At 73.5% G+C, this 452,452-nt stretch carries 402 protein-coding genes, 9 pseudogenes and 2 CRISPR repeat arrays; of the genes and pseudogenes, 209 read left to right on the forward strand and 202 right to left on the reverse strand.

From position 1 onward, the window contains the following. Positions 1-202: 202 nt before the first annotated feature. On the forward strand, positions 203-868 hold the full coding sequence (locus tag ACTWP5_RS02145) for a hypothetical protein (protein ID WP_443218936.1): 666 nt from the start codon (positions 203-205) through the stop codon (positions 866-868). Between the two features lie 125 nt (positions 869-993). On the opposite strand, the gene ACTWP5_RS02150 is transcribed toward ACTWP5_RS02145, so the two are convergent. Continuing rightward, positions 994-1,467: a hypothetical protein gene (locus ACTWP5_RS02150; protein WP_443218937.1), complete on the reverse strand. Its 474-nt coding sequence runs from the start codon at positions 1,465-1,467 to the stop codon at positions 994-996. Positions 1,468-1,811: 344 nt separating this feature from the next. Here ACTWP5_RS02150 and mobF point away from each other — a divergent pair, with 344 nt between their 5' ends. Beyond that, on the forward strand, positions 1,812-6,479 hold the full coding sequence (gene mobF / locus ACTWP5_RS02155; protein WP_443218938.1) for a MobF family relaxase: 4,668 nt from the start codon (positions 1,812-1,814) through the stop codon (positions 6,477-6,479). A 56-nt stretch (positions 6,480-6,535) separates the two neighbouring features. Continuing rightward, positions 6,536-7,087: a CRISPR direct-repeat array (repeat unit 29 nt; unit sequence GTTGCGAACCCTCCAGGGTGGATGAGGAC). Positions 7,088-7,234: 147 nt separating this feature from the next. On the opposite strand, the gene ACTWP5_RS02160 is transcribed toward mobF, so the two are convergent. From ACTWP5_RS02160 to cas6, 8 genes are read right to left on the reverse strand one after another with little or no spacing between them, the layout of a single operon-like run. Further along, positions 7,235-7,507 (reverse strand): CRISPR-associated endonuclease Cas2, encoded by a 273-nt coding sequence (locus tag ACTWP5_RS02160; RefSeq protein ID WP_443218939.1) that lies wholly within the window; start codon positions 7,505-7,507, stop codon positions 7,235-7,237. Then, positions 7,504-8,484, reverse strand: a complete 981-nt coding sequence (gene cas1b, locus ACTWP5_RS02165; protein ID WP_443218940.1) for a type I-B CRISPR-associated endonuclease Cas1b — start codon at positions 8,482-8,484, stop codon at positions 7,504-7,506. Before cas1b ends, ACTWP5_RS02160 begins: the two co-directional genes overlap by 4 nt. Next, positions 8,484-9,014 carry a CRISPR-associated protein Cas4 gene (locus tag ACTWP5_RS02170; protein WP_443218941.1) on the reverse strand — a complete coding sequence of 177 codons (531 nt, stop codon included), beginning with the start codon at positions 9,012-9,014 and terminating at the stop codon, positions 8,484-8,486. The genes cas1b and ACTWP5_RS02170 overlap by 1 nt, the downstream gene beginning before the upstream one ends. After that, positions 9,011-11,542: a CRISPR-associated helicase Cas3' gene (gene cas3 / locus ACTWP5_RS02175; RefSeq protein WP_443218942.1), complete on the reverse strand. Its 2,532-nt coding sequence runs from the start codon at positions 11,540-11,542 to the stop codon at positions 9,011-9,013. Before cas3 ends, ACTWP5_RS02170 begins: the two co-directional genes overlap by 4 nt. Beyond that, a complete protein-coding gene (cas5, locus tag ACTWP5_RS02180) occupies positions 11,524-12,324 on the reverse strand; it encodes a CRISPR-associated protein Cas5 (RefSeq protein ID WP_443218943.1) in 801 nt (266 codons plus the stop codon). Before cas5 ends, cas3 begins: the two co-directional genes overlap by 19 nt. Positions 12,325-12,329: 5 nt before the next feature. Beyond that, positions 12,330-13,388 carry a type I-B CRISPR-associated protein Cas7/Cst2/DevR gene (gene cas7i, locus ACTWP5_RS02185; RefSeq protein ID WP_443218944.1) on the reverse strand — a complete coding sequence of 353 codons (1,059 nt, stop codon included), beginning with the start codon at positions 13,386-13,388 and terminating at the stop codon, positions 12,330-12,332. Beyond that, a complete protein-coding gene (locus ACTWP5_RS02190) occupies positions 13,388-14,938 on the reverse strand; it encodes a hypothetical protein (protein ID WP_443218945.1) in 1,551 nt (516 codons plus the stop codon). Before ACTWP5_RS02190 ends, cas7i begins: the two co-directional genes overlap by 1 nt. After that, positions 14,935-15,546 (reverse strand): CRISPR-associated endoribonuclease Cas6, encoded by a 612-nt coding sequence (cas6, locus tag ACTWP5_RS02195; protein ID WP_443218946.1) that lies wholly within the window; start codon positions 15,544-15,546, stop codon positions 14,935-14,937. The genes ACTWP5_RS02190 and cas6 overlap by 4 nt, the downstream gene beginning before the upstream one ends. A gap of 971 nt (positions 15,547-16,517) precedes the next feature. Between cas6 and ACTWP5_RS02200 the strand changes: the two genes are divergently transcribed. Both ACTWP5_RS02200 and ACTWP5_RS02205 read left to right on the forward strand, forming a co-directional pair. Continuing rightward, entirely contained in the window at positions 16,518-17,579 is a 1,062-nt protein-coding gene (locus tag ACTWP5_RS02200) for a hypothetical protein (RefSeq protein ID WP_443218947.1), read from the forward strand. Between the two features lie 551 nt (positions 17,580-18,130). Further along, complete coding sequence (locus tag ACTWP5_RS02205; RefSeq protein ID WP_443218948.1) at positions 18,131-18,472, forward strand: hypothetical protein; 342 nt, start codon at positions 18,131-18,133, stop codon at positions 18,470-18,472. A 726-nt stretch (positions 18,473-19,198) separates the two neighbouring features. On the opposite strand, the gene ACTWP5_RS02210 is transcribed toward ACTWP5_RS02205, so the two are convergent. The 5 genes from ACTWP5_RS02210 to ACTWP5_RS02230 all read right to left on the reverse strand — a co-directional run bounded on the left by ACTWP5_RS02210 (position 19,199) and on the right by ACTWP5_RS02230 (position 23,132). Beyond that, a complete protein-coding gene (locus tag ACTWP5_RS02210) occupies positions 19,199-19,939 on the reverse strand; it encodes an ABC transporter ATP-binding protein (protein WP_443218949.1) in 741 nt (246 codons plus the stop codon). Positions 19,940-20,041: 102 nt separating this feature from the next. Then, positions 20,042-20,599 (reverse strand): hypothetical protein, encoded by a 558-nt coding sequence (locus ACTWP5_RS02215; RefSeq protein WP_443218950.1) that lies wholly within the window; start codon positions 20,597-20,599, stop codon positions 20,042-20,044. A gap of 29 nt (positions 20,600-20,628) precedes the next feature. Beyond that, a complete protein-coding gene (locus tag ACTWP5_RS02220) occupies positions 20,629-21,936 on the reverse strand; it encodes a hypothetical protein (RefSeq protein WP_443218951.1) in 1,308 nt (435 codons plus the stop codon). Positions 21,937-22,015: 79 nt separating this feature from the next. Then, positions 22,016-22,498, reverse strand: a complete 483-nt coding sequence (locus ACTWP5_RS02225) for a hypothetical protein (RefSeq protein WP_443218952.1) — start codon at positions 22,496-22,498, stop codon at positions 22,016-22,018. A gap of 145 nt (positions 22,499-22,643) precedes the next feature. Beyond that, complete coding sequence (locus ACTWP5_RS02230; RefSeq protein WP_443218953.1) at positions 22,644-23,132, reverse strand: hypothetical protein; 489 nt, start codon at positions 23,130-23,132, stop codon at positions 22,644-22,646. A gap of 754 nt (positions 23,133-23,886) precedes the next feature. On the opposite strand from ACTWP5_RS02230, the gene ACTWP5_RS02235 reads away from it, so the two are divergent. The 7 genes from ACTWP5_RS02235 (at position 23,887) to ACTWP5_RS02265 (ending at position 35,960) form a co-directional block, all read left to right on the forward strand. After that, positions 23,887-25,602, forward strand: a complete 1,716-nt coding sequence (locus ACTWP5_RS02235) for a Cas10/Cmr2 second palm domain-containing protein (protein WP_443218954.1) — start codon at positions 23,887-23,889, stop codon at positions 25,600-25,602. Further along, the gene (locus ACTWP5_RS02240) at positions 25,599-28,145 is read left to right on the forward strand and encodes an RAMP superfamily CRISPR-associated protein (protein ID WP_443218955.1); all 2,547 of its coding nucleotides are present in this window, start codon (positions 25,599-25,601) and stop codon (positions 28,143-28,145) included. The genes ACTWP5_RS02235 and ACTWP5_RS02240 overlap by 4 nt, the downstream gene beginning before the upstream one ends. Next, positions 28,142-29,851, forward strand: coding sequence for an RAMP superfamily CRISPR-associated protein (locus ACTWP5_RS02245; protein ID WP_443218956.1), 1,710 nt, complete (start codon positions 28,142-28,144; stop codon positions 29,849-29,851). The genes ACTWP5_RS02240 and ACTWP5_RS02245 overlap by 4 nt, the downstream gene beginning before the upstream one ends. After that, on the forward strand, positions 29,848-30,480 hold the full coding sequence (csx19, locus tag ACTWP5_RS02250; protein WP_443218957.1) for a type III-D CRISPR-associated protein Csx19: 633 nt from the start codon (positions 29,848-29,850) through the stop codon (positions 30,478-30,480). Before ACTWP5_RS02245 ends, csx19 begins: the two co-directional genes overlap by 4 nt. Beyond that, positions 30,477-32,750, forward strand: a complete 2,274-nt coding sequence (locus ACTWP5_RS02255; protein ID WP_443218958.1) for a TIGR03986 family type III CRISPR-associated RAMP protein — start codon at positions 30,477-30,479, stop codon at positions 32,748-32,750. The genes csx19 and ACTWP5_RS02255 overlap by 4 nt, the downstream gene beginning before the upstream one ends. Positions 32,751-32,765: 15 nt before the next feature. Then, positions 32,766-35,048 (forward strand): hypothetical protein, encoded by a 2,283-nt coding sequence (locus ACTWP5_RS02260; RefSeq protein WP_443218959.1) that lies wholly within the window; start codon positions 32,766-32,768, stop codon positions 35,046-35,048. A gap of 132 nt (positions 35,049-35,180) precedes the next feature. Next, positions 35,181-35,960: a hypothetical protein gene (locus tag ACTWP5_RS02265; RefSeq protein ID WP_443218960.1), complete on the forward strand. Its 780-nt coding sequence runs from the start codon at positions 35,181-35,183 to the stop codon at positions 35,958-35,960. Positions 35,961-36,362: 402 nt separating this feature from the next. On the opposite strand, the gene ACTWP5_RS02270 is transcribed toward ACTWP5_RS02265, so the two are convergent. The 3 genes from ACTWP5_RS02270 to ACTWP5_RS02280 all read right to left on the reverse strand — a co-directional run bounded on the left by ACTWP5_RS02270 (position 36,363) and on the right by ACTWP5_RS02280 (position 40,234). Further along, positions 36,363-37,115 (reverse strand): hypothetical protein, encoded by a 753-nt coding sequence (locus tag ACTWP5_RS02270; protein WP_443218961.1) that lies wholly within the window; start codon positions 37,113-37,115, stop codon positions 36,363-36,365. Beyond that, on the reverse strand, positions 37,112-37,495 hold the full coding sequence (locus tag ACTWP5_RS02275; RefSeq protein WP_443218962.1) for a mCpol domain-containing protein: 384 nt from the start codon (positions 37,493-37,495) through the stop codon (positions 37,112-37,114). Before ACTWP5_RS02275 ends, ACTWP5_RS02270 begins: the two co-directional genes overlap by 4 nt. 443 nt (positions 37,496-37,938) lie before the next feature. Further along, a CRISPR array of direct repeats spans positions 37,939-38,435; the repeat unit is 30 nt; unit sequence GTTGCGAACCCTCCGAGGGTGGATGACGGC. Between the two features lie 836 nt (positions 38,436-39,271). Beyond that, on the reverse strand, positions 39,272-40,234 hold the full coding sequence (locus ACTWP5_RS02280) for a zinc-dependent alcohol dehydrogenase family protein (RefSeq protein WP_443218963.1): 963 nt from the start codon (positions 40,232-40,234) through the stop codon (positions 39,272-39,274). A 166-nt stretch (positions 40,235-40,400) separates the two neighbouring features. Here ACTWP5_RS02280 and ACTWP5_RS02285 point away from each other — a divergent pair, with 166 nt between their 5' ends. After that, positions 40,401-41,045, forward strand: a complete 645-nt coding sequence (locus tag ACTWP5_RS02285; protein WP_443218964.1) for a TetR/AcrR family transcriptional regulator — start codon at positions 40,401-40,403, stop codon at positions 41,043-41,045. A 246-nt stretch (positions 41,046-41,291) separates the two neighbouring features. On the opposite strand, the gene ACTWP5_RS02290 is transcribed toward ACTWP5_RS02285, so the two are convergent. Beyond that, complete coding sequence (locus ACTWP5_RS02290) at positions 41,292-41,951, reverse strand: DsbA family oxidoreductase (RefSeq protein WP_443218965.1); 660 nt, start codon at positions 41,949-41,951, stop codon at positions 41,292-41,294. Beyond that, complete coding sequence (locus ACTWP5_RS02295; protein WP_443218966.1) at positions 41,948-42,124, reverse strand: hypothetical protein; 177 nt, start codon at positions 42,122-42,124, stop codon at positions 41,948-41,950. Before ACTWP5_RS02295 ends, ACTWP5_RS02290 begins: the two co-directional genes overlap by 4 nt. A gap of 148 nt (positions 42,125-42,272) precedes the next feature. Between ACTWP5_RS02295 and ACTWP5_RS02300 the strand changes: the two genes are divergently transcribed. Then, complete coding sequence (locus ACTWP5_RS02300) at positions 42,273-42,902, forward strand: TetR/AcrR family transcriptional regulator (RefSeq protein ID WP_443218967.1); 630 nt, start codon at positions 42,273-42,275, stop codon at positions 42,900-42,902. A 490-nt stretch (positions 42,903-43,392) separates the two neighbouring features. After that, complete coding sequence (locus tag ACTWP5_RS02305; protein WP_443218968.1) at positions 43,393-44,181, forward strand: class I SAM-dependent methyltransferase; 789 nt, start codon at positions 43,393-43,395, stop codon at positions 44,179-44,181. Positions 44,182-44,365: 184 nt separating this feature from the next. On the opposite strand, the gene ACTWP5_RS02310 is transcribed toward ACTWP5_RS02305, so the two are convergent. Further along, a complete protein-coding gene (locus tag ACTWP5_RS02310) occupies positions 44,366-45,238 on the reverse strand; it encodes an alpha/beta fold hydrolase (protein ID WP_443218969.1) in 873 nt (290 codons plus the stop codon). Between the two features lie 22 nt (positions 45,239-45,260). Further along, complete coding sequence (locus ACTWP5_RS02315; protein ID WP_443218970.1) at positions 45,261-45,824, reverse strand: DJ-1/PfpI family protein; 564 nt, start codon at positions 45,822-45,824, stop codon at positions 45,261-45,263. 433 nt (positions 45,825-46,257) lie between these two features. Here ACTWP5_RS02315 and ACTWP5_RS02320 point away from each other — a divergent pair, with 433 nt between their 5' ends. Together ACTWP5_RS02320 and ACTWP5_RS02325 are read left to right on the forward strand one after the other, a co-directional pair. After that, positions 46,258-46,953 carry a response regulator transcription factor gene (locus tag ACTWP5_RS02320; protein WP_443218971.1) on the forward strand — a complete coding sequence of 232 codons (696 nt, stop codon included), beginning with the start codon at positions 46,258-46,260 and terminating at the stop codon, positions 46,951-46,953. A 122-nt stretch (positions 46,954-47,075) separates the two neighbouring features. Next, positions 47,076-48,113, forward strand: a pseudogene (locus ACTWP5_RS02325) (sensor histidine kinase); the annotation flags it as partial. Positions 48,114-48,368: 255 nt separating this feature from the next. On the opposite strand, the gene ACTWP5_RS02330 reads toward ACTWP5_RS02325, so the two are convergent. Further along, positions 48,369-49,868, reverse strand: coding sequence for an aromatic amino acid ammonia-lyase (locus ACTWP5_RS02330; protein ID WP_443218972.1), 1,500 nt, complete (start codon positions 49,866-49,868; stop codon positions 48,369-48,371). Between the two features lie 62 nt (positions 49,869-49,930). Between ACTWP5_RS02330 and ACTWP5_RS02335 the strand changes: the two genes are divergently transcribed. The 7 genes from ACTWP5_RS02335 to ACTWP5_RS02365 all read left to right on the forward strand — a co-directional run bounded on the left by ACTWP5_RS02335 (position 49,931) and on the right by ACTWP5_RS02365 (position 59,415). Further along, positions 49,931-51,481, forward strand: coding sequence for an FAD-dependent oxidoreductase (locus tag ACTWP5_RS02335; RefSeq protein ID WP_443218973.1), 1,551 nt, complete (start codon positions 49,931-49,933; stop codon positions 51,479-51,481). After that, positions 51,468-53,015, forward strand: a complete 1,548-nt coding sequence (locus tag ACTWP5_RS02340; protein ID WP_443218974.1) for a class I adenylate-forming enzyme family protein — start codon at positions 51,468-51,470, stop codon at positions 53,013-53,015. The genes ACTWP5_RS02335 and ACTWP5_RS02340 overlap by 14 nt, the downstream gene beginning before the upstream one ends. Before the next feature lie 18 nt (positions 53,016-53,033). Continuing rightward, complete coding sequence (locus ACTWP5_RS02345) at positions 53,034-54,620, forward strand: NAD(P)-binding domain-containing protein (protein ID WP_443218975.1); 1,587 nt, start codon at positions 53,034-53,036, stop codon at positions 54,618-54,620. Then, positions 54,617-55,705 carry an alpha-hydroxy acid oxidase gene (locus tag ACTWP5_RS02350; RefSeq protein ID WP_443218976.1) on the forward strand — a complete coding sequence of 363 codons (1,089 nt, stop codon included), beginning with the start codon at positions 54,617-54,619 and terminating at the stop codon, positions 55,703-55,705. Before ACTWP5_RS02345 ends, ACTWP5_RS02350 begins: the two co-directional genes overlap by 4 nt. Further along, entirely contained in the window at positions 55,693-57,111 is a 1,419-nt protein-coding gene (locus ACTWP5_RS02355) for a cytochrome P450 (protein ID WP_443218977.1), read from the forward strand. The genes ACTWP5_RS02350 and ACTWP5_RS02355 overlap by 13 nt, the downstream gene beginning before the upstream one ends. Then, complete coding sequence (locus ACTWP5_RS02360) at positions 57,108-58,442, forward strand: cation:proton antiporter (protein WP_443218978.1); 1,335 nt, start codon at positions 57,108-57,110, stop codon at positions 58,440-58,442. Before ACTWP5_RS02355 ends, ACTWP5_RS02360 begins: the two co-directional genes overlap by 4 nt. Before the next feature lie 100 nt (positions 58,443-58,542). Then, positions 58,543-59,415 (forward strand): ATP-grasp domain-containing protein, encoded by an 873-nt coding sequence (locus ACTWP5_RS02365; RefSeq protein WP_443218979.1) that lies wholly within the window; start codon positions 58,543-58,545, stop codon positions 59,413-59,415. 25 nt (positions 59,416-59,440) lie between these two features. Here ACTWP5_RS02365 and ACTWP5_RS02370 read toward each other — a convergent pair whose 3' ends face one another. Continuing rightward, the gene (locus ACTWP5_RS02370) at positions 59,441-59,875 is read right to left on the reverse strand and encodes a VOC family protein (protein ID WP_443218980.1); all 435 of its coding nucleotides are present in this window, start codon (positions 59,873-59,875) and stop codon (positions 59,441-59,443) included. Between the two features lie 292 nt (positions 59,876-60,167). On the opposite strand from ACTWP5_RS02370, the gene ACTWP5_RS02375 reads away from it, so the two are divergent. From ACTWP5_RS02375 to ACTWP5_RS02425, 11 genes are read left to right on the forward strand one after another with little or no spacing between them, the layout of a single operon-like run. Then, positions 60,168-61,142 carry an ABC transporter permease gene (locus ACTWP5_RS02375; RefSeq protein ID WP_443218981.1) on the forward strand — a complete coding sequence of 325 codons (975 nt, stop codon included), beginning with the start codon at positions 60,168-60,170 and terminating at the stop codon, positions 61,140-61,142. After that, a complete protein-coding gene (locus ACTWP5_RS02380) occupies positions 61,139-61,954 on the forward strand; it encodes an ABC transporter ATP-binding protein (RefSeq protein WP_443218982.1) in 816 nt (271 codons plus the stop codon). Before ACTWP5_RS02375 ends, ACTWP5_RS02380 begins: the two co-directional genes overlap by 4 nt. Beyond that, positions 61,951-62,754, forward strand: coding sequence for an ABC transporter permease (locus tag ACTWP5_RS02385; RefSeq protein ID WP_443218983.1), 804 nt, complete (start codon positions 61,951-61,953; stop codon positions 62,752-62,754). Before ACTWP5_RS02380 ends, ACTWP5_RS02385 begins: the two co-directional genes overlap by 4 nt. 16 nt (positions 62,755-62,770) lie before the next feature. Then, positions 62,771-63,949 carry an ABC transporter substrate-binding protein gene (locus tag ACTWP5_RS02390; protein ID WP_443218984.1) on the forward strand — a complete coding sequence of 393 codons (1,179 nt, stop codon included), beginning with the start codon at positions 62,771-62,773 and terminating at the stop codon, positions 63,947-63,949. Positions 63,950-63,985: 36 nt separating this feature from the next. Next, positions 63,986-64,759 carry an IclR family transcriptional regulator gene (locus tag ACTWP5_RS02395; RefSeq protein ID WP_443218985.1) on the forward strand — a complete coding sequence of 258 codons (774 nt, stop codon included), beginning with the start codon at positions 63,986-63,988 and terminating at the stop codon, positions 64,757-64,759. After that, the gene (locus ACTWP5_RS02400) at positions 64,756-65,679 is read left to right on the forward strand and encodes a nitrilase-related carbon-nitrogen hydrolase (protein ID WP_443218986.1); all 924 of its coding nucleotides are present in this window, start codon (positions 64,756-64,758) and stop codon (positions 65,677-65,679) included. The genes ACTWP5_RS02395 and ACTWP5_RS02400 overlap by 4 nt, the downstream gene beginning before the upstream one ends. 8 nt (positions 65,680-65,687) lie before the next feature. Continuing rightward, positions 65,688-66,251, forward strand: a complete 564-nt coding sequence (locus ACTWP5_RS02405) for an amino acid synthesis family protein (RefSeq protein ID WP_443218987.1) — start codon at positions 65,688-65,690, stop codon at positions 66,249-66,251. Further along, positions 66,248-67,597 carry an aminotransferase class III-fold pyridoxal phosphate-dependent enzyme gene (locus tag ACTWP5_RS02410; RefSeq protein ID WP_443218988.1) on the forward strand — a complete coding sequence of 450 codons (1,350 nt, stop codon included), beginning with the start codon at positions 66,248-66,250 and terminating at the stop codon, positions 67,595-67,597. Before ACTWP5_RS02405 ends, ACTWP5_RS02410 begins: the two co-directional genes overlap by 4 nt. A 25-nt stretch (positions 67,598-67,622) precedes the next feature. Beyond that, complete coding sequence (gene hydA, locus ACTWP5_RS02415) at positions 67,623-69,053, forward strand: dihydropyrimidinase (RefSeq protein WP_443218989.1); 1,431 nt, start codon at positions 67,623-67,625, stop codon at positions 69,051-69,053. Between the two features lie 10 nt (positions 69,054-69,063). After that, the gene (locus ACTWP5_RS02420) at positions 69,064-70,068 is read left to right on the forward strand and encodes an LLM class flavin-dependent oxidoreductase (protein ID WP_443218990.1); all 1,005 of its coding nucleotides are present in this window, start codon (positions 69,064-69,066) and stop codon (positions 70,066-70,068) included. After that, on the forward strand, positions 70,065-70,922 hold the full coding sequence (locus ACTWP5_RS02425; protein ID WP_443218991.1) for a nitrilase-related carbon-nitrogen hydrolase: 858 nt from the start codon (positions 70,065-70,067) through the stop codon (positions 70,920-70,922). Before ACTWP5_RS02420 ends, ACTWP5_RS02425 begins: the two co-directional genes overlap by 4 nt. Positions 70,923-70,976: 54 nt before the next feature. Here ACTWP5_RS02425 and ACTWP5_RS02430 read toward each other — a convergent pair whose 3' ends face one another. Continuing rightward, complete coding sequence (locus ACTWP5_RS02430) at positions 70,977-72,425, reverse strand: WGR domain-containing protein (protein ID WP_443218992.1); 1,449 nt, start codon at positions 72,423-72,425, stop codon at positions 70,977-70,979. A gap of 118 nt (positions 72,426-72,543) precedes the next feature. Continuing rightward, positions 72,544-73,074: a pyridoxamine 5'-phosphate oxidase family protein gene (locus ACTWP5_RS02435; RefSeq protein ID WP_443218993.1), complete on the reverse strand. Its 531-nt coding sequence runs from the start codon at positions 73,072-73,074 to the stop codon at positions 72,544-72,546. 272 nt (positions 73,075-73,346) lie between these two features. On the opposite strand from ACTWP5_RS02435, the gene ACTWP5_RS02440 reads away from it, so the two are divergent. The 3 genes from ACTWP5_RS02440 (at position 73,347) to ACTWP5_RS02450 (ending at position 78,258) form a co-directional block, all read left to right on the forward strand. Then, the gene (locus ACTWP5_RS02440) at positions 73,347-74,228 is read left to right on the forward strand and encodes an SAM-dependent methyltransferase (RefSeq protein ID WP_443218994.1); all 882 of its coding nucleotides are present in this window, start codon (positions 73,347-73,349) and stop codon (positions 74,226-74,228) included. 780 nt (positions 74,229-75,008) lie between these two features. Then, positions 75,009-75,944 carry an alpha/beta hydrolase family protein gene (locus tag ACTWP5_RS02445; protein ID WP_443218995.1) on the forward strand — a complete coding sequence of 312 codons (936 nt, stop codon included), beginning with the start codon at positions 75,009-75,011 and terminating at the stop codon, positions 75,942-75,944. Between the two features lie 313 nt (positions 75,945-76,257). Continuing rightward, positions 76,258-78,258 carry a serine/threonine-protein kinase gene (locus ACTWP5_RS02450; RefSeq protein WP_443218996.1) on the forward strand — a complete coding sequence of 667 codons (2,001 nt, stop codon included), beginning with the start codon at positions 76,258-76,260 and terminating at the stop codon, positions 78,256-78,258. A 100-nt stretch (positions 78,259-78,358) separates the two neighbouring features. Here the strand turns inward: ACTWP5_RS02450 and ACTWP5_RS02455 are convergent, their stop codons facing one another. The 3 genes from ACTWP5_RS02455 to ACTWP5_RS02465 all read right to left on the reverse strand — a co-directional run bounded on the left by ACTWP5_RS02455 (position 78,359) and on the right by ACTWP5_RS02465 (position 81,922). Beyond that, a complete protein-coding gene (locus ACTWP5_RS02455; protein ID WP_443218997.1) occupies positions 78,359-79,726 on the reverse strand; it encodes a cation:proton antiporter domain-containing protein in 1,368 nt (455 codons plus the stop codon). A gap of 329 nt (positions 79,727-80,055) precedes the next feature. Continuing rightward, entirely contained in the window at positions 80,056-80,973 is a 918-nt protein-coding gene (locus ACTWP5_RS02460; RefSeq protein ID WP_443218998.1) for an alpha/beta fold hydrolase, read from the reverse strand. Positions 80,974-81,184: 211 nt separating this feature from the next. Continuing rightward, entirely contained in the window at positions 81,185-81,922 is a 738-nt protein-coding gene (locus tag ACTWP5_RS02465) for a DUF4232 domain-containing protein (RefSeq protein WP_443218999.1), read from the reverse strand. A gap of 219 nt (positions 81,923-82,141) precedes the next feature. Here ACTWP5_RS02465 and ACTWP5_RS02470 point away from each other — a divergent pair, with 219 nt between their 5' ends. Then, positions 82,142-83,521: a helix-turn-helix domain-containing protein gene (locus tag ACTWP5_RS02470; protein ID WP_443219000.1), complete on the forward strand. Its 1,380-nt coding sequence runs from the start codon at positions 82,142-82,144 to the stop codon at positions 83,519-83,521. A gap of 39 nt (positions 83,522-83,560) precedes the next feature. Here the strand turns inward: ACTWP5_RS02470 and ACTWP5_RS02475 are convergent, their stop codons facing one another. The 5 genes from ACTWP5_RS02475 to ACTWP5_RS02495 form a co-directional block, all read right to left on the reverse strand. Beyond that, entirely contained in the window at positions 83,561-86,056 is a 2,496-nt protein-coding gene (locus ACTWP5_RS02475; protein ID WP_443219001.1) for a protein kinase domain-containing protein, read from the reverse strand. A 278-nt stretch (positions 86,057-86,334) separates the two neighbouring features. Continuing rightward, entirely contained in the window at positions 86,335-88,245 is a 1,911-nt protein-coding gene (locus ACTWP5_RS02480) for a glycoside hydrolase family 97 catalytic domain-containing protein (protein WP_443219002.1), read from the reverse strand. Positions 88,246-88,452: 207 nt separating this feature from the next. Next, positions 88,453-89,700 (reverse strand): lactonase family protein, encoded by a 1,248-nt coding sequence (locus ACTWP5_RS02485; RefSeq protein WP_443219003.1) that lies wholly within the window; start codon positions 89,698-89,700, stop codon positions 88,453-88,455. 213 nt (positions 89,701-89,913) lie between these two features. Beyond that, complete coding sequence (locus ACTWP5_RS02490) at positions 89,914-90,747, reverse strand: LPXTG cell wall anchor domain-containing protein (RefSeq protein ID WP_443219004.1); 834 nt, start codon at positions 90,745-90,747, stop codon at positions 89,914-89,916. 320 nt (positions 90,748-91,067) lie between these two features. After that, positions 91,068-92,063 (reverse strand): helix-turn-helix domain-containing protein, encoded by a 996-nt coding sequence (locus ACTWP5_RS02495; RefSeq protein ID WP_443219005.1) that lies wholly within the window; start codon positions 92,061-92,063, stop codon positions 91,068-91,070. A gap of 233 nt (positions 92,064-92,296) precedes the next feature. Between ACTWP5_RS02495 and ACTWP5_RS02500 the strand changes: the two genes are divergently transcribed. Continuing rightward, positions 92,297-92,467 (forward strand): hypothetical protein, encoded by a 171-nt coding sequence (locus ACTWP5_RS02500; protein WP_443219006.1) that lies wholly within the window; start codon positions 92,297-92,299, stop codon positions 92,465-92,467. A gap of 90 nt (positions 92,468-92,557) precedes the next feature. Next, positions 92,558-92,824 (forward strand): hypothetical protein, encoded by a 267-nt coding sequence (locus ACTWP5_RS02505; RefSeq protein WP_443219007.1) that lies wholly within the window; start codon positions 92,558-92,560, stop codon positions 92,822-92,824. A 519-nt stretch (positions 92,825-93,343) separates the two neighbouring features. Here ACTWP5_RS02505 and ACTWP5_RS02510 read toward each other — a convergent pair. Beyond that, positions 93,344-93,754: a Fur family transcriptional regulator gene (locus ACTWP5_RS02510; protein WP_443219008.1), complete on the reverse strand. Its 411-nt coding sequence runs from the start codon at positions 93,752-93,754 to the stop codon at positions 93,344-93,346. Between the two features lie 520 nt (positions 93,755-94,274). Here ACTWP5_RS02510 and katG point away from each other — a divergent pair. Together katG and ACTWP5_RS02520 are read left to right on the forward strand one after the other, a co-directional pair. After that, on the forward strand, positions 94,275-96,506 hold the full coding sequence (katG, locus tag ACTWP5_RS02515) for a catalase/peroxidase HPI (protein WP_443219009.1): 2,232 nt from the start codon (positions 94,275-94,277) through the stop codon (positions 96,504-96,506). 265 nt (positions 96,507-96,771) lie between these two features. Continuing rightward, on the forward strand, positions 96,772-97,260 hold the full coding sequence (locus tag ACTWP5_RS02520; protein WP_443219010.1) for a YajQ family cyclic di-GMP-binding protein: 489 nt from the start codon (positions 96,772-96,774) through the stop codon (positions 97,258-97,260). A gap of 175 nt (positions 97,261-97,435) precedes the next feature. Here the strand turns inward: ACTWP5_RS02520 and ACTWP5_RS02525 are convergent, their stop codons facing one another. Further along, entirely contained in the window at positions 97,436-98,377 is a 942-nt protein-coding gene (locus tag ACTWP5_RS02525; RefSeq protein ID WP_443219011.1) for a LysR family transcriptional regulator, read from the reverse strand. A gap of 103 nt (positions 98,378-98,480) precedes the next feature. Between ACTWP5_RS02525 and ACTWP5_RS02530 the strand changes: the two genes are divergently transcribed. Next, entirely contained in the window at positions 98,481-99,092 is a 612-nt protein-coding gene (locus tag ACTWP5_RS02530; RefSeq protein WP_443219012.1) for a dihydrofolate reductase family protein, read from the forward strand. 86 nt (positions 99,093-99,178) lie between these two features. Here the strand turns inward: ACTWP5_RS02530 and ACTWP5_RS02535 are convergent, their stop codons facing one another. Further along, positions 99,179-100,153, reverse strand: a complete 975-nt coding sequence (locus tag ACTWP5_RS02535; protein WP_443219013.1) for a helix-turn-helix transcriptional regulator — start codon at positions 100,151-100,153, stop codon at positions 99,179-99,181. A 164-nt stretch (positions 100,154-100,317) separates the two neighbouring features. Between ACTWP5_RS02535 and ACTWP5_RS02540 the strand changes: the two genes are divergently transcribed. The 7 genes from ACTWP5_RS02540 (at position 100,318) to ACTWP5_RS02570 (ending at position 106,021) form a co-directional block, all read left to right on the forward strand. Further along, complete coding sequence (locus ACTWP5_RS02540) at positions 100,318-100,713, forward strand: RidA family protein (protein ID WP_443219014.1); 396 nt, start codon at positions 100,318-100,320, stop codon at positions 100,711-100,713. 149 nt (positions 100,714-100,862) lie between these two features. After that, positions 100,863-101,282, forward strand: coding sequence for a GntR family transcriptional regulator (locus tag ACTWP5_RS02545; RefSeq protein ID WP_443219015.1), 420 nt, complete (start codon positions 100,863-100,865; stop codon positions 101,280-101,282). Next, on the forward strand, positions 101,279-102,187 hold the full coding sequence (locus ACTWP5_RS02550) for an ABC transporter ATP-binding protein (protein WP_443219016.1): 909 nt from the start codon (positions 101,279-101,281) through the stop codon (positions 102,185-102,187). The genes ACTWP5_RS02545 and ACTWP5_RS02550 overlap by 4 nt, the downstream gene beginning before the upstream one ends. Continuing rightward, the gene (locus tag ACTWP5_RS02555) at positions 102,184-103,161 is read left to right on the forward strand and encodes an ABC transporter permease (protein WP_443219017.1); all 978 of its coding nucleotides are present in this window, start codon (positions 102,184-102,186) and stop codon (positions 103,159-103,161) included. The genes ACTWP5_RS02550 and ACTWP5_RS02555 overlap by 4 nt, the downstream gene beginning before the upstream one ends. A gap of 375 nt (positions 103,162-103,536) precedes the next feature. Next, complete coding sequence (locus ACTWP5_RS02560; RefSeq protein WP_443219018.1) at positions 103,537-103,878, forward strand: hypothetical protein; 342 nt, start codon at positions 103,537-103,539, stop codon at positions 103,876-103,878. Between the two features lie 23 nt (positions 103,879-103,901). Then, entirely contained in the window at positions 103,902-104,843 is a 942-nt protein-coding gene (tgmB, locus tag ACTWP5_RS02565) for an ATP-grasp ribosomal peptide maturase (RefSeq protein ID WP_443219322.1), read from the forward strand. Then, positions 104,840-106,021, forward strand: a complete 1,182-nt coding sequence (locus ACTWP5_RS02570) for a methyltransferase domain-containing protein (protein WP_443219019.1) — start codon at positions 104,840-104,842, stop codon at positions 106,019-106,021. Before tgmB ends, ACTWP5_RS02570 begins: the two co-directional genes overlap by 4 nt. A 24-nt stretch (positions 106,022-106,045) precedes the next feature. Here ACTWP5_RS02570 and ACTWP5_RS02575 read toward each other — a convergent pair whose 3' ends face one another. Together ACTWP5_RS02575 and ACTWP5_RS02580 are read right to left on the reverse strand one after the other, a co-directional pair. Then, entirely contained in the window at positions 106,046-106,279 is a 234-nt protein-coding gene (locus ACTWP5_RS02575; RefSeq protein ID WP_443219020.1) for a hypothetical protein, read from the reverse strand. After that, positions 106,272-106,703, reverse strand: a complete 432-nt coding sequence (locus ACTWP5_RS02580) for a DUF7848 domain-containing protein (protein ID WP_443219021.1) — start codon at positions 106,701-106,703, stop codon at positions 106,272-106,274. The genes ACTWP5_RS02575 and ACTWP5_RS02580 overlap by 8 nt, the downstream gene beginning before the upstream one ends. Before the next feature lie 805 nt (positions 106,704-107,508). On the opposite strand from ACTWP5_RS02580, the gene ACTWP5_RS02585 reads away from it, so the two are divergent. Both ACTWP5_RS02585 and ACTWP5_RS02590 read left to right on the forward strand, forming a co-directional pair. After that, positions 107,509-108,036, forward strand: a complete 528-nt coding sequence (locus tag ACTWP5_RS02585; protein ID WP_443219022.1) for a GntR family transcriptional regulator — start codon at positions 107,509-107,511, stop codon at positions 108,034-108,036. 2 nt (positions 108,037-108,038) lie between these two features. After that, positions 108,039-108,806 carry a GntR family transcriptional regulator gene (locus ACTWP5_RS02590; protein WP_443219023.1) on the forward strand — a complete coding sequence of 256 codons (768 nt, stop codon included), beginning with the start codon at positions 108,039-108,041 and terminating at the stop codon, positions 108,804-108,806. Between the two features lie 81 nt (positions 108,807-108,887). Here the strand turns inward: ACTWP5_RS02590 and ACTWP5_RS02595 are convergent, their stop codons facing one another. The 12 genes from ACTWP5_RS02595 to ACTWP5_RS02650 all read right to left on the reverse strand — a co-directional run bounded on the left by ACTWP5_RS02595 (position 108,888) and on the right by ACTWP5_RS02650 (position 120,679). Continuing rightward, positions 108,888-109,427: a DUF1062 domain-containing protein gene (locus ACTWP5_RS02595; protein WP_443219024.1), complete on the reverse strand. Its 540-nt coding sequence runs from the start codon at positions 109,425-109,427 to the stop codon at positions 108,888-108,890. A gap of 234 nt (positions 109,428-109,661) precedes the next feature. After that, positions 109,662-110,534, reverse strand: a complete 873-nt coding sequence (htpX, locus tag ACTWP5_RS02600; protein WP_443219025.1) for a zinc metalloprotease HtpX — start codon at positions 110,532-110,534, stop codon at positions 109,662-109,664. Between the two features lie 184 nt (positions 110,535-110,718). Beyond that, positions 110,719-112,308, reverse strand: coding sequence for an NADH-quinone oxidoreductase subunit N (locus ACTWP5_RS02605; protein WP_443219026.1), 1,590 nt, complete (start codon positions 112,306-112,308; stop codon positions 110,719-110,721). Further along, positions 112,305-114,158: a complex I subunit 4 family protein gene (locus tag ACTWP5_RS02610; protein WP_443219027.1), complete on the reverse strand. Its 1,854-nt coding sequence runs from the start codon at positions 114,156-114,158 to the stop codon at positions 112,305-112,307. Before ACTWP5_RS02610 ends, ACTWP5_RS02605 begins: the two co-directional genes overlap by 4 nt. A 10-nt stretch (positions 114,159-114,168) precedes the next feature. Further along, the gene (locus ACTWP5_RS02615) at positions 114,169-116,106 is read right to left on the reverse strand and encodes an NADH-quinone oxidoreductase subunit 5 family protein (RefSeq protein WP_443219028.1); all 1,938 of its coding nucleotides are present in this window, start codon (positions 116,104-116,106) and stop codon (positions 114,169-114,171) included. Further along, complete coding sequence (gene nuoK / locus ACTWP5_RS02620; RefSeq protein WP_443219029.1) at positions 116,103-116,561, reverse strand: NADH-quinone oxidoreductase subunit NuoK; 459 nt, start codon at positions 116,559-116,561, stop codon at positions 116,103-116,105. The genes ACTWP5_RS02615 and nuoK (ACTWP5_RS02620) overlap by 4 nt, the downstream gene beginning before the upstream one ends. 7 nt (positions 116,562-116,568) lie before the next feature. Further along, entirely contained in the window at positions 116,569-117,168 is a 600-nt protein-coding gene (locus ACTWP5_RS02625) for an NADH-quinone oxidoreductase subunit J family protein (RefSeq protein WP_443219030.1), read from the reverse strand. Then, the gene (locus ACTWP5_RS02630) at positions 117,165-117,743 is read right to left on the reverse strand and encodes a 4Fe-4S binding protein (protein WP_443219323.1); all 579 of its coding nucleotides are present in this window, start codon (positions 117,741-117,743) and stop codon (positions 117,165-117,167) included. The genes ACTWP5_RS02625 and ACTWP5_RS02630 overlap by 4 nt, the downstream gene beginning before the upstream one ends. 47 nt (positions 117,744-117,790) lie before the next feature. After that, a complete protein-coding gene (locus ACTWP5_RS02635; RefSeq protein WP_443219031.1) occupies positions 117,791-118,750 on the reverse strand; it encodes a complex I subunit 1/NuoH family protein in 960 nt (319 codons plus the stop codon). After that, positions 118,750-119,712, reverse strand: coding sequence for an NADH-quinone oxidoreductase subunit C (locus ACTWP5_RS02640; RefSeq protein WP_443219032.1), 963 nt, complete (start codon positions 119,710-119,712; stop codon positions 118,750-118,752). Before ACTWP5_RS02640 ends, ACTWP5_RS02635 begins: the two co-directional genes overlap by 1 nt. After that, a complete protein-coding gene (locus ACTWP5_RS02645; protein ID WP_443219033.1) occupies positions 119,709-120,317 on the reverse strand; it encodes an NADH-quinone oxidoreductase subunit B in 609 nt (202 codons plus the stop codon). Before ACTWP5_RS02645 ends, ACTWP5_RS02640 begins: the two co-directional genes overlap by 4 nt. Beyond that, positions 120,308-120,679: an NADH-quinone oxidoreductase subunit A gene (locus tag ACTWP5_RS02650; protein ID WP_443219034.1), complete on the reverse strand. Its 372-nt coding sequence runs from the start codon at positions 120,677-120,679 to the stop codon at positions 120,308-120,310. Before ACTWP5_RS02650 ends, ACTWP5_RS02645 begins: the two co-directional genes overlap by 10 nt. Positions 120,680-120,843: 164 nt before the next feature. On the opposite strand from ACTWP5_RS02650, the gene ACTWP5_RS02655 reads away from it, so the two are divergent. The 7 genes from ACTWP5_RS02655 to cyaB all read left to right on the forward strand — a co-directional run bounded on the left by ACTWP5_RS02655 (position 120,844) and on the right by cyaB (position 129,236). Continuing rightward, the gene (locus ACTWP5_RS02655; RefSeq protein WP_443219035.1) at positions 120,844-122,043 is read left to right on the forward strand and encodes a sensor histidine kinase; all 1,200 of its coding nucleotides are present in this window, start codon (positions 120,844-120,846) and stop codon (positions 122,041-122,043) included. Next, positions 122,040-123,479 (forward strand): sensor histidine kinase, encoded by a 1,440-nt coding sequence (locus tag ACTWP5_RS02660; RefSeq protein WP_443219036.1) that lies wholly within the window; start codon positions 122,040-122,042, stop codon positions 123,477-123,479. The genes ACTWP5_RS02655 and ACTWP5_RS02660 overlap by 4 nt, the downstream gene beginning before the upstream one ends. A 96-nt stretch (positions 123,480-123,575) precedes the next feature. After that, positions 123,576-124,235, forward strand: coding sequence for a response regulator transcription factor (locus ACTWP5_RS02665; protein WP_443219037.1), 660 nt, complete (start codon positions 123,576-123,578; stop codon positions 124,233-124,235). 195 nt (positions 124,236-124,430) lie between these two features. Further along, positions 124,431-126,338: a 2-oxoacid:acceptor oxidoreductase subunit alpha gene (locus ACTWP5_RS02670; RefSeq protein ID WP_443219038.1), complete on the forward strand. Its 1,908-nt coding sequence runs from the start codon at positions 124,431-124,433 to the stop codon at positions 126,336-126,338. Continuing rightward, positions 126,328-127,410: a 2-oxoacid:ferredoxin oxidoreductase subunit beta gene (locus ACTWP5_RS02675; RefSeq protein ID WP_443219039.1), complete on the forward strand. Its 1,083-nt coding sequence runs from the start codon at positions 126,328-126,330 to the stop codon at positions 127,408-127,410. Before ACTWP5_RS02670 ends, ACTWP5_RS02675 begins: the two co-directional genes overlap by 11 nt. A gap of 178 nt (positions 127,411-127,588) precedes the next feature. Continuing rightward, a complete protein-coding gene (gene rarD / locus ACTWP5_RS02680; RefSeq protein ID WP_443219040.1) occupies positions 127,589-128,530 on the forward strand; it encodes an EamA family transporter RarD in 942 nt (313 codons plus the stop codon). Between the two features lie 142 nt (positions 128,531-128,672). After that, on the forward strand, positions 128,673-129,236 hold the full coding sequence (gene cyaB / locus ACTWP5_RS02685; protein WP_443219041.1) for a class IV adenylate cyclase: 564 nt from the start codon (positions 128,673-128,675) through the stop codon (positions 129,234-129,236). Between the two features lie 99 nt (positions 129,237-129,335). Here the strand turns inward: cyaB and ACTWP5_RS02690 are convergent, their stop codons facing one another. Beyond that, complete coding sequence (locus ACTWP5_RS02690) at positions 129,336-130,310, reverse strand: LolA family protein (protein WP_443219042.1); 975 nt, start codon at positions 130,308-130,310, stop codon at positions 129,336-129,338. Positions 130,311-130,567: 257 nt separating this feature from the next. After that, positions 130,568-131,605: a polyprenyl synthetase family protein gene (locus tag ACTWP5_RS02695; protein ID WP_443219043.1), complete on the reverse strand. Its 1,038-nt coding sequence runs from the start codon at positions 131,603-131,605 to the stop codon at positions 130,568-130,570. A 192-nt stretch (positions 131,606-131,797) separates the two neighbouring features. On the opposite strand from ACTWP5_RS02695, the gene ACTWP5_RS02700 reads away from it, so the two are divergent. Together ACTWP5_RS02700 and ACTWP5_RS02705 are read left to right on the forward strand one after the other, a co-directional pair. Continuing rightward, positions 131,798-132,361 carry a hypothetical protein gene (locus ACTWP5_RS02700; protein ID WP_443219044.1) on the forward strand — a complete coding sequence of 188 codons (564 nt, stop codon included), beginning with the start codon at positions 131,798-131,800 and terminating at the stop codon, positions 132,359-132,361. A gap of 102 nt (positions 132,362-132,463) precedes the next feature. Continuing rightward, a complete protein-coding gene (locus tag ACTWP5_RS02705) occupies positions 132,464-133,435 on the forward strand; it encodes a hypothetical protein (protein WP_443219045.1) in 972 nt (323 codons plus the stop codon). Between the two features lie 135 nt (positions 133,436-133,570). Here ACTWP5_RS02705 and nuoN read toward each other — a convergent pair whose 3' ends face one another. From nuoN to ACTWP5_RS02775, 14 genes are all read right to left on the reverse strand, one after another. Continuing rightward, entirely contained in the window at positions 133,571-135,175 is a 1,605-nt protein-coding gene (nuoN, locus tag ACTWP5_RS02710) for an NADH-quinone oxidoreductase subunit NuoN (protein WP_443219046.1), read from the reverse strand. Beyond that, positions 135,168-136,814 (reverse strand): NADH-quinone oxidoreductase subunit M, encoded by a 1,647-nt coding sequence (locus ACTWP5_RS02715; RefSeq protein ID WP_443219047.1) that lies wholly within the window; start codon positions 136,812-136,814, stop codon positions 135,168-135,170. Before ACTWP5_RS02715 ends, nuoN begins: the two co-directional genes overlap by 8 nt. A gap of 6 nt (positions 136,815-136,820) precedes the next feature. After that, positions 136,821-138,716, reverse strand: coding sequence for an NADH-quinone oxidoreductase subunit L (gene nuoL / locus ACTWP5_RS02720; protein WP_443219048.1), 1,896 nt, complete (start codon positions 138,714-138,716; stop codon positions 136,821-136,823). Positions 138,717-138,747: 31 nt separating this feature from the next. Further along, on the reverse strand, positions 138,748-139,047 hold the full coding sequence (gene nuoK, locus ACTWP5_RS02725) for an NADH-quinone oxidoreductase subunit NuoK (protein ID WP_443219049.1): 300 nt from the start codon (positions 139,045-139,047) through the stop codon (positions 138,748-138,750). Then, on the reverse strand, positions 139,044-140,003 hold the full coding sequence (locus ACTWP5_RS02730; RefSeq protein ID WP_443219050.1) for an NADH-quinone oxidoreductase subunit J: 960 nt from the start codon (positions 140,001-140,003) through the stop codon (positions 139,044-139,046). Before ACTWP5_RS02730 ends, nuoK (ACTWP5_RS02725) begins: the two co-directional genes overlap by 4 nt. Next, positions 140,000-140,692, reverse strand: coding sequence for an NADH-quinone oxidoreductase subunit NuoI (gene nuoI / locus ACTWP5_RS02735; RefSeq protein WP_443219051.1), 693 nt, complete (start codon positions 140,690-140,692; stop codon positions 140,000-140,002). Before nuoI ends, ACTWP5_RS02730 begins: the two co-directional genes overlap by 4 nt. Continuing rightward, positions 140,685-142,025 (reverse strand): NADH-quinone oxidoreductase subunit NuoH, encoded by a 1,341-nt coding sequence (nuoH, locus tag ACTWP5_RS02740; RefSeq protein WP_443219324.1) that lies wholly within the window; start codon positions 142,023-142,025, stop codon positions 140,685-140,687. Before nuoH ends, nuoI begins: the two co-directional genes overlap by 8 nt. Before the next feature lie 26 nt (positions 142,026-142,051). Beyond that, the gene (locus tag ACTWP5_RS02745) at positions 142,052-144,574 is read right to left on the reverse strand and encodes an NADH-quinone oxidoreductase subunit G (protein WP_443219052.1); all 2,523 of its coding nucleotides are present in this window, start codon (positions 144,572-144,574) and stop codon (positions 142,052-142,054) included. Beyond that, positions 144,571-145,908 (reverse strand): NADH-quinone oxidoreductase subunit NuoF, encoded by a 1,338-nt coding sequence (gene nuoF, locus ACTWP5_RS02750; RefSeq protein ID WP_443219053.1) that lies wholly within the window; start codon positions 145,906-145,908, stop codon positions 144,571-144,573. Before nuoF ends, ACTWP5_RS02745 begins: the two co-directional genes overlap by 4 nt. A gap of 1 nt (position 145,909) precedes the next feature. Next, positions 145,910-146,641 (reverse strand): NADH-quinone oxidoreductase subunit NuoE, encoded by a 732-nt coding sequence (nuoE, locus tag ACTWP5_RS02755; protein ID WP_443219325.1) that lies wholly within the window; start codon positions 146,639-146,641, stop codon positions 145,910-145,912. Between the two features lie 65 nt (positions 146,642-146,706). Further along, complete coding sequence (locus ACTWP5_RS02760; RefSeq protein WP_443219054.1) at positions 146,707-148,044, reverse strand: NADH-quinone oxidoreductase subunit D; 1,338 nt, start codon at positions 148,042-148,044, stop codon at positions 146,707-146,709. Continuing rightward, positions 148,044-148,760, reverse strand: coding sequence for an NADH-quinone oxidoreductase subunit C (locus ACTWP5_RS02765; protein WP_443219326.1), 717 nt, complete (start codon positions 148,758-148,760; stop codon positions 148,044-148,046). The genes ACTWP5_RS02760 and ACTWP5_RS02765 overlap by 1 nt, the downstream gene beginning before the upstream one ends. 26 nt (positions 148,761-148,786) lie before the next feature. Beyond that, complete coding sequence (locus ACTWP5_RS02770; RefSeq protein WP_443219055.1) at positions 148,787-149,341, reverse strand: NuoB/complex I 20 kDa subunit family protein; 555 nt, start codon at positions 149,339-149,341, stop codon at positions 148,787-148,789. Positions 149,342-149,384: 43 nt separating this feature from the next. Then, the gene (locus tag ACTWP5_RS02775; protein WP_443219056.1) at positions 149,385-149,744 is read right to left on the reverse strand and encodes an NADH-quinone oxidoreductase subunit A; all 360 of its coding nucleotides are present in this window, start codon (positions 149,742-149,744) and stop codon (positions 149,385-149,387) included. Positions 149,745-150,015: 271 nt separating this feature from the next. Between ACTWP5_RS02775 and ACTWP5_RS02780 the strand changes: the two genes are divergently transcribed. Together ACTWP5_RS02780 and ACTWP5_RS02785 are read left to right on the forward strand one after the other, a co-directional pair. After that, positions 150,016-150,798 carry a sulfite exporter TauE/SafE family protein gene (locus ACTWP5_RS02780; protein ID WP_443219057.1) on the forward strand — a complete coding sequence of 261 codons (783 nt, stop codon included), beginning with the start codon at positions 150,016-150,018 and terminating at the stop codon, positions 150,796-150,798. Positions 150,799-151,081: 283 nt separating this feature from the next. Further along, complete coding sequence (locus ACTWP5_RS02785) at positions 151,082-151,900, forward strand: C40 family peptidase (protein ID WP_443219058.1); 819 nt, start codon at positions 151,082-151,084, stop codon at positions 151,898-151,900. Between the two features lie 145 nt (positions 151,901-152,045). Here the strand turns inward: ACTWP5_RS02785 and ACTWP5_RS02790 are convergent, their stop codons facing one another. Both ACTWP5_RS02790 and ACTWP5_RS02795 read right to left on the reverse strand, forming a co-directional pair. Beyond that, positions 152,046-153,380 carry a geranylgeranyl reductase family protein gene (locus ACTWP5_RS02790; RefSeq protein WP_443219059.1) on the reverse strand — a complete coding sequence of 445 codons (1,335 nt, stop codon included), beginning with the start codon at positions 153,378-153,380 and terminating at the stop codon, positions 152,046-152,048. A gap of 30 nt (positions 153,381-153,410) precedes the next feature. Continuing rightward, the gene (locus ACTWP5_RS02795) at positions 153,411-154,124 is read right to left on the reverse strand and encodes a demethylmenaquinone methyltransferase (protein WP_443219060.1); all 714 of its coding nucleotides are present in this window, start codon (positions 154,122-154,124) and stop codon (positions 153,411-153,413) included. Between the two features lie 109 nt (positions 154,125-154,233). Between ACTWP5_RS02795 and ACTWP5_RS02800 the strand changes: the two genes are divergently transcribed. Next, positions 154,234-154,689, forward strand: coding sequence for a hypothetical protein (locus ACTWP5_RS02800; RefSeq protein ID WP_443219061.1), 456 nt, complete (start codon positions 154,234-154,236; stop codon positions 154,687-154,689). Between the two features lie 83 nt (positions 154,690-154,772). Here ACTWP5_RS02800 and ACTWP5_RS02805 read toward each other — a convergent pair whose 3' ends face one another. Continuing rightward, a complete protein-coding gene (locus ACTWP5_RS02805) occupies positions 154,773-154,931 on the reverse strand; it encodes a hypothetical protein (RefSeq protein ID WP_443219062.1) in 159 nt (52 codons plus the stop codon). 369 nt (positions 154,932-155,300) lie between these two features. Here ACTWP5_RS02805 and ACTWP5_RS02810 point away from each other — a divergent pair, with 369 nt between their 5' ends. Then, positions 155,301-156,884, forward strand: a complete 1,584-nt coding sequence (locus tag ACTWP5_RS02810; RefSeq protein WP_443219063.1) for a S8 family peptidase — start codon at positions 155,301-155,303, stop codon at positions 156,882-156,884. 92 nt (positions 156,885-156,976) lie between these two features. Here ACTWP5_RS02810 and mqnC read toward each other — a convergent pair whose 3' ends face one another. Together mqnC and ACTWP5_RS02820 are read right to left on the reverse strand one after the other, a co-directional pair. Then, positions 156,977-158,176, reverse strand: a complete 1,200-nt coding sequence (gene mqnC / locus ACTWP5_RS02815; protein ID WP_443219064.1) for a cyclic dehypoxanthinyl futalosine synthase — start codon at positions 158,174-158,176, stop codon at positions 156,977-156,979. Positions 158,177-158,268: 92 nt separating this feature from the next. After that, positions 158,269-159,189, reverse strand: coding sequence for a menaquinone biosynthetic enzyme MqnA/MqnD family protein (locus ACTWP5_RS02820; protein WP_443219065.1), 921 nt, complete (start codon positions 159,187-159,189; stop codon positions 158,269-158,271). A 234-nt stretch (positions 159,190-159,423) separates the two neighbouring features. Here ACTWP5_RS02820 and ACTWP5_RS02825 point away from each other — a divergent pair, with 234 nt between their 5' ends. Beyond that, the gene (locus ACTWP5_RS02825; RefSeq protein ID WP_120682323.1) at positions 159,424-159,627 is read left to right on the forward strand and encodes a cold-shock protein; all 204 of its coding nucleotides are present in this window, start codon (positions 159,424-159,426) and stop codon (positions 159,625-159,627) included. Positions 159,628-159,822: 195 nt separating this feature from the next. Here ACTWP5_RS02825 and ACTWP5_RS02830 read toward each other — a convergent pair whose 3' ends face one another. The 6 genes from ACTWP5_RS02830 to ACTWP5_RS02855 all read right to left on the reverse strand — a co-directional run bounded on the left by ACTWP5_RS02830 (position 159,823) and on the right by ACTWP5_RS02855 (position 165,885). Then, entirely contained in the window at positions 159,823-161,793 is a 1,971-nt protein-coding gene (locus tag ACTWP5_RS02830) for an AMP-dependent synthetase/ligase (protein WP_443219066.1), read from the reverse strand. Positions 161,794-162,118: 325 nt separating this feature from the next. Further along, positions 162,119-162,460, reverse strand: a complete 342-nt coding sequence (locus ACTWP5_RS02835) for a DUF4229 domain-containing protein (protein WP_443219067.1) — start codon at positions 162,458-162,460, stop codon at positions 162,119-162,121. 114 nt (positions 162,461-162,574) lie between these two features. Continuing rightward, positions 162,575-163,111: a GNAT family N-acetyltransferase gene (locus ACTWP5_RS02840; protein ID WP_443219327.1), complete on the reverse strand. Its 537-nt coding sequence runs from the start codon at positions 163,109-163,111 to the stop codon at positions 162,575-162,577. 166 nt (positions 163,112-163,277) lie between these two features. After that, positions 163,278-164,444 (reverse strand): aminofutalosine synthase MqnE, encoded by a 1,167-nt coding sequence (gene mqnE / locus ACTWP5_RS02845; RefSeq protein ID WP_443219068.1) that lies wholly within the window; start codon positions 164,442-164,444, stop codon positions 163,278-163,280. A gap of 48 nt (positions 164,445-164,492) precedes the next feature. Next, positions 164,493-164,954: an Lrp/AsnC family transcriptional regulator gene (locus ACTWP5_RS02850; protein ID WP_443219069.1), complete on the reverse strand. Its 462-nt coding sequence runs from the start codon at positions 164,952-164,954 to the stop codon at positions 164,493-164,495. Positions 164,955-165,135: 181 nt separating this feature from the next. Further along, the gene (locus ACTWP5_RS02855) at positions 165,136-165,885 is read right to left on the reverse strand and encodes a UbiX family flavin prenyltransferase (protein ID WP_443219070.1); all 750 of its coding nucleotides are present in this window, start codon (positions 165,883-165,885) and stop codon (positions 165,136-165,138) included. A 220-nt stretch (positions 165,886-166,105) separates the two neighbouring features. Here ACTWP5_RS02855 and ACTWP5_RS02860 point away from each other — a divergent pair, with 220 nt between their 5' ends. The 3 genes from ACTWP5_RS02860 (at position 166,106) to ACTWP5_RS02870 (ending at position 169,269) form a co-directional block, all read left to right on the forward strand. Continuing rightward, positions 166,106-167,530, forward strand: a complete 1,425-nt coding sequence (locus ACTWP5_RS02860; RefSeq protein WP_443219071.1) for a hypothetical protein — start codon at positions 166,106-166,108, stop codon at positions 167,528-167,530. A 74-nt stretch (positions 167,531-167,604) separates the two neighbouring features. After that, entirely contained in the window at positions 167,605-168,303 is a 699-nt protein-coding gene (locus ACTWP5_RS02865) for an O-methyltransferase (protein ID WP_443219072.1), read from the forward strand. Between the two features lie 18 nt (positions 168,304-168,321). Next, on the forward strand, positions 168,322-169,269 hold the full coding sequence (locus ACTWP5_RS02870; RefSeq protein ID WP_443219073.1) for an Fpg/Nei family DNA glycosylase: 948 nt from the start codon (positions 168,322-168,324) through the stop codon (positions 169,267-169,269). Between the two features lie 31 nt (positions 169,270-169,300). Here the strand turns inward: ACTWP5_RS02870 and ACTWP5_RS02875 are convergent, their stop codons facing one another. After that, positions 169,301-170,848 carry a protein kinase domain-containing protein gene (locus ACTWP5_RS02875; RefSeq protein WP_443219074.1) on the reverse strand — a complete coding sequence of 516 codons (1,548 nt, stop codon included), beginning with the start codon at positions 170,846-170,848 and terminating at the stop codon, positions 169,301-169,303. A gap of 311 nt (positions 170,849-171,159) precedes the next feature. Between ACTWP5_RS02875 and ACTWP5_RS02880 the strand changes: the two genes are divergently transcribed. Both ACTWP5_RS02880 and ACTWP5_RS02885 read left to right on the forward strand, forming a co-directional pair. Then, positions 171,160-171,744 (forward strand): SecDF P1 head subdomain-containing protein, encoded by a 585-nt coding sequence (locus ACTWP5_RS02880; RefSeq protein ID WP_443219075.1) that lies wholly within the window; start codon positions 171,160-171,162, stop codon positions 171,742-171,744. A gap of 179 nt (positions 171,745-171,923) precedes the next feature. Continuing rightward, on the forward strand, positions 171,924-173,012 hold the full coding sequence (locus ACTWP5_RS02885) for a sigma-70 family RNA polymerase sigma factor (RefSeq protein ID WP_443219076.1): 1,089 nt from the start codon (positions 171,924-171,926) through the stop codon (positions 173,010-173,012). A gap of 69 nt (positions 173,013-173,081) precedes the next feature. Here the strand turns inward: ACTWP5_RS02885 and ACTWP5_RS02890 are convergent. From ACTWP5_RS02890 to hppD, 4 genes and pseudogenes are all read right to left on the reverse strand, one after another. Further along, positions 173,082-173,369, reverse strand: a pseudogene (locus tag ACTWP5_RS02890) (hypothetical protein); the annotation flags it as partial. Positions 173,370-173,496: 127 nt separating this feature from the next. Next, complete coding sequence (locus tag ACTWP5_RS02895) at positions 173,497-173,925, reverse strand: GNAT family N-acetyltransferase (protein WP_443219328.1); 429 nt, start codon at positions 173,923-173,925, stop codon at positions 173,497-173,499. A 122-nt stretch (positions 173,926-174,047) separates the two neighbouring features. Continuing rightward, complete coding sequence (gene fahA / locus ACTWP5_RS02900; protein WP_443219077.1) at positions 174,048-175,277, reverse strand: fumarylacetoacetase; 1,230 nt, start codon at positions 175,275-175,277, stop codon at positions 174,048-174,050. 171 nt (positions 175,278-175,448) lie between these two features. After that, a complete protein-coding gene (hppD, locus tag ACTWP5_RS02905) occupies positions 175,449-176,654 on the reverse strand; it encodes a 4-hydroxyphenylpyruvate dioxygenase (protein ID WP_443219078.1) in 1,206 nt (401 codons plus the stop codon). A gap of 161 nt (positions 176,655-176,815) precedes the next feature. On the opposite strand from hppD, the gene ACTWP5_RS02910 reads away from it, so the two are divergent. Continuing rightward, the gene (locus ACTWP5_RS02910; protein ID WP_443219079.1) at positions 176,816-177,400 is read left to right on the forward strand and encodes an Lrp/AsnC family transcriptional regulator; all 585 of its coding nucleotides are present in this window, start codon (positions 176,816-176,818) and stop codon (positions 177,398-177,400) included. A gap of 89 nt (positions 177,401-177,489) precedes the next feature. Here ACTWP5_RS02910 and ACTWP5_RS02915 read toward each other — a convergent pair whose 3' ends face one another. Continuing rightward, complete coding sequence (locus ACTWP5_RS02915) at positions 177,490-178,038, reverse strand: gamma carbonic anhydrase family protein (RefSeq protein ID WP_443219080.1); 549 nt, start codon at positions 178,036-178,038, stop codon at positions 177,490-177,492. Positions 178,039-178,184: 146 nt separating this feature from the next. Here ACTWP5_RS02915 and ACTWP5_RS02920 point away from each other — a divergent pair, with 146 nt between their 5' ends. Beyond that, positions 178,185-179,735 (forward strand): serine hydrolase domain-containing protein, encoded by a 1,551-nt coding sequence (locus tag ACTWP5_RS02920; protein ID WP_443219081.1) that lies wholly within the window; start codon positions 178,185-178,187, stop codon positions 179,733-179,735. Positions 179,736-179,803: 68 nt separating this feature from the next. On the opposite strand, the gene ACTWP5_RS02925 is transcribed toward ACTWP5_RS02920, so the two are convergent. Beyond that, positions 179,804-180,412 carry a DinB family protein gene (locus ACTWP5_RS02925; RefSeq protein WP_443219082.1) on the reverse strand — a complete coding sequence of 203 codons (609 nt, stop codon included), beginning with the start codon at positions 180,410-180,412 and terminating at the stop codon, positions 179,804-179,806. A 147-nt stretch (positions 180,413-180,559) separates the two neighbouring features. Here ACTWP5_RS02925 and ACTWP5_RS02930 point away from each other — a divergent pair, with 147 nt between their 5' ends. After that, positions 180,560-181,060 (forward strand): DUF6234 family protein, encoded by a 501-nt coding sequence (locus tag ACTWP5_RS02930; RefSeq protein ID WP_443219083.1) that lies wholly within the window; start codon positions 180,560-180,562, stop codon positions 181,058-181,060. A gap of 18 nt (positions 181,061-181,078) precedes the next feature. Here the strand turns inward: ACTWP5_RS02930 and ACTWP5_RS02935 are convergent, their stop codons facing one another. Then, positions 181,079-181,891 carry a thioesterase family protein gene (locus tag ACTWP5_RS02935; RefSeq protein WP_443219084.1) on the reverse strand — a complete coding sequence of 271 codons (813 nt, stop codon included), beginning with the start codon at positions 181,889-181,891 and terminating at the stop codon, positions 181,079-181,081. Between the two features lie 322 nt (positions 181,892-182,213). Further along, complete coding sequence (locus tag ACTWP5_RS02940; RefSeq protein ID WP_443219085.1) at positions 182,214-182,702, reverse strand: ATP-binding protein; 489 nt, start codon at positions 182,700-182,702, stop codon at positions 182,214-182,216. A 178-nt stretch (positions 182,703-182,880) separates the two neighbouring features. On the opposite strand from ACTWP5_RS02940, the gene ACTWP5_RS02945 reads away from it, so the two are divergent. The 7 genes from ACTWP5_RS02945 to ACTWP5_RS02975 all read left to right on the forward strand — a co-directional run bounded on the left by ACTWP5_RS02945 (position 182,881) and on the right by ACTWP5_RS02975 (position 190,923). Then, a complete protein-coding gene (locus tag ACTWP5_RS02945) occupies positions 182,881-183,783 on the forward strand; it encodes a helix-turn-helix domain-containing protein (protein WP_443219086.1) in 903 nt (300 codons plus the stop codon). After that, positions 183,770-183,964: a DUF397 domain-containing protein gene (locus ACTWP5_RS02950; protein WP_443219087.1), complete on the forward strand. Its 195-nt coding sequence runs from the start codon at positions 183,770-183,772 to the stop codon at positions 183,962-183,964. Before ACTWP5_RS02945 ends, ACTWP5_RS02950 begins: the two co-directional genes overlap by 14 nt. Positions 183,965-184,056: 92 nt before the next feature. Further along, complete coding sequence (locus tag ACTWP5_RS02955; protein ID WP_443219088.1) at positions 184,057-184,908, forward strand: hypothetical protein; 852 nt, start codon at positions 184,057-184,059, stop codon at positions 184,906-184,908. Further along, positions 184,898-186,211: a hypothetical protein gene (locus tag ACTWP5_RS02960; protein WP_443219089.1), complete on the forward strand. Its 1,314-nt coding sequence runs from the start codon at positions 184,898-184,900 to the stop codon at positions 186,209-186,211. Before ACTWP5_RS02955 ends, ACTWP5_RS02960 begins: the two co-directional genes overlap by 11 nt. Next, positions 186,208-187,776 (forward strand): SCO6880 family protein, encoded by a 1,569-nt coding sequence (locus tag ACTWP5_RS02965; RefSeq protein ID WP_443219090.1) that lies wholly within the window; start codon positions 186,208-186,210, stop codon positions 187,774-187,776. The genes ACTWP5_RS02960 and ACTWP5_RS02965 overlap by 4 nt, the downstream gene beginning before the upstream one ends. A gap of 30 nt (positions 187,777-187,806) precedes the next feature. After that, positions 187,807-189,336 (forward strand): ATP-binding protein, encoded by a 1,530-nt coding sequence (locus ACTWP5_RS02970; protein ID WP_443219091.1) that lies wholly within the window; start codon positions 187,807-187,809, stop codon positions 189,334-189,336. A 21-nt stretch (positions 189,337-189,357) separates the two neighbouring features. Beyond that, the gene (locus ACTWP5_RS02975; protein ID WP_443219092.1) at positions 189,358-190,923 is read left to right on the forward strand and encodes a type VI secretion protein; all 1,566 of its coding nucleotides are present in this window, start codon (positions 189,358-189,360) and stop codon (positions 190,921-190,923) included. Here the strand turns inward: ACTWP5_RS02975 and ACTWP5_RS02980 are convergent. Further along, positions 190,920-191,792 carry a helix-turn-helix domain-containing protein gene (locus ACTWP5_RS02980; RefSeq protein ID WP_443219093.1) on the reverse strand — a complete coding sequence of 291 codons (873 nt, stop codon included), beginning with the start codon at positions 191,790-191,792 and terminating at the stop codon, positions 190,920-190,922. The two genes, ACTWP5_RS02975 and ACTWP5_RS02980, sit on opposite strands and share 4 nt — an antisense overlap. Positions 191,793-192,052: 260 nt before the next feature. Between ACTWP5_RS02980 and ACTWP5_RS02985 the strand changes: the two genes are divergently transcribed. Then, positions 192,053-192,964 (forward strand): SDR family NAD(P)-dependent oxidoreductase, encoded by a 912-nt coding sequence (locus ACTWP5_RS02985; RefSeq protein ID WP_443219094.1) that lies wholly within the window; start codon positions 192,053-192,055, stop codon positions 192,962-192,964. Between the two features lie 92 nt (positions 192,965-193,056). Here the strand turns inward: ACTWP5_RS02985 and ACTWP5_RS02990 are convergent, their stop codons facing one another. Next, a complete protein-coding gene (locus ACTWP5_RS02990; RefSeq protein ID WP_443219095.1) occupies positions 193,057-193,527 on the reverse strand; it encodes a hypothetical protein in 471 nt (156 codons plus the stop codon). Between the two features lie 105 nt (positions 193,528-193,632). Further along, entirely contained in the window at positions 193,633-194,121 is a 489-nt protein-coding gene (locus ACTWP5_RS02995) for a GNAT family N-acetyltransferase (protein WP_443219096.1), read from the reverse strand. Between the two features lie 193 nt (positions 194,122-194,314). On the opposite strand from ACTWP5_RS02995, the gene ACTWP5_RS03000 reads away from it, so the two are divergent. From ACTWP5_RS03000 to ACTWP5_RS03020, 5 genes are all read left to right on the forward strand, one after another. After that, positions 194,315-195,061 carry an ABC transporter permease gene (locus ACTWP5_RS03000; RefSeq protein WP_443219329.1) on the forward strand — a complete coding sequence of 249 codons (747 nt, stop codon included), beginning with the start codon at positions 194,315-194,317 and terminating at the stop codon, positions 195,059-195,061. A 64-nt stretch (positions 195,062-195,125) separates the two neighbouring features. Continuing rightward, positions 195,126-195,941 carry an ABC transporter permease gene (locus ACTWP5_RS03005; protein ID WP_443219330.1) on the forward strand — a complete coding sequence of 272 codons (816 nt, stop codon included), beginning with the start codon at positions 195,126-195,128 and terminating at the stop codon, positions 195,939-195,941. Positions 195,942-196,005: 64 nt separating this feature from the next. Further along, a complete protein-coding gene (locus tag ACTWP5_RS03010) occupies positions 196,006-197,064 on the forward strand; it encodes an ABC transporter ATP-binding protein (protein WP_443219097.1) in 1,059 nt (352 codons plus the stop codon). A gap of 126 nt (positions 197,065-197,190) precedes the next feature. Beyond that, positions 197,191-197,973 (forward strand): ABC transporter ATP-binding protein, encoded by a 783-nt coding sequence (locus ACTWP5_RS03015; RefSeq protein WP_443219098.1) that lies wholly within the window; start codon positions 197,191-197,193, stop codon positions 197,971-197,973. Next, positions 197,970-200,558 (forward strand): ABC transporter permease, encoded by a 2,589-nt coding sequence (locus tag ACTWP5_RS03020; protein ID WP_443219099.1) that lies wholly within the window; start codon positions 197,970-197,972, stop codon positions 200,556-200,558. The genes ACTWP5_RS03015 and ACTWP5_RS03020 overlap by 4 nt, the downstream gene beginning before the upstream one ends. Positions 200,559-200,689: 131 nt before the next feature. Here the strand turns inward: ACTWP5_RS03020 and proC are convergent, their stop codons facing one another. From proC to ACTWP5_RS03045, 5 genes are all read right to left on the reverse strand, one after another. Beyond that, complete coding sequence (proC, locus tag ACTWP5_RS03025; RefSeq protein ID WP_443219100.1) at positions 200,690-201,505, reverse strand: pyrroline-5-carboxylate reductase; 816 nt, start codon at positions 201,503-201,505, stop codon at positions 200,690-200,692. Positions 201,506-201,608: 103 nt separating this feature from the next. Beyond that, positions 201,609-201,809 carry a hypothetical protein gene (locus ACTWP5_RS03030; RefSeq protein WP_443219101.1) on the reverse strand — a complete coding sequence of 67 codons (201 nt, stop codon included), beginning with the start codon at positions 201,807-201,809 and terminating at the stop codon, positions 201,609-201,611. Positions 201,810-201,944: 135 nt separating this feature from the next. Further along, positions 201,945-202,232 (reverse strand): hypothetical protein, encoded by a 288-nt coding sequence (locus tag ACTWP5_RS03035; RefSeq protein WP_443219102.1) that lies wholly within the window; start codon positions 202,230-202,232, stop codon positions 201,945-201,947. Then, positions 202,229-202,603: an ArsR/SmtB family transcription factor gene (locus ACTWP5_RS03040; RefSeq protein WP_443219103.1), complete on the reverse strand. Its 375-nt coding sequence runs from the start codon at positions 202,601-202,603 to the stop codon at positions 202,229-202,231. Before ACTWP5_RS03040 ends, ACTWP5_RS03035 begins: the two co-directional genes overlap by 4 nt. 161 nt (positions 202,604-202,764) lie before the next feature. Continuing rightward, a complete protein-coding gene (locus ACTWP5_RS03045) occupies positions 202,765-203,286 on the reverse strand; it encodes a hypothetical protein (protein WP_443219104.1) in 522 nt (173 codons plus the stop codon). Between the two features lie 86 nt (positions 203,287-203,372). Between ACTWP5_RS03045 and ACTWP5_RS03050 the strand changes: the two genes are divergently transcribed. Beyond that, a complete protein-coding gene (locus tag ACTWP5_RS03050) occupies positions 203,373-205,652 on the forward strand; it encodes a protein kinase domain-containing protein (RefSeq protein WP_443219105.1) in 2,280 nt (759 codons plus the stop codon). A gap of 32 nt (positions 205,653-205,684) precedes the next feature. Here ACTWP5_RS03050 and ACTWP5_RS03055 read toward each other — a convergent pair whose 3' ends face one another. From ACTWP5_RS03055 to ACTWP5_RS03065, 3 genes are all read right to left on the reverse strand, one after another. Continuing rightward, positions 205,685-206,275: a dihydrofolate reductase family protein gene (locus tag ACTWP5_RS03055; RefSeq protein WP_443219106.1), complete on the reverse strand. Its 591-nt coding sequence runs from the start codon at positions 206,273-206,275 to the stop codon at positions 205,685-205,687. Between the two features lie 131 nt (positions 206,276-206,406). Beyond that, on the reverse strand, positions 206,407-208,251 hold the full coding sequence (gene ilvD, locus ACTWP5_RS03060) for a dihydroxy-acid dehydratase (protein WP_443219107.1): 1,845 nt from the start codon (positions 208,249-208,251) through the stop codon (positions 206,407-206,409). A 300-nt stretch (positions 208,252-208,551) separates the two neighbouring features. Continuing rightward, complete coding sequence (locus ACTWP5_RS03065; RefSeq protein WP_443219108.1) at positions 208,552-209,547, reverse strand: hypothetical protein; 996 nt, start codon at positions 209,545-209,547, stop codon at positions 208,552-208,554. A gap of 63 nt (positions 209,548-209,610) precedes the next feature. Between ACTWP5_RS03065 and ACTWP5_RS03070 the strand changes: the two genes are divergently transcribed. After that, positions 209,611-210,549, forward strand: a complete 939-nt coding sequence (locus tag ACTWP5_RS03070) for a Ppx/GppA phosphatase family protein (protein ID WP_443219109.1) — start codon at positions 209,611-209,613, stop codon at positions 210,547-210,549. Positions 210,550-210,721: 172 nt separating this feature from the next. Here ACTWP5_RS03070 and ACTWP5_RS03075 read toward each other — a convergent pair whose 3' ends face one another. Together ACTWP5_RS03075 and ACTWP5_RS03080 are read right to left on the reverse strand one after the other, a co-directional pair. Beyond that, the gene (locus ACTWP5_RS03075; RefSeq protein WP_443219110.1) at positions 210,722-211,459 is read right to left on the reverse strand and encodes an ABC transporter permease; all 738 of its coding nucleotides are present in this window, start codon (positions 211,457-211,459) and stop codon (positions 210,722-210,724) included. Further along, positions 211,456-212,343: an ABC transporter ATP-binding protein gene (locus tag ACTWP5_RS03080; RefSeq protein ID WP_443219111.1), complete on the reverse strand. Its 888-nt coding sequence runs from the start codon at positions 212,341-212,343 to the stop codon at positions 211,456-211,458. The genes ACTWP5_RS03075 and ACTWP5_RS03080 overlap by 4 nt, the downstream gene beginning before the upstream one ends. A gap of 107 nt (positions 212,344-212,450) precedes the next feature. Between ACTWP5_RS03080 and ACTWP5_RS03085 the strand changes: the two genes are divergently transcribed. The 3 genes from ACTWP5_RS03085 to ACTWP5_RS03095 are packed head-to-tail and all read left to right on the forward strand — an operon-like array spanning position 212,451 to position 214,827. After that, the gene (locus tag ACTWP5_RS03085) at positions 212,451-213,452 is read left to right on the forward strand and encodes a sugar phosphate isomerase/epimerase family protein (protein ID WP_443219112.1); all 1,002 of its coding nucleotides are present in this window, start codon (positions 212,451-212,453) and stop codon (positions 213,450-213,452) included. Next, positions 213,449-214,237, forward strand: a complete 789-nt coding sequence (locus ACTWP5_RS03090; RefSeq protein WP_443219113.1) for a TetR/AcrR family transcriptional regulator — start codon at positions 213,449-213,451, stop codon at positions 214,235-214,237. Before ACTWP5_RS03085 ends, ACTWP5_RS03090 begins: the two co-directional genes overlap by 4 nt. Continuing rightward, a complete protein-coding gene (locus ACTWP5_RS03095) occupies positions 214,234-214,827 on the forward strand; it encodes a GNAT family N-acetyltransferase (RefSeq protein WP_443219114.1) in 594 nt (197 codons plus the stop codon). The genes ACTWP5_RS03090 and ACTWP5_RS03095 overlap by 4 nt, the downstream gene beginning before the upstream one ends. A gap of 47 nt (positions 214,828-214,874) precedes the next feature. Here the strand turns inward: ACTWP5_RS03095 and ACTWP5_RS03100 are convergent, their stop codons facing one another. Then, a complete protein-coding gene (locus tag ACTWP5_RS03100; protein ID WP_443219115.1) occupies positions 214,875-216,821 on the reverse strand; it encodes a BACON domain-containing protein in 1,947 nt (648 codons plus the stop codon). Between the two features lie 105 nt (positions 216,822-216,926). Here ACTWP5_RS03100 and radA point away from each other — a divergent pair, with 105 nt between their 5' ends. Beyond that, positions 216,927-218,360 (forward strand): DNA repair protein RadA, encoded by a 1,434-nt coding sequence (gene radA / locus ACTWP5_RS03105; protein WP_443219116.1) that lies wholly within the window; start codon positions 216,927-216,929, stop codon positions 218,358-218,360. 96 nt (positions 218,361-218,456) lie between these two features. Next, entirely contained in the window at positions 218,457-219,542 is a 1,086-nt protein-coding gene (disA, locus tag ACTWP5_RS03110; RefSeq protein WP_443219117.1) for a DNA integrity scanning diadenylate cyclase DisA, read from the forward strand. Between the two features lie 68 nt (positions 219,543-219,610). Here disA and ACTWP5_RS03115 read toward each other — a convergent pair whose 3' ends face one another. Both ACTWP5_RS03115 and ACTWP5_RS03120 read right to left on the reverse strand, forming a co-directional pair. Beyond that, entirely contained in the window at positions 219,611-220,480 is an 870-nt protein-coding gene (locus ACTWP5_RS03115; protein WP_443219118.1) for a thioesterase domain-containing protein, read from the reverse strand. Between the two features lie 522 nt (positions 220,481-221,002). Further along, positions 221,003-221,848 carry a hypothetical protein gene (locus ACTWP5_RS03120; protein WP_443219119.1) on the reverse strand — a complete coding sequence of 282 codons (846 nt, stop codon included), beginning with the start codon at positions 221,846-221,848 and terminating at the stop codon, positions 221,003-221,005. A 124-nt stretch (positions 221,849-221,972) separates the two neighbouring features. Here ACTWP5_RS03120 and ACTWP5_RS03125 point away from each other — a divergent pair, with 124 nt between their 5' ends. Further along, complete coding sequence (locus tag ACTWP5_RS03125) at positions 221,973-222,980, forward strand: A/G-specific adenine glycosylase (RefSeq protein WP_443219120.1); 1,008 nt, start codon at positions 221,973-221,975, stop codon at positions 222,978-222,980. A gap of 42 nt (positions 222,981-223,022) precedes the next feature. On the opposite strand, the gene ACTWP5_RS03130 is transcribed toward ACTWP5_RS03125, so the two are convergent. Then, a complete protein-coding gene (locus ACTWP5_RS03130; RefSeq protein ID WP_443219121.1) occupies positions 223,023-223,769 on the reverse strand; it encodes an NADPH-dependent F420 reductase in 747 nt (248 codons plus the stop codon). Positions 223,770-223,933: 164 nt separating this feature from the next. Here ACTWP5_RS03130 and ACTWP5_RS03135 point away from each other — a divergent pair, with 164 nt between their 5' ends. After that, positions 223,934-224,332 (forward strand): winged helix-turn-helix transcriptional regulator, encoded by a 399-nt coding sequence (locus ACTWP5_RS03135; RefSeq protein ID WP_443219331.1) that lies wholly within the window; start codon positions 223,934-223,936, stop codon positions 224,330-224,332. Between the two features lie 30 nt (positions 224,333-224,362). On the opposite strand, the gene ACTWP5_RS03140 is transcribed toward ACTWP5_RS03135, so the two are convergent. The 5 genes from ACTWP5_RS03140 to ACTWP5_RS03160 all read right to left on the reverse strand — a co-directional run bounded on the left by ACTWP5_RS03140 (position 224,363) and on the right by ACTWP5_RS03160 (position 228,869). After that, positions 224,363-224,956, reverse strand: a complete 594-nt coding sequence (locus ACTWP5_RS03140) for a DNA-3-methyladenine glycosylase I (RefSeq protein WP_443219122.1) — start codon at positions 224,954-224,956, stop codon at positions 224,363-224,365. A gap of 108 nt (positions 224,957-225,064) precedes the next feature. Beyond that, on the reverse strand, positions 225,065-225,286 hold the full coding sequence (locus ACTWP5_RS03145) for a hypothetical protein (RefSeq protein WP_443219123.1): 222 nt from the start codon (positions 225,284-225,286) through the stop codon (positions 225,065-225,067). A gap of 170 nt (positions 225,287-225,456) precedes the next feature. Then, positions 225,457-226,938 carry a pectate lyase family protein gene (locus ACTWP5_RS03150; RefSeq protein WP_443219124.1) on the reverse strand — a complete coding sequence of 494 codons (1,482 nt, stop codon included), beginning with the start codon at positions 226,936-226,938 and terminating at the stop codon, positions 225,457-225,459. A 206-nt stretch (positions 226,939-227,144) separates the two neighbouring features. Then, positions 227,145-227,723, reverse strand: coding sequence for a hypothetical protein (locus tag ACTWP5_RS03155; RefSeq protein WP_443219125.1), 579 nt, complete (start codon positions 227,721-227,723; stop codon positions 227,145-227,147). Positions 227,724-227,888: 165 nt separating this feature from the next. Then, entirely contained in the window at positions 227,889-228,869 is a 981-nt protein-coding gene (locus tag ACTWP5_RS03160; protein WP_443219126.1) for a helix-turn-helix domain-containing protein, read from the reverse strand. 220 nt (positions 228,870-229,089) lie between these two features. Between ACTWP5_RS03160 and ACTWP5_RS03165 the strand changes: the two genes are divergently transcribed. The 3 genes from ACTWP5_RS03165 to ACTWP5_RS03175 all read left to right on the forward strand — a co-directional run bounded on the left by ACTWP5_RS03165 (position 229,090) and on the right by ACTWP5_RS03175 (position 233,077). Continuing rightward, positions 229,090-229,395: a hypothetical protein gene (locus ACTWP5_RS03165; protein ID WP_443219127.1), complete on the forward strand. Its 306-nt coding sequence runs from the start codon at positions 229,090-229,092 to the stop codon at positions 229,393-229,395. A gap of 411 nt (positions 229,396-229,806) precedes the next feature. Then, positions 229,807-230,310 carry a hypothetical protein gene (locus tag ACTWP5_RS03170; protein ID WP_443219128.1) on the forward strand — a complete coding sequence of 168 codons (504 nt, stop codon included), beginning with the start codon at positions 229,807-229,809 and terminating at the stop codon, positions 230,308-230,310. 106 nt (positions 230,311-230,416) lie between these two features. Continuing rightward, positions 230,417-233,077 carry an NACHT domain-containing protein gene (locus ACTWP5_RS03175; RefSeq protein WP_443219129.1) on the forward strand — a complete coding sequence of 887 codons (2,661 nt, stop codon included), beginning with the start codon at positions 230,417-230,419 and terminating at the stop codon, positions 233,075-233,077. A gap of 148 nt (positions 233,078-233,225) precedes the next feature. Here the strand turns inward: ACTWP5_RS03175 and ACTWP5_RS03180 are convergent, their stop codons facing one another. From ACTWP5_RS03180 to ACTWP5_RS03235, 12 genes are all read right to left on the reverse strand, one after another. Beyond that, entirely contained in the window at positions 233,226-235,751 is a 2,526-nt protein-coding gene (locus ACTWP5_RS03180; protein ID WP_443219130.1) for an ATP-dependent Clp protease ATP-binding subunit, read from the reverse strand. A gap of 769 nt (positions 235,752-236,520) precedes the next feature. Beyond that, a complete protein-coding gene (locus ACTWP5_RS03185; RefSeq protein WP_443219131.1) occupies positions 236,521-236,865 on the reverse strand; it encodes a histone-like nucleoid-structuring protein Lsr2 in 345 nt (114 codons plus the stop codon). A 212-nt stretch (positions 236,866-237,077) separates the two neighbouring features. Further along, positions 237,078-237,647, reverse strand: a complete 570-nt coding sequence (locus ACTWP5_RS03190; protein ID WP_443219332.1) for a BlaI/MecI/CopY family transcriptional regulator — start codon at positions 237,645-237,647, stop codon at positions 237,078-237,080. Positions 237,648-237,809: 162 nt separating this feature from the next. Next, a complete protein-coding gene (locus ACTWP5_RS03195) occupies positions 237,810-237,992 on the reverse strand; it encodes a hypothetical protein (protein ID WP_443219132.1) in 183 nt (60 codons plus the stop codon). A 147-nt stretch (positions 237,993-238,139) separates the two neighbouring features. Further along, positions 238,140-238,373 (reverse strand): hypothetical protein, encoded by a 234-nt coding sequence (locus ACTWP5_RS03200; RefSeq protein WP_443219133.1) that lies wholly within the window; start codon positions 238,371-238,373, stop codon positions 238,140-238,142. 114 nt (positions 238,374-238,487) lie between these two features. Further along, positions 238,488-239,285 carry a type III pantothenate kinase gene (locus ACTWP5_RS03205; protein WP_443219134.1) on the reverse strand — a complete coding sequence of 266 codons (798 nt, stop codon included), beginning with the start codon at positions 239,283-239,285 and terminating at the stop codon, positions 238,488-238,490. 2 nt (positions 239,286-239,287) lie between these two features. After that, entirely contained in the window at positions 239,288-240,310 is a 1,023-nt protein-coding gene (gene nadC / locus ACTWP5_RS03210; RefSeq protein WP_443219333.1) for a carboxylating nicotinate-nucleotide diphosphorylase, read from the reverse strand. Between the two features lie 68 nt (positions 240,311-240,378). Further along, positions 240,379-242,163, reverse strand: a complete 1,785-nt coding sequence (locus tag ACTWP5_RS03215) for an L-aspartate oxidase (RefSeq protein ID WP_443219334.1) — start codon at positions 242,161-242,163, stop codon at positions 240,379-240,381. 29 nt (positions 242,164-242,192) lie between these two features. After that, positions 242,193-243,299, reverse strand: a complete 1,107-nt coding sequence (gene panC / locus ACTWP5_RS03220; protein ID WP_443219135.1) for a pantoate--beta-alanine ligase — start codon at positions 243,297-243,299, stop codon at positions 242,193-242,195. Beyond that, positions 243,296-244,288, reverse strand: coding sequence for a Rossmann-like and DUF2520 domain-containing protein (locus tag ACTWP5_RS03225; protein ID WP_443219136.1), 993 nt, complete (start codon positions 244,286-244,288; stop codon positions 243,296-243,298). The genes panC and ACTWP5_RS03225 overlap by 4 nt, the downstream gene beginning before the upstream one ends. A 627-nt stretch (positions 244,289-244,915) precedes the next feature. After that, positions 244,916-245,602: a response regulator gene (locus tag ACTWP5_RS03230; protein ID WP_443219137.1), complete on the reverse strand. Its 687-nt coding sequence runs from the start codon at positions 245,600-245,602 to the stop codon at positions 244,916-244,918. 78 nt (positions 245,603-245,680) lie between these two features. Beyond that, the gene (locus ACTWP5_RS03235; protein ID WP_443219138.1) at positions 245,681-246,901 is read right to left on the reverse strand and encodes a sensor histidine kinase; all 1,221 of its coding nucleotides are present in this window, start codon (positions 246,899-246,901) and stop codon (positions 245,681-245,683) included. A gap of 106 nt (positions 246,902-247,007) precedes the next feature. Here ACTWP5_RS03235 and ACTWP5_RS03240 point away from each other — a divergent pair, with 106 nt between their 5' ends. Beyond that, complete coding sequence (locus ACTWP5_RS03240; protein WP_443219139.1) at positions 247,008-248,084, forward strand: SAM-dependent methyltransferase; 1,077 nt, start codon at positions 247,008-247,010, stop codon at positions 248,082-248,084. A 62-nt stretch (positions 248,085-248,146) separates the two neighbouring features. Here the strand turns inward: ACTWP5_RS03240 and ACTWP5_RS03245 are convergent, their stop codons facing one another. Beyond that, positions 248,147-249,310 carry an NADH-quinone oxidoreductase subunit D gene (locus tag ACTWP5_RS03245; protein ID WP_443219140.1) on the reverse strand — a complete coding sequence of 388 codons (1,164 nt, stop codon included), beginning with the start codon at positions 249,308-249,310 and terminating at the stop codon, positions 248,147-248,149. A 54-nt stretch (positions 249,311-249,364) separates the two neighbouring features. On the opposite strand from ACTWP5_RS03245, the gene ACTWP5_RS03250 reads away from it, so the two are divergent. The 3 genes from ACTWP5_RS03250 to ACTWP5_RS03260 all read left to right on the forward strand — a co-directional run bounded on the left by ACTWP5_RS03250 (position 249,365) and on the right by ACTWP5_RS03260 (position 252,845). Then, positions 249,365-249,832 (forward strand): PH domain-containing protein, encoded by a 468-nt coding sequence (locus ACTWP5_RS03250; protein ID WP_443219141.1) that lies wholly within the window; start codon positions 249,365-249,367, stop codon positions 249,830-249,832. A gap of 85 nt (positions 249,833-249,917) precedes the next feature. Then, positions 249,918-251,444: a PH domain-containing protein gene (locus ACTWP5_RS03255; RefSeq protein WP_443219142.1), complete on the forward strand. Its 1,527-nt coding sequence runs from the start codon at positions 249,918-249,920 to the stop codon at positions 251,442-251,444. 156 nt (positions 251,445-251,600) lie between these two features. Continuing rightward, positions 251,601-252,845, forward strand: a complete 1,245-nt coding sequence (locus ACTWP5_RS03260) for an aminotransferase class I/II-fold pyridoxal phosphate-dependent enzyme (RefSeq protein ID WP_443219143.1) — start codon at positions 251,601-251,603, stop codon at positions 252,843-252,845. A gap of 78 nt (positions 252,846-252,923) precedes the next feature. On the opposite strand, the gene ACTWP5_RS03265 is transcribed toward ACTWP5_RS03260, so the two are convergent. Beyond that, positions 252,924-253,406 (reverse strand): nuclear transport factor 2 family protein, encoded by a 483-nt coding sequence (locus ACTWP5_RS03265; RefSeq protein ID WP_443219144.1) that lies wholly within the window; start codon positions 253,404-253,406, stop codon positions 252,924-252,926. Further along, a complete protein-coding gene (gene folP / locus ACTWP5_RS03270; protein WP_443219145.1) occupies positions 253,403-254,413 on the reverse strand; it encodes a dihydropteroate synthase in 1,011 nt (336 codons plus the stop codon). Before folP ends, ACTWP5_RS03265 begins: the two co-directional genes overlap by 4 nt. A 323-nt stretch (positions 254,414-254,736) precedes the next feature. Here folP and folB point away from each other — a divergent pair, with 323 nt between their 5' ends. From folB to ACTWP5_RS03285, 3 genes are read left to right on the forward strand one after another with little or no spacing between them, the layout of a single operon-like run. Continuing rightward, positions 254,737-255,153 (forward strand): dihydroneopterin aldolase, encoded by a 417-nt coding sequence (gene folB / locus ACTWP5_RS03275; protein WP_443219146.1) that lies wholly within the window; start codon positions 254,737-254,739, stop codon positions 255,151-255,153. Then, entirely contained in the window at positions 255,150-255,761 is a 612-nt protein-coding gene (gene folK / locus ACTWP5_RS03280; protein WP_443219147.1) for a 2-amino-4-hydroxy-6-hydroxymethyldihydropteridine diphosphokinase, read from the forward strand. The genes folB and folK overlap by 4 nt, the downstream gene beginning before the upstream one ends. A 43-nt stretch (positions 255,762-255,804) precedes the next feature. Next, positions 255,805-256,314, forward strand: coding sequence for a DUF3180 domain-containing protein (locus ACTWP5_RS03285; protein WP_443219148.1), 510 nt, complete (start codon positions 255,805-255,807; stop codon positions 256,312-256,314). Positions 256,315-256,363: 49 nt separating this feature from the next. Here the strand turns inward: ACTWP5_RS03285 and ACTWP5_RS03290 are convergent, their stop codons facing one another. Both ACTWP5_RS03290 and ACTWP5_RS03295 read right to left on the reverse strand, forming a co-directional pair. Further along, positions 256,364-256,855, reverse strand: coding sequence for a hypothetical protein (locus ACTWP5_RS03290; protein ID WP_443219149.1), 492 nt, complete (start codon positions 256,853-256,855; stop codon positions 256,364-256,366). Beyond that, complete coding sequence (locus ACTWP5_RS03295; protein WP_443219150.1) at positions 256,852-257,181, reverse strand: plasmid mobilization protein; 330 nt, start codon at positions 257,179-257,181, stop codon at positions 256,852-256,854. Before ACTWP5_RS03295 ends, ACTWP5_RS03290 begins: the two co-directional genes overlap by 4 nt. Positions 257,182-257,297: 116 nt before the next feature. Here ACTWP5_RS03295 and ACTWP5_RS03300 point away from each other — a divergent pair, with 116 nt between their 5' ends. The 9 genes from ACTWP5_RS03300 to ACTWP5_RS03340 all read left to right on the forward strand — a co-directional run bounded on the left by ACTWP5_RS03300 (position 257,298) and on the right by ACTWP5_RS03340 (position 267,181). Further along, a complete protein-coding gene (locus ACTWP5_RS03300; protein WP_443219151.1) occupies positions 257,298-257,597 on the forward strand; it encodes an ATP-binding protein in 300 nt (99 codons plus the stop codon). Positions 257,598-257,687: 90 nt separating this feature from the next. Beyond that, entirely contained in the window at positions 257,688-259,169 is a 1,482-nt protein-coding gene (locus ACTWP5_RS03305; RefSeq protein ID WP_443219152.1) for a dihydrolipoyl dehydrogenase family protein, read from the forward strand. 65 nt (positions 259,170-259,234) lie between these two features. After that, positions 259,235-260,692 (forward strand): ergothioneine biosynthesis glutamate--cysteine ligase EgtA, encoded by a 1,458-nt coding sequence (gene egtA / locus ACTWP5_RS03310; RefSeq protein WP_443219153.1) that lies wholly within the window; start codon positions 259,235-259,237, stop codon positions 260,690-260,692. Beyond that, a complete protein-coding gene (egtB, locus tag ACTWP5_RS03315) occupies positions 260,689-262,161 on the forward strand; it encodes an ergothioneine biosynthesis protein EgtB (protein WP_443219154.1) in 1,473 nt (490 codons plus the stop codon). The genes egtA and egtB overlap by 4 nt, the downstream gene beginning before the upstream one ends. A gap of 147 nt (positions 262,162-262,308) precedes the next feature. Continuing rightward, a complete protein-coding gene (locus ACTWP5_RS03320; protein WP_443219155.1) occupies positions 262,309-263,211 on the forward strand; it encodes a class II glutamine amidotransferase in 903 nt (300 codons plus the stop codon). After that, complete coding sequence (gene egtD, locus ACTWP5_RS03325; RefSeq protein WP_443219156.1) at positions 263,168-264,208, forward strand: L-histidine N(alpha)-methyltransferase; 1,041 nt, start codon at positions 263,168-263,170, stop codon at positions 264,206-264,208. The genes ACTWP5_RS03320 and egtD overlap by 44 nt, the downstream gene beginning before the upstream one ends. 73 nt (positions 264,209-264,281) lie before the next feature. After that, on the forward strand, positions 264,282-265,016 hold the full coding sequence (locus ACTWP5_RS03330) for a class I SAM-dependent methyltransferase (protein WP_443219157.1): 735 nt from the start codon (positions 264,282-264,284) through the stop codon (positions 265,014-265,016). A gap of 35 nt (positions 265,017-265,051) precedes the next feature. Continuing rightward, positions 265,052-266,251 carry a hypothetical protein gene (locus ACTWP5_RS03335; RefSeq protein WP_443219158.1) on the forward strand — a complete coding sequence of 400 codons (1,200 nt, stop codon included), beginning with the start codon at positions 265,052-265,054 and terminating at the stop codon, positions 266,249-266,251. 84 nt (positions 266,252-266,335) lie between these two features. Further along, positions 266,336-267,181 carry a coiled-coil domain-containing protein gene (locus ACTWP5_RS03340; protein WP_443219159.1) on the forward strand — a complete coding sequence of 282 codons (846 nt, stop codon included), beginning with the start codon at positions 266,336-266,338 and terminating at the stop codon, positions 267,179-267,181. 88 nt (positions 267,182-267,269) lie between these two features. Here the strand turns inward: ACTWP5_RS03340 and folE are convergent, their stop codons facing one another. From folE to dacB, 7 genes and pseudogenes are all read right to left on the reverse strand, one after another. Continuing rightward, positions 267,270-267,884: a GTP cyclohydrolase I FolE gene (gene folE, locus ACTWP5_RS03345; protein ID WP_443219160.1), complete on the reverse strand. Its 615-nt coding sequence runs from the start codon at positions 267,882-267,884 to the stop codon at positions 267,270-267,272. 135 nt (positions 267,885-268,019) lie between these two features. Beyond that, positions 268,020-270,056 (reverse strand): ATP-dependent zinc metalloprotease FtsH, encoded by a 2,037-nt coding sequence (gene ftsH, locus ACTWP5_RS03350; protein WP_443219161.1) that lies wholly within the window; start codon positions 270,054-270,056, stop codon positions 268,020-268,022. A 296-nt stretch (positions 270,057-270,352) separates the two neighbouring features. Next, entirely contained in the window at positions 270,353-270,922 is a 570-nt protein-coding gene (gene hpt / locus ACTWP5_RS03355) for a hypoxanthine phosphoribosyltransferase (RefSeq protein WP_443219162.1), read from the reverse strand. Between the two features lie 71 nt (positions 270,923-270,993). Further along, positions 270,994-271,515, reverse strand: a pseudogene (locus tag ACTWP5_RS03360) (TilS substrate-binding domain-containing protein); the annotation flags it as partial. Positions 271,516-271,668: 153 nt separating this feature from the next. Next, a pseudogene (gene tilS / locus ACTWP5_RS03365) lies at positions 271,669-272,175 on the reverse strand (tRNA lysidine(34) synthetase TilS); the annotation flags it as partial. A gap of 202 nt (positions 272,176-272,377) precedes the next feature. Then, entirely contained in the window at positions 272,378-273,541 is a 1,164-nt protein-coding gene (locus ACTWP5_RS03370) for a zinc-dependent metalloprotease (protein ID WP_443219163.1), read from the reverse strand. Positions 273,542-273,721: 180 nt separating this feature from the next. Continuing rightward, on the reverse strand, positions 273,722-275,308 hold the full coding sequence (dacB, locus tag ACTWP5_RS03375) for a D-alanyl-D-alanine carboxypeptidase/D-alanyl-D-alanine endopeptidase (protein WP_443219164.1): 1,587 nt from the start codon (positions 275,306-275,308) through the stop codon (positions 273,722-273,724). A 96-nt stretch (positions 275,309-275,404) separates the two neighbouring features. Between dacB and ACTWP5_RS03380 the strand changes: the two genes are divergently transcribed. Further along, positions 275,405-275,899, forward strand: a complete 495-nt coding sequence (locus ACTWP5_RS03380; RefSeq protein WP_443219165.1) for an inorganic diphosphatase — start codon at positions 275,405-275,407, stop codon at positions 275,897-275,899. Between the two features lie 133 nt (positions 275,900-276,032). Here the strand turns inward: ACTWP5_RS03380 and ACTWP5_RS03385 are convergent, their stop codons facing one another. From ACTWP5_RS03385 to ACTWP5_RS03395, 3 genes are all read right to left on the reverse strand, one after another. Next, a complete protein-coding gene (locus ACTWP5_RS03385; protein WP_443219166.1) occupies positions 276,033-277,661 on the reverse strand; it encodes a threonine/serine ThrE exporter family protein in 1,629 nt (542 codons plus the stop codon). 93 nt (positions 277,662-277,754) lie between these two features. Then, positions 277,755-278,516 carry a MerR family transcriptional regulator gene (locus ACTWP5_RS03390; protein ID WP_443219167.1) on the reverse strand — a complete coding sequence of 254 codons (762 nt, stop codon included), beginning with the start codon at positions 278,514-278,516 and terminating at the stop codon, positions 277,755-277,757. 195 nt (positions 278,517-278,711) lie between these two features. Continuing rightward, a complete protein-coding gene (locus tag ACTWP5_RS03395; RefSeq protein ID WP_443219168.1) occupies positions 278,712-278,900 on the reverse strand; it encodes a hypothetical protein in 189 nt (62 codons plus the stop codon). Positions 278,901-279,153: 253 nt separating this feature from the next. On the opposite strand from ACTWP5_RS03395, the gene ACTWP5_RS03400 reads away from it, so the two are divergent. Both ACTWP5_RS03400 and ACTWP5_RS03405 read left to right on the forward strand, forming a co-directional pair. Further along, entirely contained in the window at positions 279,154-279,969 is an 816-nt protein-coding gene (locus ACTWP5_RS03400; protein WP_443219169.1) for an alpha/beta fold hydrolase, read from the forward strand. Positions 279,970-280,250: 281 nt separating this feature from the next. Continuing rightward, complete coding sequence (locus tag ACTWP5_RS03405; protein WP_443219170.1) at positions 280,251-281,297, forward strand: DUF5685 family protein; 1,047 nt, start codon at positions 280,251-280,253, stop codon at positions 281,295-281,297. A gap of 108 nt (positions 281,298-281,405) precedes the next feature. Here ACTWP5_RS03405 and ACTWP5_RS03410 read toward each other — a convergent pair whose 3' ends face one another. Continuing rightward, positions 281,406-282,065 (reverse strand): SRPBCC family protein, encoded by a 660-nt coding sequence (locus ACTWP5_RS03410; RefSeq protein ID WP_443219171.1) that lies wholly within the window; start codon positions 282,063-282,065, stop codon positions 281,406-281,408. Between the two features lie 86 nt (positions 282,066-282,151). Continuing rightward, entirely contained in the window at positions 282,152-282,652 is a 501-nt protein-coding gene (locus ACTWP5_RS03415) for a YbjN domain-containing protein (protein WP_443219172.1), read from the reverse strand. Positions 282,653-282,776: 124 nt separating this feature from the next. On the opposite strand from ACTWP5_RS03415, the gene ACTWP5_RS03420 reads away from it, so the two are divergent. The 4 genes from ACTWP5_RS03420 (at position 282,777) to ACTWP5_RS03435 (ending at position 286,964) form a co-directional block, all read left to right on the forward strand. Further along, positions 282,777-283,544, forward strand: a complete 768-nt coding sequence (locus ACTWP5_RS03420) for a Clp protease N-terminal domain-containing protein (RefSeq protein ID WP_443219173.1) — start codon at positions 282,777-282,779, stop codon at positions 283,542-283,544. 114 nt (positions 283,545-283,658) lie between these two features. Then, on the forward strand, positions 283,659-284,771 hold the full coding sequence (locus tag ACTWP5_RS03425; RefSeq protein WP_443219174.1) for a hypothetical protein: 1,113 nt from the start codon (positions 283,659-283,661) through the stop codon (positions 284,769-284,771). 142 nt (positions 284,772-284,913) lie between these two features. After that, on the forward strand, positions 284,914-286,140 hold the full coding sequence (locus tag ACTWP5_RS03430) for a sensor histidine kinase (protein ID WP_443219335.1): 1,227 nt from the start codon (positions 284,914-284,916) through the stop codon (positions 286,138-286,140). Positions 286,141-286,220: 80 nt separating this feature from the next. After that, positions 286,221-286,964, forward strand: a complete 744-nt coding sequence (locus ACTWP5_RS03435; RefSeq protein ID WP_443219336.1) for a response regulator — start codon at positions 286,221-286,223, stop codon at positions 286,962-286,964. A gap of 538 nt (positions 286,965-287,502) precedes the next feature. Here ACTWP5_RS03435 and mshA read toward each other — a convergent pair. Beyond that, entirely contained in the window at positions 287,503-288,807 is a 1,305-nt protein-coding gene (mshA, locus tag ACTWP5_RS03440) for a D-inositol-3-phosphate glycosyltransferase (protein ID WP_443219337.1), read from the reverse strand. Between the two features lie 282 nt (positions 288,808-289,089). Between mshA and ACTWP5_RS03445 the strand changes: the two genes are divergently transcribed. Continuing rightward, a complete protein-coding gene (locus ACTWP5_RS03445) occupies positions 289,090-289,818 on the forward strand; it encodes a class I SAM-dependent methyltransferase (RefSeq protein WP_443219338.1) in 729 nt (242 codons plus the stop codon). Positions 289,819-289,857: 39 nt separating this feature from the next. On the opposite strand, the gene ACTWP5_RS03450 is transcribed toward ACTWP5_RS03445, so the two are convergent. The 6 genes and pseudogenes from ACTWP5_RS03450 to mshD all read right to left on the reverse strand — a co-directional run bounded on the left by ACTWP5_RS03450 (position 289,858) and on the right by mshD (position 295,883). Beyond that, a complete protein-coding gene (locus ACTWP5_RS03450; protein ID WP_443219339.1) occupies positions 289,858-290,370 on the reverse strand; it encodes an RloB family protein in 513 nt (170 codons plus the stop codon). Between the two features lie 76 nt (positions 290,371-290,446). Beyond that, on the reverse strand, positions 290,447-291,823 hold the full coding sequence (locus tag ACTWP5_RS03455) for an AAA family ATPase (RefSeq protein WP_443219175.1): 1,377 nt from the start codon (positions 291,821-291,823) through the stop codon (positions 290,447-290,449). Positions 291,824-291,895: 72 nt separating this feature from the next. Next, a complete protein-coding gene (locus ACTWP5_RS03460) occupies positions 291,896-292,327 on the reverse strand; it encodes an NUDIX hydrolase (protein ID WP_443219176.1) in 432 nt (143 codons plus the stop codon). Then, complete coding sequence (locus ACTWP5_RS03465) at positions 292,311-294,605, reverse strand: RNA degradosome polyphosphate kinase (RefSeq protein WP_443219340.1); 2,295 nt, start codon at positions 294,603-294,605, stop codon at positions 292,311-292,313. Before ACTWP5_RS03465 ends, ACTWP5_RS03460 begins: the two co-directional genes overlap by 17 nt. Before the next feature lie 228 nt (positions 294,606-294,833). Beyond that, positions 294,834-294,956: pseudogene (locus ACTWP5_RS03470) on the reverse strand (helix-turn-helix domain-containing protein); the annotation flags it as partial. A 30-nt stretch (positions 294,957-294,986) separates the two neighbouring features. Then, on the reverse strand, positions 294,987-295,883 hold the full coding sequence (gene mshD, locus ACTWP5_RS03475; protein WP_443219177.1) for a mycothiol synthase: 897 nt from the start codon (positions 295,881-295,883) through the stop codon (positions 294,987-294,989). Between the two features lie 130 nt (positions 295,884-296,013). Here mshD and ACTWP5_RS03480 point away from each other — a divergent pair, with 130 nt between their 5' ends. Beyond that, positions 296,014-297,822, forward strand: coding sequence for a bifunctional metallophosphatase/5'-nucleotidase (locus ACTWP5_RS03480; protein WP_443219178.1), 1,809 nt, complete (start codon positions 296,014-296,016; stop codon positions 297,820-297,822). A 79-nt stretch (positions 297,823-297,901) separates the two neighbouring features. Here the strand turns inward: ACTWP5_RS03480 and ACTWP5_RS03485 are convergent, their stop codons facing one another. Continuing rightward, positions 297,902-298,579, reverse strand: a complete 678-nt coding sequence (locus tag ACTWP5_RS03485; protein ID WP_443219179.1) for a 4'-phosphopantetheinyl transferase family protein — start codon at positions 298,577-298,579, stop codon at positions 297,902-297,904. 82 nt (positions 298,580-298,661) lie between these two features. Then, the gene (locus ACTWP5_RS03490) at positions 298,662-299,510 is read right to left on the reverse strand and encodes a metallophosphoesterase family protein (RefSeq protein ID WP_443219180.1); all 849 of its coding nucleotides are present in this window, start codon (positions 299,508-299,510) and stop codon (positions 298,662-298,664) included. 88 nt (positions 299,511-299,598) lie between these two features. On the opposite strand from ACTWP5_RS03490, the gene soxR reads away from it, so the two are divergent. Then, positions 299,599-300,117 (forward strand): redox-sensitive transcriptional activator SoxR, encoded by a 519-nt coding sequence (gene soxR / locus ACTWP5_RS03495; RefSeq protein WP_443219181.1) that lies wholly within the window; start codon positions 299,599-299,601, stop codon positions 300,115-300,117. A 463-nt stretch (positions 300,118-300,580) separates the two neighbouring features. Here soxR and ACTWP5_RS03500 read toward each other — a convergent pair whose 3' ends face one another. The 6 genes from ACTWP5_RS03500 to ACTWP5_RS03525 form a co-directional block, all read right to left on the reverse strand. Then, entirely contained in the window at positions 300,581-302,701 is a 2,121-nt protein-coding gene (locus ACTWP5_RS03500; RefSeq protein ID WP_443219182.1) for a glycosyltransferase, read from the reverse strand. A 181-nt stretch (positions 302,702-302,882) separates the two neighbouring features. Continuing rightward, on the reverse strand, positions 302,883-304,448 hold the full coding sequence (locus ACTWP5_RS03505) for a HAMP domain-containing sensor histidine kinase (protein ID WP_443219183.1): 1,566 nt from the start codon (positions 304,446-304,448) through the stop codon (positions 302,883-302,885). Next, the gene (locus tag ACTWP5_RS03510) at positions 304,445-305,215 is read right to left on the reverse strand and encodes a response regulator transcription factor (protein WP_443219184.1); all 771 of its coding nucleotides are present in this window, start codon (positions 305,213-305,215) and stop codon (positions 304,445-304,447) included. Before ACTWP5_RS03510 ends, ACTWP5_RS03505 begins: the two co-directional genes overlap by 4 nt. Before the next feature lie 27 nt (positions 305,216-305,242). After that, positions 305,243-306,166: a S1C family serine protease gene (locus ACTWP5_RS03515; protein ID WP_443219185.1), complete on the reverse strand. Its 924-nt coding sequence runs from the start codon at positions 306,164-306,166 to the stop codon at positions 305,243-305,245. A 120-nt stretch (positions 306,167-306,286) separates the two neighbouring features. Beyond that, positions 306,287-307,321 carry a LacI family DNA-binding transcriptional regulator gene (locus ACTWP5_RS03520; protein WP_443219186.1) on the reverse strand — a complete coding sequence of 345 codons (1,035 nt, stop codon included), beginning with the start codon at positions 307,319-307,321 and terminating at the stop codon, positions 306,287-306,289. Positions 307,322-307,553: 232 nt separating this feature from the next. After that, on the reverse strand, positions 307,554-308,306 hold the full coding sequence (locus tag ACTWP5_RS03525) for a response regulator transcription factor (protein ID WP_443219187.1): 753 nt from the start codon (positions 308,304-308,306) through the stop codon (positions 307,554-307,556). Between the two features lie 236 nt (positions 308,307-308,542). Between ACTWP5_RS03525 and ACTWP5_RS03530 the strand changes: the two are divergent. The 6 genes and pseudogenes from ACTWP5_RS03530 to ACTWP5_RS03555 form a co-directional block, all read left to right on the forward strand. Continuing rightward, positions 308,543-308,800, forward strand: a pseudogene (locus tag ACTWP5_RS03530) (MoaD/ThiS family protein); the annotation flags it as partial. Between the two features lie 71 nt (positions 308,801-308,871). After that, positions 308,872-309,717: a hypothetical protein gene (locus ACTWP5_RS03535; protein ID WP_443219188.1), complete on the forward strand. Its 846-nt coding sequence runs from the start codon at positions 308,872-308,874 to the stop codon at positions 309,715-309,717. 147 nt (positions 309,718-309,864) lie between these two features. Then, a complete protein-coding gene (locus tag ACTWP5_RS03540; RefSeq protein WP_443219189.1) occupies positions 309,865-310,575 on the forward strand; it encodes an LmeA family phospholipid-binding protein in 711 nt (236 codons plus the stop codon). 149 nt (positions 310,576-310,724) lie between these two features. Continuing rightward, entirely contained in the window at positions 310,725-310,847 is a 123-nt protein-coding gene (locus ACTWP5_RS03545) for a hypothetical protein (protein WP_443219190.1), read from the forward strand. A gap of 138 nt (positions 310,848-310,985) precedes the next feature. Continuing rightward, on the forward strand, positions 310,986-311,825 hold the full coding sequence (locus ACTWP5_RS03550; RefSeq protein ID WP_443219191.1) for a sulfurtransferase: 840 nt from the start codon (positions 310,986-310,988) through the stop codon (positions 311,823-311,825). A 62-nt stretch (positions 311,826-311,887) separates the two neighbouring features. Continuing rightward, positions 311,888-312,172 (forward strand): DUF1416 domain-containing protein, encoded by a 285-nt coding sequence (locus ACTWP5_RS03555; protein ID WP_443219192.1) that lies wholly within the window; start codon positions 311,888-311,890, stop codon positions 312,170-312,172. A gap of 238 nt (positions 312,173-312,410) precedes the next feature. On the opposite strand, the gene ACTWP5_RS03560 is transcribed toward ACTWP5_RS03555, so the two are convergent. Beyond that, a complete protein-coding gene (locus ACTWP5_RS03560) occupies positions 312,411-312,773 on the reverse strand; it encodes a DsrE family protein (RefSeq protein WP_443219193.1) in 363 nt (120 codons plus the stop codon). A 415-nt stretch (positions 312,774-313,188) separates the two neighbouring features. On the opposite strand from ACTWP5_RS03560, the gene ACTWP5_RS03565 reads away from it, so the two are divergent. Continuing rightward, positions 313,189-313,752, forward strand: a complete 564-nt coding sequence (locus ACTWP5_RS03565; protein ID WP_443219194.1) for an FABP family protein — start codon at positions 313,189-313,191, stop codon at positions 313,750-313,752. Positions 313,753-313,912: 160 nt separating this feature from the next. On the opposite strand, the gene ACTWP5_RS03570 is transcribed toward ACTWP5_RS03565, so the two are convergent. Then, entirely contained in the window at positions 313,913-314,677 is a 765-nt protein-coding gene (locus ACTWP5_RS03570; RefSeq protein WP_443219195.1) for an SDR family oxidoreductase, read from the reverse strand. 355 nt (positions 314,678-315,032) lie between these two features. Between ACTWP5_RS03570 and ACTWP5_RS03575 the strand changes: the two genes are divergently transcribed. The 3 genes from ACTWP5_RS03575 (at position 315,033) to ACTWP5_RS03585 (ending at position 317,556) form a co-directional block, all read left to right on the forward strand. Further along, on the forward strand, positions 315,033-315,473 hold the full coding sequence (locus ACTWP5_RS03575; RefSeq protein ID WP_443219196.1) for a Fur family transcriptional regulator: 441 nt from the start codon (positions 315,033-315,035) through the stop codon (positions 315,471-315,473). Positions 315,474-315,534: 61 nt separating this feature from the next. Next, positions 315,535-316,578 carry a CAF17-like 4Fe-4S cluster assembly/insertion protein YgfZ gene (ygfZ, locus tag ACTWP5_RS03580; RefSeq protein WP_443219197.1) on the forward strand — a complete coding sequence of 348 codons (1,044 nt, stop codon included), beginning with the start codon at positions 315,535-315,537 and terminating at the stop codon, positions 316,576-316,578. A gap of 291 nt (positions 316,579-316,869) precedes the next feature. Continuing rightward, the gene (locus ACTWP5_RS03585) at positions 316,870-317,556 is read left to right on the forward strand and encodes a polysaccharide deacetylase family protein (protein WP_443219198.1); all 687 of its coding nucleotides are present in this window, start codon (positions 316,870-316,872) and stop codon (positions 317,554-317,556) included. Between the two features lie 165 nt (positions 317,557-317,721). Here the strand turns inward: ACTWP5_RS03585 and ACTWP5_RS03590 are convergent, their stop codons facing one another. Together ACTWP5_RS03590 and ACTWP5_RS03595 are read right to left on the reverse strand one after the other, a co-directional pair. Beyond that, complete coding sequence (locus tag ACTWP5_RS03590) at positions 317,722-318,345, reverse strand: AAA family ATPase (protein ID WP_443219199.1); 624 nt, start codon at positions 318,343-318,345, stop codon at positions 317,722-317,724. Between the two features lie 118 nt (positions 318,346-318,463). After that, positions 318,464-318,742: a DUF7848 domain-containing protein gene (locus ACTWP5_RS03595; protein WP_443219200.1), complete on the reverse strand. Its 279-nt coding sequence runs from the start codon at positions 318,740-318,742 to the stop codon at positions 318,464-318,466. Positions 318,743-318,857: 115 nt separating this feature from the next. On the opposite strand from ACTWP5_RS03595, the gene ACTWP5_RS03600 reads away from it, so the two are divergent. The 7 genes and pseudogenes from ACTWP5_RS03600 to ACTWP5_RS03630 all read left to right on the forward strand — a co-directional run bounded on the left by ACTWP5_RS03600 (position 318,858) and on the right by ACTWP5_RS03630 (position 324,029). Further along, positions 318,858-319,724 carry a helix-turn-helix domain-containing protein gene (locus ACTWP5_RS03600; protein WP_443219201.1) on the forward strand — a complete coding sequence of 289 codons (867 nt, stop codon included), beginning with the start codon at positions 318,858-318,860 and terminating at the stop codon, positions 319,722-319,724. Continuing rightward, a complete protein-coding gene (locus tag ACTWP5_RS03605; RefSeq protein ID WP_443219202.1) occupies positions 319,699-319,902 on the forward strand; it encodes a DUF397 domain-containing protein in 204 nt (67 codons plus the stop codon). The genes ACTWP5_RS03600 and ACTWP5_RS03605 overlap by 26 nt, the downstream gene beginning before the upstream one ends. A gap of 90 nt (positions 319,903-319,992) precedes the next feature. Next, positions 319,993-320,847: a hypothetical protein gene (locus tag ACTWP5_RS03610; RefSeq protein ID WP_443219203.1), complete on the forward strand. Its 855-nt coding sequence runs from the start codon at positions 319,993-319,995 to the stop codon at positions 320,845-320,847. Positions 320,848-321,061: 214 nt separating this feature from the next. Beyond that, on the forward strand, positions 321,062-322,738 hold the full coding sequence (locus tag ACTWP5_RS03615; RefSeq protein WP_443219204.1) for a flavin monoamine oxidase family protein: 1,677 nt from the start codon (positions 321,062-321,064) through the stop codon (positions 322,736-322,738). Between the two features lie 96 nt (positions 322,739-322,834). Further along, positions 322,835-323,211, forward strand: a pseudogene (locus tag ACTWP5_RS03620) (type II toxin-antitoxin system RelE/ParE family toxin). Then, on the forward strand, positions 323,208-323,531 hold the full coding sequence (locus ACTWP5_RS03625; protein WP_443219205.1) for a helix-turn-helix domain-containing protein: 324 nt from the start codon (positions 323,208-323,210) through the stop codon (positions 323,529-323,531). The pseudogene ACTWP5_RS03620 and the gene ACTWP5_RS03625 overlap by 4 nt, the downstream one beginning before the upstream one ends. A gap of 126 nt (positions 323,532-323,657) precedes the next feature. Next, positions 323,658-324,029 carry a helix-turn-helix domain-containing protein gene (locus ACTWP5_RS03630; protein WP_443219206.1) on the forward strand — a complete coding sequence of 124 codons (372 nt, stop codon included), beginning with the start codon at positions 323,658-323,660 and terminating at the stop codon, positions 324,027-324,029. Positions 324,030-324,048: 19 nt separating this feature from the next. On the opposite strand, the gene dtd is transcribed toward ACTWP5_RS03630, so the two are convergent. Next, positions 324,049-324,474 carry a D-aminoacyl-tRNA deacylase gene (dtd, locus tag ACTWP5_RS03635; RefSeq protein ID WP_443219207.1) on the reverse strand — a complete coding sequence of 142 codons (426 nt, stop codon included), beginning with the start codon at positions 324,472-324,474 and terminating at the stop codon, positions 324,049-324,051. A gap of 87 nt (positions 324,475-324,561) precedes the next feature. On the opposite strand from dtd, the gene ACTWP5_RS03640 reads away from it, so the two are divergent. From ACTWP5_RS03640 to ACTWP5_RS03650, 3 genes are all read left to right on the forward strand, one after another. Further along, entirely contained in the window at positions 324,562-325,098 is a 537-nt protein-coding gene (locus ACTWP5_RS03640; protein WP_443219208.1) for an RsiG family protein, read from the forward strand. Positions 325,099-325,238: 140 nt separating this feature from the next. Further along, complete coding sequence (locus ACTWP5_RS03645) at positions 325,239-326,213, forward strand: asparaginase (protein ID WP_443219209.1); 975 nt, start codon at positions 325,239-325,241, stop codon at positions 326,211-326,213. Between the two features lie 91 nt (positions 326,214-326,304). After that, on the forward strand, positions 326,305-327,564 hold the full coding sequence (locus tag ACTWP5_RS03650; protein ID WP_443219210.1) for a GNAT family N-acetyltransferase: 1,260 nt from the start codon (positions 326,305-326,307) through the stop codon (positions 327,562-327,564). Between the two features lie 233 nt (positions 327,565-327,797). Here ACTWP5_RS03650 and ACTWP5_RS03655 read toward each other — a convergent pair whose 3' ends face one another. Continuing rightward, entirely contained in the window at positions 327,798-327,983 is a 186-nt protein-coding gene (locus ACTWP5_RS03655; protein WP_443219211.1) for a hypothetical protein, read from the reverse strand. A gap of 162 nt (positions 327,984-328,145) precedes the next feature. Between ACTWP5_RS03655 and ACTWP5_RS03660 the strand changes: the two genes are divergently transcribed. The 3 genes from ACTWP5_RS03660 (at position 328,146) to ACTWP5_RS03670 (ending at position 330,987) form a co-directional block, all read left to right on the forward strand. Next, positions 328,146-328,982 (forward strand): GntR family transcriptional regulator, encoded by an 837-nt coding sequence (locus tag ACTWP5_RS03660; protein ID WP_443219212.1) that lies wholly within the window; start codon positions 328,146-328,148, stop codon positions 328,980-328,982. Then, the gene (locus ACTWP5_RS03665; protein ID WP_443219213.1) at positions 328,983-329,684 is read left to right on the forward strand and encodes an HAD family hydrolase; all 702 of its coding nucleotides are present in this window, start codon (positions 328,983-328,985) and stop codon (positions 329,682-329,684) included. A gap of 91 nt (positions 329,685-329,775) precedes the next feature. Next, complete coding sequence (locus ACTWP5_RS03670) at positions 329,776-330,987, forward strand: phosphotransferase family protein (RefSeq protein ID WP_443219214.1); 1,212 nt, start codon at positions 329,776-329,778, stop codon at positions 330,985-330,987. A 497-nt stretch (positions 330,988-331,484) separates the two neighbouring features. Here ACTWP5_RS03670 and ACTWP5_RS03675 read toward each other — a convergent pair whose 3' ends face one another. Beyond that, positions 331,485-333,734 carry an MMPL family transporter gene (locus ACTWP5_RS03675; RefSeq protein ID WP_443219215.1) on the reverse strand — a complete coding sequence of 750 codons (2,250 nt, stop codon included), beginning with the start codon at positions 333,732-333,734 and terminating at the stop codon, positions 331,485-331,487. A 198-nt stretch (positions 333,735-333,932) separates the two neighbouring features. Here ACTWP5_RS03675 and ACTWP5_RS03680 point away from each other — a divergent pair, with 198 nt between their 5' ends. Both ACTWP5_RS03680 and ACTWP5_RS03685 read left to right on the forward strand, forming a co-directional pair. Then, entirely contained in the window at positions 333,933-334,841 is a 909-nt protein-coding gene (locus tag ACTWP5_RS03680; RefSeq protein WP_443219216.1) for an Fpg/Nei family DNA glycosylase, read from the forward strand. A 171-nt stretch (positions 334,842-335,012) separates the two neighbouring features. Further along, complete coding sequence (locus ACTWP5_RS03685; protein WP_443219217.1) at positions 335,013-335,276, forward strand: hypothetical protein; 264 nt, start codon at positions 335,013-335,015, stop codon at positions 335,274-335,276. A gap of 48 nt (positions 335,277-335,324) precedes the next feature. Here the strand turns inward: ACTWP5_RS03685 and ACTWP5_RS03690 are convergent, their stop codons facing one another. Further along, entirely contained in the window at positions 335,325-336,461 is a 1,137-nt protein-coding gene (locus ACTWP5_RS03690; RefSeq protein ID WP_443219218.1) for a CapA family protein, read from the reverse strand. 207 nt (positions 336,462-336,668) lie between these two features. Next, positions 336,669-337,391, reverse strand: coding sequence for a response regulator (locus tag ACTWP5_RS03695; protein ID WP_443219219.1), 723 nt, complete (start codon positions 337,389-337,391; stop codon positions 336,669-336,671). A 423-nt stretch (positions 337,392-337,814) separates the two neighbouring features. Between ACTWP5_RS03695 and ACTWP5_RS03700 the strand changes: the two genes are divergently transcribed. The 3 genes from ACTWP5_RS03700 to ACTWP5_RS03710 are packed head-to-tail and all read left to right on the forward strand — an operon-like array spanning position 337,815 to position 341,523. Beyond that, the gene (locus ACTWP5_RS03700; protein WP_443219220.1) at positions 337,815-339,395 is read left to right on the forward strand and encodes an amino acid adenylation domain-containing protein; all 1,581 of its coding nucleotides are present in this window, start codon (positions 337,815-337,817) and stop codon (positions 339,393-339,395) included. Further along, entirely contained in the window at positions 339,392-340,720 is a 1,329-nt protein-coding gene (locus tag ACTWP5_RS03705) for a hypothetical protein (protein WP_443219221.1), read from the forward strand. The genes ACTWP5_RS03700 and ACTWP5_RS03705 overlap by 4 nt, the downstream gene beginning before the upstream one ends. A 32-nt stretch (positions 340,721-340,752) precedes the next feature. Further along, positions 340,753-341,523, forward strand: a complete 771-nt coding sequence (locus ACTWP5_RS03710; protein ID WP_443219222.1) for an enoyl-CoA hydratase-related protein — start codon at positions 340,753-340,755, stop codon at positions 341,521-341,523. Between the two features lie 168 nt (positions 341,524-341,691). On the opposite strand, the gene ACTWP5_RS03715 is transcribed toward ACTWP5_RS03710, so the two are convergent. Next, on the reverse strand, positions 341,692-342,927 hold the full coding sequence (locus tag ACTWP5_RS03715) for a sensor histidine kinase (RefSeq protein WP_443219223.1): 1,236 nt from the start codon (positions 342,925-342,927) through the stop codon (positions 341,692-341,694). A gap of 130 nt (positions 342,928-343,057) precedes the next feature. Between ACTWP5_RS03715 and ACTWP5_RS03720 the strand changes: the two genes are divergently transcribed. From ACTWP5_RS03720 to ACTWP5_RS03740, 5 genes are all read left to right on the forward strand, one after another. Then, entirely contained in the window at positions 343,058-343,480 is a 423-nt protein-coding gene (locus ACTWP5_RS03720; RefSeq protein WP_443219224.1) for an ankyrin repeat domain-containing protein, read from the forward strand. 149 nt (positions 343,481-343,629) lie between these two features. Further along, entirely contained in the window at positions 343,630-343,938 is a 309-nt protein-coding gene (locus ACTWP5_RS03725) for a hypothetical protein (RefSeq protein WP_443219225.1), read from the forward strand. Then, positions 343,935-344,483 carry a hypothetical protein gene (locus tag ACTWP5_RS03730; protein WP_443219226.1) on the forward strand — a complete coding sequence of 183 codons (549 nt, stop codon included), beginning with the start codon at positions 343,935-343,937 and terminating at the stop codon, positions 344,481-344,483. The genes ACTWP5_RS03725 and ACTWP5_RS03730 overlap by 4 nt, the downstream gene beginning before the upstream one ends. 239 nt (positions 344,484-344,722) lie before the next feature. Continuing rightward, complete coding sequence (locus ACTWP5_RS03735) at positions 344,723-345,370, forward strand: DUF3105 domain-containing protein (protein ID WP_443219227.1); 648 nt, start codon at positions 344,723-344,725, stop codon at positions 345,368-345,370. A gap of 153 nt (positions 345,371-345,523) precedes the next feature. Further along, positions 345,524-346,267, forward strand: coding sequence for a DUF305 domain-containing protein (locus tag ACTWP5_RS03740; RefSeq protein WP_443219228.1), 744 nt, complete (start codon positions 345,524-345,526; stop codon positions 346,265-346,267). Positions 346,268-346,351: 84 nt separating this feature from the next. Here ACTWP5_RS03740 and ACTWP5_RS03745 read toward each other — a convergent pair whose 3' ends face one another. After that, positions 346,352-346,783, reverse strand: a complete 432-nt coding sequence (locus tag ACTWP5_RS03745) for an RNA-binding S4 domain-containing protein (RefSeq protein ID WP_443219229.1) — start codon at positions 346,781-346,783, stop codon at positions 346,352-346,354. Between the two features lie 165 nt (positions 346,784-346,948). Continuing rightward, entirely contained in the window at positions 346,949-348,733 is a 1,785-nt protein-coding gene (locus ACTWP5_RS03750) for a DHA2 family efflux MFS transporter permease subunit (protein ID WP_443219230.1), read from the reverse strand. Positions 348,734-348,875: 142 nt separating this feature from the next. Here ACTWP5_RS03750 and ACTWP5_RS03755 point away from each other — a divergent pair, with 142 nt between their 5' ends. From ACTWP5_RS03755 to ACTWP5_RS03770, 4 genes are all read left to right on the forward strand, one after another. Further along, a complete protein-coding gene (locus ACTWP5_RS03755) occupies positions 348,876-349,550 on the forward strand; it encodes a TetR/AcrR family transcriptional regulator (protein ID WP_443219231.1) in 675 nt (224 codons plus the stop codon). Between the two features lie 95 nt (positions 349,551-349,645). Continuing rightward, positions 349,646-350,569: an NADP-dependent oxidoreductase gene (locus ACTWP5_RS03760; RefSeq protein ID WP_443219341.1), complete on the forward strand. Its 924-nt coding sequence runs from the start codon at positions 349,646-349,648 to the stop codon at positions 350,567-350,569. Between the two features lie 89 nt (positions 350,570-350,658). Further along, positions 350,659-351,585, forward strand: coding sequence for an ArsR/SmtB family transcription factor (locus tag ACTWP5_RS03765; RefSeq protein ID WP_443219232.1), 927 nt, complete (start codon positions 350,659-350,661; stop codon positions 351,583-351,585). A 91-nt stretch (positions 351,586-351,676) separates the two neighbouring features. After that, positions 351,677-352,318 carry a nucleotidyltransferase domain-containing protein gene (locus tag ACTWP5_RS03770; RefSeq protein ID WP_443219233.1) on the forward strand — a complete coding sequence of 214 codons (642 nt, stop codon included), beginning with the start codon at positions 351,677-351,679 and terminating at the stop codon, positions 352,316-352,318. Positions 352,319-352,342: 24 nt separating this feature from the next. Here ACTWP5_RS03770 and ACTWP5_RS03775 read toward each other — a convergent pair whose 3' ends face one another. Then, the gene (locus ACTWP5_RS03775; RefSeq protein WP_443219234.1) at positions 352,343-352,951 is read right to left on the reverse strand and encodes a GNAT family N-acetyltransferase; all 609 of its coding nucleotides are present in this window, start codon (positions 352,949-352,951) and stop codon (positions 352,343-352,345) included. A 64-nt stretch (positions 352,952-353,015) separates the two neighbouring features. On the opposite strand from ACTWP5_RS03775, the gene ACTWP5_RS03780 reads away from it, so the two are divergent. From ACTWP5_RS03780 to ACTWP5_RS03790, 3 genes are all read left to right on the forward strand, one after another. After that, positions 353,016-356,183 carry an NACHT domain-containing protein gene (locus ACTWP5_RS03780; RefSeq protein WP_443219235.1) on the forward strand — a complete coding sequence of 1,056 codons (3,168 nt, stop codon included), beginning with the start codon at positions 353,016-353,018 and terminating at the stop codon, positions 356,181-356,183. Between the two features lie 85 nt (positions 356,184-356,268). Beyond that, positions 356,269-356,499, forward strand: a complete 231-nt coding sequence (locus ACTWP5_RS03785; protein ID WP_443219236.1) for a FitA-like ribbon-helix-helix domain-containing protein — start codon at positions 356,269-356,271, stop codon at positions 356,497-356,499. Beyond that, complete coding sequence (locus ACTWP5_RS03790; protein ID WP_443219237.1) at positions 356,496-356,900, forward strand: type II toxin-antitoxin system VapC family toxin; 405 nt, start codon at positions 356,496-356,498, stop codon at positions 356,898-356,900. Before ACTWP5_RS03785 ends, ACTWP5_RS03790 begins: the two co-directional genes overlap by 4 nt. Before the next feature lie 124 nt (positions 356,901-357,024). Here ACTWP5_RS03790 and ACTWP5_RS03795 read toward each other — a convergent pair whose 3' ends face one another. Further along, on the reverse strand, positions 357,025-357,249 hold the full coding sequence (locus ACTWP5_RS03795; protein ID WP_443219238.1) for a DUF397 domain-containing protein: 225 nt from the start codon (positions 357,247-357,249) through the stop codon (positions 357,025-357,027). Then, a complete protein-coding gene (locus ACTWP5_RS03800; protein WP_443219342.1) occupies positions 357,246-358,040 on the reverse strand; it encodes a helix-turn-helix domain-containing protein in 795 nt (264 codons plus the stop codon). Before ACTWP5_RS03800 ends, ACTWP5_RS03795 begins: the two co-directional genes overlap by 4 nt. 496 nt (positions 358,041-358,536) lie before the next feature. Here ACTWP5_RS03800 and ACTWP5_RS03805 point away from each other — a divergent pair, with 496 nt between their 5' ends. Further along, on the forward strand, positions 358,537-359,124 hold the full coding sequence (locus tag ACTWP5_RS03805) for a DUF7848 domain-containing protein (protein WP_443219343.1): 588 nt from the start codon (positions 358,537-358,539) through the stop codon (positions 359,122-359,124). Here the strand turns inward: ACTWP5_RS03805 and ACTWP5_RS03810 are convergent. Beyond that, entirely contained in the window at positions 359,025-359,984 is a 960-nt protein-coding gene (locus ACTWP5_RS03810) for a MerR family transcriptional regulator (RefSeq protein WP_443219239.1), read from the reverse strand. The genes ACTWP5_RS03805 and ACTWP5_RS03810 overlap by 100 nt on opposite strands. A 103-nt stretch (positions 359,985-360,087) precedes the next feature. On the opposite strand from ACTWP5_RS03810, the gene ACTWP5_RS03815 reads away from it, so the two are divergent. Further along, the gene (locus tag ACTWP5_RS03815; RefSeq protein WP_443219240.1) at positions 360,088-360,948 is read left to right on the forward strand and encodes a maleylpyruvate isomerase family mycothiol-dependent enzyme; all 861 of its coding nucleotides are present in this window, start codon (positions 360,088-360,090) and stop codon (positions 360,946-360,948) included. Between the two features lie 186 nt (positions 360,949-361,134). Then, positions 361,135-361,518: a hypothetical protein gene (locus ACTWP5_RS03820; RefSeq protein ID WP_443219241.1), complete on the forward strand. Its 384-nt coding sequence runs from the start codon at positions 361,135-361,137 to the stop codon at positions 361,516-361,518. A gap of 64 nt (positions 361,519-361,582) precedes the next feature. Here ACTWP5_RS03820 and ACTWP5_RS03825 read toward each other — a convergent pair. Together ACTWP5_RS03825 and ACTWP5_RS03830 are read right to left on the reverse strand one after the other, a co-directional pair. Beyond that, positions 361,583-362,020: pseudogene (locus ACTWP5_RS03825) on the reverse strand (response regulator transcription factor); the annotation flags it as partial. Positions 362,021-362,146: 126 nt separating this feature from the next. Next, the gene (locus ACTWP5_RS03830) at positions 362,147-363,136 is read right to left on the reverse strand and encodes a phosphotransferase enzyme family protein (protein ID WP_443219242.1); all 990 of its coding nucleotides are present in this window, start codon (positions 363,134-363,136) and stop codon (positions 362,147-362,149) included. A 324-nt stretch (positions 363,137-363,460) separates the two neighbouring features. Between ACTWP5_RS03830 and helR the strand changes: the two genes are divergently transcribed. Further along, complete coding sequence (gene helR, locus ACTWP5_RS03835) at positions 363,461-365,644, forward strand: RNA polymerase recycling motor ATPase HelR (RefSeq protein ID WP_443219243.1); 2,184 nt, start codon at positions 363,461-363,463, stop codon at positions 365,642-365,644. Positions 365,645-365,674: 30 nt separating this feature from the next. Here the strand turns inward: helR and ACTWP5_RS03840 are convergent, their stop codons facing one another. Beyond that, positions 365,675-366,271, reverse strand: a complete 597-nt coding sequence (locus ACTWP5_RS03840) for a TetR/AcrR family transcriptional regulator (protein WP_443219244.1) — start codon at positions 366,269-366,271, stop codon at positions 365,675-365,677. 19 nt (positions 366,272-366,290) lie between these two features. Here ACTWP5_RS03840 and ACTWP5_RS03845 point away from each other — a divergent pair, with 19 nt between their 5' ends. Next, on the forward strand, positions 366,291-368,210 hold the full coding sequence (locus tag ACTWP5_RS03845) for an ABC transporter ATP-binding protein (RefSeq protein WP_443219245.1): 1,920 nt from the start codon (positions 366,291-366,293) through the stop codon (positions 368,208-368,210). Next, positions 368,207-369,922, forward strand: a complete 1,716-nt coding sequence (locus ACTWP5_RS03850; RefSeq protein ID WP_443219246.1) for an ABC transporter ATP-binding protein — start codon at positions 368,207-368,209, stop codon at positions 369,920-369,922. Before ACTWP5_RS03845 ends, ACTWP5_RS03850 begins: the two co-directional genes overlap by 4 nt. 397 nt (positions 369,923-370,319) lie before the next feature. Here the strand turns inward: ACTWP5_RS03850 and ACTWP5_RS03855 are convergent, their stop codons facing one another. After that, entirely contained in the window at positions 370,320-370,769 is a 450-nt protein-coding gene (locus tag ACTWP5_RS03855; RefSeq protein WP_443219247.1) for a hypothetical protein, read from the reverse strand. 154 nt (positions 370,770-370,923) lie between these two features. Between ACTWP5_RS03855 and ACTWP5_RS03860 the strand changes: the two genes are divergently transcribed. The 8 genes from ACTWP5_RS03860 to ACTWP5_RS03895 all read left to right on the forward strand — a co-directional run bounded on the left by ACTWP5_RS03860 (position 370,924) and on the right by ACTWP5_RS03895 (position 379,950). Beyond that, positions 370,924-371,577 (forward strand): response regulator transcription factor, encoded by a 654-nt coding sequence (locus tag ACTWP5_RS03860; RefSeq protein WP_443219344.1) that lies wholly within the window; start codon positions 370,924-370,926, stop codon positions 371,575-371,577. A 25-nt stretch (positions 371,578-371,602) separates the two neighbouring features. Next, positions 371,603-372,745 (forward strand): sensor histidine kinase, encoded by a 1,143-nt coding sequence (locus tag ACTWP5_RS03865; protein WP_443219248.1) that lies wholly within the window; start codon positions 371,603-371,605, stop codon positions 372,743-372,745. 173 nt (positions 372,746-372,918) lie between these two features. Then, positions 372,919-373,368 (forward strand): helix-turn-helix domain-containing protein, encoded by a 450-nt coding sequence (locus ACTWP5_RS03870; RefSeq protein WP_443219249.1) that lies wholly within the window; start codon positions 372,919-372,921, stop codon positions 373,366-373,368. A gap of 5 nt (positions 373,369-373,373) precedes the next feature. Further along, the gene (locus tag ACTWP5_RS03875) at positions 373,374-373,898 is read left to right on the forward strand and encodes a hypothetical protein (protein ID WP_443219250.1); all 525 of its coding nucleotides are present in this window, start codon (positions 373,374-373,376) and stop codon (positions 373,896-373,898) included. An 86-nt stretch (positions 373,899-373,984) separates the two neighbouring features. Beyond that, a complete protein-coding gene (locus tag ACTWP5_RS03880) occupies positions 373,985-374,332 on the forward strand; it encodes a DUF2516 family protein (protein ID WP_443219251.1) in 348 nt (115 codons plus the stop codon). A 244-nt stretch (positions 374,333-374,576) separates the two neighbouring features. Next, positions 374,577-375,197, forward strand: coding sequence for a DUF47 domain-containing protein (locus ACTWP5_RS03885; RefSeq protein WP_443219252.1), 621 nt, complete (start codon positions 374,577-374,579; stop codon positions 375,195-375,197). 205 nt (positions 375,198-375,402) lie between these two features. Then, entirely contained in the window at positions 375,403-376,407 is a 1,005-nt protein-coding gene (locus ACTWP5_RS03890) for an inorganic phosphate transporter (RefSeq protein WP_443219253.1), read from the forward strand. Positions 376,408-376,605: 198 nt separating this feature from the next. Then, positions 376,606-379,950, forward strand: coding sequence for a S8 family peptidase (locus tag ACTWP5_RS03895; protein ID WP_443219254.1), 3,345 nt, complete (start codon positions 376,606-376,608; stop codon positions 379,948-379,950). Positions 379,951-380,140: 190 nt separating this feature from the next. Here the strand turns inward: ACTWP5_RS03895 and pstB are convergent, their stop codons facing one another. Genes pstB through pstS form a run of 4 tightly spaced genes read right to left on the reverse strand, consistent with a single transcriptional unit; the run spans position 380,141 to position 384,167 of the window. Beyond that, complete coding sequence (pstB, locus tag ACTWP5_RS03900; protein WP_443219255.1) at positions 380,141-380,920, reverse strand: phosphate ABC transporter ATP-binding protein PstB; 780 nt, start codon at positions 380,918-380,920, stop codon at positions 380,141-380,143. A 45-nt stretch (positions 380,921-380,965) separates the two neighbouring features. Beyond that, complete coding sequence (pstA, locus tag ACTWP5_RS03905; protein ID WP_443219256.1) at positions 380,966-382,033, reverse strand: phosphate ABC transporter permease PstA; 1,068 nt, start codon at positions 382,031-382,033, stop codon at positions 380,966-380,968. Continuing rightward, positions 382,030-383,004 (reverse strand): phosphate ABC transporter permease subunit PstC, encoded by a 975-nt coding sequence (gene pstC, locus ACTWP5_RS03910; RefSeq protein WP_443219257.1) that lies wholly within the window; start codon positions 383,002-383,004, stop codon positions 382,030-382,032. The genes pstA and pstC overlap by 4 nt, the downstream gene beginning before the upstream one ends. A 26-nt stretch (positions 383,005-383,030) precedes the next feature. Next, entirely contained in the window at positions 383,031-384,167 is a 1,137-nt protein-coding gene (gene pstS, locus ACTWP5_RS03915) for a phosphate ABC transporter substrate-binding protein PstS (RefSeq protein WP_443219258.1), read from the reverse strand. A 185-nt stretch (positions 384,168-384,352) separates the two neighbouring features. Between pstS and ACTWP5_RS03920 the strand changes: the two genes are divergently transcribed. Next, a complete protein-coding gene (locus tag ACTWP5_RS03920; RefSeq protein ID WP_443219259.1) occupies positions 384,353-384,691 on the forward strand; it encodes a metal-sensing transcriptional repressor in 339 nt (112 codons plus the stop codon). A 170-nt stretch (positions 384,692-384,861) separates the two neighbouring features. Here the strand turns inward: ACTWP5_RS03920 and ACTWP5_RS03925 are convergent, their stop codons facing one another. Beyond that, positions 384,862-385,731 (reverse strand): hypothetical protein, encoded by an 870-nt coding sequence (locus tag ACTWP5_RS03925; RefSeq protein WP_443219260.1) that lies wholly within the window; start codon positions 385,729-385,731, stop codon positions 384,862-384,864. A 128-nt stretch (positions 385,732-385,859) separates the two neighbouring features. Between ACTWP5_RS03925 and ACTWP5_RS03930 the strand changes: the two genes are divergently transcribed. Next, on the forward strand, positions 385,860-386,057 hold the full coding sequence (locus ACTWP5_RS03930) for a hypothetical protein (protein ID WP_443219261.1): 198 nt from the start codon (positions 385,860-385,862) through the stop codon (positions 386,055-386,057). Here the strand turns inward: ACTWP5_RS03930 and ACTWP5_RS03935 are convergent. Beyond that, complete coding sequence (locus ACTWP5_RS03935; protein ID WP_443219262.1) at positions 386,054-386,191, reverse strand: hypothetical protein; 138 nt, start codon at positions 386,189-386,191, stop codon at positions 386,054-386,056. The two genes, ACTWP5_RS03930 and ACTWP5_RS03935, sit on opposite strands and share 4 nt — an antisense overlap. 379 nt (positions 386,192-386,570) lie before the next feature. Between ACTWP5_RS03935 and ACTWP5_RS03940 the strand changes: the two genes are divergently transcribed. The 5 genes from ACTWP5_RS03940 to ACTWP5_RS03960 all read left to right on the forward strand — a co-directional run bounded on the left by ACTWP5_RS03940 (position 386,571) and on the right by ACTWP5_RS03960 (position 394,977). Next, entirely contained in the window at positions 386,571-386,822 is a 252-nt protein-coding gene (locus tag ACTWP5_RS03940) for a hypothetical protein (RefSeq protein WP_443219263.1), read from the forward strand. Between the two features lie 199 nt (positions 386,823-387,021). Further along, complete coding sequence (locus ACTWP5_RS03945; protein WP_443219264.1) at positions 387,022-387,828, forward strand: biotin/lipoyl-containing protein; 807 nt, start codon at positions 387,022-387,024, stop codon at positions 387,826-387,828. Positions 387,829-387,971: 143 nt separating this feature from the next. Next, positions 387,972-390,125 carry an NHLP family bacteriocin export ABC transporter peptidase/permease/ATPase subunit gene (locus tag ACTWP5_RS03950; protein WP_443219345.1) on the forward strand — a complete coding sequence of 718 codons (2,154 nt, stop codon included), beginning with the start codon at positions 387,972-387,974 and terminating at the stop codon, positions 390,123-390,125. A gap of 1 nt (position 390,126) precedes the next feature. Then, positions 390,127-393,135, forward strand: a complete 3,009-nt coding sequence (locus ACTWP5_RS03955) for an NHLP bacteriocin export ABC transporter permease/ATPase subunit (protein WP_443219265.1) — start codon at positions 390,127-390,129, stop codon at positions 393,133-393,135. An 87-nt stretch (positions 393,136-393,222) separates the two neighbouring features. Then, entirely contained in the window at positions 393,223-394,977 is a 1,755-nt protein-coding gene (locus ACTWP5_RS03960) for an RNA polymerase sigma factor (protein WP_443219266.1), read from the forward strand. Between the two features lie 107 nt (positions 394,978-395,084). On the opposite strand, the gene ACTWP5_RS03965 is transcribed toward ACTWP5_RS03960, so the two are convergent. Next, positions 395,085-395,822 carry a phosphatase PAP2 family protein gene (locus ACTWP5_RS03965; RefSeq protein ID WP_443219267.1) on the reverse strand — a complete coding sequence of 246 codons (738 nt, stop codon included), beginning with the start codon at positions 395,820-395,822 and terminating at the stop codon, positions 395,085-395,087. Between the two features lie 385 nt (positions 395,823-396,207). Here ACTWP5_RS03965 and ACTWP5_RS03970 point away from each other — a divergent pair, with 385 nt between their 5' ends. Then, a complete protein-coding gene (locus ACTWP5_RS03970; protein WP_443219268.1) occupies positions 396,208-399,240 on the forward strand; it encodes an NACHT domain-containing protein in 3,033 nt (1,010 codons plus the stop codon). 176 nt (positions 399,241-399,416) lie between these two features. Next, entirely contained in the window at positions 399,417-401,525 is a 2,109-nt protein-coding gene (locus tag ACTWP5_RS03975) for a bifunctional serine/threonine-protein kinase/ABC transporter substrate-binding protein (protein WP_443219269.1), read from the forward strand. Between the two features lie 58 nt (positions 401,526-401,583). Here the strand turns inward: ACTWP5_RS03975 and ACTWP5_RS03980 are convergent, their stop codons facing one another. From ACTWP5_RS03980 to ACTWP5_RS03990, 3 genes are all read right to left on the reverse strand, one after another. Continuing rightward, on the reverse strand, positions 401,584-402,585 hold the full coding sequence (locus ACTWP5_RS03980; protein WP_443219270.1) for a C40 family peptidase: 1,002 nt from the start codon (positions 402,583-402,585) through the stop codon (positions 401,584-401,586). Positions 402,586-402,687: 102 nt separating this feature from the next. Continuing rightward, positions 402,688-404,751, reverse strand: a complete 2,064-nt coding sequence (locus ACTWP5_RS03985) for a M48 family metalloprotease (protein ID WP_443219271.1) — start codon at positions 404,749-404,751, stop codon at positions 402,688-402,690. A gap of 309 nt (positions 404,752-405,060) precedes the next feature. Next, positions 405,061-408,972, reverse strand: a complete 3,912-nt coding sequence (locus ACTWP5_RS03990) for a CHAT domain-containing protein (RefSeq protein WP_443219272.1) — start codon at positions 408,970-408,972, stop codon at positions 405,061-405,063. A gap of 332 nt (positions 408,973-409,304) precedes the next feature. Between ACTWP5_RS03990 and ACTWP5_RS03995 the strand changes: the two genes are divergently transcribed. Further along, positions 409,305-411,005 (forward strand): flavin monoamine oxidase family protein, encoded by a 1,701-nt coding sequence (locus ACTWP5_RS03995; protein WP_443219273.1) that lies wholly within the window; start codon positions 409,305-409,307, stop codon positions 411,003-411,005. A gap of 89 nt (positions 411,006-411,094) precedes the next feature. Here the strand turns inward: ACTWP5_RS03995 and ACTWP5_RS04000 are convergent, their stop codons facing one another. After that, a complete protein-coding gene (locus ACTWP5_RS04000) occupies positions 411,095-411,736 on the reverse strand; it encodes an NAD(P)-dependent oxidoreductase (protein WP_443219274.1) in 642 nt (213 codons plus the stop codon). Positions 411,737-411,915: 179 nt separating this feature from the next. On the opposite strand from ACTWP5_RS04000, the gene ACTWP5_RS04005 reads away from it, so the two are divergent. Further along, positions 411,916-412,347 (forward strand): winged helix-turn-helix transcriptional regulator, encoded by a 432-nt coding sequence (locus tag ACTWP5_RS04005; RefSeq protein WP_443219275.1) that lies wholly within the window; start codon positions 411,916-411,918, stop codon positions 412,345-412,347. A 15-nt stretch (positions 412,348-412,362) separates the two neighbouring features. Then, positions 412,363-412,578, forward strand: a complete 216-nt coding sequence (locus tag ACTWP5_RS04010; RefSeq protein WP_443219276.1) for a hypothetical protein — start codon at positions 412,363-412,365, stop codon at positions 412,576-412,578. A gap of 56 nt (positions 412,579-412,634) precedes the next feature. Here ACTWP5_RS04010 and ACTWP5_RS04015 read toward each other — a convergent pair whose 3' ends face one another. Next, complete coding sequence (locus ACTWP5_RS04015; RefSeq protein ID WP_443219277.1) at positions 412,635-412,952, reverse strand: putative quinol monooxygenase; 318 nt, start codon at positions 412,950-412,952, stop codon at positions 412,635-412,637. 64 nt (positions 412,953-413,016) lie between these two features. Between ACTWP5_RS04015 and ACTWP5_RS04020 the strand changes: the two genes are divergently transcribed. Continuing rightward, positions 413,017-413,454, forward strand: a complete 438-nt coding sequence (locus tag ACTWP5_RS04020) for a MerR family transcriptional regulator (RefSeq protein ID WP_443219278.1) — start codon at positions 413,017-413,019, stop codon at positions 413,452-413,454. A gap of 71 nt (positions 413,455-413,525) precedes the next feature. On the opposite strand, the gene ACTWP5_RS04025 is transcribed toward ACTWP5_RS04020, so the two are convergent. Next, complete coding sequence (locus ACTWP5_RS04025; RefSeq protein ID WP_443219279.1) at positions 413,526-414,659, reverse strand: PQQ-dependent sugar dehydrogenase; 1,134 nt, start codon at positions 414,657-414,659, stop codon at positions 413,526-413,528. Further along, positions 414,644-415,126, reverse strand: a complete 483-nt coding sequence (locus ACTWP5_RS04030) for an ATP-binding protein (RefSeq protein WP_443219280.1) — start codon at positions 415,124-415,126, stop codon at positions 414,644-414,646. The genes ACTWP5_RS04025 and ACTWP5_RS04030 overlap by 16 nt, the downstream gene beginning before the upstream one ends. A 156-nt stretch (positions 415,127-415,282) precedes the next feature. On the opposite strand from ACTWP5_RS04030, the gene ACTWP5_RS04035 reads away from it, so the two are divergent. The 4 genes from ACTWP5_RS04035 to ACTWP5_RS04050 all read left to right on the forward strand — a co-directional run bounded on the left by ACTWP5_RS04035 (position 415,283) and on the right by ACTWP5_RS04050 (position 417,987). Further along, positions 415,283-416,134 (forward strand): helix-turn-helix domain-containing protein, encoded by an 852-nt coding sequence (locus tag ACTWP5_RS04035; RefSeq protein ID WP_443219281.1) that lies wholly within the window; start codon positions 415,283-415,285, stop codon positions 416,132-416,134. Between the two features lie 9 nt (positions 416,135-416,143). After that, positions 416,144-416,341, forward strand: coding sequence for a DUF397 domain-containing protein (locus ACTWP5_RS04040; protein WP_443219282.1), 198 nt, complete (start codon positions 416,144-416,146; stop codon positions 416,339-416,341). Positions 416,342-416,424: 83 nt separating this feature from the next. Next, complete coding sequence (locus ACTWP5_RS04045) at positions 416,425-416,739, forward strand: hypothetical protein (RefSeq protein ID WP_443219283.1); 315 nt, start codon at positions 416,425-416,427, stop codon at positions 416,737-416,739. Between the two features lie 69 nt (positions 416,740-416,808). After that, a complete protein-coding gene (locus ACTWP5_RS04050) occupies positions 416,809-417,987 on the forward strand; it encodes a PQQ-dependent sugar dehydrogenase (protein WP_443219346.1) in 1,179 nt (392 codons plus the stop codon). A gap of 34 nt (positions 417,988-418,021) precedes the next feature. Here ACTWP5_RS04050 and ACTWP5_RS04055 read toward each other — a convergent pair whose 3' ends face one another. The 3 genes from ACTWP5_RS04055 to ACTWP5_RS04065 form a co-directional block, all read right to left on the reverse strand. Then, positions 418,022-418,597, reverse strand: coding sequence for a TerD family protein (locus ACTWP5_RS04055; protein WP_443219284.1), 576 nt, complete (start codon positions 418,595-418,597; stop codon positions 418,022-418,024). A 138-nt stretch (positions 418,598-418,735) separates the two neighbouring features. Next, complete coding sequence (locus ACTWP5_RS04060; RefSeq protein ID WP_443219285.1) at positions 418,736-420,217, reverse strand: collagen-binding domain-containing protein; 1,482 nt, start codon at positions 420,215-420,217, stop codon at positions 418,736-418,738. A gap of 637 nt (positions 420,218-420,854) precedes the next feature. Beyond that, a complete protein-coding gene (locus ACTWP5_RS04065) occupies positions 420,855-421,628 on the reverse strand; it encodes a DUF4360 domain-containing protein (RefSeq protein ID WP_443219286.1) in 774 nt (257 codons plus the stop codon). A 593-nt stretch (positions 421,629-422,221) separates the two neighbouring features. Between ACTWP5_RS04065 and ACTWP5_RS04070 the strand changes: the two genes are divergently transcribed. From ACTWP5_RS04070 to ACTWP5_RS04090, 5 genes are all read left to right on the forward strand, one after another. Then, positions 422,222-424,264: an asparagine synthase-related protein gene (locus ACTWP5_RS04070; protein WP_443219287.1), complete on the forward strand. Its 2,043-nt coding sequence runs from the start codon at positions 422,222-422,224 to the stop codon at positions 424,262-424,264. Next, positions 424,236-424,637, forward strand: a complete 402-nt coding sequence (locus ACTWP5_RS04075; RefSeq protein ID WP_443219288.1) for a lasso peptide biosynthesis PqqD family chaperone — start codon at positions 424,236-424,238, stop codon at positions 424,635-424,637. Before ACTWP5_RS04070 ends, ACTWP5_RS04075 begins: the two co-directional genes overlap by 29 nt. After that, positions 424,634-425,227, forward strand: a complete 594-nt coding sequence (locus ACTWP5_RS04080) for a lasso peptide biosynthesis B2 protein (protein WP_443219289.1) — start codon at positions 424,634-424,636, stop codon at positions 425,225-425,227. Before ACTWP5_RS04075 ends, ACTWP5_RS04080 begins: the two co-directional genes overlap by 4 nt. Before the next feature lie 127 nt (positions 425,228-425,354). After that, the gene (locus ACTWP5_RS04085; RefSeq protein ID WP_443219290.1) at positions 425,355-427,070 is read left to right on the forward strand and encodes a pentapeptide repeat-containing protein; all 1,716 of its coding nucleotides are present in this window, start codon (positions 425,355-425,357) and stop codon (positions 427,068-427,070) included. Positions 427,071-427,100: 30 nt separating this feature from the next. Next, on the forward strand, positions 427,101-427,490 hold the full coding sequence (locus ACTWP5_RS04090) for a signal peptidase I (RefSeq protein ID WP_443219291.1): 390 nt from the start codon (positions 427,101-427,103) through the stop codon (positions 427,488-427,490). Between the two features lie 48 nt (positions 427,491-427,538). Here the strand turns inward: ACTWP5_RS04090 and ACTWP5_RS04095 are convergent, their stop codons facing one another. The 3 genes from ACTWP5_RS04095 to ACTWP5_RS04105 all read right to left on the reverse strand — a co-directional run bounded on the left by ACTWP5_RS04095 (position 427,539) and on the right by ACTWP5_RS04105 (position 431,201). Continuing rightward, positions 427,539-428,444 (reverse strand): RNA polymerase sigma-70 factor, encoded by a 906-nt coding sequence (locus ACTWP5_RS04095; protein ID WP_443219292.1) that lies wholly within the window; start codon positions 428,442-428,444, stop codon positions 427,539-427,541. Between the two features lie 319 nt (positions 428,445-428,763). After that, positions 428,764-429,660 (reverse strand): hypothetical protein, encoded by an 897-nt coding sequence (locus ACTWP5_RS04100; protein ID WP_443219293.1) that lies wholly within the window; start codon positions 429,658-429,660, stop codon positions 428,764-428,766. Positions 429,661-429,800: 140 nt separating this feature from the next. After that, the gene (locus ACTWP5_RS04105) at positions 429,801-431,201 is read right to left on the reverse strand and encodes an aminoacyl--tRNA ligase-related protein (protein WP_443219294.1); all 1,401 of its coding nucleotides are present in this window, start codon (positions 431,199-431,201) and stop codon (positions 429,801-429,803) included. Between the two features lie 337 nt (positions 431,202-431,538). Here ACTWP5_RS04105 and ACTWP5_RS04110 point away from each other — a divergent pair, with 337 nt between their 5' ends. Next, a complete protein-coding gene (locus ACTWP5_RS04110) occupies positions 431,539-433,353 on the forward strand; it encodes an arylsulfatase (protein WP_443219295.1) in 1,815 nt (604 codons plus the stop codon). A gap of 88 nt (positions 433,354-433,441) precedes the next feature. Here the strand turns inward: ACTWP5_RS04110 and ACTWP5_RS04115 are convergent, their stop codons facing one another. Next, positions 433,442-434,380, reverse strand: coding sequence for a S1 family peptidase (locus ACTWP5_RS04115; protein ID WP_443219296.1), 939 nt, complete (start codon positions 434,378-434,380; stop codon positions 433,442-433,444). 294 nt (positions 434,381-434,674) lie between these two features. Here ACTWP5_RS04115 and ACTWP5_RS04120 point away from each other — a divergent pair, with 294 nt between their 5' ends. Continuing rightward, positions 434,675-435,652, forward strand: coding sequence for an META domain-containing protein (locus ACTWP5_RS04120; protein WP_443219297.1), 978 nt, complete (start codon positions 434,675-434,677; stop codon positions 435,650-435,652). Between the two features lie 399 nt (positions 435,653-436,051). Beyond that, positions 436,052-436,303, forward strand: coding sequence for a DUF397 domain-containing protein (locus ACTWP5_RS04125; protein ID WP_443219298.1), 252 nt, complete (start codon positions 436,052-436,054; stop codon positions 436,301-436,303). 96 nt (positions 436,304-436,399) lie between these two features. Here the strand turns inward: ACTWP5_RS04125 and mqnP are convergent, their stop codons facing one another. Both mqnP and ACTWP5_RS04135 read right to left on the reverse strand, forming a co-directional pair. Next, positions 436,400-437,296, reverse strand: coding sequence for a menaquinone biosynthesis prenyltransferase MqnP (mqnP, locus tag ACTWP5_RS04130; protein WP_443219299.1), 897 nt, complete (start codon positions 437,294-437,296; stop codon positions 436,400-436,402). A gap of 95 nt (positions 437,297-437,391) precedes the next feature. Further along, a pseudogene (locus ACTWP5_RS04135) lies at positions 437,392-438,846 on the reverse strand (menaquinone biosynthesis decarboxylase); the annotation flags it as partial. A 101-nt stretch (positions 438,847-438,947) separates the two neighbouring features. Here ACTWP5_RS04135 and ACTWP5_RS04140 point away from each other — a divergent pair. Then, complete coding sequence (locus ACTWP5_RS04140; protein ID WP_443219300.1) at positions 438,948-439,505, forward strand: PLD nuclease N-terminal domain-containing protein; 558 nt, start codon at positions 438,948-438,950, stop codon at positions 439,503-439,505. 104 nt (positions 439,506-439,609) lie between these two features. On the opposite strand, the gene ccsB is transcribed toward ACTWP5_RS04140, so the two are convergent. The 6 genes from ccsB to hemL form a co-directional block, all read right to left on the reverse strand. Further along, complete coding sequence (ccsB, locus tag ACTWP5_RS04145; protein WP_443219301.1) at positions 439,610-440,770, reverse strand: c-type cytochrome biogenesis protein CcsB; 1,161 nt, start codon at positions 440,768-440,770, stop codon at positions 439,610-439,612. A gap of 35 nt (positions 440,771-440,805) precedes the next feature. Beyond that, a complete protein-coding gene (resB, locus tag ACTWP5_RS04150) occupies positions 440,806-442,722 on the reverse strand; it encodes a cytochrome c biogenesis protein ResB (protein WP_443219302.1) in 1,917 nt (638 codons plus the stop codon). Between the two features lie 5 nt (positions 442,723-442,727). Continuing rightward, positions 442,728-443,513 (reverse strand): cytochrome c biogenesis CcdA family protein, encoded by a 786-nt coding sequence (locus tag ACTWP5_RS04155; RefSeq protein WP_443219303.1) that lies wholly within the window; start codon positions 443,511-443,513, stop codon positions 442,728-442,730. An 8-nt stretch (positions 443,514-443,521) separates the two neighbouring features. After that, entirely contained in the window at positions 443,522-444,193 is a 672-nt protein-coding gene (locus tag ACTWP5_RS04160) for a TlpA family protein disulfide reductase (protein ID WP_443219304.1), read from the reverse strand. A 73-nt stretch (positions 444,194-444,266) separates the two neighbouring features. Then, the gene (locus ACTWP5_RS04165) at positions 444,267-444,920 is read right to left on the reverse strand and encodes a histidine phosphatase family protein (RefSeq protein WP_443219305.1); all 654 of its coding nucleotides are present in this window, start codon (positions 444,918-444,920) and stop codon (positions 444,267-444,269) included. Between the two features lie 120 nt (positions 444,921-445,040). Beyond that, a complete protein-coding gene (hemL, locus tag ACTWP5_RS04170; RefSeq protein ID WP_443219306.1) occupies positions 445,041-446,414 on the reverse strand; it encodes a glutamate-1-semialdehyde 2,1-aminomutase in 1,374 nt (457 codons plus the stop codon). A 153-nt stretch (positions 446,415-446,567) separates the two neighbouring features. Between hemL and ACTWP5_RS04175 the strand changes: the two genes are divergently transcribed. The 4 genes from ACTWP5_RS04175 (at position 446,568) to ACTWP5_RS04190 (ending at position 450,593) form a co-directional block, all read left to right on the forward strand. Next, a complete protein-coding gene (locus ACTWP5_RS04175) occupies positions 446,568-447,146 on the forward strand; it encodes a hypothetical protein (protein WP_443219347.1) in 579 nt (192 codons plus the stop codon). 180 nt (positions 447,147-447,326) lie between these two features. After that, a complete protein-coding gene (locus tag ACTWP5_RS04180) occupies positions 447,327-448,151 on the forward strand; it encodes a DUF3558 domain-containing protein (protein ID WP_443219307.1) in 825 nt (274 codons plus the stop codon). Positions 448,152-448,278: 127 nt separating this feature from the next. Then, positions 448,279-449,151: a hypothetical protein gene (locus tag ACTWP5_RS04185; RefSeq protein WP_443219308.1), complete on the forward strand. Its 873-nt coding sequence runs from the start codon at positions 448,279-448,281 to the stop codon at positions 449,149-449,151. Positions 449,152-449,258: 107 nt separating this feature from the next. Then, positions 449,259-450,593 (forward strand): DUF2637 domain-containing protein, encoded by a 1,335-nt coding sequence (locus ACTWP5_RS04190; RefSeq protein ID WP_443219309.1) that lies wholly within the window; start codon positions 449,259-449,261, stop codon positions 450,591-450,593. A 46-nt stretch (positions 450,594-450,639) separates the two neighbouring features. Here ACTWP5_RS04190 and lysS read toward each other — a convergent pair whose 3' ends face one another. After that, positions 450,640-452,388: a lysine--tRNA ligase gene (lysS, locus tag ACTWP5_RS04195; RefSeq protein WP_443219310.1), complete on the reverse strand. Its 1,749-nt coding sequence runs from the start codon at positions 452,386-452,388 to the stop codon at positions 450,640-450,642. Between the last annotated feature and the right edge of the window lie 64 nt (positions 452,389-452,452).

The raw sequence follows: 452,452 nt of genomic DNA on the forward strand, positions 1-452,452 counted from the left end.
CTGCCGGAGGGACGGCAGCGACGCAACGCCGTGCCACATCCACCTCGAACAAGAAGGACGGTCGGCACAAGTGGGCAACCGGCCGACCGTCCACCTACCGAGCGGTTCCCCTTCACCAAGGAGCAACGCAACCGTAGGAAGCCCACATGCTACGCCACGCAATCCCACCCACATCGATGAGCGCGACGGCACAATCACTCCCGTGGACGCCGACGCCCCCCGCCCCCGCCGCCTCGCGACCCGCGCCGAACTCGCCGCGCTCCTCGCCACCAGCGTCTCGACGCTGGAACGCCTCTGGGCCCAGCGCGCCACGAACGGCCACCCGCCCCCGGTCGACGCCATCACCGGTCAGCCGGGCCCGCCCCGGCCGCGCTGGCACGTCGACACCTTCCGCCGCTGGCACGACGAGTACGTCGCCCAACGCCGAGGCTCCACCGTCCGCGCCGGCAAGCCCGACGACCTCGGCGGCCCCGCCGACTTCGCCCGCGCCTGCGGCCACACCGACACCACCACCATCAGCCACTGGCTGACCGAGCCGCCCCCCGGCTTCCCCGAACCCGACAGCTGGACCGAGCTGCCCAGCGGCCGGCGCCGTCCGCAGTGGAGGCTCCACCGCATCTGGGCCTTCGCCGACCAACGCCCCTACCGAGGCCAACGCTCCGGACGTCGGCCCGGCACCAGCGCCAACGCCGCGCCCTACGCCAACGACCCCCGGCTCGACCTCGCCCGCCGCGCCCTCGCCGACCACCCCGACGCCCGCAACGCGGAGCTCATCCCCCGTCTCCAGGCCACCGCGGGCCCCGAGCACGCTTCCTCCCGCTCTACCTGGAACCGCATTCTCAACGCCGCCCGCGCCCACACCACCTGACACGGTGATGGACAGAAGCCAGGCCCGCCGACGCCGAAGCTGAGCGCCCGGTCGCCCTGTGGACGCACGGGCCGAAGGAACGAAACGCCGTGGCCGTGTCTGTCGCCCGTTGTTCAACCCGTCGATCAACCCGCCGCCGAGGTCGGCGCTCGCTCGGCGGAGGCGGGCGAGGGCACGGACGCCGTCGCGACCGATGGCGACTCCGTCCGGGCCTCAGAAGAACCGACGTCGGGGGCGGCACTCGGAGCGACGTTGGCAGCGGCGTCCGCCGCCACCCTGACCGCACGCACCGTCGACTCCTGGGTTCCTAGAAGCTCCGCCACCGCGCGCACACCCGTCAGCGTGAGCATCTCCCCCACCGCGTCGTCCATCCGTCCACGCAACTGCCGCACGCTCGTCTCCGCCTCCCCTCGGACCTTCGCCGCGTAGAGCTCGATCCTCCGCTCTGCCGCCGCCTCGATCTCGGAGATCTCGCCCTCCGCCTGGAACCAGTCGGTCGCGAGATCCTCAAGTCGTTGCTCTCGCCGCCGACGCTCCGCCGTCCGGGCGCGCGCCTTCTCTCGCGCCTCGACCAACCGCGAGACCCTCCGACCTGCCATACGTCTCCTCCAGCCTTTCCGCACTCCCGCACTTCCGCACTTCCGTGCTTCCGTGCTTCCGTGCTTCCGTGCTTCCGTGCTTCCGTGCTTCCGCACGAATCCTCGATCCGATCATGCCGCCCCTCCGCCAGCATCCGCGCGTCACCATGCCGCCAAGCCCTCCGTGGATATCGGCCGCCGCGGGTTTGTCCCCAGGCGCGCTCCGGAGAGCACGCCTGGGGACAAACCCCTCCGCTTCGCGGACCGATTTCGCTGGTGACAAGCTGGCGACACACCCCGACACGACCCCAGCGAAATCGGTCGAAGCTTTTGCATTCACAAGTTCACGCGTTAGCCTGCGCCGCATGATGACCATCCACAAGCTCTCCGCTGGGGATGGCTACCTCTACTACACGCGGGAAATCGCGACCGGTGACGAACGCCGCTCGGGCCGGCGCGAGCTCGACGACTACTACACCGCCGACGGCAACCCACCCGGAGTCTGGGTAGGCGCCGGCAGCGCCGAACTCGGCGTCAGTGGCACCGTGACCGAGGCCCAGATGAGAGCCCTGTACGGCGAGGGTCTCCACCCGAACGCCGACCGCATCATCGAGCACGCCACAGCCCAGGGCCTGAGCCCCGCAGCCGCCGTCCGCAGCGCCCGCCTCGGCCGCCGCTACTACCGATACGACCAGACGGAAGGCCCACTCGCCGCCCGCATCGCAGGCGCCCTCCAGGATTTCGAGTCCCGCGAGGGCCGCCCACCCACCGACCCCGAACGCAAACGCCTCCGCGCGAAAACCGGTGCCGTCGCCTTCCGCCAGGACTTCGGCCGCTCCCCGAAATCACCCCAGGAACTCAACCGCTACATCGCCGCCCACACCACCTGCACCCGCCAGGCCGTCGCCGGGTACGACCTCGTCTTCCGCAACAAGTACGGTTCGATCCTCTGGGCTCTGGGCGACGACGAAACCCGCCGCCAGGTCGAAGCAGCCCACGAACAGTCCATCGCCGAAACTCTCACCTGGATCGAGAACAACGCGCTCGCCACCCGCACCGGCGTCAACGGAATCGCCCAGGAGGACGTGCGCGGCGGACTGATCGCCGCCCAGTACCGCCACTACGACAGCCGCCGCGGCGACCCCCTCCTCCACGACCACGTCGTCGTCGCGAACAAGGTCCGCGGCCTCGACGGCAGGTGGCGCAGCATCGACGGCAAGCTGCTCTACGCCATGGGCGTCGCCGCCAGCGAGCTGTACAACCAGCGCGTCGTCGAAGAGCTCTGCCGCCGCCTCGACGTCAGGACCGAGGAACGCGAGGTCACCCCTGGCAAGCGACCCGTCATGGCCATCGCCGGCCTCGACGACGACCTCGTCAACGCCTTCTCCAAGCGCGCCCACGACATCCGCGCCGACCTCCACCACCTCCTCGACGCGTACCGCAGCCGCCACGGCAGGGAGCCCGACACCACCGCCCGCCTGGCCCTCATCCAACAAGCCGCCCAACAGACCCGCCCACCCAAGAAGAAGGCCCGCGCCCTCTCCGACCTCCGCGCCGCCTGGCACCACGAGGCCGTCACCCTCATCGGCGCACCCCGCACCAACACCCTCCTCCGCCACGCCCAACAGACCGCCGCAGCGTCACCCCCACCCCCCGCCGTGGACATCCCCGAGGCCGCCGCCGACGTCCTCCACACCGTCTCCGCCGAGCGCGCCGTCTGGGGCCGCCGCCACGTCCTGGCCGAGGCCCGCCGCCACATCCTCCGCCTGACCGGAGGCCGCGGCGACACCACAGAACTGGCGGAACGCATCACCCAGCACGCTCTCGACCACGGCTCCCTGAACATCACCCCGCCCGACCTCCACGCCCCGTTCCCGCCCCTCCTCCGCGCCGACGGCACGAGCATCTACCGCCGCCGCGAGTCCGAGCTCTACACCTCCACGGGCGTTCTGGCCGCCGAGTCCCGCATCCTCCACGCCGCCCACCGCACCGTCATCCCGGCCCTCACCGCCGACCGCTTCACGACCGTCGCCGACCACTTCGACGACGGGCCCCCGCTGGACCCGGGCCAACGCCACCTCGCCCACACCTTCGCCTGCTCCGACAAGCTCCTCGCCGTCGGCGTCGGCCCCGCCGGCTCCGGCAAGACCACCGCCCTCCGACTCGTCCGCGACGCCGTCGCCGACAGCGGTGCACGCCTCATCCCCCTCGCGCCCTCCTCCCGCGCCGCCAAGGTCCTGGAAGACGACCTCGCCGCCCCCGCCCACACCCTCCACGGCTGGCTCGCCCAACGCACCCGCCTCGCCGAGGGCCGCCGCGTTCGGCGCACGTTCCTGCTCCACCCCGGCGACGTCATCGTCGTCGACGAGGCCGGTATGGCGGGCACCCACAACCTCGCCCGCGTCGTTGCCGAAGCCGAAGCAGCCGGCGCCCTGGTCCGCCTCCTCGGCGACCCCGCCCAGCTCGGCTCGGTCGAGTCCGGCGGCGCCCTCCGCCTCCTCACCCGCGAGGTTGGCGCCGCCGAACTCGAAATCCTCCACCGCTTCCGCGCCCCGGGCGAAGCGGACGCCACCCTCGCCCTCCGGGACGGCGACCCCGCCCACGCCTGGCGCTGGCACCTGGCCAACCACCGCATCGTCGGCGGCGACCCCGACACGATGCTGGACTCGCTCTTCACCGCCTGGCAGAACGACACCAGCGACGGCCTGCTCGCCCTCATGATCGCCGACGACACCGACAACGTCCGCGTCCTCAACGCCCGCGCCCAGGCCTTCCAGCTCATCTCGGGCCACCTCGACCCCACCCGTTCCACCGCGCTACGCGACGAGCTCCACGCCCACCCCGGCGACCTGGTCATCACCCGCAGGAACGAACGCCGCCTGCCCGTCCACGGCGGTCGCGACTTCGTCAAGAACGGCGACCAGTGGCGCGTCGAACGCATTGACCGGCACGGCAACGCCACCGTCCGCCACACCACCCACCACGGCCGCGTCGTCCTCCCCGCCGTCTACCTCACTCGCCACACCGAACTCGGCTACGCCAGCACCACCCACCGCGCCCAGGGCCTCACGGTGGACACGGCCCACGGCCTGGTCAGCGCCCGCACCAGCCGCGCGTCCGCCTACGTCATGGCCACCCGCGGCCGCCACGCCAACCACCTCTACGCCATCACCACCGACGATCACACCACGCACGACGTCCTGGCCACCATCGCCGACAGCGCCCGCCCCACCCTCTCCGCCCACGAGACCATCAGAACCATCCACGACGACGCCTGCGCCGTCACGCACCTGGCCGCCGAATACGCCGACGTCTACGCCCGCGCCGACAGCCACCGTCTCGAACGCCTGACCCGCCGCGCCCTCGGCAACGCCGCCGAACCCATCCTGTGTGCCGACGCCTGGCCAGCCCTCCAACAAGCCCTCCGAACCGCCGAAGCCGAAGGCTGGAACCCCGTCCGCCTCCTCACCTCCGCCCACACCGAACACCACCTCACCAACACCGACGCCCACACCGACGACCCAGCCGCCCTCCTCACCTGGCGCATCACCACCCGCATCACCGAGGGCCGCGCCACCGCCCAACGAGCCGCCGAACGCGAATCCACCCCCGGGGCCAGCCGCCCCCTCAAACACCTCACCCCCGACCTCCTGGCCCGCCTCGCCGACCGCGCCGAACGCATCCGCCGCAGTGCCCTCGACGACGTCCACCACGCGTGCGCCCGCACCACCCCCTCCTCACCAGTCTCCGCACCTGCCTGGTCCAACCGCCCCCACGGCCACCTCATCTCCACAGCGCTCGCCACCGCCATCGCCGACGCCCGCACCCGCATGCGCCGCGCCCTGCTCGAAGACGACCCCACCACCGCACGCTCCGCCGCCGCCGAGCACACCACCCTGTGCCGCGAACAACGCCTCCGCCGCACCATGCCGCGCGTCGACCGCCTCCGCGAGGACTGCCAACGCGAACTCCGACACCCGTTCGCACACGCCCCCTGTGGACACCCCTCCACCGCCCTCGAACGCCTCCACCGCGCCAGCACCATCAGCGCCCGGATCCACGCCGAACAGCGCCTCCGCAACCGCCTCCCCGATGCCCCACCCCCCACCCCAGACCACTCCGGCCCGCTCCCCGACTGGCTCGCCCCCTCGGCAGCCCTCCGCGACCCCGACACCTCAGCCAGCTGGCGCCACCACCTCGGCGAACGCCGCACCGTGCTCGCACAACGCCTCACCCACACCGGCGCCCTCCTCGCCACACACCCACCCACCTGGACCCGCCCCCTCGGTCCCGTCCCCGCCCCAGGAAGCGACCTACGCACCCAGTGGGAGCACACCGCCGCGCTCACCCACGCCTGGCGCACCCTCCATGGCATCCACGACGGCAGCGAAGGAATCGGAGAGCAACCTGATCACCCCCAGGACCCCCACGCATGGGCCTCGCTCCACGACCGCATCACCACCCTCGGCCGCCGCACCCGCGCACTCACAGCCGCCCGCACCCGTGTCACCAGCCCCGGCACCGCCACACACATCGCTGCCCGCACCGCATGCGCGCTCCAGCAGCGCATGCTGAACCAGCACTCCCGTGACAAGGCCACCCAGCAGACACTCACCGCCACGGCACGCGCCTTCAGCGACATCGCCCTCCACCACGCCATGACCGCGCAGGAACCGCCAGCCTCCTGGCTCCGCCACATCCCGGCACCGGACGCCAGCGACCCACGGCAGCAGAACCACTGGCGACAGCTCGTCACAGCAGTAACGCTCTGGCGCACGCTCCACCCCACCACCGCAACCGCCCCCGTCGGAGAAGCCCCGAACGACGTAGACCTCCACCCACTGTGGACCGACCTACGCGACGCCGTGACCCTGTTCCAACGCGCCCGCATCCAGCAACGACTGACCGACAACCGCCTCCGGCAAGCCGCACGAGACACCCCCAACCAGCCCCGGCCATCCCCGGCGCCACGCCGCATCCCTCAGGCGGTCGAAGAACATCTGCCTCTCCGACCAGCGTCCCCGCGACGATAGGCATCCCTGAGCGGGGGCTGTAAATCACGCAGGGTCCCCTCTCGTCCGTGAGGGGAGTTGCGAACCTTCCAGGGTGGATGAGGACACCGTGTCCTGAGCGGTGGAGGTCTGCCGCCAGGTTGCGAACCCTCCAGGGTGGATGAGGACTTCGTCCCCGACGACTTCGAGTTCGACCCCGGCGACGTGTTGCGAACCCTCCAGGGTGGATGAGGACGGAGCTTCGGAAGATCAATCAGCGCAACCGGCAGATGTTGCGAACCCTCCAGGGTGGATGAGGACCAGGCGACGTCGATGGTGAGGACGCCGAGGGAGTAGTGTTGCGAACCCTCCAGGGTGGATGAGGACCGTACGTCGGGGTGGCGGTGGCGTTGGTGCGGCCGCGTTGCGAACCCTCCAGGGTGGATGAGGACCCGAGATCCAGAGCCGTGTACAGCTAGCCACTCAGGGTTGCGAACCCTCCAGGGTGGATGAGGACTCGTGGCTCGGGCGGCTGTCGCTGGACACGGCAGCCATGTTGCGAACCCTCCAGGGTGGATGAGGACAAGGAACCGCCGGCCGCCCCGGGCCCCGAACCCGCTCGTTGCGAACCCTCCAGGGTGGATGAGGACCCGACGGTAAAGTCGCAGGTCATGGTGTTCCGAGTGAGGGAATCGCCTCCAGGAACTGCAGCAGTCCGGCGGTAGTGCAAAGCCACAGGTCAGAGCGTCAGGTGAGCAGGGCCCGATCCTACGCGAGCGCACGTCACCCCGCCCCCGTTACAGGATGTCGCCCGGGCCGCCGAGGGCGAGGCCCAGGGTGGTGGATTCGACCAGGTCGGGGGAGCGGGTGGTGTAGGCGACGATGCTGTCGTGGGTGGGGTCGATGGTGGCGGTCAGGGTGGACATCAGGGAGCGGAACTGGGCGGTGGAGAGTTCGCCCAGGAAGTGGCTGCGTTGGGTCCAGTGCAGGTATTTCCGGCAGGTTTTCAGGACCTTCGGGTTGCGTTCGGCGGCCGTGTCGTAGACCAGGATGACGAAGATGGGGATCACCACCAGGGTCGGAAGGGCTTGTAGGGGGTTCCTTCGAGGCAGAGGCGGACGAGTTTGAGTGCTTCGAGGTGGATGAGTTCCTCGTAGCTGACCTTTCGTTTGAGGCGCCGGTGGTGGACCGTCGTGTCGAGTTCTTCGCGCATCAGGGCGGCGACCTTCTTGCGGCCGGTCCTGCTGAGGGAGGCGCGGCCGACCTCTGTTTCGAAGTCGCTCGGCTTGAGGGTTTTCTGGCTGGCGGCTCGTCTGAGGAGGCGTTCGGCGAAGAGGGGCTTGAAGGGCTCGGCGAGGTCGAGGGCGAGGGTGTTGCGGCGGCGGTCGGTGTCGGAGTGGAGGAAGCCGATCGCCGGGTGGAGGGGTGTGGTGCGCAGGGCGGTGAGGACGCGGGCGTAGACGAGGGAGTTCATGTAGCTGATGAACGCGTTGCCGGCGTTGGTGGGTGGGCGGCGGGTGCGGCCGTCGAGGCGGAGCCAGGCCGGGAGTTGGGTGTCGAGGACGGCCCAGCCGGTGCGGCGGTAGTTGCCTTCCTGGCCCATGATCGCGTCGGCGTCCTTACAGTCGGGCAGGGCCTCGCGCAGGACGGTGAGGGCGGGGTCGAGGAGGTCGGTGTCCAGGGCCCAGCGCAGGTTCTCTGCGGCTGCGAGGACGAGGGCGCGGCCGATCGCGGCCCGGCGATCGGTGTCGGCGGTGAGTTCGACCTGGCTGCGCAGGACGAGGGCCGAGGACATGGAGTCCGAGGGCGCGAAGTGGCCGGCGTGGTTGCCGTAGTGGTCGAGGACGTGGAGGGTCACGCCGTTGCGGCTGAGGAGGGAGAGGGCGGAGGTGTTGATGTCGACGTGGTCGAACGCGACGAGGTCGCGGATGTCGGTGACGGGGATGCGGACCGGGCTGCCGTCGGCGCGTTCGACGCGGACGCTGTTGTCCTCGCGGCGGATGCGGCAGGGTTCGGTCAGCCAGTAGGTGCGGCCGACGGCGGGCATCAGTCTCCCCAGCAGTAGTCGAGGTAGGAGCACCCACGGCAGCCGGCGCGCGGCAGGCGGGGCGGCGGCGTCTGGGTCGCGATCACGGCGGCGGCGCGGGCTTCGGTGTCCTCGGCCTCGGCGCGGGCCGCCGCGTCCCAGGGCACGTCGGTGGTGCGCCGGATGAGCGGGTAGTGAACGGTGCCGCCGCGGACGGCGACGCCCCGGCGTTCCAGCAGCAGGCAGTAGTGGCGGACCTGGGCGGCGTGGGCCGGCGAGGGGGCGCGGGAGGACTTCGTCTCGTGGACGACGGCGCCGGTCGTCACCCAGTCGATCTTCGCCTCGCCGAGGTCGACGTCGCGGCGCCGGGTGTAGGTGCTCTCGTCGACGGCCTCGCCGAAGGCGACGAGGGCGCTGCGCTGCTCGGGGCGGTAGCCGCGGCTGTAGAGCCACAGTTGGCGGGGGCAGTGGTGGAGGTACTTGATGTGGACGCCGCCGAGTGCGCCGTCCTCGTCGGCTAAAGGCGGGGTGGGTGGGGCCGGCTCGTTCACAGGATGGTCTCCGATGCGGAGGGCGGCGAGGGCGGGTGGAGGCCGGTCGTCGGGTCGTAGGTGCCGCCCACGACGTACGTGGCCAGGTCTCCGTCGTAGCGGGCGTGGTAGGTGCGGAGCGCGCGGTAGCGCAGGGGGATGAGGAGGTCGGCGGCGAGGAGGGGGTCGCCGTCCGTTCCGGCGGTGAGGTCGCGGTAGGCGTCGATGTCCTCGTGGTGCAGGACCTCGACGCTGTCGAACTGCTCGTTGAGCCGGGCGGCGAACTCGCTCCGGTCGTGGAACGGGTCGGTGAAGGTGAGGAAGGTCTCGGCGAACTCGTCGCGGGCTCGGCGGGCGTCCTCGGCCCATCGCCTGCCCCAGTCCGTGTCGTAGGCGAGGTCGAGGAGTCGGTCGACGTCCTGCTCGCTGAGGGTGTCGACGCCTTCCTCCTCCGTCAGCGTGGTGAGGGCGTTCCACGCGGCGGCCATCGCGTCCTGCTCGTAGGGCCGGTGGCCGTCGGAGCGGTGGACGCGGAACTCGACGGGCCCGTCGGGGTGACGGCCGCGGCGGTTGACGCGGCCGGCGCGCTGGGCCACGGCCTCGACGGGGGCGCAGGTCACGGCCCCCCGGTCGAAGTCGAGTTGGAGGGAGACCTCGACGGTCTGTGTCGCGACGACGAGGCCGCCGCGGCGGGCGTGCTCGCCGGGCCGGCGTTCGGGGTGGCGGCGCAGCAGGTGCCGCTCGATGGCGTTCCGGTCGCGGTTCTTGAAGCGGGAGTGGAGGAGGAGGGCGCCGGACGGGTCTCCGGGGCGGGCGGTGCGGGCGGCGGTGCGGGCGTCGTCGGCCAGCTCGGCGTGGAGCCGTTGGGCGGTGGCGACGGTGTTGCAGACGGCGAGGACGCTGTGGCCGTCGGCCAGCCAGGCGCGTAGGCGGGCAAGGCTGGCCGGGGAGTCGATGGGGTCCTGGTCGAGGACGAGGCGGTGCCTGACCGGGCTGGTGCCGGCGGGCGCGCGGTGGTGGGTGACGGTCCGGCCGAGGCTCTCGGTGACGAGGTCGACCATCTGCCGGGCGAGCGTCGCGGAGAGCACGGCGACGCGGCTGCCCAGCGTCTCCCACAGCCGCATCGCGGCGCACAGGCGGCCGAAGGTGGCCGGTTCGTAGGCGTGGAGCTCGTCGAGGACGAAGAGGCTGTTGGCCTGTTCGAGGAGGACGGAGGAGTAGGCGGGGCCGGCGATGGCGCCGCGCAGCAGTTGGTGGGGGGTGGCGACGCGCAGGCGTTGGGTGAACAGGCGCATCGCGTTCGCCCGTGCGCGGGCTTGGCGGGCGTGGGCCTGCCGGGCGTGGGGAGCCTGGCGGGCCGCAGCGGCGGGCGGCGCGGGCGGTGGGGCGCCGCAGTCGTCGTCGACGGCCTGGGTGAGGAGGGTGTGGGCGACGGTGCCGTGGAGCAGACCGACGTCCGGGAGCCGCTCGCCCGGCGCGGGCGCGAGGTCGCGTTGGAGCCGGGTGCGGGCGGCGTTGAGCGACGCCCGGTAGGGCAGCGTCCACACCACGCGGGGCAGGCCCGGCATGGTGGACAGCTGGCGCGCGGCCCAGGCGAGCCCGCTCTCGGTCTTCCCGCTGCCGGTGGGGGCGGTGAGGATCAGGTGGCCGTCGGTGGCGCCGGCGCTGCGCTGGTGGGGGTAGGGCGTGTGGGGGAAGCGGGAGAGGTAGTCGGGGGTCAGGGGGAGGTGGGTCTGGAGCGGCACGTGGGCCGAGCCGGCGTGGTCGGCCAGGGTCAACGCGCCCTGCGCCAGCACGGCGAGGAGCCCCGGCTCGGGCCTGACCGGCTGCTGCCACGCCTCCAGGACGCGGCCGAGGAGCAGGCGGGCGCGGTCGGCCAGGGTCGGTCCTCCCCCGGCGGCGGACGGCTGGGGTGACCGGGGCGGGTCGGTGGCGAACATGCCGGCGAGCCACGCCAGCAACTCCCGGTGCAGCCCCATCGGGACCTGCACCTGCTCCCCGCCTGGCTGCGGGGTGCGGGTGAACGCCTCGTCCCACCGCGTGTGGGCGTTGTACGTCTCCGCCAGGCTCCGCCTGCCGCGGGCGGTGCGGCCGGCGGCTGCGGCCGGGGCGTGGAGCGCCCGGTGGTGGGTCGCGACCAGGGTGGCGATCACGAGGCGGTCGGCGTCCGTCCAGCCGGCGGCCTCGGCCAGCAGGTCGACGTAGGCCAGGGACAGCACCTCGTGGCGTTGCCCCCACCGCGCGCCGCCCGGCAGGAGCTGCCGCTGGAAGCCCTCGGCGACCTTTCCGGTGTCGTGGAGGACGGCGGCGCGGCGGACGCGGGTCCAGAAGGCGGGCTCGGCGGCCAGGATGCCGGCGGTCGCGACGCGTTGCTCGATCTGGGTGACCGTGTCGTGGACGACGCGGGAGTGCGTCGTCAGCCGCTCGGGGTCGTGGGGCGGGTGGGACTTCGCGCGGACGTCGGTGAGCCGTCGCCTGCGGGCACCGGGTTGGGGCGCCTGCCGATGGGACGGCGGCGGGGGCGCGGCCGTCACGTTGTCAGCAGCCACACCGCCTGCCCTTCGTCGGCCCGCGCCGCCTCGTTCCGCCCCCGCCCCGGCTCGCGCGTCTCCGCGTACGCGCCACGCACCGGGTGCCGGCCGACCGGGACGTCGCACCACAGGTAGTCGCGCCACGTCGTGGTCAGGCGGTCGGCGGAGACCCGGGCCGCCATGCGGTGCACGAGCGCCGACCCGACGTCGTGCCCGCCCACGGGCGCCAGCGCGTGCCCGACGACCGCTCGCGCCGCGGGCGCCAGCGCCACCCGCGCCGTTCCGGTGAGGTGGACGACGTCCTGCGAACGCCCCAGGCGCAGCGGCCAGCGGGGACGGCGCAACGCGTCCGCGACGCGTTCGCCGTCGGCCCCCGGCAGCCAGACGGTCAGGTGGACCCCGGCCAGGAAGGGCCGGTCGCGGATCGTCGTGCCGCCCCTGATCGCGCGTACCCGGCCGGAGACGGCGGGGTTGGAGCCGTTGGCGGCGACGGGGTGGTACGTCTCCGCGTCCACCCCGCGCCCCTCGGCCCAGGCCGCCATCCCGAACGGAACGTCCTCGGCGTCGCGGCCCGTCGCCGCCGCCAGCAGCCCCCGCACCGTCGACGGCGGGGGCAGCGGCAGGCAGCGGCTCACGCCCGGGAACAGCGGATCGCGGAACGACGCGACGGGCGCGAGGAACTCCGCCCGCCACGCCACCAGCGCCTCGCGCGCCGCCAGCGCCTCGCGCGCCCGCACCACGGCCACGGCCTCGGCCACCGCTTCGGCCACGGCTTCGGCCGCGGCCACTGCTTCGGCCACGCCCGTCACCGGGCCGGGTCGTCGAACCAGGCGTCCAACGTGCCCTCACGCAGCTCGGCCGCCAGCCCGCGCAGCACCGTCCTGGGATGTCCGACGACGATCCGCCCGTCCGCGATCTCGCGGGCGCAGACCTTCTCGAAGTCCTCCCGCAGCTCGTCGCGGAAGCCGGGACGCCACCCGACCCGCACCGGCGGCTCCCACTCGCCCTCCCACGCGGCCAGCTCCTCCAGCAGCACCTCGCCACGGACCCGCAGGCCGACCCCGGGTTCGCCGTCCACGCAGTGCGCCAGGGGATTGATTCCGCCCTTGAACGGCACCAGGACGAGGAGGTCGGGCACGCGGTCGCCGTAGTGCAACGCCTGCTTCGCGCCGCCGCTGAGCCGGGCCAACGCCTCCAACAGCAGGGCCGTGCGGTGGCGGCGTTCGGCGAGGGGCAGCCGCACGGCGGGCCGCTCCCGGAACGTGACGGCCGTCGCGCCGGCCGCTGCCGCCTCGGCGACCTGGAGCGCCTGCTCCTGGCTGAGGTAGTTGGGCCGGCCGACACCGCCCGCGTCCGGGATCGTGAAGGTTCCGATCCTCGGGACGTCCAGCAGGAACGGCGCGGCCAGGTCGGCGGTGTAGAACTCGTGGCCGTGCAGCACCGGCTCGATGACGCCACGGGCCATCACGCCGTAGTCCTCCGTCGGCCGCGCCGGCTCCACGGACATGAGCGTGCCGAGCATGAACGGGCTGTCGCGCAACGTCGTGGCCGCGCCGTCCCTGCTGGAGCCGGCCTTCATGTAGCCGAACAGGTCGTCGTCGGCGTAGCGCACCGGGTCGGCGGCGGTGTTGGCCTTCTGGGCCTTGTTCTGGGACTTGCCGACCCGGGTCACGGGAGAGGGGACCGCTCCCAGCTCGACCAGGCTGTCCCGCGCCCAGCGACGGACGGCCTGCGCGGAGACGTAGGGGTAGGAGCCGTTGCGGAAGCGGGCGACCTTCACCTTGGCGGTGGTCGCCTCGCCCTTGCCGTTGTTCGGGGCGCTCGCCCTGACCGAGAGCACCATCTTCCCCGCGAGGTACACCATCACGCGGCTCCCATCTCGTCGTCGAAGTCGTCCGCGTCCGCGTCGCCGAGCATCGGCCGCGCCAACAGCTGCTCGGTCCGTTCCCGCTCGTCCGCGCCCGCGGATTCACGGTCCGATTCGGCTGTCGGTTCGTCGTGGACCGCGACGCCACGCTCCTGGAGGAGCTGCAACACCGTGGCGGCCAGCAGCACGCGCTGCTCCCACGCCCGGGGCTGCTGCCGGATCAACGGCCTCCAGTCCGCCGGTCCGGCCTTCGCCGGCCGGCCGTCGAGCGTGAGACGGAACGCGGCGTCAGTCAGCAGACGCCCCAGCTCGTAGCCCTTCAACGCGGCGTTCCGGTACTGGGCCAGGCGGCCACGGGGACTACCGGCGCCGTGTTCGATCCAGTCGGCGACCACGGTCGCGACGGGGGTCAGGTTCGGCTCCATTCCCAGAACCTCCTTGGCGTAGGTGAAGGCGAGGCGGGTGAGATCGGCCCGGTGCGGCGCGCTCCAGCGACGCCCGGGATCGGCGAGGAGGCGGTGGAGCTGCGAGAGGAGGGAGCGGCGGCTCCAGCCGTCCTCCGCCTCCGGCTCGAACAGCAGCCGCGCCGCCTCGGCCGGGCCGCTGACGGTCACGGCGCCAGCTCCGGCTCCCTTCGTGCGGTCCCGTTGAGTGAGGGAGAGCTCCAGCAGCCGCCACGCGCGGTGAAGCGGCGCGTTGCCCTCGACCAACGCGAGGAAGCGCGGCACCGCGCGACGGGTGTGGGTCACGCGCAGCCACGGGGCCTCGTTGTGGTTCCTGAACGTCCACAACGTCGTGGCGGACAGCTCGGCACGGGCGGCGCGCAGCGCGTGGAGCGCCACCAGCTCGGGGCGGGCTCCGGGGCGAAGGCCCGAGAAGCCGAGGTGCATCACCCGGCGCGCCCGCAGGACGTTGCGCTGGGCGAAGCGGCGTTCGGCCGCCTCGGTCTCGCAGGACATCACCGTGGCCGAGCCGGCGGTCACCCAGGCGCCGTACGGCAGGGCCCATGCCGCCACGCGGCAGCCGCGGCAGACCGGCCAGCCGGGGACGTTGGGCGGCAGTGTGTTCAGCATCTTGTTGGTGTCGAACAGCGGCAGGTTCATCTTCGTCCACGTGACGGACGCCCGCGCGCCGCAGAAGGCGCAGGGGCAGGGGCGGGACAACGTCGTGGACGCCTCCGCACCGTCCGGGGCGAACAGCTCGGCGAGGGCGGGGCGGAGTGCTTCCCGGTCCCGGGGGCGCGTGTTGTGCGTCGCCTTGGCGTTCGGGTAGAGCGCGAAGAGCACGCTCCACCAGTCGTATGCGTCGGTGCCCTTCTCGGCCGTGGCGGCGACGGTGATGTCCGCCACGAGGCGGGCAGCCACCCGGTCCAGGTCGCCGGCGGTGACGTGACGCGGGGTCGCCCGTTCCGCCAGCACTGACACGGCCCAGGCACCGGCGCGTTGGAACGGATGACTCGTGAGCGACAGCGGGGCGACCGTCGCCACGGAGCCACCGAGGGAGCCACCCACGGTGCCGCCGACGGAGCCGCCCACGAGGCTACTCACCGGATCCACCCGAAGCCCTGCACCGTGTCCAGCCCCAGGCCCCAGGCCCGCAGCGCCCGAACGAAACGGGCGTCCGCCTCCATCGCGACCCGCACCTGCGCCCCGATTCGCGGCTTGCCCCGCACGGTGAACCGCCGCTGGGGCCCCGCCTCCAACACCCGCAGGCCGGAGGGCGCGGGCAGCCCGAGCACGTCGGCCTTGTGGGTGAGGTTGTGCTGCAACCGCTCGACGAAGCCCTCGTCGCCGGGCAGCAGGTACCGGCGCTCACCCTTGACGATCACCGGCGTGGCCGTAGCCAGCTCCACCGGGCCGTCCTCGACCGGTGCGTCGACGTCGAGCACGCACCCGCGCACCCTCAGGCGAGCCGAGCCCCAGACGATCTCCGACCGCGCGGCCAACGCCGCCACCAGGACGCCCGCGATCTCGGGGACGGGCGACCCGAACCACACCGAGCCGTCGGGAGAGGTGGTGTAGACACCGCTCCTCCGTGGCGCCCCCTTGAACTGCGGGCTCGTCATCCCCAACGGCCTGAGCTTGTGCCCACGCCACCCCTCGTCGTGCAGTGACCGGGCCAGCGCGGCGTCCTGGCCGGTCAGCAACCCGTACACGACGCCACGCGCCGGACCGTGCACGTCCTCCCACCGCAGACTCGGCGCATCCGTCTCCACATCGACCCTGACCCGCATCGCACCCCCAGGTGTGTTGGCGACCATGTCGCTCCTCCGTCCCTTCCGTATATGACGGATGGACGGGTGGCAGTGCGCGGGACGGCGTCTTCTAACGTATGTGGGACGCACATGTCAAGGAGGGGCCGCTCTCGCGAGCTCCTTGGTTCGGACTTCGACCGAAGTAGTCGCACAGTCGCAAGTGTCGCGAGCCGACCAGAGCGGACGAGGACGGGAGAGCGGCGTGGCCATTCGGCCTCCTCGCCTCTCGTTGCGAACCCGCCAGGGCGGATGAGGACCCGCCGACCCCGACGCTTGGTTCCCGCCCCGCGGCGGGTTGCGAACCCACCAGGGCGGATGAGGACCGAAATCGATACGGACGGATACGACCTGTACTCCATGTTGCGAACCCACCAGGGCGGATGAGGACCTGTGACGGGCGTTGCTGGAAGAGGCCAAGGGAGTCCGTTGCGAACCCACCAGGGCGGATGAGGACCCTCGGTGGCATGCTGGCGGCGCGGCGTGGGCCTCCCGTTGCGAACCCACCAGGGCGGATGAGGACCCGACGGTAAAGTCGCTGGTCAGCCTAGGCCGACAGCTGGTCGCGGGCGGCGAAATTGCAGCGATCCGGCGGTAGTGCATCACCGCAGGTCAGACGATCGGGATACACCAGTGTGCCATCACCGAGCATGCCCAACGTCGGCTGCCCCGCACAAGTGGCAGCCGCGCCCGCCCGGTCCGGCGAAGCACCGACGCGAAGCCCATCCAACCGACCCGTACACGGCACCCGGCAGCCGACCGGCGTACCGCACTGCGCGATGGATGCCTCGACGCGGCTCGTCCATCTGTCTTATGTAGAGGCAGACAGGCTGATCGGAGGCCCATCCGTGCGGTTCAGAGCGTGGCGTGTCGATATGTCCGGCTGGGGTGCCGTCGCCGTGACGGGTGTGGCGGCGACGGTTGCCGCAGGCACGGTGCCGGACGTGATCAAGGGGTGGGGAGGCGACAGCCGCGTCTTCCTCACGGTGCTCTGCGTGGCCTCCGCCGCGTTGTTCGCCGGGATCAGTTGGTTGCAGCAGCGCCGCCGGGGCGTCGGCATCGTTGTCACCCTGCGCCGGGAGGGCTGGCGGGAGCCGTGGACCCACCAGTGGGCCGTGGCCGCGAACGATCACGCCCGGCGCCACCACGACTCCTGTTTCGTCGTCCAGCGCGAGATCCGCGCGCCGGACACTGCCCAGGCCACCGCCGACCCCGACTGGGCACGGACCCGACGCAACGAGCTCGACGTCGCCTGGGAGTTGGTCAACGCCCGGCTCATGGAGGCCGCGACGTTCGATCCGGCCGCGCCCGTCTCGTTGTACGTCAACGCGACGCTGCCGGAGGCGTACGAGTTCGGCACGAAGCTCAAGTTCAACGTTCACCGGTCGCTGCGCGCGTTGGCCGCACCCGTCCTACAGCAACGCACCGAACTCTCCGGCTCCGACTTCCACCCCGCCCTGTCCGTCAGCGCCCGACTCAAGGAGCCGCCGACCGCACCCGAGGCGGCACGCGCCGAGCAGTTGGCTCCGACCCGCGAGGAGACCTTCGCGGGCAACGGCCCAACCGGGGCCGGCGACGCGGTCGCGCTGGTCGTGCACCTCGCGCACAACCCCGCGATGGTCGCGGAAGCGCTCAACGCCGCCCGGGTCGGCTGCGCCGACGCCACCGGGGCGCACGCACGCTGCCGTGCCGCGCTCGTCATCGACGGCGGACAGGCCAACCTCCCGGACAGCGCCGACGGCTTCGAACTCGTGGTCCGGCACGTCTACGCGGCATGGGGAGCCTGGTTGCGCGAGCGCCCGGAGTACGCCTCGTTGCAGAAACGGCTGTTCATCGCTGCTCCCGCGACGATCGGGCTGGCCCTCGGCTGGCTGTTCGGGCACACGGTCAGGCCGGTTCCCCACCCGTACGTCGGGGTCGGCGACGGGAGCCGCTGATGCAGGTCGCGGGTCGGTCTGGTCCGGACGAGCACGTCACGCAGGCAGCGCTTCATCCACGGCTCCACCACGCGCAAGAAGGTCGTGGGCGTCTACGACCTGCAACACACGCGTGGACCGCAGCGGTTCGACGACCGCTGCGTGGCCTCTTCCCTGGTGCTTCTCACACCTGGCGGACCCAGCGGGAAACGGGACTGGCCCGGCCAAGGCAGTCAACGAGTCATACGCCGCACCAGGAACCGGCCGTTCGCGCCGCAACGACACCGACACTCCGCTGCTCCCGCTCCGCGATGTGCCTGGCGGGTCACAACGCCCCCCTGCCGGCACCGCGCGAATTCACCGTGGCGCAGCCGCTCCGCGAACTGTCCGGTCGTCCGGGACGGCTACGGCTGTCCGGCACGCGATCTCGCCCAGCTGTCGCACATCGGCAACACACCCGACGGCGCCGCGCGGGGGTTACGGTTGCGGCCATGGCGAGGGCCCAGACGATCCCGCTGTCCCGTCCGGTGCGAGGGGTGCGGGTGTCCTCACGGCAGACACTCGGAGCCTGCGTGCCCACCTACGGTCACGTCGAGTTGGACTTCGAGCCCCTGCCCGCCGGGGAGCCGGCCATCTGCGTGTTCGCCCGCACTCCGGCATCGGAGCCCGCCTACGAGGAGGCACTCCAGCAGGGCGTTCTGCGTGGGCTCGCGGGCGGGACAGGACGCCTCGACCACCCTGGTCCCGCCGTGGCGGCGCGGGTGTTCGTGCGATCCCTGAAGTGGCACGAGGTCGACTCGTGCGAGCAGGTCTTTCTCCGCCTGGGCGAACTCGCCACAGCGGAGGCGCTGAGCTGCGCGGCAGACGACCGGGATCCGCAACCCATCATCACCCGGGTCCGCCTGTACACCTGACCGGTCAACGAGCTCGGCACCGTATGCGCGAAGGAGTCGAGAACGCCCGTCTGAGCCCGTAAGCTGACCGCCGGCGATGGCGCGGGCCGTTCGATGGTCCCAAGCCAGCGGCTCACAAGTAACGCTCTGACCAGCACAGATGCACTACCGACGGCTCGCTGCACAACCCCTTCCGAGGGTCCGCTACGGCAACGCGCTGACCAGCGACTTTACCCTCGGGTCCTCATCCACCCTGGAGGGTTCGCAACCAGACGACTTCGGCCTTCACCGTGGCGACCGCCCGTCCTCATCCGCCCTGGAGGGTTCGCAACGTGACCTGGATGATGTTCCATCGCTGACCGTTGATCTGGTCCTCATCCGCCCTGGAGGGTTCGCAACCTTCACGTCGAGTTCGATCGTCCGGTACATGTAGGCGGGTCCTCATCCGCCCTGGAGGGTTCGCAACAGGTCGTGCGCTCCGGCACGTCGCTCACGGGGGTGGTCCTCATCCGCCCTGGAGGGTTCGCAACCATGCGATGGGCGGGTAGCGCTTGGGGGCTGTGGTCGCCGTGACCTCCGGCACCGGGTCCGTGATCGCAGCCGACACCTGCCGCTCAGCCGACGCCATCGCGGCGGCTCGTTACCCACCCTTCGGCCGACCACCAGGCGGCATCCGCCAATGGACGGTCACCCATTCGGCTTCGCGTCGCTCCCGCCCATCTTCCGACCGCGCCCGCAAATGCGCTGTCAGAGCGGTGCACCCGTCTCGCTGAGACGCGTGTACGCGGCTTCCGCCTGGCGGCCGGGGGCGGTGTCCGACGGGGCGTGGGCGAGGAAGTCGGTCGTCGTGCCCGTGAAGACGAGGTGTCCGTCGTCGAGGACGGTGACGTGGTCGGACTCCTCGGCCAGGTCCGCCACGTCGTGGGTGGAGAGCAAGACCGTCACCTCGTCGGTGAGGGTGCGGAGGATGTCGCGGAAGACGCGGCGCTGGCGCGGGTCCATGCCGGCGGTGGGCTCGTCGAGCAGCAGGACGCGGGCGTCGTGGACGAGGGCGGAGGCGACCCCGACGCGCCGCAGTTGCCCGCCGGAGAGGCGGCTGGCCCTGGTGTCGGCCTGACCGGCGAGGTCGACGCGGCCCAGGGCCGTGGCGGCGGCGTCCCAGGCGTCGCGACGGTTCATTCCCTTGAGCCATCCCGTGTAGGCGACCTGTTCGCGGGCGGTGAGCGCCGTCATGGCGGTGATCTGCTGGGGCATGAACGCGACCGCGCGGCGGTAGGCGCGGGTGCCGGCCGGGACGCCGTCGAGGTTCACGGTGCCGCTGCGCGGCGCGGTGACGGAGGCCGCCAGGCGCAGCAGGGTGGACTTGCCGGCGCCGTTGGGCCCCAGGAGAACGGTCAGGCCGGCCGGGAGTGCGTAGTCCAGTCCGTCGAGGACCTTCCGTTCCCAGAGGCGGTAGGAGTACGTGCAGGCGGTGAGTTCGAGCGACATCGTTCCTCGTCGGGGTTCTGGTCGGGTCTGGTCAGGTCCTGGTCACGTCACGCCACGTCCGTCGGTTCAGGTCGCGTCGGCCCAGGCCGCGTCGGGGTCGCGTCACGGGGTCGCGGGTCGGCGACGGAAGAGCTGGAGAGTGAGACCGGCGGCGAGGGCGACGGCGGCCGCCACGCCGGCGAGCGGGTCGCCTGCCGGTTCGGGGAGGACGGCCCAGACGGCGTTGGAGGTGGGAGACATGCCGAGGAGGATGACGGCGAAGATCCACACCACGGGTGCCATCACGGCGGTCGAACCGACCACGGCTCGGACGCACAGCATCAGGCCCACGAGGAAGACGGCGTTGCGGCCGGCGGCCGGGGCGGCGCTGGAGTCGAGCAACACTCCCAGCAACGCGCCGATGCCACCCGCCGCGGCGACCGCCGCGAGGACGAGTCCGGCGTCGAGCAGCCGCACCGAGCGCACGCCGGAGTCCTCCGCCTCCGTGAGCCGGGACTCCAGGCAGGTCATCAACGCCGCACAGAGCGGCACCGGCGCCATCAGCACGAACAGCACGGGCCTGCTGGAGCTCGCCAGGAACGACGGCAGATCGACCACACGGTCCTGGAGCAGCACGAGGACCAGCATGAACAGCAGCAGGCCGCCGACCAGCACCGTCATGACCCGACGGGCCTTGCACCACCACCACATCAGCGGGCCCCGCGTTCACAGGCGCGACGGCGCTCCGCCTCGAACCACGCCGTCTGTTCGGCGGCGGGAAGCGACCGGACCTCGTCGACGCGGTCAACGGTCCGCCGGAGCTGGGCGTCGCCATCGACAAACTGCTGGACCTCGACGCGTTGCCACGCCAGGTACTGCTCCTGCGTCCCGGTGACGTGGGCCGCCCACAGCATGGCGTTGCGGCCGGCCTCGGGATCGGGTCGCGGGCAGGGGAAGTCGACGGCCTGGCCGAGCACGGTCATGCGGGTGGTGCCGTCGTGGTGGCTGCTGGTGAGCGGAAGCCACCAACTCTCGGCGGTCGATCGACGGCCGGCGCGGCCGGCGGCCACGCTGTCCGTGATGGTGGCGGGCGCGTCGACCGCGACGCCGGCGCCGGCCAGGCCTGTCAGTACCTCGGTGACCTCCTGTCTGACCTCCACCGGCGGCACTCCCTCGGCCTCGGGCAGGCACACCTCGGGAGCCTGCCCAACGCAGGCGAGCGTGAGGTGGCCGGTGGAGAGCGGCGGGGTGTGGCTCCAGTCCCTGGCCGTGGCGTACGCGCTGAGGCTGCCGGCGAGGATGACGCCGCCGCCGACGGCGGCCAGCGCGACCCGCACGGCGGCGGATCGCCGTGGCAACCAGAGCAGCACCGCCCCCGCCGCCAGGCCCCCGGCGAGCAGCAGGTGCGGCAGGAGGGAGCGCGCCGTGGGAAGCTCGCCGAACTCCAGCTCCACCGGGAACTGCCCCGAGATGTGCCTCAGCCAGAACGGCTTGTAGGACCAGGAGGCGGCCACGCAGTAGAACACCACCACGGCCAGGACGGGCGCCGCGATCAGCCGGGGAACCAGCGCGCCGACGCAGAACCCGACGACCAGGTGGGCGGCGGTCACGGCCATCGCCAGGAGCGGCAGGATCATGCTTCCGGGAGTCGGTGCGGTGGACTCCCGGACCAGTGCGGCCGCGACGGACAGCACGGGTATGGCCCACACGATCAGCAGCACCGGGAGGAGGGTGTGCGCCGCGACACGCGCCCGCGCCCGTGCCGGCGCCAGCCGCCACACGCCGTCACGTTTCAGCCTGCCGCCCTCCCAGGCACCCAGGCAGGCGGCGGCCGCGTAGGTCACGGCGTACAGACCGGACAACGCGTGGGAGGTGACGCTGGGTGCGTACTCCGGTCGCCCTTCCAGGGCGTCGAGACTCGGGATGATGTTGCCCGAGAAGTAGAACCAGACGAGTCCAAGGGCCAGCGGAGCCGTCCATAACGCGCTGCTCGCGCGAAGTCGTGTGAGGGGTCTCATCGAATTCCGGTCGTGTGGGTCCGAAGCCTGTGGGGGCGCCCGGTCAGGGGCGCCCCCACAGGCCTTCTGCTGCGATGGGTCAGTCTCCGAGCGTCGTGTCGACGGTGACGTGATCAACGCTCAGAGTACCAAGTGAACCGAGGCCGTTGATGCCGATGATCTCGAAGAAGTGGTTTCCTGAGGCGAGCCCTGTCCACTCTCCTCGACTAGTGCCGCCATCAAAACAAGCGGTGAAATTCTTTGAACCCCAGGATCTGTCAGGAAGGTTGTTGATGTCCTGGCGCAACTCGACGTCCGTGTGTCCGTCCGAAATCGGCGTGAAGTAGCTGTTGCACCCTCGGAATATGACTTCGGAGTAGTTGTTGTCCTCCCAGCGGCGGGACTGGAACCCTACTCGAGCACCTTCGATGTAACTCGTCCAGTTCCGGACACCTAAGCTGCTTCCCGTCTCCTGGGCGGAAGACGCTGCTGAAGCGACAGGGGTTCCTGCCAGACAGGACAGTGCAAGAACTCCACTCACGACGGCGATACGGGCTCTAACCCGGTACGTCGTTGAGGGCATGGCTAAATCCTCCCCTTTGCTCATAGCGACGGCCACGAATGCACTGTTCCCGCATGGAACGGCGACTGCGTGGCGATCAACAAGGAACTCCGTTGGCTAGCTCGCATAGATCACGAGCCAGCCAACGGCAGGCACGAGAGCGGTCTCAGTCCCCGAGAGTGGTGTCGACGTACACACGGTCGACGTCAAGTGCATAGTTGACAAGGTTATTAACCAAGTCGATCTGGAAGAAGTGGTCTCCGGAAGCCAGGCCAGTCCATTCCCCTCGGCTCGTGTTGGTTGAGCCGTTGAAACAGGCCGTGAACTCTTTCGTACCCCACGACCTGTCAGGCTGAAGTGAGATATCCTGGCGCAATTCCACGTCAGTGCTCTCGAAGCCGGGAAGTGGGTTGATGTAGTCCGTGTCGCAGCCAGTGAAGCGAACCTCGGAGTAGTTGTTATCCTCCCAGCGACGAGATTGGAACCCGGGATAAACTCCGCTCAGGTAACTATCCCAGTTGCGTACACCAATCTCCCCTGCGGAAACTTCTGCTGACGAAGCAGCAGCGGCGGGTGCAGCGCCCAGAAGGAATAAGGAGACGATTCCACTCACTGCTGCCACATGCGCTCTGAGAGATTGCGCTTTCAAAAACATACTCGAACGCTCCCCTTCGTTCGGATGTTGAAGACATGCGTACCCTAGCTTCACACCAAGGGTAGGTCAAGTCAAAGGCACCATGATTACTCCACAAAGAGGCCGGTGTTCTGCATCACACTTGCTCCTTCTCCACACGCCACACGACGAGGAGGTGTCCCAGACGCGTACAAAGCGGCCTTGAGGAGACTCCAGCATGGCTCGACATCGGTATGTGCCCCGGTACGGCGCACAGCATCTGGTGAGAGAAGAATTGGTCATCGATTCTTGAACAGAGATGGGGACTGACCGAGAAGGTACTGGACAAACGTCATCCTTCCCGTTTCTCCTGCCGTGCAACGCTGCGCGGCCGGCCGCCAGCCACCGCCTCGCCCCGCATGGATCGCGCCGCACTCGCCGTCTGCACGTGCCCCTGCGGAACGCCCGGCCCACGCCCACTGGTGACCGGCCCTGTCGACGACGGTTCGTCAAGGTAGGAAGCGAGAACCCTTCTTGACTCTGCGGCCACGGTGGACTAGAGCCGTGCGCCGATCCGCGTTCGTCCATCCGTCTTATGTGAAGGCAGAAGAACGGGATCGGAGGTTCCTTCCGTGGGGGCAACAGCACGACACCTCGATGGGTCCGGCTCGGACGGCGCGCCGCGGGCCGCCGCTCCCGTGCGGCAGCGGCATCGGCACCAGCACCGGCACCGACCCGCCCGACGCCCAGGGGCCGGCTCGTACCCCAGTCAGCCCCTCAGTGAGGGGAGTCGCTGATGCGGGTCTGGCTGGTTCGGGTCAGCACGTCGGGCAAGCAGCGGTTCATCTTCGGCTCGACGAAGCGCAAGGAGATCGTGGGCGCCTCCGACCTCATCACGCGTGTGGACGGGGAGTGGGTCGAGGAGGCGCTGCGCGGGCTCTTCGCCGGGTTCTCGCCGACGTGGCGGATCGAGGAGGCGGAGGCCGAGCTCGTCATGGCGGGGGCAGGGAGCGCGACCGTGCTGGTCAGGGACGCGGACCGGGCGAAGGAGCTGGTGACCGCCGTGACGCGGCGGGTCCTCCGGCAAGCCCCCGGCCTGGAGGTGTCCGGCGTCGTGTGCCCGTTCGAGTGGAACGGGGCGGGCGGGCCGGCCGGGGCAATCCGTGAGGCGCACCGCCTGGAGCCGGCCGTGCGGGCCACGTTGCCGCCGCAGGAGGCCCGTTTCCTGCGTCTCCCGATCGCGGAGGACTGCGTCGGGACGGGCCTGCCGGCCGTCGAGCTTCGCCGGTCCTCGCCGGCCTCGCGGGCGAAGCCGCGGTCGGCGGTCAGCCTGGCGAAGCGCGACGCCTACGAGGCGGCGCTTCGCCGCCTGTTCGGCGTGCTCACCGAGGGGGCGCGCGGCGGGTTCCGCAACGAGGTGGGCGCCATGGTCGAGTACCTCGGGGAGGGAACGGACTGGGTGGCCGTGGTGCACGCCGACGGCAACGGCCTCGGCGCCGTATTCAGCAATTTCGAGAGGCTCGTCGGCAACGGCAACGGCAACGGCAACGGCAACGGCGACAGCGACAGCGCCGACGCCCGGACGTACGTCGACGAACTGCGCGCCTTCTCCCAGAACCTCGACGCGTGCGCCCACGCGGCGTTCCGCGAAGCGGTCGCCCACGTCACGGCGATGCGCGTGCGTCGCCGCTTCGGCGGCCTGCCCGCCGTGCTGCCGCTGGTGTTGGGCGGCGACGACCTGACGGTGGTGTGCGACAGCGAGATCGCGTTGCCGTTCACGGAGCGGTACCTCCGGGCGTTCGCCGACCACACCGAGCGCCGCCTCGGCGACCGGTGGCTCTCCCGCCTGGACGGCCGCCGCAGGCTGGGCGCGGCGGCGGGCGTGGCGATCGTCAAGCGGCACTACCCCTTCCACTTCGCCTACGACCTGTCCGAACAGTTGATGGCGTCGGAGGCGAAGAAGGTCAAGGAGGAGCTCGGGCCGGAGCACTGCGCGCTCGCGTTCCACGTCCTCTACGAGAGCGCCGCGCCCGACCTGGGCCGGCTTCGGAGCAACGGCGGCCGGCGCCGCGACCGCGGGCTCGTCGCGCAGCCCTACGTCGTCGGCCCGGTGGACGGGAACGCGGCACAGCCGACCTGGGCGCAGGGGCGGCGCTGGGAGGACCTGGTGCGGCGGGTGAGGGCGTTGCGGCGGCGTGATCGGGAGTCGGGCGAGTTGCTGCTGTCCAGGAAGGACGTGCACGAGCTCCAGGAGGGGCTGTTCGTCGGACCGGAGACCGCCGCCGCCCGGCTGGAGCTGCTCACCCGCCGCTACTCCGGCGACGACGCCCGCGCCGCCGCGTTGAACCAGCTCACGCAGAGAGAGGAGAACGGCGGCGCGCGGCGCCTGGCCGGCCTGCTCGACGCGCGGCACGCCGACACGTTGCTCCCTGACACGCCCCCCTCCGACACGCCCCCCTCCGACACGTCCCCCGCCGCCACGTCCCCCGCCGCCACGGAGGCCCACGCATGACGCCGCAGCACCCAACGGACCCCGCCACGGCCCCGGCGACCGGCCGGCTTGGCCTGCGCCTGCACATGGTCAGCGACTGGCACGTCGGCACCGGCGGCGGCGACCACGGCCACGTCGACCGGCTCGTGCAGCGCGACCAGGACGGCCTGCCGCACGTCCCGGCGAAGACCCTCGTCGGCGTCTGGCGCGACGCCTGCGAGCTGGCCGCCAACGCCCTGGACGCCGGCCCGACCGGCGCCTGGCACGCGTGGGTCGCCGACCTGTTCGGCACGCAGGAGCAGCTCCGCCGCAGCCCCCGGCCGGCCGCGCCCCGCCCGGCACGCCTGGCGGTCGACGGCGCGCTGCGCGTGCCCGGCCGCGTCGGGGCGGTGCTGCGCGACCGTCCGCTGCTGCGCCAGGCCGTGACGTTCCGCAAGCCGGGCGTGGCCATCGATCCCCGGACCGGCGCGGCGGCCGAGGACCTGTTCCGCGTGGAGGAGATGGCGCGGGCGGGCACGGAGCTCGTCGGCACGGCCGAGCTCCGCGACGTCGACGACCTCGACGAGCGGCAGCGGCGGGCGGCGGTCGCGCTGCTGTGGTGCGGCGCCCGGCTCGTGGAGTCCATCGGCGGGCGGCGCCGGCGCGGCGCGGGTCGTTGCCGCCTGGAACTGGCGGGCGGCGACGACCTGCCGGAGCCCGACCTGGCCGTTCTGGAGACGACGCCCCCGAACCCGCCGCCCCACCGCGGCACGCACGTGGCCGCAACGGCGGCGCCCGAGGCGGGGCCCGGCTGGGAGCAGGCGACGCTCGTGCTGCGCACCCGCACGCCCGTCCTCGCCTACGCGCAGACGCAGGGCAACCTGGTGCGCGGCCGCGACCACCTGCCGGGCTGGGTGCTGTTGCCGAACGTCCTCGGCCGGCTCCGCGGCCGGGCCGCGGCGCTGGCGATCCGCGGCGACCTCGTCGTGACGGCGGCGACGCCCGGGCGGCCGGTGCCACGGGTGTTCACCACGGCCAAGGACGACCCGGCGGCCGTGCGCGCGAACACGCTGGCCGAGGCGCCGCCCGACGGCACGAAGGCCGCCCGCCGCGGCTACCTCGACGACACGGCCGCCGACGAGGCGTTGAGGCTACGGCTGCCCGAGATGGTGGTGCGGATGCACAACACGATCGAGGACGACGTGCAACGCCCGACCCGGGACATCGGCGGCGTCTTCATCTACTCCGCCCTGGCGCCCCGCCAGGAGTTCCGCGCCCAGGTGCGGGTGCGGACGGGCGTGCTGCCGGCCGGCTGGGCGCGTTCCCTCGCCGGCACGTGGCGGGTGGGCCGTTCGCAGAAGGACGACTACGGCCTGGTCGAGGTGACCGTCGCCGACACGGGACCGGTCCCGGTCGACGCAGCCAGCGGCGGCGAGCCGGGCGAGACGGTGCCCGAGGGCGGTCGCCTCCGCCTCTGGCTCCAGTCGGAGCTGCTGGTGCGCGACGCCAGGCTGCGCCCCAGCACGAACGGGCACGACGTGGCCCGCGCGCTCGAACGGGCCCTGGCGTCGGCCGGTGCCGACGGCGTCCGCCTCGAACCGGTCGGGAACGGGGAGGCGGCCGTGGGCGTGGGCCGGGTCGACAGTTGGCACCGGGGGTGGGGCCTGCCCCGCCCGACGTTGATGGGCCTCGCGGCCGGGAGCTGCCTGACGTTCCGCGTCGCGCGGGGCACCGTTCCGGTGGCGGCGCTGCGGGAGGTGGAGACGGCGGGCGTCGGGGAGCGCACGGCCGAGGGATTCGGGCAGGTGCTCGTCAACGACGCGTTGCTCTCCGAGCCGCTCGCGCACCGTTCGCTCGCCGACGGGTCGCCCTCGGACGGCACTGGCGACGGGTCGCCCTCCGACGGGACCCACGACAGGCCGGGCGACGGGCCGCAGCCGGAACCGGCGGCCACGGCGCCGACGCTGGCCCCCGCCGAGCCGGGGCACGACGAGGCCCGCGTCGTCGAACGCGCCGCCTGGCGGCACGCGATCCACGGCGCGGCGGAGAGCATCGCCGCCGACCGCGACCAGCGGTCGCGGATCATCCCCGACGGCCCGACGCCCACCCAGCTCAACGCCGTGCGCCGGCTGCTGCCCGAGCTCGACGACGAGCACGTGACGGACTGGCTCAAGCGCCTGCGGTGGCCCGAGGCGGACATCGGGCGCCTCGCGCCGCTGCTGACAGAACCCGACGAGGTGTGGGCGCGCCTCCGGCTGCCGGAGGAGGCGTTGACGGCGACCCGCGACGGCCGCACCGCCCTCCGCGAGGAGCTGCGCGGCGAGGCCGTCCGCGCCCTGCTCACCGCCTGCCTCGTCGCCCACGCCCGCGAGGCCGCCCTGCAACGCCCAACGGACCCCGCCCCAGAGCGGGACCTGGACCCGTCCCGTAACCGGAACGGCAACGGCGACCGCAGCCACAACCGCGGTAACGGTCGCGGCCGCGGCCGCAACAGACACCGGAATCCGAACGGACACCGCAACGGAAACCAGAACGGAAACCGGAACGGAAACCGCCCCGGCAACGGAAAGGAGCAGCGGTCGTGACGCCGCGCACCGGCCGCCCCATGACCTCCCGCATCCGCGTCAGGGGCTGGCTGCACACCGAGAGCCCGCTGCACGTCGGCGGCATCGGCCGGGACCCGGCCGAGTCGCTGCCGATCGCGGTCGACGGCCGAGGGCGGCTGTACGTGCCCGGCACCTCCCTCGCCGGCGCCCTCCGCGCCTGGATGCGCGGCGCCGCCACCCCCGACGGGCCGGGCTCTGACGCCCCCTCCCCCGACGCCCCCTCCCCCGACGGTCCCGACCTCAACGGCCTGTGGGGCTACGCCACCCCCGGCACCCGGGACGGTCACGCCAGCCGCGTCGTCGTCCACGACGCCCTCGTCGCGCGCAGCGACCGGCTCGACCTCCACGGCCTGCCCGCCGACCCGCTCCCCGCCAGCCGGTTGGAGGTCCGCACCTCCGTCGGCATCGACCGCGTCACCGGCACCGCCGCGTCGGAGATCCTCTCCTCCCGTTCCGTCGTCCCGCCGGGCCACTACGTCCGCTTCGAACTCGACGTCGAGTGTGGTGACGGGGACCGCGAGGCCCGGGACCGGGCTCGCGTGAAGGCACTGCTCGACGCGCTCGCCGCCCGCGAGATCCGCCTCGGCGCCGCCACGACCCGTGGTCTCGGCGCCGTCCGGCTGCTCGACGACCCGCTCGACATCCACGTCGACCGGTTCGACTCCCCCGGCGGCCTCCTCGCCGTCCTCCGCCAGGACCCCGCCCGCTCCCTCGCCCTCGCCGACCTCGCGGGGAAGCCCGATCTCCCACCCCGGCGGGAACGGGTAGAGGTGCGCGTCGCGTGGCGCCCTCTCGCGCCGGTGATGGTGGGCTCCGGGGTCGACGGGCTGAGCGTGGACACGTTGCCGCTGGTCACGCGCGTCGACGCCGGGCACGTGGCGCTCGTGTTGCCCGGCAGCACGATCAAGGGCGTGCTGCGTTCCCGCGCCGAGTACATCGAACGCACCGCGTGCGGGACACCCGAGCGGCGGCAACGGTCCGACGGCCCGGCACACGCCCACACCCACGCCCACGCCCACGCCCACAGCGCCGCGTTCCGCGCCCAACTTGACGAACTCGCCGTCACGACGGCGCTGTTCGGCGCCGCCCGCCGCGAACACCCCCGCCCGAAGGACAGCGGTGACGGCGGGGACGGCGAGGCGGGCGGCGGCGAGGCGGGCGCGTTGCGTGCCGAGGAGTGCCTGGCGAAGGACCCCATCCCGGCCGAACTGTGGCGGGCCACGACCGGCCTCCACGACGACCAGGCCGCCGACGGCGGCCGACCCCGCGCCCTCCCCGAGACGGTCCTCGACCGCCTGGCCGACCTGGGCCTCGAACCGGCCGACCACGTCGCGATCGACCGCTGGACCGGCGGCGCCGCCGACCACCTCCTCTTCCGCGTCCTGGAACCCCACGGCGTCGAGTGGAACCCGCTGCGCCTCAGCGTCGACCTCACCCACCTCGACCACGCTGCCCGGCGGCGCGACGCCGCCCTGGCGCTCCTGCTCCTCGTCCTCCGCGATCTCGAAGCCGGCCGGTTGCCCCTCGGGGCCGCCACCAACCGCGGCTTCGGCGACATCGCCGTCACGGACATCACCCTCACCGGGGGCCCGTGGCCGAACGCGACGAGCCTGCGCGACGCCCTCGCCACGCCCGAACTCGCCGCCGCCTGGCAGGCCCTCGTCCTCGAAGGAACCACCGCATGACGACCACCACGACCCTCCACGCCGCGGCCCACCCGAGGATCACCCTCGCCACGGCCCTCGCGGCCGGCGTCGACGCGTCGGCGTTGACCGGCGCCACGGCCCTCCTGACCGCGCCGTCCCGCTACCACGTCGCGCTCCTGACCGCCGACGGTTCCTGCCTCACACCCGCCAGCCCGGCCGACCCGGCCGGCCTTGCCCCGGTCGACCTGGCCCACGTCTACGAGGCCCGCGTCTTCACCCCCACCGTCGAACTCCGCTGGCTCGGCGAGGCCGGCGGCCCCGGCCGCGCCGTCGTCCTCACCGAGGACCCGTCCCTGCTCCCCCACGACTTCCCCGAGACCGACGGCCTCGCCCTCGACGCCGTCGACACCCTCGACGCCCACCACCTGCTGTGGGGCGAGGCGACGACCAGCCAGGACGACGACGGCTGGACCACCCTGTCCAGCGCCCGCGTCGGCACCCTCACCGTCCCCGTCCCCGTCCGCGCCGGCGCCCGCGCCCGCGTCGGGTCCCGCCAGTACGTCGCCGTCGAGCCGCACCACGGCAACGCCCACGTCGCCGAGGAACGCCTCACCCACCTGGAGCCCTACGACCCGTCCACGCCTCAGGAGGGTGACAACGCGTCATGAAGGAGCCGTTCCTCAACCCCTACAACTTCGTCCCCGCCTTCCCGCGCGACCGCCTCCCCGACGAGCTGCGGGACGCCCCACCCCCCGGCCACGACCGGCTGCCGCCCGCCCCCGACCGCTGGACGGGCCGCATCGGCGTCACCCTCACCGTCGAAACCCCGCTGCTGCTCCCGGACACCACCCGGGCGACCCCTCTCAACGAGGCCACCCCCGGCCACCTCGTCCACCCCGTCCGCACCCGCGCCGGCCGCCCGTACCTGGCCCCGACCAGCGTCAAGGGCATGCTGCGCTCCGCGTTCGAGATGATCACCAACTCCCGCATGGGCGTCTTCACCGGCCACGACGACCGCCTCGGCTTCCGGCAGCCTGCCGAGTCGGCCCTGAAGCTGGCGCCGGTCGTGCTCACCAAGGACCGCAAGGTCGTTCCCCTCGAAGCAGCGAAGCTGCCCAGCTACCCCCCAGCCGACGAGCCCGTCACCTACCCCGACGGCTCGCGGCCGCGACACCGGGACCCCGTCGTCGCGATCGTCAGCAACGACCGCGTGCTGCGCCTGGCCCGTCGCCACGAGGCCGCCGCCCTGAAGGGCCCGACCGGCGACCACGAGAAGCTCGTCACCGGCTTCCTCTACGTCACGGGCCGAAACATCAAGGGCAAGCAGAACGAGCGCCTCTTCTACAAAACCGACGACTCCGAGGAGCAACTGGAGCTCGACGAGGCCACCTGGAGGAAACTGACCGAGCAGTGGGAGGCGCTGATCAGGAACTACCGCGCCGCACACGACGAGGCCGACATCCTCCACCGGCAGAGGCCGGGAGGCGGAGAGGCCCACGCCTCGGAGTGGCTGGGCGACGAGCCGGGCCGGACCGCGTGGAGCCCTCACCTCCACGAGCACCACTACGGGACGAAGCAGGAGCAGTACCTGTCGTTCCCCCGGATGTGCTGGGCCCGGTACGAGGGCGGGCGGATCACCGCCCTCTACCCGGTCATGGTCTCCCGCGACGTGTACGACGTCGCGCCGAGCGACCTCCTCGACGCCTCACTCCACCCCGCCGAGGCGTTCGACCAGCTCTCGCCCGCCGACCGCGTCTTCGGCTGGGTCGCCCCCGGGGCCTCCGGGCGCCGCCCCGCCGCCTACCGGGGGCGGGTCCGCATCGGCCCGGTCACCTGCGACCAGGAGGCCGAGCAGGCCGTGCGCGCGTTCCCCGGAGACGGCCTGCCCCTGGCGATCCTCGGCCAGCCGAAGCCCCAGCAGGGCGGCTTCTACCTCTCGGAGAACAGGGCCCAGCCGGACAGGCCGGTCAGCGCCCCCGCGACTCCACCCACCCTGTACAAGAAGACCCAGGGGCTGCGCGGCCGGAAGACCTACCCGCACCACGCCGGCCTGCCCGACGGGTACTGGGACGAGCCGGGCGGCGGCGAGGACCCGACCCAGGTCCTGCTCGACGGCGGCCGCTACCGGGAGTTCCGCCGGCCCCGCGCCCGAGCGGCCACAGACAGCCGAAACGGATCCGGGGCCACGGCGGGCGAGGAGCAGCGCGACACCCAGAACCGTTCCATCCGTGGGTGGGTCGAACCCGGAACGACCTTCCGCCTCACCGTGGAGGTACGCGACCTCGACACCGTGGAACTCGGCACGCTCGCCTGGCTGCTGACACTCCCCGCAGGGCACTTCCACCGCCTTGGCCTCGGCAAGCCGCTCGGCTTCGGCAGCGTCCGCCTCGACGTGGACCCCGACGCCACCGAACTGGCCTCCGGCGAGCAGTGGGCCGCCCACTACCGCACCCTGACCAGCCCTCTCGCCACCACCGACGCCGCGCAGACCCTGACGACCGCCCGCGAGGCGTTCACGGCACTCGTCGAAAGCTCCCGCGAGCTCCGCACCGTCCGCGCGTCATTCCTCACCGCCGCGGCGGGCAACCCCGACGTTCCCATCCGCTACCCCCGGGTCCGCCCCGCCGACCAGCCGCCCGGTGTCCCCACCCCACCGGACCCGGACGGCAACAACTACGCGTGGTTCACGGAGAACCAGCGGGGCGGGAAGCACGGCGTCCGCCCGGGACGCGGCCAGTCACTTCCCCGCCTGGCCGCCGACGCACGGCCCCTGGAGAGCTACGTGGAGGAGATCGAGGACCGCGAGAAGAAGGACAGGACGGGAAGGGCACCGAAGGGCCAGCAGACGAACCGGCGGAAGAAGCAGCAGCGCGGCGGCCAGGCACGGCAGGATGGCCCGAAGCGTTCCGGCAACCATCCTCGTCCACCTCGGCGCTGAGAGGGACAGAAGTACGTGAAGGGCCAGACCCTCCTGATCCACGCCGTGGGCGGCGGCGACTGCGGCTTCGCCGCCGCCCCCAGCTTCACCGGCCAGCAGCCCGACTACGAGGGCGACCCGGCGGCCACCGGCAAGGACCGGCGGCCGTTACGCAAGCTCTTCGAGGGCCTCGCGCTTGCCAACGAGAAGGTCGAGGGCACAGCCCTCCTCGGCACCACCAACGAGCACCGCCCCGGCGACCGCCCGTTCATCGCCTACGCCCGCGAGATGGCCGACCACCTCACCGGCCCCGCCGGCCTGTGCGGCCGACGCCTGGAGCCCACCTGCGTCTCCACCGTCCCCGCCACCCACCCCACGATGGACGCCGCGAACCACGCCGTCACCCGCCTCCTGGCCGAGCTGCGGCCAGCGGCGTGCCTGGTCACCTGCGGCTCCGGCTCCTACTCCCTGAGCGTCGGCGCCCTCCTCGCCGTCATCGAGGCCGGCATCCCGGTGCGCCTCGTCCACATCGACCACGCCCACCAGCCCTACGAGATCGCGACCACCCGACACGGCCCGGACCACCTCACCACCTGGCTCGTCCGACACCGCTTCTGGGACGAGCTCGCCCAGCTCGACCCCGAACACCGCCTCACCTGGCAACTCCTCGCCGCCCGCCAACGCGCCGACTGCGGCCCCGCCAAGCGACTGGCCAACACCGCCACGAACCGCCCCACCGCATCGCCACCCCTCCCACCACGCAGCCACCTCACCAAACTGGCGGAGCAGTGGCCCGCCATCCAGGCCGCGTTCTTCGAACGCCTCGGCCGCGGCGAAGCCGTCGACAACTCCCTCCTCCGCGCCTGGCTCTGCCACCACCTCAGCAACCTCTACACCCGCGAACGCGGTACCCTCCGCGCCACCCAGCCCCGCAGCGTCATCGAGCCCCTCGAAAAGCTCGTCAGCGGCGCCTTCGAGGGCAGCGGCGCCAGCCTCCTCCGCAGCGCCTCCCGCGCCCTGTCCACCGGCACGACCGACAGCCCCGTCGTCCGAACCCTCCGCGACGAGCGGCTGCTGGACATGTACGAGGACGCCACCACCCACGCCGCCCACCTGCGCCCCAACCCCCACCGGCCGCTCCCGCACACCGTCGTCGAGGCGGCCGACCGGTTCGAACGCGGCGACATCGCCCGCAAACTCGTCGCCCAGACCGGCCACACCACCTGGCCGCTCCTCGGCAGCGGCGACGTCCTCGTCCTTCTCGTCGTGGACCTACCACGGGAGGGTGAGGACGGGAACCAGGGCGACCGCCACGCGCTGAAAACCGTCCTTGAACGCGCCCACCGCCAAGGCGACGGCCTGCTTCGCCGCGGCCGCATACGCCTGCGCCTCCTCGCCAGCCCCGAAACCACCGACCGAGCCCACACGCTCCTGACCTGGGCCCAGCCCTTCCTCGACGGTGTCGGCGCCGACGCCGCCGTCATCCCATCCCTCCCCGTGACCCCTGACGCGATCGACGAGCTACGACACCAGGTGGTCACCCACCTCCGCGCCGGCCCGGCCCCGACCGGCCTCACCGACTCCGGCGGCCTCCGGGACGTCGACGAGGTCCTCCTCGTCCTCAGCCCCGGCACGGCCGCAGCGAACTACGGCATGATCGCCGCCGGCATCGACTGGTCGTTGGAGGCCGCCTGCACCTTCACCATTACCGAACTGGCCCGGCCCCACGGACGCCCACCCGAACTCCACACCGGCCGGCCCACGCTCTGCCGCCTCGGCATCGACGGCGTCCTGGCCCGCCTGGCCGAAGCAGCCCTCCGCCGCCTCGATCTGCGCACGATGACCCGCCTCCTGTCCCTGGGCTCTACCAGACTCACCGACACGTTGCGCCACGCCCAAGCGTTCGCAGATCTCGCGATGGCGGACCCGGGCCAGAACGTGAGCCAGGAGTTCCGGAAGCGGCTGGCGCACGCCCGCCTCGCGCTCGTTGCCCATCTCCTCGGCGACCACGCCGAACTCGCCGCGTACATCGCGGTCGAGAGCGTCCGGCCCGCTCTCTTCACCTTCCGCGACTGGGCACAGCTCACCCGCTCACACGACGCGGCGCGTACCCTCGCCCGCATACGCGACGCCTCCCCGTACTGTCACCTTTTGGACCGGCGCCGCGCCGGACAGGGCGGCCGGCCACGCCGCCAGGCCGACGTGCGCGCCCTGCTCCGCGGCGTCATGTCCACACTGCCGGACTCGCAGGGTCAACTCATCGCCGAGTATCAGCGGTTAGCGTCCGAACTGCGTGCTCTCACCCCTTATACTGAGTGATCTCCGTGTCGGCAATCCATGCCGCGGAGGCGTTCAACGGCCCACTGCGGCTGGCGAGCATCGAGGCGCGTTCACGCCCTCCTGAGAAAGCCCGATCGTCGGGCAGCGACATCCCTCAGGAGTGGTGTGTCCGTGTACGTTTCCGATCTCGCCTCCACCGACCCCGCCGCGGCCTTCGTCCCCTTCAGCCGACTCTTCGCGCCCGCGCTGCGACGCGCCACGCGGTTGCCGCTGATCCGCGCCCGCCACCGGGCCACCCGCTGCGCCGGTCCCGCGCAGGGAAGCTGGTGCGCCGACTGCGAGAGCACCGTCGACGACCTGCTGCTCGCCTCCTACCACCGCTTCCGACGCGCCCTCGCGGGCGACGTTCCCCGGACGACGACAGGCGCGGCCGTGCGGGAACTCGAAGAGGTCGGAACCCACGTGCGCTCCACCGACGCACGCTACGAGAACATCACTCCTCTCATCCCCGCCCTCCTCAGGCCCCCACGTGCCGACGACCCCCGCTGGCTGCGAGCCGCCAGCGCCCAGCTCGTCCACTACCCGACGCGCCACCTGGAGGAGCGGGTACGCCGCGAGGACGCCGTCGCACGCGGCGGCTCAGCTCGCCCGGACCGCGACCTCCGCCAAGCCGTCTGGGCTTCCCCCCTGCGCTCCGACCGCCTCGCCCTCGAACTCCTCCTCGCCTACCTCGCCCGCATCCGCCGAGGCACCTCAACCCCCTTCACCACCCCACCCGAGCTCCTGACCCGCCTGTCCCTCGACACCCGCACGGCCAACCAGAAACTCACAACCGCCCTCTCGACCCTTCGCCTCATCCGCCCCGACTACTACACCGCCAACGTGACAGCCCAACTCGCCGCCACTCCCCTGCCCCTGCACCCGGACTCCGCAGAGCCTGACTGGCACTGAAGGAACGCAGCCACCGGAGATCGACACACCACGCTACTCAGAAGGCATCATGATGAGCGGGCTCCATTGCCATGGCCAGCAGGTGAGTCCTCTTCCGACACATCGGTACCACATCATCGTCCGCGAATAGGGAAACGTCTCCTGAACGTCGATCCATTAGCTCGCGGACCGCTGGAACGAGCAGGGAGGCGATCGCGGTCATGAGTGCGAGAACACGTGTGGCCATGAAGGCGACTCGCCACGGCCGCGTGCGGGATCGTCACTCATAGCCACACCTTCGCACGAATCGCCCTGATGCCAATTCCAGTACTCGCGAACTACTGCCCTCGACTACAGCCATTGGAGTTCAGCGGCGGCACAGAAAGCCTCGATCGGAAGTCGACAAATGACTAACAACTCTCATCAGCGAGACCTTCTCGCCGGCATAAACTGGAGTGCAGTACTCAAAATTCCAAACAGACTGGAAGTGATTCCAAGCACCGAAAGCCAGATACTTTCTGGATCCGTCAGCAGGTTGATAAAGAACCCCACGAGCGTGATCGCCGCCACGACGCCCGCAACCAACACGACACGACGCACTGGTACGAGTTGCCGCACACTGTTATGAACAGTCAGATCACGCGTCAACGAGGCATACCAGAAGTCATTTTGGCCAAGGGCATGATAGAGCGAAAGCTCGGGCCGCGCCCGATTTGGCCTGGCAAGGAGCTCAAAGGTGTTCGTCACCGTGCTCCTATGAGACAGACAGACCAGCAACACATGAGCCATCTGAGTCTTTGGTAGACCCGTTACGTCCACGAGCAAGGGGATCGGTTTGGATTCTGCTTCATATTTCTTAAGGAAGTCTCCCAACTGCTCCATCGTTATTGGCACCGCAAGGGAATCGTTCCTTCTCAGATGCCGGGCAATCGAGGCATATTTTTCCCTGACGTCGTGCGACAGGGCCAACTCCCGACCCTTATAAGTCCCATTCGCCAGATTGTCTAATTCCAGAAGAATAGAATCGACAAAATTCGTTCGCGGACTTTCGTTCACCACCCCAGTGAGGAATACAAATTTGAAGTTCGAGACCGACCTCTTGTCCTCTAGATATGACAACACGTTGATATATGGGCCGACATCATTCGAGTAGACGAAAACTAACGCCCAGCTCATCTCGACTCCATTGTCGCATCCAGCGGTATGATCATGTTCTTCCCAGAAGCCTTGGCTATCTTCAGTGCCAGATAGGCCTCCCGCAGCGATGGCCCGTATCCACCAGAGAACGTGAAGCCGGTACCCCGAGTCGCTTGCTCAACGCACGAGACAACATCACTTATCTGCTCGTATTCCAGCGCGATTAGAAGACTGTCTCCGCCTTTCAGGAGGAAGTCGATATTCGGATAGCGAGAGACCAGTTGAATCAAATTATCCGTCGCGCGAATAAACGAGCTCGTAAATTTTTCGAGACCGTCGATATCATCCGAGACAATATGAAATTCCAGCCGGCGGCCAATGTTGTCGCCATCGAGCGCCAAAAACCATCTCTCGGACATTCGACCCCCCATCACGTGTGCCGATACATAGCGTACCGGGCTGTCATCGACCTGTGTTCACCGCGATGTCAGAGCAAGAACACGCCCTCGCGCGGCGTCGCTGTCAACCTGTCCCGCTGTCGGCTCAGGTCACCGACCTACAACTCGCCCCCGGTCGAGTCGTCATGACCGATTCGTCCGAGATTCCGCGCCGAGCGGCCCCAAGGGGACGGCGATCCTGCAAGCCGACGGGACCGTCGTCCATCTGGGATGCAAACTCTCCAGGGTGGATGACGGCCATTGGTTAGGATCTCGGTTTTCACCCCGGGGACGTTGCGAACCCTCTTGGGGTGGATGACGGCCGCCGGGTTGCCGCCCTACCGCGTTCGAGGTTGACGGTTGCGAACCCTCCAGGGCGGATGACGGCACGTAGGCGTAGGCGCCGACCATCTCGCCCCGGTCGCGTTGCGAACCCTCCGAGGGTGGATGACGGCGTGTACGTCCGCCCCGTCGCCACCACCCCCGTGAGGTTGCGAACCCTCCGAGGGTGGATGACGGCGGGGCAACTCCTTGCCGGCGCTGATGTTCATGGTCAGGTTGCGAACCCTCCGAGGGCGGATGACGGCCAGTACCGCGAGTTCGTCAAGGGCCTCAAGGACGGCGGGTTGCGAACCCTCCGAGGGTGGATGACGGCAATGCACCTCCACGTCCTCTCCGAGAGCGACAGCGTGTTGCGAACCCTCCGAGGGTGGATGACGGCCGCATCCTCGGTTGGCAAAAGTCCAGGTCTTCAGAGAGTTGCGAACCCTCCGAGGGTGGATGACGGCGCTATACCGAGGTTCACCGGCCCCTCGCCTACGTCGGGTTGCGAACCCTCCGAGGGTGGATGACGGCCCGTGACGGAGTTGCGGGCGTGGTGCCCGGCGTGCCAGTTGCGAACCCTCCGAGGGTGGATGATGGCCCGATGGTAAAGCCGCTGGTCAGCATAGCTTTCTTCTGGCGCTCAGGCGAGGAAAGTGCAGCGATCCGGCGGTAGTGCATCAGTGCAGGTCACAGCGTTACGGACGGCGTGGGTTCGTTGATGGGCGATGTCCCTGGTCAGCCTATCGAGCGTCAGCCCAAGATGGGCAGAGCCTGGCTCTCGTGGCCGTCGCCGACAGCACGCTGTGGGGCAGTTGTGGGGCGGAAGCCGCCACAGGCGGCGCCTTGCCTGGTCAGCGGCGTTCGCGCGGGAGACTGTAAATCTGCCGGCTCAGCCTTCCCAGGTTCGAATCCTGGCGCCGCCACCCTAACGCGATAGGCCCCCTGACCAGCTTGAACGCTGCTCAGGGGGCCTTCGTTTGCCCCAAGCCCGAGGCTTCGAACAAGAATCGAAAAAAGACTATATCAACCTTTTTCTCTCCCACGTCGCACCCATGTAGATGACGACGGTGGCCACATCGGCGGCGAGGTGGGAGCCGCGGAGGGCCAGCCAGTAGACGGTCGAGGGGGACACCGGACCGCCGGTGCGGTGGTGTGGAGAGTCAGGCCGGGGTAGGCCCCTGGGCGAGATCCATGCCCAACAGGGACACGACGACTCCGGGCTCCCCCAGGTCGGCTGCTGTGGGCCTCGCCCGCGTTGGGCATCGTCACGCGCCCGCACGGCGGCGCACTCTGACGCCGGACGAGACAGCGGTAACCGGGCACGCCACGCACTCGCCCAGCGCCGGTGGTGGTGACCATCGGTGCCGGGCGTCAGCCACGACCTGAGCGGGTCCCACCTCGTCACCCGGGCCGCGAACGCCGTCCCTGGCCAGCTCAGGGCGCCAGCACAACCCTGCCGAACACCTCCCCTGCGTCCATCTCGCGGTGGGCCAGCACCGCCTGGTCCAGAGGCAACACCTCGTGCACCACCGTGCGCAGGCCCCCGTGTGCAGCATCGGCGAACTGGGACGACCGCACGGCCTGCCGGTCGGGGCCGGGCACGGTGTCGGAGCTGAAAGTGGCGAACGACAACGACCTGCGGAAGGCGTCCATCAACCGCATGCCGAAGTCCGCCGGCGGCTGCCCACCGACCACACCGACAGCCACATACCGCCCGTTGGGGTTCAACCTGTCCAGAAAAAGGGGAAGCTGGGGACCCCCCACGACATCGATCACCACGTCGAAGCCCGACGGCGCGTCCGGGCCGCCCTCGCCGGAGCGGTCAAGGACATGGGTCGCGCCCAGCTCTCGCAGGCGGGCGCCACGCTCCACCGACGACGTGGTGACCGTCACCGCGCTCGCGCCACCCCTGGCTGCGAGCTGGACCGCCGTGATACCGATGCTGCCCGCCGCACCGCGCACGAGCACCGTCCCGCCGGGCGTGAAACGGGCCCGGTCCAGGGCGAAGTGGGCGACCACGCCGGAGCCGCCGAGGGTCACCGCGTCGGCGTCGGTCAGGCCGTCGGGCAGCGCAAGGACGTCCTCGACCGCGGCGACGGCCTGCTCGGCATACCCACCGGACAGGCCGGTGAACGCCCACACCCGCCGCCCGATCCACGAGGCGTCCACACCCTCTCCCACCGCGGTGACCCTGCCCGCGACCTCGCTGCCGAGGAGATGGCCCTCCCGGAAGCCGTAGGCGGCGAGCGTTCCCCGGCGGATCAGGGCGTCCACGCCGCCCACCCCGATCGCCTCCGTGGCGATCCGCACCTGCCCCGGGGCAGGAACGGGCGCGGGCACATCGACGACCTCCAGGCCATCGGGGTCTCCGAACGTCCTGATCACCACGGCTTTCATCTCTGCTCCTCGGGTCGGTGGAGGGACGGATCGCAGCTGCAGCGGCCGTGGGCGTCGAGCCAGCCCTCACAGCCGGGGCATCACCGGCGAAGTGCCGGGACGGGGCCGCAGCACCGCCATCGGACCGTAACGGACGCCCCCGTCCGTTTGGCTAAAGTGAGAGACGATGACCACCCATGTGCCTCAGACGGTGCGCTCCGACGCCCGCGACAACCGGATCCGCATCCTGGACGCCGCCCGCGTGGTGTTCGGCGAGGAGGGACTGAGGGCACCCATGCGCGAGGTCGCCCGGCACGCAGGCGTCGGCCCCGCCACGCTGTATCGGCACTTCCCGACCAAGCAGACACTGATCGTGGAGACCTTCGCCGAGCAGCGGCGGGCCTGCCACGCCGCCGTCCGCGACGCCCTTGCGGACTCTGACCCGTGGCACGGATTCCGGAGCCTGATCGAGCGGATCTGCGAACTCCACGCGCACAGCCGGGGATTCGCCGACGCCTTCATGACGGCCTTCCCTGATGCCATGGACTTCGCCGCCGACCGGGAGCAGACTCTGCGCGCGGTCGGCGAGCTGGCTCGCCGTACCCTCGAGACCGGCCAGTTGCGCCCCGACTTCGTCGTCGACGACCTGGTTCTCATGCTCATGGCCCACCGGGGCCTCCAGGACACGCCACGTGCCGCCCGGGTCACGGCCTCCCGTCGCTTCGCCGCCTACGTGATCGACGCGTTCCGCGCCGCACCAGAAGCGGGAGCGCCGACGCCGCTGCCGCCGGCACCACGCCTGCAGCTCACGCACTCGCCCAGCACGCCGTAAGTCATCCGTCACCCGGAGGTTCGTCAATCCCCGCAGCCCGACTACCTTGTCGGGTTCCTGCCGCAGCCAGGTTGCAGAGGGCATGGGGCGGCCGCGGGGCCGAGGCTGTCACCCCTCCTCTGTGTTGGCGGCCCCGCCCCGCGCCTCGCAGGCATCGGCCAAGGTCACGTCGGAGCCTGCCCCTCACGGCAGGCGGGATGTCACCACGAAGGAGCCGGTGGCGGCGGTCTCGGCTGGGTCGCCGGGTCAGCGGTTCGCCGGGGTGGGGTTGGCGTGGGCGGTGCGTAGTGCGTGGAGGAAGGTGTCGGACGGCTGCGCGCCGGAGACGCCGTAGGCGCGGTTCAGGACGAAGAACGGCACGCCGGTGGCGCCGAAGCGGCGTCCCGCGTCGAAGTCCGCGCGCACCGCGTCCGCGTACGTGTCACCGTCCAGCATCCGCCGTGTCTCGTCCTCGGGGACGCCGACCTCGGCGCCGAGTCGCACCAGCGTGTCGGGGTCGTCGACGACCTCGGCCTCACACAGGTGGGCGCGGAGCAGCCTTTCGTGCATCGGCCCGCCCAGTCCGTGGGCGGCGGCGAGGTGGCTCAGTCGGTGCGCGTCGATCGTGTTGACCGCGACGGCCCGCGTCAGCTCGTACGTCAGGCCCTCCGCGGCGGCGAGGTCGGTGACCTTGCCGATCATCGCCCGCACCTCGGCCGGCGAGGCTCCCGTCTTCTCCGCCAGCGCCTCGAGGACAGGTCGGCGCTGCCCCTTGGGGTGGGAGGGGTCGAGCTGGAAGCTGTGCCAGTGCACCTCCACCTCGTCGGCGTGTTCGAACCGGCCGAGCGCCGACTCCAGGCGCCGCTTGCCGATGTAGCACCACGGGCAGACGATGTCGGACCAGATGTCGACGCGCAGCGTGCTCACAGGGCGCACACCCCGTCCGCGCAGACGGGCGCGTTGTCCGAGCCCAGGCTCGTGAGGGGCGCGGCCGGACCGGGGTCCGTCCCGGGACCGTCTCCGGCCACCGGGTCGGGGACGTCGGCAGCGGTCTCGGCGGGCGGCGCTGCCGTGACCTCGTGGAGAGGCGAATCGGACATGGTTGTTCCCATCGTCACGGGGGCGATATTTTGACCTCTGTGTCAAGTTAGACTTCGAGTCTAACACCCAACTTGACCCAGCGGTCATGTTCGCCGTCGTCGCGGGATGTGACCACGGCCGGACCCATCGGACCAGGAGGAACACCGGATGCGGGCCGACGCGCAACGCAACGCGGAGAAGCTGCGAGCAGCCGCCGCCGAGGTGTTCCGCGAGCGCGGCCTCCAGGCGCCCCTGAAGGAGATCGCCCGCCGCGCCGGCGTGAGCCACGGCACCCTGTACAACCTCTTCGGCACCCGCGAGGCGCTCATCGACGAGGTGGCGGTCGACCTGGCGGCCTCCCGCCTCGACGAGACCGCCGAGCAGGCCCTGGCCCGTGACGACGCCTGGGACGGATTCGCGTACTACGTCGAGAAGGTGTGCGAGCTGCAGGCCACCGAACCCGCGATCGGCGACGTGGTCACCGGCCGCTACCCCGGCGCCGCGCGACTCATGGCCCTCTGCGACCGCACCCTCGCCGCCGCCGCGCGCGTCATCGAGCGCGCCCAGCGCGCCGGCTCCCTCCGCACGGACTTCACCCGCGAGGATCTGCTCTTCCTCTTCAGCTCCAACGCCCTGCTCGCCCGCGCCGCCAGGCACACCGCGCCGGACGCCTGGCGCCGCGGCGTCGCCTTCCTGCTCGACGGCCTCCGCACCGAAGCCGCGCATCCCCTGCCCGTCGGCCCGCTGTCCCCGGAGCAGCACCGCCAGGTGCTGGGCAATCTCACCGGCACGCCGTAGCCAGGCCCACGCACGAACAGCGGCTGGGAGAGAAGCCGCACAGGACCCCGGACGGCGCCGGCCCGGCCGGAACGGTGCCCGAACCCGGCGGCGGTCGGGCCCTGGCCACGCACCTGCACCACCCCGCCCGGGCCGCCGCGGGACGAGCACGCCTCGCGCTCCGGCCGGTCGAAGACCGTGCGGAACGCCGCCCGTTCCCTTTCCTCCCAAGCGGGCGCGGGCCGGTCCCGGATTCCGCCGGCGCGCTCCCGGGCGGCTGAGGGTGGGGGGCAGCGTCTGCCAGGTGCGGCGGTTCGCCTGTGGGAACAAACCCGGCCCGGGGCCTCGTGCTCGCGGCATCGGCCTGTGCCCCGGGAGGTTCCCGCCGCACCGGCGTGCCCCGCGGACGGGGAGAGGACTCCGGGGTGGAGGAGATCGACCCGTACGACGACGCTGCGCGGCAGCCGGCCGCGGCAGGAACCGAACTGGTGCGGCACACGTCTCCCGCACCATGATCTCCAGCGAGCACCAGGAGCACGTGATGTCCGTCAGGCTGGCCTCGCCACCCGCGGCGGGTGTGGATCCGCCGAAGGTCAACGACTACGACAGCTTCGCCGAGGCGTACACGGCCGTGAACGAGACCAACCTGGTCAACGCCTACTACGAGCGTCCCGCGATGCTGGCCCTCGCCGGAGACGTGGCCGGGCGGCGGATCCTCGACGCCGGCTGCGGATCGGGGCTCCTGTTCGCCGCGCTGCGCGACCGTGGCGCCCTCGTGAGTGGCTTCGACTCGAGCGCCGGGATGCTGGAGCTGGCCCGGCGGCGGCTCGGCGACGGCGCGGACCTCCAGGTGACGGACCTCGGCGACCCGCTTCCCTACCCTGATGACACGTTCGACGACGTCGTCGCGTCCCTGGTGCTGCACTACCTGGAGGACTGGGGGCCCGCTCTGGCCGAGCTGCGACGCGTACTCAAGCCCGGCGGTCGGGTGATCGCTTCCGTCGACCATCCCTTCGCCGTCAACCTCATCCACCGCGAGGCCGGCCGCGAGGCCGAGTGCGACTACTTCGACACCACCCAGTGGACCGTGGAGTGGACCATAGGCGACCAGACCGCTCTGGTGAGCCGCTGGCACAGGCCGCTGCACGCGACGATCGAGGCGTTCACCCGGGCCGGTTTCCGGATCACGGTCATCAGCGAGCCGGATCCCGATCCCGCCGCGCGCGAGCTGTTTCCCGAGGCCATCGCGGCCATGCCGCGCTTCCTGTCCTTTCTGTTCTTCGTCCTGCAGGCCGAGTAACGACCAGAACGACCGTCCCTGCGGGGCGGTCCGCCGTCCTCGTCGTCGGCCGCCTCCCCTGTGGGCCAGGCGCCGGGCGGCGGAACAGCGGCGGTGGTGACGGCGATCTCGTGCTCGGCCGGCACGAAGCGGCCACCGCGTCGACCTCGCGCACCACGCTCGCGACGTCGTCTCGCGACGTCGTCTACGGCTTCCCCAGGAAGTCCGTCAGGAGCCGGTGCAGCTCCGTCGGCCGTTCGACCGGCGAGGCGTGCCCGCACGCCCCGAAGACGTGCGCCCTCACGTCGGGCAGCAGGTGGAGCAGCCGCAGGGCGCTGTCCTCCAGCGGCACGACGCGGTCCTCCGCGCCGTGTACCAGGAGCGTGGGCACCCGGATCCGCGCCAGCTCGTCGGGGGTCAGCGCGAGGTCACGGACCCATCGCTCACGCGGCGGCGGGAACATGGCGGCGAACGCCTGGCGCGGTCCCGGCTCGAGCGTCGCGGTCAGGCGCGCCTCGACGGCCTCGTCGGTGCGGAACGCCTCGTCGACGTGCAGCAGTTCGAGGAGCTCACGGGCCGCCGCGCGCCCGGGCCGGTACGACCAGAGCTGGTCCAGGCCCGGTGGCAGCGGCATGTCGAGCCCGAGGGTACCGATCCCGACCAGCCGGGTGACCGTCCGCGGCCGGGCATGGGCCACCGACAGGGCGATGGCGCCGCCCATGGAGTTGCCAACGACGGCGCAGCGGTCCAGCGCCAGCTCGTCCAGGAGCTCCAGGACCTGCGCCGTCCACACGCGACGGCCGTAGGGGTGCGTCCCGTCGGACTCCGCGCCCGGGAGCAGCCTGCTCCGACCGAAGCCGACGAAGTCGGGCGCGATGACGCGGAAGTCGGGCGCCATCGCGGCCATGAGCCGCTCCCAGGCCGCGCCCGTGGTGCCCGGTCCTGAGCCGTGCAGCAGGACGACGGCCGGGCCGGAACCCGCCTCGCGCACGAAGGTCTCCCGCCCGGCGCCCCGGACCGTCCGCTCCTCGATGTCGGGGAGCCTCGTCCTCGCGACGTCCGGGCGTGCACCACTCATCGGAAGGCTCACCCCACAGCGGTCAGGCGGAGGCGCTGGAGCGCTCCAGGACCGACACGAACGCCCGCGACCACTCCGGCAGATCCGGCCAGCCCCGGCAGGAGACCATGTTCCCGTCGACGACGTCGGGCGCGTCGACGACCGTCGCGCCGGCGTTCTCCATGTCACCGGCCAGGGGCCCGAACGCGGCGGTCCTGCGCCCCTTCAGGAGGCCGTAGACCGCCGGCACCTGCGGCCCGTGACACACCGTGCCCACGGGCAGGTCCTGGGCGAAGAAGTACTCCGTGATGCGACGGACGTCGGCGTCGAGGCGGATGTACTCAGGGGCACGACCACCGGGAATGACCAGGCCCGCGTACTCCGTCGGATCGACCTCCGAGAAGGCCAGGTCGACGGGAAGCCTGCGCCCGTTCTTCTCCGTGTAGGCGTCCGACTCCGGGTCGAAGTCGTGGATCACCAGCTGCACGTCCCGACGCGTCAACGCCGCGACGTCCACCTGGTATCCCGCCTCGCGCATGCGGAAGATCGGGTACATCGCGTCAAGCTCCTCGGCCGCGTCACCGACGAGCACGAGCACTTTCTTCATCGTTCCTCCGGTTCTCGGCAGCCTGATCGCGCGCACGTCCTGTCGCCTCGGGTGTGTCCTGGGAGGGAACGTACGGCAGCCCCTGGCTCACGGCAAGACAGAGAGGGAGCCACGACACCGGCCTGGAGCCGCGGTCGGTCCAAGCGTCCCAGACACCGATCCTCCGCGGAACGGGGCCGGTTCGAGCCGACGCGGTGTGGCCGACGAACCGTCGCGTCCTCGTTCGCCGTCAGCGGCCGAGCGGAAACGGCTCGTGGGGTGGTTGGGGGGTGTCGGCGGCGTCCGCAACGAAACGGTGCGGAAATCGCCACCGGATCAGCCACTGACGCCCCAGAGTTGTTTAGATTTACACTAATCGCGGCTCGCAAGACACCTCGAGCCCCGCTGGGCTCACGGACACCTCATATCGACCGCTGCGCGGGAGTGGAGAGTCATGAGTGTGCAGGGCGCGACGAGATCCCCACGGGTCGACCGTTTCCGGGTGCTGCTGGTCGAGGACGACGACGAGCTGGTGGAGTTACTCTCCTGCGCGCTGCGCGACGAGGGCTACGCCGTGGACGTGGCGCTGGACGGGCAGCGCGGACTGCACCTCGGGCTCACGCGCCGGTACGACGTGGTGATCATCGACCGCAGGCTTCCCGCCCTCGACGGCCTGGCCCTCCTGGTGCGGCTGCGGGCACGGGCCGTGCGGGCGCGGGCGTTGATGCTGACCGGGCTGGACAGCGTGCACGACCGGGTCGACGGCCTCGACGCCGGCGCGGACGACTACCTCGTGAAGCCGTTCGACCTGGACGAGCTGAGCGCGCGGCTACGCGCGTTGTGCCGGCGGGCGGTGGAGTTGACCGACGCGCTGCCCATCGGCGCCGGGCACCTGAACGTCGTGCAGCGGGAGGCCGTGCTGCCCAGCGGTGAGCACGTGCCGCTGTCGGCGCGGGAGTTCGCGCTGTTGCGGGTGCTGGCGACCCACGCGAGCACGGTGCACACGCGGGCGGCCCTGCGGCGCGCGGTGTTCCGTGACGCGTCCGCGGCGTCGATCGTCGACACCTACGTGTACTACCTGCGGGCCAAGCTCGGCCGCTCGGTGGTGCAGACCGTGCCGGGGCTCGGCTACCGGTTGGGGACGCTGTGAGCCGTTCGTGGGCCGAGGCGGAGCGGGCGGTGGTCTGGCGGGCGCGGCTGCGGGTCAGCGCCCTGGTGGCGCTGGCGATCACCGCCCTGGTCCTGGTCGTCGGCGGGATCGCGTACACGGTGATGACGCACGCGCAGAACGAGCAGGCGGAGCGCGAGCTGCGGTACAACGCCGCGAACGGGACGCCGGCCGCGCCCCCCGGGTGCACCTGGCTGTTCACCCTGGAGGGCGACCAGGTGGACGGCGGGGTGCTGGCGCCGCCCAGGGGGTTCCCGCTCCGCGGGGACCTGGCCGAGGTGCGGGCCTCGGGCGAGGAGCGGAAGCGCACCGTGCGGCGCGACGGCACGGAGTACCTGGTGCTCACCCTGCCGCGGGCGGACGGCAGCACGGTGCAGGCGGTGTTCGACGCGCGCTACCAGATCGCCGACCGGCGGCACCTCCTGGTGGCGCTGGCGGTGGCGGAGGTCGGCGGCCTGCTCGCCGCGATCGTGACGGGGCTGGTCGTCGGCGCGCGCACGGTCGCGCCGCTGGCGGAGGCGCTGGCGAGGCAGCGCCGGTTCGTCACCGACGCGAGCCACGAGCTGCGCTCGCCGCTCGCGCGGGCGCACACCCGCGTGCAGCTGCTGGCGCGCCGCGCCGCCTCGGCCGACCTTCCGGCCGAGCACCGGGACGGCCTGACGAGGCTCGCCGGCACGATTCGCGAGATCGGGGACGTGGTCGACGACCTCCTGCTGTCGGCGCGGCTGACGGAGGGGCCCAGGGGCCCCGGTGGCCGTGCGGTCGATCTGGCCGCCGTCGCGGAGACCGCGGTGGCGGCGGAGACGGAACGGGCGGACGAGTGCGGGGTCGCGCTGGCCGTGGAACGGCCCACGGGACCGCTGGTCGTCGCGGGCGTCGAGACCGCGTTGCGGCGGGTCGTCGACGAGCTGCTGGCGAACGCGGTGCGTCACACCCCCGCGGGCGGGCGGGTCACGGTGGGCCTCGAGGCGGGGGACGACGGGTGCGTCGAGCTGACCGTCACCGACACCGGCGAGGGGTTCGATCCCGCCGACGCGGAGCGGATCTTCGACCGGTTCCACCGGGGGCCCGGCGAGTCGGAGCGGCGATTCGGGCTGGGGCTGGCGCTGCTGCGGGAGATCGTGACGAGCCACGGGGGCACGGTCGCGGCGCGTGGCCGTCCGGGCCGGGGCGCCCGGTTCACGCTGCGGCTGCCCCTGGCCGAGCCCGGCGTCACGACGCACGGCCCCACGACGGGTGGCCCCACGACGGGTGGGGCCACGACGGGTGGCGCCACGACGGACGGCGCCACGACGGGCGGCACCGTCCCGTACGGCACGACCCCGCGCGGCGCCGTCACGTACGCGGCGCACACCGCGCGCGGGATCGCCGCGCACGGGAGCGGCGCGGGGATCGGGTCAGCACCGGGTGCCGGTGACGAGTTCGGCGGCGCGGCGGACGTCGGCGTCGAGAGGCCGGTCGGGGTCGACGGGCGGGATCGCCTCGGCCAGGGCGTCGAGCAGCTCCGCGCAGCCGGCCGCCGTGGGGCGGCGGCCCCCGACGTGGACGGCCTGGCGCAGGCCGAGCGCCAGTGAGCCGGTGAGCAGCCAGAGCAGTTCGGCGAGGTCGTAGGCGCGCAGCGCCGCCTGGGTGCCCAGGGGCACGACGTCCTGGTTGTGCAGGTTCGTCGGCAGGCTCTGGGTACTGGCGGGTACGGCGGCGCGCCGGATCTCGGCGACGAACGCGGTGGTGGCCAACTGCACGCCCTGGAGCCCGTGCTGGCTCCCGGGACCCGCGGCGAGCATGGGCGGCAGGCCGGTGTTGCGGGTCGGGTCGACGAGCAGGTCGAGCTGCCGCTCGGCGAGGTTGCCGAGCGTCGCCGTCACCATGGCGAGGACGTCGGCGGCGAACGCGGCGGGCTGGCCGAAGAAGTTGCCGCCGTGGGCGACCAGGTCGTCGTCGGGGAAGAACAGCGGGTTGTCGCTGACGCTCGCGAGGTCCGCGGCCACCACGCCGTCGACGTAGCACAGCGCGTCCTCGGCGGCGCCCAGCAGCTGCGGGGAACAGCGGATGCTGTACGGCTCCTGGAGGGGCCGCTCGCCGCTCGGCACGGCGCCGGCGATCGTGGCGCGCATGCGCTCGGCGACCGTGGCGGCGCCCGGGTGGGCGTAGGCGGCGATCAGCCGGGGGTCGAGGAACCCCGTGTCGCAGCCGAGGACGTCGGCCAGCAGGCAGGTCAGGTCCGACAGCGCGCGGTGGGCGGCGCGGACGCGGTCGAGCGCGAGCGCGGTGGCGGCGGTGGTGACGGAGGTGCCGTTGACCAGCGCCAGCGCGTCGCGGCCGTCGAGGACGAGCGGCGCGAGGCCGGCGCGGCGCAGCGCCTCGGCGGCGGGCAGCCGTTCGCCGTCGAGGTAGGCGTGGCCGCGGCCGCGCAGGGCCTGGGTGGCGTAGGCGAGGGGGATGAGGTCGCCGCTCGCGCCGACCGAGCCGTAGCGCGGCACCGCCGGGACGAGGGTGGTGGCGAGCATCGCGGCCAGCCCCTCCACGACGTGCCCCGAGACGCCGGAGAGTCCCTGGGCGAGGGACCGCGCGCGGACGAGCAGCGCGGCCCGTGTGAGGGCGCCGGGCAGGTCGGGGCCCTGCCCGGCGCCCAGGTGGGCGAGCGTGTTGTCGCACTGGTCGGCCTCGTCGGCGCGGCCGGCGTAGCCGACGAGCGCCCCGAAGCCGGTGGTGGCGCCGTACACGGGTCGCTCGTCGTCGGCGAGCACCGACCGCAGGTGTGCGCGGCCACGGTCCAGGCGCGCCCGCAGGGCGGGGTCGACGAGAACGGTCAGGGGTGCGGCGGCGCGCCGGAGGTCGTCCCCGCGCAGGGGAACGCCGAGGTCGACGGGCGCGGTGGTCGGGTGAGTCGTAGGCACGTTCCCGACGGTAGGGGCGCGATCTCAGAGACTTCTGAGATCGCGTGGGTAACGTCCCGCGCATGGCTCACGACTATCTGATCATCGGGGCCGGGCCCGCGGGGTTACAGCTCGCCGCCCTGGCCGAACGTGACGGTCGCGACTACGCCGTCCTCGAACGGGGCGCGGGGCCAGGCACCTTCTTCACCCGCTTCCCCCGCCACCGCACCCTGATCTCGATCAACAAGGTACACAGCGGCTACGCGGACCCCGAGCAGCGGTTGCGCATGGACTGGAACTCGCTGCTCTCCGACGACCCGTCGCTGCTCTTCACCCGCTACACCCCGCGGTACTTCCCCGACGCCGACGACATGGTCCGCTACCTCGCCGACTTCGCCGCGGCCACCGGGGCCCGGGTGCACTACGACACCGAGGTCACCCGGATCTCCCGCGACGACGACGGGTTCGCCGTCACCGACCAGGGCGGACGCACCTGGCGGGCCGCCCGCCTCGTCGTGGCGACGGGCGTGTCGCGGCCGTACGTGCCGCCGATCCCCGGCATCGAGCACGTCGAACAGTACGACACCTTCGACACCGACCCGGCGTCCTTCACCGACCAGCGCGTCCTGGTCGTCGGCAAGGGCAACTCGGCGTTCGAGACCGCGGACTCCCTCATGGAACACGCCGCGGTGATCCACGTCGCGGGCCCGCACTCGGTGCGGCTGGCGTGGCAGACGCACTTCGTCGGGCACCTGCGCGCGATCAACAACAACTTCCTCGACACCTACCAGCTCAAGTCGGAGAACGCCGTCCTGGACGGCACCATCGAGCGGATCGAGCCCCGTCCCGGCGGCGGGTTCCGGGTCCTGTTCCGCTACGCGCGCACGGTGGAGGCGCTGCGGGAGCTGGCCTACGACCGGATCGTCGCCTGCACCGGGTTCCGCTTCGACGCCTCCGTCTTCGACGAGAGCTGCCGCCCGGCCCTCGTCATCAGGGACCGGTTCCCCGAGCAGACCGCCGCCTACGAGTCGACCACGGTCCCCGGCCTGTACTTCGCCGGCACCCTCACCCAGGTCCGCGACTTCAAGAAGTCCACCAGCGGCTTCATCCACGGCTTCCGCTACGGCGCCCGCGCGCTCCACCACATCCTCGGCCAGCGCCACCACGACACGCCGTGGCCGACGACCGCGCTGGACGCGTCTCCCGAGGCGATCAGCGAGGCGATCACCGCCAGGGTGAACCGCTCCTCCGCGCTGTGGCAGCAGTTCGGGGTCCTCGGCGACGTCGTCACGGTGGCCGGCGGGACCGCGCGGTACGCCGAGGAGGTGCCGGTGGACTACGTCGCGGACGGCGGACTCGGCCCGGCCGAGCACCACTTCGTGACGACGCTGGAGTACGGGCCGGACCACGACACCGTCGACCCGTTCGACATCACCGTGCCCCGCCCCGCGGAGAACGACGCGGCCCACGCGACGGACGCCAGCTACCTGCACCCGGTGGTGCGCCACTACCGCGACGGCGCGCTCGCCGCGACCCACCACCTGGCCGAGAACCTCGACAACCAGTGGGACATGCCGACGGTGCACGTCCAGCCGCTCGCCGCCTTCGTGAAGGAACGCCTTGCCCAGGCGTGAGGAGGCCGAGCCGTTCCCGCGCGCCGTGCTCGACGCGCTCGGCGCCGCCGCCGACCGGCCCGTGTTCGAGCACGGCACGCGCACGCTCACCGGCGGCGACCTGCTCGACCTCGTCGCCCGGATCGCCACCGGCCTGCGGGAGGAGGGGCTGCGCCCGGGCGACGGCGTGGCCCTGCGGCTCGGCGTCACGCCGGAGGCGTTCGCGACGATCCTGGCCGCCCACGCGGTGGGGGCCCGCGTGGTGGGCCTGCGGCCGGGGCTGACGGACGCGCAGCTGCGTCACCTCCTCGGCCTCGACATCGCCGCGCTGATCACCGGCTCCCCCACCGGCACCCCCACCGACGCCGGCACGGGCGGCACGCCGACGCACGGCCCGCCCACGCTCACCGTCGACGCGCTGCGCGCGGCGCCGCCCGCGCCCCTCACGCTGGCGGGACGGCCCGGCGACGTCGCCCGCCTGCTCCACACCAGCGGCAGCACCGGCACGCCCAAGGCGTGCGCGCAGACCTACGCGGCGATGACCGCCGCGTGGGCCGCGCGGCCCGCGGCCTGGCCGCCCGCGATCCGCGAACTCGCCTCCCGGCTGGACCGCTACCTCGTGTTCGGCTCGCTGGCGAGCCAGGTGATGGTCGAGTACGCCGTGCTGACGATCGCCGCGGGCGGCACCGTCGTCGTCGCCGAGGACCCCACGCTGCCCGACGCGATCACCCGGCTGCGGGCCACCGCGAGCGTCATCACCGTGCCGCGCCTGGCCAGGCTCGTCGCCGCGCAACGCCGCGACCCGGCCGACCTCTCGACGCTGCGCGCGCTGATGGTGTCCGGCTCGCCCCTGACGCCGGACCGGCACCGCGAGGCGCTCGACGTGCTCGGCCCCGTCGTCTTCCACGGCTACGGCCAGACCGAGACGGGCATGATCGCGATGGCCACCCCGGACGACCCGCCCGGCTCGGTCGGCGTCCCGCCCGCCGCGGTCGAGATCCGGGTCCGCGACGCGCACGGCGCGCCCGTCCCGCCGGGCGTCGACGGCGAGCTGTTCGTCCGCACCCCGGCCCAGGCCACGGGCTACTGGGGCGAGGAGGCGCGGTCGGCCGAGGTGTTCACCGACGGCTGGGTGCGCACCCGCGACCTGGGACACCTCGACGGCGACGGCCGCCTGTGGCTGACCGGCCGGACGCGGGACGTCGTCATCGTCAACGCGAACCTGCACCACGCGGGCCCGATCGAGCGGGTCATCGCCGAGCACGAGGACGTCGCCGAGGCGTACGTGGTCGCCGTGCCGGACGAGGACACCGGCGAGGCGGTGCACGCCTTCGTGGTGCCGGCCGCCGGCCGGACGCCCGAGCTGGCCGCGCTGCGCGCGCTAGTGACCGCCCGGCTGGGCGCGGCGTGCGCGCCGGCGCGACTGACCGCGATCGCCGAGCCGCCGCTCGCCCCGAGCGGCAAGCCGGACAAGCGCCTGCTGCTGTCCCGGCTGTCCCGGCCCGCCACCCCCGACCCGACCCCCGCCCCGCCCACCCAGACGTTGAGACGTTGAGACGTTAAGGAGAAAGCCGTGTCCAGCGAGGTTTCGACGGAGTGTCTCGTCCTCGGCGCCGGCCCGGCCGGGCTACAGGCGTCCTACCTGCTCACCCGGGCGGGACGGGACCACCTGGTCCTGGAGGCCGGGGACGCGCCCGGCACGTTCTTCACCCGCTTCCCCCGACACCGCACGCTGATCTCCATCAACAAGCCGAACACCGGCTGGGACGACCCCGAGCTCAACCTGCGCACCGACTGGAACTCACTGCTGTCCGACGACCCGTCGCTGCTGTTCACCCGCTACACCCCGCGGTACTTCCCCGACGCCGACGACATGGTCCGCTACCTCGCCGACTTCGCCGCCGCCCACGAGCTGCCCATCCGCCACGACACCCGCGTCGTGTCCGTGGCCCGGCCCGACGGCGACTTCCTGCTCACCGACCAGCGCGGCACCACCTACCGGGCCCGGCGGCTCATCGTCGCCACCGGCGTCTCGCGGCCCTACATCCCGCCGATCGAGGGGGTGGAGCACGCCGAGACCTACGGCGAGGTGTCGCTGGACGCGGCGGAGTTCACCGGGCAGCGGGTGCTGATCATCGGGCGCGGCAACTCGGCGTTCGAGACCGCCGACCACCTCGTCGAGACGGCCGCCGTCATCCACGTCGCCGGCCCCGGCTCGCTGCGCCTGGCCTGGCAGACCCACTTCGTCGGGCACCTGCGCGCGGTCAACAACAACTTCCTCGACACCTACCAGCTCAAGTCGCAGAACGCGCTGCTGGACGGCACCGTCCTCGCCATCCGGCGCGAGGGCGACGGATACGTGGTGCCGTTCAGCTTCGCGCGGGTCGCCGAGCGGGTGAAGGAGATCCGCTACGACCGGGTGATCCTCGCGACCGGCTTCCGCTTCGACGCGTCGATCTTCGCGGACGACTGCCGCCCCCGGCTGACGATCAACGACCGCTTCCCCGACCAGACCGCGGCGTGGGAGTCGGTGAACGTGCCGGACCTGTTCTTCGCCGGCACCCTCACCCAGGTCCGCGACTTCAAGAAGTCGACCAACGGCTTCATCCACGGCTTCCGCTACGGCGTCCGCGCGCTCCACCACATCCTCGAACACCGCTACCACGGCGTGCCGTGGCCGAGCCGCGACCTCGACCCGACCGCGGAGGCGGTGGCCGACGCCGTCGTCGCGCGGGTGAACCGCACCTCCGCGCTGTGGCAGCTCTTCGGGTTCATGGCCGACGCCGTGCTCGCCGGCCCGGACGGCTCCCTGCGCCACGTGGCGGAGGTGCCGGTGGACCACCTGCACGAGGCCGTCGCGCGCGGCGACTTCGGCGCGGTCGACAGCTACCTCGCGGTGACGCTCGAGTACGGCGCCGACCACGACCGCGTCGACCCGTTCGACATCGACGCCGGCCGGAACTCGCAGCAGGACACGAGCGGGCTCGACGCCCGCTACCTGCACCCGGTGGTGCGCCACTACCGCGACGGCGCGCTCCTCGCCGAGCACCACATGACCGAGAACCTGGAGAACGAGTGGGACAGCGAGGACGTGCACGTGAAGCCCCTGCTGGCGTTCCTCCACGCGCGGCTCACCGGCCCCGCCGTGGGCGCTCCGTGAGCCCCGAGCTGGCCGCGCTGCACGCGAAGGCCCGCGCGGCGCTCGACCCCGTGCACTACGACTACTACGCGGGCGGCGCGGGCGAGGAACGCGCGCTCGCGGAGAACGAGGCGGCGTTCGGGCGCCTGGCGCTGCTGCCGAGGGTGCTGCGCGGCGACGCGGCCCGCGACCTCGCCGTCGAGCTGCCCGGCGGGCGCCCGGCCCTGCCGGTGCTCCTCGCGCCGACCGCGTTCCACCGGCTCGCCCACCCGGACGGCGAGGCGGCGACGGCTCGGGCCGCCGCGGCGGCGGGCACCGTGCTGGTGACCGGCATGGCGTCGACCGTCGCGGTCGGCGAGGTCACGGCGGCGGCCCGCGCGGTCGACGCGGACGCGGCCGTGTGGTTCCAGCTCTACCTCCAGCCCGAGGAGGAGGTGACGGCGTGCCTGGTGCGGCGGGCGGAACGGGCGGGATGCACGGCGCTGGTGGTGACCGTCGACTCGCCGGTGTTCGGCCGGCACCGCCGCGACGCCGACCACGGCTTCCACGAGCTGCCGGCGGGCCTGGCCGCGGAGAACATGCGCGGCCTCCCCGGCGGCCCGCCGGGCGGCACCCGTCCCATCGCGATGTCCCCCACGATCTCCTGGGGCCACCTCGACCGGCTGCGGGAGGTGACGTCCCTGCCCGTCTGGCTCAAGGGCGTCCTCCATCCCGCGGACGCGCGGGCGGCGGTGGCGCGCGGCGTGGACGGGATCGTCGTGTCCAACCACGGCGGCCGCCAGTCCGACCTGGCGCCCGCCGCGCTCGACGCGCTGCCCGCCGTGGTGGCCGAGGTCGCCGGCCGGGTGCCGGTGGTGCTGGACGGCGGGGTGCGCCGGGGCGGCGACGTCGCCGTGGCGCTCGCGCTCGGCGCGGCGGCGGTCGGCGTCGGCAGGCCGGTGCTGTGGGGCCTGGCCGCGGACGGCGAGGCCGGGGTGGCCCGCGTGCTCGCGGTGCTGCGCGACGAGTTCGACCACGTCCTCGCGCTGTGCGGCGGGCGCGGCCCCGCCGACCTGACCCCCGACCTGGTCGTCCCGCGCGGGGGGTGCGAACGATGCGACGGGTGACGTGGGCGCTCGCCGCCGCCGCCGCGGTGACCGCCCCCCGCTGGCTGCCCGGGCGGGTGGTCGCCCTGCGCGGCAAGGTGTTCGAGAAGGTCAACGGGGACAACGCGATCACGTTCCCGAACCCGGCCGTCGGCCACGAGCGCTTCCAGGAGATCTACGGCCACCCCGCGGCGAACGGCCGCAGCAGGGGGGCCAGGCTGTCGGACCTGTTCTGGTACTGGCTCTCGCCCGGCCCCGAGGTGCACCAGGAGCACCTGGAGGCGGGCCCGCGCTACGACGAGGTGGCGCGCACCACGCTCGCCCTGCTGTCCGGGTCGAGCCAGGACCTGTCGGCCGTGGCCGGCCGCTGCGCCGCGCGGGTGCTCGACGAGCGGGCCGCCGGGCCCGCCACCCTCGTGCGGCTGCGCGACCTGATGATGCCCGTCTGGGCGGAGTTCTTCCACGAGCTTGTCTTCGACGAGCCCTGCCCCCGCCCGGCGCGGGAGCTGATCGTGGGGCACGCCGACGACGTCGTGTCGGCGCTGAAGTGCACCGGCCTGCGCCACCCCGCCCGCCGGGCGCGGCTCACCCGCTACCTCGCCCGGCGGGTCGCGGCGGGCGACGTGCGCCGGCCGCTGCCCGCGAGCCTCACGCGGGCCGAGCAGGTGCACTACCTCCAGGGAACGTTCTTCGGCACGGGCGTGGTGCAGATGTCCGAGGCGATGGCGCACCTGCTGCTCGCCCTCGCCCAGCACCCGCACGTCGCGGCCCGGCTCGCCGCCGACCCGGGCGACGAGCGGTACTTCGCGCACGTCCTCGACGAGACGCTGCGGCTCTACCCGCTGTTCGGCATCGCGCACCGGGTCACCACCGCCGACATCGCGCTCGACGAGCACACCACGATCCCCGAGGGGTCGGTGCTGTGCTTCAGCTACCCCGACTACCACGCCGTCGGCCACACCGACCCGGAGACGTTCGACCCCGACCGCTGGGAGCGCGTCTCGGCCCGCACGGCGCACCACATCCCGTTCGGCGTCGCCGCCAACCGGCCCTGCCCCGCCTGGCGGCTGTCACCGCTGGCGCTGCGGGCGGCGACGGCCGAGGTGCTGCGCCGCTTCCGGCTGTACTCCACGGTCCGGCACACCCGGTCGCTGCCGAGCCGCGGCCCGTGCCTGCTCCTTCCGAGGGCCACCGCCGGGGCGGTCCCGGCGGGGCGCCTGGCCGCGTGGGGCGTGTTCCTGCGCGTCCGTGACCGGTGGGAGGACACCTGGCGCGGGCCCGTGCAGCTCGCGTTGGGCACCGTCATGGTCCTCCACGCGCGGCGGCTGCGCCTGGCCGAACGCTACTTCGACCCGCACGGGGCGCACGGCCCGCACGAGGCGCGGGCGTGCCCCGTTCGCCCCACGACGCAGGAGGTCACCGAGTGAACCAGATCGAGTTCGCGCTGAAGGTGTTCGCGGCACTGGCGGTGGTGCTCACGGCGACGACCCTGTGCGGGCGCCTGGCCATGCTGGTCAGGCAGCCCAGGGTGGTCGGGGAGATGGTCGCCGGGGTGCTGCTCGGGCCCGCGCTCTTCGGCGCGGTCGCGCCCGGCGTGCAGGCCCAGGTGTTCCCCGGGGACGTCAAGGACGTCCTGTACGTGCTGAGCACCATCGGGTTGACGTTCTACATGTTCCTCGTCGGCTCCTCGCTCGACCACGGCCTGACCGGCGGGTCGAACATGCGGCGTGCCTCGGCCCTGGCCGTGTCCGGCATCGTGCCGACGTTCCTGCTGGGCGCCGCCACCGGGGCGCTGTTCTTCACCTCGCTGAGTCCCGAGGGCTCCAACCGGTGGGAGTTCATGCTGTTCGTCGGCGGCGCGCTGTCGATCACCGCGTTCCCGATGCTGGCGCGGATCCTTCAGGAGCGCGGCATCGCCAACACCCCCATCGGCGGCCTGACGCTGGTCGCGGCGGCGATCGACGACGCGGCGGCCTGGGCGCTCCTCGCCGTGATCATCGCCGTCGGGACGGCGGGCGGGCCGCTGGACGCGCTGGACACCGTGGTGGGGGCGGCGCTGTTCGCGGTCCTGATGCTCACCGTCGGGCGCAGGCTGCTGGGCAGGCTCGGCGAGCGGGTGGAGCGCGAGGGCGGCATGAGCCGCGACATGATGGCGCTCGTCCTGCTCCTCGTGCTGGTGGCGGGGTGGTTCACCGACTACATCGGGGTGTTCTCGGTGTTCGGAGGGTTCGTCACCGGCCTCGCGATGCCGCAGTCGGAGGCCGTCCGCCGGGAGTTGGAGACGCGCCTGACCGACCTGAACTCGATCCTGCTGCTGCCGGTCTTCTTCGCCTTCAGCGGACTGAACACCGAGGTCTCCGGCTTCGGCTCGGGCGGCAGCCTGTGGTGGCCCCTGGCGGTCGTCATGCTCGTCGCGTTCGCGGGCAAGTACCTGGGTTGCGCGGCGGTGGTGCGCGCGCAGGGCTACTCGTGGCGGTACGCCTCGGCCGTCGGCGGGCTGATGAACGCCCGGGGGCTGATGATCCTGGTCTTCATCAACATCGGCCTCGCCTACGACATGGTGTCCGACGAGTTGTTCGCGATCCTCGTCGCCGTGGCGATCGCGACGACCGCCGCCGCGATGCCGATCTACCGCGCCTCCCTCCCGGACCACCTGGAGCGCACCGCCTCCGACGCCACCCCGCCCCCGTCCCCGGGGCCACCCGGCCCGCCCACCCCACCGACCTCGGTCCCGGCGGGCGATCCGAACGCCCCGTGACGCACGCACCCCGTCACGCCCACGCCCCGGCCACCCCGGGCCGGGGGTGGGCGTGACGCTGGCTGTCGACCGGACCGGCCGGGGTGGCATGGTGGCGACCATGATGCTGCTGGTTCCCGCGGACGTGCTGCGTCCGCGCCGTGTGGATGAGCACTTCGCTCCGGAGGCGAACGCGGCACGCGCGGCCGGCCTGGAGGTCGCCCTCGTCGATCACGACGCGCTGGCCAGCGCGGACGGAACGGACGGCGCCGACCGCGCCGTCGCCCGCGTCCCCGAGGCCGGGGCGGCGGCCGTCTACCGCGGCTGGATGCTGCGCGCCGAGCGGTACGCCGCGCTCGAACGCGCGCTGGCCAGGCGGGGCGTCACCCTCCGCACCAGCGCCGAGCGGTACCGACGCGCGCACGAACTCCCCGGCTGGTACGAGGCGTTGAAGTCCGTGACGCCCCGGTCCGTGTGGACCTCCGGCACGGGCCGGGCCGCTTTCGACGCCGCGCGCGCCGCGCTGGGGCCGGGGCCGGCGGTGCTGCGGGACCACGTCAAGTCGATGAAGCACTACTGGGACCAGGCGGCGTTCATCCCCGACCTCGCCGACGCCGAGGGCGCCTGGGCGGTGGCCACCCGCTTCCTGTCACTGCGCGCGGACGACCTGGTCGGCGGCTTCGTGCTGCGCCGATTCGAGACGTTCGCCAGCGCCGAGGTGCGCACCTGGTGGTGGGACGGCACCTGCCGCCTCGTGGGCCCGCACCCCGACACACCCGACGACGCGCCGCCCGCCGACCTCGACCTCGCGCCGGTCGAACCGCTCGTCGCCGGCCTCTCGCTGCCCTTCGTCACCGTGGACCTGGCCCGCCGCACCGACGGCACCTGGCGCGTCATCGAACTCGGCGACGGCCAGGTCAGCGACCGCCCCACCACGATCGCGCCCGAGAGCCTGATCGCCCTGCTCACCACCGCCACGCCACACCGCGCGTAGGGCGACGGCGGGCGCCGGCACGACCTCAGTCGAGACAGAACTCGTTGCCCTCGACGTCCTGCATCACGATGCACGACTCGTTGACACCGTCGGCGGGCAGGAGGCGCACACGTGCGGCGCCGAGCGGGAGCAGCCGTGCGCACTCGGCTTCGAGCGCGGCCAGGCGCTCCTCGCCCACGAGCCCGGTGCCGACCCGCACGCACAGATGCACCCGGTTCTTGACGACCTTGCCTTCCGGGACGCGCTGGAAGAACAGGCGCGGCCCCACGCCCGAGGGGTCGGTGCACGCGGACCACGAACCCCGGCTCTCCGTGGGCTGGGAGCGGTGGAAGTCGTCCCACGAGGCGAACCCCGCCGGTGGCGGCGGCATGACGTACCCCAGCACCTCGCACCAGAAGCGAGCGACACGCTCGGGGTCCGCGCAGTCGAAGGTGACCTGGAACTGCCTGATCGATGACATCGGCGCACCCTAACAGGGGGTCCTCCGGTGGCTGGCGCCGCGCTCCTCGCCGCCCCGCGCCCGTCTCGGGCAGCGGAGGCAGCGGAGGCAGCGGATCGGGCGGAACGGGGCGGGTCGGGCGGAACGGGTCCCCGTCGGCCTCTCCGCGTGACGGTCCGTTGCGTACACACGATCGTAACAATGATTGATGTATCGGACATTGACCCGTCCGCTCCCGCTGGCGGAGAGTGAAGCCCGCCGGTCCTCTCATCAGTCCGGCGGTCCACTCAGCGAACCAGTGGGAGGTGAGCCCGTGGGGTCAACCGTCCTGCCCGCTCCCGAACGGGGTGCCAGCCCGGCGCCCGCGAAACCCCCCGGCGGCAGCCGGAGGAAGCGAGGCGAACGCGGCGGCCCGGCGTGGGGCGGCCCGGCGCGCGCCGCCGCCGCGCGGGCGCTGCGCGCCGCCCTGTGGACCGCGCTGGTCCTCCTCGCCATCGGCGCGCTGTGGGAGGGCTACAAGGCGTTCGGCGAGACCACCGGCCTGGACCTGCCCGTCGACACCGACGACCAGGCCATGCCGCACCTCGCCGACATCGTCCGGGCGCTGTCCGAGCCCGCCCGCGCCGGCCAGGACATGTCCCTGGCCGTCTACCTCTACAACGAGGCGACCATCACCTTCCGCGAGGCCCTGCTCGGGCTGCTGATCGGCTCGGTCGCCGGGCTGCTGCTCGCGGTCGGCCTGCGGGAGTCCCGCTTCGCCTCGCGCGGGGTCATGCCCTGGCTGGTCGCCTCCCAGACCGTCCCCCTGGTGGCCATCGCGCCCATGGTCGTCATCTGGGGCGGGCAGGCCGGGATGCCCAGCTGGTTCGCCGTCACCCTCATCTCGGCGTACCTCGCCTTCTTCCCCGTCACCGTCAGCGTGCTGCGCGGCCTGAACTCCCCCCAGCCCGTGCACCGCGAGCTGATGCACGCCCTGGCGGCGGGCCGCAGCCGCACCCTGCTGCTGCTCCGCTTCCCCGCCGCCCTCCCCTACCTCTTCTCCGGCCTGCGGCTGGCCGCCACCGCCAGCGTCGTCGGGGCCATCGTCGGCGAGCTGTCGGCCGGCACCGGCGGCGGCATCGGGCGGGCCATCCTCACCAGCTCGTACTACTACGCGGGCGCGCCGGAGAACCTCTACGCGGCCGTGCTGGTCGCCGCCCTCACCGGCATCGTCATGGTCCAGGCGCTGCACCTCGCGGAGTCGTTCGCGCTGCGCCACCGCCAACGCGAACGGAGCACGAACTCATGACCACGCATGCCAGCGCCGAGCCCCCCGCCGCCGCCACGGCGGCCCCCGCCATCGCCATCGACCAGGTCAGCAAGGTCTTCCCCGGCGATGTCACGGCCCTCCAGGACATCGGCCTCGACATCCCCCCGGGCGCGTTCGTCTCCCTCCTCGGGCCCAGCGGCTGCGGCAAGAGCACCCTGCTGCGCGTCATAGCCGACCTCACCGCGCCCACCAGCGGTACCGTCACCGTCCACGACAAGGACCCACGCCAGGCGCGCCTCGCCCGCGACTACGGCCTGGTCTTCCAGCAGGCCGGGCTGCTGGAGTGGCGCACCATCCGCCGCAACATCGAGCTCCCGCTCCAGGTCAGCGGCGTGCCCCGCGCCGAACGCCGCCGCCGCGCCGAGGAACTGCTCGACCTCGTCCGTCTCTCCGACTTCGCCGACAGCTACCCCTGGCAGCTCTCCGGCGGCATGCAGCAGCGCGTCGCCATCGCCCGCGCCCTCGCCTGCCGCCCCCGCCTGCTGCTGATGGACGAGCCCCTCGGCGCTCTCGACGAGATGACCCGCGAGTACCTCCAGGACGAGCTGCTGCGCATCTGGCGCGAGACCGGCACCACCGTCGTCTTCGTCACCCACAGCGTCTCCGAGGCCGTCTTCCTCTCCACCGAGATCGTCATCATGTCGCCGCGCCCGGGCCGCGTCACCAGCCGCGTCACCGTGGACCTGCCGCAGCCCCGCACCACCGAGCACCGCACCTCGCCCGCGTACTTCGACACCGTGACGACGGTCCGCGCCGCGCTGCACTCCGTCATGGCGGAGGCGCGGCCGTGACCGCCGCCGCACTACGCGTACGCGCCGCCGCCGGCAGCGCGGCACCCGCTCTGGTCACCGGCGTGGCCGTCCTGGCGCTCTGGCAGCTCCTGGTCACCGTCACCGGCGTGCAGTCGTTCATCCTGCCCTCGCCGCTGGCCATCGCCGAGGCGCTGGTCGAGGAGCGGGAGACCATCCTCCGCGACGCCCGCGTCACGCTCTCGGCCGTGCTGCTGGGCATGGCGATGGGCAGCGCCGCGGGGCTCGCCGGGGCGCTGTTCCTGGCCCGGATCGGGCGGCTGTCGGCGCCGCTGCTGACGGCCGCCGTCATCCTCAACTGCGCGCCGATCGTGGCCCTGGCGCCCATCGCCAACAACTGGTTCGGCGTCACCAGCATCCTGTCGAAGGCGTCCGTCGCCGGGCTCATGGTCTTCTTCCCCGTCCTGGTCAACACCACCCGGGGCCTGACCGACGTCGCCCCGCTCCACCTGGAGCTGATGTCCGCCCTCGCCGCCCGCCCCTCCCACACCCTGTTCCTGGTCCGGCTGCCGCGCGCGTTGCCGTTCTTCTTCACCGGCCTGCGGCTCGGCGCGACCGCCTCCGTCATCGGCGTCATCGTCTCGGAGTACTTCGGCGGCCCCAGCGAGGCGCTGGGCGTGTTCATCGCCAACCAGGCCGCGCTCTCCCGCTTCGCCGAGACCTGGGCCGGAATCCTCGCCGCCAGCCTCATCGGCCTGACCCTGTTCGCGGCCGTCGCCGTCTGCGAACGCCGCCTGCTGCCGTGGGAACGGCACCGCCCCGAGCCTGACGACCACTCCTGACCCACAAGGAACCACCATGAAGCTCCGACGCGCCCCCCGGCGTTTCGCCCGTGGTGCCGCCGTGACCACGACCGCCCTGGCCGCGCTCACCGCGCTGGTCCTCCCCGGCTGCGCCCCCATGAGCGGCACCTCCGGCGGATCCGGCCTCGGCGGCCCCGCCGGCGCCGGCGCCGCCTGCGAGGAGACCACCACCGTCCGCGTCGTCCTCCAGTGGGTCGCCCAGGCCCAGTTCGCCGGCTACTACCAGGCGCTGGACAACGGCTACTACGCCGACCGCTGCCTGGACGTCCAGATCCAGGAGGGCGGCACCAACGTCGTCCCGCAGCAGGTGCTCGCCGCCGGCAACGCGGAGTTCGCCGTCAGCCACGTCACGAAGTCCATGGCCACCCGCGAGGAGGGCGCCGACCTGGTCAACATCGGCCAGGTCTTCCAGCGCGGCGCCTACCTCCAGGTCGCCATGGCCGACTCCGGCATCGACAGCCTCGACGACCTGGCCGGCACCCGCCTCGGCAGCTGGGGCAGCGGCAACGAGCTCGTCCTCTACGCCGCCCTCCGCGACGCGGGGCTGGATCCGGGCCGTGACCTGAGAGTCGTCCAGCAGCCGTTCGACATGTCGCTGCTGCTCGACGGCGAGGTCGACACCGCCCAGGCCAAGACCTACAACGAGTACGCCCAGCTCCTGGAGACCGAGAACCCCGCCACCGGCGAGCTGTACCAGCCGGAGGACTTCTCCGTGATCAACCTCCAGGACGAGGGCTTCGCCAGCCTGGAGGACGGCGTCTACGCCCGCGGCGACTGGCTCACCGACGAGGCCAACCAGGACGTCGCGGCCCGCTTCCTCGCCGCCACCTACCAGGGCTGGGCGTCCTGCCGCGACGCCTTCGACTCCTGCGTGGACACCGTCCTCGCCCACGGCAGCGCCCTCGGCGAGGGCCACCAGCGGTGGATGCTCAACGAGGTCAACAAGCTCGTCTGGCCCTCGCCCGACGGCATCGGCGTGCTCGACCAGGCCGCCTGGGACCAGACCATCGACATCGCCGTCGAGGGCGGTGCGCTCTCCGAGGTCCCGCCCGACGAGGCGCACCGCGGCGATCTGACCGAAGCGGCACTGGCGCTGCTGCGCGAGGACGGCGTGGATGTCACCGGCGGCTCCTACGAGCCGCGGGACATCACCGTCACCGCGGGCGGCCGGTAGCAGGCCCGCCCGCCCACACCCCGGAGGAGAAGGACGATGAGCGAACCAGGGCTGGTGCGCCGCACCATGGACGTGCTGCGGGCCGTCGCGGCCCACCCGCGCGGCGTGGGCCTGAGCGACGCCGCGCGCGCCGCCGGGCTGCCGAAGTCCACCTGCTACCGGGTCCTGTCGGTGCTGGAGGAGGACGACTGGGTCGCCCTCGATCCCGTCACCCGCCGCTACCACGTCTCCCTCGGCCTGCTGCCCGTCGTCGGCGGCCTGCTCGACGAGAACGGCGTGTACCCGCGCGTCCGCGCCATCGTCACCGAACTGGCCGCCACCGCCGGGGAGACCGCCGGGTTCGACGTGCTGCTGCCGCCGCACGTCCGCGTCGTCGCGCAGGCCGCGGGCCCTCAGCTCATCGGGCAGACCCCGCGCCCCGTGCCCCGCACCCAGCCGGTGTGGTGCACCTCCACCGGCAAGGTGCTGCTCGCCTGGCTCGACGCTGACGCCGTCACCGAGGGCTACGGGCCCGAGCTGGCCCGCAGCACGCCCGAGGGGGACGCCTTCCTGCCACGTTTCCTCGACACCCTCCAGCAGGTCAGGGAGCAGGGGTACGCGCACACCGCGGACGAGCTGGAGCCGGGCGCCGCCTCGCTCGCCGCGCCCGTCCGGGTCGGCGACCACGTGCCGTACGCCGTGTGGGTCGGCGGTCCCACCTTCCGGTTCACCGGGGAACGTCTCCCCCAGCTCATAGGCCACGTGCGGGCCGCCGCCACGGAGCTGGGCGGGCTGCTGTCGGCCACCTCCCTCCCGGGGGGCCTGCGATGAGCACGACGCCCCAGACACCCCAGACACCCCAGACGCCCACGTCGCCCACGTCGCCCACGTCGGGCACGGCGTTCCGCGTCGCCTGTGCCCAGCTCGACCCCGTCCTGGGCGACACCGCCGGCAACATCGCCCGCACCGAGGCCGCGGTCCGCCGGGCCGCCGCCGACGGCGCCCGCCTGGTCGTGCTGCCGGAGGCCGTCAGCAGCGGCTACGCCTTCCACGACGCCGACGAGGCCGCCCGCCACGCCGAGCCGCTTCCCGACGGGCCCTGCTCGACCGCCTGGCAGCGGCTGGCCGCCGAACTCGGCGTCTGGATCGCGGGCGGCATCGTCGAACGCGCCCCCGACGGGCGTCTGTTCAACAGCGCGGTGCTGATCGGGCCCGACGGCCCGGCCCTCACCTACCGCAAGGTGCACCTGTGGAACGCCGAGAAGGAGATCTACGCCCCCGGCGACCTCGGCTTCCCCGTCGCCGACACCCCACTCGGCCGCGTCGGGCTGCTCGTCTGCTACGACGCGTGGTTCCCCGAGAGCCTGCGCTCCCTCGCGCTGGCCGGCGCCGACCTCGTGTGCGCCCCCAGCGACTGGGTCCCCGTCCCCGGCCAGCCGCCAGGGCCCCCCATGGCCAACCTCATGTGCATGACCGGCGCCCACAGCAACCAGCTGTACGTCGCCGCCGCCAGCCGCACCGGCACCGAACGCGGGCAGCGGTTCATCGGCTCCAGCGTCATCGTCGACCACACCGGCTGGCCCCTGGCCGGCCCGGCGGGCGAGACGGGCGAGGAGCTGATCAGCGCCGCGATCGACCCGCTCGGCAGCCGCGCCGCCCGCCACCACAACCCGTTCAACCAGCCCCTGCGCGACCGCCGCCCCGCGGCGTACCGCACGAGCACCCGCACCCGCACCCTCACCCGTAGCTAGGAGCCGACATGTCACTCGTCGTTCGCAAGATGGTCCGCCACCTGGAGGAGACCCGCATGGAGATGGGCCGCCCGGTGCCCCGCCTCCACCGCGTCGCGATCGTCGCCGCCGTGCTGGAGAACCCCTACCCCACCGGCTACGTCGAGGACCTGGTCACCCTCGCCGACGAGGTCGGCGAGGAGCTGGGCACCCTGGTCGGCCCGCCCTGCGTCGAGCTGCTCGGCGAGGAGCCCGAGGCGTTCGGCAAGGCCGCGCTCGTCGGCATCGACGGCGAGCTGGAGCAGGGCTCGGCCCTCATCCACAACCTCCGCTTCGGCAACGTCTTCCGCGACGCCGCCGGCGGCACCGAGCTGTTGCCCGCCGGCGAGAAGACGGGGCTCCCCGGCGCGCCGCTCGACGTGCCGCTGAAGCACAAGACCAACGCCAAGACCCGCTCCCACCACCAGACCGTCACCCTCGTGGTGCCCGACGCGCCCCGCCCCCGCGAGATCGTCGTCGCGTGCCTGGCCGCCAACGCCGGACGCCCGCTGGCCCGCCTGGCCGCCTTCGGCTCCGAGGTGGCCTCGGCATGACCGGCACGACCACCTGGACCGCCGAACGCATCGCCGCCGCCGACCGCGCCCACGTCATCCACTCGTGGGCCACGCAGGGCGCCGTCCGCGCCCTGCCCGTCGCGGGCGGCAGCGGCTCGTGGTTCTGGGACCACGACGGCAGGCGTTACCTCGACTTCCAGTCCCAGCTCGTCAACCTCAACCTCGGCCACCAGCACCCGAAGCTCGTCGCCGCCATCAAGGAGCAGGCCGACCGGCTGTGCTACATCGGCCCCGGCTTCGCCGAGCGCTCCCGCGCCGAGCTCGCCGAGCTGCTCGCCGAGCTGACGCCGGGCGAGCTGTCCATGACGTTCTTCACCACCGGCGGAGCCGCCGCCAACGAGAACGCCATCCGGCTGGCCCGCCACGTCACCGGCCGCCCCAAGGTCGTCTCCCGCTACCGCTCCTACCACGGCGCCACCGCCGGGGCGATCTCCCTGACCGGCGACCCCCGCCGCTGGGCCGCAGAGCCCGGCATGCCCGGCGTGGTGCGGATGTTCGACCCGTACACCTACCGCTGCCCCGTGGGCCACCCCGATCCCTGCCCCGTCTGCACCGGCGGCCCGCACCTGGAGGAGATCCTCCAGTACGAGAACCCCGCCAGCGTCGCCGCCGTCGTGCTGGAGACCGTCACCGGCACCAACGGCCTGATCTACCCGCCCGACGGGTACCTCGCCTCCGTCCGCGAGGTCTGCGACCGGCACGGCATCCTGCTGATCCTCGACGAGGTGATGGCCGGGTTCGGGCGGACCGGCGAGTGGTTCGCCTGCGACCACTGGGACGTCGTCCCCGACATCCTCACCACCGCCAAGGGCCTGAACTCCGGCTACGTGCCGCTGGGCGCCATGACCGTCGGCCCGCGCGTCGCCGACTGGCTGGACGACCACCACTTCTGGGGCGGCCTCACCTACGCCGGCCACCCCCTGGCCTGTGCCTCCGGCGTCGCCTCCGTCCGGATCATGCGGGAGGAGAAGCTGGTCGACAACGCCCGCGAGCGCGGCGAGCAGCTCGGCCGGGGCCTCGCCGAGCTGGCCGCCCGCCACCCCGCCGTCGGCGACGTCCGCGGCCGGGGCCTGTTCTACGGCGTCGAACTCGTCCGGAACCGCGAGACCCGCGAGCCGCTGGTGCCGTTCAACGCCAAGGGCGAGGCCAACGCCCCGATGAGCCGGCTCATCGCCGCCGCCCTCGAACGCGGCCTGTACCTCAGCTCCTTCTCCTCGGTGGTGCGGCTCACCCCGCCGCTCGTCGTCACACCCGAGGAGATCGACCAGGCCCTGACCATCCTCGACGAGGTGCTGGCCCTCGCCGACACCCACTACGAGGGATGAGCGACCAGGGATGAGGGACAACGCCATGACCAGCGCGCTTCTGCGCGGCGGCACCGTCGTCACCGCCGAGGCGGCCTTCCGCGCCGACGTCCTGGTCCGCGACGGCGTCATCGCCGCCGTCGGCGACGGCGCCGACTGGCACGCGGACCGCACGGAGGACGTGACGGGCGCGCTGCTGCTGCCCGGCGGCGTGGACGCCCACACGCACCTGGAGTACCCGATCGACGGGTTCACCACCCGCACCGCCGACGACTTCACCTCGGGCACCGTCGCCGCCGCCTTCGGCGGCACCACCACCGTCATCGACTTCGTGAAGAAGGAGCCGGACCTCACCCTCCACGAGACCTTCCTGCGCCGCCGCGCCGCCGCCGAGGAACGCTGCGTCGTCGACTTCGGGCTCCACGCCATCGTCCCGCCGCGCGAGCAGCAGCCCGAGGCGTCCATCCACGCCGACCTGCTGCGCCTGCTGGCGGACGGCGTCTCCAGCTGGAAGTTCTTCATGGCCTACCCCGGCACCCAGATGGTCGACGACGGCCAGCTGCTGGCCGGGATGACGCTGGCCGCCGAACACGGCGCGCTGCCGATGGTGCACGCCGAGAACGGGCACCTCGTCGCCTGGGAGACCGAGCGCCTCCTCGCGCGCGGCGACAGCCAGGAGCACCACCACCACACGGCGCACACCCACGCCTCCGAGGCCGAGGCCGTCCACCGGGCCCTCGCGCTGGCCCGCTCCGCCGGCAGCCCGCTCTTCGTCGTCCACGTCTCCAGCCGCCAGGCCGCCGACGAGCTGGCGCGGGCCCGCGCCGCCGGGCAGGCCGCCTGGGGCGAGACCTGCCCGCAGTACCTCGTGGCCGCCTACGAGGACTACGCCGGTCTCGGCGAGCTCGCCGCCGGTTGGCTGTGCTCGCCGCCCATCCGCGAACGCGCCAACCAGGACGCCCTGTGGACCCACCTCGCCGCGGGCGGCCTGTCGACCGTCGGCACCGACCACGCCGGGTTCTGCCTCGGCCAGCCCGCCGACCTGCCGCCGCAGAAGATGCGCAGCCCCGGCTACTTCCCGAAGGTCCCCAACGGCGTCCCGGGCGTGGAGGAGCGGCTGACGCTCCTCCACCACCACGGCGTCGCCGCCGGGCGCCTGAGCCTGCCCCGCTTCGTCGAGGTCACCGCCACCGCGCCCGCCAAGCTCTTCGGGCTCTACCCCCGCAAGGGCGCCATCCAGCCGGGCGCGGACGCCGACCTCGTCGTCTGGGACCCGGCGGCCCAGCGGCAGCTCTCCGCCGCCACCGCCCACTCCCGGTCCGACTACAGCCTGTACGAGGGCATGAAGGTGACCGGTGGGGCCGTCCACGTCCTCTCGCGCGGCGAGTTCGTCGTCAGCGGCGGCCGGCTGGGCGCCCCGCCCGGCCGGGGCCGCTACCTGCACCGCGCCACCCGCGCCACCCGCAGCACCGTTTAGGAGCACCACCATGGAGATACCACTCGGCATTCACGTCGGGGAGCGGCTGAGCCTCGAACAGACCTACTGGCAGGCCGAGTACGCCGACCGTCACGGCTTCGAGTCGGTCTGGGTCGCCGAGGGCCGGCTCGCCCGCGACAGCATCGTCCCCGCCGCGATCATCGCCTCCCGCACCCGCGACATCCGCATCGGCACCGGCGTCGTCAACAACAAGAGCCGCAACGCCGCGCTGATGGCCGTCACCTTCAAGACCCTCGACGAGGTCGCCCCCGGCAGGATCATCCTCGGCATCGGCGCCTGGTGGGAGCCGCTGGCCACCAAGGTCGGCGAGCCGCTCGTGCGCCCCCTGGCCGCCATGCGCGAGTACCTCGGCGTGCTGCGCACCTTCTTCCGCAACGAGGTCGTCGACGTCGAGGGCGACTTCGTCACGATGCGCGGGGTGCGCTTCGACAGCATGTACCGCGAGAACAAGCCGGTGCCCATGCCGATCTACATCGGCGCCGTCGGCCCGAAGATGCTCCGCCTCGCGGGCGAGATCAGCGACGGCGTCCACCTCGACTTCCTCCTTCCGCCCTCCTACCTGGAGATGGCCCGCGCCCGCATCGCCGAGGGCGTCGCCCGCCGCACCGACGGCGCCGACGGCATCGACGTCACGCAGATCGTGGCGTGCAGCGTCAACGACGACGACCCGCAGGAGGCCATCGACGCCTGCAAGGCGTTCCTCACGCTCTACCTCATGCAGCAGCCCCACATCGCCGAGCACTGCGGCGTCGAGCCCGGCATCGTCGAACGCATCCAGGCCACCGCCCGCTGGCCCGCCACGCCCGAGGACATCAAGCGCGCCATGGTCCACGTGCCCAACTCCCTGGTGCAGCGCGTCACGGCCTGCGGCAGCGCCAAGGACGCCTACGAGAAGCTGCTGGAGTACCACGAGGCGGGCGCGCGCTGCCCGGTGATCTCCACCCTCGGCGACAAGGAACAGACCCTGCGCAAGCTGACGGAGGCCGCCTCGTGACATCCCTCGACGCCTCCCCCCTCGACGTCGCCGCCGTGCAGCTCACGGCCACCCCCGACCCCGACGCCAACCGGGCCCGCGCCCGGGAACTGCTCGACGAGGCCGCCGGGCGCGGCGCCCGTGTCGTCCTGCTGCCCGAGCTGTACGCCGTGCCGTTCGTCCAGCCGGACCCCGACCCCGACTACTTCGACCTCGCCGAACCCCTGGACGGCCCCTCCAACGCCGTCGCCCGCGAGGCGTCCGCCCGCCACGGGATCACCGTCGTCTCCTCCGTCTTCGAGGCGTCGGCCGTCCCCGGCGTCTACCACAACACCGCCTGCACCTACGTGGCCGGCGAACTCGCCTCCGTCTACCGCAAGTCGCACCTGCCGTTCTCCAACGGCTTCCCCGAGAAGTACTACTTCCGGCCCGGCGAGCACCCCCCGGAGGTCGTCACCACCAGCGAGGGACTCGGCGTCGGCACGATCATCTGCTACGAGCGCCACTTCCCCGAGCTCGGCCGCCTCGTCGGCCTCGGCGGCGGCACCCTGCTGTGCGTGCCCGTCGCCTCCGCCAGCGCCCCCATGCGGGAGGTCTTCCAGCTCGAACTGCGCGCCCAGGCGGTCTTCAACGGCCTGTACGTCGTCTGCGCCAACCGCACCGGGCAGGAGGGCCCCAAGCGGTACTTCGGCACCAGCGCCGTCTACGGCCCCGACGGCGAGATCCTCGCCCAGGGCGGCGAGGAGGGCGACGAGGTCGTCATCGCCACCATCGACCCCGCCCACGCGGCCCGCACGCGCCGCACCCGCCCGTTCCTGCGCGACCGCAGGCCGGGCCTGTACGGCGGCCTCGCCGAGGGCCTCCCGCGTGGGTGAACCCGGTCACGCGCCCGGGCGTACGCCCCCGTACGCCCGGCCCCGTGGGCCGCGTCACAGCAGGCGCCGGATGTCACCGCGGACCCGGTAGAAGCCGCCCGCCGCCGGGTGCAGGGCGTCCACCACGTAGCGCGTCCCTGGCTGTCGTATCGCGCGCGGGAACTGGACGTTCCACGACGGGTCGTACCCCTCGGACACCACGTGCACCCGGAGGCGGCCGCCCTGCTGGACGCACTCGACGACGATCGCCCCGGCGGGGGCCTGGGCGACGGTCGCCACCGCGCCCGCCGCCGTGGCCGGTGCGTAGGTGGGCAGAGCCGCGGCGAGCTTGACGTCGCGGGCCACGGGCACCGAGCCCTGCTGCGCCGCGGCGACGGCCGCCTCGCTGGCGTCCACGCACACCAGCGAGCCGTCCGTGGTCACCAGGTACAGCCGCTCGTCGCGGTACTGCATCGACAGGGCCGAGCCGCTGCCCGTGCCGAGCTTCCACAGGCGCGTCCCGTCCGCGTCGAAGCAGTAGACGGACGAGGCGTCGTCGCCGGCGAAGAGGAACCGCCCGCCGGGCGAGGCGGCGCACGAGTACACCGCGCTGTCGCAGGCGTACGTGGCCTCGATCGCGCCGGTCGCCTTCGACAGGCGCTGGACCACGCGGTGTGCCGTCCCCGCGTAGACGGCGTCGGCCTCCTGCCAGCCGAACAGGACGCCGCCCCGGGTGGACGTGTGCCACAGCTCGCCGCCGCCGTCGGGCGCGTAGGCGGTGACGCCCCGGTGGTGGCCGTGGTAGACGGCCCGGTCGTCGGCGCGGACCATCCAGGCGTGCCCGCCCTGGCTGCGGCGGGCCCACTGGTGCTCGTCCTCGTGGTCGATGACGGTGAGCCGGCCCTCGCGGTCCGAGACGTTCAGCACGCCCTCGTGGATGTCCAGCCAGAAGATGTCGACGTCCGCCGCGATGTCGTACGCCGCGAACGGCAGCTTCGAGGACAGGTCGTAGACCCGGCCGTCGTCACAGCCCGCGTAGATCCAGAAGTCGTCGGCGACCAGGCACTTCACGCCGTCCGGCAGGCTGAAGCGGGCGAGGACGTCGCCGTCGTGGTCCAGGGTGTAGACGTCACCCGCCTGGTTGCCCACCCAGCAGCGGTCGTCGTCGACGTGGATGCCGAACGCCGCGGAGCTGGTGCGGAAGCGCCACACCACGGGCGCCACGGCCCGCGCGGTGGACGGCGCCGAGGTCACCTGACGGCGGGTCACCGAGCGCGGGGCGCGCTGCCCGGGAACGGCCGGGGCGTATCCCTTGCGGACCTTCTCCCCGACCTTCTTCGCGGCGGCGGCCCGCGCCTTCTCCGCGGTGGGGAACGTCGTCGTCTGGGTCTGCCCGGCGGCGCCGATCCGCCCGTACCGCACCGTCACCACCTGGCCGTCGACGACGACCTCGTAGAACTTGTGCGCGCCGCCGCCTTCCTGCGAGAGCTCCAGATACGTCGTCGACACGGACCCCGTAGACATGACAGACCCCTCCCAGGGCTTCACCCGCGGCTTCTCCGGCGGGCCTCCACTGCTCGAACCGTAGGAGGAGCCACTGACAATCACCCCGGCGCCCGGTCCCGACGCGGCCCGCACCCGGTCAGGGCTGGGGCTCGGCCGTGAGCTTCGCGAGGTCGGGGGCGTAGACGGTCATCCAGTGCGGACGCAGCCGGTAGTAGACCACCTCGTTGTCCCAGTCGAAGGCGTCGTCGCCGTAGAAGCCCGTGAGGTACGCGCGCAGGTACGGCCAGTCCGCGGCCGGCTCGCCTCCCCGGGGGTTCAGGATCTCCACCGTGCCGTGCGTGAACACCCCCAGGTCCTCGCCGCGCGTGTGCGCGGCGCTGGCCGCGGGCCGTGCGGCGAGGTGACGGGCCTTGGCGGCGTCGGGCGCGGTGCCGAAGAGCCACCTCCCGTGCAGGAAGTGCCCGTCCACGGCGCTGATCCGGGGTTCACCGTTCGCCGTCACGGTGGCCAGGGTGAGGGTGCACATGCCGGTGAGGACCCGGGTGAGGTCCCCCGCGGACAGCGTGCGCTCGGTGTTGATGATCGAGCGGAGGTGCGAGGTGGAGCGGGAGAGCGAGGCGTCGAGGAGGGCCTGGAGCTCTTCGAGTTCTGCTGGCGTTTCGCGCATGGAGGTCCCTGTCTGTCCGTGAGGCCGGTCCGCGTCCGCCGTGGACGCCGACCGGTCACACCATGCTCGACCCGATACCCGACACCCTGTGTCGGAATTTTTTTCCTCACCCGGTTTTTCACCCGTCCCGCGGACGCCGTCGGAGGAGCCGGACCGGATGCCGCCTCGCGCGGGCGCGCCTGACGGCGAGGCGGCTGGGGGCCCTGTGACAGACTGCGGCAAGCACACAGCCGAGCAGAAGTGATCGGTTTTCGGAGAGGAGTTGACGTCGGATGGCCACTGACGGGGCGTCGCACGGAGGGTCCGAGGCCAGGGACGGCAACGTCCCGTACGACTGGAGCTGGGCCACGTCGGGCCCCGAGGTGCCTCCGTCGCCTGAGATCGACACCTCGAAGCCCAGCATCGCCCGGGTCTACGACGCGGCCCTGGGCGGCAAGGACAACTACGCCGTGGACCGCGCCGTGGTCGAGGAGGCGGAGAGGATCGCGCCGGGGGTCGCCACCGAGGGGTCCCGCGTCAACCGGCAGCTGCTGATCCGTGGCGTGCGATACCTCGCCGAGCAGGGCATCGACCAGTTCCTGGACATCGGCTCGGGCCTGCCGACCGTGCAGAACACCCACCAGGTCGCCCAGGCCGTCAACCCCGGCGCCCGCGTCGTGTACGTGGACAACGACCCCATCGTGCTCGCCCACGGACAGGCGCTCCTGGCGACCAACGCCACCACCAAGGTGGTCACCGCCGACCTCCTGGACCCGCGGGGCGTCCTGAACCATCCGGATGTCGACGGATTCCTCGACTTCTCCCGCCCCATCGGCCTGGTGCTGCTGGCGATCGTGCACCACGTGCTGGACGAGGAGGACCCCATCGGCGTCCTCAACACCTACAAGGACCGGCTCGCCCCGGGCAGCCATCTCTTCATCAGCCACTTCTCGAACGCCTTCCCCGAGGCGCGCGCCATGGAGGAGAACCTCATCCGGGCGCTGGGCAGGGGGCAGCTGCGCGACGAGGCGGAGATCACGGCGTTCTTCGACGGCTTCGAGCTGCTGGAGCCCGGCGTCGTGCCGGCTCCGATGTGGCGCCCCGACAGGCCGCTCGTCGAGCCGCCGGGCAGCAGCGGGCTGCTGTTCCTCGGCGGCATGGCCCGCAAGCCGTAGCCGGCGACGGTCGCGACCATCGGCCAGGCGCCCTCGGCCCCCCTGTGGTCGACGTCTGACACGGCGTGGGCGCCGGCCGGCAGTCGGAGCCGAGGGCCCGTCGGCCGCGTTCGCCCCGCCCTCTTTTTCGGAGCAGAAGCGGAAATCACCGTGAGCTTCTTCGTGGCGACGAACGAACCGTCGCCACGGTTCGATCCTCCATGGAAGGGCACCGGGAAGGGATTCACCCCCCAAGATGCCGGTATCGCCCTCCCCGGCGAGCACGACCGAACGCTCCGCTCCGCGTCGGGATCACGTTTCTTTCGGCCTGGGAAGCGAAAGTTAAGGCCCACAGGGTGTTGACGCCTGGTCTGCGCGCCCTATGATCTGGTGTCTGAAGAACCGGCCAGCGTCCGGAATCCCGAACGCTGGTTGGCGCGCGCGTCCCCACCCGCCCCGCGGACGGCGCACGACAGGAACACGCACCATCCGTTCGTTCCGGTGAGGCCCTCCCCTCCCCCACGCCACCGCGCCGGACTCCCCAGGACACAGGCGATGTTCGGCCGGTTCGGCCGGTTCGGCCGGGTGGGTCTCCCCACTGAGGCGCCACGGAGTCCCCCATGCCCGCTTCGACACGTCGGTCCCGCTCCCCGGCCCCTTCCTCCGGCCGTGGTCGCTCGGCGCGGCGCGGTCGCGGGGCCCCCTCCCCTCCGACGGGTTCGGCGGCGAGGGGCAGCCGCCGGCCAACACCACCTCCCCCACACCCCCACACTTCCAACCCCCACACCCAAGGAGTCATCCATGCCGATACGACGGCGTACCATCCTGGGCTCCCTCCTCGGCCTGAGCGCGGCCGGAGCGGTGGGCACGAGCGCCTCCCTGCTCGGCACCCCCACCGCACACGGCGTGACGCCGCGTCAGGCCCCGGCCGAACGGTTCGCCATCGGGGTGCGTGAGTACGACTGGAGTCGTGGCAGCCGCCGGCTGGTCACGCGGATCTTCTACCCGGCCACCGGCACCCCCGGCGGCAACCCGGTCACCAACGCCCCTCTCGCCGACGGCGTCTTCCCCGTCGTCGAGTTCAGCCACGGCCTGGGCGGCAACCCCGAGAGCTACGCGCCGCTGGTCCGCCCCCTGGCCGAGGCCGGCTTCGTCGTCCCCGCCCCCGTCTTCCCCACCACCTCCTCCGGCACCCCGGGCAACGTCCAGGACGTCTACAACGGCAACCAGTCGATGGACGTCTCCGAGGTCATCACCCGCACCCTCGCCCTGAACACCACCTCCGGCGACCCGTTCGCCGGACGCCTGGACACCGCCGCCGGCGTCGGCGTCGCCGGCCACTCCCTGGGCGGCATGACCACCCACGGCCTGCTCACCGCCTGGCCCGACGAACGCATCGCCGCCGCCGTCCCCTTCGCCTGCGTCGACATGGGCAACCCCGCCTCCTCGGTCACCGCCAACGTCCTGTTCGTCCACGGCGACCGCGACACCCTCACCCAGTACTCCTCCGCCCGCCAGGCCTACGCCGAACTCCCCGCGCCCAAGGCGTTCCTCACCCACGTCGGCGCCGCCCACGACGAGTACATCTGGAGCGGCTACAACCACACCCAGACCGTCGCCACCTACGTCGACTGGATGCGCTGGAGCCTGTACGCCGACACCGCCGCCCGCGACCGCCTCCAGACCGACGCCACCTCCGGAACCACCACCACCCGCTGGGAAGCCGCGCTGGGATAGGCGTCCTCCACGCGGCCTGCCGCAACGTGTCCCTGTCGGCAGGGTCGGCCCCCGCTCGCCTCGGCGACCGGGGGCCTTCCCCGTTTCGAGCCGACGACGAGGGCCACCCGCGGCTGTCGAGAAGGACCACGAGCCGGCCGAGGCAGCCCGAGCCTTCGCCCGGCATCGGCACCGACGCACCGCGGCGCGTCATGGGTGCGCAAGGCGCGAACCGGGCGTCGGGCGGAACCGGTTCAGGCCCCCCGCGCATCTCGTGATACTGATCGGTAAAACCGAAGACGTATTCGGACAGAGGACGAGGGCCGGGGTCACGTTGAAACCACTGGAGCCGGGCGATCCGCAGACACTGGGTCAGTACCGGCTGTTGCGGGTGCTGGGCGCCGGAGGCATGGGGAAGGTCTTCCTCGGGCGTTCGACCCAGGGGCGGACCGTGGCGGTGAAGCTCATTCACCCGCACCTCGCCCTGGATCCGGACTTCAGGAACCGCTTCCGGCGGGAGATCGCCGCCGCCCAGCGGGTCGGCGGCGAGTGGACCGCCCCCGTGCTCGACTTCGACACCGAGGGCGAGATCCCGTGGGTCGCCACGGGGTACATCGCGGGCCCCGCGCTGCACGACGTCGTGACCCAGTTCGGCGTGCTGCCGGAGCTCACGCTGTGGCGGCTGGCCGAGGGGCTCGCCCACGCGCTGACGGCGATCCACGACAGCGGACTGGTCCACCGCGACCTCAAGCCGTCGAACGTGCTGGCCACGGTGGACGGTCCGCGCGTCATCGACTTCGGCATCGCACGCGCCGTCGGCGGCAGCGTCCTCACCAGAACGGGAGCGGTGGTCGGCTCGCCCGGTTACATGTCCCCCGAGCAGGTCAGGGGCGAGACGCTGTCACCCGCCAGCGACGTCTTCAGCCTGGGCTCGACGTTGACCCACGCCGCCACCGGCGCCGGCCCCTACGACACCGAGGACGGCGCGGCCCACGCGCTGATGTACCGCGTCATCAACGAGCCGCCCGACCTCCGTCACCTCGCCGGCCCGCTGCGGGACCTGGTGACCGCCTGCCTGGCCAAGAGCCCGGGTGACCGCCCGACGCCACCCGAGGTCGCCGCGGCGGCACGCGCCCACCGCACCAGCGGGCCCTGGCTCCCCGCCCATCTGACGGACCAGCTGCTCCGCGACACGGTGCAGTTGCTCTCCATCGAGGAGCCCGCCCGGGGCCCGACGGCCGACACGCCACCGCCGACGCCACCCGACGGCCCGTCCACCCCCGCCCCCACGCCACCGCCCACGCCCACCCCCGCTCCCGCTCCCGCCGCGCCGGACACGATGCACCTGCGGGCGACGACGGAACCCGAGCGGGACCCGACGGCCGACACGCCGCCGCCCGCGGTCACCACGGACACGGTCCGTCTGCGCCCCGTCACGCACCCCGCGCGCCACCGGACGGCCGGCACGCCACCGAACGGGCGCCCCCGGAGCAGGACCAGGCGACGCCGACGGTCCGACGTCGTGGCCGCGGCGATCGCGGTGGTGGCGATCGTGGCGACGGTGCTCGCGGTGACGCTCAGCCTGCTGGACACCGGCGACGGCCCGCGGGGCGAGGCCGAGGCGGGGAGGTCACACGCCGACGGCAGGTACGGGAACGGCTCCGGGGACGACTCGCCGGGACAGTCGGACGAGGGATCGAGCGGGGACCCGTCGAAGGACCCGTCCGACGACGCGTCCGGCGACCCGACCGACGACTCCTCGGACGACGACGCGTCGGATGACCGGGGCGACACGTCCGGAGCGTCCTCGGACGGCGGCTCCTCGGACGGCGGCTCGGCCGAGGGCACGACGGACGGCTCCTCCGACGGGTCCTCGGGCGGCTCGTCCGACGGCTCCTCCGGAGGCTCCTCGGGTGGCTCCTCCGACGGCTCCTCCGGTGGCTCGTCCGGAGGCTCCTCCGGAGGCTCGTCCGGCGGCTCCTCGGACGGCTCCTCCGGAGGCTCCTCGGGCGCAGCCGGCGGGGGCGGCGGGGAGCCTCCCGAGGACGACGGGCTGAACGGGCAGGTCAGCCGCGAGGTGGTGGGCACCTGGGAGGCGAGCGCCGACTACATCACCTATGACGGCAGCCGCTTCACGGGAGACATCCTCGGCTGCTTCTACGTCTTCGAACTGGAGGGCGTCGGTGACGGCGGGCGCTCGGTGAGCCTCTCCGGGTCGAGCGGTTGCGGGGACTGCGACGTCAACTTCTGGTTGGAGGGCACGGACACCGCCGGCATGAACGCGTTCGACTCCTACGGCGGCGCGATGAGCGCGACGATGTACCGGACCACCTGACGACCACGCCCTCAGCGGCCGAGCGGCCGGCCGCGTTGCGTCCCCGTGCCCGCGCCCGCGCCGGTGCCCGGGTGGGCCCGGAACGCCTCCGGCACCGCCGTCACCGAGGCCGCCGGCGGCCTGACCAACGTCGAGGTCGTCGAGCCGTGGGCCCGTCACGCGGGGCCCCGGCCTGCGCCACCGCGACGCCCACCCCTGCACCCGGGCCCGGCCCCGGACCCGGCTCCACCCGCCGGGCTTCGGGAACGGCGGGGTCCGGGCGGACGATGCCGATCACCTGGAGGAGCGGCCCTGCCATGGCCGTGGTGACGACGGCCATCACCACCATCATGCTGAACAGCGTGTCGTTGATGATGCCGAGATGCCGGCCGATGTCCAGGATGACGATCTCGGTCAGGCCCCGGGTGTTCATCAGCACCCCGAACGCCGTGGCCTCGCGCCAGCTCATGCCCGACAGGCGGGCCGGCGGGATGGCACCGGCGAGCTTGCCCGCGACGGCGGTGGTCAGGATCAGCGCCAGCGCGAGCACCTCCGGCCAGCCCAGCGCCGTGACGTCGACCGACAGTCCCGTGACGATGAAGAAGACCGGCAGGAGCAGGGCGGCGACGCGCGCCAGCGGCGCGCCGAGGTGGTCGTGGAGGCCGGCGCCCACGCCGTTCCGCGGGGTGATCAGGCCGAAGGCGAACGCGCCGAAGATGGCGTGGACGCCGATCCACGACGTGTCGTAGGCGGAGAGGAAGACACCGGAGACGATGAGCGTGACGACCGAACCGTTGTGGCCGCGGCGGGTGGCGCGGGAGATGGCGACGCGCAGCAGCGGCCGGACGACCAGCAGCATGGCCAGCACGTAGCCGAGCGTCAGCAGCACGACCAGGGCGAACTGCCCGGCACCGGCCGACTCGACGACCGCGACGACCAGGACGAGGACGCTCCACGCCAGCACGTCCCCGACGGCGGCGCACGCCATGGCCGTGGTGCCGACCCGGGTCTCGGCGAGGCGACCGTCCCTGATGACGCGGGCGAGGACGGGGAACGCGGTGATCGCGAACGCGGTGCCGAGGTAGAGCGCGAACGCCCCGGCGCCCACGCCGTCGCCGGCGTAGCCGTCGTGGAGCAGGAACGCGGCGCCCACCCCGAAGAGGAACGGGACGACGAGGGACAGGCCGGCGGCGCTGCCGACGGAGCGGGACCGGCCGCGGAGCAGGCCGAGGTTCATCTCCCAGCCGGCGAGGAACATGAACAGCAGCAGCCCGACCTGCGCGATGGCGGAGAGCATGGGACGGGCGTCGTCCGGGAAGAGGCGCTGCGGCAGGTCGCCGGGAAGAAGGCCGAGGACGCTGGGCCCGAGGGCTATTCCGGCGAATATCTCGGCGACCACGGGCGGCTGGCGGAGCGGTTTCAACGCCCTGGTCAACACGAATCCCACGAGTAACACGACGGCGACGTCCGCCACGACAACGGCTTCCATCGACAAACCATCGGCGCCCATCGTCCGCCTCTTCCGCCGATCCGCTCCGCAGCTGTTCACGAAGCTCTGGGGTGAGCTTCCGGCAGCGACTTTCGAACGGTCAAGGCATTCGAAGGAAACTGAACGCTATTGATGAGGAACTGTCCTGTCGAGCCATCGTTCTGATACGGAATTTGGCACGTGATTTTCGAATCAACGGTGTGTCCGGTCCCCGGCTTCGTTGGTTAGTCCGTGGGAAACGGCCGGCGGCGCCCGGCGGTCGTGGTGACCGCCGGGCGTGTGGGGCACCCACCTCGCGGCGGCACGGGCGCCAGCCCCGACGCCGGGCGTCAGCCCCCGGCGGCCCCGGTGACGACCCGCTCGACGGCCGCGACGGCGACCTCCGGCTCGTCGAGGTAGATGTCGTGCCCGCTGTTCTCGGCGGTGCTCGGCTCGCTGTTCGTGGATATCGCCAGCCACTTCTCCTGGCCCGCGGCCCAGTCCTCCTCCAGGCCCTGCCCGTACTCCGGAACGATGTCCGGGAAGTACTCCCGGCCGTGCCGGATCACCTCCGCCGGGATGTCGCCGGCGGAGCGGACCTCCCCGTCGGTGAAGACGAGCCGCTCGGGGTTCTCGCCGCCGTAGACCGCGAGGGTCTCGGCGCGCAGGTCCCCCGCCGTGCCGGTGGCGGACTCGGGGATCCTGCTCGTGAGGTCCGCGACCGCCGTGGGCGAGGTGGCGTCCATCAGCACCAGGCCGCGGACCCTGTCCTGGTGGTCGGGGGCGTACCGGGCGGCGATCAGGCCGCCCATGGAGTGTCCGGCGAGGACGACCGGTGCGTCGCCGACGAGCTGGTCGAGCACGCCGGTGAGCGTCTCCCCGACGGCGTCGTAGTCCTGACGGCCGGGCGGCTGGTCGCTCTCGCCGGCGCCGAGCCGGTCGTAGGAGCAGACCCGCCCGTCCGCGCTCAGCGTCCGCTGGAGGTCGGCCATGGTGCTCAGGTCGTGGCCGCCGCCGTGCAGCAGGACGACGACCGGCCGGTCTCCGGCCGGGCTGCCGGAGCAGGACACGCGCACCGAGTGGCCTCCGACGGTGATGGTCGCGGTGCCGGTGAGCAGTTCCTCGTCGGCTTCCCGCGTGGGTGTGGGGGTGGGCGATCCCGAGCCCGCGTCGGCCTCCGGCTCGTCGCAGCCGGCGAGTCCGACGCCGGCCACCGCGCAGCAGAGGGCGATCGCCGCGGGGGTCTTCAGGATCTTCGTGCGGTTCACAGTTCTTGCTCCAGGAGATTGACGTCGAGAAGGCCGGCGTTCGGGGTGATGGCCCCTGTCGTCTCCGAACGCGGCCGTGGCCCGTGGCGGGTCCCTCGCTCGGGACCGCCGTGGGCGTCGAGCTCCGGAAGCCGGTGCCCGCACGGCATCACCGTGCGGGCACCGACCGGACCTCTGGACGTGTGTTCTACGGATCCGCGGTGCGGATGGTTCACCAGGTGAGCGCGTCGTCCATGTGGCGCTGCCAGTACGTGACGGTCAGCGTGTCGTCGAAGGAGACGCCGCCCTCGGGGAGGGGCGGGGTGGCGCTCTCGCCGTCGCTGTCCCCGTCACGGTTCTGGAACATGACCTCCAGGGTCGTGGCCGTGACGGGGTTCTGGCCGCTGCCGTCGGCCGCCGCCAGGAGGACGCCCGCGTAGCCCGACTCGTCGGGGGCCAGCGTGACCACCGCCTGCGGCATGGAGTCCTCGAAGACCGGCGGGACCGACTGGGCGTCCTCGAAGCGGAGGATCGGGTAGTGGAGGAGGTCGCAGCTCTCCGAGCCCGTGTTGGTGACGGTGATGAGGAGGTGGTTCAGGGGGCGGGAGACCTCGGTGACGGTGGTCTCGGTGTTCGAGCCGGTGCACGGGGCGTTCCGGCTGGCGTCGGTGCCCTCGTCCGGGCCGGAGCCCTCCGAACCGGAATCCTGCGAGGTCGCGTCCTGCGAGCCGGTGGAGCCCGCCGCGCTCGCCCCCGCGGACTCCGTGGAACCCTGCGAGTCGGCCTCGGAGTCACCGGCCCCGTCGCCGGTCTCCTCACCGGACTCGCCGCTCCCGCCCGTGTCGCCCGCCAGGGTCGAGGAGGCGCCCTCGTCCTGGGCGTCCTCCCCGCCACAGGCCGTCAGCGACAGCGTGGCGAGGGCGATCGCGGTGGCGGCGAACAGGCCGGTGCGGATGGTGCGTGCGGACATGAGTGGTCCCCCTGCTTTCCGTTCTGGTGGTTGCCACGGGCCGCTCGACCGGGTGCCGGGAGCGGCGTGCTTGGATTGACCCCAGCTTGGGGGGCGTTCCGTCCCGGCATCCGTCGTCACCGGGGCCTTCGGGACGGCCGGGATGGTCGCGACGGCTCTGACCTGGTGGAACACCAGGCTCCTGGGACGCCGATCCGGGATGTGGAGACAGGAGGAACGATGGCGGGGGACAGCTTCTCCGAGCTTCTGGGGCAGCTGAAGGAACGGTCCGGCCTCAGTTACGTGGTGCTCGGGAAGCGGCTGCACATGAGTGCGTCGACGGTGCACCGGTACGTCAGCGGCGAGGCCGTTCCGACGGACTACGCGCCCGTGGAGCGGTTGGCTCGGGTGTGCAGGGCGACGCCCGAGGAGCTGGTGGAGCTTCACCGGAGATGGGTGCTGGCCGACGCCCGGCGCGGCCGGAAGGGGGCAGAGGCTCCGGAGCCGACGGCCGCGACGGAGGCCACGGCGGTGGCGACGGCGGCTGCGACGGCGGCCGGGGAGAGGGCCGCGTCCACCGATGAGGGCTCGGGGCCGGAGCCCGGACCCGTCGCGGAGTCGGAGGCCACGTCGAAGGGCGCGTCGGCGGCGGGGCGACGTCGGCGGGTCGCGGTGCTGGCGGGGGGAGGCGTGGTCGCCCTGGCCCTGTCGGCCGCGCTGCTCGCGAGTCTCCTCCCCGGCGACGGCGACGGCGACGACCACGGCGGTGGCGACGGCGGCGCGGGAGCCGCCGCCACGAGCTCCGGAAGCACGGACGCCGGCACCGGCTCGGACACGGGCGTCGGCTCCGGCGCCTCCCCGGGTCGCGGGTCCTCGGACTCCCCCTCCCCGGACTCCCCCTCCCCGTCCTCCTCCCCCGACCCCCGCCCCGACGCGACGGGCTCGGCCACCGGCGGCGGCTCCGGCGGCGAGGGAGCCGGCCAGGTGCTCGCGCCCACCGTGGTCGCCGAGCCGTACCACTGGGACAGCCCGTGCGAGCAGCACTACCTGGTGGACCAGGAGCCCGCCCACGTGCCGCCGCCACCGTCCGAGAACGACGCGCGCGGCTGGGTCACCGCGCTGGGCGCGGTCGCCGCCGGCGAGCAGTGGGTGCGGCTGACGGTGCAGGGGACGGGCGAGAACACCGTCGTGCTGGAGAGGCTGACCGTGCGCGTGGTGGGGAAGGACACGCCGCTGGCCTGGAACGACTACGTCATGGGCGTCGACGCCTGCGGCGGCCCCGTGGAGACGAGGCACTTCGGCGTGGACCTCGACGCCGGGCGGCCGGCGGTGACACCCGAGTCCGGGCAGCGGGACTTCCCGTACCAGGTGAGCGAGAACGACCCCGAGGTGTACTACGTGTCCGCGCGCACGCGGGAGCACGACGTGAGCTGGTACCTGGAGTTGGACTGGTCCAGCGGCGGCGAGCGCGGGACGGTGCGGGTCGACGACGAGGGGCGGCCGTTCCGGACGAGTGGCAACGAGGGACGGCCGGCGTACGACTACCCGCTGGGCTACAACGACCGGTGGGAGGTCGCCGACGGGAAGCCGGGCCCTCCCACGAGCCAGGCCCAGGACTGATCACCGCGCCCCGAGCCCGAACACGGACCCGCTCCTCCGCTACGCGCTGGCGCGCGGGCGGTCCCCGGGTGCCCGACGGGCGGCCCGTTCCTCCGCCTCGTAGAGCGTGTACAGGTCGGGGTGACTCCTCGTCGGGTCGCTCGCGTGCTCCCGCAGGCCGTCGAGGTACGCGCGGACGGCGCGGGTGAGCGAAGCGGTCGGGTCCAGGAGCCGCAGGCAGTCGGCGAGCACCTCCTCGAACGCGGCCGTGGTCGCGGCCACCTCGCCGCCCGCGCGTCCCCGGACGTCGGCGAGGGAGGCGCGGACGACGAGCGTTCCGAGGAAGTCCGCTCCCCACAGCCGCAGGCCGTCGGGGAGCAGTTCCTCGTACGCCGCGACGGCCCCGGCGAGGTCGCCGGCTCTCCCCAGCAGGTCGGCGAGGCTGACGCGCGCCGCGAGCACGTGGAGGTCGTTCGGCCCCCTCAGCCGGGACATGTCGGCGAGGAGCTCCCGCTGGGCGGCGACCGCGCCGGCCCGGTCGCCCGCCTCGCCCCGCAGGGAGACGAGGTCGCCTCGGAGGTCGAGGGTGTCGGGGTGGTCGGGGCCCAGGGCCCGCACGTGGTCGGCCAGCAGGCGCTCGTACTCCCCGACGAAGCGTCCGGGGTCCGCCTTCCCGGTCTCCAGCTCGACCCGCTCGCTCCTCACGTCGACGAGACGGCGGCGTGCCCTGAGGGTGTCGGGGTGGTCGGGCCCCAGCACCCGCAGGTGCTCGGCGACGGCGTGCTCCTGGGCCGCCTCGGCTCCGGCGGGGTCGCCCGCCACCAGCCTCCTGTGGGCGAGCAGGGCGCGCAGTCTCAGGACGCGGGGATCGTCGGGGCCGAGCACCCGCAGACAGTCGGTGAGGAGAGCGTCGACGGTGGCGACGGCTCGAACGCGGTGGTCCGTCTCGCCCTGCCACTCGTCCATCTCGACCAGGTCCGTGCGGACGTCCAGGGTCCGCGGGTCGTCGGGGCCCAGGACGCGGACGAGGTCGGCGAGCAGTTCCTCGTACTCGGTGACCATGGCGGCCCGGCCGTGCGAGAGGCTCCTGAGCCCGACCATCATGCGGCGGATCTCGAGCGTCGTGGGGTCGTCGGGCCCCAACGCGCCGGCGCAGTCCACGACGAGCGCGGACAGCAGACGTGCGCCCTCCGCGATCTCGCCGGCCTGGAGAACCGCGCCGGCGTGGCAGAAGCGGGCGCTCAGCGTGTCGCGGTCGTCGGGCCCCAGCACCCGTGCGCAGTCCGCCACGAGCGCGGACAGCAGCCGCGCGGCCTCGTCGTACCGCCCCGCCTCGCCGACGTGCATGGCGTGGTCGAGGCGGACGAGCAGGGTGGCGCGGTCGTCGGGCCCGAGCGCGCGCGTGTGGTCCGCGACGAGCGCAGCCAGCAGACCCACCGCCTCCTCCGTCTCCCCCGCCCTGCCGAGTTCGCAGGCGTGCTCGCGGCGGGCGGCCAGCGTGTCGCGGTCGTCGGGTTCCGGCGCGGGGCCGGAGTCCGCGCTCTGGCCGGCGTCGCCGCCTTCGTCTCCCGCCTCCTCGTCGTGGCCGGCGTGCTCCTCCCGACGCGGCGGCGCGGTCTCGGTGGGGGCGGCGTGCGGTGGAACGGGGCCGGCAGCTTCGGTGTACGGCGCGGTCGGGGGCGTGGTCCCGTGGTGGATGAGGGTGGTCACGGCGGCCGGCCAGGGGGAGGTGACGGGGAAGTCGTCCGGCGGCTGCCAGTGCGAGGTGATCCGGTCGAGCAGCTGCGGGAGGGTGGGCCGGTCGTCGGGGTTCCTGGCCAGGCACGCGGCGGCCAGCTCGCGGAGCGGCCCGCGCAGGGCGTCCAGGCGGGGCTCGCCGCTGACGACGCGGTGGAGGACCGCCAGCGGCGGGCCCTCGCCGAAGGGCTCCGTGCCGGTGGCGGCGAAGGTGACGACCGCCCCGAGGGCGAAGACGTCGCTGGCCGGGCCCAGTTCGCCGCCCTCGACCTGCTCCGGGGACATGAAGCCGGGCGTGCCGACGACCTGACCCGTTCCCGTCAGGGCGGTGCCTTCCAGGGTCCTGGCGATCCCGAAGTCGATCACACGCGGCCCGTCGGCGGCCAGCAGCACGTTCGACGGCTTGAGGTCGCGGTGGAGCAGGTCCGCGGCGTGGATGGCCTGAAGCGCCTCCACGAGCCTGGCCGTCAGCGCCCACACGGCGGCCTCCGGCAGCGGCCCGGCCACGGCCACGGCCTCGGCCAGGTCGGGGCCGGGAACGTAGACGGTGGCGATCCACGGCGGGTCCTCCCCCGGGCCGGCGGCGACCACGGGAGCGGTGAACGCCCCGCTGACCGCCCGCGCCGCCTCGACCTCCCGGCCGAAACGCCGCCGGAACTCCCGCTGCCCCGCCAGGTGCGGGTACACGACCTTCACCGCGACGGCCAGCCCACCCGGTGAACGGCCCAGGAACACCTCGCCCATCCCGCCGGCACCCAGCCGGCCCCGCAGCACGAACGCCCCCACCCGCTCCGGGTCCCCCGCCCTCAACGGCTCCACGCCGCCCCCTCCGTCGCCCAGCACACGCACGCGGGTTCGCACACCCGCCGCGCCCACCCAACCACCCTCACACGGCCGGCCTCGACCCAGGTGGTGTCGGTCGGGGCGTCGCGGGCGGCGGGGTGGGCGCCCTCGACGCGACGGTCCGGGCGTCGCCGGACCGCGCCCTCACAGCCTGCGAGCGACCTGTGGACAGATCACGGCCACCTTGTGGATAGCCTGTGGATAAGCCGTAGACGGCCCGGACCGCGTGTCCGCCGCCCGGCGCTCGCCGACCCTCAGTCGCCCCGTTCCGGCGCCGGGGTCAGGCGCACCACGAAGCCGCCGTTCTCCGCCACCGGGACGGTGAGCGTGTCACCCCGGGTCACGACCCGGGTCTCGCTCACGAGCCCCTCCTCACCGCCGCCCTCGCCGTCGTGGACGATCTCGGCGCGGTGGGGCCCCTCGTCCAGGAAGTCCAGCGGCGCCTCGACCGTACGGGCCTGACCGGCGGCGATCCCGCCGAGGTACCAGTCGCCGCCGTGCCGGCGCGCGACGACGGCGAGGTCGCCGGGCTGCCCGGCCACGAGCCGCGTCTCGTCCCACGCGGTCGGCAGCCCGGTCAGGAAGCCCTGCGCGACGGGGTGCTCGCGGTAGGACTCCGGGCTGTCGGCGAGGTGCTGCCAGCCCGACTCGTAGACCACCGACAGCCCCAGTTCGTGGCCGTCCGAGGTGGTGCGGGCCCCGGTGGAGAAGGTCACCGGCGTGTAGTCCATCGACCCGACGACGTTGCGGGTGAACGGCAGGATCACGTTGTGGACCGGGCCGCCCGCGTCGTCCCACTTGTAGTACTCGGCGCCGCGGACCGACTCCAGGGTCATCACGTGCGGCCAGGTGCGCTGGATGCCGCGCGGCAGCGTGGAGCCGTGGAAGTTCACCATGAGGCGGAGCTCGGCGGTGTCGGCCAGTACCTCCTGGTACCAGGCCATCCGCGCCTGGCTGTCGGAGTTCATGAAGTCGATCTTCACGCCCGCCACGCCCCAGTCCCGCCACCGCGTGAGGCTGGTCCGGCGCTGCTCCTTCGTCGCCAGGTTCTCCCAGTGCGTCCACAGGATGATCCTGACGCCCCGGGCGGCCGCGTAGTCGACGAGGTCCGGGACCCAGTCGGCGCTCCAGCCCTCGTCGACGAGGACGTACGGCCAGCCAACCTCGGCGGCGTGGTCGACGAAGCGTCGCTGGATCTCCGGGCTGGTCGGGCTCTGCGAGTCCGACCACCACGACCAGGCCACCGCCCCCGGCTCGATCCAGGAGGTGTCGGCGACGCGGGAGTCCGTGGCGAGGTCGGTCACCAGGTTCGACTCGACGACCTGGGAAAGGTCCCCGACGATCGCCACCCGCCAGGGCGTGCGCATCGTGCCCGTCGACGTCGCCGCCTCGTCCGGCAGGGTGACGCGGAAGGTGTCCGTCGCGTCGTCGAGGGTGAGACGGGTGCCGCCGTACTGGTCGAGGACGTCGGACTCGGTCAGCATCAGCCAGGCGTCGTCGCCCGGCCGCCCGCTGTCGGCGCCGATCCGGAAGAGGGACGGGTAGCTGTAGTCCGTCCCCGTGGCCTCGCCCACCGTGGTCTCGACGCCGGGCGTCTCGTAGTTCGACTGCGTGGGGTCGTGGGTGAACAGCCAGGCGGGCGCGTCCGGCGCGATCCGGAAGGCGGACGCCTCGCCGGTCACCGACACCCCGCCCTCGGAGGGGACCACGTAGCGGTAGGCGACCCCGTCGTCGGCGACCCGGACGACGAGGTCGACGCGGTCGCCGTCCTCGGTGGCGAGGGCCAGGGTCAGCTCGCGCATCGTCGCGTCGTGGCGCCGCTGCTTGCCCGACGGCGTCGCGTACCTCTCCCGGACGGTGACGTCCCGCTCGGACAGGAACGTCAGGCCGGTGGTGAAGTCGGCCTCGGTGGTGGTCAGCCCCATCGGCGAGGGCGCGAGGACGGAGGTCTCGCCGTGCCGGACGGCCAGGGAGAGCGCGCCGTCCGTGTCCAGGCGGACGGTGGCCGTCACCCCGGAGTCGCGTCCGCCCGGCGGCTCCGTGACGGTCCAGGTCTCCGCGCCGGGCTGGGCACCCACCGCGGGGTGGGGGCCCAGCCACGACAGCAGCGAGGCGAGGGCCGCGAACGCGGCCAGGGGCGCCAGGGAACGGGACCGACTCCTCATGAACCCTCCCGAACTCCCCGCGGCTCCGCGAGGAGGTGGCATCACAGAACGGGCAGCACTGGGAAGCGTCCCACCCGTCGGGGGGTTTCACTCCCGCTTCGGAGATGTACATGACACGTCCACACGTGTTCGTGCCATGGGCACGCATCTCTCACACGGGCTGGCTCACACGGGCTCGCTCACGCGGACTCGCCCACACAGGCTCGCTCACGCGGGCGGGACGGCCGGGAGGGCGCACACCACCTGGGAGTAGGGCAGCGGCTCGCCGGACGGCGCGAGCGCGCCGGTCGTCGCGTCGCGGGCGAGGCGGGTGACGGTGCCGGAGTACTGGTTGGCCGCGTAGAGCCAGGACTCGTCGGGGCTCAGGGCGAGATGGCGCGGCCCGCTCCCGCCGCACGGGTGGTGGCCGAGCGGGGTCAGCGCGGTGTGGTCGCCCTCGGCGACGGCGAGGACCGCGACGCTGTCGTGGCCACGGTTGGAGGCGTACACGAACCGGCCGTCGGACGAGACCAGCACCTCCGCGGGCGTGTTGCCGTCCGCCGGGGCGCCCTCGGGCAGCGTCGGGACGACGCCTCCCGGGGTGAGGCCGCCGGTGGCGGCGTCGTAGGCGCAGGCGGTGAGGGTGGAGTTCAGCTCGCCCAGCACGTAGGCCGCGTCCCCCGCCGGGTGCAGCGCCAGGTGGCGCGGCCCGGAGCCCGGGGCCATGGCCACCTGGTGCTCCTGGGTCAGCCGTCCCGTGCCGGGGTCGAAGGCGTAGACGTACACGGAGTCCGTGCCGAGGTCGACGGCGAGGAGCCGGTTCGGCGCGGCCGGGTCGGTCAGCACCATGTGCGCGTGCGGGCCCTCCTGCCGGTCCGGGTCGGGGCCCGAGCCGGTGTGTTGCACGAGGTGGCTGACCTCCAGCGGCGTGCCGTCGCCGCCCAGCGTGACCACCGCGACGGAGCCGGAGGAGTAGTTGGCGACGAACAGGTGGCCGCCGTCGGCGTGGACGACGAGGTGGCAGGGAGCGCCGCCGCCGGTCGGGGCGCTGCCCAACGAGCCGGTGACGTTCCCGTCCGCTCCGAGGGCGAACGCCGAGACCCGGCCCTCGCCGTTCTCGTTGACCGCGTACAGCACGTCGGCGCCCGGACCGAGGGCCAGGAAGGAGGGGTTGGCGGTGGGCGTCACGGCGTCGAGCGTCAGCGCGCCGGTGGTCCCGTCGGCGCGGGCCACGCCGATGCCGTGCGTGGGGTCCGGGCCGGTGTAGGCGCCCAGGTAGACGGTGAACGGGGTGGCGGCGGCCCGCGCGGCGGGCGTGGCGAGGGCGGCCGGCAGGGCGACGGCGGCCGTCGCCGCGAGCAACGGAACGCCGAGCAGCCCCCGGCGCCTGAGGGAGGGCGGCGCGGAGGAGGGCTCGGAGACAGGCTCGGGGGAGGGAGAGGAGGAGGCGGGAGTGTGGCGGCGTGGGGGCGTCATGGTGTGACTCTCCAGGCGTGGGGGCGTGGGGGGACGTGTGGGGGTGGTGCGGTGCCGGGGCACGCCCCCAGGATGGCGCCTGACGCGCTCCACCGCGACAGGGTCCCCCGCTCCGCGCCGCCGCCCACCACGGCCGAACGGGCGCCGCCCGGGAAGGGCGACGCCCGTTCGACCACGCGACGGACGCGGAAGCTCGGGGCTTGAGGGCCCCGGTCAGCTCGCGGCGGACCGGCCGCGGCGGCGGACGACGAAGAACGCCGCGCCCACCACCAGCAGACCCGCGCCCACCGAGGCGAGCAGCGTCATCTGCGAGCCGTCACCGCCGGTCTCGGCCAGCTCGACCGTGTCCTCCGCCGGCAGCGCGATCGGCTCGCCCTCCGGCATCTGCGGCGCGGGGCCGGCGCCCTCGCTCTCCTCCTCGCTGGGCTCCGGCTCGGGCTCGGGCTCCTCGGTCGCCGGCTCGGTCGGCTCCTCCGTCGGCTCCTCCGTCGGCTCGTCGGTGGGCGGCTCGGTCGGCTCCTCCGGAGCCGGCTCCTCGCAGGGCGCCTCGCCGTTCCACGCGGTGATGAGGTTCTCGGGCGTCGCCACGTCCGGGTAGTGCGGCAGCGGGGCCTCGACGCCGTCGTACTTGGTGCCGTTGGCGTAGAGGTCGATCTGGCCGAAGCACTGCGGCAGGTACGCGCTCACGTCGAGCGTCGCCTCGGAGTCCTCACTGGTCAGGACGGTGGTGTCCCACCCGAGGAAGGTCTGGGTGCCCGAGGTGTCCCAGGTGGGGCCCTCGGTGTTGTACGAGGCGAGCGACACGGGGTACTCGCAGCCCTCGACGATGTCGCCGACCAGGCGGACGGAGATCGAGGGCGGCGCCTCGCCGTTGATCCGGCCCGAGGTGCTCCAGGTGGTCCCGTCCACCGAGTTCTCGATCGTCACGCGGCCGCAGGACTGCGAGTCCGCGAGGGCGGGCGTCGCGCCGAGGCCGACGAGGGACATGCCGGCCAGGCCGACCACGCTGACGGCGCCTATCGCGCCCTTGACCTTGGAACGCTGCACTCTCTACTCCCTGCGTACGTCGGTGAGAAGGCGTTCAGACTGCGCGTGACACGGCCCCTGGGGCAGCCCGCGATTACCCACAGTGAGCGAACGAGGGGAGGCGCAGCCGGAGCGTCGGGGATGAACTACGCCGAGGATTCCACCACTTCCGGCCACGGATGGGTAATCGGCTCCACGCCTCCGACACGGCGTTTTCCTTATGTCCACCGAGTTGGTGCGAAGCCGTGATCTCCGGGAGGGCGGGAGCGGCGATGGACCACCCGCCACCGGCGTCCCCCGGACGCGCGAGCGCAGGGCGGGCGAGAGGGCCCGCCGGTGCGTCATCCCGCCGGAGAGGAGGAGGGCGCGCCGGGCCGCAGGTGCCGGAAGTCGCGCGGGGACATCCCGTAGGCGGCGGTGAAGGCGCGGGTGAAGACGGCGTGTTGGGAGAAACCCCACCGGACCGCGACGTCGTGGACGCGCAGTCGTGCCAACGCCGGGTCGGCCAGCTCGCGTCGGGCGCCGTCCAGGCGGTGGCGCTGTATCCAGCGGGACACCGTTTCACCCTGCGTCCGGAAGAGACGGTGCAGGTGCCCGACGGAGATGTGGTGCGCCCGGGCGATCGCGCTCGGCGTCAGTTCGGGGTTGCCGAGGTTCCTGCGGATGAACGCCTGGACGCGCAGCAGGAGTTCTCGTTGACGGGCCTCCGGGGTCAGCGCCCTGACCGCGTCCAGTTCGTGGGCGAACAGCGAGGCGACCAGGTCGACGAGGACCATGCCCAGCCGCTGGCCGTCCTCGGGTCGCAGTCCGGCGGTCTGACGGGGCAGCTGGGTCAGGAAGCCCGCCAGGAGCGCCCCGATCCCGTCGCGCCCCGTCAGGGGCCGGTCGACGACCCGGTCCGACACCCCCGGGGCGAGGGGCAGCGACGCGCGGGGCACCTCCGCCGAGATCGCCCGGACGAGCTCGTCGCGTCCGGCTCTCACGTGCAGGTCCGCGACCGACGACGAGGAGGTCACGTGGAAGTCCCCGACACCGACCGGGCGTCGGCTGTCCCCGCGGACAGCGCAGGCACCTCCGGTCAGGATGAGGGAGAGGTGGTAGGTCTCCGGGTCGGCCAGTCCTATCATCCGCCGGGTCCTGCGGAAGGCGACGCTGGGCACCGTCGCCGGCCACACCGTCACGCCGCCGAGCACGGCCGCCCGTAGCTCGGCCTGGAAGACGCCTGTCTGCTCGCACTCCACCAGCATCGGCGCGTGACAGCGGGAGGCGGCGTCCCTGAACCGCTCGAACCGTTCCGCCTCCGGAACGGTCCGGCTGCTGAACAGCGTGTCGAACATGCGTCCCCCCGTGCTCTTCCCTCGGATGACGAGGTGCTGCCCCCTCAGACCTCACCGGGAAGCATGCGTGGGGAAACGCCGTACGCGCAACGGTGCTTGAGGAACGTGCGCGCCGGGGTCGGAGTCCGGTGGCACCCGGCAGGAGCTGGTGACGGGGGAAGGACGCGCCACCGGCGTGACGGCCACGGCCATGCTCCGATCTCCGATCCCGTGCGACGACCACGGCTCGGACCGTGACACCTCACGGCTTCGTCGGCTTCCTCCGCTTCGTCGGCTTCCTCGGCTTCGTCGGCTCGCTGACCCCGCCGAGCGCCATGGACCGACAGGCTCTCGTGGCGGACCTCTCGGTCAAGGAACCGGACACGGAGGATCAAGGACTCCCGTGGACCCCTCCGGCACGCTGAGGGCGATCCATGTGACGGCTCTCTCGCGCGCCGGGACGACCACCGTTCCCGCGTGACCGAAGCCAACGCCCCAAGAGTAGGGAGAGCGCAATGAAAGGCGCACGAAACGTCCTGGCCACCGTCGCCACGCTGGGAGTGGTGCTCGCTGCGCCCGTGGCACTGGCCAGCCCGGCACACGCCGCCTACGAGGACTGCACCCGGGTCGTGGCCAACGCGGGGTACTTCATCAACGACACGATCAGGGACGGATGCCGCTACGGCGAACAGGGCAGCGAGAGGCTGTGCCAGGACTACCTGCTGGTCGGCAACGTGGACGACGGCAAGGTCAGGCTGAAGGCGTGCAACGTCGCGTCATGACCAGAGCCGCGTGAGCGCACACGGCCGGCGGCTGCCCATCCGGCGGCCGTGCCCTCACCTTCCGGCGGGCCACGCCCCGGGCCAGACCCGGGGTCGATGCCCGCGCGGCGAACGAACCTCTGAACCTCTGATCCCGCCCGTGCGCGCGCTCCCGAACGCGTCCCGGGCGAGGCGGCGGCCGTCCACCGGCCGATCGAGACCGACAGCGACGGTCTCGGCGCCGAACAGCCCTCCTTACACCGCGGTCCGCGAACCCCTCGGCCTGCCGGACTCGGCGCCGAGTAGCCGGAAGCAGTCGACCACGGTGCGCACCGCGGCCTGACGACGGTCACCCCACCCCACCGCGCCGGCCAGAGCCACGGAGCGGTCCCCCTCATCGACGCCCCGGCCCCATGCCCCGCACCCCATGCCGCCGAACCCGGTCCGCGCCGGCCCGTCCGCTCTCCCGCCCCTCACCGGAGAACCGAGAGAGCGGAGCACGAGCGGAAGCGGGAGCAGAAGCGGGGGCGGGAGAGAGCGCTACGCGCAGGCGGGGCACACCCCGCGGAAGGTGACCTCGACCTCGGAGACCGTGAAGCCGAATCGTTCCTCCACGGGAAGGTCGGCCAACGGGCTCCCACTCGGGTGGACGTCTCGGATCGTGCCGCAGCGCACGCACACCAGGTGCTGGTGGGGGTGGTGCGCGTTCGGGTCGTAGCGCTTGGCGCGCCCGTCGGTGGAGACCTCCGTGAGCTCGCCGAGGGAGACCAGCTCGCCCAGGGTGTTGTAGACGGTCGCGCGGGAGATCTCGGGCAGCCGCCGGGACGCGCGGGCGTGGACCTCGTCGGCCGTGAGATGCACGTGGTCGCCGTCGAGGACCTCGACGACGACGCGGCGCTGGGAGGTCATCCGCCAGCCGCGCCCCCGGAGTCTCTCCATCAGGTCACTCATGTCGGTTCGCCTATACAGGGTCGAAGGTCGATGGGGCTCAGTTGTGCCCGCTTATGTCTTGTTTTGTGAGTCCGAGTTTTGATTACGTAGTGATTTAGCATGCTTCTTGACTCAGACACTGTCCATCGTAGGATCAGTTCTGTCGACAAGCACGTTGACAGCAAGGGGCAGGACGTCCAGTACGGCAGGAGATCGTGGGGTTGACGTTACGGACCGCCGCCATGCGGAGCGGCGCCCGTGGGCGCGTGAGACGCGCCACGCGCCGCCACCGCGCGGCGCGTACGCCGCGTCGAACCGGCCGGATTCCGGTCCGATTCGAGGGATGTGTCGTGTCGTGGGCGTCAGGGCTGACGCCGGCCGCGTGGTCGGTCGGATCGTCGTCCCCTGTCGGGCCGCGTCCGACGACCACGGCTTCTGTTCCATCGCCCGCAGTTCCTGATCACCCCGAGCAGCCTCAAACACCCTCAGCACCCCGAACAGCCTGAACCGTCTGGGCCGGAAGGATTCCGAGAGATCTCCCATGTCTGAGAACCATGACGCACACGCCGACAACGCGACGGCGGGCCCGAGTCGCTGCCCGGTCCCGCACGTCCGCGCCGCGCACCCGACCCAGGGCGGCGGGAACCGCCAGTGGTGGCCCGAGCGGCTCAACCTGAAGGTCCTCGCCAAGAACCCCGCCGTCGCCAACCCCCTCGGCGAGGAGTTCGACTACGCCGAGGCGTTCTCCTCCCTCGACCTCCCCGCCGTGAAGCGGGACATAGCCGAGGTGCTCACGACCTCGCAGGACTGGTGGCCGGCCGACTTCGGGCACTACGGCCCGTTCATCATCCGGATGGCCTGGCACAGCGCGGGAACCTACCGCATCAGCGACGGCCGCGGCGGCGCGGGGGCCGGCCAGCAGCGCTTCGCCCCCCTCAACAGCTGGCCGGACAACGGCAACCTCGACAAGGCCCGCCGCCTGCTGTGGCCGGTGAAGAAGAAGTACGGCCAGAGCCTGTCCTGGGCCGACCTGATGATCCTGGCCGGCAACGTCGCGCTGGAGTCGATGGGCTTCGAGACCTTCGGCTTCGCCGGCGGTCGCGAGGACGTGTGGGAGTCCGAGGAGGACGTCTACTGGGGCCCCGAGACCACCTGGCTCGACGACAAGCGGTACAGCGGCGACCGTGAGCTGGAGCAGCCGCTGGGCGCCGTCCAGATGGGCCTCATCTACGTGAACCCCGAGGGCCCGAACGGCAACCCCGACCCGCTGGCCGCCGCCCGCGACATCCGCGAGACGTTCCGCCGGATGGCGATGAACGACGAGGAGACCGTCGCCCTGATCGCCGGTGGCCACACCTTCGGCAAGACCCACGGCGCGGGCCCGGCCGACGCCGTCGGCGCCGACCCCGAGGGCGCCCCGATCGAGCAGCAGGGCTTCGGCTGGAAGAGCTCCCACGGCACCGGCAAGGGCGCGGACACGATCACCAGCGGCCTCGAGGGCATCTGGACCACGAAGCCGACGCAGTGGAGCAACGACTTCTTCGAGATCCTCTTCGGCTACGAGTGGGAGCTGTTCACCAGCCCCGCCGGCGCGCAGCAGTGGCGGCCGAAGGACGGCGCGGGCGCCGGCACCGTTCCCGACGCGCACGACCCGTCCAAGCGGCACGCGCCGACGATGCTCACCACGGACCTGTCGCTCCGCTTCGACCCGGTCTACGAGCAGATCTCGCGGCGCTTCAAGGACAACCCCGAGGAGTTCGCCGACGCCTTCGCCCGCGCGTGGTTCAAGCTGACCCACCGCGACATGGGGCCGGTCGTGCGGTACCTCGGCCCGGAGGTCCCCTCCGAGACGCTGCTGTGGCAGGACCCCCTGCCGGAGCGGACCCACGAGCTGATCGACGCCGAGGACGTCGCCGCCCTGAAGGAGCGCGTCCTCGCCTCCGGCCTGTCCGTCTCCCAGCTGGTGTCCACCGCCTGGGCGTCGGCCGCCTCCTTCCGCGGCAGCGACCGGCGCGGCGGCGCCAACGGCGCGCGCGTCCGCCTGGAGCCGCAGCGCGGCTGGGAGGTCAACGAGCCGGACCAGCTGGCCGTGGCGCTGCGCGCCCTGGAGGAGGTCCAGCAGTCCTTCAACGCCGCGCAGAGCGGTGGCAAGCAGGTTTCGCTGGCCGACGTGATCGTGCTCGGTGGCTGCGCCGCCGTCGAGAAGGCGGCCCGCGACGCCGGCTTCCCGGTGACGGTCCCCTTCACGCCGGGCCGCGTGGACGCCTCGCAGGAGCAGACGGACGTGGAGTCGTTCGCCGCGCTCGAGCCGGCCGCCGACGGGTTCCGGAACTACCTCGGCAAGGGCGAGACCCGGCTGCCGGCGGAGTTCCTGCTGATCGACCGCGCGAACCTGCTCACCCTGAGCGCCCCGGAGATGACGGTCCTGGTCGGTGGCCTCCGCGTGCTGGGCGCCAACTACCAGCAGTCGCAGCTCGGCGTCCTCACCGAGCGCCCCGGGACCCTGACGAACGACTTCTTCGTCAACCTGCTCGACCTGGGCACGACGTGGAGCGCCACCTCCGGCGACGCGACCACGTTCGAGGGCCGCGACGACGCCACGGGCGAGGTGAAGTGGACCGGCAGCCGTGCCGACCTGGTCTTCGGCTCGAACTCCGAGCTGCGGGCGGTCGCGGAGGTCTACGCGAGCGACGACGCGAAGGAGAAGTTCGTGAAGGACTTCGTCGCGGCGTGGGACAAGGTGATGAACCTCGACCGCTTCGACCTCGTCTGACAGGTCAGACGAGGGAGCGCGTGACGACACACGCCAAAGGACGAACGCCTGACGACGTTCGCGTGACGACGTTCGCGTGACGCTCCACCCCGAGGGCGCCTCGGGCCGGCCACCGCGCCGGTCCGAGGCGCCCTCCCGCGTGTCCGCACGCGCGAAGCCGCACGGTCGAAGCCGCACGTCCGTCGGGCCCCGGCCCTGGTGGTCACTAGGCTGGGCAGAACGTGCGAGTGATCAGTAGACGAGCAGTGAGGAGCCCGAGGGGATCATGGCCGATTCCAGTTTCGACATCGTCTCGAAGGTCGACCGGCAGGAGGTTGACAACGCGCTCAACCAGGCCGCGAAGGAGGTGTCGCAGCGCTACGACTTCCGTGGGGTCGGGGCGTCCATCGCCTGGTCGGGCGAGCGGATCGAGATCCGCGCCAACTCGGAGGAGCGGGCCAAGGCCGTGCTCGACATCTTCCAGTCCAAGCTGGTGAAGCGGAACATCTCGCTGAAGGCGCTCGACGCCGGCGAGCCGCAGGCGTCGGGCAAGGAGTACCGGCTGTACTCGACGATCAAGGAGGGCATCTCCACGGAGGACGCCAAGAAGGTCGCGAAGCTCATCAGGGACGAGGGCCCCAAGGGGGTCAAGGCCCAGGTGCAGGGCGACGAGCTGCGGGTGACCTCCAAGAGCAGGGACGCGCTCCAGGAGGTGCAGCGGCTGGTGCGCGAGGCCGACTTCGACTTCGCCACCCAGTTCGTCAACTACCGGTGACCGCGCCCTGACCCGTCGCCGGGCGGGGACGCCGCGGAGCGGAGCACGGAGACGCGTCGCCGGGCACGGCCCGACGACCGCTCCGTGTCACGCGCCCGGCCGCCCCGCCGGTCGAGGGCGTCGGGTGGCCGAGCCGCCGGGCGCGCGACACGGGTGGTGAGACACGGCCGGGGAGTCAGACGGCCGGTGACGGCCCGGTCGACGGGGAACAACGGGGAACGGGGACGGTGGCGTCGGTCGACGTCGTCACCGCAGCCGCTTCGACGAGCGCCGCCAGGACGGCGGCGACGGCGGGCGGATCGGGCGGATCGCCGTAGGTGGCGGCGTGGATCCGGCGGTGACAGCCGGGGAGTTCGGTGGCATGGATGTCGGGCCGGCGATGCGCTCGCAGCGCGAGGCCGGGCAGGGTGGCGACCCCCAGGCCGGCGGCCACCAGGGACTGCACGACGACCATGTCGTCGCTGAACGAGGCGATGCGAGGGGTGAAGCCCTCCCGCCGGCACACGGCGAGCAGCTCCGCCTCGCACCGGTCGCACCCGCCGATCCAGGCGGAGCGGCGATGGTTCGCGAGGCTGTCGTCGGGTCGCCGGCTGACGAGGTGGATCGGGTCGTCGCCGAGGTGGAGGAGGCGGACTCCCTCCTCCTCGCCCGGGGTGTCGGTGTCGACGTGTTGGAAGACCACGGCGACGTCGACCTCGCCGTGGCGCAGCATCTGGAGCGCCTCGACCGGGTGGCGGTCGAGCAGACTCAACGCGACCGCCGGGTGCTCCCGCGCCATGACGTCGGCCGCCCTGGGGACGAGGACGCTGAGGGCGGAGGCGTTCGCGGCCAGCCGGACCCGCCCGGACTGGAGGCCGACCTGTGCCGCGAGTTCGTTGGTCGCCGCGTCGACCCGCCCCACGATCTCGACGGCGCGGTTGGCCAGCAGCCGCCCCTCCGGCGTGAGACGGATCCCGCGACCGACCCGCTGGACGAGCTTGGCGCCGGTGGCGGCCTCCAGGCGGGACAGGTGGTGGCTCACCGACGGCTGCGAGTAGTGCAGTTCCCTGGCCGCCTCGGTCACCGACCCGTGTCGGGCCACCGCGGCCAGAACCCTGAGATGGACCAGGCTGAGCATTGATCGAAGATATCAATGCGATCACCACCCGATTGGCATTAGACGACATGCCAACGCTGTTCCATGCTGCTACCTGACGAGCCGCCACGAGGAGGAGCGACACATGGGCAGGGTGGTCAGCAGCATCACGATCTCGGCCGACGGGTACTCGGCCGGGCTCAACCAGAGCGAGGAACGCCCGTTCGGCGACGACGGGGGCGACGGCTGGGGCGACCGCCTGCACGCCTGGTACTCCGAGACGTCCGAGGAGAACCGGGCCGAGATCGACCAGATGACCTCCGCCCGTGCCTACATCATGGGGCGCAACATGTTCGGCCCCGTGCGGGGCGCGTGGGACCGGCAGTGGAACGGCTGGTGGGGCGACAACCCTCCGTACCACGCCCCGGTCTTCGTGCTCACCCACCACGCGCGCGAGCCACAGCCGATGGAGGGCGGCACCACGTACCACTTCGTCACCGACGGCATCGAGTCCGCGCTGGCCCAGGCGCGGGAGGCGGCCGGCGACGGTGACGTCGCGATCCAGGGCGGCGCCACCACCATCAACCAGTACCTCGCCGCCGGCCTCGTCGACGAGCTGCGGCTGCACATCGTGCCGCTCACGCTGGGCGCCGGCACGCGCCTGTTCGAGGGCGTGCCGCCGCTGACCCTCGAACAGGTCAGCTCGCGGGCGGCGTCGCTGGTCACGCACGTGACCTACCGCGTGCTCCCTGGATGAGCCTTGCGTAGCGGGCGGCGATCGCCACGGCGCGGTCCCGGGCCCAGCCGGGGGTCCCCCCGCCGCGCCGGCTCGGGAAGCGTCTCTCAGGACGAGTCTCCGTACCGGGCGGCGATCGCGGCGGCGCGGTCGCGCAGCGAGGCGCGCAACGAGCGCGGGGCCAGAGCCTCCGCGTCCGCGCTGAGCTGCCACAGCGCCCATTCGGCGTGCCGCGCGTCCTGGAAGGTCACCTCCAGCCGCAGCCAGCCGTCCGCGTCGGGTTCCTCCGCCCGGACGGCCAGCGCCGTGTCCAGCAGTTCCTCCCGTCGCGCCGGGTTCATCCGCACCAGCGCGGTGACGTGGTCGCCGCCGGAGAGGAACCGCGCGGAGCGCTCCCGCCAGATCCGGTCGAGGTCGACCCGGTTCGGTCGCCGCGCCGGCTCGGGGAGCGTCTCGGCCGCCACCACCCGCGACAGCCGGTAGGTGCGGTCCGCGCCGGATCTCGTGGCCAGCAGGTAGGCCCGGTCCCGCACGGTGACCAGGCCGATCGGGTCCACCGTGCGCCACTGTGGCGCCTGGCCCGTGGCCGCGTAGTGGATGCGCAGCCGGTGGCCGGCGAGCACCGCGCGCCGGACCTCGACCATGGTGGCCTCGGGCACCTCGTCGGTGACCAGCCGGCGTGCGAGCAGGTCGGTCTCCGGGTTGACGAGGAACCGCTGGGCCGCGTCGCTCGCGGTGGCCCGGTGGCTCTCCGGCAGCGCGTCGACCACCTTCCGCATGGCCGAGGCGAGCGCCGAGCCGAGACCGAACGCCTGCTCGCCGCGCCCCGAGCCGGCGGTCAGCACGGCGAGGGCCTCCTCGTGGTTCAGCCCGGTGAGCTCGGTCCGGAAGCCGGGCAGCAACGCGAACCCGCCGTGCCGGCCGCGTTCGGCATGGACCGGGACGCCGGCCGCGGACAGCGCCTCGATGTCGCGCAGCACGGTGCGGGTGGACACCTCCAGCTCGCGGGCCAGCGTCCTCGCGGTCAGCCGACCGCGCTGGCGCAGCAGCAACACGAGCGAGACCAGGCGGTCGGCACGCATGCGGAAACGTTATCCCGCATACGTGACGGAGGGTGTCACGTTTTGTTGGGAGGCTCGCGATCGCGACGTCCACGCTGGTGGCTGGCCGAGCTGGCCGAGCTGGCCTGCCGGCCGAGCCGACGGACGTCCCCGTTCCCGTGAACCGAGGAGAAGAGGATGTGGCGATGAACCGAACGGCGGTCAACCCGGTGACGTGGTCGGTGGAGATGGGGTTCAACCAGGGCGAGCTCGTCTCCGGACAGACGCGGACCCTGTACTGCTCGGGGCAGACCGCGATGAGCGACGACGGCAGGCCCCTGCACGACGGCGACATGGCGGCACAGCTGGCGCTGAGCGTCGACAACCTGGAGGCCGTGCTCGCCGAGGCCGACATGACCCTCGCGAACCTCGTCCGCCTCACTGTCTACACGACCGACGTCGACCTGCTCCTCCAGCACTACGGAGGGCTGGCGGCGCGGCTGGGCGCCGCCGGGGTGGCACCGGCCACCTCGATGCTCGGGGTGACGCGGCTGGCGATCCCCGGCCAGATGGTCGAGCTGGAGGGCACCGCCGTCGCGTGAGGCGACACCGGCCCCGCCGATGAGGACGGGGCGGGCGCCACCGCGAGGCGGACCCCACCCGCCACAAGGGTGAGCGCCCGCCCCGAACTTGACATCGAGCGCCGCGATCCACCACCCTTTCACTACTTGATTAGTGAAAGGGGGTTGCAGTGATCGAATACCGGATCGACCGAAGGACCGGCGTGGCCACCTACCTGCAGATCGTCCAGCAGACGAAGCAGGCGTTGCGCCTGGGCCTGCTCGAACCGGGCGACCGGCTGCCCACCGCCCGCGAGGTCGTCGAGGCGACCGCCATCAACCCGAACACCGTGCTCAAGGCCTACCGCGAGCTGGAACGCGAGGGCCTGGTGGAGGCACGACGCGGCCTCGGCACCTTCGTGCGGAAGTCGCTCGGCGACGGGACGGCGGCGGCCCGGTCGCCGCTCGCCGCCGAGCTGGCCGACTGGATGAGGCGGGCCCGCGCGGGGGGGCTCGCTCGCGAGGACGTCGCCGCACTGTTCAGCTCCGCTCTGGAGCAGGAGTTCCGGGAGTTCCGGGAGCACCAGGAGTTCAGCGAGGGAGAGCGATGAGCAAGGAACCCGCCGCGCTTCAGGCGCGAGACCTGACGATGCGCTACGGTCGCCGCCGCGACCCGGTCCTGCGGGACTGCTCCTTCCGGCTGCCCGCCGGACGGATCTGCGCGCTCATCGGCCCGAACGGCGCCGGCAAGTCCACGCTGCTCGCCCTGGCGGCCGGACTGCTCCGCCCGACGCGGGGCACGCTGCGGGTGCTCGGCACCGGCCCGGCCGCGGCCCGGCCGCGGATCGGCTACGTGGCGCAGACGCGTCCCCTCTATCCGCAGCTCACCGTCGCCGCCACGCTCCGGCTGGGCGCCGAGCTCAACCCCGGGCGCTGGGACCAGGAGGCGGCGGAGCGCGCGGCGTACGGCGCCGACCTCGACCCGGCGGCCCGGGTCCGCACCCTCTCCGGGGGCGAGCGCACCCGGGTCGCCCTGGCCCTGGCCCTCGGCAAACGGGCGGAGGTGCTGCTGCTGGACGAGCCGATGGCCGACCTCGACCCGGTCGCCCGCCACCAGTTGATGGGCGCCCTGCTGGCCACCGCCGTCGAACACGGCACCAGCGTCGTCATGTCCTCCCACGCCGTCGCCGAACTGGAGGGCTCCTGCGACTACCTGCTGCTGCTCGGCGGCGGGCGGGTCAGGCTCGCGGGAGAGAGCGAGGACGTCCTCGCCGCGCACGCCCGCCTGACCGGCGCCTCACCCGACTTCGCGCCGCACACCGTCGTGGAGTCCGGCGCGACGGGCCGCGGCCACACGGCGCTGGTGCGCCGGCGGGGGCCGGTCGACACGGCCGCGTGGCACGTCGAGCAGCCCTCCCTGGAGGAGCTGGTCCTGGCCCACCTGCGCAACCCCGGCGCCCCCGCCCTGTTCACGGACAGCGCCTCGCCCGCCCCGATCCCGGAGGCCGTCGCATGACCACCCTCTCCCCCTCTCCCTCCCCCTCCCCTTCCGCCTCCGCGCCCCGCTCCCCGTCGCCACGCCACGGGCTGGGCTGGGCCGTGCACCGCCTGCACCGGGTGCCGCTCGCGGCGTGGGCGGTCCTGGTCGTCGCCGGGGCCGGCTGGCTGCTCTGGCTCCGCGGGCGGGGGCAGGACGGCGGCCTGACCGACGGCTGTGCCACGGTCCCACTGCTGTGCGCCACGGAGTCCGGCTACGCGAGCTCCGAACTCCGGGCCGCCCGGCTCCTCGCCTGGCTGCCGTGCGGCATCGCCGCCGTCGCGGGCGCCGCGTTGGTCGGCCGGGAGCTGGAACGCGGCACCGCCACCGTGGCGTGGACCCAGTCCGTGCCCCCGGCCCGCTGGCTCGCCGCGAAGCTGGCCGTCCCGGCGGCGGCGCTCCTCGCCGGCGTGGCGGCACTGACCCTGATCTTCCGGTGGGTGTGGTCCTCAGGACCCGACGAGGGAGTCAACCGGTGGAACAGCGAGTACTTCCACGCCGCCGGAACGGTGGGCCCGGCGTACGTCCTGCTCGGGCTGGCCCTCGGCGCGCTGGCGGCCCTGCTCACGCGACGCGTCCTGCCCTCGGCGGGCCTGGCGCTGGCCGGCATCGGCCTGGCCTACCACCTGGGCGACCGGGTCCGGTCCTCCCTCTGGCCGGCGAGCGAGGTGCGCGGCCCGCTGGACACCACCTCCGGCCAGGCCGACCAGCTGGAGTTCGGGATGATCCTGGAGTCCGGCGAGCGCGTCAGCGGCCTCGACTGCGCCGACCAGGCCGTGCCCGGGGACCTCGGCGCGTGCCTGGCGGACCACGGGGCGACCGACTTCTACGCGAAGGTCCACCCGGCCTCGCACTACTGGCCGATCCAACTCGTCGAGACCGGCCTCGTCCTGGCCCTGGCCGCCGCCACGGCGGCCACCGCCTTCTGGGCACTCCGCCGCAGCCTCCCGTGACGCCCGGGGCGCTGCCCCGTCCGGCGACGTCCTCCGGTCACCCGCTCGCTCCCCGACCGGGTGCCCGGAGGACGTCGAGGCGGGTCCAGGGCCGCAGGACCAGGTGCTCGCCGGTGGTGAAGACGAGGCGGGCGTGTGAGCCGGATCGACCATGCCCACCGAATTCGCCACCCACGCCGTCGTCTTCGTCGGCCATCGCCGTCCTCGCTCCGGCGGCGACATTCGGAATATTCCCCTGGCAGGTTATCCGAATAGTTCCCCGTGGCTCTGGGGATGGCGACGGTAGATCTCGGCCCGACGCGTCGATTCCTACCCGGTCGCGGGCGGAAGATCCCTTGCTTCCCATCGACGAACAGAGAGCAAGAGAGGGAGGCCATGCCCGTTTCCTTATCCCAACGGGACGGCGTTGATCTGTACCGACCGGAATCCCGGTTTCCGCTGGAGCAGGAGACCGTCACGATCGCGCCCGAGGTGCGCGAATGCGACGGGCCCGCTCCGTTCGCCTTCCGGTACCTGACTCCGGTGACCACCTCGGGCGGAGTCCTGCCCGAGGTCGTCGAGTACGACGAAGAGACCCAGACGAGTTCCTACGACGATCTGCCTCCCGGGGTCTTCATGACGAAGAATCCTCCGATGACCTACTTCACGACCGAGGCGACCGAGTCGTCGCCGGAGCGGACGGACGCGAAGGACGATCCCGGGCCGAGTGACGACTGATGCCGCGCCCCGGGACGGTCCTCGTGTTGGCCGGCCGTTTCGACCCGACGGCCGACCTGGCCGTTGAGGAGCTGAATCGGCGCGCGGTGCCGGTCTTCCGGGTCGACGTGGCACAGTTCCCGGTGAGCCTGGCCCTGGCCGCCAGTCTCACCGGGAACGGTTGGCGCGGGACCCTCAGGACCGACCGTCGCTCGGTGCGACTCGAAGCGGTCCGCTCGGTCTACTTCCGCCGTCCGAAGCGCCCGCAGATGCCGCGAGGAATGTCACCGGAGGCACGAAAGGTGGCCGAGAGGGAGGCCCGTCTGGGCTTCGGGGGCCTCCTGGCCGCGTTGCCGTGCCCGTGGCTGTCCCCGCCGGGGAAGGCGGCGGACGCCGAGCACAAACCATTACAGCTCCGCGTGGCGGTCGACTCGGGTCTCAACGTGCCGCGCACGGTGATCACGAACGACCCGAACGCCGCGCGTGACTTCGCCGACAGCGTCGACGGCCGCCTGGTGTTCAAGCCGTTCTATCCCGTGCGCGGTCGTCTCGAGGGGCGGAACGCCGCCGTGTACACGAGCCTGGTCGAGCCGGCGGACCTCCCTCATCCCGATATCGCCACGACAGCACACCTGTTTCAGGAGTGGATACCGAAAGCGCACGAGGTCAGGATGACCGTGGTGGGAAAACGGGTCTTCGCCGCGGAGATTCACGCGGACTCGGACAGGGCGAGGATTGACTGGCGAAGCGACTACGCCAGCCACGTGTATCGTGTCTGCGCTCCCCCGCCCGAGGTTGTTGCCGGCGTTCACCGCGTGTTGGAGCGGCTCGGCCTGCCCTATGGCGCGTTCGACTTCGCCGTCACTCCCGACGGTGAGTGGGTGTTCCTGGAGGTCAACCCCTCAGGCCAGTACGGATTCATCGAGATGGCGACCGGTCTCCCGATCACGGCCGCGATCGCTGATTACCTGGAAGGAACGACGTGACAGGCCCTGCCGAGGACAGGCGACGGCTCTTCGAGGCACGCATGGGGCTCGCGCGCCAGTTGGAGCGCGGCGGCGTCGTCCTGTCGGGCGCCCTGATCGAGGGGTTCCTGAACGTTCCGCGCCATGTCTTCGTTCCGCGCTTCTTTCGCCGGGACGGAACGACGTTCAGACCGTGGGGCATGGACGACGATCCGGACGCGTGGACCACGGCCGTCTACCAGGACGACTCGCTCATCACGGAACTGGACGGCGTGCACGCCGAGGACGCGGAGGCGCGGGCGATGACGGGCGTTCCCACCTCGTCGTCCACGGCCCCCAGTCTCATGGCGGACATGCTCGACGCCCTCGACGTGCGGAAGGGATCCCGCGTGCTGGAGATCGGCACCGGGAGCGGCTACAACGCGGCGCTGCTGTCCTGGCTGGCCGGGGACGCGCACGTCACGACCGTGGACACCTCGGAACGGCTGATCTCCCTGGCCCGCGCGCGCCTCGCCGACCTCGGGCTCCGTCCGGAGACCCGCCGGGCGGACGGCGCGGCCGGCGCGGCCGACCGGGCCCCGTTCGATCGGATCGTCGCCACCTGCTCCGTGCGGCGCGTTCCCGCCGCATGGTTCGAGCAGTGCGCGCCGGGCGGGGTCATGGTCGTGCCCATCAGGGGCGCGTTGGCCGGCGGCATGATCGCGCGCCTGACGAAACTCCCGGACGGATCGGCGGCCGGGCACGTCCTGCACACACCTGCCGCGTTCATGCCGCTGCTGTCCGGGCCGCCACCGGGCGCTGTCGCTCCTCCCTCCGAGGGCGGGGCGCGGCGCGACTCGGAGCTGTCCGGCAGCGTTCTCGACAACTGGACGTTCTCCTTCTTCGCCCAGCTCCACATGACGTCCACCACGGTCCGCGCCTACGAGAACCGCGACGGCGCGCACCTGACGACGCTCCACGACCCGGGGGACGGCTCGACCGCACGCGTCGCCGATCACCGACCGGGCGGCCCCGGCTCCGGCTCCACCGTCGTCACCTCGGGCCCGCGCGACCTGTGGGCCGAGATCGAACGGGCACACGACGCGTGGCTGCGGCTGAACCGGCCACGGCGCGAGTGGTTCACGATCAGCGCCACCCCACGGGAGCAGACCCTCGCGTTCCGCGCCCCGGACGGCCGGGTCCACCGGTGGGCGCTCTGAGGCCGATCAGAGCAGCCCTGGTCGTCAACGGCTTCCCGTTGGCGGCCCGGCCGCTGGTCGGGTGACGTCGAGGCGGGTCCAGGGCCGCAGGACCAAGTGCTCGCCGGTGGTGAAGACGAGGCGGGCGCCGCCCGCGGCGTAGCGGGTGACGTGCTGGACGGTGAACGTCTCCCCGCCGATGGCGACGCGGTCGCCCGCGCGGACCGTGTCGCGGGAGACCGTCAGCCCGCCGCGCGCGGGGAGGCGTCCGCTACGCACGGCCGGCTCCGGCGAGGGCACGGACCGCCCTCACCAGCAGGCGCCAGGCCCGGCATCCCGCGCCGGGCCGCGCGCGCCCGTGCCGGCGCCGCGTGGCGTGCGGAGCAGACACGGGCGCCGCCACCCTGCGCAGGACCCGCGCCGAGCCGGCGGGCGGCGGCCACGGCGTGGCGCCGACGGGCGCGTGCGCGGGGTCGACGCGCCAGTACCGGTGGGTGGTGAGGCGGAACTGGTTGTGGTTCAGGCCGTGCTCCTGGGCGTGGCCCAACGCCCAGACCTGCACCGGGCGGGCGTCGTCCCGCACGAGATCGGACTGCGCCGAACACGTCAGGCACGACACCCGGTACAACGCGTCCGGCGCCTCCGCCGCCCGCTCCTCACACAGCTTCAACGCCGCCCCCCGCAGCAGAACGTAGGCGGTCACCGGGCCCCACCCCGCCGCGCCACGGCCCGCGCCCGGCCGCCCTTGCTGACCCGGTTCCGCCGGTTGACCTCGTTGACCTCCCGCACCAACGCACGGAGCTTCGCCATGGTCGGACTGTCCTGACCGGCGGCCTGCTGCCCCTGCGCAGGCGCCTGTGTCGCAGCACCGGCCTCGGGGGCAGACGGGGCCGTCTCCCCGCTCACCACGTCGCCACCGTCGCGCCACCGGTTCGACGAGGACAGGCGTCGGCACGCACCGACGCCGGCAGCAACGCCCGACGCCGACGACGCCGTGTCCGCAGTTCACCAAGTGGCAGGAGCTTCTTCGACAGTGCGTACGCCCTGCGACGAGACCTGACCGGAACCAGAAGCAACAGCGTCTCGACACACCACGTACCTCCGTGGGCCATGTCACCAACCTCCTGTCGGTTGAGGCCACGCCCCCGAACGTCCACCCAACGTCGCGGGGTTTGCTGCGTGAGCGTGACCTGATTTCTGCGGTGCCCCCGTCGAATCGGCCCACCTGCGACGCCAGCGATCCGCACACGATTTCGGACCCGTACTGACACCGACGCCGTGCAGGTTGACGCCGATCAGCGTCAGCCAGCGGCGGCGACCAAGAGTCCGCGAGCGCCTTCGCGACCTCCTCCCGCTCGCCATGCGCCTCGGGACCCAGCGTTCACCCGCCTCACCAAGCCTAACTGCTTAATACTTAAGGTATCAAGCTTGCAAGCTCGGCGCCGCCCCCAGAGCCATATGCATCAAGGTCTTAAGGTGGGTGCCGTACCCCGAAGGCAGGAGCAGAAGTGACCGGGAAGTGGACCAGCGTCTCGACGCCGTACCTGCTCCCACGCGGCGAGGGCCAGAGTGACGTATGGACGGACACCGCCCCTGGACGCACGTCACAGCGCCTCATCGAGGTGACGGAGCTGAAGCCACCGACAGAGGTGGCCGAGTCACTCGGCCTCGACGAAAGCGAGCGGGTGGTGGTCCGTCGACGTCTCATCCTGCTGGACGATCGACCGGTTGAGCTCGCCACCTCCTACTACCCGGCGAGCATCGCCGCAGGTACCCCTCTCGCCGACAACGCGAAGATCAGGGGAGGCGCGCCGACCGCCCTCGCGGCACTCGGTTATCAGGCACGCCGAGCGGTCGAGGACATCGAGCAGCGCCCCTGCACTACCGCGGAGGCCGAGGCACTCCATCTCGCGCCCGGCGCCGCAGTCCTCACCCTGACGCGTACGTCCTTCTCCGACGGTGGAGCGGCATTCGAGGCATCGCTGATGGTCATGAAGGCGCCGCGCCGCCTCCGCTACGAGTTGGAGGTGGGCTGACCATGCCCGAGGAACGTGAGGACCCGCGCCCCATCGCCGACACCATCGCCCACGAGATCAGGCGGCTGATCCTGTGTGGCGAGTGGGAGCCCGGTCGGAAGCTGCCCACCACCGAGCAGTTGACCAGGCAGTTCCGCACCTCGAACGTCACCGTCCAACGTGCGCTGAGGAAGCTCAAGGACGAGGGCTTCCTCGTCGGCCACTCCGGCCAGGGCGTCTTCGTGCGGGATCGGGCGCCGGTGGAGATCGCGCCCGCGCCCATGATGGCGCCGGCTCCTCCCGGGCAGCCCTATTCATGGATCACCGAGGCGCGGAAACGATCCCAGAAGGCCACCTTCCGCATCCTCGACGTGCGGGAGATCGTGCCACCCCGCCGCGTCCGCGAGGTGTTCGGGCTGCCCGACGACGGCGTCGCCGTGCTGCGGAAGCGCCTCGGGCTGCTGGACGACAAGCCGGCCGAGCTGGTGTGGTCCTACTATCCGGCGGAGCTGGCGCGCGGCACCCGCCTGGCCGACCGGCGCAGGATCCCGGGCGGCTCTCCGGCCCTGCTGGAGCAGATGGGACACCCCACGCTGGGACAGGAGGACATCGTGGGCGCTCGCTACGCGACCACGGACGAGTACCTGCTCCTCCAACTCCCGGGTGAGATACCCCTCCTGGAGATCTTCCGGGTGGTCCACAGCCGCGACCGGCGCCCGATCGAGGTGACCGAACTCGTCAAGCCCGGCCACGTCTACAAGCAGAGCTACAGCCTGACGGCGCAGCGGTGACGACCGGCTCATGACCGGGGCAGAGCACGGCTGGGCCGTGTTCTGCCCCGGTCGGTGGAGACGTCGTCTCGGCGCCCGGACCTACCGGACGGGCCCCAGCAGGGTGAACGAGAAGTCCTGGTTCACCCTGCGGTTCAGCGGGATGTCGATCTTTACTCTGCAAGCGATCTCGCTGCGGCTGACGCCCAGTCCCTGAGCGATGAGCCGTTCGGGGCGGACGGGCACGGGGGCGTCGAAGACGACCGTGATCTCAAGCGGCCAACAGACCTCCGGTGGGGGCGGTGCGTGGAGCTCCCAGCACCCGTTCCAGTCGAGCGCGTACCGGTTGCGCCGGGCGATCGACGGGTCGAGGAGGGTGTCCACGACGAGCGACGGCGCGTTGGCCGTGTACCCGGCGAGACGGTCGGCGGGAAGGGAGCGGACCGGGACGCGTTCGTGGACGGTGAGCTTGCCGGTCCGGTCACACGACACGCAGTTGACCAGGAGCCAGACGTCGAGAAGCTTGCCGTTGGCGTTGACGCGGAACCTGCCGTCGCCGAGGGTGGCGCGGCCGGAAGGGCAGGCCACGCACCGGAGGGCGAGCAGGGGCAGGCGGGTGCGCCGCACCGCCCAGGGCAGCACGGTATGAGGATGTGAGGACATGAGCTCTCTGAGGACCTGACGAAGGCATGGGAAAGAGAGCCGACGGCGTCGCGTCGGCGACCAATGCGCAGGGAACTGTCAGATCTGGAGAGCGGGCGGCGTCATGCGCGCGAAGTCCTCACGTTGGGGGAGAGCCCAGGCTAGGCGTCCGCCCTCCACGCGGTCCATCCGTTTTCGAACGACCGCCGTCGGTGCCGCCGCCCCTCGCAGGGCTCAGGGCTCGCGCTGCGGGCCGCCGCCCGCCATGCGTTCGAGGCGGGCGATGCGCTCGGTCATCGGCGGGTGGGTGGCGAACATCCGGGCCAGGCCCTCGCCCCGCCGGAACGGGTTGGCGATCATCATGTGGCTCGCCGTCTCCAGCTGCGGCTCGGGCCGCAGCGGCCGGCGCTGGGTGCCCTCCTCCAGCTTCCGCAGCGCGCTGGCCAGGGCCAGCGGGTCCCCCGTGAGGGCCACGCCCGAGGCGTCCGCCTCGTACTCGCGGGAGCGGCTGACCGCGAGCTGGATGAGGGAGGCGGCCACCGGGCCCAGGATCATGACCAGCAGCATGCCGACGATGCCGGGCCCGTCCTCGTCGTCCCGGCCGATGGGAACCAGCCAGGCGAAGCTCACGAGGAACATGATCACCGAGGCCATGGCGCCGGCGACCGACGAGATCAGGATGTCGCGGTTGTACACGTGGCTGAGCTCGTGTCCGATGACGCCGCGCAGCTCGCGCTCGTCGAGGAGGCGCAGGATGCCCTGGGTGCAGCAGACGGCCGCGTTGCGTGGGTTCCGTCCCGTGGCGAAGGCGTTGGGTGCCTCGGTGGGCGAGATGTACAGGCGGGGCATGGGCTGGCGGGCCTGGCTGGCGAGCTCGCGGACCATGCGGTACAGCTGGGGCGCCTCGAACTCGCTGACCGGCCGGGCGCGCATGGCGCGCAGCGCGAGCTTGTCGCTGTTCCAGAAGGCGTAGCCGTTGGTGGCGAGGGCGACGAGCAGGGCGATGACGAGGCCGGTGCTGCCGAAGAGACTGCCGATGAGCAGGATGAGCGCGGACATGCCGCCCAGCAGCGCGGCTGTCCGCAGTCCGTTGTGCCGGCGGTGCACGGTGTGCCCTCCAGGTGTGCGGTGTGGGGTGTTTCCGGGGGGCTTCTCCACACACGACAGTGCCACTCCCGATGGGGACAACGCCATTCGGCGCAAATGCGTTCCCCCGGCGCACCCCGGCGGTGCGTCCGCGAGAGCACCCAGGCGGGAGACGTCCGGGCAGGGGAGTGCCTGAGCAGAGGCGTCAGAGCAGGGTGCCGTCCGCGAAGGTGAGGACGAGCTGCGGGGCGACGGAGAGGGCGAGGGCGGCGACGGCCGTCAGGGCGATCGCGCCACGGAGGGGGACGGGAAGCGCTACGGGCGCGGAGGCGGAGGCCGGCGCGGCCGTCGGCACCGGGGCGGGCTCGGGGCGGAGGAAGAGGAGCGCCGCCCAGCGCAGGTAGTAGTAGAGGGCGACGGCGACGTTCACGGCCATCACCGTGGCGAGGACGCCGAGGTCGGCGTCGACGGCCGTCGAGAAGACGGCGACCTTCGCGAACAGCCCGACGACCCCCGGCGGCAGCCCCGCCAGGCAGAGCAGGAAGAACGCCATGGCCAGGGCCGCGAGCGGCTGCCGGGCGTACAGCCCCCGGTAGTCCGCCACCCGGTGGGCGGCGTGCTGCCGCGCCACGTGGGCCGCGACGGCGAAGGCGCCGAGGTTCACCGCCCCGTACATCAGCGCGTACGTGACGGCGGCGCCCACGGCGCCCGGGTCCTGCGCGGACGCGGCGGCCGCGAGCGGCACGAGCAGGTAGCCGGCCTGCGCGATCGAGGACCAGGCCAGCAGGCGGATGGCGCTGTGCGGGGCGTCGGCCGTGGTGCGCAGCGCGGCGACGTTGCCCGCCGTCATCGTGAGGCCGGCGAGGACCGCGACGGCCGGGCCCCACAGCTCCGTGTACGCGGGGAAGGCGCGCGTGGTGACGAGGATCAGCCCCGCGAGGCCGGCGGTCTTGCCGACGACGGAGAGGTATCCGGCCACGGGCAGCGGGGCGCCGACGTAGGTCTCGGGCACCCAGAAGTGGAACGGGACGGCGGCGATCTTGAACGCGAAGCCGACGAGGGTCAGCGCCACGCCGGCCTCGGCGAGGGTGGCGAGCCGGGGGTCGGCGTCGGGCAGGCCGGTGGCGATGGCGTCGAGGTGGAGGCTGCCGGAGCCGGCGTAGACGAAGCTGATGCCGAGGAGCGCGACGGCGGTGGCGGTGACGGAGGTGAGGAAGAACTTCACGGCCGCCTCGGGTCCTCCCGAGGCGCCGGCGGTCTCCGACGCCGAGGAGCCCACGCCCGAACGGGGTCGGCGCAGCGCGACCAGCGCGTACGCCGGGAGGGTGGTGACCTCCAGCGCGATGATCAACGTCGCCATGTCGCGGGCGGCCGGCAGCAGCGCCGCGCCGGACGCGGAGGCCAGCAGCAGGAACCAGAACTCGCCGGCCGGCAGCTTCCCTTCCCCCTCCCCCACCTCGGGCAGGGACAGGAGCGCGGCCAGCAGCGCGCCGCCGAGGACGAGGAGCTGGACGATGACGGCGAAGCGGTCGGCGGCGTAGGAGCAGGTGACGGCGGCGGCGTCCCCGCCGCCCAGGCAGAACGTGGCGCGGTCGCCGTCACGCAGCGGGAGGAGGGAGAGCGCCGCCAACGCCAGGGCGCCGACGCTGGCCCAGCCGAGCAGCGGCTTGAGGCGGGCCGGCAGGAAGAGGTCGGCCAGCATCACGGCGACGGCGGCGACGGCGGCGATCGTGGGCGGCGCGATGACCGCCCAGTCCACGGACTGGATGGACGAGACCGTGTCGGCGGCGTTCATCTGGCGACTCCGGGGAGGAGGAGTTGCACGGCGGGGTCGGTGAGGTCCAGCAGCACGGCGGGCCACAGGCCGGCCAGCAGGGTGAGCGCGACGAGCGGCCCGAAGGCGGCGTACTCGTGGAGGCGAAGGTCGGGCAGGACGGGCAGGACGGGCGGGGTGGACGCCGTCCGCTCCCCGCTCCCGTCGCTCTCGCCGCCCGTCGCCGTGCCCATGCAGACGCGGCGGACGACGAGGAGGAGGTACGCGGCGGTGAGGAGGGTGCCGAACGCGGCGACGGCCAGGAACGTGAGGTAGGCGGGGCGGCTGAGCCCGTCGGCGGGCTGGTACGCGCCGAGCATGGCCAGCAGCTCGCCCCAGAAGCCGGCGAGCCCCGGCAGGCCGAGGGAGGCGACGGCGGCGAAGGCCAGCAGGCCGCCGAAGCGCGGCGTGCGCCCGTAGAGCGCGGCGCCCGCGCCGCCGGGCGAGGCGGCGGCGAGCACGTCGAGGTCCGTGGTGCCCGTCCGCTCCTTCAGGGCGCCGACCAGGAAGAACAGCAGGCCGGTGACGAGGCCGTGGCCGATGTTGGCGAACAGGGCGCCGTTGACGCCGGTCGGCGTGAGGGTGGCGATGCCCAGCAGCACGAAGCCCATGTGGCCCACGGAGGAGTACGCGATGAGCCGCTTCAGGTCGCCGCCCGCGCCCTGTCGGACGAGGGCCAGGCAGGCGAGCGAGCCGTAGATGATGCCGGTGACGGCGAACGCGCCGAGGTACGGGGCGAAGGTCTCCATGCCCTCGGGGGCCATCGGCAGGGCGACGCGGACCAGGCCGTAGGTGCCCATCTTCAGCAGCACGCCGGCCAGCAGCACCGAGCCGACGGTGGGCGCGGCGGTGTGGGCGTCGGGGAGCCAGCTGTGCAGCGGCCACATGGGGGTCTTGACGGCGAGGCCGATGCCGATGGCGAGGACCGCGAGCAGCTGCGTGGTGTGGCCGATGCCGGCGCCGTGGGCCTCGGCGAGGGCAACCATGTCGAAGGTTTCCGCGGTCAGACCGAGTAGGAGGAGGCCGAGCAGCATGACGACGGAGCCGAGCACGGTGAACAGCACGAACTTCCAGGCGGCCGGCCCGCGGCCCTCGCCGCCGTAGCGGGCGATGAGGAAGTACATGGGGATGAGGACCGTCTCGAACGCCAGGAAGAACAGCATCAGGTCGAGGACGGCGAAGGTGGCGAGGGTGCCGCACTCCAGGAGGAGGAGCAGCGCCACGAAGGCGGCGGGGCTGCCGTGGCCCGGCCCGCCCGACGGGGGGCGGGCGTAGGTGTAAAGGGCGGCGAGGAACGTCAGCAGGGCGGTGAGGACGAGGAGGGGGAGGGAGATGCCGTCGACGCCGAGGTGGAGGCGGATGTCGAGGGCGGGGATCCAGCTGACGTCGCTCTCGGCCTGCACGGTGCCGGGGTGGTCGTGGTCGAAGCCGGCGGCGAGGAGGAGGGAGGCGAGGAGGACGGCGCCGGTGACGACGACGTTGAGGGCGAGCGCGAACGGCTTCCGCCCGGGACGGTCGGCGGGGGCGGTGGCGTCGGCGCCGGCACTCCCGGCGTCCGTGTCGCCATCGCCGTCATCGACGTCGGCGTCGGCATCGGCATCGGCATCAGCGTCGGCGTCCTCGTCGCCCGCGCCGCCGCCGTCTCCGGCGTCCTCGGCGGGACGGCCCTCGGGACGGTCCCCGCTCCGCTCCTCGCTCCGGCCGGCGGCACGGCCCGCGCCCCGGAGGGCGGGCAGCGCCGCCGGCACCGCCGCCACGGCCGCGCCGAGCAGCGGCAGCAGCACGACGGCGACGAGCAGCAGCCGCATCGTGGTGTCGTTCAAGGTGATCATGGCGCGACGGTCACTCCCCTGCGGCGACGAGGACGGCGGCCAGCCCCAGGACGAGGGAGCCGGCGACGAGGACGCTCAGGTACGTCTGCACGTTGCCGGTCTGGGCGCGGCGGGTGAGGGTGCCGAGCCAGCCGGGTGCGGCGGCCGTGGCGCGGACGTAGGTGTCGATGACGGCGCGGTCCAGGAAGCGCACCAGCCGGGCGGCGGCCTGCGTGGGGCGGACGAACGCCGCCGCGTAGGCGGCGTCGAGGTGGAAGCCGGCCTCGGCGTGCGGGCGCAGGCGGCCGAGCAGCGCGGGCGCGGGGTCCACCAGCCCGTCGCTCTCGTAGGCCCGCCGCCAGGCGATCCAGGTGACGGCGCCGCCGAGGAGGGCGGCGCCGGTGGCGGTCGCCGCGGTGGCGAGGGTGGGGTCGAGCGAGCCGCCGTCGAGCCAGTCGGGCAGCGGGCCGTAGGCGAGGCCGAGGAGCAGCGAGGGGATCGCCAGCACCCACAGCACGGCGGTCATGACGGGGCTGGTCGCGGTGTGGGCCGAGGCGAGGGGCACGGTCTCGGTGCGGGCGCCGACCGGGTCGTGGAAGGCGACGAGCCACAGCCGGGCGGCGTAGGCGGCGGTCAGCAGCGCCGTGGCCAGGCCCGCGACGAGCACGATCCAGCCGGCGGCCACGGGGACGGCCGCGGCGCCGTGGCCGCCGGCCGCCGCGTCGTCGAGGGCGGCGTGCTCGGCCGCGGCTATCACGGCCTCCTTGGAGAAGAAGCCGGAGAACGGCGGGATCGCGGCCAGCGCCAGCAGCCCGATCGTCATGGTCCAGAACGCGTCGGGCGCGCGCTGCTTGAGGTTGCGCAGCCGGGACATGGCGGCGAGCGAGCCGGTGCCCGCGGTGTGGATGAGGACGCCGGCGGCCAGGAAGAGCAGCGCCTTGAACGCGCCGTGCGTGAGGAGGTGGAAGACGGCCGCCTCGCGGTCGGCGACGGCGAGCGCGCCCGCCATGAAGCCGAGCTGGCCGATCGTGGAGTAGGCCAGGACGCGCTTGACGTCGTCCTGGACGAGGGCCGCCAGCGCGGACAGCAGCATCGTGGCGGCGGCCATGAGGGCGAGCACGACGAGGGCGGCGGCGGAGGCGGTGAAGACGGGCAGCAGGCGGGCGACGACGTAGACGCCGGCCGCGACCATGGTGGCGGCGTGGATGAGGGCGGAGACCGGGGTGGGGCCCGCCATGGCGTCGGGCAGCCAGGTGTGGAGCGGCACCTGTGCGGACTTGCCGGCGACGCCGGCCAGCAGGAGCAGCGCGATGAGGGTGGGGTGGTCGAGCTGGACGTCGGCGAGGGAGGAGGTGAGGCGGGAGACGATCGTGGAGATGCGGAAGCTGTCGACCTCGGCGGCGAGGGCGATGATGCCGACGAGGAACGGCACGTCGCCGAGCTTCGTGACGAGGAACGCCTTGAGCGAGGCGGCGCGGGCCGCGGCGGTCTCCCAGTAGTGGCCGACGAGGAAGTAGGAGCAGATGCCCATGACCTCCCAGCCCACGAGCAGCACGATCAGGTCGTCGGTGTAGACGACCAGCAGCATCGCGGCGGTGAAGAGGGAGACGAGGGCTGCGTAGGAGGGGTAGCGCGTGTCGCCGCGCAGGTATCCGGTGGAGTACAGCTGCACGCAGGAGGCGACGACCGCGACGAGGACGGCGACGAGCACCGCGAAGCCGTCGAGGTGGAGGGCGAGCTCGATCGTGGGGGCGGGGCTGCCGGGGTCGGCGAGGGTGGTGGCGGCGCGGACGGGCTCCTCGCCGCCCTGCTCGTAGGCGACGTAGACGGCGAAGCCCGCGGCGGTGAGCGTGGGCAGCACGGCCAGGGGGCGGACGAAGCCGGGCGCGCGGCGGCCGGTGAGGAGGATCAGGGCGGCGGCGGCGAACGGCAGCAGGGGGACGAGGGAGGCGGCGGTGGCTGTGTTCACGGGCGGCGTTTCTCGGCGGGGACGGAGGCGGCGGGGGTGGTCGGGTCCGTTGCGGGTTCCGTGACGGGTTCCGAGGCCGTGCGGGTGGAGGCGCGGGTGGGGGCCGCGGTGGCGGCGGGGCCGACGCCCGTGGGGCCGTGGGGTCGGTCGGTGTCCCGAAGCTCGCGCATCTGGTCGATGGCGGAGGTGCCGCGGGCGCGGTACATGAGCAGCACGATGGCCAGGCCGATGCCGATCTCGGCGGCGGCCAGCGCGATGAGGAAGAGCGTGAAGACCTGGCCGGCGTGGGTGGTGTCACGCAGCCAGACGTCGAAGGCGACGAGGTTGAGGCTGACGGCGGCGAGCATCAGCTCGACCGACATCAGCACGAGGATCGCGTTGCGTCGGGCGAGCACCCCGTACAGGCCGGTGCTGAACAGCAGCGCGGCCAGCACGGCGGGGTAGACGAGATGCATCGGGTCCCTAAGCCCCCTCCCGCTCCTGCTCCCGTTTCCGGGAGACGACGATGGCGCCGACGAGCGCGGCCAGCAGCAGCACCGACAGCGCCTCGAACGGCAGCACCCAGTGACGGAAGAGGCTCTCCCCCACGGGCCCCGACGCGCCGTGCGGCGTGTCCAGGCGTATCCAGGTGGTGCGGAAGGCGTCGACGACGAGGGTGACGAGGGTGGCCGCGGCGGCGAGGGCGGCGAGCAGCGCGACGGGCCGGTTGCGGGAGTCGGCGTCGGGCGAGGGGCCGATGGGGGCCTTGGTGAGCATCAGGCCGAAGAGCAGCAGCACGACGACGGAGCCGAGGTAGATCAGCACCTGCACCCAGGCGATGAACTCGGCCGTCAGCAGCAGGTACTGCACGGCGAGGCCGCCGAGGGCGACGACCAGCCACAGGGCGGCGTGGACGAGCTGGCGGCTGGTGACGCACAGGACGGCGGCGCCGAGGATGACGACGCCGACGAGGAGGAAGACGACCTCCTGGCCGGAGGGCGAGAGGAAGCCGTGGTCGGCCTTGGCCGCATCGGCCGCCTCCGCGGCCCTGGCGGCGAGCCGGTGGGTGGTGGGAGGGGTCACGGGGCTCCGCCCTCCCGGCCGGCCTCGCCGGCCGTGCCGTCACCCTCACCCTCGGGCGGGGCGGACGGCCCGGCCTGGGGCGCCTCAGCGGCCTGCGCCGCCTGGGCTGCCTGGGCCGCCTGCCGTTCGGCGGACTTCCTGGCCGCCGCCAGCTCCTTCGGCTCGTCACCCGCCGGGTCCAGCGGCGGCGGCTCGGGCACCGTCCACATCCACTCCCGCAGCTTCTCCCGCTCGTGGGTGAGCTCACGGATGTCGGTCGTGGCGTACTCGAACTCCGGCGACCAGAAGAGGGCGTCGAACGGACAGACCTCGATGCAGATGCCGCAGTACATGCACAGCGCGAAGTCGATCGCGAAACGGTCCAGCACGTTGCGGCTGCGCTCCCGGCCGCCCGGGGCGGTGGGCGGCAGGGTCTCCTTGTGCGAGTCGATGTAGATGCACCAGTCCGGGCACTCGCGGGCGCACAGCATGCACACCGTGCAGTTCTCCTCGAAGAGCCCGATCACCCCCCGGCTGCGCGGCGGCAGCGCCGGCTGCGTCTCCGGGTACTGCTGGGTAACGGCGCGGCGCGTCATCGTCCGCAGCGTGATCGCCAGCCCTCTGGCCAGCCCCGAGCCGAAGCTCACGAGATCACCACCCTGATCACTCCGGTCAACGCGATCTGCGCCAGCGCCAGCGGCACCAGCACGGTCCAGGCGAAGCGCTGGATCTGGTCGGCGCGCAGCCGTGGCCACGCCACCCGCGCCCAGATCACGAGGAAGCTGAGCGCGCCCGTCTTCAGCAGCATCCACAGCCAGCCGAGCTGGTCGGAGAACGGGCCGTGCCAGCCGCCGAGGAAGAGCACGGCCGTCAGCGCGGAGACGACGACGATGCCGGCGTACTCGGCGAGGAGGAAGAGGGCGAAGCGCAGGCCCGAGTACTCGGTGAAGGCGCCGAAGATGATCTCCTCGGGCGCGATCGGCGCGTCGAACGGGGGCCGTTGCAGCTCGGCCATGCCGGCGGCGAAGAAGACCAGGCCGCCGACGAGCTGCCACGGCACCCACCACCACTCGTACTCGGCGAGGATGCCGGTCAGGCTGAGCGTCCCGGCCGCCATGGCGACGGACGCGGCCGACAGCAGCAGCGGCAGCTCGTAGGCCATCAGCTGGGCGGCGGTGCGCAGGCCGCCGAGCAGCGAGTACTTGTTGTTCGAGGCCCAGCCGCCCATGAGGGAGCCGAGGACGCCGACGCCGAGGACGGCGAGGACGAAGAGGATGCCGGCGTCCGGGGTCTCGCCCACGAGCTCGTCGGGGCCGAGCGGGATGGCGACGAGCACCACGAGGTAGGGGATGAGCGCGACGGCCGGCGCGAGCTGGAAGATCCGGCGGTCGGCGCCGGCCGGGACGGTGTCCTCCTTCTGCGCGAACTTCACGCCGTCGGCGACGAGCTGGGCCCAGCCGTGGAAGCCGCCCGCGTGCATGGGGCCGACGCGGCCCTGCATGTGGGCCATCACCTTGTGCTCGGTCTGGCCCACCAGGAGCGGCAGCAGCAGGAACGCCACCAGCACGGCGAGCACGCGCAGCGCCACCTCGGCGACGTCCATCAGCCCTCCCCGCCCTGCTCGGGCCGCTCGTGCCGCTCCGGCCCCTCGGTCTGCCCGGGACGCGCGGGAGGCTCCGGCCGCTCCGGCCGCTCGGTCCGCTCGGGCCGTTCGGAGGATCCGTCCCCGCCCGCCGACCAGGGCTGGTCGCCCGCCTGACGCTGGCTGGCCGAGCCGCCGCTCGCGCTGCGGGTGCGGCGCGGCGGCCGTTCGCCGCCCGGGCCGCCCGGACCGCCCGCCGCCGCCCGGCGGGGCCTGGCGGCCCCGGCGGACCTGGCCGGCCGGGCGGGGGCGTCGGGCAGCGTGCCCTTCAGCGGGCCCCACTCGTTCGGGTCGGGGACGCCGGGAGGCTGCATCTGGCGGCGCTTCGGGCCGCCGTGCGCGGACTCGCCCGGCTCCTTCGCGCCCGGCCACGCCTTGACGACGCGGGCCGCCAGCACGAAGTCCTTGCGCAGCGGGTACCCCTCGAACCCGTCGGGCAGCAGCAGCGGCCGGATGTCGGGGTGCCCGGGGTGGCCGGGGAAGTCGATGCCGAACATCTCGTGCGTCTCCCGCTCGTGCCAGGCCGCGCCCGCGTAGACGCCGGTCGCGGACGGCAGGGACGGGGCGGCGTGGGGGACGGTGGTGCGCAGCAGCAGCCGCCTGGGGGGCGTGCCAGGGGCGCCGAGCGCCACGACGTGGGCGCAGACCCGCAGCCCCTCCCCCGGCTCGTCGACGGCGCTGAGCCAGTCGAGATAGGTGCAGCCGAGCTCGTCGCGAGCGGTCAGCAGGGCCGCGGGCCACGCGTCGCCGCCGGCCACGTCGACGGTCAGCACCGCGTAGGACTCGTGGGCCCGTGCGCCCTCGCCGAAGAGCTCCGCCGCGTCGCGCGGCAGCCACCCCACCGGCTCGCCCGCCAGCGGCTCGCCCGATCCACCCGCCACGGGCTCGCTCCCGCCCGGCTCGCCGGCCACCGGCTCGCTCACCGCGGCCCCTCCCCGTCAGCGTCACCAGCGCCACCGGCCCCGGCCGCCGGCGGGGCCACGAGGCCGCTGGTCAGCGCGGCGGCCGACGGCGGGCTCGCGGCGTACCGGCCGGCCGTCGACTCCTCGGCGATCTTCTCCTGGAGCGTGAGGATGCCCTGGAGCAGCGCCTCGGGCCGCGGCGGGCAGCCGGGCACGTAGACGTCGACGGGGATGATCTGGTCCACGCCCTTGGTGACGGAGTACGAGTCCCAGTACGGGCCGCCGCAGTTGGAGCAGGCGCCGAAGGAGATCACGTACTTCGGCTCGGGCATCTGCTCGTACAGCCGCCGCACGGCCGGCGCCATCTTGTCGGTGACGGTGCCGGAGACCACCATCAGGTCGGCCTGCCGCGGCCCGGGGGCGAACGGGATGACGCCCAGGCGGATGAAGTCGTGCCGCGCCATGGACGCGGCGATGAACTCGATCGCGCAGCAGGCGAGGCCGAAGTTGAAGACCCACAGGCTGTACCGACGGCCCCAGTTGAGGATGACCTTCATCGGCTCGGGGGCCAGCCGGGCCAACGGGCCCAGCGAGGGGCGCGCGGGCGTCGCGGGGCTCAGGTCCATGTCAGGACGCCCTTTCGCCAGGCGTACAGCAGCCCCGCGCCGAGGAAGCCGAGGAAGACGAACATCTCCACGAGCGTGATCCCGCCGAAGCCCTCCGCGGCGAAGACCGTGGCCCAGGGGAAGAGGAAGATCGCGTCCACCGCGAAGATCACGTACAGGAAGGCGTAGACGTAGTAACGGATCTGGGTGTGGGCCCAGCCCTCACCGACCGGGTCGACGCCGCACTCGTAGGTCAGCAGCTTCTCCTCGGTGGGCACCTCGGGACGCAGCAGCCGGCCCGCGGTGAACGCCACCGTGACGAAGAGCACGCCGACCACGGCGACCAGTCCGACGACCGTGTAGCCGTGGAAGTAGTCGGGCACGTCCGTGGCCTCTCAGGGGTGCCGTCAGGGCGGGTGAGTGTCGCACGCGAGTCTAGGGGGTGAGGGGCCGCTTGTGACCATGGAAGAAGGGTGGGGATATCCCCACCCCCGTTCACCGATCCACCCCATGGCCGCCGTGCCGGGCCACCGGGCAGGCTGGAGCCATGAACAGCCGTGCTTCCGTCCCCGACGCCCGCGAGCCGGAGGCGTTGCCGCCGCCGCGCGTCGCGCTGGGCTCCCAGACGTGGCGGGAGATCGCGTATCTCCTCACCGCCTGGATGGTGGACCTGGGCGCCTTCGTGTTCGTCTGCGCCTGGCTGTGGGTGGGCGTCCTCTCGTCGTTCTTCGTCTTCGGCGTGCCGATCCTCGCGGGCGGCCTGGCCGTGCTGCGGGAGGTCGGCGGCTGGGAGCGGGCCAGGAGCCGGGCGCTGCTGCGGATGCGGGTCGACGAGCCCAGTCCGCTGCGACGCAGCCGCCCGCCGGGCTTCCTGCCGTGGCTGTGGGCGACGCTGAAGGACCCGGTGGGGTGGCGGTCGGCGCTGCTGTTCGTGGTGCGGCTGCCGTGGTCGCTGATCTCCTTCGTCGTGACGCTGGGCTCGCTCTTCGTGGCCTGGCCGCTGCTGCCCTGGCTCGCGCGGTGGATGACGAACGTGGACCGGTCGCTGGTGCGGGCGCTGCTGTCGCCCTCGGACGAGCTGGAGCGGCGCGTCGCGCAGCTCGAACTCGGCCGGATGACGGTGACCGACACCGCGAGCGCCGACCTGCGGCGGATCGAGCGGGACCTGCACGACGGGGCGCAGGCGCGGCTGGTGGCCCTCGCGATGGAGCTGGGTCTGGCCAAGGAGAAGCTGGCCGAGGACCCGGAGGCCGCGGCGCGGCTGGTCGAGGGCGCGCACGGCGAGGTGAAGCTCGCCCTCCAGGAGCTGCGTGACCTCGCCCGCGGCATCCACCCGGCCGTCCTGACCGACCGCGGCCTCGGCCCGGCGCTGTCGGCCGTCGCCGCCCGCGCCGCCGTCCCCGTCCGCGTGACGGACGACCTCCCCGCCCGGCCGGCGCCCGCCATCGAGGGGATCGCGTACTTCACGGCCTCCGAGCTGCTACAGAACGTCAGCAAGCACTCGGGCGCCCGCCAGGCCAGCGTCGACATCTGGCGCGCCGACAAGCGCCTCATGCTCCAGGTCCACGACGACGGCCACGGCGGCGCCGATCCCCACGCCGGCAGCGGCCTCGCCGGCCTGGCCGAACGCCTCGCCGCCGTCGACGGCCTCCTGGCCGTCCACTCACCCCCCGGCGGCCCCACCACCGTCACCGCTGAGCTCCCCTGGCGGGAGCGGACCGGCACCCGCGAAGGAACACGGCGATGAGCACCCACTCGAACACCCGTATGAACACCCACCGGCACACCCACACGCGTCCGTACCCGAGCACCGGCCCGAGCGGACCGAGCGGACCGAGCCCGAGCGCCGACGCCGCGAGCTCCCGGGGAGCGCGGTTCTGGCAGACGCTGCGGATGCCCGTCCAGCCGCGCACCCTCCGCGAGGGCCTGCACCTCCTGCTGAACTTTCCGGTAGCGCTGGCCGGCTTCGTCTTCGCCGTCACCGGCCTGAGCGTCAGCGCCAGCCTGCTGATCACCTTCGTCGGCCTGCCGCTGATGGCGCTGGTCCTGCTGGCCCTGCGCGGCTACGGCTGGCTGGAGCGGCAGCGGGCGCGGGCGCTGCTCGGCCACGAGGTGCTCGCGCCCGAGCCGCCGCTCTCGCGGGACGGCAAGGGCGCGCTGGCCTGGCTGGTCGGGGTCCTGCGCAGCAACGTCTCCTGGCGTGCCGTGGCCTACGCGCTGCTGCACTTCCCGTGGGCGGTCGTCACGTTCAGCGCGGTCGTGGCGATCTGGGCGGCCGGCTGGGCGTCGGTGACGCTGCCGCTGTGGGCGTGGACCATCCCCGCCTTCACCGACGAGCCGGGCGTCGGCATCACCCCCGAGAACGGCGAGAGCTGGCTGTGGGACGGGCCGGCCGAGTACGTCATGGCCGTCGTCGGCGGCACGATCGTGCTGGTCGGCGGCTCGGTGCTGATCCGCCTCATGGCCACGGTGGACCGCGCCATGGTCAGCTACCTGCTGGGCCCCACGCGGGTGGCGACGCGGGTGCGTCAGCTGGAGACGGGCCGCTCCCGGGTGGTGGACACCTCCGCCGCCGACCTGCGGCGGATCGAGCGGGACCTGCACGACGGGGCGCAGGCGCGGCTGGTGGCCCTCGCGATGGAGCTGGGTCTGGCCAAGGAGAAGCTGGCCGAGGACCCGGAGGCCGCCGCCCGCATGGTGGACGACGCGCACGGCGAGGTGAAGCTCGCCCTCCAGGAGCTGCGTGACCTCGCCCGCGGCATCCACCCGGCCGTCCTGACCGACCGCGGCCTCGGCCCGGCGCTGTCGGCCGTCGCCGCCCGCGCCGCCGTCCCCGTCCGCGTGACGGACGACCTCCCCGCCCGGCCGGCGGAGGCGATCGAGGGGATCGCGTACTTCACGGCCTCCGAGCTGCTACAGAACGTCAGCAAGCACTCGGGCGCCCGCCAGGCCAGCGTCGACATCTGGCGCGCCGACGACCGCCTCATGCTCCAGGTCCACGACGACGGCCACGGCGGCGCCGATCCCCACGCCGGCAGCGGCCTCGCCGGCCTGGCCGAACGCCTCGCCGCCGTCGACGGCCTCCTGGCCGTCCACTCACCCCCCGGCGGCCCCACCACCGTCACCGCCGCGCTCCCCTGGCGGGACAGGGCCGCGGCGGCGCCGGCCGGCTCACGCGGGTGAGATCCTTGGGGCCACGCGAGGGCGGGCCGGCGGCGGTCCCCCCGGGCGCGCGACACGACGAGACGGACGTACGACACCACGGAACGGAGCCCGGACGTGCGGGTGGTCATCGCCGAGGACTCGGTGCTGCTGCGGGAGGGCCTGACCCGGCTGCTGAACGACCGGGGCCACGAGGTGGTCGCGGGCGTCGGTGACGCCGAGGGGCTGGTGGCGGCCGTCACCGAGCTGGCGGGGGCGGGGGCGCTGCCCGACGTGGTCGTCGCCGACGTGCGGATGCCGCCCACCCACACGGACGAGGGGCTGCGCGCGGCGGTGAGGCTGCGCCAGCGCTTCCCGGACCTCGGGGTCCTGGTCCTCTCGCAGTACGTCGAGGAGCAGTACGCGACGGAGCTGATCGCCGGGTCGAGCCGGGGCGTGGGGTACCTGCTGAAGGACCGCGTGGCGGACGTGAGCGAGTTCGTCGAGGCCGTGGCGCGGGTCGCGGCCGGCGGCACCGCGCTCGATCCCGAGGTCGTCGCGCAGCTGCTGGGCCGGAGCCGCAAACAGGACGTTCTGGCGGGACTCACGCCCCGGGAAAGGGAAGTCCTAGGTCTGATGGCGGAGGGCCGCACGAACTCGGCGATCGCACGACAACTGGTGGTAAGCCACGGCGCGGTGGAAAAGCACGTGAGCAACATCTTCATGAAGCTGGGATTGGCGCAGAGTGACACAGATCACCGCCGAGTTCTGGCGGTTCTCACCTATCTCAATTCCTAGGCGCTCTGCGAGCCTGGTGAGGATCCGGGGGGCGATGGGGGCCACGCGATCAGGGAGTTTAGGGCGGCTTTGGGTGGATGTCGCACCCTCCCGGGGGCCATCGGACCAGGCGTCCATGATGTGATCACCGTCAGGAAGGTGACCCTAACCCGCGTACGATGGCTGCATGAGCCGCCTCGAAGGAGGGCTAACGCAGTGACCACCGAGGTCGACCAGGCGAGCCGGGACAACAAGAGCGTCAAGCGTCTGGACCGGGTCATCATCCGGTTCGCCGGGGATTCCGGAGACGGGATGCAGCTCACGGGGGATCGTTTCACCTCGGAGACGGCTTCTCTGGGAAATGATCTGTCCACCCTCCCGAACTTCCCCGCCGAAATCCGAGCCCCCGCGGGCACCCTGCCGGGCGTCTCCTCGTTCCAGGTGCATTTCGCGGACCACGACATCCTCACTCCCGGTGACGCGCCGAACGTACTCGTCGCGATGAACCCGGCGGCGTTGAAGGCGAACGTTCCCGACCTGCCGCGCGGCGCGGAGATCATCGTCAACACCGACGAGTTCACCTCCCGCGCCATGGCGAAGGTGGGCTACGCCGCCGACCCGCTGACCGACGGCTCCCTCGACGGCTTCCGGGTGCACAGGGTCCCGCTGACCACGCTCACCGTCGAGGCGTTGAAGAGCTACGGCCTGTCCCGCAAGGACGCCGGCCGCAGCAAGAACATGTTCGCCCTGGGCCTGCTGTCGTGGATGTACCACCGGCCGACGGAGGGCACCGAGACGTTCCTGCGCAGCAAGTTCGCCAAGCGGCCCGAGCTGGCCGAGGCGAACATCGCGGCGTTCCGCGCGGGCTGGAACTTCGGCGAGACCACCGAGGACTTCGCCGTCTCCTACGAGGTGGCCCCCGCCACCTCCGCCTTCCCCGCCGGCACGTACCGCAACATCTCGGGCAACCTGGCCCTCGCCTACGGCCTGGTCGCCGCGTCGGTCCGCTCCGAGCTGCCGCTCTTCCTCGGCTCGTACCCCATCACCCCCGCCTCGGACGTGCTGCACGAGCTGTCCAAGCACAAGAACTTCGGCGTGCGCACCTTCCAGGCGGAGGACGAGATCGCCGGCATCGGCGCGGCGCTCGGCGCCGCCTTCGGCGGCTCGCTCGGCATCACCACCACCTCGGGCCCCGGCGTGGCGCTGAAGTCGGAGGCCATCGGCCTGGCCGTGTCGCTGGAGCTGCCGCTGCTGATCGTCGACATCCAGCGCGGCGGCCCGTCCACCGGCCTGCCCACCAAGACGGAGCAGGCCGACCTGCTCCAGGCCATGTACGGGCGCAACGGCGAGGCCCCCGTGCCGATCGTCGCCCCCGCCACCCCGGCCGACTGCTTCACGGCCGCGCTCGACGCCACGCGCATCGCGCTGACCTACCGCACGCCCGTCTTCCTGCTCTCCGACGGATACCTGGCCAACGGCTCCGAGCCGTGGCGGATCCCCGAGGTGGACGAGCTCCCCGACCTGCGCGTGCAGTTCGCCACCGGGCCCAACCACCAGCTCGCCGACGGCACCGAGGTCTTCTGGCCGTACCTGCGGGACCCGCAGACCCTGGCCCGCCCGTGGGCCGTGCCGGGCACCCCGGGTCTGGAGCACCGCATCGGCGGCATCGAGAAGCAGGACGGCTCCGGCAACATCTCCTACGACCCGGCCAACCACGACCACATGGTCCGCACCCGCCAGGCCAAGGTCGACGGGGTCGAGGTGCCCGACGTCGTGGTGGACGACCCCAGCGGCCCGCCCGGCCAGGGCGCGAAGGTCCTGGTCCTCGGCTGGGGCTCGACGTACGGCCCGATCACCGCCGCCGTCCGCCGCATCCGCCGCGCCGGCGGCCAGGTCGCCCAGACCCACCTGCGTCACCTGAACCCCCTGCCGTCGAACCTGGGCGAGGTGCTCGGCGCCTACGACCGGGTGGTGCTGCCGGAGATGAACCTCGGCCAGCTCGCGACGCTGCTGCGCGCGCGGTACCTGGTGGACGTGCGGTCCGTCACGCAGGTCACCGGCCTGCCCTTCAAGGCTGAGCAGCTTCAGTCCGCTCTCAAGGAGGCCATCGACAGTGTCCACTGAGGCACCCACGCGCACGGCGCTCGCGCTGGTCCCGACCGCCGACGCCCCGCAGTCCGCGAAGGACTTCAAGACCGACCAGGAGGTCCGCTGGTGCCCCGGCTGCGGTGACTACGCCGTGCTCGCGGCCGTGCAGGGCTTCATGCCGGAGCTCGGTCTGGCCAAGGAGAACATCGTCTTCGTCTCCGGCATCGGCTGCTCCTCCCGCTTCCCGTACTACATGAACACCTACGGGATGCACTCCATCCACGGCCGCGCCCCCGCGATCGCCACCGGCCTGGCCGCGGCCCGCCGCGACCTGTCGGTGTGGGTCGTCACGGGCGACGGCGACGCGCTCTCCATCGGTGGCAACCACCTGATCCACGCGCTGCGCCGCAACGTCAACCTGAAGATCCTGCTCTTCAACAACCGCATCTACGGCCTCACCAAGGGCCAGTACTCGCCCACCTCGGAGACCGGCAAGATCACCAAGTCCACGCCGATGGGCTCGCTGGACCACCCGTTCAACCCGATCTCGCTGGCCCTCGGCGCCGAGGCGTCGTTCGTCGCCAGGACCGTCGACTCCGACCGCAAGCACCTCACGAGCGTGCTGCGCGCCGCCGCCGAGCACCACGGCTCGGCGCTGGTGGAGATCTACCAGAACTGCAACATCTTCAACGACGGCGCCTTCGAGGTGCTGAAGGACAAGCAGCAGGCGCAGGAGGCGGTGATCCGGCTGGAGCACGGCGAGCCGATCCGGTTCGGCGCGCCCGCCGAGGACGGCCTCGGCCACAAGGCCGTGATCCGCGACCAGGCCAGCGGCCAGCTCCGCGTCGTCGACGTCGCCGAGCACGGCACCGACGGCGTCCTCGTCCACGACGCCCACAGCCCGGACCCCAGCCTCGCGTTCGCGCTCTCCCGGCTGGCCGACCCGCAGACCCTGCACCAGACCCCCATCGGGGTGCTGCGCAGCGTCGCGCGGCCGGTCTACGAGGAGCTGATGGCGCAGCAGCTGGAGTCCTCGGTGGAGAAGCAGGGCAAGGGCGACCTGTCCGCGCTGATCACGGGCCGCGACACCTGGACGGTCGCCGGCTAGGGCCCGGCGCCGGCACGTCGGCACGCCGGCTCGCCAGTAAGCCGGCGGCCTCGATTCGGCTTCCGGGTGGGGCGCCGCGTCCCGTCGAACGCACCGGTCGGCGGGAATGCGGCGCCCCACCCCGTTGCTACCTTGATGTCGAGAGACATGACGCGCACGTGGACGGCTGGAGGTCAGGGTGGCGGCGGGAGCGGGCCGGGCGGGGCTGGCGTACGGCTTCGCGGCCTACGGCATGTGGGGGCTGCTGCCGCTCTACTGGCACCAGCTGTCCTCGATCGGCGCCTGGGAGGTCCTGGCCCACCGCATGGTGTGGTCGCTGCCCACCGCGTTGCTCATCCTCGCCCTGATCCGCAGCTGGTCGTGGATACGCCCGCTGCTGCGGCAGCCGAAGCGCCTGGCGATGCTCCTGGGCACGGCCGGCCTGATCACGGTGAACTGGTGGCTGTTCATCTGGTCCGTCGCCAACGAGCGCACCATCGAGGCGTCCCTCGGGTACTTCATCAACCCCCTCTTCACCATCGCCCTCGGCGTGCTGCTGCTCCGCGAGCGGCTGCGCCGCGCCCAGTGGGCGGCCGTCGCCATCGGCGGCCTCGCCGTGGTGGTGATGAGCGTCGCCTACGGCCAGGTGCCCTGGATCTCCCTCGCCCTCAGCACGAGCTTCGCCCTCTACGGCCTGCTGAAGAAGCAGACCGGCCTCGACGGCGTGGAGGGCTTCAGCGCGGACTCCCTGCTCCAGTTCCTGCCCGCCGCCGGGTACCTGCTGGTGCTCGCCACCCGCGGCGACGGCACGTTCACCGCCGAGGGGCCGGGCCACATGCTGCTGCTGCTCGCCGCCGGGCCGATCACGGCCCTGCCGCTGATCTTCTTCGGCGCCGCCGCCGTGCGGGTCCCACTGTCGACTCTCGGCCTGATGCAGTACCTCGCCCCCACCTCCATGTTCCTGCTCGGCCTGCTCGCCTTCGGTGAGGAGATGCCGCCGGAGCGCTGGACCGGCTTCGTGCTGGTGTGGACCGCGTTGACGGTGCTGACCTGGGACGCCCTGCGCCACGCCCGCCGCTCCCGCGCCCGCACCGTGGCGCGTCACGCCCCCGCACCCGCCGCCGGCCGGGTGCGCGCCTGATCCGGCCGGCCTCACCGCGGGTAGGGTCGGACACAGTGCGATGACGTGAACGTGACCGAATGCGATGAGGTGTTCCACTCGCTGAGTGACCGGTCACGTACGATGCGATGACGAACGACGCCGACTCGGAGAGGTTCAAGCGGTGATCGAAGCGGAACTCAAGGCCCACGTCCACGGACCCCAGGACGTCATACGCCACCTGGAGCAGTACGGCCCGGGGCACGTGGAGACGTACCACGACACGTACTACGACGACGCGGCGGGCACCCTCACCGCACGGGACGCGGAGCTGCGCACACGCACGGTGAGCAGCCCGCACGACACCCGCTTCGTGCTCACCTACAAGGGCGCCGCGATCGACCAGGTCTCGGGATCCAAGCCGGAGCACGAGACGCGGGTCACCGACCCCGACGCGGTCCACGCCATGCTCACCGGCCTCGGGTACCACCCGGTGATCGACTTCGAGAAGCGGTGCCGGAACTACGAGTTCGACGCGAGGGGCCGGAAGATGCAGGCGACCCTCGCCTTCCTCCCCGAGCTCGACGAGACCTTCCTCGAACTGGAGACGCTGATCCAGGACCGGGACGAGCTGCGCATCGCGCTCGACGACGTGCGGGCCGTCCTGCACGACCTCGGCATCAAGGACGCCGACCTCACCAAGCAGCGGTACACCGAGGCCGTCACCGCCCGCCGCGCGCGGGGCTGACAGCCCGGCACGACGAGGCACTGTGAGACGAGAGGCACGACGAGGGGGCCCGCCTGCTGCGGGCCCCCGAGCCGTTCCCGACCACCGGCTCGCCGGTGGTCACCAGCCGCCGTGCGCCCCCATGTCCTCGGGGAGCAGCCCGCCGAACTCGCCGAAGAGCTCCTCCATGTCGTTCAGCTCGTGCACCGTGGCGTCGGCCGGCGGCGTGAAGTCGAACGTGCCGCCCGTCGGCTGCTCGTAGGTGATCTCGGAGAACGACACGTCCAGAAGCGTCCCGTCCTCGCCCTCGACGGTCACCGCCAGCGGCACGCCCGTCTCACCGTCCACCGAGACCCGCACGGCACTCGCCCGGCCGTCCAGCTCCGCAGCGGCCTCGCCGCGCGGCTCCACCAGCAGCTGGTACGCGTCCCGGCCCGCGACCCGCGCGGTGCCGTCCACGGTGATGTCGGCGTGCTCCCCGGCGCCGTCGAGGAAGCGCTCGGCGAGCTCCTGCGGCGTGAGGCCCTCGATGCCCTCCCCGCCGCCGAACGGCCCGTGCGCGCCCCACTCGTTCTCCAGCTCCTCCTCCAGCTGCCGGCGCTCCTCCTCGGTGGGCTCCGGCACGGCGAGTTGGAAGACCGTGTTGCTCGCGCTGTCGTACGCCCACACCTCGTCGCCGTTGTGGATCACGGCGAACTCCTCGTCGCCGTCCTGCACGGCGAGGCGCTGCCGCTCCGCACCGTCCACCGCGACACGCAGCGACGCCTCGCCGGCGGCCAGGTCCGCCACCGCGCCCGCGACGCCGCTCGCGCCGCTGTCGCCGAGCACTCCGCTCACCAGCCCGCCCAGGTCGGGCAGGCCGGGTATCGCGAGGTCGGTGTTGACCCGCACCGTGCCGGAGAGCTGCGCCGTGTCGGAGGCGGCGACCTGGGCCAGCAGCTCCTCGGCGGTGACCTCCGGGAGGTCCGGCGCGCCGTCGCTGGCCAGCGCCGGCCAGATGCCCACCCCGACCACGGCGACACCCGCCACCACCCCGGCCGTCACGGCGAACTGCCGCACGCCCTTCGACCGTGCCGTCGTCCCTGTCTCAGCCATCTGATGTTCCCCATCCATCGGTCATCGCCTGCAACAGACCTGACTAGTGACCTCATTGCATCAGTCACGGTCGAAACCGGCATCAGACGACGGTCGTCATTCCGTGTCCTACCCAGGGAGTACCGGCGGGGCCGCCCGGGGCCCGTTCCCGTAGGGGACGCGGGGCCGGACCACGGGGTCCGGGTAGGCCGAACGGGTGAAGAACGGAATGGGGAACGGGGTGAGGAACGGGGTGGCGAACGCCCTGCTCGTGGGGCCTACGTCGTGCGCAGCGCCACCGCGTCACAGAGCTCCGCCAGAGCCCGCCGGGCCGGGATGTCCGGCAGCGGGTCGAGGGCGCGGCGCGCCTGCTCCGCGTAGGACCGGGCGTCGCGCCGGGCCTGTTCGAGCGCCGGGTGGGCCCGCAGCCCGGCCAGGGCCTCGGCGAGCCGGCCGTCGTCGCTCAGGTCCCCCTCCAGCAGTGCCAGCAGCTCCCGGTCCCGCCGGAGCGCCGGGTCACTCTCGGCGCTCTCCCGCTCGCCCCGCGCCACCCGCTCCCGCAGCCGCAGCACCGGCATCGTCACCACGCCCTCGCGCAGGTCGGTGCCGGGCGTCTTGCCCGACTCCTCGCCGTCGCTGGCGATGTCCAGCACGTCGTCGGCGAGCTGGAAGGCGACCCCGATGCGCTCGCCGTACTGTGCCATCACGTCGATCACCGACTCGTCCGCCCCCGACAGCAGCGCCCCCAGGCGGCCCGAGACCGCGATCAGCGAGCCCGTCTTGCCCGCTATCACCTCGAGGTAGTGCGCCACCGGGTCCTGGTCGGGGCCCGGCCCCGTCGTCTCCCGGATCTGGCCGGTGACCAGACGCTCGAACGCCTCCGCCTGGACGTGCACGGCCTCCGCCCCGAGTTCGGCCGCTATCGTCGAGGCGCGCGCGAACAGGAAGTCGCCGGTGAGGACGGCGATCGTGTTGTCGAAGCGGGCGTTGGCGCTGGGGACGCCGCGGCGGATCTCGGCCTCGTCCATGATGTCGTCGTGGTAGAGCGTGGCCAGGTGGGTCAGCTCCACGGTGACGGCGCTCGGCACCACCCCGGGGGCGTGCGGATCGCCGAAGTGCGCGGCCAGCAGCGTCAACAGCGGCCTGAAGCGTTTCCCGCCGGCCCGCACCAGGTGCTGGGCGGCCTCGGTGATGAAGGGGACGTCACTCTTCGTGGCCTCGATGAGCCCCGCCTCGACAGCCGCCAGCCCCGTCCGGATGTCGGCTTCCAGCGCGCTGTCGCGCACACTCGCCCCGAAGGGACCCACGACCGTCACGAGCGTTACTCCTGTCTGCGGCCTGCTGTTTCTGTGGGTTGTCCCAGGCAGGGTAACCGGTCAGAAGTGGATCACCGCGCCCACATCCCCCCGGGAGGCGCGCACGGCGGGGCCGCGTCGGGGTACGGTCGCTGTGACGCGTTCACAGTTCGAGGGGATCCGATGCGTACGTCGATGCGTAGGTCAAGGTCAGTGAGGCTCGCCGCGCCGGCCGTCGCGGCGGCGGCGGTGCTGCTGCTCAGCGCGTGTGGGGGCGACAGCGAGGAGGGGTCGGGATCGGGCGGCGAGGACCAGCAGTCCGAGTCCACCGGCGGCTCCGAGGGAGGATCCGAGGGCGGCTCCGGCGGTGGCGAGGAGGGCGGCAGCCACGACGTGGCGGGCACCTGGTCCACGGCCCTCGAAGCCCCGTACAACCTCCTCGTTCTCACGCACGAGGGCACCGCGACGTTCATGAACGACAGCGGCGAGGAGATCTGCACCGGCCCGATGGAGGGCGACTCCCTCGCGCTGGTCTGCGCCTCGGGGAACACCGAGTTCACCAACGCCACGCTGACGCAGGACGGCGACACCCTCACCGTGGCCTGGGAGTCCGGCACCGAGGAGACGTACCAGCGCGCCGACGACGCGGCGATGGACCTGATCCCGGACGTCCCCGGTCTGGAGGAGCTGGAGGACCTCCAGGGCGACCTCGACGACATCCAGCAGGACCTCGAGGACCTGGAGGACATGGGTGACCTCGGCGGGCTGAACAACTAGCCACCGGCACCGGCCAAACCGCCACATCCCCCTACGGGTTGGGGAACCAGCTCCGACAGACTGGCGTGTCAGGGGAGACACACAGCCCGTAGGGGGTTTGGCATGGGGAGTGGACAGGCGGCTGCCCGCCGGCTGGTGGGATACGTCGCGCTCGTGCCCGTGGTGTTATGGGCGAGCGGCTGCTCCGGGGGCGGCGGCAGCGACACCAGGGACATCACCGAGGGCGCCGACTACAGCGACGGCACGCTGACCGGCGACGTGCTGGGCGACGGCCTGAGCGAGCCCGGCGACTGGCAGGACCGGATGCCGGACGGGGACGAGGTGGACCTCCCCGACGACAGCGAGCTCGACGAGTGGGGCTCGGAAGGCGGCGCCGAGGGCGCCTGGTTCAGCACCGACGACCCGTACAACAGCCTCGCCCTCCTCTCCGGCGGCACGGCGAGCCTGGCCGACAACGAGGACTACTGCGACGGCACCTACACCCAGGACGGCGACGCGATCACCCTCCGGTTCCCCGGGTGTTACCCGGCCGCCCACGAGACGGGCGAGGCGGTGCTGACCGACGGGACGCTCACCGTCGGCTGGGCCGACGGCACGACGGAGGTCTACAGCCAGGACATCGCGGACCAGCCCTCCCCCGACCTCGACGGCGGCAGCGGCGGCAGCGGGGGCGGCTCCGGCGGTGGGGGCTCCGGAGGCGGTGGCGGTGGCGGCGGCTCGCAGAACGTCGGGGAGGAGATCTCCGGCGTCTGGTCGGGGAACGACGGCTCCCTCTTCATGGTGATCCCCGCCGAGGAGTCCGGCACGGGCATCGCCAACGCCTCCTACCTGGCTGCGGGCTCGGACACCGAGTGCATCGGCATCCTCCTTGAGGACCTGCTCGGCGAGGGCTGGGACGCGACGCTCAGCTGCGAGGTGGACTCCACGGAGCTGATCTTCGGGGACGTCACCCTCGACGACGAGGTGCTCACCGTCACCTGGCCCGACACCGGCGAGTCCGCCGACTACCAGTGGATCGCCGAGTGGGACGAGGTGAACTCCGGCGGAGCCGGCGGCGGCACCGGCAACGCGTAGCGGCGGGAGCGCGGAGGGGCGGCGACGCCCGGGCAGCACGACACGACGGGCGCGGGCCCCGGCCGGTGGATGTCACCCGGCCGGGGCCCGCGCCCGTTCCGTCTCGCGAGGCGTTCGTGCCGCGCCGCCGCGGACTCAGCGCATGAACACGCCCGCGTCGCCCGCCAGGTCCAGGAAGTACTGCGGCGCGACGCCCAGGACCACCGTGACCAGCACCGCCAACGCCACCACGCTCGTCGTCAGCGGGCTCGGGATCACCACCGAGGGGCCCTCCGCCTTCGGCTCGCTGAAGAACATCAGCACGATGACCCGGATGTAGAAGAAGGCCGCGATGGCCGAGGCGAGGACGCCGACCACGACCAGACCCGTGGCGCCGGACTCCGCCGCCGCGCTGAAGACCGCGAACTTCCCGGCGAAGCCGGAGGTCAGCGGAATCCCGGCGAACGCCAGCAGGAAGAGTGCGAAGACCGCCGCCAGCACCGGCGAGCGCCGGCCGAGCCCCGCCCACTTCGACAGGTGCGTCGCCTCGCCGCCCGCGTCCCGCACGAGCGTCACGACCGCGAACGCGCCGAGCGTCACGAAGGAGTAGGCCGCCAGGTAGAAGAGGACGGACTTCACGCCCTCCTCGCTCACCGCCACGACGCCCGCCAGGATGAAGCCGGCGTGGGCGATGGAGGAGTACGCCAGCAGGCGCTTGACGTCGGTCTGCGTGATCGCGATGACGGCACCCGCCACCATGGAGGCGATCGCCACGCCCCACAGGACCGGCTCCCAGTCCCACTTCAGGCCCGGCAGCACCACGTAGAGCAGACGCAGCAGCGCGCCGAACGCCGCCACCTTCGTGGCCGCCGCCATGAAGCCCGTCACCGGGGTCGGCGCGCCCTGGTACACGTCGGGCGTCCACATGTGGAACGGCACCGCGCCCACCTTGAAGAACAGGCCCATCAGCACCATCGCGCCGCCGATCAGCAGCAGCACGTCGTTGCCCATCGTGGAGGCGAGACCGGCGTTGAGGGCGCTCGGCTCGCCGGCGACGACGTCGGCGATGCCCGCGTAGGAGACGGTGCCGGAGTACCCGTAGAGCAGGGCGATGCCGAAGAGCGTGAACGCCGAGGCGAAGGCGCCGAGCAGGAAGTACTTGACGGCCGCCTCCTGCGACAGCAGGCGGCGGCGGCGCGCCAGGGCGCAGAGCATGTACAGCGGGAGGGAGAAGACCTCCAGCGCGATGAAGAGCACCAGCAGGTCGTTGGCGGCGGGGAAGAGCAGCATGCCGCCGACGGCGAAGAGCAGCAGCGGGAAGATCTCCGTCGTGGTGTGCCCGGCCTTCACCGCCTCCTGCTCCGCGATCCCGCCGGGGACGGCCGCGGGCTGCGCGGCGAAGGAGTCCACCGGCCGCCCGTCGGTGTCGGCCGGCTCCAGCTGCCGCTCGGCGAACAGGAAGACCGAGACCAGGCCGACGAGCAGGATGATGCCCTGGAGGAAGAGCGCGGGCCCGTCGACGGCGAGCGAGCCCATGCCCGCGATCTCCGCCTTCGAGGTGGCGCGGTCGGTGACGGCGAGGCCGACGACGGCGGCGAAGGCACCCGCCATGGCGAGGCCGGCCAGCACCGACTGGGCGACGTAGCGGACCGGGCGGGAGGCGAACGCCTCGATCAGCACGCCGAGCAGGGCGGCGCCGAAGACGATCAGGCTCGGGGAGAGCGCGATCCACTCGATGTCGGGCGCCTGGAGATTATTCATTGCTGCCCGCCTCCACGGGGACCTGGGGTTCGGGATCGGTCTTGCCGACGTCGGACAGCGTGTGCTCGACGGCCGGGTTGACGATGTCGGTGAGCGGCTTCGGGTAGACGCCGAGGAAGATCAGGCCCGCGATCAGCGGCGTCACCACGGCGAGTTCCCGCACGCGCAGGTCGGGCAGCTTCTCCAGACCCGCCTTCACCGGCCCGGTCATGGTGCGCTGGTAGAGGATGAGCACGTACAGCGCGGCCAGCAGTATGCCGGAGACGGCGATGACGCCGGCGACCTGGAAGCGGCTGAAGGTGCCGACCAGCACCAGGAACTCGCTGACGAACGGGCCGGTTCCCGGGAGCGACAGGGTGGCGAGGCCACCGATCAGGAAGGCGCCGGCCAGCAGCGGGGCGGTCTTCTGCACGCCGCCGTAGTCCGCGATGAGGCGGGAGCCGCGGCGGGAGATGAGGAATCCGGCGACCAGCATCAACGCGGCCGTGGCGACGCCGTGGTTGACCATGTAGAGGGCGGCGCCGGACTGGCCCTGGCTGGTCATCGCGAAGATGCCGAGGATGATGAAGCCGAAGTGGCTGATGGACGCGTACGCGATGAGCCGCTTCATGTCGCGCTGCCCGATCGCCAGCAGGGCGCCGTAGACGATGCTGACCAGGGCGAGGGTGATCACCGCGGGCGTCGCCCAGTCGCTGGCCTCGGGGAAGAGGCCGAGGCAGAAGCGGAGCATCGCGAAGGTGCCGACCTTGTCCACCACGGCGGTGATGAGGACCGCGACCGGCGCGGTCGACTCGCCCATCGCGTTCGGCAGCCAGGTGTGGACCGGCCACAGCGGGGCCTTGATCGCGAAGGCGACGAAGAAGCCGAGGAAGAGCCAGCGTTCGGTGCTGGTGGCCATCTCCAGCTCGCCGGCGGCGCGGGCCTGAAGGATCGCCTGGAGGGAGAAGGTGCCCTCGCCGAGCTGGTCGGCGGTGACGACGTAGACGCCGATGACGGCGGCGAGCATCACCAGGCCGCCGACGAGGTTGTACAGCAGGAACTTCACGGCGGCGTAGGAGCGCTGGGCCGCCTGACCCGCCTCGTCCTGCTCGCCGGCGCGGTCCCCGAAGCCCCCGATGAGGAAGTACATCGGGATGAGCATGGCCTCGAAGAAGATGTAGAAGAGGAAGATGTCGGTGGCGACGAAGGACATCACGACCATCGCCTCGACCATGAGGATCAGCGCGAAGAAGCCCTGGGTCGGCCGCCAGCGGCGGGTGGCCTCCTTGTTCCGCATGGGCCCCTCCTGCCCGTCGGCGGGCAGGGAGGGAGGGTCGGCGTCGTTCCAGCCGGCGCCGATGAGGAAGGGGATCAGCGCGGCGGTCAGCACGATCATCGCGACGGCGATGCCGTCGACGCCGAGCTCGTAGCGGACGCCGAAGTCCTTGATCCACGCGTGGGACTCGGTCAGCTGGTACCGCTCGGCGCCGTCGCCGGTGTCGAAGCGGAGCACCACGGCGGCGGCGAGGCCGGCGGTGACCAGCGAGAACAGCAGCGCGAGCCACTTGGCGGCCGTGCGCTGGGCGGCGGGCACGGCGGCCGTGGCGACCGCGCCGATCGCCGGCGTCAGAACCAGGGCCGTCAGCAGGGGAAACGACATATCAGATCAGACCGCCCTCATCAGCAGGGTCGCGGCGACCAGCAGGGCCGCGCCGCCGAACATCGAGACCGCGTAGGAGCGGGCGAACCCGTTCTGGATTCGCCTGAGCCGCCCGGAGGCGCCGCCGACGGTGGCGGCGGTGCCGTTGACCAGGCCGTCGACGAGCTTGTGGTCGACGTAGACCAGGCCGCGCGTCAGGTACGTGCCGGGCCGGACGAACGCCGCGTGGTTGAAGTCGTCCTGGAGCAGGTCACGCCGGGCGGCCCGGGTGACGAAGGTGGCCGTGGGCGCCACGGCGGGCACCGGGCGCCGGCCGTACTGGAACCAGGCGGCGGCCACGCCGACCACCATCACGGCGGTGGCGGCGATCGACACCTCGCCGTGGCTGACGGGCGAGTGGCCGTGGGCCAGGCCGGTGACGGGCTCCAGCCAGTGGACGAAGTTCTCGTTCATGTCGAAGAAGAAGCCGGCGCCCAGCGAGCCGACGGCCAGCACCATCATGGGGATCGTCATGACGGCGGGCGACTCGTGCGGGTGCGGCTCGTGCCCGTGGGCGTCGGGCTGCCACCGCTTCTCGCCGAAGAACGTCATCAGCATGATCCGCGTCATGTAGTACGCGGTGAGCGCGGCGCCCAGCAGCATCACGCCGCCCAGCAGCCAGCCCTGCGTGTCCCCCTTGGAGAAGCCGGCGTAGATGATCTCGTCCTTGGAGAAGAAGCCGGAGAGGTAGGGGAAGCCGATGATGGCGAGGTAGGCGGCGCCGAAGGTGACGAAGGTGATCGGCATGTGCTTGCGGAGGCCGCCGTAGCGCCTCATGTCGACCTCGTCGTTCATGCCGTGCATCACCGAGCCGGCCCCGAGGAAGAGGTTCGCCTTGAAGAAGCCGTGGGTGACCAGGTGCATGATCGCGAAGACGTAGCCCAGCGGCCCGAGGCCGGTGGCCAGCATCATGTAGCCGATCTGCGACATCGTCGAGCCGGCCAGCGCCTTCTTGATGTCGTCCTTCGCGCATCCGACGACCGCACCGAAGAGCAGCGAGGCCGCGCCGACGACGATGACGACGGTCTGCGCGTCGGGCGCCGCGTCGAAGACGGCGGCGGAGCGGGTGACCAGGTACACGCCGGCCGTCACCATGGTGGCGGCGTGGATGAGGGCCGAGACCGGGGTCGGGCCCTCCATCGCGTCCCCGAGCCAGGACTGGAGCGGCACCTGCGCCGACTTGCCGCAGGCCGCGAGCAGCAGCATCAGCCCGATGCCCGTCAGCGTCGCCTCGCTGGTCTCGCCCGCGTTCGGGAAGACGCCGTCGAAGGCGAAGGTGCCGAAGGTGGTGAACATCAGGAAGATCGCGATGGCCAGGCCCGCGTCGCCGACGCGGTTGACCACGAACGCCTTCTTCGCCGCGGTGGCGGCGCTCGGCTTGTGCTGCCAGAAGCCGATCAGCAGGTACGAGGCGAGGCCGACGCCCTCCCAGCCCACGTAGAGCAGGAGGTAGTTGTCGGCGAGCACCAACAGCAGCATCGCCGCGAGGAAGAGGTTCAGGAACCCGAAGAACCGGCGGCGGCGCTCGTCGTGCGCCATGTAGCCGACCGAGTAGAGGTGGATGAGGCTTCCCACGCTCGTGATCAGCAGGACGAAGGTCATCGACAGCTGGTCGAGCTGGAAGGCCACGTCCGCCTGGAAGTCCGCGACCGGCACCCAGGAGAAGAGGTGCTGGTGCAGGGCTCGCTCCTCGCCGTCACGGCCGAGCATGTCGAAGAAGAGCACGACGGCGATGACGAACGACGCGGCGGCCATGAGGACGCCGATCCAGTGCCCGGCGCGGTCCAGGCGTCGCCCGCCGGTGAGGAGGAGGGCGGCGCCGAGGAGGGGTGGCGCGAGCAGCAGTCCGATAAGTGACTCCACGGGTCTTTTCCCCTTACGGCGCTTTCTCTGCTTAGAGCTTCATCAGGCTGGCGTCGTCGACCGAGGCCGAGTGGCGAGAGCGGTAGAGCATGACGATGATCGCCAGGCCGACGACGACCTCGGCCGCGGCGACGACCATGACGAAGAACGCCATGATCTGGCCGTCGAGGTTGCCGTGCATGCGGGAGAACGCGACCAGCGCCAGGTTGCTGGCGTTGAGCATCAGCTCGATGCACATGAAGACGACGATCGCGTTGCGCCGCAACAGCACCCCGCTCGCGCCGAGGGTGAAGAGCAGCGCGGCCAGGTAGAGGTAGTTCTCCGGGCTCACTGACGGGCCTCCTCTGCCTGGCTGGTGGCGCCGGCGCCGGCGTCGCGGTCGGCGCGCTCCACGCCGTTGTCCGCGGTGCCCTCGCCGCCCACACCGTTCGTGCCGTTGTCGTGCCGGTTGCCGTTGCGGACGCCCGGAAGGGTGCGTGGCGGCTCCTGGCCGTGGTACCGGGCGGTGCGCTGCTCCAGCGCCGCGACGTCGCGGACGGCCTCGCGGTGGATCTCGCGGATCTGGCCACGCTTGCGCAGCGTCTGGTTGATGGTGAGCTCGGCCGGCGTGCCGTCGGGCAGCAGGCCGGGCAGGTCCACCGCGTTGTGCCGGGCGTAGACGCCGGGGGCGGGCAGCGGCGGCAGGTGCTTGCCCTCGCGGACCCGCTCCTCGGCCTGCTCCCGCTGCGACTTGCTCTTCTCGACGCGCTCGCGGTGGGTCAGCAGCGTGGCGCCGACGGCCGAGATCGTCAGCAGGATGCCGACCACCTCGAACGCCACCACGTACCGGGTGAACAGCAGGGAGGCCAGGCCCTGGACGTTGCCGTCGGCGTTGGCCTCGGTGAGGCCGGTGAAGGAGCCGACCGACGCCTGGCCGAGGCCGGCGACGAGCAGGATGCCCATGCCGAGGCCGCAGCCGGCGGCGAGCCAGCGCTGCCCCTTGAGGGTCTCCTTCAGGGAGTCCGTGGAGCTCACCCCGACGAGCATCAGCACGAAGAGGAAGAGCATCATCACGGCGCCGGTGTAGACGACGATCTGCACCACGCCGAGGAAGTACGCCCCGTTGGCGAGGTAGAACAGCGCCAGGATGACCATGGTGCCGGCCAGGCAGAGCGCGGCGTGCACGGCCCGGCGCATCAGCACGGTGCCGAGCCCGCCGGCCAGCGCCAGCGGCGCCAGGATCCAGAACTGCGCGGCCTCGCCGGAGGACGTCGAGGTCTCCGCGGCCAGGGTTGCCAGCCCGCTCATGCTCCCACCTCCGGCGACTGCTGGCTGCCGCGGCGCCCGTGGGGCGCGTCGCCGTGCTCGGCGCCGGCCGGGTCGCGCAGCGAGGCGGCGGCGGCCAGGGCGTCGGTCTCGTCGACGGGCTCCCTGCCGGTCAGCCACTCCTCCGCGCGGGAGGTCGGCTCCTGCCGCACGGTGCCGGGGGCGGCGGCCGTGACCTCGCCCCGGTAGTACGACTGCTCGTCGGTGCCGGGGTACATGGCGTGCGGCGGCTCGACCATGCGCTCGTCCAGGCCCGCGAGCAGCTCCTCCTTGGTGTAGATGAGGGACTCGCGGGTCCTGTCGGCGAGCTCGTACTCGTTGGTCATGGTCAGCGCGCGCGTCGGGCACGCCTCCACGCACAGGCCGCACAGGATGCAGCGCAGGTAGTTGATCTGGTAGACGCGGCCGTACCGCTCACCCGGGGAGTACCGCTCCTCCTCGGTGTTGTCGGCGCCCTCCACGTAGATGGCGTCGGCGGGGCAGGCCCAGGCGCACAGCTCGCAGCCGATGCACTTCTCCAGCCCGTCCGGGTGGCGGTTGAGCTGGTGGCGGCCGTGGAAGCGGGGCGCGGTCGGCTTCTTCTGCTCCGGGTACTGCTCGGTGAGGCGCCGCTTGAACATGGCGCGGAAGGTCACGCCGAAGCCCGCTACCGGATTGTGGAACTCAGGCATGGTCGTCGCCCTCCTCCTTCCGTTCCTCTCGCAGGTCGGTCGTGGGGGCGCCGGCCGCGACCCTGTCCCGCTCGGCGCGGGAGGGACGGCGTGGCACCGGCGGCAGGGTCTGGCCTGGCAGCGGCGGCACGGGGTACCCGCCGGCCATCGGGTCGAACGGCTGCGCCGCGGCCTCGGCGGCCTCGGCCTCCTCGCGCTCGCGTTCGCCCCGGTCGCGGAAGAGGTCGACGACGAAGGAGAGCAGCAGCAGCACGAGGATGCCGCCGGAGACGTAGAGCACGATCTCGCGGAAGTCGTAGCCCTCGTTCTGCATGGCGCGGACGGCGGCCACCAGCATCAGCCAGACCAGGGCGATGGGGATGAGCACCTTCCAGCCGAGCACCATCAGCTGGTCGTAGCGGACGCGCGGCAGGGCGGCGCGGATCCACACGAAGAAGAAGATGACGGCGACGAGCTTGACGGTGAACCACAGCATCGGCCACCAGCCGGAGTTGGCGCCCTCCCAGAAGCTCAGCGGCGCGGGGGCCCGCCAGCCGCCGAGGAAGAGGGTCACCATCAGGGCGGAGACCGTCACCGTGTGGATGTACTCCGACATCATGAAGAAGGCGAACTTGATGGAGGAGTACTCCGTCAGGTATCCGCCGACGAGGTCGCCCTCGGACTCCGGCATGTCGAACGGCGGGCGGTGGGACTCGCCGACCATCGTGACCATGTAGATCAGGAAGGAGACGGGCAGCAGGACCACGAACCACCGGTCCTCCTGCTCGGCGACGATGCCGGAGGAGGAGAGCGTGCCGGAGTAGAGGAAGACGGCCGCGAAGGACAGGCCCATCGCGATCTCGTAGGAGATCATCTGGGCCGTCGCGCGCACGCCGCCGAGCAGCGGGTACGTCGAGTTGGAGGCCCAGCCGGCGAGCACCGTGCCGTAGACCGCGATGGCGGAGGTGGCCAGCACGTACAGCAGCGCCACCGGCAGGTCGGTCAGCTGGAGGACCGTCTCGGTGCCGAAGATGCTGACGGGGTCGTCGGCGGGGCCGAAGGGGATCACGGCGATCGCCATGAACGCCGGGGCGGCGGCGAGGAGGGGCGCCAGGATGTACACCGGCTTGTCGGCGCCCTTGACGACGATGTCCTCCTTCAGCATCAGCTTGATGCCGTCCGCCAGGGACTGGAGCATGCCCCAGGGCCCGTGGCGGTTGGGGCCGATGCGCAGCTGCATCCAGCCGAGGACCTTGCGCTCCATGACGATGCAGATGAGCACGCAGACCAGCACGAAGGCGAAGCAGAACACCGCCTTGATCAGGATCAGCCAGAAGGGGTCCTGTCCGAACATGGACAGGTCCGCTTCCTGCGCGAGCGTCACCCCGTCACCTCCTCGATGCGAACGACCTGTCCGGGGACGGTGCCCAGGTCGTCGTACACGCCGCCGCCGAGGGAGTTCAGCGGCAGCCACACCACCCGGTCGGGCATCTCACCCGTGACCGCGAGCGGCAGCCGGACCGAGCCGGCCGGGCCGGTGACGGTGATCTCGGCGCCGTGCGCCAGCCCGTTCTCCTCGGCGGTGGCCGGGGAGAGGCGGGCCACGGTCTTCCCGGCGTGGCGGGTGCCGGCGAGCGCGTCGTCGCCCTCCTGGAGCACGCCCTGGTCGAGCAGCAGCCGGTGCCCGGCGAGCACGGCCTCACCCGCGCCGGGGCTGGGCAGGTCCGCGGGGGTGGCGGTGGGGCCGAGCGGCAGCTCCCCCGTCCACTCGGGCAGGCCGTCCAGCTCGCGGCGGATGGTGTGCACGTCGGGCAGCCCGAGGTGGACGTCCATCGCGTCAGCGAGCATCGTCAGCGCGCGGGCGTCGGTCTGGACGTGCCGGCGGGTCATCTGGTCGGGCTTGAGGGCGGCGGTGAACGGCCTGGCGCGGCCCTCCCAGTTGAGGAAGGTGCCGCTCTTCTCGACGGTGGCCGCCACGGGCAGCACGACGTGGGCGCGACGGGTGACCTCGCTGGGCCGCAGCTCCAGGCTGAGCAGGAAGCCGTTCTCGGCCACGGCGTCGAGCGCCTGGCGGGCGCGCGCCGGGTCGGGCAGGTCGGCGACCTCGACGCCCGCGACGACGAGAGCGGTCAGCTCCCCGCCGGCGGCGGCCTCGACGATCTGGCTCGTGTCCCGGCCGGGGGCCTCGGGCAGGGCGGTGACGCCCCAGGCCGTGGCCATCTCCCGCCGGGCGCGGAGGGAGGACTCCGGCCGGCCGCCGGGCAGCAGGCCCGGCAGGGCGCCGGCCTCGATCGCGCCCCGCTCGCCGGCGCGGCGCGGGATCCACACCAGGCTGGCGCCGGTGGCGTTGGCGAGCGCGACGGCGGCGGTGAACGCGCCGGGGACGGCGGCGAGCCGCTCGCCGAGGACGATCACGGCGCCGGGCTGGCGCAGCGCCTCCGCGGCGTCGCGTCCGCGCTCGTCGAGCGCCTCGGCGGAGCCCTCGCGGTCCGCGGCGTGCGCGGCCAGGGCGTCGAGCCAGGCGGGCTCGGTGCCGGGGGCGGCGGCCAGCAGCGTGCCGCCGCTCTTGGCGAGGCCGCGGCTGGCGTGGGTGGCCAGGGCGTAGACCGGCAGGCCCCGGGTGCGGTGGGCCTTGCGGAGGCGGAGGAAGACGCCGGGGGCCTCCTCCTCGGACTCCAGGCCGACCAGCAGCACCGCGGCCGCGGCCTCCAGCCGGGCGTAGGTGACGCCGCCGTCGCCGAGGTCCACGCCGACGCCCGCGACGTGCGAGGCGAGGAACGCGGCCTCCTCCGCGGAGTGGACGCGGGCGCGGAAGTCGATGTCGTTGGTGCCGAGCGCGACGCGGGCGAACTTGGCGTACGCGTAGGCGTCCTCGACGGTGAGCCGGCCGCCCGTCAGGACGGCCGAGCCGCCCGCGGACCGGGCGGCGGCCAGGCCCTCGGCGGCGGCGGCCAGGGCCTCCGGCCAGCTGGCGGGCTGGAGTTCACCGGTCTCGGCGTCGCGCACCAGCGGGGTGGCGAGGCGGTCGGGAGCCTGGGCGTAGCGGAAGGCGAAGCGGCCCTTGTCGCACATCCACTCCTCGTTGACCTCGGGGTCCTCGGCCGCGAGCCGCCGCAGCACCTTGCCGCGGCGGTGGTCGGTGCGGGTGGCGCAGCCGCCGGAGCAGTGCTCGCAGACGCTGGGCGAGGAGGTGAGGTCGAAGGGGCGGGAGCGGAAGCGGTACGCGGCGGAGGTCAGCGCGCCGACCGGGCAGATCTGGATGGTGTTGCCCGAGAAGTACGACTCGAACGGGTCGCCCTCGCCGGTGCCGACCTGCTGGAGGGCGCCGCGCTCCAGCAGCTCGATCATCGGGTCGCCCGCGATCTGGTTGGAGAAGCGGGTGCAGCGGGCGCACAGCACGCAGCGCTCGCGGTCCAGCAGCACCTGGCTGGAGATCGGGACGGGCTTGTCGAAGGTCCGCTTGCGGCCCTCGAAGCGCGTCTCGGGCTCTCCCGTGGACATCGCCTGGTTCTGGAGGGGGCACTCGCCGCCCTTGTCGCAGACGGGGCAGTCCAGCGGGTGGTTGATCAGCAGCAGCTCCATCACGCCGCGCTGTGCCTTCTCCGCCACCGGGGAGGTGAGGTGCGTCCTGACGACCATGCCGTCGGTGCAGGTGATGGTGCACGAGGCCATCGGCTTGCGCTGGCCCTCCACCTCCACGATGCACTGGCGGCAGGCCCCCGCGGGGTCGAGCAGCGGATGGTCGCAGAAGCGGGGAATCTCGATGCCGAGCTGCTCGGCGGCGCGGATCACCAGCGTGCCCTTGGGCACGGAGACCTCGATGCCGTCGATGGTGACCGTGACCAGGTCCTCGGGCGGCACCGCCTGTCCACCCGGCGGGGTGGCCTCGGTGGTGACCGTCATGCGTTCACCTCCTGGGTCTGGGTGTGGTGGCTGTCGGCCCAGACGGTGGAGCGGGCCGGGTCGAACGGGCAGCCGCGCTGGGTGATGTGCCGCTCGTACTCCTCGCGGAAGTGCGTGAGGGAGGAGGCGATGCAGGCGGCGGCTCCGTCGCCGAGCGCGCAGAAGGACTTGCCGTTGATGTTGTCGGCGATGTCCGCGATCTTGTCGATGTCGCTGAGCAGGCCCTTGCCGGCCTCGATGTCGCGCAGCAGCTGCACCAGCCAGTACGTGCCCTCGCGGCAGGGGGTGCACTTGCCGCAGGACTCGTGGGCGTAGAACTCGGTCCAGCGGGTGACGGCGCGGACCACGCACGTGGTCTCGTCGAAGACCTGGAGGGCCTTGGTGCCGAGCATGGACCCGGCGGCCATGCAGCCCTCGTAGTCCAGCGGCATGTCGAGGTGCTCGTCGGTCAGCATCGGCGTGGAGGAGCCGCCCGGGGTCCAGAACTTCAGGCGGTGGCCGGGGCGGATGCCGCCGGAGAGGTCGAGCAGCTCGCGCAGGGTGACGCCGAGCGGCGCCTCGTACTGGCCGGGGTTCGCGACGTGGCCCGAGAGGGAGTAGAGCGTGAAGCCGGGGGACTTCTCGCTCCCCATGGAGCGGAACCACTCCTTGCCGCGGTCGATGATGGCCGGGACGGAGGCGATGGACTCGACGTTGTTCACCACGGTGGGGCAGGCGTAGAGGCCGGCCACGGCGGGGAACGGGGGCCGCAGGCGGGGCTGGCCGCGGCGGCCCTCCAGGGAGTCGAGCAGCGCCGTCTCCTCACCGCAGATGTACGCGCCGGCGCCGGCGTGGACGGTGAGGGTGAGGTCCTTGCCGGGACCGAGGGCGTCCTTGCCGAGGTACCCGGCCTCGTACGCCTCGGCGACGGCGGCGTGCAGGCGGCGCAGCACCGGCACGACCTCGCCGCGCAGGTAGATGAAGGCGTGGGAGGAGCGGATGGCGTGGCAGGCGATCGCGATGCCCTCGATGAGGGAGTGCGGGTTCGCGTACAGGAGCGGGATGTCCTTGCAGGTGCCGGGCTCGGACTCGTCGGCGTTGACGACGAGGTAGTGCGGCTTGTCGTCGCCCTGCGGGATGAACTGCCACTTCATGCCCGTGGGGAAGCCGGCGCCGCCGCGGCCGCGCAGGCCGGAGTCCTTCACGTAGGCGATGACGTCGTCCGGGGCCATGGCCAGGGCCTTGCCCAGGCCCCGGTAGCCGCCGTGGGCGCGGTAGACCCCGAGGGTCCAGGAGTCCGCCTCGTCCCAGAACTCGCTGAGGACGGGGGCGAGCAGCTTGTCGGGTGCGGCCATGTCAGTTGCCCTCCTCCTGCGGCTCGGCGCCGGCGCCGTTCTCGGTGGCGGGGCGCGGCACGGCGGGGCGGGTGCCCTCGCCCTTGGCCAGGCGCAGGCCGGCGAGCGAGGCGGCGCCGCCGCTGCCGCCGGCGTGGACCGCGTCGGGGCGCTCGTCGGGGAAGCCGGCGAGGACGCGGGCGGTCTTCCTGAAGTCGCAGAGCGGGGCGCCGCGCGTGGGGGTGACGGTGCGTCCGGCGCGCAGGTCGTCGACGAGGCGGATGGCGGACTCGGGGGTGGCGTTGTCGAAGAACTCCCAGTTGACCATCAGCACGGGGGCGTAGTCGCAGGCCGCGTTGCACTCGATGTGCTCCAGCGTGACCTTGCCGTCCTCCGTGGTCTCGCCGTTGCCGATGCCGAGGTGGCGCTGGAGGGTGGCGAAGATCTCGTCGCCGCCGAGGACCGCGCACAGGGTGTTGGTGCAGACCCCGACCTGGTAGTCGCCCGAGGGCTTGCGCCGGTACATGGAGTAGAACGTGGCCACGGCCGTGACCTCGGCGGTGGTCAGGTCCAGCACCTCGGCGCAGAACGCGACGCCGGTGCGGGTGACGTGTCCCTCCTCGGACTGCACCAGGTGCAGCAGCGGCAGCAGCGCGGAGCGGCTGTCGGGGTACCGGGCGATCACCTCGCGCGCGTCGGCCTCCAGCCGGGCGCGCACCTCGTCCGGGTACGGCTCGGCGGGCAGCTGCGGCATGCCCAGGTGGACACCGGCGGCCCCTGGCGCGGGCCCGCCCGCGGGTCCGCCCGCAGATACGTCGGTCACCGGTCAACGCCTCCCATCACGGGGTCGATGGACGCCACCGCGACGATGACGTCGGCGACCATGCCGCCCTCGCACATCGCGGCCATGGTCTGGAGGTTGGTGAAGGAGGGGTCGCGGAAGTGGACCCGGTACGGGCGGGTGCCGCCGTCGCTGACCACGTGGACGCCGAGCTCGCCCTTGGGGGACTCGACGGCGGTGTACACCTGGCCGGCCGGCACCCGGAAGCCCTCGGTCACCAGCTTGAAGTGGTGGATGAGGGCCTCCATGGAGGTGCCCATGATGTTCTTGATGTGGTCGAGCGAGTTGCCCAGGCCGTCGGGGCCGAGGGCGAGCTGCGCGGGCCAGGCGATCTTCTTGTCCCCGACCATGACGGGGCCCGGCTCCAGCCGCTCGATGCACTGCTCGACGATGCGCAGCGACTGCCGCATCTCCTCCAGGCGCAGCAGGAAGCGGCCGTAGGAGTCGCAGGTGTCGGTGGTGGGGACCTCGAAGTCGTAGGTCTCGTACCCGCAGTACGGGTCGGTCTTGCGCAGGTCGTGCGGGAGGCCGGCGGAGCGGAGGATGGGTCCGGTGGCGCCGAGCGCGAGGCAGCCGGCGAGGTCGAGGTACCCGACGTCCTTCAGGCGCGCCTTGAAGACCGGGTTGTGGGTGGCGAGCTTGTCGTACTCGACGAGGTTCTTCCGCATCGTCGCGATGAACTCGCGCAGCGCGTCGATCGCGCCGGGCGGCAGGTCCTGGGAGAGGCCGCCGGGGCGGATGTACGCGTGGTTCATCCGCAGGCCGGTGATGAGCTCGAAGACGTCCAGGCACAGCTCGCGGTCGCGGAAGCCGTAGATCATGACGGTGGAGGCGCCGAGCTCCATGCCGCCGGTGGCGATGGCCACCAGGTGGGAGGAGAGGCGGTTGATCTCCATCAGCATCACGCGGATGACGCTCGCCCGGTCGGGGATGTCGTCGGTGATCCCGAGCAGCCGCTCCACGGCGAGGCAGTACGCCGCCTCGTTGAAGAACGGCGTCAGGTAGTCCATGCGCGTGACGAACGTGGTGCCCTGCGTCCACGTGCGGTACTCGAGGTTCTTCTCGATGCCGGTGTGGAGGTAACCGATGCCCGCGCGGGCCTCGGTGACCGTCTCGCCGTCGATCTCCAGGATGAGCCGGAGCACGCCGTGGGTGGAGGGGTGCTGCGGGCCCATGTTGACGACGATGCGCTCGTCGTCGGTGGCGGCCGCGGCGCGGGCCACCTCGTCCCAGTCCCCGCCGGTGACGGTGTAGACGGTGCCTTCTGTGGTCTCCCGCGCGCCGGCAGGGGCGGTGGGGTGGGTGGGAGCAGACATCAGGAGTACGACCTCCGCTGGTCGGGTGCGGGGATCTGGGCGCCCTTGTACTCGACGGGGATGCCGCCCAGCGGGTAGTCCTTGCGCTGCGGGTGACCCTGCCAGTCGTCCGGCATCATGATCCGCGTCAGCGCCGGGTGGCCGTCGAAGACGATGCCGAAGAAGTCGTAGGTCTCGCGCTCGTGCCAGTCGTTGGTCGGGTAGACGTCGACGACCGAGGGGATGTGCGGGTCGGCGTCGGGGGCGCTGACCTCCAGCCGGATCAGCCGGCCGTGGGTCAGGGAGCGCAGGTGGTACACCGCGTGCAGCTCGCGGCCCACGTCGGTCGGGTTGTGCACGCCGCTGACGCCGGTGCACAGCTCGAAGCGGAGGGCGGGGTCGTCGCGGAGGGTGCGGGCCACGCGGGGGAGGTGTTCGCGGGCGATGTGGAGGGTCATCTCGCCGCGGTCGATCACGGTCCGCTCGATGGCCTGCTCCGGGTCGACGCCCTGCTCCTCCAGCGCGCCCTCCAGCTCGTCGGCGACCTCGTCGAAGTACCCGCCGTAGGGGCGGGCGCTCGGGCCGGGCATGCGGACGGTGCGGCGCAGGCCGCCGTAGCCGGAGGTGTCGCCGCCGTTGTTCGCGCCGAACATGCCGCGGCGGCGGGCGATGGTCTCGCCGGCTCCGCCGCTGGGGGCGGGGGCGGCGTCGCCGTTTGTGCTTGTGTTCCCGTTCACCTGGTCGTTCGCGTCCCTGGCGTCGCTCACCGCAGCAGCCCCTTCATCTCCAGCGTCGGGAGGGCCTTGCGGGCCGCCTCCTCCGCCTCGCGGGCAGCCTGCTCACGGTTGATCCCGAGCTTTTCCTCGCGAATCTTGGCGTGCAGTTTGAGAATCGAGTCCATGAGCATTTCCGGGCGCGGTGGGCATCCCGGGAGGTAGATGTCGACGGGCACGACGTGGTCGACGCCCTGGACGATGGAGTAGTTGTTGAACATGCCGCCGGAGGAGGCGCACACGCCCATCGAGATGACCCACTTCGGATTCGGCATCTGGTCGTAGACCTGCCGCAGCACGGGCGCCATCTTCTGGCTGACGCGGCCGGCGACGATCATGAGGTCGGCCTGGCGGGGCGAGCCGCGGAAGACCTCCATGCCGAAGCGGGCGAGGTCGTACCGGCCGGCTCCGGTGGTCATCATCTCGATCGCGCAGCAGGCGAGACCGAAGGTGGCGGGGAAGACCGAGGACTTCCTGGCGAGCCCGGCCAGGTTCTCGACGGTGTCGAGCAGAAATCCGCCGGGGATTTTGTCTTCGAGGCCCATCAGCGATTCCCTTCTCGCCGTTCGCTCAGTGTCGTCAGTGTTCTCAGTCCCATTCGAGACCTCCCCGACGCCAGTCGTACGCGTAAGCAACACCGATCAGGCCGACAAAGACAAGCATCTGCACGAGCCCGAACATCCCGAGCGCCTCGAAGTGCACGGCCCAGGGATAGAGAAAGACGATCTCGATGTCGAAGACGATGAAGAGCATCGCCGTGAGGTAGTACTTCACGGGGAAGCGCCCGCCGCCGGCGGGCTGGGGAGTGGGCTCGACGCCGCACTCATAGGCCGCGAGCTTCGCCCTGTTGTACCGCTTGGGACCCACCAGAGCGGCGGCGACCAGGGAGAACACGACAAAGCCGAGCCCGAGGGCACCGAGCACGAGGATCGGAACGTACGCGTTCACGCACCTCGCTCCTTCCAGTCAACGGCGACTTCCTGCACGACGACCACTTCAAGATCATCATTATGTGAGTCAGTTCACAAGGCTGCGAGCATCCTAAGCCCCTGGCCTGTGACCTTCGACACGGGGGTCCCCCTAAGGGCTGTGATCTCTCCCACCGTTCGCCCCGAAACACCTTTCGGCGCACCGAACGCGCCGAACCGGTCACGCAGTGCGCCGGTTTCCCGCATAATCCGGTCGGTCGCGCGCGGAGGGTCGTTTACGGTTGCCGACCGTGGCAGACATCACCCTCACGGCGGCCGTCGTGCTGTGCGTCGCCGCCCTGGCGGCCGGCTGGATCGACGCCGTCGTGGGAGGCGGCGGGCTCCTCCTCCTTCCCGCCCTCCTCCTCGGCCTCCCCGCCGACCAGCCGCCCACCGACGCGCTCGGCACCAACAAGGCCGTCGCCGTCACCGGCACCTCGATGGCCGCCGTCACCTACGCGCGCACCGGCGCCCTCGACGTGCGCCGCGCGCTCCGGCTCGCCGCGCTGGCCACGTGCGCCTCGGCGGGCGGCGCGGCCTTCGCCTCGGCGATCGACAAGGACGTGCTGCAACCGCTGATCATGGTGCTGCTGCTGGGCGTGGCGGCGTTCGTCGTCCTCCGGCCACACTTCGGCACCGTGGTGGACGAGCGTCCCCCCTCGCGCCGCCGGGCCATGGCCGCCCTCGCCGTCGTGGGCGTCGGCATCGCCTTCTACGACGGCCTCGTGGGCCCCGGCACCGGCACGTTCCTCGTCATCGGCCTGGTGGCCCTCCTGCGCCTGGACATGCTCGCCGCGACGGCCACCGCGAAGGTCGTGAACGTGGGCACGAACCTCGGCGCGCTGGCCGTCTTCACCGCCCTCGGCTCGGTGCTGTGGCAGCTGGCGCCGTTCATGGCCGTCTTCAACGTGCTCGGCGGCTGGCTCGGCGCCCGCATGGCGCTCCGGCGCGGCAGCGGCTTCGTCCGGGTGGTGCTGCTGGTGGTCGTCACCGCCCTCGTCGCGCGGCTCGCGTACGACCAGTGGTGGGCGTGACGCCGCCACGGCGGAACGTGACCTGGGCGTGACAAACACCACTGCGCCGTCCCGTTACCTCGTGGCAACGTTGAGGAGACGGCCGGTCGCGTGTTAGGCATCCGCCATCCACCCGACAATACGGACACCATGCAGGACAGGGCCGTACAACGCCACGAAGGCCCACCAGCCGCGCGAAGCGGCATTACGGACAAACATCCAGCCAGGGGCCTCCTTACCGGCTGGTTGTGGCGCACTCCACAGGAATTGAGATCAACCCGGGGTGCTGGTAGCCAGAGATCCCATGTCCGCTCTCCGTTCCTCGATACGTTCGCCGCTCGGCGGCTCGCACGGCCGGCACCGCAAGCCGAAGACCGGCCGCCGGGCAGGCGCCGCCCGGCTGCTGCGCGGTGGTCTGCTGACCAGCGTCGCCGGCACCGTCGCGGTCACCTCCGCCCCCCCGGCCTCCGCCGAGGGGCCCACCGAGACGACCGCAGAACTCCCCACCCTCCCGAGCCTCGACCTCGACGCCGTGGTGTCCGACAGCGCCATCCGCGCCGCCGCCGCCACCCAGGACTACGTCACCGACGCGGTGGCCCGCGAGGCCACCGAGGAGGCCGAGCAGCGCGCCGTCGAGGACGCGCGGCGCGAGGCGGCGGAGCGCCGCGAGCGCGAGGAGGCCCGGCGCGCCGCCGCGGCCGAGGCCGAGGCCGCCGCCGAGGAGGAGCGCCTCGCCTCCGCCGAGTCCGCGCCCCCGGCGGCGAGCGGCGGCAGCGGCGGCTCGGTGGTCTCCTACATCCTCTCCCAGCTGGGCGACGCCTACGGCCTCGGCTCGGTCGGCCCCGACGCCTGGGACTGCTCCAGCCTCGTCCAGGCGGCCTACGCCTCCGTCGGCGTCTCGCTGCCCCGCACGGCCGCCGAGCAGTCGGTGGCGGGCACACAGGTCTCCCTCGACGCCCTCCAGCCCGGGGACATCCTCTACTGGGGCGGCGCCGGCAGCGCCTACCACGTGGCCGTCTACGTCGGCGGCGGCTCCTTCGTGGGGGCCCAGAACTCCTCGACCGGCGTCGTCGAGCGCACCCTCGACTGGGACCCGCCCACGGGAGCGGTCCGCGTGATGTGACGCGGCGGGCCTCCCGGCCCCGCCGTCGTCCCGGCGCACCCGACCCGGCGCACGTCCACACCGTTCACCGTTCTCCACAGCCGTTCGGCCCCGCCCCGGTCATCCGGGGCGGGGCCGAACGCTGTGGAGGGTGCTCCCGCGGCGTCTACGCCCGGGGGGTGACCTTCGTCAGCCCGTTGATCAGGCGGTCCATCGCGTCCCCGCCCGTCGGGTCCGTGAGGTTCGCCAGGAGCTTGAGCACGAAACGCATCAACACCGGGTGGCTCAGGCCGTGCTCGGCGGCCAGCCGCATCACCTTCGCGTTGCCGATGACGCGGACGAACGCCCGGCCCAGCGTGTAGTACCCGCCGTAGGTGTCCTTCAGGGCCTTGGGGTACCCGCGCAGCGCCAGCTCCCGCTGGTACGGGGTCTGCCGGGCCAGGGCCTGGCCCACGACCTCGGCGGCGAGGCGGCCCGACTCCATGGCGTACGCGATGCCCTCACCGTTGAACGGGTTGACCAGGCCGCCGGCGTCGCCGACGAGCAGCAGGCCGCGGGCGTAGTGCGGCTTGCGGTTGAACGCCATCGGCAGCGCCGCGCCGCGGATCGGGCCCGTCATGTTGTCCGGCGTGAAGCCCCACTCCTCCGGCATCCCCGCGCACCAGGTGCGCAGCACCTCGCGCCAGTCGAGGTCCTTGAAGGCGGGCGAGCTGTTCAGCACGCCGAGCCCGACGTTCGAGGTGCCGTCGCCCATGCCGAAGACCCAGCCGTACCCCGGCAGCAGGCGCTCCTGCCCGCCGCGCCGGTCCCACAGCTCCAGCCAGGACTCCAGGTAGTCGTCGTCGTGGCGCGGGGTCGTGAAGTACGTGCGCACCGCCACGCCCATGGGCCGGGCCGGGTCGCGGTGCATGCCCATGGCCAGGGACAGGCGCGTGGAGTTCCCGTCGGCGGCGATCACGAGCGGCGCGCGGAAGGTGACCTGCCGCTTCTCCTCGCCGAGCTTGGCGACCACGCCGGTGATGCGGCCCGTACGCTCGTCCCGCACGGGGCCGGTGACGTTGCACCGCTCCAGCATGCGGGCGCCGGCCTTCTCCGCCTGACGGGCCAGCTGCTCGTCGAAGTCGTCGCGCTTGCGTACGAGTCCGTAGTCCGGGTACGAGGCGAGCTGCGGCCAGTCCAGCTCCAGGCGGTGGGAGCCGCTGATGATCCGCAGGCCCTTGTTCCGCAGCCACCCCGCCTCCTCGGAGACGTCGATGCCCATGGCCACCAGCTGCTTGACGGCGCGTGGGGTGAGGCCGTCGCCGCAGACCTTCTCGCGCGGGAAGGCCGTCTTCTCCAGCAGCAGCACGTCGAGGCCCGACCTGGCCAGGTGGTAGGCGGTCGTGGCTCCGGACGGCCCGGCGCCGACGACGATGACGTCGGCGGTGTCCTGCGAGGCGGCGTTCCCGGGGTTCGCGTCGTTCTCGGGCGCAACGGTCTCTGTCACGGTCGGTGCTCCCATCCCTCCGGCTGTGGCGCAGCGCGCCCGAGTCTACGGTGTCGTCCCTGGCCCGGCGCTGTTGAACCCCCGGTGAAGGGCGACGATGCCCCCCGAGAGGTTCCGCCAGGCGACGTGGCTCCAGCCGGCACCGACCAGCCGCGCGGCCAGTGCCGGCTGGTCGGGCCAGGCGCGGATCGACTCGGCGAGGTAGACGTAGGCGTCGGGGTTGCTCGCCACGCGCCGGGCCACGCCGGGCAGCGCCCGCATCAGGTACTCGCTGTAGGCGGTGCGCAGCGGCGCCCACGTGGGATGGCTGAACTCGCACACCACCAGCCGCCCGCCGGGGCGCGTCACCCGCCGCATCTCCCGCAGCGCGGCGTCGGTGTCGTGGACGTTCCGCAGGCCGAAGGAGATGGTGACGGCGTCGAAGGAGCCGTCGGCGAACGGCAGGCGCGTGGCGTCGCCGGCGGTGAACGGGAGCCACGGCACGCGCCGCTTGCCCTCCGTCAGCATGCCGAGGCTGAAGTCACACGGCACGGTGTACGCCCCGGCGGCGGCGAACGGCTCCGTGGAGGTCCCGGTCCCGGCCGCCAGGTCCAGCACCAGCTGGCCGGGGCGCGCGTCCACCGCCCGGGTGGTGGCGCGCCGCCAGAGCCGGTTCTGGCCGAGAGCCAGCACGTCGTTGGTCAGGTCGTAGCGCGCGGCGACGGTGTCGAACATCGCGCGCACCTCGTGGGGCTGCTTCGCCAGGGTCGCTCGGGTCACGCGGCCCATTCTGCCTGCCCTCCTCCGGCCTGCCGCGATTGACCCGTTCGAGTGACTTGCCGGGGCACGAGGGCGAGCCTCGCGCGCCCGAGCAACTACGGTGCGTTCCATGACCGGTTCCCACCGTGCCCCGTCCCGCCGTCTCTCCCGCGCCCTCCCCCGCCCCGTCTCCCGTGGCCTGTCCCGCGTCCTCGTCGTGGCGACGGCGGGCGGCGGCGCGGTGCTCGTCTCGGCCGGTGGCGCCTCGGCCGAGTTCATCCCGAGGGATCTGGGCGCCGGCACACTGCCGATCGTGACGGGGACCGTCGAGGACAGCCTGGCCACCGTCTCCGACGCCACGACGCACGCCGTCGCGCCCGCGCTCGGCCTCCAGCTCAACCCGCTGGCGGGCACCACCACCGATCCGCTGACGAACTCGGCGGGCACCCAGATCGCCGACTTCCGCCCGCTCTCCACGGAGCTGCTGACCGGGCCGCTCTCCGACGGCGCCTCCCTGTCGACGCTCCCGGGCGAGCTGTTGAACGGCCTCACGGGCGGGGGCGACGGGGACGCGGCCGGCGGCTGAGCGCCCGGGGCCCCGTCGGCGGGGCGGCACGGTGCGGTGCGGTGGCCTGCGCGGTCGCCGCCGCCGGCGCTCACTCCTCGCGCTCACTCCTCGCGCTCGGCCTCCCGCTCCGCCAGCTCCTCCCGCTCCTCCAGCATCGCCGCCTCGTGGATCTCGGTGACCAGGGCGCGCGCCTCGGACTCGTCGATGGCGCCGCCCGCGAGCTCCACGAGTCGTTCCGTGAACACGTCGATCGATTGCATGAAGTCCGTCATAGGGCCATTGCACCCCGGGGCACGGCCGTCGGCAGCTTGACCGCGCCCGTCCGGAAACCGCCCGGCGCGGCACCGCCCTCCCCCGCACCACACGCCACTCCCGCACCAGCGGCGGAAACCGGCACACAGGAGCAAACCGGCACCAACACGGATCCAGCAACAGGGATTGAGCCGGCAAAACTCACGGTCACTCATGTAACAAGCAGATGAAAAATCTTCACATCGCAGCCATCGCGAGCGCTCATCCTCTTGTGAACTCGGCGCGGTTCAGCCACCGTTGGGCGACGGCTTGTCATGCGCATGCATCGATCAGCCGTGTGCGAACCCCCACCACCATCCACGAGGAGGACCCCTCTGATGGCGTTCCCCATCACCCTCCGGAGACGGCGCACCGCCGGGCTCGGCGCCGCCACCGTGGCCGCCGCCGCCCTGGCGCTCGGCGTCATGCCCGCGACCTCGGCCGGAGCGGCCGAGCAACCGGAGGGCACGATCCTGTACGCCGACGCCCCCAACGCGGTCGACGGCTCCTACGTCGTCACACTCCACGCGAGTAGACTCCAGGCCGAGACCGCCGCCGGCACCTCACTCGCCGAGCGGTACGGCGCCGAGATCACCCACACCTACACGGCCGCGCTCAACGGCTACGCCATCGAGGCGTCGGAGGCGGAGGCCAGGCGTCTGGCCGCCGACCCCGCCGTCGCCTCGGTCGTGCAGGACCGTACGTTCACCATCCAGGGCACCCAGCCCAACCCGCCCTCCTGGGGCCTCGACCGCCTCGACCAGGCGGAGCTGCCCCTCGACCGCAGCTACACCTACCCCGACAGCGCGGGCGAGGGCGTCACGGCGTACATCATCGACACCGGCGTGCGCATCACGCACGGCGACTTCGGCGGGCGCGCGTCCTACGGCTACGACGCGGTCGACGGCGACACCACGGCGCAGGACGGCAACGGCCACGGCACGCACGTCGCCGGCACCGTCGCGGGCTCGGCCTACGGCGTCGCGAAGAACGCCGACATCGTCGCCGTCCGCGTGCTGAACAACGCGGGCTCCGGCACGACGGCCGGCGTCATCGCCGGCGTCGACTGGGTGACGGAGAACGCGCAGCACCCGGCCGTCGCGAACATGAGCCTCGGCGGCGGCGTCGACGCCAGCCTCGACCAGGCCGTCCGCAACTCCATAGCCTCCGGCGTCACCTACACCCTCGCCGCCGGCAACGACAACGTCGACGCCTCGCGCTCCTCCCCCGCCCGCGTGACGGAGGCCATCACGGTCGGCTCCTCCACCAGCACCGACGCCCGCTCGTCGTTCTCCAACTACGGCAGCGTCCTGGACCTGTTCGCACCCGGCTCCTCCATCACCTCCGCCTGGCACACCAGCGACAGCGCGTCCAACACCATCTCCGGCACCTCGATGGCGGCCCCCCACGTCGCGGGCGCGGCGGCGCTCCACCTCGCGGAGAACCCGGACGACACGCCCGCGCAGGTCGCGAGCGCGCTGACCGGCTCGGCAGTCTCCGGGAACATCAGCAACCCCGGCACCGGCTCGCCGAACCGGCTGCTCAACGTCGGCGAGGGCGGCGGTACCCCGCCGGACCCGGGCCCGTCGTTCGACAACACCACGGCGTACCGCATCAGCGACCACGCCACGGTGGAGTCGACGATCACGGTCAGCGGGATCGACGGCAACGGCCCGGCCTCGCTGGGCGTCCCCGTGAACATCTCGCACACCTACATCGGCGACCTCACGGTCGAGCTGGAGGCCCCCAACGGCACCGTCTTCACCCTGGCCGCGCGCCAGGGCGGCAGCGCCAACGACATCCTCACCACCTACGCGGTGAACGCCTCGTCCGTCCCCGCCAACGGCACGTGGACCCTGCGCGTGACCGACAGCGCCACCTACGACACCGGCACCCTCAACAGCTGGGGCCTGCGCTTCTGACCGAAGGCAGACACGCGCGGCCCTGACATGACGCGCCGCGGCTCCGGGCCATCGCCCTCGGAGCCGCGGCGTTCGCCGTGGGGAGCCCCCGGTCAGGGCGTGGCGAGCTTCAGCTCCGGGTGGGCCGTGCCGCCCTCGATGGCGGTGGAGGAGAGGTGGGAGACGACCCGCTCGTCCACCGGGTCGTCGGCCGGGTCGTCGTGGACGCGCAGGTGCTCGTAGGTGGTGGAGCGCTGGGCGGGGACGCGGCCCGCGCCGCGGATGAGGGAGATGAGCTCCAGCAGGTTGGAGCGGTGCCGGGCGCCGGCGGAGGAGACGACGTTCTCCTCCAGCATCACCGAGCCGAGGTCGTCCGCCCCGTAGTGCAGGGTCAGCTGGCCGACGTCCTTGCCCGTGGTGAGCCACGAGCCCTGGATGTGGGCCACGTTGTCGAGGAAGAGCCGCGCGACGGCGATCATCCGCAGGTACTCGAAGAGCGTGGCCTGGGTCTGGCCGCGGAGCTTGTTGTTCTGCGGCTGGTACGTGTACGGGATGAAGGCGCGGAAGCCGCCGGTGCGGTCCTGCACGTCGCGGATCATGCGCAGGTGCTCGACGCGCTCGGCGTTCGTCTCGCCGGTGCCCATCAGCATCGTGGTCGTGGACTCGACGCCGAGGCGGTGCGCCGTCTCCATGATGTCCAGCCAGCGCTCGCCCGACTCCTTCAGCGGCGCGATGGCCTGGCGCGGCCGGGCCGGCAGCAGCTCGGCGCCGGCGCCGGCGAACGAGTCGAGGCCGGCGGCGCTGAGCCGTTCGATGGCCTCCTCCACCGTCACGCCGGACACGGTGGCCATGTGGGCCACCTCGGAGGCGCCGAGGGAGTGGATCACGAGCTGCGGGAAGGCCGCCTTGATCGCGGAGAAGTGGCGCTCGTAGTACTCGACGCCGAAGTCGGGGTGGTGCCCGCCCTGGAACATGATCTGGGTGCCGCCGAGCTCGACGGTCTCCGCGCAGCGCCGCAGGATGTCCTCCAGCGAGCGGACCCAGACGTCCTCGCTCTTGGGCGCCGCGTAGAAGGCGCAGAACTTGCACGCCGTGACACAGGCGTTGGTGTAGTTGATGTTCCGTTCGATGATGTACGTCGCGATGTGCTCCGTGCCGGCGTAACGGCGGCGGCGCACGGCGTCGGCGGCCTGGCCCAGCGCGTGCAGCGGGGCGGAGCGGTACAGCTCCAGCGCCTCGTCCGGCGTGATGCGTCCCCCGTCGGCGGCGCGGTCGAGCACGGACTGCGTGGCACGCTGCGTGGCAACCTGCATGGAACGGCCTCCCGGGTGACGGCTGGCGGCTGGGCGAGCGACGGACGCGTGACGGAACCCGACCGGACCAGCGTACGCGTCCCGTTTTCCGGCTATTCCACCCGGTCGGGGGGCCCGTCGGCCGGCTGGTGGGCCGGCTGGTCCGCGGGGCCGCCGGTGGCGGGGTCGAGCAGCGTGACGGCGCCCTGGGCGCCGATCCTGCGGGCGAACTCGGCGGCGCCCGCCAGCTGGCGGGGCCCGAGCCGGTAGTCCAGCGTCGTGAAGTACCGCTCCAGCGCCTCGGCGTCGAACGCCTCCCAGCGGGCCGCCTGCTCGGCCACCTTGGTGACCTCCTGGAGCGACAGGTCGCGCGAGGCCAGGAACGCGCGGTGCACCTCGCGCACCGTGGCGGGCTCGCGGCGCAGGTACTCCCGGCGGACGGCCCAGACCGCGAAGACGAACGGCAGCCCCGTCCACTCCCGCCACATCCGGCCCAGGTCGTGGACGGCCAGGCCCAGGCGGGGGGCGTCGTGGAGGCTGGCCCGCAGCGCGACGTCCCCGATCAGGACGGCGGCGTCGGCCTCCTGCATCATCACGCCGAGGTCGGGCGGGCAGGTGTAGTACTCGGGGGCGACCCCGTACCGCTCGGTGAGCAGCAGCCGCGCCAGGCGCACGGAGGTGCGGGAGGTGGAGCCGAGCGCGACGCGCGCCCCGTCGAGCTCCGCGAGCGGCCGTTGCGAGACGATCACGCAGGACATGACGTCGCCGTCGCAGCCCACGGCGATCTCGGGGAGGGCGAGCAGCTCGTCGGCGTGACGCAGGTAGTCCACGAGGGAGACCGGGCCGATGTCGAGCTCGCCGGCCGCCAGGCGCTCCCCCAGGCGCTCGGGGGTGTCCTTCGCCAGGTCCACGTCGAGCAGGCTGCCGGTGCGCGCGAGGCCCCAGTAGAGGGGGAGGCAGTTGAGGAACTGGATGTGGCCGACGCGCGGACGGATTGGCGGGACGGTAGGGGGGTCTGGTGGGTTAGGTCTCACGTCTCGGAGGGTACGCCTGTGATCGTGCGAGCCTGCGGCGGGGGACGGATCAAGCCCGCCCCGGCCGACACGCAGCGTGCTAGGCTCGTGAGGAGTTGCAGTTTGGTTTCCCTTGCAGTACGAGCCTGCGGAGCATGTGACCGCGGGCTTTCGTCGTTTTCAGGCTTCATGCAGCATTCATGCGGTTTGCGGTTCTGGAGCAGGGCGACCCTTTCAGGCCCCAGGAGGGTTTAGATGGCTACCGGAACCGTGAAGTGGTTCAACGCTGAAAAGGGCTTTGGCTTCATCGCCCAGGACGGCGGCGGCCCCGATGTCTTCGTCCACTACTCCGCGATCAACGCCACCGGCTTCCGTTCGCTGGAGGAGAGCCAGACGGTGACCTTCGACGTCACGCAGGGCCCGAAGGGCCCGCAGGCGGAGAACGTCACGATCGTCTGACGTCACCGAGTAACACCACACGGGCCCCCGGTCACGGCCGGGGGCTCCGTCGTGTGCGCGGGCGCCTCCCCCGTGGTGCGACGCGTCCAGCCTCCCGGCCTCCTCCCGGCCTCGCCCGGCCGGGTGGCGCGCGGTGTGGAACGCGTCACAGCGGCGGCCCTCCGCCAGGGTCCGAACGACAGGGCCTAGGAGGGCCTAGGAGACGTAGAGGGCGTCGACCTCGGCGGCGTAGTCGCGCAGCACGGCGGTGCGGCGCAGCTTCAGCGAGGGCGTGAGGTGCCCCGACTGGATGGTGAACTCCGCCGGCAGCACCCGGAAGCGGCGGATCGACTCGGGGGCCGAGACCAGGCTGTTGGCCTCCGACACGACGCGGTCGAGCTGACGCAGCAGCTCGGGGTCGTCGGTCAGCTGCTCGACGGGCACCTCCCGGCGGCCGGCCATCTGCCGCCAGTGGGCGAGCCCGTCGGGGTCGAGGGTGATGAGGGCGGTGAGGTAGGGGCGGTTCTCGCCGACGACGAGGCACTGGCCGACGAGGGGGTGGGCGCGTATGCAGTCCTCCAGCGGGGCGGGCGCGACGTTCTTGCCGCCGGAGGTGACGATCAGGTCCTTCTTGCGGCCGGTGATCGAGAGGTAACCGTCGGCGTCGAGCGCGCCGAGGTCGCCCGTGGGCAGCCACCCCTCGGCGTCGGTGGCGGGCACCACCCGGGCGCGGGCGGCGTCCCAGTACCCGGCGAAGACCTGGGCGCCCCGGACGAGGATCTCGCCGTCGGGCGCGATGCGGACGGCGGTGCCGGGCATGGGCCAGCCCACGGTGCCCATGCGCTGGGCGTTGGGGGGCGTGATGGTGGAGGCGCCGGTGGTCTCGGTCAGGCCGAAGCCCTCGTAGACGTTGATGCCGGCGCCCTCGTAGAACGCGGCCAGCTGCCGGCCGAGGGGCGAGCCGCCGCAGATGACCTGCTTGATGTGGCCGCCGAGGGCGGCGCGGACCCGGCGGTAGACGAGGGCGTCGTAGAGGCCGCGCGCGGTGCGCAGCGCGAAGCCGGGGCCGGGGCCCGTGCCGTGCTGCTCGGCCTCGGCGGCGGCGCCGTAGCGGCGGGCGATCCTGGCGGCGCGGTCGAAGGAGGCTGCCCGGCCCATCCGCTCCGCCATGGCGCGGCCGGTGTTGTAGACCCTCTCCAGCAGGTACGGGATGGCGAAGAGGAACGTGGGCTGGAAGCTGGCGAGGTCGGCCAGGAGGTCGTCGGTGGCGACGCTCGGGGCGTGGCCGAGGCGGACGCGGGCGCGGACACAGCCGAGGGCGACGATGCGGCCGAGGACGTGGGCCAGCGGGAGGAAGAGCAGCGTGGCGGCGGGCTCGTCGGTGACCTGGCGGAAGATCGGGTAGAGCAGTTCGATGGCGTTGTCCACCTCGGCGAGCAGGTTGCCGTGGGTGATGACGCAGCCCTTGGGGGTGCCGGTGGTGCCCGAGGTGTAGATGACGGTCGCGGCCAGGCCGGGTGACAGGAGGGCGCGGCGGTCGGCGACGGCCGAGTCCGGCACCGCCCGGCCCGCGGCGGCGATGTGGTCCAACGCGGTCCGCTCGCCACCGCCGGTGAGGGCCGTGAACTGCCACAGGTGGCGCAGCTCGGGCAGTTCGTGCTGGATGGCGGTGAGGGTGCGGGCCTCCTCCACCCGCTCGACGGCGCAGGCGCGGACGCCGGCGTCCCGCAGGATCCAGGCGACCTGCTGGGGCGAGGAGGTGGGGTAGATCGGGACGGTGATCAGGCCGGCCGCCCAGGCGGCGAAGTCCAGCAGGGTCCACTCGTACCGGGTGCGGGACATGATCGCGATCCGCTCACCCGGGTGCAGGCCGTGCGCGATCAGCCCCTTGGCGACGGCCAGGACCTCGGCGGCGAACTCGGCGCACGTCACGTCCTGCCAGCCGCCGTCGCTCTGCCTGCGGGCGAGGACGACCTGCTCGGGCGCCTGGCGGGCGTTGAGGAACGGGATGTCGGCGAGGCTGCCGCCCTGGGCGGGCGGGACGAGGGGTGGCACGGACGCCTCGACGACGATGCCGTGTTCGAGGCGCAGCCGCGGGCGGACGAGGGCCGGCGACTCCGGGTCGGCCCCGGCGCCGACGCCGACGGGTGCGCCGACGGCGCTGCTCTGGCGCTGGATGCGCGACATGGGCCCTCCCGGTGCGGGTCGGCGGGGAACGGCGGGGACAGCGGGGAACGGCGTCGGAAGCGCATTCTGCCGGGTGACTCGCGCGTTACGCCCAGATTGACGAGCACTTTCACGGGACCGCCACCTGTGCCGCCCGTGTGACGCGGCATGGTGAGCGTCACCGAAGTGTGATGCGCCGGCCCCTTGAATCATTTCAACGCTCTGCGCCAGGGTTCTGCCAACGCGCTTGCCGCGTCCCCCACCATGGGAGCGGTGCCCTCGCCGTCGAACTCGCCGTGTCCGGCGGGGGCATCGCGTCAACGCCGTGCGGGCGGGCCCGGGGCCGTCAGGCGCGGGCGGCGTCGTCCGCGTCGTCCTCCATGGACTGGTTGGCGGTGAGCCGCTCGCGGGCCCGGCCGACGCTCGTGGTGATCTGGGTGGCCATCGCGTCGCGTTGGCGGCGCAGCACCACGAAGCTGATCGGGGCCGACACGACGATCGACAGCAGCGCGATCCACAGCGGGTTGGCCGTCCCCACGGACTCGGGAAGCACTCCCACGTACGCGAGGATCGCGATGACGACGAAGCAGCCGGCGAAGATGCCCAGGCGCATCGCCGTGTAGCGCAGGGTCGCGTGGCGCGTGGGGGGCGTCTCGCTGGTCTGGCTCGTCGGGCTCGTCTGGCTCATGCCGTCCAGTGAAACACAGCGCTCCGACAGGCCGGTGAGGCGGTCCCGCGGCCGGCTGCCCGGCTGGCCACCTGGCCCACTGCCCGGCCGACCCACTGCCCGGCTCGCCGCCGGTCAGGAGGCCCGGTGGTCCTCCGCCACGCGCCGCCACAGGATGACGTCGTCGCGGAACTCCCCGTCCGCCACCTGGATCGCGTCCGGGACGCGGCCCACCTCGCGGTACCCGCAGGACGCGTAGAACCGTTCGAGCCCCATGCCGCCCCGGCAGGTGAGGCGTATCGCCGTGATGCCGTCCATCGAGCGGGCGGCCGAGGCGGCGGCGGCCATCACCTCGCGGCCGGTGCCCCGCCCCTGTAGGTCGGGGTGGAGCATCACCGTCTTCAGCCACACCCAGTGCCGCATCAGCCGGTGCTCGTTCAGGACGAAGAACGCCGTGGCGACCGCGCGGCCCGACTCGTCGAAGCCGACCAACGGCCGCGTGGAGCCCTCGGCGACGCCCACCAGGTGGCGCCGCAGCTCCCCCTGCACGTCCTCGGGCGTGACCGGCGGCACGAAGCCGACGGCTCCGCCCGCGTTGGTGACGTCGGCCCAGAGCTGGGCCAACTCCTCGCGCAGGCGGGGGGTGACGGCCGGGTCGAGCACGTACCGCAGCCGCGTGTCCTGCCGGGGCCGCGGCTGGCGCGGCACCGCCGGCTGGGACGAGGACGCGGAGGGAGACGAGGACGCGGAGGGGGACGAGGACGCGGAGGGGGACTGGGCCGGGTACGGCGAGGCGGACGACGCCTGCACGAAACGGGTGGTCTGCGTCACGGACGCCTCACACCCGCATCGGCTGCGGCGACTCGCGCCGCTCGGGGTCGGGACCGTCGTACTCGCGCACCACCTCGTACCGGGTGTTCCGCTCCACCGGGCGGAAGCCGGCGTCGCGGATCAGCTCCAGCAGGTCGTCGCGGGTGAGCTTGTCGGGGGTGCCGAACGCGTCGGCGTCGTGGGTGATCTTGTACTCCACGACGGAGCCGTCCATGTCGTCCGCGCCGTGCTGGAGCGCGAGCTGCGCCGTCTGCACGCCGTGCATCACCCAGAAGACCTTCACGTGCGGCACGTTGTCGAACAGCAGGCGCGAGACGGCGAAGGTGCGCAGGGCGTCCGCGCCGGTGGCCATCGTGGTCCGTGCCTGGAGGGTGTTGCGGACCTTGCCGTCCTTCACGTCCACGAAGTCGTGCTGGTACCGCAGGGGGATGAAGACCTGGAAGCCGCTGGTCTCGTCCTGGAGCTCCCGCAGCCGCAGCACGTGGTCCACGCGGTGGCGCGGCTCCTCGATGTGCCCGTAGAGCATGGTGCAGGGGGTCTTCAGGCCCTTGGAGTGCGCCAGGCGGTGAATGCGGGACCAGTCCTCCCAGTGGGTCCTGTGGTCCACGATCTGCTGGCGGACCTCCCAGTCGAAGATCTCCGCGCCGCCGCCCGTCAGCGACTCCAGGCCGGCGTCGATCAGCTCGTCGAGGATCTCGGAGGCCGGCAGCCCGGAGATCGACTCGAAGTGGTGGATCTCGGTGGCGGTGAACGCCTTCAGGGAGACCTGCTCGCCGAGCGCCTCCTTCAGGGCGCGCAGGGAGCGCGGGTAGTACCGCCAGGGGAGGGTGGGGTGGAGGCCGTTGACGATGTGGAGCTCGGTGAGCTGCTCGCCCTCCATGGCCCTGGCCAGGCGCACGGCCTCCTCGATGCGCATGGTGTACGCGTCCTTCTCGCCCGGCTTGCGCTGGAACGAGCAGTACGCACAGGAGGCGGTGCAGACGTTGGTCATGTTGAGGTGGCGGTTGACGTTGAAGTAGACGACGTCGCCGTTGCGTCTGGTGCGCACCTCGTGGGCCAGGCCGCCCAGCCACGCCAGGTCGTCGCAGGCGTAGAGGGCGACGCCGTCCTCGCGGCTGAGCCGTTCGCCCGACCTGACCTTCTGCTCCAGCTCTCGCTTCAGCCCCGCGTCCATGTGCTCTCCGCCTCCCTGCCAGCCTCCCTGCCGCCGGCTCCGTCGAGCCTACGCCGCCGCGCCGCCTGGCAGGTCACCGACCCGGTTCTCCCACTTCGTGGAGAGCACGATGGTGGTGCGGGTGCGGGAGACGCCCCTGGTGCCGTTGAGGCGACGGATGGTGCGCTCCAGGCCGTCGACGTCCCCGGCGCGGACCTTCAGCATGTACGAGTCGTCCCCCGCGATGAACCAGCAGTCCTCGATCTCGTGCAGCTCGCTCAGCCGGGAGGCGACCTCCTCGTGGTCGACGGCGTCGGAGAGCTGGACCCCGACGAGCGCGGTGACGCCGAGGCCGAGGGAACGGGCGTCGACCGTGGCGCGGTATCCCGTGATGACGCCCGCGGCCTCCAGACGGTTGATGCGGTCGGTGACGCTGGGGCCCGACAGGCCGACGAGGCGGCCGAGTTCGGCGTAGGAGGCCCGCCCGTTCTCCCGCAGGGCCTGGATCAGCTGCCTGTCCACCGCGTCCATCGCGTCCCGTACCTTCCTCGTCCCCTGGTCCCTTACACAGATGAATCTAAGGCATACGCAGCGCATGGCCTACGAGTGGTCGGGTGGGGGGGCGAGGCGCGGTACCGGCGGCCGAGCGGCGGCGGTCGCGGGCCGGCCGTCAGGGGGCGGGCGTCGGGGTCCGGCCGTCGGGGTCCGGCCGTCAGGGGCAGCGGGACGCCGTGCCGTGCGTCACACCCGCCGCCCCGCCGAGCTCCCCGGTCCACCGGTGGTAGAGGACGTCGGCGCCGGGTGCCCCGGCCGCGTCGAGCGCGCGGGCGGCGACGAAGTCCACCAGGTCCTGTATGTGGCGGGCGCCCGCGTAGAACGCGGGCGCGGCCGGCAGCACCACGGCTCCGGCGTCGTGGAGCGTGACCAGGTGGCGCAGGGTCAGGCCGGTCAGCGGCGCCTCCCGCACCACCACCACGAGCGGGCGGCGCTCCTTGAGGGTGACGGCGGCGGCCCGCTGGAGCAGGTCCTTGGACAGGCCGAGCGCCACGCCGGCCACGGCGTCGGTGGAGGCTGGGACGATCAGCATGCCGCGCGCCGGGTACGAGCCGGAGGAGGGCCCCGCCGCCAGGTCGCGGGCGGACCAGTGGCGCACCAGGTCGAGGTCGTCGGCGGAGACCTTGAAGGCGTCGGGCGTGCCGTCGGCGCCCCTGGCCAGCCAGACGGCCAGGTCCTCGCGCCAGTGGGCGTCGCGGAACGGCAGCCCCGTCTCGTCCAGCAGCGTGAGCCGCGCGGCGCGGCTGACGACGAGGTCCACGGCCTGACCGGCGACCAGCAGCGCCCGCACCAGGGCGGCGGCGTAGGGCGTGCCCGACGCGCCGGAGACTCCCACCACCCAGGGCTCGCGCGGCGGGCCCGGGCGCGGAGGAGTCGACGGGGAGGAGCGGGAAGTGCTGCTGGACATGCCGCGAGACTAACCCCCGGCCAGGCCCCGGCGGCGACGCCGTTGACGGCAACGGCACGCTCACCGCTTTGTGACGCATCGGCCACAGCGGGCGCCCCGGAGGCGGCTCGTTCGTTGCGTACAGGGACACTCAGGCGCAAGCAGGCCCGAGGAAGCCGAGGGAATCCCAGGAAAGCCCAAGGAAGCCGTAGGGACGACTCCGAGGAGTGACGACATCCGCATGAGCGCGCACCGCCCGTACCGCCGCCCGCAGCGCCCGCGACGGCCTCAGCGCCCGCAGCGCCCGCGGCGGCTGCTCGCCGTGCTCGGCGCGCTCGGCGCCCTGTCCGTCGCCGCCGCCGGATCGGCCGGCTGCCAGGCTCTGCCCGCCAGGGCGGACCAGGACACGGACGGGGGAAGGGACGGCGAGGCGGCCAGGGAGATGGTGGCCGACGCCGTGGACGAGCTGATGGCGTGGCAGGGCGTCACGGGGGAGGCGTCGATCGACGCCAGCCCCGAGCAGGTCCTCGCCTACCTGGAGCGCACCACCCCCGCCACCGAGCCGCGGCCGACGCCCGGGGACGCCCGGCGGCTGGCCGAGCTGGAGGCGACGGTCACGGCCGGTAGTCCCGAGGAGGACGCGGTCATCCGGGAGCTGGGTCCCGGGGACCCGCTCGACAGCGGGATCGTGGTGTCGTTCGGGGGCAACGACGTGGTCGGACTGAAGAACGTCGGGGGGAACGTGGCGACGCGGGTCGACGTGGTGGCCGTCGTGGAGGACGCGCTGCACGGGGACGAGGCCACCGTCGCGGAGGCGGAGCGCTTCGCGCGGGACGCCTCCCGGCTGCCCGACTCGCTGTACGTGCCGCGTGAGGCGCTGCGCGGCGGGTGGGTGGCGGTCGATCCCTTCCTGTACGACGCGTACGCCGCCACGCTGGGCGAGGCGACGGGGGTGGACGGGGCGGAGGCCGCCGGGCGGACGCTGGGGGAGGCGTTGACCGAGGCGGGGGCGCTGCTGACGGGGGAGGCGCTGCGCGGGTTCGCCGAGGGGCTCGGCGCGACGTTGGGCGGGGGCGCGGGGGGCGACGGCGCCGAGGGCGGTGCGGGGGAGGTCACGTTCCGGGCCACCGGCGAGGAGCGGGGCGCCGAGGTGGTCGAGGTCCGGATGCCGGCGGGCGAGGCGTGGCGGCTGCTGGGGCCGTGGCTCGGCCTGCTCGCCCCGGGTGGGGAGGACGGCTCGGGAGGGGCGGACGACTCGGGCGAGGACGGCGGCTCGGACGGCGAGGACGGCTCGGGCCAGGACGGCGGCTTGGGCGGGGTCGGTGGGCGGCTCGGGCTGCCGCCGGTCGTCGCCGAGCCGACGGGTCAGGCCGCGCGGCAGGAGGTCACCGGCGAGCTGACCGTGCGCAACGGTGTGCTCAGCGGCTTCACGTTGGACCTGGCGCAGTTCGGCACGATCGTGGACGCGGGCGGCGAGCTGCCCCCGCTGCCGCTGTCGGTCTCGCTGACCGGCGGCACCGCGCTCTCCCTCAGCGCCCCGGCCGGCGGGGTGCTGACGCCGACGGACCTGGACGTCGCGCTCATCTATCTGGAGCGACGCGCCGAGGAGCGGGAGCAGGCGCCCGACCGCGCCGAGTTGCCGGGACCGATGCAGCCGGGGGCGTAGCGGCGCGGCGCCCGGGGCGCGTTCGCCGTCCTCGGAGCCCGCCGTTGTCAGAAGGTCACCGTAGAGTCACGTTCATGGACTCGACGTCATCGCCCTCACCTGGCTCTTCCGGCTCCCCCGCCTTCCCGATCACCCACCCCGCCCTGTCCGACTATCTGATCGCCCACGCCACCCCCGCCGCCGACGAGGTGCTGCGGGACCTCGCGGAGGAGACCCACCGCACGCTGCCCAGGCACACCAGCATGCAGATCACGCATGACGAGGGGGCGTTCCTCGCGCTGCTGGCGCGGCTGGTGGGCGCGCGGCGGGCCGTCGAGGTCGGCACGTTCACGGGGTACTCGTCGCTGTGCGTGGCCCGCGCGCTGCCACCGGACGGGCATCTGCTGGCCTGTGACGTGAGCGAGGAGTGGACCGCGATCGCCCGGCGGTACTGGGAGCGCGCCGGCGTCGCGGACCGCATCGAGCTGCGCCTGGCCCCGGCCGCCGAGACGCTGCGGGCGCTGCCGCGCGAGGAGACGATCGACTTCGCCTTCATCGACGCGGACAAGGAGGGGTACCCGGTGTACTACGAGGAGCTTGTCGTCCGTCTGCGCCCGGGAGGCGTCATCGTCCTGGACAACGTGCTGCGCGAGGGCCGCGTCGTCGACCCCTCCGCGACGGGCTCCGGGGACCGGGCGATCCGCGAGGTCAACGCCACGATCGCCGCCGATCCGCGCGTGGAGTCGGTGATACTGCCGCTGCGCGACGGCGTCACGGTGGTGAGGAAGCGGTGACGCGTTAGCGTTGGGGGCATGCCGGAGTTGCCCGAGGTCGAGGCGTTGCGTTCCTTTCTCACCGATCGTCTGGTGGGGCGGCGGGTGGAGCGTGTCGTGCCGGTCGCCTTCCACGTGCTGAAGACGTACGAGCCGCCGCTGTCCGCCGCCGAGGGGCGGACGGTGACGGGGGTGACGCGGCACGGGAAGTTCCTCGACGTCGCGCTGGACGGCGGCACGGAGGCGGAGACGGGGAGCGGCGCGGAGGCAGGGAGTGGGGCGGGGAGCGGCGCGGACGCGGGAGCGGACGGGCTGCACCTCGTCGTGCACCTGGCGCGGGCCGGGTGGCTGCGGTGGCGGGACGCGCTGCCCACCGCCGCGCCCCGGCCGGGTGGCAGGGGTGCGCTGGCGCTGCGCGTCGGTCTCGACTCCCCCGCCGGCGGCGGCTTCGACCTCACCGAGCAGGGCACCCAGAAGCGGCTGGCGGTGTGGTGCGTGCGCGATCCCGCCGAGGTGCCGGGGGTGGCGCGGCTCGGGCCCGATCCGTTGGATTCGGCGCTCACGCCCGAAGCGTTCGCGGCGCTGCTGCGGGAGGACCGGCGCCAGGTCAAGGGCGTGCTGCGGGACCAGGGCGTCCTGGCCGGCATCGGCAACGCGTACTCCGACGAGATCCTTCACGCCGCGCGGCTGTCGCCGTTCCGGCTGGCTGCGCGCCTGGACGAGGACGAGGTCGCCGCCCTGCACGCCGCCATGGTCGACACGCTGCGGGATGCCGTCGAGCGGTCCCGTGGGCTGGCCGCCGGGGAGTTGAAGGCGGAGAAGAAGACGGGGCTGCGCGTCCACGGCAGGACCGGGCAGCCCTGTCCGGTCTGCGGGGACACCGTCCGCGAGGTGTCGTTCGCCGACTCCTCCCTCCAGTACTGCCCGCGCTGCCAGACGGGCGGCAGGCCGCTGGCCGACCGCCGCATGTCCCGCCTGCTCAGGTAGCTGGTCTGGGAGCCGGGAGGCTCCCTGGGTATCAGGTCGCGGGGTCGGGCGAGATGTCCACGCCGTGGGTCTCGGCGATCTCCGCCAGCCCGCCGGTGTAGGCGCGGCTGGTGGCCGAGAACGCCCACCCCTCGCCGTCCTCGTCCCTGACCAGCTCGCCGAGGGTGAGCGCGGTGCGGCCCCGTGGCCCGAAGGGGAAGCCGTAGCACAGCAGCTCGGCGTCGGCCCTGTCCGTCTCCATCAGCCGGATGTGCGGCACCCGCACCATGGCCATGTCGTGGCCGCGGGCCTCGGCGTCGTGGATCGAGAGCACGAACAGCACCCGCCAGGCCCGCGGCTGGGCCTCCAGGCGGTCGAGGCGCACCGCGAAGCGGGCCTCGGGCTCGTCGCTGGCCATGCGGATGCCGAAGGCGCCCTGGTCGGTGTTGTTGTAGAAGATGAAGTGCTGGTCGGAGAGGACCCGCCCCGCCCGGTCGACGATGAGGGCGCTCGGGTCGACCTCCATGCCGGCGCCCTTGCGGGCCTTCCAGTCGACGCCGACGGTGAAGCGGTTCACGCCCGGCAGCACGTCCTCCAGCCGCATGCGCTGCCCCGTGGCCAGCGGCAGCCGCCCGCCGTCCGGGTGCGGACAGCTGGCGAGCAGCACCGCCCGGGGGTCCATCCCGGTCGGCCGGTACACGACGGTGGCGGCGGTCGCCTGGGAGGGCAGCGCCCGATCGGGCCGCGAGGCCAGCTCCCCCAGCCGCTCCGCGATCTCCGTGGCGCTGCCCGGTCGCTCGGCCGGGCGCTTGGCCAACAGCTCGGAGATCAGCTGGTCCCAGGCGGGCGGCAGCCCCTGGCGGAGCGTGCTGGGGGGCGGCGCCTGGTCCTCCAGCTGTTGGCGCAGCAGCTGGTAGAGGGAGCCGCGGAAGGGGGGCCGGCCGGTGGCGAGGGCGTAGAGCACGCAGCCCAGCGCGTACAGGTCACTCCTGGCGGAGATCCCGGTGCCCTCGATCTGCTCGGGCGCCATGTACGAGGGGGTGCCCAGGACCACGCCGGTGGAGGTCAGGCGGGCGTGGTCGGTGGACTCGGCGAGGACGGCGGCGATGCCGAAGTCCAGGACGCGGGCGAGCCCGTCGGGGCCGACCATGACGTTGGCGGGCTTCAGGTCGCGGTGGACCACGCCCGCGTCGTGGGCGACGGCGAGGGCGCGGCAGATCTGCTCGCCCCAGCGGGCCACGTCCGACAGCGGCGGCAGCTCCCGCGACAGGATCTGGTCGAGCGAACGGCCGGCGAGACGTTCCATCACCAGGTACAGCACCGGGCGGTGGTCGAAGACGTCGTCACCGAAGTCGTGCACCGTGACGATGTACGGGCTGGACAGCTTGGCCAGGAGCCTGGCCTCGCGCTGGAAGCGTTCCGCCAGGCGCGGGTCGCCGCCGACGGTGCCGGTGCCGAGGCCCGCGCCGACGACCTTCAGGGCGACGGGACGCTCCAGCCGCAGGTCGAGCGCCTCCCAGACGCTGCCCATGCCGCCCTCGCCCAGGAGCTCCCCGATCCGGTACCGGCCCCCCAGCACCTCGCCCCTCATCCCGACCATGACGTACGAACCCCCTGCGCGAACCCCGGTGTGCCGCCGACCAGTGCAGTAGCTTGTGACGAGCCAACTGTAGGCGTCGGGTCCCACGAGGGGGAGGCACGATGAGCATGGGTGCTGGGCCGGGCGCGGGTGGCGCGCCGCAGGGCCCGTGGGGGCCCGGGGGTGACGGGTCTCCGGCCGGGCCCTCCGGTCACGGTCCGGGGCACCCCGGACATGGTTCGGGGCACCCCGGGAACGGTCCGGGCCTCCCCGGGCAGGGTCCCGAGTACGTCCCCGGACACGAACCCGGACGCGGTCCGGCGCGCGCCCCCGTGGTGGCGAGCCTCGCGCTCCTCACCGTCCTCGGAGTCGTCCTGACGATCCTGGCGCTCCGCCTCAGCGGCGGCGAGGAGAAGGGCGACCTCGCGGCGGAGAGCGCCGAGGGCGAGGGTGGCGTGTCGGACGACGGCGCGGCGGCCACGGGCCCGGCCGTCCTGATGGAGCCGCTCGCCTTCGTCCCCGTCCGGCACGCGCTGCCCGGCGCCTGCGGCAGCCCGCGCCCGCCGGTCACCCTCGACGACCCGGACCAGGGCCAGTGCCTGACGCTCGACGTGGCGAGCGGCATGGAGGTCACGCGCCTGGCCGGCCCGGCCGAGGCGGTCTTCAGCGAGGCGTCCGGCGGCTGGGCGGTACGGGTCACGCTGCTGGAACGCGACGCCGTCCGCTTCGGCGAGCTGACCGAGCGGGTGGCGAAGGAGCCGGCGCCGGCGAACCAGCTGGCCATGGTGCTCGGCGAGGACATGCTGCTCGCGGCGCCACTGGTCACCGGACGCATCGACGGCGGCGAGGTGGAGATCAGCGGCGGCTTCGACGCGCAGGACGCGCAGGCCATCGCCATCGAGCTCGGCGCCTCCTGAGCTGGGGTTTCGTCCTTCGCTCGCGACTCGCTCCGCGGGGATCGGGTCGATTGTCAGACCCCATGGCTACGGTGGGATCCCACGTGGACGTCATGCGAGCGACCGTCGTGGAGAGCCAGGCGTGGAGAGCCAGGCGTCAGCGCGCGAGGCGTGGCGAGGCAGGCAGACAGGGAGCACTGATGAACACCACGACCACCACGCTGTCTCCGGTGGAGACAGAGCTGGACCAGTTCCGCACCGAGCTGACCGGGTACTGCTACCGGATGCTCGGCTCGTCCTTCGAGGCCGAGGACGCCGTCCAGGAGACGATGGTCCGCGCCTGGCGGGCCTACGACAAGTTCGAGGGCCGCTCCAGCCTGCGCTCCTGGATGTACCGGATCGCGACGAACGTCTGCCTGACCATGCTGGACAGCAGCAAGCGCCGTGCCCGGCCGATGGACCTGTCCTCGCCCGTGTCCGTCTCCTCCGCCACCCTGCACCCGCCGCTGCCGGAGACGGCGTGGGTGGAGCCGATGCCGGACAGCCGCGCCCTGCCGGCCGATCCCGCCGAGCGGGCCGAGGCCCGGGAGTCGGTGCGGCTGGCGCTGATCGCCGCCCTCCAGCACCTGCCGGCCAAGCAGCGGGCGGTGCTGATCCTGCGCGAGGTGCTGGCCTGGAAGGCGAGCGAGGTGGCGGAGCTGCTCGGCACCACGGTCGCCTCGGTGAACAGCGCGCTCCAGCGGGCCCGCGCCACCCTGGCCGCCACCGGCCTGACCGAGTCCGGCAGCGCCTCGGCCGCGATGGACTCGGGCGCTGCCGGCTCGGCTGACGGGGCGAGCCTGTCGGAGGAGCACCGGGAGCTGCTGACGAAGTACCTCCAGGCCTTCGAGCAGTACGACATCAGCGCCCTGACCACCCTGCTCCACACGGACGCCACCCAGTCGATGCCGCCGTACGAGCTGTGGCTGCGCGGCCCGGAGGAGATCGCGGCCTGGATGCTCGGGCCGGGCCACGGCTGCCGCGGCTCCCGTCTCATACCGACGTCGGCCAACGGCTGCCCGGCCTTCGCGCAGTACCGCGTCTCCCCCGACGGCGACGGTTACGTCCCGTGGGCGCTCCAGGTGCTAGAGGTCTCCGACGGCAGGGTCAGCGACATCACGATCTTCCTGACGCCCGAGGCCCAGCAGATCATCGAGGTCGACCAGGGGCGGCTCGCCCCCGGGGACCCGGTGCCCGACGTGCCGCACATCTTCACCGCGTTCGGCCTCCCCCTCCGTCTCGACGTGTAAGAGGTGACCCAGACCGACGAACTCCATCAGGTCCCGCAGCCGGGGCGGCACGTTCACGAACCGCACGGGCCGCCGCGCCGTCAGGCGTAGCCGCGCGAGCACGTCGATCGCGACGACGTCAGCCGTGGCGAGCTGACCGACGTCCACGGTCACGGCCGTGTCGCCGCCGTGGTCCGCCAGCCGCCGCCGCAGCCGTTCGCAGAGCCCCGGGACGTCGGGCCGTGCCACGGGCCCTCGCACCACGAACAGGACCCCGTCCCCGAGCGTGTGCCGCGCCGGGTCCGCGGTCGGGTCTCTTCCTGCCGTCATGGCCCTCACCTCCACCCGTATCTGACCCGGTGGGGAGGGAGAACTCATCGGCTGTGGTGGGGCGTCCGAGCCCGGGCTCTGTCCGGGCCCTGGTCGCCCGCGTTCTGAGCGGCGTTCAGCTGGGTTCGGCTGAGCCCAACCGAGTTCGGCGGAGGTCGGCTGAGTTCGGCGAGGCTCAGCGCGCCAGCGGCTTGACCCACCGGCCCCATTCGGACTGGGGCGCGTAGCCGCGGGCGTGCCAGGCGCGGTGCGCGAGGTCGTTGTCGTGCAGCACCATGGCGTCGGCCCGGCGGCCTCCCAGCGCGGCGAAGCGCTGTTCCGCGGCGGCCAGCAGGGCGGTGGCCACGCCCCGGCGACGGTGCTCGGGGGCGACGGCGAGGCGGTAGAGGTGGCAGCGCCAGCCGTCGAAGCCGGCGATGACGGTGCCGACGAGCTGCCCGTCGGGCCCTTCGGCGAGGAGCAGCGCCTCGGGGTCCCGGGTGACGAGGTTGTACACCCCGGCCGGGTCGTCACTGACGCTCACGCCCTCGGCCGCCGCCGCCCAGAACGCCAGCACGGCCTCGACGTCGGCGCTGCCGCCGGCACGTATCCGCAGGTCCGTCAGGGCGGACGGTGCCACGGTCGCCGGCGGTGCCGTGGGGGCCGCGGTGGCCGTGGGGTCCGCGGTGGCGGCTGAGGACTCCCGCCCCTTCTGGTCCTTCTGGGCGTTCTGGGCGTTCTGGTGCGTCATGTGCCCCATCTGACCACACGGCCGCGGACCTCACCCAACCCGATTCGGGCGCCGGCGGGCCCCGGGGCCGTGGCGGTGACGGTGATCTCGTCGCCGTCGGCGAGGAAGGCGCGCGTCGTCCCGTCGGGCAGCGTCAGTGGCTCCGCGCCGTTCCACGTCAGCTCGATCAGCGAGCCCCGCTGGTCGCGCTCCGGCCCGCTGACGGTGCCCGAGGCGAGGAGGTCGCCGGGGCGCAGCCAGGCGCCGTTCGCCGTGAGGTGGGCGAGCTGCTGGGCGGCGGTCCAGTACAGGCCGGCCGCCGGGGGGTGGGAGAGGCGGTGGCCGTTCAGTTCGACCGTGAGCTTCAGGTCCAGACCCCACGGCGGGGACAGCGCGGTGTCGTCGAGGTAGGGCAGCGGGCGCGGCTCGCGCGGCGGCGGCGCCACCCGGGCGTGGTCGAGCGCGGCGAGCGGCACGACCCACGGCGAGACGGAGGTGGCGAACGACTTCCCGAGGAACGGCCCCAGCGGCACGTACTCCCACGCCTGGATGTCGCGGGCGGACCAGTCGTTGACCAGGCAGACTCCGAAGAGGTGACGGTCGGCCTCGGCCAGCGGCACGGGCCGGCCGGGCCGCGACGCGGTGCCGACGACGAAGCCGACCTCGGCCTCGAAGTCGAGCCGGCGCGAGGGCCCGTGGCTGATGGTGCCGTCCGGCTCGCGGCGCTGCCCGGCCGGGCGGGTGACCGGCGTGCCGGACACCACGACGGTGCCGGCCCGCCCGTGGTAGCCGATGGGCATGTGCCGCCAGTTCGGTGTGAGCGGCTCCCCGCCGGGGCGGAGGATGCGGCCGAGGTTCGTGGCGTGGTGCTCGCTGGCGTAGAAGTCGACGTAGTCCGCGACGGTGAACGGCAGCCGTGGCCGCGCGGCCTCGGCCGGGACGAGCAGTGGGACGATCCGGTCGCGGTGGCGTCCCTCCGTCAGCCATTCGGTCACCGCTGCCCGCACCCGCGCCCAGGTTTCGGGTCCGGCGGCCAGCAGCCGGTCGAGGGTGCCCTCCTCCAGCAGCGGGGCGTGCTCCGGCAGGAGCGGCTCGGCGGCGGCCGTCAGGTCGAGCACCCGCTCGTCCCCCACCCGCACGCCGAGGCGCGGCTCGGGCCGGCCCGGGGTGGTGAAGCTGCCGTAGGGCAGGGTCTGCGGCCCGAACGGGTGTCCGTTCAGGTCGAGTTCGTCGACGATGCTCCCCACGCTTGCCTCCACCGTTCGCTGATCCGGCCCACCCTCTGCTGCCCGCGGCGGCCCTGGCGCATGCCGCACCGGCGCCGGTCCGCACCGGTCCGCACCGGTCCGCGCCGGTCCAACGCCGGGCCGCCGCGGGCCAGACGTCGCGGTGAGACGTCGCGGGTCAGACGTCGCGGGTCAGAAGTTGCCCCGGCGGGCCTGTTCCCGCTCGATGGCCTCGAAGAGCGCCTTGAAGTTGCCCTTCCCGAAGCCGAGGGAGCCGTGGCGCTCGATGAACTCGAAGAAGACCGTGGGCCGGTCGCCGATCGGCTTGGTGAAGATCTGGAGCAGGTAGCCGTCCTCGTCGCGGTCGACGAGGATGCCCCGGGCGCGCAGTTCCTCGACCGGCACGCGGACCTCGCCGATGCGGGCGCGCAGCTGTGGGTCGTTGTAGTAGCTGTCGGGGGTGGCCAGGAACTCCACGCCCTTGGCCCGCAGCACGTCGACCGTCCTCACGATGTCGTTCGTCGCCAGCGCCAGGTGCTGCACGCCGGGTCCGCCGTAGAAGTCGAGGTACTCGTCGATCTGCGAGCGCTTCCTCCCGACGGCCGGTTCGTTGAGGGGGAACTTCACGCGGTGGTTGCCGTTGGCGACGACCTTGCTCATCAGCGCCGAGTAGTCGGTGGCGATGTCGTCGCCGATGAACTCGGCCATGTTCGTGAAGCCCATGACGCTGTTGTAGAAGGAGACCCACTCGTCCATGCGTCCCAGCTCCACGTTGCCGACGACGTGGTCGAGGGCCTGGAAGAGCCGCCGCGGCTCGCCGCTCGGCTTGACGTAGCCGGAGGAGCGGGCCACGTAGCCCGGCAGGTAGGGCCCCGAGTAGCGGGAGCGGTCCACCAGGCTGTGCCGGGTGTCGCCGTACGTGGCGAGGGCGGCGACGCGGACGGTGCCGTGCTCGTCGGAGAGGTCGTGCGGTTCGGTCAGGATCCGCGCGCCCGCCTCCCGCGCGTGCGCCACGCAGCGGTCCACGTCGGGCACGTCCAGGGCGACGTCGATGACGCCGTCGCCGTGCCGCCGGTGGTGTTCCAGCAGCGGACTCCCGGGGTCGACGCCGCCCTTGACGACGAACCGGACCGCGCCGGAGCGCAGCACGTAGGCGTGGTGGTCGCGGTTGCCGGTCTCGGGTCCCGAGTAGGCGACGAGTTCCATGCCGAAGACGGTCTGGTAGTAGAGCGCGGCCTGTGCGGCGTTCCCGACCGCCCACACCACCGCGTCCCAGCCGGCGACCGGGAAGGGGTCGCCCTCCGCGTCGTACTCCACGAGGCCGACGAGCTGCCGCAGCTGCTGGATGTCGAGTTGGGCCGCCCGCTCCTCGTTCGTCAGGGTCACGTCAGCACTCATGTCCCCAGGACACCGCGTGCCGCGATTCCTCGCAAGCACGACGCATCCGTCTGATACGACTGTCCAGATCGCCGGGCAGGTGCCCGTTCCCGCTGGGCAGTCTGCCCACTTACCATCGGCTCAGGACAGGCGACCATTCGACCGAGGGAGGTAGAGGCACCGTGGAGCTCGACGCCCTCGACGTGGACCTGCTGCGCGCGATGGCGGCCAGCCGCCGCGCCGGGATCCTGGAGCTGTCCCGCACGCTCGGCGTGGCGCGCGGCACGGTCCAGGCCCGGCTGGACCGGATGGAACGCGCGGGCATCGTCACCGGCTACGGACCGGAGGTGAACGTCGCCGCCGCCGGGTTCCCCGTGCACGCGTTCGTGACGCTGGAGATCGCCCAGGGCGCGCTCGACGAGGTCGCCACCGCGTTGACGGCGCTTCCCGCCGTACTGGAGGCGTACGCGACGACGGGGTCAGCCGACGTGCTGTGCCGCGTCGCGACCTCCTCCCACGAGGACCTCCAGCAGGTCCTGCTCCAGCTCAACCGCTTTCCCGGCGTCGCGCGCTCGACGAGCGTCATCACGCTGTCGACGGTGGTGGCGCCGCGGACCCTGCCGCTGCTGGCGCGCCACGCCCGCCAGGGGCCGCGCCGGGCGCCCGCCTACCGGGGCGTGTCCGTGGACGCGGGGGACGCCGGGGGCACCGGGGATGCCGGGGGCACCGGGAACGTCAGAGACGCCGGGGACGCCGGCGATGCGTGACGTGCGGACCCGGCGGTGATCGGCGGTGATCGGCGGAGATCGGCGGAGATCGGCGGTGAGCAGCGGCGAACAGCGCCGCGCGGGCACCGCTATGGGACGTCGTGACCGGTGGCGTGTCCGTTGGCATGGCTGGCGGCGTGGGCGGCTGACAGGTCGAGGTAGTGCTGCGCGTTGACGCGCAGCCGCTCCCGTTCCTCGTCCGTCAGCTGCCGCCGCACCTTGCCCGGCACGCCGGCCACCAGCGATCCCGGCGGGATCTCGGTGCCCTCCAGCACCACCGTGCCGGCCGCGATCAGGCAGGAGTCGCCGACGCGGGCGCCGTTGAGCACCACCGCGCCCATGCCGACGAGCACGTCGTCGCCGACGGTGCAGCCGTGCAGGACCGCGCGGTGCCCGACGCTCACGCCCTCTCCGACGGTCGTCGGGAAGCCGAAGTCGGTGTGGACCACGCAGCCGTCCTGGATGTTGCTGCGGGCGCCGAGCGTGATGCTGTCCATGTCGGCGCGGAGCACCGCCCCGTACCAGACGCTGGCGCGCTCGGCGATGCTGGTCCTGCCGACGAGCACGACGCCGGGCGCGACCCAGGCGTCCGGGTGAACCTCGGGCTTCGCGCCGTCAAACTCCACGAAAGTCGTCATAGACACATCATGCGTCAGCGACTACCGGCCGGTTCAGCCGAGGTCACCGGCCCGGCGGCCCCGGCGCCCCCGCAGAAAGACGCACAGGAAAAACAACTCTCCGTAACTGTGCATACTCGTCAGGTAATCGTGGAAGGGCTCAGAGTATGTCACTCCACGTGTCCGGATGCCCCGCACCCCTCACCGCGCGCCGCCGCATCCGCGCGCCGCTGACCGGCCTGCTCTCGTTCCTGGCCCTGCTGTCCGTCGGCCTGCTGGCGGCGCCCGCCCCCGGGGTGGCGGCGGCCGAGGCGCCGACGAGCGAGGCGGCGGCACCGGAGGCGGCGACAACGGAAGTGGCGACAACGGAGGCGGCGGCGGCCGGGACGCCCCATGCCGCCGCCCCGCCGGAGGACCGCGCGAGCGGAGGGCTCGACGACGGACTGGACGCGTCGCTCCTGGCCGTCCACGAGGCGGGCGTCTTCGGCGCGTACTCCGCGGCGAGCCGCGGCGAGGAGCACTGGCAGGGCGCCGCGGGCGTCGCGAACGTCCGCACGGAGCGGCCCGTGGAGCCGACGATGCACCACCGCGTCGGCAGCGTGACGAAGACCTTCACGGCCGTCGCCCTCCTGCGGCTCGTCGGCGAGGGCCGAGTCGACCTCGACGGCTCCGTGGCCGACCACCTGCCGGAGCTCGTTCCCGCCGGCCTCGACCCCGCCGTCACGGTCCGCTCGCTGCTGAACCACACCAGCGGCATCGCGGACTACCTGCCGGCCGCGTTCCCCTCCCTCGAACAGGGGTCGGCGGCCAGCATGCGCGAGAACCGCTTCCGCGAGGCCGCCCCCCGGGCGCTCGTCGAGCTGGGGCTGGCCGAGCCCGCGACCGGCGCCCCCGGCGAGCGCTTCTCGTACTCCAACACCAACTACGTCATCGCCGGCCTGCTGCTGGAGCGGATCACCGGGACGACGGCCGAGGAGTACATCACCGCGCAGGTGATCGACCGCGCCGGCCTGCGCGACACGTACTTCCCTGACTCCCCGCACATCGACGGGCCCCACGCGCGGATGTACGAGGAGATGTACGGCCTCATCTCCCCACCACGCGACTTCAGCGTCTACTCCATGTCCTGGACCTGGACCGCGGGGGCCCTCGTCTCCACCATGTCCGACCTCAACCGCTTCCACGCCGCGCTCTTCGACGGGCGGCTGCTCGCGCCGGCCGAGCTGGACGAGATGCTGCGGACGGTGCCGATCGAGGACGCGTCACCCGAGCTGACGGGGTACGGCCTGGGCGTGTTCAGGATCGAGTCGGCCTGCGGCCCCTTCTTCGGGCACAACGGCAGCGTGTGGGGCTCGGGCACCGTCGCGTACTCCAGCGCCGACGGGGAGCGTCGGGCCGCCATCGGCCTCAACCACCAGCGGTACCAGACCCTCGACGCCGAGGGGAACGTCCAGCCCCATCCCGCCGACGACGCGATCGTCCGGCACATGGAGCGGGCCCTGTGCGGCGCCGAGGGCGACACCTCGACGGCGGCCCGGCCTGCCCAGCCAGCCCAGCCGGAACAGCCAGGCGCGGCGGCACAGCCGGCGCAGCCGGCCCAGCCGGCCGCACCGTCCCCGCTGCCCGACCAGGCGCACGTGACGGCAGCCCACCGGATCGCGGCAGGGCCCACGCACCTGTCCCTGACGAGCGCGGCCACGCCGCCGGCCGGGCGGTGAACCCGGCGTCCCCGCCCGGCCGAGGCCCTGCTGGCTCGGCCTATTGCCTGGGCCCCACTGTTGAGGCGTTACTGGCCCAGTCGCCCGTCGATCCGCTCCCGCAGGAAGTCGGCGTGGCCGTTGTGCCGGGCGTACTCCTCGATCATGTGCACCATCACCTCGCGCAGTTCGAACGGCTTCCCGTCGCGCCCGACGCCGGTGACGCCGAGGTCGGGCGCCTCGTCCACGAACCGCTCGGCGTACGCCACCTTCTCGCGCCACGTCTCCCACGCGTCGGCGACCACCTCCGGGTCGGCGACGGCCCCGTCGAAGGCCACGTCGCGGTCGTCGTCGGTGCGGTAGGGCCCCGGCACGTCCTCCCCCGCCATCACCCGCCGGAACCAGCTGTGCTCGACGTCCGCCATGTGCCGCACCAGGCCCAGCAGCGACAGCTTCGACGGCTCGACCGCCCGCCGCGCCCGCGCCTCAACGTCCAGCCCGGCGCACTTCAGCTCCAGCGTCAGCCGCTGGTCGCGCAGGTATCCGACGAGCACGTCCCGCTCCCCCCGGAAGTGCCCCTCCGAGCGGGGGTCCTCGTCCGGGTGGAGGAAGAGGTTCGACCACGCGAACCCACCCCGCGCCCCCTCGCCCCGCTTCGCGCCATGGCCACCTGGAGTCTCATCCGTCTGATCAGTCATCCCCCGAGCATCATCCGCCCGCCCCTCGTCCGCCACACCATTTCGCCCTCCGCCCGCACGCCGGAGTCGCCGCACGTCATCGCGTCTGAGTACGCCCTGAGGCCATGTACTCATCCGCCCGACCCCGGCGGTTGGGACGCTGGAGCCATGGTTTCCCCACCGCCGACCCGCCCCTCGCAGGAGCGGGTCCGCTGGGCCGTCGACCTGGTCCTCGTCGTCGGCATGATCCTCGTGGACGTGATCGCCGTCGCGGCCGTCCTCGTCTTCGCCATCGGACTCGGGCTGGACGAGGCCCTCGACCCGTCGGGCGCCTCGGAGTCCGGCGGGACGGGCATGGACCGGGTCGCGGTGATCGGCTTCGGCGGCCTGGCCCTGTTCGCCGCGCTGACCTGTGCCCTCCTCATACGACGCGCCCCGGTCTCCGGGGTGCTCCAGGGCCTGGTGGCCACGGCCTGCGCCCTGCTGGCCCTCTTCGCCCTCGCCTCCCGCGAGGACGCCACGGGCCCCGACCCCACGTCCCCGTCCGTCAGCGACACCGACACCGACACCGACGAGCTTCCCGAGGACTACGGCCACTACGACGGAACCGGCGGCGGCCCGTGCCGCAGCGGCGGCGGCAACGACGAGTGCGTCGGCAGCAGCGGCTGAGGCCGTCCCGGGCAGCCCTCAGGCACCCGGCAGGGGACGGACGGTGAGCATCTGCTGCGCGTGCCCCACCGGGCCCGCGAGGTCGTGCAGGACACTGCTGGTGATGCCCTGGCCCGTCGGCCCGAAGACGACGGTGGTGTCCAGCCCGACCCAGCCGCCCTCGGGCTGGCGGTGGAGGTGCACGGTGAGGTCGACGTTGGGATACATCCAGACGGTGGGGGGCTGACGCGTGGCGACCCCGTTCGCGGTGTCGACGAGCGCGACGAACGAGGCCAGCGGGCTGACGGCCTCGCCGGCGACGAGGGCGAGCGGGCTGGCGACCCACACCGTCGCCCGGCCGGGCAGCGGCGGCCGGAGCGGCCGCACGTCCAGCGAGGAAACGTACCCGCCGGGCCACACCGTGGTCAGGGGCGAGGGCCCGAGGTCGTCGGGCGACGGCAGCCGCTCGTCGCCACCCCCGGCGACGGCGGCGGTGTCCCACGGGGCGAGGAGCCAGGCCCGCGCCCGCACCGCCGGACGGCCGGCGATGCTCACCACGGCCTCCAGCAGCTCGATCGTCCGCCCCGGCCGCACCGCCTCCACCCGGATCTCGCACTCGTCGAGCGCGAGTCGCCCCAGGATGTCGTAGCTGATCCGCGACAGCACCAGCCCGGCGTCGCCGCCCTCCCGCGCGGCCAGGAACCGCTCGACGGCGTGGACGACGAGCCCGCCGAGCGGGCTGAAGTGCATCTCCGCCGGATCCCACGCGCCCCCCGCGTGCGCGGTGGGCTTGTACCGGTTCTCGTCGATGCGCTCGAAGTAGCTGCCGGAAGCCGGGGTCGGACTGGTCAACGGAGGTGCTCCTTCTGTGCTCGCGCCGGATCCTGGTCCACGACGGAGACGGCGGCGCCACCGTCCTCGTCACCACCGACGGTAGGCATGGCACGCCGCTCCCCTGCCCGGCGGGGTGGTGCTGGCCCACCGCCGCCGGTTTCACCACTCCGTATGTCGACTCCAGGGACACGCCACCAGTCCGCCCGTCGAGCCGTCCACGTCCCGCGCCTCTTCCCGCGTGCGCTCGGCATCCCGATCCGCGCCATCCCGAACGACGTCGAGGCGGGCGCCGGCCGTGCCGGCGTCCACCGGGGCGCCCGAGAGGAGGCGCCGCGTCGGGTCAGCGGGTTCGACGACGCGAGGGCTCGGGCGCTGCGGCGCAGGCTGCGGCGGCGTTCCGGCAGAGGGTGAACCAGACGATCTTGCCGAGGCCGGGGGCGTGGTGGCAGACGCCCCAGTCGGTGGCGAGGAGGGAGATCAGCAGCAGGCCCCGGCCGTGCTCGTCCGTCTCCGGGGACGGCAGGCGCGCGGGCAGTTCGGGTGTGCCGGGGGCGCGGTCGTGGACGAGGACGCGGACCGTTCCGGTCGGCGTCCACTCGCCGTGGACGGAGATCGGGGCGCGTGCCGAGGCGACGACGGCGTTGGTGACGAGTTCCGAGGTGAGGAGCGTCGCCGACTCGACGGACTCGGCGTCGAGCACGGGCCCGAGCGCGGTCCGCACGGCGTCACGCGCGGCGCGAACCCAGCACGGTTCCGGGGGGAACGTGAGCGAGAACTGCGAGAGCGGGGTGGGGACGGGTGCAGAGACGGAGGTGGGGGTGGGGCACATGCTGACGATCTCCCTTTTGCGGCCGGGTACTTCGACACTGGCGCGATGGGATGGGGGTGCCGACGACGGTAGATTCCATCGGGTAATAGATACAACCTCACCCACCTTTCCTCACCCAATCGAGTGAACGATTCGCCTTAGCGGTACAACACAGTGATGCTGGGGCGGGAGTTGAAGCATGGGACTACGAACACACATCAGCCAGCGTCAGCGACGACTCGGCCGGGAGCTGCGTAAGCTGCGCGAGGCCGCGGATGTCTCGCGCAACGACGTATGCCGACAGGTCGGCCTCCAGCCACCGCACCTGAGCAACATCGAGGCCGGGAGAACAGCCTGCTCCGAACACAGGCTGCGAGCACTCGCCGAGGCATACGGTTGCACTAGTGCGGCGTTAATCGACGCACTCGTCGAGATGTCTCTCGCCACGGGCAAGGGCTGGTGGTCGACATACCGAAAGCTGATGGACGGGCGCGTCATCGACCTGGCCGAACTGGAGTCCACGGTCACCACGTACCGATCGTTCGAATGGCTCTACGTCCCCGGACTGCTCCAGACGCCGGAGTACATGCGCGCACTCTTCACCGGGACGAATCCCCACACACCCCCGAAGACCATCGACGAATACGTCGGCTTCCGCCTCCAACGTCAACAGATCCTGACCGACACCCCTCTGTCCCGCTATCACGCCGTCATCCACGAGACGGCGTTCCACATGCAGTTCGTCAGTCGCCAGGTCATGCAGTCCCAGTTGGAGCACCTGGTGGAACTGGCGCAGTTCCCCAACGTCACGATTCAGGTGCTCCCCCTCAACGCGAGGGCCCACCCCGGCACCCCGGGTGCGCCGTTCTCGATCCTCGACGTCGGAGTGCCGGAGCTGAGCACCGTCTACGTCGACCACCCCGTCACCTCCGTCTTCCTCGACGACCGTGCCCGGATCGACAGGTTCACGTCCGACTTCGAGCGACTGAGTAATGTGTCGCTCGCGCCACTGGACCCGGCGGGAGCACTCGGCGCAGGATCGCTCGGGCTCGTGCAACACCTGCTGTACACGCTGAAGGAGGGGGCACATGCCGGATCGTGAGTGGCGGAAGTCCAGCTTCAGCAGCGGTGACCCCAACGCGAACTGCATAGAGGTTGCCCACGCGGCGGAGGATCGGCTCTACCTTCGGGAGAGCGAGGAGCCCGGCGTCGTGCTCACCACCACCCCCACGCGTCTCGCCGCACTCCTGCGTTGCCTCCGTGCGCGGGTTGCGAGTTCGTGAACCGGTCTTGCGCTGGCCCCCGTTGTCGGTCGGGGGCGCTAACGTCGGGGTGAGGACGGCATAGACTGCGGCGCAGCTTAGGGGCGTGAGGCATGAGTTACGGCGAGGGCTACGACGGTGAGCGCGCCCGCACGCTGCCCGCGCAGACGCGGACCCGCACCCGGCTGCCCGACGATCCCGACGACGTGCCCACGCGGTCGGCGGCCTCGCCCCGGCGGAGCCTGGTGACGATCGTGTCGGTCGTCGTGCTGTTGCTCGGGGCGATCGTCGTGGCGAACCAGACGGGCGGCGAGGGCGGCGAGGGCTCCACCGGCGCACAGGAGCAGGACGGCGAGGGCGGGCAGGCCGCGCCGACGGCGCCGAGTGGGGACAGCCCTGTCGAGGTGGGCACGAGCGGTCTTCCGTCCGGCTTCTCACAGAGTGAGCAGGGAGCCGAGAGCGCGGCCGCGAACTACGCGGTGGCGCTCGGCAGCTCGGACATGTTCGACCCGGTGGAGCGGGAGGCGATCGTGGCGGCCGTGTACACGCCGGAGGCCGCGCTCGACCAGGGCGAGGCGCTTCAGGAGCGGTACACCGATCCGGACTTCCTCGCGAGCATCGGGCTGGCGGAGGACGGTTCCGCGCCGGAGGGGATGACGTTCGTCTCGCGGGTGCTGCCGGTCGGCACGCGGGTCGTCGAGTTCAGCGAGGACGCGGACGCGGCGCGCGTCGAGGTCTGGTACGCCGCGCTGTTCGGCCTGGCCGGCGAGGAGTCGACGAACCCCGTGGTGGAGAGCTGGTACACCGGGACGTACGACCTCGCGTGGTCCGGGGACGACTGGAAGGTCACGGGGTACTCCCAGGAGGACGGCCCCGTGCCGGTGGCGCGGGATCAGCGGGCCTCGTCTGCGGAGGAGATGGCCGAGGCGGTCGAGGAGTTTGGAGGCTTCACCTATGCGCGCTGACCTCCCGCTTCGGTTCCCCGCCCAGGACGGGGACGAGGAGCCGCCCCAGGACGGGACCGAGCAGGACGGGAACCAGCAGGACGGGAACCAGCAGGACGGGACCGGGGACGACACCTGCGACCTCATCCAGGGGCCCGCGAACGACTTCTGCGAGGACGGCGAGGGCGGTGGCGGAGGAGGCGGTGGCGACGGCGACGCGTACAGCTCGCCGCTCGACCCGCTCTCCTCGCTGGCCGACGGCTGCGCCCGCGCCGCCGCCTGGATCGTGCGCGAGCTGTCGGAGCTGGTGCAGGAGACGACGAACGTCGACTTCACCAACGGCTCCTTCCTGCGGCAGTACGCCGTGGTGTTCGCCGCGTCCACGGTCCTGACGCTGATCCTGTGGCTGCTCGCGATCGTCAAGCGCGCGATCCGGGGCGTGCCGCTGACGACGGCGATCGGCGAGGCCATCGGCTTCCTGTGGCTGTGCGTCATGGCCTCGGCGTTCACTCCGCTCGCGCTCTACGTCGTCGTCGGCGCCACCGACAGCGTGACGGACGCGATCGTCTCCGGCACGGGAAGCAACTCGGACGCCTTCTTCGGGGACTTCGCCGAGGCGCTGGAGCGCGGGGAGGACATCGGCGGCGGGCCGATCATGCTGATCGTGGTGTCGCTGGTGTCGATCCTGGCGGCGGGCGTCCTCTTCCTGGAGCTGACGATCCGGGCCGCGATGCTCTACGTCGGCGCCATGCTCGGCACGGCCGTGTACGCGGGCCTGGTCGACAAGAACCTCTGGAAGCACGTGCGGGGCTGGGCCGGGATCATGATCGCCGTGATCCTGATCAAGCCGGTGATCGCGATCGTGCTCGGCCTGGCCGGGGCGCTGACCACGGCCGAGGAGGGCGAGACGACGGCCACCTCGGCGATCGTGTCGGGGCTCGCGATCATCCTCCTGGCGATCTTCGCCTCCGCGATGATCTACCGCTTCGTGCCCGGCTTCGGCGACGAGATCGTCAACCAGCGCGCCATGCGGCAGGACACGGCGAGCCGCGCGGCCGGCGCCGCCGTCTCCAGCACGGCGAACACCATGAAGGCCGGCATGACCACCCACGGCTCGCGCGGCGCCCCGGCCGGTGCCGCCGCGAGCACCGGCGGCGGGGGCGGCGCGGCGGGTGCGGGCTCCACCGGGAGCGGCATCGCCGGCGGCGTCGCCGCGCACGGCAGCCGTGGCGGGGGCGGCGGAGCCGGCCGAGGAGCCGGGGGCGGCGCCACACCGCGACAGGGCGGCGGAGGCCAGGGCGGCCGGGGAGGCGGTAACGCGTGACCACGTCGACCCAGCCCTACGCCACGGCCCGCCGCCGCACGTACCTCATCGGGCGGGCCCGCCCCCAGTCGATCGTGGGGCGGAACCGGGAGACCGGGGAGATCGCTCTCATCGTCGTGGGCGCGTTCCTCGGCATGATGAGCGGCCTGCTGATCCCCGTGCTGACGGTCCGCATCGTCGGACTCGTCGGCTTCCCTCTGCTCGCCCTCGCGGCGGTCTACGTGCCGTACAACGGGCGGACGTTCTACAGGTGGTTCGAGGTGTCACGTTCCTTCAGGCGGCTGCTGCGGCGCGGCGCGACGTACCGGTCCGGTGCGCCCGAGGCGGGCATCACGCTCGACGGGCGGGAGATCGAGATCGGCACGCCGCCCGGCGTGGGCCGCGTGAACTGGCTGGCCGCCGCGTTCGGCCCCGACGAGATCGCGGTGCTGCTCCACCCCGACCGGCGGACGATCACGGCCGCCATAGAGATCGAGGGCCCCGGCGTGGGCCTGCGCGACAGCGAGGACCAGGAGGCGCTCGTCGAGCGCTTCGGGACCCTGCTCAAGCACGTGGCCAACGGCGACGGGCACGTCACCCGGCTCCAGATGCTCGCCAGGACGCTGCCGGCCGACCCGGACGCGCACGCCAACGACGTGCGGGAGCGCGGCGACGACCAGGCCCCGGGGTGGATCCAGGACAGCTACGACCACCTGCTGTCGATGGTCTCCACCTCCAGCGAGCAGCACCGCGCGTACCTGGTGGCCTGCATGCACCACTCGCGGGAGCTGGCGCAGGAGGCGCAGGCCGTGGCGCGGGCCGCGCGCTCCTCCCGCTCCTCGCGGGAGCGGCGCCGCATGTCGCAGGACGAGGCGCTCGCGGTGATCATGGCGCGCGAGCTGACGGACATCTGCGCCCGGCTCCAGGAGGCCGACATCCGGGTGCGCCAGCCCCTCGGCGAGGCACGGCTGGCCTCCCTGGTCCACTCGATGTACGACCCCGACCACCCGATCGACCACATCCAGGCCATGTCGCGCAGGAACGCGTGGCCGGCGGAGCTCGACGCCCGGCAGCCGACGTACCTCCAGGCCAAGACGCGGGAGTCGGACACCCGCGAGCCCTGGTGCCACGCCACGGCGTGGGTCAAGGAGTGGCCGATGACCCCGGTGGGGGTGAACTTCCTGGCCCCGCTGCTCGTTCACACCCCCGACGTGATCCGCACGGTGGCCGTCTGCATGGATCTGGAGCCGACCGAGGTGGCGATCGAGCGGATGCTGACGGAGAAGACCAACGACGCGGCCGAGGCCTCGCGCGCCGCGAAGATGAACCGCACCGTGGACCCCAGGGACGTGGCCGCGCACGAGCGCATCGACCAGCGCGGGGACGACCTCGCCTCGGGTGCCGCCGGGGTGAACCTCGTGGGCTATCTCACGGTGTCGTCCCCGAGCCCCGAGGCACTCGCCCGGGACAAGCGCACGATCCGCGCCTCCGCGGGTAAGTCGTACCTGAAGCTGGAGTGGTGCGACCGTGAGCACCATCGGGCGTTCGTGAACACCCTGCCGTTCGCCACCGGAATTCGGCGCTGACCGCCGCAGAGGGAAGGGAGGTGTGCCGTCGTGCCGCCACGTGATCCGTTGAGCGCCATCACCGAGGCGTTCACCAGTCTGCTGTTCGGCAGGACCGAGTCGACCCGGCTGCCCGTCCGCACCTCCACCGGGCAGGCGCAGGCGGTGTACCTGCCGACCGCCGCGCCCGGCCTCGGAGACTCGGGCGTCATCATCGGACGCGAGGTGTACTCGGGCAAGGGCTACATCTACGACCCCTTCCAGCTCTACGGCCAGCAGCTGCCGGCCCCGCACTGGCTGGTGCTCGGCGAGTCGGGCAACGGCAAGTCCGCGCTGGAGAAGACGTACGTGCTGCGCCAGCTGCGGTTCCGCGAGCGGCAGGTCGTGGTGCTGGACGCGCAGGGCGAGGACGGCGTCGGCGAGTGGAACCTCATCGCCGAGCAGCTGGGCATCACGCCGATCCGGCTGGACCCGATGGCGGCGCTGGACCACAACATCCGGCTCAACCCGCTGGATCCCGCGATCACGACGACCGGTCAGCTGGCGCTGCTGCGGACCATCATCGAGGTGGCGCTGGGCCGGCCGCTGGACGAGCGCTCGGGGTTCGCGCTGAAGGTCGCCCACGCGTACGTGAACCAGACCACCAGCGGGCGGCAGCCGATCCTGACGGACATCGTGGAGCGGCTGCGCCACCCGCACCCGGAGGCGGCCGACGCCATGAACGTCGACCTGGAGGACGTCCGCGCCTGGGGCCTGGACGTGGCGCTCGTTCTCGACCGGCTCGTCGACGGTGACCTGCGCGGAATGTTCGACGGCCCGACGACGGTCGGCATCGACCTCGACGCGCCGTTGATCATCTTCGACCTCTCGCACATCGACCGGAACTCCATCGCCATGCCGATCCTGATGGCGATGGTCGGGGTGTGGCTGGAGCACACGTGGATCCGGCCCGACCGGCGCAAGCGGATCTTCCTCGTCGAGGAGGCGTGGCACATCATCAACTCGCCGTCCGTGGCGCAGCTGTTCCAGCGGCTGCTGAAGTTCGGGCGGCGGCTCGGCCTGTCCTTCGTGGCCGTCGTGCACCACCTGTCGGACGTGGTGGACGGCGCGGCGGCCAGGGAGGCGGCGGCGATCCTGAAGATGGCCTCCACGCGCACGATCTACGCCCAGAAGTCGGACGAGGCGCGGGCCACGGGCGCGGTGCTCGGCCTGCCGCGCTGGGCGGTGGAGATCATCCCCACCCTCACGCCCGGCATGGCGGTCTGGGACGTCAACGGGAACGTGCAGGTCGTCAAGCACCTGGTGACGGAGGCGGAACGGCCGCTGGTCTTCACCGACCGGGCGATGACGGAGTCGGCCGCGGCGCTCCAGGCCGCGCAGCGGGTCGCCGAGTTGGAGGGCGGGCCCGGCGGGCACGGCGGGCGCGGGGCTGCGTCCGGCGTCGCGGGCGAGGTGGGCCACGCGGAGCACCCGGGCCCCGGGCGGGCGCTGGACGCCTCGTACGACGCCTCCTACGAGGCGGAGACCGAGGCGCGGGTCGCGGCCTTCGAGGAGTTCGAGAAGCGGCAGGGCGTGGGGTAGGCGGGGCGGGGGCGGGACGCGATGGCGCACGAGCCAGGCTCGGAGAAGGGCTCGCCGGACGGGCGGCCGGGTGGGCGCGGCGGGGACGGGATCCCCGACGGCCTGCTGGTCGGCGGCGTGGCGCTGCTGGTCAGCCTCGCGACGTTCACCTGGAGCGCGACGGGCCTGGCCGGGGTGATCGCGCACGGGAGGTGGCCCGAGGGGGTCACGTTCGTGCGCACCGGCACGGCGGTGCGGTCGTTCCTGACGGCGCCACGGGACGTGGCGTCGGCGTGGCCGGACGCGTCGCCCGAGCAGCTGCCGAGCCCGACGGTGCTGTGGCTGGTCTTCCTGACGCAGCTGGTGATGCTCTTCTCCACGGCGCTGCTCGTCTCGATCCAGGTGGCGCGGTGGCGCGAGCGACGGCGGGCGCGGCGTGCGGAGTGGGCGAAGTCCGCGCTGGGAGGGGCCGGGGAGGCGCCCCTGTCGGGGGAGGAGTGGGTCTCCCCGGAGCCCCGGTCGCGAGGCGCGCAGGCTCCGGAGCCGCCGCCCGACCCGGCGGCGTGGGCGCCGGGGGCCTCGGGGGCGGCCGGCCCGCAGATGCCCCTGCGGGACGATCCTGAGGGCGTCGGTCCTGGTCGGAGGGGTCAGCCCGCACAGCCCGGCCGGCCTGCTCAGACGGGCCAGTCGGGTCAGACCGACCAGGCCGGCCATGCGGGCCAGCCGGGCCAGGCCGGCCAGCCCTGGGGCGGGGCGTCGAACGCGGCGTCCGGCCCGGCGGGCGCCGCCGGCTTCGCGGCCTCCACCGGGCGGTCCACGGCGGAGGAGAACCCCCCGCCGCGCCGTCGCGCCAGTGCCGGTACCGGCGGCGCGGGAGCGCGCATGAGCGCCGGGGCACCCGGGCGGGACGTCGTCTCGACCATCGTGGACGCCCCCGAAGGGCTCGTCGTCGTGGACCCGGACGGGCGTCTGTGGTCGAGGACCACGCGGCAGCGAGGCCGGCTCGGCCCCGTGCACGTCTACGACCCGGGGCACCTCACCGACGCCCCCGTGCGGCTGCGGTGGGCGCCGCAACGCGGCTGCGAGGAGATGCCCGTGGCCCGACGCCGCGCCGCGGCGCTGCTGGCGCCCGTGCGCCCCACCGAGCCCGTCTTCCAGCTCGACGTCGAGACCGCCGAGACCCTCCTGCGCTGCTACCTCCACGCCGCCGCCCTCACCAACGCGCCCACGCAGGCCGTCCTGCGCTGGTCCCACGGCCAGGAGGCCGGCTCGCCGGCCAAGGTGCTGCGCGCCCACCGCCGGGCCGCGCCCGGCGCGTCGATGGAGCTGGAGAGCGCCCTCACCTCACACCCCGGCCGCCGGGACGCGGCGCTCGACCTCGTCGGCCGGGCCCTCGGCGGCCTGGAGCAGCTCCACATACGCCAGTCCTGCGCGTCGGGCCGCGTGGACTCCCTGGCGCTGGACAACGTGGAGGGCGAGGGCGGCACCCTCTACGTCGTCGGCGACCACAAGGAGACCGCCAGCCTGCGGTACGCCCTCCTCGACGCGGTGCTGTCCGAACAGCCGGGCCTGTCCCTGGTGAACGCGGGGGTGAACGCGGGCGGCTAGGCCGCGTCGTTCGGATCGTGGCGGGGCCGGTCCGGGACGACGCCCGTGGCGCGGAGCAGGCGGTCGAGCGCCCTCGCGTCCTCGCTGTGGGGGCGGGCGGTGTAGACGACGATCCGGAGGTCGGAGTCCAGCGTCGCGAGCACGTCGCAGTCGAGGGTGACCCGGCCCACCACCGGGCTGTCGATCGTCTTGCGCGCGGCGGTCCTGGGCGTGACCGCGAAGTCGTCCCACCGCTCCGCGAACGCCGGGCTGACCTGGCGCAGCTCGGCCACCAGCGCCGCGAGTTCGCGATCGTCCGGATAGCCGGCCATCGCGCGGCGGAGGTCGCCGACGAGCGTCCGCCCCAGTTGGTCGTGCTCCTCCTCGGTGTGCACGACCGGGCTGGGAGCGCCGGTGAAGTGACGCCACACGAGGTTGCCCGAGCGGGACGACGCGGACACGGCGTCGGTGACGCCGAGCAGGGCGTTCCAGGGCGGGTTGGCGTGGAGGAGGTCCCAGCTCGCGGTGAAGACCGCGACCGGGGTGTCGGCCAGCCGGTCCAGGACGCGGGCGGTGCCCGGACCGATGTGCCGCGGCACGACGCCCGCCGCAGGTGGCTGGGCCCCGCCGGCGCGGTAGAGCAGGTCCCGTTCGTCGTGCGAGAGGCGCAACGCGCGGGCGAGCGCCGCGAGAACCTGCGTCGACGGGTTCCGTGCCCGTCCCTGTTCGAGCTGGACGACGTAGTCCACCGAGATCCCGGCGACAGCGGCCAGCTCCTCCCGTCGCAGTCCGACGGTCCGCCGCGGTCCGACGTCGGGGAGCCCCACGTCGGACGGGCTCACGCGGTCACGCCACGAGCGCAACGCCCGAGCGAGCTCACCGGTTGGCACGGCACCATGGTCGCACCATCCTCCCGGGATCTCCCGCGGACAGGGTGGTACCGCGGGTACCTGGGACGGTCGAACGCCGGACCCGAGACTGACGGCATGTCACCACCGAACTCACCCTCGCCCTCACCGTCGGCGTCGCCCTCGCTGTCAGCCTCGCCCTCGCCCTCGTCCTCGTCCTCGCCCTCGCCCGAGTCGCCGAGCCACCCGTCGCCCACCGTCGCGGACGGCGCGCGTCACCCCGCCGAGGGAGGAGCCGTCCGATGAGCGAACTCGCCGTCGTCACGGGCGCCAGCGGCGGAATCGGGGAGCAGATCGCGGCCGGTCTCGCCCGCACCGGCGCGGCGGTCGTGCTCGTCGCCCGCGACCGCACCCGGCTGGAGCAGGCGCGGGGGCGCATCCGCGACGCCGTGCCAGGAGCCGAGTTGGAGACCGAGCCGGTCGACCTCGCGAACCTCGCCGAGGTCCGTTCCCTCGCCGACCGGCTCGCCGAGCGCGCTCCGTCGATCGTGGTGAGCAACGCCGCGGTCATCGCTCCGCTCGACGACCGCACGCCCGACGGGTTCCACCGCTCGCTCGTGACCAACCACCTCGCCCCCTACCTGCTGCTGCGCCGCCTCGCGGACCACCCGACGGCCAGGCCGCGCCGCCTCGTCGTCGTCGGTGCCTCGCCTCGCGGCCTCGCCCGCGTCCCCGTCGACCTGGACGACCTCAACGTGGAGGACGGACGCGGACTCGGCTTTCCACCCAGCTTCCGCCCGTTCGTCGCCTACGCGCGCACCAAGAACATGAACGCGATGTTCGTGTACGCGCTGGCATCCCGGCTCGCCGGCACGGGCACGACCGTCAACGGCGCCCACCCGGGCATCATCAGCGGCGGACGCCTCAACCGGCACGGTCGCGGCGCGCTGAAGGTGTTCGGCTCCCTCTGCGACCTCTTCGCGGCGGGCACGGACGCCGGCGCGGACACCCCCGTGTGGCTGGCGACGTCCGAGGAGGTCGAGGGCGTGACGGGCACGTTCTTCGTCAAGCGCCGGGCCGTCGAGACCGCGCCGCACACCACCGACCCGCACCGGGTGGAACGCCTGTGGCGCGAGAGCGCCCGCCTCGTCGGCCTTCCGGCCGGCGCCGAGCCGCGAGGGCCCGGCGCCGAGCCGACGCCTCTGCTCCCCTGACCGCCCCTTCCGACGCCGACCGCCAGCCGGGGTGACCCGTCCGCGCCTGGCGCGCGGGCCCGACGCCCGTCACGGCCTCCCGCCCGGCAGCCCTAACGCCCCGGCAGGTCCAGTTCCTCCCCCGTGACCGCGTCCACCAGCGTCCGGTCGCCCAGCTCCTCGTCCAGCTCCACCCGCACCGGGTCGACCAGCAGCTCGGCGGTGCAGCTCACGCCCGGGTGGGCCACCCCCCAGCCCGACACGAGCACCAGGTCCTCCGTCTCGTGCACCAGCGCGCCGAAGTCCTCCATCACACACGCGGAGTGCCCGACGTCCACGGTGACGCTCCGGTCCCCGGCGGCGGCGCGCCGCACCCCCTCCAGCGGCAGCAGGTCGGTGAACTCCCCGATCGCGGGCACCGGCTCCGGCCACGCCTCCGCCACCCGCGCGGCCCGTTCCTCGAGCGCCGCCTCGGGCACCTCCGCCTCCCAGCCCCGCGGCTCCTCCGCGCCGACCTCGCCGCATCCCGCCAGCAGGACCGCCGCCGCCGACGCGGCGACCGCCGCTCTCACCCACCCGCGCATGTCATGCCCCTCTCGCCTCTCCGCTCGCCTCGGCCCGCCCTCGCGGGCCGAGGTCTCCGATGAGACGGGGCACCCGCCCTCCACGTTCCCCGGGCGTTCTTGGACCTACTCCGGCCGGAGGGCGAGTTCGAAGCTCCAGAGCGAGGGATTGTTCGGGACACGGTCGGTGCCGCCGGTCGGGCGGAAGCCGAGCCTCGTGTAGAAGCGGGCGGCCCGCGCGTTGTGCTGGTGGCAGTTGAGCCGCACCTCAAGGCCGCCCGCCCAGGCGATCACCGTGTCCATCAGCTCGGCCGCCAGACCCGTGCCCCGGTGCTCGGGCAGCACGTAGACGCTGACGACCCGCGCGCAGACGCTCGTGGTGAACGCCGACAGCATCCCCGCCCACCGGCCGTCCTCGGTCTCCCCCGCGAAGGTGACGGTGCCCTCCCGCTCCCCCGACGCCCGCAGCTCCCAGTCGTGGCGGGTGAGCGCCAACGCGTCGCCGTAGCTCTCGAAGAACGCCAGCGGGGCTATCGGGTCGCGCAGCGCGGCCAGCCGAAGCTCCCTGAGCCGGTGCCAGTCCTGGCGGCGGGCCTGCACGAGCTTGTATGCCATGGGATCGATGCTGACAGTCGCGCGGCCATCCCGTAAATCGCCGCCGGGAAACGCACCGGGAATCACACCCGGAAACCCGCCGGGGAAACGCCGGGAAACTGGGTGGCATCCGTCCGTCGCGCCGAACTAGGGTCGCTTGCTTGTGTACAGCGCCGTGTCAACCAGCAGCTTCCGCCGCTACGCGACCTACCGGATGTCCACGGCCGCCGGCGTCTTCACCAACACGGTCTTCGGATTCATCGTGGCCTACGCCTTCATCGCCCTGTGGGAGACCCGCCCCCACCTCGGCGGCTACGACGAGGCGCAGGCGCTGACGTTCGTCTGGACCACGCAGGCGCTGATCGCGTGCGTCGCGGTCTTCAGCACCGGCTTCAACCACGAGATGCAGGAGCGCATCCACAACGGCGACATCGCGATCGACCTCTACCGCCCCGTCGACCTCCAGCTCTGGTACCTCGCCTCCGACCTGGGCCGGGCGGCGTTCCACCTGCTGGGGCGCGGGATCGTGCCGCTCACGGTCGGGGCCCTCGCCTTCGACCTGGCGCTGCCGCGCCATCCGCTCGTGTGGCTCGCGTTCCTCGCCTCGGTGACGCTCGCGGTGGTCGTGAGCTTCGCCCTGCGCTACATGGTCGCGCTCGCCGCCTTCTGGCTGATCGACGCCTCGGGCGTCAACATGATCTCCGCCCTGCTGTCGATGTTCGGCTCCGGGATGCTCGTGCCGCTCACCCTCTTCCCCGGGGCGTTCGGCGAGGTCGTGCGGCTGCTGCCGTGGGCGTCGATCCTCCAGGTGCCGGCGGACGTGCTGCTGGGGCGGCACGCCGGGCCGGTCGGGGTGGCCGGGGCGCTGGCGTTCCAGGCCGCGTGGGCGCTGGTGCTGCTGGCCGCCGGGCGGGCCCTCCAGGCGGCGGCGACGCGGAAGGTGGTTGTGCAGGGTGGGTGAACGGCTGGACGAACGGGCCGGTGGACGGGCGGGCGAACGGGCTGGGGGACGGACAGCCGAACGGCTGGGCGAGCTCGCGCACGGGCTGCGCGCGTACGTCCTGATCGTGGGCATGTGGGTGCGGTCGACGATGACGTACCGCACCTCCTTCGCGCTGGCCGCCGTCAGCAACGCGCTCACCAGCGCCCTCGACTTCGCGGCGGTCCTCATCATGTTCTCGCAGGTCGACTCGCTCGGCGGCTTCACCGTCGGCGAGGTGGCCCTGCTGTACGGCACGGCCTCCACCTCCCTCGGCCTCGCCGACCTCCTGCTCGGCAACATCGACGCGCTCGGCGCGCGGATCCGCGACGGCACGCTCGACGCCCAACTGGTGCGCCCCGTGCCGGTGTTCGTCCAGGTCGCCGCCGACCGCTTCGCGCTGCGACGCGTCGGCCGCATCGCGCAGGGGATCGCGGTGCTCGCCTGGGCGCTGACGCAGGTCGAGGGCGTGGAGTGGACGGTGGCGAAGGTGGCGTGGCTGCCGGTGATGGTGGTCAGCGGGGCGGCGATCTTCGGGGCGATCTGGGCGCTGGGCGGCGCGTTCCAGTTCGCGGCGCAGGACGCCGCCGAGGTGCAGAACTCCTTCACCTACGGCGGGAACGCGCTGCTGAAGTACCCGCCCACGGTCTTCTCGCGCGAGCTGGTGCAGGGCGTGACCTTCGTCGTCCCGCTCGCCTTCGTCAACTGGCTCCCGGCGCTGTGGATCCTCGGGCGCGAGGACCCGCTGGGGCTGCCGGGATGGACGGCGTTCGCCTCCCCCCTGGTGGCGGCGGCGCTGTGCGGGATCGCCGCGCTCGCGTGGCGGGCCGGGGTGCGCGGCTACCGCAGCACGGGGAGCTAGGAAGCCAGGGAGCCGGGGAGCCAGGGAGCCGAGGAGCCAGGAAACGAGAGGCCAGGGAGCGGGAGTGACGGAGAACCTCATCGAGGTGGAGGACCTGGAGAAGGTCTTCCGCGTACGGGTCAAGGCCGGCAGGCTGCGACGCGAACGGCGCGACGTCCGCGCCGTCGACGGCATCAGCTTCCACGTCGAACGCGGCGCCATGGTCGGGTACATCGGGCCGAACGGCGCCGGCAAGTCCACGACGATCAAGATGCTGACGGGCATCCTCACCCCCAGCGCCGGCCGGCTGCGGATCGCCGGCATCGACCCGTCCCGGGAACGGACCCGCCTCGCGCACCGCATCGGCGTCGTCTTCGGACAGCGCACCACCCTCTGGTGGGACCTGCCGCTGCGCGACTCCTACGCCCTGGTGCGCCGCATGTACCGGGTGCCCGAGGCCCGCTTCCGCGAGAACCTCGCCCGCTGCGTGGAACTGCTGGAGCTGGGGCCGCTGCTGGAGGTGCCGGTGCGGCAGCTGTCGCTCGGCCAACGGATGCGCGGCGACATCGCCGCCGCCCTGCTGCACGACCCCGAGGTGCTCTACCTCGACGAGCCGACGATCGGCCTCGACGTCGTCAGCAAGGCGAAGGTGCGGGAGTTCCTGCGCGACCTCAACGCCGAACGCGCCACCACGGTGCTGCTGACCACCCACGACCTGACGGACATCGAGCAGCTGTGCTCACGGGTAATGGTGATCGACCACGGCCGGCTGATGTACGACGGGCCGCTCGCGGGGCTCCACGAGGTGGGGAAGAGCGAGCGGATGCTGGTGGTGGACCTGGAGCGGGAGCTGCCGCCGATCACGGTCGAGGGCGCCCGCACGGTGCGGGTGGAGGGCCCACGCCAGTGGCTGTCCTTCCCGTCCACGGCCAGCGCGGCTCCCCTGGTCGCCCGCGTCGCCGAGCGGTACCCGCTGGTCGACCTGTCCCTGCGCGAACCGGACATCGAGGCCGTCATCGCCGAGATGTACGCCGCGGGCGCCCGGCCGGACGCCACGGCCCGGGAGGGGGCCGACACGGCTGACACGACCGAGACGGCCGACGCCGAGGGTGCGGGGGCTGGCGGGGGTGTGGGGGTGGGGTAATCCCCAGGGTGAAGAGGGAGACACGCACCATCGTGGGTGGGCCCCTCCGAGCGGCACCGTTGCCTGTGTACGGACAACGCTCCGAATCGACAGGTGACAGGCAAGGAGAGTGCCGTGGCTACGGCGATGTCGGCAATACCGGTCCCCCCCGTTCCCCCACGCGTCGCGGCCACGGTCGCGGCCCGCGCCGAGGGTGTGGTGAAGGCGTATGGCGTGGGTGAGGCGCGGGTGATGGCGTTGGACGGGGTGAGTCTTGACGTCGCGCGGGGGGCGTTCACCGCGATCATGGGGCCTTCGGGGTCGGGGAAGTCCACGTTGATGCACTGTCTGGCGGGGTTGGACACGGTGTCCTCGGGTCGGATCTGGATCGGGGGGACGGAGATCACGGGGTTGAAGGACAAGAAGCTGACGCGGTTGCGTCGGGATCACGTGGGGTTCATCTTTCAGGCGTTCAACCTGTTGCCGACGTTGAACGCGCGGGAGAACATCACGCTGCCGATGGACATCGCGGGTCGGAAGCCGGACGCGGAGTGGTTGGCGCGGGTGATCGACACGGTGGGGTTGCGGGAGCGGTTGGGGCACCGTCCGGCGGAGCTGTCGGGTGGGCAGCAGCAGCGGGTGGCGGTGGCGCGGGCGCTGGCGGCGCGGCCGGACATCATCTTCGGTGACGAGCCGACGGGGAACCTGGACTCGCGGGCGGGCGCGGAGGTGCTGGGCTTCCTGCGGCGCAGCGTCGACGAGCTGGGGCAGACCATCGTGATGGTCACCCACGACCCGGTGGCCGCGGCCTACGCCGACCGCATCGTCTTCCTCGCCGACGGCCGCATCGTCGACGACATGCACTCCCCCACGGCGGAGCTGGTCCTGGACCGGATGCGCCGCTTCGACGCGCGGGGGCGGGTGTCGTGACCGTCCTCAAGACCTCCCTGCGGAGCTTCTTCTCCCACAAGGCCCGGATGCTGCTGTCCGGGGTCGCGATCGTGCTGTCGGTGGCGTTCGTCTGCGGCACCCTCGTCTTCTCCGACACCCTGAACGCCACCTTCGACAGGTTCTTCTCCACCACCAGCTCCGACGTGACCGTCTCGCGCGACACGCCGGAGCACGCCAACGACACGGGCGTGCCCGCCACCCTGCCGGCCGCGGTGGCCGACCGGCTGGCCGAGGTGGACGGCGTGGCCGCCGCGCACGGCGTCGCGTCCCTCACGGGCGTCACGGTCGCCGGCGCGGACGGCGGCGACGTCATCGAGGCGCAGGGCCCGACGATCGGCACCGAGTGGGGCCCGGTCGCGCAGCGCACGATGGAGCTGGCCGAGGGCAGCGAGCCCAGCGGTCCGGGCGAGGCGCTGCTCGACGCCGACTCCGCCGAGCGCAGCGGCTACGCCGTCGGCGACGAGCTGGAGGTCACCACCTCCGCGGGCACGTTCCCGGTCACGCTCACCGGCCTCGCCGCGTTCGACGGCACCAACCCGGGCGCCGCGTACCTGATGATGGCGCCCGACGCCGCCCGCGGCCAGCTCCTGGGCTCGCCGGACGTCGTCAGCGAGGTGCACCTGGAGGCGGCCGACGGCGTCGGCGACGCCGAGCTGGCGCGGCGGGTGACCGCCGCGCTCGCCGACGCGGACGTCGGCGGGGACGTCGGCGGCGGCTTCGAGGTGCTGACGCGGGAGCAGAGCGCGCAGGAGATGAACGAGGAGGTCGGCTTCCTCAGCGTGATCCGCTACGCCATGCTCGGCTTCGCCGGCATCGCGGTGCTCGTCGGGATCTTCCTCATCGTCAACACCTTCTCCATGCTGGTGGCCCAGCGCACCCGCGAGATCGGCCTCATGCGCGCCATCGGCGCGAGCCGCCGGCAGACCGGCCGCTCGGTGCTGACCGAGGCGCTGCTGCTGGGTGTCGTCGGCTCGGCGGTGGGCATCGCCGCCGGCGTCGGCCTGGCCGTCGGCCTGATGACGTTGCTGGAGTCGGCCGGCGTCAACCTCGACACCTCCCAGCTGACCGTCAACGCCACCACGCCCGTGACGGGCCTGGTCGTCGGCGTCGCGGCGACGCTCTTCGCGGCGTGGCTGCCGGCGCGGCGCGCCGGCCGGGTCTCGCCGATGGCGGCGCTGCGCGAGGCCGGCAGCCCGGCGGGCGACGGCCGCCCGGGACGGGTGCGGGCGGCGCTCGGCCTGCTGCTGACGGGTGCGGGCGCGGCCACGCTGCTGGCCGCCGCCTCGGCCGACTCGGCGGGCGACGGCGCCCCGTACCTGGGGCTCGGCATCCTGCTGACGTTGCTGGGCGTCGTGGTCGTCGCCCCGCTGGCGGCGGCGCTGCTGGTGCGGGTGCTGAACGCGGTGGTGCTGCGGGTCTTCGGCCCGGTCGGCCGGATGGCCGGGCGCAACGCGATCCGCAACCCGCGCCGCACCGGCGCCACGGCGGTGGCGCTGATGATCGGGCTGGCGCTGGTGGCGGGCCTGTCGGTGGTGGCCTCCTCCATGCTGGCGTCGGCCGACGACCAGCTCGACCGCTCCGTCGGCGCGGACTTCATCATCGAGTCGACGGGCGACGGGCTGATGACCCCGGAGGCGGTGGCGGCGGTCCGGGACACCCCGGGCGTCGCGCACGTCACCGAGTACCGGATCGTGAACGTCGAGCTGGACCTGCCGGGTGGCGGGAGCTCCCACCAGGAGGTCATCGCGGCCGACCCGACGTACGCGCGGGACCTGCGGACCCCGATCGTCGCGGGCGAGCGGGCGGCGGCGTACGAGCAGGACCACATCTCGGTGAGCGAGTCCTTCGCCGAGGACCACGGGCTGGCCGTCGGCGACGAGATCCGGGCCCGCTTCGTGGGCGGCGAGCGGGCGACGCTGACGCTCGGCGCCATCACCTCGGAGAACACCCTCTTCGACCAGGGCGCGATGTACACCAGCACCGCGACGGCCCGCGCCCACCTGCCGGCCGACCAGATCCCGCCGACGATGCTGCTCTTCGCGCAGGCCGAGGAGGGCCGGCAGGCGGCGGTCTACGAGGCGCTGCGGCAGGCGCTGGAGCCGTTCCCGCAGTTCGAGGCGCGCGACCAGCAGGCGTACAAGCAGCTGCTGGAGGACGAGATCAGCGCCATGCTGAACATCGTCTACGGGCTGCTGGCGCTGGCGATCATCGTCGCGATCCTCGGCGTTGTGAACACCCTCGCCCTGTCGGTCATCGAGCGGACCCGGGAGATCGGCCTGATGCGGGCCGTGGGGCTGTCGCGGCGGCAGCTGCGGCGGATGGTGCGGCTGGAGTCGGTGGTCATCGCGCTCTTCGGCGCGGTCCTCGGCCTGGGGCTGGGCCTGGCGTGGGGTACGACGAGCCAGCGGGTGCTGGCGGAGTCGGGCTTCGGGGTCCTCGAGGTGCCGTGGTCGACGATCGCGGTCGTCTTCGTCGGCTCGGCGGTGGTCGGCCTGGTGGCCGCGCTGGTCCCGGCGTTCCGCGCGGGCCGCATGAACGTGCTGGCGGCGATCGCGACGGAGTGAGGCGGGTGCCGCCGCGCGTCGCGGGACGACGCGGGGCAGCACCGGCGGTACGGCAACGGCAACGGCAACGGCAACGAGCGGTACGGGAAGGGCACCGAGCGGCACCGGGCGCGGGTGGCTGGGACGAGGTCTCAGCCACCCGCGCCGAGTTCGCGGCTGCGGTCGCGCGCCGCTTCCAACGCGGCGATGAACGCGGCGCGGACCTTGTGGTCCTCCAGCTCCCTGATCGCGGAGATCGTCGTGCCGCCGGGGGAGGTGACGGCCTCCCGCAGCTTCACCGGGTGCTCGCCGGTGTCGCGCATCATCACGGCGGCGCCGACCGCCGCCTGCACGACGAGGTCGTGGGCCTGGTCGCGGGGCAGGCCGAGCAGGATCCCGGCGTCCGTCATGGCCTCGACGAGGTAGAAGAAGTACGCGGGGCCCGAGCCGGACAGGGCGGTGGCCGCGTCCTGCTGGTACTCGGGGAGCCGCTGGGTCCTGCCGACGCCGTCGAAGATCTCCTCGGCGTGCGCCAGGTGCTCCTCCGTGGCGTGGCTGCCGCCCGAGATGACGGACATGCCCTCGTCGACGAGGGCGGGGGTGTTGGGCATGACCCGCACGACCGGGGTGCCGGGGGTGAGGCGTTCCTCGATCGCGGCGGTGGGGATGCCGGCGGCGCAGGAGATCAGCAGCCGGTCGGCGGGGGTGTGCGGCGCGAGTTCGTCGACCAGGGCGGGCACGTCGCGCGGCTTGACGGCGAGGATGAGGGTGTCGGCGACCTTCGCGGCCTCGGTGTTGCTGACGACCTCCACGCCGTGTCGGGCGCGCAGCTCCGCGGCGCGTTCCTCGCGGCGCGCGGTGGCCAGCAGGGTCGCGGGCGGGCGGCCGGCGCGGAGCATGCCGCCGAGCAGCGCCTCGCCCATCTTGCCGGTGCCGATGACGGCGATTCTGCGTGTCGTGGACGTCATGGTCCACATCCTCGCACCGGGCGGCGCGCGCCGCCGGAGTGTCCGCGACGCGGGCGGGGCCGCTCGGCGCGGGTGGGGCCGCTCGGCGCGGCGCCCGGAGGTCTCAGCCGTCGCGCTCGGACCGCTTGATCGCGCGGGGGTGCTCGACGGGGAAGCCGTCGTTGGCGTACTCGCCGCGCGGGCGCGGCAGCAGCGGGCGGGAGGGCCGGCCGGGACGGACGGGCCGTTCGGGCCGTTCGGGAGCGGCGGGACGGGTGGAACGGGTGGGAAGCAGACGGCGGACGAGCCTGCCCAGCCTGGGCATGGGAGTTCCTCCTCGCGACCTGGTCGCGTCGGTCGGACCGGTCGGATCGGTCAGTGCGGCGGTTCGGTCAGGTCAGTGCGGTAGTGCGGTCGGTGCTGCGGTGCGGTCGGTGCGGTCGACGCCGGGCGGGTGGCGTCAGTCGAGTTCCCGCATCATGCGTTCCATCGAGCTGACCGACTTCCGGGTCTCGGACAGCTCGTCGGTGTAACGCCGGAGGATCTCGGTGTTGTCCTCCAGCAGTTCGGCGTACTTGGTGGCCAGCCTGCGGTACTCCTCCTCGCGGGCCGCCAGCATGCGGGCGCGCCACGTCGCGGCGACCTGCCAGACGATGACGATGAGCAGCGTGAACATCCCGGCCGTGCCGAATCCCGCCGCCGCGACGCCGGCCCAGTCCTGCGCCTGCGTGACCGTCGTGTCGTTCACGTTGCTTCCTCTTTCTCCGCCTCGTTCTCCGTGCTCAGCGACCTGGCGGCCTCGGCGACGGAGGCCGGGGTCAGTTCGTAGACGAAGGGGGTCACCTCGAAGAACTTCATGGCCTTCCCGTCCTCCGACAGCTCCAGCGTCCCGACGACCAGTCCCGCCGCCTCCAGTCGTTGCAGGTGCATGTGGAGCAGGGGGCGGCTCATGCCGATCTCGCGGGCCAGCCTGCTGACGTAGTTCCGCTCGGTGGCGAGCGCGGCGATGATGCGCATCCGGTGGGGATTGCCGAGAGCGGCAAGCACCTTCAGCAGTTCGTCGCCGTGCAAACGAAGCGTCCCTCCGTCATCCGTGACGTCGGTCGTGACGTTGTCCATGGCGTTCTCCCGGGCGTCCCCGACACGTTCGAGCGTCGCAGCGACCCCCCCACCTGTCAATGCAAGCTGACACCTGTCGGGGTGAGTTCAGGGTCGGGCTCAGGGACCGGCCAGGGGCGGTGCCCCGAGCGGCTCGGGGACGGTCCGGCGCGCCGGCCGCGTCAGCGCCGACGCCGGTCGGTGCGGCGGCGGGCCGGGTTGCCCGAGCGCTTCGCGATCGTGCGGTGGTGCCGTTCGACGGCCGCCTCGTAGGCGGCGCGGCGCGCCCGCTCCCCCGGTGCCTCCACCGTGCTGCGCAGCCCGTACGCGAGCAACAGGCCGACGAAGCCCACGATCTTGATGCTGCGGAACGACGGCTCGCCCGGGGCTCGGGCCGCGCCCTCCTCGTCCGTCCACTCGGTGTACTCGCCCCAGGTCCTGGTGAAGGCCATCGCGGTGCTGAGCGCGAGCGCCAACCCCACCAGCACCCGCAGCCACACGGCGCCCACACCGGCCACGACCAGCCACAGCACGAGGCCGCCGGCGGCTGCCAACAGCAGCGCCGCCGCGCCGAGAAGGACACGGCGCGGGGCGTAGCCACGGGAGTGGTCGACCCAGCACGTGCCGAAGAAGCGGATGGGCGCCGGGCGGGGGACGTCGGGAGCGTCGGACGAGCCATGCGGTATGGGGGATGGTGTGGGCATAGGGACGATTATTGCGGCCCGCCGCCGGCTCACCAGTACCCTGTCCCCGGTGACTGGGCAAACCGGGGGAATCCGGGGGAGACGTCGTGGCTGAGGGACACAGCACGCCCGAGCGGCTCGGACCATACGTGGTCGAGCGGCGCCTCGGCGCGGGCGGCATGGGCGTGGTGTACCTCGCGCGAACGGTCGCCGGGCGGCAGGTGGCGGTGAAGGCGATCCGCCGCGAGTACGCCGAGGACCCCGGCTTCCGTGACCGCTTCCGGCTGGAGGTGGCGGCGGCGCGGCGGGTCAGCGGGGCGTTCACGGCGCCGGTGGTGGACGCCGACCCCGAGGGCGACCCGCCGTGGCTGGCCACGCTCTACGTGCCGGGCGGCTCGCTGGCCGACCGGGTGGAGCGCGACGGGCCGCTGGGCGCGCGGGAGGCGGCGCGGGTGGGCGCGCAGCTGGCCGAGGCGTTGCAGGACATCCACCGCTGCGGCCTGGTCCACCGCGACCTCAAGCCGGGGAACGTGCTGCTGGCCGAGGACGGCGTGCGGGTCATCGACTTCGGCATCTCGCGGGCGCTGACGGCCTCGCGCCGGCTGACGGAGAGCGGGGCGGTGCTGGGCTCGCCGCCGTTCATGGCGCCGGAGCAGCTGACGGGCACGCGGGCGGTGGAGGAGCCGGCGGACGTGTTCGCGCTGGGCGCGGTGGTGGCGTTCGCGGCGACGGGGCAGAGCCCGTTCGAGCAGGGGGAGTCGCCGGGCGGGGACCCGTTGGCGGTCGCGTACCGGGTGGTGCACGAGGAGCCTCACCTGGTGGGGCTGCCGGAGGCGTTGCGCGAGCTGGTGACGCTGTGTCTGGCGAAGGATCCCGATCGGCGGCCGGACGTGGCGGCGGTGCTGCGGATGGCTGCGTGGGCGGACGCGCGGGTGCCGACGGAGGAGGTGCCTCGGCTCCGGGGGCCGGCCGTGTCGCCGGCCGCGCCCCCCGCCGTGTCGCCCGCCGCGCCGCCGGTCCCGGTCGAGGGAGCGGCCCGGGAGCCGGGCGGCCAGTCGCTCGGGCAGCCGGTCGGTCCGGCGGCCGGCTCGGCGGCCGTCGCCGCGCGGCGGCGGCGGGGCGGCTGGCGGGGGGCGGCGGCCCTGGCGGCCGTCACGGCGGTGCTCGCGGCGACGGGCTTCGGTGTGTGGCTCGCCACCGCCTCCTCCGAGACCACCGGCGGCCAGGGCGACACGAGCGGCCAGGGCGGCGGGGGCGACGCGGGAGGCACGGGCGACGCGGGCGGCACGGGCGGGGGCGACGGCCGGCCCGAGCCCGCCGCGTTCCGCCCCTGGGAGCTGCCGTTGCAACAGCTGGGCGTGCTGGACGCCCCCACCTCCGGATTCGGCTGCCGGACGGCGACCGACGCGAACCTGCTGTGCTTCTCCGGCGGCGAGCTCACGGTGCTGCTCGACGCGGCCACCGGACAGGAGCTGTGGCGCCACCACGGGCCTCGCACGGCGGCCGGCGGCCCGACCGCCGTCCAGGACGAGGCGGGGACCATCTTCACCGTCTCCGAGAAGGGCGTCCTCGCGCTGGACGAGGACGGCGGCGAGCTGTGGGAGGTCGACGTGCCCGAGCTGATGGGCACCATGCTCACCGCGCGCGACGCCCTCGTCGTCCAGAACGGCGACAGCACGCTCCGCTTCTACGACCGGCGCTCCCCCGACGCCGTGGGGACCTGGGAGGCCCCCGGCCGGTACGTCACGGCGACCCTGGGCAACGGCTCCCAGGTGCTGGTGGAGAGCCGCGACGGCGCCACCGGCGCCGACCCGCAGCTGATGCTGCTCGACGCGAGCGGCCGCGAGCTGTGGTCACTGCCGGCCAGCCCGCCGCCCGAGGTGCGCAGCCTGCTGGAGCCCGTCGGCATGGACGGGGAGGCCGCGTACTTCCTGGTGCACGACGCCGACCTGCCGGTGGTCACGGCCGTGCTGCGGCTGGACCTCGCCACCAGCGCGTGGACGTGGACCGACCTGCCGGCCCCGGCCGAGCCCCGTGGCGTGGCCGAGGACGGCGTGGTCTACGTCGCGGACATGGGCGGCGGGGTCACGGCCGTCGACGCCGCCGCCGCCGAGGTGCTCTGGACCGGCGAGACGGGAGCCAGCGCCGCCTCGGCGCCCGCCGTCGCCGACGGCCGGCTGTACCTGAGCGACGGCGACGGCCGGCTGTACGCGGTGGACGTCGCCGACGGCGCGGTCCTCGACACCGGCGAGCCCCACCGGGGCACGCCGGGGCTGGGCAGCGACGCCTGGGCCCCCGCACCGGTGATCACGGACGAGGTCGCGTACGTGACGACGCTGGGGAACACCCTCTACGCGGCGCCGCTGGCCGACACCGCGCCCCGCTGAGGGCTGTCCCGCCAGGGATCGCGGGACAGCCCTCAGGGACGCGGGTGGTACCGCAGCAGCACGTTGCCCGAGCGGAACACCGTGACCGCCCCGGCCGCGAGGGGGACGCGCTCCCTCAGCCCGGCGAGCAGGCTCCGGCCCCGGCCCAGCAGCACCGGGTACAGCAGGACCCGCAGCTCGTCCACGAGCCCCTGCTCCAGCAGCGTCACGGTCAGTCCCGAGCTCCCGAAGACCGCGACGTCACCGCTGGACTCCGCCCGCAGCCGGGCGACCTCGGCGCCGAGGTCGGCACCGTCGGTGACGCGGGTGTTCTCCCAGGGGGTGACGCGTCCGCTCCGCGTCACGACGGTCTTGGGCACGGCGTTCATGAAGGCCGCGACCTCGGGCAGCCGCTCGGCCGCCTCCGGCGTGGGCCAGACCTCGGCGAAGTGCTCGTGGGTGCGCCGGCCCAGCAGCAGGGCGCCCACCTCGCGGGTCTGCCGCAGGTTCCAGTCGAAGAACTCCTCGTCGTACACGCCGAAGTCCAGCTCCCCGTCCGCTCCCTCGTGGTACCCGTCGAGGGAGCAGAACAGGAACGCGAACACCTTCCGCCTCGGGCCGTCAGGCACCGACTCGCCACGCATCCCGACTCCTCTCGGTTGTCCTCCACAGGACAGACCGGGCGGAGCCACGGAAGTCATCGCCCGCGAGGAGCGGACCGGGTGGAGGAGCGACGAGCGGAGGTTGGACGAGCGGACGCGGACGCCGGGCCCGCTCAGCCGTCGAGCTTGGTGACGTCGCGGACCGCGCCCTTGTCGGCGCTGGTGGCCATCGCGGCGTACGCGCGCAGTGCCAGCGACACCTTCCGGTCGCGCGCCACGGGCGCGTACCGTCCGCCGAGCGCGGCCCGCCGGGCGGCGAGCTCCTCCTCGGAGACCTTCAGCTCGATGCTCCGGCTCGGGATGTCGACGCGGATCAGGTCGCCGTCGCGCACCAGCGCGATCGTGCCGCCGGCCGCCGCCTCGGGCGAGACGTGGCCGATGGACAGGCCGGAGGTGCCGCCGGAGAAGCGCCCGTCGGTGACGAGGGCGCACTTGGCGCCCAGGCCGAGGCCCTTCAGGAACGACGTCGGGTAGAGCATCTCCTGCATGCCGGGGCCGCCCTTGGGGCCCTCGTACCGGATGACGACGACGTCGCCCTCCCTGACGCGCTTCCCGAGGATCGCCTCGACGGCCTCCTCCTGCGACTCCACGACGACGGCCGGACCCTCGAAGGTGAAGATCGACGGGTCCACGCCGGCGGTCTTCACGACGCAGCCGTCCTCGGCGAGGTTGCCGTGGAGCACGGCCAGGCCACCGTCGGGGGTGTGGGCGTGGGCGACGTCGTGGATGCAGCCCTCGGCGGCGTCGGTGTCGAGGGACTCCCAGCGCTCGGACTGGGAGAACGCGCTGGCGGAACGGACGCAGCCGGGCGCGGCGTGGAACAGCTCGACCGCCTCGGCCGAGGGCGAGCCGCCCCGGATGTCCCAGGTCTTGAGCCAGTCGGCGAGCGAGGAGCTGTGGACGGAGTGGACGTCCTCGTTGAGCAGCCCGGCGCGGTACAGCTCGCCGAGGATGGCGGGGATACCGCCGGCGCGGTGCACGTCCTCCATGTGGTAGCTGCCGTTGGGGGCGACCTTGCAGATGCAGGGCACGCGGCGCGAGATCGCGTCGATGTCGCCCAGCCCGAAGTCGAGCCCGGCCTCGTGCACGGCGGCCAGCAGGTGGAGCACGGTGTTCGTCGAGCCGCCCATGGCGACGTCGAGGGCCATCGCGTTCTCGAACGCGGCGCGGGAGGCGACGGCGCGGGGCAGCACCGTCTCGTCGTCCTGCTCGTACCGGCGGTGGGTGATCTCCACGACCGTGCGGCCCGCGGCCTCGTACAGCTCGCGGCGGGCCGTGTGGGTGGCCAGCACGGAGCCGTTGCCCGGCAGCGCGAGGCCGAGGGCCTCGACCAGGCAGTTCATCGAGTTGGCGGTGAACATGCCGGAGCAGGAGCCGCAGGTGGGACAGGCGGCCTCCTCGATGCGCTGGAGGTCCTCGTCGGAGGTGGTCGGCGAGGCCGACTCGGCGATGGCGCTGATCAGGTCGAGGTTGGAGCGGACCCGGCCGTCGACGAGGGTGGTCTTGCCCGCCTCCATCGGCCCGCCGGAGACGAAGACGGTGGGGATGTTGAGGCGGAGGGCCGCCATCAGCATGCCCGGCGTGATCTTGTCGCAGTTGGAGATGCAGACCAGGGCGTCGGCGCAGTGCGCCTCGACCATGTACTCCACCGAGTCCGCGATCAGGTCGCGGGAGGGGAGGGAGTACAGCATGCCGCCGTGGCCCATGGCGATGCCGTCGTCCACGGCGATCGTGTTGAACTCGCGCGGCACGCCGCCCGCGGCCTTGATCGCGTCGGAGACGATGCGGCCGACGGGCTGGAGGTGGGTGTGGCCCGGCACGAACTCGGTGAAGCTGTTGGCCACGGCGACGATCGGCTTGCCGAAGTCCTCGCGCGCTACGCCCGCCGCGCGCAGGAGGGCACGGGCACCCGCCATGTTCCGGCCGTGTGTAACGGTGCGGGACCTCAGTGTCGCCATGGATTACGTCCTCTCGTGCTCTCGCCGCACGGCAGCTGCCGTCTCGGCGCGGCTCACTCGCACCGAGGCTACGCTCCCGGCCCGACGTACGGGACGGGGATACCGCGATCCGAGACAGGATGGCGCGTTACCAGCCTTCGGCGCCGGCCTCGCTCCGGCCTCGGGGCGCGGTCGGACCCGGCTCGACGGACGGCCGCCGCGTGACGCGCCACCTCCGCGCGCAACCTCAGCGCCGCCTCAGCGCGCCGCGACCGGGGCCGGCGCGGGTTCGACGGGCTCGTCCGTCCGGTGCGGGGCCGGTCAGTCCCGGTCACGCGGGCTGGGGCGGGGGTCGGCCGGGTGGGGGGCGAGCAGCGGGAGCTGGGCGGCGAGACGCTGCTCACACAGGTCGACCAGCACGTCGTAGCCGTCCTTGCCCATCAGCTCGACGAGCTCGGGCCGGTAGGAGAGGTACAGCGGCTGACCCGCACCGTGGGCGCTGGGCGCGCCCGTGCACCACCAGTGCAGCTCGTGGCCGCCGGGGCCCCAGCCGCGGCGGTCGTACTCGCCGATCGTGACGTACAGCCGCTGCTCACCGTCGGGCTGCTCGACCCACTCGAAGGTGCGGCGCACCGGCAGCTGCCAGCAGACGTCCGGCTTGGTCTCCAGCGGCTCGCGGCCCTCGCGGAGGGCGAGGGTGTGGAGCGCGCAGCCGGCGCCGGCGGGGAAGCCGGGGCGGTTGAGGAAGATGCACGCGCCGTCGATGAGCCGCGTGCGCCGCGCGGGCCCGTCCTCGTCCTCGTCCTCCTCCCCTTCCTCCTCCTCGCCCTCGTCCTCGAACTCCTCCTCGCCCTCCTCGAACCCGACGATCCACTCGCCCGCGTCGCTCTCGTCGCTCTCGTCGCTCTCGTCGACCTCGTCCGTCTCCACGTCGGAGTCGTCGACCTCCTCGACCCAGCCCTGCTCGCCGTGCCCCTCGGCGTGGAACTGCCAGAGCTCGGGCGTCAGCCGGGCGACGTGCCCGGCGACCCGTCGCTCGTCGTCCTCGTCGGCGAAGTGCGCCCCGAGGGTGCAGCAGCCGTCGGCGCTCCGGCCGGGCGCGATGCCCTGGCAGCCGCGGCCGAAGACGCACTGCCAGCGGGAGGTGAGCCAGGTCACGTCGCAGCGGAACACCTGCTCCGCGTCGGCCGGGTCGGGGAACTCCACCCAGGCCCGGGAAAAGTCGAGCGCCACCTCGTCGCCGTCCGCCCGGCGCCGAGCGCCGTCGAACGTCGCCCGCGCGCCGGATTCGGCGCTCTCGGCAGTCGGTGTGCCCACCTTCGTCCCCTTCGTCTTCTTCGCCACACCGCAAGAGTAGAGCGCGGAGTAGCGTGGTCCCCCATGAGGCTGGGAGTTCTGGACGTCGGTTCCAACACGGTCCACCTGCTGGTCGTGGACGCGCACCCCGGGGCGCGCCCGCTGCCGGCCTACTCGCACAAGGCGCAGCTGAAGCTCGCGGAGCTGCTGGACGACAGCGGCGCGATCGACGACGAGGGCGTCGACCGCCTCGTGGCGACCGTCCGTGAGGCACTGGAGGTGGCGGAGGACCACGGCGTGGCGGACCTGCTGACGTTCGCGACCTCGGCCGTGCGGGACTCGACCAACGCCGACGCGGTGCTGTCGCGGGTCAAGTCCGAGACGGGCGTGGAGCTGACCGTGCTGTCGGGCGAGGAGGAGGCGCGGCTGACGTTCCTCGCGGCCCGGCGGTGGCTGGGCTGGTCGGCCGGGCGGCTGCTGCTGTTCGACATCGGCGGCGGCTCGCTGGAGATCGCCTACGGCATCGACGAGAGCCCGGACGCGGCGGCGTCCCTCCCGCTGGGCGCCGGCCGGCTGACGGCCAGTCACCTGCCCGGCGACCCGCCCTCCTCGGGGGACGTGCGGGCGCTGCGCCGCATGGTGCGTTCCAGCATCGCCGGCGTGGTGGGGGACTTCACCCGGTTCGGGACACCCGACCGGGTGGTGGCGACGTCGAAGACGTTCAAGCAGCTCGCCAGGATCGCCGGGGCGGCCCGTTCGGCGGAGGGGCTGTACGTGCGGCGCGACCTGACCCGCGCCGACCTGCGGGTGTGGAGCCAGAAGCTGGCGGAGATGCCCGAGCACGAACGGCAGGAGCTGCCGGGCGTCTCCGAGGGCAGGGCCGGGCAGTTGCTGGCGGGCGCGGTGGTGGCCGAGGCGGCGGTGGACCTGTTCGGTGTGGAGACGTTGGAGATCTGCCCTTGGGCGCTGCGGGAGGGCGTCATCCTGCGCCGGCTGGACCGCATGCGCAACGGCGGGTCCTGAGCGGCGGGGCCGGGCCGGGCGCCGGCTCGCGGCCGGGCTCCCGGACCGACTTCCGGCCGGACCCCCGGGCAGGGTTCCGGCCGGACCCCCGGGCAGGCTGAGAGACGGGCCACGGCCCGGCCCGTGAGCCGGGTCGTGGTGGGCGGGCCCGCCGGGGCGGTCGGGTCGCCCCTCACGCCGTGCGGCGGCGGAGGGTGGCGGCGCCCACGGCCAGCACGGCGAGGGCGACACCGGCGACGACCAGCACGTCACGGACGTAGTCCCCCGTGATCTCGGCGTTGTTCAGCACCTCGTTCATGCCGTCCACGGAGTACGACATCGGCAGCACGTTGGAGGCGTACTCCAGGACCGGCTGCATGCTGGCGCGTGGCGCGAACAGCCCGCAGAGCAGCAGCTGGGGGAAGATCACGGCCGGCAGGAACTGCACCGCCTGGAACTCCGAGGCGGCGAAGGCCGAGACGAAGAGGCCGAGAGCCGTGCCCAGCAGCGCGTTGAGCAGCGCGACGACGAGCAGCAGCCACGGCGAGCCGGCGATGTCGAGGTCCAGCAGCCAGAGCGCGACGCCGGTGGCGAGGCTCGCCTGGAGGACCGCGAAAAGCCCGAACGCCAGGGCGTAGCCGCCGATCAGGTCGGCCTTGCCCAGCGGCATCACCAGCAGCCGTTCCAGCGTGCCCTGGGTCCGCTCGCGGAGCGTGGCGATCGAGGTGACCAGGAACATCGTCGTCATCGGGAAGATCCCGAGGAGCGAGGAGCCGATGAAGTCGAAGGCGTCGCGGTCGGAGTCGAAGACGTAGAACAGCAGGGTCAGCAGGAGAACCGGGACCAGCAGGAGGAGCGCCACGGTGCGCCGGTCGTGGCCGAGCTGCCGCAGCACGCGGCGGGCGGTGGCGGTGGTGCGGGACGGGCTCATGACCGGGAGACCCCTTCCGTGTCCGTGTCCGTGTCCGTGTCCGTGTCCGTGTCCTTCTTCGCGTCCTCGTTCCGACCACTCCTCGAACCGCTCGGCCCCTCGCGGCCACTCGGGTCCTGCCGGGCGGCGTCGACGTCGACGAGGTGGAGGAAGGCGTCCTCCACGCTGCCGCCGACCAGCTGCCGCAGCGCCTCGGGGGTGTCGTCGGCGAGGATGCGGCCCTCCCGCATCAGCAGCAGCCGCTCGCAGCGGTCCGCCTCGTCCATGACGTGGGAGGAGATCAGCAACGTGGCCCCGCGGTCGGCGGCGATGCGGTGGAAGAGCTGCCACAGGTCGCGGCGGAGCACGGGGTCGAGGCCGACGGTGGGCTCGTCGAGCACGAGCAGCTCGGGGGTGCCGAGCAGCGCGACGGCCAGGGAGACGCGGGAGCGCTGGCCGCCGGAGAGCCGGGCGGCGAGCGCGTCGGCGTGTTCCGTGAGGTCCACGTCGGCGAGGGCGTCGGCGACCGCGCGGGTGCGCCGGGCACGGGGGATGCCGAGGACGGCCGCGTAGTAGTCCAGGTTCTGGCGGGCGGTGAGGTCGACGTAGACGGACGGGCTCTGCGTCACGTATCCGATGCGGGGCCGCAGCTCGGCGCTGCCGGCCGGGCGGCCGAGCACCTCCAGGGTGCCGCTGACCCGGGCCTGGGCACCGACGATGGCGCGCATCAGCGTGGTCTTTCCGCAGCCGGAGGGGCCGAGCAGGCCGGTGACGCTGCCGCGCGCCACCGAGAAGTCCAGCCCGTCGAGAACCTGCCTGCCGCCGCGCACCACGCCGAGGGCCGTGGCCCGCACGGCGGGCCCGTCGGGCTGCTCACGCTGGGTGATGTCTGTCATGTAATTCATCGTACGATGAATATCGGCACCCGACAAGCCGCGCCAGGCCGCGACAAGCCCTGTGCCTGGATCCGCTGACGGAGCTCCGTCAAAACCGCGGCACGTAGGCTTGCTGCGTGACTCACCAGCCACCACCCCGCCGCCAGCAGGAGCGCCCCCGCGCCCCGCGGGCCCAGGTCGCGCTCTCCACGGCCTCGGTGTACCCCGAGGACACCGAGGCCGCGTTCGAGATCGCCGGCCGGCTCGGCTACGACGGGGTCGAGGTGATGGTCTGGACGGACCCGGTGAGCCAGGACACCGTCGCGCTCGACCGGCTCGCCGAGCGGCACGGCGTCCCCGTGCTGGCGGTCCACGCCCCCTGCCTGCTGATCACCCAGCGGGTCTGGTCGACCGACCCCTGGCAGAAGCTGGTGAAGGCGCGGCTGGCCGCCGAGCGGCTCGGGGCCACCACCGTCGTCGTCCACCCCCCGTTCCGCTGGCAGCGCGCCTACGCGCGTGACTTCGTCGGCGGCATCCGCCGCATGGCGGAGGAGACGGACATCAGGTTCGCCGTCGAGAACATGTACCCCTGGCGGTACCGCGACCGTGAGGTGCAGGCGTACGCCCCCGGCTGGGACCCCACCCACCAGGACTACCGGCACTTCACGCTCGACCTCTCCCACGCCGCGACGGCGCGCACCGACGCGATGGCCATGGCCCGCCGCATGGGCGACCGGCTCGGACACGTGCACCTCGGGGACGGCCGCGGCTCGGGCCGGGACGAGCACCTGGTGCCGGGGCGCGGCACCCAGCCCTGCGCGCAGCTGCTGGAGCACCTGGCCGTCACCGGCTACGAGGGGCACGTGGTCGTCGAGGTCAGCACGCGGCGGGCGATGTCGGGCGAGGCGCGGGAGGCGGACCTGGCGGAGGCGCTGGCCTTCGCGCGCCGTCACCTCACGGTCCCGCCGCCCGAGCCGGAGCCGACCGGGCCCGTGGCCGAGACCGGGCTCGCCGACGAGGCCGGACCCGCCGACGAGCACGAGGGCGCCGACGAGCCGAGGGCTCCGGAAGGGCCGAACGGGCCGGCCGACGCCGTTCGGCACGAGCCGCTCGCCGCCGGCCGGCGGGAGCGCAGGTGAGCCCTCAGGCGCGCGAGAACGCGCCCTCCCACCACCCCGAGCCAGCAGAGCCAGACCCGCCGGAACAGCCGGCACACCCCGACACACCGGAAGAGCCGGAGACGCCGGAGACGCCGGAACAGAACGGCGGCGCCGCGCGGCCGGCGGCGCGGAGGCGCCGACGCGGACGTCCGCCGCGCGCCGCCGCCGAGGACGGCGCGCCCGGCGCGCGGGAGCGCATCCTCGCCTCCGCGCGCGCCGAGTTCGCCGAGCGCGGCTACGACCGCGCCTCCGTCCGCGCCATCGCCCGCGGCGCCGACGTTGACCCCGCCCTGGTCCACCACTACTTCGGCACGAAGGAGCGCGTCTTCTACGCCGCCGTCGCCATGGCCGCCGAGCCCGCCACCCGCGGCCTCTCCGCCGCCCAGGCCGAGGCGCACGACACCGAGGACTTCGGCGAACGCTTCACCCGCCTCTTCCTCAGCGTCTGGGAGAACCCCGAGACCCGCAGCCCCCTGCTCGCCATCGTGCGCTCGGCGGTGACCAACGAGACCGCGGCCCGGATATTCCGCGAGTTCGTCACCAACCAGCTCATGCCGCGCGTCGCCAACGGGCTGCCGGGCGCCGACGCCCGGCTCCGCGCCGAACTGGCGGCCTCCCAGCTGATCGGCTGCATGATCCTGCGCTACGTCGTCAAGGCGGAGCCGGTGGCCAGCACCGACGTCGAGGAGCTGACCCGCCGCCTGGCCCCGGTCATCCAGCACCACCTCACCGGCGCCGCCCTGCCCCGCGAGGAGCCCTCGTGACGCACCCCGAGCCCGGACGAGCCCCGCGCGCCCTGTCGCTGCCCCTCCGCACGGACCGCCTGGACCTGCGGCTTCCCACCGCCGACGACGTCGACGACGTGTTCGCCTACCAGGGCCTGCCCGAGGTGGCCCGCTTCCTCTACCGGCCGCCGCGCACCCGCGAGCGCTGCGCCGAGATCATCGCCGCTGGCGGCACCGCACCCGACTGGACCGCCGACGGGGACACGCTCACGCTGCTCGTCTGCCGGCGCGGGACGCCCGGCGTGGTCGGCGAGGTCTCCCTCACCCTCTCCCACGCCCGCGCGCGGCAGATGGAGATCGGCTGGACCCTCCATCCCCGACACGAGGGCCACGGGTACGCCACCGAGGCGGCGCGGGCGCTCGCGACGGCGGCGTTCGACGTGCTCGACGCGCACCGCGTCTACGCCCGGCTGGACGTGGAGAACAGCGGCTCGGCGCGGGTGTGCGAGCGGCTCGGGATGCGGCGCGAGGCGCACCTCGTGGAGAACGACCTCACCCCGGACGGGCGCTGGGGCAGCGAGTACGTCTACGCCGCGCTCGGTCACGAGCTGCGGCGTCGCCCCTCCTGACCTCCCCGACCCTCTGGCCCCTCCCCTGCCCACGCCCCGCGGTCCGGTCACCGCCACTTCGCCACGCTGACCCGCGTGACGGGCGCGGCCTCCTCCTCCGGCGGGGCCGTCGGGTCGGGCTCCTCCTGCGCGGGCTCGCCCTCGCCCTCGACCGTCACGACGGCCCCGGCCGGCTCCACCGTGACGCGGCCCTGCCAGACCCCGGTGGGCTCGCGCTCGTGGTCCACGGTGACCTCGACGACCGTGCTCTCTCCCGGCCGCAACGTCCCCGACTGCTGGTCCAGCAGCAGCCAGTCGGAGTCCGCCGTGGCCGTCCACGCCACGGGCGCGCCCCCGGAGGCGGTCAGCGTGATGCGCGCGCCGTCGGCCGTGGTCTCCGCGACGGCCGCCAGGCTGCCCTCCTGCTGCCCTGAGCCGTCGCCCGCTCCGCCGCCCTGGCCGCCCTGACCGGCCCCGTCTCCCTGCCCCTGCCCGCCCTGCTCCTGCCCCGTGCCCGGCCCCGGCTGCGGCGCCTGCCCCTGCGACCCGGCCGGCTCCCGGCCCGTGCCCGAACCGTCGGCCGGGCCGCCGTCCGCTCCCGCGCCGTCAAAGGCCCCGTCCCCACGGCCGGTGCCGTCCCCACCCCCGTCGGACGGTCCGGAACCGGGCCCCTGCCCCCGCCACGTCCCGTCGGACGAGGCGTCCTCGCCGCTGCCGTGCGGCTGTGAGCCGACGTCCGGCGCCGCGTTGCCCGGCTCGTCGCGGAGGTGGCCGTCGGGCTCCCCGGTGACCGGGACCGCCCGGTACGCCGCCGCCAGTGCCAGCACCGGCGTGGCGAGCACGGCCGCCACCGCCGTCGTGGTCAGCGCCCGGCCGCGCAGCCGCTCCCACCGGGCGGCGCGGTCGCGCTCGGGCAACGGGAACCCGGCCCGGTCGAAACGCGGCAGGTGCTGGGCGCGGGCGCGGTGGATCGCCAGGCGGGCGGCGTGCACGGCGGGACGGGGCGCGGCCAGCACGACCAGGCGCGACAGGCCCGTGGTGACGTCGGGTCCCGGCGTCGCGGAGGTGCCGGGCCAGCGGGCGGAGACCATCGCGCGGTGCGCGACCAGGCGGCAGGCGGGGCAGGCCTCCACGTGCCGGACCAGCTCGCCGCGCAGCCGAGGGCCGAGCAGCAGCCGCCGGTCGTCGCCCGAGAGGACCGCCACCGCGGGGCAGCCGCTGGACTCGACGGCGACCAGCGCGGCGCGCGTCCGCTCCACCTCCCGCGCGGCGACCGTCAGCAGCGTGTGGGCCGCCTGGTCGTCCAGGCGCAGCACCCGGGCCAGCTCGGGCAGCGGCAGCTGGTGCCGGACGGCGAGCTCCAGCGCCTCGCGCTGCTCGGGGGTGGTGCCGGCGGCCTCGGGCCAGGACAGCGCCGCCAGCTCGCGGCGGCGCCGCCCGGCGTCCGCGCCGCCCGCGGCGCGCGGGGTGACGTCACCGCGGGCGGGCGCGACGCCCCGCGTGCGCTGCTCGATCCGCCGCTCGGCGGCGAGACGGCGCAGGCAGGCCCAGCGGGCGAGGGCGTACAGCCAGGGGCGGCGCAGCGCCGGGTCACGGGGGCGGCGGACCCGCTGGTGCTGCCGCTCGGCCACGGCCAGGGCCTCGCCGAGGGCGGCGGTGGCCGTGTCGTGCTCGCACATGATCGACAGGCAGTACGTGAACAGCCCGTCGAGGTGGGCGTCCTCGTAGGCGGGGCCGTGCGCCGGGCCGCGTCCCGCGGCGCGGGAGCCGCGCGCCCGGGGCGGGTGGGGGGCGTCCCGGGGCTCGACCCCGTCAGGCACGCCGGCCGTGCCGGCAGTGCCGGCGGCGCCGGGGGCGTGGCCGGGATGGCTGACGTGGACGGCGCCGGCTGCTGCGCCCGACGCGTCGGCGGCGCCGGGCGCCGCGTGCGCGCCGCGTCCCCGACGCTGGTGCTTCCTCCCCCCGTGCCGGGGCGCGCGGGAGGCGGCTGCGACGGGTCGACTGCTGGTCTTCACGTCGTGACCGTAGGCGTCCGACGGGGCGCCCAAGCGCCACACGGGCGATGTTCGCCCGAACGGGTGAGGCGGGCGGTGTCAGTGCCGGGCGGTAGCGTTCCGCGCATGGCTCGTAAGACTGACCGGCCCGCGTACCGGTGCTCCGAGTGCGGCTGGTCCACGGCGAAGTGGCTCGGCCGCTGTCCGGAGTGCCACGCCTGGGGGACCGTCGAGGAGGTCGGCGGCACCCCGGCCGTGAAGACCACGGCGGCGGCCCGGGTGGCGCAGCCGGCCGTGCCGATCGGCCAGGTGGACGGGCAGCGCGTCACCGCGCGCAGCACGGGCGTGCCCGAGCTGGACCGGGTGCTCGGCGGCGGGCTCGTGCCGGGCGCCGTCGTGCTGCTGGCCGGCGAGCCGGGCGTCGGCAAGTCCACGCTGCTGCTCGACGTCGCCGCCAAGGCCGCCTCCGAGCAGCACCGCACGCTGTACGTCACGGCCGAGGAGTCCGCCGGGCAGGTGCGGCTGCGCGCCGACCGCATCGGCGCGCTCCACGACCAGCTGTACCTGGCGGCGGAGACGGACCTGGGCTCGGTGCTCGGCCAGCTCGACGCGGTCCGTCCCGGCCTGCTCGTGCTGGACTCGGTGCAGACGGTCGCCTCGGCGGAGGTGGACGGGGCGCCGGGCGGGGTGGCGCAGGTGCGGGAGGTCGCGGGGGCGCTGATCCGGGCGTCGAAGGAGCGCGGCATCTCCACGGTCCTGGTCGGGCACGTCACGAAGGACGGCGCGATCGCGGGTCCCCGGCTGCTGGAGCACCTGGTGGACGTCGTGCTGCACTTCGAGGGGGACCGGCACGCCCGGCTGCGGCTGGTGCGCGGCGTGAAGAACCGCTTCGGGGCCACCGACGAGGTCGGCTGCTTCGAGCTGCACGACGAGGGACTGACCTCCCTGGCCGACCCGTCGGGGCTCTTCCTCACCCGAAGGGACGAGCCGGTGCCCGGCACCTGTCTGACGGTGACGCTGGAGGGCCGCCGCCCGCTGGTGGCCGAGGTGCAGTCGCTGACGGTGGCCAGCCAGATCCCCTCGCCCCGGCGCACCACCTCGGGTCTTGAGACGTCCCGCGTGTCGATGGTGCTGGCGGTGCTGGAACAGCGCGGCCAGCTCACCGCCCTGGGGAAGAACGACATCTACACCGCCACCGTCGGCGGCGTGCGGCTGACGGAGCCGGCCGCCGACCTGGCCGTGGCGTTGGCGCTGGCCAGTGCCGCCTCCGACGCCCCGCTGCCGAAGAACCTCGTGGCCATCGGCGAGGTGGGCCTGGCCGGCGAGGTGCGGCGCGTCACCGGGGTGCAGCGCCGGCTGGCCGAGGCCGCGCGCCTCGGGTTCACGCAGGCGCTGGTCCCGGCCGACTCGGGGGACGCGCCCCGGGGCATGCGGGTGCGCGAGGTGGCCGACATAGGCGAGGCCCTGCGCGTGCTGCCGCGCCGTCCGCGCCCGCAGCGCGCGACGCGTGAGGCCGAGGACGCTCCCGTCGTCGAGGGGTTGGCCGAGACACGCCGGTAGACTCGGGGGACACACAGCCAAGATTCGGCCAGGGCGGACCCGACGGACCCGCCCACTGGATGCCCACCGGCACCGGACGCGGTCACGGAGGAACCCATGGCACCCAGCGACCGGCCCGCGCTACGCACCACCCTGCGCGCCGTTGCCCCGGGCACACCGCTGCGGGACGGCCTGGAGCGTGTCCTGCGGGGGAACACCGGCGGCCTCATCGTCCTCGGCATGGACCGCGCGGTGGAGTCGCTGTGCACGGGGGGCTTCGTGCTCGACGTCGAGTTCACCGCCACCCGGCTGCGGGAGCTGTGCAAGCTCGACGGCGCCGTCATCGTGGACCGGGACATCGCCCGGATCGTCCGGGCGGGCGTGCAGCTCGTGCCCGACCCGTCGATCCCGACGGAGGAGACCGGCACCCGGCACCGCACCGCGCAGCGTGTCTCGATCCAGACGGGCTTCCCCGTGGTGTCGGTCAGCCGCTCCATGCGGCAGGCCGCCCTCTACCTCGACGGTCAGCGGCGGGTGCTGGAGGACTCCGGCGCGATCCTCTCCCGCGCCAACCAGGCGCTGGCCACCCTGGAGCGGTACAAGCTGCGGCTGGACGAGGTCACGGGGACGCTCTCCGCGCTGGAGATCGAGGACCTGGTCACCGTGCGGGACGTGGCGGCCGTGGCGCAGCGGCTGGAGATGGTGCGTCGCATCGCCACGGAGATCGCCGAGTACGTGGTGGAGCTGGGCACCGACGGGCGTCTGCTCTCCCTCCAGCTCGACGAGCTGATCGCGGGCGTCGAGCCCGAGCGCCAGCTCGTCGTCAGGGACTATCTTCCGGACGTGGCCGGCGGGAAGCGGTCGCGGCGGGTCGGCACGGCCCTGGCGGAGCTCGACGGCCTCGGGCACGCGGAGCTGCTGGAGCTGCCGGCCGTGGCCCGCGCCCTCGGGTACAGCGCGACGCCCGAGTCGATGGACAGCTCCGTGTCGCCGCGCGGCTTCCGCCTGCTGGCGAAGGTGCCGCGCCTGCCGGGCCTGGTGATCGACCGTCTCGTGGACCACTTCGGCGGGCTCCAGAAGCTGCTCGCGGCCAGCGTCGACGACCTCCAGGCCGTGGACGGCGTGGGCGAGACCCGGGCCAGGTCCGTCCGGGAGGGGCTCTCCCGTCTGGCGGAGTCCTCCATCCTCGAACGCTACGTCTGAGCCGGCGCCGCGGCGGCCTCTGAGCCGGCGGCGCGGCGGCGCGCCGCTCTGAGCGGTCCGAAAGGCCGTTACGTGCGGGCCCCGCGGCCGGTGCCCGTGCGCAGCCAGTCCTCGACGGCGCGCGCGGTGTGCGCCGCGTTCTCCCCCAGGAGGGAGCCGTGGTCCCCCGGCACCCGCACGACGGTGTCGGCGGCGCGCCACCGGCGCCACTCCCCCGCTCCCGGCGCGTCCGGGCCGTGCTCCGCGGTCACCAGCAGCGTCGGGGCGTCGAGGCGCTCGGGCGGCGCCGCCGGCCAGCCGTCGAGCAGGCGGAGGTAGCCGCCCATGGCGAGGATCGTGTCGTCGTTGATGTCGGGGTGCGCGGGCCCACGCCGCAGAACGTGACCCATGGCCCAGGCGAACACCTCGGCGTGCCGCGCCGGCTCCGGCTCGTAGGTGTCGATGAGGACGACGCCCGCGACCTGGTGCCCGGCGGCCCTCAGGGCCACGCCGACCGCGTGGGCGAGGACCCCGCCGCTGGCGTGTCCCGCCAACAGCAGCGGCGCGCCCTCGTCGCCCGCGGCGGCGAGCGCGCCCGCGGCGAGGGCGTCGACGGCCGCACGGCGGCTGGCGGGAAGCGTCCCGGTGCCGATGCCGACGCAGGCGCCGGTGCCGGTGCCGGTGCCGAAGCCGGGCAGGACGAGCGCGCAGGTCCGCGGCCGGCGCTCGAAGGCGGCGGCGAACCGCGCGAACGTGTGGGGTCCGAAGCCGGCGAGGAACGACGGCACGCACACGACGGCCGGGTCCGGCGGCCCGTCGGACAGCAGGACGGCGGCGGGCGGTGCGGGCAGCTCCGCCGGGTCGGTGAAGGCCGGGCGGTACGCGGCGGCCGCGGCCAGCAGCGGGGCGGCGCCGCCGAGGTCGCCACGGGTGTGCGCGGTGCGGAGCAGGTCGGTCACCGTGCCGCCGCGGTCCACGGGTCCGACCCGCGGGCCCGCGCGCCGGACGGGCCGACGGGCGCTCGGCGCGGCGCTGGCGGACCGTGTCACCGGTGTCGCCCGCTCGTGGGGTCGCGGGTCGTGGGGAACGACGCGGCGGCCCATGGTGCGGGCGAAAGGCTCCGGTTCAGCCACTGGAACACACCCCCGTGTGGTTTCCCCCGTGGTCTCTGGGTCCTGACACCCCGGCAGGTGTGGCGACACACCTGGTGGTCGTCGGGGCGGCACGACGGCACGACGGTACACCGGGTGGGCGCTTTCCGCACTCCTCGATGTGCCGAAGTCGCCACGGTCTCGGGGGAGTTCGAAAGCGCTGGCACGATCCCCGCGCGTTCTCCCGCGCTCGGGCGCGTTCGCGGACGGAATCGCGCGGGGCGCTCCGGGCGGCGGGTCCGGGTGGGGCGTGGGTGGAGGCGCGAGCGTGGGTGGAGGCGCCGGCGTGGGCGTGGGGCGAGGCGTCGGCCGGCGCGCGGCGCGGGTCCGTCAGTCGTCGTCGAGGCGGAACGACGTGGGCGGCAGCGAGGAGAAGCCCGCGAGGGTCGCCTCGGCCAGATAGCTCGTGCCGGTCTCGGCCTCCCTGCCGGGCGGCCCGTCGCAGTCGCCCGTGCTGTGGCGACGGTCCCACTCCAGGGTGTGGCTGGCGCTGTCGCCGGCCCACACGGCGGTCGGCGCGCTGGCCGCGCCCGTCGGGCAGTCGTCGGAGGACCACACCGGCTCGGCGTCCGGGTCGGTGACCGCGACGCTCAGGGCGTCGTGACCGAAGTCGACCACGCACGACACGCCGGAGACGTTCTCGGCCGTGACCACCAGCTCCGGCTCCTCGTCGAGCCCGTACTCGTTCCGCGCGCTGGTGAAGGTGACCGTCACGTCCGCCGGCTCGCACGCCGGCAGGCCCGAGGGGTCCTGCTGCCCGCCCGAGGAACCACCGGAGGCGGCGCCGCCGCTCTGACCATCGCTCTGGCCCTCGCTCGTGCCGCCGTCCTCGCCGCCCGCGCCACCCTCGGCGTCGCCGTCGGCGTCGCCCGTCGTGCCGCCGCCCTCGTCGTCACCCTCCTGGCCGGTGTCGTCGGTGGGCTCGGACGACTCCCGTCCGCTGGGCCGGGTGTCGATGAACGACTCCGACGGTGTGGGTCCCGGCGTGATCGACTCGGCGGGCTCCTCGGCGTTCCCCCCGTCGCCCGTCGTCTCGGTGCCGCCGCCGCCCGATCCGGAGGCCAGTGCCCAGATCACCAGGAGCGCCAGCAGTGCGACCAGCGACAGCACGACGGCCCTGCGGCGCCAGTAGATCGACGACGGCAGGGGTCCGACCGGTCTGCGCAGAGATCCCACGCGGAAACCTTACGAGACATCAGCGCACCCGCACTGCCCTGGCCACCGCTTAACAGGGAACGTTCTCATACCAACCTGCGTGCCGCTTTGTGCCGTACACGGAACATGCCAGGATCACCATGCGATGACTACCACCACGCCCCGTACCACACCCCACGCCACGACCGTGACGACGTCCGCCACCAGCTCCGCACAGCCCGCGCCACAGCCCGTCACCCGACCCGCCGAGCCGGGCGCGTCGCCGGAGGCGCCCCAGCCGACCGACCTCCACGCCCCCGTCATCGAATGGTTCAGCGAGCACGCCAGGGACCTTCCCTGGCGGCGGCCCGAGGCCGGGGCCTGGGGTGTCATGGTCAGCGAGTTCATGCTCCAGCAGACCCCCGTCAGCCGCGTGCTGCCCGTCTACACCGAGTGGCTCGAACGCTGGCCGCGCCCCGCGGACCTCGCCGCCGAGGCGCCGGGCGAGGCCGTGCGCGCCTGGGGCCGACTCGGGTACCCGCGGCGGGCGCTGCGCCTGCACGGCGCCGCCGCCGCCATGGTGGAACGCCACGGCGGCGAGGTCCCGCACGACCACCACCAGCTGCTGGCGCTGCCCGGCGTCGGCGAGTACACGGCCGCCGCCGTCGCGTCCTTCGCCTACGGCCAACGCCACGCCGTGCTCGACACCAACGTCCGCCGCGTCTTCGCCCGCGCCGTCACGGGCACGGAGTATCCGCCGAACGCCACGACCGCGGCGGAGCGCCGGCTGGCTCGGATGCTGCTGCCCGAGGAGGAGACCACGGCCGCGCGCTGGGCCGCGGCGACGATGGAGCTCGGCGCGCTGCTGTGCACCGCGCGCAGCCCGCAGTGCGGGCGCTGCCCCATCGCCGAGGCCTGCGCCTGGCGCCGGGCGGGGTCCCCGCCCCACCAGGGCCCGGCCCGCCGGGGGCAGACCTACGCCGGCACCGACCGCCAGGTCCGCGGCAAGCTGCTCGCCGTCCTGCGCACCGCGCCGGCCCCCGTCGACCGGGCCACCCTCGACCGCGTCTGGCACGACCCCGAGCAACGCGCCCGCGCCCTGGCCGGCCTCCTCACCGACGGCCTCGCCGAGCGCCTTCCCGACGGCCGCTACCGCCTCCCGGGCACGCGGTAGCCCGCGGCGGGGCCGGCGGCGTGAACCCGCCGGGCGGCGGGCTCACCCGACGCCGGAGTGTGCGAGCGGCGGCAGCATGGCTCGCGCGTCGGCGCCGGCGCCGAGCCAGAGCCCGATCACGAACGCGGCCGTCGCCTCCAGCAGCCCGGCGCGTTCCGGGCCGCCGCCCGCCACCGGGGTGCAGCCGAGGTCCGTCACCAGGGTGTGGACGGTCGCCAGCGCGGCCGGGTCGGCGCCGCAGACCGGCACGGCCAGCGGGCGCCCGTCGAAGACGGGCGGGTCGAGCCGCCAGACGTCGACGTGGCAGAGGTTGAACGCCTTGACCACGTGCGCGCCGGGCGCCGCCTCGGCGATCCGCTCGGCCATGGGCGCGGCCAGCGTGAAACGGCCGGGCTCGACGGCGTTGGTGCAGTCGATCAGCGTCCGTCCGCTCAGGGGCGCGCCGGCCGACGCCACGGCCATGACCACCTCGACCGCCGCCTCGGCGTGCACGGCGAGCAGCACCGCGTCCGCGCCGAAGGCCGCCGCCTCCGCGAGGCTTCCCGCCCGCACGCGCGCGCCGTCGGCGGCTCCGCGCGCGGGCCCGCCCCCGGCCGGCCCCTCCTTCGGCCGCCCCTCCTTCGGCCGCCCGCCGTCCTGTCGCCCGTCGAGCCCTTCGTTCAGCCGCTGTGCCAGGCGGGCCGCCCGGCGCGGGTCCCGCCCGCCGACCATCACCTCGTGACCGGCCGCGGCCCACCGCCCGCCCAGGGCGTCGGCCATGTTCCCCGCGCCGAGTATCCCGATGCGCATCCTTCTCGATCTCCCTCGTCGACTCCTCCCCGCCCCTCGTACGGTGACGGGAGACCGACGCTAGGAAATCCGAAGGGAACCGTTCGGTGCCCAACACCTCGCCGCAGCCGCCGCCCTCCTCCCCCTTCCTCGCCGACTGCCAGGCCCGGCTCGCCTTCGACCTGATGGGCAACACGTGGACCGCCGTGGTCGTCTGGGCCCTGCGCGACGGGCCGCGCCGCCCCGTGGAGCTGCGCCGCCGCATCGGGGGCATCAGCGGAAAGGTCCTGGGCGAGACCCTGCGCCGCCTGGCCCACCACGGCCTGGTCACCCACCGCCGGCACCGCGAGGCACCGCCCCGCGTCGACTACGAGCTGACGCCGCTGGGCCGCACGCTGCTGCCGCTGATCGAGGCCTTCGGCGCCTGGGCGTTCGACCACGCGGAGGAGGTGCTGGACGCCCAGGACCGCTGGGAAGCCCTCCACGCGGCGGACCCGGAGGGGGCGGCGTCGGCGGAACCGCAGGGGGCGGCGGAACCGCAGGAGGCAGTGGGGGTGCGGGGAGCGGAGGAGGACGAGGGCTGAGCCACGCCCGCGCCCGGGCCGGACGGGCCCTCAGCGGGCGTGGCAGTCGGCGAGGTGGTCGTTGACCAGGCCGCACGCCTGCATCAGCGCGTACGCCGTGGTCGGGCCGACGAAGCGGAAGCCACGCTGCTTGAGGGAGCGGGCCAGGGCCGTCGACTCGGGCGTGGTGGCCGGCACGTCCGTGACCCGGCGGGGCGCCGGCCTGCTGTCCCGGTCCCCGGGGGCGTGGGACCAGACGAGCTCGGTCAGCTCCCCCTCGGCCCAGTCCGCCGCCACCCGGGCGTTCGCTATCGTCGCCTCGATCTTCAGGCGGTTCCTGATGATGCCCGTGTCCGCCAGGAGCCGGGCCTGGTCCGCCTCGTCGAAGGCGGCGACGCGCCCGATCCGGAAGCCCTCGAAGGCCGCGCGGAACCCCTCACGGCGGCGCAGGATCGTCAGCCACGACAGGCCGGACTGGAACGCCTCCAGGCACAGCCGCTCGAAGAGCGCGTCGTCCCCGCGAACCGGGCGTCCCCACTCCTCGTCGTGGTACACGCGGTACTCCTCGGGGGTCGTGCCCCACGGGCAGCGCGCCAGCCCGTCGGGGCCGACCGCCACACCCGTGGTCCGTGCTTCGTCGTCCATGCGGGCAGTCTGCCGCACGGCACTGACAACGCGGCGCGGCGAGCGTCGCCGCAGCTCAGGACGCCGCGGGCAGACCGTCGGGCGGGCCCCCTCGCCCCGCCGGACTCCTCAGGGCACCTCCCGCAGGTACATGGCCCCACACGTGTGGCAGAACGGCTCCGCCGTCCGCCCCCACTCGCTCTCGGGCAGCGTCCTGGCCCCCGGCTCCAGCGCACGGCCGCACATGGCGACGTGCTCGTCGCCGCGCACCATGTGCCACGACCTGACGGCCGCGCCGTCGGGCTCCCCCGCCGCCTGGCCGTCGTACTCCGCTCGCATCTGGTGCCGCACGACGCGCTCACCTCCTCCACGTCCCCCGTCCATGGTGGGCCCGCGCCGGCCGGGCCGCACGGCGACCACCGTGCGGCCCCGACGCGGCGCGGCCCGGCGCGGCCCGGCCCGGCCCGACGCGGGCGGCGCCTCAGTCGAGCGCCTCAGCCGAGCGCCTCAGCCCCTCACGCTCACGGCGCCGTGATCGGCAGCACCCCCGCCCCCGACTGGGTCAGCACGATCGCGCGCACCGCGTGCGAGGAGCGCTGCGGCGTGTAGCGGTAGACGTCGGAGGGCTGCCAACCGACGTCCGTCGAGAACTCCCGCGTCGCCCACACGGGCGGCTCGGTCCCCGCCTGCTCCGCCGCCGCGATCGCCTCCGCCGACGCCTCCTCGAACTTCCGCTCGGCGATCCCGTTGACGTTCACCCGCTCGGGCCGCCAGGACGGGCTGTCGCTGAACCACGAGCCGTGGTCGCGGAAGAGGTGGCCGTTGAGGTTGTCGAGGATGACGTCGGGCGAGGCGCCGGGGCCCGTGTGGTGGAAGGCGTTGTACTCGGAGACGATCTGGGACTCCAGCCCCATGCCGAGGAAGTAGTCGGAGCCGCCCATCTCCTCGCTGACCATGGGGTATCCGGGGTCCTGGGTGCTGCCGACGAAGTAGTTGTTGTAGGCGTGGACCCGGCCGAAGCGGACCCGGGGGCTGCGCTGCTGGCTGTCCTCGAAGAGGTTGTGGTGGAGGGTGACGCGGAGCCGGCCGCGGTCGGTGTCGGCGTTGCCGTCACCCGAGCCGATCAGCATGGTCTTGGAGTGGTCGAGGAAGCGGCTGTAGGAGACGGTGACGAGGTCGGAGCCGTCCTCGATGTCCAGCAGGCCGTCGTGCCGCTCCACCGGCTGCCCGTGGAAGCCGACGGGCGCCTCGTCGTTCGGGAAGCGGCCGTCGGTGAAGGTGCAGTGGTCGATCCAGATCCGCGAGCCGGTGACGAGCGACAGGGCGTCGAAGCGCGCGTTCCACGAGCCGTGCTCGCCGTCCCACGGGTCCCAGGAGGGGAAGTAGTCGACCGGGGCCTCGAAGTGCAGGTTGCGCACGATGATGTTCTCGCCGAGCCGGACCGACAGGTACACGCCCAGCAGCTGGGCGTCGTCGCCGATCCCCACCAGCGTGGTGTTGCTCGGGATCTCCAGCTGGATCTGCCGCTTCTCGGCGTTCGAGCCCGTGGTGCGGAGCCGGCGCATGTCCCCACACCACTCGTAGCGGCTGTCGCTCCACTCGGTGCCCTCCGGCCCGTAGCAGGCCATGAAGCGCTCCAGGTCCCAGCCGGGCGCGTAGTCCTGCTCGTCGAGCAGGGTGCCGTCCGCGGCCTCGTGGCCGTTGATCGCGCCCCGGACGTAGATGATCTTCGGGGCCTCCGGCTCGCCCCCGTTCTGGAACGCCGCGGCCAGCTCGGCGCGGGTCTCCACGACATGGATGCTGCTCTCGGAGGCGCCGGCGCCGCCGGTCGTGCCCCCTTCCGTGGCGGCCCACCCGACGGGCTGGCCCGCACGCGGCCCCTGGCCTCCGGTGCCGCCGGCACCGGCCCCGGCACCGACGGCGTCCGCGGCGCCGGCCGGCGCGGTGAGCAGCCCGGCGGTGAGGGCCGCGACGAGGCCGGCCACGCCCGCCAGGGCCCTCATCCGACCGACACGTCCGACACGTCCGGCACCTCCGACACGTCTGTCACGTCTGACACGGGACACGCGGCTTTGACAACGCTTCACACGACGCACGATGGAACGTCCCCTTCCTGAGACTCTGACCGATGCGTCGCCACCGGCGGCCGAAAGGTTGCCGTTCTGTGTGGCCGAAAACGGCCGTCGTGCGCCCGTCTACGGCGCGGCCCTCAGTTCCACCAGGTGGGGCACACCGCCTCGCGGGTCTCCGACAGTTCGATGTGGCCGGTCGTCGCGTTGTACGGCAGGCTTCTGCGCGACGTCGCCGTGGCGTCGCTGCCTCCGCTCTTCGCGTGCACCCGCAGGCTCACGGTGCCGTCCGGAAGACTGCCGGGCGGCGGCGGCCCGTCCGACACCGAGATGAACCGGCCCTCGTCGTCCACCTTCGCCGAGGGCACCTGGCGGAACGGCACCCCGCCGTCCAGCGCCTCGCCGTCCGTGTCGTACCCGACCCAGGTGAACTCCACCGTCTCGCCGGCGGGGAACATCCCCCCGCAGACGGTCACGTTGTCACCCGTCGCGTTCACCCAGTCGTAGAGCCACGGGCCCGACGGCTCCTCGGAGGGCGACGACGACGGCGCGTCCGTCGAGGGGGACGAGGACGCCACGTCCCCGCCGCCGCCCGAGCCTGCCGCGTCGTCCGAGCCGTCCGAGGCGCTCACCTGGATCAGCGCCGCGACGATCGCGCCGACGGCGGTGATCATCGCCCCGGCGATCACGCCGTTGCGCACCGCATCTGGTCTCGCCATGCTGCCCCCCACGATGGAGAACCCCCTGGCCACGACGGCCATGTCACCCACCTGTGGTGGGGTCCTCACAGCGTGACGCACCGTCGGCGAACGGTCCAGACCGCCTCCGAGGGCCCGACCCGAAAGGGCTGGCGGCCGGGGTGGCGGCCGAGGTGACCGGCGCGGTCACACCGCCGAACGGAAACCGCGCCGGTACGCCGTCGGCGTCGTGCGCATCACCTGCCGGAAGTGATGCCGGAACGTCACGGCCGACTCGAAGCCGACCGCCGAGGAGACCTCCTCCACCGACGCGTCGCCCCGCTCCAGCAGCGGCAGGCTCGCCCGCACCCGCTGCGTGGTGAGCCAGCGGATCGGAGCGCTCCCCGTGACACGGGAGAAGTGCCGCAGGTAGCTGCGCTCGGACATCCGGGCGACGCGCGCGAGCGTGGCGACCGTCAGCGGCTCGGTGAGGTGCTCCAGCGCCCAGTCCATGCTCCGCGCCACGCCCTCGCCGTCGCCCGCGTCCGCGGCCTGGACGGGGACCGGCGTGGCGATGTACTGGGCCTGGCCGCCCTCCCTGTGCGGCTGGGTCACCAGCCGCCGCGCCAGGGCGTTGGCCACCTCGGCCCCGAGGTCCCGGCGCACCAGGTGGAGGCAGAGGTCGAGGCTGGCCGCGCTGCCCGCGCTGGTGAGGACCGAGCCCTCGTCGACGTACAGCGGCCTCGGGTCGACGGTGACCAGCGGATACCTCTCCTGGAGCAGGGGCGCCCACCGCCAGTGCGTGGTCGCGCGCCGGCCGTCGAGGAGGCCGGCCGCCGCCAGGGTGAACGCGCCCGTGCACGTGGAGACCATGCGCGCACCGCGCGCGTGGGCGGCGCGCAACGCCTCGCGCAACGCCGGCGAGGGCGGCACCTCGACCTCGTGGACGCTGGGCACGATCACGGTGTCGGCCCGCGTCAGCGCCTCCAGACCGTGCGGCGTGGACAGCGTCGCCCCGCCGCCGAGGTCCACGACGCCGCCGTCCTCGCCGCAGAGCAGCAACTCGTAGTGGGGCGGCATCAGGTCGATCACGTACCGCCCGAAGACCGCGGTGGCCACGCCGATCTCGAAGGTGGAGCCGTTGGGCGTGGCGAGCACCGCGACCGTGTGTCGTTCGTTCCTCGCCATGGCGGAATCTTAACGAAGGATGGCGTTCACGCCAATGGCGGCACGGCACGCATCAACAGCATCCTCGTGAGAGACACGGACGAGAGACGACGCACCACAGGCGCAGCAACCCACGAACGCACGACGTCACGAACCACGAGCTCACGAAGTCACGAAGTCGCGAAGTCACGAAGTCACGAAGTCGCGAAGTCACGAAGTCACGACAGCGAGGGGACGCATCATGACGAGCATGAACGCCGCCGGCGGCCGGGGCGTCTTCGACGTCACCGGCACCGCGTCCGCCACCGTGGACCCCACCGGCGTGGGGAACGCGGACGTGTGGGAGACCGCGAGGACGGCGAACGACGGGAGGACGGCGGCCGGTCGGATCCTCGGAGCCCTCCGCGCGTTCGCCCAGGGCGTCCACGCCGGACACGGCATCCGTCACGGCGTCCGTCACGGTGTCCACGACGGCGGCGCACCCCGACCGCGGACCTCCCACGAGGTGGTCTGGCTGGCGGACTGGTCCCCCGACCGCCGCCCCTGACCCGTCGGGCCGCCGCGCGGCCGACCTCTCCCGCTCCCGTCACCAGCACACCTCCGGTGGCGGGAGCCGCCCGTTGTCCAAGGTATTGACACACACCCGCCACACCACGACCATCTGTGCGAGCGAGAACTTGGGAGCGCTCCCATCGCCCGGGTCGGGTCACCCCACCGTGACCGCCGTCCGCTCCCACCAGCCCCACCGCACGTCGCACGCACCCGCACGTCGCACGTCTCGCACCTCGCACCCCTGGCACGTCGCACCACGGCACGTCGCACCCCCGCACACCCGGCACCCGCGCACGCCCGCACGTCGGCCGAGCCGCACCCCGCTCAGCCCTGCCCACCATCCGATCGCACGGACGATCGCACCGACCGATCGTGCCCCACCGATCGCACAGACCAGGAGCCGTCGATGAGACACCCCCTTCGCGCCACCCTCGTCACCGCCGCCGCCCTGGCGGCGACCGTCGCCGCCGCCACCCCCGCCACGGCGGAGGAGGCCGACCCGGTGGACCTCTTCTCCGGCGAGTTCGCCCTCGGCTGCCGCAGCGCCGCCACCGAGGGCACGCTGCACTGGGAGACCACCCCCACCCCCGACCAGTCCCCGGGAAGCGTCAACGTGGCCGGCGTGCTGACCAGCAACGACGACGCGCGCTGCCTGCGACGCGGGCTGCTCGTCTTCACCGCCTACACCGGCATGGGCCAGGAGCGAGTGGACTACGCGACCGTCACCGCCGACAACGTCCCCGACGGCCTGCCGTTCGCCTTCAGTCTCACCAACGAGCTGGGCACCTCCGCCGCCCCGATCGACCTGGTCCAGCTCCAGGTCTGCGTGGACCAGGGCCCGAACCTGCCGGCCTTCGCGTGTGGCGCGCCCCAGTTCTTCACGACGACGGACCTCGAACCCACCGACTGAGCCCCCGACCCCGCGAGCACGCCCCTCCCACCCTCCCGACGCCGCCCGCCGAACGCCGCCCGCGGAACTCCGAACGCGCCGCCTCCCTCCATCTACGCTGGGTCGTATGGAACTTGGGGGAGCCGGCCTCTCCGCGGGGCTGCGGGTGGCGTCGGGAGTGTTCGCACCCCTCGTCGCGCGCCTCTTCCCGCGGGACGGGCGCGGGGCGGGGCTGGTGGAGAAGCCGGTGCGGGTGGCGTCGCTGCTGTCGCTCCGGGGGGAGCGGCGCACGCTCGGCGAGGGGGAGCTGCGCGGCCTCAGTGAGGAGCTGGTGCGCCGGGCGCTGCGGGAGGTCGGGCCGCACGACGCGCTCTCCGAGGACGACGTGGTGGCGGTGACGGAGCTGTTCGCCCGCAGCATGGTGGCCCTGGGCGAGCTGGACATGGACGACGTCCAGGCCGTCGCGCTCGGTCCCGAGCGGCTCGCCGAACGGCTGCGGCGTGCGGCACGCGGCGACGGTGGGCGCGAGGCCGTCTCGCGTGAGGCCGTCTCGCGCGACGCGGCGCTCTTCCACGAGCGGCTGGTCGACGCCGCCGCCGTGCACATCCTGCACTTCTTCACGCAGCGCTCGACGTTCGTCGCCCGGACCCTGGTCGAGCAGACCCGCCGGCTGGAGGAGATCGTCGGCGCGCTCCACCGCCAGGGGGAGCCGGGCGGCCAGGACGCGGCGTTCGAGGAGGCGTACCTGGCGAGCCTGGTGCGGCTCCACAGCCGCCTGACGATCGTCGGCGTCGACTTCACCAACTCGCCCGACACGTGGTCGCTCGGCGCCACGTACCTCTCCCTCGGCGCCGAGCCGCCGGCCGGCGGGAGCGGCGGCTCGGGCCTGGATCCGCACCCTCCCGTGCCCGTGCCCATCGACCAGGCGCTGGCCGCCGCCAGCTCCGACCGGGTGCTGCTGCGCGGCATCGCCGGCGCGGGCAAGACGACGTTCGTCCAGTGGCTCGCCGTGTCGGCCGCCGAGGGGACGCTGCCGGGCGCTCTGGGCCGGCGGCTGGCCGGGCGTGTCCCGATCGTCCTGCCGGTGCGGCGCATCGCCGACGGCGCGTTGCCCGCGCCCGCCGCGTTCCTCACCGCCGCGCGCCATCCGCTCGGCGGCTCGGAGCCGAACGGCTGGGCCGCGCGGCTGCTGGCGGCGGGCCGGGGGCTGCTGCTGCTCGACGGGATCGACGAGGCGCCGGCCGAGCGGCGCGAGCCGCTGCGCCGGCAGCTCGCCGCGCTGCTGCGGGCCTTCCCCGGCAACGTCTGGGTGGTGACGTCGCGGCCCTCGGCGGTGCGGGAGGACTGGCTGGCCGGCGAGGGCTTCGTCGAGCTCGGTCTGGCGCCGATGAACCGCGAGCAGGTCGCCCGCTTCATCCGCACCTGGCACGCGGCGGCGGCCGGGGACACCGGGCGCGACCACGCCCGCCTCCCCGAGTACGAGCGCCGGCTGCTGCACTCGGTGCGGATCCTGCGCGAGCTGCGGCGCCTGGCGACCAACCCCCTGATGTGCGGGCTGATCTGCGCGCTCAACCGGGACCGCAGCGGCATCCTGCCGCGCGGCCGGAAGGCGCTGTACAAGGCGGCCCTGGCCATGCTGCTGGAGCGGCGCGACCCGGAGCGGGAGGTCGACGCGGACGGCATCGTGCTGGAGCGGGAGGCGAAGGAGCGGCTGCTCCAGAAGCTCGCGCACTGGATGCTGCTCAACGACCGCTCGGAGATCACCCGCGACACCGCCGTGGACATCATCGAACGGCACCTCCCCGCGATCCCGTCGGCCGGCGCGCAGGGCAGCGCGGCGCAGCTCTTCGGCCACCTGCTGCACCGCACCGGGCTGCTGCGGATGCCGACGCCGCAGACCGTCGACTTCGTGCACCGCACCTTCCAGGACTACCTCAGCGCCAAGGAGGCCGTCGAGCGGCACGACTTCCCGTACCTGGTGCGCAACGCGCACCGCCCGGACTGGGACGAGGTGATCCGGATGGCGGTGTCGCTGGCGAGGCCGGACGAGTGCGCGAGGATGATCGAGGACCTGATCTCGGCCAAGCCGCACCTGCGGCCGGCGGAGGCCCGGTACTGCAAGCTGCTGGCGGCGGCCTGCGTGGAGCACGCCACGGAGATGAGCCCCGAGGCGCGGGCGGCGGTGCGGCAGCGGACCCGCTTCCTGGTGCAGCCGGACTCGGTGGGCGCGGCGCGTGGGCTGGGCTGGATAGGACCGATCGCGCTGGAGCTGCTGCCGGAGCCGGAGGGCGTGTCGGACCGTAAGGCGCTGCTGCTGGCGGCGACGGCCTCGGGCGTGCGGGACGACGCGGCGATCGACTACCTGGCGCGGCTGCGCTCCCACCGCTCGCTGGCGGTGCGGGCGGAGCTGGCGGGGGCGTGGCACCGGTTCGACACCCAGCGGTACGCGGCCGAGATCATCGCCCACCTCGATCCGGCGGGGCTGTACTTCACGGTCACGGACAGGGAGGAGCTGGCGGCGCTGCGGCGGCTCGGCGGCCGGGAGCGGGTGCGGGTCGGGGAGGAGCTGACGCCCCGGGAGCTGACGGGCCGGAACGGGCTGGTGGCGGAGCTGCTGACCCACCTGTACCTGCTGGCGTACGACGCGCGCGAGGGCATGGGGTGGCTGGCGGCCTTCCCCCGGCTGCGGGTGCTGCGGCTCGGCCGGCACGTGGGGCCGGTGCGCGGGGTGCCGGAGGGGGTCGCGGTCGAGCGGGACGGACGCGCCGGGGACGCTCACCGCCCCTGAGGACTGTCCCGCACGGACGCGGTGTGCCGCCGCGTCACCGGTACGTCACCGGCGCGGGGCCGGGCGGCGGCCCCGCACGCGGAACGCCCCCGCGGCCGGTGTGGCCGCGGGGGCGTCGCGTCGTGTCGCGTCCGTGGGCGCGGGTGCCTCAGGCGTCCTTCGAGAGGTTCGGGCCGCCGCCGGCCGCCTGCTCGACGGGCGGGGCGTCCGGGAGGGCGGACTTCTCCTCACCCCGGAAGGTGAAGGTGGCGTCCTTGCCCTCGCCCTCGATGCCGACGACCACGATGTGACCGGGGCGCAGCTCGCCGAAGAGGATCTTCTCCGACAGCATGTCCTCGATCTCGCGCTGGATCGTCCGGCGCAGCGGCCTGGCGCCCAGCACCGGGTCGTATCCGTGCTTGGCCAGGAGCTCCTTGGCTTCCGAGCTGAGCTCGATGCCCATGTCCCGGTCCTTCAGGCGGTCGTCCACCTGAGCGATCATCAGGTCGACGATCTTGATGATGTCGTCCTGGCTGAGCTGGTGGAAGACGACCGTGTCGTCGACGCGGTTCAGGAACTCCGGGCGGAAGTGCTGCTTCAGCTCGTCGTTGACCTTGGCCTTCATCCGGTCGTACCCGGTGTTGACGTCGCCCGCCACGGCGAAGCCCATGTTGAAGCCCTTGGAGATGTCCTTCGTGCCGAGGTTGGTCGTCATGATGATGACCGTGTTCTTGAAGTCCACGACCCGGCCCTGGGAGTCGGTCAGGCGACCGTCCTCCAGGATCTGCAACAGGGAGTTGAAGATGTCCGGGTGGGCCTTCTCGACCTCGTCGAAGAGGACCACGGAGAACGGCTTCCGGCGCACCTTCTCCGTCAGCTGTCCGCCCTCCTCGTACCCGACGTACCCGGGCGGGGAGCCGAACAGCCGGGAAACGGTGTGCTTTTCACCGAACTCCGACATGTCGAGGGCGATCAGCGCGTCCTCGTCGCCGAAGAGGAACTCCGCGAGCGTCTTGGACAGCTCCGTCTTACCGACGCCCGAGGGGCCGGCGAAGATGAACGATCCACCGGGCCGCTTCGGGTCCTTCAGACCGGCCCGCGTGCGCCGGATGGCCTGCGAGAGCGCCTTGATGGCGTCGTCCTGGCCAATGACGCGCTTGTGCAGCTCGTCCTCCATGCGCAGCAGACGCGAGGACTCCTCCTCGGTCAGCTTGAAGACCGGAATACCGGTGGAGGCGGCCAGAACCTCGGCGATCAGCTCCTCGTCGACCTCGGCGACGACGTCCATGTCGCCGGACTTCCACTCCTTCTCCCGCGCGGACTTGGCGGTCAGCAGCTGCTTTTCCTTGTCCCGCAGAGAGGCGGCCTTCTCGAAGTCCTGGGAGTCGATCGCCGACTCCTTCTCGCGCCGCACGTTCGCGATCTTCTCGTCGAACTCGCGCAGGTCCGGCGGCGCGGTCATGCGGCGGATGCGCATCCGCGAGCCGGCCTCGTCGATGAGGTCGATCGCCTTGTCCGGCAGGAAGCGGTCGGAGATGTACCGGTCGGCGAGCTGGGCCGCCGCGACCAGCGCGGAGTCCGTGATCGAGACGCGGTGGTGCGCCTCGTACCGGTCGCGCAGACCCTTCAGGATCTCGATCGTGTGCGGCAGGGAGGGCTCCGCGACCTGGATGGGCTGGAAGCGACGCTCCAGCGCCGCGTCCTTCTCCAGGTACTTGCGGTACTCGTCCAGCGTGGTGGCGCCGATGGTCTGCAGCTCGCCGCGGGCCAGCATCGGCTTGAGGATGCTCGCCGCGTCGATCGCGCCCTCGGCGGCGCCCGCGCCGACCAGGGTGTGCAGCTCGTCGATGAACAGGATGATGTCGCCCCGCGTGCGGATCTCCTTGAGCACCTTCTTCAGGCGCTCCTCGAAGTCACCGCGGTACCGGGAGCCGGCCACCAGGGCACCGAGGTCCAGGGTGTAGAGGTGCTTGTCCTTGAGGGTCTCGGGCACCTCGCCCTTGACGATGGCCTGGGCCAGGCCCTCGACGACGGCGGTCTTACCGACACCGGGCTCGCCGATGAGGACGGGGTTGTTCTTGGTGCGTCGGGAGAGCACCTGCATGACCCGCTCGATCTCCTTCTCGCGCCCGATGACCGGGTCGAGCTTGGACTCGCGGGCGGCCTGGGTGAGATTCCGGCCGAACTGGTCGAGCACCAGGGAGGTGGACGGCGTGCCCTCGGACGGCGCGCCAGCCGTGGCGGCCTCCTTACCGCCGGAGTAACCGGAGAGCAGCTGGATGACCTGCTGCCGCACCCGGTTCAGGTCAGCGCCCAGCTTCACGAGGACCTGGGCGGCGACGCCCTCGCCCTCGCGGATCAGGCCGAGCAGGATGTGCTCGGTGCCGATGTAGTTGTGGCCGAGCTGCAGGGCCTCGCGGAGCGACAGCTCCAGAACCTTCTTGGCCCGAGGGGTGAAGGGGATGTGCCCGGAGGGGGCCTGCTGGCCCTGCCCGATGATCTCCTCCACCTGCTGGCGGACCGCCTCAAGCGAGATCCCGAGGCTCTCCAGGGCCTTAGCGGCGACACCCTCACCCTCGTGGATCAGGCCCAGGAGGATGTGCTCGGTGCCGATGTAGTTGTGGTTGAGCATCCGGGCCTCTTCCTGGGCCAGGACGACAACCCGCCGCGCGCGGTCGGTGAACCTCTCGAACATCGTTATCGCTCCTCAGAGCGGTCAGGCAGTAAAGGGGTCGGTCCCCTCCCTGTCCTTCCGCAGCTTAGTCCCGCAACGGGGGACCGCTCATTCCCACTGTCCTCTCCTGTCATCGGGCACGGTCCCGAGCAGGCGACGACAGCTACAACTCGATGGTGCGAGACGATGTTCCCGCAGGCCAAGGACTGGCACCCCGGATGACTACGCCGATGGCGAACGCTCCTGGCCGACATACCCCGGGCCCACGACACCGCCCCCCTTGCATCGATCGTGTTGATCGCGTGATGGATCGTGTGTGCTGATCGTGTTTGATCGGATCGATTGGAGACTTCCTACCCTTCCAGCCTGTCACTCCATGCGGCACGCGCCGAGGACATCCGCTACAGGCGAACGGGATCAAGTCGTGGACAAGGGAATGTCACACTCCGCGCCGATGTGACGCCAGATCGTCACATGGAGTTAACCCGTACCCGATGACTCCGCGCGTGGCGGGGCCGGGCGGCGCGGGCGGGAGAGGCGCGCGATCAGAAGGAGGGGCGCGGCCGGCGCGGGCGCGGGGCGGACCGGGCGGACGGCGCGGCCGGCGGGGGCGGCGGCACGACCGGGCGGGTGGACGAGCAGGGGGGAAAGCGTGGAGCCGGCGTGTGCCCCCCGTGCGGACAGACACCTCGGGGAGCCGCCCACACAACGAGTGCGACTCCCCGTACAGGCGCGCGGAGCTTCGACGCCGCGCCGCGCCCGCTCGCCGGACGCGTCCGGCAGGTGCGGGTCAGACCCCTGCCTTCTCGTAGGCCTCGCGAATGTTGGCCGGGACGCGACCCCGGTCATTGACCTCGTATCCGTTTTCCTTCGCCCAGGCACGGATTTTCGCCGTGTCCTGGCTGCTGCTGCCGGAAGCCGGGGCGGCCGCGCGACCCCTGCCACGGGCGGCACGGGAGCCACCGGCACGACGACCGGCCTTGACATACGGCTCCAGCGCCGTGCGGAGCTTGTCCGCGTTTTCGGAGTTGAGGTCGATCTCGTAAGACTTGCCGTCGAGCGCGAACGTAACCGTCTCGTCCGCCTCGCCGCCACTGAGGTCATCGAGGAGAAGGACCTGTACCTTCTGTGCCACCGGGCTACTCCTCATTCATGGTTGCCGAATACCAATAGGTGTACTGCGGGTGTAATGAAACCGCCAATGCCGAGAAAACACAAACCCTGGGTGGGGATTCCGTCGAACCCGATAAGACACGATGGGACGATCTGGGACACACCACCCGCGCCTGTTACCCAATGTACCCGGAGAAATATTCGGCGGGTCGGATGATGCGATGGCACGGCCGCTCAGTCCGCGCCGCCGTCTCCCTCTCGCACTCCCGGGATCTCCCCCGCATCGGCTTCCGCGTCCACTCCGTCTTCGGTACGGTCTTCGGAGCCGCGTTCCCCTCCGCCTTCCCGCCCGTGTTCCCGCCCGTCTTCCCGTCCCGCTTCCGACTCGGGTTCCGACGCCGGTTCCCGCCCTGCTTCCGGCCCCGGTTCCCGCCGCGCTTCCCGTTCCCGGCCGTCTTCGTCGGAGAGCACCCGCACACCCGGCACATGTCCCACACGCAGGGCGTCACGCAATGACTCGGTCTGCTCGGGCGACATCATGCCGAAGAAAGCGACGAGTGCCGCGGCGGGGTTGTCACTCTGCGCCCACGCGTCATTCATCAATGCCGCGGAGTAGGCGGGGCGGGTCGACACGGCGGCATATCGATAGGCCCGGCCCTCCTGCTCGCGCCGCACCCAGCCCTTCTGCCGCAGGTTGTCCAGCACGGTCATGACCGTCGTATAGGCGATCGAGCGTTCCCGTCGCAGATCCTCAAGAACTTCCCGCACGGTGACGGGCCGGTTCCACTCCCATACGCGGGTCATCACCGCGTCTTCCAACTCTCCCAATGGCCGAGGCACAGGGGGAAGAATAGCCGCGACAAGACAAAGCGGACATGTGTGGCGCGACGGCCAATGGAGTAGGAAGAGCCGGACGGGCCGGAGGGAGGGAGGGGTGGCGCGGGGGGTGGAAGGTGACGCGTGGGATCAGGCCGGCCTGTCGGCGGCGGCCTCCCGCGCGGCGGCCTCGCGGGCCGCGATCGCCGCGTCCACCGCGGCGTCCTCCTTGTACTTGTTGGCACCGCCCTGGGTCCGCACGATGGTCACGATCAGCCAGGTGAAGGCGACCGCCATGACGGCGGGCGGGAAGAGTGCGGCGATGTAGTCCACGGTGCTCGGCCTCCTCGGGGCGCTCAGGCGGGAGCCGACCCCAGCGTACCGACCCGCCGCCAGGCCGCCACGCCCGGTCCACCCCTTTTGGCCGGGGCGTGTCCGGGAGGCCCTCCGACCGGCGCCGGCCGGCCGTGGGAGCACGCCCTACGACCGGCCGCTCTCCTCGCCGCCGCCCGGGGCCCCGCCGCCCTCCTGCTGCTCGCCCTCCGGCCGCGGGGAGCCGCCGGGCGCGGGCTCCGTGGCGGCGGGCGGCGCCGGCTGCTGGGCCGGGGGGCGCTTCCGGCGCGGGGGAAAGATGTCAGCCGGGGTCGGCACCGGGCGGTGCCGGGGCTTGCGCTGCTCATCGTTTCCCTCAGAGGGGCCCTTGGTCGTCGCCATGGAGCCGACATTAAGTGGTTAGAAGACAAACTCGCGTCATTCGCCCAGAACCGGGCGTGGCGCCCCGCCGTGCGGTGCCTCACCGTGCTGTGGCACGACGTGCGGCGGCGCGGCTCAGGAACGGGAGACGTTCCGCTCGTAGACCAGGCGCAGGCCGACGAGGGTCAGCCACGGCTCGTGCTCGTCGATCACGGTGGACTCGCGCAGCACCATCGGCGCGAGCCCGCCCGTCGCGATCACCGTCACGTCGTCCGGGTCGTCGGCGAGCTCGCGCGACATCCGCTCCACCACGCCGTCGACCTGGCCGGCGAAGCCGTAGAGGATGCCGGACTGCATCGACTCCACGGTGTTCTTGCCGATGACCCGGCGGGGGCGGGCCAGCTCGACCTTCCGCAGCTGCGCGCCCCGCATGCCGAGGGCCTCCACGGAGATCTCGATGCCCGGCGCGATCGCGCCGCCCGCGTACTCGCCGCGCTCGGAGACGGCGTCGTACGTCGTGGCCGTGCCGAAGTCCACCACGATGCAGGGGCCGCCGTAGAGCTCGACCGCCGCCACCGCGTTGATGAGGCGGTCGGCGCCGAGCTCCTTGGGGTTGTCGATGAGGATCGGCACGCCCGTCTTCACGCCGGGCTCGACGAGGACGGCCGGGATGTCGCCGTAGTACCGGCGGGTCACCTCGCGCAGCTCGTGCAGCACGGACGGCACGGTGGAGCAGATCGCGATGCCGTCGATGCCGTCGCCCAGGTCCTCACCGAGCAGCGGGTGCATGCCCATCAGGCCCTGGAGCAGCACGGCGAGCTCGTCGGCGGTGCGGCGGTGGTCGGTGGAGACCCGCCAGTGCTCGACGATCTCCTCACCGTCGAAGAGCCCGAGGACCGTGTGCGTGTTGCCGACGTCGATGGTGAGCAGCATGGTCAGGCACCCGTCCTGAGGTCGAGGCCGATGTCGAGGATCGGTGCGGAGTGGGTGAGGGCGCCGACGGCCAGGTAGTCCACGCCGGCGTCGGCGTAGGCGCGGGCGGTCTCCAGCGTGAGGCGGCCGGACGCCTCCAGCCGGGCGCGGCCGGCGACCAGGCGGACGGCCTCGACGGCCTGCTCGGGGGTGAAGTTGTCCAGGAGGACCAGGTCGGCGCCCTCGGCGAGGACCGGCTCGATCTGGTCGAGGCGGTCGACCTCGACCTCGACGGGCAGGCCGGGGAACTCCTGGCGGACCAGGCGGAACGCCTCGGCGACCCCGCCGGCCGCCACGACGTGGTTGTCCTTGATCAGCGCGGCGTCCGAGAGCGACATGCGGTGGTTCCGGCCGCCGCCGCACCGCACGGCGTACTTCTCCAGGGCGCGCAGCCCCGGCGTGGTCTTGCGGGTGTCGCGGACGGCCGCGCCCGTGCCCTCGAGCGCGTCGGCCCAGGCGCGGGTGGCGGTGGCGATGCCGGAGAGGCGGCAGAGCAGGTTCAGGGCGCTGCGCTCACCCGTGAGCAGGTCCCGGGTGCGGGCGGTGACCGTCAGCAGGCGCTGTCCGGCGGCGACGCGGTCGCCGTCCTCGACGTGCCGCTCGACCTCCAGGTCCTCGGTGGCGACCGTGGACAGGACGGCCTCGACGACGCGCAGGCCGGCGACGGTGCCGGCCTGGCGGGCGACGAAGTCGCCGGTGGCGACGGCGTCCTCGGGGATGGTGGCGACGGTGGTGACGTCGGTGCCCTGGTCGAGGTCCTCCTCGATCGCGAGGTGGGCGATGTCCTCGACCTGCACCGGGTCGAGGCCGGCGGCGGCCAGCTCGGCGGCGAGCTCGGGGTCGAGGCCGCACTCCAGCGCGTCGGGGGCGTCGTAGCCCCCGGGCGCGAGGTCCGCGTGGTCCCCGCAGCCACAGCCGCAGCCGGCTTCGGCGTCGGGCGCGGCGTCGCCGGGTCTGGTGCCGATGGGCAGCAGCGTGAGGTCCACGGCGCGGGAGGGGCTGCCCGGGTCGCCCGGGTGCTGGGCGGGGCTCTGGCTCGGGGTCGACGGGGTGGTCACTGGGTCTCCGGGAACGCTGTGGTGTCGGTGGTGCGGATGTCGAGCGTAGAGCCCGCGCCGTCGTCCGTGGGGCGGAGGCGGACGACGAGGTGGCGTCGCCACGCGGCGTCGTCCCGCTCGGGAAGGTCCTCGCGCCAGTGGCAGCCGCGGGTCTCGGTGCGGTGGCGGGCGGCGGCGACGAGGACGCGGGCGATGAGGTGGAGGTTGGCGGTCTCCCAGGTGTCGACGCCCGGCTCGGCCGGCTTGGGCTCCGCGCCGTCCCGTGCGTCGGGGACGTCGGCGGTGGGGATGGCGCCGGGGGTGGGGAGAGCGCCGGGGGCGACGAGCGCGTCGAGCCGGCGGGCGGCCTCGTCGAGGCTGGTGGCCGAGCGCAGCACGCCCGCGCCCGCCGTCATGATCCGTTGGATGGCGCGGCGCGCCTCGGGCGGGAGCAGCGGCGCGGCCGGCGCGGTCGGAACGCCCGGGGCGGGGGGAACGGCCGGCCCGGCGGGCGAGGTGCGCGTCGCCCCGGGACCCGCGCAGGCGGCGGCCGCGATGCGGTGGGCGAAGACCAGCCCCTCCAGCAGCGAGTTGGAGGCCAGGCGGTTGGCGCCGTGGACCCCCGTGCAGGCCGTCTCACCGCACGCGTACAGGCCGGGCACGGTGGTGCGGCCGTGGAGGTCGGTGCGGACGCCCCCCGAGGCGTAGTGGGCGGCCGGCGCCACCGGGATCGGCTCCGTCACGGGGTCGATGCCGCGGGCGCGGCAGGCCGCGAGGATCGTGGGGAAGCGGCGGCGCCACATCTCGGCGCCGAAGTGGCGCGCGTCGAGGAACATGTGGTCCGCGCCCTGCTCCAGCATCCGCCGCGTGATCGCCTTGGCGACGACGTCGCGCGGCGCGAGCTCCGCCAGCTCGTGCTGGCCCAGCATGAAGCGCACCCCGTCGGCGTCCACGAGGTGGGCGCCCTCGCCGCGCACCGCCTCGGAGACCAGGGCCTGCTGGCCCTCCGCGTCGGGCCCCAGGTAGAGCACCGTCGGGTGGAACTGCACGAACTCCAGGTCGGAGACCTCGGCCCCGGCCCGCAGCGCCAGCGCCACGCCGTCGCCCGTGGAGACGGCGGGGTTGGTGGTGGCGGAGAAGACCTGGCCCATGCCGCCCGTGGCCAGCACGACGGCGGGGGCGTGGACGGCGCCGACGCCGTCGTGCCGGCCCTCGCCCATGACGTGCAACGTCACGCCGGACGCGTGGCCGCGGGCGTCGGTGAGGAGGTCGAGCGCGAGGGCGTTCTCGATGGTCCGGATGCCGGCCGCGCGGACCGCCGCGACCAGCGCCCGGGAGATCTCGACGCCGGTGGCGTCACCGCCGGCGTGCGCGATGCGGCGACGGCGGTGGCCGCCCTCGCGGGTGAGGGAGAGCGCGCCGTCGGGGTCGGTGTCGAAGCGGGCGCCCAGCTCGATCAGGCGGCGGACGGCGGACGGCCCCTCCGTGACGAGGGTGGCGACGGCCGCCTCGTCGCACAGCCCGGCACCGGCGACGAGGGTGTCCTCGCGGTGCTCCTCGGGGGTGTCGCCGTCGGCGAGCGCCGCGGCGACGCCGCCCTGGGCCCAACGGGTCGAGCCGTCGTCCAGCCGCGCCTTGGTGACGATGACGGTGTGGCGCCCGGCGTCGGCGCAGGCGAGGGCCGCGGTGAGGCCGGCGACGCCCGAGCCGACGACCACGACGTCGGCCTCGATGGCCCAGCCGGGCGGCGGCGCGGCGAGCGCGGCGACGGGCCGCGACGGCGCGGGCTCCGCGCGCCCTATGGGACCGGGGGCGGCGCCCCCGGCGGCGCTCACGCCACCCCTCCCAGGACGAGACGGACGTTGTCGATGAGGCGGGTGGTGCCGACCCGTGCGGCCACGGCCATGATCGCCTCCCCGGCGTGGTCGTCGGGGACCTCGGTGAAGTCCTCGGGGTGGACGAGCGCGAGGTAGTCCAGGCGCAGCGGCGGGTCCGCGACGGCGGCCTCGTCGAGCACCGCGAGGGCCGCGGCGCGGGCGCTGGCGGGCGAGGTGAGGTGCCGGCCTCCGCCTGCGCCGGCGCGGGTGCCCGGGCCGCCGCCGTGGGCGGCCTCGCCCCCGGCGGCGGCGACGGAGGCGGCCGCGGCGGCGACGGCGTGGGCGTCGGCGGAGGCGCGGGCCTCGTGGAGCTCGGCGAGCGCGGCGGCCCGCTCCGCCGCCCGCTCCCTGCCGCCCGGCGGCGCGGCGGCCGTGACGCGGGCCTTCAGGGCGCCCTCGGCGGCCAGCCGGTCGCGGGCCGCGAACAGGGCGCGGGAGAGCGCGAGGGCCGTGGTCCGCTCGCGCCGGGAGAGGTAGCGGTTGCGGCTGGAGAGGGCGAGGCCGTCCTCCTCGCGGACGGTGGGGACGCCGACGACCTCGACGGGGAAGTTCAGGTCGGCCACCATGCGGCGGATCAGCGCCAGCTGCTGGGCGTCCTTCTCGCCGAAGCAGGCGACGTCGGGGCGGGTGAGGTGGAGCAGCTTGGCGACGACGGTCAGCACGCCGCCGAAGTGTCCCGGGCGCGAGGCGCCCTCCAGCAGCTCCCCCACGGGCCCGGCGTCGATCCGCACCCGCGGCTCGCCCCCCGGGTAGACCACCGCGTCGGTGGGGGCGAAGACCAGGTCGGCGCCGGCGGCGGCGGCGACCGTCACGTCGGCGTCGAGGGTGCGGGGATAGCGGTCGAGGTCCTCGCCCGCGCCGAACTGGAGCGGGTTGACGTAGACGGTGACGACGAGGAGCCCGTCGGGGCCCAGCAGGCGCCGGGCGGCGCGGACGAGCGTGGCGTGCCCCTCGTGGAGGGCGCCCATCGTCATCACGACGGCGCGACGGGCGGAGGGGGCCGCGTCGTAGTGGGCCGTCAGCTCCTCGGCGGTGCGCACGACGGTGGCGGTGGCTGTCACGGCTGGTCTCCCTCCTGGCCGGCGGCGCCGGGCTGGCCCGGGTCGCCGGGATCACCCGGGTCGCCCCGGTCGCCGGAGCCCGCGAGCACCCCCAGCAGCTCCTCGGCCAGCTCCGGCCTGAGCAGGCCGTGGTCGAGGGCGCGGTCGGCGGTGGTGCGGGCCATCGCGAGGTACCCGGGCAGCGCGTCGGGCGCGTGCGCGCGCAGCTCCGCCACGTGCGCCGCGACGGTGCCGGCGTCGCCCCGGGCCACGGGCCCGGTCAGGGCCGCGTCGCCGGAGCGCAGCGCGTTGTCCAACGCGGCGCCCAGCAGCGGGCCCAGCATGCGGTCGGGCGCCGTCACGCCGACGCCGCGCAGCAGGTCCATGGACTGGGCGACCAGCGTCACCAGGTGGTTCGCGCCGAGCGCCAGGGCGGCGTGGTACAGCGGGCGGTCCTTCTCGGCGATCCACTCGGGCTCGCCGCCCATCTCGATGACCAGCGCCTCGGCGGCCAGCCGCAGCTCCTGCGGCGCGGTCACGCCGAAGGAGCAGCCCGCCAGCCGCTGCACGTCCACGGGCGTGCCGGTGAAGGTCATCACGGGGTGCAGCGCCAACGGCAGCGCGCCGGCGCGCAGCGCGGGCTCCAGCACGGCGGCCCCGTACCGCCCCGAGGTGTGGACCAGCAGCTGCCCCGGGCGGACGGCACCCGTCTCGGCGAGGCCCGCGACCAGGCCGGGCAGCGCGTCGTCGGGCACGGTGAGAAGGACCAGGTCCGCCCGGCGCAGCACCTCGTCGGGCGCCACCAGCGGCACGCCGGGCAGCAGCTCCTCGGCGCGGCGGCGCGAGGCGTCGGAGACGCCCGAGGCCGCCACCGGGCGGTGGCCCGCCAGCCGCAGCGCGGCGGCCAGCGCGGGTCCGACGCGGCCCGCGCCGACGACCCCGACGGTCAGTCGGGCGGGGCGGTCTCGCGCCTCGGTCGTCCGGCGGGCGGCGCTGGCGGCGGCGTTCACGGCGGCTGATGCCTCTTTCGTTCCTGCGTTCCGGTCCGTGCGTGTATGGGTACCGGACGTCGAGGCCATGCTACGGCCTGCCGGCCGGCGGGCAGGGGTGGCCCGGACGGGTACCGGCCGTCCGGGCGCCCGCCGCGCCGCGCCGGGGCGGGGACCCGCGCCCGGGACCCGCGCCCGGACCGGCCCCAGGCCGCCTGGGCCCTGTCCGGCGGATCCTCGTGGGTCAGCCCGCGGCGTCGGACGCGGCCCGTCGCACGGCGGAGGGCCGTCCCCGTACCACGAAGCGACGGGGGCACCTCCCGCGCCGCGCAGCGGCGTGGGGGAGTACGTGGACGATCCCGACAACGTGGCGGATGGCCGCATCTGACGTCGCGGGCCCGCGACGATCCACCGGACAGGGACTGAAGGCTGTCCCGCAGTCCCTGGTGGATCAGGGAGCGGCGTCCTGTGGCTTCTCCCCCACGCCGCTCCGCGGCGCGGGGTGCCCGCAGCAAGGCGCGGTGGGAGTCAGCCTTGCAGGCTGGCGACCGACGACAACGCGGCTGGGGGCACCGCCCGGACCCCGGAGGGGTCTGGGGGAGGACGTCGCAGGGCGTCGCGAGTCCGCCAGGGACTGCGGGACAGCCTTCAGCGCCCGCCCGCCCGGACCAGGCCCGTCTCGTAGGCGAGGACCACGGCCTGGACCCGGTCGCGCAGCTGGAGCTTGGCGAGGATGCGGCCGACGTGGGTCTTCACCGTCGCCTCGGAGACGAAGAGCCGCGCCGCGATCTCCCCGTTCGACAGGCCGTGCGCGATCAGCACCAGCACCTCCCGCTCCCGGTCGGTGAGCTGCCCGAGGCCCGGGTGGGTCTCGGGCGGGGCCGTCGGGAGCATCGTGACGAAGCGGTCGAGGAGGCGGCGGGTGGTGGAGGGGGCGACGACCGCCTCGCCGCTGTGCACGGCGCGGATCGCGGAGAGCAGCTCGTCGGGCGGCACGTCCTTCAGCATGAAGCCGGCGGCGCCCGCCTTCAGGCCGGAGAAGGCGTACTCGTCGAGGTCGAAGGTGGTGAGGATCAGCACCTTCGGGTCGCCGGGGCCGCCCTCGCCCCCCTGGCAGATCCGCTGGGTGGCGGCCACGCCGTCCAGCCGGGGCATGCGGACGTCCATCAGCACGACGTCGACGGCGGTGGCCCGCAGCACCTCGATGGCCTCCAGCCCGTCGCCGGCCTCGGCGGCGACCTCCATGTCGGGCTGGGCGGCCAGCACCATGCGGAAGCCGGTGCGCAGCAGCGCCTGGTCGTCGACGAGCATCACGCGGATCGGCTGGTCTGGCATGGCGGGCTCCCCCTGGTGGGTCGACTCCTACGGACGGTACTCACTGCGGCGCCCGCCCCGGCGCCGCCGCCAGCGGCCTCAGCCGCCCGACTCGCCGCCGGGCAGCGGCAGCGTCGCGGCGATGCGGAAGCCCCCGCCCGGGCGCGGCCCGGCGACGAGCACGCCGCCGACCATGCCGACCCGCTCCCGCATGCCGATCAGCCCGTGCCCCCGCCCGTCCGCGCCGCGCCGCTCGTACAGCTCGCACCGCGCGCCGCGCCCGTCGTCCTCGACCAGCACGACGAGGTCCGCCTCGCCGTAGGAGAGCCGGACGGTGGCCATGGCCCGCTCCCCGCCGTGCTTGCGGGTGTTGGTCAGGGCCTCCTGGACGATGCGGTACGCGGTCAGCTCGACGCCGCGCGGCAGGGGGCGGGGCGTGCCCTCGACGCGGAAGTCCACCGGCAGTCCCGTCTCGCGGACCTGGTCGACGAGGTCGGCCAGCTCCTCCACGCCGGGCTGCGGCACGTAGTCCAGGCCGGTGGTGCCGCCCTCCTCGCCGCGCAGCACCCCGAGCAGCCGGCGCATCTCGGTCAGCGCCTGCCGTCCCGTGCCGGAGATGGTCTTCAGCGCGCTGCGGGTCTGCTCGGGCGAGCTGTCGAGGACGTACGCGGCGCCGTCGGCCTGCACCACCATGGCCGAGACGTTGTGCGCGACGACGTCGTGCAGCTCGCGGGCTATCCGGGCGCGCTCGGCGACGACGGCCATGCGGGCCTCCCGCTCCCGCTCGCGCTCCAGGCGGTTGGCGCGCTCCTCCAGCTCCGCGTAGTACGCGCGGCGGGTGCGGATGCTGTCGCCGAGGACCCAGGCCAGGCAGAACGCGACGGTGAGGAAGACCGCCGAGAGGATGGTGGAGACGACGTCCTGCTCGTCCGACTCCGCCGGCCAGCGGAAGGTGGCGACGGCGGGCGCCGTCAGGCAGCCGACGAGCGCCACCCGCGAGGGGAGGCGGGGGGTGCGGGTGGCGACGGTGTAGACGAGGACGAGGAACGCGAAGTTCGCCGGCATCGGCGGGATGTCGGCGAGGAGCTGCGTCACGCCCGTGACGAACGCGAGCCCCATCATCCACTCGGGGTGGCGGCGGCGCAGCAGCACCACGACGGACAGCGCGGCCGCGACGACCGTGGCGGGGCCGCGCGGGCCCTCGTAGGCGCCCTCGCCGGGCATCGTGATCACGAAGAGCGTGATGACCAGCAGCACGAGCGCCCAGGCGCCGTCCACCCACGTGGGGTGGCGGCGCAGGAAGTCGTACAGGCGAGTCATGTCACCCAGAGTAGGCAGCCCGTTGGCGTCGGGAGTCAACCGGACGACCGATTGGTGAAGGACTCAACTACTCCTCAAGGTGGAGGGCGGTCGTACGGTGACCCCCGTGAGTGAGGAACGTGACGGGCCGGCGGCGGGGCCGGTGGGGTGGCGGGCGGCGGCCGAGCGGGCGCTGTACGGCCCCGACGGCTTCTTCGTCCGGCACGCGCCCGCGGCCCACTTCCGCACCTCGGTCCACGCCTCGCCGCTCTTCGCACGGGCGGTGACCACGCTGCTGCTGCGGGTCGACGAGGCGCTGGGGCGGCCGGCCGAGCTGGCGTTCGTCGACGTCGGCGCCGGGCGGGGGGAGCTGGCGGCGGGCGTGCTGTCCGCCGTCCCCGAGGAGGTGGCGAGGCGGCTGCGGGTCCACGCGGTGGAGCGGGCCGGGCGGCCCGACGGGCTCGACGGGCGGATCGGGTGGGGCGCGGAGCTGCCCGTCGGTCCGGGTGGCGGGGTGGTGGGGCTGCTCTTCGCCAACGAGTGGCTGGACAACGTGCCGGTCGACGTCGCGGAGGTCGACGACGCCGGCGTCGCGCGGCGGGTGCTGGTCGACCGGGCGGGACGCGAACGCCTGGGGCCGCCGGTGACCGGGCGGGACGCGGCGTGGCTGCGCCGCTGGTGGCCGCTGGCGCCCGAGGCCGGGGGCCACGGGGAGCCGGGGGCGCGGGCGGAGATCGGCTGGCCGCGCGACGAGGCGTGGGCCGGCGCGGTGGGCTGCCTGAGGCACGGCCTGGCCGTGGCCGTGGACTACGGACACACCCGCGGGAGCCGCCCGCCGCTGGGGACGTTGACCGGGTACCGCGACGGGCGCGCCGTCCCGCCCGTGCCGGACGGCGGGCGGGACCTGACGTGCCACGTGGCGCTCGACGCGTGCGCGGCGGCTGGTGCGGGGAGCGCGGCGGGCGAGGCGGGCGCGGGCGACCCGCCCACGCTGCGCACCCAGCGGGAGGCGCTGCACGCGCTCGGGATCGACGGGCGACGGCCACCGGCCGCCGAGGCCGCCCGCGACCCGGCGGGCTACCTGCGGCGGCTGGCCCACGCCGGTGAGGCGGCGGAGCTGACCGACCCCGAGGGCCTCGGCGGCTTCGGCTGGCTGCTCCAGCCCGTCGGGATCCGGCTCCCCGCGCCGTTCCGGCCGTCCTGACGGCCACCGCGGCCGTGCCGTCGCCTCGGTCAGGAGACCCGTCGGTCAGGATACGCGTCGGCTCACTTGTCGACGTCGCCGACGACGAAGAAGAAGGACCCGAGGATCGCCACCATGTCGGCGACCAGCGTGCCGGGCAGCACCTGGCTGAGCGCCTGGATGTTGTTGAACGACGCCGAGCGCAGCTTCAGCCGGTGCGGCGTCTTCTCCCCCTTCGACACGAGGTAGTACCCGTTGATGCCGAGCGGGTTCTCCGTCCAGGCGTACGTGGCGCCCTCGGGCGCCTTCAGCACCTTCGGCAGCCGCTGGTTGACCGGCCCCGGCGGCAGCTGTGCCAGCCGGTCGAGGCAGACGTCGGCCAGGTCCAGCGCGTTCCTCGCCTGCTCCAGCAGCACCTCGAAACGGGCCAGGCAGTCGCCCTCCCGGCGCACCGCCACCCGCAGCGCCGCGCGCAGCTCGGGATCGCCGTACGCCAGGTACGGCTCGTCGCGCCGCAGGTCGAAGTCGACGCCGCTGGCGCGCGCGATCGGCCCCGACACGCCGAAGGCGTGGACGATCGCCGGGTCGAGGACGCCGACGCCCCGCGTGCGGACGCGGAACACCTCGTTGCCCAGCACGAGCTCGTCGAGGCGGCCCATGCCGCCGCGCACCGCCGCCACCGCGCCGCGCGCCCGCTCGGTCCAGCCGGCGGGCAGCTCCTCCTTCAGACCGCCGACGCGGTTGAACATGTAGTGCATCCGGCCGCCGGAGACCTCCTCCATCACCTGCTGGAGGTCCTCCCGCTCGGTGAAGGCGTAGAAGATCGGCGTGATGCCGCCCAGCTCCAGGGGGTAGGAGCCGAGGAACATCAGGTGGTTGAGGACCCGGTTGAGCTCCGCGAGCAGGGTGCGCAGCCACACCGCCCGCTCGGGCACCTCCATGCCGAGCATGCGCTCCACGGCGAGGACGACGCCCAGCTCGTTGGAGAAGGCCGACAGCCAGTCGTGGCGGTTGGCGAGCACGATGATCTGCCGGTAGTCGCGGGCCTCGAAGAGCTTCTCGGCGCCGCGGTGCATGTACCCGACCACGGGCTCGGCGTGCGAGATCCGCTCGCCGTCGAGGGTGAGGCGCAGCCGCAGCACGCCGTGGGTGGAGGGGTGTTGGGGGCCGATGTTCAGCACCATGTCGGTGGTCTCGGCCGCGCCGCCGACGCCCACGACGGTCGTGCTCCTGGTGTCCTCCGCCATGCGCCCCAGTCTGTCACCTCACTCGCACGAGTGACCCCCTCTAAGCTTCACGCCATGGACGACGGGGACTGGCGGCCGGTGCGGCCGGCGTTGCTGCGCATGCGGCGGTTGCTGCTCGTGGTGTGGCTGACGCCGCCGACGCTGGCCGTCGCCGTGGTGCCCGTGCTGCTGGGCGCGCCCGCCTGGGCGCTGCTGGCGCTGCCGTTGCTGGCCACCACGGTCTGGGCCTGGTGGGCCGTGGACCGCAACTGGCGCTCCTGGCGGTACCGGGAGCGCGACGACGACCTGCTGATCAGCCGCGGCGTGCTGTGGCGGCAGCTGACCGTCGTGCCCTACGGGCGGATGCAGCTGGTGGAGGTGACGTCCGGCCCGATGGAGCGACGCTTCGGCCTGGCCAGGCTCCAGCTCCACACCGCCGCCGCGGCCACCGACGCCACGATCCCCGGCCTCGCGCCGGCCGAGGCCGAGCGGCTGCGCGACCGCCTCACCGCTCTGGGCGAGGCCCGCTCCGCGGGGCTGTGACGCGCGATGACACGCGGAGCGACGGACGCCGGCCGGGCGACGGAGGCCGTGACCGGGCCGACGGAGGAGGGGTGAGGGAGGGGTGATGGAAGGGAAGCGGCTCCACCCCGTCACGCCCTGGCGGCGCACCTGGGCACCGCTGGCCGGCCTCTTCGCCGTCGCGGTCAACAACGCCGAGATGCTGAGCGAGTGGGGCGACTCCCTGGGCACCCTGTGGACCATCGTGGTCCTCGTCGGGCTGCTGGCCTCCGCCGCCGCCTACGGGTACCTCTCCTGGCGCGTCACCCGCTACCTCGTCACCGACACCGAGCTGCGCATCCGCACGGGCCTGCTCTTCCGCCGCACCGCGCACCTGCGGCTGGACCGCATCCAGGCCATCGACGTCACCCGCCCGCTGCTGGCCCGCGCGCTCGGCGTGGCGAAGCTGAAGATGGACGTGGTCGGCTCCGGCTCCGCCGACGAGCTGGCGTTCCTCGGCGAGGAGGAGGCGCGCGAGCTGCGCGCCGAGCTGCTGGCGCGGGCCGCCGGCATCGCGCCCGAGGCGGCGCCGACGGCCGGCGAGGCGCCCGCCCGGCAGCTGTACCAGGTCGACGGCGGGCGGCTGGCGTGGGCGTTGGCGCTGCTGGGCGGCACGTGGGGGCCGCTGCTCGGCGCGTCGCTCTTCGTCCCGGTGATCTGGCTGACGACCTCCAGCCCCTTCGCGGCCCTGGCCCCCGGGGTGCCGATGGTGCTGGCGGTGTGGCGCAGCAGCCTGGGCAGCTTCCTCACGCAGTACGGCTGGACCGTCAGCGAGTCGCCCGACGGGCTGCGGCTGGACCACGGCCTGCTCCAGCGGGACCACGCGACCGTGCCGCCCGGCCGCGTGCAGGCGGTGCGGCTGGTGGAGCCGCTGCTGTGGCGGCGGCGCGGCTGGGTCCGCGTCGAGCTGGACGTGGCCGGCACCGGGAACCAGGGCGGCATCCTGCTGCCGGTCGCGCCCCGCCCGCTCGCGACGCAGGTGCTGGGCCGGCTGCTGCCCGAGGTGGACGTCGCGGCGGCCGTGGCGGCGGTGCGGGCCGCGCCGCGCCGCGCCCGGTGGGCGGTGCCGGTGTGGCGGGTGGGGTACGGGCACGGGGTGACCGACGCGGTGTTCGTCGCCCGGGGCGGGCGGCTGCGGCGCGTGCACACGCTGGTGCCACACGCGAAGGTGCAGAGCGTGCGGCTGACGCAGGGGCCGTGGGAGCGGCGGCTTGAGCTGGCCACGATCCACGTGGACCACGGGGCCGACGGCACGGCCACGGCACGGCTGGTCGACGCGGCCTACGCGCGCGAGGAGGTGGCGGCGCAGGCCGAGCGCTCCCGCCTGGGGCGCAGGTCGGCGGCGCCGGAGCGCTGGCTGACGCGGGAGGCCGAACCGCCGGCGACGCGGCCGGACGCGCCCGACGTTCCCGACACGGGCGACACGGGCGACACCGCCGAGGCCCCCGACGCCGCCGGCACGGCTGACGCCCCTGACGGCCCTGACGGCCCTCGCGCTCCCGACGCCCCCGAGGCCCCGGCCGGACCGGCCGACCCGCCCCCCGCGCGTCCCGGGCCGCCGACGCCGCCGACGCCGCCGACGCCTCCGGGCTGACCCGCCCGTCCGCCCAGCCAGTGGGACGGTCGCCGGCCCCGCCGGAGAGGTGGGTAGATTGCCGGGGATCGCCCGGATGCTCGCCGATGGCGTCGGGAATCCGGACAGAACCACCGGAGAAGGGGTGCCACCTTGCCTGCTTCCACGTCAGCGTCCGTGAGTCTCGCCTCCGCCAGGGCCGAGTACGACAAGCTCCTCGCCCTCGGGCTCACGCTCGACCTCACCCGGGGCAAGCCCTCCCCGGAGCAGCTGGACCTCTCCAACGAGCTGCTGACGATCCTCGACCCGGGCGACGTGCGCTCGGCCGACGGCGTCGACTGCCGCAACTACGGCGGGCTCACCGGCCTGCGGGAGCTGCGCGAGACGTTCGGCGAGCTGCTCAACGTGCCCGTCGACCAGCTCCTGGCCTGCGGGAACGCCAGTCTGACCGTGATGCACGACGTGCTGGCGCACTCGATGCTCTCCGGTCCTCCCGGAGCGGAACGCCGCTGGGCCGACGAGCCCGGCGTCCGCTTCCTGTGCCCCGTGCCCGGCTACGACCGGCACTTCTCGCTCTGCGACCGGTTCGGCATCACCATGGTGCCGGTGCCGATGACGGGACAGGGCCCGGACATGGACGTCGTCGAGGAGCTCGTCGCCAACGACCCGCTGGTCAAGGGCATCTGGTGCGTGCCGAAGTACAGCAACCCGACCGGCGAGACCTACAGCGAGGAAACGGTCCGCCGCCTGGCCGCGATGCCCACGGCGGCGCCGGACTTCCGCATCCTGTGGGACGACGCGTACGCGGTGCACCACCTCACGCCCGAGCGGGTCGCGACCCCGGCGGTGCTCGCCGCCTGTGCCGAGGCGGGCAACCCCGACCGCGTCTTCGTCTTCGGCTCCACCTCGAAGATCACCCTGGCCGGCTCCGGCGTGGCGTTCTTCGGCTCCTCCCCGGCGAACGTGGAGTGGTACAGCCGCCTCCTCGCCTTCCAGACCATCGGCCCCGACAAGGTCAACCAGCTGCGCCACGCCCGTTTCCTCCCCGACGCGGAGGCCGTCCTGGCGCACATGGACCGGCAGCGGGAGCTGCTCCAGCCGCGCTTCGCCGCCGTGTACGAGGTGCTGGAGGAGGAGCTGGGGGCGCTCGGGATCGCCGAGTGGACCACGCCGCGCGGCGGGTACTTCATCAGCCTCCACGTGCCCAACGGCTGCGCCGCCGCCGTCGTGAAGCTCGCCCGCGAGGCCGGCATCGCCCTGACCCCGGCCGGCGCCGCCTACCCCGGCGGGAAGGACCCGCTGGACCACCACATCAGGCTGGCGCCGAGCTTCCCGTCGGTCGAGGACCTCAGGCAGGCCATGCGGGGCGTCGCCACGTGCGTGAAGCTCGCCGTCGCCCAACGCGAGGCCGCCGTCGCGTAACGCGCGACGCGCAACGCGTGACCGCCGCGTCGTCGCGCCGCCGCACCGCCGTTGGCGTCGCCGTCGCCGTCGCCCCGGTCAGGGGACGCCGGGACCGAAGTCGCTGTCCGCCTCCGGCTCGCCGTCCTCGTCGTCGTCACGGTCGATGAGGACCGGCGAGCCGTGGTGCGACCACACCTTCCACGTGCCGTCCTCGGTGCGGCGGAAGATGTTCGTCGCCACCACCAGGCCGCCGACCAGCGGTCCCGCGCTCCCGTCCGCCTCGGCGGGGCCACCGCTGAGGATGTTCTCCGTGCAGGTGACCAGCGCCGTGTCGCCCATCACCGACACCTCGACGTCGGTGAGGAAGAACTGGATGTAGTCCGTGCTCGCCATGATCAGGGCGTAGGAGCGCATCACCTCGGCGCGGCCGCTGAGCACCGGCCAGCCGGGGTGGACGACGCTGATGTCGTCCGGGAGCCAGTGCGCGGAGAGGAGGTCGAGGTCGCCGCGTTCCAGCGCGTCGTACAGGGCGGTGTTGGCGGCCTCGACGGCCTCGATGTCGGTCCTGGCCTTGCTCACCGCGCCCCCTCGGCCGGCCGTGCCGGCTTCGTCGTACCGGTGCCGTCCACGGCGCCCGCCGTGTCCGCCGCGCCTGCCGCGCCCGTCGTCTCCGCAGCGTCCGCCGTGCCCGCCGTGGCCACCGCGCCCGCCGTCTCCGCGTCCCGCAGGGCGCGGGCCACGCGGACCGCGTCCGCGCTCGCGCGGACCTCGTGCACCCGCACCGCCCAGGCGCCCGCGCGGGCGGCCAGTGCCGAGACGGCCGCCGTGGCCGCGTCGCGCTCCCGCGCGGGCGGCGGGGCGCCGTCGGGCCCGCCGGCCGGCCCGCTGGCGAGCACCCGCCCCAGGAACCGCTTGCGGGAGGCGGCGATCAGCATCGGGCGGTCCACGCCCGCCAGCAGCCGGTCCATGCCGGCCACCAGCGCGAGGTCGTGCTCGGCCCGCTTGGCGAAGCCGAGGCCCGGGTCGGCGACGATCCGGTCGGCGTCGATGCCGCCGGCCACCGCCTCGTCGACGGCGCGCCGCAGCTCGTCGAGGACCTCGCCGACGACGTCGGGCCCGTAGACCGCCCGGTCGTTCATGTCGACGCTGAAGCCGCGCCAGTGCATCACGACGAACGGCACCTCCGCCTCGGCGACCGTCGGGATCATGCGGGCGTCGGCGCGTCCGCCGCTGACGTCGTTGACCAGCCGCGCGCCCAGGCCCAGCGAGCGCTCGGCGACCGAGGCGCGCATCGTGTCGACGCTGACGACGACGCCCTCGGCCGCGAGCTCCCGCACCACCGGCAGCACCCGGCGCAGCTCCTCCGCCTCGTCCACCCGGGTCGCGCCCGGTCGGGTCGATTCCCCGCCGACGTCGATCAGGTCGGCGCCCTGCGCCACCAGGTCGAGGCCGCGCTTGACGGCTGTCTCGGCGTCGAACCATCGCCCGCCGTCCGAGAAGGAGTCCGGGGTGACGTTGACCACCCCCATGACCGCGCAGCGGCCCCAGGAGGGCAGCCCGGTCACCGGGACGCGGGAGTTGCTCATAGCACCAGGGTAGGGGCTGGGGCCGTGGCGTCGCGGTCCCTTTCCGAGCGGGGACGTGACGTCCGGGTAACGTCGTCCGGCCCGGTGTGCGACGCCCAGACGAAAGTTCGGTGACCGGCGTACGGGAACACCCGAAGGGTAGGCGGCGCTGACAGGGATGGTCGTCGAAGACAGGTATACATCGCGGGTAGATTCGAACGCACGGGCAGAATTCCGGCGGGGATCCAGGCGTCGGGCCTTGGGTTGGGTGGGGTCTCCTCACCGGGTCCGCCAGGAGGAGACACGAGAGTGGCACGAGAGGGAGAGACGGGAGAGGAGTGAGCGTGGTCGACCGCATCACCCTGCGCGGGGTGCGCGCCCGTGGCTTCCACGGCGCGCTCCCGGAGGAACGCGCCCTCGGACAGACCTTCGTCGTCGACGTGGAGCTGCTGGTGGACACCCGTCCGGCCGCCGCCACCGACGACCTCTCCCTGACCGTGCACTACGGCGTCCTGGCCGAGGAGGTCGTGGCCGTGGTGGAGGGTGAGCCCTGCCAGCTGTTGGAGACCCTGGCCCAGCGCGTCGCCGACCGGTGCCTGGCGCACCCCGTGGTGCGCGAGGCCACCGTCACGGTGCACAAGCCGCAGGCACCGATCACCGTGCCGTTCGACGACGTCGCCGTCACCATCACGCGCGGCCGCCCGTCCTCCCCCGAGGTGGACGAGGCAGGACCGCGCACCAGCCATCGGAGCCGCGCATGACCCCCAACCACGCCGTCCCCGACCCGACCGTCCAGCCGGTGCCCGCCTCCGTGGCGGAGATGGTCGACGCCGCCGACACCACGCTGCACGACCCGAAACGGGCGATCATCTCCCTCGGCAGCAACCTCGGCAACCGCCTGGAGATGCTCCAGGGCGCCATCGACGCGCTGGAGGACACCCCGGGGATGCGGGTGAAGGCGGTCTCGGCGGTGTACGAGACGGAGCCCTGGGGCGTGCCGGAAGGCAGCCAGCCCTCGTACTTCAACGCCGTGGTGCTGGTGCGGACGACGCTGCCGCCCAGCTCGCTGCTGGAGCGGGCGCAGGCCATCGAGGAGGCGTTCCAGCGCTCCCGGCGGGAGGAACAGCGGTACGCGCCGCGCACGCTGGACGTCGACATCGTGGCGTACCAGGGCGTGGTCTCCGACGACCCGGCGCTGACGCTGCCCCACCCCCGGGCGCACGAGCGGGCGTTCGTCCTCGTACCGTGGCACGATGTCGAGCCGGGTGCCGAGGTGCCGGGGTACGGCCCCCTGGCCGACCTGCTGCCGGCCCTGGCCGGCCAGGGCGTGACGCGGCGGACCGACCTGCACCTCGCCCTCCCGGACTGACGCGACACGGCACGGGCACGGGCTCAAGGGGGCTAGTACAGCGGTGAACCAACTGCGGATCGGCACACTCGTCGGGCTGTTCGCCGTCTCCGCCGCGCTGGCGTGGGCCGGCGCCGGGCTCTGGGACTCCCTGGGGAACACCCTGCCGGCCGTGCCGCTGCTGGCCCCGGTCATCCTCGGCCTCATCGCGGCGGTGCTGTTGGCCACGGCGCTGTCGCTGCGCTCCCGGCTGCGCGCCCAGCGGGAGCGGCGGCCCGACGCCAGGCCGGTGGACCGGCTGATGGCGGCCCGCGCCGTGGTCTTCGGCCAGGCCAGCGCCCTGGTCTCGGCGGTGGTCGCGGGCCTGTACGGCGGCTTCGGCGTGTACCTGGCGATGAACATGCTGGAGATCTCCAACCGCCGCGACCAGGCGATCTACGCCGGCCTGTCCGTGGTGACGGGCGTCGCGGTGGTGGCCACGGCCCTCTTCCTCGAACGCGTCTGCCGCCTGTCCGACGGCGAGGGCCCGAACGGCGAGGGCGGCGGCAACGGCCCGATGGGCGAGCCGGTGTGACACCGTCACCGGTCGTGCCGACAGGCCGTCGGTCGTCCGTCGTCGAGAGTCAGACTCGACTGATGACCAGTTCGGCTGCCTTGAGCGTGGCCGCATAGGCGCCGAGGTCCTCCGGGTCGGAGGTGCAGATCACGGCCCTGTGGTGCAGGGCACCGATGGTGACCACCATCGCGTCGACGACATCGGGCCGCTTTCTCGCCGGGAGCGAGGCTTTGCCGAGCATCTGCCCGACACGTTTGTAGTCATGGAGGGTGAACCCCGACGCGCAGGGGATGCACTGCACGGTGGCCGCCGGAGCGGAAATGGTGCGGATCGCCGGCTCTGCGCCCCGGGCCTGGACGACGGTGCACTCCTGAAGCAGCCCGCCGAGATCGTGGGCGGTGCGCCGGCCGTCTCGCCAGACCTGAGCCAGCACCGGGCCGATCACGATGGGGCGGTGGCGGGCCCGGGTCGCGGTGGCGTGCACGGCCAGGGCCTTGGGCCTGCGGTCGAGGAGCGCGATGAGCATGCCCGCGTCGTAGACCACGACGTGCTTGGTCACGCTGCGGCCCCGGCGTCCCCTGAGACGTACGGTTCGTCGTCGAGAACAAGCGAGCGCAACATGTCGAGTTCCTGTTCCTCGTCCCTGCTCAGACGGCCCGGAACCTGGTCGTCGTCAGGTGAGGGGGAGGCCAGCGGGTCTTCGGCGGCGGCGATCTCGGCGTCGATCTCGGAGAACGTCTCCTTGACCCGGTCGTCCGCCGTCACGCGCTCCAGGGCCGACGCGACCATGTATGCGGAGACGTCCAGCCCCGAAGCCTCGGCGTGCTTCCTGATCAGCTCGTGGATCTCCGCTGAGGTGCTGATACTGAAACGCTTCGTAGCCACCTCAGGAGCGTAACACGTCGTGTTACCACTCGGGAGCACGTGCCGGGACCGTGAGGTTCCCCCACACGAGTGCGAGCGGACGGCGAGCCGAGCGAACGTCGAGGCACTTCGCCTCCGTGCTCGCCGAGCTGCGTAGCCGCCGAGCTCGTCACCTCCGAGGTGGTGACAACGCCCACCGCTACAGCGCGGGCCCCATCGACGTGCGGCTGCGCTGGTCGGCCGCCGACGCCGCGCTCCGGATCTCCGTGCGGGACGTCGAGCCCGTGCTGCCACGGCCGCGCGACCCGGGCCTGGCGGCGGGGGGCGGGCGCGGGCCCGGCGTCGTCGAGGCGGTGGCACGGCGGTGGGGGGCGTACGCGACGGGGGAGGCGTCGTCGGGCCGGCCCGGGAAGGTCGTCTGGGCCGAGCTGGGGTGACCTTCCCGGCGGCCCCTGCGACCTCCCGCGCTCACCCGCATGGCGGAGCACCCCGGGCAGGGCCCGGGCGTACGGCCCACGCTGAGGGGCATGGCCGCTACCGAGACCGCTTCCGAGCAGGACGACGCGTTCCCCGAGACGACGGAGGCCGACGTCGTGGTCGTCGGCCTGGGGCCCGGCGGCGAGCACGTCGTCGGGCGGCTGGCCGGGGCGGGGGTCGACGTCGTCGGCGTCGAGGCCGAGCTGGTCGGCGGCGAGTGCCCGTACTGGGCGTGCGTCCCGAGCAAGATGATGCTGCGGGGCGCGGGCCTGCTGGCCGAGGCGCGCCGCGTCCCCGGCATGGCGGGGCAGGCGAGCGTGACGCCCGACTTCTCCCCCGTGGCGGCCAGGATCCACGGCGAGGCCACCGACGAGTGGAACGACCAGGCCGCCGCCGACCGCCTCACCGACGCGGGCGCCCGCCTGGTGCGCGGCCGGGGCGCCCTCGCCGGCCCCGGGACCGTCGAGGTCCACGGCGGCGACGGCCGGCCCGTGGCACGCGTCCACGCCCGGCGCGGCGTCGTGCTGGCCACCGGCTCCCGCCCCCACCCGCCGCCGTTGAAGGGGCTGACGGAGGTCCCGTACTGGACGAACCGGCAGGCCGTCGCCGCCACCGAGGCCCCCGAGTCCCTGCTCGTGCTCGGCGCGGGCGCGGTCGGCGTCGAACTCGCGCAGGCGTTCGCCCGCTTCGGCACCCGCGTCACCGTCGTGGAGGCCGGGGAGCGGATCCTCTCGGCGGAGGAGCCGGAGGCCAGTGCGGTGCTTGCCGAGGCGCTGTCGGCCGACGGCGTCACCCTGCGCGTCGGCGCCCGTGCCGAGCGCGTCAGCGCGAACGTCGACGGGTCCGTCACCCTCACCCTCGCGGGCGACGAGGAGCTGACGGCGCGGCACCTGCTGGTCGCCACCGGCCGGCGGCCCGACCTCGCCTCCCTCGGCCTCGACACGGTGCCGGGCCTGGACCCGGGCCCCGACGCGAGGGCGCTGCCGGTGGACGGGCGGATGCGGGCGGCGGCCGAGGGCGTGTGGGCCGTCGGCGACCTGGTGGGGCGCGGCGCGTTCACGCACGTCGCGATGTACCAGGCGGAGATCGCGATCCGCGACATCCTCGGCCTGCCCGGCCCCGAGGCGGACTACCGGGCGCTGTCGCGGGTGACGTTCACCGACCCCGAGATCGGCGCCGTCGGACTGACGGAGGCCCAGGCGAGGGAGATGGGGCTGACCGTGCGCACGGGCGTCGCGCCGTTGGAGAAGTCCTCGCGGGGCTGGATCCACAAGGCGGGCAACGCGGGCTTCGTCAAGCTCGTGGAGCTGCTCCCGGACCCCGGTGCCGGCCCCGAGGGCGGCGGTGGCGGCATCCTCGTCGGCGCCACCTCGGCGGGACCGTGCGGCGGCGAGGTGGTCTACGGCCTGGCCGTCGCCGTCCAGGCGCGGGTGTCCACCGAGCGGATGCGCCACATGATCCACGCGTTCCCCACCTTCCACAGGGCTGTGGAGGACGCGCTGCGGGCGTTGGAGCGGGGGGACGGGGCGTGAGGCGGCCGGCGAGCGGGACGGCGGCGCCGTCGGCACCGCGCTCGGGTGTGGCGTCGCGCTCGGGTGTGGCGGGTGACGCCGCCGCCCGGCCCGCCGTGCTGTCGGTGGGCGAGGCGTTGGCGCACGTCGGCGGCTCGTGCTTCGCCGCCGGGTCGCCGCCGGCCAGGACGGGCGTGGAGCTGGAGTGGCTGGTGCGCGACCGCGAGGACGCCGCCCGCCCGGTCCCGGCCGAACGGCTGGACGCGGCGCTCGCCGCGTTCCGCGTGCAGGACGCCGACGGCGACGGCCGGCTGCCGTTCGGCAGCCGGATCAGCCGCGAGCCCGGCGGCCAGCTGGAGCTCAGCACCCTCCCGGCGCCGTCGCTGGCCGGCTGCGTCGAGGCGGCGGCGGCCGACCTCGCCGTGGTGCGCGCCGCCCTCGACCGCGCCGGCCTCGCCCTGACCGGCGACGGCCTGGACCCGGCCCGCGACCCGACGCGGGTGGTGGACAGCCCGCGCTACCGGGCGATGGAGTCGTACTTCACGGCCTGCGGGTTCCAGCCGTGGGGGCGGATGATGATGTGCGCCACGGCCGCCGTCCACGTCAACCTCGACTGCGGCGACGACGGACCCGGGCCCACGGGCTACCGCCACCGCTGGCTGCTGGCCCACCGCCTCGGCCCCGTCCTGGTGGCGGCCTTCGCGAACTCGCCGCTGTGGCGCGGCAGGCCGACCGGCTGGCGGTCCACACGGCAGGCGCTGTGGGCCCGGATCGACCCGGCCAGGACCGCCCCGCCCCGCCACCGACCCGACGACGTCGGAGTCCGCGTCGGCGACGGAGTCGGCGGCGTCGGCGCGGGCCGGCGGCGTGACCCGTTGGACCCGCGCGACGCCTGGGCGGCGTACGCGCTCGACGCCCCCCTGCTGTGCCTGCCGCCCAGGCACCACGCCCCCGCCGCCACCGTCCTCGCGGACGGCCACGGCTGGGACGCGCCGCGCGGCCTGACGTTCCGCGCCTGGCTCGACGGGGCACCGGTCGGCCGGCCCCCCACCGTCGACGACCTCCGCTACCACCTGGGCACCCTCTTCCCGCCGGTCCGGCCGCGTGGCTGGCTGGAGCTGCGCATGATCGACGCGCAACGCGGCGACGACTGGGTCGTCGCCACCGCCGTGGCCGCCACCCTGCTCGACGACCCCGCCGCCTCCGCCGCCGCCTGGCGGGCCACGGGACCGCTCTGCCCCGACGGCGACACGCCGTCGGCCCGCGTCTGGGCGCGGGCCGCCCGGTCCGGGCCCGCCGACCCGGCGTTGGGGCCCGCGGTGCGCTCCTGCTTCGCGGCGGCGCGCGAGGCCCTCGCGGCGGGCGGCGCCCCGGCCTCGGTCACGCACGCCGTGGCCGCCTTCGCCGAGCGGTACGCCGACCGGGGGCGCTGCCCCGCCGACGACCACCTCGACGCGACGGTCGCGGCGGGCGCGGCGGACACTGCGGCCACGGCACGCGCGGCGGGCGGGGCGGCCACGGCGCCGGGGGACCTCCCGTGGTGACCCGCCCGCCGTCCTCGCCCCCCTCCCCCGCCGCCTCCCCCGCGCCGACCACGCCCGCGGGCGGCCGGGACGGGATCGCGGCGCTCGCGGCGGCCAGGCGGCGAACCCTCGCATTGACGGAGTGCCTGCCCGACGGCGAGCTGACCGCGCAACACTCGCCGCTGATGTCCCCGCTGGTGTGGGACATGGCGCACATCGCCAACCAGGAGGAGATCTGGCTGGTGCGCGCCCTCGGCGCCCGCCCCGCCCTGCGGCCCGACCTCGACCCGCTCTACGACGCCTTCCGTCACCCCCGCGCCCGCCGGCCCGAACTGCCGCTGCTCTCCCCCGACGAGGCGCGGCGCTACCTCGCCGAGGTCCGCCGTCAGACGCTCGCCGTCCTGGCCGAACCGGCCGACCGGGCGGCCCCGGCCACCGACGCCGAGGCCGGCGCCCGGGACGCGCTGCTCGCCGGCGGCTTCGTCCTCGGCATGGTCGCCCAGCACGAGCAGCAGCACGACGAGACGATGCTCGCCACCCACCAGCTGCGCCGTGGCCCGGCCGTCCTCGACGCCCCCGCCCCACGCTGCGACCCGGCCGCGCGGCCCGGCTCCACGCCGGGGCCGTGGGAGGTCCTGGTGCCGGGCGGCCCGTTCACCATGGGCGTCGACGCGGCGGACGAGCCGTGGTCCCTGGACAACGAACGCCCCGCGCACACCGTCGACCTGCCCCCGTTCTGGCTGGACACCGTCCCCGTCACCAACGCCGCCTACCAGGAGTTCCTCGACGACGGCGGCTACGACGAGCCCCGCTGGTGGACCCGGGAGGGCTGGGCCCACCGGCGGCGCGCGGAGCTGACCGCTCCCCTGTTCTGGGAGCGGGAAAGCTCCGGCACCTGGCTGCGCCGCCGCTTCGGCCGCACCGAGCCCGTGCCGCCCGACGAGCCCGTGGTCCACGTGTGCTGGTACGAGGCCGACGCCTACGCCCGGTGGGCCGGGCGGCGCCTGCCCACCGAGGCCGAGTGGGAGAAGGCGGCGCGGTACGACCCGGCCACCGGCCGCTCCGCCCGCCACCCGTGGGGCGACGCCCCGCCCGTTCCCGGCCACCACGCCAACCTCGGGCAACGCCACCTCCAGCCGGCTCCCGCGGGGGCCCACCCCGCCGGCGTCGCGCCCTGCGGCGCATGGCAGCTCCTCGGCGACGTCTGGGAGTGGACCGCGTCGGAGTTCGCGCCCTACCCCGGCTTCGTCGCGTTCCCCTACCGGGAGTACAGCGAGGTGTTCTTCGGCACCGCCCGACGCCCCGGCGCCGGGCCCCACGACGGCTACCGGGTGCTGCGCGGCGGCTCCTTCGCCACCGACCCCGTGGCCTGCCGGGCCACCTTCCGCAACTGGGACCACCCCGTGCGCCGCCAGATCTTCGCCGGCTTCCGCACTGCCCGGTCCGTTGACGCCGACCCGCCCCCGGCACGACGGCGGAGTGGCCCGTGACCAGCCGTCAGGGAGGCCACGCCCGACGCCGGCGCCGCGACGGACGCCGCGACCGACACACCGACGGACGCCGACCTCGCCGCCGACCTCGCCGCCGACCGAGCCACCGCCACCCGACGCCGACCGCCCCACGCCGCCGGAGGCCCCATGTGTCGTCACCTCGCCTACCTCGGCCCCAGCCGCAGCCTCGCCCGCCTGCTGCTGAAGCCGGCGCACGGCCTCCTCTCCCAGGCGTGGGCGCCGCGCCTGATGGAGCCGCTCGCGGGTGGCCGCGCCGTCAACGCCGACGGCTTCGGCATCGGCTGGTACCCGCCCGTCCCCGACACCGACGCCGCCGGCCGGCCCGCCCGCTACCGCCGCGCCGTGCCCGTCTGGACCGACGCCAACCTGCCCGACCTGGCGCGCGCCATCCACACGCCCGCCGTGCTGGCCGCCGTCCGCTGCGCCACGCCGGGCACCGGCCACGAGGAGTCGGCCGCCGCGCCGTTCGCCCGTGGCCGCTGGCTGTTCAGCCACAACGGCTCCGTCGAGGACTGGGCGCGGCTGCCGGGGGACCTCGGGCTGCGGCTCGGCGCGGACACCCTGCTGGGTCTCGCCGCGCGCTCCGACTCCGCCGTGGTGTGGCTCCTGCTCGGCGAGCGGCTGGCGGCCGGCGAGCCGGCGGGCGGCGCGCTGGCCGCCGTGGCGCGGTCCGTGCTCGCCGTCAGGCCGACGGCGCGGCTCACGCTCCTGCTCACCGACGGGCGCTCGGTTGCGGCCGTGCGACACGGGCCGAGCCTGTGGGTCAGGACGGCGCCGGGCGAGGTGCTCGTCGCCTCGGAACCCACCGACGCGCCGCCCGACGCGCCGCCCGAGGAGCTGCCTGACGCACCGCACGACGCGTTCCCCGGCGGGCGCCCCCGCGCACGCGTCCTCGGTGACTGGACGGAGGTGCCCGATCGATCACTGCTCCTGGCCACCCGGGGCACGGCCACCACCGTGCCGCTGCGCGAAAGGACCCCGCCCCATGACCGCCACCGCCCTGTCGACGCCGAGCCGTTTCACGCTTGAGGACCGCCTGCCCCCGGGCCACCTCCGCGCCCGCCTCGCGGCCGACGTCCGGGCGGGCATGGCCGCCCGCCCCAGGACCCTGCCGCCCAAGTGGTTCTACGACCGGCGCGGCAGCGAGCTGTTCGAAGAGATCACGCGGCTGCCCGAGTACTACCTCACGCGTGCCGAACGCCGCCTGCTGTCGGCCCACGCCGGCGCCGTCGCCCGCCTGACGCACGCCAGGACCCTCGTGGAGATCGGCTCGGGGTCCTCGGCCAAGACGCGGCTGCTGCTGGACGCGCTCCTCGCGGTCGGCTCCCTGGAGCGGTACGCGCCGCTCGACGTCAGCGCCGCCGCGCTCACGGAGGCGGGGCGGGCGCTGTGCCGCGACTATCCCCGGCTGCGGGTGACCGCGACCCTCACCGACCTGGAGACGGACCCCGCGCCGCTCACCAGCGCCGACGAGGGGCCAGGCGAGGGCAGCGACGAGGGCCCCCGCCTGGTGGCGTTCCTCGGCAGCACCCTCGGCAACCTCGACGCCGCGCAGCGCGCCGCCTTCCACACCACCCTGCGGGCCGCCCTCACCCCACGCGACGCGCTGCTGGTCGGGGTCGACCTCGTCAAGGACCCCGCCCAACTGCTGCGCGCCTACGACGACGCCGCCGGCGTCACCGCCGCGTTCAACCGCAACGTGCTGGCCGTGATGAACCGCGAACTCGCCGCCGACTTCGACCCGCTCGCCTTCGACCACCGCGCCGTGTGGAACGCGCAGCGGCGACGCGTGGAGATGCGGCTGCGCTCCGCCCGCGCCCAGACCGTCACCTTCGGCCGGCTCGACGGACTGACCGCGCGCTTCGGGCGCGGCGAGGAGCTGCGCACCGAGATATCCGTGAAGTTCCGTCCCACCGGGCTCTCGAGGGAACTCGCGGAGGCCGGTTGGTCGGTCCGTCACTGGTGGACCGACCAGTCCGCCGCCTACGCCCTGCTCCTCGCGACACCCACGGTCAGCACGACGTGACCCCGAAATCCGCCCCGTAGCCGTCGGATTCCTTCCTTACCAGGCGGGACGCCGGTGGCTAGGCTGAGCAGCCATGACGGACGCGACCTCCGGTGACGCCACCGGTTCCGCCGCCCGGCCACCGCATGCCGAGCCAGTCGAGCCAGTCGAGCGAGTCGAGCCTGCCGAATCCGCCGAGACCGCAGGGCTCTCCGAGTCAACGGGCGCCCAGCCACCCGACCTGAAGGCCGGCTCCCATCCGAGCCGCATCAACCAGGAGCGTCTGCTCGCCGACCCCGACGACGCGGAGGCGTGGGAGGGACTGCACGCCACCTACGCCGACCAGGCCACCATCTGGCGCGACTGGACGGACACCCAGTACGGGTACGCGCTGCCCGTGCGTCAGGGCCTGCGGCACGTCAGGCCCGTCGACTGGGCGGTCGAGATCTGCTGCGGCACGGGCGAGGCCACCGGGCACCTCGCCGCGACGGTGCCGAACGTCGTCGCCTGCGACCTGAACCTCGGCATGCTGGTCCGTCACGCCGACATCCCGGGCGTGCGCTGGCTGGCGGCGGACGTCCGCCAACTGCCGCTGGGAACTGGGAGCGTACCCCTGCTCGTCTCGTTGAACGGAGTGTTCAACCCCACCGAGATCGCGCGGGTGACGAGGCCGGGGGGACAGGTGCTGTGGTGCACCTCCTTCCGTTCGGGGACGCCGCTGTACGTGCACCCCGACCGCATGCACCGTCTGCTCGGAGAGGCGTGGACGGCCAAGGGGGAGGCCGCCGGCCACGGCGAGTGGACCCTGTTCACCGCGCCCTCGCCGTGAGCCCCGTGGGCTGACCGCCACGTGGCCCGGGCGAGGTGAGCGACGATCAGTCGCGCGATCCGGTGACCAGCGACCACGTGGAGGACCTCGTGCAGGCAGTGCTACTGGCGCCGTTTCTCATGCGTTTCCGGCTCGGCGCCCGCACCTTCGGCGGCGAGGTCGGCACCAGGCTGCACGAGGCGGTGCGCCGCGCCGTGCCGGAGTTCGTCGTCCAGGACTCCGAGCCGGACTCGCCGCTCCTGTTCGACTACCACGTCTCCACGGGGGGTTCGCGCCTCAGCGGCAAGAAGACCGTCGGCACCGTGGAGATACCCGACGCCGGGCGGTGGTTCGTCCGCTTCGACCCCACCGGCATATGCCACATGATGCACGACGTCGACGTCGCCGACCGCGACACGCTCCACAGCACGGAGCGCGAGATGGTCTACGTGCTCAACCCCCACGTGAAGCGGTGGGTTGACGCCATATCGGAGGAACTGCTCGACACTGGCCTGGTCGTGGAGGCCGAGGAGGACGCCATGGACCCGGGGATGCTGCTGTGGTGGCACCGCGTCCTGGTCGACCCGCCGCGCGACGAGGAACCGGCGGCCACGAGAACCTACGGCGTCGAGAAGAAGATCCACGACAACGCGTTGCTGCGCTTCGGCGACGGCTTCACCACCCTCGTCGACCTCCCCACCCACCGCCTCGGCGACGTGATGATCGGCGAGATCGCGGCCAGCATGGAGTGGATCGCCGTGGACGAGGCCAACCGGCTGCTCTCCGCCCGGCTCCGCGTGCTGGACGAGGCCCGGTGGAACCGCGTCGAGGACCTCGACAAGGAGCTGAAGGAGTCGCTCCAGCTCAGCAAGAACCTCGCGCTGCGCGAGATGGTGCGCCTGGAGGAGAGCCGCTACGTCGTCAACGCCAGCGGGGTCGTGGTGGCCGCGGCCGAGGAGCGGTACAACATGGACCGGGAGCGGGCGTCCGTCGAAACCCAGCTCCAGACGCTGCGCGACAGCCTCGACTTCCACCGCACGATCCTCCAGACCCGCCGCGACGAGCGGCGCAACCAGCTGCTGAGCGTCGTCACGATCGCCGCGCTCTTCCAGGCCGTGCTGGTCTGGTACGACTTCGTCCACGAGGGGGACAACACCCTCGGACCCGCGCTGCGGCTGACGGTCGCCGGCTCAACGGCCGTGCTGCTCGCGGTCTTCGCCGCCTCCGCGCTGCTCCGCGGACGCCAACAGGACTGATCCGGCCGTATGGATCTATAACCGCACGGGAACAGTCCTCTGGCACTCTCCCGCGCGGCCGGGCGGCCACGGTAAGTTTCAGCCATGGCACGTGGACGGCATCGTCACTCTGCGCTGCACCGGGTCTGGATTCCCGTGGCCCTGGGCGGTGCGGCCCTGGCCTGCGCGGGTACGGCCTGGCTGGTCGGTGGCCCCGGCGGCGGGGACGTCGACGCCCTGCGCGAGGCGGAGATCCAGCTGCTGCGCGTGCTGCCCGCCGGGGCGGCCGTGGCCGCCGTGGTGGGGGCGGTGCTGCTGCGGCGCTGGGACATCGCGGCCGGTCGGCTCGTCGCCCGGGAGCGGGCCACGAAGGCGAGCCTGACGGCGCGGGTCGAGCAGCGGCAGGCGGAGCTTGAGGAGGCCAGGGAGCGGGTCACCGCCCTGGAGGAGAAGGTCCAGGCGAAGCGGGGCGAGCTGGCGCGGCTGCGCACGGAGCACGCCGCGCTGCTGCGGCGGTACGCCACGGCGGAGACCGAGCGGGCCAACGCGCTGGAGGGCCGGCGGCTGCTGGCGCTGGAGGCCGCCGAGCCGGCGAAGGCGCTGCCCGCCCAGGCCGCGGACCACCGCACCTCGGGTGGCGCGCCGACCGCGTTGACGTACCTCCAGGCGTACGAGGCCCTCGGCCGGCTGTCCCGGAGCGTGGCCCGCCAGCGGGAGGCGGCCGAGGAGGCCGCGCGGGCGGAGCGGGCCGAGCGGGAGCGGCTGTCGCCGGCGTCGGGCGCGGCCCCGGCCCCCACGCCCCAGGGCCCCGGGTACGGCGAGGCGCCCGGGTACGGCGGGCCGCCGGTCATCCCGCCGCCCCGGCGCGACGGCGGCTTCGACTTCTTCCACCGCGACGCCCGGAGCGAGAACGCCCCGGCCGAGAACGCGCGGGGGCGGTCCGCTCCCTGAGGGTCGTGCTCGCTCGGCGGGAATCCAGCGAGGGTTCGGCGAGCTCGACGAGGGCTCGACAAGGGCTCGGCGAGAGCTCAGTGCACGCTCAGCGGGCGGCCATGATGAGGCTCATCGCCTCGGCCCGGGTGGCGGCGTCGCGGAGCTGGCCGCGCACGGCCGAGGTGGTGGTCTTCGCGCCGGGCTTCCGCACGCCGCGCATGGTCATGCACATGTGCTCGCACTCGATGACGACGATGACGCCGCGCGGCTCCAGCACCCGCATCAGCGAGTCGGCGATCTGGGTGGTCATCCGCTCCTGGACCTGCGGCCGGCGGGCGTAGACGTCCACGAGCCTGGCCAGCTTCGACAGGCCGGTGATCTTGCCGCTGGCGGACGGTATGTACCCGATGTGGGCGTACCCCACGAACGGGGTCAGGTGGTGCTCGCAGGTGCTGAGCACCTCGATGTCCTTGACCAGCACCATCTCGTCGTGGCCGAGGTCGAAGGTGGTGGTCAGGACGTCCTCCGGCCGCTGCCAGAGGCCGGCGAAGATCTCCCGGTACGCGCGCGCCACCCGGGCGGGGGTGTCGCGCAGCCCCTCGCGGTCCGGGTCCTCGCCCACGGCGATCAGCAGTTCACGGACGGCGTCCTGCGCGCGCTTCTCGTCAAACGTGCGGCCAGGCTCCCCGGCGACGTCCCCGGCAACAGGCCCCTGCGTCATACGTTCCTCGTTCCCTCTTGCTTTCGCACACGTGTGCGCGTGCCCACCGTAGAACGTGAAGAGCGCAGGGGCCATTCCGCTGCCGTGCCAGGTTCTGAGCGCGAACGACCGTCGGCGGCGTGACCGCGCCGGCCGCTACTCCGGCCGGCGCTCCGGCTCGGCGTCCCGCACGTCGTCCAGCGGCGGCGTGGAGGTCTTCTCCACGCCGGAGCCGTTGGCCGAGCCCGAGCCGTTGGCCAGGCTGAGCTCCTTGGTGGGGAAGGCGACCGGCGGGCGGGTGGACGGGGTGCGGCGGGCGGAGCCGGTCCAGGCCGGACGCGGCGGGCGCTTGACGACCCCGCGGAAGACCTCGGCGAGCTCCTCCTTGTTCAGGGTCTCCTTCTCCAGCAGCGCCAGCACGAGGTTGTCCAGCACGTCCCGGTTCTCCACCAGGATCTCCCACGCCTCGTTGTGCGCGGTCTCGATCAGCTTCTTGACCTCCTCGTCCACCAGCCCGGCGACCTCCTCGGAGTAGTCGCGCTGGTGGGTGATCTCCTTGCCCAGGAAGGGCTCGGAGTGGTCGGAGCCGAACTTGATCGCGCCGAGCCGCTCGGTCATGCCGTACTGCGTGACCATGGCGCGGGCGGTGGCCGTGGCCTTCTCGATGTCGTTCCCCGCGCCGGTGGTCGGGTCATGGAAGACCAGCTCCTCGGCGGCGCGGCCACCCATCATGTACACCAGCTGGTCGAGCATCTCGTTCCGCGTCGTGGAGTACTTGTCCTCCTCGGGCAGCACCATGGTGTAGCCCAGGGCCCGGCCGCGGGAGAGGATCGTCACCTTGTGCACCGGGTCGGCGTTGGGAGAGGCCGCCGCGACCAGGGCGTGACCGCCCTCGTGGTACGCGGTGATCATCTTCTCCTTGTCGCTCATGATCCGGGTCCGCTTCTGCGGACCGGCCACGACACGGTCGATCGCCTCGTCGAGGAACTTGTTGTCGATCAGCTTGGCGTTGCCCCGGGCGGCCAGGAGGGCCGCCTCGTTCAGCACGTTGCTCAGGTCGGCGCCGGTGAAGCCGGGCGTGCGGCGGGCGACGGCGCTGAGGTCGACGTCGGGCGCGACGGGCTTGCCCTTCTGGTGGACCTTGAGGATCTCCAGCCGGCCCTGCATGTCGGGACGGTCCACGGCGACCTGCCGGTCGAAGCGGCCGGGCCGCAGCAGCGCCGGGTCGAGGATGTCGGGGCGGTTCGTCGCCGCGATGAGGATCACGCCGCCCTTGACGTCGAAGCCGTCCATCTCGACGAGCAGCTGGTTCAGCGTCTGCTCGCGCTCGTCGTGGCCGCCGCCCATGCCGGCGCCGCGGTGGCGGCCGACGGCGTCGATCTCGTCGACGAAGACGATGGCCGGCGCGTTCGCCTTGGCCTGCTCGAAGAGGTCGCGGACCCGGGAGGCGCCGACGCCGACGAACATCTCCACGAAGTCGGAGCCGGAGATCGAGTAGAACGGGACGCCGGCCTCGCCGGCCACGGCGCGGGCCAGCAGCGTCTTGCCGGTGCCGGGCGGCCCGTACAGCAGGACGCCCTTCGGGATCTTGGCGCCGACGGCCTGGAACTTCGCGGGCTCCTGGAGGAACTCCTTGATCTCCTGGAGCTCCTCCACGGCCTCGTCGGAGCCGGCGACGTCGGAGAAGGTGGTCTTCGGGGTGTCCTTGGTGATGAGCTTCGCCTTGGACTTGCCGAAGTTCATCACACGGGATCCGCCGCCCTGCATCTGGTTCATCAGGAACAGGAAGACGATGATGATCAGGAGGAACGGCAGGATCGACAGCAGCATCCCGACGAACGGGTTCTGCGACTTCGGCGAGACGGTGTACCCGTCCTGGAGCTCGCCCTCCTGGAACTTGTCCTGGAGCACGTTGGCGAGCTGCTCGCCCTGGCCGTCGATGTAGTCGGCCTGGACCTTGTCACTGCCCTCGATCTCGCGGCCCTCGCGGAGCTGGACCTTGATCTGCTGTTCGTCGCCTGTGGTGAGCTCGGCCGAGGTGACCTGGTCACGCTCGATCGCCTGGACGACCTCGCCGGTGTCCACGCTCTTGTAGCCCTCGGAGGAGCTGAACACCTGCATGGCAAAGATCACGACGAGGACGACCAGCACGATCCACAGCACTGGTCCACGGAAGTAGCGCTTCACGTCCATCCATACGGGGCGGCGCGGGCCCCGTCCCTCCTGCCACGAGTGAGGTGTCCTGGGTCGGCCGAATACGCGCCCGGCCTAACGCGACGGTACCCCAGCCGCGCAACCCCGCGCCGCCGGGCGCCGAGCGCCGGAGGGGTCCCCTTGCGTCTCCCCTGCTCTAACGGTAAGCCACCTCATGGTGTTCCCGTCCAGTCGCGGATGGTCGCGACCGGTCACGACCGTGGCCCCAACGATCGACATCAGGCCACGTTCGGACACGCGCCGGCCGAGCCTCGGCCGCGCGCCCCGTCACGCGCCTACGCGTCGGACTCCGCCTGCCCGTAGACGTGGGGCGCGAGGGTCGCCACGAAGGGAAGGTTGCGGTACTTCTCCGCGTAGTCCAGGCCGTACCCGACGACGAACTCGTTGGGGATGTCGAAGCCGACCCACTCCACCTCCAGGGGGACCTTCGCGGCGTCGGGCTTACGCAGCATCGTGCAGACCCGCAGCGAGGCCGGCTCGCGGGTGCCGAGGTTGGTCAGCAGCCAGGAGAGCGTCAGCCCGGAGTCGATGATGTCCTCGACGATCAGGACGTGGCGGCCCTTGATGTCGGTGTCGAGGTCCTTGAGGATGCGCACCACGCCGGAGGACTGGGTGCCGGCGCCGTAGGACGACACCGCCATCCAGTCCATCGTCACCGGCGTGGACATCGCCCTGGCCAGGTCGGCCATGACCATGACCGCGCCCTTGAGGACGCCGACCAGCAGCAGGTCCTTGTCCTGGTACTCCGCGTCGACCCTGGCGGCCAGCTCCACGAGCTTGGCGTCGATCTCTTCCTTGGTGATGAGCACCGACTTCAGGTCGGTCCCCAGGTCCGTCTCTCGCACCCGCCCTGCTCTCCGCTGCCGCTCGCGTTGGTGGTACCGGCGCCGTGACCGGCTCGGCGGGCGGGGGCCGGCTACCGTCCCGCTCGCTGGAGGACCAGTCTGCCACCCTGCCTCCGCGCCTCGACGCGGCCCGGCAGGTTGAGCGGGCGCTGGCCGCGCCACGCGGTGATGAGGCGGTCGGTCTCCTCGATGTGCCGGGCGAAGAGCGAGCCGGCGGGGGCTCCGGCGGCGATCGCCGCCAGCCGCAGGACGCGGCGGCGCACGGCGGCCGGCAGGTCGGAGAGGGCGGCGACGTCGAGGGCGCCGTCGGCGCGGCGGGCGGCGCGCAGCGCGCGGCCCGCCCAGTCGTCGAGGGCGTCGGCGTCGTCCCGCGACAGGCGGGCGGTGCGCGCCAGCGCCTCCACGACGCCGCGGCCCAGCGCCTTCTCCAGCACGGGCAGCGCCTCGTGGCGCACGCGGGAGCGGGTGAAGGAGGGGTCGGCGTTGTGCGGGTCGTCCCAGACGGGGAGGGACTGGACCAGGCACGCCTTGCGCGTGGTCTGCCGGTCGATGCCGAGGAACGGCCTGCGGTACCGGTGCGGCGTGCCCGGGACGCGGGAGGCGGCGGAGCCGAGGGGCGGCTGGGCGCCGAAGGGCGTGTGGGCGCGGGGGGCGGGGGCGCCGACCGGCTCGTGCGCCGTGTCGGCGTCGGGGGGCGCGGGGGAGCCGAGGGGCCCCGGGGTGGGCCCGGCGAGGCCGGGGAAGGACGTGGCCATGCCGGACAGGGAGCGGATGCCGGACCCCCTGGCGAGGCCCAGCAGCACCGTCTCGGCCTGGTCGTCCCGCGTGTGGCCGAGGAGGACGGCGGCGGCGCCGTGCCGCTCGGAGGCGGCGTCGAGCGCCGCGTACCTGGCGCTGCGGGCGGCGGCCTCCGGGCCGCCCTCGCGGCCCACGGTGACGGCGACGGAGTCGACCGGGGCGAGGCCCATCGCGATCAGCCGCTCGACGACCTCGCCGGCGCGGGCCGCGGAGCCCGCCTGCATGCCGTGGTCGACCGTGACGGCGCCGGCGGCCAGGCCCAGGCGGGGGGCCTCGAACGCGAGCGCGGAGGCGAGGGCCATCGAGTCGGCGCCGCCGGAGCAGGCGGCCAGCACCAGCGGCCGGGCCGGGGCGCCCGGCCCCGCGGTCCCCGGCACTCCGAGCTCGGCGAGGATGTCGTGGAGGGTGCGGCGGACCGCGAGGCGTATCGCCGCGACCGCGGGGTGGGGACCCATATCCGCATCACTTCTTTCTGGGATCTTCCGAAGGCTACGGCCGAACTCTGTCACTGTGGGTGTGTAAATGGTGACAGAACAGCGGAGTATCCCGAGCATCGCACGCCAGGTAACGCGCCACGGTCCCTCGTACGGGTGATATCGCGGGCGTTCGGCCCCGTGTGGCCGTCGAGCGCACGAGGATGCGCGCCGCGCGACGCGGCTATGCGGTGTCGAGCCGCACCCGTGCGACCCACCGTTCGGGTTTGGCGATCTCCTCGCTGGTGGGCAGGGTGTTCGGCGAGGTCCACACGCGGTTGAAGCCGGCCATGCCGGCGCGCTCCACCACCTGCCGGACGAAGCGCTCGCCCTCCTTGTACTGGCGGAGCTTCGCGTCCAGGCCCAGCAGCCGCCGCAGCGCCCGGTCCAGGCGGCCCGCGCCCGTCTGACGGCGGCGGGTGAACTTCTCCCTGATCTCCGACACCGTCGGCACGACGGCGGGGCCGACCCCGTCCATCACGTAGTCCGCGTGGCCCTCCAGCAGCGACATCACGGCCGTGACCCGTTCGAGGATCGCGCGCTGCCGCGGCGTCTGCACCAGGTCGACGAACGCGATGCCGCTGCCGCCCGCCCGCTCCTCCGCGGCGGCGTCCTCCCGCAGGTCCTCCTGCCGTTGGTCCCGCTGGTCCTGGCCGCGGCCGGTCAGGGACTGCGCGGCCTGCCGCAGGCGCTCCACGAGCGTGCCGGGATCGACGTCGGTCTCCCGCAGGAACGCCTGGATCTCCCCCTCCAGATGGTCCTTCAGCCACGGCACCGCCGTGAACTGGGTGCGGTGGGTCTCCTCGTGCAGGCAGACCCAGAGGCGGAAGTCGTGCGGCTGCACGTCGAGTTCGCGCTCCACGTGCACGATGTTCGGCGCGACGAGCAGCAGCCGGCCGCCGCCGCTGGCGGCGGGGAGCTTCGGGCTCGGCGGGGCGAAGGTCTCGTACTGGCCCAGCACGCGGGAGGAGAGGAACGACAGCAGCATCCCGACCTCGACGCCCGTCACCTTGCTGCCGACCATGCTCAACGCCGCGCCGCCCGGCGAGGCCGAGCGCCGCTCGCGCACCCGCCGCATCAGCGGCTGAAGCACCTCGCGGAAGCCGGCGACGTTCGCCCTGACCCAGCCGGGGCGGTCCACCACGAGCACGGGGGTGTCCGCGCCGCCGGTGTCGAGCCCGGTGAACTCGCGGACGTGCCGTTCGGAGGTGACGGCGTGCCGCCGGAGCTCGGCGACGACCGCGCGGGCCTCCTCGCGGCTCACCTCGGGCCCTGGGCGGGCGAAGCGGGTCGCGGTGGCGACCGCGAGATTCCAGTCCACCAGCTCTGGTGCGCCGAGACTCGTCATGCCGTCAACGGTACGGCCCCGGGGCCGGGAGCGTTAGTGCGGTTTGGTGCGGTCAGGTGCGGGTCGGGGTGGGCTCGGGGCTTTCCCTGAGGCGGGGGCCGGTGCCCGCCGCCCCGGGCGGTGCCGCGGGCGGCGGGTCAGGGAGGACCGGTCGCGCCGCGGGGCGCAGGGCGCGGCGGGTCAGTGGCAGGAGCAGCTCGCCAGGGTCGCGGCGGCGGCGTCGAGCGCGGCCTGCGCCTCGACGGGGCCGACCGTGGCGTCCGCGAGGAACGCGAACGCCAGCACCCGGCCCTCCGGCGTGACGGCGGTCCCGGCGAGGGTGTTCACCCCGGTCAGGGTCCCCGTCTTGGCACGGACCAGGCCGGCGCCCGCGCTGGCCGCCGTGCCGGCGGACGGGTCGTAGCGGTCGGCGAGGGTGCCGGTGAAGCCCGCCACCGGCAGGCCGGTGACCGCGGCGCGCAGCTCGGGCCGGTCGGGGCTCGCGGCCACGCGGAGGGTGTCGGTCAGCAGCTCGGCGGTGAGGCGCCCCGTGCGGTCCAGGCCGCTGGCGTCGGCGATCCGCGCGCCCTCGCGCGGCACGCCCAGCTCGCGCAGCCGCTCCGTCATGACGCGGCCGACGCCGTCGGCGTCGCCGCCGTGACCCGCCGCGACGGCGGCGACCCGCGCCAGCGCCTCGGCCAGGTCGTTGTCGCTGTGGGTCAGCATGTCCTCGACGAGCGTGGAGACCGTGGCGGAGCGGTGGATGGCCAGCCGCTCCGCGCCGTCGGGGGCGGACCCTCGGACGGGGTCGGCGGCGTGGTCGACGCGGATGCCGGCGACCCGCAGCTCGCGGGCGAAGGCGGCGGCGGCCTCGGCGGCCGGGTCCTCGGCGCGGGGCGCGGGGCCGTGCCGGCTGTCGTCGAGACGGCCGGCGTTCATCTGGAGCGGGGTGATCAGGGCGAGGTTGTCGTTGACGCCGATCGGGTGACGCTCGGTGGCGTAGAGCGAGACGTCGTAGCCGACGGCCACCCCGGCGACGCCGCGCTCCGCGAGCGCGGTGGCGGTGCGGTCGGCCAGGACCGAGATCTGCTCGGGCGTGAGGGTGGTGTCGCCGCCGCCGACGAGGACGACGCGGCCGTGGTCGTCGTCCCACACGACGGTGGTGGACAGCCGGTGGTCGGGGCCGAGGACGTCGAGGGCGACGACGGAGGTGACGAGCTTGATGGTGGAGGCCGGCGTCCTGGGGCTCGCGGCGTCGTCGCCGTAGAGGCGCTCCCCCGTGGTCAGGTCGACCACGGAGCCGCTGGCGCCGCCGGGGCCGAGCGCCGGGTCGGCCAGGCTCGGGCCGAGGGCGGCGGCCAGCGCCGCGTCGCCCGGCGGCGGGCCGGCGTCGCCGGTGGCGGGGGCGAGCACCTGCGCGGCGGCCGGGAGGGCGCCCTCGCCGGCCTCGCCGGGCCGCGCGCCGCCCTCGCCGCCCTCGTGGTCCTGGGGCAGCCCGTCGGCGTCGTGGCCGTCCCCGCCGCTCGCCGGGGGCGCCTCCCCCGCGGCGGCGGCCTGCCGCTCCGCGACCCGCTGGCCCGCGTCCCAGGGGCCGGAGAGGGCGACGGTCAGCGCGGCCAGCGCCAGCCCGACCGCCGCGGAGGCCGCCACCACGCGCGCCGTCTCGCGGTCGCGCCCCAGGGTGGGGTCGAGGCCGGCGTCAAGGTCTCCGTCCCGGCCAGCCAGCCGACGCCACCACGCCACCATCCATGACCGACATGTCCGCCACACCTGTGCCGCCGTGCGCACGCCCCGACCAGCCCCTTTCGCGAGCACATACCTGCGTGAGGGACACTTAACCACCTGTCGCGTGCACAGAGCAGTTAACGGTTAAGGAGTGCCCCCGTGGAATTCGACGTCACGATCGAGATCCCGAAGGGTTCGAAGAACAAGTACGAGGTGGACCACAAGAGTGGCCGGATCCGACTGGACCGCCACCTGTTCACCTCCACGGTCTACCCGGCGGACTACGGTTTCGTGGACGGCACGCTGGGTGAGGACGGCGATCCCCTCGACGCGCTGGTGCTCCTGGAGGAGCCGACGTTCCCCGGCTGCCTCATCCTCTGCCGGGCCATCGGCATGTTCCGGATGCGGGACGAGGCGGGCGGCGACGACAAGCTGCTCTGTGTCCCCGCCTCCGACCCCCGGATGGAGCACCTGCGCGACATCCACCACGTGTCGGAGTTCGACCGGCTGGAGATCCAGCACTTCTTCGAGGTCTACAAGGACCTGGAGCCCGGCAAGTCCGTCGAGGGCGCGAACTGGGCCGGCCGGACCGAGGCCGAGGCCGAGATCGAGGCCTCGTACAAGCGGTACGCCGAGGCGGGCCAGCACCACTGACCCACCGGCCGCGGGACGTGAGCGCGGGGGCGGCGACGAGGCCGGTCCCCGCGCTTTCTGACGTCCCCACGCCGCGGGCCGCCGGACGTCGCGTGCCGCCGGGCGCCACGCGTCGCCGAACGGTCGCGTGTGGTCAGAAGCCGCGCGTCCGCTTCGCGCCGCGGCGGCCGATCGGGATGAACGCCACCGCCTCGCTCGGCGCGCGCATGAACAGACGCGCCAGTTCGCCACCGAGGTTGACGCCGATCGCGATCGCGAGGGCCAGGGTGATCGCGCGGAGCAGGAAGTCCAGCCCCGTGTTGACGTTGCCCTGGGCGAAGCCGAGCAGGCCGAGGTAGACGGCGCTGCCGGGCAGCAGCGGACCGATGGCGGCGGTCACGTAGGGCAGCGACGAGGTGAACCGGAACCGGGAGAAGAGCTGGCCGAAGAGGCCGACCATCCCGGCCGCCACCGCCGTGGCCGCGAACGGCGAGAGCCCCGCCGTGCCGTGCATCGCGCCGAACACGACCCAGGCGATGCCGCCGTTGAGGGTGGCCGCGAACAGCGTGCTCTTCTCCTGTTGCAGGAGCACACAGAAGGCGAGCGACAGCAGCAGTGCCGCGACCAGTTGGACGGCCGGCCGGTTGACCCGCGCCAGGTGCTCCGGGTCGAGCGAGACGCCGGAGGTCTCGCCCGCGTAGAGCACGACCAGCACGCCGCAGATGATGCCGACGGAGAGGTAGATCACCTCCAACAGGCGGGCCGAGGCCGTGAGGTAGTACCCCGTCAGCCCGTCGTGGACGCCCGCGACCAGGGCGCGCCCCGGGATCAGCGCGAAGATCCCGCCCGTGATCATCGCGGCGGCCTGCACCTGCCCCTGGCCCGAGGGGTGCGCCGCCGCCCAGACGATCCCGACCGCGGCGGGAGCCATCGCGAACGCGACGAACTGATAGAACTCGGGGAGCGCGCGGCTCGCGGCCAGCCACGCCAGCCGGTCCCCGAGCATCGCACCGAGCGCCGCCAGCACCGAGACCCACCAGTCGCCGCCGACCAGCACGCTGGCCGCGCCCGCCAACATGCCGCTGGCCGCCGTGAGCTGCCACTTGCTGTACGGGTGCCGGTTGCGCCGGATCGTGGCCAGCCGCCCGTACGCCTCCTCCAGCGTCACGCTGCCCTCGGTGATGTCGGCGACGAGCCGGAAGACGGCCGCCAGCCGGGTGTAGTCGGTGCCCCGGCGGCGCACGGTCCGTTCGAGTGAGACGGGCGCGTCCACCAGGGAGGGCTGGTGGGTGACGGAGATGAGGGTGAAGGTCACCGTCACCTCGCACCGGTCGAGGCCGTAGGCCTGCGTGACGCCGAACATGGCCGCCTCGACGTCCTCGGCGCCCTCGCCGCCCGCCAGCAGCAGCTCGCCGATACGCAGCGTCAGGTCCAGCACGCGCGGCACCGGCACGGCCGCCTCGGCCTCCGCCTCGGCCGCGAGCTCGGGCGCCGGCCGCTCCGCCAGCGGCAGCCGGACCAGCGTCCGCATCCGGTCCTGCCAGGGCGTGCCACGCGCGAAACGCGGCACGCCCTCGGCCGGCGTGAAGTCCTGGGCCTGCTGGCTCGGCCCGTACTCGCTGTGGGGCGGGGAGGGTCGGGAGAGGGTCAGCCCCTCCGGCACGGCGAACTCCGAGGTGGTCTCGGCCTCGCTGGGGGGAGGCGGCGGCCTGAGCCCTTCCGGCACGGCGAACCCCGAGGTGGTCTCCTCCTCGCCCCGCTCCCGTTCCCGCTCCCCACCCACGACCGGGCCACTCCTCTCACGCCGTTTGAGCCGTTTCGCCGCGTTTCATCGTGCTTCGCGGCCCTCACGGCGAGCATAAGAGGTGTCGTGGCGCTACGCGTCGGCGCGGGCGGCGTTGGCCACCACCGCGTCCCGTACGTAGGCGGCCAGTCCGGGACGGACCGCCTCGTAGGGGGCCGCGAACCGCTCGTCGTTCACGAAGAGCTCGCCGACGCCCGCGTGGACCTCGTGGGAGCACGTGTAGAAGTAGCGACAGACGTGCTGGCGGTGCTCCTCGGCGAGGTCCATCGCCGCCTCGGTCTCCGGGCCCGCGCCCGAGTCCAGCAGCGCGGCGAAACGGTCGGTCAGCTCGTCGCTCTCGCGCCGGATCCGCAGCCAGTCCTCCTTGCCGTACGCGGCCGTCCGGCGCCGCGACTCGCGGTACGCGTCGGTGTCGCCCCAGCGGCGTTGGATCTCCTCGCCGTGCTGGCCGGGGTCGAAGTCCCCGAAGACCTCGAACCTCTCCTCGGGGGTGAGGGTGATTCCCATCGTGCGTGCCTCCATGGCTCGTTCGACGGAGGCGACCATGGCCCGCAGCCGCGCGATCCGGCCCGTCAGCAGCCCGTGCTGCCGCCGCAGGTGCGCCAGCGGGTCGGCGGCGGGGTCGTCGAGCAGCGTGGCGATCTCCTCCAGCGGGAAGCCGAGCTCCCGGTAGAAGAGGATCTGCTGGAGCCGCTCGACCTCGGCCTCGCCGTAGCCGCGGTGGCCCGCGGGGCCGCGCTCGCCGGGGACGAGCAGTCCGATCGCGTCGTAGTGGTGCAGCGTCCGCACCGACACGCCGGCGATCCGCGCCAGCTGGCCGACGGTGTGGGCCACGTCCGCCTCCTCGGTTCGTTGGTACGGCGACCACGGTGCATCCTCACGTCGCGTGAGGTGCAAGCGGCGCGTCGCCGGAGGGGCGCGCGCGGCGGGACGGCCAGGGCGGCCGGGGCGGCGGGAGCGACCGGGCGGCGGACGGCGGACGGCGGAGTGGCGGACGGCGGGGCGGGGCGGGGCGGGGCGACGGCGCGCTCAGCCGCGCCGGCCGTCGCGCAGCTGCGCCGCGACCTCGCTCTCGTGGTTCGCCTCCCGCACCCGGTCGCGCAGCGACGGCTGTCCCTCCGCCTGCTCCGCGCCTCCCTGCCCCTGCGCCTGCCCCCGCGGCTCCGACAAAGGCCCGGCCTCGGGCTCGTGCTGCTCGGGCTGATCAGGCTGCTGCACCGTCTCCCTCCTTCCCGCGAGCCGACGGACCCTTCCAGGGTCCCTCCATCTGCTAGTGGCCGGGTGGAAACGACACGGTAACGAGACGAACGGCCCGAGCGGTCGTCCCGACGGGACAGGGGTCTCGGGAAACCGGCACGACGCCGTTCGCCGACCCGCGATGAGTTTCGGGCACGGGCCCGGTCCAACACTTCGACACACCGCAGACGGCGGTTCCCGACCACGGGGACCGCGGAAGTTGAGGAGCAGCACCGTGACCGTCACCCAGGAGATCCCCGCCACCGGTCGGTACGCCGAGGTCAACGGCATCAGCCTGTACTACGAGACGCACGGCGAGGGCCGGCCGATGATCCTGCTGCACGGCGGGCTCGGGTCCGGTGAGATGTTCGCGCCCGTGCTGCCCGCGCTCGCCGAGCGGCACCAGGTCATCACCGTCGACCTCCAGGGCCACGGCAGGACCGCCGACATCGACCGCCCGCTCGACGTGCGGCTGATGGCCGACGACGTCGCCGCGCTCATCGACCACCTCGGGCTGGAGCGGCCCGACGTCGTCGGATACTCCCTCGGGGGCGGCGTCGCCTTCCACACCGCGGTCAGACACCCGGAGAAGGTCGGGCGGCTCGTCGCCGTCTCGGCGATGTTCCGGCGGAGCGCGACCTATCCGGAGATCCTCGCGCAGCAGGCGCAGGTGGGGCCGGAGGCCGCCGAGTTCATGAAGGAGACCCCGATGTACGAGCTGTACCAGCGGGTCGCCCCGCGCCCGGAGGACTTCCCCCGGCTGCTCGGGAAGATCGGCGAGGCGATGGCGCGGGACTTCGACTACGAGGAGGAGGTGCGCGGGCTGCGCGTGCCCACGCTGATCGCGGCGGCCGACGCCGACATGGCGCCGCCGAGCCACTACGTCGAGGTCTTCGGCCTGCTCGGCGGCGGCCAGCGGGACGGCGGCTGGCAGGGCGAGGGCCGGCCCGGGGGCGGCCACGCGCTGGCGATCGTCCCCGGCCGGACGCACTACGACCTCGCGGTCTCGCCGCTGCTGGTCGCCAACGTGCTGGCGTTCCTCGAGCGGTGAGTGCCCCGGCCGGCGAGTCCCCCGGCCGGTGAGCGCTCCGGGAGGGCGGACCCGCTAGTCTGCGGCCTTACACGGCCGTGTCACCACGCCGCTCGACCGTCTGACCGGCACACCGTCTGACGGCCTGACCGGGACGACGACGTGAGGGACGACGTGACGGACGACGGGTGTCGGACGAGGGCGTCCGACGACGGGCGTGGTCGTGAGGGGACGGTCGACGAGGAACGGCGGACGGGGCGGAGAACCGCCACGCGTCCGGGAAGCGCGGGGGGTTGAGACGGGTGTTCGGGATCGTGCGTCCGTGCCGGCATCGACTGCCGGAAGGGCTGGCGGAGGAGTGGAAGGGCCACCTGTGCGGGCTCTGCCTGGCGTTGCGCGGTGAGCGCGGCCAGGCGGCCCGCGCGGCGACCAACCACGACGGGCTGCTGATATCGGTGCTGTACGCGGCGCAGGCGCGCCCCGTCAGTGACGAGGAGGGGTGGCGCAGGGCCGGGCCCTGCCCGTTGCGCGGCATGCGGCGCGCCACCGTGGCCCGGGGCGAGGGCGCCCGGCTGGCGGCCGTGGTCTCGCTGGTGCTGGCCTCGGCGAAGATCCGCGACCACGTCGCCGACGGCGACGGCGCGCTGGCGCGTCCCCTGGTCGCGGCGGCGGCGCGGCGCGTCGCCAGCACCTGGGAGACGGCCGGCACCCGCGGCGGCGAGGGCCTGGGCTTCGACGCGGGCGTGCTGGTCGCGGCCGTGGAGCGGCAGCAGGAGGTGGAGGCCCTGGCCGGCCCCGGCACCTCGGTGCTGGCGGTGACGGAGCCGACGGAGACGGCGGTGGCCGCCGCCTTCGCGCACACCGCCGTGCTCGCGGGGCGGCCGGAGAACGGGGAGGCGCTGGCGGAGGCCGGCCGGCTGTTCGGGCGGGTGGCGCACCTGCTGGACGCGGTCGAGGACCTCGACGCGGACCGGACGGCGGGCGTGTGGAACCCGGTGACCGCCACCGGGACGCCGCTGGCGGAGGTCCGGCGGCTGTGCGACGACGCGGTGCGCGGCATCGCGCTGGCGCTGGCCGACGTCGCGTTCACCGACGACCGGCTGGTGCGCGCCCTGCTGACGGGCGAGTTGGAGCACGCCGTCCACCGCACCTTCGCCCACGCCCAGCCTCCCGGCCAGCACAACCCCTTCGGCCCGCACGGGACGCCGTACGTCCCGCCGGGCGCGGAGTACGAGAGCCGGCGCGAACGCCGTCGGCGCAAGCGTGCGGAGCGACGGGCCCGCCGGCAGCAGCGGCGGCGGGGCCGCGACTGCTCCGACTGCTGTGACTGCTGTAGCTGCGACTGTTGAGGCGGGCCTGCCGGGACGCGACCGGCGACGCGCGACCGGCGAGACGGGGGCGAGGAGACCCGGCTGCTGAGGAGAGACCGGTGAGGCGCGCCCGGTGAGGCGCGGGCGTCAGGACTCCGGCGGCGCCGTGTAGGCGACGGTGGTCCGGTCGGCCATGGCCTGGGCCGTGGCCTGGTCCTCGCCGGCCGCGACGTTCGCGTCGCACCACAGCTCGCTGCTCAGGGCGACGAAGCGGACGCCGTCGTCGGAGGACAGCCAGGCCGCGCTCTCCTCCGGGTCGACGGCCCGCGCGGGCGAGGACAGGTGCAGGGCGAGGCCCATCAGCGTGAGGTCCCAGCCGACCCCGACGGCGCCGGGGCCGAACTGCGACCAGTGCGCGTCGTCGTCGGGGCCGACGTGCTCCAGCCGCAGCAGCGTGCCCGCTCGGCCGCCCGCCAGCTCGGCCGGGCCCAGCCGCAGCGCGATCCCGCTGACGTTGTCGTCGAACTCCCAGGTGGCGGCGAAGCCGTGGGGCGGGTCGCAGCTCTCGACGGTGCCGCCCGCGTTGCCCTCCAGCTGGTACCGGCCGCCCAGGCGCAGCTCGCCCGAGACGGGCAGGAACCACCGGGGAATCCGCTCGGGGTTGGTGCAGGCGTCCCAGACGTCCTCGACGGGGGCCTCGTAGGGCTGGCTGAGGGTGACCACGCGGGCCTCCCCGGCCTGGAGGGCGCGGCGGCCGACCTCGCGGCGGACGGCGTTGATCTGGGTGGTGACGTCGATGTCGATCACGGTGCTGGCTCCTTGGATCGGTCGGTCCTCGGGGGTGCGCGTGGCGTGCGCGGGCCCGCGGTCCCCCGCTGCGGCGGCCCCGGGCCTCAGCTGTCCGAGGGGCGGATCAGGTGGGAGAAGGCGTCGAGGTTGCGGGTGGACTCGCCGCGGGCGGTCCGCCAGGCGTGTTCCTTGCGGATGGCGCTGGCGAAGCCGAGTTCGAGCAGGGTGTTGAACGAGCCGTCGGCCTGCTCCAGCACCGTGCCGAGGACGCGGTCGAGCTCCTCGGCGGTGACGGCGGCGATCGGGAGCCGGCCGACGAGGTAGACGTCGCCGAGCCGGTCGAGGGCGAACGCCACCCCGTAGATCCGGGTGTTGCGCTCCAGCAGCCAGCGGTGGACGCCCTCCTGGTTCTCGTCGGGGCGGCGGATCACGAAGGCGTTGACCGAGAGGGAGTGGCGGCCGAGGCGCAGCGAGCAGGTGGTGGAGAGTTTGCGGGTGCCGGGGAGGGTGACGACGTAGTGCCCCGGCTCCGGGCTCTCCCAGCTCGCGCCCGTGTCGGCGAGGCCGGCGAGGGCCTCCTCGATGACCTCGCGGGGTTCTGCCATGGGCCGATGGTAGGCCGCCGACGCCCGCCCGGCGCGCGGAGGGCGCGCCCGTCCGCGACATGCCCCGAACGCAACTGTCAACCGTTGGTTGACATCGCTCAGACTGTCAACCTACGGTTGACGCATGGACGCCCAACGACAGCCCGCACCGCCGGCCCCGATCCGACTCGACGACCTCATCGCCGCGATCAAACAGGTCCATGCCGAACCGCTCGACCAGCTCACCAGCGCCGTCGTCGCCGCCGACAACCTCGGCGAGGTGGCCGACCACCTCGTCGGCCACTTCGTCGACCAGGCCCGCCGCTCCGGAGCCTCCTGGACCGAGATCGGCCGGAGCATGGGCGTGACCCGACAGGCGGCGCAGAAGCGCTTCGTGACGAGGGAGGGCGACGCGGCCGGCGACCTCGACCCGCGGACCGGCTTCGCCAACTTCACCCTCCGCGCGAAGAACGTCGTCATGGCCGCGCACCACGAGGCGCGCGCCGCGCGCGGCTCCGAGATCCTTCCCGAACACCTCGTCCTCGGGCTGCTGCACGAGCCCGAGGCCCTGGCCGCCAGGGCGATCACGGACCAGGGCGTCTCGTTGGACACCGTCCGCGCGGCGGCGGCCGACGCCCTGCCCACGGCGGGCGCGGCCGGCGCGACGGAGGACGGGGAGGAGGCGGAGGCGCCCGAGCTCGTTCCGTACGGGGCGAGCGCGCGCAAGGCGCTGGAGCTGACCTTCCGGGAGGCCCTGCGCCTGGGCCACAACTACATCGGCACCGAACACCTCCTCCTCGCACTGCTGGAGAACGAGAACGGCTCGGGGGTGCTCAGCGGCCTCGGCGTCGACAAGTCGGCCGCCGAGGCCAGCATCGCGCGGGCGCTGGCCCGCGTCGTCGGCGGCGGCTGAACGACGGGGTACACGGCCGCGTGAACGGCCACGGCCACCGCCTCCCCCGCGTGGGGGAGGCGGTTCGTCGGCACGCACGACGTGGCGCGGGCTCGCCGGCGGGAGCGTGGAGCCATGACCGACCACGCGACCTCCGTCAGGCCCCTCGACCCGCCCGTCACGGCCTCGGCCCCGCCCGCCCCCACCGGCGGCGACGGCCGAGCCGAACGCGCCCGCCGCGCCGTCGCCGCGTTGCGGCTCGTCGCCATCGCCGCCTGCGTGCCCTACCTCGGCCTCAAGACCGCCTGGCTGGCCGGCAGCCACGTCGGCATCCCCGAGGGCAGCGAACTGACCAGCGGCGACGGCCAGACCATGCTGTACGCCCTCAACCTGCTGACCGTGGTGATGGACGCCGCGGTCATCGTCCTCGTCCTCGCCCTCACCCAGCCCTGGGGCAGGCGGCTGCCCGCCGTGCTGACCCTGGCCCCGCTGTGGGTCGCCACCGGCCTGCTGGCCCCCATCGTCCTCGGATTCCCGGCGACGCTGCTGGCCGACGCCCTCGGCGGCGGTGGCGGTGGCGGTGACGTGAGCGGCACCGGCTCGGACGGTGAGCCCGCCCTCGACGCGTGGGTCTTCACCGTCGTCTACACCGGCTTCAGCGTGCAGGCGCTGGCGCTGGGCGGCCTGTTCGCCTTCTATGTCAGGGCGCGCTGGAGCCCCGTGCTGCGCGGCCGGCTCGCCGAGCTGCCGCTCCCCGCGCGGCGCACCCCCGCCGTGGCCGCGCTGCTGACGCTGCTCGTGCCGTTCACCGTGCACCTGCTGTGGCTCGCGGGCTCGACCGTCGGCCTCAACGACGCGCAGCGGGAGCAGGACGCCACCTCCTTCCACGTCGTCGAGGCCACCGAGGTGCTCTTCGTGCTGACGGCCGCCGCCGCGGTGGTGTTGCTGGCCCTCCGCCCGGCCCGCTTCGCGTCGCCCCGGCTCGCCTCGGCCCGGTTCGCGTCGCCCCGGCTCGGCACCGTCGTGGCGACGGCCTGGATCAGCGGCTCGGCGCTCGCCTGCTGGGGCGGCTGGATGCTGCTGACCAACGCCCTCACCTTCCCCAGCGCCGAGCCCGGGGAGCGGAGCACCCCGCTGGCCCTGCTGACCTACGCTGGCCAGATGATCGCCGGGCTGCTGGTCCTCGCCCTTCTCGCCCGTCCGCTCGCCGAGCGCTGGCGGACGCTCGTGGCGTCCCGGACGGCGTGACCGTGTCCTCGACACGGGCAGCGGCCACGGCCGCGGGGCGGCGTCCGTGAACACGGCGACGGCGCCGCCGCGCACCCGACGCGCAGGGCTCGCCCGCCTGGCCGCCCGCTGGGTCCACCTGCTGCTCGGCGGCGCCCTGCTGATGCCCTACTTCCTCCTGCTCTTCGTGACGCTCGGCATCGCCTTCCCCGAGTCCGCCACCACGACGAACGTCCTGTGGCAGCTCGCGGCCTACGCCCTCGCGCTGCCGCTCGTCGCGCTGACCGGCCTGCTGCTGCCGCTGGTCCGGCCTCTGGAGGCCGAGGCGGTGCGGGCGCTGTGCGGCGTCCCGGCGGAGCGGCTGGCCACGGGACCGGCCCGCTCGTGGGCGGCGCGGCGGCGCGCGGCGGTGTGGTTCACGGCGCACCTCGGGATCGGCGGGCTGCTCAGCGGCGTACTGCTGGCCGTGCCGCCGATGGTCGCGGTGCTGCTGGCGCTGCCGTTCTCGGCCGGCGTGCGCGGCAGCCGGTTCGGCGGCCAGCTCGGCGCGTTGACGGAGCACGCGTGGCTCGCGCCGGCCGCCGGGCTGGCCCTGCTGGCGGCGCTGGTCGCCGTCCTGTCGGCCGGGGCGGCGCTGCTGGCGCGCGTCGCGCCCGCGCTGCTCGGCCCGACGCCCGCCGACCGGCTGGCGGCGGCCGAGGCGCGGGCCGCCGACCTCGCCGCCCGCCACCGGCTCGCCCGTGAGCTGCACGACTCCGTCGGCCACGCGCTGAGCGCGGTCAGCCTCCAGGCGGCCGCCGCCCGCCGGGTGCTGGCCGCCGACACCGACCCGGCGTTCGTCCGCGAGGCCCTGGCGGCGATCGAGGAGACGGCGCGCGGGGCCGTCGGAGAGCTGGACACCGTCCTCGGCCTGCTGCGCGAGGAGGAGCCCGCCGCCCGCGCCCCCACCCCCACCCTCGACGGGCTGGACGCCCTGGTGGAACGGACCCGCGCCGCCGGGCTCACGGTCACCCTCACCGACACGACGGCCGGCCGGGCCGCCGCGGCGCCGGGCATCGTCTCCCGCGAGGCGTACCGCATCATCCAGGAGGGCCTGACCAACGCGCTCCGCCACACCGGGCCGGTGGCGGTGACCGTGCGGCTCGGCATCGACGACGAAGGGCTGACCATCGCCATGGAGAACCCGCTCCGCTCCCCCACGAGCCCTTCCCGGGGCGGCCGTCCCGGCCCGTCCCGCTCCGACCCCTCGGCGCGGCGCCCCGGCGGCGGCCGGGGCCTGCGCGGCGTCGCCGAGCGCGCCGCGCTGCTGGGCGGGGGCGCCGAGTGGGGCGCCGCCGGGGACCGCTGGCGTCTGCTGGTGCGGCTGCCGCTCGGAGGCGGCGCCTCGTGACCGCCGACAGCCACGCCGCCGACAGCCACGCCGGCGACAATCCCGACGGCGACAACCCCGACGGGCCGGCGGCGGACCGGCTGCGCGTCGTCATCGCCGACGACGAACGCCTGGTGCGCGGCGCGCTGCGCGCCATCCTCGCCACCGAACCCGACATGGAGGTGGTGGGCGAGGCCGCGACCGGCGCGGAGGCGGTCTCCGTCGTGCGCGAACTGGCGCCGGACGTCGTGCTGATGGACGTGCGCATGCCGGAGGTGGACGGCATCCGCGCCACGGAGCTGCTGCTCGGCACGATGGACCCGCCGCCGCGCGTCGTCGTCGTGACGACCTTCGAGAACGACTCCTACGTCTACGAGGCGCTGCGCGCCGGCGCCAGCGGCTTCCTCCTCAAGCGCTCCGCCGCCGAGGACCTCGTCGAGGCGGTGCGGCTCGTCGCCCGCAGCGACTCCCTCCTCTTCCCCGCCGCCGTCCGCGCGCTGGCCGCCCACCACGCCCGCGACCGGCGCGGGCGCGCGCTGCGCGACCGGCTGACCGGACGGGAGGCGGACGTGCTCCGGCTGGTGGCCGAGGGCCTGACCAACGCCGAGATCGCCGCCCGCCTCGCGATCGGCCCGCAGACCGTGAAGACCCACGTGGCCTCGCTCCTGGCGAAGCTCGGCGCCCGCGACCGCGTGCAGGCGGTCATCGCCGCGTACGAGCACGGCTTCGTGACCCCGGGCCAGTACCAGGCTGAACGGACCGGGCCGGCCCGCGACGCGTTCGAGCAGGCCCGAGGCGCCTGCGCACCCCCGCGTCGGGGCCACGACGTCGCGGACGGACCGTGACGCTGTCCCCCCGTCAGCTCCGGCACGGCTCGGGAGGCGGCGCCTCGTGGCCCCCCACACGCTGCTCCCCGGGCACGGGGGCACCCGCGGGCTCCGCGGCACCCGGAGCACGGCGGACGGAGGACTCGGCCTCGCGGGCTGACGACCGACGACAACGCGACCGGAGACACGGACCGGACCCCGGGGAATCCCCCGGGGTCCGAGCGTCCGAGGCGCGGGGGTTGGGAGCTCCGGCCGTCTGTGCACCCGGAAGGCCCGGGAACCGGTGGCCGAGGGCCCGGCTGAGAGGAGCCGAACGGCGTCGGAACCCACCAGGGGTGCCGCAGCAGCCGCCAGCCGTACACCGCCGCCACCACCCACAGCGGCCCGACGGCACGCGAACGGTGGGGGAACCGGGCCTGGGAGGTCCGGGCGACCGGCGCCCGGGAGAGTCGGGGCCGCCTGCGGCCGGGACCCGGGGCTCAGGACCGAGGGGGTTCGGGCCCCGGGGGCAGAGCCGAACGGCGTCGGAAACCCGCCGGCGACGCCGCAGCAGCCCTCAGCCGTGCACCGCCGCGCGCAGCGCCGCCACCGCGCGCGTGCGGTACGCGCGGGCGCGGTGGTCGGCGAGCGCGTTCTCGTACACGGAGAGGGTCGCGGCCGCGGTCGTGCCCCAGCCGAAGCGGCGGGCGTGGCGGGCCGCGGCGGCGCCCATGCGGGGCGAGAGCGTGGGGTTCTCGGCGAAGCGGCGCAGCGCGCGGGCGTAGTCCACCGGGTCGTGCCCGTCGACCAGGAAGCCGGTCACGCCGTCGCGCACCACGACGGGCAGGCCGCCGACGGCCGCCGCGACGACCGGCGTGCCGCAGGCCTGCGCCTCGGCCGCGACGAGCCCGAAGGACTCGCTGTGCGAGGGGACCACCAGCACGTCCGCCGCCCGGTACCAGTCCGCGAGCCGGGCCTGGCCGACCGGCGGGTGGAAGCGGACGATGTCGGCGATGCCGAGGCGGGCCGCGAGCTTCTGGAGGCCCTCGGGCCGCTCCAGGCCCGACCCCGAGGGGCCGCCGACGACGGGGACGACGAGGCGCTCGCGCAGCCCGGGGTCGTCGTCGAGCAGTTCGCGCACCGCGCGCAGCAGGACGTCCGGCGCCTTCAGCGGCTGGATGCGGCCGGTGAAGAGCGGAACGAGCGCGTCGCGCCGCAGCCCGAGGCGCGCCCGCGCGGCCACCCGGCCGACGCCCGCGCTCTCCACGGCGCCGTTTCCGGGGTGGAAGACGTCGAGGTTCACGCCGGGCTGGACGACGGCGGTGCGCTCGGGGTCGGCGTCGTAGTGGTGGAACAGCTGCGCCGCCTCGTCCGGGGTGTTCGCCACGAGGCGGTCGGCGTCGCGCGCGAGCTGGCTCTCGCCGATGATGCGCACGGCCGGCTCCGGGGTGTCGCCCTCGGCGAGAGCCGCGTTCTTCACCTTCGCCATGGTGTGCATGGCGTGGACCAGCGGCACGCCCCAGCGCCGGGCGGCCAGCCACCCGACCTGGCCGGAGAGCCAGTAGTGGGTGTGGACGAGGTCGAAGTACCCGGGGCGGTGGGTGGCCCAGACCTGGGTGAGGCCGTGGGCGAAGGTGCACAGCTGGGCCGGCAGATCCTCCTTGCGCAGCCCCTCGTACGGCCCGGCGTCGACGTGCCGCACCAGCACGCCGGGCGCCAGCGGCACGGCGGGGTCGAGGCCGGGGGCGGTGGCGCGGGTGAAGATCTCCACCTCGATGCCGAGTGCGGCCAGCTGACGGGAGAGTTCGACGACGTAGACGTTCATGCCGCCCGCGTCTCCCGTCCCCGGCTGGTGCAACGGGGAGGTGTGCACGCTGAGCATCGCGACCCGGCGGATCGGGCGGATCTGTGGCACGGAGCCTCCTGACGACGGCCGTCCCTGCGGCGGTTTCCGCTGGCTTCCTTGCCAGAGCATTTCCTATCTATCTGATAGGAAACCTCCGGGGGTAGCCATCACGCTGGAACGACACGCCACGCCCCGCTCTTCCCGTTTTGCAGAAACGTTACGGCCGTCACGTCGGCCCGCCGCAGGACCGCTACCCTCGGCAGCGTGCCCGAGGGCTACGTGACCAGGGGAACGACGGGCCCCAACCGACTGCGGCGGATGGACCGCTGGATCCTCGCCACCCACGCCGCCACCCTGCGCCGCGCGCCCCACTCCCCCGTCGCGGTCGACCTCGGCTACGGCGCCACGCCGTGGACCGCCGTCGAACTGCTGGCCCGGCTGCGCCGCCTTCGGCCCGACGCCCGCGTCGTCGGCGTCGAGATCGACCCGGCCAGGGTCGCCGCCGCCCGCCCGTACGAGCGCGAGGGCCTCACGTTCCTGCGCGGCGGCTTTGAACTCCCCCTCCCCGGCGGCGAGCGCCCCACCCTCGTCCGGGCCGCCAACGTCCTGCGCCAGTACGAGGAGACGGAGGTCCCCGCCGCCTGGGCCCGGCTCTGCGGCCGGCTCGCGCCGGGCGGCCTCCTCGTCGAGGGCACCTGCGACGAGATCGGCCGCCGCCACGCCTGGCTCACCCTCGGACCCGACGCCGTCCCCCGCACCCTCACCCTCGCCGCGCGCCTCGCCACCCTCCCCACCCCGTCCGCCCTCGCCGAACGGCTCCCGAAGGCCCTGATCCACCACAACGTCCCCGGCCAGCCGATCCACCGCTTCCTGACCGACCTCGACCGCGCCTGGGCCGCCGCCGCGCCCTACGCGCCGCTCGGCGCCCGCCAACGCTGGATCCACGCGGCCCGCGCGCTCGCCACGGCCTGGCCGCTGACGGACGACCCACGCCGCTGGCGCCAGGGCGAGATCACCGTCCGCTGGGAGGCGGTGGCGCCGAGCTGAGCCGGCACCGGCCGTCGTTCCGTGCCGTGCCGGCCCGGGTCACGCCCCCGTGATGCGCTCCACGAGCGCCCACACACCGGTGGCAGGGTTCACCTCGTGTTCGGTGCCGCGCCGCGCGAGCCTGCGGGCGCGAGGAACAGCCTCGGGCCAGCCGCTCTGGAAATGACGGAAGGCGGGTCGCTTGTCGTAACCGGACAGATGCTTCTTCAGGTATGGCAGTAGCTCGCGATACGTGCGGGCGTGAGCCGTGTGCTTGCGGAAGTGCAGCAGCAGCCAGAGCTCGAAGCACGGGTTCGACACCGCGACCTCGATCCCGACTCGGCGTGCCTCGGCGACGGCCCGCGCGACGTCGGGAAACTCGTCGACGTCGAACACGCACCAGACCTGGTCGAAGTCGTCCGGGGCCAAGGCCCTCAGCTCGACGGCGTGGGCCACCAACTGGGTCGGAGACACCGGCTTGTTTCTGATCCTGACCGTCACGGCGGGGTTGGCGACGTGCCCGACCAGGCCACGCAGGTAGTCGCCCTCCGTGGCGCGTGAGCCGCAGACCACGAGCAGCCGGTCGCGGGGCGCGCGTCGCCCCGGCGGACTCCGGCGCAGGTCGGACTCGAAACGCGGCCCCTTACGCTCACTCCCCCGGTTCCGCGCCATCCGACTCCGACCTCCCCCGTGCGGCCACGGCCTCCTCGAAACGGTCGTCGCTCAGAAACGGGACCGCGCCGTAGCTCCCGCCGAGGTACCGCCGCTCCCGGTTCTCCTCCAGGCGCGGCTTGAAGTCGGAGAGCGGAAAGAGCCGCGTCTCGCCGTACTCGCTCTTCTCGACGAACCAGACCTGGTCCCGCTTGAGGATCTCCTCCCCGCCCATGCGCCCGAGCAGACTGGCGTCGTGGGTGGTGACGAGGAGCTGGCCACCGTGGGGGTTGGTCGTGGGCTCCTGGAAGAGTCTGATGATGTGGGCCGTCAGCCTGGGGTGCAGGCTGGCGTCCACCTCGTCGATCACGAGAAGGCCACCGCGCTCCAGCGACTCGAAGATCTGAGGGGCGTAGCCCAGCAGGGCGACAGTCCCCTGCGACTGGTCGGCGAGGGCCATACGGGTGGCCCCACGGCGGCCACGCTGCTCGACCCAGACACGGCGGGTGCCGCGCGTGCCAGCGCCCACAAGCCGAATCACTAGCTCGTCCCCGTTCGCCGTCATCTGCCTCGCAACCCGCTCGTCCTGGTCCGCCCGCAGCCGCCGGTGTGCCTCCTCCGTCGATTCGACGCCGACGCCCTCGATGCCGAGGTCGGCCGCCCGCAGCAACGCCGCCACCGACGCGGCACGGATGTCGTCCGACAGGTACTGGGCGGCCATCATCTCGACCCGCTGCACGTCTGTGCTCGGGAGTGGCGCGAGGCGCTGGACGAACGCGTCGGGTGCGGCTCCGCCCGTACGGAAGCTCAGCGCCCCAAGGAACCACTGGTACACCGCCTGCACGGTCTCCTGTCGCGACCGAGCGGCGACCGTCAGGAACAGGGCGTTGGGCTCGGTGATGCTCGCGACCAGCTCCAGCTCCTTCTTCGGCACGTGGTCGCCGAAGGCGATGCCCTCGGGTGTCCGTTCGAAGAGCTTGCGGCGGCGGCCGTGGGGATAGGCGTGGAGCCATTCGTCCAGCACCCGCTCGTCGTCGACGCTGAAGCCGTAGGTGTACCGGACGTCCTCCAGCAGCAGGTCGACCACGTACCACGACGGGCTCTCACGCCCCTCGGCGTCGAGCGCGAACGGCTGCCTGACCAGGCCACCACCCGGCTCGGCCTCGTGGTGGGAGCGGCGCACCAGGTGGGCCATGAAGCGCAGCGCGTCGACCACGTTCGACTTCCCCGCCGCGTTGGCGCCGAAGACGGCGGCGACAGGGACGGCCTCCCAGGCCGCCCCCTCGGGCCGATCCGCCTCGTAGACCGGCGTCAACGTCAGCTGCTGCTCCTCGTGCAGCGAGCGATGGTTCCTCACCCGGAAGCTCAGCAGCATCCCGATCACCTCATACGAGAGGCTACACCCCGTTCTGCACGGAAAAACCGCGAACAGCGGGTCAAACAGGCCTCAGGCGACGCCCTCCAGCGTCGCCAGCGCCTCGTCCAGCAGCGGCCGGTTCAGCGGGTGGGTGAGGAGGGCGCGGGCCTCCGGTGGTGTGAGCCAGCGCAGGGCGTCGACCTCGCCGTTGGGCTGGAAGTGGCCGCCGAGGGCCTCGGCGGCCCAGTAGTGGACGACCTTGGGCCGGTCCCTGACCAGGTAGCGGGCCGTGCTGAGGGGGGCGCCGAGACGGCAGGCCATGCCCGTCTCCTCCCGCACCTCGCGGACGGCGGCGTCGGCCGGGGTCTCGCCGTCGTGGAGCTTGCCCTTCGGCCACGACCAGTCGTCGTACTTCGGGCGGTGGACGAGGCACACCTCGATCCCCTCGCCGTCGTGGGCGCGTCGCCACAGCACGCAGCCGGCGGCCTCCACCACCCCGTGCTGTTCAGCTGCCGTTGGCACGACGGCGTCTCCGTTCCTCGATGAGGGTCTCCTGGAGGTTGGCGAGCGGCCGGCCCTCGGCGTCCTCGGCGTGTCGGGTCCACGCGCCGGAGGCGTCGAGGTGCCAGGAGGCCGTCGTGTCGGCCATGCCCCGGTTGAGCAGGCCCACCAGGGAGCGGCGGTGGCCCGGGTCGGCGACGCGCAGCAGCACCTCGATGCGGCGGTCGAGGTTCCGGTGCATGAGGTCGGCGCTGCCGAGCCACACCTCCGCCTCGGCGCCGTCGGGCGCGGTGCCGCCGGCCGCGAAGGCGTAGACGCGGGAGTGTTCGAGGAAGCGGCCGAGGATGCTGCGCACGCGGATGTTCTCCGAGAGGCCGGGCAGTCCCGGGCGCAGCGTGCAGATGCCGCGCACCCACACGTCCACGGGGACGCCGGCCTGGGAGGCGCGGTAGAGGGCGTCTATCACGTCCTCGTCCACGATGGAGTTGACCTTGATCCGCACCCAGGCCGGGCGGCCGGCGCGGTGGTGCTCGACCTCCCGTTCGATGCGTTCGACCAGCCCGTCGCGGAGGGTGCGGGGGGCGACGAGCAGCCGCTGGTAGTCCTCGTGGCGGGAGTATCCGGAGAGGCGGTTGAAGAGGTCGCCGATGTCGGAGCCGACGACCCGGTCGGCGGTGAGGACGCCCAGGTCCTCGTAGAGCCTGGCCGTCTTCGGGTGGTAGTTCCCCGTGCCGACGTGGACGTAGCGCCTGAGCTCCTCGCCCTCCTCCCGGACGACGAGGGAGAGCTTGCAGTGGGTCTTCAGCCCTATCAGGCCGTAGACGACGTGGACGCCGGCCTCCTCCAGCTTGCGGGCCCAGGTGATGTTCGCGGACTCGTCGAAGCGGGCCTTGATCTCCACCAGGACCAGGACCTGCTTGCCGGACTGGGCGGCGCTGATCAGGGCCTGCACGATCGGGGAGCGGCCCGAGGTGCGGTACAGGGTCTGCTTGATCGCCAGCACGTCGGGGTCGGCGGCGGCCTGTTCGAGGAACTCCTGGACGGAGGTGGAGAACGAGTCGTACGGGTGGTGCAGCAGCACGTCGCGCTGGCGCAGCGCGGCGAAGATGTCCGGCGGGGAGGCGGACTCGACCTCGGCGAGGTCGCGGTGGGTGCCGCCGACGAACTTCCGGTACTTCAGCTCCTGCCGGTCGAGGGCGGCGATGTCGCCGAGGCCCGTGAGGTCGAGCGGGCCGGGGAGCGCGATCACCTCGTCGCGGCTGATGCTGAGCTCCCGCACCAGCAGGTCGAGGATCTCGGGGTCGATCGACTCCTCGACCTCCAGGCGCACCGGCGGCCCGAAGCGGCGGCGCTGGAGCTCCTTCTCCAGCGCCTGGAGGAGGTTCTCCGCGTCGTCCTCCTCCACCTCGACGTCCTCGTTGCGCGTGACGCGGAAGACGTGGTGCGCGGTGACCTCCATGCCGGGGAAGAGGGCGGAGAGGTGCGCGGCGATCACGTCCTCGACGGGGACGTACCGCTGCGGGGACGCTTCGAGGAAACGATCCAGCAGCGGCGGGACCTTCACCCGGGCGAAGTGGGTGTTGCCGCTGGCCGGGTTGCGGACCTCGACGGCGAGGTTGAGGGAGAGTCCCGATATGTACGGGAACGGGTGGGCGGGGTCGACGGCCAGGGGCGTGAGGATGGGCAGGATCCGCTGCCGGAAGAGGGCGAAGAGGCCGGCGCGCTCCTCGTCGGTCAGCTCGGGCCAGCGCAGCAGGTGGATGTTGTGCTCGGCGAGGCGGGGGGCGACCTCCTTCTGGTAGCACGCGGCCTGGCGGGCCATCAGCTCGCGGGAGCGGGCGCGCAGCGACCGCAGCAGGTCGCGCGGGAGCTGCCCGGTGACGGGCAGGGTGGCGACGCCGGTGTCGATGCGGCGCTTGAGGCCCGCGACGCGGACCATGAAGAACTCGTCCAGGTTGCTGGCGAAGATGGCGAGGAAGTTGGCGCGTTCCAACAGGGGGGTGGTGGGGTCCTCGGCCAGTTCGAGGACGCGCTCGTTGAACGCGAGCCAGCTGCGCTCCCGGTCCAGGAAGCGGTCCGGGGGCAGCGACGTCTCGTCCTCCGGGACCTCCGGCGGCGGGACGGCGACGGCTGGGTGGGGGGCGGCGACGGCGCTCCCGCCGTTGCCGCCGTTGTCGCTCGCGCCACGACCGTCGCCGGTGGCGCCCCGCGCGTGCCGGTCGAGGCCGGGCGCGCCGGAGGCGGGTCCCGGTACCGCGCCGCGCGAGGCCGGGGCCTCACTGTCCGCTTTCCCTCTCATGTCCCCATTGTCACGCACTGTGGGCGGACGCGACATCCCTCCGGGGGACCCGGGGCCGTCGGGGCGGACGAGGCCGCCGGGAGCACCGGGGGCACCGGGAACAGCCGGAACGGCCAGAGCGCTGGGAACGCCGGCGGATCGGGACGCGGCGGACGCGGCGGACGCGGCGGCGGGACCGGACCCGCCGGCGGCACCCGAAGCGCCGGCGGCGCCGCCCCCACCGTCGCGGTACCGGTCGCTCCACTTCTTCGCCGTCGTCGGAGACACGCGGAAGTGGCGTGCCGCCCGCCGCAACGACCACCCGTCGTCCACGACCAGCCGGGCCAGTCGCAGGCGGTCGGATTCGTCCATGGGGACGAGCCTAGGAGACCAACCCTGCGGTCAGGTTTCCGTGCGGTACATGAGATCTGTCTCATAGGTGCGGAACCCGAGCCCCTCGTAGACGTGGAGGGCGGGACCGTTGTCGGCGTCCACGTAGAGCATCGCCGTGGGCAGCGAGCGGTCACGGGCCAGGTACCGCAGGCCGATCGTCGTCAGCGCCCTGCCGAGGCCCGTGCCCTGCGCCTCCGGCAGCACGCCGAGGACGTACACCTCGCCGAGCCGCTCGGCGGTGTGCACCTTCGTCCAGTGGAAGCCGAGGAGCTTCCCGCCCGAGACCGCGAGGAAGAAGCCCGCCGGGTCGAACCACGACTGCGCCTTGCGCGCGTCGAGGTCGCGCTGCGTGAGGGATCCCTGTTCGGGGTGGTGCGAGAAGGCCGCCGCGTTTACCGACAGCCACGCCTCGTCGTCCTCACCGGGCACGAAACCACGCACCGTGACCCCCGGCGGCAGCGTGGGCTCCGGCAGCTGGAGCCCGCCGAGCGGGCGGCGCAGCTGTCGCAGCTCGCGAAAGAGCGTCAGCCCCATCGCCTGCGCCAGGTGGCGGGCGGCGGGGTGCCCGCCGTGCGCCCAGATCCGCAGCCGGTGTCCCGACTCGGCCAGCAGGGCCTCGCCGACGGCGCGCCCGTGCCGCCGGCCCCGGTGGGAGGGGTGGACGACGAGCTCCGCCGAGGGCGCCTCGACCGGGTCGGTGCCGTCGAGCTGCCCGTAGGCGACGAGCTGCCCGCGCTCGCGCAGCAGCACGTGCTTCACCCCGGGTCTCGGACCGCCGCGCAGCAGCAGCCGCCCCTGTTCCGAGACGGGGGACTGCCCGTCGGTCCTCGCGGCCGTGTCGATGAGCTCCAAGGCGTCCCGCACGTCCGCTGTCGTCACCTCGTCCAGCACCACGACGTCGCTCATGGTCCCGACTCTAAGGTGCGCGCGCCCTGTTCGGGACAACGCGGGCGCACGGGGGCTTCCGCGTCGTTTCATCTGCTTGTTACACCACGCCTCCTGACGGCCTACGCGCGTAGCCACTAGGGTGCCGCGCATGCACGCACGCGTACTCAGGCGTTTTGCCGCCTCGGCCGTGGCCCTCGTGGTCGCCGGTGCCGCCCTCGCCGCCGGGCTGACGGCGGGGAACGACGCCCAGGCGGCACCCCACTCCGGGAGTCAGGGCCAGGGCGGGGGCCGCACCGTCGACCTCCAGATCCTGGCCCTCAACGACTTCCACGGCGCGCTGGAGCCGCCCACCGGCTCCGGCGGGCGCGTGACCCACGAGCACGAGGACGGCACGACCGAGCCGATCGACGCCGGCGGCGTCGCGTACCTGGCCAGCGCGCTGCGCGAGGCGCGGGAGGGCGAGCGCCGTTCCGCGACGGTGGCGGCGGGCGACATGGTGGGCGCCTCCCCGCTGCTGTCGGGCCTCTTCCACGACGAGCCGACCATCGAGGCGCTCAACGCCCTCGACCTCGACGTCGCGGGCGTCGGCAACCACGAGTTCGACGAGGGGTGGCGGGAGCTGGTCCGCCTGCGCGAGGGCGGCTGCCACCCCGAGGACGGCTGCTACGTCGAGGGCCGCACCTTCGAGGGCTCCGACTTCCCGTACCTGGCGGCGAACGTCGTCGACGAGGACACCGGCGAGCCCGTCCTCGACCCGTACACCGTCCAGCGCTTCCCCGGCGGGGTGAGGGTCGGCTTCGTCGGCGTCACGCTGGAGGGCACGCGGGACATCGTCACCCAGGAGGGCATCGAGGGCCTCGCCTTCCTCGACGAGGTCGAGACGATCAACCGCTACACCGCGGAGCTCGAGGCCCAGGGCGTCAACGCGGTCGTCGCGCTGATCCACGAGGGCGGATACCCGGCCTCGGAGGCGTACAACAACGACTGCGACGCCGACGGCCCCGGCTCCGGCCTCTCGGGCCCGATCGTCGACATCGCGAAGGAGATCGACGCGGGCGTGGACGCGCTGGTCACCGGCCACACCCACCAGCCCTACGTCTGCACCATCCCCGACCCGGAGGGCAACGACCGCCTGGTGACCTCGGCCGCCTCCAACGGCCGGCTCTTCACCGAGCTGTCGATGCGCTACGACCGCCGCACCGACGACATCGTGCGCGCCTCGGTCGCCGGGACCAACGTCGTGGTGGACCGGGAGCGGCGGCCGGCCCGGGATCTGAACGACCTGATCGCGTTCTGGCAGGAGCTGGCCGCGCCCGTCTCGGACGAGCCCATCGGCCACATCGCCGAGGACGTGCTCGGCCCCGGCGCCGAGGCCCCCGAGTCCCCGCTCGGCGACCTGATCGCGGACGCCCAGCTGGCGTACGCCCGCGGCGTCGACCCGGAGACGGACCTGGCGCTGATGAACTCCGGCGGCATCCGCGCCGACCTCGACTTCGCGCCCTCGGGCGACGAGGGCGCCGGGGTGGTGACCTACGGGGAGGCGTTCTCGGTGCAGCCGTTCGCCAACACGGTGAACCTGGTGGACCTGACGGGCGAGCAGCTGCTGGGGGTGCTGCGCGAGCAGGTGAGCGGCGCCAACGAGGCCGCGCCGAAGATCCTCCAGCCCTCGGAGGGACTGAGCTACACCCTCGACCTCACCCGCTCCGGCGCGGACCGGATCGTCGCCGAGACGGTGACGGTCGGCGGCGAGCCGCTCGACCCGGCCGCCACCTACCGCGTCGCGGTCAACTCCTTCCTCGCCGGCGGCGGCGACGGCTTCCCGACGCTGGCCGAGGGCGGGAACCCGGTGGTCGGCGGCGACGACCTCGCCGCGTTCGCGGCGTACCTGGGGGAGGTCTCCTCCCCGGACGCGCCGCTGCCGGCCCCGGCGGCGGACCGCGTCACGGTCGTCCAGTAACCGCGCGCACCCGCGCGCACGACGGCTGACCGACGGCCGACCGAGGGCCGGCCGACGCGGCGGTCCCCCGCCCCGGCTCCTACGCGGAGACCGGGCGGTGGGGGACCGCTATCGCGGAGACGAGGATGCCGCCGCGGCTCATCCAACGGCCGGAGAAGCCGTCGACACGCCTGCCGTTGAGCTCGGGCCCCTCCACGAGGAGACGGGCGTGGAAGGTGCCGTCCTCGCGGAGCACGATGTCGGCCTCGTCGAAGTCCAGGAAGCGGCGGGCCAGCGGATACCACGCCTTGTAGACGCTCTCCTTGGCGCTGAACAGCAGCCTCGGCCAGCAGACCTCGGGCCGCCGCGCCGCGAGCGCCTCCAGCCGGGGCCGCTCGACGGGGAGGCTGATCATGTTCAGCACGCCGGACTCGCGCAGCGGCTCGTTGGGCTCGGCGTCGATGCCGACCGACGCCAGCTCCGTGCGCCGGGCCACCACGGCGGCGCAGTACCCGGTGGTGTGGGTCATGCTGCCGACGAAGCCCTCGGGCCACCCCGGCGCGCCGCGCTCGCCCGGCATCAGCGGCACTCGCGGCCCGTCGAGGCGGGCCAGCGCGGTGCGGGCCAGGACGCGGACCGTGCAGAACTCGCGCCGCCGCTTGTCGACGGCGCGCGCCACGTGCGCCTCCTCCTCGGGGAAGAGGTCGCCCGGCTGGACCGGCTGGGCACCGAAGACGTCCTCGGCCGCCACCTCGGGCGGCAGCAACTCCTTGATCACCGTTCCCGCTCCCCCGCCGCTCGCCTCACTCGCCTCACTCGCATGACCCGCCCGACCCGCATGACTCGCACGACGCGCCCGCTCACCGCCCCATCTCCTCCGAGGGCATGATCGGCACGACCTCGCCGGGTGTCCGCCCGCCGTGCCAGCGCTGCCACTCGCGCGGGTATCCCAGCGAGACCTCCTGGTGCGGGACGCCCTCGTGCCAGATCAGGCGCGGGATGTGGAGGTGCCCGTAGACGACGACGGAGGCGCGGTACCGGGCGGGCCAGTCGGCGGTCGCCTCGGTGCCGCACCACAGGGCGAACTCCGGGTACCGCAGGATCCTCGTGGGCTCGCGGACGAGCGGGAAGTGGTTGACGAGGATGGTGGGCACGCCCTCGGGCAGCTCGGCGTCGAGCCGGGCCTCGGTCGCCGCCACCCGCGCCCGGCACCACGCCTCGCGGCTCGGGTACGGGTCGGGGTGGAGCATGTACTGGTCGGTGCCGACGATGCCGGCCGCCTCGGCCACGGCCAGGGCCTCCGCCTGGGTGGAGGTGCCGGCGGGCCGGAAGGTGTAGTCGTAGAGGACGAACAGCGGCACGATCACGGCCGGGCCGCCCTCGCCCTCCCACACCGGGTACGGGTCCTCGGGGGTGACGACGCCGAGGCCACGGCAGAACTCCACGAAGTGCAGGTACCGCTTCTCACCGCGGAGCGTCAGGGGGTCGTCGGGGGTGGTCCACAGCTCGTGGTTGCCCGGGACCCAGATGACCTTCGCGAACCGCTCGGCGAGGAGGGTCAACGCCCACTCGACGTCGGCGCCGACCTCCCCGACGTCGCCGGCCACGATCAGCCAGTCGTCGTCGGACTCGGGGCGGAGGCGCTGGACGATCTGCCGGTTCTCGTCGTACCGGACGTGTAGATCGCTGATCGCGACGAGCTTCCCCACCTGCAACTCCCTCTCCCTGTCAGCTGCTTCAACCTACCTCACCGAGGAAATCTCAAGGATGGTTGAGGTCTCGGCTAGGCTGACGCCCATGCGGAGTGCTCAGACGATCGCGAAGGAACTGACCATCGGACAGCTGGCGCGGCGCAGCGGCGTCGCACCCTCGGCGTTGCGCTTCTACGAGGAGCAGGGCCTGATCAGCAGCCGCCGCACCAGCGGCAACCAGCGCCGCTACCGCAGGGACACGCTGCGCCGGGTCGCGTTCATCCGCGTCTCCCAGAACGTCGGCATGCCGCTGACCACGATCCGCGCCGCCCTCGACCGGCTGCCGGAGTCCCGCACCCCCACGCGCGCGGACTGGGCGCACCTCTCGGGCCACTGGCGCGCCGACCTCGACGCCCGCATCCGGCAGCTGACCCGCCTGCGGGACAACCTCACGGAGTGCATCGGCTGCGGCTGCCTGTCGCTGGAGAGCTGCATGCTGGCGAACCCGTACGACGTCTGCGCCGCCCAGGGCAGCGGGCCGCGCCGGCTGCTGGACGCCGACGCCCCGTCGTGCGCCGACACGACGGCGGACACCGCGGCGGACACCCGGGCCGCCTGCCGCTGAAGGCTGTCCCACGCTCCCCGGCGGGCTCGCGACGCCCTGCGGCGTCTCCCCCAGCCACGTTGTCGTCGGTCGCCAGCCTGCCGGGCTGACTCCCTCCTCCGCCTCACCGTCGAAGCCACAGGACGCCGCTCCCTGATCCACCGGGGATGACGGACAGCCTTCAGGACTGTCGCCAAGCCCGCCGCCGGGGCGCGTCGGCGACGTCGCGTCGGCTCGGTCCTCGCGTCCTACGCGGTGCTCCCCGTCTCCTCCGGGGCCGGGGCACCCCGGCAGCGAGGCTCGCCCGCGGACCCCGCGGGACCGCGAAGCCGGGCGGACCCCCACGCCACGCGGCAGCGGGTGGGGAGTCGCGGGCCCCGCCGCCAGGGCGTGTCCGCGAGGTCGCGTCGGGTCAGCGGCCTCGACGCACCCGCCGGGCTCCGTCGGACTCCGTCGGCTCGACGGGCTACTCGGACGCGACGGGCTACTCGGACGCGGCGGGCGGCTCGGACACGACGGACTCGGTCGAGAGGGCCAGCCCGTGGGGAGCGGTGAAGAACGGGCGCAGCCGCGTGCCGCCCCGCACCACGGCGGGGAAGCTCTCGGTGTTGGTGCGGTTGATCGAGTCGCCGCTGATGCGCCCCACGGGCACGCCGCACCCGCCGGACCCCGCGAACTCCAGCCGCAGGTCCCAGACGTCGCGCCCGCCGTGGCCACGCCGCACGAGCACGTCCTCGTAGCGGACGGCGAACTCCGCGCGCGTGGCGTGTCCCCGCCGCCCCGCCGCGGGCGGCAGCATCCGCAGCGGCACCGACAGTTCCCCACCGCCCCGGGAACGGGAGGTGGCGACGGCCCGCGCCTCCCCCGCGCCCTGTCCGCGCGTGCCCCATGAGCCGCCGCGCGCGCCGGCGCCGTGGCCGCGGAGGCCGGGACCCAGCAGGGCGACGGTGACGGTCAGCGACTCCTCCCCCACCAGGATCTGCTCCACCTCGGCGTGGGCACGCCGCAGCCAGGTCCGCAGGCTCAGGTCGCCCTCGCTCGTGGTGTACGGCAGCCAGCAGGCGACGCCGTGCTCGTCCACCGTCGGCGGCAGCGTCACCAGCGCCGCGGCGTCGATCGCGTCGGCGGCGACCCGGCGGCGCTGGCCCTCGTCGCGCGGCTCCACGTAGCAGTCCCACCGGCCCTCGGGCAGCACCCTGGCGGAACGTTCCAGCACCACCGTGACGTGCGGCGACGCGTCCTGTCCTGGCCGGCGCCGGATCGGGATGCGGATGCGCTGCCTGCCGCCCGGCGCCTCCCGCTGCTCGGCGACGAAGTCGAGCTGCCCCGCGTCCACGGGCAGGGTCGCGGCGTCCAGCTCCACGGCGAGCGAGCCGTCGTCCCCGACGACGCACCGGCCCCGCGTGCGGGGCGCCCGCGCGGGCCGTGCCGCGACCGGGCGCATCCGCGTGGCGGGCGCCGCGGCCCGCGCGAGCGCGCCGCGCAGCCAGCGGGCCCGGTGGCCGGAGTGGCGCAGCAGCTCCTCGGCGAGCGCGACGTAGCGGCGGGCGACGCCGGCCGGGTTGTGGCGGGCGGCGGTGGCGAGCGCCGCCTCGGCCATGGCCTGCCGCTCGTCGGGGTGGTCGATGAGGCGCAGCAGCGCGGCGGCCAGGGCGTCGCTGCCGCCGTCCACCGGCACCAGCAGCCCGTCGAGCCCGTGGGTGACGACCTCGGCCGGCCCGCAGGCGCAGTCGGTGGTGACGACCGGCAGGCCGCAGCGCATCGCCTCCAGCGCCGTCAGGCCGACCGACTCGCCGGCCGCCTCGACGGTCGAGACCGCCGCGATGGCGCCCTTGATCCACTCGGTCTCCATCTTCTCCGCCGGGGGCAGGGGCCCCATCAGCCGGATCCTGTTGTAGAGGCCGAGCTCGTCGATGCGCCGCTGCAACGGCTCGGCGAGGCTGCCCCCGCCGTGGATGCGCAGGCTCCAGCCGGGCCGCTGCGAGGCGACCTTCGCGAACGCGTCGATCAGCCGGTCGTAGCCCCGGTCGGGGGTGAGGGGGCCGGCCGCGATGATGACGCGGGAGGAGCCGCTGGCCGGCGCGAGGCCGGACGCCGGCACGCAGCCGCGGATCGCGACCACGCGGGTGGCGGCGCCCTCCGGCAGGGCGGCGCGGTGGCGGGCGGCGTCGGTCTCGGAGAAGGTGACGAACGCGTCGAGTTCGGGGATCGCGGCCAGCTGCCGGTCGCGCGCGTCCTGGCCGAGGGCGTGGAGGCCGCGGTGCTCCTGCCCGATGCGGACGTAGCGGCTGTGGCCGTGCTCCGCGAGGGCCGCGACCAGCCCGGGGTCGGAGGCGATGACGACGTCCGCGTCGGTGCGGCGCAGGAACGCGTCGAGGCGGCGGGGGTCGGGGCCGACGGGCACCACGTCCACCTGCTCGGCCCGCGCCTCGTCGAGCGCCGCGCGCCACGGGCCGGCGTCGGCGACGGTGGCGAGCTCCACGCGGGGGCCCTGGCCGTCCTGGCGGAGCGCGGCGGCGAGGGCCGCGGTCGCGCGGGCGGTGGGGTCGATGCGGCCGGAGTCGCTGACATCGACGGTGTCGGTGACCAGGAAGACGATCTTCACCCGCTGCAATCCCTGCGCTCTCGCGACGGCAACGCTGCAACGGTCCGTCCCCGCCGACGGGAGCGTCAAGGGCATTCCGTCCCTCCTTGACGCGTTCCATACGCCGTCGATACGGCTCCCCGACGCCCACCATGCGGCAGCAGGAGGGCCCCGCCCCGCCCCGGCCGGCCCGTCAGTCCCGTCAGTCCCACTCCCCCGCCCCGGCGGCCGGGCCGCCGGTCCCGCCGTCCCCCGCGGCGGGCGGCGGCACGGGCGCGCCCGGCAGCGACAGCTCCGCCTCGGTGCCGCCGCCCGGCGCGGGCCGGAGCACGACGCGTCCCCCGCACGCCGCGACCGTGCGGGCCACGATCGACAGGCCGAGGCCGGAGCCCGGCAGGGCACGGGCGTCCTCGGAGCGCCAGAAGCGCTCGAAGACGTGGGGCAGGTCGGACGGCGCGATGCCGGGCCCGTGGTCGCGCACCCGCAGCACGCCGTCCCTCAGCAGCACGCGGACCCCGCCACCGGCCGCGCCCCCGGCCGCGCCCTCGGGCGGCCCGCCCCCGGCCGCGCCGCCGAGCGCGCCGAACTTGACCGCGTTGTCCAGCAGGTTCACCACCGCCCGCTCCAGGGCCGCCGGCTCCGCCCGCACGAACCACGGCTCAAGCTCCGCGTCGAGCGGCACGCCCCCCGCCCGCGGCCGCACCCGGCGCAGCGCCCGCGCCGTGACCTCGTGGAGCCCGACCACCTCGAACCGCCCCGGGGCGGCGGCGGGCCGCGACAGCTCCTGGAGGTCCCCGACGAGGGCCGTCAGCTCCGCCATCTGGTCCCTGACCGACGCCAGCAGCGGCAGCCGGTCCTCCTCGGGCAGCGGGCGGCCCAGCCGCTCGCTGCGCGCCAGGAGCTCGATGTTGGTGCGCAGCGACGTCAACGGGGTGCGCAGCTCGTGCCCCGCGTCCGCGATGAGCTGCTGCTGGAGCTCCCGCGAGGAGGCCAGCGCGGCGGTCATCGCGTTGAACGCGCGGGACAGCCGCGCGATCTCGTCGTCGGCCGCGCCACCCCCTCCGTCCCCACCGTCCCGGCCATCCCCGCCGCCGCGTGACGCGGGAACGGGCAGCCGCACGCTGAGGTCCTCGGTGCGGGCGATGTGCTCCGCCGCCTCCGTCAGCCGGTTCACCGGCCGCAGCCCGGCGCGGGCCAACGGCACGCCCACGCCCGCCGCGCCGACGACCCCGGCCGCCGCGACGAGCGCGAGGACCAGGGCCAGCGAGCGGAGCGGGTCGTTGACCTCGGTCAGCGGGCGCGCCACGGACACCGCGAGCCCGGGCGTGCCCCCGACGTGCTGGGTGTACACGCGGTACGTCACGCCGTCGGTGCCCTCCGCGTTGTGGAACGACGCCGTCCCGCGCCGCGCGGCCACGGCCAGGTCGGCCTCGCTCGTCTCCAGCAGGACCGACCCGCTGAGGATGCAGCGGTTGCCGCGGACGTCGACCACCTGGAGGGTGTTGGAGGGGAACGGCGTGAGCCGGTCGTCGGGCAGGTCCGCCGGCTCCTCCCGGCAGAGCCCGTCCCTCACCGCCCGCTCCACCGGCACCGCCTCGGGCGCCCCCTCCCGCAGCTGCCCGTCGAGCGAGGTCAGCAGCTGCCCGCGCACCACGAACCACGCCACGGTCGCGCAGACCGCCACCGCCAACGCCACGGCGACGGCCGTCAGCAGCGCCAGGCGGGAGCGCAGCGGCAGGGCGGCGAAGCGGGCACGCGGCCCCGTCACGTGCGGGGCTCGCGCAACGTGTACCCGACGCCCCGCACGGTCTGCACCAGGCGGGGCTCGCCGCCCGCCTCCGTCTTGCGGCGCAGGTACATGACGTAGACGTCGAGGGAGTTGGAGCTCGGCTCGTGGTCGAAGCCCCACACGGCGCGCAGGATCTGCTCGCGGGTGAGGACCTGCCGGGGGTGGGCGAGCAGCAGCTCCAGCAGGGTGAACTCCGTCCGCGTCAGCTCCACGGGCCGCTGGCCGCGCGTCACCTCCCGCGTCGCGGGGTTCAGCCGCAGGTCGGAGAACGCGAGCCACTCCGCCGCCACGCCGCCGGCACCCGGACCCGAGCCGCCGACGCCGCCGGAGCCGCCGACGCCGCCGACGCCCGGGCGGCCGACGCCGGCCGCGTACCCGCCGCGCCGCAGCAGCGCGCGGAGGCGGGCGAGCAGCTCGTCGAGCTCGAACGGCTTGACGAGGTAGTCGTCGGCGCCCGCGTCGAGGCCGGTGACCCGGTCGCCCACGGTGTCGCGGGCGGTCAGCATCAGGATCGGCACCCGGTCGCCGGCGGCCCGCAGCCGGCGGGCGGCGGTCAGTCCGTCCATGCGGGGCATCAGCACGTCGAGCAGGATCGCGTCGGGCGCGTACGTCTCGCGCAGCGCCAGGGCGTCCACGCCGTCCACGGCGGTCGCCGTGTCGTAGCCCTCGAAGGCGAGGGAGCGGCGCAGTGCCTCGCGGACGGCGGGCTCGTCGTCGACGATCAGGACCCGGGACACCTCACTCATCACGACGAGTCTCGCAGCCCGGGAGCGTCAGACCACGTTCTGTGAGCCCATCCCACGCAGCGCCTCCCTCACGGTGTTGCTGGGGATCGCGAAGCCCAGGCCGACGCTGCCGGAGTCGGAGGAGTCGGTGCGGATGGCGGAGTTGATGCCGATCACCCGGCCGTCCAGGGTGACGAGCGCGCCGCCGGAGTTCCCCAGGTTGAGGGAGGCGTCGGTCTGGATCGCCTCATACGTGGTGGTCTCCGAGCCGCCGCCCTGGCCGCCGGCCGAGCCGAAGGGCCACCCCTGCTCGTCCTGGCCGTCCTCCCGCTCGACGGTGACCTCGCGGTCGAGCGCGGAGACGATGCCGGAGGTGACGGTTCCGCTGAGGCCCTGGGGCGAGCCGATCGCCACGACCTGGTCGCCGACGGCCACGTCGTCGGAGTCGCCGAAGGTGGCCGGGGTGAGCCCCGAGACGTCCTCGGCGCGGAGGAGGGCGAGGTCGGTGTCGGGGTCGGTGGCGGTGACGGTCGCCGTGGCGGTGCTGCCGTCGTGGAGGGTCACCTTGGCGGTCGTGGCACCGGAGACGACGTGGTTGTTCGTGAGGATCTCGCCGTCCTCGGTGAGCACGACGCCCGAGCCGCCCGAGCCCTCGGCGGTGGTGATCTCCACGACGCTGGGGGCGACGGCCGCCGCCACGGAGGCGACGGTGCCCTCGCCCCCGCCGCTGGCCACGCCACTCGCGGTGGCGTTGCCGCCGGAGGAGACGGCGTCGGAGGCGCCCGCGGCCGTCTCGCGCACCGCGTCGGAGACGAACGCCGCGGTCGCGCCGCCCGTCACGGCCGCGGCGACCACGGCGAGCGCGACGGCCGCACTCGCCAGCGACGCCTTGCCGGGCCCGCGCCGCCCCGGCCCGCGGTGCCGCCGCCGCGGCTGGTCCGGCTGGTTGTCCAGGAGCTGCTGTTCGGTCATGCACCCGAGGGTGCGGCGGGAAGATGAGAGGAGTCTGAGGGTCAGCTCAGACTCTTCCGAGAGATTCCGCCCCGAGAGATTCCGCCCCGAGAGACCCCGCGGCGGGTGACGCGGCCCGCCTCAGGAGCCGTCGCAGCCGCAGGAGCGGCGCACCTTCAACGTGACCGGGAACTGCCGCACCCGCGTGCCGGGGCCCGCCGGGCCCGTCGGACCCGCGGTGTCGCCGATGGCGAGGTCCACCGCGGCGTGCGCCATCGCCTCACGGTCGGAGCCGACGGTGGTCAGCGGCGGATCGCTGAACGCCGCCTCCTTCACGTCGTCGAACCCGACGACCGCCAGCTCGCCCGGCACGTCGATCCGCAGCTCCCGCGCCGCGCGCAGCACGCCGATCGCCTGGTCGTCGGTGGCGCAGACCAGCGCCGGCGGCCGGTGCGGGCCCGCCAGGAGCCGGAGCGCGACGTGGTACGCGTCGTAGCGGTTGTAGGCGCACTGGAAGAGGCGGCCCTCGGTGCCGACGCCCGCCGCGTCCATGGCCTGCCGCCAGCCGGTGACGTGGTCGGTGACGGGGTCGCCCTTCTCCGGCGTGGAGTCGAGGCCGCCCAGGCACGCCACGTACGGGTGCCCGTGGCCGAGGAGGTGTTCCGTGGCCGTCCGGGCTCCGCCGACGTCGTCGAGGACGACGGCCACCTCGTCGACGGCCTCGGGACGGCGGTGCAGCAGCACGACGCGGGCGTCCCAGGCGTCGATCTCGGCCGCCGCGTTCTCGCTGGGGCCCTGGCTGATCAGCACCAGTCCGGAGACCCGCATGCCGAGGAAGGCCCGCAGGTAGTGGACCTCACGCTCGTCGCGGTAGTCCGAGTTGCCGACGAGGACCATCTTTCCGCGCTCGGCCGCCGCCTGCTCCACGGCGTGGGCCATCTCGGCGAAGAACGCGTGCCGCGCGTCGGGGACGATCAGGCCTATCAGGTCGGTCCGTTGGGAGGCCATCGCCTGGGCGACCCGGTCCGGCCGGTACCCCAGCTCCTTGATCGCGGCCAGCACCCGCTCCTTCGTGCTGGCGGCCACCGGACGCGGCCCGTTGTTGATGACATAGCTGACGACGGCGGTGGAGGTCCCCGCCAGTCGCGCGACATCGTCCCGTGTCACCTTGGCCACGGGCGAAGTCTACGCGCGCAACCACCCCATGGGATACGGCGACCGTTATACGGACACGGAACCTCCCACCGGACATCACGACCGAGGCCGCCCAGTCCCGCCCAGAGCCTGTCCGGTGGGTCCCGCCACCCTCCGGGGACCGGACACGGCGGCGGGCCCGGCACAACGCCGGGCCCCGCCGAAGGCCGAACAAGCTGCCGGGCGCGAGCGTTCGAACGGGAGCGGCGCGCGCTCAGGAGCGGCGCGCGGCCTCCTTGACGACCTGCTCCGCCTCACGCGTCACGGCGCGGGCACGCTCGTCCTCCGCGCGCTCCTTCTCCGGAACGACGAAGCGGTAGCCGACGTTGCGCACCGTCCCGATGAGCGACTCGTGCTCGGGGCCGAGCTTGGCGCGCAGCCGCCGGACGTGGACGTCGACCGTCCTGGTGCCGCCGAAGTAGTCGTAGCCCCAGACCTCCTGGAGCAGCTGGGCGCGGGTGAAGACGCGGCCCGGGTGCTGGGCGAGGTACTTCAGGAGCTCGAACTCCTTGAAGGTCAGGTCGAGCACGCGGCCCCGCAGCTTCGCGCTGTAGGTGGCCTCGTCGACGGAGAGGTCGCCGTTGCGGATCTCCATCGGGGAGTCGTCGGCCGACAGCTGCTGCCTGCCGGTGGCCAGCCGCAGCCGCGCCTCCACCTCGGCGGGCCCGGCGGTGTCGAGGACCACGTCGTCCACGCCCCAGTCGGCGGTGACGGCGGCGAGGCCGCCCTCCGTCACGATCAGCACGAGCGGGCAGCCAGGACCGGTGGAGCGCAGCAGCTGGCACAGGGAGCGGACCTGCGGCAGGTCGCGGCGGCCGTCGACGAGGATGACGTCGGCGTTGGGGGCGTCGACGAGGGCCGGGCCCTCGGCGGGCGCGACGCGGACGTTGTGGAGGAGCAGTTCGAGGGCGGGCAGTACCTGGGAGGAGGGCTGGAGGGCGTTGGTCAGGAGAAGCAGCGAGCTCATAACGGGGCGGTTCCTTCCTCGGTCCTGCGCGGCGGGGACGACTGGACGACGTGAGCGGCTCTGCCCAGAAAGCGCGAAAGGACCCGGGTTGGCACCAGTGCCCGGATCCTCATTCACTCCGCAGCATATCCGAAACACTTCCGAGCGCGCAGGGGGGTGGTGCGCGGCAGTTGGCGTGACCTGCGTGACACCCTGGGGAACGGTCGATGAACGCACCGCAGGGCGGGAGGGCACGGATGGCGCGCGGAACGATCCGCTACTGGGCGGCGGCGAAGGCCGCGGCCGGCACGGCGGAGGAGGCGTACGAGGCCGCCACGCTGGAGGACGCGCTGGCCGCGGCCCGCGTCCGCCACGCCGACCGGCCCGACTTCGCGCGGGTGCTCGCACGCTGTTCGTTCCTGGTCGACGGCACGCAGGTCGGCTCCCGCGCGCACGAGGCGGTGACGCTGCCCGAGGGCGCCACCATCGAGGCGCTGCCGCCCTTCGCCGGCGGCAGCGAGCCGCCGCTGCGCGCGTCGGGCGGTGTCACCCCCGATGTCGCCCGGACGAGTGACGGGGGATCGCGGTGAGCGGGGCCGGTGGGGCGACGAGCGGCCCGGCGGCGGCCACCGGGGCGCCCAGGGCGCGGGCCCGCCACCGCGCGCGCTCGCCGATCATCAGCCCCGGTCCGCTGCCCGCGCTGCTGACCGCCGTGCTGGCCGGGCTGCTCGCGGCCGGCGCCACGCTCGGCCAGGCCGGGCTGCTGCCGGCGGTCGTGGTGCTCCAGGCGGTGACGGCCGCCGGCTGGTTCCGGCTGAACGGCATGTGGCCGGCCCGGCAGGGCATCGCGCTGGCCTTCGCCGGGGGCCTCGCGGCCGACGCCGCGCTGCTGCTGGCCCCCGAGGACCGGGCGACGGAGGGGCTGCTCGGCACGCTGGGCCTGTGGTACCTGCTCGTGCTGCTGCTCCAGCTGCGCCACCACGGCTCCTCGGAGGAGCGCCTGGCCTCGCTGACCGCGACGGCCGCGGCCACCCTGCTGACCGTGGTGGCCGTGGGTCACCTGGCCGCCGTCGAGGTGGCCGAGTCGGTGGTGGTCGTCACGGGTCTCGCGGTCGCGGTGGCGGCGCTGGCGCGGGCGGTGCCGGCGCCCGGGGTCGTCTCCGTGGTGCTGGCGCTCGCGGCGGCGGCGGCGACGGGCGCGGTGGCCCAGGCCGCGGGCGTCGGAGGCGACGCGGGCGGCGGGGACGCGGACGCGTTGACCGGCCTGTGGGGCGCGGGCCTCGGCCTGGCCGCCGGCGCCTGCGCGCTGGTCGGCCTGCGCGTGGCGAGCTACGACTTCCCCTCCCGCTTCGTCCACCTCACCGCGGGGGTGGCGCTGCCCCTGACCGCCGCCGCCCCCGCCGTCTATCCGCTGGCCCGCCTCCTCGTGTGACCCCCGTCTCCCCGGGTGACGGTGGTGTGACGGCCGTGTGGGGCGTGCTGTAACGGCACTGCTGCAAGCCCGTACCCACGCGGGGTCGGGGGCTACGGCCGGGTTACGCTCACGGCACTTCCGTCGCTCATCCTGGGGGAAACGGTCATGCGCGCGCTGCGGATCAGTCTGATCGTCTTCGGCATTCTCGTCGTGCTCTTCGTCATCGCCGACCGGGTGGCGGTCGCGATCGCGCAGGGCGAGGTGGCCTCCCGGACGCGCGACACCCTGACGCTCGCCGAGGAGCCGGACGTCTCGATCAAGGGCTTCCCGTTCCTCACCCAGATGCTCGGCGGCAGCCTGGACAAGGTGACGCTGGGCGTCGACTCCTACGACGCCCACGTGGACGGCGAGGCCGTGACCGTCCGGGATCTGGACATCGACCTGAACGACGTGGAGTTCTCCGACGGGTACAGCTCGGCGACCGCCGCCGAGGCCGAGGGCACCGGCCTGATCCCCTACGAGGAGATGACCGAGGCGTACGGCCGGCTGCTGGGCGGCGAGGACAACGGCTTCTCGGTCGCCTTCGAGCACGCGGGCGACGGGCTGCTGCGGGTGAACCTGCGGGCCAGCATGCTCGGCCAGAACCTCACCGTGGGGCATGTCACGGGCGAGCTGGTGCTGGAGGGGGACCAGGTCAGGCTGGAGGTCGGCGAGGAGATGCTCCCCGACAGCGTGCCGGAGGCGGCCCGCGAGCAGCTGACCGTCGAGCGCACGATCAGCAACCTGCCCAACGGTCTGACGGTGGACTCCCTGACCCCGAGCGACGAGGGTCTGGAGCTGGTGGCCTCGGGCACCGCCGTGGTCCTCGCGGGCTGAACGAGGCGCGGCGGGCCCCTCGCGCCGGCCGTCCGCCCGGGAGTCGCCCAGGTGGACGGCCGGCGCGTTTGTCTCACAGTATGGGCGAGCTCGTCTCATGATGCGGTACTCCCATGACACGCGCGCCATCGCGTCCGTACGATCGCGGCATGACGCGACGAGCCGGCCTCCCCAGCGGGGGACTCCCCGCCGGGGGACTGACGAAGCGGCGGGACGTTGATCTCTGCCGCGTCGCCGCCATGCTCTGTCGTCACCGCGGCAGCGACGGCTGACGCCGTGTGCCTTCCTGCCTTCCCGCCCGCACCCGGCGCGGGTGCCCCCCACCGCCCTGATCCGGGCCGCGGGCGCCGTGCCCGAAGGTACGGCCCTCTTCCCCGCCTCATCGCTCGATCGCTGAAGGAGAGAACAGCATGAGCCGCAGTGACGTCCTGGTGGACGCCGACTGGGTCGCCGGCCACCTCGATGACCCCAAGGTGGTGCTCGTGGAGGTTGACGAGGACACCTCGGCCTACGACAAGAACCACATCAGGAACGCCATCCGCATCGACTGGCGCAAGGACCTGCAGGACCCGGTCCGCCGCGACTTCGTCGACCAGGCCGGCTTCGAGAAGCTGCTGTCGGCCAAGGGCATCGCCAACGACGACACCGTGGTCCTCTACGGCGGCAACAACAACTGGTTCGCGGCCTACGCCTACTGGTACTTCAAGCTCTACGGCCACGCCGACGTCCGCCTGCTCGACGGCGGTCGCAAGAAGTGGGAGCTCGACGCCCGCGAGCTCGTCGAGGAGGTGCCCACCCGCGCCGCCACCGAGTACACGGCCAAGCCGCAGGACACCTCGATCCGCGCCTTCCGTGACGAGGTCGTCGCCGCCATCGGCGTGAAGAACCTGGTCGACGTCCGCTCCCCCGACGAGTTCAGCGGCAAGCTGCTGGCGCCGGCCCACCTGCCGCAGGAGCAGTCGCAGGTCGCGGGCCACGTGCCGAGCGCCAGGAACATCCCCTGGTCGAAGTCGGCCAACGACGACGGCACCTTCCGCTCCGACGAGGAGCTGAAGGAGCTGTACCAGGAGGAGGGCGTGGACCTGGAGAAGGACACCATCGCCTACTGCCGCATCGGCGAGCGCTCCGCCCACACCTGGTTCGTCCTGCACGAGATCCTGGGCCAGCCGAACGTCAAGAACTACGACGGCTCGTGGACCGAGTACGGCTCCCTCGTCGGCGTTCCGGTCGAGACCGGCCCGGCCAAGTAACCACCCGCACGACCGCGGGGCCGCGACAGCGCGGCACCGCACACGACAGGAAGCGACGCGCCATGTGTGGAGCGAAGGCCGGCGGCCCCGACGCCGCCGCCAGGCCCGGTGAGACCACCATCCAGGGCTCGGTCACCCGCGACGGCGAGCCGGTGACGGGGTACGTCCGGCTGCTGGACGCCACCGGAGAGTTCACGGCGGAGGTCCCGACCTCGGCCACCGGCCAGTTCCGGTTCTACGCGGCCGAGGGCACGTGGACCGTGCGGGCGCTGGTGCCGGGGGCCACCGCCGACCGTCGGGTGGTCGCCCAGAGCGGCGGCCTGACCGAGGTCACCATCTCCGTCTGACCACCGTCCGACGGGCCGTCGTCCGGCCGACCGCCGGACCAGGTCCGTTGCCCGACACGAGCGACACGAGCGACAGGCGAACACGAGGGCCGCGTCCCCGCGAGCCGTTGGCTTGAAGCCAACGGCGGGGGCGCGGCCCTGCTGTCCCCGTTCACGCCTGTCGGGTCTCCCCCCGACCTCTACTCGTCCCCCATGGCTTTCCCCTTGACACGTGCGTGGGTCATGTTGGTCTCTCGTCTCAGTAGACGAGCGCACGCACTCCGTCCGGCATGATCTCGCTGAGAAAGACCTGCGCGCCGGCGATGCGCACCCCGTCTGTCACGTCCTCCTTCTCGATCCCCCGGCGTGCCGCGCACTGGGTGCACAGCGTGATCCGGCCGCCGGCCATGATGCCGTCGATCAGCTCCGGCAGCGGCGCGGCGTGCGGCAGCTCGAACTCGGCCGCCCGGCCGGGAAGCGCGAACCACGCGGACTCCCCGGTCAGCCACAGCGAGACCTCCACTCCGCTGGCGGCGGCCAACGCCGCCACCGTGAACGCCTGCGAACACCGCTCGGGGGCGTCCGCCCCCGCCGTCACCTTGATCACCAGCTTCTCGGCCATGGCGTCACCGTAACCGGGAAAACCTCGGGGCTAACGGATGAGGCCGCAGTTGCCGCAGACCCAGTCGCCCTGAGGTCCTTGGAGCATGACTGCGCCACAGTTAGGGCAATTCATGATCACATCCTCTCCACGCGATGAGACGCACGCCGCACCATCCGCGTTCAGCTCCCGTGATCACAAAACGGTCAAACGCACGTGGCGAGGCGCCAGGCCGGCGGCTCGCCCGTCAGACAGCCTCCCCCGCCCTGTGGATCTAAACTCGGTTGGTGACCAAAATCCCAGCCAAATACGAGCTGACACGGAGAGCACGTGCTTGAGGCCTTCTTCGTCACCCTGATGGTCCTGGTGGGGGCCGGGACGGCCGCGTTCACCGGGCTCGTGGTGATGAAGCTCTACCAGGGACAGCGCTGAAACGATGATCGAGATCCCCTCTGACCTGCACCCCGACCTCACCCCCCTCGTCTTCCTGCTGGGCACCTGGCAGGGCGCGGGCGTCGCCGACCTCCCGGGAGAGGAACCCTGCAACGTCGGCCAGCAGGTCACCTTCTCGCACGACGGCCGGGACTTCCTCGCGTACGCCTCCCACACCTGGGAGCTCGACGCCGAGGGGAACCGCACCCGTCCCGTGGAGTCCGAGCACGGATACTGGCGCGTCGGCGCGGAGCGCCAGATAGAGGCCGTCATCGTCCGCGACCAGGGCGTCGCCGAGGTCTGGTACGGCCAGCTGGCCGAGGGCAAGCCCCAGATCGACCTCGTCACGGACGCCGTGGCGCGCACGCCGTCGGCCCCCGCCTACACCGGCGGGAAGCGGCTCTACGGGTACGTGAACGGCGAGCTGCTCTGGGTCGGCGAGAAGGCGACCCCCGAGACGCCGCTGCGGCCCTACATGTCCGCCCAGCTGAAGAAGGCCGTCGATCCCCGCGAGTGGATCGCCGACCTCGGGGACCTGCCCGACGACGGCATCGCCTTCTTCCGGTGAGCCGCGACGGCTGAGCCCGTCGCCCGACGGGCCGCGTCGCCCGTACGGCGACGGCGGGGCCACGACGGTCCGCCCGCCCGCGTGGGGCGGGGCGGACCGCTCGAACCCGGCCGAACGGCGTCGGCGCGTGGCTCGAAGCGCGCGCCTCGAAGCGCGCGGCTCAGAGCGAGCGCGTGGCGCCGCCGTCGACGGCGATGACCGAGCCCGTCACGTACCCGCAGGCGGGCGAGAGCAGGAACGCGGCCGTGCGGCCGAACTCCGCCGGGTCCCCGTAGCGGCCCAGCGGGATGGAGGCCATGGCCTCGCTCCTGGCGTTGGTGCCGCTGCTGTCGTCCAGCTCCTTCATGCGGTCGGTGGCGATCCGTCCCGGCATCAGGCCGAAGACGCGGATGCCGCGCGGCCCGAACTCGTCGGCCATGTCCTTGGCCACCATCGCGAGGCCGGGGCGGAGCCCGTTGGACAGGCCGAGGCCCGCGATCGGGGAACGCACCGAGGTGGACAGGACCAGGCCGATCGCGCCGCCCGCCGGCATCTGGTGGATGAGCGTGCGCACCGCGCGCACCGCGCCCAGGAAGACCGTCTCGAACGCGTCGCGCCACTGGCCGTCGGTGGCGTCGGCCGCGCGCGCCGGCGGCGGGCCGCCCACCGAGATCAGGGCGCCGTCCAGCCGCCCGTGGCGGGCGAGGGTGGCGTCGGCGAGCCGGGTGGCCGCCTCGGGGTCGGCCAGGTCGGCGGCGATGCCGACGGCCCTGCCGGCCGCTCCCTGCTCCTCCAGCCGGGTCACCGCCTCGGCCATGTTCTTCTCGTCACGCGAGGCGACCACCACGCGGGCCCCGTCGGCCACCAGCGCGGCGGCGGTCGCGAACCCCAGACCCTTGCTGCCTCCGGTGACCACGTACACCCGCTCGGCCAGTCCCAGATCCATCCCAGCTCCCTTCGGCGCGCCCGTCTGCTGCCCAGCGCCACACCTCGACGCCCGGTTCCTCGCCTGCATCCTCGCACGAGGAGCCGACGACGATCCCGACAACGGCCGTCCATCTCCCCGTATCCCCGCATCTCCGCCCGCCCCACCCCGTCTCGTCCGCTCCCCGGCCCGCCTCCTCCCCCTCGCGCCGCGCCCTCCCACGTCACCGCGCGGGCTCGCGCGGCGTCACGACGCGCGTGGCACTTACGGAACTTTGACGCGCGAGGCAGCACCATAGGAGTCGCCTCCTACGCACGGACCCCGTCGATCCCCTCGGACGGGGTCCGTGCCGCTTGCACGGGCCTAGACTGGAGCCGTGGTGAGCACCGACTGGCAGACCGACCTGCGCAACCGCGGTTACCGGCTGACCCCGCAGCGGCAGCTGGTGCTGGAGGCCGTGGACCGGCTGGAGCACGCCACCCCGGACGACATCCTCACCGAGGTCCGCCGGACGGCCGACGGCGTCAACATCTCGACGGTGTACCGGACCCTCGACCTGCTGGAGGAGCTCGGCCTCGTCTCCCACGCCCACCTCGGCGGCCACGGCGCCCCCACGTACCACCTCGCCGAGCGGCACGACCACATCCACCTGAAGTGCCGCGACTGCAAGCGCGTGATCGAGGCCCACATGGACGTCGCGGAGCCGCTCACCACGCGGCTGCGCGAGACGTTCGGCTTCGACACGGACATGCGGCACTTCGCGATCCTGGGCCGCTGCCGCGACTGCGCGACGCGGGAGTCGGAGGAGCAGGCGTAGCGGGAGGCGGCACACCGCCGCGCCGCCGGGGATGTCACGGCCCCGGCGTACGCTGAGGAGCATGGCGAACTCGGCTCACCCCCAGGACCCGGCGCACCCGGACAGCACGACGGAGGCGACGGACGCCACGGAGGCGCGGTACGCGAGTCCGCTCCTCGCGCTTCCGGGCGCGGTCGCCGCCGAGGAGCCGGACGCGGGCGTCGCCGCGCACTACGGCGAGCTCTTCCGCGAGCAGCGCGCCCTCGCGCGCGGCGAGGGCTTCGTCGACCTCTCACACCGGGGCGTCGTCGCCGTCACGGGGCCGCAGCGGCTGGAGTGGCTGCACCTCCTCCTCACGCAGCACGTCAGCGAGCTGCCGCCGGGCCACGCCACGGAGGCGCTCATCCTCACCGCGCACGGCCACGTCGAGCACGTGCTGTACCTCGTGGACGACGGCGAGACCACCTGGGCCCACACCGAGCCCGGCAGGGCCGGCGCGCTCGTCGCGTACCTGGAGTCGATGCGCTTCATGTACCGGGTCGAGGTGAGCGACCGCACCGCGGACCTCGCCGTGGTCCACCTGCCGGCCGGCTCGATAGCCGAGCTGGACGCGGGGCTCACGGTCCGGGAGACGGCGTACGGCCGGGACGTCCTGCTGCCCCGCGCGGAGCTGCCCGCGTTCGCCGAGCGGCACGCGCCCGCCGTCGGCGTGCTCGCGTGGGAGGCCCTGCGCGTGGAGGCGCACCGGCCCCGCCTGGGTCGGGAGACGGACCACCGCACGATCCCCCACGAGATCGGATGGCTCGACAGCGCCGTCCACCTCCAGAAGGGGTGCTACCGGGGGCAGGAGACGGTCGCCCGCGTGCAGAACCTGGGCCGCCCGCCGCGTCGTCTGGTCTTCCTCCACCTCGACGGCAGCGAGGTCACCCTGCCCGAGCACGGCGCTCCCGTCCGCCTCGCGGCCGACGGCCCCGAGGGCCGGCAGCTCGGCTTCGTCACCACGGCGGTCCGCCACCACGAGCTCGGTCCCGTCGCGCTGGCCCTGGTCAAGCGGAACACCGCGCCGGACGCCGTGCTGCTGGCCGGCCAGACGGTGGCGAACCAGGAGATCGTCGTCGCCCCGTGACGCCCGCGCCCGGCCCCCGCCCGGACTCGGGACGCCCGGCCGGGCGAGCGTCGGCGACGGAGCACCACCGAGGGAGCAGCGCCGAAAGACTTCCGGATTCTTCCGGAACGAATTACGCCCCTCCCCCTTGACTGACCATCACGCCTCTCCTACTGTCCCTCTCGCTTGCTGGAACGCCCACCGAAAATTATCGGTAGACGTTCGGCGATCCGACGACCCAACCACCAGGGGCCGGAGAGGACGAGTGAGTGAGCATTGAACGCCAAGCGCCTGCGCGGCATTGTCCTGGGCGTGATCGTTAGCATCTCCCTGGCTCTCGTGGGCACCGCGGGGACGGCCGAGGCCAAGCGCCCGGACCGTCCGAAGCCCCGAGCCGACGCCACGATCATCACCTCGACCGCCAGCGGCGGCCAGACGGTGGCCTTCACCTTCGACGACGGCCCGAACCCGCCCCACACGGAGAACCTCCTCGCCGTGCTGCGGGAGCACAACGTCAAGGCCGTCTTCTGCCTGTGGGGCAGCTTCGTGCAGCAGCAGCCCAACACGGTCCGGCAGATCGTCGCCGACGGCCACACGCTGTGCAACCACTCCATGAACCACAACGACATGGGCGGCTGGTCGGCCTCCCAGATCCGCGCGGACATGGAGCAGACCAGCGCCGCGATCCGCTCGGTGGTGCCGGGCGCGCAGATCCCGTACTTCCGCGCGCCCTACGGCAGCTGGGGCAGCCAGGTGGCGCAGACCGCCGCGAGCCTCGGCATGCAGCCGCTCGGCTGGCGGATGGACATCGCCGACTGGAACCCCTCCTCCGCCGACCAGCTCGCGCAGCGGCTGCTGAGCGGCGTCACGCCGGGCGCCGTGGTGCTGATGCACGACGGCGGCGGCGACCGGGCCGCGACGGTGCAGGCCGTCGACATGGTGATCCCTCAGCTCAAGGCGCGGGGCTACACCTTCGACCTGCCCGCGCCACCCAGGTGAGCCCGTACCGGGCGCACCCGTGAGCGCGCCGGGCCGAAGCCGACTCCCGCGTGGTTGCCGTTCCTGCTGACCGTCGGTTTCGGCCTGGTGGCCGTCGCACCCCCCGGCTACCCTTAACACCCGTGGGGCGCGACGTTCGTTGTCCGCCTCGTGCCGGGACAGCCCTCAGCGGAAGACGATCTCCCTTATCGCCTCCGCCGCCGTCCGGTCCAGCAGCGTCACCGAGGCGCAGCCCTCGGGCAGCCGGCCCTTCTCGACCTCCGCGACCAGCCGCGCCAGCGCCCGCCGGTACCGGCCGAAGGCCCGCCCCGGCACCTCCCGCCCCCGCGTGGTCTGGCCCGCGAGCGCCACCTCGGGCGCCACGTCGAGCACCACCAGGTGAAACGCCCGACCGCCGGTCAGCCAGCGCCTCACCCACGCCGTGCGGCCGGAGTCGTGCACCACGACGCTCACCCCGTTCCTGGCGCGCAGGGCCCGCCAGAGCCGGACGTAGTGCACGGCACGAACGGCGGGCCGGTAGACGGCGTACGGCAGCCAGCGCGGCAGGCGGCGGGCGAAGCCGTCCCGCACGTCCTGCGAGTCGATCAGCACCACCCGTTCCCGTGCGACCCGCGCGCCCTGACCAGCCGTCACGGGAGTGGCGGCGCCGACCGCGCCGACGGCCCGCCGCATCAGCGTCGTCTTGCCGCTGCCCGGCAGGCCCGTGATGATCACACGGCCACCGGGAGGGAAGCGGAGCTCTGGCGCGCCCCCGTCCACGCCCCTTAAGTCGAGGGTCTCAGGAACCACGGTGCCTCGTCGTTCGGGTGCGCCCTCGGGGAGAGCGGGCTGGTGTCCGCCGCGTCCATCACAACGCCCGTTCTCGCACGGGAGGTCAGACGCCGTCAACCAGGGGCTGAGCCGCCGGTCACGGCTCGCGGGCGCGTTCGGACGGGTTCCCGCCGCGGTAGGGACGGATGATGATCTCGGAGAACGTGGTGTGTCCCGGGTACGCCTCCCGGTGCCGGTCGACCCAGGCCGCGGGCCCTCGCCGGGCGCACATCTCGCACTCCACGACCACGGCGGTCGGTTTCTGGCCACTCGCCTCCAGCAGCGCGTCGATCTCGGCGGCGAGTCTCATCCCGCGCTCCCGCAACTCGTCGAGAGTGAGGGCCGACAGCTCCGTCCGTTCCCGCGAGGAATCCATGTCCGATTCTCCTTCCGGCGCTCGGTAGTGAACCGCTCACAGCCTGTCCCGCCACGCCGTAGGCTGAACAGTCCGTGACCGCGCACAAGCTGACCGTCAAGGGAGGACGTCAGACATGTCGAACGGACGACCGGAGAACGAGCAGGACGGCGAACAGCCACTCGACCCGAGGGAGTTCTTCGGGGAGGTGCTCGGAGAGCGGCGCAGGGAGGCCGGGCTGTCGCAGTCGCAGCTGGCGGAGCGCGTGATCTGCTCGCCGTCCCTCATCGCGCACTTCGAGGCGGGCCGCCGTAAGCCGAAGCGGGAGGACGCCATGCGGATCGACGAGGCGCTGGGCGCGGGCAGCTTCTTCGCGAAGCTGCGCAGGACGCTGCTCCAGCTGCCGTACGCGCCGCACTTCAACGAGGCGGCCGAGCTGGAGCGGGAGGCGATCGCCATCCACGAGTTCGACCTCGCGTTGGTCCCGGGCATCCTCCAGACCGCCGCGTACGCCCGTGCCGTCTTCCAGGCGTTCGAGGCCAACCCCGTCACTGAGGAGGTTGACGAGAAGGTGGTCAACCGGCTGGCCCGCCGCGAGATCCTCAAGGACCCGAGGACGCCGCTGGTGTGGGCCGTCCTCGACGAGGGCGTGATCCGACGGGCGGTCGGCGGCCCGGCCGTGATGGCGGAGCAGCTGCGCCATCTCGCGGCGCTCGGCCGCTCGGGACGGGTGCTGACGCAGGTGATCCCGTTCTCCGCCGGGGCGCACGCGCTTCAGGGAAGCATGATGAAGCTCATGCGCTTCGCGGACCAGCCGCCCGTGGCGTACGTTGAGGGCATCCACACGGGGACGCTGCTCGACGACCCGGCGCTGGTGCGCAGTTGCCAGCAGGCGTACGCCCTGGCCAGCGCCGTCGCGCTGTCGCCTGAGGCGTCCCTGACGCTTGTCGAGACCGTGGCAGAGGAGTTCGACCGACATGACGGCGCATCACTTTCTCCCTGACGCCTCCGTGCTGAGCGGCTGGCGCAGCTCCCGCCACAGCGGCGGGGACAACGGCAACTGTGTGGAGGTCTGCGACGCGCACCCCGCCGCCGTCCCGGTCCGTGACTCGAAGAACCCCACGGGACCGGCGCTGCTCGTCCCGCGGGACGCCTGGGCGCGTTTCGTCGCCAGCCTGTGAGCCGCGGGACCCCGGCGATGTGAGCGTGCCGTGGTGAGGATGTGATGATGGGCGCTCGCGGCTGAGGCCGAGGGCTCACGAGGGAGTGCGATGAGACGCCGGGTGGGAACGCGGACGGTGGCGGTGGCGGCGGTGGCGGTCACGCTGTTGCTCGCCTCGTGCGGTGGCGCCGATGACGGCGGTGACGCCGACGGGACCGGGAGGACGGAGAGGTCCGACGGGAGCGGCACGTCCGAGGGTGACGGCGCGGGCGACACGGCGGAGCGGTCCGAGCGGCAGGTGATCGAGGAGGGACTCGCCGCGCTGGAGGAGGCGGGTTCGGCGGGTGTCACGATCTCGCTGAGCGGCTCCGAGCTCACCGGCCGCACCGCCGAGCTGCACCTCAACGACGAGAACCACTGTGTCGGCGAGCTCAGTTACGAGGGCCGGGGTTCGATCGAGCTGGTCGGACGGGGTGAGGAGCTGTGGCTCAGGCCCGACGAGGACTTCTGGGGCGAGGAGGGCGGCGGCGAGTTCGCCGGCATGTACGTGCACGGCACCACCGATCACCCCTCCCTCGCCCCGTTCCTGGGCACCTGCGACTGGGCCGAGGTCGTGGCCATGGCCAGCCTGACCGAGGAGGTCGACGGCGACCCGCCGTGGGTGATGCGGGAGGACGAGAGCACGGTGCGTGGTCGGCCCGCGCTCACCGTCCAGCGGTCCGACGCGGCCGACGGCTTCACCACCGAGGAGACGTACCTGCTCGCGGCCGAGGGCGAGCCGTACCTCCTGCGGTACTCCTCCTCCCTGACGAGTGAGGACGGCGCCTCCAACGGGGCGACGGTGGACTACGACTCCTTCGGCTCCGCCGTGGACGCCCCGCTCCCACCGGCCGACCAGACGGTCGAGATCGACGACCTCGGCGACCTCGACCCGTTCGAGGCAGTGGGCCAGCCAGCCTCCTGAGCCCACCCTGGGCCAACGTTCATCCGCCACCAGACCCCTGCCGGCGGTCGCGCCGCGCCACGCGCGGGCGTGCGGGCGTCGACCCGCCCGCGTACGCCGACCCAGCCTGACGGGGCGTCAGATTCCGTGCGCCCGCCCCCGCCGCGTTCGACGGCGGCCCCTGCCGGCAATGCTCGCCTCGGTCAACGACGACCGAGCGTCGGGAGATGTGAGCATGGAGTATCCCTACAGCGCGCCCACCTCGCTCTACCAGGCGATGACGGGCATGGGCGAGGTCCACGCGGTGGCCTTCACGGGGGAGGTCGCCGAGCGGGACGACGTGCGGCAGGACGTGGGGGCCGGGCAGTCCGTGCTGGTGCTCGGCGCCGGCGTCGGCGGCCTGACCGCCGCGTACCAGCTGCTGCGCCTCGGGTACGAGGTCCGCGTGCTGGAGGCACAGCACCGCCCCGGCGGACGGAACTTCACCGCCCGCGCCGGCACCGTCGTCACCGAGACCGACGGCACCACGCAGACCTGCGTGTTCGACGAGGGCCTGTACCTGAACCTCGGCCCCGGCCGCATCCCGTACCACCACCGCCGCATGCTGCACTACTGCCGCGAGCTGGGCGTGCGGCTGGAGCCGTACGTCATGGAGACCACGGCCAACCGGGTGCGCACCGTCACCGGCTTCGACGGCGCGCCGATGCCCCGCCGTCGCCTCGCCAACGACACCCGGGGCCACCTCGCCGCGCTCCTCGCGAGCCACCTGTGGCCCGAGGGCATGCCGCCCGAGGGCGAACGCGACGAGCTGCTGGCCGGGCTGCTGCGCGCCTTCGGCGACCTGAACGAGCAGCTGCGCTACACCGGCTCCACCCGCTCCGGGTACCGGGAGCGGATCGACATCGACGACGAGTGGGAGGCCCCCGAGCCGGCGCCGCCGCTGCCCTTCGAGGAGCTGCTGCGCTCCCGCTTCTGGGAGGCGCACTTCTACCAGCCGGAGGACTTCCTCTGGCAGCCCACGCTCTTCCAGCCGGTCGGCGGCATGGACCAGGTGGTGCGCGGCTTCACGCGGCACCTGCCGGCGGACCTGGTCTGGTACGGGGCGGTCGTCACGGACATCGAGCTGTTGGGCGAGACCGGCGGGGGCGGCGAGGGCGGCGGCGAGCCCGGCACCACGCAGAGCGGCCCCGTGCGGGTGCGGTGGCGCAGCGACGGCGGCGGCCGGGGCGAGGCGGTCGCTGACCACTGCCTGTGCTCGATCCCGCTGCCGGCCCTGGCCGACTCGGTGCGGCTCGAAGGCTTCACCGAGCCGTACCTGGAGGCGATCCGCGCGGTGGGCTTCGCCCCCACCTGCAAGGTCGGCTGGCAGGCGAACCGGCGCTTCTGGGAGTCCAACCGCGACCAGATGTACGGCGGCATCAGCTACACCGACGACATCAACACCCAGGTCTGGTACCCGTCGAACGACTACTTCTCGGAGAAGGGCACCATGACGGGCGCCTACAACTACGAGGAGGACGCCCTGCGGCTGGGCGAGATGCCGCCGCGCCAGCGGCTGGAGACCGCGTACGCGGCGGGCCGCAGGCTCCACCCGGAGACGTGGACGGACGAGGCCGTGCCGATCGACCTGGGCATCTCCATCGCCTGGCACAGGATGCCGTTCGAGCGGGGCGGCTGGGCCGACTGGCAGGCGGGCAACAAGCGCCACGAGGAGATGTACCGGCGGCTGCTGGAGGCCCAGGGCCCGTTCCACATGCTGGGCGACCAGGTCTCCTCGCTGCCCGGCTGGCAGGAGGGCGCCATGATGTCGGCGGACTGGGTGATCCGCCAGATGCTCGGCATCGAGCCGACGTCGGTCCCCGAGGTCCGCCGCGCCCCCGACGCGGCCTCGCTGACCCGCGGCCGGTACTGACCACACGATCGGGTGAGCCCTCTCGCCTCCGCTGGAAACAGCCCTCGCAGCCAGATTTAGTGATTGCTAAACCTGCGGAGGGCTGCGACAGTGGACATGCAGTGGGACGTCTACCTGACCGACGAGGTGGACCAGTGGCTGAACGAGTTGGAGAAGGCCGACCGGGCCTCGTACTCGCTGGTGAACCAGGCCATCTGGGTGCTCGCCTGCACCGGACCGGCGCAGGGCAGGCCCCTCGTCGACCGGGTCAAGGGCTCTGTGCTGCACAACCTCAAGGAGTTACGGCCGGGCTCCGCCGCACAGAGCGAGGTGCGGATCCTCTTCGTCTTCGATCCGTGGCGCGCAGCGATCCTCCTGGTCGCGGGCGACAGTCGCGAAACTGGGACGAGTGGTACCGGCAGTCGATTCCGAGAGCCGAGCAGCGCTTCGCGGCGTACCTCGCTGATCGGAAGAGGGAGATGGGACGGGAATGACGGGCTTCGTCAAGTGGTCTGAGAGCGGGCACAGGGAGCGGGCCGAGGAGCTGAGTGGCGGCCCCGAGGCTTTCCTGGAGGGCGCCGCGCAGCTGCTGGCCCGGACCCGGGCGTGGCGTCTCGCCGAGGTGCGGCGGGAGCGAGGGCTCACGCAGGAGCAGGTGGCGGTGCGCATGGGCGTCAGCAAGGGACGCGTCTCGCAGATCGAGAGCGGCCAGGTCTCCGGCAACGACGTCATCGCCCGCTATGTCCAGGCCATCGGCGGCAGCCTCATCATGGTCGCCGTCTTCGATGACGGGGAGCTCCGCAGGGTCGGCTGAACCCGCGCCGACCGACCGGCTCGGACCTCCATCGGGACGGTGAACGGCCGGTCGTTGGTCGCCGAGCACGGCCCCGCCCACGAGAGTTCGTGCGCGTCGTCGACGAGGGAGAGGTCTGAGGACACGATGAGTCACAGCCGGTGGAAGACCCTGCGTGAGCGGAAGCTTGCCGAGGGGTTCGTCGAGCCCCGTGCCGTGGCCGAGGCTCGGCAGGAGATCCAGCTGTCGATGGCGCTCGCGAGGGCTGTCCACGAGCGGCGTACCGCACTCGGGTGGACGCAGGCGCAGCTCGCGGAGCGGGCGGGGCTGACCCAGGCGAAGGTGTCCCGCATCGAGGGATCCGACACGGTGCCGGCCCTGCCGCTCCTCACCCGGCTGGCCCGCGCGCTCGACGCTTCCCTCACCATCGCGATCGACGACGGCACCACACGTCTCGTTTTCACCCCGCACGACGACGGCACCGACGACCGCGCCGACGCCGACGCCGACGCGGCCTGAGCGGCCGACCGACCGGCCTTTAGATCTCCAGCAGGACGGTGAACGGTCCGTCGTTGGTGAGGGACACGCGCATCTCGGCGCCGAAGCGGCCCGTGGCCACCTCGGCGCCCAGCGCGCGCAGCTGGGAACAGACCGACTCGACCAGTGGCTCGGCGAGTTCGCCGGGGGCCGCCGCCTGCCAGGTGGGGCGCCGGCCCTTGCGGGCGTCACCGTAGAGAGTGAACTGCGAGACGACCAGCAGCGGCGCCCCCACGTCCGAGCACGACTTCTCGTCCCGTAGCACGCGCAGCGTCCACAGCTTGCGGGCCATCCGGGTGGCGGTCTCCTCCGTGTCGCCGTGTGTGGCGCCGACCAGCACACACAGGCCCTGACCCCTGATCTCCCCGACCGTCTCGCCGTCGACCACCACGGCCGCTCCGTCGACGCGCTGCACCACCGCTCGCATGCCGGACATCATGCCGGACCGTTTCCTCAACCACTGCACGCCCCCGGCGCGCGGTGGCACCATGCGTGCCACCGGGCACAAGCACTGATGAACGTACGAGGGGCACACCGCATGATCACACCCTCACCGGAGACCCTGGTGGGTGACCTTGACCTCAACGAGCTGCGCGCGCTCCGTCGACGCGCCCAGCGTGAGGAGGCCGACCTCAGCTATCTGCGGCGGCTGCTGCACGGGCGCATCGACATCCTGACGGCGGAGCGTCACCGCCGCACGGTGCGGGACGCGGCGCCGCTGCTCGACCTGGCCCAGCTGTCGCGCATCCTCGCGGACGCGCCGTCGCGGCGCCGCTCCCCCGCCCACGCGGCGTGGCACGTCACGGCGGGTCTGCCGGCGCACCAGGAGTACCGGCGGCTCGCGGAGGAGCTGATGGCGGAGGTCGAGCTCTCCGCGCTCGGCTCCCTCGACGACGAGGAGCTGGGGGCGGCGCTGGGCCGGCTGGCGGGCTACGAGGCGCGGCTGTCGCGGCTGCGGCAGGCGTTGCACCGAAGGGCGGACGCCTGCGGGGCCGAGATAGCGCGCCGTTACCGTGTGGGCGAGGCCAGGGTCGACGACCTGCTGGCCTGAGCGGCTCAGGAGGAGCCAGGGCCCGGCAGCGGCCGTCGCGCGCCACGCGACGTCGCGCGGCTGACGGGCCCGCCGGAGACACGAACGCGCCGCCGCGCGGACACGCGGCGGCGCGACACGAGCGGAAGGGTGCCGCAGCCATGCCGGTCCAGCCTCAGCGCCGACACGAGAGCCCGCAGCAGGGCCAGGAGCCGCCCGTGCTGGCGGAGGTCGTCAGGTCGGGCTTCGTGGAGGGACGCCACCGGGGTTCGCTGGTGGTGTTGGCGGCCGACGGCTCGCCGACGCGGACGCTGGGCGACGTGACCTCGCCCGTCTCCCCCCGCTCGTCCGTCAAGCCGCTCCAGGCGGCGGCGATGCTGGCGGCCGGCGCGCGGCTGGCGGGGGAACGGCTGGCGCTGGCCGCCGCGAGCCACTCGGGCGAGACCTTCCACAGGGTCCTGGTGGCGAGGATGCTGGCCGAGCAGGGCCTGGACGAGTCGGACCTGGCCTGCCCGCCCGTGCCCGTCCCCGGCGCGGCTCCGGGCGCCGACGCCTCGCGGATCGCGATGAACTGCTCGGGCAAGCACACCGGGATGCTCGCGGCCTGCCTGGCGCGCGACTGGCCGACGGCCACGTACACCGACCCCGAACATCCGTTCCAGGTGTTGGTGCGCGAGACGGTGGAGACGGCGGCGGGCGAGCGGGTGGCGCACGTGGGGGTCGACGGCTGTGGCGCTCCGCTGTTGGCGTTCTCGCTGACGGGGTTGGCGCGGGCCTTCCGGGGCCTGGTGCTGGCGGAGCCCGGCACGCCCGAGCGGCGGGTGGCGGACGCGATGCGGGCGCACCCCGAGTTCGTGGCGGGCACCGGGCGCTCGGACACGTTGCTGATGCGGGGGGTGCCGGGCGTGCTGGCGAAGATCGGCGCCGAGGGGGTGCAGGCGGTGGCGTTGCCCGACGGGCGGGCGCTGGCGTTCAAGATCGAGGACGGCGACCCGCTGGGCCGCGCGCGCGGCCCGGTGCTGGCGGCGGCGCTCGCCGGGCTCGGGGTGAACGCGCCGGCCGTCCTCGACGAGCTGGCCGACTCGCCCGTGCGGGGCGGCGGGCGGCGCGTCGGCGAGGTGCGCGCCACCCTGTGACGGGGCGTCGCCGGGGAAGCCGGGCGAGGCCGGGCACAGGGGGGCGAAATTCCCTGGCCGTGGGCGCGGGGGCGTGCCTAGCCTCGGCGTCATGAGCCCCGAGATGCGCTTTCTGGACACGGACGACCCCGACGACGTCAGGGCGTGGTTCCTCGCCGCGGCCACCGGCTTCCTCCAGGAGCCGACGATCACCGACGAGGAGGTCGAGCTGCGGCGCGCCCGGCAGGACCTGCGACGGGCCCGCGGCGTCCACGACGGCGGCCGGTGCGTGGCGACGTACCGCAGCTTCGACCAGCTGCTGACGGTCCCCGGCGGCGCCGAGGTGCGGGCGAACGCCGTCTCGGCCGTGACCGTCTCCGGCACGCACCGGCGGCGCGGACTGCTCACGCGGATGATCACGGCCGACCTGGCGGAGGCGAGGGAGCGGGGGGACGTGGCCGCCACGCTCGTCGCGGCCGAGTACCGGATCTACGGCCGCTTCGGTTTCGGCCAGGCGACGACGCTGACGGACCAGCGGGTCGACGTCGCGCAGGCCGGCCTGGACCCGCGCTGGGCGGGCCCCGGGGAGAAGGACGGCGGGAGCCTGGCGTTCGCCGACGGGGCCGAGATACGGAGCGTCGGGCCCGAGCTGCACGAGCGGTTCCGGCGGGGGCGGGCCGGCGCGATCGACCGCCCGGGGTGGTGGTGGGAGCGGCAGACCGGCGTCCTCCGGTTCGGGAACGCGCCGTGGACGGAGCCGTTCCACGTCCTGTACCGGGACGCGGACGGTGTGGTGCAGGGGCTGGCGACGTTCGGCTCCCAGTCGCGGTGGGAGCAGCACCAGCCGGCGAACGTCGCGGAGGTGCGGGACCTTTTCGCCACCACGCCCGCCGGCGAGCGGGCGCTGTGGTACTTCCTGCTGTCCCTGGACTTCGTGGTGACCGTCACGGCGCCGCGCCGTGCGGCGGACGAGCTGCTGCCGGACCTGCTGCCGAACCCACGGGCGGCGGCGTCCTCCACGACGGCGGACTTCCTGTGGCTGCGCCCGCTCGACGTGCCACGTCTGCTGTCCGCCCGGAGGTACGCCGCCGCCGGGGAGTTGGTGCTCCAGGTGCGCGATCCGTTGGGGCTGGCCGGGGGTCGTTTCCTGCTGACGGCGTCGCCCGAGGGCGCGAGCTGCGTGCCGACCAGCACGCGGGGTGCCGATCTCACGTTGGACACGGGTGCGCTGTCGTCGCTGTACCTCGGGGACGCCTCGGCCGCTCGGCTGGCGGCGCTCGGCGCGGTGGACGAGGAGACGCCCGGTGCGGTGGACCGGGCGGACCTGCTGCTGCGCACGGGCCGCCGGCCCTGGTGTCAGGACATCTTCTGACGCGTGGTCCCGCCGCCCTCGGACGCCCGCCGTCGGACGCCCGCCGTCCGTGGTCCGACGCCCGTGGGTCCGACGCCCGTGGTCTGACGCCCGCCGCCTGACGCCTGACGCGCACGGCCCGGGGTCCCGGGGCCCGGGTACCGGAGTCCGGGGTGCGGGGTCCGGGATCCGCTGTCCCTGGTCCGGGTCGGGTGCGGGTCAGGCGCTGGGTCAGGGGTTGGGTCAGGCGTGGATCAGAGTGCGTTGAACGCGAGCATCGCCAGCACGGTGGCACCGACGCAGGCGCAGTTGCTGCTTCGGTGCCGGATGCCGGTGCGCAGGATCAGCAGGCCGATGAGGCCCGGCAGCCCGTACTGGATTTCCACCGCGCGCTCGACCAGGATGCCCAGGGCTGCGACAACGATCGTGGAAACCAGCATGGTCCCTCTCCTCCCTCCAGTTCGCTATCAAGTTTTCAAACTTGGTTTGAGTTGGCCCAGTTGTCCACCAACTATATACGTGTGATCCCCAGTTGGCTACGCGCTGCAAACGTTCGGTCATCAACCTTCCTCATCTGGCCGAAAGTTGTAGGGTGTTGAGCCGTGAGTCAGGAGACCGCTCCCGAACAACCCTCTCCCGACCGCATCGCGGGGGTGCTGCGCGACCGGATTCGCAACGGTCAGCTGCAACGGGGAAGCAAGGTGCCCACGCAGCGCGCGCTCGCCGAGGAGTTCGGCGCCAGCCGCAGCGCCGTGCGTCAGGCCCTGTCGCTGCTCGAACGCGAGGGCTACCTCAGCGCCCGCGGCCGAGGGGCCCCGGCCCTGGTGGCGATGCCCGTGCAGGAGGCGCCCCGCCCCGCCGGCGTCGAGGTGGCCGACCGGATCGCCATCGCGTTCCAGGCCCAGGACGTCTCGATCGACGCGTTCACCCTCACCACCGAGACGCTCACCTCCGCCCTGGCCGCCCCCCTCATCTCCATAGCCGCGGGCCGGCTGACGCCCCGTTCCATCACGGTGCGGCTGCTGCTGCCCAGCCCCGACTCGCCGCTGGCCTTCCCCCGGCTCGTCTCCGACCCCGACGACGTCCGCCCCCGCGCCAGGCTGCGCCAACTCATACGGACGTTCGCCACCTCGCTGCGCCACCAGCTGACCTCGCTGGCGGAGATGCGCCTCGTGCCGAAGGTGCACGTCGAGATCCGCTGCGTCCCCATCACCCCGGTGCAGAAGCTCTACCTCCTCAACGGCAGCGAGGTGCTGACCGCCTTCTACCAGGTGCTGCCGCGCACCGTGCAGTACGAGGACGAGCAGATGGAGATCTACGACGTGCTGGGCCTGAGCTCGAAGATCTTCCAGGACTCCGAGCCGGCGTTCGTCGAGGAGACGCAGGCGTGGTTCGAGTCCCTCTGGTCAACACTCGCGCAACCGCTCACACTCGGTTAGATGAGGCAACTCATCGTCAATGCCCACTGCGTACTCTTCGACTTCGACGGTCCTCTCTGTCATCTGTTCGCCGGAAACCCCGCACACACGGTGGCCGACCGGCTGCGTGAGCACGCGACGGTGATCGCGCGCGAACTGAGGCTGCCTCCGCTGCTGAGCGCCGACTTACACACCTCCCCCGACCCCCACCACGTGCTGCTCGGCATCGCGGCCCGGCGTCCGGGGCGGGACGTGGTGCCGCGCCTGGAGGCGGAGCTGACCCGCCAGGAGGTGTCCGCGGCGGGCACCGCGCGGCCGACCCCGTACGCCGCGCCGCTGCTGGCGGCGCTGACCCGACGTGGCCGCCAGGTCGCCGTCGTCACGAACAACTCCCCCCTGGCCGTGGAGCGCTTCCTGCGGCGCCACGGGCTCACCGGCTTCGTCGGCGGGCGCATCCACGGGCGCACCCGCGACTTCTCCCGGCTCAAGCCGCACCCGGACGTGGTGCTGCGGGCCCTGGCCGCCTCGGGCACGCCACCGGAGCACGCGCTGATGATCGGCGACGCCGTCTCGGACCTCGGCGCGGCGCGCGCCGCGGGCGTCGCGTTCCTCGGCTACGCGCCGGCGCACCGCGCGGCGGAGACCCTTCGCGCGGCCGGCGCGGAGCACGTCGTGGGATCGCTGGAGGAGGTGATCACCGCGCTCGTGGCCCCTCCGGCCTGAGTGCCGCCACAACGAAATGCCCTGGTTACGCGCCGTTTATGATTCAAACGTGCCATACGCTGGGTGGGCGAATGGGGCGTACCGTTCCGTTATGAGCCAGCCGTTGCCTCTGACGACCGTCGCGACAGCCGCGACCAACGAGACGACCGCGAAGATCCCGACCCAGTCCGCAACCATGATCACCGCCAACACCAACGACCTCGTACCCACCCTGACGACCCAACACAGTCCCCAGCTCCGCGCGACCGAGCCGACGTCCGCGTCGGCCACGACGCTCCACGGGAACCACCGCATCTGGAACATCCTGCGGCCGAGTGGGGAGCTGGCGTCCATGGGTCCGCTGAAGGCGGGCCGCGCCCGACCGGGCGTACACCGGTTCGACCCACGCTGCTTCGAGAGCGAGGAGGACCTCCTCGTCGAGCTCGCGCTGCTGGGGGTGGCCCGCATTCCGCAGGTTCACCGCATCGGCCCGGCGGACCTTCTGGTCCACGGATACATCGAGGGGGAGACCCTCGCGGCACACCGCCCGCCCGGCACTCCCCTCACTTCGCGCCAACTTCGCCAACTGATGGACAGGTTCGCCGGCCTCGCGGCGATCCCCCCCGCCTCGCTCGAACTGGTACACGGCTGCCCGGCCGACGCGCGTCCGCACGGCAGCAGGGAGTTCCTGCGGGGCCTGATCCGCTTCACGCGCCGTCACGTCTACGCCGTCCACAGGCCCGAGCTTCACGGCCTGTTCGGGCGGCTGGGCCTGCACGCCGGGGTCCTCGCCGAGGACGGACCGCTGGCGCGCGCGGCGAACCGGCTGACGCACCGCCCGTTCTGCCTGCTCCACGGCGACCTGCACCGCGACAACCTGATCGTGGCGCGGGCGGACGGCGCGCTGTGGACCATCGACTGGGAGCTGGCCCTGCTCGGCGACCCGGTCTACGACCTGGCGACCCACCTCCACCTGATGGGGTACCCGGCGGCTCAGGAGCGCCGGGTGGTGGAGCGCTGGGCGACGGCGGTGACCGGCAGCCTGCCGGGCGCGGCGGACGGGCTCGAGGAGGACCTGCCGCGGTACCGCGCCTACAAGCGGGTGCAGTCGGTCTTCACCGACGTCATCCGCCAGGCCCACGCGGTCCGCGCCGCGGCCCCGGACGAGGTGGTGCCGCGCCTGTCCCGGGCGGTCGACGTCGTGACGACGGTGCTGCGGAACGCCGGCGACGACCTCGGGCTGGACGAGACGCCGAGCCCGGCGGTCGTCGAGTCGGCGTACGCCTCGCTGCGCCACGGCGCGGCCTGGCCGGTGCCACGGTAGGCGGGTCCACCGGCGAACGGGCCGGCGGACCCGGACACCACGCGCCACCGACGGCGGGGACGGCGGGGGGAGAGCCGTTCACCACGGCAGGGTGACGACGGCGGTCGGTGGCAGGGCGGCGACGATGCGTCCCACGCCGCATCGTCACGCCGCATGGCGCGGAGGACGCGTGTCCCGACGTGCGGGACCGGGACGCGGTCCCGCGTCCCGGTCCTGTGTCCTGGTCCTGCGTCCCGGTCCCGTGTCGGGTGCCGGCGCGTCCCGTCCGGCGGGCTGAGCCGGCACTGCGGCGGGCGGCGGCATGGCGGATGCCGCACACCCCGGTGGCCGGACGCCGCACGCGCCGCGCGACGCCGTGAGGCGCCACGCGACGCGGTGTGTGCGGTGCGACGCGGTGCGACGCGGTGCGACGCGACGCGGTGCCGCGCGCCGCGGAGCGCGGCGGTGCGTCCGTGCACTGCCGTGCGCATGGCGTGCGCCGTCGTGCCTCGGGCGCGTCAGCGTGCCGTGGGCGCGCCGTGCCGTTCGAGCTCGACCGTCGGCACCAGCCGGGCCAGCGGCGCCGGCAGCCACCACGCGTGGCGGCCCATCAGCTGCATCGCCGCGGGAACGATCAGACAGCGGATCACCACCGCGTCGACGAAGATCGCCACCGCCATGCCGAAGCCCATCTGCTGGAGCATCCGCTCGCCGGAGAGCACGAAGGCTCCGAAGACCACGATCATGATCGCGCCCGCGGCCGTGATGACGGCCCCCGTGTGCCCGAGTCCCTCCCGGACCGCCAGCGCGTGGTCGCCCGTCCGCCGCCACTCCTCGTGGATGCGGGAGACGAGGAAGATCTCGTAGTCCATCGACAGGCCGAAGACGATGGCGAAGACCATCACCGGCAGGAACGCCTCGATCGGGCCCGGCTCCACGCCGAGGCGCCCGTCCTGGAAGACCAGCGTCATCGCGCCGAGCGCCGCGCCGATGCTCAGCAGGTTCAGCACCGCCGCCTTCAGCGGGATCAGCACCGACCGGAAGACGATCATCAGCAGCAGCATCGACACGCCGACGACGATCGCGACGAAGAGCGGCATGCGTTCCGCCACCGTCTCGGAGAAGTCCTCCAGCGCGGCCGTGGCCCCGCCCACCAGGAACTCCGCGCCCGTCTCCGACGTGAGCCGCGGCAGCAGCTCCCCGCGCAGGTCCCTGACCAGCTCGGAGGTGGCCTCGGCCTGCGGGGCCGACTCGGGGAAGACGATGACCGTGGCGACCTCCCCGTCCCGCGTGGGGATCGGCGGCGTGGTCCGCGCCACGCCGGGGGTGTCGGCGAGCGCCGACCTGGCCGCCTCCGCCGCCTGGACCGTGCCGCCGGCCGGGTCGCCGCCCGAGCCACTGTTCGAGCCGCCGTCCGAGCCGCCGGCCGGGTCGCCGCCCGAGCCGTCCTCGCCGCCGTGGGCGACCACGATCAGCGGACCGTTGAACCCGGGTCCGAAGCCGCGCGAGAGCAGGTCGTACGCCTCGCGGCTGGTGGATCCCGCCGGATCGTTGCCCGCGTCGTTGAAGCCGAGGCGCATGCCGAGCGCCGGCGCGGCCAGCGCGCCCAGCGCCGCCACCGCGACCACCAGGGCCACGACCGGGTTCCGCTGCACCAGGCCACCCCAGCGCCGCCACACGGCGCCGGCCGGCGGCCGGCCCTTCGCGGCCCGCTTCTCCGCCCTGGCCCGGAACTGGCGGGCGAAGCGCTCCCCGAAGATCGCGAGCAGCGACGGCAGCAGCGTCAGGGAGGCCAGCATCGTCACCAGCACGGTGCAGGCGACGGCCAGCGCCATGCCCTGCAACGCCCCGATGCCGAGCGCGACGAGCCCCAGCAGCGCGACGATGACGATGCAGCCGGAGAAGAACACCGTGCGGCCCGCCGCGTCCAGCGCCGCGCGGGTGGCCCGCTCGGGCTCGTGGCCCGCGACCAGCTCGGCGCGGTACCGGGCGAAGATCAGCAGCGCGTAGTCGATGCCGACGCCGAGGCCCACCAGCGTCATCACGTACGGGGTGTAGTCGGCGATCGTGAAGAGGTGGGAGGCGAGCACGATGAGGCCGATGGCGCTGCCGACGGCGAAGATCGCCACGAGGACCGGCAGGCCGGCGGCGATGACGGTGCCGAACATCAGCACGAGGATCACCAGGGCGGCCATGATGCCGATGCCCTCGGCCGCGCCGCCCTCCTCCGCCGCGAGGAGCCGCGCCGCCTCGCCGCCGAGCTCGGCGCGCAGCCCCTGGCCGTCGACCTCGGTCGCCGTCTCGTGGATCCGCTCGATGTCGGGGACGGGCATCTGCTCGGACGGCACGTCCAGCACGACCGTGGCGTAGCCGACGGAGCCGTCCTGGGAGATGGTCTGCCGTGGCTGCTCGTACGGGCTGACGACGGCCGCGACCTTCGGCAGCCGCACGACCTCGGCCAGCATCGCCTCGACGCGCCGCTCGGTCTCCGACTCGGTCAGCGCGGGTGTGTCGGGCTCGGTGGCCAGCACGATGTCGAGGGTGTCGCCGGCCTGGGCCGAGCCGTGCTCGGCGAGCAGGTCGGTCGACTCCTGCGACTCGGTGCCGGGCAGGGAGAAGTCGTTGCGCCAGTCGCTGCCGGTCAGCGACGAGGCTCCCTGCACGCCCACCAGGATCACCAGCCAGAGCAGCAGGGCCGTCCAGCGGCGGCGGTGGGCGAAGCCCGCGAGGCGCTCCAGGATGCCTGGCCGCGCCGAGGTCGTACTCATGAACATGCCTCCTCGTAAGTCCATGAGACACGCTGCCGGGCCGACCCGCACGGGCGCGTCGGTCCCGCGCGGACAGTGCCCGTACCGCGGTGGTGGTACGGGGTGGGCGGGCGGTACCACGCTGGTTGCGGTCCGGGCCCCTCCCTCTCCTCACACGGCCGGCTTGCGACCCGTAGGGGTCGGTCCGAGGCTGGAGGCATGCCAGAGCTGCCGGACGTGGAGGGCTTCCGCCGGGTCCTCGCCGAGTACGGGCAGGGGCGGCGGATCGAGGGGGTGGACGTCGCCGACACGGGCGTGCTGCACGGCGTGACGGCGCCGCGGCTGGCGCGTGAGTTGACCGGGCGTCACTTCACGGAGCCCGACCGGCGCGGCAAGTGGCTCCTCGGTCACACGGACGGCGGCGGCGGCGGGGGCGCCGGGAGTGCCAGGGGCGGGAAGGGCAGGGACAGGGACGGCGGGGACGGGGACGGCGGGGACGGGGACGGCGGGGACGGGGACGGCGGGGACGGGGACGGCGGGGACGGGCCGACGGTGATGCTGCACTTCGGGATGACCGGCACCCTCGTCCGCGAGTCCCCCGACGCGCCCGCGCACCCCCACGACCGGGTCACGTTCACCCTCGACGACGACCACCAGCTGCGCTACCGCGACCAGCGCAAGCTCCAGGGCCTGTGGCTCGCCACCTCGAAGGAGGCGGTGGGCCGCGTCATCGGCGACCAGGGGCCGGACGCGCTGGCGCTGCGCGGCGGCGAGCTGGCCTCGGCGCTGGCCGGGCGGCGCGGCAGGATCAAGAGCACCCTGGTGGACCAGTCGGTCGTCGCGGGGCTCGGCAACCTGCTGGGCGACGAGATCCTGTGGCGGGCCCGCGTCCACCCCGACCGGCAGACCAGCCACCTCAGCGACGACGAGCGCCGGCGGCTGGACGCCTCGTTGCGCCGCGTGCTGCGGGAGTCGGTTTCGGCCGGGTACGTGCCGACGCGCCGCAGCTGGCTCACCGGGCGGCGCTACGACGAGGACCCGCGCTGCCCGCGCTGCGACGGGCCCCTGTCGCGGACCCGCACAGCGGGGCGCGCCACGACCTACTGCCCGCGCTGCCAGCCGGCGTGAGACGTCCCGTTCGGCGCGTGGCGCCGCGTGGCCGCACAAGGCGCTGAGGACCGACGCCTCCCCCCACACCGCCCCTGATTGGCTGGAAACGGCCGGCCGCGCGACCCAGATCATTCCTTACGCTGAGAGACGACAGATAAACGCTTTGTGTCGGACACCAGGAGGTTCACGATGAGGCGAATCCTGGCCGCGCTCTCGGTTGGTGCCGTGGTGGCCACGGGAGCGCTCATAACGGCCGCTCCCGCGCAGGCCAGCACCGCCGACTGCGTCGGCTACCTGCACGACGTCGGGTACACGGTGGGGTACGAGGCGGCCTCGGCCTGCGAGATCGCCGAGTTCCAGCTGGGCGGGGCGGTCCTCTGCAACGCCCTGCTACAGAATCTCGGCGTGGCGGAGCGTCACGCTGTCAACGCCTGCACGCTCGGTGCCTCGTGACGACGGACCCGCACCCGACAGGCGAGGACCGGCCAGGCCGACGCGGCGCTACGCGGGCCCGGCGGTGAGCACGCCCGTGGCGCCGTCGAGCTCGACGCGGGTGCCGAACCGGCGGCTCGCCGCGCCGAGCGTGGCGTGGAGCCAGGCCGTCTCCGCGCCGGAGGCGCGGGTCAGGCTCAGCCGCCGCGCCCGCAGCGGCAGCAGCCGGACGTCGCCGGCGAGGCGGCCGGTGTCGCGGTCCAACGGGAGCAGGTAGAGGAGGCGCAGCTCGTCCCGGTACGCCTCGTGGCCGCCGATGCCCTCGTAGTCGTCGACGAGGTCGCCGCAGCCGTAGAGGATCGGCCGACCGCGGTAGATCTCCAGCGGGCGCGGGTGGTGGGAGGAGTGGCCGTGCACGACGTCGACGCCGCCGTCGACCAGCGCGTGCGCGAAGCCGACCTGGTCGGCGGCGACCTCGTAGCCCCAGTTGGAGCCCCAGTGGACGGAGGCGACCACGAGGTCCCCCGGCCGTCTGAGCCGTCGGACGTGGGCGGTGATCCGGGCGGCGGCCCGGCCGGTGAGGCGGGGCACGTACGCGACGCCCGGCCGGCCGGCGCCGGCGGCCCAGCCGGGTGGGACGCCGCTGGACGGGGAGCCGAACGCGAGGACGAGCAGGCGCCGCCCCTCGGGCGCCCCCGGGAGCGGCACCGTGGCGGGCCGCCACGCCTGCGCGGCGTCGCGCCCGGCGCCGGCCGTGCGCAGTCCGGCGCCGGCCAGCGTGTCGAGCGTCTCGGTCAGGCCGGCGCGGCCGAAGTCCAGCACGTGGTTGTTGGCGAGCACGCACACGTCGGGGCGGGCGGCGGTCAGGCAGGGCACGTTGGCGGGGTGCATGCGGTAGTGGACGGCCTTCCCCGGCGCGAAGTCGCCCGCCGTGGTGACGGCCGTCTCCAGGTTCAGCACCCGCACGTCGGGCGCGAACTCGTCCAGCGCGGCCAGCGCCTCGCCCCACGGCCAGTCGTATCCGACGGGCTGGGCCACGGGCCCGCTGACGGACTCCGCCAGCGCCACGTACTCGCGCGCGTCGGGCACGTACGCCTCGCGCAACGCGGGGTCACCGGGGTGCGGCAGCACCTGGTCCACCCCGCGGCCGAGCATCACGTCGCCGCAGAGGAGGAGGCCGAGCACGCCGTCGTCCGAGCCACTCACGCCTTCCAGGCTAAAGGCTGTCCCGCAGTCCCTGGTGGATCAGGGAGCGGCGTCCTGTGGCTTCGACGACAACGCGGCTGGGGGCACCGCCCGGACCCCGGAGGGGTCTGGGGGAGGAAGTCGCAGGGCGTCGCGCGCCCGCCGGGGATTGCGGGACAGCCTTCAGGGCTGTGCCGCCGTGACGGGCGCGCCGTGGGTCGGCCGAGGTCAGGCCGCGCCGCCGGGGCGCGTCAGCCAGCCCGGCGTGATCATGCCGGTCTCGTAGGCGAGGATCACCAGCTGCGCGCGGTCGCGGACGGCCAGCTTCGTCATGATGCGGCTGACGTGCGTCTTGGCCGTGGCGGGGCTCAGGACGAGGCGGCGGGCGATCTCGTCGTTCGTCAGGCCGGCCGCCACCAGGGCCATCACCTCCCGCTCGCGCTCGGTCAGCGCCGCCAGCCGGGGCCCTGGGTCGGGCCGCCGGACCCGGCCGGCGAACTCGGCGATGAGCCGCCGCGTCACGGTCGGGGCGATCAGCGCGTCGCCACGGGCGCAGACCCGGATGCCGCGCAACAGCTCCTCGGGCTCGGTGTCCTTGACGAGGAAGCCGGAGGCGCCGGCGCGCAGCGCGCCGTAGACGTGGTCGTCGACGTCGAAGGTGGTGAGGATGACGACGCGGACGTCGGCCAGCCGCTCGTCGCCGACGATCCGCTCGGTGGCGGTCAGCCCGTCCGTGCCCGGCATGCGGATGTCCATCAGGACGATGTCGGGCCGCAGCGCGCGGGCGAGGGCCACGGCCTCGGCGCCGTCGGACGCCTCGCCGACGACCTCGATGTCCGGCTCGTCGTCGAGGATCGACGCGAAGCCGGCCCGGACCAGCCGCTGGTCGTCCGCGAGGAGGACGCGCACGCGGCGGGGACCGTGGTCGTCGTCCGGGTGCTCAGGCGGCATGGGGAAAGCCTAGAGGCTGTCCCGCGGTCCCCGGTGGCTCAGGGGAGCGGCGTCCTGTGGCTTCGATGGCAAGGCGGAGGAGGAAGGCAGCCTGACGGGCTGACGGGCTGACGGGCTGACGACAACGCGGCCGGCGAGCCCACCGGGGCGGGCCGGGGCGGCCCGTTGGCCCGCGCGAGGAACCGTGACGCGCCGGTCGCGCCGGCCGCCACGCGTCACGGCGCCGCGCCCGGGAACGCGGAGGACCACATTCACTTCTGGGGCCTCGGTGAACGCGTTGTTCACAGTTCAATCAAAGTCTGAGAAGGTCGTCGCTTAGTGCCTCTGGCACCACTGGGGCTGGGAGAAACGCACGTGTACGACGGCGCGGTGAAGGGCCGCGCCGGTCATGTCGTTCGTAGTACCAGAAGGGCCTGGACTCCCATGCGACACATCACATGTGACACCACAGTGCTACCCGAGGCGGTGGAGGAGCACGTCCTCCTACGCCACCTCACCCCCCACGACCGCCGCCTCTTCCGCGTCTTCGGAACGGGACCCGCGCGGCCGGTCTCCGACACCCACATCCACCACGTGATCGAGCGGCACGCCGCCGCGCGGCCCTCCGCGCGCGCCGCCGAGCACCTGAACCGCGCCATCACCTACGGCGAGCTGGACCGGCGGGCCAACGGCCTGGCGGCCCGCCTCGCCCGGCTCGGCGTGCGCCCCGGCGACCGGGTCGCGCTCTTCACCCGCCGCTCGATCCCGATGCTGGTCGGGCTGCTGGCCATCCTCAAGTCCGGCGCCGCGTACGTGCCGCAGGACGTGGGGATCACGCCCGCGGCGCAGCTGCGGCACGTCCTCGCCGCCACGCGGGCGCGCGTGGTGCTCACCGAGTCCGCGCACGCCGACCGCGTCCCGCCGGCCGAAGGGGTCGTCGTCCTGTCCGTCGACGCCGTGACGGACGAGGCCGCGCACCGCGTGGAACGCCGGGCGGGCGAGGAGTGCTACGTGCTCTTCACCTCCGGCACCACCGGCACGCCCAACGGCGTCGCCGTCACCCACGCCAACGTCTGCAACCTCCTCCTCACCGAGCCCGGAGACCTCGGCATCCTGCCCGGCGACCGCGTCGCGCAGATCCTCAACATCGGCTTCGACATGGCCGCCTGGGAGATCCTGGGCGCCCTCAGCCACGGCGCGACCCTCGTCATCCGGGGCCGCGACGTGGCCGCGGCGGCGCGGGCCGCGACCGTCGTCGTCGCCACGCCGACCATCCTCGCCACCCTCGACCCGGCCGCCTGCCCGGCCGTCAGGACGGTGGCCGTCGCAGGGGAGCCGTGCCCGCGTCCGCTCGCCGACCGGTGGGCGGGCGACGGGCGCACCTTCTACAACGGCTGCGGCCCGACCGAGACCACGATCGTCAACACGATGCAGCGGCACACTCCCTCTGCCGCTCGCCTCACCATCGGTCGGCCCACGCCCAACAACACCGTCTACGTCCTCGACGAGCGTCGCCGGCCGTGCCCCATCGGCGAGCCGGGCGAGATGTGGGCGGGCGGCGCCGGCGTCTCGGCCGGGTACCTCGGCAACCCGGGGCTCAACGCCGAGCGGTACGCGCCCGACCCGTACCTGGGGCGGGGGCACGTCATGTTCCGCACCCGGGACCTCGGGCGCTGGATGCCCGACGGCGAGTTGGAGCACCTGGGCAGGACCGACGACCAGGTGAAGATCCGCGGGTTCCGGGTGGAGCTGGACGCCGTCTCCGCCGTCCTGGAGTCCGGCCTGCCGGGCTGCGTCCGGGCCGCCACCGTCAAGCTGGACGACCGGACGCTGGTCTCCTTCGTCGCGCCGGGCCACCTCGCCGGGGACGCGGCGCGCGCGGCCGTCGCGGCGGCGCTGCCGTACTACTGCGTGCCGGCCGCCGTGTACGCCCTCGACGCCCTGCCCCTGACCAGCCGGGGCAAGATCGACAAGACGGCGCTGCGGGCGTACGCCTCCTCCGAGCTGCTTCAGGCGGCGTCGTGACGGCCCCGGTCCAGGCCGCCGCGCCGGCCTCGACGGACGGCGGCGCGGCCCCGCTGCCACCCCCCACGGGGCTGCTCCGGCGAGCGTTCAAGCACCCGCTGCTCATGCACTACAACCGCCTCGTCGCGCTGGTGTGGGCGGTCAACCTCGCCGCCCTGTGGATCGGCCTGCGCGGCGGCGACGGCGACGGCGTCACGGCGCGGTCCGTCTCCCACGCCGCGCTCGCCAACCTCGCCCTCGCGGTCGTCGTCCGCCAGCAGTACGTCATCAACGCGCTGTTCTGGCTGGCCACGCGCGCGCCCACGAACTGGCCGCTGCGCGTGCGCTGGACCCTCGGGAAGGTCTACCACTTCGGTGGACTGCACGTCGGCGGCGCGACCGCCGGCGTGGCGTGGTTCCTGGCCCTGCCGCCGCTCCTCGTGGTCGAGGGGGACGGCGCGCCGGGCGACGTGGTCGCCGTCTCGTCGGTGCTGGCGGCGCTGCTCGTCACCATGGTCGTCACGGCCCTGCCGCCGCTGCGCGCCCGCCACCACGACCTCTTCGAGCGGGCCCACCGCTTCGGGGGCTGGGGCGTGCTGCTGCTGTTCTGGGTGCAGACCGTGCTCGTCGTCGGCGACCGGGGCGAGGCGCCGTGGGCCGCGCCGGAGAGCTGGGTGCTGGCGGTGGTCACGTTCAGCGTCGCGCTGCCCTGGCTGCGGCTGCGGAAGGTCGACGTCGCGATCGAACGGCCCTCCGCCCACGTGGCGTTGGCCCGCTTCGACCACGGCGTCACCCCCTTCGCGGGGTCCTCGACCGCGATCAGCCGCAGCCCGCTCACGGAGTGGCACTCCTTCGCCAACGTCCCGAGCCCCGGGCGGAGCGGCTTCCGCCTGACCATCTCGCGGGCCGGGGACTGGACCGCGTCCTTCATCGACGACGCGCCCGCGCGGGTGTGGGTGAAGGGCATCACCACGGCGGGCGTCGCCAACATCGAGACGCTGTTCCGCCGGGTGGTCTACATCGCGACGGGCAGCGGCATCGGCCCGTGCCTGCCGCACCTGCTGGCGCGTCAGGTGCCCGCCCGCCTCGTCTGGGCCACCCGCACGCCCGAGCGCACCTACGGCGAGGCGCTGGTGGCGGAGATCCGCGCCGTCCAGCCCGGCGCGGTCATCTGGGACACGTCGGAACACGGCAAGCCGGACCTGGTGGCGCTCGCGTACGCCGCGTACCGGGACTTCGGGGCCGAGGCCGTCATCTGCATCTCCAACAAGGCGACCACCTGGCGCGTCGTCCACGGCCTGGAGCGCCGGGGCATCCCGGCGTACGGCGCCATCTGGGACTCGTGACGAGGGCAGGGAAAGGAAGGGAAGGGATCGACATGCCCAACCACATCAAGGTGGAGCGGGAGGGACGGGTCGTCACCGTCCGCCTCCACCGTCCCGAGGTGCTCAACGCCCTCAGCAGCGAGCTGATGACCGAACTGGTCACCACCCTGGCGGCCCTGGACCGGGACCCGGAGGTCGGCTGCTTCCTCCTCACCGGCTCGGAGCGCGCCTTCGCCGCCGGGGCGGACATCCGCGAGATGGCCACCAGGACGGCCGGCGAGATGTTCGCGGAGGACTACTTCGCGGGCTGGGAGGGCTTCACCGCCCTGCGCACGCCGAAGGTCGCCGCGGTCCGTGGCTACGCCCTGGGCGGCGGCTGCGAGCTGGCGATGATGTGCGACCTCGTCATCGCCGCCGACACCGCCGTCTTCGGGCAGCCGGAGATCACGCTCGGGGTGATCCCGGGCATCGGCGGCACGCAGCGCCTGACCCGGCTGGTGGGGAAGGCGAAGGCGATGGACCTCGTCCTCACCGGCCGCACGATGGACGCGGCGGAGGCCGAGCGCAGCGGGCTGGTCTCCCGGGTCGTGCCGGACGCGCGGCTGATGGACGAGGCGGTCGCCGTCGCCCGCACGATCGCGGGGTACGGCAAGTCCGCGACGATGGCGGCCCGCGAGGCCGTTGACCAGGCCCTGGAGGTCGGCCTCGCCGAGGGCGTCCGCTACGAGCGCCGCGTCTTCCACGCGCTGTTCGCGACCGAGGACCAGAAGGAGGGCATGCGCGCCTTCCTGGAGAAGCGCCCGCCGCACTTCACGGGACGCTGACCCGCACCACCGCACACGGCACCACCGCACCACCCCACCACCGCACCACCGCACGGGCGGACGCCGGCCCCGCACCTCAGGGGGCCGGCGTTCGCCGCCCATTCACCAGGCGGCAGTCGGGCCAGCCCCGGAGCCCTGGATTCCCGGAGCCCCAAGGCCCCGGCGCGGTCACGCGGCGTCCGCCTCCCGCGCCGGCAGCGGGGACGGCAGGGGGAGCCGGGCGGTGACCCGGAAGCCCCCGCCCGTGTCCACGGCCGTCAGCTCGCCGCCCAACGCGCGGGCCCGCTCCGCCATCCCGTCGATGCCGCTGCCCGCCTCGGCACCCAGGGACGACGAACCGGGGGCGGGTGTCCGGCCCCGGCCGTCGTCGTCGATGCACAGCCGCAGCTGGCCCGGCTCGTACGCGACGCGCACGACGGCGCGGCGGGCGTCGGCGTGGCGGGTGACGTTGGTCAGCGACTCCTGCACGATGCGGTAGGCCGCGAGGGAGATCTGCGGCGGCAGCGCCTCGGGCTCCGACGGCGCGCCCGTCGTCTCGACAGTGACGTCGAGACCGGTGCCGCGGGCCCGCTCGGCCAGCTCCTCGACGCGGTCCAGCCCGGCGGCGGGGGCGGTGGGCGTCTCCTCGTCGACCTGGCGCAGCACGCCGAGGGTGGCGCGCAGCTCGCGCAGCGCGTCCCGGCTGGAGCCGCGGATCGCCTGGAGCGCGGCGACCAGCTCCGCAGTCTCGCCCGGCCGGCGGGCGCTGCGGTGGATGGCGGCGGCGGCCTGCACGTTGATCAGCGAGATGTTGTGGCCGAGGACGTCGTGGAGCTCGCGGGCGATGCGCAGCCGCTCCTCGGTGGCGGACTGGCGGGCCCGCACGTCGCGCTCGCGTTCGGCGGCGAGGGCGCGCTGCTCGGCCTCGCGCTGGTACGCGTGGCGGACGAGGATCGCGTGTCCGAAGGCGATCACGCCGAGGAACCAGCCCGACAGCAGCAGCACCGCCACCGGCTCGACGTGTCGGTCCTCCTCGAAGTACACGAGCTCGGTGTACATCAGCAGCGCGACGCTCCCGACGGAGATGGTGAGCGCGGCGGCGAAGCGACCGGTGCGGGCCACGAAGTAGAGCGCGACGATGAACGCGACGATCGGGGTGAGCCCGTCGGCCGCGGAGACGGGGTAGTAGAAGGTGGCCGACGCGAGGCAGAGCAGGGCGACGGGGACCGGCCGGCGGCGCACCAGCGCGAGCGAGAGCCAGGCCGCGAGGGAGATCAGCCAGGCGGCGAGGGCGGCCACCCAGCCCCGCTCGTCCTCCACCAGCAGGATGAGCACGCTGTCCGCGGCCATGACGAGGCCGGTGCCCGTCAGGACGCGGTCACGCGTGACCAGGTGGGGCTTCGAGGAGACGGAGGGCGCGGCCATGCAGCCCAGAGTACGTAGGCTGGGGCCAGCGGTGCGGTTCCGCTCATTCCCCGCGTGCGTGTGGTCCATCGCCGTTCGCCCGCCGCCGCCCCGCCTTCGAACGTGATGGTGTTGAGGAGGACAGTCCCCGATGACCGGCTCGACCGGCTCTGCTCCGGAAAGCGATGAGCCCGCGCACGATCCCGAGGTGTTGCAGCTCGCGGCGAAGGTGTTCGACCTGGCCCGGCAGGGCGACACCGACACGGTGGCCGCGTACGTGGACGCCGGCGTGCCGGCGAACCTCAGCACCGACAAGGGCGACACGCTGCTGATGCTGGCCGCCTACCACGGGCACGCCGACACCGTACGGGCGCTGCTCGCGCGCGGCGCGGACGCCTCACGGGCCAACGACCGGGGGCAGACGCCGATCGCCGGCGCCACCTTCAAGGGGGAGGCGGGGGTGGTCCGCGTCCTGCTGGAGGCGGGCGCCGACCCGGCGGCGGGGCAGCCCTCGGCGATCGACACCGCCCGCATGTTCGCCAGGACGGAGCTGCTGGAGCTCTTCGGGGTGTGACTTCGGGGTGTGACGCCGCGGCGCGCGGCCGGCGGCGTGTCGGCACCTCGGAGGCCGGGCACCCGGGTTCCCGGATGCCGGATGCCGGGTGCCCCGGGTCGTGGCCGGACGGCTTGGCGGGCACGGGCCCCAAGCGGTATAACTACGGTATGACCACTCCCGGGCGCGCCGCCAGGGCCGCCAAGATCGCGATCAGCCTCCCGCACGAGCAGCTGGAGTACCTCAGGGCGGCCGAGCAGGCCGGCCGGGGCAGCGTCTCGGGGCACATCCAGCAGCTCATCCAGCGTGAGCGCGAGGCCGCCGACGTCGAGCACACCCTGCGACGGCTCTTCGGCACGCGCGAGCAGCCGACCGCGGAGCACGAGGCGTGGGCCCGGCGCGCCCTCGGCATCGAGGAGCCGGCCGAGACCGGTGCCGGCACGGCGCACGAGCGTGGCGCGGGCGGCACCGGCGCGTGACCGATCCCACGCGCGGCCCCGAGCAGCCCGAGCAGCCCGAACATTCCCAGGAGCCCCAGCAGCCGGAACAACCCCGGCGGCCCGAGCCGCCGAGCGCCCCGGGCGACCCGGGTACCGGCGAGGACGTCGGAACGGGGGCCGCACCCGGGGTTCGCGGCATCGGCGGGCGAATTCTGGACACCACCGCCCTCGTCGACGCGGCCCGCGGCGGCCTGGCCATGCAGGCCCTCTTCCGCCTCGCGCACCAGCACGTCATCCCGCTGCTCGCCCCGGCCACGTGCGTCGCCGACGCCGCCGCCGAACTCCACCCCCACGGCAGGGACGCCCTGACCGCCATACTCCGCTTCCCGCTGGTCACCCTCGCCAGCCTCGACGAGCCGCAGGCCGTCGGCTCCGGCATCCTGCGCTCCGCCCACCGCCCGGCCGCCACGACCGCCGGCCACGTCGCGTACCTCGCCGCCGCCCGCCAGTGGCCCGTGATCACCGCCGCCCCCGAGCCACTGCGGGCGCTCTATCCCGACATCGAGGTACAGACACTGCCGTAAGGCCATCGGGAGGCGCCCGCGATCTCTCGCGAGCGTCCAGGTTGTCCTATCCCGCCTCAATCGGCCATCTGATAACTTCGGCATTCAAATACCCTGGGGATCAGATGGTTGGTATGTCCGTTTTTCTTTACGTGGCGCACCACGGGCCCGTGCAGCTGCTGCGGGTGTAGCGCCCAAGTCCGCCGGCTTGGCGCGTTTCCCCGTAGACACCTTCAGCATCACAAGGCAGGAAGACTCTCATGGGTTCGAAGAACACGAAGGCGAAGGCGGCTGAGCGCCGCGCCCGAATAGAAGAGATGCGCCGCGCCGAGCAGGCCCGCGAGCGCCGCGCCAGGATTCTCACCATAACGGCGGTCGTCACCGTCGTCGTCGCCATACTCCTCGGCGGCGGCCTTCTCTGGTGGTCGACCGAGGAGGACCAGCGGGCCGAGGAGGAGGCGAGGACGCAGCCGGTCCAGGGCGAGGAGAGCTGGGACGACCTCGGCCGCAACCACGTCGAGGGCACCGTGGACTATCCCATGAGCCCTCCCGCCGGCGGCGACCACAGCGCGGTGTGGCTGGACTGCAACGCCACCGTCTACGACGAACCCGTCACCAACGAGCAGGCCGTTCACGGCCTGGAGCACGGCGCGGTCTGGGTCACCTACACCGATCAGGCCAGCGAGGAGGACCTCGCCACGCTCCGCGAGAGGGTCGAGAACACCCCGTACTCGTTCATGTCGCCCTACCAGGACCAGGACTCGCCGATCACGCTCACGGCCTGGGGCCACCAGCTGGACGTGGACGACGCCAACGACAAGCGGGTGGGCACCTTCTTCGCCCGCTACGTCCAGGGCGAGCAGACCCCGGAGCCCGGCGCCACCTGCTCCAACCCCGACAGCCTGTGACGACCGGCTGACCCGCCCAGGCACCCGGTCACCAGGCACCAGGCACCAGGCACCAAGCCACCGAGAACGACCACCGAGAAGTAAGCATCAAGCCACCACGACCGACACCGAACCGACCACCCCGTCACCGACCACCCCGAGGACGACGACCGAGTGACTGACGACGGCACGACCCGAGACGGAACGACCACCCCCGCCCGCTCGCGCGGCTGGTGGCTGGCGGCCGGAGCGAGCCTCGCCGTCGTCAGTCTGCTCCTGCTGGTCCTCTCCGTGGCGGCCGGGGACGACGAGGCGGGGGCCGGCCCGGCGCCGCCCCCCACGTCGGACTCCGCGGACGCCGGCTTCGCCAGGGACATGGCCATCCACCACCAGCAGGGCGTGGACATGTCCTTCGTCATCCGCGAGGGGACCGAGAACGAGGACGTGCGCCGTCTCGCGTACGACATCATCAACACCCAGGCCAACCAGCGCGGCATGCTGCTGGCCCTGCTGGAGACCTGGGACCTGCCGATCGCCGGCGAGGAGCCGCTGATGGCCTGGATGGCGGAGTCCACGGGCGACGGCGACGAGGAGTCGGGCGGCGCGCACGGCTCCCACGGCGACCACGGGGAGTTCGCGGACTTCGAGCCGCACGACGGGGCGCTCATGCCCGGCATGGCCACCGACACCCAGCTCGCGGAGCTGCGGGAGGCCGAGGGCACCGAGGCCGAGATCCTCTTCCTCCAGCTCATGACCGCCCACCACGAGGCCGGCGTCGAGATGGCCAGGGCCGCCGCCGAGATGGGCACGGACGAGGAGCTCGTCTCGCTGGCCGACTCCATGGTCAGCAGCCAGGAGTCGGAGATCACCCTGATGACGGAGATGCTCGCCGACCGCGACGCCGAGCCCCTGCCGTAGTCGACCGCGGCCGTCGACCAGAGCCGTCAGCCAGAGCCGTCAGCCAGCTCCCGTCAGCCAGAGTCGGCCAGACCCTCAGAGGTCCTAGCGCAGGCCCTTCGGGCCGCGCAGCCGCTCCATCTCGCGGCGGTCCCGCTTCGTCGGACGGCCGGCGCCCCGGTCGCGGATGCCCGCGGGGGCGACGGCCTCGCGGGGCGGTGGCGGCGGGCTGTTGTCGAGGTAGCACTCGGCGGCGACGGGGGCGCCCACCCGCTTGCGGATGATCCGTCTGACCTTGACGACGCGCTCACGCCCGGCGTGGAAGAGCCGGATCTCGTCGCCGACCCGGATGGGGTGGGCGGGCTTGACGCGGTCGCCGTTGACGCGGACGTGGCCACCGCGGCAGGCGGTGGCGGCCAGCGAACGCGTCTTCGTCAGGCGCACGGACCAGATCCAGCTGTCGACGCGGACCGACTCGCCGGCCTGCTGCGCGGTGTCAACGGCATCCATGGGTCCGACTGTGCCACGGATCGGCACGGACCGGCGCGGGGATTACGCGACGCGCGCGGCGGCCCGCAGCGTCCCACGACAGCCGACAACGGCCGACGACGCCCCGCGACAGCCCACGGCGGCCCGCACGGGTCGTCGCGGGCCGCCGTGGGCCGTCGCCCCCCGGCCGGTGACCCGGCCGAGGCGGCGGTGTCAGGAGGAGAGCGAGGCTGGGCTGCGCTCGTCGCGCCGCGGGCCCCCGTCCGCCGGCCCGTCCGCCGGCTCGGCCGCCGGCCCGCCGGTCGGCCCCTCCGTCGGCTGGGCCCGCGCCGCCTCCGCGTCCGAGGGCCCGCCCCGCAGCGGCTCCTCGCGGACGAACAGCGCGGCCACGAACGCCACCACCGCGAAGCCGGCCGCGAAGAGGAACGACGCGTTGATGCCCTCGGCCACCGCGAACTGGTACGCCTCCCGAGCCGCCGCCGGCAGCGCCGCCAGCGCGTCGGCCGTCAGCTGCGCCGACTCCGAGACCGCCCCCGCGGCCACCTCGCCGCCGCCCGCGTCCCCGCCGCCGCCCGCCATCGTCGCCTCCACCTCACGGGTGAAGAGCGCGCCCATCAGCGCCGTGCCGAAGGACATGCCGAGCGTGCGGCAGAGCGTCGTCGTGGAGGACGCCACGCCCATGTCCCTGGGCTCCACGCTGTTCTGCGCGATGAGCATCGTGATCTGCATCAGGAAGCCCATGCCGGCGCCGAGCACCGCCATGAACAGGCCCGAGGTCAGGCGCGAGGTGCCGGTGTCCATCTGGGAGAGCAGCGCGAGCCCGACCACCATCAGCGCCCCGCCGGCGATCGGGAAGGCCCGGTACCGGCCGGTGTCGGTCGTGATCCGCCCCGAGACGAGCGAGACGATCATCATCGACAGCAGCATCGGCAGCAGCAGGAGCCCGGAGTTGGTGGCGGAGGCGCCCTGCACGGCCTGCTGGAAGAGCGGCAGGTAGAGCGTGCCGCCGAACATCGCGAAGCCGACGACGAAGCCGATCACCGACACGAGCGCGAAGTTCCGGCTGCGGAACATGTGCAGCGGCACCAGCGGCTCGGCGACGCGGGTCTCCGCGTAGAGGAACGCGGCCAGCGCCGCGGCTCCCGCCACCGCCAGGCCGACGATGACCGGCGAGCCCCACGCGTACTCCGTGCCGCCCCAGGTCGTCAGCAGCACGACGGAGGTGATGCCGATGGTCAGCAGCACCACGCCGACGTAGTCGATGGACACCCGCCGCTCCCGCTTCGGCAGGTGCAGCACGAGCGTGACCATGGTGAGTGCGACGGCGCCGAGCGGGAGGTTGATGTAGAACGTCCAGCGCCAGCCCCAGTGGTCGGTGATGAAGCCGCCGACCGCGGGGCCGCCGATCATCGCCGCCGCCATCGCGGAGGCGAACATGCCCTGGTACCGACCGCGCTCCCGCGGCGGGATGAGGTCGCCGATGATCGCCAGCGCGCCGACGATGAGGCCACCCGCGCCCAGGCCCTGCACCGCGCGGAACGCGATGAGCTGCGCCATGTCCTGCGCGAGGCCGGAGAGCGCCGAGCCCAGCAGGAAGATGGCGATGGACGTCAGGAACGCGCCCTTGCGGCCGTAGAGGTCGCCGACCTTGCCCCAGACGGGGGTGGCGACGGCGGTGGCGAGGGTGTACGCGGTGACGACCCACGAGAGGTGTGCCATGCCGCCGAGCTCGCCCACGATCGTGGGCATGGCGGTGCCGATGATCATGTTGTCGAGCATCGCGAGCAGGAACGAGATGATGAGCGCCGTCAGGACGACGCGGATGCTGCGCTGCTTCGGCCCGCCGGAGCCGTCCGGCGCGCCCGCCGCGCCCGCCGCGCCGGGCTCCACGTTCTTCGCGGGCTCCACGTTCTCGATGGGTTCGACGTTGTCGCCGCGCTCGCTGGACTCGGGCTGCTGCCCGGACCGGCTCTTCCCGGGCCGCGCCGTCTGTGACATGAAACCTTCCCCAAAGCTTACTTGCCGACCGGCTAGTGAGTACGCTGGGACAGTAGACCGGCTACTAGCCGGCCGTCAAGTAAAACGTGAGCAATACGCGAGCCAGACTCGACCGGCACTCAAGGGCAGGGAGCACGACACGATGGGCAGCACGCGCCAACCGCGCAGGTCGGACACGAGGCAGCGCATCCAGGACGTCGCCCTGGAGCTCTTCGCCGAGCAGGGGTACGAGAAGACCTCGCTGCGCGAGATCGCCGAGCGGCTCGACGTGACCAAGGCCGCGCTGTACTACCACTTCAGGACCAAGGAGGACATCCTCGCCAGCGTCTTCGAGGACGTCGCCCGCCCCATCGACGAGCTGATCGAGTGGGCCCGCCCCCAGCCGCGCGACCTCGCCACCGGCACGGAGGTGCTGCGCCGCTACGGCGAGCTGATGGACCGCGCCGCCCCCCTGTTCCGCTTCCTCCACGAGAACCAGGCGGCCGTGCGCGAGCTGCGCATCGGCGAGGGCTTCAAGGAGCGCTCGATCGCGCTGGTCAGGCTGCTGCTGCCCGAGCACGCCACGCCCGTGGACCAGGTCCGTTGCCTGAGCGCCCTGTTCACGCTCCATTCGCGGATGTTCGCGCTCCGACACCTCCTCTCCGACCCCGAGGAGCAGCGCACGGCCGCGCTCGCCGTCGCCGTCGAACTCATCACGGCGGCCCACGCCACGGACGCCCACGCCACGTCGGCCCACGCCACGGACGCCCACGTCACGGACGCCGCCCCCGTTCCCGCCCCCGCCCCTCCGCCGTCGTCCCCGCCCGTCTCCGCCTGACGCCCTGGCGAGGCCCCGGCGAGGCCCCGCCCGGCCCGTCACCTCCCGGTGGCACGATGGGCCGCATGACGGATGCAACGGACACCAGGGACACGATGAGGGCCGTCTTCTACCGCCGTTACGGCGGCCCCGAGGTGCTGGAACTCGGCGAGCTGCCGATGCCGAAGGTCGGGCCCGACTCGGTGTTGGTGCGCGTCGCGGCGGCGGGCGTCAACCCCGTCGACTGGAAGGCCCGCAGCGGCTACCTCGACCCGATACTCGACACGGTCTTCCCCGTGGTGCCCGGCTGGGACGTGGCCGGCACGGTCGTCGCGCTGGGCGCCGACACCCCCGAGTTCCGCGTCGGCGACGAGGTGATGGGCTACGTCCGCAAGGACGCACTCGCGGGCGGCACCTGCGCGGAGTTCGTCGCGGCGCCCGTCCGCACGCTCGCGCACCGGCCGGCCGCGCTCGGCGTCGAGGCGGCGGCGGGGCTGCCGCTCGCCGGCCTGACGGCGTACCAGGCGGTGGTGGCGACGGGCGTGACGAGCGGGGACACGGTGCTGGTCCACGGCGCGGCGGGCGGCGTCGGCGGTTTCGCGACACAGCTCGCCCGCCACCGCGGCGCCCGCGTGATCGGCACGGCCAGCACCCGCAACCACGAGCGGCTGCGCGCGTTCGGCGCCGAGCCCGTGACGTACGGGGACGGCCTGGTCGAGCGGGTGCGGGAGCTGGCGCCCGGCGGGGTCGACGTCGTGCTCGACCTCGTCGGCGGCGGGGCCGTCAGCACCACGCCCGAGGTGATGAGGGACGGCGGCCGGGTGCTGTCGATCGCGGACGGCTCCGTGACCGAGTTCGGCGGGCGGGTGCTGTGGGTCCGCCCGGACCCCGAGGACCTGCGGGAGCTCGGCCGGCTGGCCGTCGAGGGCGTGGTGCGCGTCGACGTCGCGGCGACGTTCCCGCTGGAGCGCACGGCCGACGCCCACACCCTCAGCGCCGAGGGCCACACCGCCGGCAAGATCGTCGTCACCGTTCCCTGAGCCCCCGGGCTGAACGGAGGGGGTGTCGCCGTTGACATGCAGCCGCACGGCTGCCTAACGTGGCAGGCGTCAGGCAGCCGGACGGCTGCATGTCGTGTGCTCGCTCCCGCGACGGCGGGTCGGGCCGGACGGCGGACGGGGTGGAGGAGCTGGACGAGGTGTTCAGGGCGCTGGCGGACCCGAGCCGGCGCCGGCTGCTCGACAGCCTGAACGCGCGCAACGGGCAGAGCCTGCGGGAGCTCTGTTCGGGTCTCGACATGGCGCGTCAGTCCGTCAGCAAGCACCTGGCGGTCCTTGAGGCCGCGAACCTCGTCACCACCGCCCGTCGCGGCCGGGAGAAGCTGCACTATCTCAACGCGGCCCCGATCAACGCCGTCGCGGAGCGCTGGATCCACCCGTACGACCGCGCGCGAGCGCGGGCACTCGCCGACCTCACGACGGCATTGGAGCACCCACCCATGAACGACACCCCGACCCCGGCCACCGTCCCCTCGCCCACCGCGTTCGTCTACGTCACGTACATCCGCACCACGCCGGAACGCCTCTGGCAGGCGCTGACGGACCCCGCCTTCACCCGCCGGTACTGGGGCGTGACGTTCGAGTCGGGCTGGACCCCGGGCTCGACCATGACGTGGGAGCAGGGCGGCGAGACCATCTCCGACCCCGAGCAGGTCATCCTGGAGGCCGAGCCCTACCGCCGCCTCGCCTACACCTGGCACACCTTCACACCCGGCTGGGCACGGGCCGCCGGGGTCGACGAGGAGACCCTCGCCGCCATCGCCGCGGAGCCGAGGTCGAAGGTCGCCTTCGAGATCGAGCCCCAGGGCGGCGACGTCGGGGAGAGCGGGGGCGGCGTGGACGGCGAGAAGGTGAAGCTGACCGTCATCCACGACGGCTTCGCGCCGGACAGCACCGTGCTGGGGATGGTCAGCCAGGGCTGGCCCGAGCTGCTCTCTGACCTCAAGACGCTCCTGGAGACCACGACCGAGCACGACCAGGACCAGCGCGTGGCCTGAGGAGTTCGCCTCGCGAGCACCAACCGGCGGACACGACGGCGGGGCTCGATTCGAGCGAACCGTCTCGGATGGAGTACTCAGGGTTGACCGGATGACTGGACCGCTTCCTCCCGGTGGCATCACGCCCGACCTGGCGGAACTCGAAACCCGCTGGGCGGGCTCGTGGCGCCCCGACCAGGTCGCCAGCCGCCTGATCGGGGTTCGCGCGCCCTGGTACGTCGCTGCCGGTTGGGCTCTGGATCTCTTCAGAGGTGAGCAGACCCGGGAACACGGTGACATCGAGATCGCGGTCCCGGCCGCGCGCTTCCCGGAGATCGAGGAATGCTTTCCCGAGTGCGAGTTCGAGTTCGACGCCGTGGGCTTTGGCCAGATATGGGAGAAGGCATCGCCCGAAGCGTTGAACCTCACGCATCAGACGTGGTTGCGCGACCCCACGACCGGCCGCTACCTGCTCGACGTCTTCCGTGAGCCCCACGACGGGGAGACGTGGATCTGTCGGAGAGACCCGGCGATCCGCCTGCCATACGCCGAGATCATCGGCCGGACACCCAGCGGGGTTCCCTACCTGGTCCCCGAGCTCGTCCTGCTGTTCAAGGCTCGCCAGGTCCGTCCGAAGGACCAGGAAGACTTCGATGCCACAGTGCCGCTCCTGACCAACCTCCAGCGGGACACCCTGGCCGACCACCTTGCCCGGCTCTATCCCGACCACGCGTGGCTCGCGGCTCTCAGGTGAGTACCCGGTCGAAGACCTCCAGGATCACGACCTACGGCTGGAGTGCTGAGGGCCGTCCGGCCTCGTCAGCGGGACCGCCAGCCACGCCTCGACCGTTTCCTCGACGGTGTCCGCGTCCCCGTCCGTGTCCCCGTCCGCGTTCGCGTCCACGCTGGTCGGCTCGCCGCCGAGGGCGGCGGCCAGGCGGACGCTCGCGACGTTGTCGGGCGTGGTCCGCCACAGCAGCCGGCGGAAGCCGGCGTCGCGGGCGCGCTCCAGCAGCAGCGCGACGACGGCGCGACCCACGCCCCGGCCACGGTGGGAGCGTCCCAGCCACAGCCCCGCCTCGGCCTCCGACCCGCTGCCCCCTTCGGACAGCGGGCAGAGGCGCGCCGCCCCCACCACCGTCTGACCGCCGTCGCCCTCCCCGACGAGCACGGCGAACGTCGTCTCCACCGGCCGCGCCGCCAGCGACCGCGACCGGTGGAACCGCAGGAACGCCGCCCGGCGCTCCCCGGTCCACGCGCCAGGATCCGGGCCCGGGACGGGCGGCATCACCTCCAGCGGATCGGCGTCCGCCACCGCCGCCGCCAACAGCCGCCCGAGCAGCCCCTCGTCGAGCCGACGCAACGTCACTGCTGTTTCGCTATCCATCGCGTCATCCTCCCTCAGCCGCCCAGGCGCCTCGACTACGCTCGGCTCCGGGAGGGACACACACATGGACGCTGCCGCCGCCGTCGGACTGCGGCTGGGGTCGACCGTCGTCGCGCCGCTGGTGAAGAAGCTGTTCCGCGCGGAGCAGCCGGGCGCGGGCCTGGTCGACGAGCCCGTGCGGATCGCGTCGCTCGTCTCCTTCCGTGGCGAGAAGCGCACCCTCACCCGGCAGGACCTGGAGAAGCTGGCGCGGAAGCTGGTGCGGCGCGCGGTGGCAGCCGCCGGGCCGGGCGAGACGCCTCCGGAGGACGAGCACGAGGCCGTGGCCATGGCGCTCGCGGACACCCTCGCCGGCCTCGGCGAGCTGGACATGGACGACGTGCAGGCTGTCCGCCTGGGCGCCGACGGGCTGGCGCGAGCGCTGAGCTCACGGCACGCGCGCGAGCTGTCGCGGGACGCCGAGCAGTTCCACGGCCGGCTGGTGCAGCTGTCCTGCCTGCACGTCCTGGACTTCTTCACCCGCCGCTCCACCTTCGTCGCCCGCACCCTCGTCGAACAGGCGCGGCAGACGGACCGGCTCGTGGCGACGCTGGACCTGCTCGTGGAACGGCTGCCGGCCCAGCACGCCGAGGACGCCGCGTTCGAGGAGCGGTACCGCCGGTACGTCGCCCACCGGCACGGCAGGCTCACCATCTTCGGCATCGACCTCGACGACGAGTGGCCGCTGGACGACGCCTACCTCAGCCTGGAGACCACCGAGAGCGGCCCGCACGCGACGGACGCGGGCCCCGAGGCCGGTCACGAGGACCGGCGCGGGCTGCCAGGCCCGCCCCAGCGCGCCGAACAGGCCCTGGCCGGACGCGAACGGGTGCTGCTGCGCGGCGTCGCGGGCGCCGGGAAGACCACCCTGGTGCAGTGGCTCGCCGTCACCACGGCGGAACACCGCCTCGGCGGGGAGCTGGTCCACCTCCTCTTCGGCCGCGTCCCGTTCGTCCTCCCGCTGCGCACCCTCACCCGCGCCGGCGGCGCGCTCCCCGCCCCCCGCGACTTCCTCAGCGCCGTCGGCTGCCCACACACCCCGCCGTCCGGCTGGGCGGAGCGGGTCCTCGCCGACGGCCGCGCGCTGCTGCTGGTCGACGGCATCGACGAGGTGCCCGAGGAGCAGCGGGACGACACACGCAGGTGGCTGCGGGAGCTGCTCGCCGCGTTCCCCGGCACCGTCTGCCTCGTCACCGCGCGCCCCTCCGCCGTCCGCGAGGACTGGCTCGCCGCCGAGGGCTTCGGCGAGCTGTCGCTCGCCCCCATGAGCAGGGAGGACGTCGCCGCCTTCGTCGAACGCTGGCACCGCGCGGCCGACGCGGGCCAGGAGCGGGCCGACGCCCTGCTGGCCGCGATCCACAGCCGCTCCGACCTCGCCCGGCTCGCCACCAACCCCCTGATGTGCGGCCTGATCTGCGCCCTCCACCGGGCGAGCCACGGCTACCTGCCGCAGGGCCGCGAGGAGCTGTACGAGGCGGCGCTGCGGATGCTGCTGGAGCGACGCGACCGGCAGCGGGGCATCGACCACGGCCAGCGGATGGACGCCAGGTCGCAGGCGTTGATCCTGGAGCGGCTGGCGTACTGGCTGATACGCAACGGCCACTCCCAGATGGAACGCGCCGACGCCGTCGAGCTGATCGACCAGGTCCTGCCGACGATGCGGCGCGACGCCGCCTCGGGCACGGCCGAGGACGTCTACCGCTACCTGCTGGACCGCTCCGGCCTGCTGCGCGAACCCGCCCCGGACGTCGTCGACTTCGTCCACCGCACCTTCCAGGACTACCTGGCCGCCCGCGCCGTCGTGGAGAACCGGGACTTCCCGCTGCTCGTGCGGCACGCCCACCTCGACCAGTGGGAGGACGTCGTCCGCATGGCCGTGGCCCACGCCCGGCCCGACGAGCGGAAGCGGCTGCTGACACAGCTGGTCAAGCGCGGCGACACGGTGAGGAAGCACCGCGTCCGCCTCCACCTGCTCGCCATGGCCTGCCTGGAGCACGCCACCCAACTCGACCCCGGGGTGCGGGAGGAGGTGGAGCGGCGGGCCGCCGCGCTGATCCCGCCGAGGACGTACGAGGAGGCGCGGTCGCTCGCGGCCGTCGGCCCGGTGGCACTGGAGCTGCTGCCAGGGCCCGACGGGCTGACGGAGGACGAGGCGTGGGCGGTGGTGGAGGTCGCCCACCAGGTCGGAGGAGACGCGGCGCTGCGCCGACTCGTCCCGTTCCGCGACCACCCCGCCGTGAGGGTCCGGGGGCGGCTCCTCAGGGACTGGAGCCGTTTCGACCACGAGCGCTTCGGGACGCAGATCCTCGCGGGCCTCTCCCATGAGGGCGCGCCCCGCCTCCAACTGCACACCGAGGCCGAGCTGGACGCCCTCCGCACCACCCTGCCGGACCACCCCTACCTGGCGTTTCTCTCGGGCTTCACCGAGGCGCAGATCCTCGGGGCCGTGGGATCGACGCGGCTGCGGGAGCTGACGCTCAGCTGCGGGAAGATCGCGAGCCTGGCGTTCCTCGAACGCTTCCGCTCCCTGACACGCCTCTCCGTCATCGACGGACCGGAGATCACGGACCTCTCCCCGTTGACGACGCTGACGTCGCTGGACGACCTGCTGCTGCGCCTGCTGCCCGAGTTGCACGACCTCCGCTGCCTGAACGACCTGCCCGAGCTCCGCACCCTCTACGTGGGCGACGGCGTGCCGATCACGGACCTCGACAGGCTGCCGACCCGGGCGCCGCTCACCGACCTGGTGCTGCCCTCCAGAATCACCGACCTCACCGGCATCAGCGCATGGCCAGGGCTGACCAGGCTGACCATCCTCGACGACGACCACCCCCCGACCCGGGCGAGCCTCGCGGCCATCGCCGGTCTGCCCGCGCTCACGAGCCTGTGGATACCCCCGCGCACGCTGCACGCTCTCCGCGAGAGCGGCCTCAGCCTTCCGCAGGTCGACGAGCTGCGGCTCTACGGGGTGGACGAGCACACGGATCTGAAGGGCCTCGCCACCCTTCTCCCGGAGCTGGCGAAGCTCCGCCTCGTGGGATACGACCCCCGGGGCAGCGGGGCGGTGGACCTCTCCCCGCTGCGCGAGCTGGGGTCCCTGCGCTCGGTGGAGGTGGAGGGCGACCTCCACGCCACCCACCACGACGCCCTCCCCCAGGCCACCGTCACCCAGCCGCCGACCTCCCGCTACTGACCCGGCCAGCCGGATACCCGCCGTGGCTCCGCCTACCGTTTCCCGGAAGCCAGCATTCTGCAAGCAATGCGACTATTCTTGTCGCATGGCTACTCTCTACGTGCGCGACCTGTCCGATGAAGCGATGGCCGAGCTCAAGATACGAGCCGCCCGCAACCGACAGTCACTCCAGGCATACGCTCGGACACTGCTGGAGGAAGAGGCGGCCACCCCGACCACCGAGGACGTCATCGCACGCATCCGGGAGAGGGTGACCGCGCGGCTGTCCACGAGCGAGGTGCTGGCCGACATCGCGTCAGAGCGGGAGCGCACGTGATCGTGGTGGACGCGGGCGCGGTCGTGCACCTGGTGGCCGACGCCGGGCCGATCGGCGAGGCGGTGCGCAAGCGTGCTGAGTCAGAGCGCCTGGTCGCGCCATACCTGCTCGATGTCGAGGTTGCCTCCGCGCTGCGCGGGCGCCATCGCGGGGGAAAGCTGAGCGACGCCGAACTCGATGCGGCATGGGACCTCTTCAGCCAGCTGCCCGTCAGGAGGATGGAGCACATGCCGGTTTTAGCGCGTGTTCGTGAGCTCTGGACCAACCTGTCGCCGTACGACGCCACGTACGTGGCCCTAGCCGAGGGACTTGACGTGCCGCTGGTCACGACCGACGCTCGGATCGGGCGTGCAGGCAGGGCCCAGTGCCCTGTCGAGGTCTTCGCCGAGTCCGGCGTCTGATGCGAATCCCCCGTGGCACCGACCGCCGACCGTCTCGACGGTACAGGTCGGATCGCCCGAGCACGTAACGTCGACGGCCCCCGTGGTGACGGGGGCCGCTGTTCGGATGGCGTGGTGAGAGGCTTCAGGCAGCGGGCGGCAGTTCCCCGCCCCTGACGGCCGCGACGAACGACGACCAGCCGCCTGCCGGGAGCACCAGCGTCCCGCCACGGGGGTCTTTGCTGTCACGGACAGGTACGACGCCCGACCCCGCGAAGCTGAGGGAGACCTCCACGCACTGTCCACCGTCTGACCCGCTGTAGGACGACGTGACCCACCCGGCTCCGGTCAGTTCGAAGTCAGCGCTCATGACGTGTACTCCTCGCACAAGGTCGTGATCAGGACAACCGAATCATCGGGAGGTAGTGCGTTAGCCCTCAGCCGATCATAGTTGTTCAGACCATCCACTACGGTTGCCGTCTTTTCGTGCAGTCTGCCACCCTGCGGACCGTCCGAGTAGACGACGGTGGGCGAGGTTTCGAACATCAGGAGCGTGTACGGCAACAGGTGTGCGGCTGCGGCTCCCGCCGCAAAGGGCATGACCTGGAGATCAATGTTCGGCGAATCCGCCTGCTTCACCAGATGCGCGAGCTGTCCAGCCATGACGCGCCGTCCCCCCACAACGGTCCGCAGGCACGCCTCATGCAGGATGACCCACAGCATGGGGGGACTCTTCCGCTCCATCACCTCTCGACGCCGTAGGCGAGCATCCACCTTGCCCTTGATCACGTCGGCACGTTCATGCGGGTATCGCGCTCGGTAGATCGAACGCGCATAGTCCTCGGTCTGCAGCATGCCCATGATGCTCGTCGTCGAGTAGTCGAGGATGCGCGAAGCCTTTCGCTCAAGTTCGACATAGGGAAGAAACCACGACGGGTGGTCCGCCTCGTCGATCCGCGCCAGCAGATCGGCGAAGAGCCGGCCCGTCCCGAACGCCCTGTCGCATCCCTGTGCGAATTTCGCGGTAGGTGCGTACTCCCCTGCCTCAACCCGGCTGACGTAGCTCTCCGAGTAGCCGGCGGCACGGCCGAGTTGCTTCTGCGTGATCCTGCGTTCTGCCCGGGACCGTTCTGACGTAGCGTCCGTAGCGCTGAAGTGGATTGAGGTATTCGGGACTCATGTGCTCGGGAGCCATCGTCTCGTCCAACGCCCTGACCTCTCGTCATGATGACCAGCGCCGCATCGCCGCATGTAGACGACTTGCACGAAGCCGCACAAGTCCCGCCAGCCTAGCGGATGGTGCGTTGGAATGGGGACGAGAAAAGTGCGGGCAGCGATGCCTGACACCGGCGAACGAGACATGGTCACAGGAATACCCCCGCGACGTTCCTGGCGTCCGGGGGCGTGGCCTCAACCGGTAGGAGGTTGATGACATGGCCCACCGTATCGTGCAGGTGCTCGAAACGCCGACGGCCCCGCCCACAAGCCAGCAGGGGCAATCGGGAAACCCGGACAGCGAGACCATGAAGAAACTCCGCCAACTGGCGCGGGAAGCGAACGAGATCAGCAGGAAGAACCGGGAGAGCAGGGGCGGGAAGTCGCGTCCGGGGCGGGGGGCGCGGTGACGGCGTACGTGATCCTGAAGGGGGCCGCGTTGATGTTGTGCGCGGAGCGGGCGGAGGGAGCGCCGGCCGCGCTGTGCCGGGCGGTGTGTCTGACGTGTGGGGCGGAGTCCGACCTGTCGTGGGACGACCAGAAACCCGTGCGGGTGTGGGCGCTGGAACACGCCCGCGCTCGCGGCCTGGCGCACCACCAGTTCCGCGTGACGGCACACGACTACTGGCGCGTTGACCCGCTCCACGCCCCCGTGGGCGCCGCACCCTGGCCACCGCCGAACCGTGCCCCGGCCGTGGCCGCCCCGGCCGCGCCCGAGGCGCCGCCGCCGCGTCGGACGGCGGCACACGCGAAACGGCGCGGGTGGTGGCGTGGCCGCCGGGCCGCGCTCCGGACGGTGGCCGTTGTGGCGGGCCTGGCGGCTGGACCGCTGACGCTGCTGACCGCGCTCGTCGTCGGGTCGCCACTCCTCGGTGGGCGCGGGCCGGCCAGCACAGCGTCGGCGATCGCGCACGCGTTCCGCGAGGCCGATCAGCTGCCGACGGAGCGTTCGAGGGAGGCGAGCAGCCAGTCGTGGGCGGCGCCGAGGGTGGCGGTGTCGCCCGTCGCCTCGGCGACGAGGGTCCAGTAGCGGCGGAGGCGGGGGGCGGGGCCGACGACGGCGTACGGGACGGCGCCGCCGTGGGCGGCGGCCAGCAGCTCCCGGCGGAACGCGGCGGTGTCCCGGCGGCCCCACGCCGTCGTGTGGGCGCGGACGAAGCGGTCGAGCGCGGGTCCCGGGCCCGCCGGCTGCCGCGCCGGCAGCAGGGGCAGGACCATCCCCCACGCCTCGCCGACGTCCTCCAGCAGCGCGATCTCCCGTGCGCGCACCCGCCCCGACCGGTCGAGCGCGGGCAGTTCGCGCTCCAGGGAACGGTCCGTGACCAGGGTGAACAACTCCGCGTAGGCCACCGCCTGGCCGGGCGAGGGGTCGCGGGGCGGGGGCGGCGCGCCGACGACGAGGAACATCTCGACCATGTCCTCCGGCACCTCGGGCACGGCAAGCCGCCGCCAGAACGCCACGAGCGCGTCGTGGGCGGCCCGCCCGGAGGGCGCGGCGGCGAGCAGGTCGAGGCGGGCGGCCCTGCTGGCGGGCCCGTCGGCGTCCTCGACGGCGCGCAGCGCGGCGCGGCGCCAGGCGAGCGCTTCCCACTCGGCGTCGAGCGCGGCCCGTTCCGCCGCGACGGCGCCGGTGAGGGAGAGGCGGCCGTCGAGCACGTCCCTGATGGCGGGCAGGCCCATGCCGAGCGCGCGCAGCCGGCGGACGAGGCGCAGCCGTTCGACGGCCCCCTCGTCGAACCTACGGTGGCCGCCGCCGCTACGGCCGGCCGTCACGATCCCCTCGTCGCAGTAGAAGCGGATGGTGCGGACGGACACGCCGCTGAGCCGGGCGAGTTCGCCGATGCCCAGCCCGACGCCCCGGCCCGCTCCCCCCGCTGTGACGTCGGTCACGATGACTGGAACCTCCACCTGACTGCCGCTCCTAGCGTACGGACGAGATCGGCCCGGACCAGGGGTCGGAAGGAACGGCGAAGGGCGAAGAGGGAGGCGGCAGATGGACGACCGGATGCTGGACGAGGGGACGCTGGACGACGGGACGCTGGACGAGGGGACGCTGGACGTCGAACGGCTCGCGGCGGGGCTGATGGAGCAGACCACCGCCGTCGCGGACGCGGTCGAGGGTATGGGCCCGGACGCTCCCGTGCCGACGTGCCCGGAGTGGCGGCTCCGCGACCTGGTGGGGCACCTCGGCCAGGCGGACCGCTGGGCGGCGGACATCGTGCGGACCGGGGAGGCCACCGCCGTGCCGGACCCGAGGGAGGCGGACCCGGGCGAGCCGGCGGCCTGGCGCGACTGGCTCCTCGGCGGCGCCCACGCGCTGCTGGACGCGCTCCACGACACCGGCCCCGAGACCACCGTCTGGACCTACCTCGGCCCGGGCCCCGCCGCGTTCTGGCTGCGGCGGATGACGTACGACACCTGCGTGCACCACGCGGACGCGGCGTTCGCGGCGGGAACGACGTACCACGTCGCCCCCGACCTCGCCGCAGGCGCGATGAGCGAGGTGTTCGGGCTGCTGTGCGCGCCGGGAGTGGAGGCGTTGAAGCCCGCCGTGGCGCGGCTGCGCGGGGGCGGGAAGAGGCTTCGGTGGGCGCCTGTGGAGTGGGCGGGGTCCGGGTGGCTGGTGACGCGGACGCCCGAGGGTCCACGGTGTGAACGGGTCGTGGGCCCCGGGACCGGTCCCGGCGACGACGGGGCGGCGGACACGGACACGGACGCGGACGTGACGGTGGCCGGGCCCGTGCGGGACCTGCTGTTGGTGCTGACCCGTCGCGTCCCGGCGGACCATCCCGGGCTGACGATCACCGGCGACTCCGCTCTGCTGCGTCACTGGCTGGCGCACGCGGCGTTGTGAGACCCGGCCGCGAACGGGGTCGGCGCCCCCGGCTGGTGGGCCCTGACGGTGGGCTCGAGGTCACGAGGAAGCCGCCGTCGGGGCTCCGCCCCGGTCCGCCGCGGCGGACCGGGACCCCTCCCGGTGGAGTGCGGATAGAACAACGGGACTGGCCAAGCCATCACCACCCGAGTGAGGACAGAAGAGATGAAGTCCACCCACCGAAGGTCCCGCGTGCTCAGCACGGCCGTCTTCGGCGCCGTACTGGCGCTCGGTCTGACCGGGGCCGTGACGAACACGGCCTCCGCCGCCGAGAGGAAGCCGCCGACGTCTGGCTTCCGGGCCTGCTACGACCTCAACTGCACCAAGCGGATCGAGGAAGGGAAGGCGTTCAACGCCAACGGCGACCACGGCATCACGCGCGTGCGCATCACCCGCGTCAGCAGCAGTGGCGTCTCGCTGAGCGTCAGCGGCCCCAACATGTCCGCCTCCTGCTCCGGCTCCCCGCACCTGAACTGCACCATCAACGGCCTCGACATCTGGACCACGAGCCGCCGCGGCGACACCGCGGTCTTCCACATCTGGCCGTAGGCCGGAGCGAGGTGACAGCGGTGACGCACGGGGTGGCGCGCTCGACACCGTGAGGAGCCGGACGTCAACGGCCGTCGCCGTGGCCGTGGCCGGGCGGTGGGTCCGCGCGGACCAGGCCCGTCTGATAGGCGATGACCACGAGTTGGGCCCGGTCGCGGGCGCCGAGTTTGGCCATGGCCCGGTGGACGTGGGTGCGGACGGTGAACGGGCTCAGCACCATCCGCTCGGCGATGTCGTGGTTGGACAGGCCGGTCGCGGCGAGGGCGACCATCTCGCGTTCGCGGGCGGTGAGGGCGGCCAGCGCGTCCGGCGAGGGGGTGAGGGTGTCGTCCGGGGTCGCCAGGAAGCGGGCGACCAGGGCGCGGGTCGCGGCCGGGGAGAGCAGGGTCTCGCCGCCGGCCACCGTGCGCACGGCCGCCAGCAGCTCGCCGGCGGCGACGCCCTTGCCGATGAAGCCGCTGGCGCCCGCCCGCAGCGCGCCCGCGACGTACTCGTCGATCTCGAGTAGGGCGTCCGCCGTGCGCGCAGGCCACCACCCCGCCGACTCCCGTACGTCCGGCCCCGGCCCCGGAGGGCTCGCGCCCGGCGCGGCGCGGCGGCCCGGCGCGGCGCGGCGGCCCGGTCGCCGCTACGGCCGCAGGCTCCGGAACAGCTCGATCCTTCGCCGCTGGTACTCCGCGTCCAGTGGGTCGACCCCGCCACCTCCCGCGGCGGCCCGTTCCCAGAACAGGCTCGCCTCGCATCGCAGCCGGTGCCGCACGAGCTGGGCCAGGGCCTCCTCGTCCAGCCGCCCGGCCGTCCCGCCGGCCGCCGCGTACGCGGCCACGAACTCCCCGGCGCCCCGCAGGTCGGTGGTCCACGGGTCGCCGAACTCCCGTGCCGCGGTGGCCACCTCCAGGGCCGGCGGGCCCACCAGCGCCTCGTCCCAGTCCAGCACGGCGACGACGTGCCCGTGGCGGGCGAGGAGGTTGCCCCGGTAGTAGTCGCCGTGGAGCGGATGGGTCAGCGGGTGCCGGGCGTGGAAGGCGGCCAGCCAGCGGTCGAGGGCGTCGTCGACCAGGCCCGCCTCGGCGAGGGCCGCCTCGGAGCGGGGCGAGCGCCCCCGCCGGCCCCGGCCGTCCGGGCCGATCTCCAGAGGGCTGGGGACGGGCCGGGCCGGGAGGGGAGGCGAGGCGGAGAGCGAGGCGGAGAGCAGGGCCCGGTGAAGCCGGCCGAGGAGGCGGGCGGCCTCAACGCGCTGGGTGGGGTCGTCCCGGTCGGCCCAGCCGCCCTCGACGTACGGCCACAGCGACACGGGCCGGCCACCGACGCTCACCACCGTGCCGCCGTGGCGGGTGGGCACCGGGGCCACGGCCTCGCTCACACCGCCCCCGGCCGCCCGTCGGGCGACGGCGTGGCACCACTCCGCCTCCTCGCGGGAGCGCCCGCGCGGGCCGACCCGCACCACGAGCTCGCGCAGCCGGAACGCGGCGGACTCCTCACCCCCGTGGAGCCGGACGGCCCGGCGCCACGCGTCGTCCTCGTCGGGTCGGCGCGCCGGGAGGTCGGGCAGGTGGCCCCAGGCGGTGACGACGGCGTCGACGACGGGGCGCGAGAGCGGGGTGGCGGCGAAGGCCATCGGCGGGTCCCCGGAGCGGCATGGGGGAACAGGACGCGGAACCGGAACGAACCAGGACGCGGAACCGGACACGAAGCCAGACACGGAGCAGGTCATGACGCGGGCCGCGGCACGCGGGCACGCGGGCACAAAAAAGGGCAGGTCGGCGTCTCCGCCTCCTGCCATGCCCAAGCTATAGCACACGGGGGGTCTTGCCGCAAGGCCCCGGTCGTGCCGCACAATCGCTGGCCGAAACCCGAAACCGCGGTCATGGGCGACGAGCGACGTACGTGCGCCTTCGTCACCCATGGGTCGCGCGGTGACGACCGGATCGGAGCCACTGACGTGCACCCACTGACCACCACCACGGCGTCGGACAGCGCCTTCGCCCTGCCCGATCACCTCGCCGCCAAGGCCGACCCGCGTCTCATCGCCGCCGACGAACGGCACTTCGCGGCCATCGCCAAGACCCTGGAGCAGACGATCGCCGAACTGTCCGACCAGCTCGCCGCCGCCCGCAGGGCGCCCGGCGGCCTCGGCCGGGCGGCGATGGACCGGGACGCGGAGATCCACCGGCTGTCCGCCCGCCTGCGCACCCTGCGCCGCTTCGGCCTGGACCTGTGCCTGGGACGGATCGTCGGCGCGGATGACGCCGAGCCCGCCGAGCCCGCCTACGTCGGACGCCTCGGCCTCACCGACAGCACGGGGCGCCGGCTGCTGCTCGACTGGCGCTCCCCCGCGGCCGAGCCGTTCTTCGCGGCCACCCACGCCCAGCCGATGGGGCTCGCGAGCCGCCGCCGCTACCGCTGGTCAGGGGGACGGATCAGCGACTACTGGGACGAGGTGTTCACCCCCGAGGGCCTGGAGGGGCACGCGGCCCTCGACGACCAGTCCGCCTTCGTCGCCAGCCTCGGCGGCAGCCGCTCCGACCGGATGCGGGACGTGCTCGCCACCATCCAGGCCGACCAGGACGCCATCATCAGGGCGGGCTCCCGCGGCGCCCTCGTCGTCGACGGCGGGCCGGGCACAGGGAAGACCGTCGTCGCCCTGCACCGCTCCGCCTACCTCCTCCACGCCGACCCGCGCCTCGGTCACCGGCGGGGCGGCGTGCTGTTCGTCGGCCCGCACCAGCCCTACCTGGCCTACGTCGCCGACGTCCTGCCGAGCCTCGGCGAGGACGGCGTGCGGACCTGCACCCTGCGGGACCTCGTCGCCGAGGGGGCGACGGCGACGGTCGAGGCGGACCCGGAGGTGGCGCGCCTGAAGTCGTCCGCCGCCATGGTGAGGGCGATCGAGCCGGCCGTCAGGCTCTACGAGGAGCCGCCCACCGAGGGGATGACGGTCTCGACCGAGTGGTCCGAGCTGTGGCTCGGGGCCGACGACTGGGCCGCGGCCTTCGAGGCACCGGAGCCCGGCACGCCGCACAACGAGGCGCGCGAGCAGATCTGGCGGGAGCTGGTCTCGATCCTGACGGACAAGCTCGACGAGGAGGTCGACGAGGACGTCCCGCCCGAGCTGTTCGAGAGGTCGCTGCGCCGCAACAGGGAGCTGGTGACGGCCCTCCACCGCGCGTGGCCGACGCTGGAGGCGGCCGAACTCGTCGGAGACCTCTGGTCGGTGCCGGCCTACCTGCGGATGTGCGCCCCCTGGCTCACCGCCGAGGAGGCGCGCAGGCTGCGACGCGAGGACCCGCGGGCGTGGACGGTGTCCGACCTGCCGCTGCTGGACGCCGCCCGGCACCGGCTCGGCGACCCGGAGGCGGCGCGGCGCGGGCGTCGGCGCGACGCCGCCCTCGCCGCCGAACGCGCCCGCATGGCCGACGTCATCGCCGACGTGCTCGCGGCCGACGACGACGGCGAGGGCGCGGTGACGATGCTGCTCGGCCAGGACCTCCAGGACAGCCTCGTCGACGAGTCCGCGGCGCCGGACGTCGGGGGCGGACCGCTCGCGGGGCCGTTCGCGCACGTCGTCGTGGACGAGGCCCAGGAGCTGACCGACGCGGAGTGGCAGATGCTGCTGCTGCGCTGCCCCTCCCGGAGCTTCACCATCGTCGGGGACCGTGCCCAGGCGCGGCACGGCTTCGCCGAGTCGTGGTCCGAGCGGCTCGGGCGGGTCGGCCTCGACCGGGTCGAGGTGGCCTCCCTCGGCATCAACTACCGGACGCCGCGGGAGGTCATGGCGGAGGCGGAGCCGGTCATCCGGGCGGTGCTCCCCGACGCCAACGTGCCGACGTCCGTCCGCAGCGGCGAGGTGCCCGTGGTCCACGGCCCGGTCTCGGAGCGGGACGCGTTCCTCGACGGCTGGCTGGCCGCGCACGCCGAGGGCACCGCGTGCGTCATCGGCGACGCCACGTTCGCGGGGAGCGCCCGCGTCAGGTCGCTGAGCCCGGAGCTGGCGAAGGGGCTGGAGTTCGACCTCGTCGTCCTCGTCGACCCGGCGGCGTTCGGCGAGGGCGTGGCGGGGGCGGTCGACCGCTACGTCGCGATGACCCGGGCGACGCGGCAGCTCGTCGTCCTCACCAGCGCCTGACCCGCGCCGCGCCCGCTCCGTCGAGTGCCGTCAGCCGCGCGGGGGCCGCGAGGTCCCCGCGCCCTGGCGGAGCACGCTCCTGACCATCTCGACGAGGGCGTCGACGTCCGCGTCGACCATCGGCGCGCCGGAGATGCCCATCCGGTGGAGCAGGGTGCCGACGACGACGTCGACGAGGAACAGGACCCGCTCCTCCGGCTCCCCGAGCGCATCCTGGAGCGCGAGCCGGTACGGGTCCTGCAACTGGGTGGTCAGGATCTCGCGCAGGGCGGGGTCGTTGACGGCGTCGGTGAACACGCCCGCGAACGCGGCGCCGATCCCCGGCTCGGCGATCCGCGCGGCGCCGAAGCGGACGGCCGTCTCCAGGTCCTCCTCCGGGCTGGCGCCCGTCAGCGGCAGCGGGCCGAAGGCGTCGACGAGGCAGGCGGTGACGAGCGCGCCCTTGGACGGCCAGCGCCGGTAGATCGTGGTCTTCGCGACGCCCGCGGCGGCGGCGATGCGGTCGACGGTGGCGCGCGCGTACCCGAGCTCGTGAACGGTGCTCAGCGTGGCGGCGAAGACGGCGTCGTCGACGCTGGAGCGGGGGCGGCCGGGGGACCTGGGGGACGCGTCGCTGGCTGGGGCCATGGTCACAGGATAGCGAGTTATGCTACTTTCAGTATCGATACTTTGGGTATCGAAATCTCGAGTAGCGAAACTGGGGGCGAGAGGCCGTGGTCGAGGAGCGGACGACATGAGCACCACCATCCCCGGGCGACGACCGCCCGCCGCCGACCCCGCCGCGGACCAGCGCATGGGCCGCCTGCTGCGCCCGTACGCCTGGAGCTTCGCCGCCGTCGTGGTCCTCCAGACCATCGGCGCCCTCGCGGGCCTGGCGCCGCTGCTGGCGGTCGTCGAGCTCGGGCGCACCCTGCTGGCGCCCGGCCCGGTCGACCGCTCCCACGTCTGGCTCGTCGTGGCCGGGGGCGCGGCCGGCCTGCTGGTCCGGCTGCTGTTCACGGCCGCCTCCTCCGGCGTCGGGCACCTGCTGGACGACCGTCTCCAGCTTCTGCTGCGCCGGCGGCTGGCCGCGCGGCTGGGGCGGGTGCCGATCGGCTGGTTCTCGCGGCGGAGGACCGGCGAGCTGGCGAAGGTCGTGGGGGACGACGTCAGCGCCGTGCACCCCTTCATCGCGCACTCGCCCGGGGAGCTCGTCGCCGCGTTCGTCGTGCCCACGGTGTCGCTGGCCTACCTGCTCACCGTCGACTGGCGGCTCACCCTCGTCACCCTGGCGCCGATCGTGCTGGCCGTCGCGCTGGTCCCGCTGATGATGACCCCGACCCGGCTGCGCGAACAGAAGGACTTCGACGCGGCCATGGGGCGGATCGCCAGCTCCGTCGTCGAGTTCGTGCAGGGCATCGCGGTGGTCAAGGCGTTCGGCGGCTCCGGGCGCGCCCACCGCAGGTTCCTCGTGGCCGTGGACGACTTCGTCGACGTCTTCTACCGGATGGTGCGCGGCCTCTCCCGCGTCGCCGCCGGCATGCAGCTGGCGCTGTCGCCGCCGTTCGTGCTGCTGGTCGTCCTGGTCGGCGGCGCGTGGCGGATCACGGACGACGCGATGGCCCCGGCCGACCTGCTGCCGTTCCTGCTGCTGGGGCTCGGCCTGACCGCCCCGGTGGCGGCGCTCGGCCACGGCTTCGACGAGGCGCAGGCCGCCCGGCGCGCGCTCGGCCGGATCAGGGACGTGCTGGCGCAGCCGTCGCTGCCCCAGCCCGCGCGCCCGCTGGCATCCCGGGGCCACCGGGTGGAGCTGCGCGACGTCCGCTTCGGCTACGAGGCCGGGCACGAGGTGCTGCGCGGCGTCGACCTGGTGCTCGAACCGGGCACCGTCACGGCGGTCGTCGGCCCCTCCGGCAGCGGGAAGTCCACCCTCGTCCAGCTCCTGCCGCGCTTCTTCGACCCCACCCACGGCGCGGTCCTCCTCGGCGGTGTCGACCTGCGCGAGCTCGGCACCCGGGAGCTGTACCGGACGGTCTCCTTCGTCTTCCAGGACGTCCGGCTGCTGCGCGCCTCGGTCGCGGAGAACATCGCGGTCGCCGTGCCGCACGCGGAGCACGAGGACGTGGTCCGCGCCGCCCGGCTGGCGCACCTCCACGACCGCGTCCTCGAACTGCCCCGGGGATACGACACGGTCATCGGCGAGGAGACCGGGCTGTCGGGCGGCGAGGCGCAGCGGATCTCGATCGCCCGCGCGCTGCTCGCCGACACGCCCGTCCTGGTGTTGGACGAGGCGACCGCCTTCGCCGACCCGCTGACGGAGCGGGCGGTGCGCGGCACGCTGCTGACGGGCGGGCGGACGGTGCTGGTCATCGCCCATCGGCTGGAGACGGTCGTCGACGCCGACACCGTCGTGATGCTGGAGGACGGGGCGGTCGTCGAACGCGGCGCGCCGTCGGAGCTGCTGGCGCGCAACGGACCGTTCGCCGCGTTCTGGCGCTCACACCGGTCGGCCCTCGCCGACGGGACGCACCGGGCCGAGGGACCCGGCCCTTCCGACACCACGCCGCGAGGAGACGAGATCCGATGATCCGCATGCTGCTGCGCGTGCTGGGACACGAGTACGCCGGGCCCGTGCGCCGCACCGTGGCCCTGATGACGACGACCGCGGTGGTCGAGGGCCTGTCCTACGCGCTGCTGGTGCCGGTGCTGCGCGCGCTGTTCGGGAGCGAGCCGGGCGACGCCTGGCCGTGGCTGCTTGCCTTCGGCGCCGCGGTCGCGGTCTACGGGGCGCTGCGCTACGCCGCCGACCTGTCGGGATTCCGCGTCGGGACCACGCTGCTGCGCGGCATGTACCACCGGCTCGGCACGCACCTGGCCCGGCTGCCCATCGGCTGGTACAGCGCCGCCCGCGTCGGGGAGGTGTCCGTCACCGCCAGCCGGGGCGTGCTCGACGCGATGGGCGTGATCGCGCACCTGCTGGCGCCGTTCGTCTCCGCCAGCGTCACCCCGCTGACCATCGTCGTCGTGATGCTCGCCGTCAACTGGCAGCTCGGCCTGGCCGCGCTGCTCGCCGCGCCGGTCGTGGCGGCGGTCCACGTCCTTGCGGGCCGGTCGGTGGCCGCCGCCGACGCGCGGCGTCACGAGCGCGGCCACGAGGCCAGCGGGCGGGTCATCGAGTACCTCCAGGCCCAGCCGGTGCTGCGCACGGGCGGCCGGACGAGCGAACGCTTCGGGCTGCTCGACGACGCGCTGCGCGAGCTCCAGCGCGCCTCCCGTCGCACCACACTGGCCGCGCTGCCCGGCGTGGTGGGCTCGACGCTGGTGGTGCAGGCGACGTTCACCCTGCTGCTGGTCCTGGGCGCCCACCTCGCGCTCGCCGGGACGGTCGGCGTCGCGGAGGTCCTGGCCATCCTGGTGCTCGCCGCGCGCTGCGCCGACCCGCTGCTGTCCCTGTCGGACGTCGGGGGCAAGCTCCGCGGCGCGCGCGCCGAGCTGGCCCGGCTCGACGGGGTGCTGCGCGCCGAGCCGCTGCCGGAGGCGAGTGCGCCGGTCGAGCCGGCGGGCCACGGCCTGGAGTTCGACGCCGTCTCCTTCCGGCACGGCGGGCGCACGGTGTTCGAGGGCCTGTCGTTGTCCGTTCCCGAGGGACAGCGGCTGGCCGTCGTCGGGCCGTCGGGGGCGGGGAAGAGCACGCTGCTGCACCTGCTCGCCCGGTTCTACGACGTGGACGCGGGCGCGGTGCGCGTGGGCGGGGCGGACGTGCGCGACATCGCCACCGAGGTGTTGACGGAGCGGATCGCCTTCGTCTTCCAGGACGTCTACCTCTTCGACGGCACCATCGAGGAGAACGTGCGCCTCGGCCGCCCCGACGCCACCGACGACGAGGTGCGGGCGGCGGCGACCGCGGCGCGGCTGGACGAGGTGGTGGAGCGGCTTCCCGGTGGATGGGCGACGCACGTCGGGGAGGGCGGCGCGCTGCTGTCGGGCGGGGAGCGCCAGCGGGTGTCGATCGCGCGGGCGCTGCTGAAGAACGCGCCCGTCGTGCTGCTGGACGAGGTGACCTCCGCGCTGGACCCGCTGAACGAGAGGGCCGTCCACGAGGGCGTCGAGCGCCTGATGGCGGGCCGGACGGTGGTGACCGTGGCCCACCGGCCGTGGAGCGTCCAGCGCGCCGACCGCGTGGTCCTCCTGGACGGCGGCCGGATCGTGGAGGACGGCGACCACGAGGAGCTGCTGCGGGACGGCGGCCGGTACGCCCGCTTCTGGGAGGCGGCCGCGGCACCGGCGGCACACGGCTGACACGCGCGACGGTCCTCTCGCAGCCCGGACACCCGCGTCGCTCCGGGACGCTCGCCGAGGGCCGTCGCGCGGACTCCGCGCGGGCCGCCGAGCCTGGCTCCCCCGCGACGGGCGCCGCCGCCGGGCAGGCCCCGCGGACCGGGGAGCGGCGTCCCGGGGCGTCGACGACGACGCGGCCGGGGGCACTGCCCGGACCCCGAAGGGACCTGGGGGAGAGAGTCGCAGGTCGTCGTTGTCCCGTCTCAGTGAAGGTTGCCCAGGACATGCCTGTGACCAGCAGTGGTCCAGGTTGAGTGAGACGGCCTCGGGCCGTGTGTCTCACTCAACCTGAGCCGGTTGAACCTTGTCGGGCTCGCCGCAGGTCAGTGCGGTGGTGTCCCGCCCTGGGCGAGCCGCCTCAGTTCTCCACGACAGGCGGCTCGGGCGCTGCGGGCAGCTCGGGCGCCGCGGGGCAGTCGTCGCCTTCGCAGGTGAACGGCGTGTCGGGCACCGTCGGTGCCGTGGCCTGGTCCCCGGCGAGGTTGGCGGCCGGCGTCGCCGGCCGGCCAGGCAACGCCGCGTCGCCGGGCAGCAGGCCGGCGCATGCCTGGGCGGCCTCCCGGTAGTCGCGGTCCAGAACGTTGAAACCGTCGCCGGAGTCCCCGTCGGCGAGCTGGATCTGTCCGTCGGCCGAGACAGTGACGCCGGGGAAGTCCGCCACCCCGTGGTCACGGACGCAGTCGGTGAACTCCGCTGCCTGGTCCGTCCGGTCGGCAGCTGGCTCGGCGGCGCCGGCGACCTGCGTCGTCACGGCAGTGGCACATGCTGCGGCGGCGAGCAGCAGCATGCGCCGAATTCGAGCGTGCATGGGGTTCTCCTTCGGATGGTGGTGCTTGGCGACCTGCCACCACGACTCAACCGGTCCGCCGGTTACCAGGCGGGAACGCCGGCCTTTACCGCGTTGTAACCGCTCGATCAGGACAATGCCGAGGAGGCGGTGCGGGCGGGAAGACGGTGGAATGATGCGGGTCCTGCTGGTGGACGATCATCGCGAGCTGGCCGACACGTTGGCTGTCGGCCTGCGGCGGGAGGGCTTGGCAGTCGACGTGGCCTACGACGGTTCGGCCGCCCTGGAGCGCGGGGCGGTCAACCGCTACGAGGTGGTCGTGCTTGACCGCGATCTGCCGGGGCTGCCGGGGGACGCCGTGTGCCAGGCGCTGATCGCTCGGGAGGACCCGGCTCGGGTGCTGATGCTGACGGCCGCCGCTACCGTCGAGGACCGGGTGGACGGGCTGTCCCGGGGCGCCGACGACTATCTGCCCAAGCCGTTCGCGTTCGCCGAACTCGTTGCCAGAATCCGGGCCCTGGCCCGGCGTAGCCAGCCGGCGCTGCCGCCGCTACTGACCCATGGCGAACTCGGGCTCGATCCCGGCCGGCGGGTGGTGCTGCGGGCGGGACGGCGGCTCGACCTCAGCCCCAAGGAGTTCGCGGTACTCGAGCTGCTGCTGGCCGCGCGCGGCCGGGTCGTCTCAGCCGAGGAACTGCTCGAACGGGCCTGGGACGAGGCCGCCGACCCGTTGACCAACACGGTCAAGGTGACCGTCAGCAGGCTGCGCCGGAAGCTGGGCGACCCGCCGCTCATCGTGACGGTGGCCCAGGCCGGCTATCGGATCTGAGGCGACCATGCGCCCCTGGCCCTGCTTGCGCTGGACGATCCGGCTGCGGCTGACGCTGCTGTACGGCGCCCTTTTCCTGGCCACCGGGGTGCTGCTGTTGACCGTGACCTATCTGCTGGTGGCGCACACCCCGCCATGGGCCCAGGTCGAGCCGCCGACGCCGCCCGACACCGGTCTGAGGGGCCCCGAGCCGACCCGGCCCGAAGTGCCGCTGGACGACCGGCTCGCCATGCAGCGCGAGACGGATCTGCGTCAGCTGCTGGTGGCCTCCGGCATCGCACTCGCGCTGCTGACGATCGTCTCGGTCGGCCTCGGCTGGCTGATGGCCGGGCGGGCGTTGCGGCCGCTGCGCACCTTGGCGGTCACCGCGAGGTCCATCTCGGCCCGGGATCTACGCCGGCGGCTCGGCATGCGTGGCCCAGCCGACGAGATCAAGGATCTCGCCGACACCTTCGACGGGCTGCTGACTCGTCTGGAGGACGCGTTCGAGGCCCAGCGCCGTTTCGTGGCCCACGCCTCCCACGAACTGCGCACGCCGCTCACGTTCGAGCGCAGCGTGCTGGAGATCGCGCTGGCCGACCCGGAGACAGGCGCCGACGATCTGCGGGCCGCCTGTCGGCGCGTTCTGGCCAGCAATCAGCGGCAGGGCAGGCTGATCGAGGCGTTGCTGGTGCTCGCTCGCGGGCAGCAAGGGCTCGACCGGCGTGCTGATCTCGATCTGGCCGTACTGGCACGCGAATGCGCCCAAGCCGCCACGCTGTGCACGGAGCCAGCGGTACGGCTTTCGGCCGACCTGGCCCGGGCTCCGGTCTCCGGTGATCCGGCGCTGATGGAACGGCTGGTGGCGAACGTGGTGGACAACGCCGTACGGCACAACGTGCCGGGCGGCTGGGTCACGGTCTGGACCGGCCTGGCCGACGCGCGGCCGGCGCTGCGGGTGCGTAACAGCGGCCCGCTGATCCCCCGGGCCCGGGTGGCCACGATCTTCCAGCCGTTCCAGCGGCTGGACTCCACCAGACTCGCGGGGCGCGACGGCCTGGGGGTGGGCCTGTCCATCGTCGCCGCGATCGCCGAGGCGCATGACGCCGAGCTCACCGCGATCCCGCTGCCGACCGGCGGCCTCGACCTGCTGATCGCCTTTCCCTCCCCGGTGGCGGCCCTCCGGTGACACCCGCTTCGCCGCTGCCGGCCGCTGCACGGACAGCCATGGGGGGCGGGGCGGCCGGCAGGAGCGGGACAGGTCAGTCGCGAGCCGGCCAGGGGAGGGCGCGCGCGTGTGGGGTGCATCACGGGAGCAAGCGTCCGCTTGCAATAGTTAGCAAGGCGAGGGACGCTGGGGTCATGGCTTCGCTCGGTGTGGGGAATCTCGGAGAGTTTCTGCGGGAGCAGCGGCGGCAGGCCCGCCTGTCGCTGCGGCAGCTCGCGGACGCGGCCGGGGTGTCGAACCCGTACCTGAGCCAGATCGAGCGCGGCCTGCGCAAGCCGAGCGCGGAGATCCTCCAGCAGATCGCCAAGGGTCTGCGGATCTCGGCCGAGACGCTGTACGTGCAGGCCGGAATCCTCGAGGAGCGGGCCGAGGACGACGAGGACGTCGCCGCCCCGCCAGCGGGGGTACGGGAGGCGGTGCTGGCCGACCCCGGCCTGTCGGAGCCCCAGAAGCAGGCGCTGCTCCAGATCTACCGCTCCTTCCGGGCCGAGTACGAAGCCGGGCGCGAAGCCCGGCGGACCGCGTCGGAACAGCGGCGGACCCCGCCAGAACAGCAGACAGACTCCACAACGGGAGGGCAGTGATCCACATGGCCATCGCAGACGAGCTCCGTAAGAACCTCACCAACACCACCGCGCTCTACGCCGCCGCCGGCACGGCCGACCTGGCCGTGCAGAAGCTGCGCGAGCTGCCCGAGCAGCTGCCGAAGCTGCGTGAGCAGGCGCAGAGCCTCGCCCTCCAGGGCGTGGGCCTGGCGCTGGAGTACGCGGTCAAGGCCAGGGAGACCTACGACGGGCTCGCCGAGCGCGGCAAGACCGTGGTCGCCTCCCGCCTCGGCGAGACCGACGGGACCGACGGGACCGACGAGGGCGAGGGCGCCGCGCGGGGCGAGCGGGCCGGCGGGGCCGGCGCGCGGTCGGCGACCACGATCACGGTGGAGCGCGCCGACGCCGAGCGGGAGCCGGTCACCGAGCCGGTCACCGAGCCCGTGACCGAGCCCGTGACCGAGCCGGGGAAGGGGACCTCCGCGGGCTCCTCCGCCGCCGGGGCGAAGGCGCGCAGGACCACCTCGCCGCGGAAGCGCACCGCGCCGAAGCCCGACGCCGAGGCGTAACGCCACTCTCGCCGCACTACGCGGTCGCGCCCGGGGCCGGTAGCGTGGAGGGGGACGGTCAGCGATCGGACAGGGCGGTACACAGCATGTTGTTGGACGACTTCTTCACTCTGGTGTGGCTCATCTTCATCGGCCTGATGGTCCTCGCGGTCTACGCCCTGGTGCACGCCGCGCTCCAGCGTGAGGACGCCTTCCGGGCCGCCGACAAGCAGACGAAGCCGTTCTGGCTCGTCATCCTGGGCGTGACGGTGGCGGTCCACCTCTTCGTCCCCGGCATGCTGCTGCTGAAGCTGATCGGCGCGGTCGTCACCATCGTCTACCTCGTGGACGTCCGCCCCGCCGTGCGCGCCGTCAGCGGCGGTGGCGGCGGGCGTGGTCGCGGCGGCCGGAGCAGCAGCGACGGGCCGTACGGCCCGTACAACGGCAACCGCTGACCGCCCCCCTCCACTCCCCGCCACCCGGCTCCCCCACCCACCCGCCGCGCGCCGGCCGGTCCGGCCGCGCACCCCGGACCCGCCCGTGTCCTGATCCGTTCGCCCGACGCCCGCCACCGCCGGCCGTGGCGGCAGTGCCTGCCAAATCGTGACCTCGCGGCCTCTCCCGGAGGGTTAGCCGTGGCTGGTTTGTGCGCTTAGCATCAGCCATGAGACCCACATGATGAACGCCAGAGGAACCCCAGTGCGCTTCCGCCTGACGCCCCAGGAGACGAGCTTCTACGACCTGTTCGCCGCGGCCGCCGACAACCTGCTGACCGGTTCGAAACTCCTGATGGAGTTCCTCGCCGCCGACCCCGCTACGCGCGTGGAGATCGCCGAGCGCATGCGCGCCGCCGAACACGCGGGCGACGACGCGACCCACGCGATCTTCCACCAGCTGAACTCCACCTTCGTCACACCGTTCGACCGGGAGGACATCTACCGCCTCGCCTCCCGCCTCGACGACGTCATGGACTTCATGGAGGAGGCGGTGGACCTCGTCGTCCTCTACGAGATCGACGAGCTACCGAAGGGTGTCGCCGAACAGATCGAGGTGCTCGGGCGTGCCGCCGAGCTGACGGCGGAGGCCATGCCGCACCTGCGGACCATGGAGAACCTCACCGAGTACTGGATCGAGCTCAACCGCCTGGAGAACCAGGCCGACCAGATCCACCGCCGCCTGCTGGCCCACCTCTTCAACGGCACCTATCCCACGCTCGAGGTGATGAAGCTCAAACAGGTCGTCGACGTGCTGGAGGAGGCGGCCGACGCGTTCGAGCACGTGGCGAACACCGTGGAGTCGATCGTCGTGAAGGAGTCCTGAGGAGTCCTGAGGAGTACCGAGGAAGGTCCGGAGGGGGCCTGAGGGCGGTGAGCTCGTCGAACGAGCGCGGACGCCGTAGAGTCACGCGAGCGCGGCGACGGAGCCGGCGAGCCCACCCCCGACCGTCCCCACCCGCCCCGAGCCCGAGTCCGAAGCCGCAGCGCCACTTGAGCCGCGACGCCACAGAGAGCCCGCAGAGAACGCCGTGGACACCCTCGCCCTGATCGCCGTCGTGGCGACGGCCCTGTTCTTCGCCTACTCCAACGGCTTCCACGACTCCTCCCACGCCGTCTCCACCTCCGTCTCCACCCGCGCCCTCACCCCCCGCGTGGCGCTGGTGATGGCCGCCTTCATGAACCTGGCCGGCGGTCTCCTCGGCACCAGCGTGGCGGAGACCGTCAGCGAGGACCTGGTCGCGACCCCCGCCGACCGGGGCGACGCGATGGCCCTCCTGCTCGCCGCGCTCCTCGCCGCGATCGCCTGGACCCTGGCGGCGGCCCGGCTCGCGCTGCCCTCGTCCTCCTCCCACGCGCTCCTCGGCGGTCTGCTCGGCGCCGCGCTCGTCCACCAGGCCGACTCGGTCCACTGGCACGGGGTGCTGACGGCGCTGGTGCTGCCGATGGTGATCGCGCCGCTGGTCGCGCTCGTCCTCGGCTACGCCGTGATGCTCGCCATCCTGTGGATCTTCCGCCGCTCCGCCCCGCGCCGCGCCCAGCACGGCTTCCGCATCGCGCAGACCGCCTCGGCCGCCGCCATGTCGCTCGGCCACGGCCTCCAGGACGCGCAGAAGGCCATGGCCGTGGTGGTGATGGCGCTGGTCGCCGCCGACGTCGAGGCCGCGGGGACCGGCGTGCCGCTGTGGGTCAGGATCTCCTGCGCGGTGATGATCGCGCTGGGCACCTACGTGGGCGGCTGGAGCCTGATGCGGACGCTGGGGCGGCGGATCATCGCGCTCGACCCGCCGCGCGGTTTCGCCGCCGAGTCGGCGGCCACGGGTGTGCTCCACGCCGCGTCGTTCGTCTTCACCGCGCCGGTCTCGACGACGCACGTCGTGGCGTCCTCGGTGGTGGGCGTCGGGGCGACCAGACGTTTCACGGCCGTGCGGTGGGGGGTGGCGCGTTCCGTCGTGGGCGGCTGGATCGTCACCGTCCCGGCCTCGGCCGCCGTCGCGGGCGTGGGATACGCCGCACTCTCCGTGGTGCCCTGGTGACGGGGGCGGGGACCCTGACGGCGAGGACGAGGACGAGGACGAGGACGAGGACGACGGCGACGGCGACGGCGGGATGACCGTCGGGCGCCCGGGCGCGGCCCGTTCCGAGCTGCGGCTTCGCACCTTGTCCGTGTAACTGCCACGGAATCCTCACGAGTCGCGAACGGCCTTTTTCGCCCGGTCCACGTGACTAGAGGCATGACTCACATACCCAGAAAGCGCACGGCGGGAGCCGTCGCCGCCACCGCGGCGGCCGCCGTGGCGCTGACAGCGGGACTGGCCGCGCCCGCCGCCGGGCAGGACGCGCGGGGCGACGCCGGAGCCGGCGCCCGCTCCGAGGCTCGGGCCGACGGGCAGCGTCAGATCACGCTCATCACCGGTGACCGCGTCGTCGTCGACGAGGCCGGCGAGGTCACCGGCTTAGTGCGCGCGGAGGGCCGGGAGGACATCCCGGTCCAGGTGCTCCAGCAGGACGGCGCCACCTACGCCATCCCCGCGGACGCCCGCCGGCTTCTCGCCGACGGCGTCGTCGACCGTCGGCTGTTCAACGTCACCGAGCTGAGCCGCGAGCAGTACGACACCGCCACCGCCGTTCCCGTCATCGTGACCTACGAGGAGGGCGCGGACGGGCGTGACGCCCGTGCCGAGCTCTTCGCCGGGGAGGAGGCCGGCGCCCCCGACGTCACCGCCACCCTGGAGTCGATCAACGGCGAGGCGATGGACGTCGCCCCCGCCGACGCCGCCGCCACCTGGCAGGCGCTCACCGCGCCCACCCGCGGTGCCAGCGCCCTGACCGCCGCGCCCGGCGTGGCCACCATCGTGCTCGACGCCGTCGTGCGCACCACCCTCGCCGAGAGCGTCCCGCAGGTCGGCGCGCCCGAGGCGTGGGAGGCCGGCTACGACGGCACCGGCACCACCGTCGCCGTCCTGGACACCGGCATCACCGCCGACCACGCGGACGTCTCCGACAAGATCGTCGCCGCCGAGAACTTCACGCCGACCGACGGCACGGGCGACGCGTTCGGCCACGGCACCCACGTCGCGTCGATCGCGGCGGGCACCGGCGCCCACTCCGACGGCACCTTCACGGGTGTCGCGCCCGGCGCCGATCTCCTCAACGGCAAGGTCCTCGACGACGACGGCTTCGGCGAGACGTCCTGGGTCCTGGCCGGCATGGAGTGGGCCGTCGAGCAGGAGGCCGACGTCATCAACATGAGCCTCGGCGACTACGCCTCCTCCGAGCTCGACCCGATGGAGGAGGCCGTCAACACCCTCTCGGCGGAGTCCGACTCCCTCTTCGTCGTCTCGGCGGGCAACGAGGGCGAGTTCGGCGACGAGACGATCGGCACGCCCGGCACCGCCGACGCCGCCCTGACCGTCGGCGCCGTCGACAAGTCCGACGTCCTCGCGCCGTTCTCCTCCACCGGGCCGCGCCTGCGCGACGGCGCCGTCAAGCCCGACATCACCGCGCCCGGCGTCGCCATCGGCGCGGCGGCCTCCCCCGGCAGCCTCATCGAGGCGGAGGGCACCCCGGTGGCCGACGGCTACGTCGCGATCGACGGCACCTCGATGTCGGCGCCGCACGTGGCCGGCGCGGCGGCGCTGCTGGCGCAGGCGCACCCCGAGTGGACGGGTGAGGACCTGAAGGCGGCGCTGACGTCCTCGGCCCTGCCGAGCGACCTCACCCCGTTCCAGGAGGGCACCGGCCGCCTCGACGTGCCCGCCGCCCTCGGCCAGACCGTCGTCGCCGAGGCCAACGGCCTGAACTTCGGCCTGGCCGAGTGGCCGCACGAGGACGACACACCCGTGACCCGGGAGCTGACGTACCGCAACCTCGGCGAGGAGGACGTCACGCTCGACGTGGCCGCCGAGGGCACGGGCCCGGACGGCGAGGCCGCGCCCGCCGGCCTGTTCACCCTGGCCCAGGAGCAGGTGACCGTCCCGGCCGGTGGCAGCGCCACCGTCGAGGTCACCGCCGACACCTCCGTCCCGGCGCCCGACGGCCACTACAGCCTCGACGTCGTGGCGACCGGCGACGCCGGGCAGACCGTGCGCGCCGTCGGCGGCGTCGAGCGTGAGGTGGAGAGCTACGAGCTGAACGTCGAGGCCATCGACCGCGAGGGCGCCCCGGCCGGGGAGTGGTACGGCTACCTGACCGACCCCGCGACGTTCGAGACGTTCGAGCTGCCGGCCGACCCCGAGGCGACCGTGCGGATCCCCGCCGGCGACTACACCCTCGACGCGTCCTTCGTCCGCTTCGACGCCTCCGGCGAGAACGTCCTCTCCGCCGACGTGCTCTTCCAGCCCCGGCTGACCGTCGGCGAGGACGCGGCCCTGACCCTCGACGCCCGCGACGCCGAGCCGATCGACGTCACCGTCGACGACGCCGAGGCCGAGCGCTTCGACGCCAGCCTCTCCTACGACCTGCTGTCGGAGGACGGGGAGTCGGGCCTCGGCACGGTCTTCTTCGGCGGCGCGCTGCCCGAGGGCCTGCACACGGCCCAGCTCGGCGAGGTGGGCGACGGCTGGCAGCTGAGCTCCACCGCCAGCACCATCTGGGTCAACGGCGACCGCGAGTACTACACGGTCAACGCCCGGGACGGCAGCTTCTACACCGGCCTGAGCGAGCACGTCACCGAGGCCGACCTGGCCCGTGTCACCGTCGGCCAGGGCGCCTCGCTGCCCGACCGCCTCGGCGCGCTCTACGTCTACGCCGAGGTGTCGGGCATGGCGGTCGGCACCGACCGGCCGCTGCCGCGCACCACGGAGATCCTCGTCCAGGGCGGACCGAGCGACTGGGGCATGGACCTGTGGCAGGTCGACACCGCCGTGGGCATCGACGAGGCGTTCTACTTCTCCGACTACACGACCTACGAGCCGGGGCAGGCGTACGAGGAGACCTTCAACGTCGGCGTCTTCGGCCCGAGGATCGGCGAGTTCGACGGCCTGTTCCGCGAGGGCGACACCCTCTACGGCTACGTCAACCCGCTCTCGGACGGCGCCGGACACTACGGCGACAGCGTCGTCACCACGGTGTCCACCACGCTCTACCGCGACGGCGAGGAGCTGGCCACCGGGGACAACGTCATCGACTGGGAGGAGTTCGAGCTGCCGGCCGAGGAGGGCGACTACGAGCTGGTGACCACCCTCACCCGCGACGGCATCGCGGCCAGCGTCAGCACCGAGGTCACCGCCTCCTACACCTTCACCTCCGCCCGCCCGGCGGACGGCGAGGTGGCGAGCCTGCCGGCCAGCGCGGTGCGCTTCACCCCGGAGCTGGCGCTGGACAGCACCAGCCCGGCCGGTGAGACGGTCTCCGTCCCGGTGACCGTGCAGGGCTCGGGCGCGGCCGAGGGCAGCCAGGTGGTCGTCTCCGTCTCCACGGACGGCGGCGGGACCTGGGAGGCGGCCGAGGTCGTCGACGGCGCGCTGACGGTGGAGAACCCGGAGGCGGGCGGCTCGGTCTCCTTCCGCGCGGAGGTCACCGACCCCGAGGGGAACGTCACGACGCAGACGATCGTCGACGCCTACCGCACGGCGTGACGGCCGGAGCACCGGCGTGACGGCCGGCCCGGCGGCTCTTCCCGCCTGACGGTCTGACGGCCTTCCGGCCCCGCCGGTCTGCCGGCCCGCCGGCCGGGCCGGGTCCGGGTCCTCACGGGCCCGGCCCGGTTCGGCCGCCCGGTTCGGCCGCCCGGCCATCCGGGCACGCCGGGCGCGCCGGGCGCGGGGCTCAGCCGAAGCGTCCCGAGATGTAGTCCTCGGTGGCGCGCTGGGACGGGTTGGAGAAGATCTTCTCCGTCTCGTCCATCTCGATGAGGCGGCCGGGCTCGCCGACCGCCGAGAGGTTGAAGAAGGCGGTGCGGTCGGAGACCCTGGCCGCCTGCTGCATGTTGTGGGTGACGATCACGATCGTGTACTCGGACTTCAGCTGCGCGATGAGGTCCTCGATCGCGAGCGTCGAGATCGGGTCGAGCGCCGAGCACGGCTCGTCCATCAGCAGCACGTCGGGCGCGACGGCCGTGGCCCGCGCGATGCACAGCCGCTGCTGCTGGCCGCCGGAGAGGCCGGAGCCGGGGCGGTTCAGGCGGTCCTTGACCTCCTTCCACAGGTTCGCGCCGCGCAGGTTCCGCTCGACGATCTCGTCGAGCTCGGGCTTCTTGTACCGGCGACCGTTCAGCCGCAGGCCGGCCACCACGTTGTCGTAGATCGACATGGTGGGGAACGGGTTGGGCCGCTGGAAGACCATGCCGATGGTGCGGCGCACGGACACCGGGTCGACGCCGGGCCCGTAGAGGTCCTCGTCGTCCAGCATCACCTTGCCGTCGACCCGGCCGCCGGGGGTGACCTCGTGCATGCGGTTGAGGGTGCGCAGGAAGGTGGACTTGCCGCACCCGGAGGGGCCGATGAAGGCGGTCACGGACCGCGGCTCCACCTGGAGGGAGATGTCGTCGATCGCCTTGTGCGAGCCGTAGTAGGCGCTCAGCGCGGTGACGTCGATGCGCTTGGCCATGGGGTGAAGCCTCCGGATTCCTTGCGTGGGGGCCTTCGTGGGGCCTTACTTGGGGGCCTTCCAGCGGGCGATGGCCCGCGCGGCCAGGTTGAGGAGCATGACGAACGCGATCAGGACCAGTGCCGCGGCCCAGGCGCGCTCGTACGCCGACTCCGTGCCGTAGGCCCACTGCTCGTAGACGAACAGCGGCAGGGAGGACTGGGCGCCCTCGAAGGGGTTGTCGTTGATCATGTTGTTGCCGAAGACGAGCAGGATGATCGGTGCCGTCTCGCCCGCGATGCGGGCCAGGGCCAGCACGACGCCGGTGGTGATGCCGCCGATGGCCGTGGGCAGCACGACCTTGACGATGGTCCGCCACTTCGGCACGCCGAGGGCGTAGGAGGCCTCCCGCAGCTCACCGGGGACGAGCTTCAGCATCTCCTCGGTGGAGCGAACCACGATCGGCATCATCAGGATCGCGAGCGCCAGGGCACCGGCGAAGCCCGAGTACCCCAGATCGAGCATCATGATCCACATACTGAGGACGAACAGGCCGGCGACGATGGACGGGATGCCGGTCATGACGTCCACGAAGAACGTGACGGTCTTCGCCAGCCGCCCACCGCTGCCGTACTCCACGAGGTAGACGGCGGTCAGCAGGCCGAGGGGGATCGCGATGACGCTGGCGAGGGCCACCTGCTGGGCGGTGCCGAGCATGGCGTGGTAGATGCCGCCGCCGTCCTGCCAGCTGAGGACGCCGTTCATCGAGTGGGTCAGGAAGTACCAGCTGACGCCGGGGATGCCGCGCACGACGGTCTCCCAGATCAGGGAGGCCAGCGGCAGCACCGCCACCACGAAGCTGGCCCACACCAGCAGCGCGGCCAGCCGGTCCACGGCCCTGCGCCGGCCCTCGACGCGAGCGGCGATGCCGAAGGTGGCGACGACGAACACGATCGCGGCGATCAGCCCCCACTGGGCGCGGGAGGCGAGGCCCGCGACGAGGCCCACGCCGGTGCCGATGGCGAGGGAGCCGACGAGGAGGGCGCCCATCGCCCAGCGCGGCAGGCGGGGCGGGCGGAGCGTGACGGGAGGCGGGGCGGCGGGCGCGACGCTCTCGGTCGAGGTGACGCTCATACGGCGGCTCCCGAGTACTCCTTGCGGCGGGCGATGATCAGGCGGGCCGCGCCGTTGACGACGAGGGTCAGGAGGAAGAGGACGAGGCCGGAGGCGATCAGCGCGTCGCGGCCCATCGACCCGGCCTCCTTGAACTGGCTGGCGATGTTCTGCGCGAAGGTGCCGCCGCCGGACTCCAGCAGGCTGGCGTGGATGTCGAAGCTCGGCGAGAGGACCGTGGCCACGGCCATCGTCTCGCCCAGCGCGCGGCCGAGGCCGAGCATGGAGGCGCTGATGACGCCCGAGCGACCGAAGGGCAGCACCGTCATCCTGATGACCTCCCAGCGGGTGGCGCCCAGGGCCATGGCCGCCTCCTGGTGGATGGTGGGGACCTGGCGGAAGACCTCGCGGGTGACGCTGGTGATGATCGGCAGGATCATGATCGCCAGCAGGACGCCGACGGTCATCAGGGAGCGGGCGGGGGTGCCGTCGTAGGCGAAGACGCCGGTCCAGCCGAGGGTGTCGTCGAGCCACTCGTAGAGCCCGGTCATGCGGGGCACCAGGTAGAGCGCGCCCCACAGGCCGTAGATGATGCTGGGCACGGCGGCCAGCAGGTCCACGAGGTACCCGATGGGGGTGGCCAGGCGGCGCGGCGCGTAGTGGGAGATGAACAGCGCGATGCCGACGGCGACGGGGACGGCCAGCGCCATGGCGATGACGGAGCTGACGACGGTGCCGAAGAGCAGCACCGCGATGCCGAAGACGGGCGGGTCGGCGTTGGCGTTCCACGCGAAGGTCGTCAGGAAGTTGCCCTCGTTGGCGTTGATCGCGACGACGGCGCGGATGGCGAGGAACGCCGCGATGGCCGCCATGATCACCAGCAGGGCGATGCCGGAGCCCTTCGACAGCCCGCTGAAGACGCGGTCCCCCATCCGCCCGGTGTCGCGCCCGGTGTCGCGAGGCCGTGTGCTGCCTGCGTTCGGTGACGTCATTTCGTGGTCTCGGCTCTCAGCTCGGCTCAGCTCATGGCGTCGATGCGCTCGCGCACCCGCTGGATGATGTCGTCGGGGATCGGCGCGTAGTCGATGCGCGCCAGCTGCTCCTGGCCCTCCTGGCTCGCGACGTACCGGAGGAAGGCGCGGGTCAGGGAGAGCGTGTCGGGGTTGTTGCCGCGGTCGCAGACGATCTCGTAGGTGACGAGCACGATCGGGTACGCGCCCGGCGCGTCGGTGGCGTAGTCGAGTTCGAGGGCGAGGTCGCCGTCGGCGCCGACGACCTCGGCCTCGGCGACGGCGGTGGAGGCGTTCTCGACGGTGGCGGCCACGGGCTCGTCGGCGCCGGTCGCGACGCGGGCGGTGGTGATGTCGTTCTGGTGGGCGTAGGAGAGCTCGAAGTACGCGATCGCGCCCTCGTTCTGCTGGACCATGCCGACCAGTCCGGAGGAGCCGTCGGCGGCCTGGCCGCCGTGGCCGCGCCAGTTCTTGTCGGGCTCGTACGGCCACGCCTCGGGGGCCGCGGCGTGGAGGTAGGAGGTGAAGTTGTCGGTGGTGCCCGAGCCGTCGGAGCGGTGGAACGGCGTGATCGGCAGGTCGGGGAGCTCCACGTCGGGGTTGAGCTCGGCGATGGCCGGGTCGTTCCAGCGGGTGATCTCGGAGTCGAAGATCCGGGCCGTGGTGGCCGCGTCGAGGACCAGCTCCGGCACGCCCGGCAGGTTGTACCCGACGGCGACGGGCCCGGCGACCATGGGAAGGTGAACGGCGTGCCCCCGCTCGCCGCCGGCGGCGCAGACGGAGCGGGACTCGTTCACCTCACCCTCGGTGAGGAGGGAGTCGGAGCCGGCGAAGGCCGTCGTGCCCTGGAGGAACTCCTGGATCCCGGCGCCCGAGCCGGTGGGCTTGTAGTTGATCTGGCTGCCGTCGCAGTTCGCCTGGTAGGTGTTGAGCCAGACCTCCATGGCGTTGGCCTGGGCGCTGGAGCCCGAGGCGAGCAGCGTGCCGCCCTCGGGGGCGCACCGGAGGGTCTCGGCGGAGAAGTCCACGGCGCCGGGGAGACCGGAGTTGTCGTCGGACCCACAGGCCGTGAGCGTGGCCGCGAGAGTGGCGACGACGGCGGCGGCGGTGACGCGGGGGACGCGCGAGACGCGCCGGAGCTTCACTGTCGTTTGGTCCTTCCCGTGGGGCGCCCTGCACCGCAACCGAACGTAGGTTCACCAGGTGAATCGAAAGATGGATTCACATGAACGAAAGGTGAACCAGTTCGGTGACGCGTGCGACGGCGGGGATTCGTTACGCTATACCCATCAGGGGTATGAGACGCGCATAACGCCCGAAAGGGGAGGACATGGCCACCATGGAGGAGCAGGCGCCGAGCCACGCGGTGACCCACCCGGCGGACGGGCCGTACGGCTACAGCAAGGACAAGGACGCCCACATCAAGCGGCTGCGCCGCATCGAGGGCCAGATCCGCGGTCTGCAACGCATGGTCGAGGAGGACGAGTACTGCATCGACATACTCACGCAGGTCTCCGCCTCCACCAAGGCCCTCCAGTCCTTCGCCCTCCAGCTGCTGGAGGAGCACCTGCGGCACTGCGTCGCCCACGCCGCGCACGACGGCGGGAGTGAGGTCGACGCCAAGGTCGAGGAGGCCACCGCCGCCATCGCCCGCCTGCTGAGGACGTAACGGCGCGGGGTCCCGCGCTCCCGGGGGCCGCGCCCCCGGGGCGGGCGGCCCCGGCTTCGGCGTTCCCGGGCGCCGGGAGCACGGGCGTCCGGAGCACGGGCGTCGGGAGCACGGGCGTCGGGAGCACGGGCGTCGGGAGCACGGGCGTCGGGAGCACGGGCGTCGGGAGTTCAGGACTCCCCCTGGGACGCGGTGACCATGCCGGCGTAGACGTCCTCGCTGCGCGGCAGCTCCACGTCCACCGGGCTGCCGAACCCGTACAGCTCCACCGTCGAGGCCACGTGCACCGTCTCCCCCTCGCGGGCGAAGCTGAACTGGTGCCGGACCCTGCGCAGCAGCCCCTGGTCGTCGAGGTACGCGTCGAACGGCACCCGCGTCCTGGTGAACCCCTCCCCCGCCACCGCCGCCGCGAACTGCTGCCGCGCCTCCCCGCGCGACGCCTCGGAGGCCGCCGCGATGTCCGTGACGCCCCGGTAGTGGTGGAGCGTCTCGCCGTTCAGCTCCCGCGTCCCGAGGTCCTCGGCGGACCGCGCGCCCCGCAGCAGCTCCGCGGCCGTGATGGGGTCGGTGGCGCCGCCGGTCACCAGGTTGCCGTCCGCGACGCTGGTGACCTCGACCCTCACCCACTTCTCCGGCGGCACCCCGGCCCCCCGGTTGCGCATGTACAGCTCACCCGGCGCGAACACCTCGGTCACCGGCTCGCCCGGCACCGAGCTCTCCACCGGCGCCGGCAGCGTCAGCCGCAGCTCGCCGAGCCGCCGGTCGTAGTCGAAGCCGCCCTCTCCGCTGATGGTGATCCGGGTGCCGCCGGAGGCCATCCGCATCGCCGTGCGGGCCCGCGAGCTGCCGGCCTCCACCAGCACGTCGGCCGCCTGCCGCACGATCCGCAGCGCCGCGCCGCCGGCCTCCTCGTCGACCGCGGCCGATCCCGTCCCCGAGCAGCCACAGAGCGTCACCGTCAGCAGCGCAGCCAGCAGACCGGCACCCCCGACCGCACGCCGGGAGGGCCACCCGTCCCTGTCGTTTGCTCTGCTGATCACATCGGTGACCGCACCTGATCGCGCCCTGACCACGCCGATTTCCCTCTCCGTACCGGTCGTAGCGCCTAACGAGCCCTTTCTGCCACCGTCACGGCTCGGCCACAGGCATGGCCCGTTACGGTGGTGAGGTGCACAACCACGCGGACCGGGCCGAACATCGCGTGACGCTCACCGAGCGGGGCCCGTTCCTGTCCCCCGCGTGCAGCTGCGGCTGGTACGGCGCCGCCCGCAGGTCCCGCCCCCTGGCCCGCTCCGAGGCGGCCGAGCACCTCGCCACCGTCCACGGAGACCGATCGGCGACGAGGGATCGTGGGGACAGCCTTTAGAGGCTGATCGGTGTGCGCGCCTCCACGAGGCCGACCGCGGGCCGCAGCCCGTCCTCGTCCCGCGCGGCGGCGCCGTGGCGGAGGTCGGCGTCCACGAGGAGTAGCGCCTGAGAGGCGGCACGTGACGAGGCCACCGCGGCCGGCTCCCGTCGGGGACGGGAACCGAGCTGTCCACGGACATCGTTCCCCAGACCTTCACACAGCACTCACAACCCGGGGCGCGCGCTCGGGAGAGTCATGCCATGTCGGAAATGAGCGATGGGCCGGCCCCATCCCGTTCCGCCCGCGCCCCCACCGGGGTGGCCGGGGCCTCGCGGGACCCATTACGCGAAAAAGTTGGCCTCCTTCGCGAAGAAAGCACCACGGCAGTGACCAGCGGCGATGCCGCTCAGGGCGGGCCGGGGCGAGAAGGCTGGCACGTCCCGCCGCGCCCGTGCTTACATCACGACCCCATTCCCGCGATCCGCTGGCCCGGATTGTGAAGAAGGCTGACAAGTGAAGGGAACAGGCAACGTGCGCAAGGACCTTGAGACTCGGGAGATCGCGGACGCCGAACTGGACGCCGTCGCGGGCGGCGTGGGTGGCATCGCCACCGTCTCCGGCGGCCTGGTGGGCGCGGTGACCGCCGACGTGTCCAACGTCGTGGGCTCCCTGGAGACCGTGGGCTACGTGCAGGGCGTGGCGAACTCGGCCACCGGCACCCTGTCCGGCTACACCGGCGTTCACGCCAACACCAGCTCCGTGACCGGACTCATCGGTCTCTGAGAACGGCTCCGTGGACCCCGGACCGAGCGGCCCCGGGGTTTACGGCCGCCGAGGTCGGTGCCGAACCCCCGTGGCGCCGGCATCGGATCCCGGACCGGAGCCGGCTCCCCGTGCCGGCCCCGGTCCGGTCCGATCGTGGTCGTGGTCGTGGTCGTGGTGATGCTGACGGTTGGGTGACCAGGGGGCCGAAGGAGAAGCCGTGCAGTTCCGCGAGAGAGCGCTGTCCCGACTGCGGTCGCCCGAGGACCTCGACCTCCCCGTGCGCCTGGCCCGCCCCCAGGGCCGCCTCGCGCTGGCCGTCGCCCTCGTGGTCATGGCCGCCGCCACCGTCTGGGCGGTGACCGGCTCGGTCTCCTCGAAGGTGACCGCGTCCGGCATCCTCACCCACGCCGAGGGCAGCTACACGCTCCAGAGCCCGGTCGCCGGCCAGGTCACCCACGTCCACGCCGACGAGGGACAGCTCCTGCGCCCGGGCGAACCGCTGCTGACGGTCCGCACGGACGAGGGCGACCGCGAGGTCGAGGCCGTGGCCGGGGGCCAGCTCACGACCGTCGTCGCCCGGGCGGGAACGGTCGTCGCTGCGGGCGCGGACGTCGCCACCCTGGAACACGTCAGCGGCCCCGACGAGCCGCTGGTCGCCGTGCTCTACCTCCCCGGCGACGGCGGCGCCGTCGTCCCCGTGGGCGCCGAGGTCGACCTCACCGTCCAGTCCGTGCCCCGCGAGCGGTTCGGCGTGCTGCGCGGACGCGTCGAGGCCGTCGGAGGCGCGCCGCTGACCCGCCGCCAGCTCAGCGGTTTCCTCGGCGACGAGCACCTCGCCGAGCAGTTCTCCCGGGACGGCAACCCCGTCGCCGTCCTCGTGCGGCTGGAGCGCTCCCGCGCCACCGAGTCCGGCTACGTCTGGTCCTCCGCGGACGGGCCCCCGCGCCCCGTCGCCTCCCGCACCCCCGTCACCGGCGCCGTCCACCTCGCCGAGCAGCGCCCCGTCGACTGGCTGCTGCCGTGACGCCCCCACGCTCCCGCGCCGGCCGCCCGCGCGGCGCACAGACCGCACAGACCACGCCGGCCACGCGGGCCGCCCGGGCCGCGCGGGCCGCCCGGGGCTCCCGCCGCCGCACCGCGCCCCGCCGCCTCCCGCGCGGCCGGCGCGTGCGCACCCCCACGGTGCTCCAGATGGAGGCCGTCGAGTGCGGCGCCGCCGCCCTCGCCATGGTCCTCGGCCACCACGGCCGCTTCGTCCCGTTGGAGGAGCTGCGCATCGCCTGCGGCGTCTCCCGCGACGGCTCCCGCGCCAGCAACATCCTCAAGGCGGCACGGCGCCACGGCCTCAACGCCCGGGGCATGCAGATGGACCTGGCCGCGCTCGGCGAGGTCCGCGCGCCGGCCATCCTCTTCTGGGAGTTCAACCACTACGTCGTCTACGAGGGCCCGGCCCGCCACCTCGGCCCCCTCGGCCGCCGCGGCTTCCACGTCAACGACCCCGCCGAGGGCCGACGCTTCGTGCCGGTCGAGGAGTTCGACGCGAGCTTCACCGGCGTCGTCCTCGTCCTCGAACCCAGCGCCCGCTTCCGCCGCACCGGCCGCCGGCCCGGCGTGCTGCGCGCCCTGCCCACCCGGCTGCGCGGCACCTCCGGCACCCTGCTCGCCGCCGTCCTGGCGAGCCTGCTGCTGGTCGTCACCGGCGCCTCGGTGCCCGCCCTCAGCCGCACCTACATCGACACCTTCCTCATCGGCGGCGACGCCTCCCTCGTCGGCGTGCTCCTCGCCTCGATGGCGACGGCCCTCGCGCTGACCCTCACCCTGACCGCCCTCCAGCAGGCCAACCTGCTGCGCGGGCGCGTCATCTCCTCCACCCTCGGCAGCGCCCGCTTCCTGCGGCACCTGCTCAGACTCCCCGTCGCCTTCCACTCCCAACGCAACCCCGCCGACCTCGTCCAGCGCCTCCAGTCCAACGACACCGTCGCCGAGACCCTCGCCCGCGACCTGTCGGCCGCCGCCGTGGACGCCGTCGTCGTCGTGCTCTACGCCGTGCTGCTGTGGACCTACGACCCGCAGCTCACCGTCGTCGGCGTCCTGGTCGCGCTCCTCAACCTCGCCGCCCTGCGCGTCGTCCTCGCCCTGCGCGCCACCGGCACCCACAAGCTCCGCGCCGACGCCGCCCGCCTCACCAACACCTCCTACGGCGGGCTGACGCTCATCGAGACGATGAAGGCCACCGGCGGCGAGAACGCCTTCTTCCGCCGCTGGGCCGGGCAGCACGCCTCCACCCTGGAGACGCAGCAGCGCCTCGGCGTGCCCAGCGCCTGGCTCGCGGTCGTCGCCCCCACGCTCGCCACGCTCAACAGCGCGCTGATCCTGACGATCGGTGGGCTCCGCGCGGTCGAGGGCCACCTGACGGTCGGGCTGCTCGTGGCGTTCCAGGCGCTGGTCACCAGCTTCACCGCGCCCATCACCCGCCTCAACGGCGTCGCCGGCCGCCTCCAGGACTTCGCCGCCGACCTCGCCCGCCTGAAGGACGTCGAGAACTTCCCCGCCGACCCCGTCCACGCGCGGCGCGAGGACCCCGCCGGCGGCACCCGCCGTCTGACGGGCCACGTCGAGCTGGACCAGGTCACCTTCGGCTACAGCCCTCTCGACCCACCCCTGCTGAAGGGCTTCTCGCTCTCCGTCGGCCCCGGCCAGCAGGTGGCGCTCGTCGGCGGCTCCGGCAGCGGCAAGTCCACCGTCTCCCGGCTCATCGCCGGCCTCCACGCGCCCTGGGAGGGCGCCGTCCGCATCGACGGCATGCCGCTGGCCGACATCCCGCGCGGCGCGCTGGCCGCCTCCGTCTCCTTCGTCGACCAGGACGTCTTCCTCTTCGAGGGCACCGTCCGCGACAACGTCGCCCTGTGGGACCCCTCCATCCCCGACGACGCCGTGGTCGAGGCGCTGCGGGACGCCGCCGTGTACGGGATCGTCGCCCACCGCCCCGGCGGCATCCACAGCCGCGTCGAGCAGGACGGCCGCAACTTCTCCGGCGGCCAGCGGCAGCGGCTGGAGCTGGCCCGCGCCCTGGTGCGCCGACCCAGCGTCCTGGTCCTGGACGAGGTGACCAGCGCGCTGGACGCCGCCACCGAGCAGCTCGTCATCGACAACCTGCGCCGACGCGGCTGCGCCTGCGTCGTCATCGCCCACCGCCTGAGCACGATCCGCGACAGCGACGAGATCCTCGTGCTCGACCGGGGCACGGTCGTCGAGCGCGGGCGGCACGAGACGCTGATGGCCGCGGGCGGACCGTACGCCGAGCTGCTGAGGGAGCACTGAGGTGGCGGCGTGGGCGGCCGACCCGGTCATCGCGGCCCTGGGCGAGCTCGGCACCCCGGTCGACTGCTCCGGACTGCGCTCGCTGGACCTCCAGGGCCCGCTGGTGCTGTGGCTCGTCGTCGACGGCGCGATGGACCTCTTCGCCGTGGACGCGGCGTTCCGGGGGCAGCGCCACTTCCTCGGCCGGGTGCACGCCGGGACCCTGCTGCTGGGGCCGGTCCAGGGGCCCGACCACACGCTGGTCGCCCGCCCGCTGCCGGGCTGTTGGCTGCGCCGGATCGAGCTCCGCGAGCTGCGGGAGCCGCGGGAGCCGTACGACGCGTACGAGCCGCACCACCCGTACGCGCCGCAGTGGGAGGGGTGGGACACAGGGCAGTGGTACGCCGACCCCTGGCGGCGGGACGGGTACGGGGACGGCGGTGGCGGGGCGTGGCCCAGTCCGCTGGAGGACGCGTTCGCGCGCGGCATCGGCCGCGGCCTGCGGGTGCTCTACCAGGCGCCGCTCGACGGGGCCGCGCACGCCACGGGTGTCGGGGACGGCCGGGGACCGGGTCCTGGGCAGGGGCCGGAGCCGGGCGCGGGCACCGACGCGGGCACGGGCATGGGCATGGACGCGGGCACGGGCACCGACGAGGACATCCTGTGGATCCACGTCCCCCCCGGCGCCGTGCGCTACGGCGCGGCGTACGACGCGAGCGCGGCCAGCACCCTCCTCGTCGACCCCGCCGTCTGGCAGGGCATGGTCGACCAGCAACACCGGCTGCTCACCGCGCTCGGCCGCTGGATCGCCCGGACCGAGCGCGCCCACGCCGACCGCACCGAGGCCGGCATCCGGGCCGGCGAGGCCGCCCGCACCCGCGCCGACCAGGCGCTGCTGGCGGCCATCGACCGCTCCGCCGCCGGCCACCCCGGCCCGGGCGGCGACGCCACCCTCGCCGCCTGCCGCCTCGTCGCCGACGAGGCCCGCATCACGCTCACCGACCCGGTCGGCGGACCCGACGGCCCCGCCCCGGGCGGTGACGGCCCCGCCGGCGGCGACGGGCACCTCGACGCCGTCGAGCGCGTCGCGCTCGCCTCCCGCGTCCGCACCCGCACCGTCCGGCTCGCCGGCCGTTGGTGGCGCGAGAACACCGGTCCCCTCGTCGGGCGGCGCGTCCGCGACGCCTCCCCCGTCGCCCTGCTGTGGCGGCGCGGCCGCTACGTGGCCGTCGACCCCGCCACCGGCACCCGCGAGCCGGTCCGCGCCGCCAACCAGGCCCACTTCGAACGCCGGGCCGTGATGCTCTACCGCCCCCTGCCCGACCAGCCGCTCGGCCTCCTCGGCCTGCTCCGCTTCGGCCTCCACGGCACCCGCTCCGAGCTGCGCGCCCTCCTCCTCGCCGGCCTCGTCGCCGTCGCCCTCGGCGCCCTGGTGCCCGTCGCGACCGGCCAGGTGCTCGGCGCCTTCGTCCCCCGCGCCGAGACCGACCTCATCGTGCAGGCCGGCGTCGCGATCGTCGCCACCGGCGTCGTCGCCGCCGTCTGCATGCTGACGCAGAACGTCGCGATCCTGCGCGTCGAGGGCCGCGTCGAGGCCACCCTCCAGCCGGCCGTGTGGGACAGGCTGCTGCGGCTGCCCACGACGTTCTTCCAGGGGCGCTCCACCGGCGAGCTCGCCGGCGCCGCCCTGGGCGTCAGCGCCATCCGCCGCGCCCTGTCCGGCGTCGGCCCGGTCTGCCTCCAGGCCGGCACGGTCGGCGCCGTCACCCTCGTGCTGCTGCTGGTCCACAGCGTGCCGCTGGCGCTCGTCGCCCTGGCGCTGCTGCTCGTGATCGGCGCCGCCTTCCTCGGCCTGGGCCTGTGGCAGCTGCGCTACCAGCGGCAGCTCATCGAGCTCAGCCACCGGCTCACCAACCAGGCGTTCCAGACGCTCCGCGGCCTGCCCAAGCTGCGCGTCGCCGCCGCCGAGAGCTTCGCCTACGCCGCCTGGGCCGGCGAGTTCGCCCGCTCCCGCGAGCTCACCTGGCGCGTCGGCCGCCTCAGGAACGCCGTCACCGTCCTCAACGCGGTCTGCCTCCCGCTCACCACGCTCGTGATGTTCGCGCTGCTGGCCGGCCCGGCGCGCGGCACCCTGTCCGCCAGCGCGTTCCTCACCTTCTCCACCGCCGTGACGATGATGCTGGCCTCCGTCACCCAGGCCACCGGGGCGCTGCTGTCGGCCGCCGCCGTGCTCCCGATGTTCGAGCAGCTCAGGCCGATCCTGCGGGCCACGCCGGAGGTGACGGGCGGCAGCGCCCAGCCCGGCGCGCTCAGCGGACACGTCGAGGTCCGCGACCTGTCGTACCGGTACGGCGACGGCCCGCTCGTGCTGGACGGCGTCTCCTTCTCCGTCCGGCCCGGGGAGTTCCTCGCCGTCGTCGGCCCCAGCGGCTGCGGCAAGTCGACGCTGCTGCGGCTGCTCGTCGGCTTCGACAGGCCCACCGCCGGCAGCGTCCTGTACGACGGCCAGGACCTGGCCGCGCTCGACCTCGCGGCGGTGCGCCGCCAGTGCGGTGTCGTGCTCCAGCACGCCCAGCCCCTCACCGGCTCGATCCTCGACTGCATCCGGGGCGACGGCGCCCACACGCTGGAGGAGGCGTGGGAGGCCGCCGCCATGGCGGGGCTGGCCGAGGACATCCACGCCATGCCGATGGGGATGCACACCATGCTGTCCGACGGCGGCGGCACCGTCTCCGGCGGGCAGCGGCAGCGCCTGATGATCGCTCAGGCGCTGATCCGCCGGCCGCGTCTCCTGCTTCTCGACGAGGCCACCAGCGCGCTGGACAACGAGGCGCAGCGGGTGGTCATCGAGTCGACGCGCGCGCTGCGCGCCACGCGCGTCGTGATCGCCCACCGGCTGTCGACCGTCATGGACGCCGACCGGGTGATCGCGTTGTCCCACGGGCGGATCGTGCAGCAGGGGACGCCGGCGGAACTGCTCGCCGAGGAGGCCGGGCTCTTCCACGAGCTGGCGCGCCGCCAGCTCCGGTGAGAGGCGGAAGAGAGACAGGAGCGGGAGGAGAGACGTGCGACGGCGAGACGGGGGTAGGCGGGGGCCGCGACGACGGGACGGTGTCACATGACAGGCCACACACCTCACACAGCTCACACACCTCACACAGTTCAGGAAGGGCGCGGGCGCACGGCGACGCTCCCCCGGCACGGCGCGCACCGCCGCGCCGAGGCGCCGCCCGACGCCGCGCTCCTGGCCGGCGCCCGCGAGGGCGACGCCACGGCCTTCGCCGAGCTCTACCGCCGCCACGCCCGGGAGGTGCGTCGCCACGCGCGCGAGCTGGGCCTGGACGCCGACACGGCCGAGGACCTGACCGGGGAGGCGTTCGCCCAGACGCTCGGGGCGCTCCGCGACGGCGGCGGCCCTCGCGCCTCTCTCCGCGACCACCTGCTCGCCACCGTCGTGCGCCTGGCGACGGAACGCTCCGGGGACGGCGCCGGCGACGGTGGCTCCCGGGACATCGGTGCCGGCGACGCCGACGACGGTGCCGCCGGGCAGGGCGGCGAAGCACGGGGGGAGCGGCCCGTCTCCGCGGCGCCGCGCGAGGTCACGCAGCTGTCCGCCGAGGCCCAGGCCATGGTCCAGGCGGATCGCGAGCTGCTGGTGGCGGCGTTCTCCCAGCTGCCCTCCCGCTGGCGGGAGGTGCTGTGGCGCACCGCCGTCGAGCGCCAGTCCCTCGGCCGCGTGAGCAGCGCGCTCGGGCTGACCACCAACGCCACCGCCGTGCTGGCCTTCCGCGCCCGCGAGGGTCTGCGGCGGGCGTACCTCCAGGCGCACGTCAGCGACGACCTCGCCGGCCGGGAGGCGTGCCGGCGCCACGCCGGCAGGTTGGGGGCGTTCGTCCGCGGCTCGTCGGCCTCCCGTGGCCTGCGGCGCCACCTGGACGTGTGCCGGCGCTGCCGCGCGGCGTACCTGGAGCTGGTGGACGTCAACGCGACGCTGCGGGCCGTCTTCCCGGTCGCCGCCACCGGCTGGCTCGCCGCGGCGGCCGCCGCCTCGTGGCCCGAGGCCGCGGGCGGCGGGCTGGCGGGCGGCGGGCTGGCGGGCGGGACCAGCAGCGGCCTCGGCGTCGCCGGCCTCGCCGGGCCGGCCACGGCCGCGCCGGCCGCCGGCGTGGGCGGCGGGGGCGGGGCGCTGGCGAAGCTCACCCTGGCCGCGTCCGTCGCGCTCGCCGCCGGCACCCTCGGGCAGCAGCCCGGCCACGAGCTCGGTCCCGGCAGCCAGCAGCGCGACGTCACCGCCTCCGCGCGGGACGCGGCACCCGACGCCGAGGCCGAGCCCGCCGCCGCGGCACCGGACGCCGGGGACGGCGCGACGCCGCCGGCCGCCGACCCGGGCCCTCGTCGGTCGGGCCGAGAGGACGGCGCCGCGGCGTCGTCCTGCCCGTACCCGCCGGACGACCACGTGGTGACGGTCTCCCTGCCCACCGGCCTCGGCGGCCTCCACGACGACGCGGCCGACCCCGACGGCCTCGACGACCTCGACGGTCTCGACGGCCACGGCGACTTCGGCTGCCGCACGGGGCTGAGCGTGGCCCTCCCCATCGAGGTCGTCGATCCGGGCGATCCCGTCGATCCCGTCGACACCGACCGGTCGGCCGCGTCGGCCGTGCCGGCCGTGCCGGCTCCCGAGGAGACCACCGACGCCGTTCAGGACCTTGACGCCGTCGGCGCGATCGACGCCCTCCGGGACATCGACGCCGACGGGACGGTCGCGGAGGTCGGCGCCGCCACCCGCGAGGTGACGGATCTCCTCCTCCACCCGCGACAGGACGCGGACACCCCCGACACCGGCCTACTGACCGACCCGCCCCTCCTGTGACGACGGGCCCCGCGCCCGGGACACGGACACGGGCACCGACACCGACACCGACACCGACACCGACACCCGAGGACGTCCGCGCGGCCCCGCCGGGGCAGCGGCCGAGGCTACGCCGCCAGGCCCCGTTCCGATGACGGCGAGGGCGACGGGGACGACGGGGACGACGCCCCCGCCCCCGCGCCCGCCGCGCCACCCGCCGCACCCGCCCCGCCCGCCGGGGCCGGCGCGAGCCAGCGCAGCCAGCGGGTGCGGGAGCACCACCGCGCGAGGGGCGTGAGCGCCGCCAGCGCCAGGGGCGCGAGCAGCAGCGCCGTCGCCGTGCCGAGCGCGTAGCCGCCGACCACGTCCGTCGGGTAGTGGACCCCGAGCAGCACCTGCGCGAAGCCCTGCGCCAACGCAAGGACCAGCGCCACCCCGCCCAGCCAGCGGTGGACCAGGAAGAGCGCGACCGCCACCGCCATCGCCGTGCTGGCGTGGTCGCTGACGAAGGCGTAGCCGTCGGCGCCGTCGAGCAGCGGGTCCAGGCCCGCCAGGTCGGCGTGGTCCGCGGGGCGTGGTCGGGCCACGAAGTCGCGGATCGGCATGTTGATCAGGTACGCCGCCCAGGCCGCGAGCCCGGCCCAGGCCACCTGTGCGACGGCGGCGGGAACGTCGGGCGAGCGCCCCCGCACCGCGCACCACGCCAGCAGCACCACGGCCACCAGCGCGAGCGGGATGCAGTACTGCGCCACGGCGACGACGGCGTGCTCGGCCCAGCCGGGAAGGTCGTGCGCGATCCGGTCGAGATCGCGCAGGACGTCCATCTCGACCTCGGGATTGTCGATTCCCGAGAGGCTGCCTGTCATGACTAGTCGCGGCCCCTTCTCGTGTGGGGGGACCCTGCCGCAGGGGAAGGCAGGGCGGTGAGGAGCCCCTGTCCCGGGCGGCGAGCTACAAAGACACCTGGACCACCGGAACAGCTAACGCCACGTACCCCACCAGCGTGCCCACCGGACATGGAGATCATCGCGACGTTATCGAACAGCAACGCATAGGGGACGCCCCATCACATCCACTCCATATCCCGACGCTTGGGCCCTGCGGCGCCGCGAGGGCGAGCCCGGCGGGTGGGTCGGGTGGGTCGGGTGTGGGGCCGCGCACCGGTTGTCACCGATGTCGGCCGACACCTGCCGCGCGGCCACCGTCACCAGGCACAATGCTGTCTCCAAGCCACGGGGCGGGGGGCAGATCGTGGAAGCGTTGTCGACCGCCGGGAGCCTGGCGGCGAGGGGGATCGCGGCACTGCTCCCGGTGCTCGCCAGGCGGCGTCTCCGGACGCAGAGCGAGCTCCCGCTGTCCGAGGCCGTCCGGGTCCGCCTGATCCTGCCCGGCCGCGTTCCCGTCGAGAGGTACGTCAGGCGCCTGGCCGCCGGGGCCGGCCGCTCCCTGCGCCGGGACCCCGCGGCCGGCCTTCCCGCCCTCGGGAGGCGGGAACGCCGCGCCGTCGTCGACGCCGTCTGTCGAGCCCTCGTCTCCGCCGACCTGTCCGACGACAGGCTCCTGGGCCTCGTGGATCCGGGACCCGCGGCGCTGGCCGCGCACGTCGACCCCGTCGCGCGCTCGGCCGCCGAGCTGAGCGACGACGCCCGCGCGGTCCACCGGGCGGTGCTGCACCGGACCAGTGATCGCTTCCTGCGGGCCGTGGAGGCGACCCCCGACTTCCCTCGTCGCTACCGCCGGGCGGAGCGGCAGCGGCTGCGGCAGGGCGAGGAGAGCGCCGCGCCCGCAGGCGGCGGGAGGGACCCGGACGACGTCTTCCTGGCCGCCTACCTCGACCACGTCGCCCAGGCCTTCGCGTCGGTCGACCTGATGGCGGGCCCGGGGCGGCGACGCGTCGCCACCGTCGAGGACGACGACGGCCCCGAGCGCACGGAACCGCTCGGCGCCGTCGCGCGACACCGCTCCCGCCTCCTGCTCCTCGGCGAGGCGGGCTCCGGCAAGAGCACCCTGCTGGAGGGCCTCGCCGTCTCCGCCGCCCGGCGCGCGTTCACCGGCGACCTCGCGGACTGGAACGGCCTGGTCCCCGTCCTCGTCCGGCTCCGCGACCATCCCGAGGCGGACCTCCCGGACCCCGGCTCCCTCCTCGACTCCCTCCCGGGCGCCCTTCCCGGCACGCTTCCCGGTTCCCTGCCCGGACCCCTGCCCGACACGTTTCCCGGCTCCCTCCCCCCTGTCCTCCCCCTCGTTCTCCCTCCGGCCCTCTCCGCCGGCGAGCCGCCGCCCCGCCACTGGCTCGACCGCCGCCTCGCCGAGGGCCGGGTCCTCCTCCTGCTCGACGGCGTGGACGAGCTGGCCGGCGAGCGGCACCAGCGGCTCCACGCCTGGCTGGTCCGCCTCCTGGGCGCCTACCCCGGCAACTCCGCCGTGGTCACGACACGCCCCAGCGCCGTCGCGCCCGACTGGCTCAGCGCCCACGGCTTCACCACCGCCCGCCTCGCCCCCCTCTCCCGGGACGAGCTGGCCGCGTTCGTCAGCCGCCGGTTCGCCTCCGACGCCGCCCTCGCCCGCGAGCTGCTCGGCGCGCTCGACGAACGCCTCCGCCTCGCCGAACTGCTCACCACCCCCCTCCTGGCCTCCCTGGTCTGCACCCAACACGCGCGGCGTCGCCGGCTCCCCACCTCCCGCACCGAGATCTACCGGCAGGCCCTGGAGCTGCTGGCGGACCAGCGCGACGCGGACGACCGCCTCCCCGGCGCCCTGTCGTTGCTGTCCGCCCTCGCCTGGCACCTCACCAGCCGGGGCTTCACCGCCGCGCCGCGCACCCAGGTCGTGGACTGCCTGGAGAGTCTGGAGTTCCCGCCGGAGCTCGACGTGACGGCGGAGGAGGCGCTCGCCCTCCTCCTGGACCGATCCGGCGTTCTGACCACGACGGCCTCCGGCGCCGTCGACTTCGTCCACCGGGTCTTCCTGGAGTACCTCGCCGCGGAACACGCCGTCGACCAGGACCACGTCGCCACCCTGGTCCGCAACGCCCACCTCGCCGTCTGGCACGACACCGTCGCCATGGCCTCGGTCCGCGCCACCGAGCGGCAGCGCCGCCAGCTCCTGACCGGCATCCTGCGCCGCGCGGACGCCGAGCGGCACCAGCACCGCGCGCTGCGCCTGCTCGCCCTGTCCTGCCTCACGTTCTGCCGCGAGGCCGGCAAGGGGGTGCCCCGCTCCCTGACCGCGTCGCTCGACCACGCCGTCGGCGCCGTCCTCCCCCCACGCCGCGCCTCCGACTGCCCGCCGCTCGCCGCGGCGCCACGGTCGCTGCTGCGGGCGCTGCCGAGCAGCCTCGGCGAACTCAGGCACACCGAGCACCAACGCCTCACGGTCCGCACCGCCGCCCTCACCGGAGACCGCGAGTTCCTCGCCCGCCTCGGCGCGTACGCCCGGGAGGGGCGCGAGCCGGTGGCACGCGAACTCGTGGACGGCTGGCATCACTTCTCCTCAAGCGGGGACGCCGTCAGGGACTACGCGCGCGAGGTCCTGCGTCACCTGCCCCTCGACCGGCGGGAGGTGCGCGTCACCCACCCCAGGCAGTGGCAGGCCGCGCCCGAGCTGCCGCACGCCACCCGTGTCCGCGTCGCGTACCCCTTCGGCCCCGACATCGGCGAGGTCACGGCCTTCCCACGGCTGCGGCGGCTCCGCGTCACGGCCCTGGCCGACGGAGCCGACCTCCGCCCGTTGCGCGGCTGCCCCCAGCTGACGCACCTGTGGCTGTGGGGAACGCGCCTGCCCGACCTCGGGCCCCTCGCCGAGTTGCCGCGGCTCACCTTCCTCCACCTCCTCGACTGGCCGCCGTTCACCCTCGACGGCACGCCGCTGCCCGCCACGCTCACCACGCTCTCCCTCGGCCGGCTGCCCCTCGGCGCACCGCTGGGCTGGCTGCGCGAGCACCCCGCCCTCACCGCGCTCGCCCTCCAGGGCGCCGGCACCCCCCACTGGCAGGACCTCGCCGCCCTCGGTCTCCTCACCGAACTCGACCTCGGCGGCTACGACCTGACCCACGCCCTCCCCGCCCTCGTCGGCGCCGCGCCCGGCCTGCGCCTGCTGGGCCTGCACGGCTGCTCCGTGCCCGCCGACCTCTCGCCGCTCGCCCACCTTCCACGGCTCACGCGCCTCGACCTGGTGGACACGACGGGCCCCGGCGGCGCCCCGCTCGACCTCGCCCCGTTGGCCCGCGCCGCCCCACGCCTCACGATCGAGACGCGCGGCGCCACCCGGAGCCGAACGCCCTGAGGCCCGCCGTCCCGTGGCTGTCCTTGGCGCGTTCCGCGTCCGGTACGGGCCTGTGAGCCGTCCATCGCCTGTCTGGCCGAACAGCGTAGCCCCGCCGTGAGCGCCTCCTCGCTACGCTTGGTTGGCTGTTGATGACAGCCACCGTGGCCGATGGCAGACCGGGAACGGGGGCCGACGTGGCGCCATTTCAAGCGTTACAGGCGGGCGATCCGGAGCGGGTGGGGCGCTACCAGGTGGTGGGGCGGCTCGGGGCCGGCGCCATGGGGCGGGTGTATCTGGCGCGCTCGCCGGGCGGGCGTCCGGTGGCCGTGAAGGTCATCCGAGTCGAACAGGCCGAGGACCCGGACTTCCGCAGACGCTTTGTGCGCGAGGTCGCCGCGGTCCGCCGCGTCAACAGCTTCTTCACCGCCGGGGTGGTGGACGCCGACCCGGAGGGTACGCCGCCGTGGCTGGCGACGGCGTACGTGTCGGGGCTGCCGCTGGGCGAGGCGATCGCCGCGCACGGTCCCTGGCCCGACCCCTCGGTGCGTGCGCTGGGCGCGGCACTGGCGGAGGCGCTGGAGGCGATCCACGCCGCCGGGGTGGTGCACCGGGACCTGAAGCCCTCGAACGTGCTGCTGGCGTCGGACGGGCCGCGCGTCATCGACTTCGGCGTCTCGCTCGCTGTCGGCGGCATCCCGCTCACGCGGACGGGGGCGATCGTGGGTACCCCCGGGTTCATCGCGCCCGAGCAACTGAGGGGCGCGGGCGGCAGCCCGGCCAGCGACGTCTTCGCTCTCGGCGCGGTGCTCGCGTACGCCGCCACCGGCACAGGACCGTTCGGCTCGGGGCTCGTCCACGAGGTCAACTTCCGCGTGGCGTACGAACCGGCGGAGTTGGGTGGGGTGTCGGAGGGCTTGCGGGAGCTGTTGTCCTGGTGCCTGGAGAAGGACCCGGAGCTGCGGCCAGGGGTCGCGGAGTTGGTGGAGCGGCTGGGAGGCGACGCGCGGGGGCTGACCACCCTGGACTGGCTGCCGGAGGCAGTGGCTCGCTCGGTTCGGGAGCGGAACGAGGTGCCGCTGCCGGCGGTCCCGCCGCCGCCGTCCGCGCGGGGCCCCTCGCGGCGCCGCGCGCTGGCCATCGCCGGTGGAGCCGCGGGTGTGGCAGGGCTCGGCGCGCTGACCTACGCCCTCACCGCCTTCGGCGACGGCGACGGTGGCGACAGCGACAGTGGTGAGGGCGGTGGTTCGGACGCGGAGCCCAGGACCGTGCGGATAGCCGTCCAGGGTCCGCTGACCGGAGACAACTCCGCGCTGGGCCGGGACATGGTCGCGGCGGTACGTCTGGCCGTCGACCAGGCAAACCAGTCCGGCGACCACCCCGACCTTCGTTTCGAGGTCGTCGAGGCCGACGACCACGGTGCGGATGACACCGCGATCGCCGCCGCGCAGGCGACGATCGACGACGGCCGTGTGCTGGCGGTGGTCGGCCCGGCGTACTCCAGCGCGGCGCAGGCGGCGGGACCGCTGTACTCGGCGGCGGGACTGACCGCCGTGACCCCCCTCGCCACCAGCCCGCGGCTCGCCGAGAACACTCCCTCCACCCTCCTCCGCGGGGTACCCGACGACCGACAGGCGGGCGAGGCGATCGGCGACCTCCTCGCCGGTGTCGCGTCGGTGGTGGTCGACGACGCTTCCGCGCACGGCGTGGCGTTGGCGGACGCGGTGGCCGAGCGCCTGGGCGTGTCGGCGCCGTACACCCGCAGGTCTGTTCCCCCGTTCGACGAGGTGGCCCGGGCCGTCAGGGAGGCGAACGCGGGCACCGTCGTGTTCTGCGGAGCCGTGGAACGGGCCGGGGACCTGGCGTTCGCGCTGCGAGCGGAGGGTTACACGGGAAACGTGGTCGGCGGCGAAGGGGTCATGGGCCGCTCCCTCCTCACCACGTGGCGGGACGTGTCCGAGGGCTGGTACCTGGTCTCGCACCGCTTCGACCCGTCCGTCAGCGAGGAGGGCCGGCGGTTCGCCCGGCTCTTCGAGGAGACGAACGACGTGCGGCCGGGCCACTACTCGGCCCGGACGTTCGACGTCGCCACGCTGATCATCGAGGCGGTGGCGGGGCTGGACGGGAGGGCCGACCGAGAAGCCGTGTTCGAGGCAGTGGCGGGCCACCGCCTCCAGGGAGTGACCGGCCGCATCGCGTTCGACGCCGACGGCGAGTACGACGGTGACGGCCCTCAGCTCTTCCAGGTCCGGGACGGTGTGTTCGTCCCGCTCGGACCGGTCGAGGGCTACGCGTACGCCCCCTGACGCACCGCGGCCTGTTCCCCGTGAGGGGGCCCACGGCCCGCGGCGATCCCTCGCGTGGCTACGCCGTCGGGCGGGTCGCCCCGAAGTAGTCCGCGGAGTCGATCGGGTCGAAGCGGACCACGGCGCCCGTGTACGGGGCGTTGATCATGTGGCCGCCGCCGACGTAGATCCCCACGTGGGTGATGGAGCGGGAGTCCGTCAGGTCGGTGGCGAAGAACACGAGGTCGCCGGGGAGCAGTTCGTCCCGGTCCGGGTGCGGCCCGGCGGTCCACTGGTCGTTGGCCACGCGCGGCAGCTGGATGCCCACGTGCTCGTACGCCTTCAGCGTGAGTCCGGAGCAGTCGAACTGCCCGTTGTCCTCCGGGCCGCCCTCGCCGCCCCAGCGGTAGGGGGTGCCGAGCTGCTCCTGGGCCCAGTTCACCGCGCCGGCCGCCGCCTCGGACGGGGAGAGCTGCTGCTGGGCGGGGTCGTCGGCCGGGGGCGGGGCGGCGAACGACGCCTCGGCCTCGCGGATGGTGCGCACGTAGTTCTGGGTCTCCTCGTACGGCGGCACCCCGCTGTACTGGATCACGGCGTACGAGCCGGCGTTGTACGCCGCCAGCATGTTGTCCACCGGGTCGCCCGGGACGTCCTCGACGTAGCCGGCGATGGTGCAGTCGTAGCGGGCCGCGGACGGGATGGCGTCGGCCGGGTCCCAGACGTTCGCGACGCCGTCGCCGTTGGCGTCGAAGCCGTGCGTGGCCCATGTGCCGGGGATGAACTGCGCGATGCCCTGCGCCTCGGCGTGGCTCTGCGCGTCGGGGTTGAAGCCGGACTCCTGGTTGAGCTGGGCCGCGAGCCGGGCCGGCGTGAGCGTCGGGCACAGGCTGCCCCACTCCTGCACCAGCCCCGCGTACTCCGCGGGCACCGCGTTCCGCGCCAACTGCCCGCCGGGGCGCGCGTTGTCCCCCAGTCCGCCGAGCAGCCCCGAGGCGGCGCTGTACACGCCGACCACGAGCAGCGCCACGAACGCCATCAGCAGCCCGAAGCCGATCCCCACCGCCGTCGCGATCCGCCGCATCCCCCCAGTATGCGGCGTGGACAGCGGCTGGCGCAGCGGCTTCTGAGCTCCTCTCAGGTGTGCGCCGTCTCACGTCGGCCGGCGCGTTCGCCGGCCCCGGTCTCAGTCCGTCGGGAGCGGCACGGGCTCCACCGCCGACAGCGACGGGGCCGGCAGGAGGGAGGCGAGGTCGGACGGGCTGAGGGTGTAGTAGTCGCCGAGGCTCGGGAGGTCGAGGTCGGGGGGAACGTAGGGGTAGCCGGAGGGGAGGTACGGGTTGAACGTCTCCCAGTAGCTGGGGAGGCCGCCGCTGGGGTCCAGGTCGATGTCGGTGAACGTGCCCTGGGGCGGATCCCACCCCGGGGTGTCGTCCCTCCCGAGGTACCCCCACAGCCACACCACCGTCAGCGCCGACAGCACCGCGACGGCGCCCCAGGCCACCCGCCGCGCCGGCACCGCGACGCGCCACGTGCGCCGCGGGACGCCCGAGGCGTCGCCCGGGTCGGCGCCGTCCCCGGTGCCGGCGCGGAAGGCCGCGTCCCAGTCGCCCACGGCCGCCTCCGTGTCCACCCCGCACGCCGCGAGCTGGGACCGCAGCCGCGCCATGGCACGCGACCCGCGCACCGCCTCCCGCACCAGCACGAGGGCCCGCTCGGCGTCCGCGTCGAGGTCGGAGAGCGCGCCGAGCTCGGTCCACGCCATGCCCCAGCGGGCGCGGCCGGCCCTGACCAGCGCGTGCGCGACGAGCAGCCGCAGCGCGTCGGTGAGCTGTTCGTCGGGGGTCGGAGCCCGCCACCCGGCGTGGCCCAGGGCGTCCGAGAGGTCCTGGCCGCGGCCCGCGGCGAGCAGGCCCAGCACGGTGTCCAACGTCACCGGCAGCAGGGTCGTGTCCGCGACGTCGCCCGCGACGGTGGCCACGGCCTGGGCCCGCCGCACGGCCTGGAGCTCCGCCGCCTCGTCGATCCACTCCCGCCAGGGCCGAGGCGTCCCCGGGCACAGCTCCCGCCAGACGCCCACCGGCAGCACCCCGGCCGTGTCGGCCCCGTCGGCCCCGTCGGCCCCGTCGGCGTCGGGAGCGGGGCCGGTGACGGGATCGGTGACGGGATCGGTGACGGGATCGGTGTCGACGAGCAGGACGCGCGCCGGCCGCTCGTCACGTGCGTCGGCCCACCGTTCCCTGGCTCCTCTCCCGGCCCTCCGCTTCCTGACCAGCAGCTCCACCCGTCGGTGCGGGCTCGGATGCGCGTCGAGGAAGGGCCTGGGCGGGTCGGGCAGCTCGCGCCGCCACGCCGTCGTCATCCGGGCGTACCCGGGGTCGGCGAGCATCTCCTCGACGACGCGCAGCGGGTCGTCCGGGATGCGGCCCGCCTCGGCCATCGGGTCGAGGAAGCGGAGGCGGAAGTCCTCCCAGGCCCGCGCCAGCGCGTGCATCGACGCGATCGCGTCCGCCGTCGCCTCCGCCCCCACGACCCGTGCCGCCGCGGCGTCGGCCTCCAGCTCCTGACGGTGCCTCACGGCCAACGACAGCCGGTCGTACACGGCGCCGTAGAGGGCGAGCACCAGGCGCTGGAAGCCGGAGAACATGTCGGTGAACGGGGCGCGCCACGTCGTGACGCGGACCGCGTCGCGCGAGGCGCGCAGCGCCTCGGAGCCGCGGTACACCGTGGCGGCGAACCACAGGTGGCCCCGCGCGTAGTGGCCCAGCTCGTGACAGAGCACGGCGCGCATCTCGTCGGCCTTCAGCCCCGCCAGCAGCGGCACCCCGAGGTAGAGGCGCCGCTCGCGCACCCGCCACATCCGGCCGACGCCGCCGACGTCCTCGGTGACGGCCGCGTTGGCCTCCATCGTCAGCCGGATCTCCGTCGGTGCGGGCGCCCCGACGCGCTCCGCCAGCTCCGTGACCGTCCGCCACAGCGCGGGGGCCGCCTCGCGGTCCACCGGCACGGAGCCGGGCCAGGGCCGGGAGGACGCCGTGCCGACGCCGTGCGCGGCCCTGAGCATCGCCTGGACCGGCAGGGCGCCGGCGACGACGAGGAACAGCGGCTGCGGTGTGCTCAGCTGCGTGTCCTGGGCGAACGTCGCCCACAGGACGAGGGCCGACAGCGTGACGTAGACCAGGGCCAGGGTCCAGGCCAGCAGGTAGAAGCCGACGAGCAGGCCCACGGCCAGCACGGCCCGCAGGCTCACGACCACTCCCCAGCCCCACCTCCTCGCTGCACGCGCGGCGTCCCGGGGCCCGGCCGTCGACACACGCGCGTCCCGTCCCGCCTCTCCTCCCGTCCCCGCCTCCGCTTCCGTCTCCGTCTCCGTCCCAGCCTCTGTCTCCACCCCGGCCTCCGTCCCCTCCACGTCCCCTCCCACCTCTCGCTCCCCTCGTCCGGCCGTCCCGCCGGTGACGTCCCCCCTCGTTCCCGCCCGGTCTCGCGCGTCGTGCCTCCCTCCCCTCATGGCGAGCCTCGCGAGCCTCCCCCGCCCGCCCGCCGCGCCGGCCGCCGCTCACGCGCCGGCGTGCACCAGGGAGGACCACGTCCACGGCAGGTGCGGCAGGCCGGCGCGGACCTCGCGGATCACGGCGTGGAGGGCGTGCGCCGCCGGCAGCCGGCCGGGAGCGGCGAGCGCCGCGCCGAGCCGCCCGTAGAAGTCGGACCCCACCGAGGCGGCGAAGGCGTCGCCTATCTCCCAGAGCGTGGCCACGACCTGCCCGTATCCCGCGAGCTGGAAGGCCGAGGCGACGTGGATCGCCTCGTCCGCCAGCCGCGTGCTGCCACGGGCCGTGCCGCACGCCGACAGATACGCCAACTCGGCGCGCCCCAGCCGCAGCTGGCCGACGTCCACCAGCCCGAGCGGCCCGTCGTGCAGCAGCAGCCGGCTCTTCTCGGGGCTGGCGGGATCACTCGCCGCGTGGCAGGCGAAGTGCGCGACGGACGCGCCGTTCAGCGCCTCCAGGACCGCCGCGCGCGTGGCCCGCGGCCCCGTCAGCGCCACGGCGCCGGGCAGCCGCCCCGACAGTCCCTCCGCCTCGGCGACCGTGTGCGGCAGCGGGGCGTGGCCCGGCGTCTCGGGCAGGGCCGTGACCAGCGCCGTGCGGGAGGAGGCGGCGCGCTCCGGGTCGTGGGAACGGCTGAACAGCAACGCCCGCAACGTCGGCGTGTACGAGGAGACCACGCGGTCGAGGACCGCCTCGCCCGGCACCTCGTGGTGGCCGGCGGCGTGGAGCGGGAGCGAGGCCAGCGGCCCGCCGGGGGACCACCACACGCGCGGCCACGCCGCCTCGCCGGCTGACGGCGTGTCGGTGAAGCCCAGGGCGTCGAGCACCGGCTTCGCCACCACGTCCCACAGCCAGCCGAGGGTCTCGGTGACCACCTCCGCCGCCGCTGCCGCCTCGACCCGGCCCCGGCCCCCGCCACCGGTCAGGGCCGCGATCGCCTCGTGGAACGCCGCCGCCCGTGCCAGGACGTCCGCGGCGCGCAGCTCGGGCAGCGGCACGTTCCTCACCCCGTCCTCGCGCACCAGCAGCGCGTGGCAGCGGGTGGGGGTGACGTTGACCATGACGACGGGGCCCTCGGCCGCCGCCGGCAGCAGGTCGCGCCAGCCCAGCCGCCTGGGCAGCATGAAGCGCCTGCGGTCGAAGCCGCCCAGGCCGTCGAGGTCCGCGCTGAGCGCCGCCCACTCCTCGGCCAGCGCCCGCTGCTCCGCGACCATCCCGACGTCCGGCACCCAGCGGCGGTGCAGCGCGGTCAGCCGGTCCCTGACGTCCTCGAAGCGGGCGGCCAGCGCTGGGTCGGCACGGCGCAGCGCGTCCAGCTCGCGGCGGGCGCTCATGGCCCGCGAGAGCATGAAGGACCGGCCGTCCTCCAGGGTCTCCAGGGCGCCGGGCGCGTCGTTGACCGCCACCGCGTCGGCCGCCATCGCGGCGGCCTGTCGGGCGACGCTGTGGGTGGGCAGCTCCTCGGCGTCCCGCCGGGCGTCGAGGCGTCCGCTCTGGAGCACGCTGAGCGTCGCCTGCGCCCAGGCCATCACGTCGATCGCCGTCAGCGACGAACCGGCGGCCAGACGGCGTGCGACGGCGGCCCCCTCGCCGTAGTCCCCGGGATCCTCCAGCATCATCGCCCGGTTGAAGTGCCAGAACGCCAGCGAACGCAGCGCCTCGACGCGTTCGGGCGCGTGCTCCGGCGTCCGCGCGGGCAGCGCAGCCAGCCGCTCGCGCAGCTCCCGCACCATGGCGTCGGCGGTGGCCATCGCCTCGAAGGGCGAGGCCACCGACGCGGTGAGGCTGTTCATCGGGCCCACCAGCTCCGCCGACATGCCCATGGCGGCCATCGCGGCGGGCAGGTCGCTCATCAACGCGACCAGCTCACCCATCCTCTCGCGGTACCGCTCCGCCACCGGCTCCCCCGGCCCTCCCGCCGCCGAACCGGCACGCGGCGGCGTCCACGGCAACGGGCCCTGAACGTACAGCCGCAGCAGGGTGCGTGAGGAGCGCAGGAGGACGTGGTCCCGGTGACCGCTCGGCAGCTCCCGCATCATCCGCTCGGCGACGGCGATGACCTCCTCGGCCATCGCGACACCCGCGGGCTCCGGGGTGGGCAGGATGCTGGGCATGCTGCCGGGTTCGTCGCTCTGCTCCGGCTCGGCGAGCATCGTCCTGAGCAACGCGCGGGCGCGCTCGCGCTCCGGAAGGTGGGCGTAGCGCTGCTCCGTCTCCTGCCACCAGCGGTCGGCCAACTCGGCGATCGAGCCGCCCTGGAGGAGGGTGTGGAGCAGGCCGCCCTCGGCCAGCCCCGCGTCCTCCAGCACGGGGCCGAGCAGGGCACTGAGCGCGCCGGCCGCCTCGGCCACCCCGGGACTCGGAGGCCGCTCCGGCCCGGGCTCGGCCTCTGTCGGCGAGGCGTCGGCGCCCGGTGGCGACGGGCCGCGGCCTCGCTCCAGATACGCGCGGCGTACGAGGCCCTGGGCCTCCTCCAGGCGCTCCAGGAACGACGGGTCGACGGCGGCCTCGACGGCCTCCCGTCCCGGGGCGTCCGGGGGAAGCTCCTCGGCCAGCCGCCGCAGTCGTTCCATCGACTGCCGGACCTCGGCGAGGCCACGGGCCTGCTCCTCGACGTACGACTCGACCAACCCCGCGCCGCCGCCCCCGAGCCGCACGTGCTCGCCCAGCTGCTGCGCGAGCACGTCGAGCAGGAGCGAGGGCTGGTCGTCCGGCACCGCCGCCGCCATCCTGCGGACGACCGCCATCAGGTCGTCGTCCGGGCCGTCGCCGGGACGCTCCGCGCCGGACTGCTGCCCCTGGTCGAGCTGCTCGCGGGTGACCAGCGCGCCCGTCAGCGTCTCCGCTCGGAACGCCAGCTCGGGCGCGCCGTCCTCCGTGAGCTCCACGGAACGCCGCAGCGCGTCGACCGCCACCTCGACGACGGCCCGCCGCCTCGCCGCCAACCGGCTCGCGGCGCGCCCGCCGTCCGCCGCCGCGCACGGCAGCCAGGCGAGCAGCGTGATGCCGAGCCCGTGCAGCACCTCCGGCAGCTCCTCGTGGTCCTCGGCGACGGCGTCCGCGACCTCGCAGAACAGCTCGGCCGCCTCGCGCAGCGTCGCGGCGTCACCGCCGCCGAGGACGCCCCGCGCTCGCAGCGCCACGGCCAGCCAGGACGTGCAGTGGAGGTGGTTCGGGTGGTCGGGCGGGGTGGCGCGGTGCGCCTCGCGTAACGCCGCCGTCGCCTCCGCCAGGTGGGGCATCTCGGGCGGCCGTCCCAGGGCCGGGGCCGTGGGCGACGGCGGCGCCCCCGCCGAGGCCCGCCGCTCGTCGCGTACGAACAGCAGCTGCCCCAGGTACGCCAGCAGCACCGGCCGCGAGGGGCGCTCGCGGGGCAGGGCGCGCGCCGCCTCCCGCAGCAGCTCGACGGCGAGATCGCCGGCGGCCACGTCGCCCAGCCGCAGGAAACGGTCCATCAGCAGCGTCATCGCCACGTCGGCCTGCGCCTCGACGAGGGCCCGCGTCCGCTCCTCACCCTCCGGCTCCGGCCCCCACACCTCCTCGGTGAACACGACCTCCCGGAACCACACCCGCAGCGGCTCCGGCAGCGACGTGGGCGCCGACAGGTACAGCGGAACGAGCAGGGTGCCCGCGCGCTCGGCGTCCCCCGGATCGTGCTCCTCGCCGTCGAAGACGACCCGCGCCCAGTGCAGGACGCCGACCGCGTACATCACCTCGGGGCCCAGGCCGTCGGGCGTGGCCAGCCAGGCGAGCAGCCGCTCGGCCTCCGCCTCCGCCTCCCTGCTGAACAGACCCGCGGCGTTTCCGCTGCTCAGCGCCGTCTCCACCCGCCCCACGAGGGCCGCCACCAGCGCGTCCCGCGTCTCCCGCGCGGTGCCCCTCGCCACGCCCCCCTCGCCGTGCTCCGTGGGCTCGGACATGCGTCACCCCCTCACTCCCCGCCCTACAGAGATGACGCTCCGACACCGCGTGAAGTTCCTCCACGCACCTCCCGCCATTCCTCGGGTCGTTCCTCCGCGTACCTCCCGCCATTCCTCCCGTCGTTCCTCCCGCCACCGGCGCCCGCGCCCGTTCGCACGGCGCGCGTCCGATGGTCATACGAGCCTCACGCCTCGGGCGACCCCGTTCGCTCCCTCACGCTCACCGTCCCCACGTCGTTACTTTGCGCTATGAGGTGAACGCACGTTCCTGCGGACCCTCCCGTTCCGCGAGCTCCGTTCCCGACTCCCGCGACTCCCGAAGGAGTTACCTGATGGGCGCCCCGAACAGGACATCGAACACCCCGTCGCGACGCAGGTTCCTCGGCCTGGCCAGCGCCGCGAGCACCGCGACGCTGCTGGACGTCATGACCGGCGCCGCGCCGGCCTCGGCCGTCACCGGGCGCCAGACCAGGCCCGCCCAGTCCGGCCAGCCCACCCAGGCGGGCGGCACGGTGGCGATCCTCGGCGCGGGCCCCGCCGGCCTCGGCGCCGCGCTGAGCCTCCTCGACGCCGGCTTCGACGTCACGATCCTGGAGGCCCAGGGCCGCGTCGGCGGCCGGACGCTCTCCGCACGCCCGGGCGACGAGATCAGCGAGGTCTGGGACGACGGCGTCCGCACCCAGACCTGCCGCTTCGACGAGGGCCTCTACCTCAACCTCGGCGCCGGCCGCATCCCGTACCACCACTACCGGGTCCTCAGCCTCTGCCGGCGCCTCGGCGTCCCGCTGGAGGTCTACGTCCACACCTCCACGGCGAACCTCTTCCAGACCGACGACGTCTGGGGCGGCGCCCCCCGGCACAACCGCAGGATCGCCAACGACACCCGCGGGTACGTCGCGCAGTTCGCGGCCGACGCCGTCGCCAAGGGCACGCAGGCCGAGGACGGCCTGACCCCGGAGCAGCGCGAGCAGTTCCTGCGCCTCCTCACCAGCTTCGGCCAACTCGACCCCATCGACCACAGCTACCACGGCTCGACCCGGTCGGGGCTCGCGCACCCCCTGACGGTGCAGCAGCTGGAGGAGCCCGTGGACCCGCTGCGCCTCGCCGACCTGCTGGCGGCCAGGTTCTGGGACTACGGCTTCTACCAGGACTCGGACTACAAGTGGCAGACCACGTCGTTCCAGCCGGTCGGCGGCATGGACCAGATCTGGCGGTACGCGGCAGGCGCCCTCCCCGCCGGCACCCTCCGGCTCCACTCCCCGGTCACGGCCATCGCTCTGGACGGCGACGGTGTCGTCGTGGGCTGGACCGACGAGAACGGCTCCCCCTCCTCCGGCCGCTTCGACTACTGCCTGAGCAACATCCCGATGAGCGTGCTGCGCGCCCAGGTGGAGATGACCGGCTTCGACGCGGCGTACACCACCGCCGTCAACGAGGTCCCCTTCGCGGCGTCCTGCAAGGTCGGCTGGCAGGCCAACCGCCGCTTCTGGGAGTCCGAGCGGCACCAGATCTTCGGCGGCATCAGCCGCAACAACCGCGAGACCACCCAGATCTGGTACCCGTCCAACGACTACTTCTCCCCGACGGACAGGGGCACGCTCACGGGCGCCTACGCCCAGTACGACAACGCGGTCCGGCTCGGCGGCCTCCCGCACGAGGAGCGGCTGGTGGTCGCGCGCGAGGCCGGCGTCAGGATCCACGAGGAGTTCGCGAGCGAGGCCATCATCCCGAACGACCTGGGCATGTCGATCACCTGGGACAAGGTGCCGTACCAGCTGGGCGCCTGGGCGTGGTGGCAGCGGAACGACCCCCAGCACAAGGGCTGGTACCAGACCCTCCTCTACCCCCAGGGCCAGGACAACTTCCTCGTCATCGGCGACCAGGTCTCGGTGCTGCCCGGCTGGCAGGAGGGCGCCCTGATGTCGGCCGAGTGGGCCCACCAGTGGCTCACCGGCCCCGACCCCGCCGCCCGCACCCGCGCCCCGGTCCGCGAGGTCCCCGACGCCCGTGAGCTGACGGAGGGCCTGGGCTGACGGGTTCCGGGCCGGGCAGACGTTCCGGGCCGGGCAGACGTTCCGGGGCCGGACTGACCGGCCCGGGCTGGGAGCCGGCGCTCCGTCCCTCACGCCCGCCGCACGCAGACGGCGGCGCGGTGGTGGCGGGGCGCCTCGACCTCGTCGACCAACGCGACCGCCAGGTCCGCGTAGGTCATCCGGTCGGCGGGGTCGGCGTGTTCGGCGATCCGGTACGCCCCGCCGGGCGCGCCCGCCCGGTCCTCCCCCGCCGCGTGGTCGAAGTCGCCGGCCGGCGCCACGTACGCCCAGTCCAGCTCGCTCTCCCGCAGCACGTCGAGCCCGGCCGCGTGGCCGAGGGAGAAGCGACGCCAGGCGTCGGGGAAGTCGGGCTCGTCCATCAGGGCGACGCCCGAGGCGCCGGGCATGATCGACGCGATCCCCACCACCACCAGGCGCCGCACCTCCGCCGCCGCCAGGCCGGCGAGGAGGGCGCGGGCCGACGTGGTGAAGAAGTCGTGGGCGGGCACGGCGAGGTCGGCGGCGGCGCTGATGGCGGCGTCCTGTCCGGCGGCGGCCCGTTCGACGCTCGCCGCGTCCGTCACGTCGCCCGCCACGATCCGCGCCCCCGCCAGCTCGCCGTGGCGCGCCGGGTCGCGCACCACGGCGGTGACGTGGTGGCCGCGTCGCCGCGCCTCGGCGACGGCCCGCCGCCCGGCCCGACCGCCCGCGCCGAAGACCACGATGTTCATGGGGAAACCACCTCTCACCAGGGCCGGAGCCCATGCGCCCGGCCTCGTCCCGGCTGCCGATCAGCTACCTGCACGGCCTTTGCTCGGCCTCTGTTCGGCCTCTGTTCGGCTTTCGTTCGGACGCTACCGAGGGCCCCGGTTACCGTCGGGATACCGGTGAGGGCGGCTAGGGTGAGGCCATGAGCCTCAGGGAGAGCGCCAGGGAGCCCCTACCGGCCGACATGTTCGACGAGCTCTGCCCGTCCTCGCTCAACCCGTTCCGCTTCGGCGACAAGTGGGCGGCCCTCGTCCTCCGCTGCCTGGAGCACGGGCCGCGCCGCTTCTCCGAGTTGCGCGTGCCGCTGCGCCGCGTGACCCCCAAGGTGCTCACCCACTCGCTGCGTTCCCTCGAACGGGACGGGCTGGTCAGCCGCACGGTCCACGCCGGTACCACGCCGCACGTCGAGTACGAGCTGACGCCGTTGGGGCGCAGCATGCTCCAGCCGATCGCGGTCGCGTGCGCCTGGGTGGCGGAGCACTGGGACGAACTCCTCGACGCCCGCGAGTCGTACGCCGACGGCGGCGCCCTCACCACGGCCGCCCCACCGGCCCAGCGACCGGCGCGAGCCTGACACGGGCTCGGGCGCATGGCCGAGGTCGTTCCAACGAACCCGCAGGCGGAAGCCGCCCAGGGCCGTGTCGCGCTCTGGCTCGACTCCGAGGATCTGCGCTGGCTGGCACGCCACTGCTGCTGTCCCGAGGACGCGTCACGGGAGGTGAGGGAGCGCTGTGACCGCCTCCGTTTCCGTGCGAGTGCCGCGCTCCACAAGCACGGCTCGGGCACGGACGCGACCTGCGGCTGAGGCGGCACTCCACCGGGTCCCGGCGGTGCGGCGAACCTCCGCCGCGCAGGGACGGGTCAGGGATGTTGGCTGAGCATGCGGCCCGTGTGCGCGTCGATCGCGCCCTCGACGAGCTCCGGCACCTGTGCGACGAACTCCTGCACCAGCGCCGTCGCGTGGTGTCGGTCGAGATCCTCCTGGGACGCCCAGACCTCGTAGAGGAAGAAACGGCCGTCGTCCTGCTCGTGGAGGTGGTACTGGAGGTTGCCGGCGTGGCTGCGGGAGGGCTCGACGAGGTCGCTGAGCACCCGCCGCAGCGCGTCGGCACGTCCGGGCCTGGGAGTGACGAAGCCGTAGAGGGACACGGGCGTTTGCGTTCGGGATGTGGTTGTCATGCCATGAACGTTAGGATGTGACACCGATGTGAGATTCAAGTCGTCGCACTGTGGGGTGGGTCACATGAGGATCGGCGAGCTGTCGCGCACGACGAACGTGCCCGTGCGTCTCCTCCGGTACTACGAGGACCAGGGCCTGCTCACCTCCCATCGCAGCGAGGGCGGCCACCGTCACTACGACCCCGAGGCCCGCGCCACCGTGGCGCGCATCCGCACCCTGCTCGCCGCCGGGCTCCCCACGAGGGTCATCCGCGAGCTGATGCCCTGCTTCGTCGGCGACAGCACGGAGCTTCAGCCCTGCGTGTTCGACCACCTGAGGGACCAGATGGCCGAGCTCGACTCCCGCATCGCCGACCTCACCAGGGCACGGACGACCCTGGGTGAGATCTTCGAGGCGTCCACCCGCTCGCCCGGAGCCACCGGCTCACCCGGCGCCCGCGAGCCCGACGCCCACGGCGGCGCCCCCCTCCCAGCACGGGACCGCGCGCCGGCTCGGTCGTAGCCTCGGGCGCGGACCCGACCGCCGGCTGAGGCGGGGATCCGGCGTTCCGAGGCTCCGGCGATCAACGGGGGTCAGCGCAGCGCCAGCCGCGACAGTTGGCCGGCCGCCGTCACTGTCCACAGGCTGTTGACGGACGCGAACACCTCGGGAGCGGAGTCGGGGAGGTCCACGGGTACCGGCACGAGTTCCGGCGCCGACGCGAGCGCCGGCCCCGCGCCGAGGGGCACACGCCACAGCCCGCCGGCCGCCTCGCCCCCCGGTAACCACAGGCAGCCGGCCGCGTGGACGAGCCCCGCGCCCTGGTCACCGCCCCCACCCGGCCCCCAGACCGGTACCGGCGCCTGCCCCGGCACCACCACGGCCCCGACGCCACCTGAGTCCGCGACCCACAGCCGTCCGGCGTCGTCCCATGCCAGGCCCGTCGGCTGGCGCAACCCGAGGGCGTGGACGGGCGAGCCCGGGAGAGGAGCGTCCGCCGGGACGTCGCCGAACGGCGTCAGGCGGAGGATCTTCCCGGCCGTCGACTCCCGGTCCCAGGCGAGCGCCGGCCGCCCGGCGTCGCCCGTCGCCACGTACAGGCACCCGTCCGGCCCGAAGGCGAGGACCGCGAGGGCCTCCGCGCCCGGGTCCGGGTCCGGGTCCGGGTCCACGGGAACGTCGCGCAGGAAGGCGTTCGGATACACGCCGAGCTGCTGCCCGGGGGGCGCCGACGGGTTGTAGGCGTGGCTTGCCACGGTGATCGACGACGCCTGCGCGTAGGCCGCGTAGATCCTGCCGGGCTGGTCGGGATCGACGGCGAGGGCGAGCAGGACGTTGGCCGGGTCGAGCGCCACTTCCCACACGACGCCGACCTCGGTGAGGGTGTGCGGGTGGTACGGGTCGAGGCGGTGGACCCGGCCCGCGTCGCGGGTCCCGACCAACAGGTCACCGCCCGGGAGCTCGGCGAGGCAACAGGCGTCGCTAAGGACGTGGGAGAGGTCGACGGCCACGGTGACGTCGGCGGAGCCGTGCGCCGCCGGCACGCTCCTGGTCGGCGTCGGTGCGGGGGTGGGGGCGGGCGCGGGGACAGGACCGGGGCGTGCGGGATCCGCCTCGCCCTCGACACGGTGCGCGGCGGGGCCGACCGTGCACCCGCCGCCCGCCACGGCAACGAACGCCACGACGGCCGCCGCCGCCACCGCCGCGCCCCTCACCGCGCGCCGCACGGCCCCGACTCCCCGCCCGGCACGAGCTCGGCCCACACGGCCTTGCCGCCGTCGGGCATCCCGTACTGCCCCCAGTCGGCCGCGATCCTCGCGATGATCAGCAGGCCGCGCCCGTGCTCGCCGTCGGGCGAGGCCACGACGGGCCGAACCGGCACGCGCGCCGCCCCGGCGTCCCACACCGTGACGCGCAGGCGAGCGAGACCGCCGTACCAGGCCACGCGGAACGAGACGGGCGCACACCCGTGCTGGACGGCGTTGGTCATCAACTCCGACGCGACCAGCCCACCATCGGCGGCCAACTCGCGCGCCAGGCCGTACTCGCGGACCGCGTTGACGACGGACGCCCGGCACAGGCGAGGCGCGTGGAGATCGGCGGGCAGGTGGACGTTGACCGACCAGTCACGCGCAGGGCACGCACCCACGGCGGGCGGCGCGGGGGACGTGGGGGAGGTGGGGGTCAGGGGCATGTGGGTGCCTCCGTTCACACGGCGACAGGCGCCAATGCGCGTGCCACGGCGAGTGGTTGACTGGCCACACAAGGTAGAGCAGATCGGGGACTATTTGCTACAAAGCAAGAGTGATACTGGCTCCGACAACTGACACACCAAAGAGGGGGAACACCCATGCCGCCAAGGAGCGCCCCGACCGCACGTCAACGACGACTCGGCGCTGAACTGCGGAAACTGCGCGAACGGGCAGGATTGACGAGCGTGGTCGCGGCCACCCAACTGGGCGTCACGCAATCCCGGCTGAGCGCGATCGAAGGAGGGCGCTATGGGGTGAGTGGGGAGCGCGTACGCACTTTCGCGCTCCACTACGGCTGCTCGGACGAGGCCCTGATCGACGCCCTCGCGGCGATGACAGTGGGCCGCCAACGCAGGTGGTGGGACGAGTACCGCGACGTACTGCCAGCGGACATGCTCGACCTGGCCGAGTTGGAGCACCACGCAACCGCGATCCGCACGACACAGGTCTCGCACCTTCCGGGACTTCTCCAGACCATCGACTACGCCCGCTGCATCTTCCGGCAACACGTCCCGAAGCTCCCTGCTCCGCTGCTGGAGTACCGCACCTCGCTTCGGATCAAGCGGCAGCAGATCTTCCTCGGCCCTCATCCCACCCCGTATCAGGCGGTCATCCACGAGGCGGCACTCCGCATGAGGTTCGGCGGGGCGAAAGTGACACGCGCGCAGCTCACCCACATCAACGAGATGAGCGAGCACGACCACATCACCGTTCGCGTCGTCCCCTTCGCAGCCGGAGACTTCCCAGGGTCGGGTCAGACCGTGCTCTACGCGGAGGGTCCCGTACCACAGCTGGACACAGTGCAGCTTGATACAGAACATGGATGCGAACTGCTCGACGCAGAAGCCGAGCTTGTCAACTATCGGACATCCATGGACCGTTTCAACGGACTCGCCCTCAGTCCCGCCGATTCACGGGAGTTCGTCCACCAGATCATCAAGACTCTCTAGGGAGCTGTCGTGCACGCCCTCGACAAGCCACGCTGGCACAAGTCCTCGTTCAGCAGCGCGGGCAACAACTGCCTCGAACTGGCCACTGTGTCGGAGAGCACGTTCCTCTTCCGCGAGTCCGACGAACCAGGCACCATCCTCACCACCAGCCCCTCTCGCCTCGCGGCGCTACTCACTCTCGCCCGAAGCGGCCCTCGCCTGTCCTGATTCGGTGCGGCACCGACGCCGCTCTGTCACCCGGCCGTGGCACAATCCGTGGGGAGCGCAAGAGAGCCAGCAAGGTGGTGAGTATGTTCCTGGCGCAATCAGAAGAACAGTCGGACATCAACAACATCATCGGCGGAATCGCACCCAACTGGGGCCCGTTCGCCGACCTTGGTCGCGAGGCCCGGACCATGGTGCAGGTGATCATGGCCCTGGCCATCCTGATCTGCATGGCGATCGCCATTTGGGGCGCCGCCAAGCAGCGCATCGGCTCCAGCGCACTCCGGGACTCGTTCAGTGCGGAGCAGGGCAAAGGGCTCATCGTCGCCGGCCTGACTGGCGTCTTCATCATCGGCTCGCTCGGCACGCTGTTCACGATCATCTACGGCATGGCCATCTAGCGGACGGGCGAGGAGAGCCACCGACCCATGTGGGGAGCCAGCCGCTGGCAGCGCCTGTCACGGGATGTGATGTTGGCCGCGCTCACCTCAGCAGTCGTCCTGGGCTGTTCAGTCGGCCCTGCCTCCAACCGCGTGGCTGACACGCCTCCATCGCTAGGGGGACCCGCTCCTACAGAAACTCCCGGCCACGAGGGCACAGAACCCCCAGCCGAACCCACAGGAGCCCCCTCCTCCCCTGCTGTGCCCCTCCCTGATCCTGCGGATGAAGAAGGGAGCGCATCGGTCGGGGACAGCCTGATCGAAGGGACCAGCAGTCTGAGCGACGTCTGTTGCACTGTCGCACTGCCTGACGGCAGTTTCCTGGTCGCCCACACAAACAGTTGGGCCATCGATCTCGTCAGCCCAGCGGGCGTTGTCACGAGTGCTGGTGCGGTGCAGGACTCATCTCTCGCCGGAGACGGCCTCGGCATCCTGGGCATGGCGGTGCATCCGAACGCAACGATGGATGACCTGGATGTCTACGTCTACCTCGCAAACGTTCCCAACAGCTGGGTCGCCAGCTACTCATACGACGCGGGGGCCCCTGAGGGGCAGCAGCTGATCGCTTCTGGAAACGTCCTGATACGCGACATTCCGCGAGCGAACGCTCACAATGGCGGAGCACTGGCGTTCGGCCCGGACGGAAACCTTTACGTTGGGACGGGAGACACAGGCCAGCCCGGCCTCGCTCAAGACCCGGCCTCGCTCGCCGGGAAGATCCTGCGACTGGAGCCAGACGGCGCCATCCCCTCGGGCAACCTTGACCCGAACTCCTACGTGTACGCCTCTGGCTTCACTGATGTCGAAGGCTTGACGTGGGATTCCCTCGAACGGCTCTGGGTCGCGGACTCAGGTGACGGGACTGGCACGGCGCCAGCCGAGGTCAACCGGATCGCCCCCGGTGGGGACTACACCGTCGAGGAGCCGGTCCTCAGCTGGTCGCCGGACGACCCCGACGCCCCTCAGCCCACCGGGCTCGCCTATGACGACGGCTCCCGTTCGCTCTGGATGACCTCGGGCACGGACGAGGGCGTCTGGCGTGTGCCGCTCGACGGGGAGGGCGGCGTCGTCGGGGGCGAGGGCGGGCCCGCGTTGCTCACCGCCGACGGGCTCGGGGTCGGGCAGGACGTCGTTCCTGGCCGGGGCGACGGGAGCCTCTACGTGCTCGACCAGACGAGCGGTCAGATCCTCGAACTCACCGTCACCTGACGGGCCCGGCCCCGGCCGACGGGAACTGCCGGGGTCAGAGCGGGTCGCGGCCGAAGAGCGCGGCGAACGCCGTCGGGCCCGTGTCCTCGAATCCACGCATTCCGGGCCGGAACTGCCACAGTCCCAGCCCGTCCCGCACGAACTCGCCGACCGTCGCGGCCGTGCACGTCGCGACGGCGGCGAAGTCGCCCTTCAGCAGCTCGGTGTACCCCTCGGCCACCCGGTACTCGGCGCCGCGCACGTCGCCGAAGGCCGTCGGCCCGCTGCGCTGCTGGATGGCCACGCCGACGACGACGCGGCCGTACTCGGGGGCCAGGCGGCCGAGTTCCAGCACCATGACCTCGTCGTAGCCGAAGCCCTGGCCCGTCCCGCTCTCGCGGGTGAGGGTGATGGTGCCGTCCGGGGAACGGCTGTCGTGGTGCACCAGGTAGGCCGGCGCGCCCTGCGGGTCGTCGGCGCGGAACGTCCCGGCGATGATGTCCAGATCGACCGGGGCATGCCCCATGGGACTGGCGTCCCACCTGAGTCCGACCTCGACCTTCTCGATTCCCTTGCTGGGAACGCTCACCGTCGTTTCCCCTCCCTGGGCGGCACCACGTGTGGTTCTCATGGTGTCACGCCGGCTGCCTGAGGGGGAGTCAGCTGGGCGAACGCGGTGGAGCGTGGTGGGGGCGTCCGGTCTGGCCGTCACGACCGAGCGGAGGGACGCCGCCACCACGCCTCTCGGTGGGAGCTCCACGTGAGCCGGTCAGTCGAGGTTCATCGAGAAGTTGTCACCTCCGACGTTGCCGTCGCCGTTGACGACGTTCCCGTCACCGCCGTGGTCGTGGTCGTCACAGTCGTCGTGGCAGTGGTCCTCGCAGTGGTCCTCGCAGTGGCCCCCGCAGTGGTCTCCGCGGTGATCCCCGCAGTGGCCCTTGTCGTGGTCCGGGGGACACGGACAGTCCGTGGGTGTCGGGGTGGGCGTCGGTGTCGGACCGTCCGTAGGCGTCGGACCGTCCGTAGGCGTCGGACCGTCCGTGGGCGTCGGACCGTCCGTGGGCGTGGGCTCCGACGTGGTCGGCGTCGGTGTCGGCCCGTCGTCCGTCTCGCACGCGAGCTCGGCGTCGAACGGGAAGTAGTGGATCTCGCCCGCGTTCACGGCCGGGGTGGTGTCCGTCGCCAGCGGGCCGGCGACGAGGGAGTTGACGATGATGTCGCCCTCGATGTTGGAGGCGGACAGGTCGGTCAGCAGCGCGCGGGGGGCAAAGATCGTCCCTTCGAGGGTGGGGCTTTCCTCGGTGATGGTGATGTCCGTCGCGTCGGCGAAGTTCCACAGGATGTACGGGGCCTGGTTCCCGCTCGCGCCGGCCATGTTGGGCGTCGTCCACTCGAAGACGCCGTCGGTGCCCGTGGTGTCGACGTCGATCAGCAGCGGGGTGTCCTCGCTCGGCTGGTTGACGAACGTCATGATGGCGATGTTGTTGAGCTGCTCCCCGGTCAGGCGCAGCACGTTCGTCTCGCCCGGGGTGAGCTCGACGAAGACGTTGGAGCCGGGTGGGATGTTGTCCTGGTCCGGCAGCGGGTCGCCCTCGGCGTCGAGGAGGACGACGTTCTCCTCGCACTCCGCCATCATGTCGGAGCGCTCGCGGTAGGTCTCGAACAGTGCCTCGAAGTCCATCAGGCCGGACTGGAAGACCGACTCGACCGGCTGCCGCGTGGTCTCCTCGATACGGGGCACCGATTCGTAGGGTTCGCCCTCGGGGACCTCGCGGGTGTTGACGCTCGCGCCGTTGCTGTCGGTGTTGAGCGCGTCGCTGCCGGCCGGGTCCCCGATCTTGACGTAGCCGTCCTGGAGGACCCGGAGAACGCCGGTCGGGCTGCTGCCGGCCCAGTCGACGGCGCCGCCGACGAGCAGGGCGGTCGGCTCGGTGTCGCCGGGCGCGACGAACGTGCCGGGGGTGATCAGGGCGACGTTGTATCCCTCGCCGAAGGTCAGGTCGCCGCCGATCGCGACCGGGCCCTCGGACTCGGTGCTGCCGAGGGTCGCGTCCTCCTCGGTGACCACGCCGAAGCCGTTGCTGCCCTCGACCGGGTTGCCGATCGTGGTGACCTGCAGGGGCACGGCCGCCACGCCGCTGGGGGCGGCGGCCAGGACGCCGGCGGCCAGCGCGCCCGCGGCGGCCACGGCGCTGGCGGCGAGGACAACGGTGCGCCTTCTGAGTCGCGTGGGTTCTTGGGGAGAATCCACGCATTGATGCGTATGTGTCATATGGGGGACGCTATGGACGCCGCGTGGACTCCGTCGGAGGCACGCCGCGCGGGGCGCCGCGAGCACCCGGACGGCGATCCCGGCTTGCGCCGACGCGGCCACACCGGCAACCCCGGCCACCCCGGCCACCTCCCCGGGGTGTGGGGTTCCGGGGGCGGCGGCGGGGGTGGCGGATTCGGCGCAGTGGCGGAGAGCCCGGACGGAAGGCCCGGAGCGACGCGATGCGACCACCGCATACGACTACTGACATATCGGATGGATCGCGCCCTCTCCCCGTGCTCGGCCGCCAAACCACCCGATCAGGCGACCTTTCGACCTCAACGCACGAGGCCCGCCACGCCCGCGTAGCCCTCGTCGCCGCCACCCCGCACGGACACACCGCCACCAACCGGTCGCCCGACACACTCCGTCGACATATGCCAGCCCCGATGATCTCCAGGGAATCCGCGGGTCAGACATGATCCAGGAACGGAAAAGCGGCCGTCGCGCACTCCGCGGTGTGCGCGACGGCCGTTCTTCGGTCCCCGAATCCCCGAACCGAGCGGAATGACTCCGCTTTTCAACGGGGTTTCGGTGGCAATTCGTCGGATGACTCGCTAAGCGCCTCGTGGAGACCTCAGCAGGGCTTCACCGACATGCTCAGCGTGGTGCCCGGCACCTGGGTCGAGTGCATCGCCATGACGCTGGGCTCGCCGGTGGACGAGCCGGGGTTGACACGCAGCTCCGTGTTGACGTTGAGGTTGACGTCACCGCCGCAGGGGGCCCAGATCTGGTCACCCTGGGGGATGGAGTCGCGGCGGTCCAGCGAGCCGTCGTACGGACCGCTGAAGTCGTGCGTGACGGTCGTGGTCCGGGACTGGCCCTGGAAGTAGTACTGCGCCTGCTGGAGCCCGGTCGCGCCCTGCGCCAACTCGGCGAAGCCCTGGTACTGCAGGCCCGTGATCGCGTAGGTGTAGCCGTCGGGGACGTCCACGTCGATGCTCAGGAAGCAGTTCTTACGCTGCTCGGTGACATCGGAGCCCTGGCCGGCCCACACGAGGTACTCGCTGTAGAGCACGTTGATCGACCTGCCGTCGGGAGTCGCGGCGACCCGCGCCGAGCCGGCCGGGCAACCGGAGCCGTTCACGCTGTCCAGCGAGACGGTGGCTCCGGGGGCACTCTCGGCAGGGGCGGTGTCCGCTGAGGCGACATGGGGGACGAGCAGCGCGCCGAATAACGCGGCCGCGGCACCTGCGGCAGCCAGAATGCGAGCCATGTCTGTTCTCCAATCAACAATGGGGGGGTGCGTCCCATGGAGACGGTGGGAGCGCTCCCACCTTAGAGATGTATGCGCCCGTGCGGAAGAGGTTGAGCCACACTCGTCTCGCCGATTCCATACGAGTGTGCGCATTTGAAGAAGTGAGTGAATCCGGGCGGCCGTTTGTCGCTCGTCATCGGTCCGCGGACGTCCGGGAGATACGGGACCACAGCCGGAAAACGGACAGCCGAAATCCCGGACAACGGCCGGCGCCGGCGGCCCTCGACGCGAGCCCGCCCCCGTCCGCCACCGCCCCCACCGTTCCGCCCCGGCCACCCGCCCCCGTCCGCCACCGCCCCCACCGTTCCGCCCCGGCCACCCGCCCCCGGCGCCGGCCGGCGCGCCCCGTTCCCGCCGCGCCGCGACGTCTCGACAAGCCGTGAAAAACCCTTGTCGAATGCCTTTTCACCCCATCAGGGGATTACCCACCGCAAGGCCGCGACGCCCGGCCATCACCTCCGTGTCCGTGCGGTGGAGCTTCGTGGCGCACGGGCCGGAGGACGGCAGTCCCGTGTCGGCGCGTCACTCGTTCGGGCGATTCCCCAGCGGGCCGGCATGAGCGCACCGTAGTAGGGCGATCACTCAAACGTATGCATCCATGCGTTCGACCCCGTGGAGGTGACGGGCGATGAGGACGGCCACGGGCAGCGGGCCTCCTGGCGGGAGGCGGAGCCTCTGGACCTCGGGTGACCGGCCCCCCGCCTGAGGACCGCGGCGCGCGGGTGCCGTGGTTCGTGGTCCTGCCGGACCGGGAGCCCGCCCGGTCCGTCGCCGCCCGGCTGGCCCCGTACGCCTGCCATCGGCTGCCGCATCCCTCGGGGCGCCCCTGGCTTCTGGGCTGCTGGGACAGCGGGGCGGTGTCCGTGGCCGTCTCCGACGGGCGGGGGCGCCGGGGCCGCGTCACCGTGCTCGGCACGCACGCGCTGACGGACACCGAGGTCGCCCGGCGGGTGGCCGCCCTGGTGCGGACGTCCGCGCGGGACGCCGAGTCGGTGGTCGCGGGCGCGGCGGGCAGCTTCCACCTCCTCGCCTCGGTCGACGGCGAGGTCTACGCACGCGGCACGGCCTGCGGTGACCGCCGGCTGTACCACGCGGAGGTGGACGGCGTGACGGTCGCGGCCGACCGGGCGCGCACGCTCGCGTGGCTGACGGGGGCCGCGCCGGAGCCGGCCCGGCTGGCGGCCCGTCTCCTCCCCGCGCCGCCCCATCCCCTGGACGTCGGCTCGGCCTGGCGGGGCGTCACGGCCGTGCCGCCCGGCGAGGCGCTCCGAATGCCCGGCTCGGCCGGGGGCGGCTCGGCCGGGGGTGACCCGACCGGTGCCGGGGGTGACACGGCCGGCGTCGGGGGTGGTTGCCACACCGTGGCGTGGTGGCGTCGCCCCGAGCCCGAGCTCCCGCTCGACGAGGCCGCGCTCGGGCTGCGGCGGGCGCTGCGCACGGCGGTGGGGCTGCGCGTCACGGCGGGCGGGACGGTCGCGGCGGACCTGTCGGGCGGGCTCGGCTCCACCTCCGTGAGCTTCCTGGCCGCCGAGGCCGGTGCCCGTCTGGTGGCGGCGACGCTGGACTGGTCGGCCGCGGGCAACGAGGACCGGCACTACGCGCGCGTGGCCGCCGCCAGCCTTCCCGGCCCGTTCACCCACCTCGTCCTGGACCCGCGCGACCTGCCGGCGCACTTCGCGGGCCTCGACGAGCGCCGCGAGCCGGGTGACGAGCCGACGGTCGCGCTGCGGGCCAGGTCGGCGCAGGCGGAGGTGGCGCGGCTGCTGCGCGCGCACGGCGCGGCTCACCGGCTGTCGGGGCACGGCGCGGACCGCGTCGTGACGCCGCCCCCCGGGTACGTGCACGGGCTGCTGCGGCGCCGTCCGGCGGTGGCGCTGCGGCACGCGGTCGCGCACCGGGCGCGGTCGCGTTGGTCGTGGGGCGAGACGGGCGGGGCGCTGCTCGGGGGGCGGTCGCTGGGGCGTTGGCTGACCGCGCAGGCGGACGGCGTGTCGGCCGCCTCCCCGCCCGCCGGAGCGGAGCGCGACGCCGTCGGAGGCGTCGGCCCCGTCGGCGCTGTCGGGGCCGGCGGCGAGCGGGTGACGGGGCCGTGGTGGGGCCACGGGTGGGGGCCGCGCGTCGCGTTGCCCCCGTGGGCCAGCCGGGAGGCGCGGGAGATGGTGGCGCTGTCGCTGTGTGAGGCCGCCGCCACGGCCCAGCCGCTGGGCGGGGGCGACCGAGGCGTTCACGCGTGGCTGCACCTGGTGCGCCAGGCGGGGCGGAGCGCGGGTCACCTCGCCGAGTGCGGCAGGGCGAGCGGCCTGCCGGTCCACTCCCCGTTCTGCGACGACGCGGTGGTCGCGGCGGCCCTGCGGGTCCGCCCGCACGAGGCGGGCCACCCGTCGCTGTTCAGGCCGCTGCTGATCGCGGCCATGCGCGGCGTCGTGCCCGACGCGCTCCTCGGCCGCGGCACCAGGGACCACAGCGGCGAGGAGTGGTACGCCGGCATGGCCGCGCACCGCCGCGAGCTGGCGGCTTGGGCCGCCGACTCGCGGCTGGCGGCCCTCGGGCTCGTCGAGCCGGACGCGTTGCGGCGGGCGGTGCTCGGCCCCGGGCTGCTGACGGGCGGCGTCGCCGCGCTGGAGGCCGCCCTCGGGGTCGAGGAGTGGCTGCGTGACCTCGACGCCCATCCCCATCCGCGCTATCTCCGGGAGCACACCCGTGACCACGATCCTGCGACTACGGCCTGACGTCGCCGCCTGCGACATGGACGACGACCCCGGCGGGGGTCCCGGCGCCAGAGCCCGGGGCGAGCCCGGAGGCGGCCGGGCGAGCGACGCGCGCGGCTCCGGCTCCGGCCCCGGCCCCGGCACGGGCACGGGCACGGGCACGGGCGGGATGGTGCTGCTCGACGAGCGCGCCGGCCGGTACTGGCAGTTGAACGCCACCGCCGCGCACATCCTGCGGCGACTGCTGGCGGGCGCCGACCGCGACGGGCTCGCGGACGAGCTCGCCGCCGGCCACGAGGGCGTCACCCGTGAGGCGGTCGCCGCCGACATCGACGCCCTGGTGGAACAGCTCACGAACGCGAGGCTGGCCGAGGTCGTGAGGGCCGAGGAATGAGCTGGTCCCCCCACAGGTCCGGCGCCGGAGGGCCGCCGCGCGGCGGGCTCGCCCGCCGGCTGTGGCGCGGGCTCCGGCTCCGGGCACGCACCCGGCTCGCGGTGGCGTCCGCCCGGCTCCTGACCCACCTGCCGTCGCGCCGCCTCCGGCGGGCCCGGCGCGTCCTGGCCGCGCTGCGGCGTGGCGCCTCCCCCGCCGGGCACGACGCGAAGCTCGCCGCCCCACGGGAGGGGGCGTCCGCCTCCACGTTCTGCTCGGGCAGGTACTGCCTGCGACGCTCCCGCGCCACGGCGCTGCTGTGCCGGCTGCGCGGCGCGTGGCCGACGTGGTGCACGAGAATCCGCGGGTCGCCGTTCTCGGCGCGCGCCGGGGTCGCGGCGGACGGCCGCCCCGTGGACGGGCCCGCCGGCACCGGCACGTATCGGCGTCGCGCGATCACCGTCGCGCCCGCGGCCAGCGCCCCGGCCCGCGGTCGGCGACGGGGCCGGCGGCGGGGTCGCCGGCATGGGTGGCGGCAGGGATGGCGGCAGGGGTGGCGGGGGATGAGACGGCGGGGGCCGCGCCGACACGCCCCGGGGCCCGAGCCCTGAACGTCCCCGAGCACGGACCGATCCCGAGCCCTGGCCCCTGTCCGGAAACGGGTCGGCTGACGGGCCAGGTGGCGGGTCGGGTGACGGGCCAGGCAACTGGAGCGCCCCGCCCTGTCGTCCTTCGGGCATGAGCTCCCCGTCCCCCGCCCCACCCGACGGCCTCCCCGTGCGGATCCTGTGCTTCACGGAGGGCTGCCGTGGCGTCCGCGTCGGCGACCGCACGGCGTGCCTGGCTCACCTCGACGAGATCGACCTGATGCTCTACCTGGACACGCTCGGCCCCGGCTCGGACGTCGACCACCACGGGACGACGTTCACGCCCGAGCTGCTCGACCGGCTCCTCGGCGCCCTGCTCGACCCCGACACCGGGCTCCACACCTTCGGCGCCGCGGACTTCGGCGAGGCGCGCTTCGCGGGCCCGGCCTCGTTCGAGAGCGCCGGCTTCGGCGGCGCCGCCGTGTTCACGGGGGCCGCCTTCGAGGGCGAGGCGGCGTTCCGGCGGACACGGTTCGACAGCGAGACGTGGTTCGGCCGGGCCACCTTCGCGGGGGCGGCCCGGTTCGGTGGCGCGAGCTTCCGTGCCGGCGCCGACTTCACGGAGGCGGAGTTCGAGGGCGAGGCGCGGTTCGAGCGGGCCGACTTCACCGGTCCGGGTGTCTTCGTGCGGGCGGGCTTCGCGCGGGCCGCGCTGTTCCGCAACGCGCTCTTCCACACCGTCGTCTCCTTCGCGGAGGCCCGGTTCGAGACGGCGCCGGAGCTCGGGCCGCTCGCGTGCGCCGGCACGGTGAACCTGAACGCGGCGGTCTTCGGCGCGCCGGTGACGGTGGACGTGACGGCCGCGAAGGCCCGCCTTGAGCGCACCCAGTGGAGGTCCACGGCCGCGCTGCGGCTGAACTGCGACGACGTGGACCTCTCCGGGGCGGTGATGGAGTTCCCCGTCACCATGACCGCGAGCAGCGCCCCGTTCCTCGGCCCCGCGACCATCCGCAGGCCACAGGCCGCGCTGCGGGTCACGAGCCTGCGCGACGTGGACGCGGCCCACCTCTCGCTGATCGACGCGGACCTGACGCGCTGCCGCTTCGCGGGCACCGTGCACCTGGACCAGATCCGGCTGGAGGGGCGGACGGTCTTCGCGCGGCCGCCCGACCGTTGGCGACGGCGCGGGCCGCTGCCGACGCGCTGGTCCAAGCGGCGCACCCTCGCCGAGGAGCACCACTGGCGGGCCGTCGTCGAGGGCGGGACGTCTCCCTCGTGGACGCCGGGGCCCACCCACCCGGCCCCGCCGCCCGGCCCCGAGACCGTCGCGGCGCTCTACCGGCAGCTGCGGAAGGCGCTGGAGGACGGCAAGAACGAGCCGGGCGCGGCCGACTTCTACTACGGCGAGTGCGAGATGCGGCGCCACGACGTGAGCGGGACGCCGCGCGCCGAGCGCTGGCTGCTGGCCGCGTACTGGGCCGTGTCCGGGTACGGGCTGCGCGCCTCCCGCGCCCTCGCCTGGCTGCTGGCGGCCATGACGGTCACGGTCCTCGCGATGATGCTCTGGGGTCTGCCGGCCGAGGAGCCGAAGCCCACGACGCGCGGCCGACAGGTCGAGGCGGGCCAGGAGCTGGTGCTGACCAACGACACCCCCGACCCGACGAACCCCTCGGGCCCGCTCGCGGAGCGGCTCACCAGCGAACGCTTCGAGAAGTCGCTGCGCGTCGTCATCAACAGCACGGTGTTCCGCTCCTCGGGTCAGGACCTCACGACCGCCGGCACCTACGTCGAGATGGCCTCCCGCCTCAGCGAGCCCGTCCTGCTCGGCCTCGCCGCGTTCGCCGTGCGAGCCCGCGTCAAGCGCTGATACGGGGCGGCGTTGCTAGCGTCCGGGCGCGTGGACGCCGACGACAGCGCAGCAGGCCAGGGCACCGTGCACGTGGGGAACGCCGCCGAGGACGGGGCGGCGGACCGGGGCTGGCTGCTCGGGCACTTCAAGGACGTGCCGGACCTGCGCCGCGACACGGCCGTCGAGATCAAGTGGAGCGTCCACCCGCCCGGCGACGAGCGGGCGCGGTGGGTCACGGGCGAGCGGCGCACGACGTTCCTCGTCCTGGTCAGCGGCCGGTTCCGCGTGGAACTGCCGGGTCGCGACGTGCTGCTGACGCGGCAGGGCGACTACGTCGTCTGGGGTCCGGGCGTCGACCATCGCTGGCGGGCGGAGGAGGCGTCGGTCGTCCTCACCGCCCGCTGGCCCTCGACCCCCGACGGCTACGCGGCGGGCTGACGGGCCGCAGCCCACCGGGCCCGGGCCCGGTGGGTCAGGGGCGACGGGTCAGGGGCGACGGGTGAGGCCCGCCAGCTTGTCGGGGTTGACCTGGAGACGCAGGCTCGTGATGCGACCCTCGACGATCTCGTAGGTGAAGGCGCCGGTGAGCCGGGAGCCGATGTACACGAGGATGCCGAGTTCGCCGTTGATCACGGCGGGCTCCAGTCGGGTCCCCGCGTACTCGGGCTTGTTCAGGCCGCTGATGCCGAAGCGGGCGACACGGTCCGCGCCGTGGACCGGGCGGCGCGCCGCGGTGACCTTCCCGCCACCGTCGGACCAGAAGGTCACGTCCGGGGCCAGGACCTCCATCATCGCGGCGAGGTCACCGCCCTCACAGGCCGCGATGAAGCGCGCCGTGACCCGTTCGCGCTCCGCCGCGTTGGTGGCGAAGCGGGGGCGGCGTGCCTCGACGTGGGAACGGGCGCGGTGGGCGATCTGGCGGACCGTCGGCTCGGGCCGCCCGAGGATGTCGGCGATCTCGGCGTGGGCGTAGCCGAAGACCTCGCGGAGCAGGAAGACGGCGCGCTCGACCGGGCCGAGGGTCTCCAGCACCACCAGCATCGCGTACGAGACCTCCTCGGCGACCTCCGTCGCCTCCTGCGCCGTGTCGGGCGCGGTCAGCAGCGGCTCGGGCAGCCACGGGCCGACGTAGGTCTCGCGGGTCGCGCGGGCCGAGGTCAGGCGGTTCAACGACAGGTTCGTCACCGTGCGGACCAGGTAGGCCTTCGGGTGGCGGACGGTGGAGCGGTCCACCGCGTTCCAGGCGAGCCAGGCGTCCTGGAGCACGTCCTCGGCGTCGGCGACGCTGCCGAGCATGCGGTAGGCCGTGGCGAACAGGAGCCGACGGTGTTCGGTGTACGGGTCCTGCGCCGCGTCGGCGTCCTGGGCGTGCGGTGGGGTGGTCTCCGGCATGTTCCGATCATCTCTCGCGGGCGGCGCGGGCGCCGTGGGGAACGGAACACGAGAGGGTCACACCCTGCCGCACGCGGTGGGGCGCGGGCTCCCTCACCGTGCTGGAGTACGCGGCGGGGCCGGCCGTCCACGAGCCGCGGACGGCGGCGGACGGCGGCGGACGGCGGCGGGCGTGACGGGCGTGACGGGCGTGGCGCGGGATCCCCGGGTGGTCGCCGCGCCGCTGACCCCGCTCGGCAGCCACCCGGGGTGTTCGACGGGGCGCGGCGCCACGCCCCGTCGACGACCCGGACCGGACACGACCCGGACCGGACTCGGCTCAGACCGTGTCGAGGGCGTCGACGGCGTTGAGGTCGTAGCGCCCTTTCAGGTGGCGCCAGAAGTCGCGCGCCATCCACGTGTCGAAGCCGGTGACCTCGCTCGCCGTACCGGCCTTCATCAGGAAGCCGTCGACGCCGGTCGGCGTCCAGTCGTAGAAGTCGTCCAGGCCCAGCGTGTGCCCCATCTCGTGGAGCAGGATGTGGATGTTCTCCTGCCCCAGCGCCCCGAGGAGGTACTCGGTGCCGATGCGCTGGCCCCAGTCGCCGCCGTGGCCGCCGCCGAAGCCGTCGGTGAGCCAGAGCGACTGGTCGTAGTGGCGGGCCTCCCCGCCGGGGCACTGGGAGTAGTCGCCGTCCTGGTGGAAGAAGCGGCCGCACTCGGGGGCGCACTGCGGGGCGCCGCCGCCGTCGAGCAGACCGATGTAGCGGTCCACGGCGTCGTCGCTCCACTGGAGCTGACCGTCGCCGCGCGCGGCCCAGCCGACGACCTCCACCGGCACCTCGTCGTAGGGGAAGCCGTCGAAGCCGCGCAGGCCGTCGAACCACCTGGCCCACTGCTCCTCAAGCACCTGCTCGACGCGGTCGCGCGTCTCGGCGGTGACGGTGCGGGAGGAGTCCCAGCGGACGCAGTACGTGAACGTGCCGTCGTTGGCGACGAGCTGGTCCCAGCCGTAGTTCGGGAAGCCGAGCAGGTCGGGGTAGGTCTCCTCCATGTGCGCCCAGACCTCGTCGAGCCCCTGGGCGTACTCGGCCGGTGGGTTCCACGCCTGCTGGGCGGCGGTCGCGGGCGCGGTGGCGAACGAGACGGCCACGGCGGTGCCGAGGCCGAAGACCAGCACGGGCAGCCGAAGGGCTCTCCGCGCGGTGCGCGCGGTGCGCTTCGTGGGGGACGTCATGGCGGCTCCTGGGGGTGGGGTTGAGTGGGGGGTGGAGCGCGGTCGAGCGTGGGGGTGGGGGACGCGCGGCGGCGTGCCCTGCCGCGCGTCCCTAGGTCGCCGCCCACCCGGCGGGAGGTTGCCGCCGCCGTACCTCCCGGCTACGCGTCCCACAGCTCCGCGCTGCGGGACGCCACGAGCCGGCCGACGCGGTCCAGGACCCCGCCCGCCGGCCGCGCCGGCAGGCGCCGCCCGTCCCGCAGGCGCAGCGCGACGAGGTCGGCTCCGGCGGCGGCCTCCCGGTGGCCGATGACCGCGTGGTACGGCACGAGGCGTTCGGCCCTGATCCGGGCGCCGAGGGTGCCCTCCTCCGGGCCGGCCAGGCGGGCCCGCAGGCCGAGGGAGACGCAGCGTTCGACGAGGCGTGCGGCGTGCGGGAGCTCGTCGTCGGTGACGGGCAGGGCGACGAGTTGGGTGGGCGCGAGCCAGGCCGGGAAGGCGCCGGCATGGGTCTCGACGAGGTGGGCGACGGCCCGTTCGACGCTGCCGATGACGCTGCGGTGCACCATCACGGGGCGGTGCCTCGCCCCGTCGGGGCCCACGTACGCGAGGCCGAAGCGCGCGGGCTGGTGGAAGTCCACCTGCACGGTGGAGAGGGTGGTCTCGCGGCCCGCGGGATCGGTGACCTGCACGTCGATCTTGGGGCCGTAGAACGCCGCCTCGCCCTCCTCCGCCTCGTACGGGAGGCCGGCGCGGTCGAGGACCTCGGTGAGGAGGTCGGCGGCACGCCGCCACATCGCGGGGTCGGCGACGTACTTCCCGGCCTCGCCGCCCGCCTCGCCGCCCGCCTCCGCTCCCGCTGCCGCGGGCTCGGAGGCGGCGGCGGAGGCGAGGGAGAGGCGGTAGCGGGTGGCGCGGATGCCGAGGTCGGCGTAGGCGGCACGGATCAGGTCGAGCGCGGCCCGGGCCTCGTCGGCGACCTGCTCCAGGGTGCAGAAGACGTGCGCGTCGTTGAGCTGGATGGCGCGCACCCGGGTCAGGCCGCCGAGGACGCCGGAGAGTTCGGCGCGGTACATGCCGCCGAGTTCCGCCATCCGCAGGGGCAGCTCGCGGTGGCTGCGGGAGCGGGAGCGGAAGATCAGGGCGTGGTGGGGGCACAGGCTCGGGCGGAGCACCAGCTCCTCGGCTGACGCGCCGGCGCCGGCGTCGGCGCCGGCGTCGGCGTCGGCCTCGGAGTCGCCGGCCGCCGCCTGTCCGCCGCCGAGCCGCATCGGCGGGTACATGTCGTCGCGGTAGTGGGACCAGTGGCCCGAGATCTCGTAGAGCTCGCGCTTGGCGAGCACGGGCGAGTACACGTGCTGGTAGCCGGCGCGGCGCTCGGCCTCCCTGATGTACTCCTCCAGGGTGTGGCGCACGGCCGCGCCGTCGGGCAGCCAGTACGGCAGGCCCGCGCCGATGAGCGGATCGGAGTCGAAGAGGTCCAGCTCGCGGCCGAGCCGGCGGTGGTCGACCGGACGGGCGGGGCGAGCGGACTGCGCGGAGTGGGACGAGTGGGCGGTCATCAGTGTCTCCTCGGGTGGGCGAGGCGAGTGACCGCGTGGACGACGAAGCCCCGGGGCACTCGCCCCGGGGCTTCGTCTGAACTGGATCAGGCTGTCAGCGCGCCGCCGGGACTCACCGGCGTCGTCGTCTCGACGGGGATGACGAAGATCACGTCCACACGCTGCATATCGTTAACGTTAGCAGGCAACCACGCGAGCGACCGCGGCGTTCTACCGGTCAGCCCCCGCCCACGGGGCACGTCAGGGAACTCTCCACGGGGGATCACACTTGTCCTCGGCCTCCTCCTCGGCCTCGTCCGCGTCACCGTCCGCGCCGTCCGCGCCGTCCGCGCCGTCCGTGCCACCCGCGGCAGCCGCGCCCGCCGCCGCGACGCGCCGCCACTTCCTTCGTCACTGCGCCGCGTTGGTCGGCGCCGTCGGAGCGGGAATGGGGGTGGCCGCGCTGTCCTCACAGACCACGTCGGTCCCCGCCCCGCGCGAGGCCCGCGCCGTCACCGACGCCCAGCGCGCGGGCTCCGGCGCCCGCACCGGAGCCGGAACGCCGCGCCGCCCGCCCAACATCGTGCTGATCACCGCGGACGACCTCGGCTACGGCGAGCTCGGCTGCTACGGGCAGCGGCTCATCCACACCCCGCACCTCGACCAGCTCGCGGCCGAGGGGATGCGCTTCTCGCAGGCGTACTCGGCGGCGCCCGTCTGCGCGCCCTCCCGCGCGGCGCTGATGACCGGCCTGCACGTGGGGCACGGGACGGTGCGGCACAACCCGTCCGACGGGATACAGGCCGGCTTCGCCGCGAGCGACACCACCTTCGCCTCGCTGCTGCGCGGCCACGGGTACCGCACGGCGTGCGTCGGGAAGTGGGGCTTCGGCCCCGAGACGGCCGCGCAGCCGTCGCACCCGAACGCGCAGGGCTTCGACGACTTCTTCGGGTACATCGCGCACGGCCACGCCCACGAGTACTACCCGGAGTACCTGTGGGAGAACGGCGACGCCGTCCCCGTGCCCCGGGGTGGCTACGCGGTCGACCTGTTCGAGCGGCGGACGCTGTCGTTCCTGCGCGAACGCGCCACGCGCTCACGGCGACACGGCGAGCCGTTCGCGCTGATGCTCTCGCCGAACCTCCCCCACGCCCCGAACGTCGTCCCGCCGTCGGGCACGGCGTACTCCTCCTACGCCGCCCTGCGGGGCTGGAGCGAGCCCGACGTGGCGCACGCCGCGCAGGTGACGCGGCTGGACGCGCTGGTGGGCACGGTGGTGCGGGAGCTGCGGCGGCTGGAGCTGGCCGAGGACACGCTGGTGCTCTTCACCAGCGACAACGGCCCGCACGAGGAGGGCGGGACGAACCCGGACCACTTCGACGCCAACGGCCCGCTGCGCGGGTACAAGCGCAACCTCTACGAGGGCGGCATCCGGGTGCCGCTGATCGCGTGGCGCCCAGGGGCGGTGCCGGCGGGCTCGGTGTGCGGACGCGTCACGTCCCTGACGGACGTGTTCCCGACCGTCGCGGAGCTCGCGGGGGCCGGGGCGGCGGTGCCGAGGGGGATCGACGGGCTGTCGATCGCCGCGCTGCTCGGCGGCGGCGCGACGGCCGCGGAGGCCGGCGGCGGTGCCGGGGCGGGCACGGGCGCCGGGACGGGGACGGCCCGTCAGACCGGCGAGGCGCGGACGTCCCAGGGATCCGGAGGGCAGCCCGTCGGGCCGGTGCGGGACCACGAGTACCTGTTCTGGCACCGCAACAGCAGGAGCGCGACGCCACGCGCCGACGCCGAGGACCGTGGCCGGTGCGCCCAGCTGGCGGAGGCGGTGCGGCGCGGCGACTGGAAGGCGGTGCGCTTCGCGCCGGGACGGGATCTCGCCGCGCCCGACGCGGCGTGGGACGTCGAGCTCTACGACCTGGCCGTGGACCCGGGCGAGACGCGGAACGTGGCGCGGACCCACCCGGAGGTGGTGGCGGAGCTGACGGCCCTGATGCGCGCGGCGTGGTCGGAGCCGGCGCCGCCGACGGGCGTGGGCCAGGGGCCCGGCACGGAGCGGCCTGGGCCCGGCACGGGTCAGGGACCGGGCACGGGACAGGGCACGGACCCGGGAGAGGGGCCCGGCGCGGTCCAGGGCACGGGCCAGGGCACGGGGCGCGAGCCGGCGACGGCCTGAGCGCGACCGCCGCCGGCGGGTGGTGCGGGCCGCGCCCGACGGGCTCAGCCCGTCAGCGCGTCACCTGACACCCGATCAGGCCGGACGATCAGGGCAGTCCCACGCCGTAGGCGTTGGCCGCCTCGACGATGGGCTGGTAGAAGGTGGTGCCGCCGACCGAGCAGTTGCCGCTGCCGCCGGAGGTGAGGCCGAGGCCGGTGGAGCCCGAGAAGAGGGGGCCGCCGCTGTCGCCGGGCTCGGCGCAGATGTTGGTGCGGATCATGCCGGTGACGACGTCGCCGCCGCCGTAGTCGACGGTGAAGCCGAGGCCGGTGACGCTGCCGCACTGGAGTCCCGTGGTGCTGCCGGAGCGGCAGGCCTGCTGGCCGTTGACCGGGTCGGCGAGGGAGGTGATCGGCTGCGAGCTGCCGTTGTAGAGGTTCACGGCGCTGGAGACGCCACCGGGCTGCGGGTCGTACACGACGATCCCGAAGTCGTTGCCGGGGAAGCTGGAGCCGGCGGTGGTGCCGTGGAGGTTGACGTTGTCGAACGACCACAGCGGGTAGGGCGGGGTGGGGCCGTACGGGTCCCTGGTGCAGTGGCCGGCGGTGATGAAGTAGTACGTGTTGCCGGAGCGCACGTTGAAGCCGAGGGAGCAGCGGGAGCCGAGGTCGCTGTAGATGGCGTCGCCGCCGATGGCGTAGTTCTCGAAGGTGCCGGGGACGTGCTCGATGGTGAGTGCCGGTGCGAGGTCACCAGCGGCACGGGTGAGCTCGTTGAGCTCGCCGCGCGAGACGGTCTCGTCGACCAGTACGGTCACGGTGTTCGCGGACTCGTCGACGGCCCAGGCGACGCCACCGGGGCTGGCCTCCGCGACGGCGTCGCGGGCGGTGTCGAGCTCCCTGGCGGTGAACGTCTGGTCGCCCGCGTCGGGCGCCGTGGGGGTGGCGGCCTGCGCGGTGCCGGGGACGAGCAGGGCGAACGCGGCCAGCAGGCCCGTCGCGACGGCGGCGAGGGCTCTGCGGGGCCGTAAGTGTCTCGTACTCACGTCAATGCCTCCAGGCGGGAACAGGGGAAACAGAACAGTGGTGTTGTGCTCTGCGGTGCACATGTGCTCGATGGTGCGAACGTGCCTGATGGTGCGCGGATCGACCATGGCGCGGGTGCCAGGTGCAACCATGTGGCAACGACCATGAGAAGGCCGTGAAGGTCGCCGAACGAGCGTGAAGAACATGGACCTGACAACACACTCCCCCGAGGTTTCCCCCAGACTCTCCCCCCGCCAAACGTCCGTACGGAACCTGTCCGGTCGAGGACACGTCTCATCGGCATGATGACTGCATTGAGGACAATTCGACGGACCACGCGCGGCAGGCTGGCCGCGGGCACCCTGGCCGCGGTCGCGGCCGTCGCCCTCGCCGGCTGCGGCACCGAGACCGCGGGAGCGGGCGGCGACGGCGGGGGCGGGGGCGGGGCGGCCGCGAACGACAGCGGCGGCGGAAGCAGCGGGAGCGACGGCGCCACCGGTGGGGGCGGGGGCGACGGTGACGGCGGCTCGTCCGACGAGGAGACGGTCGCCAGCGTCCGATGGGTCCCGCAGACCATCACCGTGGACGGCGAGGAGACCCCCCGCCCCGCGTGGGCGGACCGGGCGTTCCTGACGATCGAGCCCGGCAGGGCCGAGGGCGGCGGTGGCAACTCCGGCGGCCACACGGGATGCAACTACCACGGCGCCGACGTCACCGTCGACGGCGACCGCCTCAGGGTCAGCGACCACGTCTCGACCATGATGGCCTGCCCCGGCAGGCCGGCCGACTTCGAGCGGAACCTGCTGGACGTCTTCCTCAGCGACCCCACCTTCGAGGTCAGCGAGGACGGCCGCACCCTCACCCTCACCAACACGGACACCGGTGACTCCATGACCCTCCAGCGCGACGACAGCGCCGCCCGCGAGGTCGTCGGCGCGCGGTGGGTCGCCCAGAGCGTGACCGCGAACGGCGAGGAGAAGCGCTGGCCGGCGGAGGTCGACGACGGCCACGTCACGATCGCCGAGGACGGCACCATGGAGGGCGGCTCCGGGTGCAACTCGTTCAACGGTGAGGTCCGCGTCGAGGGCACCCGCTTCCACGACGTCGAGTTCATGGTGACCGAGATGGGCTGTCCCGATCCGGCCATGGAGTTCGAGGGGCACTTCCAGGCCGTCCTCGCCAGCGAGCCCACCTTCGAGCTCTCCGAGGACGGCCGCACCCTCACCCTGACCGACATCGAGACGGGCGAGAACATGGTCCTCACGCGGGACGAGGCGGAGCCGGCCACCTGAGCGACGGGCCGACGAGCAACCGACGACGAGCAACCGGGGGAGAAACCACCTCGTTCGCGTGAAAGCGCGGTGAAAGCCGGCGCCGTGATGATGCGTTCCACGGCGCGTCCCACGGCGGCGCACGCGCCAACGGCCGCTCCCCCGCGCTCCCCTGAGCGCGTTCACGAGCCGGTCGCGCGCACCCACCCGCGCGCGACCCGTCCGAGCGCGGTGTGCCCTACCGATCCGGGGCGCACCGCGCTCGCGGCGTTTCCGGGCTCGACGCTGACCGTTACGCTCCCACACGGCCCGGTCACCGCCGCACCGGTACGGTGAGGGCCGCCCGAGGAGACACGACACCACCCGACACCACAGGACGCGACACGCAGACACGGAGACCCCGGGGGAGGACGGAACGCGATGCCCCAGATCACGCCGGAGCAGGCCGAGAAGCTGGACTGGATCAGAGCCGAGGTCGAGGACGGCAGCGACGAGCACTGCTTCGAGGTGGCGGCCGGAGAGGGCGACCTCATCCACATCCGGCAGACCGACGAGCCGGAGAAGATCGTGACGACGACACGCGCCAAGTGGCACGCCTTCGTGCTCGGCGTGCAGAACGACGAGTTCGACCACTTCGTCGAGGGGGTCGCCGGCCCCGACGACACCCGTTGACCGGCGGTGCCCCGAGGCCGCACCCCTACCGGCCGCGCACCCCCAGGCCCCGCGCCCCCAGGCCGTTCACACCCGCCGGCCGCGCACCGCGACCCGTCACACCCCGAGGCCCCGCACCACGAGGTCCGTGAGGGCGAAGGCGAACAGGCTGATCCCGACGAAGCCGTTGACGGTGAAGAAGGCCCGTCCCACACGGCTGAGGTCTGTGGGACCGACGATCGCGTGCTCGTAGACGAAGGCCCCGGCGACGACGGCGACGCCGACCCACAGCGCGATCCCGCCGTCCGTGGCGACGGCGTACCAGGCCAGCAGCGCCAACGTCACGGCGTGGCTGACGCGGGCCGCGTACAGGGCGGCGGCGACGCCGAAGCGGGCGGGAACGGAGTGGACGCCGTTCGCGCGGTCCGCGTCCACGTCCTGGCAGGCGTAGATCAGGTCGAAGCCGCCGATCCACAGGCCGACCGCCGCGCCCAGCAGCACCGCGTCCCAGGACCAGGCACCGGTCACGGCGAGCCAGCCGCCGACCGGCCCGATGGCCTGGGCCAGGCCCAGGATGGCGTGGGGGTAGTGCGTGAAGCGTTTGCCGTAGGGATACAGCACCATCGGCCCGACGGCGACGGGCGCGAGCGCGAGGCAGAGCGGGTTGAGCAGCGCGGCGGCGCCCAGGAAGACGACGAGGGAGACGAGGGCACCCGTCCACGCGGTGCGGACGGAGACCGCCCCGGTGACGAGCTCGCGCTGCGCGGTGCGCGGGTTGCGGGCGTCGATCTCGCGGTCGATGATCCGGTTCGCCGCCATCGCGAAGGTCCGCAGACCCACCATGGCGAGGGTGACCAGCAGCAGCTCCGCCCAGTGCACGGTCTCGTCGTCGAGGTACATCGCGGTCAGCGCGGCGATGTACGCGAAGGGGAGCGCGAACACCGAGTGCTCGATCATCACCAGGCGCAGGAAGGAGCGGACCCGCCCCCGACCGGTCCCGGCGGCCACCGTCACTGCCCGTGCCCCTTCCGCCCCGCGCCCTTCGCGCCACGCCGCAGCAGGCCCCGCCCGAGGCCCCGTCCGGGCCCGTGGCCCTCGCCCGGCTCCGCCAGCCCGTACTCCGCCCACCGGCGGGTGACGAGCTCGGCCGTCTCCGGGTCGGAGACGATCATCTCGGGCCAGCCGCCGTCGCGCGTGTACCCCTCCTCCGGCCACTTCGCGGTGGCGTCGATCCCCGCCTTGCCGCCCCAGAACTGCTGGTAGGAGGCGTGGTCGAGGTGGTCGACGGGGCCGGAGGTGAGCAGCAGGTCGCGGGCGTAGTCCACGTTGCCAAGGGCCCGCCAGGCCACCTCGTGCAGGTCGTGCACGTCGCAGTCGGCGTCGACGACGATCACGAGCTTCGTCAGCGACATCATGTGGGCCCCCCACACCGCCGACATCACCTTCTGGGCGTGCTTGGGGTACTTCTTGTCGATCGAGACGATGGCGCAGTTGTGGAAGCCGCCGGCCTCGGGGAGGTGGTAGTCGACGATGTCGGGGACGATCACCTTCAGCAGCGGCAGGAAGAACCGCTCCGTGGCGCGGCCGAGGGGCCCGTCCTCCGTCGGGGGGCGGCCGACGACGATCGACTGGAGCACCGGCTCGCTGCGGGTGGTGACGCAGTCGATCGTCAGCGCCGGGAACGGCTCCCGCGGCGTGTAGAAGCCGGTGTGGTCGCCGTAGGGGCCCTCGGGGAGCATGACGCCCGGTTCGAGCCAGCCCTCCAGCACGACCTCCGCCTGCGCCGGGACCTGCAACGGGACGGTGAGGCAGTCCACCAGCTCCACCCGCCTGCCCTGGAGGAAGCCGGCGAGCAGGTACTCGTCGATGTCGCCGGGGAGCGGGGCGGTCGCGGCGTACGTCACGGCCGGGGGGCAGCCGAACGCGATGGCGACGGGGAGGCGCTCTCCGCGGCGGGCGGCGACCGCGTAGTGGTTGCGGCTGTCCTTGTGGATCTGCCAGTGCATGCCGATGGTGCGGCGGTCGTGGCGCTGGAGGCGGTAGAGGCCGAGGTTGCGCACGCCGGTGTCGGGGTCCCTGGTGTGGGTCAGGCCCAGGTTGAAGAACGCTCCGCCGTCGCCCGGCCAGGTGAAGGTCGCGGGAAGGCGGTCGAGGTCGACCTCGTCGCCCTTGTGGACGACCTGCTGGACGGGCGCCGCGCCGGCCCGGACCTTCTTCGGCGGCACGTGGCTCATGGCGGCGAGCTTCCCGAACGCCTCCCGCATGCCGACGAAGCCGTGGGGCAGCTCGGGCTTGAGGAGGGAGCCGATCTTCTCGGCGATCTCCTGGTAGGACTCGATGCCGAGGGCCTTCGTCAGGCGGCGGTCGGTGCCGTAGACGTTCATGGCGAGGGGCATGTCGCTGCCGCGGACGTTCTCGAAGAGCAGGGCCGGGCCGCCCGCCTTGTTGACCCGGTCCGTGATCTCCCCCACCTCCAGGTGCGGGTCGACCTCGGTCGTGACGCGCACCAGGTCACCGTCGCGCTCCAGGGCCTTCAGGAGCGACCGCAGGTCGTCGTATGCCATGCGCCTCAGTATTCACGACGCATTACGCTGGCTGTGTCAGGGGGCTTTGTCCGGAAGCCACATAACAGCCCAGACAAGCGCGGGAGACTACGATGGTCAGGGTGTTGCTGATTCTGCTACCGCTGGCGCTGGCGGTCTACGCGCTCGTGGACTGCGTGACGACCAAGGACGAGGACGTCAAACACCTGCCGAAGGTGGCGTGGATCTTCCTGATCGTGCTCGCGACCGTGATCGGACCGCTCGCCTGGATCTTCGCCGGCCGCGAGCGCGCACGGCGCACCCCCGGAGGCCGCCGCGGCGGCGGTGGCTGGGTGGCACCGGACGACAACCCGGAGTTCCTGGCCTCGCTCGGCGGCTCCGGCACGGCGGACACGGACCGTGACCGGGACGACGCCCGGGGCCAGAGCGAGGAGGAGCTCCTCAGGGAGTGGGAGGCTGAGCTCCGCAACCCCAAGCGCTCCGAGCGGTCGGAGAAGAAGGACCGCAAGGACAGGCGGGACCGGAAGGACCACGAGGACGGGTCCTCCGCCGACGAGTCGCCCGAGGCGCAGCGCGAGGAGGAGCGCCAGCAGGAGCGTCAGCAGGAGGGCCGGGAGCGCGGCGGCGACGACGACCCCGGCGGCTCAGGACCGGACGACTCCCCCGGCTCCTCGCGCTGAAGCCGCGAAACGCCGCTGAACGCCGCTGAACGCCGGAGCCGGTGAGCATCACGCTCACCGGCTCCGGCGTTTCCGCGGACGGGGAACGCCCGCGGCGGCGCGGTTCACACGCCGTCGTAGGAGTGCTTGCCGTCGACGAACAGGTTGATCCCGTAGTAGTTGAAGAGGAAGCACAGGAACGCGGCGATCGCCAGGTACGCCGCCTTCCGGCCACGCCAGCCCGCCGTGGCACGGGCGTGCAGGTAGCAGGCGTAGGCGACCCAGGTGATGAAGGACCAGACCTCCTTCGGGTCCCAGCCCCAGTACCGGCCCCACGCGCTCTCGGCCCAGATCGCGCCGGCGATGATCGTGAACGTCCACAGCGGGAAGACGGCGGCGTTGATCCGGTACGCGAACTTGTCGAGCGAGCCGGCGGACGGGAGCCGCTCCAGGATGGACGTGCCGAACGAGCCGGACGGCGTGCCGGCGGCCAGGCGGCTCTCGTAGCGGTCGCGCAGCAGGAACAGGCCCGTGCTCACCGCGCCGAGGTAGAAGAGGGCGCCGCAGGTGATGGCCAGCGAGACGTGGATCCACAGCCAGTACGAGTCGAGCGCGGCCACCAGCTGCGTGCTCTCGTTGTACAGCACGGTGACGGCCAGGCCCAGGTCCAGCAGGACCGTCGTCACCAGCGGCAGGCCGAGCCAGCGGACGTTCTTCCCCGCGAGAAGGAAGGCGAGGAAGGCGCCGACGACCACCATCGAGAAGGTGGTGGAGAACTCGTACATGTTCGCCCACGGCGCGCGCTCGACGGCGACGGCGCGGGCGCCGACGGCGGCGGCGTGCAGGCCGAAGGCGAGGACCGTGAGGGAGACGGCGACGCGACCGAAGGCGTCGCCCTGCTCGTCGCCGCCCGCGGCGCCGGGGCCGTCGGGGATCTGGTCACGGCCGGGGTCGGCGGAGCGGGTGACCACCCGGGGCGCGGCGGAGCGCTCCAGGACGGCCGTGCTGCCGCCCTTCCTCACGGTGACGGTGACGGCGGGCGAGCCGGCGCGCTCGCGCGCGTCGTTCTCCTCCGCCGCGTCGGACGCTGTGTCGGACGCCGCGTCGGACCCGGCCGCCTCGCCGGCGTCGCTGGTCAGGGCTGCGGCGGTGCGGGCGACCCGGCTGCGGCTGCCGAAGATCCACTCGGCGATGTAGGCCAGGAACGCCAGGGCGTAGACGGCCATGGCCGAGTAGACCAGCAGGTTACTGGTGTCGACCAGGCCCTCGTTGGCTGCGAGCGTCATGTCGGTGCTCCTTGGGCTCCTCGGGCGTTACGGCGTTACGGGGCTTCGGGTGGACGAGCGGCGGTGCTGTTCTCGGGGTCTGCGGGTTCGTCCTCGTCGGACGGGCCGCCGCCCTCGGGCGGCAGCATGGGCGCGGCGGGCTGGAGCGCGAGAGCCAGGGCGGCCAGCTCCTCGGGGATGCGGGGCGACTCGCTGCGCCCGAGCGAGGCCATCTCCACGACCGTGACGCGCTCCGCGCCGCCGTTCCCCCCGCCCTCGCCGGACCGAGCTCCGGCTCCGGCTCCGGTCTCCTGGTGGGCGCGGACCCAGACGCGGCGGCGTTGCAGCAGGAGGGAGGCGGCCAGACCGACGACGGCGGCCAGGGAGCCGGTGAGCGCCCAGCCGTTGCCCGCCTTGGTGGAGATCTGGAACGTGGCCCACTCCTCCACGCTCTCGAAGGTCAACGTGCCCTTGCCGTCGGGCAGCTCGATCGACTCGCCGGGCCGGAGGTCGAAGCGGAGGATGTCGCCGTCCTCGCTCCGCAGCTGCTCCATGTTGCGGGGGTTGAGCTGGTAGACGTTCTGCGGCAGGCCGGAGTTGATGCCGAGGTCGCCCTGGTAGCCGGTGAGGGTCAGCACCGGGTTCTCGGGCTCGGGGAAGGTGGAGTGCGGGCCGCGCTCGGGGGTGAGGTTGTACGTCGGGTTGAAGAAGCCCTGGAAGCCGAGCTGGTCGGGCTCGCCGTTCTCGTCGAGGTAGTCGGCGACCTTGATGACGCCCGTCGAGGTCAGCGCCGCGTCCTGCGGGATGAACGGCACCGGGCCGCGGAAGACGGTGCGGCCCTGCCCGTCGGTGACGGTGACGACGGGGGCGTAGCCGTGGCCCAGGAGGTACACCTTGGCGTCGCCGACGCCCAGCGGCTCGTTGACCTTGATCGTGGCCTCGTGCTCGGTGTCGCCCTCGCCCGCCCTCCAGTAGCTGACGTGGGCCTCGAAGTCGGTCGGCGTGCCGAGGTCGGGCCCCTCCCTGACGAAGTCCGCCTCGAACTCGTCCAGCGTGAAGCCGAAGCGCTCCAGCTCGTCGACGTCGAAGAGGGTGCCGGAGGAGAAGTCGTCGTACTGGGTGAGGGTGTTGGCGAAGCCGTCGCCCTCGACGACGAGCTTGCCGCCCTCCGACTGGTACAGCTGCCCGTAGGCGAAGGCCACCAGCATGACGATGAGCGCCAGGTGGAAGACGAGGTTCCCCGCCTCGCGGAGGTACCCCTTCTCGGCGGCGACGTAGCCCTCGCCCGCGTCGGTGCGGAAGCGGCGGCGGCGCAGCAGGGCGCGGCTGGCCTCCAGCACCTCCTCGGGCGGGGCTGCGGTGCGCCACGTGGTGTACGCAGGCATGCGGTTCAGGCGGCGCGGGGCGCGGGGCGGGCGGCCCCGCAGCTGCCCCACGAACTGCCAGCTGCGGGGCACGATGCAGCCGACGAGGGAGACGAAGAGCAGGAGGTAGATCGCCGAGAACCAGACCGAGGAGTAGACGTCGAAGAGCTGGAGGGCGTCGTAGACGTCGGCGAGGGTGCCGTTCTCGGCGCGGAACTCCTCGGCGGCCAGCGCGTTGACGTCGTCCTGCGGGACGAGGGAGCCGGGGACGGAGGCGAGCGCGAGGAGGAAGAGGAGGATCAGCGCGACCCGCATGGAGGTCAGCTGGCGCCAGAACCAGCGGGCCCAGCCCAGCAGCTCGCGGCCGAGCCAGGCGGCGCCGCCGCCGAGCCCCGGCTCGCGGGTGCCGCCGAAGGAGCCGGCGCCGCCGCCGGCGGTGGGGGCGGCGGGCGAGGCGTCCTCGGCGACGGGCGCGGTGCTCAGGCCGGCGGCCGCCTCGGCGGCCTCGGCGTCGACCTCGGCACCGGCTCTCGCGTCGGCTGCCGCGCCGGCTTCCGCCGCTGCCTGGCCGGCGCGGTTCCTGTCGCTGTCGGGGGTGACCGTGGTCATCGCTCTCACACTCCCACCGTGAACTCGGACGACCACACCGTCAGGTCGTAGACGATCTCGTTCCACAGGCCCGTGACCAGCAGCAGCCCGGTGACGACGAGCATCGCGCCCCCCAGCCGCATGACCCACACGTTGTGACGGCGGACGAAGGAGAACGCCCCGAGGGTCCTGCGGAAGGCGAGGGCCGCGACGACGAAGGGCACGCCCAGGCCCAGACAGTACGCGGCCATCAGCAGCGCGCCGCGCGCGGCGGTGGCCTCGTTGAACGCCAGCACGTTGACGGCGGCGAGCGTGGGGCCGATGCAGGGCGTCCAGCCGATACCGAAGACGACGCCGAGCATGGGCGCGCCGGCCAGCCCGACCGCCGGCCGCGTGTGGAGGCGGAACTCGCGCTGCGTCAGCCGGCCGAGGCTGGAGGCGAACAGGCCGGTGAAGGCGAGGCCGAGGAGGATCGTGAGCACGCCGATGACGCGGGTCAGCGTCTCCTGGTGCTCCAGCAGGCGGGCGCCGGCGCCGCCGAAGAGCGTGCCGAGGGAGACGAAGACGGCGCTGAAGCCGAGGACGAACAGGGAGGCGCCGGCCAGCATCCGGCCGCGCCTGGCCTCGGCGAGGTCGGCGCCGCCGACGCCGGTGACGTAGGAGAGGTATCCCGGGACGAGGGGCAGCACGCAGGGGGAGAAGAACGAGACGAGGCCGCCGAAGGCGGCGACGGGCAGCGCGAGCAGCAGGGCTCCACTGAGTACCGTCTCGTTGGGGCCCGTGATGGCGGCGGCCAGCGCGTCGGGGGGCATGGGATGGGTCAGCTCTCGGCGTTCTCGTTCTCGGTCGTCCCCGCGCTGCCCGACGTCTCCGCGTTCCCGGCGGCCGCCGCGTCCCCCGCGCCCTCGGCGACGATGGGTTCGATGATGGAGCGCAGTTCGTCGTCCGTGAGCGCCAGCAGGGCACGCGCGGCGATGCGGCCCTCGCGGTCGACGACGATCGTGGTGGGGATGGCCTGCGGGTTGAGGCTGCCCGAGGGGAACTCCAGCAGGAGCCGGCCCGAGGGGTCGTAGAAGCTGGGGAAGCCGATCCCGTAGTCCTCCTCGAAGGTCAGGGCGGGCGTGCGGTCCCGGTCCCTGGTGTTGATCCCGAGGAACTGGACCCCCTGGTCGGCGGTCTCCTCCGCGACGGCGACCAGGTGCGGCGCCTCGGCGCGGCAGGGCGCGCACCACGAGCCCCAGATGTTGAGGACGACGACCTCGCCGCGGTAGTCCGACAGGGACAGCTGCCCGCCGTCGAGGGACTCGCCCGTGAGCTCGGGCGCCTGCTCGCGGTCCGCGACCGGCACCGTGGTGATCTCGCCCGTGCCCTGCACGATCTGGGTGTCGCCGCCGGAGGGACCTGCCTGGTCACCGGAGCAGGCGGTCAGTCCGGCGGCCAGCAGCACCAGCGAGCCGGCGGCCGTCGCGAGCTTTGCCCGGTTCTGGATCATGTGAAAAGTTTCCCATGCACCCTTCGCGATCTTCGCCCGGGGGCCCGTCCGGCGGACGGTCCCCGCGGGCCGCCTACGCCCCGAAGCCCTGACGGCCGGGGAGGAGGTCGCGGGCGGGCTCCGAGTAGCTGATGGCGACGATCTCCTCGCCGTGGAAGGTGAAGGAGGTGAGCGAGGCGAGGCTGCACTGCCGCTTGCGCGGGTCGTGCCAGAGGCGGCGCCGCTCGACGTGGCTGCGCAGCGTCCAGATCGGCAGCTGGTGGCTGACGCAGACCGCCTCGTGGCCGGCCGCCGCCGCGCGGGCGGCGTCGAGGGCGGCCCGCATGCGGACGACCTGGTCGACGTAGGGCTCGCCCCAGGAGGGGCGGAACGGGTTGCGCAGATGGCGCCAGTTCCCCGGGTGGCGCAGGGCGCCGTCGCCGACGCCGAAGGGCTTGCCCTGGAAGATGTTCTCGGCCTCGAGGAGACGGGCGTCGGACGCCACCTGGAGGCCGTGCGCCTTGGCGATCGGCTCCGCGGTCTCCTGAGCCCGTTCGAGGGGGGAGGCGACGACGTGGGTGACGTCACGGTCCGCGAGGTGGTCGGCGACCCGCTCGGCCATGCGCCGCCCGAGCTCGGAGAGGTGGTACCCGGGCAGGCGGCCGTAGAGCACGCCGCTCGGGTTCTCCACCTCGCCGTGGCGCATCACGTGGACGACGGTCAGCTCGCGCGGGTCACTGCTCGACATATCGACACATCTCTCTTCTTTCTCGTCCTGCCCCTGAGCGGCCACGGTGGCCAGGGGGTTCGGAGGTCTGCGGTCGGGCGGCCGGGGGCCCGGAACCGGGCCCGTCCCTCCCGCCCCGCCTCAGTCGTCGTCGCCGGCCTCCGCGGCGGCGCGGGCGGCGGCCGGGAGCGCGGCGGCGACCCGTTCGAGCGCCTCGTCGTCGTGCGCGGTGGAGACGAACCACACCTCGAACGCGGAGGGCGGCAGGTAGACCCCCTGACGGAGCATGGCATGGAAGAAGGCGGTGTAGCGGAAGGTCTGCTGGGCCCTGGCGGCGGCGAAGTCACGCACCTCGGTGACGCCGTCGGCCGTGAGGAAGACGGAGAACATGTTGCCCGCGTGGTTGATCACGTGGGAGACGCCCTCCTTGGCCAGCGCCTGGCCGACCATGCCGCGCAGCTCGGCCGCGGTGGCGTCGAGCCGGGCGTAGGCGGCGGCGTCGAGCTGCCGCAGCTGCGCCAGGCCGGCGGCGGTGGCCACCGGGTTCCCCGCGAGGGTGCCGGCCTGGTAGACGGGCCCGGCCGGGGCGAGGTGGGCCATGAGCTCCGCGCGGCCACCGAAGGCCGCGGCCGGGAAGCCGCCGCCCATGACCTTGCCGAAGGTCACGAGGTCGGGCACGACACCCTCGACGCCGTACCAGCCCTGGCGGCTGACCCGGAAGCCCGTCATCACCTCGTCGGAGACCAGCAGCGCGCCGTGGGCGTGGGCGAGGTCGGCCAGGCCCTGGTTGAAGCCGGGCAGCGGCGGCACCACGCCCATGTTGCCGGGGACGGCCTCGGTGATCACGCAGGCGATCTCGTCGGGGTGGGCGGCGAAGGCGGCGCGGACCGCGTCGAGGTCGTTGTAGGGCAGGACGATCGTGTCGCCGGCCTGGGCGCCCGTGACACCCGGGGTGTCGGGCAGCGCGAAGGTGGCGACGCCGGAGCCCGCGGCGGCCAGCAGGGAGTCGACGTGCCCGTGGTAGCAGCCGGCGAACTTGACGACCTTCGCCCGTCCCGTGACCCCACGGGCCAGCCGGATCGCCGACATCGTCGCCTCGGTGCCCGAGGTGACCAGCCGCACCTGCTCGACGGGGTCGACGCGGGCGACGATCTCCTCGGCGAGGGCCACCTCGCCCTCGGTCGGCGTGCCGTAGGAGGTGCCGCGCGCCACCGCCGCGAGGACCGCCTCGGTCACGGCGCGGTGGGCGTGGCCCAGAATCATCGGGCCCCAGGAGCACACCAGGTCAACATATGTTCGACCGTCGGCGTCCGTGAGGTACGCGCCGGCCCCAGAAGCCATGAACCGGGGCGTTCCGCCCACGGCGCCGAAGGCGCGCACCGGGGAGTTCACGCCACCCGGCGTCACCGCTGCGGCACGGGCGAACAGGGTCTGCGACACTGGTGCTTCAACGGGTCCGTCAGGTCCGTTGGTAAGGGATGCGGCGGATTCCGCGGAGTGGGTCACGCGAACCATGGTGGCAGAGAGCTTCACGCTTCCCGGCGTCGGGCGTTTCGCCGTCGCCTGACGGGGGAGGTCTCTGAAACGATGATCGGGTAGCACCAGCCGGGGGGCGGTGCGCGTGACGAGCGCCGAAGAGTGACGAGCGACGACTGGTCGGGTGGTGACATGCAGCGCGGTGGCGGACTCGGCGAGGGCACCGGTGACCTCGGTCCCGACCCGGTGCCGCGCGCTCGCGCGTCGCGTCGCGGGCGCCACCGCCGCCGGAGCGAGGGCGGCGAGGGTGAGCTGCGCGGCCGTGCCGGACGCCTGTCCGTGACGTACAAGTACTTCGGCGCCCCCGACGGCGCCACGGCGGCCCGCGTGCCGCTGTCGATGCGCCCCGAGGAGCTCGGCGGGGACGAGCTGGGCCAGGGCGGGATGTTCACCCGCATCAAGCCGGAGACCATGGCGGCGATGGTGCTCACCGGCATCGAGGGCATACCCCTGCACCGCGTGCCCCCGCTGGAGCTCGTCGTGCTCCACCCGGACTACGCGGTGGTGAAGCTTCCGATGACCGTGGTGGACCCGCTGCGCGGCATCGGCGAGGAGACCATGGGCGCCGCCGCGTTCATCTGGTCCACCGTCCCGGACCGCAGCGGCCCGAGCGACGCCTTCGGGGTGTACAAGCTCCTCAACGAGTGGCAGGACTTCTCCCGCCGCCTCCACGAGGCCGGCCACCAGCCGTACTGCCTGGTCTGGCCCTGATCCGGCGGCCGCCGGGCCCCTGGCCCGCCCCGGCCCGGTCCCCCGCTCACCACCGCGCACCACAGCATCCCCACCCCACTTCCCCGCGGCCCGCATGGCTCGGCACCGCCCCGGTGCGATAGACATGGAGGGCGCGAGGCGCTCGCGCGACCGCAGACGTGCGCAGGGGAGGCCGATCCGGTGGTGGGCAGGACGTTCGTCGTCCGCGGGGCTGGCGCCGGGCTCGCCGCCGTGGCGGCGTGTGTGGCGCTGGTCGGCTGCGAGGCGGACCTCGGCGGCACCGACGACGCCGGGTCGGCGCCGTCGGGCACGGTGGCGGAGGCCGTCGAGCCCGGCGAGTTCTCGGTCCTTCCCGAGCCCTGCGTGGCGGTCGACCCGGAGACGCTGAACCGCCTGCTGCCCGGTGCCGACGAGGAGGCCCACGAGGGCGAGCCGATGGCCACGTTCGACACCGGGCGCCGCGTGGGCTGCGAGTGGCACGGGCCCACGGCCTCGGTCACCCACCGCCTCGCCGTCGACCTGGAGCGGGTCATCTCCTACGACCCCGAGGTCAGCGACGACGACCAGGCCAGGCTGGACTTCGAGCAGCTGGCCGCCGAGTCGGGCGTGACGCTGGACGGCTCCACGACGGAGCCGGGCGTGGAGACCGACACCGGGGCCGGCACCACGTTCATGGGCGAGGACGTCGACGCCGACGGGGAGGGCGGGGACGGCGCGGACAGCGGTGGCGAGGGGTCGCAGGACACGGCGCCGCCCTCGGTGAGCGACCCGATCTCCCACCCGCTGGATGACATCGGTCACGTCGCGTTCCTCGACGACCAGCTGACCAGCCTGAACACCGGGGCCAGCCGCGAGGTGGTGGTGGCCTTCCGCAGCGCGAACGTTATCGTCACCGTGACCTACACCGTCTCGACGACGGTGGCGGGCGAGTTCCCGGACAGCACGCAGCTCCAGGAAGGGGCGCAGGACGTGGCCCGGCAGCTGGCGAGCGGCTTCGAGAGCTAGACGCCCGAGACCGAGACCGGAGCCGCGACCGCGCGGACCGGCCGCGGCGGCGGGACGGGCGCGCGGGCACGTGCGACGGATCGCCCCGACCGACGTCGACCGGAGCCGACTGGAGCGAGACAACGCCATGAACCGAAACCTCCGCACCCTGCCGCGCCTCGTCATCACCTCGGTGGCGTGGGCCGCCGTGCCCGTGCTGCTGGTCGCCGGCTGCTCGGGTGGCGGCTCCGACTCCGAGGGCTCGGGCGACGCCACCGAGAGCGCGTCGGACGGCTCGGGCGGCGGCTCGGAGGACCAGTCGCCGTCGAGCGAGGCCCCGAGCCCGGCGGAGGTGCGGTTCACCACGCTCCCCGAGGCGTGCTCCACCGTCGACGGGGACACCGTCGAGCAGGTCGTGCCCGAGGTCGACCCCAGGCGGGGCGAGACCATCGAGACCACGGACCCGTCCCTGTCCGGCACCTGCCTGTGGACGGGACTGGACGACTACCAGTTCCGGTCCCTCACCGTCTCGCTGCGGCGCTTCGACTCCGAGGAGGCCATCGGCACCGGCGACGAGCGCGCCGAGGCGTACATGACGCGGCTGGTCGAGGAGGTCACCGGCGAGGACTCCCACGAGGACGTCGAGACCGCCGAGCTGCCCGATCTCGGCGACGGCGGCGCCACCTCGATCGGCTACCGCGTCACGAAGGACTCGGACGAGGGCGACGCGCAGCGGTACCACGAGCAGCGGGTCGTCGCCCGCACCGGGAACGTCGTCATCACCGTCGACTACTCCGGCGCCGGCTTCGAGGACGCCGACATGCCGAGCCGCTCGCGCGTCAGGGAGAACGCGGAGACGGCCGCGGGCGTCGTGCTGGCCAACGTCGACGCCTTCGCCGACGAGCAGCCCGCCGACGGCGGGGACGGCCAGAGCGAGGGCCAGGGCGAGGGCGAGGGCTCCGCGCCGCCCTCCGACGACACCTCGGGCGGCTCCTCGGGCGGCTCCTCGGAGAACTCCTGACCGGCCGCGAGTCCTGAGCACGCGTGAGACGCCTGGTCCTGAAGGTGCGTCCGAACTCACCAGGATCGGCGCGTACATGACCGTGACGCGTGTGCCAGGCTGTGCGGGTGGCCACCTACAAGCTGAACCGCTCACACCGGATCCTCGTCGGCGTCGTGCTGGCGGGCGCCGTGGTGATCGCCACCATCGGCTTCGCCGGCTCCTACGCGGCCGTCCGCGAGCTCGCCGAGGAGAAAGGATTCGGCGAGTTCGCGCCGTACTTCCCCATCGGCATCGACGCCGGGATCGTGGTGCTGCTGGCCCTCGACCTGCTGCTGACGTGGCTGCGCATCCCGTTCCCGCTGCTGCGCCAGACGGCGTGGCTGCTGACGGCCGCCACCATCGCGTTCAACGGCGCCTCCGCGTGGGGCGACCCGCTCGCGGTCAGCATGCACGGCATCATCCCCGTGCTGTTCGTGATCACCGTGGAGGCCGCCCGCCACGCCATCGGGCGCGTCGCGGACATCACCGCCGACAAGCACATGGAGGGCGTCCGACTCTGGCGCTGGATCCTCGCGCCGGTGCCGACGTTCCGGCTGTGGCGGCGGATGAAGCTGTGGGAGCTGCGCTCCTACGAGGAAGTCATCGGCATGGAGCGCGACCGCCTCGTCTACCAGGCCCACCTGCGCGCGGAGTACGGGCGCCGCTGGCGTCGCAAGGCCCCCATGGACGCGCGGATGCCGTTGAAGCTGGCGCGCTACGGCGTGCCCGTGGCCGAGGGCAGGAGCCTGGTCGGGCAGCAGCGGGAGCCGCTGCCCGCGGCGCCGGAAGCCAACCCGCTCTCCGCCCCCGCCGCCCCGGGCCCCGCCGCGGCCGTTGAGCCGCCCGCCCCCGCGCAGCCGGCGCCGCGGCCCGCGCCCGCGCCCGAGCCGCAGCCGCAGCCGCAGCCGCAGGTGACCGTTCCGCAGCAGCGCTCCCCCCAGGCGCGGTACGCCGAGCAGCCCCGGCCGGAGCGGGAGCCGGATGCGGAGCCGGTGCCACAGCCCGAGCCGCCACGCGTCACCGTCCCCGCGGGCCCCGGACGCCGCCGCGCGCTCGGACGCGCCCCCGCCAACGGCCACCTCCCGCAGCCCGAACCCGAACCCGAGCCCGAGCCGTTCCCCGCCGCCTTCGCGGACCCCGAGCCGCTGCCCCTCCCCGACCCGGACCCGGGGCCGGTTCCGGGCCCCGAGCCGCTCGGACTGCCGGACGACGTCTCCCACGCCGACGCGTACTTCGCCGCCTACCGCCAGTACGTCATGGAGCACGGCGGCTTCCCCAACGCCCGCCAGCTCGCCCGCTTCCTCAACGAGCGCTTCGGCGTCACCAGCTCCGACGGCTCGCTCCTGAACGAGCAGTACCTCAGGGAGTTCCTGCGCGGCTTCCGCGAACGCTACAACGCCGAGATGGGCCTCGCCGGCTGAGGCATCGCGGGCTGAGGCATCGCCGGCTGGGCACCCGCCACGGCGGCTACGGCAGCGTCAGCAGCCGCCGCACCCGCTGCTCACCCACCGCCAGCAGCAACGTCGGCAGCCGCGGCCCCGTCTCACGCCCGATCAGCAGCCGGTACAGCAGCGCGAAGAACCCGCGCTGCGCCACCTTCAGCTCCGGCGTCGGCTTCGCGTCGAGCGTGAGCCCGGCCCGCAGCTTCGGCACCCCGTACACCAGCGTCGTCAGCCCGTCGAGCGACCAGTGCTCCGCCAGGCCCTCCAGCAGCAGCCGCAGCGCCTCCCGGTCCTCCGCCCCGAGGGAGCCGAGCAGCTCGACGTCCGGCTCCTGCCGCACCCACGTGCGCTGCTCCGCCGGCACCTGCGTGGTCACCCAGTGCGCCGCCCGGTCCAGGCGCGGCCTGGCCTCGTCCAACGAGGCCACCGGCTCGGCCGGATCGACCTCCCGAAGAATCCGCAGCGTCTGCTCCTCGTCCCCCGTCGTGATGTCCACCACGGAGGCCAGCATGCGGAACGGCAGCGGGCGCGGCGTCGCCGGCAGCGGCCCGGCAGCGGTGGCGACCGCGCGCGCGTACGCCGCCGCGTCGGCCGGCTGGGCGGAGCCGTCGGCCACCTTCCTCGCCAGCGCGTCCCACTCGTCGTAGGTCCGCTGGATCTCGCCGTCGAACGCGATCTTGAACGACTGGTTCGGGCGGCGCCGCGCGTACAGCCAGCGCAGCAGCGGCGCCTCCATGATCTCCAGCGCGTCGGCGGCGATCGGCACGCCGCCACGGGAGCTGGACATCTTCGCCATCCCGCTGATGCCGACGAAGGCGTACATCGGGCCGATGGGCTGCTTGCCGCCGAAGATCTCGCTCACCAGCTGCCCGCCGACCACCCACGAGGAGCCCGGCGAGTGGTGGTCGACGCCCGAGGGCTCGAAGACCACGCCCTCGTAGGCCCAGCGCATCGGCCAGTCGACCTTCCACACGAGCTTGCCGTGCGTGTACTCCGACAGCTTCACGGTCTCGGCGTGCCCGCACGCGCAGACGTAGGACAGCTCGGTGGTGTCGTCGTCGTACGCGGTGACCGTGGTCAGGTCCCGGCCGCAGGCGGAGCAGTACGGCTTGTACGGGTAGTACTCGGTGCCCGCGCCCGCCGCGCTGCCGTCGTCCTCGCCGGCCGCGCCCGAGCCCTCCAGCGCGGCCCGCTCCGCCTCGTCCGCCTGCTGGCCCTGCTGGCTTTGCTGGCCTGGCTGGCCCTGCTTCGCCTTCGTGCGGTACCGGTCGAGCACGGTGTCGATGCGACGGCGTTCCCGCATCGCGAACAGGATCTGCTCCCGGTACGTCCCCGCGGTGTACCGCTCGGTCTGGCTGATCGCCCGCATCTCGACGCCCATCGCCTCCATCGCGGCGAGCAGCGGCGCCTTGAAGTGCTCGGCCCAGGAGCCGTACGGGCTGCCGGCCGGCGGCGGCACCGACGTCAGCGGCCGGCCGATGTGCTCCTCCCACGACGCGTCCACGCCGGCCACGCCCGCGGGCACGCGGCGGAAGCGGTCGTAGTCGTCCCAGGAGAGCAGGTGCACGCAGGGGACGCCGCGCCGCTTGACCTCGTCGGCGACGAGGTGCGGCACCATGACCTCGCGCAGGTTGCCCAGGTGGATCGGCCCCGAGGGGCTCAGGCCCGAGGCGCAGACGACGGGTTTCCCCGGAGCGCGGCGCTCCGCCTCGGCGATCACGTCGTCCGCGAGTCGGGAGACCCAGTCGGCGGTCTCCGGGGTGGTCTGGGCCACGGCCTCTCGCACTCCACTCTGGGTGTGGGGCTCCGGGGAACGGGCCACCGGAACCGGGCTTACG

This window comes from Streptomyces sp. 4N509B, assembly GCF_052245655.1.
Taxonomy (GTDB): domain Bacteria; phylum Actinomycetota; class Actinomycetes; order Streptomycetales; family Streptomycetaceae; genus Streptomyces.

Bases quoted from the DNA above. Each gene is read 5' to 3' on its own strand.
- ACTWP5_RS02150 (WP_443218937.1), bottom strand. From the start codon at position 1,467: ATGGCAGGTCGGAGGGTCTCGCGGTTGGTCGAGGCGCGAGAGAAGGCG.
- mobF (WP_443218938.1), top strand. From the start codon at position 1,812: ATGATGACCATCCACAAGCTCTCCGCTGGGGATGGCTACCTCTACTAC.
- cas1b (WP_443218940.1), bottom strand. From the start codon at position 8,484: ATGCCCGCCGTCGGCCGCACCTACTGGCTGACCGAACCCTGCCGCATC.
- cas7i (WP_443218944.1), bottom strand. From the start codon at position 13,388: ATGGTGTACCTCGCGGGGAAGATGGTGCTCTCGGTCAGGGCGAGCGCC.
- ACTWP5_RS02200 (WP_443218947.1), top strand. From the start codon at position 16,518: ATGTCCGGCTGGGGTGCCGTCGCCGTGACGGGTGTGGCGGCGACGGTT.
- ACTWP5_RS02210 (WP_443218949.1), bottom strand. From the start codon at position 19,939: ATGTCGCTCGAACTCACCGCCTGCACGTACTCCTACCGCCTCTGGGAA.
- ACTWP5_RS02215 (WP_443218950.1), bottom strand. From the start codon at position 20,599: ATGACGGTGCTGGTCGGCGGCCTGCTGCTGTTCATGCTGGTCCTCGTG.
- ACTWP5_RS02220 (WP_443218951.1), bottom strand. From the start codon at position 21,936: ATGAGACCCCTCACACGACTTCGCGCGAGCAGCGCGTTATGGACGGCT.
- ACTWP5_RS02225 (WP_443218952.1), bottom strand. From the start codon at position 22,498: ATGCCCTCAACGACGTACCGGGTTAGAGCCCGTATCGCCGTCGTGAGT.
- ACTWP5_RS02230 (WP_443218953.1), bottom strand. From the start codon at position 23,132: ATGTTTTTGAAAGCGCAATCTCTCAGAGCGCATGTGGCAGCAGTGAGT.
- ACTWP5_RS02235 (WP_443218954.1), top strand. From the start codon at position 23,887: ATGCGGGTCTGGCTGGTTCGGGTCAGCACGTCGGGCAAGCAGCGGTTC.
- ACTWP5_RS02240 (WP_443218955.1), top strand. From the start codon at position 25,599: ATGACGCCGCAGCACCCAACGGACCCCGCCACGGCCCCGGCGACCGGC.
- csx19 (WP_443218957.1), top strand. From the start codon at position 29,848: ATGACGACCACCACGACCCTCCACGCCGCGGCCCACCCGAGGATCACC.
- ACTWP5_RS02255 (WP_443218958.1), top strand. From the start codon at position 30,477: ATGAAGGAGCCGTTCCTCAACCCCTACAACTTCGTCCCCGCCTTCCCG.
- ACTWP5_RS02270 (WP_443218961.1), bottom strand. From the start codon at position 37,115: ATGAGCTGGGCGTTAGTTTTCGTCTACTCGAATGATGTCGGCCCATAT.
- ACTWP5_RS02275 (WP_443218962.1), bottom strand. From the start codon at position 37,495: ATGTCCGAGAGATGGTTTTTGGCGCTCGATGGCGACAACATTGGCCGC.
- ACTWP5_RS02280 (WP_443218963.1), bottom strand. From the start codon at position 40,234: ATGAAAGCCGTGGTGATCAGGACGTTCGGAGACCCCGATGGCCTGGAG.
- ACTWP5_RS02285 (WP_443218964.1), top strand. From the start codon at position 40,401: ATGACCACCCATGTGCCTCAGACGGTGCGCTCCGACGCCCGCGACAAC.
- ACTWP5_RS02295 (WP_443218966.1), bottom strand. From the start codon at position 42,124: ATGTCCGATTCGCCTCTCCACGAGGTCACGGCAGCGCCGCCCGCCGAG.
- ACTWP5_RS02300 (WP_443218967.1), top strand. From the start codon at position 42,273: ATGCGGGCCGACGCGCAACGCAACGCGGAGAAGCTGCGAGCAGCCGCC.
- ACTWP5_RS02305 (WP_443218968.1), top strand. From the start codon at position 43,393: ATGATCTCCAGCGAGCACCAGGAGCACGTGATGTCCGTCAGGCTGGCC.
- ACTWP5_RS02310 (WP_443218969.1), bottom strand. From the start codon at position 45,238: ATGAGTGGTGCACGCCCGGACGTCGCGAGGACGAGGCTCCCCGACATC.
- ACTWP5_RS02315 (WP_443218970.1), bottom strand. From the start codon at position 45,824: ATGAAGAAAGTGCTCGTGCTCGTCGGTGACGCGGCCGAGGAGCTTGAC.
- ACTWP5_RS02320 (WP_443218971.1), top strand. From the start codon at position 46,258: ATGAGTGTGCAGGGCGCGACGAGATCCCCACGGGTCGACCGTTTCCGG.
- ACTWP5_RS02335 (WP_443218973.1), top strand. From the start codon at position 49,931: ATGGCTCACGACTATCTGATCATCGGGGCCGGGCCCGCGGGGTTACAG.
- ACTWP5_RS02355 (WP_443218977.1), top strand. From the start codon at position 55,693: ATGCGACGGGTGACGTGGGCGCTCGCCGCCGCCGCCGCGGTGACCGCC.
- ACTWP5_RS02365 (WP_443218979.1), top strand. From the start codon at position 58,543: ATGATGCTGCTGGTTCCCGCGGACGTGCTGCGTCCGCGCCGTGTGGAT.
- ACTWP5_RS02370 (WP_443218980.1), bottom strand. From the start codon at position 59,875: ATGTCATCGATCAGGCAGTTCCAGGTCACCTTCGACTGCGCGGACCCC.
- ACTWP5_RS02380 (WP_443218982.1), top strand. From the start codon at position 61,139: ATGACCACGCATGCCAGCGCCGAGCCCCCCGCCGCCGCCACGGCGGCC.
- ACTWP5_RS02390 (WP_443218984.1), top strand. From the start codon at position 62,771: ATGAAGCTCCGACGCGCCCCCCGGCGTTTCGCCCGTGGTGCCGCCGTG.
- ACTWP5_RS02395 (WP_443218985.1), top strand. From the start codon at position 63,986: ATGAGCGAACCAGGGCTGGTGCGCCGCACCATGGACGTGCTGCGGGCC.
- ACTWP5_RS02400 (WP_443218986.1), top strand. From the start codon at position 64,756: ATGAGCACGACGCCCCAGACACCCCAGACACCCCAGACGCCCACGTCG.
- ACTWP5_RS02405 (WP_443218987.1), top strand. From the start codon at position 65,688: ATGTCACTCGTCGTTCGCAAGATGGTCCGCCACCTGGAGGAGACCCGC.
- ACTWP5_RS02410 (WP_443218988.1), top strand. From the start codon at position 66,248: ATGACCGGCACGACCACCTGGACCGCCGAACGCATCGCCGCCGCCGAC.
- hydA (WP_443218989.1), top strand. From the start codon at position 67,623: ATGACCAGCGCGCTTCTGCGCGGCGGCACCGTCGTCACCGCCGAGGCG.
- ACTWP5_RS02420 (WP_443218990.1), top strand. From the start codon at position 69,064: ATGGAGATACCACTCGGCATTCACGTCGGGGAGCGGCTGAGCCTCGAA.
- ACTWP5_RS02430 (WP_443218992.1), bottom strand. From the start codon at position 72,425: ATGTCTACGGGGTCCGTGTCGACGACGTATCTGGAGCTCTCGCAGGAA.
- ACTWP5_RS02435 (WP_443218993.1), bottom strand. From the start codon at position 73,074: ATGCGCGAAACGCCAGCAGAACTCGAAGAGCTCCAGGCCCTCCTCGAC.
- ACTWP5_RS02440 (WP_443218994.1), top strand. From the start codon at position 73,347: ATGGCCACTGACGGGGCGTCGCACGGAGGGTCCGAGGCCAGGGACGGC.
- ACTWP5_RS02445 (WP_443218995.1), top strand. From the start codon at position 75,009: ATGCCGATACGACGGCGTACCATCCTGGGCTCCCTCCTCGGCCTGAGC.
- ACTWP5_RS02455 (WP_443218997.1), bottom strand. From the start codon at position 79,726: ATGGAAGCCGTTGTCGTGGCGGACGTCGCCGTCGTGTTACTCGTGGGA.
- ACTWP5_RS02465 (WP_443218999.1), bottom strand. From the start codon at position 81,922: ATGTCCGCACGCACCATCCGCACCGGCCTGTTCGCCGCCACCGCGATC.
- ACTWP5_RS02470 (WP_443219000.1), top strand. From the start codon at position 82,142: ATGGCGGGGGACAGCTTCTCCGAGCTTCTGGGGCAGCTGAAGGAACGG.
- ACTWP5_RS02480 (WP_443219002.1), bottom strand. From the start codon at position 88,245: ATGAGGAGTCGGTCCCGTTCCCTGGCGCCCCTGGCCGCGTTCGCGGCC.
- ACTWP5_RS02485 (WP_443219003.1), bottom strand. From the start codon at position 89,700: ATGACGCCCCCACGCCGCCACACTCCCGCCTCCTCCTCTCCCTCCCCC.
- ACTWP5_RS02495 (WP_443219005.1), bottom strand. From the start codon at position 92,063: ATGTTCGACACGCTGTTCAGCAGCCGGACCGTTCCGGAGGCGGAACGG.
- ACTWP5_RS02505 (WP_443219007.1), top strand. From the start codon at position 92,558: ATGAAAGGCGCACGAAACGTCCTGGCCACCGTCGCCACGCTGGGAGTG.
- ACTWP5_RS02510 (WP_443219008.1), bottom strand. From the start codon at position 93,754: ATGAGTGACCTGATGGAGAGACTCCGGGGGCGCGGCTGGCGGATGACC.
- katG (WP_443219009.1), top strand. From the start codon at position 94,275: ATGTCTGAGAACCATGACGCACACGCCGACAACGCGACGGCGGGCCCG.
- ACTWP5_RS02520 (WP_443219010.1), top strand. From the start codon at position 96,772: ATGGCCGATTCCAGTTTCGACATCGTCTCGAAGGTCGACCGGCAGGAG.
- ACTWP5_RS02525 (WP_443219011.1), bottom strand. From the start codon at position 98,377: ATGCTCAGCCTGGTCCATCTCAGGGTTCTGGCCGCGGTGGCCCGACAC.
- ACTWP5_RS02530 (WP_443219012.1), top strand. From the start codon at position 98,481: ATGGGCAGGGTGGTCAGCAGCATCACGATCTCGGCCGACGGGTACTCG.
- ACTWP5_RS02535 (WP_443219013.1), bottom strand. From the start codon at position 100,153: ATGCGTGCCGACCGCCTGGTCTCGCTCGTGTTGCTGCTGCGCCAGCGC.
- ACTWP5_RS02540 (WP_443219014.1), top strand. From the start codon at position 100,318: ATGAACCGAACGGCGGTCAACCCGGTGACGTGGTCGGTGGAGATGGGG.
- ACTWP5_RS02550 (WP_443219016.1), top strand. From the start codon at position 101,279: ATGAGCAAGGAACCCGCCGCGCTTCAGGCGCGAGACCTGACGATGCGC.
- ACTWP5_RS02555 (WP_443219017.1), top strand. From the start codon at position 102,184: ATGACCACCCTCTCCCCCTCTCCCTCCCCCTCCCCTTCCGCCTCCGCG.
- ACTWP5_RS02560 (WP_443219018.1), top strand. From the start codon at position 103,537: ATGCCCGTTTCCTTATCCCAACGGGACGGCGTTGATCTGTACCGACCG.
- ACTWP5_RS02590 (WP_443219023.1), top strand. From the start codon at position 108,039: ATGCCCGAGGAACGTGAGGACCCGCGCCCCATCGCCGACACCATCGCC.
- ACTWP5_RS02605 (WP_443219026.1), bottom strand. From the start codon at position 112,308: ATGAACGCCGCCGACACGGTCTCGTCCATCCAGTCCGTGGACTGGGCG.
- ACTWP5_RS02610 (WP_443219027.1), bottom strand. From the start codon at position 114,158: ATGATCACCTTGAACGACACCACGATGCGGCTGCTGCTCGTCGCCGTC.
- nuoK (WP_443219029.1), bottom strand. From the start codon at position 116,561: ATGCATCTCGTCTACCCCGCCGTGCTGGCCGCGCTGCTGTTCAGCACC.
- ACTWP5_RS02630 (WP_443219323.1), bottom strand. From the start codon at position 117,743: ATGACGCGCCGCGCCGTTACCCAGCAGTACCCGGAGACGCAGCCGGCG.
- ACTWP5_RS02635 (WP_443219031.1), bottom strand. From the start codon at position 118,750: ATGGACGTCGCCGAGGTGGCGCTGCGCGTGCTCGCCGTGCTGGTGGCG.
- ACTWP5_RS02645 (WP_443219033.1), bottom strand. From the start codon at position 120,317: ATGGACCTGAGCCCCGCGACGCCCGCGCGCCCCTCGCTGGGCCCGTTG.
- ACTWP5_RS02655 (WP_443219035.1), top strand. From the start codon at position 120,844: ATGAACAGCCGTGCTTCCGTCCCCGACGCCCGCGAGCCGGAGGCGTTG.
- ACTWP5_RS02660 (WP_443219036.1), top strand. From the start codon at position 122,040: ATGAGCACCCACTCGAACACCCGTATGAACACCCACCGGCACACCCAC.
- ACTWP5_RS02690 (WP_443219042.1), bottom strand. From the start codon at position 130,310: ATGGCTGAGACAGGGACGACGGCACGGTCGAAGGGCGTGCGGCAGTTC.
- ACTWP5_RS02705 (WP_443219045.1), top strand. From the start codon at position 132,464: ATGGGGAGTGGACAGGCGGCTGCCCGCCGGCTGGTGGGATACGTCGCG.
- nuoN (WP_443219046.1), bottom strand. From the start codon at position 135,175: ATGAATAATCTCCAGGCGCCCGACATCGAGTGGATCGCGCTCTCCCCG.
- ACTWP5_RS02715 (WP_443219047.1), bottom strand. From the start codon at position 136,814: ATGTCGTTTCCCCTGCTGACGGCCCTGGTTCTGACGCCGGCGATCGGC.
- ACTWP5_RS02730 (WP_443219050.1), bottom strand. From the start codon at position 140,003: ATGAGCGGGCTGGCAACCCTGGCCGCGGAGACCTCGACGTCCTCCGGC.
- nuoI (WP_443219051.1), bottom strand. From the start codon at position 140,692: ATGCCTGAGTTCCACAATCCGGTAGCGGGCTTCGGCGTGACCTTCCGC.
- nuoH (WP_443219324.1), bottom strand. From the start codon at position 142,025: ATGTTCGGACAGGACCCCTTCTGGCTGATCCTGATCAAGGCGGTGTTC.
- ACTWP5_RS02745 (WP_443219052.1), bottom strand. From the start codon at position 144,574: ATGACGGTCACCACCGAGGCCACCCCGCCGGGTGGACAGGCGGTGCCG.
- nuoF (WP_443219053.1), bottom strand. From the start codon at position 145,908: ATGGCCGCACCCGACAAGCTGCTCGCCCCCGTCCTCAGCGAGTTCTGG.
- nuoE (WP_443219325.1), bottom strand. From the start codon at position 146,641: ATGCCGCAGCTGCCCGCCGAGCCGTACCCGGACGAGGTGCGCGCCCGG.
- ACTWP5_RS02760 (WP_443219054.1), bottom strand. From the start codon at position 148,044: ATGTCTGCTCCCACCCACCCCACCGCCCCTGCCGGCGCGCGGGAGACC.
- ACTWP5_RS02770 (WP_443219055.1), bottom strand. From the start codon at position 149,341: ATGGGCCTCGAAGACAAAATCCCCGGCGGATTTCTGCTCGACACCGTC.
- ACTWP5_RS02785 (WP_443219058.1), top strand. From the start codon at position 151,082: ATGTCCGCTCTCCGTTCCTCGATACGTTCGCCGCTCGGCGGCTCGCAC.
- ACTWP5_RS02790 (WP_443219059.1), bottom strand. From the start codon at position 153,380: ATGGGAGCACCGACCGTGACAGAGACCGTTGCGCCCGAGAACGACGCG.
- ACTWP5_RS02800 (WP_443219061.1), top strand. From the start codon at position 154,234: ATGACCGGTTCCCACCGTGCCCCGTCCCGCCGTCTCTCCCGCGCCCTC.
- ACTWP5_RS02805 (WP_443219062.1), bottom strand. From the start codon at position 154,931: ATGCAATCGATCGACGTGTTCACGGAACGACTCGTGGAGCTCGCGGGC.
- ACTWP5_RS02810 (WP_443219063.1), top strand. From the start codon at position 155,301: ATGGCGTTCCCCATCACCCTCCGGAGACGGCGCACCGCCGGGCTCGGC.
- mqnC (WP_443219064.1), bottom strand. From the start codon at position 158,176: ATGCAGGTTGCCACGCAGCGTGCCACGCAGTCCGTGCTCGACCGCGCC.
- ACTWP5_RS02825 (WP_120682323.1), top strand. From the start codon at position 159,424: ATGGCTACCGGAACCGTGAAGTGGTTCAACGCTGAAAAGGGCTTTGGC.
- ACTWP5_RS02830 (WP_443219066.1), bottom strand. From the start codon at position 161,793: ATGTCGCGCATCCAGCGCCAGAGCAGCGCCGTCGGCGCACCCGTCGGC.
- ACTWP5_RS02835 (WP_443219067.1), bottom strand. From the start codon at position 162,460: ATGAGCCAGACGAGCCCGACGAGCCAGACCAGCGAGACGCCCCCCACG.
- mqnE (WP_443219068.1), bottom strand. From the start codon at position 164,444: ATGGACGCGGGGCTGAAGCGAGAGCTGGAGCAGAAGGTCAGGTCGGGC.
- ACTWP5_RS02850 (WP_443219069.1), bottom strand. From the start codon at position 164,954: ATGGACGCGGTGGACAGGCAGCTGATCCAGGCCCTGCGGGAGAACGGG.
- ACTWP5_RS02855 (WP_443219070.1), bottom strand. From the start codon at position 165,885: ATGTCCAGCAGCACTTCCCGCTCCTCCCCGTCGACTCCTCCGCGCCCG.
- ACTWP5_RS02860 (WP_443219071.1), top strand. From the start codon at position 166,106: ATGAGCGCGCACCGCCCGTACCGCCGCCCGCAGCGCCCGCGACGGCCT.
- ACTWP5_RS02865 (WP_443219072.1), top strand. From the start codon at position 167,605: ATGGACTCGACGTCATCGCCCTCACCTGGCTCTTCCGGCTCCCCCGCC.
- ACTWP5_RS02870 (WP_443219073.1), top strand. From the start codon at position 168,322: ATGCCGGAGTTGCCCGAGGTCGAGGCGTTGCGTTCCTTTCTCACCGAT.
- ACTWP5_RS02875 (WP_443219074.1), bottom strand. From the start codon at position 170,848: ATGGTCGGGATGAGGGGCGAGGTGCTGGGGGGCCGGTACCGGATCGGG.
- ACTWP5_RS02885 (WP_443219076.1), top strand. From the start codon at position 171,924: ATGAACACCACGACCACCACGCTGTCTCCGGTGGAGACAGAGCTGGAC.
- hppD (WP_443219078.1), bottom strand. From the start codon at position 176,654: ATGAGTGCTGACGTGACCCTGACGAACGAGGAGCGGGCGGCCCAACTC.
- ACTWP5_RS02915 (WP_443219080.1), bottom strand. From the start codon at position 178,038: ATGACGACTTTCGTGGAGTTTGACGGCGCGAAGCCCGAGGTTCACCCG.
- ACTWP5_RS02920 (WP_443219081.1), top strand. From the start codon at position 178,185: ATGTCACTCCACGTGTCCGGATGCCCCGCACCCCTCACCGCGCGCCGC.
- ACTWP5_RS02925 (WP_443219082.1), bottom strand. From the start codon at position 180,412: ATGACTGATCAGACGGATGAGACTCCAGGTGGCCATGGCGCGAAGCGG.
- ACTWP5_RS02930 (WP_443219083.1), top strand. From the start codon at position 180,560: ATGGTTTCCCCACCGCCGACCCGCCCCTCGCAGGAGCGGGTCCGCTGG.
- ACTWP5_RS02940 (WP_443219085.1), bottom strand. From the start codon at position 182,702: ATGTGCCCCACCCCCACCTCCGTCTCTGCACCCGTCCCCACCCCGCTC.
- ACTWP5_RS02945 (WP_443219086.1), top strand. From the start codon at position 182,881: ATGGGACTACGAACACACATCAGCCAGCGTCAGCGACGACTCGGCCGG.
- ACTWP5_RS02950 (WP_443219087.1), top strand. From the start codon at position 183,770: ATGCCGGATCGTGAGTGGCGGAAGTCCAGCTTCAGCAGCGGTGACCCC.
- ACTWP5_RS02955 (WP_443219088.1), top strand. From the start codon at position 184,057: ATGAGTTACGGCGAGGGCTACGACGGTGAGCGCGCCCGCACGCTGCCC.
- ACTWP5_RS02960 (WP_443219089.1), top strand. From the start codon at position 184,898: ATGCGCGCTGACCTCCCGCTTCGGTTCCCCGCCCAGGACGGGGACGAG.
- ACTWP5_RS02975 (WP_443219092.1), top strand. From the start codon at position 189,358: ATGGCGCACGAGCCAGGCTCGGAGAAGGGCTCGCCGGACGGGCGGCCG.
- ACTWP5_RS02985 (WP_443219094.1), top strand. From the start codon at position 192,053: ATGAGCGAACTCGCCGTCGTCACGGGCGCCAGCGGCGGAATCGGGGAG.
- ACTWP5_RS02990 (WP_443219095.1), bottom strand. From the start codon at position 193,527: ATGCGCGGGTGGGTGAGAGCGGCGGTCGCCGCGTCGGCGGCGGCGGTC.
- ACTWP5_RS02995 (WP_443219096.1), bottom strand. From the start codon at position 194,121: ATGGCATACAAGCTCGTGCAGGCCCGCCGCCAGGACTGGCACCGGCTC.
- ACTWP5_RS03000 (WP_443219329.1), top strand. From the start codon at position 194,315: ATGTCCACGGCCGCCGGCGTCTTCACCAACACGGTCTTCGGATTCATC.
- ACTWP5_RS03015 (WP_443219098.1), top strand. From the start codon at position 197,191: ATGTCGGCAATACCGGTCCCCCCCGTTCCCCCACGCGTCGCGGCCACG.
- proC (WP_443219100.1), bottom strand. From the start codon at position 201,505: ATGACGTCCACGACACGCAGAATCGCCGTCATCGGCACCGGCAAGATG.
- ACTWP5_RS03030 (WP_443219101.1), bottom strand. From the start codon at position 201,809: ATGCCCAGGCTGGGCAGGCTCGTCCGCCGTCTGCTTCCCACCCGTTCC.
- ACTWP5_RS03040 (WP_443219103.1), bottom strand. From the start codon at position 202,603: ATGGACAACGTCACGACCGACGTCACGGATGACGGAGGGACGCTTCGT.
- ACTWP5_RS03045 (WP_443219104.1), bottom strand. From the start codon at position 203,286: ATGCCCACACCATCCCCCATACCGCATGGCTCGTCCGACGCTCCCGAC.
- ACTWP5_RS03055 (WP_443219106.1), bottom strand. From the start codon at position 206,275: ATGCGTGGCGAGTCGGTGCCTGACGGCCCGAGGCGGAAGGTGTTCGCG.
- ilvD (WP_443219107.1), bottom strand. From the start codon at position 208,251: ATGGCGACACTGAGGTCCCGCACCGTTACACACGGCCGGAACATGGCG.
- ACTWP5_RS03070 (WP_443219109.1), top strand. From the start codon at position 209,611: ATGAGGCTGGGAGTTCTGGACGTCGGTTCCAACACGGTCCACCTGCTG.
- ACTWP5_RS03075 (WP_443219110.1), bottom strand. From the start codon at position 211,459: ATGAGCCCGTCCCGCACCACCGCCACCGCCCGCCGCGTGCTGCGGCAG.
- ACTWP5_RS03080 (WP_443219111.1), bottom strand. From the start codon at position 212,343: ATGAATTACATGACAGACATCACCCAGCGTGAGCAGCCCGACGGGCCC.
- radA (WP_443219116.1), top strand. From the start codon at position 216,927: ATGGCTCGTAAGACTGACCGGCCCGCGTACCGGTGCTCCGAGTGCGGC.
- disA (WP_443219117.1), top strand. From the start codon at position 218,457: ATGGCACCCAGCGACCGGCCCGCGCTACGCACCACCCTGCGCGCCGTT.
- ACTWP5_RS03125 (WP_443219120.1), top strand. From the start codon at position 221,973: ATGACTACCACCACGCCCCGTACCACACCCCACGCCACGACCGTGACG.
- ACTWP5_RS03130 (WP_443219121.1), bottom strand. From the start codon at position 223,769: ATGCGCATCGGGATACTCGGCGCGGGGAACATGGCCGACGCCCTGGGC.
- ACTWP5_RS03135 (WP_443219331.1), top strand. From the start codon at position 223,934: ATGGGCAACACGTGGACCGCCGTGGTCGTCTGGGCCCTGCGCGACGGG.
- ACTWP5_RS03140 (WP_443219122.1), bottom strand. From the start codon at position 224,956: ATGGACGACGAAGCACGGACCACGGGTGTGGCGGTCGGCCCCGACGGG.
- ACTWP5_RS03150 (WP_443219124.1), bottom strand. From the start codon at position 226,938: ATGAGGGCCCTGGCGGGCGTGGCCGGCCTCGTCGCGGCCCTCACCGCC.
- ACTWP5_RS03155 (WP_443219125.1), bottom strand. From the start codon at position 227,723: ATGGCGAGACCAGATGCGGTGCGCAACGGCGTGATCGCCGGGGCGATG.
- ACTWP5_RS03160 (WP_443219126.1), bottom strand. From the start codon at position 228,869: ATGGCGAGGAACGAACGACACACGGTCGCGGTGCTCGCCACGCCCAAC.
- ACTWP5_RS03165 (WP_443219127.1), top strand. From the start codon at position 229,090: ATGACGAGCATGAACGCCGCCGGCGGCCGGGGCGTCTTCGACGTCACC.
- ACTWP5_RS03170 (WP_443219128.1), top strand. From the start codon at position 229,807: ATGAGACACCCCCTTCGCGCCACCCTCGTCACCGCCGCCGCCCTGGCG.
- ACTWP5_RS03175 (WP_443219129.1), top strand. From the start codon at position 230,417: ATGGAACTTGGGGGAGCCGGCCTCTCCGCGGGGCTGCGGGTGGCGTCG.
- ACTWP5_RS03180 (WP_443219130.1), bottom strand. From the start codon at position 235,751: ATGTTCGAGAGGTTCACCGACCGCGCGCGGCGGGTTGTCGTCCTGGCC.
- ACTWP5_RS03190 (WP_443219332.1), bottom strand. From the start codon at position 237,647: ATGACCCGCGTATGGGAGTGGAACCGGCCCGTCACCGTGCGGGAAGTT.
- ACTWP5_RS03200 (WP_443219133.1), bottom strand. From the start codon at position 238,373: ATGGCGACGACCAAGGGCCCCTCTGAGGGAAACGATGAGCAGCGCAAG.
- ACTWP5_RS03205 (WP_443219134.1), bottom strand. From the start codon at position 239,285: ATGCTGCTCACCATCGACGTCGGCAACACGCACACGGTCCTCGGGCTC.
- ACTWP5_RS03230 (WP_443219137.1), bottom strand. From the start codon at position 245,602: ATGCCAGACCAGCCGATCCGCGTGATGCTCGTCGACGACCAGGCGCTG.
- ACTWP5_RS03235 (WP_443219138.1), bottom strand. From the start codon at position 246,901: ATGACTCGCCTGTACGACTTCCTGCGCCGCCACCCCACGTGGGTGGAC.
- ACTWP5_RS03245 (WP_443219140.1), bottom strand. From the start codon at position 249,310: ATGGCGGAGGACACCAGGAGCACGACCGTCGTGGGCGTCGGCGGCGCG.
- ACTWP5_RS03250 (WP_443219141.1), top strand. From the start codon at position 249,365: ATGGACGACGGGGACTGGCGGCCGGTGCGGCCGGCGTTGCTGCGCATG.
- ACTWP5_RS03255 (WP_443219142.1), top strand. From the start codon at position 249,918: ATGGAAGGGAAGCGGCTCCACCCCGTCACGCCCTGGCGGCGCACCTGG.
- folP (WP_443219145.1), bottom strand. From the start codon at position 254,413: ATGAGCAACTCCCGCGTCCCGGTGACCGGGCTGCCCTCCTGGGGCCGC.
- folK (WP_443219147.1), top strand. From the start codon at position 255,150: ATGACCCCCAACCACGCCGTCCCCGACCCGACCGTCCAGCCGGTGCCC.
- ACTWP5_RS03305 (WP_443219152.1), top strand. From the start codon at position 257,688: ATGGCCGCTACCGAGACCGCTTCCGAGCAGGACGACGCGTTCCCCGAG.
- ACTWP5_RS03320 (WP_443219155.1), top strand. From the start codon at position 262,309: ATGTGTCGTCACCTCGCCTACCTCGGCCCCAGCCGCAGCCTCGCCCGC.
- egtD (WP_443219156.1), top strand. From the start codon at position 263,168: ATGACCGCCACCGCCCTGTCGACGCCGAGCCGTTTCACGCTTGAGGAC.
- ACTWP5_RS03330 (WP_443219157.1), top strand. From the start codon at position 264,282: ATGACGGACGCGACCTCCGGTGACGCCACCGGTTCCGCCGCCCGGCCA.
- ACTWP5_RS03340 (WP_443219159.1), top strand. From the start codon at position 266,336: ATGGCACGTGGACGGCATCGTCACTCTGCGCTGCACCGGGTCTGGATT.
- folE (WP_443219160.1), bottom strand. From the start codon at position 267,884: ATGACGCAGGGGCCTGTTGCCGGGGACGTCGCCGGGGAGCCTGGCCGC.
- ftsH (WP_443219161.1), bottom strand. From the start codon at position 270,056: ATGGACGTGAAGCGCTACTTCCGTGGACCAGTGCTGTGGATCGTGCTG.
- ACTWP5_RS03370 (WP_443219163.1), bottom strand. From the start codon at position 273,541: ATGACGAGTCTCGGCGCACCAGAGCTGGTGGACTGGAATCTCGCGGTC.
- ACTWP5_RS03415 (WP_443219172.1), bottom strand. From the start codon at position 282,652: ATGGCAGAACCCCGCGAGGTCATCGAGGAGGCCCTCGCCGGCCTCGCC.
- ACTWP5_RS03420 (WP_443219173.1), top strand. From the start codon at position 282,777: ATGGACGCCCAACGACAGCCCGCACCGCCGGCCCCGATCCGACTCGAC.
- ACTWP5_RS03425 (WP_443219174.1), top strand. From the start codon at position 283,659: ATGACCGACCACGCGACCTCCGTCAGGCCCCTCGACCCGCCCGTCACG.
- ACTWP5_RS03430 (WP_443219335.1), top strand. From the start codon at position 284,914: ATGCCCTACTTCCTCCTGCTCTTCGTGACGCTCGGCATCGCCTTCCCC.
- mshA (WP_443219337.1), bottom strand. From the start codon at position 288,807: ATGCTCAGCGTGCACACCTCCCCGTTGCACCAGCCGGGGACGGGAGAC.
- ACTWP5_RS03445 (WP_443219338.1), top strand. From the start codon at position 289,090: ATGGACCGCTGGATCCTCGCCACCCACGCCGCCACCCTGCGCCGCGCG.
- ACTWP5_RS03455 (WP_443219175.1), bottom strand. From the start codon at position 291,823: ATGCTGCTGAGCTTCCGGGTGAGGAACCATCGCTCGCTGCACGAGGAG.
- ACTWP5_RS03465 (WP_443219340.1), bottom strand. From the start codon at position 294,605: ATGAGAGGGAAAGCGGACAGTGAGGCCCCGGCCTCGCGCGGCGCGGTA.
- mshD (WP_443219177.1), bottom strand. From the start codon at position 295,883: ATGAGCGACGTCGTGGTGCTGGACGAGGTGACGACAGCGGACGTGCGG.
- ACTWP5_RS03480 (WP_443219178.1), top strand. From the start codon at position 296,014: ATGCACGCACGCGTACTCAGGCGTTTTGCCGCCTCGGCCGTGGCCCTC.
- soxR (WP_443219181.1), top strand. From the start codon at position 299,599: ATGCGGAGTGCTCAGACGATCGCGAAGGAACTGACCATCGGACAGCTG.
- ACTWP5_RS03510 (WP_443219184.1), bottom strand. From the start codon at position 305,215: ATGAGTGAGGTGTCCCGGGTCCTGATCGTCGACGACGAGCCCGCCGTC.
- ACTWP5_RS03515 (WP_443219185.1), bottom strand. From the start codon at position 306,166: ATGACCGAACAGCAGCTCCTGGACAACCAGCCGGACCAGCCGCGGCGG.
- ACTWP5_RS03525 (WP_443219187.1), bottom strand. From the start codon at position 308,306: ATGAGCTCGCTGCTTCTCCTGACCAACGCCCTCCAGCCCTCCTCCCAG.
- ACTWP5_RS03540 (WP_443219189.1), top strand. From the start codon at position 309,865: ATGCGCGCGCTGCGGATCAGTCTGATCGTCTTCGGCATTCTCGTCGTG.
- ACTWP5_RS03545 (WP_443219190.1), top strand. From the start codon at position 310,725: ATGACGCGACGAGCCGGCCTCCCCAGCGGGGGACTCCCCGCCGGGGGA.
- ACTWP5_RS03550 (WP_443219191.1), top strand. From the start codon at position 310,986: ATGAGCCGCAGTGACGTCCTGGTGGACGCCGACTGGGTCGCCGGCCAC.
- ACTWP5_RS03555 (WP_443219192.1), top strand. From the start codon at position 311,888: ATGTGTGGAGCGAAGGCCGGCGGCCCCGACGCCGCCGCCAGGCCCGGT.
- ACTWP5_RS03560 (WP_443219193.1), bottom strand. From the start codon at position 312,773: ATGGCCGAGAAGCTGGTGATCAAGGTGACGGCGGGGGCGGACGCCCCC.
- ACTWP5_RS03565 (WP_443219194.1), top strand. From the start codon at position 313,189: ATGATCGAGATCCCCTCTGACCTGCACCCCGACCTCACCCCCCTCGTC.
- ACTWP5_RS03570 (WP_443219195.1), bottom strand. From the start codon at position 314,677: ATGGATCTGGGACTGGCCGAGCGGGTGTACGTGGTCACCGGAGGCAGC.
- ygfZ (WP_443219197.1), top strand. From the start codon at position 315,535: ATGGCGAACTCGGCTCACCCCCAGGACCCGGCGCACCCGGACAGCACG.
- ACTWP5_RS03595 (WP_443219200.1), bottom strand. From the start codon at position 318,742: ATGGATTCCTCGCGGGAACGGACGGAGCTGTCGGCCCTCACTCTCGAC.
- ACTWP5_RS03600 (WP_443219201.1), top strand. From the start codon at position 318,858: ATGTCGAACGGACGACCGGAGAACGAGCAGGACGGCGAACAGCCACTC.
- ACTWP5_RS03605 (WP_443219202.1), top strand. From the start codon at position 319,699: ATGACGGCGCATCACTTTCTCCCTGACGCCTCCGTGCTGAGCGGCTGG.
- ACTWP5_RS03610 (WP_443219203.1), top strand. From the start codon at position 319,993: ATGAGACGCCGGGTGGGAACGCGGACGGTGGCGGTGGCGGCGGTGGCG.
- ACTWP5_RS03615 (WP_443219204.1), top strand. From the start codon at position 321,062: ATGGAGTATCCCTACAGCGCGCCCACCTCGCTCTACCAGGCGATGACG.
- ACTWP5_RS03625 (WP_443219205.1), top strand. From the start codon at position 323,208: ATGACGGGCTTCGTCAAGTGGTCTGAGAGCGGGCACAGGGAGCGGGCC.
- ACTWP5_RS03630 (WP_443219206.1), top strand. From the start codon at position 323,658: ATGAGTCACAGCCGGTGGAAGACCCTGCGTGAGCGGAAGCTTGCCGAG.
- dtd (WP_443219207.1), bottom strand. From the start codon at position 324,474: ATGCGAGCGGTGGTGCAGCGCGTCGACGGAGCGGCCGTGGTGGTCGAC.
- ACTWP5_RS03640 (WP_443219208.1), top strand. From the start codon at position 324,562: ATGAACGTACGAGGGGCACACCGCATGATCACACCCTCACCGGAGACC.
- ACTWP5_RS03645 (WP_443219209.1), top strand. From the start codon at position 325,239: ATGCCGGTCCAGCCTCAGCGCCGACACGAGAGCCCGCAGCAGGGCCAG.
- ACTWP5_RS03650 (WP_443219210.1), top strand. From the start codon at position 326,305: ATGAGCCCCGAGATGCGCTTTCTGGACACGGACGACCCCGACGACGTC.
- ACTWP5_RS03655 (WP_443219211.1), bottom strand. From the start codon at position 327,983: ATGCTGGTTTCCACGATCGTTGTCGCAGCCCTGGGCATCCTGGTCGAG.
- ACTWP5_RS03665 (WP_443219213.1), top strand. From the start codon at position 328,983: ATGAGGCAACTCATCGTCAATGCCCACTGCGTACTCTTCGACTTCGAC.
- ACTWP5_RS03670 (WP_443219214.1), top strand. From the start codon at position 329,776: ATGAGCCAGCCGTTGCCTCTGACGACCGTCGCGACAGCCGCGACCAAC.
- ACTWP5_RS03675 (WP_443219215.1), bottom strand. From the start codon at position 333,734: ATGAGTACGACCTCGGCGCGGCCAGGCATCCTGGAGCGCCTCGCGGGC.
- ACTWP5_RS03680 (WP_443219216.1), top strand. From the start codon at position 333,933: ATGCCAGAGCTGCCGGACGTGGAGGGCTTCCGCCGGGTCCTCGCCGAG.
- ACTWP5_RS03685 (WP_443219217.1), top strand. From the start codon at position 335,013: ATGAGGCGAATCCTGGCCGCGCTCTCGGTTGGTGCCGTGGTGGCCACG.
- ACTWP5_RS03695 (WP_443219219.1), bottom strand. From the start codon at position 337,391: ATGCCGCCTGAGCACCCGGACGACGACCACGGTCCCCGCCGCGTGCGC.
- ACTWP5_RS03700 (WP_443219220.1), top strand. From the start codon at position 337,815: ATGCGACACATCACATGTGACACCACAGTGCTACCCGAGGCGGTGGAG.
- ACTWP5_RS03710 (WP_443219222.1), top strand. From the start codon at position 340,753: ATGCCCAACCACATCAAGGTGGAGCGGGAGGGACGGGTCGTCACCGTC.
- ACTWP5_RS03715 (WP_443219223.1), bottom strand. From the start codon at position 342,927: ATGGCCGCGCCCTCCGTCTCCTCGAAGCCCCACCTGGTCACGCGTGAC.
- ACTWP5_RS03720 (WP_443219224.1), top strand. From the start codon at position 343,058: ATGACCGGCTCGACCGGCTCTGCTCCGGAAAGCGATGAGCCCGCGCAC.
- ACTWP5_RS03725 (WP_443219225.1), top strand. From the start codon at position 343,630: ATGACCACTCCCGGGCGCGCCGCCAGGGCCGCCAAGATCGCGATCAGC.
- ACTWP5_RS03735 (WP_443219227.1), top strand. From the start codon at position 344,723: ATGGGTTCGAAGAACACGAAGGCGAAGGCGGCTGAGCGCCGCGCCCGA.
- ACTWP5_RS03750 (WP_443219230.1), bottom strand. From the start codon at position 348,733: ATGTCACAGACGGCGCGGCCCGGGAAGAGCCGGTCCGGGCAGCAGCCC.
- ACTWP5_RS03755 (WP_443219231.1), top strand. From the start codon at position 348,876: ATGGGCAGCACGCGCCAACCGCGCAGGTCGGACACGAGGCAGCGCATC.
- ACTWP5_RS03760 (WP_443219341.1), top strand. From the start codon at position 349,646: ATGAGGGCCGTCTTCTACCGCCGTTACGGCGGCCCCGAGGTGCTGGAA.
- ACTWP5_RS03765 (WP_443219232.1), top strand. From the start codon at position 350,659: ATGTCGTGTGCTCGCTCCCGCGACGGCGGGTCGGGCCGGACGGCGGAC.
- ACTWP5_RS03770 (WP_443219233.1), top strand. From the start codon at position 351,677: ATGACTGGACCGCTTCCTCCCGGTGGCATCACGCCCGACCTGGCGGAA.
- ACTWP5_RS03775 (WP_443219234.1), bottom strand. From the start codon at position 352,951: ATGGATAGCGAAACAGCAGTGACGTTGCGTCGGCTCGACGAGGGGCTG.
- ACTWP5_RS03780 (WP_443219235.1), top strand. From the start codon at position 353,016: ATGGACGCTGCCGCCGCCGTCGGACTGCGGCTGGGGTCGACCGTCGTC.
- ACTWP5_RS03785 (WP_443219236.1), top strand. From the start codon at position 356,269: ATGGCTACTCTCTACGTGCGCGACCTGTCCGATGAAGCGATGGCCGAG.
- ACTWP5_RS03795 (WP_443219238.1), bottom strand. From the start codon at position 357,249: ATGAGCGCTGACTTCGAACTGACCGGAGCCGGGTGGGTCACGTCGTCC.
- ACTWP5_RS03805 (WP_443219343.1), top strand. From the start codon at position 358,537: ATGTTGTGCGCGGAGCGGGCGGAGGGAGCGCCGGCCGCGCTGTGCCGG.
- ACTWP5_RS03815 (WP_443219240.1), top strand. From the start codon at position 360,088: ATGGACGACCGGATGCTGGACGAGGGGACGCTGGACGACGGGACGCTG.
- ACTWP5_RS03820 (WP_443219241.1), top strand. From the start codon at position 361,135: ATGAAGTCCACCCACCGAAGGTCCCGCGTGCTCAGCACGGCCGTCTTC.
- ACTWP5_RS03830 (WP_443219242.1), bottom strand. From the start codon at position 363,136: ATGGCCTTCGCCGCCACCCCGCTCTCGCGCCCCGTCGTCGACGCCGTC.
- ACTWP5_RS03840 (WP_443219244.1), bottom strand. From the start codon at position 366,271: ATGGCCCCAGCCAGCGACGCGTCCCCCAGGTCCCCCGGCCGCCCCCGC.
- ACTWP5_RS03845 (WP_443219245.1), top strand. From the start codon at position 366,291: ATGCTACTTTCAGTATCGATACTTTGGGTATCGAAATCTCGAGTAGCG.
- ACTWP5_RS03850 (WP_443219246.1), top strand. From the start codon at position 368,207: ATGATCCGCATGCTGCTGCGCGTGCTGGGACACGAGTACGCCGGGCCC.
- ACTWP5_RS03855 (WP_443219247.1), bottom strand. From the start codon at position 370,769: ATGCACGCTCGAATTCGGCGCATGCTGCTGCTCGCCGCCGCAGCATGT.
- ACTWP5_RS03860 (WP_443219344.1), top strand. From the start codon at position 370,924: ATGCGGGTCCTGCTGGTGGACGATCATCGCGAGCTGGCCGACACGTTG.
- ACTWP5_RS03870 (WP_443219249.1), top strand. From the start codon at position 372,919: ATGGCTTCGCTCGGTGTGGGGAATCTCGGAGAGTTTCTGCGGGAGCAG.
- ACTWP5_RS03875 (WP_443219250.1), top strand. From the start codon at position 373,374: ATGGCCATCGCAGACGAGCTCCGTAAGAACCTCACCAACACCACCGCG.
- ACTWP5_RS03880 (WP_443219251.1), top strand. From the start codon at position 373,985: ATGTTGTTGGACGACTTCTTCACTCTGGTGTGGCTCATCTTCATCGGC.
- ACTWP5_RS03895 (WP_443219254.1), top strand. From the start codon at position 376,606: ATGACTCACATACCCAGAAAGCGCACGGCGGGAGCCGTCGCCGCCACC.
- pstB (WP_443219255.1), bottom strand. From the start codon at position 380,920: ATGGCCAAGCGCATCGACGTCACCGCGCTGAGCGCCTACTACGGCTCG.
- pstA (WP_443219256.1), bottom strand. From the start codon at position 382,033: ATGAGCGTCACCTCGACCGAGAGCGTCGCGCCCGCCGCCCCGCCTCCC.
- pstC (WP_443219257.1), bottom strand. From the start codon at position 383,004: ATGACGTCACCGAACGCAGGCAGCACACGGCCTCGCGACACCGGGCGC.
- ACTWP5_RS03920 (WP_443219259.1), top strand. From the start codon at position 384,353: ATGGCCACCATGGAGGAGCAGGCGCCGAGCCACGCGGTGACCCACCCG.
- ACTWP5_RS03960 (WP_443219266.1), top strand. From the start codon at position 393,223: ATGACAGGCCACACACCTCACACAGCTCACACACCTCACACAGTTCAG.
- ACTWP5_RS03965 (WP_443219267.1), bottom strand. From the start codon at position 395,822: ATGACAGGCAGCCTCTCGGGAATCGACAATCCCGAGGTCGAGATGGAC.
- ACTWP5_RS03980 (WP_443219270.1), bottom strand. From the start codon at position 402,585: ATGCGGCGGATCGCGACGGCGGTGGGGATCGGCTTCGGGCTGCTGATG.
- ACTWP5_RS03990 (WP_443219272.1), bottom strand. From the start codon at position 408,972: ATGTCCGAGCCCACGGAGCACGGCGAGGGGGGCGTGGCGAGGGGCACC.
- ACTWP5_RS03995 (WP_443219273.1), top strand. From the start codon at position 409,305: ATGGGCGCCCCGAACAGGACATCGAACACCCCGTCGCGACGCAGGTTC.
- ACTWP5_RS04000 (WP_443219274.1), bottom strand. From the start codon at position 411,736: ATGAACATCGTGGTCTTCGGCGCGGGCGGTCGGGCCGGGCGGCGGGCC.
- ACTWP5_RS04005 (WP_443219275.1), top strand. From the start codon at position 411,916: ATGAGCCTCAGGGAGAGCGCCAGGGAGCCCCTACCGGCCGACATGTTC.
- ACTWP5_RS04010 (WP_443219276.1), top strand. From the start codon at position 412,363: ATGGCCGAGGTCGTTCCAACGAACCCGCAGGCGGAAGCCGCCCAGGGC.
- ACTWP5_RS04015 (WP_443219277.1), bottom strand. From the start codon at position 412,952: ATGACAACCACATCCCGAACGCAAACGCCCGTGTCCCTCTACGGCTTC.
- ACTWP5_RS04020 (WP_443219278.1), top strand. From the start codon at position 413,017: ATGAGGATCGGCGAGCTGTCGCGCACGACGAACGTGCCCGTGCGTCTC.
- ACTWP5_RS04030 (WP_443219280.1), bottom strand. From the start codon at position 415,126: ATGCCCCTGACCCCCACCTCCCCCACGTCCCCCGCGCCGCCCGCCGTG.
- ACTWP5_RS04035 (WP_443219281.1), top strand. From the start codon at position 415,283: ATGCCGCCAAGGAGCGCCCCGACCGCACGTCAACGACGACTCGGCGCT.
- ACTWP5_RS04045 (WP_443219283.1), top strand. From the start codon at position 416,425: ATGTTCCTGGCGCAATCAGAAGAACAGTCGGACATCAACAACATCATC.
- ACTWP5_RS04050 (WP_443219346.1), top strand. From the start codon at position 416,809: ATGTTGGCCGCGCTCACCTCAGCAGTCGTCCTGGGCTGTTCAGTCGGC.
- ACTWP5_RS04055 (WP_443219284.1), bottom strand. From the start codon at position 418,597: ATGAGAACCACACGTGGTGCCGCCCAGGGAGGGGAAACGACGGTGAGC.
- ACTWP5_RS04065 (WP_443219286.1), bottom strand. From the start codon at position 421,628: ATGCGCACACTCGTATGGAATCGGCGAGACGAGTGTGGCTCAACCTCT.
- ACTWP5_RS04080 (WP_443219289.1), top strand. From the start codon at position 424,634: ATGAGCTGGTCCCCCCACAGGTCCGGCGCCGGAGGGCCGCCGCGCGGC.
- ACTWP5_RS04085 (WP_443219290.1), top strand. From the start codon at position 425,355: ATGAGCTCCCCGTCCCCCGCCCCACCCGACGGCCTCCCCGTGCGGATC.
- ACTWP5_RS04095 (WP_443219292.1), bottom strand. From the start codon at position 428,444: ATGCCGGAGACCACCCCACCGCACGCCCAGGACGCCGACGCGGCGCAG.
- ACTWP5_RS04100 (WP_443219293.1), bottom strand. From the start codon at position 429,660: ATGACGTCCCCCACGAAGCGCACCGCGCGCACCGCGCGGAGAGCCCTT.
- ACTWP5_RS04105 (WP_443219294.1), bottom strand. From the start codon at position 431,201: ATGACCGCCCACTCGTCCCACTCCGCGCAGTCCGCTCGCCCCGCCCGT.
- ACTWP5_RS04125 (WP_443219298.1), top strand. From the start codon at position 436,052: ATGCCCCAGATCACGCCGGAGCAGGCCGAGAAGCTGGACTGGATCAGA.
- ccsB (WP_443219301.1), bottom strand. From the start codon at position 440,770: ATGACGCTCGCAGCCAACGAGGGCCTGGTCGACACCAGTAACCTGCTG.
- resB (WP_443219302.1), bottom strand. From the start codon at position 442,722: ATGACCACGGTCACCCCCGACAGCGACAGGAACCGCGCCGGCCAGGCA.
- ACTWP5_RS04155 (WP_443219303.1), bottom strand. From the start codon at position 443,513: ATGCCCCCCGACGCGCTGGCCGCCGCCATCACGGGCCCCAACGAGACG.
- ACTWP5_RS04160 (WP_443219304.1), bottom strand. From the start codon at position 444,193: ATGATCCAGAACCGGGCAAAGCTCGCGACGGCCGCCGGCTCGCTGGTG.
- ACTWP5_RS04165 (WP_443219305.1), bottom strand. From the start codon at position 444,920: ATGTCGAGCAGTGACCCGCGCGAGCTGACCGTCGTCCACGTGATGCGC.
- hemL (WP_443219306.1), bottom strand. From the start codon at position 446,414: ATGGTTCGCGTGACCCACTCCGCGGAATCCGCCGCATCCCTTACCAAC.
- ACTWP5_RS04175 (WP_443219347.1), top strand. From the start codon at position 446,568: ATGCAGCGCGGTGGCGGACTCGGCGAGGGCACCGGTGACCTCGGTCCC.
- ACTWP5_RS04185 (WP_443219308.1), top strand. From the start codon at position 448,279: ATGAACCGAAACCTCCGCACCCTGCCGCGCCTCGTCATCACCTCGGTG.